Origin of the sequence: Acinetobacter sp. neg1, from assembly GCF_000788125.1 — a bacterium.
GTDB classification, from domain to species: domain Bacteria; phylum Pseudomonadota; class Gammaproteobacteria; order Pseudomonadales; family Moraxellaceae; genus Acinetobacter; species Acinetobacter vivianii.
This window is the reverse complement of sequence record NZ_JSZD01000020.1, coordinates 230686-610980: the sequence shown is the minus strand read 5'-3', so window position 1 is coordinate 610980 and position 380295 is coordinate 230686. Positions and strand designations below refer to the sequence as shown.

358 protein-coding genes, 4 tRNA genes, 1 other RNA gene and 4 pseudogenes (1 of these 367 only partly in view) are annotated in these 380295 nt (G+C 40.7%); 184 read left to right on the top strand and 183 right to left on the bottom strand.

What is annotated here, in order from left to right:
- Window positions 1-1304, bottom strand: a 1304-nt coding sequence (gene dnaX, locus PJ15_RS17140) for a DNA polymerase III subunit gamma/tau (protein WP_047432861.1), incomplete at its 3' end; no start/stop codon positions are given.
- A 202-nt stretch (window positions 1305-1506) separates the two neighbouring features.
- On the opposite strand from dnaX, the gene PJ15_RS17135 reads away from it, so the two are divergent.
- The 10 genes from PJ15_RS17135 (at window position 1507) to PJ15_RS17090 (ending at window position 12184) form a co-directional block, all read left to right on the top strand.
- Window positions 1507-2667: a cupin domain-containing protein gene (locus PJ15_RS17135; RefSeq protein WP_047432858.1), complete on the top strand. Its 1161-nt coding sequence runs from the start codon at window positions 1507-1509 to the stop codon at window positions 2665-2667.
- A 209-nt stretch (window positions 2668-2876) separates the two neighbouring features.
- A complete protein-coding gene (locus tag PJ15_RS17130) occupies window positions 2877-3932 on the top strand; it encodes a linear amide C-N hydrolase (RefSeq protein ID WP_047432856.1) in 1056 nt (351 codons plus the stop codon).
- 32 nt (window positions 3933-3964) lie between these two features.
- Entirely contained in the window at window positions 3965-4480 is a 516-nt protein-coding gene (locus PJ15_RS17125) for a hypothetical protein (RefSeq protein WP_047432853.1), read from the top strand.
- 478 nt (window positions 4481-4958) lie between these two features.
- Window positions 4959-5525 (top strand): TetR/AcrR family transcriptional regulator, encoded by a 567-nt coding sequence (locus PJ15_RS17120; protein WP_004771867.1) that lies wholly within the window; start codon window positions 4959-4961, stop codon window positions 5523-5525.
- Window positions 5526-6089: 564 nt separating this feature from the next.
- Window positions 6090-6401, top strand: a complete 312-nt coding sequence (locus PJ15_RS17115; protein WP_004771865.1) for an ArsR/SmtB family transcription factor — start codon at window positions 6090-6092, stop codon at window positions 6399-6401.
- Between the two features lie 85 nt (window positions 6402-6486).
- The gene (locus PJ15_RS17110) at window positions 6487-8187 is read left to right on the top strand and encodes a SulP family inorganic anion transporter (RefSeq protein WP_047432851.1); all 1701 of its coding nucleotides are present in this window, start codon (window positions 6487-6489) and stop codon (window positions 8185-8187) included.
- 196 nt (window positions 8188-8383) lie between these two features.
- Window positions 8384-9586, top strand: coding sequence for a serine/threonine transporter SstT (sstT, locus tag PJ15_RS17105; RefSeq protein ID WP_004771863.1), 1203 nt, complete (start codon window positions 8384-8386; stop codon window positions 9584-9586).
- Window positions 9587-9592: 6 nt separating this feature from the next.
- Window positions 9593-10273: a YoaK family protein gene (locus PJ15_RS17100; RefSeq protein ID WP_047432848.1), complete on the top strand. Its 681-nt coding sequence runs from the start codon at window positions 9593-9595 to the stop codon at window positions 10271-10273.
- Window positions 10274-10276: 3 nt separating this feature from the next.
- Window positions 10277-10816 (top strand): DUF2058 domain-containing protein, encoded by a 540-nt coding sequence (locus tag PJ15_RS17095; protein WP_004771861.1) that lies wholly within the window; start codon window positions 10277-10279, stop codon window positions 10814-10816.
- Window positions 10817-10933: 117 nt separating this feature from the next.
- Complete coding sequence (locus tag PJ15_RS17090) at window positions 10934-12184, top strand: mechanosensitive ion channel family protein (protein ID WP_005257183.1); 1251 nt, start codon at window positions 10934-10936, stop codon at window positions 12182-12184.
- Window positions 12185-12234: 50 nt separating this feature from the next.
- On the opposite strand, the gene PJ15_RS17085 is transcribed toward PJ15_RS17090, so the two are convergent.
- The 11 genes from PJ15_RS17085 to PJ15_RS17040 all read right to left on the bottom strand — a co-directional run bounded on the left by PJ15_RS17085 (window position 12235) and on the right by PJ15_RS17040 (window position 19754).
- Window positions 12235-13407, bottom strand: a complete 1173-nt coding sequence (locus PJ15_RS17085) for a type I restriction endonuclease (protein ID WP_004771858.1) — start codon at window positions 13405-13407, stop codon at window positions 12235-12237.
- Between the two features lie 150 nt (window positions 13408-13557).
- Window positions 13558-13809: a hypothetical protein gene (locus PJ15_RS18875; protein WP_047432843.1), complete on the bottom strand. Its 252-nt coding sequence runs from the start codon at window positions 13807-13809 to the stop codon at window positions 13558-13560.
- 178 nt (window positions 13810-13987) lie between these two features.
- Window positions 13988-14269: a hypothetical protein gene (locus PJ15_RS17075; protein WP_004771852.1), complete on the bottom strand. Its 282-nt coding sequence runs from the start codon at window positions 14267-14269 to the stop codon at window positions 13988-13990.
- Between the two features lie 141 nt (window positions 14270-14410).
- Window positions 14411-14860 (bottom strand): hypothetical protein, encoded by a 450-nt coding sequence (locus PJ15_RS17070; protein ID WP_047432840.1) that lies wholly within the window; start codon window positions 14858-14860, stop codon window positions 14411-14413.
- An 84-nt stretch (window positions 14861-14944) separates the two neighbouring features.
- Window positions 14945-15229 (bottom strand): hypothetical protein, encoded by a 285-nt coding sequence (locus PJ15_RS17065; RefSeq protein ID WP_004771850.1) that lies wholly within the window; start codon window positions 15227-15229, stop codon window positions 14945-14947.
- Between the two features lie 108 nt (window positions 15230-15337).
- Window positions 15338-15670 (bottom strand): hypothetical protein, encoded by a 333-nt coding sequence (locus tag PJ15_RS17060; protein ID WP_004771849.1) that lies wholly within the window; start codon window positions 15668-15670, stop codon window positions 15338-15340.
- Between the two features lie 228 nt (window positions 15671-15898).
- Window positions 15899-17761 carry a hypothetical protein gene (locus PJ15_RS17055; RefSeq protein ID WP_047432837.1) on the bottom strand — a complete coding sequence of 621 codons (1863 nt, stop codon included), beginning with the start codon at window positions 17759-17761 and terminating at the stop codon, window positions 15899-15901.
- Between the two features lie 315 nt (window positions 17762-18076).
- Complete coding sequence (locus PJ15_RS18490; protein ID WP_081402409.1) at window positions 18077-18406, bottom strand: four-helix bundle copper-binding protein; 330 nt, start codon at window positions 18404-18406, stop codon at window positions 18077-18079.
- A gap of 304 nt (window positions 18407-18710) precedes the next feature.
- Window positions 18711-19016 carry a hypothetical protein gene (locus PJ15_RS17050; protein ID WP_004771847.1) on the bottom strand — a complete coding sequence of 102 codons (306 nt, stop codon included), beginning with the start codon at window positions 19014-19016 and terminating at the stop codon, window positions 18711-18713.
- A 93-nt stretch (window positions 19017-19109) separates the two neighbouring features.
- Window positions 19110-19304 carry a hypothetical protein gene (locus tag PJ15_RS17045; RefSeq protein WP_047432834.1) on the bottom strand — a complete coding sequence of 65 codons (195 nt, stop codon included), beginning with the start codon at window positions 19302-19304 and terminating at the stop codon, window positions 19110-19112.
- Window positions 19305-19436: 132 nt separating this feature from the next.
- Window positions 19437-19754, bottom strand: a complete 318-nt coding sequence (locus tag PJ15_RS17040) for a hypothetical protein (protein WP_047432830.1) — start codon at window positions 19752-19754, stop codon at window positions 19437-19439.
- 541 nt (window positions 19755-20295) lie between these two features.
- Between PJ15_RS17040 and gltS the strand changes: the two genes are divergently transcribed.
- From gltS to gcvH, 5 genes are all read left to right on the top strand, one after another.
- On the top strand, window positions 20296-21525 hold the full coding sequence (gene gltS / locus PJ15_RS17035) for a sodium/glutamate symporter (RefSeq protein WP_047432827.1): 1230 nt from the start codon (window positions 20296-20298) through the stop codon (window positions 21523-21525).
- A gap of 159 nt (window positions 21526-21684) precedes the next feature.
- A complete protein-coding gene (locus tag PJ15_RS17030; RefSeq protein WP_004771842.1) occupies window positions 21685-23532 on the top strand; it encodes an ABC transporter ATP-binding protein in 1848 nt (615 codons plus the stop codon).
- Entirely contained in the window at window positions 23532-23972 is a 441-nt protein-coding gene (locus tag PJ15_RS17025) for a MaoC family dehydratase (protein ID WP_005257174.1), read from the top strand. Before PJ15_RS17030 ends, PJ15_RS17025 begins: the two co-directional genes overlap by 1 nt.
- Window positions 23973-24100: 128 nt before the next feature.
- Window positions 24101-25126, top strand: a complete 1026-nt coding sequence (locus PJ15_RS17020) for an AraC family transcriptional regulator (protein ID WP_005229974.1) — start codon at window positions 24101-24103, stop codon at window positions 25124-25126.
- Window positions 25127-25213: 87 nt separating this feature from the next.
- Window positions 25214-25588 carry a glycine cleavage system protein GcvH gene (gene gcvH, locus PJ15_RS17015; RefSeq protein ID WP_047432824.1) on the top strand — a complete coding sequence of 125 codons (375 nt, stop codon included), beginning with the start codon at window positions 25214-25216 and terminating at the stop codon, window positions 25586-25588.
- Window positions 25589-25658: 70 nt separating this feature from the next.
- Here the strand turns inward: gcvH and aspA are convergent, their stop codons facing one another.
- On the bottom strand, window positions 25659-27107 hold the full coding sequence (gene aspA / locus PJ15_RS17010) for an aspartate ammonia-lyase (RefSeq protein WP_155766463.1): 1449 nt from the start codon (window positions 27105-27107) through the stop codon (window positions 25659-25661).
- 471 nt (window positions 27108-27578) lie between these two features.
- Here aspA and putP point away from each other — a divergent pair, with 471 nt between their 5' ends.
- Entirely contained in the window at window positions 27579-29075 is a 1497-nt protein-coding gene (gene putP, locus PJ15_RS17005) for a sodium/proline symporter PutP (protein WP_047432821.1), read from the top strand.
- A 44-nt stretch (window positions 29076-29119) separates the two neighbouring features.
- On the opposite strand, the gene PJ15_RS17000 is transcribed toward putP, so the two are convergent.
- On the bottom strand, window positions 29120-29611 hold the full coding sequence (locus PJ15_RS17000; RefSeq protein WP_047432819.1) for an Lrp/AsnC ligand binding domain-containing protein: 492 nt from the start codon (window positions 29609-29611) through the stop codon (window positions 29120-29122).
- Between the two features lie 120 nt (window positions 29612-29731).
- On the opposite strand from PJ15_RS17000, the gene putA reads away from it, so the two are divergent.
- The 4 genes from putA (at window position 29732) to PJ15_RS16980 (ending at window position 35737) form a co-directional block, all read left to right on the top strand.
- Entirely contained in the window at window positions 29732-33493 is a 3762-nt protein-coding gene (gene putA / locus PJ15_RS16995; protein WP_047432816.1) for a trifunctional transcriptional regulator/proline dehydrogenase/L-glutamate gamma-semialdehyde dehydrogenase, read from the top strand.
- Between the two features lie 115 nt (window positions 33494-33608).
- Window positions 33609-34091: a GrpB family protein gene (locus tag PJ15_RS16990; protein ID WP_047432814.1), complete on the top strand. Its 483-nt coding sequence runs from the start codon at window positions 33609-33611 to the stop codon at window positions 34089-34091.
- Window positions 34092-34174: 83 nt separating this feature from the next.
- Window positions 34175-35260: a tRNA (uridine(54)-C5)-methyltransferase TrmA gene (trmA, locus tag PJ15_RS16985; protein WP_047432811.1), complete on the top strand. Its 1086-nt coding sequence runs from the start codon at window positions 34175-34177 to the stop codon at window positions 35258-35260.
- Window positions 35261-35509: 249 nt separating this feature from the next.
- Window positions 35510-35737, top strand: coding sequence for a hypothetical protein (locus PJ15_RS16980; protein ID WP_004771827.1), 228 nt, complete (start codon window positions 35510-35512; stop codon window positions 35735-35737).
- A 49-nt stretch (window positions 35738-35786) separates the two neighbouring features.
- Here PJ15_RS16980 and PJ15_RS16975 read toward each other — a convergent pair whose 3' ends face one another.
- Window positions 35787-36527, bottom strand: a complete 741-nt coding sequence (locus tag PJ15_RS16975) for a phosphodiester glycosidase family protein (RefSeq protein WP_047432809.1) — start codon at window positions 36525-36527, stop codon at window positions 35787-35789.
- Between the two features lie 171 nt (window positions 36528-36698).
- Here PJ15_RS16975 and PJ15_RS16970 point away from each other — a divergent pair, with 171 nt between their 5' ends.
- Window positions 36699-37232, top strand: a complete 534-nt coding sequence (locus PJ15_RS16970) for a lecithin retinol acyltransferase family protein (protein ID WP_004771824.1) — start codon at window positions 36699-36701, stop codon at window positions 37230-37232.
- A 140-nt stretch (window positions 37233-37372) separates the two neighbouring features.
- Window positions 37373-37879 (top strand): GNAT family N-acetyltransferase, encoded by a 507-nt coding sequence (locus tag PJ15_RS16965; RefSeq protein ID WP_047432807.1) that lies wholly within the window; start codon window positions 37373-37375, stop codon window positions 37877-37879.
- A gap of 84 nt (window positions 37880-37963) precedes the next feature.
- On the opposite strand, the gene PJ15_RS16960 is transcribed toward PJ15_RS16965, so the two are convergent.
- The 5 genes from PJ15_RS16960 to PJ15_RS16940 form a co-directional block, all read right to left on the bottom strand.
- A complete protein-coding gene (locus tag PJ15_RS16960) occupies window positions 37964-38512 on the bottom strand; it encodes a chitinase (protein WP_047432804.1) in 549 nt (182 codons plus the stop codon).
- A 62-nt stretch (window positions 38513-38574) separates the two neighbouring features.
- Window positions 38575-38970 (bottom strand): hypothetical protein, encoded by a 396-nt coding sequence (locus PJ15_RS16955; protein ID WP_047432801.1) that lies wholly within the window; start codon window positions 38968-38970, stop codon window positions 38575-38577.
- Window positions 38971-39149: 179 nt separating this feature from the next.
- Window positions 39150-40373: a hypothetical protein gene (locus PJ15_RS16950; protein ID WP_047432798.1), complete on the bottom strand. Its 1224-nt coding sequence runs from the start codon at window positions 40371-40373 to the stop codon at window positions 39150-39152.
- 204 nt (window positions 40374-40577) lie between these two features.
- Window positions 40578-41126: a hypothetical protein gene (locus tag PJ15_RS16945; RefSeq protein ID WP_047432795.1), complete on the bottom strand. Its 549-nt coding sequence runs from the start codon at window positions 41124-41126 to the stop codon at window positions 40578-40580.
- A 161-nt stretch (window positions 41127-41287) separates the two neighbouring features.
- Window positions 41288-41692, bottom strand: coding sequence for a hypothetical protein (locus PJ15_RS16940; RefSeq protein WP_047432794.1), 405 nt, complete (start codon window positions 41690-41692; stop codon window positions 41288-41290).
- Between the two features lie 136 nt (window positions 41693-41828).
- Here PJ15_RS16940 and PJ15_RS16935 point away from each other — a divergent pair, with 136 nt between their 5' ends.
- Window positions 41829-42506 (top strand): LexA family protein, encoded by a 678-nt coding sequence (locus PJ15_RS16935; protein ID WP_047432792.1) that lies wholly within the window; start codon window positions 41829-41831, stop codon window positions 42504-42506.
- Between the two features lie 138 nt (window positions 42507-42644).
- Here the strand turns inward: PJ15_RS16935 and PJ15_RS16930 are convergent, their stop codons facing one another.
- Window positions 42645-43223 (bottom strand): YceI family protein, encoded by a 579-nt coding sequence (locus tag PJ15_RS16930; protein ID WP_004771813.1) that lies wholly within the window; start codon window positions 43221-43223, stop codon window positions 42645-42647.
- Between the two features lie 235 nt (window positions 43224-43458).
- Here PJ15_RS16930 and PJ15_RS16925 point away from each other — a divergent pair, with 235 nt between their 5' ends.
- Complete coding sequence (locus PJ15_RS16925; RefSeq protein WP_047432789.1) at window positions 43459-43866, top strand: OsmC family protein; 408 nt, start codon at window positions 43459-43461, stop codon at window positions 43864-43866.
- A 58-nt stretch (window positions 43867-43924) separates the two neighbouring features.
- Here PJ15_RS16925 and tkt read toward each other — a convergent pair whose 3' ends face one another.
- Window positions 43925-45913: a transketolase gene (gene tkt / locus PJ15_RS16920; RefSeq protein ID WP_047432787.1), complete on the bottom strand. Its 1989-nt coding sequence runs from the start codon at window positions 45911-45913 to the stop codon at window positions 43925-43927.
- A 383-nt stretch (window positions 45914-46296) separates the two neighbouring features.
- Here tkt and metK point away from each other — a divergent pair, with 383 nt between their 5' ends.
- Complete coding sequence (gene metK / locus PJ15_RS16915; RefSeq protein ID WP_047432785.1) at window positions 46297-47463, top strand: methionine adenosyltransferase; 1167 nt, start codon at window positions 46297-46299, stop codon at window positions 47461-47463.
- A 57-nt stretch (window positions 47464-47520) separates the two neighbouring features.
- Here metK and PJ15_RS16910 read toward each other — a convergent pair whose 3' ends face one another.
- Window positions 47521-47778 carry a hypothetical protein gene (locus PJ15_RS16910; RefSeq protein WP_004771808.1) on the bottom strand — a complete coding sequence of 86 codons (258 nt, stop codon included), beginning with the start codon at window positions 47776-47778 and terminating at the stop codon, window positions 47521-47523.
- 244 nt (window positions 47779-48022) lie between these two features.
- On the opposite strand from PJ15_RS16910, the gene PJ15_RS16905 reads away from it, so the two are divergent.
- On the top strand, window positions 48023-48208 hold the full coding sequence (locus PJ15_RS16905; protein WP_047432782.1) for a hypothetical protein: 186 nt from the start codon (window positions 48023-48025) through the stop codon (window positions 48206-48208).
- Window positions 48209-48257: 49 nt separating this feature from the next.
- On the opposite strand, the gene PJ15_RS16900 is transcribed toward PJ15_RS16905, so the two are convergent.
- From PJ15_RS16900 to PJ15_RS16865, 9 genes are all read right to left on the bottom strand, one after another.
- Complete coding sequence (locus tag PJ15_RS16900) at window positions 48258-48830, bottom strand: FxsA family protein (RefSeq protein ID WP_047432780.1); 573 nt, start codon at window positions 48828-48830, stop codon at window positions 48258-48260.
- 186 nt (window positions 48831-49016) lie between these two features.
- Window positions 49017-49451 (bottom strand): DUF333 domain-containing protein, encoded by a 435-nt coding sequence (locus tag PJ15_RS16895; protein ID WP_004771803.1) that lies wholly within the window; start codon window positions 49449-49451, stop codon window positions 49017-49019.
- Between the two features lie 128 nt (window positions 49452-49579).
- Complete coding sequence (locus PJ15_RS18685; protein ID WP_004771802.1) at window positions 49580-49741, bottom strand: hypothetical protein; 162 nt, start codon at window positions 49739-49741, stop codon at window positions 49580-49582.
- 178 nt (window positions 49742-49919) lie between these two features.
- Window positions 49920-51338, bottom strand: a complete 1419-nt coding sequence (locus PJ15_RS16890) for an NAD(P)/FAD-dependent oxidoreductase (RefSeq protein ID WP_047432777.1) — start codon at window positions 51336-51338, stop codon at window positions 49920-49922.
- 636 nt (window positions 51339-51974) lie between these two features.
- On the bottom strand, window positions 51975-52187 hold the full coding sequence (locus PJ15_RS16885; RefSeq protein WP_004771800.1) for a cold-shock protein: 213 nt from the start codon (window positions 52185-52187) through the stop codon (window positions 51975-51977).
- Between the two features lie 474 nt (window positions 52188-52661).
- Complete coding sequence (locus tag PJ15_RS16880; RefSeq protein WP_004771798.1) at window positions 52662-52871, bottom strand: cold-shock protein; 210 nt, start codon at window positions 52869-52871, stop codon at window positions 52662-52664.
- A 611-nt stretch (window positions 52872-53482) separates the two neighbouring features.
- Window positions 53483-53692 (bottom strand): cold-shock protein, encoded by a 210-nt coding sequence (locus PJ15_RS16875; protein WP_004661816.1) that lies wholly within the window; start codon window positions 53690-53692, stop codon window positions 53483-53485.
- Window positions 53693-53799: 107 nt separating this feature from the next.
- Entirely contained in the window at window positions 53800-54033 is a 234-nt protein-coding gene (locus PJ15_RS16870; RefSeq protein WP_004771797.1) for a hypothetical protein, read from the bottom strand.
- A gap of 189 nt (window positions 54034-54222) precedes the next feature.
- Window positions 54223-54299, bottom strand: a tRNA-Met gene (locus PJ15_RS16865).
- Window positions 54300-54619: 320 nt separating this feature from the next.
- On the opposite strand from PJ15_RS16865, the gene ruvC reads away from it, so the two are divergent.
- Window positions 54620-55165 (top strand): crossover junction endodeoxyribonuclease RuvC, encoded by a 546-nt coding sequence (gene ruvC, locus PJ15_RS16860; RefSeq protein WP_004771796.1) that lies wholly within the window; start codon window positions 54620-54622, stop codon window positions 55163-55165.
- Here ruvC and PJ15_RS16855 read toward each other — a convergent pair.
- Window positions 55162-56645: pseudogene (locus PJ15_RS16855) on the bottom strand (NAD(P)H-hydrate dehydratase). The gene ruvC and the pseudogene PJ15_RS16855 sit on opposite strands and share 4 nt — an antisense overlap.
- 23 nt (window positions 56646-56668) lie before the next feature.
- Here PJ15_RS16855 and queG point away from each other — a divergent pair.
- Complete coding sequence (gene queG, locus PJ15_RS16850) at window positions 56669-57793, top strand: tRNA epoxyqueuosine(34) reductase QueG (protein WP_047432773.1); 1125 nt, start codon at window positions 56669-56671, stop codon at window positions 57791-57793.
- A 79-nt stretch (window positions 57794-57872) separates the two neighbouring features.
- Window positions 57873-58862, top strand: coding sequence for a biotin synthase BioB (gene bioB, locus PJ15_RS16845; RefSeq protein WP_004771790.1), 990 nt, complete (start codon window positions 57873-57875; stop codon window positions 58860-58862).
- Between the two features lie 44 nt (window positions 58863-58906).
- Here bioB and PJ15_RS16840 read toward each other — a convergent pair whose 3' ends face one another.
- Entirely contained in the window at window positions 58907-59119 is a 213-nt protein-coding gene (locus tag PJ15_RS16840) for a hypothetical protein (RefSeq protein WP_047432771.1), read from the bottom strand.
- Between the two features lie 135 nt (window positions 59120-59254).
- Window positions 59255-59602: a hypothetical protein gene (locus tag PJ15_RS16835; RefSeq protein ID WP_047432768.1), complete on the bottom strand. Its 348-nt coding sequence runs from the start codon at window positions 59600-59602 to the stop codon at window positions 59255-59257.
- A gap of 485 nt (window positions 59603-60087) precedes the next feature.
- On the opposite strand from PJ15_RS16835, the gene PJ15_RS16830 reads away from it, so the two are divergent.
- From PJ15_RS16830 to PJ15_RS16800, 7 genes are all read left to right on the top strand, one after another.
- Window positions 60088-60621, top strand: a complete 534-nt coding sequence (locus PJ15_RS16830; protein WP_047432766.1) for a fimbrial protein — start codon at window positions 60088-60090, stop codon at window positions 60619-60621.
- Window positions 60622-60702: 81 nt separating this feature from the next.
- A complete protein-coding gene (locus PJ15_RS16825) occupies window positions 60703-61437 on the top strand; it encodes a molecular chaperone (protein WP_047432763.1) in 735 nt (244 codons plus the stop codon).
- 55 nt (window positions 61438-61492) lie between these two features.
- On the top strand, window positions 61493-64063 hold the full coding sequence (locus PJ15_RS16820; RefSeq protein ID WP_047432760.1) for a fimbria/pilus outer membrane usher protein: 2571 nt from the start codon (window positions 61493-61495) through the stop codon (window positions 64061-64063).
- The gene (locus PJ15_RS16815; RefSeq protein ID WP_047432757.1) at window positions 64060-65109 is read left to right on the top strand and encodes a fimbrial protein; all 1050 of its coding nucleotides are present in this window, start codon (window positions 64060-64062) and stop codon (window positions 65107-65109) included. The genes PJ15_RS16820 and PJ15_RS16815 overlap by 4 nt, the downstream gene beginning before the upstream one ends.
- A 269-nt stretch (window positions 65110-65378) precedes the next feature.
- Window positions 65379-65672, top strand: a complete 294-nt coding sequence (locus PJ15_RS16810; protein WP_047432754.1) for a hypothetical protein — start codon at window positions 65379-65381, stop codon at window positions 65670-65672.
- Between the two features lie 588 nt (window positions 65673-66260).
- Window positions 66261-67589 carry an MFS transporter gene (locus PJ15_RS16805; protein ID WP_047432751.1) on the top strand — a complete coding sequence of 443 codons (1329 nt, stop codon included), beginning with the start codon at window positions 66261-66263 and terminating at the stop codon, window positions 67587-67589.
- 4 nt (window positions 67590-67593) lie between these two features.
- Window positions 67594-69063 (top strand): aldehyde dehydrogenase family protein, encoded by a 1470-nt coding sequence (locus PJ15_RS16800; RefSeq protein WP_047432749.1) that lies wholly within the window; start codon window positions 67594-67596, stop codon window positions 69061-69063.
- Between the two features lie 92 nt (window positions 69064-69155).
- Here the strand turns inward: PJ15_RS16800 and PJ15_RS16795 are convergent, their stop codons facing one another.
- The 5 genes from PJ15_RS16795 to PJ15_RS16775 form a co-directional block, all read right to left on the bottom strand.
- Window positions 69156-70286, bottom strand: coding sequence for an alpha-hydroxy-acid oxidizing protein (locus PJ15_RS16795; protein WP_047432746.1), 1131 nt, complete (start codon window positions 70284-70286; stop codon window positions 69156-69158).
- 45 nt (window positions 70287-70331) lie between these two features.
- Window positions 70332-72023: a D-lactate dehydrogenase gene (gene dld, locus PJ15_RS16790; protein ID WP_047432745.1), complete on the bottom strand. Its 1692-nt coding sequence runs from the start codon at window positions 72021-72023 to the stop codon at window positions 70332-70334.
- A 43-nt stretch (window positions 72024-72066) separates the two neighbouring features.
- Entirely contained in the window at window positions 72067-73647 is a 1581-nt protein-coding gene (gene mdlC, locus PJ15_RS16785; protein WP_047432742.1) for a benzoylformate decarboxylase, read from the bottom strand.
- Window positions 73648-73806: 159 nt separating this feature from the next.
- The gene (locus tag PJ15_RS16780) at window positions 73807-74697 is read right to left on the bottom strand and encodes a LysR family transcriptional regulator (protein WP_050560179.1); all 891 of its coding nucleotides are present in this window, start codon (window positions 74695-74697) and stop codon (window positions 73807-73809) included.
- A 192-nt stretch (window positions 74698-74889) separates the two neighbouring features.
- A tRNA-Ile gene (locus tag PJ15_RS16775) sits at window positions 74890-74966 on the bottom strand.
- A gap of 277 nt (window positions 74967-75243) precedes the next feature.
- Between PJ15_RS16775 and PJ15_RS16770 the strand changes: the two genes are divergently transcribed.
- Both PJ15_RS16770 and PJ15_RS16765 read left to right on the top strand, forming a co-directional pair.
- Window positions 75244-75789: a 1-acyl-sn-glycerol-3-phosphate acyltransferase gene (locus PJ15_RS16770; protein WP_032863876.1), complete on the top strand. Its 546-nt coding sequence runs from the start codon at window positions 75244-75246 to the stop codon at window positions 75787-75789.
- Between the two features lie 142 nt (window positions 75790-75931).
- Window positions 75932-76681, top strand: coding sequence for a YebC/PmpR family DNA-binding transcriptional regulator (locus PJ15_RS16765; RefSeq protein WP_004653079.1), 750 nt, complete (start codon window positions 75932-75934; stop codon window positions 76679-76681).
- A 44-nt stretch (window positions 76682-76725) separates the two neighbouring features.
- On the opposite strand, the gene PJ15_RS16760 is transcribed toward PJ15_RS16765, so the two are convergent.
- Together PJ15_RS16760 and PJ15_RS16755 are read right to left on the bottom strand one after the other, a co-directional pair.
- A complete protein-coding gene (locus PJ15_RS16760) occupies window positions 76726-77196 on the bottom strand; it encodes an Lrp/AsnC family transcriptional regulator (protein ID WP_004771770.1) in 471 nt (156 codons plus the stop codon).
- A gap of 459 nt (window positions 77197-77655) precedes the next feature.
- Window positions 77656-78426 carry a glutathione S-transferase family protein gene (locus PJ15_RS16755; RefSeq protein WP_005257103.1) on the bottom strand — a complete coding sequence of 257 codons (771 nt, stop codon included), beginning with the start codon at window positions 78424-78426 and terminating at the stop codon, window positions 77656-77658.
- A gap of 359 nt (window positions 78427-78785) precedes the next feature.
- Here PJ15_RS16755 and PJ15_RS16745 point away from each other — a divergent pair, with 359 nt between their 5' ends.
- The 7 genes from PJ15_RS16745 (at window position 78786) to ychF (ending at window position 86420) form a co-directional block, all read left to right on the top strand.
- A complete protein-coding gene (locus tag PJ15_RS16745) occupies window positions 78786-79997 on the top strand; it encodes an SfnB family sulfur acquisition oxidoreductase (RefSeq protein ID WP_047432734.1) in 1212 nt (403 codons plus the stop codon).
- Between the two features lie 13 nt (window positions 79998-80010).
- Entirely contained in the window at window positions 80011-81234 is a 1224-nt protein-coding gene (locus tag PJ15_RS16740) for an SfnB family sulfur acquisition oxidoreductase (protein ID WP_047432731.1), read from the top strand.
- On the top strand, window positions 81234-82646 hold the full coding sequence (locus PJ15_RS16735) for an LLM class flavin-dependent oxidoreductase (protein ID WP_032863874.1): 1413 nt from the start codon (window positions 81234-81236) through the stop codon (window positions 82644-82646). The genes PJ15_RS16740 and PJ15_RS16735 overlap by 1 nt, the downstream gene beginning before the upstream one ends.
- Window positions 82647-82681: 35 nt before the next feature.
- Complete coding sequence (locus tag PJ15_RS16730; protein WP_047432730.1) at window positions 82682-83512, top strand: MetQ/NlpA family ABC transporter substrate-binding protein; 831 nt, start codon at window positions 82682-82684, stop codon at window positions 83510-83512.
- Between the two features lie 11 nt (window positions 83513-83523).
- The gene (locus PJ15_RS16725) at window positions 83524-84594 is read left to right on the top strand and encodes a methionine ABC transporter ATP-binding protein (protein WP_005257094.1); all 1071 of its coding nucleotides are present in this window, start codon (window positions 83524-83526) and stop codon (window positions 84592-84594) included.
- Window positions 84575-85234: a methionine ABC transporter permease gene (locus PJ15_RS16720; protein ID WP_005257093.1), complete on the top strand. Its 660-nt coding sequence runs from the start codon at window positions 84575-84577 to the stop codon at window positions 85232-85234. Before PJ15_RS16725 ends, PJ15_RS16720 begins: the two co-directional genes overlap by 20 nt.
- Before the next feature lie 94 nt (window positions 85235-85328).
- Window positions 85329-86420, top strand: coding sequence for a redox-regulated ATPase YchF (gene ychF / locus PJ15_RS16715; protein ID WP_047432728.1), 1092 nt, complete (start codon window positions 85329-85331; stop codon window positions 86418-86420).
- An 88-nt stretch (window positions 86421-86508) separates the two neighbouring features.
- On the opposite strand, the gene PJ15_RS16710 is transcribed toward ychF, so the two are convergent.
- Window positions 86509-87078 carry a hypothetical protein gene (locus PJ15_RS16710; RefSeq protein WP_005257090.1) on the bottom strand — a complete coding sequence of 190 codons (570 nt, stop codon included), beginning with the start codon at window positions 87076-87078 and terminating at the stop codon, window positions 86509-86511.
- A gap of 135 nt (window positions 87079-87213) precedes the next feature.
- Window positions 87214-87747, bottom strand: a complete 534-nt coding sequence (locus tag PJ15_RS16705) for a DUF962 domain-containing protein (RefSeq protein WP_005257089.1) — start codon at window positions 87745-87747, stop codon at window positions 87214-87216.
- A gap of 106 nt (window positions 87748-87853) precedes the next feature.
- Between PJ15_RS16705 and PJ15_RS16700 the strand changes: the two genes are divergently transcribed.
- A complete protein-coding gene (locus PJ15_RS16700) occupies window positions 87854-88558 on the top strand; it encodes a Crp/Fnr family transcriptional regulator (RefSeq protein WP_005257087.1) in 705 nt (234 codons plus the stop codon).
- A gap of 202 nt (window positions 88559-88760) precedes the next feature.
- A complete protein-coding gene (locus PJ15_RS16695) occupies window positions 88761-89078 on the top strand; it encodes a hypothetical protein (protein ID WP_047432726.1) in 318 nt (105 codons plus the stop codon).
- Window positions 89079-89142: 64 nt separating this feature from the next.
- On the opposite strand, the gene PJ15_RS16690 is transcribed toward PJ15_RS16695, so the two are convergent.
- Entirely contained in the window at window positions 89143-89607 is a 465-nt protein-coding gene (locus PJ15_RS16690) for a hypothetical protein (RefSeq protein ID WP_047432723.1), read from the bottom strand.
- 188 nt (window positions 89608-89795) lie between these two features.
- Between PJ15_RS16690 and PJ15_RS16685 the strand changes: the two genes are divergently transcribed.
- The 4 genes from PJ15_RS16685 (at window position 89796) to dapC (ending at window position 95406) form a co-directional block, all read left to right on the top strand.
- Window positions 89796-90185: a tautomerase family protein gene (locus PJ15_RS16685; RefSeq protein ID WP_047432720.1), complete on the top strand. Its 390-nt coding sequence runs from the start codon at window positions 89796-89798 to the stop codon at window positions 90183-90185.
- A 120-nt stretch (window positions 90186-90305) separates the two neighbouring features.
- The gene (gene purT / locus PJ15_RS16680) at window positions 90306-91523 is read left to right on the top strand and encodes a formate-dependent phosphoribosylglycinamide formyltransferase (protein WP_171248623.1); all 1218 of its coding nucleotides are present in this window, start codon (window positions 90306-90308) and stop codon (window positions 91521-91523) included.
- A 24-nt stretch (window positions 91524-91547) separates the two neighbouring features.
- Window positions 91548-94211, top strand: a complete 2664-nt coding sequence (gene glnD, locus PJ15_RS16675; protein ID WP_005257074.1) for a [protein-PII] uridylyltransferase — start codon at window positions 91548-91550, stop codon at window positions 94209-94211.
- 25 nt (window positions 94212-94236) lie between these two features.
- Window positions 94237-95406: a succinyldiaminopimelate transaminase gene (dapC, locus tag PJ15_RS16670; RefSeq protein ID WP_004771749.1), complete on the top strand. Its 1170-nt coding sequence runs from the start codon at window positions 94237-94239 to the stop codon at window positions 95404-95406.
- Between the two features lie 44 nt (window positions 95407-95450).
- On the opposite strand, the gene PJ15_RS16665 is transcribed toward dapC, so the two are convergent.
- Window positions 95451-97655: a TonB-dependent receptor gene (locus PJ15_RS16665; RefSeq protein ID WP_047432714.1), complete on the bottom strand. Its 2205-nt coding sequence runs from the start codon at window positions 97653-97655 to the stop codon at window positions 95451-95453.
- 193 nt (window positions 97656-97848) lie between these two features.
- Window positions 97849-98469, bottom strand: coding sequence for a LysE family translocator (locus PJ15_RS16660; RefSeq protein ID WP_005257070.1), 621 nt, complete (start codon window positions 98467-98469; stop codon window positions 97849-97851).
- Between the two features lie 152 nt (window positions 98470-98621).
- Between PJ15_RS16660 and PJ15_RS16655 the strand changes: the two genes are divergently transcribed.
- From PJ15_RS16655 to PJ15_RS16645, 3 genes are all read left to right on the top strand, one after another.
- On the top strand, window positions 98622-99074 hold the full coding sequence (locus tag PJ15_RS16655) for an Lrp/AsnC family transcriptional regulator (RefSeq protein ID WP_047432711.1): 453 nt from the start codon (window positions 98622-98624) through the stop codon (window positions 99072-99074).
- Between the two features lie 183 nt (window positions 99075-99257).
- Complete coding sequence (locus PJ15_RS16650; RefSeq protein ID WP_047432708.1) at window positions 99258-100448, top strand: efflux RND transporter periplasmic adaptor subunit; 1191 nt, start codon at window positions 99258-99260, stop codon at window positions 100446-100448.
- 1 nt (window position 100449) lies between these two features.
- On the top strand, window positions 100450-103602 hold the full coding sequence (locus PJ15_RS16645) for an efflux RND transporter permease subunit (protein WP_047432706.1): 3153 nt from the start codon (window positions 100450-100452) through the stop codon (window positions 103600-103602).
- 49 nt (window positions 103603-103651) lie between these two features.
- On the opposite strand, the gene PJ15_RS16640 is transcribed toward PJ15_RS16645, so the two are convergent.
- The 4 genes from PJ15_RS16640 to msrB all read right to left on the bottom strand — a co-directional run bounded on the left by PJ15_RS16640 (window position 103652) and on the right by msrB (window position 106119).
- The gene (locus tag PJ15_RS16640) at window positions 103652-104275 is read right to left on the bottom strand and encodes a LysE family translocator (RefSeq protein ID WP_047432703.1); all 624 of its coding nucleotides are present in this window, start codon (window positions 104273-104275) and stop codon (window positions 103652-103654) included.
- A 72-nt stretch (window positions 104276-104347) separates the two neighbouring features.
- Window positions 104348-105151, bottom strand: coding sequence for a helix-turn-helix transcriptional regulator (locus tag PJ15_RS16635; RefSeq protein WP_047432700.1), 804 nt, complete (start codon window positions 105149-105151; stop codon window positions 104348-104350).
- Window positions 105152-105214: 63 nt separating this feature from the next.
- Window positions 105215-105703 (bottom strand): glutathione peroxidase, encoded by a 489-nt coding sequence (locus PJ15_RS16630; protein ID WP_004771737.1) that lies wholly within the window; start codon window positions 105701-105703, stop codon window positions 105215-105217.
- Window positions 105700-106119 (bottom strand): peptide-methionine (R)-S-oxide reductase MsrB, encoded by a 420-nt coding sequence (gene msrB / locus PJ15_RS16625; RefSeq protein WP_004771736.1) that lies wholly within the window; start codon window positions 106117-106119, stop codon window positions 105700-105702. The genes PJ15_RS16630 and msrB overlap by 4 nt, the downstream gene beginning before the upstream one ends.
- A gap of 240 nt (window positions 106120-106359) precedes the next feature.
- Between msrB and PJ15_RS16620 the strand changes: the two genes are divergently transcribed.
- From PJ15_RS16620 to PJ15_RS16595, 6 genes are all read left to right on the top strand, one after another.
- Window positions 106360-107790, top strand: coding sequence for a pyridoxal phosphate-dependent aminotransferase (locus PJ15_RS16620; RefSeq protein WP_047432698.1), 1431 nt, complete (start codon window positions 106360-106362; stop codon window positions 107788-107790).
- Window positions 107791-108206: 416 nt separating this feature from the next.
- Window positions 108207-111770: a DNA polymerase III subunit alpha gene (gene dnaE, locus PJ15_RS16615; RefSeq protein ID WP_047432695.1), complete on the top strand. Its 3564-nt coding sequence runs from the start codon at window positions 108207-108209 to the stop codon at window positions 111768-111770.
- A 13-nt stretch (window positions 111771-111783) separates the two neighbouring features.
- Window positions 111784-112623 (top strand): RNA methyltransferase, encoded by an 840-nt coding sequence (locus PJ15_RS16610; protein WP_047432692.1) that lies wholly within the window; start codon window positions 111784-111786, stop codon window positions 112621-112623.
- Window positions 112616-113428, top strand: coding sequence for a serine O-acetyltransferase (cysE, locus tag PJ15_RS16605; protein ID WP_005257044.1), 813 nt, complete (start codon window positions 112616-112618; stop codon window positions 113426-113428). Before PJ15_RS16610 ends, cysE begins: the two co-directional genes overlap by 8 nt.
- A 112-nt stretch (window positions 113429-113540) precedes the next feature.
- Window positions 113541-114440, top strand: a complete 900-nt coding sequence (locus PJ15_RS16600) for an ABUW_2363 family tetratricopeptide repeat lipoprotein (protein ID WP_047432689.1) — start codon at window positions 113541-113543, stop codon at window positions 114438-114440.
- A gap of 121 nt (window positions 114441-114561) precedes the next feature.
- On the top strand, window positions 114562-116586 hold the full coding sequence (locus PJ15_RS16595; RefSeq protein ID WP_047432687.1) for an esterase/lipase family protein: 2025 nt from the start codon (window positions 114562-114564) through the stop codon (window positions 116584-116586).
- A 51-nt stretch (window positions 116587-116637) separates the two neighbouring features.
- On the opposite strand, the gene ahpF is transcribed toward PJ15_RS16595, so the two are convergent.
- The 18 genes from ahpF to PJ15_RS16505 form a co-directional block, all read right to left on the bottom strand.
- On the bottom strand, window positions 116638-118203 hold the full coding sequence (ahpF, locus tag PJ15_RS16590) for an alkyl hydroperoxide reductase subunit F (RefSeq protein ID WP_047432685.1): 1566 nt from the start codon (window positions 118201-118203) through the stop codon (window positions 116638-116640).
- Between the two features lie 214 nt (window positions 118204-118417).
- Entirely contained in the window at window positions 118418-119332 is a 915-nt protein-coding gene (locus PJ15_RS16585; protein ID WP_047432683.1) for a hypothetical protein, read from the bottom strand.
- Window positions 119333-119359: 27 nt separating this feature from the next.
- Complete coding sequence (locus tag PJ15_RS16580; protein ID WP_047432681.1) at window positions 119360-120484, bottom strand: toxic anion resistance protein; 1125 nt, start codon at window positions 120482-120484, stop codon at window positions 119360-119362.
- 12 nt (window positions 120485-120496) lie between these two features.
- Window positions 120497-121273 (bottom strand): hypothetical protein, encoded by a 777-nt coding sequence (locus tag PJ15_RS16575; RefSeq protein ID WP_047432887.1) that lies wholly within the window; start codon window positions 121271-121273, stop codon window positions 120497-120499.
- Between the two features lie 175 nt (window positions 121274-121448).
- Complete coding sequence (locus PJ15_RS16570; protein WP_047432679.1) at window positions 121449-122441, bottom strand: putative solute-binding protein; 993 nt, start codon at window positions 122439-122441, stop codon at window positions 121449-121451.
- A 153-nt stretch (window positions 122442-122594) separates the two neighbouring features.
- Complete coding sequence (locus PJ15_RS16565; protein WP_047432677.1) at window positions 122595-123017, bottom strand: PaaI family thioesterase; 423 nt, start codon at window positions 123015-123017, stop codon at window positions 122595-122597.
- A 59-nt stretch (window positions 123018-123076) separates the two neighbouring features.
- Window positions 123077-124060 carry a fatty acid desaturase family protein gene (locus PJ15_RS16560; RefSeq protein WP_047432675.1) on the bottom strand — a complete coding sequence of 328 codons (984 nt, stop codon included), beginning with the start codon at window positions 124058-124060 and terminating at the stop codon, window positions 123077-123079.
- A gap of 126 nt (window positions 124061-124186) precedes the next feature.
- Complete coding sequence (locus PJ15_RS16555) at window positions 124187-124984, bottom strand: PaaX family transcriptional regulator C-terminal domain-containing protein (protein ID WP_004771721.1); 798 nt, start codon at window positions 124982-124984, stop codon at window positions 124187-124189.
- A gap of 108 nt (window positions 124985-125092) precedes the next feature.
- On the bottom strand, window positions 125093-125893 hold the full coding sequence (locus PJ15_RS16550; protein WP_047432673.1) for an undecaprenyl-diphosphate phosphatase: 801 nt from the start codon (window positions 125891-125893) through the stop codon (window positions 125093-125095).
- Between the two features lie 126 nt (window positions 125894-126019).
- Window positions 126020-127909 (bottom strand): M48 family metalloprotease, encoded by a 1890-nt coding sequence (locus PJ15_RS16545; protein WP_171067985.1) that lies wholly within the window; start codon window positions 127907-127909, stop codon window positions 126020-126022.
- A gap of 101 nt (window positions 127910-128010) precedes the next feature.
- Window positions 128011-129549: an amidophosphoribosyltransferase gene (gene purF, locus PJ15_RS16540; protein ID WP_005257025.1), complete on the bottom strand. Its 1539-nt coding sequence runs from the start codon at window positions 129547-129549 to the stop codon at window positions 128011-128013.
- A gap of 24 nt (window positions 129550-129573) precedes the next feature.
- Entirely contained in the window at window positions 129574-130167 is a 594-nt protein-coding gene (locus tag PJ15_RS16535) for a CvpA family protein (RefSeq protein ID WP_047432671.1), read from the bottom strand.
- Between the two features lies 1 nt (window position 130168).
- A complete protein-coding gene (locus PJ15_RS16530; protein WP_047432669.1) occupies window positions 130169-131176 on the bottom strand; it encodes a quinone-dependent dihydroorotate dehydrogenase in 1008 nt (335 codons plus the stop codon).
- Window positions 131177-131265: 89 nt separating this feature from the next.
- Entirely contained in the window at window positions 131266-131745 is a 480-nt protein-coding gene (gene gspM, locus PJ15_RS16525; protein ID WP_004771715.1) for a type II secretion system protein GspM, read from the bottom strand.
- Window positions 131745-132884, bottom strand: coding sequence for a type II secretion system protein GspL (gspL, locus tag PJ15_RS16520; protein WP_047432666.1), 1140 nt, complete (start codon window positions 132882-132884; stop codon window positions 131745-131747). Before gspL ends, gspM begins: the two co-directional genes overlap by 1 nt.
- A gap of 40 nt (window positions 132885-132924) precedes the next feature.
- Window positions 132925-133380, bottom strand: coding sequence for a phosphohistidine phosphatase SixA (sixA, locus tag PJ15_RS16515; protein ID WP_005257021.1), 456 nt, complete (start codon window positions 133378-133380; stop codon window positions 132925-132927).
- A gap of 57 nt (window positions 133381-133437) precedes the next feature.
- Window positions 133438-134511, bottom strand: coding sequence for an NAD(P)H-dependent glycerol-3-phosphate dehydrogenase (locus PJ15_RS16510; protein ID WP_047432661.1), 1074 nt, complete (start codon window positions 134509-134511; stop codon window positions 133438-133440).
- Between the two features lie 47 nt (window positions 134512-134558).
- A complete protein-coding gene (locus PJ15_RS16505) occupies window positions 134559-135137 on the bottom strand; it encodes a nitroreductase (protein ID WP_004771710.1) in 579 nt (192 codons plus the stop codon).
- Between the two features lie 254 nt (window positions 135138-135391).
- On the opposite strand from PJ15_RS16505, the gene PJ15_RS16500 reads away from it, so the two are divergent.
- Complete coding sequence (locus PJ15_RS16500) at window positions 135392-135775, top strand: hypothetical protein (protein ID WP_005257017.1); 384 nt, start codon at window positions 135392-135394, stop codon at window positions 135773-135775.
- A gap of 48 nt (window positions 135776-135823) precedes the next feature.
- Here the strand turns inward: PJ15_RS16500 and PJ15_RS16495 are convergent, their stop codons facing one another.
- On the bottom strand, window positions 135824-136054 hold the full coding sequence (locus tag PJ15_RS16495; RefSeq protein ID WP_004771706.1) for a hypothetical protein: 231 nt from the start codon (window positions 136052-136054) through the stop codon (window positions 135824-135826).
- A gap of 154 nt (window positions 136055-136208) precedes the next feature.
- On the bottom strand, window positions 136209-137396 hold the full coding sequence (locus tag PJ15_RS16490) for a phosphoglycerate kinase (RefSeq protein ID WP_047432658.1): 1188 nt from the start codon (window positions 137394-137396) through the stop codon (window positions 136209-136211).
- Between the two features lie 140 nt (window positions 137397-137536).
- Here PJ15_RS16490 and PJ15_RS16485 point away from each other — a divergent pair, with 140 nt between their 5' ends.
- Both PJ15_RS16485 and PJ15_RS16480 read left to right on the top strand, forming a co-directional pair.
- Window positions 137537-137920: a DUF2237 family protein gene (locus PJ15_RS16485; RefSeq protein WP_004771704.1), complete on the top strand. Its 384-nt coding sequence runs from the start codon at window positions 137537-137539 to the stop codon at window positions 137918-137920.
- Complete coding sequence (locus tag PJ15_RS16480; RefSeq protein ID WP_047432656.1) at window positions 137920-138513, top strand: Maf family protein; 594 nt, start codon at window positions 137920-137922, stop codon at window positions 138511-138513. Before PJ15_RS16485 ends, PJ15_RS16480 begins: the two co-directional genes overlap by 1 nt.
- 43 nt (window positions 138514-138556) lie before the next feature.
- Here PJ15_RS16480 and PJ15_RS16475 read toward each other — a convergent pair whose 3' ends face one another.
- The gene (locus tag PJ15_RS16475; RefSeq protein WP_004771702.1) at window positions 138557-140047 is read right to left on the bottom strand and encodes an MFS transporter; all 1491 of its coding nucleotides are present in this window, start codon (window positions 140045-140047) and stop codon (window positions 138557-138559) included.
- Between the two features lie 126 nt (window positions 140048-140173).
- Between PJ15_RS16475 and PJ15_RS16470 the strand changes: the two genes are divergently transcribed.
- Both PJ15_RS16470 and PJ15_RS16465 read left to right on the top strand, forming a co-directional pair.
- The gene (locus tag PJ15_RS16470) at window positions 140174-140758 is read left to right on the top strand and encodes a TetR family transcriptional regulator (protein ID WP_047432655.1); all 585 of its coding nucleotides are present in this window, start codon (window positions 140174-140176) and stop codon (window positions 140756-140758) included.
- Window positions 140759-140770: 12 nt separating this feature from the next.
- A pseudogene (locus tag PJ15_RS16465) lies at window positions 140771-141289 on the top strand (GNAT family N-acetyltransferase).
- Here PJ15_RS16465 and PJ15_RS16460 read toward each other — a convergent pair.
- The 3 genes from PJ15_RS16460 to PJ15_RS16450 all read right to left on the bottom strand — a co-directional run bounded on the left by PJ15_RS16460 (window position 141286) and on the right by PJ15_RS16450 (window position 144931).
- A complete protein-coding gene (locus tag PJ15_RS16460) occupies window positions 141286-142539 on the bottom strand; it encodes a serine hydrolase domain-containing protein (RefSeq protein WP_047432652.1) in 1254 nt (417 codons plus the stop codon). The pseudogene PJ15_RS16465 and the gene PJ15_RS16460 overlap by 4 nt on opposite strands.
- Before the next feature lie 80 nt (window positions 142540-142619).
- A complete protein-coding gene (locus PJ15_RS16455; RefSeq protein WP_047432649.1) occupies window positions 142620-143474 on the bottom strand; it encodes a MaoC family dehydratase in 855 nt (284 codons plus the stop codon).
- Between the two features lie 65 nt (window positions 143475-143539).
- Window positions 143540-144931: a 3-oxoacyl-ACP reductase gene (locus PJ15_RS16450; RefSeq protein ID WP_004771693.1), complete on the bottom strand. Its 1392-nt coding sequence runs from the start codon at window positions 144929-144931 to the stop codon at window positions 143540-143542.
- Window positions 144932-145154: 223 nt separating this feature from the next.
- Between PJ15_RS16450 and PJ15_RS16445 the strand changes: the two genes are divergently transcribed.
- Complete coding sequence (locus PJ15_RS16445) at window positions 145155-146687, top strand: acetyl-CoA C-acetyltransferase (protein ID WP_047432646.1); 1533 nt, start codon at window positions 145155-145157, stop codon at window positions 146685-146687.
- 280 nt (window positions 146688-146967) lie between these two features.
- On the opposite strand, the gene PJ15_RS16440 is transcribed toward PJ15_RS16445, so the two are convergent.
- The 4 genes from PJ15_RS16440 to PJ15_RS16425 form a co-directional block, all read right to left on the bottom strand.
- Entirely contained in the window at window positions 146968-147321 is a 354-nt protein-coding gene (locus tag PJ15_RS16440) for a hypothetical protein (RefSeq protein WP_047432644.1), read from the bottom strand.
- Window positions 147322-147436: 115 nt separating this feature from the next.
- Entirely contained in the window at window positions 147437-148225 is a 789-nt protein-coding gene (locus PJ15_RS16435; RefSeq protein WP_047432641.1) for a glutathione S-transferase N-terminal domain-containing protein, read from the bottom strand.
- A 12-nt stretch (window positions 148226-148237) separates the two neighbouring features.
- Entirely contained in the window at window positions 148238-148750 is a 513-nt protein-coding gene (gene rraA / locus PJ15_RS16430; RefSeq protein WP_047432638.1) for a ribonuclease E activity regulator RraA, read from the bottom strand.
- A 12-nt stretch (window positions 148751-148762) separates the two neighbouring features.
- Window positions 148763-149428 carry an NAD-dependent epimerase/dehydratase family protein gene (locus tag PJ15_RS16425; protein WP_047432635.1) on the bottom strand — a complete coding sequence of 222 codons (666 nt, stop codon included), beginning with the start codon at window positions 149426-149428 and terminating at the stop codon, window positions 148763-148765.
- A gap of 212 nt (window positions 149429-149640) precedes the next feature.
- Between PJ15_RS16425 and rpsT the strand changes: the two genes are divergently transcribed.
- The gene (gene rpsT / locus PJ15_RS16420; RefSeq protein WP_004771687.1) at window positions 149641-149907 is read left to right on the top strand and encodes a 30S ribosomal protein S20; all 267 of its coding nucleotides are present in this window, start codon (window positions 149641-149643) and stop codon (window positions 149905-149907) included.
- A gap of 56 nt (window positions 149908-149963) precedes the next feature.
- On the opposite strand, the gene PJ15_RS16415 is transcribed toward rpsT, so the two are convergent.
- Complete coding sequence (locus PJ15_RS16415; protein ID WP_047432633.1) at window positions 149964-151223, bottom strand: hypothetical protein; 1260 nt, start codon at window positions 151221-151223, stop codon at window positions 149964-149966.
- A gap of 186 nt (window positions 151224-151409) precedes the next feature.
- Window positions 151410-154214, bottom strand: coding sequence for a M66 family metalloprotease (locus tag PJ15_RS16410; RefSeq protein WP_047432631.1), 2805 nt, complete (start codon window positions 154212-154214; stop codon window positions 151410-151412).
- A gap of 318 nt (window positions 154215-154532) precedes the next feature.
- On the opposite strand from PJ15_RS16410, the gene PJ15_RS16405 reads away from it, so the two are divergent.
- Window positions 154533-154949, top strand: coding sequence for a hypothetical protein (locus tag PJ15_RS16405; protein ID WP_047432628.1), 417 nt, complete (start codon window positions 154533-154535; stop codon window positions 154947-154949).
- A gap of 101 nt (window positions 154950-155050) precedes the next feature.
- Here the strand turns inward: PJ15_RS16405 and PJ15_RS16400 are convergent, their stop codons facing one another.
- Both PJ15_RS16400 and PJ15_RS16395 read right to left on the bottom strand, forming a co-directional pair.
- The gene (locus PJ15_RS16400) at window positions 155051-155782 is read right to left on the bottom strand and encodes a histidine phosphatase family protein (protein WP_047432625.1); all 732 of its coding nucleotides are present in this window, start codon (window positions 155780-155782) and stop codon (window positions 155051-155053) included.
- A 51-nt stretch (window positions 155783-155833) separates the two neighbouring features.
- Window positions 155834-156691, bottom strand: coding sequence for a 3'(2'),5'-bisphosphate nucleotidase CysQ (locus tag PJ15_RS16395; RefSeq protein WP_047432622.1), 858 nt, complete (start codon window positions 156689-156691; stop codon window positions 155834-155836).
- Window positions 156692-156702: 11 nt separating this feature from the next.
- On the opposite strand from PJ15_RS16395, the gene PJ15_RS16390 reads away from it, so the two are divergent.
- From PJ15_RS16390 to PJ15_RS16375, 4 genes are all read left to right on the top strand, one after another.
- The gene (locus PJ15_RS16390; RefSeq protein ID WP_047432619.1) at window positions 156703-157407 is read left to right on the top strand and encodes an HAD-IA family hydrolase; all 705 of its coding nucleotides are present in this window, start codon (window positions 156703-156705) and stop codon (window positions 157405-157407) included.
- Window positions 157391-157819, top strand: a complete 429-nt coding sequence (locus tag PJ15_RS16385; protein WP_004771680.1) for an RNA-binding S4 domain-containing protein — start codon at window positions 157391-157393, stop codon at window positions 157817-157819. Before PJ15_RS16390 ends, PJ15_RS16385 begins: the two co-directional genes overlap by 17 nt.
- Before the next feature lie 159 nt (window positions 157820-157978).
- Window positions 157979-159025, top strand: a complete 1047-nt coding sequence (gene recA / locus PJ15_RS16380) for a recombinase RecA (RefSeq protein ID WP_047432616.1) — start codon at window positions 157979-157981, stop codon at window positions 159023-159025.
- Window positions 159026-159071: 46 nt separating this feature from the next.
- Window positions 159072-159554 carry a regulatory protein RecX gene (locus tag PJ15_RS16375; RefSeq protein WP_047432614.1) on the top strand — a complete coding sequence of 161 codons (483 nt, stop codon included), beginning with the start codon at window positions 159072-159074 and terminating at the stop codon, window positions 159552-159554.
- 10 nt (window positions 159555-159564) lie between these two features.
- Here the strand turns inward: PJ15_RS16375 and ffs are convergent.
- An RNA gene (ffs, locus tag PJ15_RS18485) (signal recognition particle sRNA small type) lies at window positions 159565-159661 on the bottom strand.
- 323 nt (window positions 159662-159984) lie between these two features.
- Between ffs and PJ15_RS16370 the strand changes: the two genes are divergently transcribed.
- Window positions 159985-160842, top strand: a complete 858-nt coding sequence (locus PJ15_RS16370; protein WP_047432611.1) for a YbgF trimerization domain-containing protein — start codon at window positions 159985-159987, stop codon at window positions 160840-160842.
- 68 nt (window positions 160843-160910) lie between these two features.
- Here the strand turns inward: PJ15_RS16370 and PJ15_RS16365 are convergent, their stop codons facing one another.
- The 3 genes from PJ15_RS16365 to PJ15_RS16355 all read right to left on the bottom strand — a co-directional run bounded on the left by PJ15_RS16365 (window position 160911) and on the right by PJ15_RS16355 (window position 163818).
- Window positions 160911-162782 (bottom strand): SurA N-terminal domain-containing protein, encoded by a 1872-nt coding sequence (locus tag PJ15_RS16365; RefSeq protein ID WP_047432608.1) that lies wholly within the window; start codon window positions 162780-162782, stop codon window positions 160911-160913.
- A 139-nt stretch (window positions 162783-162921) separates the two neighbouring features.
- The gene (locus PJ15_RS16360) at window positions 162922-163194 is read right to left on the bottom strand and encodes an HU family DNA-binding protein (RefSeq protein WP_004639426.1); all 273 of its coding nucleotides are present in this window, start codon (window positions 163192-163194) and stop codon (window positions 162922-162924) included.
- 168 nt (window positions 163195-163362) lie between these two features.
- Window positions 163363-163818 (bottom strand): phasin family protein, encoded by a 456-nt coding sequence (locus tag PJ15_RS16355; RefSeq protein WP_004771675.1) that lies wholly within the window; start codon window positions 163816-163818, stop codon window positions 163363-163365.
- A gap of 209 nt (window positions 163819-164027) precedes the next feature.
- Between PJ15_RS16355 and PJ15_RS16350 the strand changes: the two genes are divergently transcribed.
- The 8 genes from PJ15_RS16350 to fdx all read left to right on the top strand — a co-directional run bounded on the left by PJ15_RS16350 (window position 164028) and on the right by fdx (window position 170153).
- Window positions 164028-164666 (top strand): hypothetical protein, encoded by a 639-nt coding sequence (locus PJ15_RS16350; protein WP_047432598.1) that lies wholly within the window; start codon window positions 164028-164030, stop codon window positions 164664-164666.
- Window positions 164667-164773: 107 nt separating this feature from the next.
- On the top strand, window positions 164774-165247 hold the full coding sequence (locus PJ15_RS16345; RefSeq protein ID WP_004771673.1) for an Rrf2 family transcriptional regulator: 474 nt from the start codon (window positions 164774-164776) through the stop codon (window positions 165245-165247).
- A gap of 1 nt (window position 165248) precedes the next feature.
- Window positions 165249-166466 carry an IscS subfamily cysteine desulfurase gene (locus PJ15_RS16340; RefSeq protein ID WP_004771672.1) on the top strand — a complete coding sequence of 406 codons (1218 nt, stop codon included), beginning with the start codon at window positions 165249-165251 and terminating at the stop codon, window positions 166464-166466.
- A 91-nt stretch (window positions 166467-166557) separates the two neighbouring features.
- Window positions 166558-166944, top strand: coding sequence for a Fe-S cluster assembly scaffold IscU (gene iscU / locus PJ15_RS16335; RefSeq protein ID WP_004639432.1), 387 nt, complete (start codon window positions 166558-166560; stop codon window positions 166942-166944).
- A 29-nt stretch (window positions 166945-166973) separates the two neighbouring features.
- Window positions 166974-167294, top strand: a complete 321-nt coding sequence (gene iscA / locus PJ15_RS16330) for an iron-sulfur cluster assembly protein IscA (RefSeq protein WP_004661460.1) — start codon at window positions 166974-166976, stop codon at window positions 167292-167294.
- A gap of 86 nt (window positions 167295-167380) precedes the next feature.
- Window positions 167381-167899, top strand: a complete 519-nt coding sequence (gene hscB / locus PJ15_RS16325) for a Fe-S protein assembly co-chaperone HscB (RefSeq protein WP_004771671.1) — start codon at window positions 167381-167383, stop codon at window positions 167897-167899.
- Window positions 167900-167937: 38 nt separating this feature from the next.
- On the top strand, window positions 167938-169797 hold the full coding sequence (hscA, locus tag PJ15_RS16320; protein WP_005256993.1) for a Fe-S protein assembly chaperone HscA: 1860 nt from the start codon (window positions 167938-167940) through the stop codon (window positions 169795-169797).
- Window positions 169798-169814: 17 nt separating this feature from the next.
- Window positions 169815-170153, top strand: a complete 339-nt coding sequence (gene fdx / locus PJ15_RS16315; RefSeq protein WP_004771669.1) for an ISC system 2Fe-2S type ferredoxin — start codon at window positions 169815-169817, stop codon at window positions 170151-170153.
- Between the two features lie 58 nt (window positions 170154-170211).
- On the opposite strand, the gene PJ15_RS16310 is transcribed toward fdx, so the two are convergent.
- On the bottom strand, window positions 170212-171093 hold the full coding sequence (locus PJ15_RS16310) for an NAD(P)/FAD-dependent oxidoreductase (protein ID WP_047432593.1): 882 nt from the start codon (window positions 171091-171093) through the stop codon (window positions 170212-170214).
- A 113-nt stretch (window positions 171094-171206) separates the two neighbouring features.
- Here PJ15_RS16310 and PJ15_RS16305 point away from each other — a divergent pair, with 113 nt between their 5' ends.
- Window positions 171207-171662: an Rrf2 family transcriptional regulator gene (locus tag PJ15_RS16305; protein WP_047432884.1), complete on the top strand. Its 456-nt coding sequence runs from the start codon at window positions 171207-171209 to the stop codon at window positions 171660-171662.
- A 12-nt stretch (window positions 171663-171674) separates the two neighbouring features.
- Here the strand turns inward: PJ15_RS16305 and PJ15_RS16300 are convergent, their stop codons facing one another.
- The 5 genes from PJ15_RS16300 to aceI form a co-directional block, all read right to left on the bottom strand.
- Complete coding sequence (locus tag PJ15_RS16300; protein WP_004771664.1) at window positions 171675-173111, bottom strand: adenylate/guanylate cyclase domain-containing protein; 1437 nt, start codon at window positions 173109-173111, stop codon at window positions 171675-171677.
- Between the two features lie 52 nt (window positions 173112-173163).
- The gene (locus PJ15_RS16295) at window positions 173164-173598 is read right to left on the bottom strand and encodes an HIT domain-containing protein (protein ID WP_004771663.1); all 435 of its coding nucleotides are present in this window, start codon (window positions 173596-173598) and stop codon (window positions 173164-173166) included.
- 198 nt (window positions 173599-173796) lie between these two features.
- Window positions 173797-177255, bottom strand: coding sequence for a transcription-repair coupling factor (gene mfd, locus PJ15_RS16290; protein ID WP_047432590.1), 3459 nt, complete (start codon window positions 177253-177255; stop codon window positions 173797-173799).
- 137 nt (window positions 177256-177392) lie between these two features.
- Window positions 177393-177896, bottom strand: coding sequence for a hypothetical protein (locus PJ15_RS16285; protein ID WP_047432587.1), 504 nt, complete (start codon window positions 177894-177896; stop codon window positions 177393-177395).
- Window positions 177897-178115: 219 nt separating this feature from the next.
- On the bottom strand, window positions 178116-178544 hold the full coding sequence (gene aceI / locus PJ15_RS16280) for a chlorhexidine efflux PACE transporter AceI (RefSeq protein ID WP_004771659.1): 429 nt from the start codon (window positions 178542-178544) through the stop codon (window positions 178116-178118).
- An 88-nt stretch (window positions 178545-178632) separates the two neighbouring features.
- On the opposite strand from aceI, the gene PJ15_RS16275 reads away from it, so the two are divergent.
- The 3 genes from PJ15_RS16275 to leuE all read left to right on the top strand — a co-directional run bounded on the left by PJ15_RS16275 (window position 178633) and on the right by leuE (window position 181351).
- Complete coding sequence (locus PJ15_RS16275) at window positions 178633-179523, top strand: LysR family transcriptional regulator (protein WP_047432585.1); 891 nt, start codon at window positions 178633-178635, stop codon at window positions 179521-179523.
- Window positions 179524-179636: 113 nt separating this feature from the next.
- Window positions 179637-180626, top strand: coding sequence for a transaldolase (gene tal, locus PJ15_RS16270; protein WP_047432582.1), 990 nt, complete (start codon window positions 179637-179639; stop codon window positions 180624-180626).
- A 74-nt stretch (window positions 180627-180700) separates the two neighbouring features.
- Window positions 180701-181351 (top strand): leucine efflux protein LeuE, encoded by a 651-nt coding sequence (leuE, locus tag PJ15_RS16265; protein WP_004771654.1) that lies wholly within the window; start codon window positions 180701-180703, stop codon window positions 181349-181351.
- 105 nt (window positions 181352-181456) lie between these two features.
- Here leuE and PJ15_RS16260 read toward each other — a convergent pair whose 3' ends face one another.
- The 6 genes from PJ15_RS16260 to pepN form a co-directional block, all read right to left on the bottom strand.
- On the bottom strand, window positions 181457-183289 hold the full coding sequence (locus PJ15_RS16260) for a monovalent cation:proton antiporter-2 (CPA2) family protein (protein ID WP_047432579.1): 1833 nt from the start codon (window positions 183287-183289) through the stop codon (window positions 181457-181459).
- A gap of 116 nt (window positions 183290-183405) precedes the next feature.
- Window positions 183406-184125 (bottom strand): MgtC/SapB family protein, encoded by a 720-nt coding sequence (locus PJ15_RS16255; RefSeq protein ID WP_005256964.1) that lies wholly within the window; start codon window positions 184123-184125, stop codon window positions 183406-183408.
- A gap of 56 nt (window positions 184126-184181) precedes the next feature.
- Window positions 184182-184877: a hypothetical protein gene (locus PJ15_RS16250; RefSeq protein WP_047432577.1), complete on the bottom strand. Its 696-nt coding sequence runs from the start codon at window positions 184875-184877 to the stop codon at window positions 184182-184184.
- Window positions 184878-185186: 309 nt separating this feature from the next.
- Complete coding sequence (locus PJ15_RS16245) at window positions 185187-185624, bottom strand: RDD family protein (RefSeq protein ID WP_004771648.1); 438 nt, start codon at window positions 185622-185624, stop codon at window positions 185187-185189.
- 65 nt (window positions 185625-185689) lie between these two features.
- Window positions 185690-186376 (bottom strand): dienelactone hydrolase family protein, encoded by a 687-nt coding sequence (locus PJ15_RS16240; protein ID WP_047432882.1) that lies wholly within the window; start codon window positions 186374-186376, stop codon window positions 185690-185692.
- A 113-nt stretch (window positions 186377-186489) separates the two neighbouring features.
- The gene (gene pepN / locus PJ15_RS16235; RefSeq protein ID WP_047432575.1) at window positions 186490-189096 is read right to left on the bottom strand and encodes an aminopeptidase N; all 2607 of its coding nucleotides are present in this window, start codon (window positions 189094-189096) and stop codon (window positions 186490-186492) included.
- Window positions 189097-189438: 342 nt separating this feature from the next.
- Here pepN and PJ15_RS16230 point away from each other — a divergent pair, with 342 nt between their 5' ends.
- Window positions 189439-189696, top strand: coding sequence for a hypothetical protein (locus PJ15_RS16230; protein ID WP_004652954.1), 258 nt, complete (start codon window positions 189439-189441; stop codon window positions 189694-189696).
- Between the two features lie 57 nt (window positions 189697-189753).
- Here PJ15_RS16230 and PJ15_RS16225 read toward each other — a convergent pair whose 3' ends face one another.
- The gene (locus PJ15_RS16225; RefSeq protein WP_004771644.1) at window positions 189754-190227 is read right to left on the bottom strand and encodes a DUF2147 domain-containing protein; all 474 of its coding nucleotides are present in this window, start codon (window positions 190225-190227) and stop codon (window positions 189754-189756) included.
- Window positions 190228-190439: 212 nt separating this feature from the next.
- Window positions 190440-190913, bottom strand: a complete 474-nt coding sequence (locus PJ15_RS16220) for a DUF2147 domain-containing protein (RefSeq protein ID WP_047432879.1) — start codon at window positions 190911-190913, stop codon at window positions 190440-190442.
- 346 nt (window positions 190914-191259) lie between these two features.
- Between PJ15_RS16220 and PJ15_RS16215 the strand changes: the two genes are divergently transcribed.
- Both PJ15_RS16215 and thiM read left to right on the top strand, forming a co-directional pair.
- Window positions 191260-192420, top strand: coding sequence for a hypothetical protein (locus tag PJ15_RS16215; RefSeq protein ID WP_047432573.1), 1161 nt, complete (start codon window positions 191260-191262; stop codon window positions 192418-192420).
- A 33-nt stretch (window positions 192421-192453) separates the two neighbouring features.
- Window positions 192454-193269, top strand: coding sequence for a hydroxyethylthiazole kinase (gene thiM, locus PJ15_RS16210; protein WP_047432571.1), 816 nt, complete (start codon window positions 192454-192456; stop codon window positions 193267-193269).
- Between the two features lie 59 nt (window positions 193270-193328).
- Here thiM and PJ15_RS16205 read toward each other — a convergent pair whose 3' ends face one another.
- From PJ15_RS16205 to PJ15_RS16180, 6 genes are all read right to left on the bottom strand, one after another.
- Complete coding sequence (locus PJ15_RS16205; protein ID WP_047432569.1) at window positions 193329-194327, bottom strand: hypothetical protein; 999 nt, start codon at window positions 194325-194327, stop codon at window positions 193329-193331.
- Between the two features lie 69 nt (window positions 194328-194396).
- Complete coding sequence (locus tag PJ15_RS16200; RefSeq protein WP_047432566.1) at window positions 194397-194852, bottom strand: hypothetical protein; 456 nt, start codon at window positions 194850-194852, stop codon at window positions 194397-194399.
- Between the two features lie 15 nt (window positions 194853-194867).
- Entirely contained in the window at window positions 194868-195596 is a 729-nt protein-coding gene (locus PJ15_RS16195) for a hypothetical protein (RefSeq protein ID WP_047432563.1), read from the bottom strand.
- Window positions 195589-198363 carry a type VI secretion system Vgr family protein gene (locus tag PJ15_RS16190; RefSeq protein ID WP_047432562.1) on the bottom strand — a complete coding sequence of 925 codons (2775 nt, stop codon included), beginning with the start codon at window positions 198361-198363 and terminating at the stop codon, window positions 195589-195591. Before PJ15_RS16190 ends, PJ15_RS16195 begins: the two co-directional genes overlap by 8 nt.
- Before the next feature lie 229 nt (window positions 198364-198592).
- Entirely contained in the window at window positions 198593-198955 is a 363-nt protein-coding gene (locus PJ15_RS16185; protein WP_005256921.1) for a 5-carboxymethyl-2-hydroxymuconate Delta-isomerase, read from the bottom strand.
- 12 nt (window positions 198956-198967) lie between these two features.
- A complete protein-coding gene (locus PJ15_RS16180) occupies window positions 198968-200680 on the bottom strand; it encodes an AAA family ATPase (protein ID WP_047432877.1) in 1713 nt (570 codons plus the stop codon).
- Window positions 200681-200875: 195 nt separating this feature from the next.
- Between PJ15_RS16180 and PJ15_RS16175 the strand changes: the two genes are divergently transcribed.
- Both PJ15_RS16175 and PJ15_RS16170 read left to right on the top strand, forming a co-directional pair.
- A complete protein-coding gene (locus PJ15_RS16175; RefSeq protein WP_047432559.1) occupies window positions 200876-201841 on the top strand; it encodes an alpha/beta hydrolase in 966 nt (321 codons plus the stop codon).
- 264 nt (window positions 201842-202105) lie between these two features.
- Window positions 202106-202819 carry a glutamine amidotransferase gene (locus tag PJ15_RS16170; RefSeq protein ID WP_047432558.1) on the top strand — a complete coding sequence of 238 codons (714 nt, stop codon included), beginning with the start codon at window positions 202106-202108 and terminating at the stop codon, window positions 202817-202819.
- Between the two features lie 474 nt (window positions 202820-203293).
- Here the strand turns inward: PJ15_RS16170 and PJ15_RS16165 are convergent, their stop codons facing one another.
- Window positions 203294-205021 (bottom strand): glutamine--tRNA ligase/YqeY domain fusion protein, encoded by a 1728-nt coding sequence (locus tag PJ15_RS16165; protein WP_047432556.1) that lies wholly within the window; start codon window positions 205019-205021, stop codon window positions 203294-203296.
- 168 nt (window positions 205022-205189) lie between these two features.
- Between PJ15_RS16165 and PJ15_RS16160 the strand changes: the two genes are divergently transcribed.
- From PJ15_RS16160 to PJ15_RS16150, 3 genes are all read left to right on the top strand, one after another.
- Complete coding sequence (locus PJ15_RS16160) at window positions 205190-205699, top strand: peptidylprolyl isomerase (protein WP_004771615.1); 510 nt, start codon at window positions 205190-205192, stop codon at window positions 205697-205699.
- Window positions 205700-205784: 85 nt separating this feature from the next.
- A complete protein-coding gene (locus PJ15_RS16155; protein WP_047432543.1) occupies window positions 205785-206501 on the top strand; it encodes a UDP-2,3-diacylglucosamine diphosphatase in 717 nt (238 codons plus the stop codon).
- A gap of 245 nt (window positions 206502-206746) precedes the next feature.
- Window positions 206747-207400, top strand: coding sequence for an oxygen-insensitive NAD(P)H-dependent nitroreductase NfsB (locus tag PJ15_RS16150; RefSeq protein ID WP_047432537.1), 654 nt, complete (start codon window positions 206747-206749; stop codon window positions 207398-207400).
- A 34-nt stretch (window positions 207401-207434) separates the two neighbouring features.
- On the opposite strand, the gene PJ15_RS16145 is transcribed toward PJ15_RS16150, so the two are convergent.
- The 5 genes from PJ15_RS16145 to tsaE all read right to left on the bottom strand — a co-directional run bounded on the left by PJ15_RS16145 (window position 207435) and on the right by tsaE (window position 212252).
- The gene (locus PJ15_RS16145) at window positions 207435-208292 is read right to left on the bottom strand and encodes an EamA family transporter (protein WP_047432534.1); all 858 of its coding nucleotides are present in this window, start codon (window positions 208290-208292) and stop codon (window positions 207435-207437) included.
- Between the two features lie 81 nt (window positions 208293-208373).
- Window positions 208374-208796 (bottom strand): RNA chaperone Hfq, encoded by a 423-nt coding sequence (hfq, locus tag PJ15_RS16140; protein WP_047432533.1) that lies wholly within the window; start codon window positions 208794-208796, stop codon window positions 208374-208376.
- 92 nt (window positions 208797-208888) lie between these two features.
- Window positions 208889-209833, bottom strand: coding sequence for a tRNA (adenosine(37)-N6)-dimethylallyltransferase MiaA (gene miaA, locus PJ15_RS16135; protein WP_047432530.1), 945 nt, complete (start codon window positions 209831-209833; stop codon window positions 208889-208891).
- A gap of 6 nt (window positions 209834-209839) precedes the next feature.
- Complete coding sequence (mutL, locus tag PJ15_RS16130; protein WP_047432528.1) at window positions 209840-211786, bottom strand: DNA mismatch repair endonuclease MutL; 1947 nt, start codon at window positions 211784-211786, stop codon at window positions 209840-209842.
- Window positions 211776-212252: a tRNA (adenosine(37)-N6)-threonylcarbamoyltransferase complex ATPase subunit type 1 TsaE gene (gene tsaE / locus PJ15_RS16125; RefSeq protein WP_047432526.1), complete on the bottom strand. Its 477-nt coding sequence runs from the start codon at window positions 212250-212252 to the stop codon at window positions 211776-211778. The genes mutL and tsaE overlap by 11 nt, the downstream gene beginning before the upstream one ends.
- 116 nt (window positions 212253-212368) lie before the next feature.
- Between tsaE and PJ15_RS16120 the strand changes: the two genes are divergently transcribed.
- The 3 genes from PJ15_RS16120 to PJ15_RS16110 all read left to right on the top strand — a co-directional run bounded on the left by PJ15_RS16120 (window position 212369) and on the right by PJ15_RS16110 (window position 214237).
- Window positions 212369-213277 (top strand): pseudouridine synthase, encoded by a 909-nt coding sequence (locus tag PJ15_RS16120; RefSeq protein ID WP_047432524.1) that lies wholly within the window; start codon window positions 212369-212371, stop codon window positions 213275-213277.
- Window positions 213278-213386: 109 nt separating this feature from the next.
- Window positions 213387-213695, top strand: coding sequence for a type II toxin-antitoxin system RelB/DinJ family antitoxin (locus PJ15_RS16115; protein WP_004771601.1), 309 nt, complete (start codon window positions 213387-213389; stop codon window positions 213693-213695).
- Window positions 213696-213793: 98 nt separating this feature from the next.
- Entirely contained in the window at window positions 213794-214237 is a 444-nt protein-coding gene (locus PJ15_RS16110) for a GNAT family N-acetyltransferase (RefSeq protein ID WP_047432521.1), read from the top strand.
- Here the strand turns inward: PJ15_RS16110 and PJ15_RS16105 are convergent, their stop codons facing one another.
- Window positions 214238-214951 carry a pseudouridine synthase gene (locus tag PJ15_RS16105; RefSeq protein WP_047432520.1) on the bottom strand — a complete coding sequence of 238 codons (714 nt, stop codon included), beginning with the start codon at window positions 214949-214951 and terminating at the stop codon, window positions 214238-214240.
- Window positions 214952-215197: 246 nt separating this feature from the next.
- Here PJ15_RS16105 and PJ15_RS16100 point away from each other — a divergent pair, with 246 nt between their 5' ends.
- Both PJ15_RS16100 and PJ15_RS16095 read left to right on the top strand, forming a co-directional pair.
- The gene (locus PJ15_RS16100; RefSeq protein ID WP_004771597.1) at window positions 215198-215695 is read left to right on the top strand and encodes a glycine zipper 2TM domain-containing protein; all 498 of its coding nucleotides are present in this window, start codon (window positions 215198-215200) and stop codon (window positions 215693-215695) included.
- Window positions 215696-215839: 144 nt separating this feature from the next.
- Window positions 215840-216841 (top strand): LLM class flavin-dependent oxidoreductase, encoded by a 1002-nt coding sequence (locus PJ15_RS16095; RefSeq protein ID WP_171248620.1) that lies wholly within the window; start codon window positions 215840-215842, stop codon window positions 216839-216841.
- Window positions 216842-216883: 42 nt separating this feature from the next.
- Here the strand turns inward: PJ15_RS16095 and PJ15_RS16090 are convergent, their stop codons facing one another.
- Window positions 216884-217600, bottom strand: coding sequence for a hypothetical protein (locus tag PJ15_RS16090; protein WP_047432514.1), 717 nt, complete (start codon window positions 217598-217600; stop codon window positions 216884-216886).
- Between the two features lie 78 nt (window positions 217601-217678).
- On the bottom strand, window positions 217679-218515 hold the full coding sequence (locus PJ15_RS16085) for a pyruvate, water dikinase regulatory protein (RefSeq protein ID WP_004771591.1): 837 nt from the start codon (window positions 218513-218515) through the stop codon (window positions 217679-217681).
- A gap of 158 nt (window positions 218516-218673) precedes the next feature.
- Here PJ15_RS16085 and ppsA point away from each other — a divergent pair, with 158 nt between their 5' ends.
- From ppsA to alr, 13 genes are all read left to right on the top strand, one after another.
- Window positions 218674-221052, top strand: a complete 2379-nt coding sequence (gene ppsA, locus PJ15_RS16080) for a phosphoenolpyruvate synthase (protein ID WP_004771590.1) — start codon at window positions 218674-218676, stop codon at window positions 221050-221052.
- Window positions 221053-221385: 333 nt separating this feature from the next.
- Window positions 221386-222150 carry an RDD family protein gene (locus PJ15_RS16075; RefSeq protein WP_047432511.1) on the top strand — a complete coding sequence of 255 codons (765 nt, stop codon included), beginning with the start codon at window positions 221386-221388 and terminating at the stop codon, window positions 222148-222150.
- A 298-nt stretch (window positions 222151-222448) separates the two neighbouring features.
- Window positions 222449-223516 carry a ubiquinol oxidase subunit II gene (gene cyoA / locus PJ15_RS16070; protein WP_047432507.1) on the top strand — a complete coding sequence of 356 codons (1068 nt, stop codon included), beginning with the start codon at window positions 222449-222451 and terminating at the stop codon, window positions 223514-223516.
- 3 nt (window positions 223517-223519) lie between these two features.
- Window positions 223520-225511 (top strand): cytochrome o ubiquinol oxidase subunit I, encoded by a 1992-nt coding sequence (cyoB, locus tag PJ15_RS16065; RefSeq protein WP_004771587.1) that lies wholly within the window; start codon window positions 223520-223522, stop codon window positions 225509-225511.
- Between the two features lie 4 nt (window positions 225512-225515).
- Window positions 225516-226136 carry a cytochrome o ubiquinol oxidase subunit III gene (gene cyoC / locus PJ15_RS16060; RefSeq protein ID WP_004771586.1) on the top strand — a complete coding sequence of 207 codons (621 nt, stop codon included), beginning with the start codon at window positions 225516-225518 and terminating at the stop codon, window positions 226134-226136.
- Window positions 226136-226465, top strand: a complete 330-nt coding sequence (locus tag PJ15_RS16055; protein ID WP_004771585.1) for a cytochrome o ubiquinol oxidase subunit IV — start codon at window positions 226136-226138, stop codon at window positions 226463-226465. The genes cyoC and PJ15_RS16055 overlap by 1 nt, the downstream gene beginning before the upstream one ends.
- 10 nt (window positions 226466-226475) lie before the next feature.
- Window positions 226476-227354 (top strand): heme o synthase, encoded by an 879-nt coding sequence (gene cyoE / locus PJ15_RS16050; protein ID WP_047432505.1) that lies wholly within the window; start codon window positions 226476-226478, stop codon window positions 227352-227354.
- Between the two features lie 385 nt (window positions 227355-227739).
- A complete protein-coding gene (gene rpsF / locus PJ15_RS16045; RefSeq protein ID WP_004638540.1) occupies window positions 227740-228123 on the top strand; it encodes a 30S ribosomal protein S6 in 384 nt (127 codons plus the stop codon).
- An 11-nt stretch (window positions 228124-228134) separates the two neighbouring features.
- The gene (rpsR, locus tag PJ15_RS16040) at window positions 228135-228362 is read left to right on the top strand and encodes a 30S ribosomal protein S18 (RefSeq protein ID WP_000090661.1); all 228 of its coding nucleotides are present in this window, start codon (window positions 228135-228137) and stop codon (window positions 228360-228362) included.
- Window positions 228363-228374: 12 nt separating this feature from the next.
- A complete protein-coding gene (gene rplI / locus PJ15_RS16035; protein WP_004771583.1) occupies window positions 228375-228821 on the top strand; it encodes a 50S ribosomal protein L9 in 447 nt (148 codons plus the stop codon).
- Window positions 228822-228937: 116 nt separating this feature from the next.
- Complete coding sequence (locus PJ15_RS16030; protein WP_005256872.1) at window positions 228938-229237, top strand: TM2 domain-containing protein; 300 nt, start codon at window positions 228938-228940, stop codon at window positions 229235-229237.
- A 184-nt stretch (window positions 229238-229421) separates the two neighbouring features.
- The gene (dnaB, locus tag PJ15_RS16025) at window positions 229422-230867 is read left to right on the top strand and encodes a replicative DNA helicase (RefSeq protein ID WP_004771579.1); all 1446 of its coding nucleotides are present in this window, start codon (window positions 229422-229424) and stop codon (window positions 230865-230867) included.
- 59 nt (window positions 230868-230926) lie between these two features.
- Window positions 230927-231997 (top strand): alanine racemase, encoded by a 1071-nt coding sequence (gene alr, locus PJ15_RS16020; RefSeq protein WP_047432501.1) that lies wholly within the window; start codon window positions 230927-230929, stop codon window positions 231995-231997.
- Between the two features lie 48 nt (window positions 231998-232045).
- On the opposite strand, the gene PJ15_RS16015 is transcribed toward alr, so the two are convergent.
- Window positions 232046-232780 (bottom strand): proteasome-type protease, encoded by a 735-nt coding sequence (locus PJ15_RS16015; RefSeq protein WP_047432498.1) that lies wholly within the window; start codon window positions 232778-232780, stop codon window positions 232046-232048.
- Between the two features lie 202 nt (window positions 232781-232982).
- Here PJ15_RS16015 and PJ15_RS18740 point away from each other — a divergent pair, with 202 nt between their 5' ends.
- Window positions 232983-233993 carry a helix-turn-helix transcriptional regulator gene (locus PJ15_RS18740; RefSeq protein ID WP_081402779.1) on the top strand — a complete coding sequence of 337 codons (1011 nt, stop codon included), beginning with the start codon at window positions 232983-232985 and terminating at the stop codon, window positions 233991-233993.
- A gap of 309 nt (window positions 233994-234302) precedes the next feature.
- Here the strand turns inward: PJ15_RS18740 and PJ15_RS16005 are convergent, their stop codons facing one another.
- The 6 genes from PJ15_RS16005 to PJ15_RS15980 form a co-directional block, all read right to left on the bottom strand.
- A complete protein-coding gene (locus tag PJ15_RS16005) occupies window positions 234303-234620 on the bottom strand; it encodes a putative quinol monooxygenase (RefSeq protein ID WP_047432493.1) in 318 nt (105 codons plus the stop codon).
- A gap of 78 nt (window positions 234621-234698) precedes the next feature.
- Window positions 234699-236018 carry an adenylosuccinate synthase gene (locus PJ15_RS16000; RefSeq protein ID WP_004771572.1) on the bottom strand — a complete coding sequence of 440 codons (1320 nt, stop codon included), beginning with the start codon at window positions 236016-236018 and terminating at the stop codon, window positions 234699-234701.
- 58 nt (window positions 236019-236076) lie between these two features.
- Window positions 236077-237243 (bottom strand): ATP phosphoribosyltransferase regulatory subunit, encoded by a 1167-nt coding sequence (locus PJ15_RS15995; RefSeq protein ID WP_047432491.1) that lies wholly within the window; start codon window positions 237241-237243, stop codon window positions 236077-236079.
- A 204-nt stretch (window positions 237244-237447) separates the two neighbouring features.
- Complete coding sequence (locus tag PJ15_RS15990; RefSeq protein ID WP_047432489.1) at window positions 237448-238515, bottom strand: hypothetical protein; 1068 nt, start codon at window positions 238513-238515, stop codon at window positions 237448-237450.
- Between the two features lie 55 nt (window positions 238516-238570).
- A complete protein-coding gene (locus PJ15_RS15985) occupies window positions 238571-238888 on the bottom strand; it encodes a hypothetical protein (RefSeq protein WP_047432486.1) in 318 nt (105 codons plus the stop codon).
- 37 nt (window positions 238889-238925) lie between these two features.
- Window positions 238926-239954, bottom strand: a complete 1029-nt coding sequence (locus tag PJ15_RS15980) for a type I glyceraldehyde-3-phosphate dehydrogenase (protein ID WP_047432484.1) — start codon at window positions 239952-239954, stop codon at window positions 238926-238928.
- Window positions 239955-240211: 257 nt separating this feature from the next.
- Between PJ15_RS15980 and alaS the strand changes: the two genes are divergently transcribed.
- The 3 genes from alaS (at window position 240212) to csrA (ending at window position 244750) form a co-directional block, all read left to right on the top strand.
- Window positions 240212-242902, top strand: coding sequence for an alanine--tRNA ligase (alaS, locus tag PJ15_RS15975; RefSeq protein WP_171248609.1), 2691 nt, complete (start codon window positions 240212-240214; stop codon window positions 242900-242902).
- A gap of 66 nt (window positions 242903-242968) precedes the next feature.
- Window positions 242969-244249, top strand: coding sequence for an aspartate kinase (locus PJ15_RS15970; protein WP_004771564.1), 1281 nt, complete (start codon window positions 242969-242971; stop codon window positions 244247-244249).
- A gap of 237 nt (window positions 244250-244486) precedes the next feature.
- Window positions 244487-244750: a carbon storage regulator CsrA gene (gene csrA / locus PJ15_RS15965; protein ID WP_004771563.1), complete on the top strand. Its 264-nt coding sequence runs from the start codon at window positions 244487-244489 to the stop codon at window positions 244748-244750.
- A gap of 56 nt (window positions 244751-244806) precedes the next feature.
- Here the strand turns inward: csrA and rnhB are convergent.
- Window positions 244807-245379, bottom strand: a pseudogene (rnhB, locus tag PJ15_RS15960) (ribonuclease HII); the annotation flags it as partial.
- A 36-nt stretch (window positions 245380-245415) separates the two neighbouring features.
- Window positions 245416-245799, bottom strand: coding sequence for a hypothetical protein (locus PJ15_RS15955; RefSeq protein ID WP_004771561.1), 384 nt, complete (start codon window positions 245797-245799; stop codon window positions 245416-245418).
- A 226-nt stretch (window positions 245800-246025) separates the two neighbouring features.
- Here PJ15_RS15955 and PJ15_RS15950 point away from each other — a divergent pair, with 226 nt between their 5' ends.
- Window positions 246026-246583, top strand: a complete 558-nt coding sequence (locus PJ15_RS15950) for a cytochrome b (RefSeq protein ID WP_047432480.1) — start codon at window positions 246026-246028, stop codon at window positions 246581-246583.
- Between the two features lie 46 nt (window positions 246584-246629).
- Here the strand turns inward: PJ15_RS15950 and PJ15_RS15945 are convergent, their stop codons facing one another.
- From PJ15_RS15945 to PJ15_RS15930, 4 genes are all read right to left on the bottom strand, one after another.
- Window positions 246630-247628 (bottom strand): adenosine deaminase, encoded by a 999-nt coding sequence (locus PJ15_RS15945; RefSeq protein WP_047432478.1) that lies wholly within the window; start codon window positions 247626-247628, stop codon window positions 246630-246632.
- Window positions 247629-247740: 112 nt separating this feature from the next.
- Window positions 247741-249060, bottom strand: a complete 1320-nt coding sequence (locus tag PJ15_RS15940) for an NCS2 family permease (RefSeq protein ID WP_004771558.1) — start codon at window positions 249058-249060, stop codon at window positions 247741-247743.
- 329 nt (window positions 249061-249389) lie between these two features.
- Window positions 249390-249575, bottom strand: coding sequence for a hypothetical protein (locus PJ15_RS15935; protein ID WP_004771557.1), 186 nt, complete (start codon window positions 249573-249575; stop codon window positions 249390-249392).
- A gap of 309 nt (window positions 249576-249884) precedes the next feature.
- On the bottom strand, window positions 249885-252092 hold the full coding sequence (locus PJ15_RS15930) for a TonB-dependent receptor (protein WP_005256847.1): 2208 nt from the start codon (window positions 252090-252092) through the stop codon (window positions 249885-249887).
- Window positions 252093-252419: 327 nt separating this feature from the next.
- Here PJ15_RS15930 and PJ15_RS15925 point away from each other — a divergent pair, with 327 nt between their 5' ends.
- From PJ15_RS15925 to PJ15_RS15910, 4 genes are all read left to right on the top strand, one after another.
- A complete protein-coding gene (locus tag PJ15_RS15925; protein ID WP_047432476.1) occupies window positions 252420-252653 on the top strand; it encodes a DUF6500 family protein in 234 nt (77 codons plus the stop codon).
- Window positions 252654-252867: 214 nt separating this feature from the next.
- Window positions 252868-253869 carry an AraC family transcriptional regulator gene (locus PJ15_RS15920; RefSeq protein ID WP_047432474.1) on the top strand — a complete coding sequence of 334 codons (1002 nt, stop codon included), beginning with the start codon at window positions 252868-252870 and terminating at the stop codon, window positions 253867-253869.
- 96 nt (window positions 253870-253965) lie between these two features.
- Window positions 253966-254589, top strand: coding sequence for a sterol desaturase family protein (locus PJ15_RS15915; RefSeq protein WP_047432471.1), 624 nt, complete (start codon window positions 253966-253968; stop codon window positions 254587-254589).
- Between the two features lie 133 nt (window positions 254590-254722).
- Window positions 254723-256177 (top strand): hypothetical protein, encoded by a 1455-nt coding sequence (locus PJ15_RS15910; RefSeq protein WP_047432469.1) that lies wholly within the window; start codon window positions 254723-254725, stop codon window positions 256175-256177.
- Window positions 256178-256241: 64 nt separating this feature from the next.
- Here PJ15_RS15910 and PJ15_RS15905 read toward each other — a convergent pair whose 3' ends face one another.
- A complete protein-coding gene (locus tag PJ15_RS15905) occupies window positions 256242-256574 on the bottom strand; it encodes a DMT family transporter (RefSeq protein ID WP_047432466.1) in 333 nt (110 codons plus the stop codon).
- Window positions 256575-256691: 117 nt separating this feature from the next.
- Window positions 256692-258572 carry a tRNA uridine-5-carboxymethylaminomethyl(34) synthesis enzyme MnmG gene (gene mnmG, locus PJ15_RS15900; protein ID WP_047432463.1) on the bottom strand — a complete coding sequence of 627 codons (1881 nt, stop codon included), beginning with the start codon at window positions 258570-258572 and terminating at the stop codon, window positions 256692-256694.
- A 251-nt stretch (window positions 258573-258823) separates the two neighbouring features.
- Here mnmG and PJ15_RS15895 point away from each other — a divergent pair, with 251 nt between their 5' ends.
- From PJ15_RS15895 to PJ15_RS15855, 9 genes are all read left to right on the top strand, one after another.
- A complete protein-coding gene (locus PJ15_RS15895; protein ID WP_004771548.1) occupies window positions 258824-259216 on the top strand; it encodes a hypothetical protein in 393 nt (130 codons plus the stop codon).
- 184 nt (window positions 259217-259400) lie between these two features.
- A complete protein-coding gene (gene prmA, locus PJ15_RS15890; RefSeq protein WP_004771547.1) occupies window positions 259401-260303 on the top strand; it encodes a 50S ribosomal protein L11 methyltransferase in 903 nt (300 codons plus the stop codon).
- Between the two features lie 14 nt (window positions 260304-260317).
- Window positions 260318-261178, top strand: a complete 861-nt coding sequence (locus tag PJ15_RS15885) for a DUF3426 domain-containing protein (RefSeq protein WP_047432460.1) — start codon at window positions 260318-260320, stop codon at window positions 261176-261178.
- Between the two features lie 374 nt (window positions 261179-261552).
- The gene (gene fis / locus PJ15_RS15880) at window positions 261553-261822 is read left to right on the top strand and encodes a DNA-binding transcriptional regulator Fis (RefSeq protein WP_001086304.1); all 270 of its coding nucleotides are present in this window, start codon (window positions 261553-261555) and stop codon (window positions 261820-261822) included.
- Between the two features lie 80 nt (window positions 261823-261902).
- Complete coding sequence (gene purH / locus PJ15_RS15875; RefSeq protein WP_047432457.1) at window positions 261903-263477, top strand: bifunctional phosphoribosylaminoimidazolecarboxamide formyltransferase/IMP cyclohydrolase; 1575 nt, start codon at window positions 261903-261905, stop codon at window positions 263475-263477.
- Window positions 263478-263657: 180 nt separating this feature from the next.
- Window positions 263658-264944: a phosphoribosylamine--glycine ligase gene (gene purD / locus PJ15_RS15870; RefSeq protein WP_047432455.1), complete on the top strand. Its 1287-nt coding sequence runs from the start codon at window positions 263658-263660 to the stop codon at window positions 264942-264944.
- Window positions 264945-265553: 609 nt separating this feature from the next.
- Window positions 265554-266429 (top strand): MetQ/NlpA family ABC transporter substrate-binding protein, encoded by an 876-nt coding sequence (locus PJ15_RS15865; RefSeq protein ID WP_004771540.1) that lies wholly within the window; start codon window positions 265554-265556, stop codon window positions 266427-266429.
- A gap of 72 nt (window positions 266430-266501) precedes the next feature.
- The gene (locus PJ15_RS15860; RefSeq protein WP_005256835.1) at window positions 266502-267530 is read left to right on the top strand and encodes a methionine ABC transporter ATP-binding protein; all 1029 of its coding nucleotides are present in this window, start codon (window positions 266502-266504) and stop codon (window positions 267528-267530) included.
- Window positions 267527-268222: a methionine ABC transporter permease gene (locus tag PJ15_RS15855; RefSeq protein WP_004771537.1), complete on the top strand. Its 696-nt coding sequence runs from the start codon at window positions 267527-267529 to the stop codon at window positions 268220-268222. The genes PJ15_RS15860 and PJ15_RS15855 overlap by 4 nt, the downstream gene beginning before the upstream one ends.
- Before the next feature lie 54 nt (window positions 268223-268276).
- Here PJ15_RS15855 and PJ15_RS15850 read toward each other — a convergent pair whose 3' ends face one another.
- Window positions 268277-269143 (bottom strand): histone deacetylase, encoded by an 867-nt coding sequence (locus PJ15_RS15850; protein ID WP_047432452.1) that lies wholly within the window; start codon window positions 269141-269143, stop codon window positions 268277-268279.
- Window positions 269137-270123 carry a hypothetical protein gene (locus tag PJ15_RS15845; RefSeq protein WP_047432449.1) on the bottom strand — a complete coding sequence of 329 codons (987 nt, stop codon included), beginning with the start codon at window positions 270121-270123 and terminating at the stop codon, window positions 269137-269139. The genes PJ15_RS15850 and PJ15_RS15845 overlap by 7 nt, the downstream gene beginning before the upstream one ends.
- Before the next feature lie 351 nt (window positions 270124-270474).
- Between PJ15_RS15845 and gloB the strand changes: the two genes are divergently transcribed.
- From gloB to PJ15_RS15795, 10 genes are all read left to right on the top strand, one after another.
- Complete coding sequence (gloB, locus tag PJ15_RS15840) at window positions 270475-271206, top strand: hydroxyacylglutathione hydrolase (protein ID WP_047432447.1); 732 nt, start codon at window positions 270475-270477, stop codon at window positions 271204-271206.
- A 297-nt stretch (window positions 271207-271503) separates the two neighbouring features.
- Window positions 271504-271710 carry a hypothetical protein gene (locus PJ15_RS15835; protein WP_004771531.1) on the top strand — a complete coding sequence of 69 codons (207 nt, stop codon included), beginning with the start codon at window positions 271504-271506 and terminating at the stop codon, window positions 271708-271710.
- A gap of 565 nt (window positions 271711-272275) precedes the next feature.
- On the top strand, window positions 272276-273658 hold the full coding sequence (gene ahcY, locus PJ15_RS15830; RefSeq protein ID WP_047432445.1) for an adenosylhomocysteinase: 1383 nt from the start codon (window positions 272276-272278) through the stop codon (window positions 273656-273658).
- A 73-nt stretch (window positions 273659-273731) separates the two neighbouring features.
- Window positions 273732-274568: a methylenetetrahydrofolate reductase [NAD(P)H] gene (gene metF, locus PJ15_RS15825; RefSeq protein WP_005229551.1), complete on the top strand. Its 837-nt coding sequence runs from the start codon at window positions 273732-273734 to the stop codon at window positions 274566-274568.
- A 22-nt stretch (window positions 274569-274590) separates the two neighbouring features.
- Window positions 274591-275307 carry a 16S rRNA (uracil(1498)-N(3))-methyltransferase gene (locus PJ15_RS15820; RefSeq protein WP_047432442.1) on the top strand — a complete coding sequence of 239 codons (717 nt, stop codon included), beginning with the start codon at window positions 274591-274593 and terminating at the stop codon, window positions 275305-275307.
- 119 nt (window positions 275308-275426) lie between these two features.
- Complete coding sequence (locus tag PJ15_RS15815) at window positions 275427-278300, top strand: EAL domain-containing protein (protein WP_047432439.1); 2874 nt, start codon at window positions 275427-275429, stop codon at window positions 278298-278300.
- Between the two features lie 191 nt (window positions 278301-278491).
- Window positions 278492-280762: an NADP-dependent malic enzyme gene (locus PJ15_RS15810; protein ID WP_004771523.1), complete on the top strand. Its 2271-nt coding sequence runs from the start codon at window positions 278492-278494 to the stop codon at window positions 280760-280762.
- A gap of 96 nt (window positions 280763-280858) precedes the next feature.
- On the top strand, window positions 280859-282085 hold the full coding sequence (locus PJ15_RS15805; RefSeq protein ID WP_004771521.1) for a multifunctional CCA addition/repair protein: 1227 nt from the start codon (window positions 280859-280861) through the stop codon (window positions 282083-282085).
- A 142-nt stretch (window positions 282086-282227) separates the two neighbouring features.
- A tRNA-Asn gene (locus PJ15_RS15800) sits at window positions 282228-282303 on the top strand.
- A gap of 9 nt (window positions 282304-282312) precedes the next feature.
- Window positions 282313-282388, top strand: a tRNA-Asn gene (locus PJ15_RS15795).
- Between the two features lie 110 nt (window positions 282389-282498).
- On the opposite strand, the gene PJ15_RS15790 is transcribed toward PJ15_RS15795, so the two are convergent.
- The 11 genes from PJ15_RS15790 to PJ15_RS15735 all read right to left on the bottom strand — a co-directional run bounded on the left by PJ15_RS15790 (window position 282499) and on the right by PJ15_RS15735 (window position 293088).
- Complete coding sequence (locus PJ15_RS15790) at window positions 282499-283155, bottom strand: tRNA-(ms[2]io[6]A)-hydroxylase (protein ID WP_047432436.1); 657 nt, start codon at window positions 283153-283155, stop codon at window positions 282499-282501.
- Window positions 283156-283159: 4 nt separating this feature from the next.
- A complete protein-coding gene (gene pdxJ, locus PJ15_RS15785; protein ID WP_005256827.1) occupies window positions 283160-283888 on the bottom strand; it encodes a pyridoxine 5'-phosphate synthase in 729 nt (242 codons plus the stop codon).
- 55 nt (window positions 283889-283943) lie between these two features.
- Window positions 283944-284651, bottom strand: coding sequence for a DNA repair protein RecO (gene recO / locus PJ15_RS15780; protein ID WP_047432434.1), 708 nt, complete (start codon window positions 284649-284651; stop codon window positions 283944-283946).
- Window positions 284652-284660: 9 nt separating this feature from the next.
- A complete protein-coding gene (locus PJ15_RS15775; RefSeq protein ID WP_004771515.1) occupies window positions 284661-284858 on the bottom strand; it encodes an NF038104 family lipoprotein in 198 nt (65 codons plus the stop codon).
- 15 nt (window positions 284859-284873) lie between these two features.
- Window positions 284874-285902 (bottom strand): GTPase Era, encoded by a 1029-nt coding sequence (gene era / locus PJ15_RS15770; protein WP_004771513.1) that lies wholly within the window; start codon window positions 285900-285902, stop codon window positions 284874-284876.
- A gap of 4 nt (window positions 285903-285906) precedes the next feature.
- Complete coding sequence (gene rnc, locus PJ15_RS15765) at window positions 285907-286602, bottom strand: ribonuclease III (protein ID WP_004771512.1); 696 nt, start codon at window positions 286600-286602, stop codon at window positions 285907-285909.
- Complete coding sequence (locus tag PJ15_RS15760) at window positions 286571-286948, bottom strand: DUF4845 domain-containing protein (protein ID WP_047432431.1); 378 nt, start codon at window positions 286946-286948, stop codon at window positions 286571-286573. The genes rnc and PJ15_RS15760 overlap by 32 nt, the downstream gene beginning before the upstream one ends.
- A 24-nt stretch (window positions 286949-286972) precedes the next feature.
- Window positions 286973-287836: a signal peptidase I gene (lepB, locus tag PJ15_RS15755; protein ID WP_047432428.1), complete on the bottom strand. Its 864-nt coding sequence runs from the start codon at window positions 287834-287836 to the stop codon at window positions 286973-286975.
- A gap of 72 nt (window positions 287837-287908) precedes the next feature.
- Window positions 287909-289726 carry a translation elongation factor 4 gene (lepA, locus tag PJ15_RS15750; protein ID WP_004771508.1) on the bottom strand — a complete coding sequence of 606 codons (1818 nt, stop codon included), beginning with the start codon at window positions 289724-289726 and terminating at the stop codon, window positions 287909-287911.
- Window positions 289727-291146: 1420 nt separating this feature from the next.
- Window positions 291147-291596 (bottom strand): acyl-CoA thioesterase, encoded by a 450-nt coding sequence (locus tag PJ15_RS15740; RefSeq protein ID WP_004771506.1) that lies wholly within the window; start codon window positions 291594-291596, stop codon window positions 291147-291149.
- A gap of 115 nt (window positions 291597-291711) precedes the next feature.
- On the bottom strand, window positions 291712-293088 hold the full coding sequence (locus PJ15_RS15735; RefSeq protein ID WP_047432423.1) for a Do family serine endopeptidase: 1377 nt from the start codon (window positions 293086-293088) through the stop codon (window positions 291712-291714).
- A gap of 383 nt (window positions 293089-293471) precedes the next feature.
- Between PJ15_RS15735 and nadB the strand changes: the two genes are divergently transcribed.
- Window positions 293472-295103, top strand: coding sequence for an L-aspartate oxidase (gene nadB / locus PJ15_RS15730; protein ID WP_047432421.1), 1632 nt, complete (start codon window positions 293472-293474; stop codon window positions 295101-295103).
- Window positions 295104-295209: 106 nt separating this feature from the next.
- Here nadB and PJ15_RS15725 read toward each other — a convergent pair whose 3' ends face one another.
- From PJ15_RS15725 to pabC, 4 genes are all read right to left on the bottom strand, one after another.
- Entirely contained in the window at window positions 295210-295614 is a 405-nt protein-coding gene (locus tag PJ15_RS15725) for an immunity protein YezG family protein (RefSeq protein ID WP_047432418.1), read from the bottom strand.
- Between the two features lie 106 nt (window positions 295615-295720).
- Window positions 295721-296326 (bottom strand): dTMP kinase, encoded by a 606-nt coding sequence (tmk, locus tag PJ15_RS15720; protein WP_047432416.1) that lies wholly within the window; start codon window positions 296324-296326, stop codon window positions 295721-295723.
- Window positions 296326-297405 carry an endolytic transglycosylase MltG gene (mltG, locus tag PJ15_RS15715; protein WP_047432414.1) on the bottom strand — a complete coding sequence of 360 codons (1080 nt, stop codon included), beginning with the start codon at window positions 297403-297405 and terminating at the stop codon, window positions 296326-296328. Before mltG ends, tmk begins: the two co-directional genes overlap by 1 nt.
- Window position 297406: 1 nt before the next feature.
- Window positions 297407-298219, bottom strand: a complete 813-nt coding sequence (gene pabC, locus PJ15_RS15710) for an aminodeoxychorismate lyase (protein ID WP_047432412.1) — start codon at window positions 298217-298219, stop codon at window positions 297407-297409.
- A gap of 252 nt (window positions 298220-298471) precedes the next feature.
- Between pabC and PJ15_RS15705 the strand changes: the two genes are divergently transcribed.
- From PJ15_RS15705 to PJ15_RS15680, 6 genes are all read left to right on the top strand, one after another.
- Complete coding sequence (locus PJ15_RS15705) at window positions 298472-299479, top strand: sulfate ABC transporter substrate-binding protein (protein WP_047432410.1); 1008 nt, start codon at window positions 298472-298474, stop codon at window positions 299477-299479.
- A gap of 31 nt (window positions 299480-299510) precedes the next feature.
- Complete coding sequence (locus PJ15_RS15700; RefSeq protein ID WP_047432408.1) at window positions 299511-300113, top strand: RBBP9/YdeN family alpha/beta hydrolase; 603 nt, start codon at window positions 299511-299513, stop codon at window positions 300111-300113.
- Between the two features lie 74 nt (window positions 300114-300187).
- Window positions 300188-301021, top strand: a complete 834-nt coding sequence (gene cysT / locus PJ15_RS15695) for a sulfate ABC transporter permease subunit CysT (protein WP_047432406.1) — start codon at window positions 300188-300190, stop codon at window positions 301019-301021.
- The gene (gene cysW, locus PJ15_RS15690) at window positions 301018-301902 is read left to right on the top strand and encodes a sulfate ABC transporter permease subunit CysW (RefSeq protein ID WP_047432404.1); all 885 of its coding nucleotides are present in this window, start codon (window positions 301018-301020) and stop codon (window positions 301900-301902) included. The genes cysT and cysW overlap by 4 nt, the downstream gene beginning before the upstream one ends.
- A gap of 11 nt (window positions 301903-301913) precedes the next feature.
- Window positions 301914-302984, top strand: coding sequence for a sulfate/molybdate ABC transporter ATP-binding protein (locus tag PJ15_RS15685; protein ID WP_047432401.1), 1071 nt, complete (start codon window positions 301914-301916; stop codon window positions 302982-302984).
- A 76-nt stretch (window positions 302985-303060) separates the two neighbouring features.
- Window positions 303061-303984 (top strand): CysB family HTH-type transcriptional regulator, encoded by a 924-nt coding sequence (locus PJ15_RS15680; RefSeq protein ID WP_004771487.1) that lies wholly within the window; start codon window positions 303061-303063, stop codon window positions 303982-303984.
- A gap of 102 nt (window positions 303985-304086) precedes the next feature.
- Here the strand turns inward: PJ15_RS15680 and carO are convergent, their stop codons facing one another.
- Window positions 304087-304836 (bottom strand): ornithine uptake porin CarO, encoded by a 750-nt coding sequence (gene carO, locus PJ15_RS15675; protein ID WP_005256807.1) that lies wholly within the window; start codon window positions 304834-304836, stop codon window positions 304087-304089.
- 289 nt (window positions 304837-305125) lie between these two features.
- Here carO and dapD point away from each other — a divergent pair, with 289 nt between their 5' ends.
- The 8 genes from dapD (at window position 305126) to PJ15_RS15635 (ending at window position 310313) form a co-directional block, all read left to right on the top strand.
- Window positions 305126-305947 carry a 2,3,4,5-tetrahydropyridine-2,6-dicarboxylate N-succinyltransferase gene (gene dapD, locus PJ15_RS15670; RefSeq protein ID WP_004771483.1) on the top strand — a complete coding sequence of 274 codons (822 nt, stop codon included), beginning with the start codon at window positions 305126-305128 and terminating at the stop codon, window positions 305945-305947.
- A gap of 135 nt (window positions 305948-306082) precedes the next feature.
- A complete protein-coding gene (gene queE, locus PJ15_RS15665; protein ID WP_005151835.1) occupies window positions 306083-306793 on the top strand; it encodes a 7-carboxy-7-deazaguanine synthase QueE in 711 nt (236 codons plus the stop codon).
- 76 nt (window positions 306794-306869) lie between these two features.
- Window positions 306870-307538, top strand: coding sequence for a 7-cyano-7-deazaguanine synthase QueC (gene queC / locus PJ15_RS15660; RefSeq protein ID WP_199949367.1), 669 nt, complete (start codon window positions 306870-306872; stop codon window positions 307536-307538).
- A gap of 32 nt (window positions 307539-307570) precedes the next feature.
- The gene (locus tag PJ15_RS15655; protein ID WP_005292853.1) at window positions 307571-307993 is read left to right on the top strand and encodes a hypothetical protein; all 423 of its coding nucleotides are present in this window, start codon (window positions 307571-307573) and stop codon (window positions 307991-307993) included.
- A 94-nt stretch (window positions 307994-308087) separates the two neighbouring features.
- Window positions 308088-308774 carry a diphthine--ammonia ligase gene (locus PJ15_RS15650; RefSeq protein WP_047432394.1) on the top strand — a complete coding sequence of 229 codons (687 nt, stop codon included), beginning with the start codon at window positions 308088-308090 and terminating at the stop codon, window positions 308772-308774.
- A 19-nt stretch (window positions 308775-308793) separates the two neighbouring features.
- Complete coding sequence (locus tag PJ15_RS15645) at window positions 308794-309255, top strand: peroxiredoxin (protein ID WP_047432391.1); 462 nt, start codon at window positions 308794-308796, stop codon at window positions 309253-309255.
- A gap of 116 nt (window positions 309256-309371) precedes the next feature.
- A complete protein-coding gene (locus PJ15_RS15640; RefSeq protein ID WP_047432388.1) occupies window positions 309372-309938 on the top strand; it encodes a CAP domain-containing protein in 567 nt (188 codons plus the stop codon).
- 12 nt (window positions 309939-309950) lie between these two features.
- Window positions 309951-310313 carry a glyoxalase superfamily protein gene (locus PJ15_RS15635; RefSeq protein ID WP_047432386.1) on the top strand — a complete coding sequence of 121 codons (363 nt, stop codon included), beginning with the start codon at window positions 309951-309953 and terminating at the stop codon, window positions 310311-310313.
- Window positions 310314-310326: 13 nt separating this feature from the next.
- On the opposite strand, the gene PJ15_RS15630 is transcribed toward PJ15_RS15635, so the two are convergent.
- The gene (locus PJ15_RS15630; RefSeq protein WP_171248617.1) at window positions 310327-310899 is read right to left on the bottom strand and encodes a nicotinate-nicotinamide nucleotide adenylyltransferase; all 573 of its coding nucleotides are present in this window, start codon (window positions 310897-310899) and stop codon (window positions 310327-310329) included.
- A gap of 107 nt (window positions 310900-311006) precedes the next feature.
- On the opposite strand from PJ15_RS15630, the gene PJ15_RS15625 reads away from it, so the two are divergent.
- Entirely contained in the window at window positions 311007-311807 is an 801-nt protein-coding gene (locus tag PJ15_RS15625) for an enoyl-CoA hydratase-related protein (RefSeq protein ID WP_047432383.1), read from the top strand.
- 130 nt (window positions 311808-311937) lie between these two features.
- Window positions 311938-313092, top strand: a complete 1155-nt coding sequence (locus PJ15_RS15620; protein WP_047432380.1) for a glycerate kinase — start codon at window positions 311938-311940, stop codon at window positions 313090-313092.
- Here PJ15_RS15620 and PJ15_RS15615 read toward each other — a convergent pair.
- The 6 genes from PJ15_RS15615 to PJ15_RS18870 all read right to left on the bottom strand — a co-directional run bounded on the left by PJ15_RS15615 (window position 313086) and on the right by PJ15_RS18870 (window position 320053).
- The gene (locus tag PJ15_RS15615; protein ID WP_047432377.1) at window positions 313086-313400 is read right to left on the bottom strand and encodes an NGG1p interacting factor 3 protein, NIF3; all 315 of its coding nucleotides are present in this window, start codon (window positions 313398-313400) and stop codon (window positions 313086-313088) included. The two genes, PJ15_RS15620 and PJ15_RS15615, sit on opposite strands and share 7 nt — an antisense overlap.
- Window positions 313401-313462: 62 nt before the next feature.
- On the bottom strand, window positions 313463-313594 hold the full coding sequence (locus PJ15_RS18900) for a KGW motif small protein (RefSeq protein WP_264673642.1): 132 nt from the start codon (window positions 313592-313594) through the stop codon (window positions 313463-313465).
- A 105-nt stretch (window positions 313595-313699) separates the two neighbouring features.
- Window positions 313700-314107: an NUDIX hydrolase gene (locus tag PJ15_RS15610; RefSeq protein WP_047432374.1), complete on the bottom strand. Its 408-nt coding sequence runs from the start codon at window positions 314105-314107 to the stop codon at window positions 313700-313702.
- A 28-nt stretch (window positions 314108-314135) separates the two neighbouring features.
- A complete protein-coding gene (locus PJ15_RS15605) occupies window positions 314136-315347 on the bottom strand; it encodes a multidrug effflux MFS transporter (protein ID WP_047432373.1) in 1212 nt (403 codons plus the stop codon).
- A gap of 75 nt (window positions 315348-315422) precedes the next feature.
- The gene (purL, locus tag PJ15_RS15600; protein ID WP_047432371.1) at window positions 315423-319253 is read right to left on the bottom strand and encodes a phosphoribosylformylglycinamidine synthase; all 3831 of its coding nucleotides are present in this window, start codon (window positions 319251-319253) and stop codon (window positions 315423-315425) included.
- Window positions 319254-319648: 395 nt separating this feature from the next.
- Window positions 319649-320053, bottom strand: a complete 405-nt coding sequence (locus PJ15_RS18870) for a hypothetical protein (RefSeq protein ID WP_047432369.1) — start codon at window positions 320051-320053, stop codon at window positions 319649-319651.
- Between the two features lie 309 nt (window positions 320054-320362).
- Between PJ15_RS18870 and PJ15_RS15590 the strand changes: the two genes are divergently transcribed.
- The 10 genes from PJ15_RS15590 (at window position 320363) to pal (ending at window position 330116) form a co-directional block, all read left to right on the top strand.
- Window positions 320363-321703 carry a deoxyguanosinetriphosphate triphosphohydrolase gene (locus PJ15_RS15590; RefSeq protein ID WP_047432366.1) on the top strand — a complete coding sequence of 447 codons (1341 nt, stop codon included), beginning with the start codon at window positions 320363-320365 and terminating at the stop codon, window positions 321701-321703.
- Window positions 321704-321776: 73 nt separating this feature from the next.
- A complete protein-coding gene (ruvA, locus tag PJ15_RS15585; protein ID WP_004771457.1) occupies window positions 321777-322382 on the top strand; it encodes a Holliday junction branch migration protein RuvA in 606 nt (201 codons plus the stop codon).
- A gap of 7 nt (window positions 322383-322389) precedes the next feature.
- Entirely contained in the window at window positions 322390-323394 is a 1005-nt protein-coding gene (gene ruvB / locus PJ15_RS15580) for a Holliday junction branch migration DNA helicase RuvB (protein WP_004771455.1), read from the top strand.
- 204 nt (window positions 323395-323598) lie between these two features.
- Window positions 323599-324933 (top strand): M20 family metallopeptidase, encoded by a 1335-nt coding sequence (locus PJ15_RS15575; protein ID WP_047432362.1) that lies wholly within the window; start codon window positions 323599-323601, stop codon window positions 324931-324933.
- 210 nt (window positions 324934-325143) lie between these two features.
- Window positions 325144-325551: a tol-pal system-associated acyl-CoA thioesterase gene (gene ybgC, locus PJ15_RS15570; protein WP_004771451.1), complete on the top strand. Its 408-nt coding sequence runs from the start codon at window positions 325144-325146 to the stop codon at window positions 325549-325551.
- A 24-nt stretch (window positions 325552-325575) separates the two neighbouring features.
- Window positions 325576-326274 (top strand): protein TolQ, encoded by a 699-nt coding sequence (tolQ, locus tag PJ15_RS15565; protein ID WP_004771450.1) that lies wholly within the window; start codon window positions 325576-325578, stop codon window positions 326272-326274.
- The gene (gene tolR / locus PJ15_RS15560; RefSeq protein ID WP_004771447.1) at window positions 326274-326726 is read left to right on the top strand and encodes a protein TolR; all 453 of its coding nucleotides are present in this window, start codon (window positions 326274-326276) and stop codon (window positions 326724-326726) included. The genes tolQ and tolR overlap by 1 nt, the downstream gene beginning before the upstream one ends.
- A gap of 3 nt (window positions 326727-326729) precedes the next feature.
- Window positions 326730-328145 (top strand): cell envelope integrity protein TolA, encoded by a 1416-nt coding sequence (gene tolA, locus PJ15_RS15555; RefSeq protein ID WP_047432359.1) that lies wholly within the window; start codon window positions 326730-326732, stop codon window positions 328143-328145.
- A 98-nt stretch (window positions 328146-328243) separates the two neighbouring features.
- Window positions 328244-329527 (top strand): Tol-Pal system beta propeller repeat protein TolB, encoded by a 1284-nt coding sequence (gene tolB / locus PJ15_RS15550; protein ID WP_047432357.1) that lies wholly within the window; start codon window positions 328244-328246, stop codon window positions 329525-329527.
- Window positions 329528-329549: 22 nt separating this feature from the next.
- Complete coding sequence (gene pal, locus PJ15_RS15545) at window positions 329550-330116, top strand: peptidoglycan-associated lipoprotein Pal (protein ID WP_004771442.1); 567 nt, start codon at window positions 329550-329552, stop codon at window positions 330114-330116.
- A 56-nt stretch (window positions 330117-330172) separates the two neighbouring features.
- Here the strand turns inward: pal and PJ15_RS15540 are convergent, their stop codons facing one another.
- Window positions 330173-330358: an NF038105 family protein gene (locus PJ15_RS15540; RefSeq protein WP_004771441.1), complete on the bottom strand. Its 186-nt coding sequence runs from the start codon at window positions 330356-330358 to the stop codon at window positions 330173-330175.
- 177 nt (window positions 330359-330535) lie between these two features.
- Between PJ15_RS15540 and PJ15_RS15535 the strand changes: the two genes are divergently transcribed.
- From PJ15_RS15535 to PJ15_RS15515, 5 genes are all read left to right on the top strand, one after another.
- Window positions 330536-331507, top strand: coding sequence for a class 1 fructose-bisphosphatase (locus PJ15_RS15535; RefSeq protein ID WP_047432355.1), 972 nt, complete (start codon window positions 330536-330538; stop codon window positions 331505-331507).
- 59 nt (window positions 331508-331566) lie between these two features.
- The gene (locus PJ15_RS15530; protein WP_005256759.1) at window positions 331567-332343 is read left to right on the top strand and encodes a TrmH family RNA methyltransferase; all 777 of its coding nucleotides are present in this window, start codon (window positions 331567-331569) and stop codon (window positions 332341-332343) included.
- Between the two features lie 160 nt (window positions 332344-332503).
- Window positions 332504-333121, top strand: a complete 618-nt coding sequence (locus PJ15_RS15525) for an RNA polymerase sigma factor (RefSeq protein ID WP_047432352.1) — start codon at window positions 332504-332506, stop codon at window positions 333119-333121.
- Window positions 333108-333431 carry a hypothetical protein gene (locus PJ15_RS15520; RefSeq protein WP_047432350.1) on the top strand — a complete coding sequence of 108 codons (324 nt, stop codon included), beginning with the start codon at window positions 333108-333110 and terminating at the stop codon, window positions 333429-333431. The genes PJ15_RS15525 and PJ15_RS15520 overlap by 14 nt, the downstream gene beginning before the upstream one ends.
- Entirely contained in the window at window positions 333421-333810 is a 390-nt protein-coding gene (locus tag PJ15_RS15515) for a DUF3106 domain-containing protein (RefSeq protein WP_005256755.1), read from the top strand. Before PJ15_RS15520 ends, PJ15_RS15515 begins: the two co-directional genes overlap by 11 nt.
- A 57-nt stretch (window positions 333811-333867) precedes the next feature.
- Here PJ15_RS15515 and PJ15_RS15510 read toward each other — a convergent pair whose 3' ends face one another.
- The 4 genes from PJ15_RS15510 to cxpE all read right to left on the bottom strand — a co-directional run bounded on the left by PJ15_RS15510 (window position 333868) and on the right by cxpE (window position 340212).
- Window positions 333868-336300: a CSLREA domain-containing protein gene (locus tag PJ15_RS15510; protein WP_047432348.1), complete on the bottom strand. Its 2433-nt coding sequence runs from the start codon at window positions 336298-336300 to the stop codon at window positions 333868-333870.
- A 14-nt stretch (window positions 336301-336314) separates the two neighbouring features.
- Complete coding sequence (gene rbtA, locus PJ15_RS15505) at window positions 336315-338183, bottom strand: rhombotarget A (protein WP_047432345.1); 1869 nt, start codon at window positions 338181-338183, stop codon at window positions 336315-336317.
- Window positions 338184-338299: 116 nt separating this feature from the next.
- Complete coding sequence (locus PJ15_RS15500; RefSeq protein WP_004771428.1) at window positions 338300-338998, bottom strand: DnaA regulatory inactivator Hda; 699 nt, start codon at window positions 338996-338998, stop codon at window positions 338300-338302.
- Between the two features lie 20 nt (window positions 338999-339018).
- On the bottom strand, window positions 339019-340212 hold the full coding sequence (gene cxpE / locus PJ15_RS15495; RefSeq protein ID WP_005256750.1) for a chloramphenicol efflux transporter CxpE: 1194 nt from the start codon (window positions 340210-340212) through the stop codon (window positions 339019-339021).
- 133 nt (window positions 340213-340345) lie between these two features.
- Here cxpE and purM point away from each other — a divergent pair, with 133 nt between their 5' ends.
- Together purM and purN are read left to right on the top strand one after the other, a co-directional pair.
- Window positions 340346-341416: a phosphoribosylformylglycinamidine cyclo-ligase gene (purM, locus tag PJ15_RS15490; protein WP_004771425.1), complete on the top strand. Its 1071-nt coding sequence runs from the start codon at window positions 340346-340348 to the stop codon at window positions 341414-341416.
- Window positions 341413-342054, top strand: coding sequence for a phosphoribosylglycinamide formyltransferase (purN, locus tag PJ15_RS15485; protein ID WP_171248614.1), 642 nt, complete (start codon window positions 341413-341415; stop codon window positions 342052-342054). Before purM ends, purN begins: the two co-directional genes overlap by 4 nt.
- Window positions 342055-342091: 37 nt before the next feature.
- Here purN and PJ15_RS15480 read toward each other — a convergent pair whose 3' ends face one another.
- On the bottom strand, window positions 342092-342883 hold the full coding sequence (locus PJ15_RS15480) for an alpha/beta fold hydrolase (protein ID WP_047432341.1): 792 nt from the start codon (window positions 342881-342883) through the stop codon (window positions 342092-342094).
- Window positions 342884-343051: 168 nt separating this feature from the next.
- Window positions 343052-344074, bottom strand: coding sequence for a signal peptide peptidase SppA (sppA, locus tag PJ15_RS15475; protein ID WP_047432340.1), 1023 nt, complete (start codon window positions 344072-344074; stop codon window positions 343052-343054).
- 137 nt (window positions 344075-344211) lie between these two features.
- Here sppA and PJ15_RS15470 point away from each other — a divergent pair, with 137 nt between their 5' ends.
- Window positions 344212-345153 (top strand): lysophospholipid acyltransferase family protein, encoded by a 942-nt coding sequence (locus PJ15_RS15470; RefSeq protein ID WP_047432337.1) that lies wholly within the window; start codon window positions 344212-344214, stop codon window positions 345151-345153.
- Between the two features lie 40 nt (window positions 345154-345193).
- On the opposite strand, the pseudogene PJ15_RS15465 reads toward PJ15_RS15470, so the two are convergent.
- The 4 genes and pseudogenes from PJ15_RS15465 to PJ15_RS15450 all read right to left on the bottom strand — a co-directional run bounded on the left by PJ15_RS15465 (window position 345194) and on the right by PJ15_RS15450 (window position 350827).
- Window positions 345194-347593: pseudogene (locus PJ15_RS15465) on the bottom strand (DNA internalization-related competence protein ComEC/Rec2).
- An 88-nt stretch (window positions 347594-347681) separates the two neighbouring features.
- Window positions 347682-348917: a lipoprotein-releasing ABC transporter permease subunit gene (locus PJ15_RS15460; protein WP_047432335.1), complete on the bottom strand. Its 1236-nt coding sequence runs from the start codon at window positions 348915-348917 to the stop codon at window positions 347682-347684.
- Complete coding sequence (lolD, locus tag PJ15_RS15455) at window positions 348910-349599, bottom strand: lipoprotein-releasing ABC transporter ATP-binding protein LolD (RefSeq protein ID WP_005256738.1); 690 nt, start codon at window positions 349597-349599, stop codon at window positions 348910-348912. Before lolD ends, PJ15_RS15460 begins: the two co-directional genes overlap by 8 nt.
- Entirely contained in the window at window positions 349592-350827 is a 1236-nt protein-coding gene (locus tag PJ15_RS15450; protein ID WP_004771413.1) for a lipoprotein-releasing ABC transporter permease subunit, read from the bottom strand. The genes lolD and PJ15_RS15450 overlap by 8 nt, the downstream gene beginning before the upstream one ends.
- Before the next feature lie 25 nt (window positions 350828-350852).
- Here PJ15_RS15450 and PJ15_RS15445 point away from each other — a divergent pair, with 25 nt between their 5' ends.
- Window positions 350853-351434, top strand: a complete 582-nt coding sequence (locus PJ15_RS15445) for a PilZ domain-containing protein (RefSeq protein ID WP_004771412.1) — start codon at window positions 350853-350855, stop codon at window positions 351432-351434.
- Window positions 351435-351443: 9 nt separating this feature from the next.
- Here PJ15_RS15445 and PJ15_RS15440 read toward each other — a convergent pair whose 3' ends face one another.
- Window positions 351444-352337, bottom strand: a complete 894-nt coding sequence (locus PJ15_RS15440) for a DMT family transporter (RefSeq protein ID WP_047432331.1) — start codon at window positions 352335-352337, stop codon at window positions 351444-351446.
- 7 nt (window positions 352338-352344) lie between these two features.
- The gene (locus PJ15_RS15435) at window positions 352345-352815 is read right to left on the bottom strand and encodes a YaiI/YqxD family protein (RefSeq protein ID WP_005284529.1); all 471 of its coding nucleotides are present in this window, start codon (window positions 352813-352815) and stop codon (window positions 352345-352347) included.
- A gap of 230 nt (window positions 352816-353045) precedes the next feature.
- Between PJ15_RS15435 and PJ15_RS15430 the strand changes: the two genes are divergently transcribed.
- On the top strand, window positions 353046-353984 hold the full coding sequence (locus PJ15_RS15430) for a hypothetical protein (RefSeq protein WP_047432327.1): 939 nt from the start codon (window positions 353046-353048) through the stop codon (window positions 353982-353984).
- 36 nt (window positions 353985-354020) lie between these two features.
- Window positions 354021-354164: a hypothetical protein gene (locus tag PJ15_RS18675; RefSeq protein ID WP_004771301.1), complete on the top strand. Its 144-nt coding sequence runs from the start codon at window positions 354021-354023 to the stop codon at window positions 354162-354164.
- Window positions 354165-354243: 79 nt separating this feature from the next.
- Here the strand turns inward: PJ15_RS18675 and serC are convergent, their stop codons facing one another.
- Window positions 354244-355323 carry a 3-phosphoserine/phosphohydroxythreonine transaminase gene (serC, locus tag PJ15_RS15425; RefSeq protein ID WP_047432325.1) on the bottom strand — a complete coding sequence of 360 codons (1080 nt, stop codon included), beginning with the start codon at window positions 355321-355323 and terminating at the stop codon, window positions 354244-354246.
- A gap of 348 nt (window positions 355324-355671) precedes the next feature.
- Here serC and PJ15_RS15420 point away from each other — a divergent pair, with 348 nt between their 5' ends.
- Genes PJ15_RS15420 through PJ15_RS15405 form a run of 4 tightly spaced genes read left to right on the top strand, consistent with a single transcriptional unit; the run spans window position 355672 to window position 360584 of the window.
- Window positions 355672-357168 (top strand): TolC family protein, encoded by a 1497-nt coding sequence (locus PJ15_RS15420; RefSeq protein ID WP_047432323.1) that lies wholly within the window; start codon window positions 355672-355674, stop codon window positions 357166-357168.
- A gap of 12 nt (window positions 357169-357180) precedes the next feature.
- A complete protein-coding gene (locus tag PJ15_RS15415; RefSeq protein ID WP_047432321.1) occupies window positions 357181-358344 on the top strand; it encodes an HlyD family secretion protein in 1164 nt (387 codons plus the stop codon).
- 3 nt (window positions 358345-358347) lie between these two features.
- Window positions 358348-359478, top strand: a complete 1131-nt coding sequence (locus PJ15_RS15410) for an ABC transporter permease (protein WP_047432319.1) — start codon at window positions 358348-358350, stop codon at window positions 359476-359478.
- Entirely contained in the window at window positions 359475-360584 is a 1110-nt protein-coding gene (locus PJ15_RS15405) for an ABC transporter permease (RefSeq protein WP_047432315.1), read from the top strand. The genes PJ15_RS15410 and PJ15_RS15405 overlap by 4 nt, the downstream gene beginning before the upstream one ends.
- Window positions 360585-360611: 27 nt before the next feature.
- Here PJ15_RS15405 and gyrA read toward each other — a convergent pair whose 3' ends face one another.
- The 7 genes from gyrA to xerA all read right to left on the bottom strand — a co-directional run bounded on the left by gyrA (window position 360612) and on the right by xerA (window position 369553).
- On the bottom strand, window positions 360612-363341 hold the full coding sequence (gene gyrA, locus PJ15_RS15400; protein WP_005256721.1) for a DNA gyrase subunit A: 2730 nt from the start codon (window positions 363339-363341) through the stop codon (window positions 360612-360614).
- Between the two features lie 346 nt (window positions 363342-363687).
- Entirely contained in the window at window positions 363688-364344 is a 657-nt protein-coding gene (locus PJ15_RS15395; RefSeq protein WP_047432312.1) for a hypothetical protein, read from the bottom strand.
- A gap of 213 nt (window positions 364345-364557) precedes the next feature.
- Complete coding sequence (locus PJ15_RS15390) at window positions 364558-365520, bottom strand: MBL fold metallo-hydrolase (RefSeq protein WP_081402778.1); 963 nt, start codon at window positions 365518-365520, stop codon at window positions 364558-364560.
- 85 nt (window positions 365521-365605) lie between these two features.
- Window positions 365606-366448, bottom strand: a complete 843-nt coding sequence (locus PJ15_RS15385; protein WP_047432308.1) for a helix-turn-helix domain-containing protein — start codon at window positions 366446-366448, stop codon at window positions 365606-365608.
- A gap of 76 nt (window positions 366449-366524) precedes the next feature.
- Window positions 366525-367460, bottom strand: a complete 936-nt coding sequence (locus PJ15_RS15380) for an FAD-binding protein (protein ID WP_004771288.1) — start codon at window positions 367458-367460, stop codon at window positions 366525-366527.
- Window positions 367461-367477: 17 nt separating this feature from the next.
- Window positions 367478-368227, bottom strand: coding sequence for an electron transfer flavoprotein subunit beta/FixA family protein (locus tag PJ15_RS15375; protein ID WP_004771287.1), 750 nt, complete (start codon window positions 368225-368227; stop codon window positions 367478-367480).
- Between the two features lie 438 nt (window positions 368228-368665).
- The gene (gene xerA, locus PJ15_RS15370; protein WP_171248613.1) at window positions 368666-369553 is read right to left on the bottom strand and encodes a site-specific tyrosine recombinase/integron integrase; all 888 of its coding nucleotides are present in this window, start codon (window positions 369551-369553) and stop codon (window positions 368666-368668) included.
- Between the two features lie 159 nt (window positions 369554-369712).
- On the opposite strand from xerA, the gene PJ15_RS15365 reads away from it, so the two are divergent.
- Window positions 369713-370324 carry a LysE family translocator gene (locus tag PJ15_RS15365; RefSeq protein ID WP_047432302.1) on the top strand — a complete coding sequence of 204 codons (612 nt, stop codon included), beginning with the start codon at window positions 369713-369715 and terminating at the stop codon, window positions 370322-370324.
- A gap of 50 nt (window positions 370325-370374) precedes the next feature.
- On the opposite strand, the gene dapF is transcribed toward PJ15_RS15365, so the two are convergent.
- The 5 genes from dapF to PJ15_RS15340 form a co-directional block, all read right to left on the bottom strand.
- A complete protein-coding gene (gene dapF / locus PJ15_RS15360; RefSeq protein WP_047432299.1) occupies window positions 370375-371229 on the bottom strand; it encodes a diaminopimelate epimerase in 855 nt (284 codons plus the stop codon).
- A gap of 6 nt (window positions 371230-371235) precedes the next feature.
- A complete protein-coding gene (lysA, locus tag PJ15_RS15355) occupies window positions 371236-372486 on the bottom strand; it encodes a diaminopimelate decarboxylase (RefSeq protein ID WP_047432296.1) in 1251 nt (416 codons plus the stop codon).
- Window positions 372487-372526: 40 nt separating this feature from the next.
- Entirely contained in the window at window positions 372527-372748 is a 222-nt protein-coding gene (gene lptM / locus PJ15_RS15350) for an LPS translocon maturation chaperone LptM (RefSeq protein WP_047432294.1), read from the bottom strand.
- Between the two features lie 143 nt (window positions 372749-372891).
- On the bottom strand, window positions 372892-374304 hold the full coding sequence (locus tag PJ15_RS15345; RefSeq protein ID WP_004771281.1) for an amino acid permease: 1413 nt from the start codon (window positions 374302-374304) through the stop codon (window positions 372892-372894).
- Between the two features lie 292 nt (window positions 374305-374596).
- Entirely contained in the window at window positions 374597-376105 is a 1509-nt protein-coding gene (locus PJ15_RS15340) for an alanine/glycine:cation symporter family protein (RefSeq protein ID WP_047432290.1), read from the bottom strand.
- Window positions 376106-376454: 349 nt separating this feature from the next.
- Between PJ15_RS15340 and radA the strand changes: the two genes are divergently transcribed.
- Both radA and PJ15_RS15330 read left to right on the top strand, forming a co-directional pair.
- Entirely contained in the window at window positions 376455-377843 is a 1389-nt protein-coding gene (gene radA / locus PJ15_RS15335) for a DNA repair protein RadA (protein WP_004771277.1), read from the top strand.
- Between the two features lie 98 nt (window positions 377844-377941).
- Entirely contained in the window at window positions 377942-378928 is a 987-nt protein-coding gene (locus PJ15_RS15330) for a Tim44 domain-containing protein (RefSeq protein WP_047432288.1), read from the top strand.
- A gap of 490 nt (window positions 378929-379418) precedes the next feature.
- On the opposite strand, the gene PJ15_RS15325 is transcribed toward PJ15_RS15330, so the two are convergent.
- Window positions 379419-380295, bottom strand: the 3' portion of a protein-coding gene (locus tag PJ15_RS15325) for an inorganic phosphate transporter (protein ID WP_004771272.1). The gene runs 752 nt beyond the window's last position; the window shows 877 of its 1629 coding nt (coding positions 753-1629); its start codon lies off the right edge, out of view — the gene reads right to left on this strand; the stop codon is at window positions 379419-379421.

The window sequence follows — 380295 nt, the reverse complement described above, 5'->3', positions numbered from 1 at the left end:
GTGGGCTCGGAGATGTGTATAAGAGACAGAGGTTCAGGTTCAGGTTCAGGTTCAGGTTCAGGTTCAGGTTCAGGTTCAGGTTCAGGTTCAGGTTCAACACTAACTGCTTCTTGCTGAACCGCAAGCTGATTTTCTGTATTTAAATTTTGTACTGGTTGCTGAACTGCTGGTGTTGCAATCTGGGTAACTGGCGTTGCACTTACAGTGACTTCATTTAAGCTCATCGGTCTAAACGCAAGTAAGCGTAACACCGTCATTTCAAAGCCTTGCTCCTGCGTCACCGCAAGTTGTAGCTCAGCACGCCCTTTGCACGCAATTTGATAATAAAGCTGTAGGTCCTGAGCAGAGATTGACTTCGAAAGCTGCAAAATTTTCTGATTGATTTCTTCGCTATATTTCAGTGCAAGATCTGGTAAATATTGCAATAAAGCCAGCTCATGTAAGGTTGAAACCAGTTGATCAAGAACCAGAGACACATCGAGAGCTTGTTGTCTAAATTGCAACAGCAATTGACTCACGCGTGCTTGCTGATTTTGATGAATCGCCAAAATCAGGTCATAAATAATAGTTCGATCAATCAGGCCCAACATATCTTTAACATCTTGATGATGTACGGCGCCCTGACCATAGGCAATCGCCTGATCTGTTAATGACAATGCATCACGTAAAGAGCCTTGTGCAGACTCGGCAATTTGCCAAATCGCATCCTGATCCGCTTCAATATGTTCTTTATTTAAAATCGCGGTTAAATGTTCTGTAATTTCATCGACGGCCAAAGGACGCAAGGTAAATTGCAAGCAGCGCGAGATGACGGTAATCGGTAATTTTTGTGGATCTGTGGTTGCAAACAGGAATTTGACATGTTCAGGCGGCTCTTCCAAAGTCTTTAACAAGGCATTGAATGAATGCGTTGAAAGCATGTGTACTTCATCGATCAGGTAGACTTTGAAACGACCTTGAGTTGGTGCATAAGGAACATTGTCGAGTAACTCACGGGTATCTTCTACTTTGGTTCGTGATGCCGCATCGATTTCAATCAAGTCGATAAAGCGCCCTTCATTCACCGCCTTACATGTAGTACATACTTCACACGGCGTCGACGTCACACCTGTTTCACAGTTTAAGCATTTGGCTAAAATACGGGCAATTGTGGTTTTACCAACGCCACGCGTACCCGTAAACAAGTATGCATGGTGCAAACGGCCGCGTTCCAGTGCGCTGGTTAAAGCACGAGAAACATGGTTTTGCCCCACTAACTCATTGAAATTACGTGGACGGTATTTTCTTGCCAGTACTTGATACATGTATGCTCCTTTTCGCCTGTTAAGCATACTGTTTTTTTGAAAGACTGTGAACGAATACGCGTCCAATTGATCAAGATTAAGTACATTCTTTAATTTTTAAGGCTGATTTCTAGAGTTTCTCTTGGTTTTATACAAGACTTGCACCAACATTCAACTCAAGGGACAATACACACCAATTTAAATGTTGTTGGTTTCATTTCCCATGTCTCAATCTTTAGCGGTACTCGGCGGCATTACCGCAGAACAATTTCTTAATGAATATTGGCAAAAAAAACCTTTACTGGTTCGTAATGCCATGCCTGAAATTATTGGCCTCTTAGAGCCAGCAGATGTACAAGAGCTTGCGTTGGAAGAACATGTCACTGCCCGCCTGATTCGTCAAAAAAATAAAAATCCAAATGAGTGGCATGTTAAATCAGCGCCACTAACCAAAGGCGACTTCCAGAAATTACCGAATCTATGGACACTACTGGTTCAGGCTGTTGATCATTACTCATTCGATATTGCTGAGTTATGGAAAAAATTTCCGTTTATCCCGCAATGGCGTCGCGATGACATCATGGTGTCTTATGCACCCAAAGGTGGTTCTGTTGGAAAACACTTCGATTTTTATGATGTGTTCTTGGTACAAGGTCATGGCCATCGTCGTTGGCAATTAGGTCAAATGTGTGACGAATCAACCCAGTTTATTCCAGATCAACCATTAAAGCTTTTAGCTGAAATGGATGTGCATTTTGATGAAGTACTCGCACCAGGCGACTTACTCTATGTACCACCTGGCTTATCGCATTACGGCGTTGCAGAAGATGACTGCTTAACCTTCTCATTTGGTTTCCGTATGCCAAATCTTTCAGAGATGATTGATCAGGTCAGTGATAAATTCGCAGAAAATACCTCACTCAAGAATCCATTGGCAGATATCGCACGTCAACAGACTGCACATCTGGGTGAAATTAATAGCACTGAGTTTGCTTATTTAAAAACTCAACTATTAGACTACCTCACCCAAGCGCCTGAATTTGATGCTGCAATCATGGCCTACATGAGTGAAGCTAGCTATCCAAATAACATTCCTGAACCTGAAGAAGTGGATGCGAATGATGTGGCTGAAGTGATTGGTGCGGATTACCAGATTATTTTAGAGCCTGCTTCAAGATTGCTTTACAGAAAACAGGGCGATTCTTTTGAATTCTGGGCAAATGGCGATACGATTTGTATTTCAGCAGCATTCATGCCTTATTTAAAACAAATTGCAGATGGTGAAAGCCTATTACTGGATGAACGTTTTAATGAAGCTGAAATTCTGGAAGATATCGCACTCTTGCTCAACAATGCGATTGTGATGTTATTACCGCCAAATTAAACCCTATCCTCTCCAACATCTGGCCCGATAGAGAAGACTTTTCCCTGTCGGGTTACATCAAAGGGAATCAAGAAAAATAAATCCCTACTTTTTATATTGATTACATTTTATTGCTTGAATAAGATAATTTTTTTAATAGACTAAATTTAATTCATTACAAAAAACATTGAATAGAAATCATGCTTATATAACAGCAAGGAGTACCACTTGTGTTTAAAAAAATATTAGGTTTTTCTTTTCTCGCGACCTCTCTGATCCTTCAGACGAGCCATGCCTGTACTCGTGCAGTTTATCTAGGAAATAACGACCATATCATTACTGCCCGATCAATGGACTGGAAAGTAGATGTTGGTACTAACCTCTGGATTCTACCCAGCAATGTAATAAGAGACAGCAATGCAGGCCCCAAATCACTGAAATGGAAAGCCAAGTATGGCAGTGTGATCGCCACAGGTTATGATATTTCAACAACCGATGGCATGAATGAAGCCGGCTTGGTCGCAAATGTGCTATGGCTGGTCGAATCTCAATATCCAGATACCAAGCATTCGAATAAACCTCAACTCAGCATTTCTGCTTGGGCTCAATATGTACTCGATAATTATGCGACTGTTGCCGAGGCGGTCAGCGCGCTAGAAAAAGAACCTTTTGACCTGATTACTGATAGTGTTCCTGGCGAACAACGTCTTGCAACCTTACATTTATCGATTTCAGATAAAACTGGAGACAGTGCAATTATTGAGTATATTGGCGGCAAACAAGTGATTCACCATGATAAAAAATATCAGGTTATGACCAACTCACCGACCTTTGACCAGCAACTTGCGCTCAATACATACTGGCAACAAATTGGTGGAACTGTGATGCTACCGGGCACCAATCGCGCGTCTGACCGTTTTGCCCGTGCCTCTTTCTATATCAATGCCATTCCTAAAAATGACGATCCTAAAGATGCCCTTGCCTCGGTCTTTAGTGTAATTCGTAATGCATCCGTGCCATATGGTTTAAATACAGCAGAAGAACCGAATATTTCCTCAACACGCTGGAGAACAGTTGCCGATCATAAACAGCAACTCTATTTCTTTGAATCAGCAGTTTCGCCAAACGTGTTCTGGGTGGATTTAAAGAAAATTAACTTTAAAGATGGTTTAACCCGCAAACTTGATCTTGGAAAAGATCAACAGAATACTTTTGCCGGTGATGCAACCCAACAATTCAAGGTCACCAAACCGTTTGCATTTCTTGGACCGCAACTCCATCGTTAATCATGAAAGATTCATACACGAGAGAATGAAAAATGAATAAAACTTTATGTCTGCTTAGCCTGTGTATCGCTGTAAGCGGTTGTTCAACCCTACCAGACTCATCAACACCAGCCACATTAGACAATCTTGCAACAGCAGGTTCGCTGAACTGTAAAGCCAATGAACTGTGTCCCAATGTTTTTGTTGAATGGGATAAACAACAAAAGCAGCAATTAAGAGTCGAAACTGTGCTCAACAGCAGTTATGACTATTACGATATCAAAAGCATCACCTTCCTGATCGATGGGCGATCTTTCGCCTACCAGCCAGTGGGCCCAACTGAACAAAAAAATATTAACCGTTTAATCCCAAGACGCTCTTCCAATAGCTTTATTGTTCCAAGCTCGTTTCTCTATGAGTTAAGAAAAGCTCAGAATGTTGAGCTTTCGATAGAAACTGATAAAGGTAACATTAAGCGCTCCGTCTACACGCCAAACCAACAGTCCACGCTTTACCAGAACTTTGTCAAGCTGATTGCAGGCTTACCAACACAAGCCTCAAAATCATAAAAAAGAAAATTATACGATTAAAGTCAGTTATTTATTTTAACTAAAATAACTGACTTTTAAATATTACAGTTTTATTAAAAACCTGTTCCAGAATCAATTTTCAAAAATATTTTCTCTGATAAATAAATAAACCATAGCAAACAACAATTAGACGCTGATCATTATTTTCCAAACGTTAAAGATTATTTGAATAAAACTACATATCTTGTAAAAACAATTAGATGAATTATCATCCATTTATTTTGATCAATAATTCTATTCAAAAGTTCAATTGAATAAACGTATTTCTGATTATTTCCTCAATATTCATATCGTTAATTTTTATACTCCCCTTGAAAAGAAAGCTCAAAGGATCAATTAAATAAATATTATTATTTTTCCCTATGATCTTTCTAAAATACCATGTAGAATCCCAGCGAAAATTGCATGATGAAATGCAACATGGTGCTCTTGGTGATGGGCTAACTTGAGGCGTTGTATGTCAAAAAAAGAAGATATTATTAACACAGCATTAAGACTTTTTAATTCGCACAGTTATAACTCGATTGGTGTCGATCGTATTATTAGTGAATCTGGCGTTGCAAAGATGACCTTTTATAAATATTTCCCTTCAAAGGAAAAACTTATTGAAGAGTGCCTGATCCAACGCAATATTAACCTTCAGACTTCTCTTAATGCAACTTTGGCAGAGTGTGACCAAACGGATCACCTAAGCCAGCTTAAAGCAATTTTTCAATGGTACTCGGCTTGGTTTAATAGCGAAGACTTCAATGGATGTATGTTCCAGAAAGCTTTAGAAGAAGTGATCAAGATTTATCCATCGACTTTACAACCAGCAACGCAGTACAAAATCTGGTTAACTGCGCTCGTTCAAAACTTGCTTGCCAATCTCGAAATTCGTAATCCGACGCATCTCGCCACTTTGATTGTCAGTATTTTAGATGGTATGACGATTCAAGCACACGTCAACAGACATTCAGTTGAAATGGATGAATACTGGAAGCGCGTTGAACATCTGATCAATTTTGAAAAAGAATTTGCATAAGTCATGTTATCCCTTTATGACTAGAGGGATAATAATTAGACAAATTTAAGCAAGATTTGAATAAAGAATTGAAAAAAATAAAGCGTGATTTATAATTATTATTGTGGCTCACGCTTGCGTCTGAGTGTAAAAAGAATAATAAATATTATTACCCTCTGGCGGTCGTACTTTCGCACTCCCGATCCTTCTTATGCAGACAGATCGTTCTGTCTTGTTTTTCATTATATATACTTTTTACCAAAGCACAATCTTTTTTTCGAGTTTTTTATATTTGTTAAATATATTAAGTACTTAATTTTATTTTTCAGTTTAACTACACAATAAAGTTGCCTGAAAAGATGATTGATCCGACACAAAAGAGATATAAAGCACAATAAATAGATATAAAATTAAACAATTCACACTTTAAAGAAAAATTAAGATTTAATCAGCATTTTTTAATCATTTTATCAGTTTTGCTTATATATATTTTCATTAAAAACCATTGCAAATAAGCAGTTTTACTACAACTTTTTCTTGCACTGACTTTATACTAGCCACGGCTGTAACGTAATGAGTATAAGTATGCAAAAGGATTTTGAGATCGACGCAATGAGAGAATCTGCGGGTACAATTGTCACTGTACTTAAATCTCTGGCTAATACCGATCGGTTAATTATTTTGTGCCATTTAGCTAAACAAGAGTTAAATGTTTCACAGATTGAAGAAATCACACAAATCTTCCAACCTACCCTGTCTCAACAGCTCATGATGCTAAGAAAAAGCAATGCGGTATCTACCCGCCGTGATGGTAAACAAATTTTTTATTCAATTCTTGACCCAAAACTCAAAGCAATTTTAAACACTTTATATGAGCACTATTGTCCTCAAACATAATTGTTGAAGAAATTAAGATCATCATAGCTTTCTTTAGCATTTTTTCTGCATAATATATATGAATTTATGATTTAGACTATGATGCATGAAATTGTTCAACCGAAATGTTTCCAGACTATTTCCTGCACGAAAATGGTTAAGCGAGTATCAACTTTCAAGCTTTAAGTCAGACCTGATTGCTGCGCTTATTGTACTGGCAATGTTGGTGCCACAAGGTATGGCTTATGCCATGCTGGCTGGACTACCGCCAATCATGGGGATATACGCCAGTATATTACCCATGATTATTTATGCATTTACTGGAAGTAGCACAACCCTATCTATCGGCCCTGTCGCCATTATTTCGATGATGGTATTTGCGGCATTAAATCCATTATTCCCCGTGGGCTCTACAGCCTATATCGAAGCGGCATGTCTACTGGCGCTTTTGGTGGGTATCATTTCGATGGTTCTGGGGCTATTGCGTTTCGGATTTTTGATTCAGCTGATTAGTCATCCCGTTATTCAAAGTTTTATCATTGCTTCAGCATTGTTAATCGCATTGGGACAGTTCAAGTTTCTACTCGATATTCCCCTACGAGCCAGTAATATTCCCGAATTTCTGATCAGCCTATCTCAGAACTTCCATCTTATTACATTTACAGGGATGAGCTTTGGCCTGATCTCGGTCTTATTACTTTTTCTGCTGCCAAAATTTATCCGCTCTGGGTTTTTAAATAAAATCCTTCCGCTGGTGCTGGTATTGTCTTCTATTATTTTGCTGAGCTTGATGAACGAGAATACTCTGGGTATTAAAACCGTGGGGATCATTCCGACAGGTTTACCAAGCTTGCATTTTCCAACATGGAATCTAGGCTTAGTTCAGCAGCTTCTACCGAGTGCCTTTATGATTGCCATGATCAGCTTTGTGGAATCACTCGCGATTGCACAGGCAACAGCATTGCAAAAGCGCGATGATTTAAACAGTAATCAAGAACTGATTGCTTTAGGTCTGGCAAATATTGCTGCAGGGATAAATTCAGGTTTCGCTGTTTCTGGCAGTCTATCCCGTACCGTCGTCAATGCGGATGCAGGTGCAAAGACTCCAATCTCAGGGGTACTTTCTTCACTATTTATGATTGCAGTCAGTTTATATTTTACCGGTTTTTTTCAAAATCTACCTTTAGCCGTACTGGCTGCAACAATTTTTGTCTCTATCTGGAAACTGGTTACCCTTTCACCCTTTATTGAAACATGGAAGTACTCAAAAGCAGATGGCCTTGCCATGTGGGCAACATTTTTGGGTGTAACCTGTATTGATATCTCGACAGGATTGATGATTGGTATTATTTTAACGTTTGTTCTATTGCTGTGGAAAATTAGTCGTCCACATATTGCAGTGATTGGTCTGATCGAAGGGACTCAACATTTTAGAAATGTATCACGTTATGATGTCATCACGACACCGACCGTAGTTGCCTTTCGTGTTGATGAAAACCTGACTTTTTTAAATGCGCATGTGTTAAAAGGTCATGTAATTACGGAAGTCAGCCAAAATGCAGAACTGCAACATGTTGTGATTAATTGCTCAAGTATTAGCAATATTGATCTGAGTGCTTTAGAAATGCTGGAAGATCTTAACCGTGAATTATCGCAGTTAAACATCCAGTTGCATTTGTCGGAAGTGAAAAGTTTTGTGATGGATAAATTGATTAAATCAGAACTGACCAAGGAACTTACGGGTCAAATATTTTTATCACATTATCAAGCAATACAAACACTTTCGCCTGATATGCTCGCAGAATGATCAATTTTAATGGATTATTTTTATACAAAAGGATGTGTCATGTTTTCCTAATTTTTTTTTAAAAACATTGTCTTAATTTTTTCGATATTTTTAAAGTAATTGAATTGCAAAAAAAATTTTATTATTCACGGTTCTTAGGTATAGAATACCGCCCTTGTTTAACCTTAAACCGTGCATAGGTTTATAAGGCCTTTATATGTTTAATGTATTGTCTCGCTTGAGCTTAGTTAGCAAAATTATTATCGCTATTTTTCTAGGGATTGGAGTAGCTCTGCTCTTTCCTAACTTTACACCCTACTTAAGTTTATTGGGTGAATTATTCATTAAAGCATTAAAGTCTGTTGCACCGATTTTAGTTTTTGTTTTAGTTCTTGCTTCAATCGCAAATTTCCAGATTGGTCAAAGCTCAAATATCAGACCAGTTTTGGTGTTATATGTGGTGGGTATGCTGCTGGCTGCATTTAGTGCAGTGACAGCAAGTATTATGTTCCCAAGTCAGTTGTTCTTGCACTTACCACCTGAAAGTGGGCTTCAAGCACCAGGCAGTCTTGCAGAAATCTTAAAGAATTTACTTTTAAGCTTTATCGCAAACCCTGTACAAGCGATTGGTGAAGCTAATTTCATTGGTATTCTGGCATGGGCGATTGGTTTAGGTCTGGCTTTACGTCATAGCTCAGATACAACGAAACAGGTCTTAACAGATATTGCAGATGCAGTGAATAAAATCATTCATACTGTGATTGGCTTTGCGCCAATCGGTATTTTTGGTCTGGTTGCAGTAACCTTTGCCGATGCAGGTTTAGCGACATTAAAAAGCTATGCACATCTTTTATTTGTGTTAATTGGTACCATGCTGTTTGTTGCGCTTGTGATCAACCCAATTCTGGTTGCAATTACAATGAAAGCAAATCCATATCCATTGGTATTTACATGCTTAAAAGAAAGCGGTATCACTGCATTCTTTACCCGTAGTTCAGCGGCCAATATTCCTGTCAATATGGATTTGGCTCATCGTCTAGGTGTAAATGAGGCAACTGCAAGTGTATCTATCCCATTGGGTGCAACGATTAATATGGCGGGTGCGGCAGTGACAATTACGGTACTCACCCTTGCTGCTGTACATACCTTAAACATCCCAGTAGACCTAAGTACCATGATCATTTTATCTGTGGTTGCGACTGTATCAGCATGTGGTGCGTCAGGTGTTGCAGGTGGGTCTTTGCTCTTGATCCCTGTTGCTTGTAGTTTGTTTGGTATATCATCTGATATTGCAATGCAGATTGTTGCAATTGGTATGATTATCAGTGTATTGCAAGACTCAACAGAAACAGCTTTAAACTCATCTACCGATGTTCTCTTTACTGCTGCCGTTGATTTCAGAGACCGTCCAAATTCATAGGTTGATATGCCACTTCAACGTTTACCCAACTGGATTCAACTTGGTGCCTTCTTACTTGCACTGAATGCAGGGATGGTAAACGTTTTAGGCTTATTTACGGTCTTACATCAATCTGTTTCTCATATGACAGGCAATGTCAGTATTTTGGCAATGAGTTTGCTGGACTGGCAGCCTGAACATTTCATTTATCTCACCTTAGTCGTCATTTGCTTTGTCACAGGCTCATTCTATAGCGGCCTGATTCTAGGGAATGGCAATGTCGCATTTGGACGACGTTATGGGCTTCCTCTAAGCCTAGTTGCCATTTTTCTGTTGCTGACCTGGTTATTGCTCCCTTATTTCCCTCGCTATGGCTTGCTCTGGGCCTGTGTCGCGATGGGTGTGCAGAATGCTATGGTGAGCCACTATAAGGGCGCAATTATTCGAACTACACACCTTTCCGGCGTGCTCACAGATATTGGTTTAGCTTTGGGCTATAAAGCCCGTGGCTTAAATGTAGAAAAACGTCGGATTTTTCTACATCTACTCATTTTTATCGGTTTTTTATTGGGTGGACTCATTGCGAGCGCTCTTTATCCTTATTTAAAATTAAATAGCTTTCTTATTCCAGCGGGCTTAAGTCTGGGAATGAGTATGGCATACTGGATTTTCTATTTTCGCTCTTCATCAAACTCACATTTGGATTGAATTATGGTTAAAAATGCATTGCAGGCCCAATTATTAAAAGCTGGGTTGGTGGATAATAAAAAAGCGAAAAAACTGACCAAACAGGTGCAGCACGAACAACGTACTGGACAAAATGACGATGCAGTCCTCAAGGCTGAAATTGATCGTGCCAAGCAAGAAAAATTAGCCAAAGATCAGGCACTAAATCTGGAAAAACAAAAGATTCTGGAAGAAAAAGCGCTAAAAGCTTCGATCATTCAGATGATTAAACAGCACAAAGTGAAAGATATTAACGGCGATGTGACCTATCAATTTATTGATGAAGGGAAAATCAAGAAAGTCTATCTTTCACAACAGGTTTATAACGCGCTTGTTTCAGGATCGCTGGTCATTGCCAAAGATCAGGACAATTATGCATACCTGCCGAAAGCGCTGGCTGACAAGATTGACCAGAAAATGCAAGGTTTTATCTTGGTCAATAACAATACCGAGAACAATGACCAGACCACAGATGAGGAAGATCCATACGCAGCTTATGTCATTCCTGATGATTTAATGTGGTAAAACACCACTGCGTTATGTAAAAACGCCTTACAGAACGTATATAAACTGTGATCAGATTATTATAAATATCAAATACACCTTACAATTCTCTCTTAAAGAATTTTAAGGTGTATTAGTTTGGATTATTTAGGTTTTATCCGTGATATTCGGGTTGAATTAAGTCATTATCCTTGGCTTGAGATGGTATTGGCCTTAATTGTTTTAATTTTATTTGCAGCGCTTGCAAACTTTATTGCGAAAAGAATTATTGTTCGTGGGATTCGCCATTTAATTACAAAATTTAAGTCTCCGAACCAGTCTATATTTGCCCAACATAGTGTTACCCGCCGTTTTGCAAATATTGTCCCAGCTATCGTGATTATGAATGGTATTAGCACCGTTCCTCACTTACCAGAGAAAGTCATTAGCTTGGTTCAAATGGGTGCACAGGCATTTATCTTCCTTACACTTGCATTGACCGTGAGTGAAGCTTTAAATATCTTTAACCTGATCTACCAGCGCAATCCAAAATCAAGAAATAAGCCAATTAAAGGCTATTTACAGCTGGTTAAGCTGATCCTGTTTGTTGTTTGTGGCTTGATGATCTTAGGTACCTTCCTCAAGAAAGATGTATTCACATTGCTTGCTGGTTTCGGTGCAATGGCCGCAGTCCTGATGTTGGTATTCCAAAATACAATCCTTTCACTGGTTGCCAGTGTACAGATTGCCTCTTATGACATGGTGCGTATCGGGGACTGGATTGAAATGCCATCGTTAAATGCGGATGGCGATGTAATTGATATGTCATTACATACGGTGACCGTACAGAACTTTGACAAGACTTTCACAACGATTCCAACCAATAAACTGGTTACTGATACCTTTAGAAACTGGCGTGGTATGAGTGAATCGGGCTGCCGTCGTATTAAGCGCTCGCTTTTTCTTGATCAAAGTAGCGTTCACTTTATGAGTGATGATGAGCAACAAAAGTTAAAAGACTTTTTATTACTCGACCAATATCTGGATGCAAAAAAATCTGAAATTGAAGAGTTCAATAATCACCTAAGCAACCAGTCACGTTATAACCAGCGTCGCTTAACCAACCTCGGAACATTCCGTGCTTACGTTGAGTTTTATTTGCGTCAGCATCAAGGGATTGCGCAGAACCAGACCATTCTGGTACGTCAAATGCAGCCAACCAGTGAAGGTTTACCATTAGAAATCTATGCATTTACCAATACCATTGCATGGGCATCTTATGAAGCCATCCAGTCTGATATTTTTGATCACTTGATTGCGATTATTCCTGAGTTTGGTTTGAGAATTTATCAAGCGCCATCAGGTCATGATTTCCAGTTACTTACGACTGAGCAAGAAACAAAAGCGTAACAACTCTTCGAATTTAAAACATAAAAATAGCCTCAAATGAGGCTATTTTTTCAACTCGCTGTCCGTTTAAAATTATCATCATTTATGCAAAAATCTAAACAATCTCTTAGTATTCCAACTACTCGATAAATATGTTGAGGTTTTTCTAAAAATACTTGCCCATTAGATTGAACTTCTAAAGCAGCTCTTTGAAGCTCTTTTTTACGCTCGTCATCTAAAGGTACAATAAATTGGATAGTTGGACGTTTTCGGTTTACATCATACCTAAAAAGCCAACGATTATTTTTACCTTGATACAAAACTGAATAATAACTTTCAGTATCTTTTGCTTCCAATTCAATTTCAGGGAAAAGTTCGCTAACAATCCTAAAAAGTTCTAACTCCTCCTTTGTCGTTATAATTTTTGCATTATCAGGATTTACAACGAAATCAGGCTCTTCCTCTATTATATTAACAGGTTTTTCTTCTGGAACATTTAGTGTCGGTTCAATTGCTTGGGCTGTAATTATTGTTGGCGAAGATAAACCTTTAACGACTGTATCACTAATAGCCTGCTCAACTGCTTGCTTTACAAAAGGCTGAATAGACTCTAAAAATTTCGTATTTAATTGTCGTTGAATACTTGCTTGTTGTGCGACGTATCGAACAAAATCAAGATCTACCTCATTAATACTTTTCTTAATCACTGTTTTAAACTGTTGGATATATTGATTTTCTTCAGCAAAAAAACGAAGCTTTTCTGCATGAAAGTTATCATGTTTAAATTCAGCAAGTTGTACCAATTCTTCGGCTTTATTTTTTGTAAAATCTACGACTAAGAAAGGTTTTTCATCCATAATATTTGGATTAATCAAATCAGTAAAAAACCTCCATTCCCTACCATTTGTAATCGCCCCAATGGTAACACCTAAGCTACTATTAAAATAACGTGATAGTTGTGGAGCATGATTTGTTAAATCAGCAACATAGGGCTTTGCTTCAATAAACATAACTGGTTGACCATTACAATATAGTGCATAATCAACTCGTTCTGTACTTTTCACTCCAGGAAAATCTGCTGCAAATTCAGCCAGAACTTTAGTTGGATCATAAGGACTAAAACCCAAAATATCCAACAGCGGCAAAATTAACGCTTGTTTTGTGGTTTCTTCTGTCGAACAATGATTTCCTACTCTTTTAACATGTTCAATATGTGATTTTAATTTTGAAATAAACTCTTCCATGGTTTTACCCCGTTTTATTAATACTTATTTATTTGCTTTTAACTTCATAATATATTTAAGGTTAAACAATGGCAACATTAGAAAAGAATTTATTTTATAGAGTACAAATATTTTAAAACTTAAGAGTAAATGAATATTTTCAATCACTTTTTAATTCATCTCAAAATATCGCTTACACCCTTCCATCCATTCTTTCGATACAGGAGGCTCATTAGGATGTTCCGTATTGGCGAGCTCACAATCCTCAACTTTGTTTAATCCGTTATCAGCAGGGAAAGAATAACCATAATAACCGTCACTATTCAGCTGATATCCCCCTGTTTTTCTATAATCTAGATATAGGTAGCTCACAGATATCAATGTGATTGCTAAAATTGAAATCACTACCCCTTTTAAGGTCATTTTGTTCACTCTATTGCTATTTTCTCAACATTATAAACACATTTCCTAAACACTTAAGGATATTAAAATTTAGCTTATAAAAATTATCCCAACTTAATCATCATAAGCATTGAGATTAATATTTTCTAAATCACATAAAAAAAGCCCTAAACAGTTAGGGCTTTTTTTATCTTTTACCTCAGTCCCATTCAAGCTGGAACTGGATATTGGTATTGGTAAAATTAGGATTAAGGAAAACACGATAACCCGCAGCCTTTAACTCAGTGACAACAATATCTGCGTCCTCACTACTCACTTCATGTTTTGAAAATTGTTGTAAGGCATCGCGGTCGCCATCATTGGCTCTTAATTTAATGGTACTTGAAATCTTGGAGAGAATTTTATCTACAGTTAATTTTTTAACATTGGCATTAGAAATTGCAGTAGCTCGTGATGCAGGTAACAAAATTTCTTCGTTCACTGTATTCCGCCTGTGATATCAGAATAAGAAAAAAATATAATATGTTCTATTTCCACTTTTTCAAGTCATCAAATTCAACTAAACGACATATTTTGGCGCATAAGTCGAAAATTGATGATCCGATTGATTAATTAGCGCCACTTAACGTAAATCGTCTAAACGCTTTACAGCAAGCTTGACCCCATAACCCTCTTCATTTTGCCCACTTAATCGGCCATAACTGATCACAGCCGAGACTTTTTTATCAATATTATGACCAGCCAACTGTTTTGCATCTTGCTCTTTAAGATAGCCCACCGTTAACCCCTGAATTTCTACCCGAATCTTGTGGCCATGACTTGAATTTGATGGCTCAGAGCGAACGCTCGCAGTAGTTTCTATAAACTTAGAAGTAAGATCTGTTGCTCTCGCAATTTCTCTTAGATGATGCTGATAAGAGTGTTCGCCAGTAATCTCGAAGGTATATAAGACATTATCAGCAAAAGAAGCATCCTCTGAAGCGGAGGTCGATAGACTTTCATTATTTTGGAATTTTCTGGCAAATAATATGATTAATAAACCAACAATCAACGTAATAATGATTGTCCACATATCATTATCTCCCCCCAACTTATTAGAGTAGATATAACACGCTTAAATGACTAGAAATTTCTGTCGTTTGTATGCAGATCGCACTTAGTCTGCAATGTTTGTTATTTTTCTTTGCTCATAATATTGCAAAATACTACTGACCTTGAGAAGTAAATAGCCAAACAATAAGCCATTCATAATGATGCCGATACCGACAGCAATAATTTTTCCAGACCAAACTTGAACGATGTCCAGATTATCATTTCGAGTTTCTATTTGCCCGAAAAGTACAATAAAAGCAATGCCAGCAATACATCCCAATATCATAACAACCCACGCAATAAAGGTATTGGTTGTGCTTTCTCTTAGATGGTGTTGGGTTTCACTCATACTGTCCCCTAAATAGGCCTAATGATTGATATTATGTGATGAATATATCAAATTTTGTACAGAGAAAAAGCTCCAAATTGGAGCTTTTTTATTGCAGTTCGTTATTGTTTATTTACAAATAATATCCAGCTTTTCAGCGTAGTAATCTGTCGATATTTTTAAATCGTTCATCAATTTTTCTTTGGTGTAATCTTTTGGTGCAACCTTTAACAAAGCTGGAATATATTTCGATTCATACAGCTTTGGGTAGTCTTCACAAAGTACTTTCGTCTGTTGCGCTTTAGGCGTATCTGGATTATCCAGAATATCCATATACTCAGAAATTTTATTGTCTACTGTCTCGAAGCTTTCCTGAGCCTTTTCACTCTTTACTTCAGGCTGCTTATTACAACCTACACATACGATTGCAATCAAACCAAAGAATAGAATCTTGTTTTTCATAAGGATCTTTAAGTTCTAGAAAGTAATAAAAGCTAGTGTATATCAGTTTTCATTTGAATAAATGAGAATTTATTTTTCAATTTCTTGTCTATTTCGTAAAGTTTATAGAACACTTCCTAAATTTTGTGCTGTAAAGAGATTGCCCTAAAAATTCCATTTATTTTCTGCAAAATATGAATCTAAAAAAAGGCTTTGAATCACAAAGCCTTTTTCATCATAAGTTTAATTTTATAAATAAATTTCAGGTGGATACGGCGTATCGTCGCTGACTGGAGAATATAAACTATGCTCCACAAAGAAACCGTTTGGTGCCTGTGTAATATCGATTGTGACGGAGTCCGCCATAACCTGAGGATAGGCCCAAATGAATTGTTTCATCAGTCCCAACGGTTGATTATTTTGCATATCACCAAATACGCGCTGCCAAATCGGTGTTCGATAAGCCTTGCTCGCGTCAAAACCATATAAATGTGCAATAGATGAATCCGGTACAAAGCCAGCCAGATACGCAACCTTATCTTCTGGATAATTCAGATCCTGCGTCGGAATCTCTGCCACTGCCTGATGTGCTAAGCCCAAACGTGCTTCTAGAATCCAGTCATAGGCTTCCGTCATAAGGTAATCGAAATTCGGATAGGAGTAATGTTCACGCGGATAATTGATATCCGTCACCAGAGTCTCAATTGGCGTGCGAATTGTCGGGAAGAAAATTAATGGGCAGACTTTGGCTTGAGGATATTTTGCCTTAACCACAGTACGAATATCCTGACAAGTCTGTCCCAACTTGTTTCTTAACCAGCTTTTAAACTCATCATACGGCGTTCCCGTCTTATTCATGGCTTCGTAGATCGTGCCTAGATTCGGTGCATATAAACCAGTATCTGCATTAAAAGCCAGTTTGGTTGGGTAATCATAAACACATGGGAGATCTGTGCCCTGGTTATACCACCACCACGGTTCGCCAATCTGCATATTGACTTCACACCCGCCAACAGCCATGGTATCTGCAAACTCAATAAATGCTTTATGCAAATAAGCCTGCGCATTTTGATCACATGGACTAAAGAAATAACTTGGTGGCTCATAACCTGTACGGCCCAGATCACTATTCCAGTCACGCTGTGCCCAGAACTCATTGGCCCCCAATGAATACATTTCAAAGCTCACCCCAAAAACAGGCTGCATATCGGCACAATGTAATGCCTGAGCAAAATGTTCGTGCCATTTTCGGGTACATGGATTAACCACATCTGCATTGCTTAATAATGGATCTGGAATTTGCCATTTATTGATATCGGCTTTCCATGACATTTCAGGATATTTAGACATGCCACAATAATGATTAATCAAGCCGTGATAACCCAAAGCCGCCATGTTATCGACCAGTCGTTGCGGATTGAGATCATAATGATCGTCATAACTGGTACAAATGCCATACTCATGCGCAGGAACTGAGACCCGATTCAAAGTCAGCTTGGCATTTGTGCCTGTGGTGACGGAGTTCGTCACTCGGATATAACCATCTTCTGCCTGAGCCAATGGAAGTGTTGAGTGTCCATTGTAACTCATTGTAAATCCAGAAAAAGAAATACGCTGAATATTACTTACAGGAAATGCGTCTGTTGCAGAGAAGCCGGCCTTGACGGTATCCCAATTAATATGAATATGTGCTGAGCGTGAAGCTGGCTGATCGGCATAATTAAACAGCACAATATAGGCAACTTTATCGACCCCATTTTCATGATATTGCACAGTCAATGTCGGTGTTAAAGCAGGGTTATTTAATGCCGGCATAGTTGCCGATAATTCAATATCAAAATCCCAAATTGTACCGCTGTAGTCATATTTGGTCTCATAAGCAAGAAACTTATGATCTTTTACATCATAAGAATCCCAACTAATACCGACCAGATCGGTGGTGGTACGAGAACGGAAACATGCTTCAAAACCGTTACCAAAATTCGTAATTGCAAAAGACATGGTTTGCGGACCGTCTACACGCCAGAACTTTGGACTAAAACGATCAATGATCGAAGTTGCAACAGTTAAGTTAGGAGATTTTTTAAAGTTTTTTTCAAAATTATTCGTCATTTGATAATGCTCTCATTTAATAATTAAGTTTTTATCTTAAGTAAACTTGGTATTTTTAGCTGTTTGCATCGGTAATCTTTGATCAAAAGCGAAGCACTTACATTGAGTTTGTGTAACTTGGATTGTTCATACATAAAAAAAGCCTATCAATTGATAAGCTTTCCAATCATTGCTGCTTTTCAGTTGAGTGAATATTTTGACTATATGACAGGTCGTTATCTTTATAGTCTTCAAAATTTCTTATCAGCATTTTTTCATTGTAGGTATCAGCTATAATTTCTTTAAGATCTGCTCTCTTCATCAATCTTGATTCAATTAGGCTGCCATTCTTCTACATTCGATGGCGCATTGATGACAGGTTTCAGCACATTGCTGACAATGTTCAGAGGCATGTTTAATACATTCCTTGGCGCACCAATCACATATTTTTGCGCAGATCTGACACATCTCAGCCAGAAAAACTGATTCTCGTTGATGTGCTTTGGCACATAACATACAGATATCTGAACATTCCAGACATCGGGTAATACACTCACGCATCATCTCAACCTTTTCCTCTTCTAAACAGGCCGATGCACACGTGGTACAAGTTAATGAGCAAACCAGACAAGCTTTAGCGCAATCTGAAAACTGGATAGTGTCCATATTTTTCTCCTTAGCTAAATCATCAAAAGTGATTACTTAACAAGCTAACCAGATAAATAGATGCAAAACAGACAGGTTCGGTTATGAAAAGTAAGCCATGTTTTTTTAAGTAACCTGAATGAGAAATGAATATTAAATATGTCTTTATTCGACAGAGAAACAACAGATTTATAAGGCTAATAACTACGTAAAAGAAATGTAAAAAGAACTAAGTATTTTTATTCATCTTCATAAAACAAAACGCTCAAATTCATTGCTGAAGATGAGCGTTTTATATGACAAATTGGTCAATATTTTAAATTAATTACTGACTATAAATATTTTTATGCAATGTGTCTGAAATCCAATTGATAAAACCAGTTTTATTCTTAAACTGTGGGGTATCAAATAAATTTACATCTAACTCAAAATTATTAAAATTCATAAATTTATAGATACCGCCTCCCAAAGGGATCAAATGACTATGCGGATATTTAAGTGATTTAAGCGCTTCACTAAAGAATAATGCTTTAAGAGGTATCTCACTATTTTTGTATAACTGATAACTTTGAGATTGCGTGAATAAATCATATTCTTGATCTAAACTTGTCTTGATTTGGGAAATAACCACTTCAGACTCCTTTATGATTGGAAGTCTTGTTATAGCATAGAAACAAAAAAAGCCCACCTTTTGATGGACTTTTAAAGTATTAAATTGGTACTGCTAGTGCAGGCTTAACTCTTCATCTTTAGCAATAACGACAGATGTTAGCATCGGAATCCCCAAGATTACAGGAACCATAATGATCCATAAATCAGTCGTTAAATGACTTGAAAAGAAGAAATGGATAATGATGGCGACCAAAGCAAGTACACTCAACAAAACACTCATGAATCGAACTGCAAATTTAATCAGCATTTTTTGATCCTATGTGATTTTAGTACACCTCATCAGTATACGCTCACTGTATCCATCATGGTATGCCCTTTTGTACCGTCCATAAATCACAAAAAAGCCCAATACAAATTGGGCTTTTCTGATTAATAAAGATTACTTCGCTTCATTTACACCCACAATAAACTGGCTGCAATTTGAACCTTCTGAAGCATTGGCCAATTGTTTTTCAGAAAAATTGAATTTTGCAGCAACAGATGGATAGTCCTGCTTGAGGCTCTGCCCAGTTAAAGACCCCAATAATTTCACTTGTTCTGGTGTTAACAATTCATTTTCTACCGCTTGATTGACCATCACACAGGCTGTTGTCATCGCATCATACCGCGCAGCTGTTTTTGAATAGCCTAATGAACCAAGCAAACCACCAATCACCAAACCAACAATCGTCGCCAAAATAATATGTTTTTTATTCATTCAAGTTTCTCATACAACAAAAAAATTAAGTCTCTCAATATATTTTCTTTTTCATTAAAAAAAATGATATTTCTGTTTTGGTTTTTATCGTGTTTGAATACTTTTGACCAGAAAATGTAAAGCAGCCAAATACAACAATTTTGTGAGATAGAAATAAGTGAATATTATTTTATTTATGCTTATAAAAAATGTTCGTTACAGCGCTTTCTCTCTTTTTTATTTTACTTTTTGAAGTTGATATCGTGATAGATGCATAAAATTTAACCTTTCAGACAATTGATCAATTTCCAGAAAATTGACATGCTTTCCACCACGATAACGCACAGGAAAAATGATAGTTTTTTATAAAAAACTATTAAATTAAATGCTTAAATTTACTGTAATTTTCCTCTTTTTTTCTTCAACTCATTCAAAGCATGGATAAATTTTAAAAACTTCACGATTCAGCAAAAATCAATTATTTCAAAGGAATTTTTTTTAATTTAATCTAGCGCGCTCAACAGCATTTGCATGCTTTGTGATTCATTCTTTAAGGACATCTATGGATTTCACACTTAATCCAACATATACGCTCATGCTAGCGGTGTTGGTCCTCTATGTAGGACGCATTCTAAATCAGCGCATCCCTTTTTTGACCAAATACAATATTCCCGAGCCCGTTGCTGGCGGTCTGGTTGGTGCAATCATCTTCTACTTAATCCACCAATTTGCGGGTTATACCATTTCGGTAAATAAACCGATGCAAGATACATTTATGTTGATGTTTTTTGCATCAATCGGTTTAAGTGCTAACTTTGCAAAGCTTAAAGAAGGCGGGAAACCATTAATCATCTTTCTGATTGCCATTTCATTCTTTGTTTTAATCCAGAATGGCGTAGGCATGGTGATCGCCTCTATGGTTGGTCTAGATCCATTGATGGGTATTATTGCTGGCTCAATTGCCTTAGTCGGCGGTTTAGGTACTGCTGGAGCTTGGGGACCAATCTTTGAAACCAAATATGCAGTTGAAGGTGCCTTGCCAATGGGAATTGCAAGTGCAACCTTTGGTATGGTAGTCGGCGGCTTAATGGGTGGCCCATTGGCTCGCTACCTGATTCGTAAACATAATCTGGCTTCTCCATTAAAAGCAGAAACCCGTGCAGAAAATAAAGATGCTCCTCTCACAGAGAGTGAATACACTTTTGAAGCACCTCAAAAAGTACGTTTGATTACTGCTGATAATGCAATTGTGACTTTAGGCATGTTTGCATTTGCCTTGGCATTTGCTGAAACCATGAAGAACTTAACCATGGGTACGGCGTTTGAACTGCCGACCTTCGTCTGGGCATTGGGCGGCGGTATTCTATTGAGAAACGTTCTGGAAACTGGTTTAAAACAGGAAATCTTTGACCGTTCAATTGATGTGTTTGGTAATACCGCACTCGCATTATTCTTAGCAATGGCTTTGGTTTCATTGAAACTTTGGCAATTGGCTGATCTTGCGATTCCAATGATTATCTTACTCATTGCTCAATCGATTGCAATGTGGGTATTTGCAGTTTATGTCTCTTTCCGCGTAATGGGGAAAAATTACGATTCGGCAGTATTAGCCTCCGGTCTATGCGGCTTTGGCATGGGAGCAACACCCAATGCGATTGCTAACATGCAGGCCATTACCAATATGTATGGTCCATCTCATAGAGCATTCTTAATCGTTCCACTTGTTGGTGCATTCTTCATTGACCTTGTAAATGTTGTTGTTATTCAGACGATTTTACAATTTTTTGGTTAATGCTCATTCTTTAGAACAACTATAAAATCAGACCATTTTGGGCCATATCCTTTATACGATATGGCTTTTTTATTGATGCCCTTTTCTCATCTCTATTGCTGATTTTCTGCTATGCTACAGAATAAGCTGAATTAGTACTTTAGATTAGAGGAAAAAGAAATGCTGCGATGGTTTGAGAAGCTAGTCGATCCATACCCCACTAAAGACTTAAACAAACCATTACCGACTACCTTTTTTGCTTTCGTTTGGCAATCAACTCAAGGCATTCGCCCTTTTCTATTTTTACTGATTGCATGTACTGCTGCTGCAGCTTGCTTTGAAGCTTTATTCTTTTCCTATATTGGTAAATTGGTCGACTGGCTCACTAAAAGTCAGCCAAACACCTTTTTAGAAAACAATCAGCAGAACTTAACCATTCTGATCAGCATTCTGTTTGCCAATATTTTCTTTGTTAGCCTGCAATCGATTATTAAACACCAAGTATTGTTTAGTAATTTTCCGATGCGTATGCGTTGGCGCTTTCATAATTTGTTGTTGCAACAAAGTCTGGATTTCTTCCATACCGATTTTGCTGGTCGCCTTTCCGCCAAAGTGATGCAGACTGCGCTGGCAGTACGTGAATTCTGGATGATTCTTGGTGATATGCTGGTTTATGTACTGGTCTATTTTGTTACCATTAGTCTGGTCATGGGTGCAATTTCGCCTGTGCTGATTGTTCCCCTGATTTTATGGTTAGCCTTATTTATTGCGATTGCCAGTTACTTTATTCCTCGACTTGGCCGAATCTCCCAGCAACAAGCCGATGCACGTTCAGTCATGACAGGTCGCGTCACCGATGCCTATACCAATATTCAAACTGTAAAACTTTTTGCTCATGCTGGTCGTGAAAGCCAATATGCCAAAGAATCAATGCAGGAATTTATGGTGACTGTCTATAAACAAATGCGTCTGGGTGTGAAATACCAGATCAGTATTCGTTTACTCAGCGCGTTCCTGTTTATTAGTGTGATTGGAACATCTGTCTGGCTGTGGACACAAGGTCAGGCAGCAATTGGCGTCATTGCTGCGACTACGGCGATGGTACTCAAGCTGGATAGTCTAGCCGAATTTATCATGTGGCATATTACCATGCTGTTTGAAAATGTCGGTACCATTCAGGATGGTATGAAAACACTGGGCAAACCGATCCAGATTCAGGACAAGGAAAATGCTACTGAATTAAAAGTACAGCACGGCGAGATTCGTTTTGAAGATGTCAGTTTTGCATATAATCAGAAAAATGTGATTGACCATTTTAACCTGACCATCAAACCGGGTGAGAAAATTGGGATTGTCGGTCGTTCTGGTGCCGGAAAATCAACGCTGATTCAACTGCTCTTGCACTTCTATAACATCAACCAAGGTCGTATTTTGATTGATGGACAAAATATTCATGATGTAACCCAAGATAGTTTACGTGCCAATATTGCCTTAGTGACACAAGATACCTCTCTGCTACATCGTACCGTTGCCGAAAATATTAAATATGGTCGTCCAAATGCGACTGAAGCTGAAATTCAACAGGCTGTCAGAAAAGCCAAAGCGGAAGAGTTTATTCCGCAGCTAACCGATATGAAAGGCCGTGTTGGATTTGATGCTTATGTGGGTGAACGTGGTGTCAAACTGTCCGGCGGACAACGCCAACGTATTGCAATTTCACGGGTTTTTCTAAAAGATGCACCAATTTTAATATTAGATGAAGCGACCAGTGCCCTTGACTCCGAGGTCGAAGCGGCGATTCAAAGCAGTTTAAATGACTTGATGGTTGGCAAAACGGTCATTGCAATTGCCCACCGTTTATCTACTATTGCACAAATGGATCGTCTCATTGTGCTTGATCAAGGCAGAATCGCTGAGCAAGGCACACATGAACAACTTATTGCTCAGGATGGTTTATATGCTCAACTGTGGAAACGCCAGACAGGCGGTTTTCTGGTTGAACAACGGGTAACGCAGGACACAGAATAATGTTGTATTTAGAAGACCTTAATATTGGTGATCGTTTCATCAGTCGTGAATATGAAATGACACTTGAAGAAGTAAAACAATTTGCCAATCAATACGACCCACAACCCTTTCATACTGATGAGCAAGCTGCTGCTGAACATCCTATTTTTCAAGGCTTGGCAGCGAGCGGATGGCACACTTCTGCCGTCACCATGCGTCTTTGGACCGAATGCTTTCCAGTGGCAGGCGGCTTGTTGGGAACCGAGTCCAGCTTACGCTGGCCACGACCGACACGTGCGGGCGATAAAATTCATGTTGAAGTGGAAATTACGGCAATTGTTCCGTCTAAAACAAAACCTGACCGCGGTATCGTCAGCTACGTAACCCAAGCTTTGAACCAGCATGGTGATGTGCTATTAATATCTACAACCAAAATTTTGGTATTTAGAAGAGCGGCTTAAGGCTCGGACATTCAGTGACTGTTTTGTCCAACAATTTTTAAGATTGATTATTTTATTTCATGTAAAGATGTTTAAGACTTTAAAGTTTAAAAGATATTGGCAAAATTGATGAGCGCCACGGAAAGCACATGAAAACAAGCACAACTCGTCAAGATCAAGGAATACCAGGCGTCTATGGCTTATTGCTATTAGATGTGGTTTCTCGCTGGGGATATAGCGACGAAACCTTATTTGCTCCATTTCATTTAACGAGTGAACAACTGGCTGATCCGAATTATCGAATTCCAACGCCGATTGCCAATGAATTGGTGAAGCATTCTTTGCGCCTTACTGGTGAAAGTACATTAGGTTTTCACCTCGGTACGCAAATGCGAATTTCCATTCATGGTTTTATTGGTTATGCCATTATGACGGCACATGACATTACCGATGCAATTGCACTGGCAAGCCGCTTTATTCAATTACGTCTGCCTTTTTTACAGCTTTATTTTTCAACCTTCGGCCCTAAAGCGACCTTACAACTGCAATGTGATATTGAAGTTGAGCCTTTACGCACCGAAATTATTTTAGGTTTGACCATTGGCATCATGACCATGGCAAGAGCCTTAACTGGAATAGAAGATTTAAGCGGTGAAGTGGATCTGGATTTCCCAGAACCAGCAGGCTTTGAAAAATATAGAGATAAACTCAGTAGCAGCATTCGTTTTAACCAGCCACATTTAATCTCAAGCTTTGATAAAAAGTATCTGGGTTTGAAAATGGTTAATGCTGATCCGATTGCCAGCCAGATTGCCATTAATCAATGTGAAACTGAACTGTCAGCACTTGGCGAACGTCGTCGTTTAGCGATGCGTGTCCGTGATATTCTCACCAATTCAGAACAGCATTATCTCAGTATTGAAAGTGTAGCTGAACGCTTGCATATGTCTGACCGCACTTTAAAGCGTCAGTTGGCAGCAGAAGGAACTTCTTTTTCGACCTTAGTAGATGAAGTTCGTTATCGTCATGCCACCTCCCTGCTTTCCCGAACGGATTACAGTCTGGAACAGATTGCAGATGAGCTTGGCTATTCTGATGTCGCGAATTTTAGCCGTGCCTTTAAGCGCTGGAGTGGCCGTAGTCCAAGTAACTGGCGTAAAGATCCTTACTTATAAGATCTTCTATGCCGAAAGCTTTTGTTTTTATTGAAAAGCATGTATAAACCAAATAAAAATGATACGACAGATTGTTAAGGAGTTGTCATGAATCATCCAGCAGAATTGAAATATGCACGCACGCATGAATGGGTAAGAATCGAGGGTGACATCGTTGTAACAGGCATTACTGACCATGCACAAGATGAGTTGGGTGATTTGGTTTATGTGGAAACCCCAGAAGTGGGCAGCCATGTAACCGCAACTGAACAGTCAGGTATTGTAGAATCTGTAAAAACAGCATCAGATATTCATGCCCCTGTTTCAGGTACAGTCGTTGAAGTAAATACTGATCTTGAAGATGATCCAGATTTCGTTAATGATGAACCGTATGGCAAAGGCTGGATTTACAAGATCAAACCCGACAATATGGCGGATGTTGAAAAATTACTTTCAAATAGCGAATACGAATCAGGTTTATAATTTTATAAATCTCGATAAAAAAGCCCAGTACATTTACTGGGCTTTTTTGTTTTTGAGACTATTACATTCATTAAGCAACGTAATCTACAGGAATGCCATCCACCTCTGAAACCAGATTTTCAAAAGAGAAAATTTCATCAAGTTGAGCCTGAGTCAGTAGACCTCGCTCTAAGACCACATCCTGAATGGTTTTATTCTCTGCAATACATTGCTTACCAATTTCATCACAGAGCGCATGACCCAATAATGGATCAAGCAAGGTAATAATTCCAACACTACGCATCACTGCATCATGACAAGCCTGTTCATGCGCCTTGATCCCCCGCACGCATTTCTCATCCAGACTTTGCATAGCATGCGTTAATAGCTCAATTGATTCATTTAATGAAATTGCAATCACAGGTTCCATCACATTCAGCTGTAATTGCCCTGCTTCAGCAGCAAAAGTAATGGTGAGATCATTACCAATCACTTTAAATGCAATCTGATTCACGACCTCAGGAATGACTGGATTAACTTTTGCCGGCATGATTGAAGAACCTGCCTGTAGCTCAGGCAATTGAATTTCACCTAAACCCGTACGTGGCCCAGAACTTAGCAGACGTAGGTCATTACTGATTTTTGAAAGCTTGCATGCCAGACGTTTTAACGCACTTGATAAGATAATAAATACACCACAATCACTGGTTGCTTCGACATAGTCTTCTGCCCCCACCAGTTTTAAGCCTGTAATCTCCTTTAAGCAAGAGACCACTTTCGCTGCATAACCTTTTGGTGTATTCACCCCTGTACCAATCGCAGTCGCCCCCAGATTCACTTCGAGTAATAATTCACGGGTACGCTTAATCAATCGCAAGTCTTCTTTTAATAGAGTTGCAAAGGCACGAAACTCTTGCCCAAGTGTCATAGGTACGGCATCTTGTAATTGGGTGCGCCCCATTTTTAAGACGTAGCGGAATTCAACTGCTTTATTTTCAAATGAAGTAATCAATTTATCCATTTGCACAAACAAGGGATCCAGTGAGCAGTAAGTCGATAGTCGAATTGCTGTTGGATAAACATCATTGGTCGATTGGGATTTATTGACATGATCATTGGGATGGATGACATCATATTGGCCTTTTTGATGACCTAATGACTCAAGTGCAATATTGGCAATGACTTCATTGCTATTCATATTAATCGAAGTCCCAGCACCACCCTGATAGATGTCGATCGGGAAAGAATTTTGCCATTTTTCTGTTTCTGTAATTAAGGCATCACAGGCATGCTGAATCGCTAGACTTTGAGTTTCGGTTAATTTTCCAAAACTTAAATTGGTTTGTGCCGAGGCTTTTTTAACTTGTGCCAATGCATGGATAAAATAGCCATTTTGTCCAACCTTTTGCGACGAAATTTTAAAATTCTCTATTGCGCGTAAAGTATGGATTCCATAATAACAATCTGCTGGAACTTCTTTTGCACCCAGTAGATCATGCTCTATTCTTATTGTTGCCGCTTGAACCGTATTCACTTCCATTTCTCTCAGAGAATGCACCCTTATAGTGCAATGAATTAATATGAAATATTTCAAGCTACTTTTCATTAGCAAAACTGCTTAACCTGATATTTTTTTATTAAGGACTTTCTCTAAAATGTTGCACTTGTAACATCATGTGTCAAAATTTTTGATCACTTTTTAACAGTTAAAATTTAATCTACAACTGTAGTTTTTCTATTTTGTAACTTTTAAAAACATTTAGGTTAAACTTCAATCAAAACAAAAAACTTTTTTGGAGAAAAAAAAGTCACTTTTTCGAATAAAAAAATTAAGATTCATATACTTATTTGTTATTACATAAACAATACAAACACAATACATAAAAATAACAGTGTTTCAAAAATCATTCATGCTTGAATCTGTGACCTTATCAATCCCAAGAATAGTCATTCATTTTTTACTATTCAGGTGTGATTGCAAATTATGGATATGTAAGGACAGGCATCCATTATGAATTTTTCGAATCCCACAGTTGTTGTATTCGTGGTCTATATTCTGGCCATGCTTGGCATCGGTTTATACGCCTATTTTTCTACCAAAAATCTTGATGATTATATTCTTGGAGGCCGAAGTCTAGGCAGTTTCGTTACTGCTTTATCCGCAGGCGCATCAGATATGAGTGGCTGGTTACTCATGGGTTTACCAGGGGCCATTTACTTAACTGGATTATCAGAATCGTGGATTGCCATCGGTTTGATTATTGGTGCATGGTTAAACTGGTATCTGGTTGCTGGCCGTTTACGTGTACACACCGAAGTACAAAATAATGCCCTCACCTTACCGGATTATTTTACTGGTCGCTTCGATGACCAGAAAAAAATCCTACGCGTCACATCTGCATTGATTATTCTTGTATTCTTTGCGATTTATTGTGCTTCTGGCATGGTCGCTGGCGCACGTTTGTTTGAAACATTGTTCCAATTGCCGTATAGCACAGCATTATGGCTCGGTGCATTCGCAACAATCGGTTATGTTTGTATTGGTGGCTTCCTTGCGATCAGCTGGACAGATACCTTCCAAGCAGGCTTAATGATTTTCGCATTATTACTCCTTCCAATCGTGACCTACATGTCTTTAGGCATTGGCATGGAAGAGTTTACTGTCGTTATCGAAAGTGTTCGCCCACATGCATTTGACTTTGCGACCAACTTAAGTGTTGTTGCGATTCTTTCTGCTGCGGCTTGGGGTCTAGGCTATTTTGGTCAACCACACATTCTTGTACGCTTCATGGCTGCTGATTCTGTGAAATCAATTCCAGCGGCTCGCCGTATTGGTATGACTTGGATGATTCTTTGCTTAGCGGGTGCAGTCGGTTCAGGCTTCATCGGTATTGCATACTTCCAGATGCATCCTGAATTTGCAGCAGCAGTAACAGCTAACCCTGAAACTGTGTTCATGGAACTCACTAAAATCTTATTCAACCCTTGGGTTGTGGGTGTGATCCTTGCTGCGATTTTATCTGCAATTATGAGTACATTGAGCTGTCAGTTACTGGTATGTTCAAGTGCACTAACCGAAGATTTGTACAAAGGCTTTATCCGTAAAAACGCATCTCAAAAAGAACTCGTTTGGATCGGTCGTTCAATGGTTATCGCTGTTGCAATGCTTGCGCTTTTCCTAGCCCAAAACCCTGAAAGTAAGGTTCTTGGCTTGGTTGCTTATGCTTGGGCTGGTTTTGGTGCCGCATTCGGTCCATTGATTCTGCTCTCTTTGTTCTGGAAACGCATGACCTTGAACGGCGCATTGGCAGGTATGGTTGTGGGTGCTTTGACGGTCATCCTTTGGAAAAACTTCTTTGGCTACACTGGTATCTATGAAATTATTCCAGGCTTCGTTTTCGCCTTGATCAGTATTGTGGTGGTGAGCTTATTGGGCAAAGCACCAAATGCTGCTGTAACAAGTCGCTTTGAACAAGCTGATGAAATCTATGCACGCGAAATGAAATAATTTTGCTGAAAAATTTAAGGGGCTTTCGGGCCCCTTTTTTTTATTTAAAATTTTGTGCGTGATTTAATTTTTATTTTCGAGCTATCTTTCACCACCTGCATCACTGGATAACTACGTGTTTCCTTCACCCCAGGAAGCTGCCATAGAATCTGCCCTGCAATACGACGAAACTCCTCCATACCCGCACTACGCAGTTTAATCAGAAAATCAAAACCACCACTGACCATATGACATTCCACAATTTCTGGATATTGCGTGACTGCGTCAATAAAATCATCCAGCACATGCGGTGTGGTCTTATCGAGTAGCACTTCCACAAAGACCAGAAAATTGGCGTTGAGCTTATTCGGATTGAGTTTTGCCTCATAGCCCAAGATAAACTCATCCTTCGTCAACTTCTGCACGCGCGCCAGCACCGCAGTCGGTGAAAGGTTCACGAGTTCTGCTAATTTACTGTTAGAAATTCTTCCATCTGCTTGAAGAATATCCAGAATTTTCAGATCGGTTCGATCTAAGGTATAAATAGGGCCATTCAACTGAATTTTCCTCTAAAAAATAAGCAAATTATAGTGAGTTACTCGGGATTTATTCTGTAATGATAAATTATCTAAACCTCTCTGCTCAATATATTTTAGAGATTGTTATTGGAATTTAGCATGAATACATTGGATACTCCCGCACAAATGGATACAGCTCACGCAGACGGTTATATTACCGAATTTAAAGAAAAAAGTGAGTTTGAGCAACGCATCAATACGGCATGGCGCCGTGCAGAGCCTGAAGCAGTCGCTGTACTTGCTGAAGCAGCCAACATCTCTCCTGAACTTGACCATAAAATTTATGAGCTTGCATTTAGCTTAGCGCACAACTTACGTGAGCGTAAAAGTTCAGCGGGTAAAGCTGGTATCGTTCAAGGTTTACTTCAAGAATTCTCACTTTCTTCACAAGAAGGTGTTGCACTCATGTGTTTGGCTGAAGCATTGCTTCGTATTCCAGATACAGCAACACGTGATTTATTGATTCGCGACAAAATCAACCAAGGCAACTGGAAAGAACACGTTGGTCAAAGTAACCTGATGTTCGTCAATGCCGCGGCTTGGGGGTTGATGTTAACTGGTAAGCTCATGGAAACACCGAAGCAAACCAGTTTATCAAGTGTTTTAACTGGCCTATTGGCACGCAGTGGTCGCGGTATTATCCGTAAAGCCGTTGACGTTGCAATGCGCATGATGGGCGAGCAATTCGTGACTGGCGAAACCATTGGTGAAGCGCTTGAACATGCTAAACCATTTGAGCACAAAGGTTTCCGCTACTCATACGACATGTTGGGTGAAGCTGCCCTAACTGAACATGATGCTGAGCGTTATTACAACGACTACACCCAAGCCATCCATGCCATTGGTAAAGCATCGAATGGTCGTGGTGTCTATGACGGCCCGGGTATCTCAATCAAGCTTTCTGCATTGCACCCACGTTACCAACGTGCGCAAATCGACCGTGTTCATCATGAACTTTACAACAAGGTTTTTGAACTCGCGTGCTTGGCAAAACAATACGATATCGGTTTAAACATCGATGCTGAAGAATCTGAACGTCTAGAAATTTCACTCGAATTGCTTGAACGCCTATGTTTCGAACCAAAACTTGCAGATTGGAAAGGCATTGGTTTCGTTATTCAGGCTTACCAAAAACGTTGTTTCTACGTTGTAGATTATATCGTTGATCTTGCAAAACGCAGTAACAAACGCCTAATGATTCGTTTGGTGAAAGGCGCGTATTGGGACAGCGAAATCAAGAAAGCGCAAATTGATGGTATGACCGACTACCCTGTGTTTACCCGTAAAGTTCACACTGACTTGTCTTACATTGCCTGTGCGAAAAAATTACTTGCTGCACCAGATCAAGTGTATCCGCAGTTTGCGACACACAATGCGCAATCACTTGCAACGATCTACAATCTGGCAGATCCAAGCAAATATTACCCAGGTCAATACGAATTCCAATGCTTGCACGGTATGGGTGAGCCATTGTACGAGCAAGTGGTAGGTTCTAAAGAAGACAATAAGCTTGGTGTTCCATGTCGTGTTTACGCACCTGTAGGTAACCATGAAACATTATTGGCTTACTTGGTTCGTCGTTTACTTGAAAACGGTGCCAATACCTCATTCGTAAACCGTATTGCAGATAAGACTTTAAAAGTTGAAGACCTCATTCAGTCTCCAATCAAAGACATCGAGACTTCAGCGAAAGATGAAGGCCAGCTTGGTTTAAAACACCCTGCAATTCCACTTCCGCATGATCTTTATCCATTACGTCCAAACTCAAGTGGTTTTGATCTCAATAACGATCAACCATTAGCAGATTTGGATGCAACGGCACAAAAGCTACGTAGCCAGATTTGGAAAAGTGCACCATTACTTGGTTTTGAATCAACTGTTCATGATCAAAGTAATGCACTTGCTATTACAAACCCTGCACAAAACAGCGAAGTTGTGGGTTATGTAAACGAAGCAACCAGTGCTGATGTACAACTGGCGCTAGAAGCTGCGGTACAAGCACAACAAAGCTGGGCTGCAACAGATAAAGTAGAACGTGCTGCTTGCTTAAAGCGTGCGGCTGACTTAATGGAAGCTCGTATTCAGGAACTTATGGTTTTACTTTGCCGAGAAAGTGGTAAAACTTATGCCAATGCGATTGCAGAAGTTCGTGAAGCAGTAGATTTCTTACGTTACTACGCAACTCAAATTGAAAACCTGCCTGCCAATGCACAAGTGAAGCCATTAGGTACTGTATTGTGTATCAGCCCATGGAACTTCCCTCTTGCGATTTTCTCTGGTCAGATTGCAGCGGCATTGGTGAGCGGTAACTGTGTTATTGCAAAACCGGCTGAACAGACGCCATTGATTGCAGCACAAGCCGTACAAATGCTTTGGGAAGCTGGCGTGCCACACGGCGTTGTTCAACTTCTTCCAGGTCGCGGTGAAACAGTTGGTGCTCAATTGAGCCAAGATGACCGCATCCAGGGCATCATGTTTACGGGTTCGACTGAAGTTGCCAAAATCTTGCAAAAGACTGTGGCAAAACGTTTATCTCCAAATGGTCAACCAATTCCGTTAATCGCGGAAACAGGTGGTCAGAATGCGATGATCGTCGATTCTTCTGCACTCACTGAACAAGTGGTTCTCGATGTTGTCAGTTCTGCATTCGACAGTGCTGGTCAACGTTGTTCTGCACTTCGTATCTTATGTGTACAAGAAGACAGCGCTGCAACCGTTATCAAAATGCTGAAAGGTGCAATGCAACAGTTGATCGTAGGTAACCCAGCGATCTTAAAAACTGACATTGGCCCTGTCATTGATACTGAAGCGAAACAAACCATCGATACGCACATTCAAAAGATGAAATCTAAGGGTTACCCTGTTCATCAATTGATGTTTAACGATACTGCAAGCCAACAGGCACTTGCACAAGGTACTTTTGTTCCGCCAACAGCAATCGAATTATCAAATCTTGATGACCTTGAGCGTGAAGTATTTGGTCCTGTACTCCACATCATCACATATAAATACGGTGAGCTTGAGCAGTTGATCGATCGTATCAATGCAAAAGGTTACGGCTTGACCATGGGTCTACATACCCGTATCGATGAAACCATTAATACGGTGATTCAACGTGCGGAAGTGGGTAACTTATATATCAACCGTAATATCGTCGGTGCAGTGGTAGGCGTACAACCATTCGGTGGTGAAGGCTTGTCTGGTACTGGTCCGAAAGCTGGTGGTCCACTTTATATGTACCGCTTGATGGAACATTGTTCAGAGAAAGTATTGGCGACCCCATTTGCGGTGAAAGCTGAAATCTCTAACTTTGATGCGGTATCAAATGTTGCTTACCAAAGCTTGATGGCTTGGGCGAAACAACACATGGCTCAAGCAGTACCTACAATTCCAGCATTTGGTGTAGGTAAATTCTACGAGTTGCAAGGTCCGACTGGCGAAAGTAACCAGTACATTATCCTGCCTCGTCATCGTGTGCTTTCAATTGCCAATGATGACGCAAGTCAGCTTCAACAATTGCTTGCGATTTTCGCAGTGAGCAGTACAGCGGCTGTGTTGAAAGACAATGCATTCTTGGTGAAACACAAAGCGTCTTTACCAAAAGATGTTTTAGATGCCATCACTTTCATCTCAAGTGTTGAAAAAGATGCCTTTGATGCCGTGCTTCATCATGGTTCTGTTGAACAGTTACAAGATTTGCAAACTAAAGTTGCTGCCCGCTCAGGCGCAATTGTTGGCATTACTCAGCTTCAAGCCAATGAACAAATTCCGTTAGAGCGTCTTGTAATTGAACGTGCAATCAGTGTGAATACAGCAGCAGCTGGCGGTAACGCAAGCTTGATGACCTTATCTGAAGACTAATATTTGCCTTTCCGAGAGATAGTAAATCTCTCAATGACCCGAATCATGTTTACATGGTTCGGGTTTTTTATTATTTTGAAGCACATAACATCAAGAATAAAATGAGACACTTTTAATGCAGTTCTTTTTGTCCACAGAATATCAGCCGAATTGCGCTCGGCTTTTCGAAGATTATAAAAACAAGATCAAGCAGCTTATCCCTTTTGCCGTGATTGAACATATCGGTTCCTCCGCTATTCCCAATGCAATTTCAAAAGGTGATTTAGATATTTATATCGAAGTATCAGCAAAAGATTTTTTACAGACCATTGAACAGCTTAAACAACTTGATTTTAAGGAGAAACTTGATACTTTACGCACACATGAGCTATGTATACTTGAATCCTCAGAACATGATATCGCATTGCAAATCGTTGTGACTGGCTCAGAATTTAAAAACTTTCTCACCTTCCGAGATCAATTGCGACATCATCCCGACCTCGTCCAGCAATACAATCAGCTCAAACAAAGATGTTCAGGTTTCTCACCACAACAATATCGTGAGCTTAAATCGATATTTATTGAAAATGTTCTGAATCAGGAACCATCTTACAAATAAGCAAATTTGATAATTTCCCTGCACCTTGTAGCACTTTTTTTGATACCATTCCTGTTTAGATTTCACCTATAGTTTTCTTGTTTATGACCGTATCTTACCAACAGCAACTTCAAGAGAAAGTTGAACGAATCACCGCACAGTTTGCTCCGTTCAATCCACCAGCTTTAGAAGTGTTTCAATCACCAGAACAACATTTCCGTATGCGTGCCGAATTTCGTATCTGGCATACAGAAGATGATATGTTCTATGCCATGTTTGAACGTGCTGAAGACGGTAAGCAAAAAGACGTTGTTCGTGTGGATGAGTTTCCTATCGCGGATCAAAGCATTAATGACTTGATGCCTCGTCTGTTAGAAGAATTAAAAGCAGTCCCGGTTTTATCGCAACGTATTTTTGAAGCGGACTTTCTTGCTACATTAAGCGGAGAAATGCTGGTTACGCTGATTTATCATCGTAAACTGGATGAAGAATGGGAAACAGCGGCTAAAGCGTTAGCAGAAAAGCTGAATATTAAAATTATGGGCCGTAGCCGTGGTCAAAAAGTTATTATTGGCGAAGACTATGTGGTTGAACAGTTGAATGTTCATGACCGTACTTTTAAATACAAACAAATTGAAAGTAGTTTCACCCAGCCGAATGCACAAGTGTGTCAACATATGTTGGAATGGGCTTGTGATGCAGCGCAAGGATCTCAAAAAGATCTTTTAGAATTGTATTGTGGTAACGGCAACTTTACCCTGCCATTGTCTTTGAAGTTTAAACGTGTCCTTGCCACCGAGCTGGCAAAATCTTCGGTTTATGCAGCGCAATGGAATATTGAGCAGAACCAGATTGAAAATATTCAGGTTGCACGTTTATCGGCGGAAGAATTTACTCAGGCTTATCAGGGCGAACGTGAATTTAGACGCTTGCAAGAAGCCAATATCGACATTCAAAGCTATGACTTTGACACGGTTTTCGTCGATCCGCCACGTGCAGGAATTGATGATGAAACGCTGAAACTTCTACAAGGATTCGAGCGTATTCTCTATATCTCATGTAATCCAGATACCTTACATGACAACCTCAACACACTGACCCAAACCCATCGAATTGTGAAGTTCGCAATGTTCGATCAGTTCCCTTTTACACATCATGTTGAGTCAGGCGTTTTACTTGAAAAGATTTAAACAAATTATTTCAACGTAACAATAATTAATAAAGGGTTTCAATAACCCTTTATTTTTGCTCAAAGTATATTGATAAAAAAGTGATAATTTTCAAAGGTCAAGTCATCATACCGTCATAATTTCGTTTGAGATGAGAAGAGTTATCGAAAAAATTGAGGTTCAACTGCTGCTTTTATCACTTAAGCTGACTTGTATTTTATTTTAAAGTGGCTATATTTCGAGCTATGTTAGGTTGTAAATGAAGGCTCTATGAGTTTTTGGCAAAAATTGTTCAATGCAGACGAACAATATAACGAACACAAGAATCAGACTTCTTGCGTTGAAAACGATTGTTCTTGCAAAACTAATGAACAGCTACTCGATGCTTTAGTCAAAGCAACAGATGAAGATGTCATTAAAGGCATTAAGAAAGTACTGATTTCTCGAGGCTACAGCCGCAAAGAATTACTTGCGCTGATCAAACCTCCGATCCAATAAGAAACAAACTTGGCCTAACCTCTTTAAATCAGGAGATTAGGCTCGAGTTTCAATGACATCCCGCTTTATCCACCACTTCCGCAACGATTGGACCTAAATTAAAGGCTTTATCGTGACGTTTATTTTGCGCCAGATATAAACTCGAAATTGAACCATCCAGATACAGTGCATTATCCACTTTTAATTGTTGCTTAAAGAATTGGGCAAATTGATAAAAACTTACCCGCTGCTGTGAAATCACAAAGTAAAGCTGATTATCTTTAACCCCGACACCATTTCTGATCTTTAAAGAATTTGAATCAGGAATGAACTGACGATTGATCTTGCCCTTATAGAGCAGCATCGGCCCGGATTGTGTTGCAAATTTAGCTTTAAAATCACTCTCCTTATAATCAGCCGTTGTTTTGATTATTGCGTGCTGCTCATTCCACACAACCACACCATTCGGCTGCATAAAGAAATTACCAAACCCTTTCGCCTGATTTAATTTTTCCGTTTCCTTACCTTGCTCGATATATAAACCCACGGGCTGAAAATCGGCATGATACATGCCACCATTCATGGCAAAACTTAATTGCTTGCAAGCTGGCAATTCTTTCTGAATATTGGAGAATTTCTGATAATAACGTCCCGTATTGGGATTTTTTAAAAATAATTTTAGTTGGTTTAAGTGCTCAACTTGAATCACCTCATAATTAATCTTATCAACGGTGATTGTTTGATGTTGCATCGCATAACCCATTGGCATAAAGGCGTAGGTACAGACTGCTAACCACCATTTTTTCATCATTCATATTTCTTAAAACAAATTCCTTACTCAATTTTCCCATAACTTTTTATAGGGAGAAAACAGCAGATACAATCCAGACACATATTCCTTGGCTTGAGCTGAGAAATAGACTCGATTGGTTCACTGTTTTTGAGTAAAATAAGGAAGTAAATACAATAATCTTGTATCAACATGCAGCACAAACATCAACATTTCTCCCTTGGCGCTCATCTGATCGTCAAACACTTTGGTTATAGCCATCACGGGATCTATGCGGGTCGCGGTCGGGTCATTCACTATTCTGGTTTTGCTCATATTTTTAAAAAGCATCCAATCGAAATGACTTCAATCCAGCGTTTCGCACGTGGCAAACCGATCTATACGCGACATTACCCATCTCCGCGCTATAAAGCTAAAGCCGTGGTACGGCGTATGCGCTCACGCATGCATGAAAATCACTATCATTTAATTATCAATAATTGTGAACACTTATGTACCTGGGCGATTACGGGTGTTGAATCCAGTACTCAGGTTGAACGAATGCAACGCCGCTTAGCCACGATAGGTTATGTCAGCTCAGTCATGAGTTATATGAATGGTCTGATGCTGACGGTTGCGACCGCCTGCTTTGCGATTGTGCTTTATATTAAAATGATGCTACGTCGACAGGCCAAGAAATCGATCCCCGCTTATTTACATCTCAAAGAAAAACATTCTAAAAAATAAAATACTTTCTGAAACCTTATAGCTGTAGCAGCTTATTGATTTTTTAACTATTCCCTTTAAGCTATTTTGCAGCAATTACCAAATTAATTCAGCTCAAATAAAGTTGAAGCTTTTGGTACTAAAATTAGCAAGAGATCATAATGAATATATCTATTCGAAATGAACAACCATCTGACATTCCCAATATTTTTAAACTCACTCAAGCGGCTTTTAAAGATATAGAATATTCGAGTCATACAGAGCAATTTATTGTGAATGCTTTACGCGACTCTCAACAATTGACCGTATCGCTAGTCGCTGAATATGAAGGCCAAATCATTGGACATATTGCGTTTTCTCCTGTTTCTATCTCGGATGGAACAACCGATTGGTACGGATTAGGGCCTGTTTCTGTACAACCTGAATTTCAAAATCAAAGGGTTGGCTCTCAACTGATCCATACAGGTTTAGAAAAGCTGAAAACATTAAAGGCTGCTGGCTGTGTTCTACTCGGCGATCCAGAATATTATGCCCGCTTCGGCTTTAAAGCGAAGCCAGAACTTGTTTTACAAGGTGTTCCCGCAGAATATTTCCAGACGCTTTCTTTCACGGAAAAAATGCCTCACGGTGATGTGGTTTATGCAGAAGCATTTAATGCGACCGCATAATAGCTTTAGCGCTCAGCCTTAGTTAAAGCTGAGCGCTCATAGATGATGATAGAATTTTAAAGTGAATACAGTGAATGCAGTCACTTAATGACACACAAGCTCCTCAGAAGCCTCTAAAGCCTTTTCAAAGATTTCAGCATAGCCTGCAATGAGTTCAGCTTTATCTGTTCCATTGACAATGTAGCGTGCGCCCACATAATCCTTTTTATATTGATTGATGTAGTCAGAAAGTCTTTTACCTGTAAACATACCCTTTTTCATGCCAACAATCATGACCCGTGCCGCGATGTCAGCCTGTAAAGCAAGTTTTGGATTTTTGACTAAATCAATTTTCAAGTAATCGCCCATACGCTTATAGTTGGACAACCATGTGAGCTGCACATAGCCATATCCGATATAAGGATAATATTGTTTAGATTTCAGATATTTTTCAGAACCGTACTCGATGACAGGTTGCATGGTTTTCGCTGTTTCATGCCAAGCCGTTGCCAAAATATAGGCCGATTGTGCCAGACTCAGCTCCTGATGTTCCTCTAAAACAGAAACAAGAAAATTAATTCCATCGACTTGAGGCTGAGTAAGTTTTCCAAAAGCTTCACGTAAAATATCGAAACCGTTTTGAATTATTGTCATGATTTTTTTCCTTATAAAAATAAAAAAACCGCCTTGAGGCGGTAGTTGATTGAATTGTGTTGTTAGAATTTGTCTTTAAAGTCTTTCACTTCTCTTGCAACGTCTAGAATCGTTGAATCCTCTCTTGCATTGATATAGTTAAAAGTCCAGCGAATGAGTGCCCACACAGGTAAGCCACAAAGGAAATACAAGCCACCAAGGGCAAATGCGCCAAACATATTTTTACTCCAGTCTTGCAAATCAAAATGCTGAATCACAAAACCACCGCCTGCAATACTGCCGACCGAAGTAGAAATTAATGAAACCACCCACTCTCGCCTAGATTTTGGCAACCGTGTCATCACAACAACAATCCAAGCCAAAAGCATGAAGCTTAGCGCCATCAAGACAATAAAAAAAACACCATAGGATTTTATTGCGGCTGCAATATCTGCACCCGCTGTAACGAGGTCTACCATTTTCCTCCTCCAAAAAGAAAAGCCCTGAGAAATACAGGGCATTATTTAAATACGATAATTTTATAAAGCAGCCGACTTATTCTTATTGCAGTCATCACTCTGGTTATTCACTACCTATCACATCAAATGTTTTATCTATAAAAAAACCTCCCGTGTGGGAGGCCGACTCATTTAATAAATCACAGTGGAGAAAGCGGCAATCGCTGCGAATGATAAAAAGGTAAATAGTGACCTGTTCTCATTCGCTTAGGCGAAACCTTGTATTTATGCACTGAGTCATAAGTTTTTGCATTGTTTGTATTTAAAGCACAGATCTCTTCTCCCACTGCTGCATATGCTTCCCTTAAATCAAAATCCAGTTGAGTCAGCCCATCCAGTGCAATAACTTGATAAAATTCTGGTAATTCTAATCCATGACTTGAAACCCAGTTCCCCACCATTTTTCCATCAATATAGACATTCATCGAATGCTTTCCCATAATTTCAAAAGTGACAACTGGATTTAAAGAAGGCTCATCTTGCATAAAGGTGACGTTATCCATGCTGCCATAATCCCCTAATATCACCGTGAACCTCTCATCTACAAACAAACTGTAAATAACAAATCCCTGTTTAACCTGATCAGCAATCCGCTTTTTTTCGGGTTGATGCACAAGTCCGGCAATCATAAAAGCATGATGTGGTACATTTGAGTTGCTGAACGAAAATTTACCCTGACATGCCTGAAAATAGGCAGATAAAAATGGCGCATTAGTCAGTTGATTTGCCCATCCCAACTGAATAAATACATTTGAAAGGTCATAAGGCAACTCAGTGGCTTCCAGCAACACATGATCAAAATTCTTATCTAACTGATAGGCCTGTGCATGAACGGTCTTATCATTGATTTTGAGCAACTGTACGGCGTTTGCTGTTACCCGAATCACTAGATTCTCGATTTTATTAAAATCATTCAGGGTGATCGGCAGCGATATACTACTGAACATAGCAACTCGTTTACCCTCGATACTGAGCGTGACATGATCATGATCATTCTTATAAAGAATTAGGGTTTCAGCCTGCTCACCAATCATAATTTTATAGTCACGATTTGCCTGTAGAGGCTCGATCACTCCTTGCATGTTTGCAGGACGGAATGCCGTCATATGTGGTATAAACTTGGCCTCCGTCACAGCAAGCATATTCCGTGGCTCAATTAACTGATAATCATCGTAAGTCAGTGCGGGCTCCTGCATATCATCAATAACATTTAATGAACCTAGATACGGGTTAGATTCCATCAAGGTCACACCAACCGCATCTGGCGTCATTTTCATGCTAGATGGGACAATATCGGCAGGAGAAAAATGTGTTACGCCTTGATCTAAATACGGAATATTATTTGTATTGTTGATACTATTCATCTTCAATCACCTCAAATTCTTTATAAATTTCAAACCTTTTCCAGGTTTTAGATATAAAAAAACTCGGTCTCCATTACGGTACCGAGTTTTCTTTAGGCAACAAAAAAGCCCATCTGTTGATGAGCTTTTCAGTTTTGTCATATTTAATCTTTAATACGACCAGTATAGTAAAACTATAGCGTGCTTTCCGAAATAATGGAATCCTTAGTTATGCATATTTTTGTAAGTGTTTTTTCGATATTGCTCAATCACAATTTCAGCTTCTTCAATTACTGCTTCAAGTGTTTTAACCATCAGATTTTCATAAGCTTTCCAAGTCTTTCTATAGCTCTCTACATTGATCTGATGACGATGAATTCCTGCATAAGCCATACGTCCTTTCGCAGTGTAATTTTCTTCCAGATCGGGGTCTAAAACGAAGTCTAAAACCATTCTGGCCACTAACCAGGCCAAGTGATACATTGCAATGCGTTCTGGTTCACGCTTCTTATCTCTTACGGCCTGTTCAATAAAAATATCAGCCAAATGCTGACGAACATATTCATAATCACTCGCGGTTTTATTTTCAAATACAATTAACGCAGTTACAGACTTCGCCAACTGTGTATCCATCGCAGCAATTGCACCCAAACGATCCTGATAGTTTAAACGCTCACCTGTACCACGCACATAGGGATCAAATCCTGAAGAACGTACAGTTAAACCGTGTGTTAACCACTCAAATTTTTCAAACTTAGTCACCATTGCATTCATCTTTTCACCTCATCTCATTATTTATTTTTCTGGCTTGATCTATGTTGTCCATAAAGTAATAGATCTTCTGCCAATTTGAATCATCATTTTCATGCTTGCTTCTGCATCCAATGACTTTACTTACTGCATAACGCAGCCCTAATTAACTTTTGAAATGTGCTTTAATGATATTTTTCTCCTTGCTCCACACGGTGCATAGCGTGCTTAATTTCTTCAAATCGAGCCTTGCTACACGGTCGGGTAAAGCTCTTGATTTGAGAAATATAGCTATGCGCGCAACCGAGAACTTCGACCAAAGCCTTGGCTCGTCCCTTATGTTCATTAAGCCAACTGCTAAGCGTTGTGATTTGTTGTTCCGTTGCCTGATTTTCGATACGCTTTTGTTTTTTTAATTGTTTCTGCTCATCTTCCAGTCGCATTGCTTTTAGTTTTTTGCTGTATTTCACTCTTCGTGCTTGAAATTTACTTTGAATCGTCGTGATTGCATTGCCTTTCGCCAGCCAAGCTTCAATTTCAGCATTTAAATTTTGTTTGATATGCATGTTTGGGTTAATTGCCTTACTCATACTCTACCTCCAACATTGAAATTTAGATAACACACCCATAATATTAGCAAACTAATATCAAATCAATAAGAATACTAATTTGACTTCACATTAGTTTGCTAATATTCTGAATTCAATGAATTTGAGGTCGATTGAAATGCTAAAAGATAGGCTCAAAGAAGCTAGAAAAAGAGCGAAGAAGTCTCAAAAAGATGTTGTTGCTGCTGTGGGGATTACCCAATCTGCCTTAAGTCAACTAGAAACAGGATTGGTCAGTTCGTCTTCTCATCTACCCTCTATTGCCAAATTTTTAGGTGTGGATGCTTATTGGCTACAAACAGGCGAAGGTCAGGCTGAACTAGATCCAATACAATCTGAACATTCTATTAATATTTCGCCTGTTCAGGCCAAGATGGCACCTGTCTTGTCATGGGTACAAGCAGGTATTTTTACCAATGTACAAGCTGTTGATATGACTCAAGTTGAAGAATGGCTCCCGCTACCCGATGATTGTGATGAATGCTTTTACCTTAAAGTTCAGGGTTTAAGTAATTACCCCGTATTTCATGAAGGCGATTATATTCTGGTTGATCCAACAGTCCAGTATAGTGATATGCAGTCAGGTGACATGATTGTGGTTAGAAAACATGAAGATGCAACCTTTAAAAAACTGGTGATCGAAACCGATAATTCAAGATATTTACAGGCGCTGAATCCAGAGTTTAAACCCAATATTATTCCCTTAGATGAAGAATGTATTTTCGTGGGTGAAGTGGTCGATTCAATTCGTTATATTTATCAATCCAAACGCCGTTCCAAGATAAAGCACAGTTAAACTGTGACGAGCTTGCATAAAAAATTAGTATTCTGATAAAAATAAAATATTAGTATATTAATAAATAAAACATAAATAATAAGCAAATAAAAAGCCCGAATGAGCTGATCATTCAGGCTTTTTTATTAAATTTCGATATTACTTTGCAGCAGTTGCTTCGGTTGTAATATTTACAGTGATCTTGTCACCCACGTTAGGCACATAGTTGCCTATACCAAATGCTGAACGATTAAAACTAGTGGTCGCATTAAAGCCAATTGCAGGTACTTTTGCCATTGGGTGCTCGCCTTGTTTATTTAACACGGCATCTAATACCACAGGCTTAGTCACACCTTTAACAGTCAAATCACCTGTAATTTTAAAGTGCTTTTTGTCTTTGGTTTCTACTTTGGTACTCTTGAAGGTAATGTTTGGATATTTTGCAGCATTAAACCATGCTTCTTCCTGAAATTCTTTGTCTAAAGCAGGAACATTGGTATTTACGCTGCTTAAAGGAATCGTGACTTCAACTGATGAATTTGCAGGTTTTGCATTATCAACCTTGATTACACCCTGGATGTCAGTGAAGTTTGCACTTGGTGTAGAAAAACCAAAGTGATTCCAGCTGAACACAGTCGCTGTATGCGTTGGGTCAATTTTATAGTCTACAGGCGCTGCCAACGTTACAGAACTTGCTAACGCAACTGCTAAACCGAGGCTTAATGTTTTAAATTGCATTTTTCGTATCCTTGTTTGATATAGCCATTAGTGTATAGATCAAGTATTTTTATTCACTAGTCTTTATAAAACGATATGTTTCATCCATGCAACAATAAAAGCGTTACAGTTATTATTTAAAGCGCCTATCATAAGACCATTCGCTACTCGACAATTGATCTAATAAATAACATGATCAATTGATCAATTGATCAATTTAGATTTAAATTCTTAAAGATAAACAACAAGGTAGAATATGACTCATAAAGTTCAAGCTCAAAATACTTCAACGCCTTATCGTGTTACGCTTACAGACGCTTCTGGTCATAGCTGGTATGCAGATGAGCCTACAGACAAAGGTGGGCAAGATACGGCGCCAAATCCAGTTCAGCTGTTACTTTCCGCTTTAGGTGCCTGTACGACCATTACCTTAGAAATGTATGCCAATCACAAAGGCATTAAGCTTGAGCATGTTCAGGTCGATTTAGCCTTAAATCCGAATGGTGAACCTGAGGCAGGTCAAAATAATATTGAACGTAAAATTACTCTAAAAGGTGAATTTACTGCAGAGCAGCACAAACGTTTGTTAAAAGTCGCGGAAAGTTGCCCAATTCATAAGTTATTAACGTCTAATATTTCGATTCAGACTGAGCTGCATATTTAATTTTAATAAATATAAAAAAAGCGCCCTATTCAGAGCGCTTTTTTACTACTTAATTTAATTAAGCAGTCAATTCTTTAACCGCAGCAACAACCGCTTCAGTGGTAATACCGAAGAATTGGAACAAGTCTTTTGCTGGCGCAGATTCGCCGTAAGTGGTCATACCGATCACTTTGCCGTCTAAACCAACAAACTTCCACCAGTAATCCACATGAGCCGCTTCAACTGCTACGCGTGCACGAATATGTGCAGGCAATACCGCTTCACGATATGTAGCATCTTGCTTCATAAACTCTTCAGCACATGGCATAGACACAACACGCACACCTTCAAGTTGTGCATATGCTTCCATTGCCAATGAAACTTCTGAACCAGCCGCGATGATGATTGCTTTTAACTCGCCTTTCTCTTCAGCAAGCACATAACCACCTTTTGCAACGTTTTGAATTTGAGCTTCATTACGTGCTTGGAATGGCAAGTTTTGACGAGAGAAAATTAACGCTGATGGACCATCTTTACGTTGTAGCGCTGATTTCCAAGAAACCGCTGCTTCAACTGTGTCACATGGGCGCCATGTATTTAAGTTTGGCGTACCGCGTAATGATGCAATTTGTTCAATTGGTTGATGCGTAGGACCATCTTCACCCAATCCGATCGAGTCATGCGTATATACATGAATCACACGTTGCTTCATCAATGCAGACATACGTACTGCATTACGTGCATATTCCATAAACATCAAGAATGTTGCAACGTAAGGAACGAAACCACCGTGTAAAGCCACACCGTTCGCAATTGCAGTCATACCGAATTCACGAACACCGTAATACACGTAGTTGCCCGCTGGATTTTCCTGTACGCCTTGGCAACCTTTCCAAAGTGTTAGATTAGAACCCGCCAAGTCAGCAGAACCACCTAATAATTCAGGAAGTAATGGACCAAATGCTTGTAATGTATTTTGGCTTGCTTTACGTGTCGCAATGGTTTCAGCTTTAGCATTGGTTTCAGCAATGAAAGCATCTGCTTGTGCTGCAAACTCAGCTGGCAAATCACCATTGATACGGCGTAATAATTCTGCTGCTTCAGTTGGATATTTTGCTTGGTATTGAGCAAACAATTCATTCCATGCTGCTTCAGATGTTTGACCTTTTGCTTTTGCATCCCAAGCTGCATATACATCTTCAGGAATAACAAATGAATCTTCTTTCCAGCCTAATGCTTCACGGGTTAAAACGATTTCGTCTTTACCCAATGGTGCGCCGTGGCAATCTTCTTTACCTTGTTTGTTTGGTGAACCTAGACCAATAATCGTTTTACAGATAATGATTGTTGGTTTATTGGTTTCAGCTTTTGCTTCAAGAGTTGCTTGACGAATTGCAGCAGCATCATGACCATCTACATGAAGAACCTGCCAACCGTATGCATTGAAACGTTGTTCAGTATCATCACTGAACCAACCTTCCACTTCACCATCAATCGAAATACCGTTGTCATCGTAGTATGCGATCAACTTACCAAGACCTAAGGTCCCCGCAAGTGAACATACTTCGTGAGAAATACCTTCCATTAAGCAGCCATCGCCAAGGAAGCAGTAAGTGAAGTGATCAACAACGTTTAAATCGTCTTTGTTGAACTGTGCAGCCAAAGTTTTTTCAGCAAGTGCGAAACCAACTGCATTGGCAATGCCCTGACCTAATGGACCAGTTGTTGTTTCAATACCAGGTGCATAACCATATTCAGGGTGACCTGGTGTTTTAGAATGTAATTGACGGAACTGTTTTAAATCTTCAATAGATAAATCATAACCAGTCAAATGCAATAACGCATATTGCAACATAGAGCCATGACCATTTGACAATACGAAGCGGTCACGGTTCGCCCATTGTGGGTTGGTCGGGTTATGATTTAAAAATTCACGCCAAACCACGTCAGCGATATCTGCCATCCCCATTGGTGCACCTGGATGCCCTGAGTTTGCTTGTTGCACAGCATCCATTGCCAAGACACGAATTGCATTTGCAATACGACGTTCATTTAAAGGGGTTGTCATAAGTCAGAATCCGATTAAATCAAATAAGATGAGAGAAGATGAGAAACCATCTTTCAAAAACTGCCACTATTGTCTTAAAAAAACGCCAATGGGTAAAGTCCAATAGACGATATTTCTTGTTTTTCACGCAATCATTTAGCATTAAGTGTGTAAATGTTCATACGATAGGCAGTACCAGCAATATCAAGTAAAAAATTTAAGCGACAAATTACAGATTTATTCATATAAAAAAACCTAAATATCAATTTCCCTGATACTCATATCAATAAAAACATCATGAAAATGAAATAAATTCACGCTTTTTAGTCAGCTTGTGCTAGTCCTATGCGCCAAGTCGATGTAACATACTCTGTCTTTTTGAAAATACCAATGATAGGACGTTCATGCGCGAGTATGCTGTTTTTACTTCAGAATCTGTAAGCGAAGGTCATCCAGATAAAATGGCTGACCAAATTAGCGATGCAATTTTAGATGCAATCCTAAGAGAAGACCCGTATGCGCGTGTCGCTTGTGAAACATTAGTAAAAACAGGTGCGGTTGTTCTTGCTGGTGAAATCACAACGACAGCAAATGTGGACTTTGAAGCGATTGTACGTCAAACCGTAAATGGAATTGGTTATCACCATTCTGACTTAGGTTTCGATGGTTCAACTTGTGCCGTGATCAACATGATCGGTAAGCAGTCTCCTGAGATTGCACAAGGTGTCGATCGTCAAAAGCCAGAAGATCAAGGTGCAGGTGACCAAGGACTCATGTTCGGTTACGCAAGCCGTGAAACTGATGTGTTGATGCCTGCTCCCATCTCTTACGCTCACCGTTTAATGGAGCGTCAAGCAGAATTACGTCGTTCAGGTGCTTTACCGTGGTTACGCCCAGATGCGAAAAGCCAGGTAACGTTTGCTTATGAAAATGGCAAACCGGTTCGTTTAGATGCTGTTGTTTTATCAACTCAACATGATCCTGAAATTTCTCAAATTCAGTTAAAAGAAGCTGTCATTGAAGAAATCGTTAAACCGATCATCCCTTCTGAAATGTTCCATGCAGGCACTAAATTCCATATCAACCCAACAGGTATGTTCGTCATTGGCGGTCCTGTAGGTGACTGTGGTTTAACAGGTCGTAAAATTATTGTAGATACTTACGGCGGTATGGCTCGTCACGGTGGTGGTGCTTTCTCTGGTAAAGATCCATCGAAAGTTGACCGTTCTGCTGCTTATGCTGGCCGTTATGTTGCGAAAAATATTGTTGCAGCTGGTTTAGCAGATAAATGTGAAATTCAGGTGAGTTATGCAATCGGTGTTGCTGAACCAACTTCAATTTCAATCAACACTTTTAACACTGGTAAAGTATCAGACGAGTTAATTGTTCAACTTGTACGTGAACACTTTGACTTACGTCCATACGGCATTACCCGTATGCTAAATCTGATTCAACCAATGTATAAGCAAACAGCAGCTTATGGTCACTTTGGCCGTGAAGGTTCTGACTCTGCCTTTACTTGGGAAAAAACAGATAAAGTAGATATTCTGAAAGATGCAGCTGGACTCTAATCCACGGCTCTTCAATAAAAAAGCTCGCAATTGCGAGCTTTTTTATAACCCCAATCATTATTTATTCGAATTGGTATTATCCTGTTTGAACATCTCCAGCAGCGAATTGCTTTGAACTGGTTGATCTTCTTGATGATGCTGACTATATAAATGTGCAAGTTTAATGACCACCACCACTGCTAAGCAGGCAGCAACACAAAACATCCACAAGCCATAAGGGCTGCGAATATGCTGAGAACCGCAATAAGGGCACTCTTTATCTGTTGATGCGACAACCTTGTCACAACATGCACAATGATATTGATATAACATCATTAATACCTCCTCTCTTTATTTTTTTATTTTCTTTTTACAACAAATACTCATATGTCACACTTTTATCCTATGAGAAAAAAAACCATAATTCAATCACGTTTTCTGACCTATGCATTCAAATTAACAAATTTTTATGACAATTTGATTAGAATCTTAATTTTAAGAAAATCATTAAGTTCTTAATATTATTTTGATCTTTCATGTTATTTGTTAAAATAACGTTTTGCAAATTGTGGAATAGATGATGGCCCAATTGATTAATAAAGGTGGATTTCGCGAACGCGCCAACCGTAGTCGCAAGTACAAACAGTCAGAAAATGAAATCACTACCCTGCAACCTAGCCAATATCAACCACAACCTAAAGAAACAGAGACCTCAACTAATCCCGAATCACACCCCGATCATTCCACCCAAAAAGATCAAACATAAAAAAAGCACACTCAATAAGGTGTGCTTTTTTTACAAAATATGAATCTGATCAATTCACATCTTTAAATTCAATTTTCTTCTGATCAGGTTTTACTTCACGTGCTTCACCATCAATAATGGTTGAGTCACGATACTGACCACCACCTTGTTGTTGATTTTGCATATCTTGCATCTGGCGCATCAGGTCAGCAAACGGGTTCTGTCCTGCAGCACCACCACCCATGTTGCCCATACCGCCCATCATCTTATCCATCATGGCTTGCTGACGTTTTGCCATGGTTTTCATCAAGGCGTTGCGGAACGCCGTTTGAACAGATGGAATCAACACCAATACCGCCAATACATCCGAAATTAGACCAGGAATCATCAGTAAGAAACCTGCCATCGCAAGCGCCAGCTTCTTGGTCACAGCTGGATCTCCACCCAACTGACCTGTCATCTGCATTTGCTGTAATTGCGGCATAATCGTTGAAGCACTTGAACGCAGCAGGTTTAAACCAATAAAGAATGCGATAATGAACCAGAAAAAGACATACCACATACTTCCAACGAGGTCACCCACGCCAATCCAGACTAAAACCTCGGCAATTGTGCCAAATACCACGATAAGAAGTAGATTCATGTCAAATCTCTAAAATTAAAACCTTGTGCAATATTAAACAATCAATCCTGACACAACAAATAAAATAAACTCAATACCCTTAATGATGGGTACATTTTAAAATTTATCAAGTCTTATAGAATAGCTTGTATAAAAAAACTCCCAACTAAAGCAAATCTAATTGGGAGCTTATATATTTTTTAAAGATTAGCCACAAGTTGCTTGAGTAATCTTCTTAGACTGAGGATCGATCGTTACAGTCACACGATTCTCACGATAGTCCATGGTCACTGGCTGATTTGGACCTACACTACGTACAATTTCAGATTTAGTTTTTTGCTTGATTTGCGCTTCTGTTAAGCCAGACTGTCCAACCAATTTAGCGGCTTCGTCAGCGATACATTTAGGTTGACTTGCGCGGAAAAGTTCCCATTCTTCAACCACTTGACCATTTGGCAATTTACAATAACCGACTTGACCATTGGCTTCATTACGGATTTCCAACTGTCCACCTTGGTCTACACAGTATTTACTTGCTGGGTTAGGCATACCAATTTTTGGTGGAGTTGTGTCTTTATTTGGTGTTGCTGAACACGCTGCAAGTGAAGTAAGAACCACACCTAAAAGTAAGATCTTTTTCATAGTTTGAATTCTGATAAAGTGAAAAAGCAAAGATAACAAAATAACTTAACTTTTTATGTCAATGATTTGAAACAAGAGGCTATTTTTCTATTTATATGATTCAAATGTATTCAATACTTAAATCATGACTATTGAATAATCACATACTCTAATCGAATCGCTTCGTCGACCAAATAATGCTCTTTGATAATATAAAAATAAGGTCGCGTGTTAATCCACTCGTCCATTGCCAGAATTGCTTCTGTATAGCCAGTGAGTGCGGAAAAATCTTTGACTTGTATGATATCCATGAGCTGATCTCTTTTTTTATTAAGCCTAGCACACTCAACCTATTTTACTAAAGAATAAAATATAGCCAGATTCATCAACAGATTTTTATACAGCCATGCTCCATTTCGCCAGCATCTCCCCAATATAAAAAGTGCCTCGACATAAGAGGCACTTTTTGGAGACAAGAGAACTCAATATTTAGAAAGAGACCATTTTTCCAGGATTCAGCATACCAGTAACACCATACCAACCTTTTGACATTGGAATCGCAAGCGGCGCCAGTAGACGACCAAATAAAATATCACTGTGCTGGATCTTAGTTAACATTGCATAATCTGTATTTAAACCAGAAAAATCATCTGCAATCGCTTTACCAATACGAACCGTTTGTGCCACACCATGACCACTCCAGCCATGTACCGCATATATTGGATATTTTTCTCCAAATTTTCGGTTATCCGTTGCGCCGTTCATGGTCAGATCACTGACTCCGCTCCAACAGAAATCCATTTCCACATTTTTTAACTGTGGAAATACTTTATTTGCCCGACCAAGCAAATATTGGTTGATTCGACCTACACTCCAGCTTGTACCCGTTCCTTGTCCACCGAACAATAAACGGTTTTTGGAAACACCACGATAATAGTCAATCTGTAACTGTGTATCATAGACAGGATGATCCTGTGGCAATAATTCAGTTAAAGGAACTTCTAAAGGTGCAGTTACCGCAATGTAGGTATGGAATGGAATCGCCGTCTGCTTCTTTTCAGGCAGCAATTTAAAAGCATTGTGATGCACGGCAATAACGACACTTTTACGTGCTTTAATGGTGCCTGTATTGGTTTTGACATAGATACCATCCGCCTGTTCAGAAATAGACAATACCTCTGTCTGCTCAAACACTTGACCACCGTTTTTAGAAAAGCCATGTACCAAAGCACGATTTAAAGCCAATGGATGAATATGACCACCTAAATCATCAACTAGTCCACCTTTATAAAGGTCAGATTTAATTAATTCCTTAAGCTCGTATTCGCCCATAACCTTGGTATTGTTTTCACCTAAATACTTTCTCGCATCTGCGCCTTGCGTCAGTGCGATGAGATGTCCTTCATGCACAGCAGCGGTAATGTGCCCACGCTTACGTGCCAATTCAACATCATATTTTTCACTGATTTGGTCAATTAAGGACATCGCTTCAGTAGAGGTAAAATGCCAAAGCTTTTTAGCATCTTCATAACTAAAACGCTTAATCATTTCCTCAGCTTCCCAACGTGCAAGCCCAGGTGTGAGCTGCCCACCATTTCGACCTGAGGCAGAAGAACCAATACGATTTTTCTCAACCAGAATCGCATCTACACCCTGTTCAGATAAATGCAAAGCCGCGGAAGCGCCCAGTAACCCACCGCCAATGACCACGACATCACACACCTGATCCGAATTGAGTGCATCAAAGGTATGCCAATCTTCCAAAGCGCTTTCATAATAATTGGCTGGATGCTCAAATTTCCCATGCTTAGGATTCACCCAACTCCACTCATTCGAATTTTGATATGCCTTACTTTCTTTAAAGATAACATCATCTAAATGGGCTGGTTTTTTTATACCGTTAGACATTTGGAATTCACCTAAAAATAAATTTTCTTACTAAATAATGAGACAAGCTTAGCCGCAAAATAATGATTAATAAAACCAGAATCTTTCAATAATATTGACAGGTATTGAATAAGTATAATTTTAGGTGAATCGTTAAAACCTTAAATTTTATCGCTGGTTAGCTATTCGGTGTGAAATAAAGCATAAGAAAAATTATAAAAAAGATGGCTGATAAAATAGCTCAGCAAAACTAAGCAAACCAGACTTGTCTGGACATTAAAAAAGCACCCGAAGGTGCTTTTCTCTCTATAGGCTGGTTGCAAGCAATACCACAAAACTAAATAACAACGTGCCTAAAGATCTTTTACAATGTACATGAACTTCATGCTCAAACCCTTGAGCATATGACTCCAAGTTTTCCATAACTCTACCGCTCATTAAATGTACTGCACTTATTAATTTGCCTAACAAATTAACAAAATAAAATTAGCAAAAAGTCGTAGATCTGGCTAGCACAAATTTTGCACAAAAAAGTTGATTTATGACAAAAATAGTCGCTTAACTCAAAATAACTAAATATTTAATTTAAAGAATATGCAAAAGCAGCGATACAAAAAAAGCCCACTAAGGTGAGCTTTTTTCAATTATTTCTTAGTCCTAAGGAACAACGGTAATACCCGTTGCCTGTGGTCCTTTTTTGCCATCAGTAATTGTAAATGTTACGCGTTGGCCCTCATGGAGAACTTTAAACCCGTTGCTTTGGATTTCACTGAAGTGAGCAAAAACGTCCTGTCCAGAATCAGCATGAATGAAGCCAAAACCTTTAGTTTCGTTGAACCATTTCACTGTACCAGTCACAGTATTAGACATATATTTAACCTATTTAATAAATTTGGGGATGCTTAGCAGCAAGTAACTTGGAATCATAAACTCTGAGATTAGATCTGATAAAACGAAAGGTTTATCTAAACTATGAAATGCAAGATTTACTGAATCAACAGCGTTATTCTTCTAGTTGTAATTTACTATACACGAGTTTACTTTTTAGGCGCAATGAATATTTCTTGAGCGTATACAGATGTCCTTATTTGACGATCGGTACACCAACCACCTCTTGCTACTCTTATGATTTTTCCAATAATTTTCAATTAATTATTATTCAGGTTTAATTTAAAAGTCATCAGCTCAGATAATGATATAAATTTTTAACATATTATTTCACAGGCTTTTAGGTTAATTACAAGAGTAACCACTACGTGACCTATGTGTTAAACCGTTCACTAAAATCCTTTTGCCACAAAAAAAGCCCACATGAGGTGAGCTTTCTTTTTACTGGTCTAAAAATTAGATAACAGTGATAAGGGTTGCTTGTGGTCCTTTCTTACCTTGACCAAGTACGAAAGAAACGCGTTGGCCTTCTTGTAATACTTTAAAACCTTTGCTTTGGATTTCGCTGAAGTGTGCAAAAACATCTTCACCAGAATCAGCTTGAATGAAACCAAAACCTTTAGTTTCGTTAAACCACTTAACAGTACCGGTAACTGTATCAGACATACTTTTAAACCTTTTAAAATTTGTTCATTTATAAATTAAATCAAAATTTTCTAATCATGATTTAACTTAATCTATCTTTATTTGATAGATACTGCAAGCATACCAAACTTTAAGCCAAACGAGATAGTAGATTAATAGAAGTATAAAAAGTTTTATCTGCTAAGTGAGCAATATTGCGTTTTAATAAATCGCATAGCTCCAAAACAGGATTTACTTTTAAATCAAAAAATTACATCAAAAATTTACCTGTAAAATAGTGAATAGCTCAAATAGATCCATATAGTGCATAGAAAAAATATCTTAATTTTTTACATTTGAGTTATTTTTTGCATGATGATTTCACCCAAAAATGGTTTTTCATTTCAAATTTAGCCTTGAGCCACTCAAGCATTTCTCTATCAGAAAATGAACTCCCTTAGGTTTGAGCAAAATTATGTCGCTTACTTTCATTCTATCGAGATTAGTCCCCTCAATCTCATACATATCTAAGGCATAAGCAAGTGATTCAGTATTTATGCGGTTTCAGCAGTAGCGTCTAGTGGCAATAAATGACAATTTTCCAGATATAAAAAAAGCCCACATAAAGTGAGCTTCATTTTCAAGCAATCTTATTAGATAACTTTAATCGTTGTTGCTTGTGGTCCTTTTTTACCTTGACCAAGTACAAACGAAACGCGTTGGCCTTCGTTTAATACTTTGAAACCATTGCTTTGGATTTCGCTGAAATGTGCAAAAACATCTTGACCAGAGTCAGCTTGAATGAAACCAAAACCTTTAGTTTCGTTAAACCACTTAACAGTACCAGTAACTGTATCAGACATACTTTTAAACCTTTAAACTTTGTTCATTTATGAGTTAAATCAAATTTTTAATATTGATCTAACTCAATCTATCTTTAACAAATAGATACTTCAAGTGCGTAAACTATCTATATTAATCGATAAAGCTGATTAACATCGGTATAGAAACTTTTGCCATCTAGATTAAAGTCAATTTCCTGACCTGATTCTAGCTGGATCTTCTTTCCAACTTCTACCCATTTAAAACCATTCAACGTATTCTGTTGACGTTTCATCGGGATAATTTGCACACAAATTTCATTGCCATTACTGGCTTTGGCTACACGCCATTCATTAATAATTTTCAACACAAAATCACTCATTCCTGAGCTCAAGTGATCGATTTGGATTTACTATAACGCTAGATATATGGAGAGAGGTAAACTACAATTCTAGAATCTAATAATTTTTAGCTTTCTTTAGGGTTATTTCAGCTAACTTAATTGCTGTCTAATCTTTCAGATAACAACAACTCAATAATCACAGAGCTAATATTCGATTAACTTTAAAAGTGGTAGCGGGAGCTGGATTTGAACCAACGACCTTCGGGTTATGAGCCCGACGAGCTACCAGACTGCTCCATCCCGCAACAACATATTGATCAACATCTTCGATCAATGAGATGCTTTATACGCCCATCTCCCCCACAATGCAAATTTTTTTTATAAAAATCACGTAATTTACGGCCTAATGCTCAAATTAAATACAAATCGTTCAAAATACCCCCGCAATTTACTTAAATGATTGATCTATAAAAATGAGCCAAAATTTAAAAATATTGAACAGGTAAAAGTGAGTTTGCTTAATAAATATGCTATTTTCTTATAATTCAAAATCCTACAAAAATATTATGCATCGAAAAGCCCGCTATGTAACAATATCAACAATCTTTCATTTTTATAGTTCGACATGTCATTAATTATTGGTATTGATCCTGGTTCACGCTTAACAGGTTATGGAATTATCGAAAAAGATGGCAATAAACTACGTTTTGTCGATGCAGGAACCATTCGTACCGAAACTCAGGAAATGCCAGAGCGTTTAAAGCGTATCTTTGCAGGGGTTGAACGGATTGTTAAATTTCATGGTCCGACTGAAGCGGCTGTAGAACAAGTCTTTATGGCACAAAACCCCGATTCGGCATTGAAACTGGGGCAGGCACGCGGTGCTGCAATTGCCGCACTAGTGAATCTAGATTTACAAGTGGCTGAATATACCGCACGACAAATTAAACAGTCTGTGGTCGGTTACGGTGCAGCAGATAAAGAACAAGTCCAAATGATGGTGATGCGTTTGTTGAATCTGAGTATCAAACCACAATCAGATGCAGCCGATGCTCTTGCCGCAGCCATTTGCCATGCGCATGCTTCTGGGAGTATGAGTAAAATGGCTGTGCTCAATGCATTAGGTGGCATGGCACGAGGCCGTAGCCGTGCCAGCACCAGACGCCGTTAATCGTTCTGATTCACCACCTGATAAATCATTTTCCCCATGTCATGCGCCTGTAAACCTCGCATACCATTTTCAGCCAGCAAATCGCCAGCCTGCGCATGTAAAGTCACGATCTCGTGCAAAGCAATTTGCTGATGAAACTGCGCTTTTAAACTGGCAATCATGCCTGCCAGTACATCCCCCATTCCACCTGTGCCCATGCCAGCATTGCCTTGGGTACAGATATTTCTAAAATGAGACTACCCGCGCCTTTAAGCACCCATTGTCCAGCGTACTTTTGTTGCAGTTGCTGAATCGCTGCAATTCGGTCTTGTTCAATTTCCTTTACGCTACAACCGAGTAGGGTCGCCGCCTCACCTGAGTGCGGTGTTGCATATACATGATTATTTAATTGTTGCGGATATTTTGCCAAAAACCAGAGTCCATCTGCATCCAGCACTACTTCTAAGTGTGAATTTTGATTCAGTAGTTCAAACCATTGCCGATAAATATGTTCAGCCCATTGATCCCTCCCTAAGCCCATGCCAAAACATACAGCATCCACCTGTTTAAGTAACTGCTCAATCTCTTCTTGATCCAAGCTATTGATGTCGCGCACCATAATATTGGGCGAACGCGACAAAATAGCCTGATGGTGTTTTGCATGACAAACAATGCTGACTTTGCCCGCCCCAGCATGAAAAGCCGCCTCAGCAGACATGATGACGGCGCCGCCCATATCCGCATGCCCGCCAACAACCAGCACATATCCATAGCTACCTTTATGTCCAAAAGCTTGTCGCTTTGGCAATATGACTTTTTCAGGAGATAAATAAGCCAGCGGTTTTAATTCTATATCTGATGGAATGAGACGAAGAAGATGTAATTTTCCGACATATTGCTTGCCTTGACCTGTGAATAGCCCAGCCTTATAACCCAAAATTGTAAAAGTCTGATCCGCTTGTACAGCAACAGGTAACGCTTGTCCTGTATCGGCCTGCAAACCGCTAGGAATATCGATAGAGATTTTTAAGCCCGTTTGTACATTGACGAGCTGAATGATATTTTGCCAATGTTGGTCGAGCTCCCGATTCAAGCCAATTCCAAATAAGGCATCAATATGACAGTCAAAGGTCGGGATTTCTTGATGGACAGCTTTTTCAGACAATACATAATCTACGCTTTGAATATCAACTTGATGCTTTTGTGCATAAGCTGCTGCTTGTCTTAAATCTGCAGATTGACCAAGTTCAGCCGCAAAGATCGTCACTTTTATTCCCTGCTGCTTTAGATAGGCAGCAATATAGTAACCGTCTCCAGCGTTATTGCCTTGTCCGCACCAAACTGCGATCTTTTGAATTTTCTTTGGCTTAAATTGCACAATTAACTGCTGAGAGATTGCCCAAGCTGCTTGCTGCATAAGCCCTAATGATGAATTTTGCTGAGCAAACCAACGCTGTTCCCATGCTTGGATACTCTGGCTATGGTAAACTACACCTTGCATGTTCTCTTCCTCATTCTAGGTTTATGGCTTCAACCTCTTCATCTCAGACACAATCTCAAAAGATTGAACTACAGCAGCTCGATCCACAAGCACTTAAGGCTTGGATTAAACAACAAGCTTTGGATTTGGGTTTTTCTGATTGTGTCATTGCCAAACCAGATGCTCAAGATCAAATGCCTCGTTTTAAAGAATATTTAGAACGTGGTTACCATGCAGACATGCACTATTTAGAGGAAAATCTGGAAAAGCGTGCAGATCCAACCCTGCTCGTGCCAGGCACAAAAAGCATTATTTGTGTGCGTATGAACTATCTTGTGGCATCACCGAAGCCCCGTTATATCCCTTTTGAACCAAATTCAGCCATTATTGCGCGTTATGCTCGCGGACGTGATTACCATAAAGTCATGCGTGGGCGACTAAAAACTTTAGCCTCGCGGATCAGGGAAAAAGTCGGTGATTTTGAATCACGTCCGTTTGCTGACTCTGCGCCTATTTTCGAAAAGTCGCTTGCTGAAAGTGCCGGAATGGGATGGACAGGCAAACATACCTTATTGATTCATAAAAAGTCAGGATCTTTCTTTGTTTTGGGTGAACTATTTACTTCACTGGAACTGCCTTTTGATGAACCCGCGACCGCACATTGTGGCTCATGTACTGCATGTATCGACATTTGTCCGACTCAAGCGATTGTAGAACCCTACATGCTCGATGCCAGAAAATGTATCGCTTACCTCACCATTGAATATAAAGGAATTATTCCGGAAGAATTACGTGCAGGAATTGGTAACCGTATTTTTGGTTGTGATGACTGCCAACTGATTTGCCCGTGGAATAGCTTTGCCAAAACTGCATCTATTCCAGATTTTGATCCGAGACATGGTTTGGATAATATTAGCCTGCTTGATATCTGGCATTGGGATGAAGCTACTTTTCTTGCCAATACTGAGGGTAGCCCGATCCGCCGTACTGGATATCAATCCTTCAAACGTAATATTGCAATCGGTCTGGGAAATGCTCCATACTCAGCTGAAATTGTCACGCACTTGCAAGATGCAAAAATGTGGCACGACGAGATTGTCAATGTACATATTGACTGGGCAATTCAGCAGCAATTGCAACAGGTCGATGTACTCCAAATAGAAAAATGATGTTTTTTGCCCTTTGGCTTTGGCACGATTTCTGTATGATTAGTCTCAATGTTTGTCATCAATCATCATGGATATAACAATGACCTTACGTAATGACTGGACTCGTGATGAAATCCAAGCTCTATATGATCAACCTTTTTTAGACTTAGTATTTAAAGCGCAAAGCGTACACCGCCAACATTTCCAAGCAAATTCGATTCAGGTCAGTACCCTTCTTTCAATTAAAACGGGTAAATGTCCTGAAGATTGTAAATATTGTTCGCAATCGGCGCATTACGATTCAAAATTAGAAGCTGAAAAACGTATCGCTGTTGATAAAGTCATTCGTGAAGCACAGTCTGCAAAAGAGTCTGGCTCTTCTCGTTTCTGCATGGGCGCTGCTTGGCGTAATCCGCATGAACGTGACATGCCTTATGTGCTGGAAATGGTACGTGAAGTGAAAGCATTAGGTCTTGAAACCTGTATGACTTTAGGTATGTTGAATCAGTCGCAAGCAGAGCGTTTAAAAGATGCTGGCCTCGATTATTACAACCACAATCTGGATACTTCTCGCGAATACTATTCTCATATTATTAGCACCCGTACTTTTGATGATCGTCTGGATACTTTAGATCACGTTCGTCAAGCAGGGATGAAAGTATGTAGTGGCGGTATCGTCGGTCTAGGTGAAAGTCGTAATGACCGTATTGGCTTATTACATGAACTTGCAACCATGCCTGTACATCCTGAATCAGTGCCAATCAACATGCTGGTTCCTATTGAAGGTACACCACTTGCTGATGTCGAAAAGCTGGATGTAACCGAATGGATCCGTACCATTGCGGTTGCACGTATCATCATGCCACATAGTTATATCCGCCTTTCGGCAGGTCGTGAATCACTCAGTGATTCTGATCAGGCGCTTGCATTTATGGCTGGTGCAAACTCGCTATTCTCTGGTGACAAATTATTAACCACACCAAATGCTGGTGAAGGCAAAGATCAGATCTTATTTGCTAAATTAGGTTTAACCGCAGAAAAACCAAAACCGACTGTTGCAGAACTTTCGGTTGATGCCATGAGTGCATAAATGAAAAAGCCTTGTCAAATGACAAGGCTTTTTTTAGATGAAAATTAGATTGATGTCACCAGAATGCCATACTTGGCAGTTAGATACATTCCGACTCGAATAATATCCACGCCTGCTGCATGTGAAACTGAAAGTTCCTGTGTATGCACATCAAAATGCAATGAATCGAAAACGTCTTGATGATGCATTAACCATGTCATTGTATCTGCCATATTTTCATCAGCAGTATACGTTTCTGATTTAAAATCCTTACCCATTAAGCCAATCTAATCATTGAATACATGACACTATCATAGCGAATAGACAGCTTTAAATCAGCTAAGTCAAAGACATTTAGCGATATGAATTCTCGCTAAATGTCTCAATAAGCCTTGGTCGTTTTAAGATTCAGTTTAAGCAGCCTTTGGATTCACAATCGTCTGACCTGATTTCAGGCTTGCAACTGCTTTAGGATTAAATTCCAGTGTAAGTACGTGATTGTCTAAATGGACGTGATACGAACGAATCAATGACTGCTGCCCTTCATCTGTTTCAAGCACATATTCATCAGCAATATTTAAAATACCTTCCAGATTTGTCGTACTTGAAGCGCGGTCATGGCTAAACAAATCATAGATAGTTTGTAGATTAAAGCTGGTTTGCTCTTCCAATGGGTGACTCTTCAAATGGCTTTCTAGGAATAAAACAAACTTATGTGCAAAGAAATAGTAGTTAGGTTTGTGGGTATAAAGCATGTTCATTGAAAGCTCCTTTCGGTGTTTTTTTCATCTAATCATGACTAAAAAACTAAGGTTTCAATCTTAAAAAATTCTTAAAAAAAGTTTGATGTTTTTGTTAACAACCAGAAAGTCTGTTATCATACTTAAGTACTTCTTAATTTATTTTTTACCATTTGTTAAAAAATACGCACTTTCTCATATACCTATTATTCAAAAAAGTTAAACAGTTTGGTCATTTTTATTAATGAAAAAAACAATAAATCATAAGCAAAATTAAATAAACCAACCAAAAAAGTTGGTTTAAACACTATACAAATCAATAAAATATAATACATATCAACAATTTATTTTAAATCGGAAATTTCGCTTAAAATAAAATCAATAATGTGACGTAAGTTGCGGTTTTTAATAAAAATGATATATTCGTCGCATTACTTTTCTGGGAAGAATCCATCGGGAAAAGTAATGTAATTCCATTTTTAAGCTGATGTATTCGAGAAATTATTATGAAAAAACTTGCTTTAATCGCTGCACTTTCGGTTGTCGGTATTGCTCAAGCTCAAGCTGCAGACGGTACAATTACAATCAATGGTTTAGTTACAGATAAAACTTGTGACATTATCACTCCTGCTGGCAAAGACTTTACAGTTGCTCTTCCTACTGTTTCAAAACAAACACTTGCAAACTCTGGTGATGTTGCTGGCCGTACACCATTCCAAATCAACTTGGCAAACTGTTCAGAAGGTAAAGTTGCAACTTACTTCGAACCAGGTGCAACTGTTGACTTCAATACAGGTCGCTTATTAAACCAAGCTGCTTCTGGCGCAAAAAATGTTGACGTTCAACTTTTAGGTAGCAACAACCAAGTAATTCCAGTACTTGCTGCTGGTAGCAATGGCGCTCAAGCAAACTCACAATGGGTTGACGTTGTTGAAGGCGGTGCTGCTGACCTTAACTACTATGCAGAATACTATGCAACTGGCGCTTCTACTGCTGGTGAAGTAACAACTTCAGTTCAATATACAATTATTTATCAATAATCTATTGATACTTGGGTTTCTGTGTTCGCACAGAAACCTTTTTACCGCACTTTTCCTATGAACCTTATTGAGAAGACTCAAATGTCATTGAACAGTCGTAATTTTTTGCTTGGTTTAGCGCTTTCTTCTGCAATCGTAACACCACTTTCTCATGCAGAGATCGTGCTACACGGTACACGTGTAATCTATCCTTCAGATGCGCGTGAAGTAACATTACAGCTCAGTAACAATGGCAACAAACCAGCGCTCGTTCAGGCCTGGATTGACGAGGGCGATCTTAAAAGTACACCAGATCAATCAAAAGTACCTTTTATGATTACACCGCCTATTTCTCGAGTAGAAGCAGCCAAAAGTCAGTCATTGCGTATTACAGCACTGCCGAATGCAAAGCAGCTGAATCAAAAACAGGAAACTGTGCTCTGGTTAAATGTGCTGGACATTCCACCAAGACCGACTGCTAAAGGTGAGGAAACCATTCCAGATAACTTTTTACAGCTTGCAATTCGTTCGCGTATTAAATTTTTCTATCGCCCTGCCAGTATTAAATCTGATGCGAATACAGCTGCAGAAAAACTGCAATGGCGTAAATCTGGACAAAAGTTGGTCATTAAAAATCCAACGCCATTCCACATTACAATGACAGCAATCTATCAATTTGACGGCAACAAGCGCGTTGATCTTTTACCTCAGGGCCTCATGCTCAGTCCTTTCTCTGAAGATCAAGTGCAACTAAAAACAACAAATACCGCAAAAATGAGCTTTGTAAATGTTAATGACTATGGTGGCCGCGTCGAGCAGCCTATCAACTTACAGTAACCCTTAAATATAAGCTCAATATTTAAAGCACCTATGTGAAATAGGCGAACCTCTTATGTTAAAAAAGCACACATCATATCGCTTATTGAAGCGACATATTTGCTATACGCTTGCGTCAGGGATAGTGACCATGACGGTTCCCATGTTAGTTCATGCGGAAGATTCAGTAAAAGCGCCTGCTGTGGAAGCAGAGTTTGACTCAAGCTTCCTGATTGGTGATGCACAAAAAATTGATATATCCCGCTTTAAATATGGCAATCCTGTTTTACCAGGGGAATATAACATTGATGTTTATATTAACGGTCAATGGTTTGGCAAACGCCGTATTGTGTTTCGTGCTACAGAACAAAATCAGAATGCATTTACCTGTTTTACCGCAAACTCATTACTTGAATATGGCGTAAAACAGGACGTTCTTGCGAGTCGGATTTCCGCTGCAAGTCCAAATGCTTGTCATAAAATCGAAGAATGGATTGAAGATGCCTACTACGATTTTGATACCTCCCGTTTGCGAATTGATATTTCCATTCCTCAAGTTGCATTACAGAAAAATGCACAAGGATACGTTGATCCAAGTATTTGGGATCGTGGTGTGAATGCAGGCTTTTTATCCTATAGCGGTAGTGCCTACAAAATCTTTAACCGTCTAAATGACAATAATCAAGAAACTACCAATGCCTTCATGGCACTCACTGCGGGAATGAATATCGCGGGTTGGCAATTGCGTCACAATGGTCAGTGGCAATGGCAAGACGGCGTACAAAATCAGCTAGATTCAAAAAAACAAAAAAAATCGACTTATGACGCAACCAGTACTTACTTACAAAGAGCCTTCCCTGCATATCGTGGTGTATTAACGGCTGGTGATAGCTTTACCAATGGGGAACTATTTGATTCATTTGGCTATCGTGGACTGGATTTTTCTAGTGATGATCGTATGTTGCCAAACAGTATGCTGGGTTATGCGCCCCGTATCCGTGGTAATGCAAAAACCAATGCCAAAGTTGAAATTCGTCAGCAAGGCCAACTGATTTATCAAACGACGGTTGCACCAGGTAATTTTGAGATTAATGATCTTTATCCAACAGGATTTGGCGGTGAGCTTGAAGTCTCTGTCATTGAATCAAATGGTGAAGTACAGAAGTTTGGTGTTCCCTACGCTTCGGTCGTACAAATGTTACGTCCTGGGCTCAGCCGTTACTCGCTGACTGCTGGTCAGTTCCGCGACAAGGAAATTGATCTCGATCCGTGGGTCACGCAAGGTAAATATCAGATCGGTATTAATAACTATATTACGGGTTATGCGGGTGCACAGTTAGCTGAAAAATATGCGGCTATATTACTAGGTTCAGCCTTTGCGACTCCAATCGGTGCGGTATCGTTTGACGTTACTCATTCAGAAGCAGACTTTGAGAAACAAGGTTCACAAACAGGTCAGAGTTTCCGTCTAAGTTATAGCAAACTTATTTCACCGACCAATACCAACCTGACCTTGGCCGCTTACCGCTACTCGACCGAAAACTTTTATAAATTACGTGATGCCCTACTGGTACGTGATCTGGAAGATAAAGGGATCAATACCTATGCCGTTGGCAAACAACGTAGTGAATTCCAAATTACCTTAAACCAAGGTTTACCTGAGGGTTGGGGAAATATCTATGCAGTGGGTTCGTGGAATGATTACTGGAACCGTAACGAAACCAGTCGTCAATATCAGGTCGGCTATAGCAATAGCTATCATGGGTTAACTTACGGGCTTTCTGCAACCAATCGTCAAATTGAATATGGCAGTAACAATCAAACCCGTGATACTGAATATTTGATGACGCTTTCATTCCCGATTAACTTTAGAAAGAACTCTGTCATCGTCAATGCCACCCAATCTCAAACCAACCGAACTGTTGGTATGAGTGGCATGGTCGGCGATCGTTTTAGCTATGGCTCATCGTTTTCTCATGAAGACCGAAACAACCCTAGCCTTAACGTAAATGCACGCTATCGAACCAACTTTGCAACTGTGGGCGGTTCTTATAGCATTGCGGATACCTATCAACAAACGATGCTCAGTGTCAGCGGTAATATCGTGGCACATGATCAAGGTGTGCTGTTCGGCCCAGAACAAGGCCAAACTATGGTATTGGTTTATGCACCAGATGCAGCAGGCGCTAAAGTAAATAATACAGCGGGTCTGAGTATTAATCAGTCTGGTTATGCAGTTATTCCGTATGTGACACCTTATCGTCTAAATGACATTACCTTAGATCCGCAAAACATGTCGACTAATGTCGAGCTTGAGGAAACCAGTCAGCGTATTGCGCCTTATGCAGGTGCAATTGCCAAAGTAGATTTCTCTACTAAAAAAGGTTATGCCATTTATATTGACACCAAGACTGAAACGGGTGAAAACCTGCCATTTGCAGCACAAGTATTCAATGCTCAAGATGAAGCCATTGGAATCGTGGCACAAGGCAGCATGGTCTATTTACGTACTCAGGAACCGCAAGGTAATTTGTATGTAAAATGGGGCAATGAAGCCAATGAGCAATGCCACTTCAACTATGATGTCACCGCACAACTTTCTAACGATCAGCAAAGCATGATCATGACCGAGGCCGTATGTAAATGAAAAAATTACTTTTAAGCAGTGCTCTGTTTACAGCGGGTCTTGGTGTGTATAGTGAGGCGAATGCAGCGTGTGCGCCAACTGCTGGTTTTACCACTAAAGCCATTAGTATGGCTGTAGGTCGTGTTGTTGTTAGACCATCTGATAATGTTGGAAAAATCTTACGTAAAGCCACCTTCACTATCGACCCAAATAACTCGACAATTAACTGTACGAGAAACTCATCTGGTACTGTAAGAGCCGATTTAACCCAGCAATATCCTGTAAGTTATTTGGGTAATAATATCTATACAACGAATATTCCCGGTATTGGTATCCGTTTATATCGGGAAGCACAAAATAATGCCAACTTCTCAGGCTATTATCCATATGCAAGAACAATTACGGGTGGCCCCTACTGGAACGGTACAAATTACTCCCTCGATACAGGTTATTTTGTCGTAGAAATTGTTAAAACAGCGACACAAACAGGATCTGGAGCTTTAGTACCAGGTCAATATAGTAGTTATTATTTAACAAGTCACCCAGGTCGCCCTATTTTAACGAGTCACGTTTACGGCAATGCAATTACCATCGCATCTTCCTCTTGTGAGCTTCAAGGAGATATTAATAAGGTTGTTCAGCTACCAACCGTGACTAAAGCCAGTTTTACCGGTGTTGGATCTACTCAAGGTGAACAATCTTTTGATCTGAATATTTTATGTAATGGCGGAGAGAATCCAACGGGTTATGAAGAAAAGAATCTGATTAGTTTAAGTTTTGACTATCAACAAGATGGCAATAATAATCAGGTAATGACCAATATCGCGCCTAACTCCACTAAAGCTCAAGGTGTAGGCGTACAATTACTTTCTACTTATCAAAATGTAGATCCTTTATCTCAGAATAAGGTGATTAGTAAAGGTGAAAAATTAGCGATAGGTTCTGTCAGCTCCAATCAAACCGTACAATTCAATATACCGCTGACCGCCCGTTATTATCAAACTGCCACCAAAGTAACAGCTGGTACTGTTCGTGCGATGGCAACAGTGACAATTCAGTACGATTAAGCTCTAAAAAAATCGCTTTCACCCCTCCTCCCTAAATCTTTCATATAGGATTTAGGGATTTTTTCATTTAAAAAAACAAATCACACTAAATAAATAATAAGTGATGCATGACACAGAATAAGAAATTTATATTAATTATCATTTTATATAATATTCTTTAAATAGATCACATTTTAAATAAAAATTTTATATATATTTTCTTTTACGATTGATTCTGCAATATTTTTTATGTTAATTAATACTTAATACATTTATAAAAGGTATTAAATATGTATAAAAACATTTATAAATCTGCCCTAGTTTTATCATTAATGGCATTTGCCTCGGTTAGTTATGCCACAGGTACAATCCAGATTAGTGGTAAAATCGTAGAGGATACTTGCTTTCAGCAACACTACAATATTGACTGTCAACCATTGAATACCTTACGTAATAACGCTGAAGTACAAACCAGCTCTCTGAATGATTTAACTAATCAAATGCAAGAGAATGATCTGACAAGCATTAGTATTGAACAGTTACCTGAGCAGAATAGTGCTGTTGTGATTGCAAGTTACTATTAAAAAGAAACTCATTTAAATACAAAAATAAAGCGTGAGCCCAATCACGCTTTATTTAATTAAACATAATAAATTCACAAAATACAAAATCAAAAATCTAGCTTTAAAGAGTATTTATTCTAATTTATTCCAACTCAATATATTTACCTTGTATTTAAATATCTATCTACTTCAAAAAATATCTTACTGACTCATATAATTTACAGAACAATCATTAAGCTTAGGATCTCATCCCAGCATAAAAAATGCCGTAAATATGAGCTTAAAACATCTAGAGACGAGAAAAGAAGAAATTTCATTGCAATACAGTCGAATAGTACTCGTAAAAACCCACAAAAATATCAATAACCATTTGAAACTAATCAACTAAAATATAGGACAACTCTAGCACCTTCAATCAGAAATGATCAGGTTCTATAGATAGGATATATATTGAATAATATTATTTATCAATTTGATCAATACTACTAATAAATCTAAGCTTAACATTGAGCGCTATAAAACAAGAATTCAAGGGTGAGTTCGATATCTTATTAAAATTTAAAGTGAAATAACTGAAAAGGAAATTTTTCATTCCAAAGGAAGGACTCAATGCAAAATATCAATGCTGCAAGGTTGATTGATCAAGCTTCATTAAATAAGCACCACAAAATTCTGGTTTTTTGGTGTTCCATCATTATGCTTTTTGATGGCTATGATCTGGTGATTTACGGTTCGGTATTACCTCATTTGATGACTGAATGGCAGCTTAGCCCCCAGACGGCAGGATTGCTGGGCGCAGCATCATTAATGGGTATGATGGTCGGTGCGATTACTCTCGGCATGGCAGCTGATAAATTTGGCCGTAAGAACGTCATTATTGCCTGTACGATTCTGTCGAGCCTTGCTGTCACCATGAATGGCTTTACCCATGATGTCGTCAGTTTCTTTATATGCCGATTTCTAACGGGCTTGGGTTTAGGAGGTGCAGTTCCGAATCTGGTCACGATCGTAAAAGAAATGTCGCCAAGTACTCATCGCAACCGCTTAATCAATTTTGTTCTCGCCTTTTATGGCGTTGGTGCAATCATTTCAGGTCTGGCAGGCTTGTTCTTGATCTCTACTTTTGGATGGAAAATTGCCTTTTGGATTGCGGGTAGCAGTATTGTCATTGTCCCTTTTATGATGAAAACCTTTCCTGAATCCATCAGCTACCTGATTCATAAAAATCGTCAGACTGAAGTCGTCCAGACATTAAAAAAGCTGAATCCTCATCATATCCATCAACCTCAAATGCACTATGTGGTTGAGATGACAAGCAATACCCAGAAGAACCCTGTTCTAGGCCTATTTACCGAAGGCAAAGCATTCAGGACGTTCCTGATCTGGTCTAGCTTTGCGATGGTAATGTTAATGGTCTATGGCCTAAATACATGGTTGCCAAAACTTATGAATGTTGGTGGCTATTCTTTAGGTTCTAGTATTACTTTTTTGGTTACACTCAATATCGGTGCAATTTTAGGGACATTAGTATTTGGCATCATTGCAGATAAACTTGGTGCCAAGAAAACGCTTGTTTTAGGCTACATATTGGCTGCGCTATCGATTAGTTGCCTCGGCTTTCATCCACCTAAGCTTATTCTGACTCTGTTATTGATTATCGCTGGCGGTGCAACTGTGGGCTCCATGGCGGTGATACATGCACTCGCAGCAGATTTTTATCCCGCCAACATTCGCTCCACAGGCGTCAGTTTTGCCGCTGCCATCGGCCGTTTTGGCGCTATTGCTGGCCCATTATTTGGTGGCTTCTTGCTCGCCCTTAATCTTCCTTTTGAGCAAAACTTCTTGGTTTTTGCGATTCCCGGCATCATCGGTGCAATTACGATCGCCCTCTTTACACATCAGAAATTAAACCCAGTACAACAAATCGTTAAAGGATAATACGATGAATACTCAAGCCAATATTGTTGAACAGATTTGGAAAGAACATATTTTTCAGGGAAACTGGATTAAAACAAATAACTTATCGAGAGATATTATCAATCCAGCAACAGGCGAAATGATCTCAACTGTGCAACTTGCCTCACTAGATAACGTGAACAGTTCCGTCGAAATCGCTGTAGAAGCACAAAAATCGTGGAAAAATACCAGCTTTGAAAGCCGTGCCAAGATACTCAGAAAAGCAGCGCAATTTTTTGAGGAGAATATTCAAACCTTCATTGACTGGAATGTTCAGGAATGTGGTTCAACATTGTTAAAAGCTGGCTGGGAAGCGAATGCCTGCATAGAACAGTTATATATGGCTTCCTCCATGCCGATGGCAGCAGCAGGAGAAATTTTCCCCTCCTCCATTCCAGGCAGAACAAACGTCTGGCAGCGTGTTCCTTTAGGTGTTGTAGGCGTCATTTCGCCATGGAATTTCCCTTTATTGCTATCCATTCGTTCAATCGCACCTGCTTTGGCAATGGGTAATAGCGTGATTCTTAAGCCTTCAGAATTTAGTAATGTTACTGGTGGAGCATTGCTGGCGTGGCTTTTCCAGATGTCAGGATTACCTGAGGGTAATTTTCAGGTGATCAGCGGCGAAAGTGAAATCGGTGAAGCATTGGTCAATCATCCGCTTGTTAATCTGATTTCTTTCACTGGCTCAACCGCTGTAGGCAAAAAAATTGCTGAATCTTGTGCCAAACAATTGAAAAAATGTGTGCTGGAATTAGGCGGTAATAACGCCATGATTATCTGTGAAGATGCAGATATTGATACTGCTGTAAACAATGCCGTTTGGGGTAGTTTTCTGCATCAAGGGCAAATTTGCATGCAAACAGGTCGCCATTTAGTACACCGCAGTATTGCAGATGAATATATTCAAAAACTAAAAGAAAAGGCGTCATCTCTCAAGGTTGGTGATCCATCTTCCCCAGAAACTCAATTGGGCCCGTTAATTAATGCCAATCAGCATCAGAAAGTCTGCCGTATGGTAGAAACTGCGGTTGAACAAGGCGCGACTCTGGAATGCGGCGGTCAAGGAGATCAATTATTCTTCCATCCAGCCGTTGTGACCAATATCAGTAAAGACAATCCACTTTTTACAAATGAAATTTTTGGCCCTGTCGCACCGATCCTGATTTTTGATGATATTGCAGAAGCTATTGAAATCGTAAATTCATCTAAATATGGTCTAGCTGTTGCCATTCATACGGCGCGAACTGCTTGGGCCTATGAATTAGCCAAGGACATTAAAAGCGGCATGATTCATATCAATGATCAAACCGTCAACAATGAATATCATGTACCGTTTGGAGGAATGGGAGAATCAGGATATGGTGGGCGCTTCGGTGGGCCAGCAAATTTTGATGAATTCAGTCAGCGCCAATGGGTCAGTATTTTAGATAAAGGCATTCAATATCCCCTTTAAACATTCCTTTAAATACAATAAAAAACCTAACGCTTCAGTTAGGTTTTTTATTGCTCGCTGAGTACTTTATTAAAAGGCTTGAACCTCTAAATTTATGAGCTTCGGGTAATATAGCGTGTATTTAATTGTTTCACCGATGGGCATCCGATTTGTGCCAAAGTACGATCGACATCCTGTTTTAACAATGTAATCACTTCATTAACACCAACCTCTCCTTTTGCAGCCAGCCCATATAAAGTCGCACGGCCCAAACACACCATATTCGCTCCCAGACATAAAGCTTTGACAATATCGGAACCACGTCTAAAGCCACTATCGATAAAGATGGGTTGATGAATAGAACTGGAAATATCGTATAAGGCTTCCATCGGAGAAATACTACAATCGAGTTGGCGTCCGCCATGATTGGAAAGAATGACCCCGTCTGCACCACATTGAATGGCGCTTTGAGCATCTTCCAGACGAACAATACCTTTGACCAGTAAAGTATGTGGCCAGATATCACGAAGCTTTTTTAAACTTTCCAGATTAAAACGGGTATCCATCTGACGGCTCATCAACGCAGCTTGTATTTCCAGACTCTGCGCCTCCGAAGTTACAAAATTAGCCAATTGTGGCATTCCCTGTTGAAGAAACCGCAATGACCAAGCTGGATGCAACATACCATCCAGCACCAAACTTGGTGAAAATCGTAGCGGAAGCGCAAACTCATTGCGAATATCTCGTTCTCGATAGCCATTTACTCCAACATCCAGAGTAATGACCAAAGTGGTATATCCCGCTTTTAGTGCTCGATGAACCATTTGAACCGCTAATTCTTCGTGTACAACATAGAGCTGAAACCACTTTTCACCATCACATGTTTGAGCAACATCTTCAATCGACATATTTGAAGCTGTCGAAAGCATGAAGGGAATATTCGCGCGGGCTGCACTTTTTGCCAGTAAAGCATCTGCTTTAGGCCAAAAGGAGCTATTTAAACCTGTAGGCGCAATTGCAAAAGGTGCATCCCATTTCTTATTAAAGAGTTCACAAGAAATGTCACGATGACTGATATCAACGAATCGCTGTGGCTTAAATCGCCATTGATCAAAAACAGATCGATTATGCTGTAGACCTTTTTCATCCTCAGCACCACCCTCTAAATAATCGAAAATAATCCGTGGTAGTTGAGCTTTCGCTTGACGTCGATAGTCTTCAACATTGATGAATTGACGCGACACAACAGTTTCCCTTCTATTGGTTTTCAGACAAATCCTTGTGGTTTTCTAATGCCAATGTTTCGCTTTACTGGTTTTACCAATACCAGGATTGAAACTATTGGTCGGATCCAGCTGCCTTAAATGCGCCTGATACGTTGGCGAAGCCTGATAGAGATGACCAACATTATGTTCTGCTGGATATTTTGCACCGCGTGCCTCGAGATAAGAGAGAACCTCATTTTTAAATTGTTTGGCATCCACACCATCTTTAAGCAGATAGTCTTGATGTGATACCAGACAAAAGAAATGCCCACAGCAGCTTTCCATCATCACCTGTTTTTGCAGATGCTCTGGTAAACGAATTAACCACTGTTGATCATTTCGTCTAAATGCGACATCAAACGACACCAAACGCTGATTCGGATCAATTGATCGACTTTCGCAGTAGTAAACAACACAACCACCGACAGCAAAACGGATCAGAAATACATTCTTTTCTTCTTTTTTATTGCATAGAAAAAATTGCGCTTTCTTTCCAGAAAAGAAATCATTTAATAATTTTTGCAATTCATCATTCTGTTGTGCATCAATCTTAATCATCAATAGATGCTGATACTTTTGGTGAAATTCTTGTATACGCGGCTCAATCCATGACGGCGAAAGACGATTAAACAACTGAATACAACGATCAGCTGTATTGTTAGGCAAGAAAGGAACTTGTTTGAAAAATTGATCAATCTTTGATTTAAATGCAAATAAATTCGGGATTTTCTCAGCACCCCAGATATCAATCGCCTTATACATATGTTTTGCATAGCGTTGAGTCATCTCAAATGCATTTTTATGAATATATTCAGCTTGAATAGGCAGTTCCGATAAATGTTCTAATAAATATTTACGTAATTGAATGAACTGCACTTCATCATTACTCCCTATCAGATAGGTACTTGCCTCAGCAGCTGCGGCAAAAGTCGGTAAACGCACAGCAAAAACAGCTAATTTACCCGAACATCCAGCACTGTCATGTAGATATTCAGGATTGCCATTGTATCTTGTTGGCATTGCAGAGGTCGTATCTCTTAAGGTTGCGGCATAATCATCTGCCCAGATACGTCCTTCCCAATGTTGTGAGTGCGCGGTTAAATAGTTTTTCTGTTCTAAATTTTGGAAAATTTCTTCGGGTGTAGCACCTAAATCAATGCCTAAATGATTGACGAGAATTAAGCTTCCATTCTCATCAATTCGGGCAAATAGAGATTTTTCGGTATATGCAGGCCCTCTTTGAATCAGAGAACCTCCCGAGTTATTGCAAACACCGCCAATGACTGAGGCACCAATACAAGAAGAACCGATGACGGAATGAGGTTCACGACCATAAGGTTTTAACGCATTTTCCAGCTCTGTTAACGTGGTACCGGGAAAGGCAATTAACTGTGTTGCCTGCTCCAACAATTGCAAACCCTTCAATTTGCTCGTACTTATAACTACCACATCACGGTCATAATTATTTGAATCAGGCGTAGCCCCGCCAGTTACACTGGTATTCGATGCCTGCAAGATCATGATGACATCATGCTGCACGCAAATCTCTAATACCTTCCATAGTTCCAATAAGGTTTCAGGAATGACCACAGCAATTGCATCACCTTTTCCAATCCGAAATCCTTTTAAATAAGGGGCTTTGGTAGATTCTTTCAGCAAAATCTGACGGGATTTAAGCAAATTTCGAAATGCATCAATAACTGGGTTTTCTTGCATGTAACAGCATCCTCTCTTGTAATTTTAAATCTGCCTCGCCCCGTTAATTTTCTACTGTAACAATCTCTAGTAAAGTCGGTTGATCAGAGGCAAGCGCCTGTTTAAATCGGTTAATAAATTTCTCATCATTGCTGATGCGATGCGCCTCAACACCATAACCTTGTGCAATCTGAGTAAAATCGATATCAGGCACATCCATTCCCGGGACATTCTCTGCTTTTAAAACATCAGCGAACCAACGTAATGCGCCATAGGTTCCATTTTTCAGAACAATAAAAATAACAGGAATTTTATATTGAGCGGCAGTCCATAATGCCGTAATACTGTAATTGGCTGAACCATCGCCAATGATCGCTACAACTCTACGTTGTGTGTGTGCCAACTGAATCCCCACGGCAGCAGGCATACCAAATCCGAGTCCACCTGCAGCAGCAAAGAAATAGCTACCCTGTCCTTTAATATTCAAGCGCTCCCAGAGAATGCTCATGGTTGAGGTAGATTCATTGGTAAAAATCGTATCCTCAGGCACCAGATCATTGAGCAAATCAAATAATCGTTCTGGTTTAATATAATTTCCTTGGCTAGGTTCTGCCAATTTAGCCCGTGGTCGAGGCTTAACCTCACCTTGTTTTTTCTCTACCACCTGACTTAAACGTGCCAAACTATCCTTTAAATCACAGATATAGCTTATTCCCATTGCTGCTCTGGCAGCTTCATGAATATCACAGCTAAAGGCAATTAATTCGGTATTTTCTCCGAGATATTGCCCGGGTTCATATTGGTGATAGCGAAATACAGGTGCACCGAAAACCAGTACCAAATCATAATCTTTAAAAATTGCTGAAATCCCCGCAATACTTGCTGGCAGGATTCCCTGAAAATAAGGATGCATGGTTGGAAAAGGACAGCGTGGTGAAGACGGTGCAATCCATACGGGAACATTTAAGGATTCTACAAATTGAAGTGCATTTTCATTTGCATATTGACGGTCAATATCTGTTCCAAGAACCACAGCAACTTTTTTAGCAGAATTAATTTTTTGAGCAATCGCTTGCAAATCATGATCGGATAAACATTGTGAAGATACGACATGCTTCCTTAATAAATGCTCACTTTGTTCATCAACCTCGATATCCCAATCACTATAAGGTATGGATACATACACAGGGCCAGCAGCTTCGGCTTTTGCAAGATCAATAGCACGACTGATCGCATGCGGAACTTCATTGGCACTTGCTGGCTCATGGCTCCATTTCACTAAAGGTTTGGGTAATTGGGTTGCTTCTAAATTGGTTAATAAGGCTTCCACACCCATCATGGCACGGGTTTGCTGCCCCGATGTAATCACTAGAGGCGTATGTGAGTTCCATGCATTACTTAAGGCCCCCATTGCATTGCCTGTTCCTGCCGCTGAATGTAAATTTACAAATGCAGGCTGCCCTGTTGCCTGAGCATAACCATCGGCAATACCGACCACCGTACCTTCATGTAAACCTAAGATATATTGGAAATCAGCTGGAAAATTTTTTAAGAAAGGAAGCTCATTCGAACCAGGGTTTCCAAACACCTTGTTAATTTTATTTTTTCTTAAAATATCATAAGTATACTGCTGAACTGTTTTCACAATATTTCCTTGATTGTGTGATTCACTACAAATCTTAGAATCAGCCAAAATATAGATCAAATTAATAATAAATATTATCTCTTATAGCCCTCATCTATGTAGAGTAGCTTTTTATTCAACATAACTTTTAAGCGAAAACAAAAAGTCTCTATCATTCAGTCAGCTCTGCGAAAGCGTATCCTGTAAGAAATCGATAAACCATTTCTGAGCCGTTATATCTCCAGCTTTTTTATACCAATGTAAGGTGACATCAATCTCAGGTAACTCAAATGGCAGGTCATAAATTTTAATATTGGTATTTGACTTAAAAAAAGCACCAATTCTCATGGGTACAGTCACAATGAGATTATGCTTTTCAATCAATTCATTCAAAATACTGAATTGAGGAACCCTTAATTTAATTTTACGTCGCAAACCTTTTTGGTTTAAATAGTTTTCAATCAGGTTATGTCCTGTAGATGCCAAAACAACTGCATGATTTTCTTTTAAAAAGGTTTCCAGTGTTAACTGATGATTGACTAGCTGGATATCTTTACTGAGCAAACAGACATATTTTTCTTGAAATAATCTCAGGGTATTTAAATTTCTATCTTCTAAATTTCTATTACAGATCGCAGCATCAACTTTTCCTGTAATCAGCCAATCCGTGAGCTTATTCATATCCACAGTAACGACTTCCAGAGAAATATTGGGTGCTATTTTTTCCAGACTTTCATAGATTTTTGGCAAAAAGTACATTGCCCCAATATCGGTTAACGCAATTTTGAAACAGCGCTCGCTATTGGCGATATCAAAATTGGTGACTTTACTAATCGTATTTTCAATATCAATGAATGGCTGATTTAAAGACTCATAGAGCTGAGTTGAATATGCTGTAGGAATCATGCCATCTTTTGTTCTTGTAAACAGCTGATCCTTAAATATATATCTCAATCTCGACAAATTATGGCTCACAGACGGCTGTGTAATATTCAAGCGCTCTGCCGCAATACTGACGCTTTGTGTATCGTAAATTGTTATAAATACTTTTACTAAATTGAGATCAATCATCATAGATACTGCTAATAGTAGTCTCAAGAAAACTAAGCTTTTAGCAATAGTAGAGTCAACCCTTGCGGAGATATTTTTAATCGATCTGTTGTTTGAGGATACTAATAAAGTGAATTTGCTTACATGGTGATTACATAAATTTAAGCATTAAAAAAGCACTTACAATTAATGCATGTAAGTGCTTGATATATATGGTGGGCCCACCGTGACTTGAACACGGGACCAACGGATTATGAGTCCGCTGCTCTAACCAACTGAGCTATAGGCCCTATAAATTTCAATCATATCGATATGATCAATGCTGCCTGATCTTAGTTAAATTTAACTTAAATTACAAGCAGATGATTTTATCAAACCACCAAAATAGTGTTAAAAATCATAAACTGCGCTGATTCTATCTGATCTCTATATAACGAGTAAAGCAAATATTGCACGGTTTTGATCATTTAAAAGCCACCCAGATTTCTATTATCTGGGCTTTTCGGATATGTATTTTCCTCAAAACTCGTATTACACTGCGACCACACATTGCGAATGATCACGGATATGAAAAAGTTTTTAGGAAAATCTATTTTTAAAGCAACAGGTTGGAAATATAACGTTGATCCAGCAATCTTAGAAAAGAAACAAGTCATTATCGGTTTTGAACATACATCCAATCTCGATACCATCCTCTCTCTGGCTTTATTTGAAATTTTAGAGATTAAAATTCATACACTAATTAAAAAAGAATTATTCAAAGGCCCTTTAAAGCCTATTTTAGAGCATTTAGGCGGTATCCCTGTTGACCGCAAAGCCAGTAAAGATATTGTCACGCAAATGGTTGAGCTTTTTAACCAGAATGAACGTTTTAATCTGGTCATTGCACCGGAAGCAACCCGCGCTAAAGATGGTGAGGCGCGTAAACCGATCCGTACTGGTTTCTGGCATATCGCAAAAGCTGCCAATGTGCCCATCATTCTGATGTATGCCAATGCACGCACCAAACAAGGCGGCATCTTGGGTAAAATCTACCCAACCGATCTACAGCAAGATCTGGAAAAAATCAAAGCGCTGTATGCGGAATACGATATTGATGTAAAAATTAATTAATTGATTCAATCTATTTGATCAATCTTTGACGCTTGATCAAGATTTTAAATTTTGAATATGAGTTAGGGCAGTTTTCAACAAAACCTTCGCTATGCTAATATTCCTGCACTTTTTTGAGTTTTAATTTTTTGGAGTTACTTCCATGGCGGGTCATTCTAAATGGGCCAATATTAAGCATCGTAAAGCTAAACAAGATGCAAGTCGCGGTAAAGTTTTTACTAAATACATCCGTGAAATCGTAACCGCTGCACGTTTAGGCGGACCAGATGCTGCAAGCAACCCACGTTTACGTGCTGTTGTCGAAAAAGCACTTTCTGTGAATATGACACGTGACACCATTAACCGTGCGATCCAGCGTGGTGCTGGCGGCGAAGATAATGATGATTTAAAAGAAGTAACCTATGAAGGTTATGGTGTTGGTGGTGTTGCCGTTATTGTTGAAACAATGACAGATAACCTGAACCGTACCGTTCCAGACGTTCGCCATTGTTTCTCTAAAACCAATGGTAACTTGGGTACCAATGGTTCGGTTGCCTACCTGTTCACTAAACGTGGCGAAATTTCTTTTGAAGATGTGTCTTTAGAAGATAAAGTTATGGAAGTCGCTTTAGAAGCGGGTGCTGATGATATCGAGATCGATGAAGATAGTATCTTGGTAATCACTAGCCCAGAGAGTTTTGGTGATGTTCAGGATGCACTTACAGCAGCAGGTCTAAAATCTGATAATGCTGAAGTTGTAATGAGCCCATCGACGAAAGCTGAAATCAACGATATTGATCAAGCGAAACAAATCATGAAAATGATCGATATGCTTGAAGATCTTGATGATGTTCAAAACGTTTATACCAACGTTGAATTCTCTGAAGATGTTTTAACGCAACTTGATGCTTAAACATTTATGCTGAGTAAAAAATGCATCTTTTTAGATGCATTTTTTTATAGCTTGTTTAAAAGTTTATAGCAGTTAAAAACATTATATTCTTTAATGACAAAGCTGGAATGCAGCGCCACAACACTGTCAATCTTACCAATACGGCGTAACAGGATTTCACTATAGTCATCCATATTACGGGCCACCAGTTCCAGAATAAAATCAGCACTCTGCCCTGTTACTAGAAATGCATTGGTGACTTCTGGAATATCTTCTAGTTCTTGTAAGAACTTATCAAAAGTTTCGCTGTCGTGTTTACTTAATGAAACCTGCAACAGAATATGTAGGCTAAACCCCAGCTTATTAAAATTAATTTCTCGTTTGAGCTGTCCCATCACTTGGGATTCAATCAGATTTTTAATGCGGCGATGCACTGAACTGACCGAAAGATTAATACGTTCTGATAGTTCATTCAGATTGACATCTTCATGGGTTAAAATTTCTAGAATTTGTTTATCAAAACGGTCCAATTCCATTTTTACAGTCCTCATAATTTATCGAAGTTTTTTCGGAACTGTCTACACTCAGTAATTTTTAAGGGTCAAGGGAAAACATTCGTTTAACTTTTGACGATGCTGCATGGATAACGCAAACATGATTCCGATAAACTTTTGGTTCATCTTTGTCTCAAAGCCGAAACAAGACCTTTTGAGCAACTGTTCAACTGATCTCCCAATAGTTGAACAACTCGTTTCGATCCCCATCACACCCTGAAACATAAGATAACAAAGCCTTTTTACAATTATTTCCCTCTTTTCAGTTTTTTTAAAGTAAATTTGGTAATTATTTCTACTATTTTCTGCTTAAAACGAATTTTCTTTTAAAAATTAATTTTATTCACCAATAATTTTTTACTTTTTTAGCAATTTTTCTATTTTCTTTCTCATAAAAAAGCCCCGATTGTTTCAATCAGGGCTTTTTACAGAAAAAATTATTTATAAACCACGCCAGTCGACACGTGCATTACGCTCAGTTGCATAAATACGCTGCACATATTGTCCAAGTGGCAAGTCCGATAAATAGTCATAATACTGTTTCAATTCACCGTTAAACTGTTCAATATCATCATTTTCCAATTCCCACGGCGTTCCCTTAATCACCAATAGAGGCGCGAGAATTGAACAGACTGCAATATCAGCCAGACCTAAACGGTCACCGACCAAATAACGTCCTTGATTATCGATCAGGCGTTGGTTGAGATCTGTAATCAGTTCCGTCATCCGCAACTTGGATTGCGCGACTTTTTCAGGGCTCAACTTATAATTGGTTGAAACCAGACTTTTTAAGATCGGCTTAGAAATTTTTTCAAACTGACGTAAATAGCCCTGCTCACCCATCATGATTTCAAGTGGATGATCACCGACTGATAATGCATGGGCCAAAGACCAGCGACGAACATGCACACCTAACTCATCAGCCAGCTTATCAATCTCTAAGGCTTGCTCACGTAACTGTTCATCACGTCTTAATAACGCATGCTCAGGATATGTCGTATCAAGATATAAAGCGATTTGGGTGGAATCAGCAATCCAGTGTTTATCATCCTTCAACATTGGCAATAAATATTGCCCTGATTTTAGGAAGGTAAATGCACGATGGAAGCCAGGAATCAAATTATGTGCAACATAGTCCAACTCCTTATGATCTAACAACCAGCGAGCTTTTTCACAATAGTGAGATAAAGGAAATTGGTATAAAACCCGCATAGACTCTCCAGATTTATTTTTCTACTCGATCAAACATAAGGTTTTTCATACTTTAGAAGTAAAAGCTAATGAATACAATGTCCTTTTCTGCCTATCTTTTTTAATTTTGGCGAAGTTTTCTTTATCAATATTCTTGGTGAGATTATTCATTTCTTTCATAGCAAAAGATTTTTTGTACCGTTCATTCAAGTCATAATTTTCATAACCCATTATTTTAAATGGAAATTTAATATTCATTTTTTTGTTATTTTTACCATAAAAAATGCTTAAGAATTATTGTGATAACTAAGCAATAACTGATGGTTTAGTGGAAAAGTAAAACTTTTGTAAAGTTCCTCTTATCTATTAGAGGTGCTCACATGTCCAGTAATCAATCAGTGATCCAAGCGCAAGTACAACTGATTTCAAATGATCAGCAGGCCATTAATGCTGCCTATCAAGTTGCTGACTTTGCATTAGAAGATCGGAATCATCGAGATCAAAATCGTGTCTTACCCACAGAACAAATCGCTCAATTTAGCCAAAAAGGTCTCGGTGGAATCCGTGTGCCACAACAATATGGCGGTGCATTTGTCTCCAACAAAACTTTGGCACATGTATTTCGTATTTTAACTAAGGCCGATGCCAATGTCGGACAAATTCCACAAAACCAGTTTGGTCTTTTAAATTTTATCAATATCACAGGTTCAGATTCACAAAAGCAATTTATCTATTCTGAAATTCTTGCCGGAAAACGCATTGCCAATGGTGGCCCTGAGAAAAATTCGAGAGATACCAAAGCCATTCAAACCAGCTTAAGTTTTGAACATAATAAATATGTTTTAAATGGGGAAAAATTTTACTCGACTGGCACCAGCTTTGCAGACTGGTTAGCCATCCGCGCACTCCATCCTGAAGGTTATACCGTATTGGTAATTGTTGATCGTCATGCCGAAGGCGTGGAAGTGATTAATGACTGGAATGGCTTTGGGCAACGAACCACTGCCAGCGGCACAGTTAAATTAAACAATGTTGAGGTTGATCCTTCATTATTTTTTGATGAACGCATTATTGCTGATACGCCGAATGTGCGTGGTGCTTACTCACAATTGTTACAAGTCGCGATTGATGTAGGCATTGCAGAAGCAGCCTTTGATGACACGTTGTCCAGTATTCGTAAGGCAAGACCGATCATCGATTCAGGGGTAGAAAAAGCCAGTGAAGAGCATTACACCCTGCAAGAAGTTGGCAAACTCAATATCCTGCTTGATGCAGCCATTTTATTACTCGATGATGCTGCCGAATATCTGGATGAACTGGATCAACTCACGGAAATCTCTGCTGAGCAAGCTGCTCGTGCCTCAATTTTAGTGGCTGAAGCAAAAATCTATGCCAATGATGCTGCCCTGCATATCTCCGAGAAACTACTGGAACTTGGTGGCAGCCGCGCCAGCCTGAGCCAGCATAATCTTGATCAACACTGGCGCAATGCCCGTGTGCATACCTTACACGATCCTGTGCGTTGGAAATTCCATGCCATTGGTGACTATTACCTCAATGGTACGCACCCTGCCCGCCATGCCTGGATTTAAGGAGTAAATCATCATGACTTCATATCAAGAATTACAAGGTTTTGCCAAAACTCATTTTAAAGCGGCGCATGTTATTCAGAGTGATGCAGAAGCACTGGAAATTGCGATCCAACTAAGTCAACAGTTTAAGCAAAATGCGGTGGAACGCGACGCAAATCGGGACTTACCTTTTACAGAAATCGAAGCGTATAGCCAATCAGGTTTATGGGCGATTACCGTACCTAAACAGTATGGCGGTGCAGAAGTTTCCAGCCTCACCGTTGCCAAAGTGATTGCCCTATTTAGCGGTGCAGATGGTTCGATTGGGCAGATTCCACAAAATCACTTCTATGCATTGGAAGTACTGCGAAATACAGGCACAGAGGCACAAAAGAAACGTCTCTATCAAGAAGTTTTACAAGGTGCTCGTTTTGGTAATGCACTGGCTGAATTTAAAACGCGTACTTCAGCCCATAAGCAAACCACATTGATTCCAAGTGAAAACGGCTATCTGATTCAAGGGGAAAAGTTTTATTGCACAGGCAGTCTATTCGCCCATCGTATTCCAACCTTAGTGGTGGATGAAGCCGGTAATGAGTTTCTAGCTTTTGTACAACGCGACAGCCAAGGCCTTGAGCTGATTGATGACTGGTCTGGTTTTGGTCAACGCACCACAGGCAGTGGCACAGTCAAGTTTAATCAGGTCTTCGTTGCCAAAGAAGATGTCATTCCTTTTGATACCGCTTTCAAACAGTTGTCTTTGGTCGGACCATTTGCACAAATCATGCATGCTGCGATTGAAGTTGGGATTGCCCGTGCCGCATTTGAGGAAACACTACAACGCGTGCGTGTGGCTCGCCCTTGGATTGATGCCAATATTGAATCAGCAACTCAAGATCCATTAACTCTGTCTGAATTGGGTCGCGTGGCAACTGATGTTAAAGCCAGTGAACTACTACTCAAACAAGCAGCTCAATCAGTTGATATCGCTAAGCAGGAACTCAATGCAGAGAACTTAGCCAAAGCCTCAATTGATGTCGCCAAAGTTCGTGCGCATAGTACGGAAACCGCATTAAAAGCATCATCGAAACTCATTGAATTGGCAGGCAGCCGCGGTAGTCAACGTGCAGATGGTCTCGATCGTCATTGGCGAAATGCACGGGTACATACCTTGCACGATGCCGCACGTTGGAAATATTACTTTATTGGCAATTATGTCCTGAACGGTATCTTACCACCACGCCGAGGGACACTGTGATGAGTCAAAATCTCCCGAAGAAAATTTTACTGAATGCTTTTGATATGAACTGTGTTGGTCATATCAATCACGGTTTATGGACCCATCCGCGTGATCAATCACATCGCTTTAATGAACTGAATTATTGGACTGAATTGGCACAAACCTTAGAACAAGGTTTGTTTGATGGCTTATTCCTCGCAGATATTACGGGTGTTTATGATGTCTATCAAAATGGGATCGATCTGACCTTAAAAGAGTCGATCCAGTTGCCTAGTCATGATCCTTCGACCTTGATTTCAGCAATGGCCTTGGTGACACAGAATTTAAGCTTTGGCGTGACCGTCAATCTCAGCTATGAACAGCCCTACCAATTTGCACGCCGTTTTGCCAGTCTTGATCATTTAACCCGAGGTCGTCTCGGCTGGAATATTGTCACAGGTTATCTGGATAGTGCTGAACGCCTGATTGGACAAAAAGGCTTAAAAGATCATGATGCGCGTTATGATCAGGCCGAGGAATTTTTACAGCTTTGCTATCAATATTGGGAAGGTTCTTGGGAAAATGATGCCTTGAAGAAAGACAAGCAACAGCGTATTTTTACTGATCCCCAAAAAGTCCACACGATCAATCATCAAGGTCAATATTACCAAAGCCAAGGTGTGTTTCAGGTGGCGCCATCACTACAACGCACTCCAACCCTATTTCAGGCCGGTGCTTCGCCGAAGGGATTACAGTTCGCCACACGTCATGCAGAATGTATTTTTATTGGCGGAGATCAACCTGAAAAGATTCGTCAGCAAGTCAATAAAATACGTCAGCAGGCTACGCAACAAGGTCGTGATGCACATGGCATTAAAATCTTTGTCGGCATTACCGTTGTTGTGGCTGAAACACACGAACTCGCACAGCAAAAACTGGCTGAATATCGCCAATATGCCAGCCCTGAAGCGGGCTTAGCCCATTATGCCAGTTCAGTCGGTATTGACCTTGCCAAGTTCGAAGATGATGAAGCGATCCCCTATCAAAAGAGCAACAGTATTGCTTCCGTCAATGAAAAATTTAAAGAACAGCGTATCAGTAAAAATGATCTGAAAGCGCAGCATGTTCTCGGTGGCCGTTATCCACTGATTGTCGGCAGTGGCACTGAGGTTGCTGAATATCTAATAGAACTGCTTGATCAAACAGGCATTGATGGTTTTAACCTGACCCGTACCGTTGCCCCTGAATCACATCATGATTTTATTCGATTGGTGATTCCGGAGTTACAACAACGTGGACGTTATAAAACTGAATATGCAACAGGTTCACTGCGTAACAAACTGTTTGCTCAAGGCGATCATTTAGCCGCAAGCCATCCTGCAGATCAGTTCCGATGTAGAACGCATAACAACACAGATGATCTAAAAAGAATTGAAGAAATTAGTGCTTAGCACTTACACGTTTAAGAATAGAGTTGGAGAAATAAATGGCTCAAACTGCCTCAAAAAAATGGTTGGGTATTGGCCTTGTCGTTGTTATCGCAATTATCGCGTTATTCATCTGGAATAAACAAAGACACAGTAGTAGCAGTGAATTGGTGATTGGGATTAGCCCTTCTTTTGCACATCCACTACAAGTCGCTGCGGATGAAGCCAAACAACAAGGTCTCAATGTGAAATTGGTGGAATTTTCCGATTGGAATACGCCGAATATTACGCTTAGTCATGGCGACATTGATGCGAACTTTTTCCAGCATCAACCCTTCTTGGATAATGCGATTAAGGAAACTGGCTTCAAGCTAAAATCCTTTGCTGCGGGTGCTGCTTCACATGTTGGATTGTATTCGAAGAAATATAAAAGTTTCGATGAACTTCCAAATGGCGCAACTGTTGCCATTCCTAATGATCCCGTCAATCAAGGCCGTGCATTACTGCTTTTACAACAAGCCAAATTGATTGAACTGAAAGACAGCAACAATCATCTTTCTGCCCTAAAAGACATTACTGCAAATCCGAAAAATCTGAAATTCACCGAAGTTGAAGGCCCTCAAACTGCACGTGCGATTGATGATGTTGATCTCGCTTTTGGCTATCCACATTACTTACGCTTGGCAAAAACGGCTGATCCTGAAAGTGCCCTATTGTTTGATGACAATACCAATAAACGTTATGCGATTTTATTTGTGGTGCGTGATGACTATCAGGACAAAGACAACAAGCTACAGAAATTTGTCGAGATTTATCAAAATTCGCCGAAGGTCAAAGCCGCATTAGACAGCGATTTCGGCCCAACGCTCTGGTTCCCTGGTTGGAAATAAGGAGAACAATGATGGTGAGTTTTGGTTCACAGGTCGATTTTTCAGTTCCACATCTGAAAATACGCGGTTTAAATAAATTTTATGAGGTACAAGGCCAACGCTTACATGCCTTGAAAGACATTCATCTGGATATTCCTAAGGCGCAGATTGTCGGGATTATCGGGAAAAGTGGTGCGGGAAAATCATCACTGATCCGTACCTTGAATGGTCTGGAAGCGATTGATACAGGCAGTATTTTGATTCACCAGCAGAATATTGCTGAGTTGAGTCATGCTGAACTGATCAAAACACGACAAAAAATTGGCATGATTTTTCAGCATTTCAATTTAATGTCTGCAAAGACAGTGTGGGAAAATGTGGCTTTACCGCTACGTATTGCGGGTTATGGCAAGGCTGAAATTGAACAACGGGTTAATGATGTATTGACACTGGTTGGATTAAGTGCCAAGCATCAGGATTACCCCTCCCAACTTTCAGGTGGGCAGAAACAACGTGTTGGTATTGCCCGTGCCTTGGTTTCTCAGCCTGAAATTCTGCTCTGTGATGAAGCAACCTCGGCACTCGACCCCGAAAGTACCGCCAATATCCTCGCTTTGTTAAAGCAGATCAATCGAGACTTGGGGTTAACCATTGTCTTGATCACACATGAAATGCAGGTCATACAGGAAATCTGTGATCAAGTGGTGGTGATTGATCATGGTGAAATCATCGAGTCTGGGCAAGTCTGGTCGGTATTTTCGAATCCACAACAACCGATCACGCAAGAATTACTCAATTTTGAACAGGTGAATTTACCCTTTGAACTGAGCCAATCTGCTGATCAGCGCACCACACAGCAGATTTTAAAACTCAAATATGTCAGTGAATCGAAATCGGTTCCTGATCTGTATGAATTGCTGGGCAGCTTTAATAGCCCCGTTCAGGTCTATCACAGTCAGATAGATACCATTCAACAGCGAACCATTGGCTCACTGGTGATTGGCATTGGTCATCTCGAATTTGACTTAAATGATGCACAATTTGAACAACATCCTGCCATTACACAACTTGAGGTGATCGGTTATGTACAATCAACTCATTGATCTATTGTTGACAGGCACAATCGATACCTTAGTGATGGTAGGGGTTTCTGCCTTGATTGCCTTTTTGATTGGCCTACCGATTGCCTTGATTTTAGTGAGTACCGCAGATTTTGGCATCTATCCATCCAAGAAAATTAATCAGTCCTTAGGCTGGGTCATTAACATTACCCGTTCTGTCCCTTTCCTGATTTTAATGGTGGCATTGATTCCGTTTACCCGCTGGATTGTCGGAACAAGCTATGGTGTATTAGCTGCGATTGTACCCTTAACCATTGCCGCAATTCCCTTCTTTGCTCGTATTGCAGAGGTCAGTTTACGCGAAGTCGATCAAGGTCTAATTGAAGCCGCACAAGCGATGGGCTGTAACCGCAAACAAATTCTTTGGCACGTACTCCTTCCCGAAGCTCTACCAGGCATCATTGCAGGCTTTACCGTGACCATTGTCACCATGATCAGTTCTTCTGCCATTGCAGGTGCGATCGGAGCAGGCGGGCTCGGAGACATTGCCTATCGCTATGGCTATCAGCGTTTTGATATGCAAGTCATGCTGGCGGTGATCGTGGTACTGATTGTTTTGGTGATGCTGGTTCAAACCACAGGTGATCATATTGCCCAACAGTTCGATAAACGCAAAGTTTAATGTCGAATTGATAATCCGCTCTAGCCATGACTTTGTCATGGCTTTCATGTAAAATCAGCAGCAATTTTTATATTACACATTTGTGAGTGGTTTCATGGGTTTTAATTGCGGTATTGTTGGTCTGCCAAACGTAGGTAAATCTACATTATTTAATGCATTAACAAAGGCAGCCATTGCTGCTGAAAACTTTCCGTTCTGTACCATTGAACCGAACACAGGCATCGTACCCGTACCAGATCCACGTTTGGACAAACTTTCTGCAATCGTAAAACCACAACGTATTTTACCTACCACAATGGAATTCGTTGATATCGCGGGTCTTGTTGCAGGTGCATCAAAAGGTGAAGGCTTAGGTAACCAGTTCCTTGCCAACATCCGTGAAACAGATGCCATTGCACACGTAGTTCGTTGTTTTGAAGATGAAAATGTCATTCACGTGAATGGTAAAATTGACCCATTAGATGACATCGCAACCATCAACACTGAATTGGCACTAGCGGATCTTGATACTGTTGCAAAAGCATTATTACGCTTAACTAAAGCAGCAAAAGGCGGTGACAAAGAAGCAGTTGCAACCAAAGCAGTTTTAGAAAAAATTCAGCCTTTGCTTGATGAAGGTAAACCAGCACGTGCGGCTAACCTTTCTGATGACGAACGTAAAGCAGTTCGCGGTTTCGGTTTAATGACGCTTAAACCAACCATGTACATTGCCAACGTGGCAGAAGATGGTTTTGAAAATAACCCGCATCTTGAAGCAGTAAAAAAACTTGCTGCTGAAGAAAATGCGATTGTTGTACCGCTTTGCAACCAGATCGAAGCAGAAATTTCATTACTTGAAGATGAAGATCGTGCTGAATTCCTTGAAGCAATGGGTATGGAAGAGCCAGGTTTGAACGTGGTGATTCGTGCAGGTTATAAATTACTTGGCCTACAAACCTATTTCACTGCGGGCGTACAAGAAGTTCGTGCTTGGACAGTTAAAGTCGGTGCAACTGCGCCACAAGCAGCTGGTGTGATTCATACTGACTTTGAAAAAGGCTTTATCCGTGCTGAATGTGTCGCATATGATGACTTCATTCAATATAACGGTGAAAATGGCGCCAAAGAAGCAGGAAAATGGCGTTTAGAAGGTAAAACCTATGTTGTTCAAGACGGCGATGTATTACACTTCCGCTTTAACGTATAAATCAGTTTTTTGATTTCCAAACCGCCAGTAATGACCTTATTGGCGGTTTTTTTATTTTCTCAAAGATAACTGCAACGTTAACAGCCCATTAACTCAATAATTTTTGCAATCGCTGAGTCACATGCTGCCGTGCTTTTTTCTGCTTGAAGATTGTCGGAATATGCAATAGAAAGAACGAATAACGATATTTTTTATGGTCGCGTAAGGCTTCACTCAAATAATGGTAAAGCTCAAGTGCAGCTTCACGGTGAAAGGCCCATAAATGCTGTTGCCGATACATCACCACATAATAGGCATCATTCGGCCAGTTCAATTCATGTTTCTGTCGATAACCACAAGATTCACATATCACCCCACCCCGACTTTGCACTGAATAGCGCGTACTCCAAGCTGTTGGATCATATCCTTCTGGTAAGTCATGGATCTGGTCAATGCCGCCAGAAAGATTTGGATAATAAAATGCAGCATGCCAATAACCGCCACAAGCATCCTGAAAACGCGCATATTCAAAATCTGCATGCTGCTGAAAATAATCGACATCTTTTTTCAGCGGAATCTTCGCCAATCGGGCAAATTCAAAATCCGCCTTGGCCTGACATGCGGGACATTTAATATTTAATTTGCAAGGTAATGACCAATATTCGTAAATTCCTGTCATGTGTTTTTTAATTCTGACCACCACATTTGAATAGTGATAGCTTAGCAACTGAATGAGTTTTTTAGAATCTTTGAATCCAATAAATGAAAAAGCCAAGCTTGATCAACTTGGCTTTTTATATATGAGTCCAGCCCATCAAGCGACTGTTTGCGGCTTCATATCCATTTCAGCACGTTTCATTTGTGCTTCTTTTAAAATCCGTTGATGCAACGACTTACGGAAACCCAGCAAGAAAACAAATTCAGCCAAAACAAATAAAGGACCAATTGCCAAACCGACCAGATCATCCACAAAGGCAGGTTTTTTCTTCTCAAAATAATGGCCAACAAACTGAAACACCCAACCCACCACAAAAAAACCAATACTTGCGCCCAACCAGCTCCACATAGGTAACGCAGCAATTTTTACAGCGAATGGGTAAGCGACTATCATGATGATCAGCATCAGGATACCAAACAGCTTATCTAGTGAAATATAATAGAGAATACTGAGCACAATCAGTATGGAAGCTAATGTGACTGACACGCCCGATATTTCTACGCCAGCACGGGCCGTTAAGCATAAAATTGAAAATACAATTAAAGGAATCCCCACAAAATGAGTCACAATATTATTTCGATCTAAGTGATAAGCTGCATATTGACTCAGTAAACGTTCCAGATTTGTCATTTTTCTTTCCTCATATCATTCGTTTATGCTGTTAATCTATAAGAAATAGCGTGATCAAGTTGTCATGTAGCTGACAAATGGATGTCTTTTTAAACAAGGAAAAATCGTGTTAGAGCCGCTTTATATTCAGCATTTAAAAGAAAATTTATGGTTTCGCCATTTAGCTGAACCTTTTCAAAACTTTATTATCGAGCATGGCAAAAAGTACAGCGTTGAGAAAAATGCGGCAGTTTTTCATGCCCAAGATCGCTTTGATGGCGTATACGGCGTGCTGGAAGGTTCGATTAGCCTGGGATATATCGATGTGAATGGCAATGAAGCGATTGCTGCCATTGCAGAGCCGATCATGTGGTTTGGTGAAATTTCCCTGATTGATCAGCAACCGCGTTCGCATGATGCCATTGCCTTAAAAAAGAGTGTTGTACTGCAAATTCCAGCCCAAGCGCTCAATGATTTTTTGCTAAAAAATCCCTATTACTGGTATTACTTTGCCCTGCTCACCAGCCAAAAACTACGTTACGTATTTTTAGAGCAAATCGCGATTCAAACCCAAAGCATTAGCCAACGTTTGGCACAGCGTCTGTTATTCATTCTGGAAGGATATGGCAACCGTTCAACGATTCAGGACTTTAATATTCAAATCTCTCAGGATCAACTAGCCAATATGCTGACCGTCTCCAGACAAACGATCAACCACGAACTGAACCAGTTTGAAAAGCAAGGGGTGATTCAATTAGGATTCAAGAAAATTACAGTAATTGATCTAGATAGATTAAGACAATTCGCAACCGTGAGTGATCTAAAAATCTAAGATCAAGAGATAGCAATGCAGCTTAATGATTAAGCTCTGGATTGCAATATGCTTTTAAACTTAACGCTAAATTAAAAGACAAACTCTCACTATAAAATGCTACGCATGCTCTAAAATATTTCACAAAATCAGTCTGCTTTCCCTATCTCAATGCGTCTACATTAAAACTAAGCACTATCGCTTATCCTCGCAGATGATAATCATGAGAAAAATCGCAACAATTCTAACAGCAGGCTTATTTACCGTATTAAGCGCTAGCGCATTTGCATGTCCAAAAGGAACTCAACTCCAGGGTGGCACTGGCCCAAATCATAAAGGTGGAAAATGTGTCGCAGCTGGTGTCGTGAAAGCCAAAAAAGAAACCACCAAAGCAACCCATACCGTAAAACATGATGCCATTAAAGCCAAAGACTCCACTAAACATGAAGCGATGAAGGCAGCTTCGGCAACCAAAAAAGTAGCGAGTACCACAGCGACTCAAGCCAAACAGGAAGCGGCAAAAACAGTCAAAACCTCATAATCCAGCAATAGCTTTAACCATAAAAAAGCGAGATCAATGATCTCGCTTTTTTATGTGTACCCAATTATTTAGGAGAGGTATTTCCTAATGCAGGGTTATCAATCGCATCTTTACATTGTGCTTTATCACGCTCGTAGTCTGCCTGCTTTTGGACAGATACATTTTCCTTATCTTTGACATCACGCGCCCAAGTATCCAGACTGGTCAATGCCTTACGGCAAAGCGCATATTTCCCTTCGGTCACCGAATCTGTCATTTTGACATTGATCCGCCAATCCGTGCTGAGCTGGCGTAATGGTTTTCTAACCTTCTCTTCAATTTCAGCCGATTGCTTGTTATAAACAATCGGATCAATTTCATTGATCAGTTTCCATGCAGCATTGGCATAGGTCGTTGCATCATTATTGAGTTTTGGCGCTGGCTTGATCTCTACCTTCTCTTTTGGCTCATCACCTGAGTTCCCGCAAGCAGCCAAGAAAAAGGCACTACACAACATGATTGCTGTTACACGAGTGTTTAGATTAGACATATCAGATCGCCGATGAAACATAAGGCCATTATGCTAGTCAATTTGGGAATAATTCTCAATCATTGTTACTGTTTTATCATGCATAGAATTTGCGATATCAGCGAAAGATTTCAGGTTTGTCTTGCGCTAAATTTCTCTATATTAACTTGAATAAAACAATGAACTATTCATCAGGAAGTAAATCCCCCATGTCACAAATCAAAATTTATGCATTACAACAAACAATTGAACAGTTTAGAAATCAGCTTTCCCATGCCATTCATCAGGCGCTGGTCGACAGCTTGAATTATCCTGTAGAAAAGAAATTCCAACGTTTTATCAGTCTTGCGACCGGCAATTTTATTTATCCAGAGGATCGCAGTGACAATTATCTGATTATCGAAATATCAATGTTTGAAGGACGTAGTAAAGAAGCAAAAAAACACCTAATCCAGTTAATTTTTACTTATATTCAACAACAATGTGGGATTTCACCTCATGACGTTGAAATCACGATTTTTGAAACACCCAAAGTCAACTGGGGAATTCGTGGGCAAAATGCGGAAGAATTAAAACTAAATTATCAAGTCAATGTTTAATTAAATCAAAGGGCTTTACCCACAATATTTTTGTCTAACAAAAAGCATGTTTTTTGTGTCATATAGGCTTAATTCAGCAAAAAGTTCTGCTATGCTTAAACACAAATTACTCAGGATAGGATTATTCGCATGAGCGTCACTCTTGGAACTCCACTTCAATCTTCTGCATTTAAGGTTTTACTGTTAGGTTCTGGAGAGCTTGGTAAAGAGGTTGTCATTTCTTTACAACGCTTGGGTGTCGAAGTCCATGCCGCAGATCGTTATGATCACGCACCAGCAATGCAAGTGGCTCACTATGCTTACACCCTGAATATGGCCGATCCAGCCGAATTAAAACAACTGATTGAAACAATAAAACCAAATCTGATTGTTCCTGAGATTGAAGCGATTGCTACTGAAGTCTTGGTCGAAATCGAACAAAATAAAACGGCTACGGTCATCCCATCGGCTAAAGCGGTGAACCTTACCATGAACCGTGAAGGGATTCGTCGTTTAGCGGCTGAAGAACTTGGTCTACCAACCTCGGCTTATCGCTTTGCCAACACTTTAGAAAGTTTCCGCGCTGCATGTGACGACATTGGTTATCCAAACTTCGTCAAACCTGTGATGTCATCATCAGGCAAAGGCCAGTCTCGTGTAAAAAGCTTTGATGAAGTGGATGCTGCTTGGGATTATGCAATGCAAGGCGGTCGTGTTAATCAAGGTACCGTGATTATTGAATCGCAAATCGATTTTGATTTTGAAATTACCCTGCTTACCGTCCGTGCTAAAAACCCAGAAACAGGCGAAATTGAAACCCATTTCTGTGATCCGATCGGACATCGTCAAGATGCAGGTGATTATGTCGAAAGCTGGCAGCCACAACAAATGACGCCTGCCGCGCTGGAAGAAGCAAAACGTATTGCCAATAAAGTCACTGTTGCTTTAGGCGGTTGTGGTATTTTTGGGGTTGAGTTATTCATCAAAGGCGATAAAGTCTGGTTTAGTGAGGTTTCACCTCGCCCACACGATACAGGTCTCGTGACTTTGGCTTCACAATTCCAAAGCGAATTTGAATTGCATGCCCGTGCCATTTTAGGTTTACCTGTAAATACTGCACGTCACAGTGTGGCAGCAAGTGCAGTGATCTATGCGGGTGTCGATGCGAAGAACCTCAGCTTTGCTGGCTTGAATCTTGCTTTAGCAAATCCAGATACAGACTTACGCCTCTTTGGAAAACCAGAAGGCTTTAAACGCCGTCGTATGGGTGTTGCCACTGCACGTGCTGAAACCACAGATCTTGCGCGTGAATTGGCCCAACAAGCCGCAGACCAAGTGAGCGTACACACTAACTCTTAACCTGAATTGAGTAGACCCATTTTCATGATCAATACCTCGCCATTGTTGAACTACGTCACCAGTCATCATGATATTCAAGCCATTAACCAATGGCGAACGGATGTAGAAAATCAATTACAGGAGAGTTATGAAAATGGGCAACCGATTCGTGAAGTGATTGGCGCCCGTTCAGACTCGATTGATGAGGCGCTGATCTTTCTCTGGAATCATGCTGGTTTAAATCAAACTGAATTAGGTCTATTTGCAGTGGGTGGCTACGGCCGCCATGAAATGCTGCCCTATTCAGATACCGACATTATGATTTTATCTGAGGATGAAATCAGTGAAGAACAAGAAAAACTGATCTCAACCTTTATTTCTTCTTTATGGGATGTTGGTAATTTCAAACCGGGCATCAGTGTTCGTACCATTCAAAACTGTGTTGAACAAGCCATTAATGACTTGACCGTTGCTACGACACTGATTGAAGCACGACTCATTACTGGCAATCAGCAACTGGCTAAATGGCCGCGTCGTATCGTGGCGCAAACATGGACGGATCAAACCTTCTATGATGCCAAAATGGCTGAACAAGCCAAGCGTTATGCGCAGCACAACAATACGGAAAGCAACTTAGAGCCTGATATTAAAAATGCTCCGGGCGGTATTCGCGATATCAACCAGATCGGCTGGATTGCCAAACGTCATTTCCGTGTCAATCGTATTTATGATCTGGTGCATTTGGGCTTTATTACCGAATTTGAACTCGGCGTACTCGAAGAAGCGGAAAGCTTTTTATGGGAAATCCGTACCCATTTGCATCGTCTTGCCAAACGCGACGAAAATCGTCTTTTATTCGAATATCAACGTGATATTGCAGCAAAATTTGGCTACGTACGTGAAGAAGGTCAGCCTGTTAATTTTGCAGTTGAGCAGTTCATGAAGCGCTATTATCGGACGGCGCAACAAGTTTCAACGCTGAATGAAATGCTACTGGCCTATTTCAATGAGTCAGTGATTACGCCTCGCCTGCCTGATTATGAACGTCATATTATCGATATTAATGAACGCTTTAAAATTGTCGATGGCAAGCTTGCGGTTCAACATCACAAAGTCTTTTCAGAAGAGCCAAGCGCAATTTTGGAGTTGTTCTATCTATTGGCGAATCGACCAGAAATTACTGGAATTCGTGCCCGTACCTTACGTCTGCTGGTGCTTGCAGCAAAACGGATTGACCAGCGTTTCCGCGACAATCCAGAACATCAAGCCCTGTTCATGTCGATTATCCGTTCACCGCATTTATATAACACCATGGTGGCGATGAAACGTTACGGCGTTCTCGGCAATTACATTCCTGCATTTGGACAGATTACAGGGTTAATGCAATACGACTTATTCCATATTTATACCGTCGATGCACATACCTTATTGTTACTCCGTAATTTGAGCCGTTTTAAAGAACCTGAATTCGCCAAAGAATTTCCCGTCGTAAGTTCTGTGTTCCAACGTATTGCCCGCCATGACATCGTCTATATGGCTGCGATTTTCCATGATATTGCCAAAGGTCGTGGCGGTGATCACAGTGAACTCGGCGCAATTGATGCCATTGAATTCTGTCGTACGCATGGTTTTACCGAACGTGAATGCAAACTGGTGGCATGGCTGATCAACAATCATTTACTCATGTCACTCACTGCCCAGAAGAAAGATATTTCCGACCCAGACGAAGTCAGAGAGTTTGCTGAAAAAGTCGGTGATATGGAGCATCTCGATTATCTCTATACCCTCACGGTTGCCGACATTAATGCCACCAACCCTAAGCTTTGGAATACATGGCGTGCATCGTTAATGCGTCAGCTGTATACCTATGCGCGTGATGTGATCCGTTCAGGCTTGGGCCGTCCAGTCGATTATCAAATGCTGATTGAAGACACCAAATTTGCTGCAAGTGAACTCTTGGTGAATGACTTCTCCCTTGCTGAAGTTGAGAAAGTCTGGCAAGAACTGGGCGATGAATACTTTGTTAAAGAATCAGCCAATGAAATTGCATGGCATACCCAAGCGATTCTGCAACACGGTGATAACCCAGAACCTCTGGTGTTATTACGTGCGCATCGTAATGCAGCAGATGATGCAGTGCAGATCTTTATCTATACCCGCGATCAGCCAAATCTATTTGCCACAACTGTAGCCGTATTAGATCGTATGAATCTGGATGTTCAGGATGCCCGTATTATTACCGCTTCGACGTCATTCAGTTTAGACACCTATTTGGTTCTTGATCGTTTTGGTACTTTGTTGACTGATCCAGATCGCGAACGCAAAGTGAAAGCGGCCTTGGTCGATGCCTTAAGCCATTCAGACCAATATCCGGGGATTATGCAACGCCGTATCCCGCGTCATTTACGTCATTTTGATGTGCAGAATACAGTGGATATTGTCCTGAACCCGACCTTACAGCAACATATGGTCGAGATTTCAACGCTGGATCAACCCGGATTACTGGCGCGTATCGGGGGCTTATTCATGCTACAGGGTCTGGATATCCATTCTGCAAGAATTGCGACCTTGGGCGAACGTGCAGAAGATATTTTCTTTGTCACCAAGAAAAATGGTGTCTTGCTCACCGATGAAGAAGTCAAAACTTTTGTGGAAACACTAAAAGCCGCTTTGGATGAAGCATCGAATCAAATTTGTAATCCATCTTAAATTTTATTGTTTGGTAACTGTTTAAATGAACTCTAGCTTGTCGTTATTGCATCCCTATCCTTTTGAAAAGTTAAACCAGCTTTTTAAAGAGGTACAACCTGCCAATTTACCATTGATTCCCTTATCAATTGGTGAGCCGAAACATCCAGCACCAGAGTTTGTGAAGCAAGCAATTATTGATAATTTTGCTCATTTATCGACGTATCCAAACAGTAAAGGTTTGCCAGAACTGCGCCAAAGTATTGCACAATGGCTCACCAATCGTTTTAAGTTGAACCAGATCAGTGCAGAGGATCATATTCTGCCCGTTTCTGGAACACGTGAAGGGATTTTCTCTTTTGTACAGGCCTTGATTAAACGCGAAGATGCACCGTATGTGGTGATGCCAAATCCGTTCTATCAGATTTATGAAGGTGCTGCCCTACTTGCAGGTGCAAAACCCTATTTCATTAACTGTACCGAAGAAAATGGCTACTTAGGTGACTTTGATGCAGTTCCAGCGGAAGTGTGGGAAAAAACAGCTTTATTATTTGTTTGTACCCCGGGTAATCCAACAGGAACAGTACTGTCAAAAGAACAGTTTAAAAAGCTGATTGCACTTTCTGATCAATATGATTTTGTAATTGCATCAGATGAATGCTATTCAGAACTCTGGTTTGATCAGGCACCGATTGGTCTGCTAGAAGTTTGTGCTGAAATGGGCCGTGACGATTATAAAAACTGTATCGTGTTCCATTCACTTTCTAAACGCTCAAACCTGCCGGGTATGCGCTCTGGCTTTGTTGCTGGTGATGCAGCTTTATTGAAACCTTATTTGCAATACCGCACCTATCACGGCGCTGCAATGCCCGTACAAAATCAACTGGCTTCAATCGCAGCATGGAATGATGAAGCGCACGTTGAAGAAAACCGTCAGCAATACCGTGCTAAATTTGATTTATTCCAGTCTGAACTTGGTCATTTATTGCCGTTACAAAAACCAGATGCAGGCTTTTATTATTGGTTAAAAGTGGATAATGATGAAACTTTTGCCAAGATGTTAATGGAAAAAGCACATATTAAAGTTTTACCGGGTCGTTATCTGTCTCGCGAGACTGAACAAGGCAATCCGGGTGAAGGTCATGTACGCATGGCGCTGGTTGCAGATTTAGCTCAGTGTGAAGAAGTGGTCAAACGACTCAAAGCCATTCTATAAATAAAAAATCCCCGAATATTCGGGGATTTTTTTAGCGCTATAAATTAGAAATCAAAACTTGCACTGAGCATAAAGGTACGCGGTAGACCTGCTACAACATAACCATTATTGGTATTTGAAGTGCTATTGATATTGTCAGATAAGCCAACAGAAGACCAATAATCTTTATTGAAGACATTATTCACTTTAAAGTTAAAAGTGGTTGGTGTTTGTCCAAGCTGGGTTTTATAGTTTGCACCGATATCCAGCGTAGTCCAGTCATTCACTTTTAACTTATTATCCAGACTTGCATAAGTCGAACCTGTATAAGTCAATTGTGCATTTAAGGAGATATCTTGCGGAACTGGCAATGCCCATTCAGCACCTAAATTGGCTTGAAACTTTGGCACACCAACTTCATTATTGTCATCATATAAGGCAGACCCTGTATTCTTTTGCTTGGCGTGTAGCCACGACGCACCGCCCAATACAGTAATTGAATCAGTCAGCTTGCCATAGGTATTTAGCTCGACACCACGATGAACGTATTCACCAGCATCACTAAACACCCCATCTTGCAAGACACCACGCTGCTTATTAATGTCAAATAAACTGATACTCGCACCTAAACGATCATTTTCGTATTTAGCACCAATTTCTTTTTGCTTGGCAACAAAAGGTTTAAGTGTTGTTGTGACATCCACTGTAGTATTACTTAACCCTTTCGCCAATGATTCGATATAGTTTGCATACACAGAAAATTCTGGCGTCAGTTTATAAGTCACACCTAAAGCAGGCGTCCATTTCGCCTCATTATATGCTGGATTGATTTTACTTCCATCGGTCTGATAGTTATAAGTTTCCTGCATGATCTTTTGATAGCGCGCGCCAAGCATCACAATCAACTTATCATCAAACGCAGAAATATTATCCCCAATCGCGATACTTCTTAGACGGGTACGTGTGCCAAGCTTAGGATCATTGACACGCTCTGGATTACCAATCGTCAATTCAGGTGCATTGCTATAAACTGGATGAAGAATATTAGTGGTGTTACTTCCGCTCATGGCCCAGCCATTACGGGTATTTTGCTGGAATGCAGAGCCTGATAACACTAGATTATGCTGGATAGAACCTGTCTGTAACTTACCGCGAATACCAATTTCACCAGTATTCACCATATCGACCCGACCATTGTCAAAGCGTGAATATTTCGCATCACCATTAGAGACATTGGTTACAGTTGGATTCGCAAGGCTATTTTGCTCTTCACCATGACGGAAACCATAAGCCGCATAAGCGGTTACAGCATCAGTTAAATCATATTCTGCACGGTAACTACCAAACACGTCCTCTTCATTAGAATAGGTCCATTTTTGAGCGTAATTACGACTCGCCTTTATTGCAGCAGGCACTTCAGTCAAACCTGCAAGAGAAATATTAGGTCGTGTTGCAGTTAAACGATTATTGCTATAGCCCATATCTCCAGATAAGCGTAGGCGATCACCACGGTAGTCTAGACCAATTGAAGCCAGACCTAATGAGTTTTTTTCATCATCAACGCTGGTATTGCCACCATGATAAGCAGTGTTTACACGAACACCAAACTCTTGGTTTTCGCCAAAGCGACGAGACATATCACTAGCAATTTGGCCACCGTTAAAATCTGTACCAACCGTAACACGATTTAATGGTTCATTACCTGCACGTTTTGGCAATAGATTAATTGCCCCACCAATTCCGCCATTGCCCGGCATCGCACCATTTAAGAAAGATGAAGCACCTTTAAGCACTTCGACACGTTCAAATAGCTCTGTCGGAATATATTGGCGTGGCAGAATCGAATACAGACCATTATAAGCCGTATCATCTGACCCTAAATTAAAACCTCGGATATAATAAGATTCCTGAAAGTTTCCGAAACCACGCCCAACACGAACGCTTGGATCAGCCTTTAATACATCCCCTACACTTTTAGCTTGCTTGGACTGAATATATTCATTGGTATAACTGGTTAAGTTGAATGGTGTATCCAGATTCTTCTGATTACCAAAGATCCCGACCCGACCACCACTGGCAACTTGTCCACCTGCAAAAGGATCCATTAAACCATCTGCTGATGCATCCGCACTCGCAGTAATACGAATTGTATTTAATGTCACGGTTGCATCCGCTGCTTGCCCCTGTTGCACTTCATCTGCAAAAACAGCCGTTGTCCCCATTGAAGCGCATGTCATCATCAATACTAATGGTTTAAGTTTTCTACCCATGATTTATTTCAGCCGACTTTAAAAAAACCGCATAATAAATGAGAATTAATACGTTTTACACTATTTTTTATCTATATGTGCCATTCCATAATTTCATGAGTTTTCCAGACTTAAACGGCATTAAAATTAACAGACTGAATTCAATCAATATAAAATTTAAAGCCATCTATTCTTAAGAAATTTCACTATTTTCTTAGCCAAGCTGTCCTATAAATAAAATGATCGAGATCATTACCATCAGGCCACCAGAAACCCGACTGACGACTTTTACAGCCATTGGACGCGTTGCCAAAAGTTTATTCGCTGCGATTCCCACCAGCACATAAACGACTGCACAACTCAATAGGTGAATCATACCCAGCAAAATAATCTGGGTTGTAGGTGCAAAAGACATTTCAGGATGAATAAACGGCGGCAATAAAGCAAAAAACAGCAATAAGACTTTGGGATTTAACCCACTGATCCCCACACCTTTCAGCAACCACGAACGTGCCGAATCTAAGGTTTGTGTTTCATTATGATCACTCGAAATGGTAGCAGGATGAATCAATAAATTTGCACCCATCCATAGCAGATAACAGGCACCTAAAATCGTCATCGTGGTTAACAGTATTGGATAATGTTGCAGTAATGCACCTACCCCAGCAGCCACACACAAGATTGCAATAAAATGTCCCAAAATCAGGCCAGTCACCGCATTTAAGACAAAATTCCCCTTAATGCCTGCAAGAATGGCATAGGCCCAGTCTGCACCCGGCGTTAACACAAATAAGATCGAAACACACCAGAAAGCAAAAATTACACTGAGTTCCATAAGCCAAGCCCTTTCTGCATCACCAACGCTATTTTTAATAGCTTTCTTTTTCACCATTTGGTGAAGATTGTTGAGAAAGGATATGCTTTAATGGTGAAAATGTTATTCCAAATACTTCTATTTCTTTAATGCCAATAGGGAGATTCTTCCAAGTGGATCGCATCGATAAGAAAATTATTGCTGAACTACAGGCAAATGGACGATTATCTATCACCGAACTAGCAGAAAGAATCGGCTTAAGCCTGTCTCCTTGCCATCGTCGCGTCAAAGCTTTAGAAGAAAGTGGCGTGATCAAGGGTTATCACGCTGATCTGGAAGCCTCTAAAATCGGTCTCAATTTCTCTGCGATTATCTTTGTAACTTTAAAAGATGGCGATAAAACTGCCCTGTCCAGCTTTGAAGAAAAAGTCACTGAAATTGCCAATGTGATTCAGGCGCAGCGTTTATTCGGAAATCCTGATTATTTACTGCATGTCGTTGCCAAAGATCTGGCAAGTTTCCAGAAGCTCTATGACGACAGTCTCTCTGCCTTGCCAAATGTACAACGTCTGACCTCGACCATTGTCATGAAAAATGTAGTATCCAACCGACTATTGCCTTTATAAAAAGGGCTTATCATTTTGGGTCAAACTAAAATGCATCAATGTGAATAAAGTCACTTATTTTCTTAGGTAAACGGTAAGCAAAATGGGCAGCTTTATTAATTTTTTTATCTGTCCATTGCATCTTGACCTACTGTTGAAATCTTCGTCTATACTTAGCCATCAAAACTTGATGACTATGGAAAGATGACTTCTCAAACTCCCAAGAAAATAAAGAAAAAGGGTTGGCTCATTTTAGCAATCGTTGTTGTACTTTTAATTATTGTAATCGTGGTTTGGCAGACTGGAATTGCTAAAAAAACAACAGCTGCAAAACAGCAAAAAAATGCCGATACCACCGCACAGAAAGCGGCACTGACTGTTACCGTGGTCTCTCCTCAACAGCAAAACTGGAAACAGACATTTACGGCGAATGGCAATATTGCTGCATGGCAAGAAGTGGTGATTGGTAGTGAACTCTCTGGCCAGCGTCTGACTCGGGTGAATGTCAATGTTGGTGATGAAGTACGACGCGGTCAGGTTTTAGCGGAGATTAACAGTGAAACCATCCGTGCTGATCTCGCAGCAGCGAAAGCCAGTTATGCAGAAGCACAAGCTGTTCTTACCGATGCCATCACCAATAATAAACGTATTCAGCAACTCAAAAATACAGGTGCGATTTCAGCTCAGGAAGCCACCCAATATCAAACGTCTCAAGCCACTGCTCAAGCCAAGCTGGATGCGGCTAGAGCACAAATTGAAAGTAATCAATTACGTTTAGCTCAAACCAGAGTGGTCTCGCCTGACAATGGTGTCATTTCAGCACGAACTGCTACAGTAGGTTCATTAGCGCAAACAGGACAGGAACTTTTCCGTCTGATTCGTGACCATCGTCTGGAATGGCGCGCAGAAGTGACCACCTCGGATTTGTATAAGCTTAAACAAGGCATGACAGCGCACATCATTTCACCTGATCCAGCCCAACCCGCCGTGACAGGTAAAGTGAGAATGATTGCACCTGTGATTGATCCACAAACCCGTTATGGACTGGTGTATGTAGATATTCCAACCACGCAGGCTGTACGCATGGGAATGTTCGTCAAAGGTGAATTTGATTTAGGCCAAAAACCCGCATTAACCGTTCCACAAACAGCGCTGTTGTTACGCGATGGCTTTTCTTATGTATTTACGGTCAATGACAAAAATCGCGTGACTCAACAAAAAGTTAATGTTGGGCGTCGTCTAGGCGATCGGGTTGAAATTTTAGATTTGGCACCGAATGTCAAAGTGGTGTCTTCAGGCACAGGTTTCTTGGCAGATGGTGATCTTGTCAGTATTGCCAAAGACATTCCAGACACACCACTCACCAAACAGCTCGTGACCACACAGGAGAAATAATATGAATTTCTCCGCTTGGTCGATCCGAAATCCAATTCCTGGCATCCTGTTATTTATCATGCTGGGATTGGCAGGATTATTATGCTTTAAATGGATGAAGATCCAGCAGTTCCCAGATATTGAACTACCCATGGTGACTGTAACCGCTGCCCTTCCGGGTGCTGCGCCGCCACAACTTGAGACCGAAGTAGCACGTAAAATCGAAAACTCGATTGCGACCCTGCAAGGACTCAGAAACCAGTACACCAATATTCAGGATGGTGTTGTCACCGTTACTGCCGAGTTCCAGCTGGAAAAACCCTTGCAGGAAGCAGTGGATGATGTGCGTAATGCCGTGTCACAAGTCCGTTCAGATTTACCTGCTGATTTACGAGATCCAATTGTCAGTAAGATTAACCTGTCTGGCTCACCTATTCTGACCTATACCATCCAGTCGCCCAAGATGGATGAAGAAGCACTGTCTTGGTTTGTGGATTACGATATTGCCCGCGCCATGCTCCAAGTCAAAGGTGTTGGTGCAGTGGCACGTGTAGGTGGTGTCACACGTCAGGTTGATGTTGAGCTTGATCCCGAAAAACTCTTGGCACTGAATGCAACGGCAACCGACATAACCCGTCAACTGCGATTAATCCAGCAAGATGCCTCGGGTGGTCAAACCAAAATTGGTGGCAGTGAACAATCGATTCGGACCATTGCTACAGTCAAAACAGCCGATGAAATTGGTGCAATGGATATTGCCTTGAGTGATGGTCGGCATATTCGTCTGGATCAGGTTGCCACTGTTCGGGATGGGATTGCGGAAAGACGTTCGGCTGCACTGTTAAATGGACAACCCGTCATTGGTTTTGAAATCACCCGTAGTAAAGGAGCCAGTGAAGTTGATGTGCAAAAAGGTGTTGCTGAAGCACTAGATAAACTGAAAACGGCACATCCAGATATCAAGATCACCGAAGCGTTCAACTTCGTCAATCCGGTAGTCGACAATTACGAAGGCTCAATGTCGCTCCTGTATGAAGGCGCTATTCTGGCAATCTTGGTGGTATGGTTATTCTTACGTGACTGGCGTGCCACGATTATTGCTGCAACAGCCCTGCCATTGTCTATCCTACCCGCCATGATCGGCATGTATTTCTTTGGTTTTACCCTCAATACCGTGACGCTACTGGCCATGTCACTGGTGGTGGGGATTCTGGTCGATGATGCCATTGTTGAAATTGAAAATATTATACGGCATCTGCGCATGGGCAAGACACCGTATGAAGCCGCTATGGAAGCCGCAGATGAAATTGGTCTGGCTGTTATTGCGACCACTTTTACCCTGATTGCCGTATTCCTTCCGACTGCCTTTATGAGCGGGATTGCAGGAAAATTCTTTGTTCAATTTGGCTGGACGGCAGCATTGGCAATTTTTGCTTCCCTACTGGTTGCACGTTTACTCACCCCAATGATGTCTGCCTATATCCTGAAGCCTTGGATCGGCAAAGTCGAACAACAGGACGATGCTTCTGATACAAAAACGGCGGCAGATCAAGGTACAGCACGTTTAGCGAAAGATCGCGCCAAAGATGGCAAAGTCATGCGTGGTTATATGCGTCTGGTCACTTGGTGTCTCAATCATCGCTGGATCACTTTAGGCGGCGCAATTGCTTTCTTTATTGCCTCGGTCATGTTGATTCCCTTATTACCGACTGGGTTTGTGCCTCCTCCAGATACAGGACAAACACAGGTTCGTCTGGAATTAACACCCGGTTCTCAATTTGGAGATACGCTTAAAACGGCTGAATACGCACGCAACTTGATTAAAGATCATCCTGAAATTAAAAGTATCTATACCACCATTGGTGGCGGTGCTGCGGGTACAGATCCATTTTCAGGTGGCGCATCAGGTGAACCCCGTAAAGCCACTTTAACCATTCAAACCACGGAGCGTTCTGATCGTAGTGCCAGCTTGCAAGACATAGAAGACCAATTGCGTCAACGTCTGGCACCACTGCCTGGCGCGCGCATCCAAGTCGGACTTGCAGGCAACAATAGCCAATATCAAATTGCACTTTCTGGCGATGATCCCGATACATTAATGGCGACAGCACGTAGCCTTGAACGTGAATTACGAACTGTTCCAAATGTAGGAAGTATCACCTCAAGTGCCGCCCTGATTCGTCCTGAATTGGTGATTCGTCCAGATTTTGCCAAAGCGGCCGATCTAGGTGTCACCACTTATGATATTGCAGAGACTTTGCGTATCGCGACTGCAGGTGATTTTGACCAGAATCTGGCCAAGTTAAACCTGTCACAACGTCAGATTCCTGTGGTGATCAAACTACCGCTATCAGCACGTCAGGATCAGGAGTTGATGAAACGCTTAATGGTCAAAGGTAGTCATGGCCCCGTCATGTTAGGCACCATTGCTGATGTCAACATTGAAAGTGGCCCATCGCAAATTGACCGCTTTAACCGCCTACGTAATATCAACTTTACCATTGAGCTGAATAATCAGCCGCTGGGTGATATCGCGGCAAAAGTTGACCAGCTCCCCACCATGAAGAACCTGCCCCCAACGGTGAAACGTACCAATATTGGTGATGCCGAAGTCATGCAGGAACTGTTCTCAAGCTTTGGTCTGGCGATGCTAACAGGCGTATTGTGTATCTATGTGGTACTGGTGCTGTTGTTCAAAGACTTCCTGCAACCGATTACCATTTTGGTGGCTTTGCCTTTATCACTTGGCGGTGCGTTTGTGATGCTGCTATTGGCGAAAAGCAGTTTCTCGATGCCAAGCTTGATCGGTCTGATTATGTTGATGGGGATTGCCAGCAAGAACTCGATTCTACTGGTGGATTACGCCATTATTGCCAGAGATGAGAAGCATTATTCCCGCTTCAATGCCTTGCTGGATGCCTGCCATAAACGGGCACGCCCGATTATCATGACCACGCTGGCAATGGGTGCAGGTATGTTGCCGATTGCCTTAGGCATTGGTACAGATCCGAGCTTCCGTGCCCCTATGGCGATCTCGGTGATTGGAGGCTTGATTACCAGTACCTTCTTGTCCTTACTGGTGATTCCTGTGGTGTATACCTTTATTGACGATATTAATCGCAAGATACACAGTTTCAGGAAAACCCAGCCTCAACCTATTGAACCATCCCAATAGCATTTAAGTAAAAAAGAAAAAGACGGTCATTTGATCGTCTTTTTTATATTTAGGATAAAATCAGTACCAGCATAAAAAAGATAAAGCTACTGCCCGCCAGATAATATAAATAATAAATATGCTGATTTAACCATGACAGATAAATGGTTGCGTTCATCAATTTAACCATCGCCAGATTCCAGATCAGCACCAAGCCCACCATCCAGACACAGACCAAAAAGTTTTGCAAAAAATTATATTGCGGATAAACCAGAATCACCAAGACCGAATAAAACATCAGGTTTTTGGGATTGAGTAGACTTGAACCTAAACCCAGTAAAAAGTGCGTAAATTGAGCCTTATTTTGCGACGCTGCAACATCTTCCTGCTCGGTGTTAGGGATTATCTGTGCTGAACGCGCCGCACGAAAACATTGAACCGCCAGATAGGCAAAATAAAGGACACCTAACCATTTCATCGCGACCAGTATTTCAGTATTGACCTGACCCAACAGAAACAGACTGCAATAAATCATCAGCAGAATGATGGCATTGCCTACTGCAATTCCCATACAAGTCAATCGCGCTGCCTTTATTTTGCTTTGCATCAGTGTTTTTAAAATTAAAAAGAAATCAGCACCCGGCGTCAGCAAAGCAATAAAATGAGTCACCACGATCGTTAAAAAAAGCTCCATACCTTCTCTCCAAATGAAGGAGAGCCAGCTTAAAAAAGCTTAAAACTTTATTCTTGTATAAAATTGCGGGAGCTAAGATTTTTTAGAATATTGTTTTGGGGTGACACCCGTATATTGTTTAAAGACACGATGAAAATGGCTTTGGTCAGTAAACTCCAGCTCATGCGCCAGTTGAGCCAGATCACAGCCCTGACGCAAGCGTAAACGCGCCTGATTCACCTTTTGATTTAATTGATAGGCATGTGGCGTTAAACCCAAATAATGCTTAAATAGCCGAATTAACGCATAACGGCTCATCTGTAATTCATCAGCCAGTTGCTGTAGCGATAAATCATCCATACTGCTATTCAGACACTCAATTAAGCGCGGTAAATATGGCTGGAAATAACCTGCCGCCCCAATATTTTCCCAATGAAAATTCGGTATGAGCATTTCAGTTAAAGTCTTAATTAAGTAGTGTTCTTTTTCTAATTTAGGAATCAGCGGATCAAACAACACCTGATTTAATCTAGTAAATGCGGCGTAAATATCCAGATCATGGAGAATTATGGGTTTGAGTTGCGGCAAATATGGGATGTTTAAATCCAAGTGCGAATCTATTTCCTGTTGCAATTCATTGATCAGTCCAGCAAGCCATACTGCATCAAGATGCATCATTTGGTAACTCCAAGCCTGTTGAGGCAAAGGATTACATGAATGTTCAACATGGGCAGGAATAACTACGACGCTCCCCGCCTGAATCAACTGCTCTGAAGCAAAAGAACTAGAAAAATGGCTCTGCCCGGCATCTACTGCGCCGATTGAAAAGGTGGGATGACTATGCGATTTATAACAGATTCGACTTTGACATGCCCTACGCGTTTCAACATACGGCATGTCAGGATGGTTCCAAAACTCAACGGTGGAGTTCAAAATGATTTAACTCAAAGCCAAAACATATTATTTCTGAGCTAAAGCTTTTTCAATATCTGCTTCTAACGCTTCTGGCTTCGTTGTTGGCGCATAACGCTCTAGCACTTCACCATGACGACCAACTAAAAATTTCGTAAAATTCCACTTGATATTCCGACTACCTAAAAGCCCTTTCGCTTCACGAGTTAAATAACGGAAAATCACATGTGCTTCAGGCCCTTTCACATCAACCTTGGCAAACATGGGGAAACTGACGCCATAATTACGCTGGCAAAAGGTTCCGATTTCTTTATTGGTGCCCGGATCCTGTCCTCCAAATTGATTGCAAGGAAATCCTAATACTTCTAGTCCCTGAGATTTATATTTTTCATAAAGTTTTTCTAATCCAGCAAACTGCGGGGTAAAACCACACTTACTTGCAGTATTTACAATCAGCATGACCTTGCCTTTATAATCAGCGAGCGCTTTTGTTTCTCCCTCTAACAACTCAGCTTCAAACTGATAAATGTTACTCATGGATAAGTTTCCTCGTCATTCTTCTCATCTGTTTTAAGTTGTAATGATGCCGAATTCACGCAATAACGCAGTCCTGTCGGCTGTGGACCATCCTCAAACACATGGCCCAAATGTGCATCGCAATCATGGCAGACAATTTCTGTTCTGACCATACCATGCGATAAATCTTCATGTTCTTCTATTGCAACACTATCAATCGGCTTAAAGAAGCTCGGCCAACCACACCCGCTATCGTATTTTGTATCGGAAGAAAATAATTCCGCACCACAACAACGACAAACATAAGTACCATGTTGCTTATTATTCCAATATTGTCCTGTAAATGCGGGTTCTGTGCCTTTCTGACGGGTAATGCGATATTCTTCTGCGGATAACTCTCGTTGCCATTCTCGGTCTGTTTTATTCACTTTTCCCATAACCTGCACCTTTTATTCTGATGTTAAAAATATCATGATGATCAGATTTTATATTTACGCCATTCGCAAAAAAAACTCTAGTCTCAGATCGTATAATTTGTTGAAGTTTAAGCATCTAAATCAAAAATAGCAAAAAGAAAGCAAATTAAATATTTAAAGTAAGCAAATTTTAACAATATTGTCTTTTACGTGAGCAAATATAGTGATATTCTTGTTTCGCACGGTTGTATAGGACAAAAAATGTCTCAGAAAAAAAGTGTGGTGTTTCAAAACTTATTACCGACCATCAGACAATATCAACAATCAGGTTTTACCCACGAAAAAATTGTTGAATTACTGAGAGATCAGCACGACCTGAATCTGGTAACAGTTGAAACCTTTAAAAGTTATTTATACCGATATGCAAAAGTGAATCCTGCTATGTCTAAAAGTACTGTTGTTCCCCAGTCTCATCAATCAAGCCGAGAAATTAAAAAATCATCTAAGCTTGAGCATGTTTGTTACGACATCCGTGGACCTGTACTGCGCGCCGCCAATGAAATGGAGGAGCAAGGACACAAGATTATCAAGCTGAATATCGGCAACCCTGCACCTTTTGGTTTTGAAGCCCCACAAGAAATTATTAATGACGTGGCTTTAAACCTGCCGAATGCCATTGGCTATACCGACTCAAAGGGTATTTTCCCTGCACGTAAAGCGATCTGCCAGTACTACCAGCAGAAAGGCGTTTTTGATATGCACGTCAATGATGTGTATGTGGGCAACGGCGTGTCTGAACTTATTGTTATGGCAATGCAAGGCTTGCTGGATGATGGCGATGAAATGCTGGTGCCAATGCCTGACTATCCTTTATGGACGGCAGCGGTAAATCTGTCTGGCGGTAGCGCAGTGCATTATAAATGTGATTCTGAAAACTACTGGTATCCCGATATTGCGGATATGGAAAGCAAAATCACGCCAAACACCCGTGGTATTGTCATTATCAATCCAAACAACCCGACAGGTTCAGTCTATCCACGTCATGTATTAGAGCAAATTGTTGCATTGGCGAAAAAGCATGACCTGATTTTATTTGCTGATGAAATCTACGACAAAATCGTTTATGACGGCATCGAACATGTGGCTGTAGCTGCATTGGCTGGAGATCAACTGTGTATTTCCTTCAATGGTTTATCAAAAGCTTATCGTATTGCAGGTTATCGTGCAGGATGGATGGCGATTACAGGTAACAAAACACGTGCAGCAGACTATATCGAAGGTTTGGATATGCTGGCTTCAATGCGTTTATGTGCCAACCACCAAGCTCAATATGCGATTCAAACTGCATTAGGTGGATATCAATCAATTAACGATTTGATTCGCCCAGGTGGTCGTTTATACGAACAGCGTAATATTGCTTGGGAAATGCTGAATGAAATCCCCGGTCTTAGTTGTGTTAAACCTGATGGCGCAATGTACTGCTTCCCTAAACTCGATCCAGCAGTCTATCCAATTGAAGATGATGAAAAACTGATGCTGGATCTGTTAAAAGCGGAAAAAGTATTATTGGTACAAGGCACAGGCTTTAACTGGCCAACGCCAGATCATTTCCGTGTAGTGTTCCTGCCAGCTGAAAATGAGCTGCGCGAAGCCATCAATCGCTTAGGCCGTTTTTTGGCAAAAATGCGTTAATAAGAACTCCCCCTTTATTCAGGGGGATTTTTTTATATTTAATCTTTAGATGTGTTGTCTAGATTTTAGATAGCTTTCTACAGCAGTGCCCTAGATTTTGAATCAAAATCAAATATCTTTTTACACAGTCAAATTCCAAACAGTGGAACTTCACTTTGATGTAGTTTCACAGCACATTCAGAGCAACAGGATATCTTTTACTCGTGTAAGCGCTTTTCACATTAAACATGACAAATAAGCCATCGCTTGGTCTAGTTCGTATGTAAAACTAGACCACACATAGAAAAAATCAAAAACTAATTTTTAACTTTTGAGCAAAATAACAAAGCAAACACACGGTTTGCCAAAATATTAAGCATGTCATTTTCGGTTTGCATGCTAAACTATGCGTTGGTTTGAAAAAGGATAGTCCTTCTATGCGGTTTGTTCATCTCGGTATCCATACAGAGTTTTCGATTACAGAATCGATTGTTCGCATACCTGATTTGGTCAAGGCTGCCGTAAAAGATGAGATGCCAGCTCTTGCACTCACAGACTTATCCAACCTCCACGCAGCAGTAAAATTTTACGAAGCATGTCTAAAGAAAGGCATTAAGCCTGTTTTAGGCAGTGTGATTCGCCTCAATGATGCTGAACATCGCGCAACTTTACTGGCAATGAGCAATACTGGGTGGCGTAATCTGACTGAAATCGTGTCACGCGGTTTTATCGAAGGCCAACAGTTAAGTATCCCATGCGTACAAAAAGAATGGGTACTTGAACAAGCAGAAGACCTGATTATCTTGCTAGGCCAACATAGTGATGTGGGCAAAATGCTCTGCTCTTCCAATCCACAAAAAGCTGAACCTTTACTGGAAGCATGGATTGAGAAATTTGGCAATCGTGTCTATTTGGCCTTAACGCGTACTGAACGTGTAGGCGAAGAAGATTTTATTCAGCAAGCCGTGAAACTGGCCGCCAAATATCAGATTGGTGTTGTTGCCCATAATGATGTCCACTTTGTTGAACAAATAGATTTTGAGGCCCATGAGGCCCGCGTTTGTATTGCAGATGGCTATGTACTTGGCGATGATAAACGCCCGAAAAATTATAGCCCTGAACAATATTTTAAAACTGGCGAACAAATGTCTGAGCTATTTTCAGACATTCCGAGTGCAATTGAAAACACTTACCATATTGCAAGACGTTGTAATGTTGCATTACAGCTCGGAACTTATTTCTTACCTGATTTCCCGATTCCAGATGGGTATACCATCGACACCTATTTCGAGCATTTGTCTCGTGAAGGTTTAGAAGAACGCTTAAATGTTCTTTATCCGATCGCTGAACGTGACGAAGACTGGGCCGAGATTCGCAAACCTTATGATGAGCGGATCAAATATGAAGTTGATATTATTCTCAAGATGGGATTCCCTGGTTACTTCCTCATCGTCATGGACTTCATTCAATGGGCCAAAAATAATGGCGTGCCTGTGGGTCCAGGTCGTGGTTCAGGTGCGGGTTCACTGGTTGCATATAGCTTAAAAATTACCGATCTTGACCCGCTACGTTATGACCTACTCTTTGAACGTTTCTTAAACCCGGAACGTGTCTCGATGCCCGACTTTGACGTCGACTTCTGTATTGCAGGTCGTGACCGTGTGATTGAATACGTTGCACAGAATTATGGTCGTCAAGCGGTTTCACAGATTGCCACTTTTGGTACCATGGCGGCAAAAGGTGCGATTCGAGATGTAGCCCGTGTCTTAGGTAAATCCTATGGTCTGGCTGACCGTATTTCTAAAATGGTTCCGACCAAACCACTGGGTGTCGATCTAGCGACTGCGATTGACATGGAACCGCAGCTCAAAGACATCGTCACCAACCCGTCAAATCCAGACAATGATGATGCCGCTGAAATCTGGGAAATGGCACTTAAGCTAGAAGGTATCACGCGTAATACAGGTAAGCATGCGGGTGGTGTTGTTATTGCACCCGGTAAAATTACCGATTACTCAGCCGTTCTTTGTGATGCCGATGGCACCAACCGCGTAGCACAATATGATAAAGATGATGTTGAAGCTGCAGGTCTGGTTAAATTCGACTTCTTGGGCTTACGTAACCTAACGGTAATTGAAGATGCAGTTCAGAATATCAATAAGCGGATCAAATCCGAGATACCACTAAACATTTCCAATGTTCCTTTAGACGATAAAGACGCTTATCTGGTGTTTGCCGAGGCAAATACAACTGCGGTATTCCAGTTCGAATCCGTCGGCATGAAAAAGATGTTGAAGGAAGCACGACCAAGCAAATTTGAAGAAATTATTGCTTTCGTTTCCTTGTATCGTCCCGGCCCGATGGATCTTATTCCTGACTTTATCCATCGTATGCATGGGGGTGAGTTTGAGTATCTTCATCCCCTGCTTGAAGGCGTATTAGAACCAACCTACGGGATTATGGTTTACCAAGAACAGGTAATGCAGGCTGCACAGTTCTGTGCAGGCTATACACTCGGCGGTGCGGACTTACTTCGTCGTGCCATGGGTAAAAAGAAACCTGAAGAAATGGTCAAACAGCGCCAGATCTTTATTGAAGGTGCGGCGAAAAAAGATATTGATGAAGCAACTGCCAACCATATCTTCGACTATATGGAAAAGTTTGCAGGCTATGGTTTTAACAAATCCCATGCCGCGGCCTATGCTCTTGTTGCCTATCATACCGCTTGGTTAAAGGCACATTATCCTGCTGAATTTATGGCAGCCGTATTATCTTCGGAAATGCAGAATACCGACAGTATCGTATTCCTGATCGACGACTGCCGTAATAACAAGCTGGAAGTGCTACCACCGTCTGTGAATATGTCTTTGTACCATTTCCATGCCAGCGATGAAGCAACCATTGTGTATGGTCTAGGTGCAATTAAAGGCGTTGGTGAGCAAGCGATGCAATCGGTCATCGACTCACGCATCAACGAAGGCCCGTACAAGGATTTATTCGATTTCTGTCATCGTATTGATCTGAAAAAAATCAATAAACGTACTTTAGAAGCCCTGATCCGTGCGGGTGCGTTGGATTGTCTCGGTATTGAACGTTCGAGCTTAATGGCACAATTGCCAGAAGCCGTACAAGCAGCCGAACAAGCGCGTAGTAACCGTGAAACAGGAATTATGGACTTGTTTGGTGAAGTTGAAGAAGTTCAGCGTAAACCAGCCAAACCTGTGAAACCTTGGTCAGACGAAGTTCGTCTTAAAGGTGAAAAAGACACACTGGGTCTCTACCTTACAGGTCACCCGATTGATGTCTATCGTCCTGAATTAAAATCATTTATTTCAGCAAAACTGAATGAGCTAACACCAACACGTCGTGGTGTTACCACGGTTTTTGCAGGTTTAGTTGTTGATATTGCCAACTTCCCAAACCGCATTATGATCACACTAGATGATGGTACTGCCCGTGTCGAAATCAGTTGCAACCATGAGCGTTTCCAACGCTACAAAGAAGTGGTTCGCTTAGAACAAGTCGTTGTGATTGAAGGCGAAATCTACGAACGTGAAGGCTTTGACCGTCCAATGGCACGGTTAAGTAAGGCATTTAGTTTAAATGAAATTCGCCAGAAACGTGCCCAAAGTATTCAGGTTCGCTTAGCGCAAGACCTGATGAGCAAAACTTTAGCAAAAGATTTACAAGCGATTCTTTTACCTTATTGTAATGTTGATATGTGCCAGCATATTGGCCTGCAAATCCAGCTTGAGCAAAGTTTTGCAACCGCCGAGCTACACCTCGGCCCACAATGGAAAGTTGCACCACTGGATGAGTTGCTGAGCAAGTTGCGGGATTATTTTGGTAAAGAAGCAATTGCGATCGAATACCAAGTGAAATCTAAAGCAGCCAAAGTTGCAGAAGCACCGAAAGTGGCAAACATCGCACCGCCGCCTGACAACATGTCAATGGATGAAGCGCTTGATCTCTATCAGGCAGAAGTCTCTCAATACTCTTAATTCTGGATAATATATGAACCAGTTTGACTCAAATAACGTGTCCAAACATTTGGATCATGTCCGTATTGTCATGGTCAATACCACCCTACCAGCCAATATTGGTAGTGCTTTACGTGCAATGAAAACCATGGGCTTATCCAAGCTCGTATTGGTTGCACCGAAAACCTATCCGCATCCCGATATTGATGCTCTGGCAGCGGGTGCGCAGGATTTAATTGAACAGATTGAGATTGTTGAGTCGTTGGAACAAGCCATTCAGGATTGTCATATCGTCTTCGGTACTAGCGCCCGTAGTCGCACCATTCCTTGGCCATTGCTCGATGTTCGCCCTGCGGCAAAAGAAGCATTACAGGCAGCAAGCAAAGAACAACATGTTGCCATCGTTTTTGGTCGTGAGGATCGTGGACTGACCAACGAAGAACTGGCCTTAGCCAATTACCATTTAACCATCCCAGTCAATCCTGAGTATGGCGTACTGAATGTCGCTCAAGCCATTCAGGTGGTGTGTTATGAAATGAGAATGGCTGCACTTGAACAAAATACTCAAGTTACAGATACACCAGTTGACCACATGCAACTAAAACAACAGCAAAGCATGGAATGGGATGAACCACTGGTGACGCAGCAACAGATGGAAGAGTTTTACCCTCATCTGGAAAAAATGCTGACTGAAATCGAATTTTTAGACCCGAATAATCCCCGTTTACTGCCATTACGCTTGCGTCGTTTATTTGGAAGGATACAATTAGATCGTATGGAGTACCATTTATTACGTGGGATCTTCAGTCGCGTTCAGGCACTTGCCAAAGGTTCATGGAAAAAGACAAACACGGAGGATCATTCAAATGATTAAACAGCTTAAAGAAGATATCGAGGCTGTATTTGCACGTGATCCTGCGGCTAGAAACACGCTGGAAGTGCTAACGACCTATCCCGGTATCCATGCACTAATCATGCATCGCATGGCACATGAATTGTGGAAAAAAGAATATAAAGGTACGGCTCGCCTGCTTTCTTCTTTTAGCCGCTTTGCCACAGGCATTGAAATTCACCCAGGGGCAAAAATTGGCAAACGTTTCTTTATCGATCACGGCATGGGTGTTGTGATTGGTGAAACAGCTGAAATCGGCAATGACGTTACGCTTTATCATGGCGTTACTCTCGGCGGCACCACTTGGAATAAAGGCAAACGCCATCCAACCCTAGAAGATGGTGTTGTAGTCGGTGCAGGTGCAAAAATTTTAGGCCCATTTACTGTCCACAAAGGTGCGAAAGTTGGCTCGAATGCTGTAGTGACCAAAGAAGTTCCTGAAAATGTGACTGCTGTCGGTAACCCTGCACGTTACATCTTCAAAGATAAAAACCAAGTCGAACAAGATGAAGTCAGCCGTCGTGACTATGCCGAAAGTATTGGCTTCCAGCCTTATGCAACGACACAAGATCAATCTGATCCAATTTTAGAAGGTATTCGTGTGCTGCTGGATCGTATGCAGAAAAACGAAAAACGTATGAATGTGCTGTGCCAGCGCCTCTCAGAATTGGATCCGAGTTTCTCACCTCAAAGTTCTAAGAATCAACCATTGAGTAAAGAAGAACTTAAAATTATTGAAGAAGTTAGACGTGAATGTGAAGCACAGAACAAAACTTCGGCAACCTAAGCGAATATATAAGAAATGTAACAAGCTTATCATTGCAAGTTGGTTTTGCTTTTCCTAGACTGGTGAAACCAACGATCTACTTCTCATTTAACTAAAATTAATGGATGTAAGCATGAATTTTAAGCCTTTGGCATTACTTGTACTTTCAACTTCTTTTTTAACCGCCTGTGGCATCGCCCCAGTCAAAAAAGATAAAGCTTCTGAGCCATTTGTATTCAAAGAGCCAGAACCGACAGCACCGTTCTATGCTTTAAATCCAATCAAATATGATGCACCACCAAGCTTCGAAGTTGCGATTAAAGATGCTGCTGCTCAGCCTGTGACTAAAATGGTTGTGTCATTACAAAATGACCCGTCAAAAACCACCACATTAGATATCAACAAACTCATCGTTCCGACGATCGACAGCAAACAACGCAATGTAAAATATGCCGTTCTTGCTGGTGAAAATGAAGTCGATGTGACTGAGATTGATGACTTCCTACAACTGGTTGAAGGTAAGGCACGCCACTATCCACCTCGCTTCCCTGACCGTCAAGAACGTAAAGGCTATGAAGCGAAGTTGAAAGAAACAACTCAAAAACTAGATGCTTTGGCAGAAAAACCAAATGCCTCTATTGACGTACTGACACGTGCTTTTAAAGCAAGCGTGATGGCACGTAATATGGATTTGGGTACAGCGTACACCACCAAATCATTGACCTATGCTCAACGTATTCTTGCAATGAACCCAAATGATGCTGAAACAAACTTCTGGTTTGGTTTTGGCTTGTCTGAAGGTGGCGGTCAACGTGAAGCAATTCCTTATTTAGATAAGGCAATGAAAGGCGGTGTTCAAGAAGCTTATCTTTCTGCTGCTAACAACTATCTCTGGTTAGAGCAAAAGAAAAATGCGCTTCAAACCTTAAAGAACTACAAAATCAATTACCCAGATGAAGCTGAAGTTACTGATCGTTTGATCAAAGAAGTTGAATCTGGAAAACGCTGGAATGTTTGGCAAGTATTGAACTAATTACTGTCCCATTCTGTAATGAAAAATAGACTGTCGTGTACAGTCTATTTTTTTATGGATGATTGAAAAAACATTCGATTTTCGTATTATAGCTACAATCTCCCAGCCAACTTGCTGATTTATGAAGCTAGCATTTACCCCGAATAAACGTTTATTTGCGATCAGCCTACTCAGTACTATGGTGATGAGTGGTTGTCAGGTCGTCAGTCTAAAACAGCAAGACCTCAATGTGACGATCGCGAACGAGCGTAATAGTATTCTGACACAGAAAAAATTGAGCGAAGCCAGCCTCAATGTCCTGTCGATGTCTGGCAAAGAAGCAAAAGTCTGCATGCAGACTCCTAATGAATGTATTGCAGATCTGCATAAGATTCCGCAGATTCAGGATGAGCAACTTTTATCTACTGCCAGCGAATTATATCTTTCAAAAGCCATGAGTCTTTCTGACTCCTCTGAATGTAAAGTCAGTAAACTCACCAAACATAAAGCTGAAGAAGAACAAAAAGCTATTCAGAAAACCTATGAAAACTGTCTGGATCAGGAGCTTGAAGCTTTAGATAAAAGTATTCGCTACAGTTATGCTTATTTGTTTAAGACTGCCCGCCAGCCGCAGGAACGGATTTTTGATAACAGACAAGTTCAAATTCGGGATTTCTATAATCAGGCGTTGACCAAAATGGTCAATGTCCATAGTTTAAGAAACCCATCTAAAACCATTACACCAACGATTAAAATTGGTAAAAGCACATACACCATCGATATTCAGTCCTATCAACGCTTGCAGAACATGCAGCTCGAGAAGTTTATTTCTAGCTATAACATGAACTTTTCTGGGTTAAGAGCGATTAACCGTCGAGATGGTTTCGGTTCAGATTTCGTGGCTGTATTTCCTTCGAGCGATGGCGCTGCTCATGGTGAAAATAAATATATCCTTGATCCGTTAAGCTACAACTATCCAAATGGGGTTAATCCAAATATTCATAAGGCACGTTATCTGGCTGCAACCATTATTGCACAACCTAAAAAGACAACCGCAACGGTTGACGATGTGCTTAATAGTCCAGAATTTGAAGTCAAGGTTTACGATCCATATAGTGTAGAGAAAGTAAATATTGCTGGAAAAGAATACTCTCTGGCCGCCAATTTCTCTGCGCCTTATGGGCTTTGGCTGGCTGAAAATAATTTAGGAACTGCCGCTTATTTAACTTTAATTGACCGCGATCAGCACCTCACCATGCCGCATTTATATATGCTTGAACCTTATAATCCGAACAAGAAAGTGATTGTACTGGTGCATGGTCTGGCAAGTAGCCCAGAAGCGTGGATTGCCGTAACCAACGACATTATGGGTGATGCGGTATTGCGCGAGCACTATCAGGTTTGGCAAGTCTTTTATTCGACCAATATGCCTATTCTGGAAAGCCGTTTTCAAATCTATGCCGTGTTAAAGCAAGCCTTTGGCTCACTAAATCCTAAAGATGCCGCTGCTCAGGATGCGGTTTTAATTGGTCATAGTATGGGCGGGATCATTAGCCGTCTTTTGGTCAGCAATGCTGATATTTCCAAAGAAGCATTGACCATGATGAACAGCCGCCAACAGGCACGTTTGAGAAAGCATCCTGTGATTGGCGAGCGTCTCAAGATGGAACCGATTACGAACTTTGATCGTGCCATTTTCTTGGCAGCCCCACATCGTGGTACAGACTATGCTGATCGCTGGTTTACCTTGGCAGCCCGTAAGATTATCAAGCTCCCTGCTACATTCTTGACAACCTTAGCGGATACACTTACTAGTGATGACATGGATCTTAAGGATTTCGTCAAAACCTTGACCAATGACGTGATCCAGAATGGCCCAAGTGATCTGAGCAAAAAATCTAAATTTATGGAATTAACCGCAACGATCCCACCAGAAAAAGGTTTGGTTTTTCATTCAATTATGGGCAACATTACCAAAAGTGATGATCCGAATGTCATCACCGACGGAATTGTTCCTTATAAAAGTGCACATTTAGATGGTGCTGTGTCTGAAAAGATTTTCAAAGGTGGTCATTCCATTCAGGAAACCCCTGAGGCAGTATTAGAACTTCGTCGTATTTTACGTGAACATCTGGTTGATCATGGTTTATATAAACCAAAGAACTAAATGCAATAAAAAAGCCCCAATCATTATTGGGGCTTTTTTTGATCACATCCCTTATACGCCAGAACGGATCATATAATCAAAGGCAGAAAGTGATGCTTTGGCGCCTTCACCTGTGGCAATGATAATTTGCTTGTATGGCACTGTAGTACAGTCACCTGCGGCAAATACCCCCTTAACACTGGTTTCGTTACGATCATTAATCACGATCTCACCACGGTTGCTCAACTCGACAGCACTGTTCTTTAAGAAATCCGTGTTTGGCAATAACCCAATCTGTACAAAGATCCCTGCAAGCTCAACTGTATGTTCAACATCAGTCGCACGATCTTTGTATTTTAATGCTGTTACTTGAGCTCCATCACCGACCACTTCTGTACTCAATGCATTCATGATTACTGTGGTATTTGGCAAGCTGTTTAACTTGTCTTGCAACACTTGATCGGCACGAAGCTTGGTATCAAACTCAACCAGAGTTACATGCTCAACGATTCCTGCAAGGTCAATCGCGGCTTCTACACCCGAGTTACCACCACCAATCACCGCAACACGTTTGCCTTTGAACAATGGGCCATCACAGTGTGGGCAATATGCGACACCACGGGTACGGTATTCTGCTTCACCCGGAACATTCATCTCTCTCCAGCGTGCGCCAGTTGAAAGAATGATGGTTTTCGATTCAAGCTTGGCACCATTTTCCAGTTCAACTTCAACCAGACCATTTGCGGTTTGATCTGCACCTGTGATCTTGCTGACACGTTGCAGGTTCATGATATCCACGCCGTATTCACGGACATGCGCTTCCATATCCTGAGCAAACTTAGGACCTACCGTTTTTTGCACAGTAGTAAAGTTTTCAATATCCATGGTATCCATCACCTGACCGCCAAAGCGTTCAGCCACAATACCTGTTTTAATGCCTTTACGTGCTGCATAGATCGCCGCAGTACCACCTGCTGGGCCACCCCCGATGACCAACACATCAAACGCATCTTTGGCATTGATAGCCGCTGCATCTTTCTCGGCAGAGTTGGTATCTAACTTGGCAACGATTTCTTCCAACGTCATACGACCTTGACCGATATGTTCATTGTCTTGGAATACCATTGGTACAGCCAGAATTTTGCGTTCTTCTACTTCATCTTGGAAGAAAGCACCATCAATCATGGTTGCCGTGGTATTTGGATTGTTAATCGCGATCAAGTTGAGCGCTTGCACTACATCTGGACAGTTATGGCAGCTCAATGAAACAAACACATCAAAGTTTGCAGTCAAGTTTAAGCCTTTGATCTGAGCCAAGACTTCATCAGACACTTTTGGTGCATAACCAGAGACTTGTAACAATGCCAAGATCAAAGAGGTAAACTCATGTCCCATCGGTAAGCCTGCAAAGAACACACGCGGTTGTTCGCCTGCTTTCGCTACACCGAAACTAGGACGGCGAGCGTTTGAACCGTCAAAACGCGCCGTAACCTGATCAGAAAGTTCCGCGATTTCAGTCACCAGTTCTTTGATTTTTTCTGCTTTATCTGAGTCATCTAAAGCAGCAACCAGTTCGATCGGACTTTCTAAACGTTCTAAATAAGCTTTTAATTGAGTTTTAATATTTTGATCTAACATGTATTTCTCCAAACCCTAAGACTTTTAAATCAGTAAATTTATTCAATGAAGCTATACTACGCAAAAACCATAAATAGGTAAAACAGTATGTTTTTATTATTTTGATCGAATAAACCTATCAAAAACAAATCAAACTATCTGATACATCTTAAGCGGGCTAGCTCAAGGGTAAATGGCTCTACCCGCTACAGTGTGTTATGAGCATAAAAACCCATTAATACTCAAGCTTTTGACTAATTCGATTTCTACGATTTTTCAAATGTTTGGCCAGCACATATAAAACTGCGCTTAAAGCCAAGACTAATATGACGATTCCCCACAAAATGACAGTCACAATATGGGAAACACGCTCAGCCTGCTGGGCACGTAGATCTAGCGGTTGTGTAAGTGCAGTAATGCTTTTGCCATAAAGTTGCTGCTGCATCACCCACAACTGCTCAGGTTTAAAATCGTATTTTTTAAACAAAAGCGGATCATTTTTTTCAGCATCAATCAGCTGGTTCACATAGATATTGGCGGTCTTACGATCAACAGGTTGATGCAATAAAGCCACTTGTGCCAAGACATAGGCTTTTTCAGTCGAAGAAATATCAGCTTGCTGTAAATCCTGCGCAATTTGACTTTCCACAATATTATTTTGATAACTCATCCACTGCTGATAGGCCTGTTTGGTTTCATCTTTCCAGTCATACTGGATGTAACTCAAACCAGACCAAAGCAGGATAAACGAAATAATCCATGCCAGAAAGCGCTGTGTCCATGCTTGAAAACGCTGCTGAAAAAACTTGATTTTCTTCGCCCAGCTCACAAGAAAAAAAGCACCGAGGAATGAGACAAATATTTTTAAAAACAGCCAGCCAAACCATGACAATAAATTAAAGAAATAATCGACAGGCTGTTTAAAAGGAATTAATTCCTGTACATGATAAGGCAAATCTAGCGCCTGAACCTGCATGGAAAGATCAAAGAAACGATAGATAAATTCTTTCTGAAAAAAGAGCAATGCAATGGTAACAACCGCTAGAGTACTGGTCAGAAAAAACCAGATCATTAAATGGCGCTGACGTTTTTTTAACACATCTAAACGCTGGCCAAGCGGCTGTACACTAAAATCGTCTATCGGTGACAATGATCTTTCCTTCAAAAATTAATCGTATCAAGATTGAGGTGGCTGACTATTCTCCAGCACCAGATGATTCAAACTATCCTGCAATGCACGTAACCGTGTTGTGGCTTCGGCACGTTTCTGCATGCCTTCCTTCTGGATCTGAATCACATCGTTTACTGTTTTAATGAGGGTGTTTTGAACATGTTCAAGTGTTTCCACATCAATCACTGAACGCTGATTCGCTTTCGCTGTATCGACCGAGTTTTGATGAAGTAACTCGGCATTACGACGTAATAACTCATTGGTGGTGTCATCGATGGCTTTGGCAAGTTGTACGCTATTCTTCTGCTCTTGCAATGAAATCGCCAGACTAATCTGATTTTTCCAAGCTGGCAAAGTGATGTTTTTAATCGCATAGAACTTATCGACCAGCATCAGGTTATTCGACTGGATAATTCGGATCATTGGCAATGTTTGCATCGCAGACTGTTGTAAAACCTGTAAATCACTCACCCGCTTTTCAAGATTATTGGCCAAATGATTCAGATCATAAATCTGCTGTGTAGTCTGCTGATCCTGCTCTTGAGAGGTCAATGCTGAAATCTGCTGCTGGATATCTTGCTGCTTCAATTGACCTGCTGCAATGTATATGCCCAACTGCTTATATTCATCCTGTACGGCATCAAACATTTTATCAAGCGTACCAACACGCGCCTTTAAGCCTGATTGCGAACTTTCAATTTCCTTAACCAACACATCAATTTGTTCTTTGGTGGTATTAAAATGCTGGTCAAAATTTTGTTTGGCGCCCTTAAGTTTGCTCAGTAAGCCACCAAAAAAACCTGAGCTTTTTGATTTATTCAGGATACTTGAAGTATTCAGTTGCTGGGCCACCTGAACCACTTCGTTGAGTTTTTGCCCCGTGCTATCCAGATCTTTATTTTGCACCAGACTTAATAACTCATCGGTATAAGTCGAGGTCTTATTGGCAATATTTTTGCCATACTCTGCCACAACAGTTGTGCTAATCTCTGCCAACTCTTTATGGGCATCCATCACTTCGGCAAGGTCTTGTGACTGTAAACCCAATTCTTTTAGATTGAGTTGCTCAAAACGTTGCTCAGGCTTGAGTTCAAGTTCATGAGATACTTTGCTAAGTTCTGAATCTGACATGATATTCCCCTCTTATTTCTGTAATGATTTTTTCAAATTCTGAATCAAGTTTTCTCGACTCTTGTCCAGTTGTTCAATGGTCGCCGATGAGCTAGACTCACGACTTTGCTTCAAATGATATTGCCATGCAGGAATTAAGACCTGTTGCGCTTCTTTAAAACGGTCTAAAAGACTAAAGGATAAATGCTGGGACAATTGCATTTGCTTCATCGCAATATCATTACTGCTTTGCAAAGTTTGTAATGTATTCACTTTTTTCGAAAGTCGCTCAACAAAATGGTCCAGCACCTGCTGTTTGCTAAATTGAGGATATTCTTTTAAAAACTCATCCGCGGCCTGAATATAAGCTGCCATCTGCTCGCGCAACCCCAATGCCTGCTGCAAACGTGATTGAGATTTCTGAATTTCGATCTGTAAGCGCTGACTCAAATGATTGGCTTCATTAATCAAACGATCTAAATCTTTGACATATTTGACTTGCCCAGCATCATATTCGACATCAATCCCCAACCATTTTTGCAATGCATTGAAGCGACGCCCACCCAGATATTTTTTTGAAACCGAAAGCTGCTGAATAATCTGACTAATCACTTCGCTCAGTTGCTGATTCAGCTTTGGATCAACGCCATTGAGCAGGACACTCTGTGCTTGCACCAAATGATCTGCATAATGATTTAAACGATGTGGATCGTTTAATAAAGGCACTAAATCATTACGCTTGATCGCTAAAATATGTTCTTGATTTGACTCAATTTGCGATAAAGGTATTAAGTCGGGCGGTATCGTCATATAAGTTAAAAATCGTGGGTACAAATAAATTTGGACAGGTTTATTTGTAGCATGTTCTCGCACTTTCGCATACAGCATTGTTGTTATGTTTTTTAAAATTTATTGCCAGATTAAAAAGCAAAAACCCTCTAAATTACAATCAATAAAGAGGGTTATACCGAGCCTGATTCATGATTTATTCATCATTCAGTGCACACTCAAAACTATTTGGATTTTGTTTACAACGAACCTTCTTCAAGAAGTTCATCATTTTGGGATCGTAGATACCTGCTTTGGTAAGGGAAATACGTGCCTCACGCATCATTTTCATATAGTTCACCTGCTCTTCAGGTGAAATATTCATCCAGTATTTTGCAGGTATTTCCTTTTCATATTTGGCGATAATATTAAAAGTACGACCGAGTTGACCTGCTACCCATTCACGTGACTTTTGTCCAAATCCTGCTGGAAACTTATCCTTGCGAATAATAAAATTTGCTGAAATTTGAGTCAGTGGAAATTTTACGATTCCACCTTTATCTCCCAAACCCTTATAAAGTTCAAACGGCTTATAGGCAACAATTGGTGCAGGGACAATATCAATCTGATGATTGTTAAATTTGGCACCTGCATTGGTCACATCCACAGAAACTGCTTGGGCACCGACTTGAGCGACTAGCTTCGGTTGTGCCTCGTCATAGGCAAAGACCCCGACTTTCTTGCCCGCAGCCTTAGCTAAGGTATTGATACTGCGGTCAGAAACAAACAGATAAGCAGGCCCAATCGTACCAAGCCCGGCAATTTCATAAGGCCCATTGATCATACTTTTTGCAGCTTGCGGCTTGGATAAAATTTGATAGGCTAAAATTGCCGTTTTTAAATCGGTTAATGCGCCAATTGCATCCAGAGAACCGACATATTTATTGAACTGTCGCCCCCGTAAACCACTGATAATCGCACCATCGCATTGTCCAACTTTCAAATCTTCTGCGGCAACACGTTCATCGACATAGGCACGTAAATCGATATCCGCGCCCCATTTTTTGGCTTCAAGCGCATAATCCTTTGCCAATGCAAAAGCATCGCCCGATTTACCCACAGGATCGAATACACACACTGTTTGCTTGGCCTGCGTAGTAACAGCAAATCCAAGCAATGCCAAAGCAATCAAACCGTTTTTAATTATCATCTCGTTCTTCCCAGATAAGATTTATTATCTATTCATCTCACCTGATTTAGCGGCGTGATCCTATGACGCGATTTATTTTTTTAATAGATTTGCAGTCAATAAAAATCGAGTAGATGATTTAAATCAACTGATTAATCGGTTCGGTTTTAAGATTTAATCTGTTGGTTTTTGTGGTAGCGCATAAGTTCCAATGACATGTGCCACAGGTTCTTCATCATCCAGCGAATACAACCAGACCTCGCCTGTAACTAAGGTTTTACCCACTTTTATCAACTTACAGACAGCTCGAATATCGCGATTGCCATTTGGTTTACGGAAAAAGTTAATGGTCATATTGGTTGTCACGGCCATCGCGACCAGACCTAAATGTCCCAGAATGGCAATATACAGCACGTAATCTGCAACCAGCATTAAAGTCGGCCCTGAAACCGTCTGTCCAGGCCGCAAATCTCCTGCATCAACACGATAAAGCAGCTGTGCACCTCTTGGTGTAATCTCTTCAATGGTACTTTTCATCAACGCTTGCGGAAATTCCTGCGCCAAAAATCCCATAATTTCATCTTTTGTTGCTGCCATGCATTATTCCTATTGTTCCAGCTATATCTTTCTTAAACTGTAATGCTTGAGTTTCCCATCTAATCAGCCTGATTAGAAAGCTCATTTAATACCTGCCAATAGCTTGGCGGTTCACCCACATGACCACGTTCACGTAGCATTTGATGCACTTTTGGCAGTTTAAAGTAAGGTACCGCAGCCATCAAATGATGTTCTTTATGATAGTTAACATTAATCGGTGCAACCAAAGCGCGTGCAAGATAGCCTGCTTTGGTGGTACGGGTATTGGTTAAAGCACAAGGACTGCTCGCCATGCCAGCATGCTCTGCCATTGAACGAACTCTGAGAAATAAAGGAAATGGTGTTAAATATGCCACAACCCACAATGCATAAAGTTTAGGATGACCTGCCGCCCATAGGGCTGAAAATAACGCTGCATTGGTGGCAATTGCCCCGCCACTATTTTTAAGGAATGCTTTCGGATAATCAGTCCAGTGTTTGCCTTCCTGAGAAATCCAGCGACGATCATTGGAAACCGTCCACTCCATTTTCTCAATATCCATCAACACACGACCAACCGCAAATTTAAATCCAGTCACTCCGGATAAATCACGTATAAATTTACGCATTAAAGATTTCTTAGAGGTCGGAAAGCCCGTCACAAGGGATAAATCAGGATCATCCATTGTTGAGGTTTTACTGTGATGACGCATGTGATGGGCACGATATTTATGTAGATCATTCCAGATCGGACGTGCACATAACCAGTCAGTTAAAGTGTCATTGAGCCATTTGGTTTTAAACAGACTTTGATGAGATGCGTCATGCATGATAATTGCCAGTGCCAATTGACGTCCTGCCAAAATGACCAATGCTGCAATACACATCAGTAATTTGCCCCAAGCAGGCAAATATTCCCATGAACTTGCTACTGCAGCAAAAGTCCCACCAATGACTGCCCAAGTTGAGAACACAGCCCAACTGCCATGCAAATCTGATTTAGCGGTGAGTTCAGTAATTTCCTCTCTACTGAATAAGTCACTAATTGCAACGCGTGTATTCATCTCTCTATCCTGTCAGAATGTGTTCTATTCTTATAAAACTACACAATTTATATTTTTATTTTAAACTTAGTAATATTTCTGTCAATAAATTAAAATTAAATTATCTGTAATATTTGTAATCAACCTTTACTCAACATGATTTTCATAGAATTTACGCCATGCATCCAGACCTGTCTGATCAAGACGTTGCACACTTTCAGCAAACTGTTGTCGGAGCTGTACATCCACAAAATCTTCTGGTAACAAAGGATCATTCATCAATAAAGAAATCGTTTGTCGTCCAAGTAATAACGACTCTCGAGCGGCATCCTCTAAGGAGAGTTGTGGTACAGTCGCTAACCACTGCTGGATCATCTGACAATATTTTTCATAATTCTGGTTTAAAGTCTGGGTCGTCCAGAGTTTTGGCAAATTCGCTAAAGTTGTCGCATCAAAATGGTTAATTTGGCAGATTTTTGCGGTCTCTTCTAAACCTGAAGATTTTAATTCTGAAAATAACTGATCAAAGCCAATTGCCAGATTATCTGGACGAATATAAATTCCCTGTTCAAGCTCTTTAAAACCAAAATGTTTTAATGCTCTTTCCCGACGATTTAAAGCAGTACGATCAACACGCCCCAACTCCCCCGTAAATACTGCCAAATATTGATGATTCCAGCGTTTGGTCTGTTTAATCCCTTGTTTACGATTCAACATGACATCAGCCCATTCATGCGACTGCACTGTAAACTGATACACGCCGCGCTCAATCGCTTCTATGACGCCATCACTCGATAAACGAGTAACCGCTACGCGAATGCTGTTCTCACTGATGTCGAATAGTCTTGCCGCGACAATAATCTGCTTAATTGAAATCGCACGTCCTTGTAGCCCCAGAAGTAAATCAATAATTAAATCACGGGCATTCATTTTAGCTATTGTCATCTTGCAGTCGAACCCATATAGGAATATGAAAGATTAGAAATAAGAGATGGGAATCTTAACTGAGAATCTCCCTTTTCGCATTTGCAAAAAGGGAGAGTTTTTTATTTTTTATAGGAAAACAAACAACAAAATAATACCGAGAACAATACGGTACCAAGCAAACACACGTAATGTGTGTCGTTCAACAAATTTTACCAATGCACTGACCACAAACAGTGCCGAAATAAAGGCAGCCACAAAACCCACCGCAATATTCAGCATATTGTCTTGCGTTAGCACATCAGCATTACGTGCCAAATCAAATACCGCTGCACCCAACATGGTTGGCATCGCCAAGAAGAAGGAAAACTCGGTTGCTGCTTTACGAGACAAGCCCGAGAACATCCCACCGACAATGGTCGCACCTGAACGCGAGGTTCCCGGAATCATGGCCACACACTGCGCACAACCCACCAGAAAAGCCTGCTTATAGGTAATCTTGGTCGCATCCGTGGTTTTATGATCAAATTTAATTGATTCAACCCAGAAAATGATCAGACCACCGACAATTAAAGCGACTGCAACCACAAGAGGACTAAACAATACGCTCTTAATAAAATCGACTGCAAATACCCCAATCACCACCGCCGGAATAAACGCCAATAAAACACTAAAAACAAAATGTCGCGCTTCTGCATCGCCACTAAAAAAACCTTTGACCAAGTCAAAAATCTTTTGTCGATATAACCAGCATACCGCCAGAATCGCGCCAAGCTGAATCACAACTTCAAAAACACGACCGTCATCTGAATGAAAGTCGATCATATGACCAAATAAAATCAAATGACCTGTACTTGAAATGGGTAGGAATTCGGTTAAACCCTCAATAAAGCCTAAAAATAAGGCTTTTAAAATTTCAATATGTTCCATAAATTACTCAAAAGCACGTAATACAAGAATAAAAATAAACGGCAAGCTTACCTTGAAATGGCATCATTTTATGTGATTGTCACGTAACGTTTTTATCAAAAAAGCACGCATGTACATAAATATCTCTTAAATAATCATCAGACTATTTTTCTTTTGCATTTGTTCGACCACTTCATGCGTATCAAAACCCAGACGCCAATATAAAAGTTCCAAAACATCTAACTCATCTTGGGTAATAATACGGTCATTCCAGAGGCATCTTTCTGCAATGGACAAAATATTGAGACGATCCCGCAATAACAACCCTGACACATCATTCAGGATTTCAGCCAGATCCAATGGCTCATCTGAAATATCCGCATAGGTTTGCATTTCCTCTTCAGTCAAAAGCAGTTGCAAAATACGTTCACGTACTTCAAGTTGATTCGGACTGTTGATTTGCTGGACATGCAACAAGGCATCAATCAGATGCACAATCTGAGATTTCACATCTTCAAAAGCAGCAGGTAGATGGGCGGGCATTAAATTGAGCTCATTTTTAACCCTTTCAAGCAATAAGGCATCCAATAACCCTACTTCCCCATCTTCCTGAATAATACACGCCAACTTCGTCAGAAATTGACGGGCAATACTGGCTGGCATATGCCCAATATTCTTACAGGCATCATGGAAAATCTGCACATGAATACGACCATCCAGATTCAATAAAGCATCGACAATGGCATGGCTCACAGGTGCATCCTGTGGAATAAATTCGCGATATTGACGGATCATTAAAATCGCAACCATCACCTCTCGCGAACCTGTTGCGGTTTGCATCGCACGCTGAATGAGTTCAGGACGTTTCTTATTTTTACGTATTTCTGGATTAAGCGGCTTAATCGCATCATTCAACGCGAAACTAATCGGTGATAAACGCAACAGCGGTAAAGGCTGTGGTGAACTCCAAGGCGTCGTAATGTCAGCGGTTTCTTCTTCCAGCGAACGAAACAAGCTAAACAAAGGACGATTACGTAATTTTCTTAGATTTTCTAATTGTAAATCTTGCAATAAAGTCGGATTCAATTCATAGATTCGATCTTTAATACTGGGATGAATATTCATCCAGCTTTGTGGACTCAATGAGTTTGCAAAGCACATATGCGAAATAGATTCAGAATAGGCACTGTGAATTTGCGAGCCCGAATGATGGACGTAAATCCTTAATAGGGTTTGAATATTGGCATTATTATTCATCAATCGCATGGTCTTGAGATCATTGCGAAAGGTTCGCCCACTTAAAGTCAGATATTTAATTGCACGGGTAATTAAAATCCCTAAACTTCCAATCAGCCAAATCACCCCACCTATCGCGACAAAAATGGTTTCAAACTTATTGCGATAAGACGTTGCATAAGGACTATAACCCGCTTGAGCCAGCTTACTTCCCCATTGGCTAAAGGTCGTTAGGCCACTATACAAAAGTTTAAGCTTGGTATTTTCAACTGCTTCACCAGATAAAATCTGGTTAAACTCATAGCTAAGCAAACCATATAGTTCCAGTTCATCAAGATTTTGTAAAGCACCCCAAGTCAGGATAATCACAATATCTTGCGACCTAAAACCAGCAGTCAAGGCATTTACACCGACTTCATCAGGCAAAACATAGACCGCAGGAGGATCGATAGAGAAGCTTTTGGCCACTTGCTCTACAATTTTTAATGCCGTACTTTCTTCGGGTGTACTTTCATCAAATACCAGACGTCTGGCCTTTAATTGCTTGGCAAGCGAATGCCCGCCTTCACGTAGCACATAAAGTTCTGCACCAACCGACCAGAACAACACAAAAATAAGCAAGAGAATAAAATAAGGACTAAGAACATGCCACCAGATCGGCTGCGTATAATCGAAGAAATGGACGACCAAACCTAAAATTAGATTAAGAATAAAAACAGTCAACAACATCGCCAGCCAACAAAAGCTCATTGACCATGCAATATTCTTATTTTCGATTAAGTAATGGCTCATTTCTCTCAATGTAAATTTTCCTGATTACATTGTTTCTGTTTAGGACTTCCGTATCCGTTATCATAAAATAAAAAAGCGGGAAATTCCCGCTTTTCTATAGATTAAGATGATTACTCTTCTTTGATTCCAGTTAAATCAACCGAAGCGGCATCAATATTCACATCGATATAGCTATCTAGTTTATTTTTTGCAGAGTCGCTACGTTTTTGCTCGAGTTTATCAAGGTAATCCTTGTCGATTCCACCCGCCACATAAATACCATCAAACACTGAACAATCAAACTCAGTTAAATCTGGCACTTTGCTGGTACGAACTGCATTTTTCAAATCTTCCAAATCTTGGAAAACCAGACGGTCTGCACCAATATTTTCACGGATTTCTTCAACTGTACGGCCTGAGGCAATCAGTTCAGCCTTCGCTGGCATATCAATACCATACACATTTGGATATTTCACCATTGGCGCAGCTGAAGCAAAGAATACTTTCTTCGCACCAGAATCACGTGCCATCTGGATAATTTCGTTACATGTGGTACCACGTACAATCGAGTCATCGACCAATAGAACATTCTTGTCTTTAAACTCAAGCTCTACAGGGTTCAATTTTTGACGAACTGATTTTTTACGTTGTTGCTGACCCGGCATAATGAAGGTACGTCCGATATAACGGTTTTTCATAAAACCTTCACGGAATTTCACACCCAGAATATTTGCCAATTCTAAAGCAGAGGTACGGCTGGTATCGGGAATTGGAATCACAACATCAATATCGTGCTCCTCACCCCATTCTTTCAAAATCTTATACGCCAGCTTCTCACCCATTTTTAAACGGGCTTTATATACTGAAATACCATCGATCGTTGCATCTGGACGAGCAAAATACACGTATTCGAAAATACATGGGCGATATTCAGGATTTGCAGCGCATTGCTTGCTAAACAGCTGTCCATTCTCATCAATGAAAATCGCTTCGCCAGGCGCAATATCACGCTCTACTTTAAAACCAAGCGCCGTAATCGCAACCGATTCAGAAGCAATAATATACTCAGTCCCTTGTTCAGTTTCGCGAGAACCATACACTAGAGGACGAATACCATTCGGATCACGGAAACCGACCAAGCCGTGGCCTGTGATCATGGCAACCACGCCATAAGCGCCTTTGCAACGTTCATGTACACGAGAAACAGTGTGGAAAATATCGTCTGGCGTTGGATTTAAAGTACGAATCTTCTGTAATTCATGCGCAAAGACATTGAGCAGAACTTCTGAATCGGAATCCGTATTCATGTGACGTAAATCTGTTTTAAACAGGTCATCATGAATTTCTGCGGCATTGGTCAGGTTACCATTGTGTGCAAGGGTAATCCCGTACGGAGAGTTTACATAGAACGGCTGCGCTTCAGCACTGCTTGATGAACCTGCGGTTGGGTAACGCACATGTCCAATCCCGTAGTTCCCAAGCAATGCACGCATATGACGGGTATGGAATACATCGCGTACCATACCGTTATCTTTGCGGAGAAATAAACGCCCTTGGTGGCAGGTTACGATTCCTGCGGCATCCTGTCCTCGATGTTGCAGCATCGTTAAGGCATCAAATAACATTTGGTTCACTGGTGATTTACCGGCTATCCCAACAACTCCACACATAGCAACCTCGCGACAAGCTAGCGATTAATAAAAAGGATTTTTCGTCGAATGATCAGAACGGTCTGTGACAGCTGCACGTTCTGATTCGTCCATTTCTGGTGAAGGGCGATGTAACAACGCACCTTCAGATGTCATTTGATGTAAAGCTTGATTTGCCGCATCTTTGGACATTTCAGTAGCCAAAGGTGCGTAAGGTAATAAAATTTGTACGAATTTAGACTGTTTCCAGTGCGGTGAGCTTTCTACCCATGGCCCGAGACCCTGCATGGTGATCAGCACAATCAATAGTCCTTTGAGGGAACCAAAAGCACCACCTGCTAAACGATTTAATGGGCCCAGTTTTAAACTTTTCAAGAGCCCATTGAGTAACGCTGAAACAATCCAAGTACATACCACGATGAGCAATACGATAAAAGCAAAAGCAGCAATTTTTTGCACAACGGGGTCTTGGCTCAAACTGCTCATTGCAGGTGCCAATACCACCGCGTATTTTGCTCCAATGATCAATGCAAATATCCATCCGATCAAGTTCGCAAAGGCTTTAATAAATCCTTGGCGCAAACCGTTCAGCCCTCCAATGAGCAAGATGACCAGAATAATGATATCAAGCGTGTTCATTTCACAATGTCATCGCATTAACACAATCTTTGATTAGGGTTGGGCCTGTATAAATCAGTCCGCTATAGACCTGAACGAGACTCGCTCCTGCCTGTTGTTTCGCAACCGCATGTTCACCTGCCAAAATACCACCGACGCCGATCAAAGGAATCTGACCCGCGAGTACTTTCGCAAACTGGCGTAAACATTCGGTACTTTTCTCAAATACAGGCGCACCAGACAAGCCACCCGCTTCATTTCCGTTTTCAAGGTTTTCAACGCCTTCACGACCAAGCGTGGTATTGGTCACGATGAGACCATCAATCTTGAATTGCAATAATTGTGCTGCAATAAAATCAATATCTTCTGTGGCTAAATCTGGTGCAACTTTGAGCACGAGAGGAACATAATGATTATATTGTTTTGCCAGTTCTAGTTGACGATCTTTTAATGTTTGTAACAACTCTGTTAGTGCATCGCCACTTTGTAAGCTACGTAAGTTTTTGGTATTTGGAGATGAAATATTAACCGTAATATAAGAAGCGTAATTATAAACTTTTTCTAGGCAGATCAGATAATCAGAAACTGCATCTTCAACAGGCGTATCGGCATTTTTACCAATATTAATTCCAAGAACACCTTTAAATTTTGATGCTTTGACATTCTCAATCAGTTTATCTACGCCATCATTATTAAAGCCCATACGGTTAATAATGGCTTTTGCCTGAGGAATACGGAATAAACGCGGTTGAGGATTACCTGCTTGTGGACGTGGCGTAATGGTTCCAATTTCGATAAAACCGAAGCCTAATGCTGCTAAAGCATCAATATGCGCACCATTTTTATCTAAACCGGCAGCAAGACCCACAGGATTTGGGAATTCAATTCCCATACATGTCACAGGTTTCGCTGCAACTTTCTGATGCATCAAGCCAATTTTATGGGCTTTATCCAGCATAGAAAGTGTAAGTTCATGTGCACGCTCTGGCGCTAAAGTAAACAACAAAGGGCGAGCCAATGAATATAACATACCAATCACAGTCTACTGTTTTTTCAAGTAGGCATATTATAGGCATAGGCGTATCAAAACGCCATGCCTGACATAGGGTTTTTAATGGCTTACTGTACTGTTGCAGTTAATTTAATCTGATTATTGTTTGACACCATATCCATTTTTTGAATGCTAATCCCCATTTGCGACAATTGCATTAAAAAGTTAGCTAAAACAGCATAATTCTGATGTTCTGCCACCAGTTGAATCTGTTCGCCATTTTGCTGAGAGGATACAGCCAAGCCCTGCTGTTGTGCCGTCCGCTGAATCTTGTCCGCAGCCGTCAGTGACAAATCATTGGCAGGTTTCATAGTAGCAGCATTACTCTGCATCCAGACGGTCAGATCTTTGAGCTCATTTAAGCGTTTTTGCTGCTGATCGGCTAAAGCATGCATTTTCCACAAGGAATAACCGATCACCGTGACAATCACAAAAATGGTCGTAAAAATAACCATCACGCGTTCACGCACAGATAAACTTTGCAGATATTCATTGAGTGCTTCAACTTTCTGGTCGAAGCTATTTTGTAAACGTGTTAGTGCTTTCATTATTTTACTTTTACCACCCCGATTGCGCCCACACTGTCCGCCTGAACATTGCCTAACTCAGCCTGAAAACCCTGCTGATTTAATTGTTGGGTTAGTCCTTGTAAATCATCTGCCGATTTTGCTTTGAGTGACATGGCGAGCGTTGAAGCATCGTAGCTGACCTGCTGAGCCACAATCTGTTTTTGCATCAGGATTGGCCCGACACGACTCAACAGTGAAAGTGCCTGCGTATCGCCCAGCTGACTCATACGCAACTGGCTTTCAAACTGGCTCTTAATATTTTGTTCAGTCACCCTGATATTTTCGCCGAACCAGTATTTATATTGGTCAATGGCTTGAACAGCCGTCTGATCGGCGACTTTTTTCAATTTCGACCAGCGCAAAGTATCGTAACCCAATTGCACCACGATCACAGCCAAAAGCACTGCTGCGGCAGCTTTCCAGTAGCCTGACCATTGGGTTTCTGCATTTTTTGACTTCGGCAAAACATTAAAGGGATGCTGTTTTGCTTTTAACAGTGGCTGAAATTGGTAACTGAACTCTGTACGCTGATCTTTGCTAGATGCCGTTGCCAGACTGTCCATCTGGGCAGCATTTAAATTGGCAAACTTAAATTGTGTTTCAGGTGGCTGGAACTCAAGAAATAAGCCGAGATCATCCACCGAGTTGCCTAGCCATGCATTTTCTCGGACCAATAAATGATCATAGAGATTGACCAGCACAACTTCATGTTGCTCTGGCTCTGGCAAAATCAAAAAGTCAGGTAAGAAAGCGCTAATCTGGACAGGTAACAAACTGAGTGCATGCTGCCAGGTTTCAATGGTTGACTGTGCTACACCTAGAATATTGACTTGATCCTGATGAAAATGATGTACCACTTTCATTTGATCAATCGGTAAGGTTACAAACTCTTCGAGGAGATATTTAATCCCCTCTTGTCCCAATTGTTTGTAATGTACCTTTGTCATTGTTTGTTGCAACATCTGAGCATTACGGCTTGGAAAATAAACCACCGCTTCTTTTCCATTGTGCTCTTGCAAGTCTTGAATCAATTGCTCAAGACTATTGGCTTGCAACCAGTTTTCCCCAGCCGACCAATACCATGTTCCATTGGTTTCGGGCATCCATAAATACAGCATCGGTGTTCAGTACCCTTATCCTAACGCGGATATATAAAAATTATAGTGTTGGCGTAAAACGGTTCTTTTGTGTCGATAATCCATTCGCGATCACAGCTTGATCATAAATACGGGCTTCTGCCAATGCAAATGGATTAAAGTTCTCATGGGTCAACTGTTCAGCAATATGTGCCACAACATTCATATGACACACCACCGCAATTGACTCGTACGGTAATTTTGACAACCATTCAATTGCATCTTTGGCATCATCATCTGGTTTGATCTTATCGCAAATCAGAACTGGAATACCGTGAAAATGTGCCTTGATATGGGCCAAAGTTTCCTGAGCACGCAATAAAGGGCTCACCACAAAGATTTCAGGCTGAATCACATCTTTTAAAAACTGCCCAGTTTGCTCAGCTTGCTGATGTCCACGCTGGGTTAATGGGCGTTGCATATCGTTTCCATTGATGGCTGGAGACGCTTCACCGTGACGAACTAAAGTTAACTGCATAAAACGACCTTATTTTTTATAGCTGTATCATAACGCGAATAGATGACAGTTTTTTGATTAGACTTCATGATGAGGTAAAACAAACTCAACATCACTACGATGACCATTTTTCATTAAAGACAACGCAATATTCATTGGCGGTGCGCCTTCAAAAATCACTTCATACAGTGCATTGGTAATTGGCATATACACATCCAGTTCTTGTGCCTTGGTACGTACCTGCACAATGGTATTAATCCCTTCAGCGGTTTGTCCCAGTTCTTTGGTCGCCTGATCCAGTGTTTTACCTGAACCTAGAGCAAAGCCAATCTGATAGTTACGGCTCAACGGACTATTACAGGTCGCAAATAAATCACCGACACCCGATAAGCCTAAGAATGTCAAAGGATTCGCGCCCTGCTTTACCGCAAATCGGCTCATCTCAGCCAAAGCACGCGTCAAGATCATACTCTTGGTATTTTCACCAATCTTGTACGCATCACCCATCCCCATCGCCACGGCATAGATATTTTTCAGTGCACCGCCCAATTCCACACCATGTACATCATCGCTACCAAACACGCGGAATAAGGCGCTGTGTAACGCATGCTGAACTGCATAACGAACCAATTCAGAATCACTGGCAATTACAGTGCCTGATGGCATCCCCGCCATAATTTCTTTGGCAAGGTTTGGACCCGATAACACACCGTATGGTACTTCTGGTAATTCTGTACGAATGATATCGCTCATGAAACTGAAGGTTTTAGCCTCAATCCCTTTGGTCAATGAAACCACCGCCTGAGAGGTAATAAATGGTGCAATCTGCTTTAACACATCACGAAATGAATGGCTCGGAATCGCCACCAGAATAATGTCACGATCACGTACCGCAAGCTCCAGATCGGCAACTGCCCGTAATCCTGGTTCCAAGGTAAAATCAGGCAAATAGCGTTTATTGACGTGAGTTTGATTGATTTCTTCCGCCACCGCAGCATCACGAATCCAGATCATGGTATCGCAACCATTACGCACAGCTAGATTAGCCATGGCTGTACCAAAACTACCACCACCCAATACTGTAATTCTTAATGCTGTTTTTTGATCTACAGCCACGGGCTCAACTAAATCGCTAAATTTTAACTCTGTCATTTTTTATCCTGAAACCTATTTCTTTCTTTAATCATTACAAACCGAGCTTAGTTTGCTTGCCACACTTTGACAAAATCCTGACTGTTTATTTCTGCACGCGGAGCAATCGCCTTTGCCGCAGTTCCGATATAGATAATACCTGAAATCAAATCTTGCTCTTTTAAACCTAACTGTTGTTTTAACCAGTTTGACTCAACCACAGCACCTGAACGCCACATGGTTGCGAACCCTTGTGCCTGTAAAGATAACAAGAAATTCTGAATCGCTGCACCCGTACTCAGGATCTGCTCAAAATGCGGTACTTTGGGATGATCTTGAAGGGTCGTTAAAGCTAAAACCAGCAACGGCGCACGGAATGGGTGCTGTTTCACCCGATCAAGCTGGGCAGGCTCTGTTTCTCCGAGGTCTGCCAAAGCTTTGGCCAGATGCTCACCAAAAGCAGCACGTTGCTCAGGTGTAACGATCACAAAACGGGTAGGTTTTAAACGATGATGATCTGGCGCGGTCAACGCCGCTTGTACTGCTTTTTCGAGTTGTTCTGTATTTGGCGCTGGCTCAATAAGTTGACCAATAGATTGACGTTGATGAATATTTTGATGAATTGTCTCTATATTTGAGTCCGTCATTGAAATGAATCTAACTAACACAAGGATGGCGCTAGATTAGCATAATCTGAATGATTTCCACTATGCCTAATTCATGCTTGTCTCTGCTGCTTATATTGCTTTTTTGTCAGTAAATGAAAATATCATCATTGCTAAGCTCATCATTCATTTGACAAAATTAACAGAGTCTCTGCACAAACTGTACATAACCTGCCAAAGCACTCTGAAATTATATGTTCAAATAATATGATTACGTAACTACTTGAGAACAAGCAATGAAAAAAACCTTCATCATGAGTTTACTTGGCGGCTTAGCATTGGGTCTGACTGCATGTGCATCTACCCCGACCAACACATTAGCGATTCAAAAAGAAAATAATCAATATGAAGTAACAGGCATTGGTAAAACAAATTTGATCGCTAAAAATAATGCGATTAGCGCTGCCCAAAAAACCTGTACTCGCAATACCTCGCCTGTAGTTGTCGATGAAAAAACAGCTTATCAAGGTGTACTGAAAGGTGTTGTAGATGAACAGACGGGCAAGATGGTTGAAGCTGCCGCAGGTGTGATTGGTACCATTACAGGTAAAAATGCTTCTTTAGCCAAAGATGATGATTACCAGACCACTCTCACCTTCTATTGCAAAGCCAACGCTTAAAAACAAAAAAGCCGATGTTTCTACATCGGCTTTTATTTTCTGGATTGCTTAGTGAGCTTCGCTCGCAGCAACCTCTGCAACATCAGTATTATGTTCATCTAAATTCGGTTTATCGATTGCATCAATTGCAGCTTGTTGCTCTGGAGTCGTTTGAGTTGCTACAGCAGCAGAAGCAGCCTGATCTTGCTGTTCAACATTCTTCGCTTCTTCTTTCTTTGCACATGCAGTCAGCATGATTGGAGCAATGATTAGCGCGGCAAGGGTTAATTTAAATTTCATCACGGCTTTCCACAGTAACTTGGTTAACTTGTGACAAGCATATTTCAGATATATGACACTTTAATGACTACAACGTTGTACAAAAGTAAAAAGAGCCGATTTAAATCGACTCTTTTTTTATATTTTCTTGACTACTTAAAAGGTTAAATCTTGATTAAGCACGCTCAAGTAAAGCTGCAACCGCAGGTAAAGTCTTACCTTCTACAAACTCAAGGAAGGCACCACCACCCGTTGAGATATAGCCAATTTGGTCAGCAACTTCATATTTATCAATCGCAGCCAATGTATCACCACCACCAGCAATCGAGAAACCTGCAGATTCAGCAATCGCCAAAGAAAGTGCCTTAGTACCTTCGCCGAATTGATCCACTTCAAATACGCCTACTGGGCCATTCCAAAGAATAGTTTTTGAAGTTTTTAAGATCTCTGCAAATGCTTTAGCCGTTTCAGGACCAACATCCAGAATCATATCGGTGTCAGTCACATCTGCAACATTTTTCACCACAGCTTGTGCGCTTGCCAATGAACCCAAGAAGTCTTCAAAGTTGATTTGGCTTGCATCTGCAACCACAACATCAGTTGGTAATGGCACACTCACTTTTGCAGCAATTTGTTTTGCTGTTTCAACCAAGTCAGCTTCGTAAAGTGATTTACCAACGTTATAACCCGCTGCCGCAAGGAAAGTATTGGCAATACCACCACCAACGATCAATTGATCGCAGATTGTTGATAATGAGTTTAATACATCAAGTTTAGTTGATACTTTAGAACCCGCAACAATTGCCACCATTGGTTTTTCTGGAGTTTGCATTGCACGACCAAGCGCATCTAATTCAGCAGCCAACAATGGACCTGCTGCTGCGATTGGTGCAAAACGTGCAGCACCTTCAGTTGATGCTTCTGCACGGTGCGCTGTACCAAATGCATCCATAACAAATACGTCACAAAGCGCTGCATATTTTTTCGCAAGTTCTTCGTTATTCTTCTTTTCACCGTGGTTGAAACGCACGTTTTCAAGCAATACGACCTGACCCGCTGCAACGTCCACGCCATCTAAATAGTCTGTGAATAATTTAACATCTTGACCTAAAGCTTTGCTTAAATAAGCAGCAACTGGTGCAAGTGATTGTTCTGGTTTTGGCTCACCTTCTACAGGACGACCCAAATGAGAAAATACCATTACTGCCGCGCCTTTTTCCAAAGCAGCTTTAATGGTTGGCAATGCAGCACGTAAACGTGCATCACTGGTAATTTCCCCATTTTTTACAGGAACGTTTAAGTCTTCACGAATAAGGACACGTTTACCTGCTAAATCAAGATCAGTCATGCGCTGAAAATTCATGGATGGCTCTCTAGTTGATTTTAAAAACGGCACAATTTTAAATGATTCTCTGAAATAAAGGTGAGTTTTTTTGCAGAAAAGCTGCCGAAGCCGTCACTTTTGATTATGATAATCAGCGTCACCCGATCTTTATTATTATTATGTCTATTCATCCAGATCCTAAAATTAATCGTTTAAATGTACTTGGCGAGCCTTTAGCCAGCTGTTGTTATGATCCGCTGACCGGATATTTCCGTAATGGTTTTTGTCACACGGCGGTCACCGACTCAGGTCAACACACCATGTGCGCGCAAATGACCTCTGAATTTCTGAATTTTTCACAAAAAGTCGGCAATGACCTGATCACACCGTTACCAGAAGTCGGTTTTCCCGGGCTTAAACCGGGTGACTTCTGGTGTATCTGTGTGACGCGTTGGGTCGAAGCATATCAAGCAGGACAAGCACCACCGATCAAACTCAATGCATGCCACAATGCGGTGTTACACTACGTACCGCTCAATATTCTTGTGGAATATGCAGTCTAATGCGCCAGCATGAACTGATCTTGGCCTCAAGCAGCCAAACCCGTAAAGACCTCATGGATCGTTTAAGGCTGAATTATCGCTGTATTTCCCCTGATATTGATGAATCTGCAACAGGTGAATTACATGCCGATGATTTGGCTAAACGACTTGCTTTTGAAAAAGCAGCGGTGATCGCTCAGCAACATCCAGATGCGATTGTGATTGGTTCCGATCAGGTGGCTTGGCGTGAACATGCCCCCTATGATTTTATTGGCAAGCCTTTAAGCGTTGAAAATGCCATTCAGCAATTACAGGCCAACTCAGGTCAAACTGTATTTTTCAGCACCGCGCTCAGTGTTCAACATTTACAATCTGGCTTTGAAACCACACTGGTTGAGCATTACCAAGTTAAATTTCGTCAGCTGACATTGGCGGAAATTGAGCGTTACATTGAAATTGACCAGCCTTTGCATTGTGCTGGTAGTTTTAAATGTGAAAGCTTGGGCATTAGCTTATTTGAGAAAATGGTGGGTGATGATCAAACCACCTTGATGGGCTTACCGATGATTCAGTTGTGTAAGATTTTACGTGAGTTTGGGATAAATGCTCCTTAAAAAAATGCCCTGACCTAAACTCAATTTGGATCAGGGGCAATCATTATTCCTCGACTACAGTGACTCTTTTTGGCAGTGCAAACCAAATAAAAATCGACAAAATCAAGAACAACAAGGCGGCGACATTCAACACGGAACGATGTGATTGACTAAAGGCCTGTTTTGCAGCCGTAATCACATGTTCAGCAATCGCAGGTTGTAATTGCTTGGCAGCTTGAACTGCCTCTCCAATCGAACTGCTCACCTGTTCAATAATGCGATGCGGCACTTCGGTTGGCACTACAATCGAGTTGGCATAGAACCATGACAACATCAGACCGAAAAAGGCAATTCCCAGACCTGCTCCCAGCTCATAGGCCATTCCTTCAATCGCGCCTGCTGCCGTGGCTTTGCTTGGTGGCACTGAAGACATAATCGCAGAAGTTGAAGCCAATAAAGCAATTTCTACGCTTAAACCTAAAACAACCATCCAGCTCCAGACCTGCATCTTCGCCTGCATAAAATCAGTATTTGCCAATCCCCACAAACTTACCGCACTCATCAACATACCGAGCGATGCGACTGAACGGAGACCAAAACGATTGACCAGCATACTGGCGATTGGGCCACCTAAACTAATCGCCACCATAAACGGTAAAATGAATGCACCCGCAGCCAATGGTGAAAGTTGATAAACAAATTGCAGTTCTTGTGAAATCAGCAATTCAAAGCCGACCAGTGCCATCATGGAGACAATTGCCATCACCACACCTGTCGCAATCACAGGATGTTTGAATAATTGGATATCAATCATTGGAGACGTTGAGGTGAGCTGTTTGCGGACAAAGCCCACCAGTAAACTAAAGCCCACGGCAAAGATCAAAACCGACCAGATGCTAAACCCATGCATTACGGTTTTCACTGCATAGATCATGCTCAGAATGGCCACCACCAAAACCAGCGCCTGTAGCAAGTTAAGGTTCTGCTTTGGTTGCCCTGCCTGTTTTGGAATCACAAATACCGTTAAAGCCAACACAGCAAGCATAATCGGCACATTAATCAGGAACACAGCGCCCCAATGGAAATGCTCCAGCAAGAAACCACCTAATAATGGGCCAAAGGCTGCACCACCACCGCCGACAGTCGCCCAGATGCCAAGTGCGAAGTTACGTTGCTTCTCATCCAGAAAGGTATTACGGACCGCAGATAAAGTCGCAGGCAAAATCATGGCCGCACCCACTGCCAATAACGCACGTGAACCAATTAAGGCATAAGCAGTAGAAGAAAATGCTGCTGCCAGTGATGCCAGACCAAATAAGATCCCGCCAATAATCATCAGCCGTTTAAAACCAATACGGTCTCCCAACGCACCCATAGGTAAAATCAGGCCCGCCATGACCAAGGAATAGATATCAATAATCCACAGCAATTCATTTGCTGATAAAGAAAGTGACTCACTCAACGTCGGTGTCGCCACGTGTAAAACGGTCGCATCAATCGATACAGGGAGATAGATCAATACAACGATTGCAAGAATTAACCACTTGCGTGACATAAATGCCTCTAAATTGGACAATTGTTCAAATTGCTGTCATTATAACCAAAATTGAACACTTGTCCAACTTTAAAATTTGGAGTAGTGTATTTCCGTTTTATATGCAGGTATAGGTGCAAACAAAGAATGGCTTATTTAAATCGCGAACAACGTCGTGAAATGATTTTACAGGCGGCCATGCAAGTCGCTTTAAACGAAGGTTTTTCTGCGATGACCGTACGCCGTATTGCCACCGAAGCGCAAACCTCGACAGGACAAGTGCATCATCATTTTGCCTCCAGTTCACATTTAAAAGCAGAAGCATTTATCAAACTAATGCAACAACTGGACGAAATTGAAAGTCAGGTCAGCACAGCCAACGCTTTACAGCGCCTCTCCCTGTTATTGGGTTGTGAAAACATTGAACAGATTCAACCGTATTTAAGACTCTGGAATGAAGCCGAAGTTCTCATTGATCAAGATGAAGAAATAAAACAGGCTTACAACATCGCCATGCAGGACTGGCATCGCTCAATTGTCCGTATGATTAATGAAGGTCAAGCACAGGGAGAGTTTCATTTTGAGACCAATAGCCATGACATCGCATGGCGGTTAATTGCGTTTGTCTGTGGTCTGGAAGGAATTTATAAATTAGGATTGACTGGCTTAAATGAAGTTGATTTTAAGCGTCATACTGAAGCTATCATTCAGGCAGAATTGTTTAAAAAGTAAAATGAGAAAATAATGAGCCCCCCTTTATTACAAACACCAAGACTGGATTTATTTCTATTTCAAATGGATGATCTAGCCGACATCTACCCTTGTGTGACTACAACTTTAACGCGTTATATGACATGGGAGCCAGCACAAAGCTTTGCAGAAATCGAACAGATTGGGCAAACATGGCTTATCGCAGAAACAAAACGTACGGATCACCATTTTGTATTACGTAATAAAGAAAATCAGCAATTTATTGGCTTAATTGGCATCCATCATTTAGGTACTACAACACCCGAATTGGGCTTATGGATTCGGGAAGATTGCCATAATCAAGGCTTTGCCAAAGAAGGCCTCTTAGAAGTTTTTCGTTGGGCTTCTACACATATGTCTGCCTAATATTTCTTATACCCTGTTGCAATCGAAAATCAGCCAAGTCGTAAACTGGCTGAATTTTTAGGTGGAACTGTTGCTGGATACAAAACTGAACGGAAATATGAGGCAGTGATTTATCACATTCCACCCTATCAAGGTGATACGAATTAGAACCAGCCTTTACGTCCATTTAAAATTGCATCTGCACAGCGAAGTGTTTCCTGACTTAAGCCCCACAAACGATAATCCCCTGTTGCCGAAGTCACATTAAAATTATGGGTATAAGCAAAACTCAATTCACGGTCAAAATCACACCATGCCCCTGAACCATTAAAGCCAACATGACCAAAGCCATGTGGCGCACGTTTGCCCATGGTCAAAATACGGTGATAACCCAAACGCCAATGCATTGGAATTGGCATCACTCGATCTCGTACTTTGCTTTGTACCGTACTCAGTTGCTTAAATACTTCTGGACGAATGAATTGCTGCCCCTGCCATTGCCCTTGATTGGCCAGCATCGCATATACTTTAGCCAAACTATCCGCAGTGAATACACCATTGGCTGCCGGAATAACGGCTTGTAATCCTTCATCGCTGTAGAAGCTAAAATTGCGCATCCCTTTTGGGATCATAGCATCCTGAAAATCCTGAGGGTTTTGCCCTGAAAGCTCCAATAACCGTTCTGATATAGAGGCTTTACGTGGTTGACTATTTTTCTTAGCTTGAGGCTTAGTCGAGGTAGGCGCTTTGGGTTTTAACAATAACCGCGCAACACGATCTAGTTCTGAAGCAGGCGTGCCGAAATATGCCCCATCCAGTTCAAGGGGTTGTACAAGATAACGCTCCATTAACCAGTTTAACGGCTGCTTGGCTGCTTTCTCAATCACACCACCCAAAATCCAACCATAGGTCAAAGGTTGATAGGCAAAACTTTGTCCTGCCGAAAAACGCGGTGTTGCCGCTGCAACCACATCCAGCATGTGCGACCAATCCAGCATTTCTGTCGCGGCATCAATCATATTGCGAATATCAAACAAGCCACTTTGATGCGATAAAACATGACGCAAAGTAATATTGGCTTTGCCATTTTGAGCAAATTCAGGCCAGTAATGCGCAATAGGCTGATCATATTCAAGTATCCCTTCACTCACCAGAATATGCGCAAGGGTTGCAAGAATACCTTTACCCGTTGAGTAACACATCGCTAAGGTATCTGATTGCCAATCTTCTTCTTGAGATTTTTTACCCGTAAAAATATCAACAACTTTTTGACCTTGGAAATACACCACCAATGCAGCACCACCTTGCTGGCTCCGCGCATCTTGTAAACGACTAAACTGGCTAGCCAAGTCTATAAAGCGTTCATCAACACTGCCGTGATAATGATGTGTATCGGCAAATAAAATTCCTTTAATCAAAGCTCAATTCCTTATGATATTTATGTTTTTATAATCTCCCTGTTGCGAACAACAGGGAGCATTTTTAATTTAAAAATGTATTAAAGTGCTTTCACTGTACCAGCCACATGCGGCTTTTTAGATTTCACATTGCGGATCAAGAAATCTGTTTGCGTTGATTCAGCCGCAGTTAAAAACTCAACCGTTGAAGGTAAATACATTGGCAATTTAAACCAGACATCTGCCTCATAAGCTGCTGGAAGCTCAATGCTCGCCAAAGCTTTGGCCTTGCTCCACATACCATGTGCAATCGCCTGTTTAAAACCAAATGCTTTTGCAGTTACGGCGTGAATATGAATCAGATTAAAGTCACCAGAAATCACCGCATAACGACGACCTGTATTTTCTGAAATATTCCATTCTGCTTGTGGTTGATAAGCTGGTTCTTGCGTATCTTTAGCCTTCTCACCTGCTTTTTTCTCAGTTTTCTGGCGCGATAAATACGTGGTTAGACTTTCCATCACCACTTCACCAGCAACTTTCGCAGTTGTGATGAAATCAAATTGTAAACCCTTGTCGTGCGGTTTCAATTCACCAAATTTACAAGACAGCGTAATTTGCTCATTTACATCAATTTTGCGTGTCTGCTTAATCTGGTTACGGATATGCACCAAACCCAAAATTGGAAACGGGAAAGCTTCGCTGGTCATCATGTGCATTTGCAGACTTTGAGATAAAACCGCTAAATAAATTGCAGGTACGAAACCATCATTTTTAAAACCACAAATCTCGTTATAGCTTTCTAAATGCTTGCTATCAATCTTAAGTGTATCCACCACATACTCAACTTGTGGCAGAACCTTCTCACCTTTTGGCTTTTTGAAAATGAGACCTTGAATGACTTTTGGATAAGCTAAATAAGGTTTTGGCAACTGACTAAAATGACGTGTATTCATAATAAACCTTTCAATATTTTTATAAAAAAGGGATGCACAAGCACCCCTCTTCAAAAACCTAATGCTTAAGCACCTAACAAGCTTTGACCGCAGACGCGAACAACGTTACCTGTCACACCTGTTGAACCAGTAGATGCATACCACGCAATTGCTTCAGCAACATCTACAGGTAAACCACCTTGGTTCATTGAGTTCATACGGCGACCAGCTTCACGAATCGCGAATGGAATCGCAGCAGTCATTTGCGTTTCAATGAAACCTGGTGCAACTGCATTGATGGTAATACCATTTTTCAATGTCGGCGCAGTAAATTTAACCAGACCGATCACACCTGCTTTAGATACCGCATAGTTGGTTTGACCGAGGTTGCCCGCGATACCACTGATTGATGATACACAAACGATACGACCATTTGCATTTAAACCATCATGAGATAGTAAGTAATCGTTAACACGCTCAATGGCAGACAAGTTAATGTTGATCACAAGATCCCAAAGCTCAGGCTTCATATTTGCCAAAGTTTTGTCACGGGTAATCCCTGCATTGTGAACGATTACGTCTAAACCGCCCTGTTTTGCAGCAGCAGTCTTGATTTTTTCACCCGCATCCGCAGCTGTAATGTCGATTGCCAATACTGAACCGCCAATTGAACCTGCAACACGCTCAAGATCAGCTTGTTGTTGCGGAACATCTAAACAAATGACATGCGCACCATCACGCGCCAATACATGCGCAATCGCTTCACCAATACCACGACTTGCACCAGTCACTAATGCAGTCTTACCCGCAAGTGGCTTCGCCCAGTCTAAATCAGCCACATCTGCTTTAGAAACACGGATCACCTGACCTGATACATAAGCAGAACGTGGTGAAATCAAAAAACGTAAAGTTGATTCAAGGTTCGCTTCTGCGCCCTGATCGACATAAACCACTTGAGCAGTAATGCCTTTTTTGAATTCTTTACCAACAGATTTGATGAAACCTTCAAGCGCACGTTGTGCAATCGCCTGTTTGACTGTTTTTGCAGTTTCAGGTGTGGTACCGATCACAATCACACGACCTGAACTTGAGATTTGACGAGCGATTGGATTGAAGAAGTTATACAACTCTTTCAATTGCTCAGAATCCTGAATACCTGAAGCATCAAATACAACGGCTTTAAATTTAGATTCTTTATCATCGGCATTCAATGGACGAAGATTTAAGCCGACTTTTGCAGCAGTTTGCTGTAATTCAACATTATTACCGACATAACTATCTGCATGAATATTGCTAAGAACTTGAGCAATCGCACCAGAAACCGTACTTGATGGTGCTGCGCCAAGCAATACTGCTCCATTCACAACAGGCTGAGCACTTTCAAAACGATCTAGCGTCACTGGTGATGGTAGACCTAAATTTTTTACAACAAATTTACCTAAAGGTGATTGTGTAAATGCTTGGTACTGATCAGTCATGGTTATTATCTCTCATACAAATGAATTTGTTACAAACACATGAATCATGTTGGGATATGGCATGAAATCAATGTCTGATTGACTCATTACAAATCATACTTGAGTTCATGTCTGGATGTCTTGACCTGAATGTGGTCTCAAGCGTCATTCTAGTCAATACAGCAGTATTGAAAATATGGTATGTTTGTACCAAGAATATCGCAATTATGCTTGGAAAAGCCTTATGAGCAAAACAACTCAAGAAAATCCAGCAGTCGACAATTCTGCTCAGGAGACTGTGTCAAATACATCAAAAGCAGCGACTACGAAACGTAAAACTGCGACCACTACTCCAAAAGCAGCAACGACGACACCAAAGACAACGCGTACCCGTTCTACCAGCCGTAGTGCGAGTACTACAAAAAGCGCTGCTTCTACAACGACAAAAGCAGCGACAGCTAAAACAACCAAACCTTCTGTTCAACAGGATAAAACCATGAGCCAAAACACTGTGCGCCGTGTTGCCATTATCGGCGGTAACCGTATTCCTTTCGCTCGCTCTAACGGCGCTTATTTCACAGCTTCTAACATTGACATGTTTACAGCTGCGTTAAACGGTTTGGTTGAGCGCTTCAACCTGCAAGGTCAACGCCTAGGTGAAGTGGTTGCGGGTGCGGTATTAAAGCACAGCCGTGATTTCAACATGACACGTGAATGTGTGTTAAATACGCAACTTGCGCCAGAAACGCCGGCTTATGACATTCAGCAAGCATGCGGTACTGGCTTACAAGCAGCATTCTTGGTTGCAAACAAAATTGCTTTGGGTCAAATCGAAGTGGGTATTGCTGGCGGTGTGGATACAACATCTGATGCGCCAATCGCTTTCGGTGATGGCTTACGTAAAGCACTTCTTGAGCTTAATATTGCAAAAACAGGTAAAGATCGCTTAAAAGCTTTAGCGAAGATCAATATAAAAGATCTTATGGATGCGCCTAAAAATGGTGAACCACGTACAGGTTTATCTATGGGTGACCATCAAGCAATCACTGCGCTTGAATGGGGTATTCCACGTGAAGATCAAGACGCTTTAGCTGCTTCTTCTCATCAAAAAATGGCAAAAGCATACGAAGAAGGTTTCTTTGATGACTTAATCACGCCATTCTTAGGTTTAAGCCGTGATAACAACTTACGTGCTGACTCTACTGCTGAAAAATTAGCGAAATTAAAGCCAGCATTTGGTAAGGGCGAAGCTGCAACTATGACAGCGGGTAACTCTACGCCGTTAACTGATGGTGCATCATGTGTACTTTTAGCTTCAGAAGAATGGGCGAAAGCAAACGGTCATGAAGTACTTGCATACCTGACTTTCTCTGAAACTGCTGCGGTTGATTTCGTTGGTAAGAAAGAAGGCTTATTGATGGCACCTGCTTATGCCGTTCCACGTATGCTTGAGCGTGCTGGCCTTAAACTTCAAGATTTCGACTACTATGAAATCCATGAAGCATTTGCATCACAAGTGCTTTCTACTTTGAAAGCTTGGGAAGATGAAAAATTCTGTAAAGAGCGTTTAGGTCTAGATGCACCTTTAGGTTCAATTGATCGTAGCAAACTCAACGTTAAAGGTTCTTCTTTAGCTGCGGGTCATCCATTCGCTGCAACTGGCGGTCGTATCATCGCAACTGCTGCAAAAATCTTAAATCAAAAAGGTTCAGGTCGCATTCTTGTTTCGATCTGTGCTGCTGGCGGTCAAGGTGTCACAGCGATTATTGAAAAATAATCTCTAACCTGATCAACAAAGGGATTAAATCTTTGGATTTGGTCCCTTTTTATATTTAAAGCCACAAAAATTTCATCTATCTAAACTTAAACTCTCATGATTGGCAACAGCTACCTGATTGTGGACTGCGATAACCAAGATGCGCCGTCAGTTTATAAACAGCGACTAAAGCTGAGCAAAGATTTTTCTAACTTTTCAACGTTCAAAAGAAAAAATAAAGACAATTCATCTAATTTATAGTGAATAGGAAGATAATTCATAAATTCAAGCCTAAGCCTAACTATCTCGCCCGTTTAAACTTCACATAATAATCATTTAAAACTTTAATCGCTTGCTTAAGTTCTTTGAGATTTTCTTCATTATTTCCCAACCGCTCAACAAAACGTTGTGAATGAATTTCCAGATCGATCTTTTCATTAATTTGCGGTGCAATCCGAAACAACTTTTCCAGATCATCAAATCGATCTAACTTTCGGTTTGAGAAATACTCTAGACGAAACCCTAACTCATTCAGCACTACCCCGCCCAGAATCGCCCCTTGTTCAGCATCAAAGCTCAATGCATGTTCTTTTAAAAATAACTGTTCAGGTGTTTCTTTAGAACTTTTAAATAAGTTGGTCAATTGGCTTAACATTTCGAGATCACATCACTATTTTTCAACTGTATTAAACCGCTAAACTCATTATTGAAGCAACCTTCACCTCAGCAGATATAAAAAAAGCATCTGTTAAAAGATGCTTTTCCAACAATTATTTTTCGTACTGTTTCTTTAAATATTCTACAATCTTGGCTGATTCAAACATTTTTACATCTGTATTCGGATCAACCAGATACGGCACTTGAATATCACGTCCCATCACTTCAACCACTTTTTCACGCTTACCATTTGGTAGCGGAATATATTTCCCTGGTTTTAAACGCAGTATTGCTGGCCCCATGTCCTGCCAACGCTCTTTCGGCACATTATGCAGGATATAAGGCAATTCCAACTCAGTCAGTACTTCACGCACCAAACGGGTATAAGGACTTGCCTCAAAGCTCCACAGCTCCAATAACTGCGCTGGCGCTGGACGCTCAACAATCTGCTGATTAATCCAGACCCCACGCGCCGCATTGGCGACTGTCGCCAACGTAGACACATATGGAAGTTTTGGATAATGGCTAAATTTTTTCGGTGTTTGTCCCGTTTTACCATAATGTTTAAACAAATGATGAATAATTGCCTGTGACTCATATAGCTGGTCACCTGTATTTTCATCAATTAAAAAAGGAAATTGTTTCTTCCCACCTTTTTCTTTCACGATCTGGCGATATTTCTGACCGCCTTTAGGACATGGATAAATTTCCACATCCAGATTCAGCAAAGTAATAACTTCACGGACACGGCGGCAAAACGGCGAACCCTCAAACTCATAGAGCTTAATTGCTTTTGCAGGTTGATTTGGAAATGGTGTTCCCATTGCCCCTCTTCCACCTTCAATCACACTAGCAACAACAGATTGTAAAACTTTGAGTTGATGATTCACCCTATTCAGCATGGTGTTATCCTTTTAGCAGTCGACTAATTTTTCTTTTGCAATCACAATGCCATTATTATCTGCGTAGATATAATCGCCTGAGTTGATTGTCACGCCACCAAAATACAAGCTGACATCGACTTCACCTATGCCTTTGCGATTACTTTTTTGCGGGATTGCAGCCAATGCATGTACGCCTAAATCCAGTTCTGCAATCGCATCGACATCACGTACACAACCATAGATCACCACTCCATTCCAGTGATGTTTCACTGCTGACTCGGCAATCATATCTCCCATCAGGGCACAGCGCATGGATGCACCTCCATCAACCACAAGTACTTTACTTGTACCATCCGTTGCCAAGAGTTCTTTCACACGCGAGTTATCTTCAAAACACTTTACCGTGACCACTTGGCCGCCAAAGGTTTTACGTGCACCATAGCTTTTAAAGAATTTACCATCTAAAGATGGGATGACCACTTGTAGCTCTTTTTCAGGGTTATCATCTAACAAATCACAAGTTACAAAAGGAATTGTCGTCACTGAAATTCTCCATTATTTGCTTTGTTGTATGCTTAGGTTATCGTACAGTTTAAATGCGGCAGTCTGTGTTTGTGCTGCAACCAGCATAGTATGCGCCAATTGCTCAGCGGTAACAGGTTTAAGTTTAAACGGCCTAGTCCACGTTTTTTCCACCAGCTTAAATGCGGTCTGCGCCAGATCCTCTAGCAAACGCACGTCACTCCGTTTACCAATTAAAAGCGAAGGCTGGAAAATCGATAGCTTATAAATTGACAGGCTTTTGAGGTAGTTTTCGAGTTCACCTTTCACTTTATTATAGAAAATTGGCGAATTTGCGTTCGCTCCCAACGCGCTCACAATTAATAAATGAATATTTTTATCCTGAACCAGATCAGCAAAATGTGCATTAATTTCATAATCAATTGCATAGAAAGCGTCTTTAGAACCCGCCTGTTTAATGGTACTTCCCAAGCAACTGAAGGCATGGGTATAGGCATTGACATCCTCATCATTCAATAACAGAAAATCTTCCAGAATCAGCTGGGTGACCTTACTATAAGCATTTAATGTTTCTGAATTTTTCCTGACAACAACGGTAATCGAATTAAAATCTTCTGCTTGTTGTAGCTCATCCACCAAGGCCTGACCAACCAATCCTGTAGCACCAATTACAATTGCTTTTTTATCACCTATTCTCATTTTTAATTCTTCCAAGCTATGACTAGGCTTAATGTAACGTTTTCTTGCACGATTATCATCTGTTAAATGTACTTAAAAGTATCACAAGACTTGACTTCGGGGCTTAGTTTCCTCAAAATATGGCACTTGTTTACGGGCTGGTGAATGTTGCCAATATTTTTTGGTTTTAACTTCAGCCCGCCCAGACCAACTTATTTTCAAGGAGTGCACGAGTGGCAAACTCTGCTCAAGCTAAAAAACGTGCTCGTCAAAACGTTAAAGCACGTAAACACAACGCAAGCTTGCGTTCTATGGTTCGTACTTACATCAAACGTACTGTAAATGCGATCGCTGCTGGTGATTATACTGTTGCTACAGAAGCTTACAAAAAAGCTGTTCCTGTAATCGACCGTATGGCTGATAAAGGCATCATCCACAAAAACAAAGCTGCTCGTCATAAGAGCCGCTTGAACGCTCAAGTTAAAGCATTAGCTAACTAATTTGATGCATATAAAAGAGCCCGAGTTTTCGGGCTTTTTTATTGTCTTCAGTTTTTCTAATAAGGTTGCAACCCCGTTCCCGCCTCTTTCACGATCATGATCAGTTTCTGGCAAAACGTATAACTCTCCTCAAGCAACCCCGGATCACGCGTACGTGCATTGTGTTGAGTAAAAGCCTGTTTATAAAACTGATAGCGCTCATTTAAATAATCATGATCCTGACTTAGTGCAATCATCATTAACTCAAAACGAAAATCCAGATCCACCGTAAAGTCTGCTGGCATATCTCCATATGCCCACGCTTGTAACGCCTCCAGTTTACCGTGCCCTACATTTGAAAAGATAAAATGGATATAAGCATCTAAATTTTGGAAGAAATCCTGAATATTGTCTTTGCTTTCCCAACGCCCCGTTAAAAAGAAACAAGGCTCAGAAGTATGCTTTCCGATAGAGCGTTGATGTACATCCAGCGAACGCAGCCTAAAAATCAAACGTTCAGATAGCTGCTCCTGCAAGTGATCAGGAATAAAACGATCGGTAAAATCCATTGCAAAAGACAGCATCGGGCTAATAGTCAATTTCCGAAGTACCATCTTCAATTGATAAAACACACCAAGCTGTTTTTGGGTCAATATAAAGCAACGATAGCCTGTATCAAGCGCCAATTCCGGTCGACCGATATTGCCCCAGTTTGAAATAAAATCATGTGCCACATTAAAAACATCAAGTTTGAGATGTTGCGTATCTTCTTGGTGCTCAAACCATTGGCTAATCAGTTGCTCAGCAGCAGCCATATTATGCGGAATATCAAAATTGCCTGTTTGCAAAGGTGATTTCACCTCTTCGACAACCTGAATTTGTTTTAATTCCAATGGTTTCAACAAATAAGGTTGCAGCATATGCGACACTGCATTTTCTGGAGACTGCAATTCTCCAATCGCCCATACATTATAATTCGGCTCATAAAACCCTATTCCCGTTTCTTGAACCGTTTCATAAAAGACCCGATACACCGCATCATTTTCAGCTTCTTGTATCAATGCATCTAAACGCACACTTGCGCCTATGCCCTGAGCAAATTGCTGCTTGATCTTTTCTACCCACTGCTGAGTAGGCTCAGAGAAATAGGCCTGATATTGTGGATCACAAATTTTATTGGAAAATAATAGCAACCATGTCTGCAAAGTTTTGCCATGACTGGAAATGTTGCAATACTGCTGATACAACTCAAAAGCAACTTGATGAGAATCATCTTCTGCGGGCACTTTGCCTGTAAAAATCTCAGGCTCCCATAAATAAATTGTGCTTGATAACATCTTTTTATCCAATTATGTGTCAGTTTTCTCTTTTTATTTTCATATCATGACGAAAAAAGACCAATTTTAAAAGACTAGTTTTTATTATTTTTAACTTTTTAGGACATATGATGAGTGATAAAAAATATGAAGCTCCGAAGCGCTCCATATTTTTATTTATTAAGTTCAGATTAAATCTTATGGTGATTAAGGATTCACGGCTAAAGCCTTAGCCGCAACTGGTAAATTCTTAGCCGATAAGCCCGCAAGTACCAAACTATTATTCATCACTGGAATGCTCCATTTTTGATTGGCACCGCTGGTACAACGATAGCGAATTAGACGTGCACGATTATTAGTTAAATAGCCACCTTCCAAATCGAAGCACTGATTCGATTGCTTAATCGCTTGTGCCGCAGTATCAAGCTCCCACACCTGACTACTTGTACTGCTACAAGGCGTCAGATTGATAACATTGCCAGCTGTAGTCGTTAAGCACTGATCGAGATATTGCTTATTATGGATTTTACCCAATACATCATAAATCCATTTTTCTGACTCATCACCTGTACATCCCGCCGCTCCACTGATAAATGCATTGAGTTGTCCATTCGCCAATTTCTCAGCTTTTAAACAATTGGTTCTGTTTATTAAACTGGTACTTGATGCAAAATTCAAATCGCCTTTGAGTTCTAACTTTTCAACAAAAGCACGGAACGCAGTTAATGCATCGGCATTGAAATTGGTCAAGTCTGAGCGATACACATTGATCCAGCGATTTAAACGATAAAGCTTAATCTGCTGCTGGGTATAACGCACCATTTCAGTTTGTGCTTCTGGTGATAACTGATCCTTAAAGGTTCTATAAGAATCAAACAGCAATTTAGATTCAGGGGAAAGATTTACAACAGCCTTATTCTTATTATTAAGTAAAGCCTGCTCCAGTTGAGGTAATTCAAGCGCCCTTAAAGCTGAATATTCTGCATCCTTACCAATTTCAACAGCTGGCGCTAAAGCAGTCGTGTTGGCTGAGATCGCGAAACTAGACAGTAATACCGCCGATGCTTGGTCGGCTTTCTTACAGTAAAGATTGACTTGCTGGGGTGCGTCACTTTGTGCCAGATTAATATGGAACTTATTGGCATTGCCATTCATGCGCTGCGGTGCCAAAGCGATATTTTGACTTGCACTTGCAAATCGCACATTCAACCAACAATTTGCGGTTGTAGCATTTGGATTCACTTGTGGTAAATCAAATACATTCCCCCAATTTCCTTTCGCTGCTGGATAGATCAGACCAACTTGCGTGACTGGATCGTACCCACCCAAGATCGTATACACAGGCACACCGAACATTCTTGGTTTTAGATAGTTACCATCAGCACGGTTATACCAGACGTTACTTGAATTTGGCGTTTTAGGTTGCGCAACTTCCATCATCCGCGTTGTTGCATTCCATTTTTTATAGCCTGTTGGCGAATTGGCATCCCACACATAACGATCAAAAGCAGGCTGAATTTTTAGAGAAGTACTATAGCCCGTGTAATGGGTATACCTAGAAATACTGCTTGCCGTTGCGCCACCCGACATTGCATCCCAACCATAGGCATATTTATTCAGGAAGTTTGGTACACCATTGGCCCCATCACCTAAATTGGTATTGGTCCAATTGAGGTTGCCACGCATTTTATTTCTAAAGGCAATATAGCCCCAACCACTATCCGCATGATGTGCAGCCCAAAACATATTCTCCCCCACAGCACCAGGATAATGCCCAAGCCCATAATGATGGCCGATTTCATGGCTAAACTCATTACCCACAGAATCGATCAAGGTCAACATACCATTACCACCACTTAAGCCATGGGTGGCCTCACCGTTGCTATACTTCCCGCGTGCATAATGCGCTACCACACTTTGAGTCAACTGAGGTTGTTCCTGACTCGCCATTGAAGCACTGGTGATGCCCCAGTTGGCTAGATTAATCCCCACGCCAAAAGTCGACTTGGCGGTATTCTCACGCATATCACCGCTATACACATCACCCGTAGTTGCGCTGGCTGTATCATAAATAACACCACTTGCAACCATGACTTTGTTGAGTCTTAAATCATCATATTTTGCGACGATCATACGTGCAGCAGGAATAGTCTGAAAGTAATCAGTGCCTGCTTTTGCAGGCTCAAGCAGCATATAATGACCCGTAGATTTCGGCGGATCAGTTAATAAGCCTAAACGGATATTCTGCACCACCAATTCACCTGGCGCGGCCAAGTCAATATTGTCTGCTGCAAGATCACCACTGCGGTTATTCAGTGGATCAACCACGCGAAGATGCAGACCTGTTCGGATTTCATGCCATTTCAATGCGACTGTCCATGCTCGCTTTGAATAGCTTACAGGCGGACGTCCATCTGTATTGGATTGATCCGAAGCCGCAATTCTCGATGGCTCTTTCAACTTAACGGTTCGGAGTAGTTGATTACCCTGATAAATTTCGACTTGTAATGTTTGCAAATCCCCCATTTCCGCCAATGGAGTAACCAGCAATAACGCATCTTTTTCCGAGGTTAAGCGTGGCATTGAATCTTTTTCATTATTCTTAGGATTAACCACATGGCTTTGTGCGAATTGCAGCATCGCGGCAAAACTGCCATTTAAATCATTGCGTAATAATCGTGGCAGTCCCAGTTTATCGTAATCATAAAAGCCCAAGACAGCTTCATCAATCACATCCTTGTTGGGTTCAGGATACTTTTCCATAACAGGAGGAATCGATGGGGTTTCTGTCGTCGTATCTCCACCTTGGTTCGGTGTTTCAGATGTTCCATCACCCGGCAACTCACTAGTTCCATCATCTGGAATTAGACTCCCATTTCCCGCTGTCGTATTATCATTCTTCGGCGGCTCAGTATGATTTGTTCCACTTGTACTATCTGAAGAACCTCCACCACAGGCAACCACCATCAAGGACAGCAAACAGACCGTTAAATATTTAAGTTGTAATTGCATCACATTTCCCCAAGAAAAACTTGTCAAATTATCGTTAATGATAAATTCTGTTAATTAATTAAAATTAATATAAATCATATATTTACAATATTAACAATTTAAATGATCGAATGTGAAGTTAATTTTTAACATTGAAATAGTATGCTTAATTTATTGTAATTTTAAAATAATAAGCGCTAATACAGAATCCAAGCCACAACAATGCCAGACCGATGTACAACTACATTTTTATAACTCAAATACGCTATTTTATGAAAATAAAATTAATTTAAATTGAAGTGTATATAAATAATTAAATAACACATGCTGGAGAGCATCATGAATAAAATCTGGAAAGTTATCATTCCTATCAGCTTTGCTTTATGCAGCAGCCTTTCCTTTGCAGCAACATGTAATAGCACCATCGATAACAATACGCTCAACGATCTTACTATTCCAGCTGGCTCTACCTGTACTGTGAATAATTCTTCTATTGAAGGAGATGTAAATATTCAGAAAGATGCCAGCCTGATTCTAAATAGCTCTTCCATTCAAGGCAGCATACAGGCCAACCAAGCCAAAGCAGTACGCTTAATTAATTCAAGTGTAAGTGGTGATGTACATGCCGCACAGGCAGCAACCATGATTCATTTAGAAAAATCGGTTATTTCTGGTGATGTCCATTGCTCGGCATCAACTCGACTGCAAACAAATCAAAGTAGCATTGAAGGACAAAAAACTGGTAAATGTCGCTAATTCTTTGATCCTGCCAGATCATTTAAAACAAAACCCAAATAAAAATCTATTTGGGTTTTGTTGAATACAATCATTGTTCGGGCATTTAATCTACTAGTACATTACTTATCTAAAAACTGCTTTATATTCAAAACATTTTTCTCACCACGCCAAATCCATTTTAACTGGCTATCGGCAAAGTCATCGCCTTCAAACCAGACAAACAAACCTTCCATCATTTCTGGCCAATCTGTTTGCTCAATTTGGTTTTTACCCGAAATCACAGCAATGATTGCCGCAAGAATCGTGTCATGACTTACTGCCAGACTCAGACCATTTTGTTGGGTTGGATGGGTATGGTAAAGCAACTCTAATACATCAAATACACCTGTGATCGGATGTTTCATACCAGGCAGCGCATTATTCACAAAACTATTAATAAAGCCTAAAGCGCCCTGCTTACGAAAATAGGGAGCGGCCTGTTGAATATCCAGCACAAAACTGCCTGGCTCAACCAATAAGCGCTGTTCCACAATTTCAATACGATGCGTATTCACAGCCTTACGTGTCTGATCTGCACCTTCAATCATTAAGGCTGCGGTATCGACACAACGTTGAATTGGACTTGAAATACAATGCTGAATCGCCCGATCACTATGTTGGCTTAAGTATTCACCCCAAGCATAGGCCAGATCACGTCCTGGTTCTGTCAATTGCAGATCATAACCCGCCAAGCCCTGCCCATTCACCAGCTCACGTAGAGAATGTCGAGTAAACAAGGTTACAGGTGTTGAAGCATCAGGTAATAAATCAATTGCTTCAAGCATACTTTTCGGCAATAAATGCAGCGCCATATTCACACACAAGTTCGGATTTACCCCACTATAGCATGAGCTGAATGACTCTCAATCCAAAATGCCAGAAAGCGCCAAGGCCTCATAAGCAATTTTTTTGCAATGCTGATCTCGAAATGCGATAAAACCGCCATTTAAAACCGTTTCACGCTGATTATATAAAAAAGGTTTCTTATCCAAGGTCAACAAACCACCGCCAATGCTTTCTAGTAAAGCCTGTCCTGAACTGGTATCCCATTCTGAAGTAGGATGGAATCGAGGATAAATATCAATTTCACCTTCCAGCATCATACAAAATTTATAGGCGCTGCCCGCTTCGCGTCGCTCTATCGCACGATGTTGCAAGATCGGCTCAATAAAGTTTTTATATTTGGGATTTTTGCTGTTATGACTCAGACCAATTTGTAATGGTGCGGAAAAATCATGTTCTTCAATCTGGTACTGCAACCATTCTTGTCGACTAAAACTATATTTATAAGGCAGTTCCGAAGTATAACCAATGTACATCACCTGCTCGCAAGGCACAGCAATGATCGCAAATGTGGTTCGATCACCCTCAATCAAGCTGAGATTAATCGTAAATTCATCTCGTTCATGAATAAATTCCTTGGTGCCATCTAAAGGATCCAGCATCCAACAACGCTGCCAAGCCGTGCGCGCAGAATAATCACTCTCTTCCGATAGAACTGGCAATTGCGGAGTGACGGTCGCTAAATGCTTCAATAAGAAATGGTTAACTTTGAGATCAGCCTGTGTTACTGGTGAATCATCACTTTTTTCCTGAATATTAAACTCGCACCCAGCACAATAACTTTGGTATTCTTCCAGCAATATTTGACTAGCCTGCGCCATGATGGGAACAAGTTGTGAAATTAACTGATCTTGTGGGGCAAGCGTTTTAATAAACATAGACCAACCTTATGTCATATTCAGATTTACAGCAGCAGCCGATTGCCATGTTCGACATGGATGGCACATTACTCGATTTAGCATTTGACGACTTTATCTGGAATCACTGTTTGCCTGAGCGGCACGCTCAAGTTCACCAATGCAGTCTGGAACAAAGCCAACAAACACTATTTCAATTTTACCAACAACATAAGCATACACTATCTTGGTATTCTTCGGCGCACTGGACGGCTAAAGTCGGAGTCGATGTATTACAACTTCAGTACGAGCATCGCGACAAAATTGGCCCGCGTGCTGGCTGCCATCAATTGTTAGAACAACTTAAAGCCAAAGGTTATCGTTGCTGGTTATTGACCAATGCAGATCGTGCAGGCCTGCAATTGAAGCTTGAAAATGTGGAACTTAGCCCCTATTTTGAACTTATGATCAGTAGTGAAGAACTTGAGCACGCCAAAGAAGAAACTGCTTTTTGGCAAAAACTTCAGCAACTGCATCCATTTGATCCAGCACAGGCTGTATTTATTGATGACACCGTTGCCGTACTCAAAAGTGCAGAAGATTTCGGTATTACCCAGCTGTTTAGTATTTTACAGCCTTCAAGCAGTAAAGCTGCCAGAGCGAAAACCGAATTACCTTATCCTGCCCTTGATCACTTAACTGAACTTTTTGATTATCTTGAAACCAACTTACAGGTAACAGATGCCAAGACAGCATGAACCAGAAAGCATGGAAGCCATGCGTATTGATAAATGGCTTTGGGCTGCACGTTTTTTTAAAACACGCTCAATTGCCAAAGCTGCGATAGAAGGCGGTAAAGTCCACCACAATAATGATCGTGTCAAGGTCTCCAGAGACGTGCGTATTGGTATGGAACTGACCATCCAGCAAGGTTTTGAGAAAAAGACCGTGGTTGTAAAAGCCCTTTCAGCCGTACGTGGTGGCGCGCCAGCTGCACAACTTCTTTATGAAGAAACAGCTGAAAGTATTGCTCGTCGAGAGTTGCATGCATCACAACGAAAAATGCATAATCTAGCCCGACCAGATCATCGACCAAGCAAAAAAGATCGTCGTGATATCAATCGTTTTAAACAGGAAAATGTTCAATCATGGTCTTATCATGATGAATAAAATTTCCTAATTTTGGATGCGTCATCTTGTGTCGCATAGACAGAGATCAGATGTAGAATAAACAATGAGAATCTGCCACTATACTCAAGTCCCAACAAGTTGAGATTCAATACATCCACTTGGGTTAGTCGTTAAGAAATAAAGTTTTGAGGTTTTGAGATGGATGATAATAAAAGCAAGGCGTTACAAGCTGCGTTAAGCCAGATTGAAAAACAATTTGGTAAAAATACAGTCATGCGCTTAGGTGATAACACTGTACAAGCAGTTGAAGCTGTTTCTACAGGTTCTCTAACACTAGATATCGCATTAGGGATTGGCGGATTACCTAAAGGCCGTATCATCGAGATTTACGGTCCTGAATCATCAGGTAAAACGACCATGACGTTGCAAGCCATTGCGCAATGTCAGAAAAATGGCGGTACATGTGCATTTATCGATGCGGAACATGCATTAGATCCAGAATACGCACGCAAGCTTGGCGTAGATATTGATAACCTGTTGGTATCACAACCAGACCACGGTGAACAAGCATTAGAAATTGCTGATATGTTGGTTCGTTCAGGTGCAATTGATCTGATCGTTGTCGACTCCGTGGCTGCATTAACCCCTAAAGCCGAAATTGAAGGCGAAATGGGTGATTCACATATGGGTCTACAAGCACGTTTGATGAGTCAGGCATTACGTAAAATCACAGGTAATGCAAAGCGTTCTAACTGTATGGTGATCTTCATTAACCAGATCCGTATGAAGATTGGTGTAATGTTTGGTAGCCCAGAAACAACGACTGGTGGTAACGCACTTAAATTCTATGCGTCTGTACGTTTAGATATCCGTCGTATTGGTGCAGTGAAAGAAGGCGATGAGATTACTGGTAACGAAACTCGCGTTAAAGTCGTAAAAAATAAAATGGCACCTCCTTTTAAAGAAGCAGTGTTCCAGATTATGTACGGCAAAGGTACCAACCAGCTAGGTGAAGTGGTTGATCTTGCAGTTCAGCAAGATATCGTACAAAAAGCGGGTGCATGGTATTCATATCAAGGCAACAAAATTGGCCAAGGTAAAAACAATGTGATTCGTCATTTTGAAGAGAATCCAGCCATGGCTCAAGAGATTGAAAAACAGATTCGTGAGCAACTTCTAACTAAAAACAATGTTGAAGCTACCCAAACTGAAGATGAAGAAGAACCAGACTTTTTAGAAAGTTAAGCTAAAACGCCCTTCGGGGCGTTTTTCTTTCATGAGGAAATCGATTTTGTTTAATAACGAAAAAACAGAGAAACCCAAAACCCTGACGGGAACAAGACTACGCTCTTATGCTTTTGCCCTGCTCACACGCAGTGACTATTCGCAGGCAGAACTGATTGCCAAGCTGAATCAATATGCGATTAATCCAGAAGAAGTCGAGAAACTGGTAGAAGAATTAGCGCAGAACAACTATCAAAGTGACCAGCGTGTGGCCGAGCTAACTTTGGCGAGTCAATTAAGAAAAGGCAAAGGCCTACAACGCATTAAACAGGCATTAAAAGCCAAGCAGCTAGATGCAGAGTTGATTACAGAGGAATTACAAGAGGTCGACTGGCTTGATCAAGCTTATCAACTGAAAATAAAGAAATTTGGAGAAGAAATCGCAACAGATCCGAAAATCAAGGCAAGACAAATTCGGTTTTTACAATACCGTGGTTTTGATATGGGTGTGATTATGAAAGCGATTGCTCGAACGAGCGGAGAAGAATAAATGGTGGCAGCCCTACCAGCATGACTTCGGCACATCATAGTTCTACTACCGTTGCTACCTTCCGGTCCTGGCGGGGTTCGTAGAGTACAATTGCGAAGCTACCAGCAGGGCTACCATTGCCTGACAAAGTATAGAGATTTTTGCCTGAGTTGCAAGACTTGTCTCTGTTTTTCAGTGAGTTTTTAGCTCAACTGCTTAATTCATCATCAACCAGTCTGTATTTGTTATCTTTTTACTTTCAATATGTGCAAGCATTCAACAAGAACAGATTAATTTCTTCAAAAGTGCTTGAAGATTGTAAATGCTTATTGCATTTAAATGAGTTGCTGTTTTAATGGCTAAATCAAAAATCTATATCTGGTGTGTTGCAAGTAAACAGTGAAGACTTGTTCGGCCACAGCTTTATATTTCAACTTATGGATGAATTTTTATGCTAAAAAAGCATTCCGTACTTTTTATTGCCCTGCTGAGCAGTGCGCATTTATATGCCAATGTTCCCATTGAATCTCGCGCTTTAAGTCAACAACAAGCCAATAATGTTGTTGCAGGTACACCAAGCTTAAACTGGGAAATCATGCAAAAGAACCAGAAGCTTGAAGAGGAAATCCGCAAGTTACGTGGTCAGCTTGAAGAACATGACAATGCAATTGAGCAATTAAAAAAAGAACTGACCAACCGCTATACCGATCTGGATCAGCGCTTAGAACTACTTTCGCAAAAAATTGATCCGCCAGAGGATAATCCTGAAGCACAAGATGCCTCTGCTGCAACAGCATCAACAAATGCAGATACCAGCACTCCAGCGATCGTCCCAGCTGCACCGGTACCACAACAAACCACACCTGGAACCACTCAAGCCCCAGCTGCTCAACCGCAAACGAATACCGTAGCAGCTAACAATGCGACCAATGATCAAATTGAGCTAGAAAAAGCAGCTTATACGGTTGCGCTTGATGCCTACAAACAAGGTGGTGCAAAAAAAGCAATTCAGCCAATGCAGAACTTTATTAAAAACCATCCAAATGGTATTTATATTGGTAATGCATATTTTTGGCTTGCTGAGTTTTATTTAGCAGTTGATCCTGTCGATTATAAGTCTGCAAAGCAAAACTATAATATTGTTGCGACCCGCTACCCGAATTCAGCAAGAGCATCGCGTGCCGTATATCAGCTTTATAGCATTGCGAAAGAAGTTGATCATAACGATGCTTTAGCAAGTCAATACAAAAGCAAATTGTTAAGCCAATACCCTCAATCTGAAGAAGCCAAATTTATTCAGAAAAAATAAGTTTTCTTCTTTCAATAAAAAAAGCCAGTTGATATCAACTGGCTTTTTTTATGCTGGGATCAAATTAACTATTTGATCTTCGCCTTCGATTTTAAGTATTCAGTGTAGTCTTCAAGGATCTGTTGCCCACGGAACTGCTGGTAAAGCTGATTCAACTCGTGTACCTGTTCTGCTGGCAATGTGCTTGCAACACTGCTGTTCACATTTGACACCGCAACAATCACTAACTCATTCGGTAGTTTTGCAGTTGTGGCAGACCACAAGCCTTCTTTTGCTGGTGCTGGAATACTAAATGCAGCACGCTCAATCGGACGTTTTAAACCTTGAGAACGCGCAAATGTACCTGCATTTTCAAAATTCACTTGAGATTTTGCAACGACTTGTGCCGCCGGCTGAGTTTTAAAATCAGTCAGGATTGTGGCAATTTTCGCTTGAGCTGCTTTATACGCCTTCGCTTCGATCACTTTTGCTTTTACTTCAGCAGTCGCTTGATCTAACGGTTTAACGCCCGCTGCATGGTAGTTACGAACTTTAATCCAGATCGTATCGCCATTTGCCAACTGAATATTTGAAGACGCGTTACGGTCACCATTTTTCACATCATCATTAAATAATTTTGCTTTAACGCTTAAATCACTGAGATATGGGTTATCAGTTGCTAAAGTCACGCCATTTGCAGACTCAATACGCGCGCCCTTCACTTCCTCAGCAACAGCATCTAGAGAATCATTACCGACCACCATTTCATTTAAGCTGTTTACGGTATCACTAAACTGGTTAGCCAGTTTGCTTTTCTCAACCTCAGCAGTTAAACGCGCTTTTTCAGCTTCAAATGAAGGTAATTTCACCATTGGAGATTCAGCTTGGATAATGTGATAACCATACTGAGTCTTAACTGGTTTAGAAATTTCACCATTCTTTAATGCATTCACTGCATTATCAAAATCAGCCGAGAAAACACCTGGCGCATAAGCATCGACTAAACCGCCTTGTGTTTTAGAACTCGGATCTTCAGAGTATTGAGCTGCGGCCTGAGCAAATGACTCACCTGCCTGAATTTTTGCATAGACTTCATTGGCAAGCTTCTGAGCCGCCGCATCATCACGCGCATCAGTTGTAATGAGAATATGTTTAACCTGAGGTTTAATTGCTTTTTTCTTCTCATCAACAAAAGCAGTATAGGCTTGTTGAAGATCAGCTTCTGTAACCGCAAGATTTGCTTTAGGCAGCAAAGCAGGTGTAAGCACGACATAATCAACGTCAACACTTGCAACTTGCTTAAATTCATTTTTATGCTTGTTGTAGTAGTCAGCAATTTCCTGATTAGAAGCAGTTACGCCTTTCTTATAGTCATCTAGCTTAATACTTGCCAAATGCAAAGTACGCTGTTCAGTCTGTAAATTTGCCAACTGCTGTACATCGGACTTGCTCACTAGAGCATAATCCATCAATGATGTTGAAATCATTTTCAGCGCATGATCTTGGCGTAAGCTGGTGATCAAGGCCTGATTGGTCATTCCCACAGAACGTAGATAGTTCTCATATAAGATTTGAGAGAACTTGCCATTTTCTTGAAAACTCGGCTGTTGTGCCAACATTTGCTCAAGTTGTACATCGCTGAGCGTCATACCTAACTTTTCAGCTTGTTGTTGTAGCAATGAACGAGCAACAAGTGCATCCAATGCTTTTTCTTGAATAACAGGCAAATTCAAAAGTGATTCATCACCTTTTACCAGTGATAAATATTGATCTTTATAGTTTTTGGTTGCACTTTCTAATTCTTTATTAGAAATATCTTGACCGTTTACTGATTTTGCAACGTCTGCTTTATTGCTACCACTAAAATACCCTTCTATACCGACAAGTGCTAAAGGAGTCAAAAACAAAACTAACAGGACTTTGCCAAGCCAACCCTTAATGAGAGTACGAAACGATTCCATAAGAATTCCAATATTTTATTTCGGGGCAATTTTAACTGAAAAACAAAAGTGAATGAATGCAGAATAAGGATCAAATTAACTTTTTCATTCAATAAATAAAAAACGCACCCAAAATGGTGCGTTTATTGATTTAAAAAGATTACGCAACCGAATCTTTTAAACCCTTACCAGCTTTGAAGCTAGGTACTTTGCTTGCTTTGATTTGTAACTCTTCACCAGTTTTAGGATTACGACCAGTACGAGCAGCACGTTCTTTAACGCTGAAAGTACCGAACCCAACTAAAGTAACCGTATCACCCTTTTTAAGTGCTTCAGTGATTGATGCAATTGTCGCATCGAGTGCCTTACCAGCATCCGATTTTGACACGCCCCCTTTTTCAGCAATCGCATCAATTAATTCTGATTTATTCATGATAAAAAATATCCTCTTAATATCGTTTGTTAAGATCCAAGGCTATAGTTTAAAAGGCCATGACGCCTTTATAGCAATGCTTTAGGGGAGAACGCAATACTAGAAAGGCCTTTTAATTAAAATAAATACTGAAATACGACATAAACAGACGAGTTACCTGCATTTTTTTTACTTTTTATTCAATTTGGCCTTCAATTGATTATTTTCTTCGATCAACGCATCAACCTTGATATGGAGCTGTACAAGCAGCTGTTCGATGTGCTGAAGATCCTTCGGTGTCACCAGACCAATACGGTTAAGCGAGTGATTCACACTGGTATCTAAAATCTTCTCAACCTTGTCTTTCGTGTCGGTCACCGACTCTTTCGCTTTCTCGGTCACCTTGCCTACCGTGTTGTCGGCAAAATCAACCGTTTTTGATTCTAACTCTTCGCCCACCTTGACCAGTGAGTCAAACAATTTATTTCCTTCTTCTTCTGCACGAGAAAAAGCACCTAAGCCAGCCAGCCAGATTTGTTGTGTATATTTTTTGAAATCTAACGCAGATTTTTTAGAACTCTTTGATTTTGGCTTAGTTTTTACCTCAGCTTCCTCGTTGGGATTTTCTATATTTGAGTTATCCATTGACCATTACTCCTAAGCACTTTACAAACAGTATGTCGTATTCGACCATAAAAATGTTTTTATAATATCAAAGTTAAGACTTGATCGTTTTAAAAAACTGTTCTACAAAGCAAGAAAGTCCTGTAAATTATTTTTAACAATTGAGTAAGGATACTCAGGTTTACAGATTTTTTGTTTTTATTGATTGATTGGCAAGGAAAAAGAGACTTATGAGTGATACGCAACAAAGACATAAACATCCGCATTTGTTGCTCAACATTGTCATCATTGTTTTAGAGACTTTTTTCTCTTTCATCCTGACGCATGATGCGGGATTACGTCTGCAAGCCAAAAAATTAATTGATCAAAAAATCACGATCCGTATTAACAGCTATATCCCATTCTTCGACTTTTATATCCAGTTTACCGAAAAAGGTCTTTTGTTTGATATGAAAGTGCTGGATCGCACCATTGATCTGGAAATTAATAGCACATTGATCGACCTGATCAAGATTTTTGTGTTTAACAATCAGCGTAGCATTGCCAATATGCGCATTTTGGGTGATGCCACTCACACTGAAGAGTTTATGGATTTACTTCCACATCTTACCCTGTCGAGCATTCTGGCAAACTGGAAACAATGGTTTAGTGATGAAGCGGAAGCCGTTGCCTCACAACAACGTATTGCCCCATTGCTCGATAAAATCGATCAGCAGCGTTCGGAAATTAATACTTTATTGGTTGAAGTTAAGCAGTATCAAAACCGCATTCACCGTCTGCAAAAACGTCAACGTCTAATCAATATCAGCTTTGCTGTTTTAAGCTTTATTTTCATCGCCTTTTTTGTTTATAATACGTGGATACAATAATTCCAATATATTTCACTTTTCACGCTCAGATTGGCAATTTAAAACTTGACTATTTTAGTCGGAATTCATAAAATTTAAACATCTAGTCTAACCATGTGTACCGAATCATGCGTCTTACAACTCGCGGTCGTTACGCAGTGACTGCTCTACTTGATTTAGCTTTGCAGCCAACTGAACAAACGATCACGCTTGCGGAAATAGCAGCACGCCAATCCATCTCAGTCGCTTATTTAGAACAGTTATTCGCGAAACTTAAACGTCATGGGTTAGTTTCAAGTGTACGCGGTGCAAATGGTGGTTATCACCTGGCGCGCAATGCAAGTGAAATTACTGTGCTAGAAATCATCGAAGCTGTAAATGAAACTGTTGATGCAACTCGTTGTGACCATAAGGGTAACTGCCAAAATGGTGCGATGTGTTTAACACATGACTTATGGCAAGAACTCTCCCACCATATTGCCGATTATCTCGCAAAAATCACCCTTGCTGATTTGATTGCGCGTGACAACGTTCAAACTGTTGCATTACGCCAGAATTCACCAAGTTTAGATTCAGCCCTTCTATCGGTTACAGGTATTTGACATGAAACGTCCAATTTATCTTGATTACGCAGCAACCACTCCAGTACTGCCAGAAGTTGCAGAACGCATGATGGAATGTTTAACGTTCGAGGGAACTTTTGGTAACCCTGCGTCACGTTCACATGCATATGGTTGGCAAGCCGAAGAAAAAGCTGAATATGCGCGTGAGCAAGTTGCAAATTTAATTAAAGCAGATCCACGCGAAATCGTTTGGACTTCTGGCGCAACCGAATCTGACAACCTGGCATTAAAAGGTATTGCTCAGTTCTACGGTTCAAAAGGCAAACACATCATTACAAGTAAAATCGAACACAAAGCTGTGTTAGATCCTTGCCGTGAACTCGAAGAACAAGGTTTTGAAATTACATATTTAGAGCCAGAACCACGTACTGGTTTAATTACACCAGAAATGGTTCAAGCGGCTTTACGTCCTGATACGATCCTTGTTTCACTTATGATGGTGAACAACGAAATCGGCACTGTGACTGATGTTGCTGCTATTGGTGAATTAACACGTGCGAACAAAACATTCTTCCACGTCGATGCAGCTCAAGCCGCTGGTAAAGTTGAAATTGATCTTTCAACCATGAAAATTGATTTGATGAGCTTCTCTGGTCATAAAGTTTATGGCCCTAAAGGTATCGGTGCCCTTTACGTTCGCCGTAGCCCACGTGTTCGCTTAAAAGCACAAATGCACGGTGGCGGCCATGAGCGCGGTATGCGTTCTGGTACTTTAGCGACTCATCAAATTGTGGGTATGGGCGAAGCTTTTGAAATTGCTGGCAAAACCATGCAAGCAGAACAAGAGCGCATTCGCAAGTTACGCGACAAGCTTTGGAATGGCTTACAAGACCTTGAACAAGTGTTCTTGAATGGTCACCCAACACAAAACGTTGCAAACTATCTAAATGTCAGCTTCAACTTCGTTGAAGGTGAGTCACTGATGATGGCATTGAAAGATGCAGCTGTTTCAAGTGGTTCAGCATGTACATCTGCAACTTTAGAGCCGTCATATGTATTACGTGCTTTAGGTTTATCTGACGAGTTGGCACATAGTTCAATCCGTTTCAGTTTTGGTAAATACACCACTGAAGCAGATATTGATTACGTGTTAACAATTACCAAAGCTGCTGTTGAGAAATTACGTGAACTTTCTCCGCTTTGGGATATGTACAAAGAAGGTATCGACCTTTCAACAGTTGAATGGGCTGAACACTAATTCATAAGGTGCTCTTTTGAGCACTTCATTGAAAAGTATGTTTTAACCCTCATATTAATATTAGGCTGACCCCGAGGTTTGGAGAAGCGACATGGCTTATAGCGAAAAGGTAATTGATCATTACGAAAACCCTCGTAATGTTGGTGTTTTAGACAAGAATGCAGAAAATGTAGGTACAGGTATGGTCGGTGCACCTGCTTGTGGCGACGTCATGCGTTTACAAATTCAAGTCGATGACAATGGCGTAATTGAAGAAGCTCGCTTCAAAACTTATGGCTGTGGTTCTGCAATCGCATCAAGTTCACTTGTAACCGAATGGTTAAAAGGCAAAACACTTGATGAAGCTCAAGCGATCAAAAACATTGATATCGCAACTGAGCTTGCACTTCCACCAGTAAAAGTACACTGCTCTGTATTGGCTGAAGATGCAATCAAAGCTGCGATTGAAGACTATCGTGGTAAGAAAGCGAAAGCTTAATTGATGACCGAAATAACATTGGAGTTTTCATGATCCATTTAACTGAAAATGCTGCGACTCACATCAGCAATTACCTGCAAAACCGAGGTAAGGGTGAAGGCATTCGTATTGGTGTGAAAACTTCGGGTTGTTCCGGATTGGCTTATGTACTTGAGTTTGTTGATGATATCGACACACACGATCAAGTATTTGAACAACTCGGCGTTAAAGTCTTTGTAGACCCTAAAAGCTTGGTTTATCTCAATGGTTTAGAGATGGACTATGTTAAAAATGGTCTCAATGAAGGCTTTGAGTTTAACAACCCAAACCAAAAAGGTGAATGTGGTTGCGGTGAATCATTCACTGTTTAATCTCAACCACTACTCTCTTTCTTTTCGTCAAAACAGTGTGTTCCGCACTGTTTTAACGTATTTATCAATAGCGGAATCCATCTCCCATGAATCATTTTGAGTTGTTCCAATTACCAGAAGCACTCGATATAGATTTAGCAGCTTTAAAAAAACAGTTTTTAAGTTTGCAACAGCAATATCACCCAGATAAAGCTAGTGACAAGGATCAGGCGCTGATCAAGTCAAGCGAAATCAATCAGGCTTATAAAGTATTATCACTGGTTGATAGTCGTGCTGCCTATCTGCTTGCCCTTAAAAAACAAGATCATCATCTTGATCAGTCCATCAACGATTTTGAGTTTTTGCAATCCGCACTTGAAATGCGTGAGCAACTTGACGAAGCCACCTCAACCGAGCAACTTCGCACATTAAAAGTTGAAATTCAGCAATGGATTGATAGTTTAGTTCGCGAGTTCAAACTCGATTATGCGGATGAAGACTGGGCTGAGGCACGTGATACTGTTCGTAAGCTACGCTTTTTCCAACGTGTCATGAATGATATTGATAAAGCTGAAGATCGTATGCTGGACGAAGAAGACAGCTTCGATCTAGACGATGATTTTTAATCCGCTGTTACCGATTATTTTCAAGGGATACCGTACGCATGGCGCTTTTGCAAATTGCTGAACCAGGTCAATCTACCGCACCGCACGAACATCGTATTGCGATCGGGATTGACTTAGGGACAACCCACTCTTTAGTGGCGACAGTGCTATCGGGAAAACCGAAAGTTCTACATGATGACAAAGATCGAGTTCTACTCCCATCTATTGTTCATTACGCAAAAGATTTGACAACGTTTGGTTATGAAGCCAAACCATTTATGATGACTGACCCCAAAAACACGGTTGTTTCTGTGAAACGCTTTATGGGTCGTTCACAAGCTGATATTAAATTCCAGCATCCCTATACACTTGTTGGCGCAGAAAATGAAATGCCAGCATTTGAAACGGCTGCCGGACGTAAAACACCTGTCGAAATTTCTGCTGAGATCTTAAAACAATTAAAAGATCGTGCTGAAGCAAGTCTGAATAATCCTGTGAATGGCGCTGTGATTACCGTTCCTGCTTATTTCGATGAAGCACAACGTCAGGCAACACGTGATGCAGCACAACTTGCTGGTCTTAATGTTTTACGCTTATTGAATGAGCCAACAGCCGCTGCGGTTGCATATGGTCTGGATCAAGAGACAAATCTCAGTACAGACCGCAACTATGTGATTTACGATTTAGGTGGTGGTACGTTTGACGTCTCAATCTTGCGTTTTTCACAAGGTGTATTTGAAGTCCTCGCTACAGGCGGACATACTGCACTGGGTGGAGATGACCTTGATCGCTTAATCGTAAAATGGGCTAAAAAGCAGCTCAATATTGAAACATTAAGCGATGAAGAATATGCGGTATTCGTTGTTGCTGCACGTCAAGCCAAAGAACATTTAACAGATCACGAATCTGCCGAATTAAAATTACTGGATGATCGCTTAACACTCGACCGCCCTACTTTTGAATCGATTATTCAAGTCGCACTCGACAAAACAATGAGTGTCTGCAAACGTGTATTACGCGATGCCAAACTTGAACTCGATGAAATTGAGCACGTAGTCCTTGTGGGTGGTTCAACACGTTCTTACGCTGTACAAAAAGCTGTACGTGACCTATTTGAACGTGAACCGCTATGTACCATTAACCCAGATGAAGTCGTTGCAATTGGCGCATCAATTACCGCCAACCAGCTCATTGGCAATAGCCAAGATGGTTCATTATTACTGGATGTGACGCCACTCTCTCTTGGTTTAGAGACCATGGGCGGTTTGGTTGAACGTCTGGTTTCACGTAATACAGCCATTCCTGTTGCACGCCGTCAAGAGTTTACCACCTATCAAGATGGTCAAACTGCCATGTTGATCCATGTGGTTCAAGGTGAGCGTGATCTGGTTGAGCATTGTCGCTCATTAGGTCGCTTTGTCTTACATGGCATTCCTCCAATGACTGCGGGCCAAGCACGTATTGAAGTGACATTCCAAGTGGATGCTGATGGCTTACTTACTGTCTCTGCGAAAGAAACTACCTCTGGTGTGCAAGCCAAAATCGACATCAAACCGTCGTATGGCTTATCAGCATCAGATACTGAACGTTTACTGGTAGAAGGTTTCCAGCATGCGGAAGAAGACAAACAGCTTCGCCACTTGCAAGAAACCAAAGTTGAAGCACAACGTGAGCTAGAAGCCTTAGAGCAAGCTTTGAAAGCGGATACAGATTTACTTTCTCAGCAACAGGCTCGCGACTTAATTCTTGCCGCTGAAGCGTTAAAAGCTCGTCTTAAAACGGATGACCTTGCAGCGATTGAACATGCTGTTCAGCAACTTAAAATTCACAGCGATGCCTTTGCTGCGCTTCGCATGAACCGACATATTGACCATGCCTTAAAAGGTACGAAACTTGAAGATTGGTCAAACTCAAATTAAAGGTATAGGTGATCAATATGCCACGTATTAAAGTTCTTCCTCATGCACAAATTTGCCCTGAAGGTGCAGAATTTGAAGTCGAACAGAACGCCAATTTATGCCAAAGTTTATTAAAACAAGGCATCAAAATTGAACATGCTTGCGATATGTCTGCAGCATGTACGACCTGCCATGTGGTTGTTCGTAAAGGTTTTGACAGCTTAGATGAGATGAATGACGTTGAAGCAGACTTACTGGATCGTGCTTGGGGTTTAGAGCCTGACTCACGCTTGTCTTGCCAAGTGAAAATTGTAGATGAAGATTTAGAAATCGAGATTCCTAAATACACTATCAACCATGCTTCAGAAAATCATTAAGCTGAGTGGTTCATCCAAAACGCAAAAAAGCTAGAGTAAATCTCTAGCTTTTTTATGGTTAAGCAAAAATTAAAGAACGATGCGCAGCGACGCCTGCCATAGTACCATCACCGACTGCTAAAGAGACTGAGCCGCCTAAACGTGCAACATCTCCACAGGCAAAAATTCCTGTCACAGATGTTTCCTTCATTGCATTGGTTTTAATGGCTTCTCCCATCGCACTCTGTTCAATTTCACAACCCAGCTTAAAAATCCACTCTTGAGCAATGGTGCATTTGGTCGTTGCAAAAATACCAGCCAGTTGAATCACAGTGCCATCAGCAAGCAAAACATCACTCTGCCCCATAATTTCCTGAATCAGTCGCTGTTCAATGACAACGCCACGAGCCTTTAATTGCTCAAATAATTCAGCATCCACAGGATAATCATTCAAGAAAAGTGTCGTTTCACCCCAATCTGGGAGCATCATCGCTAAATGAGCAGCATGTTCTGAGCTGGCAATGATGCCAATTTTGCCTTGATTCAATTCATAACCATGGCAATAAGGACAATGAAATACTGACTTGCCCCAGCGTTCCGCCAGACCAGCAATATCAGGCAATTGATCTGTAATACCAGCAGCAATAATCAGGCGCTTGGCCGTAATTGAATGTGTCGCATCAATACATACCGCAAAGCCCTCTTCAATTTTTTCTACGCGCTTTACATTGCCATTCTGCCAATCCACAGTCTTATAAGACAAAACTTGCTGCTTCGCAATTTGCGCAATTTCACTCGCCTGCGTTCCATCCTGAGTTAGAAAACCATGTGAATACTCGGCAAAGCGATTTCTGCGTTGTCCAGCATCAATAATAACCACTTTTCTACGTGCTCTCGCCAATGGCATTGCCGCAGCCAAACCTGCATAACTTCCACCAATAATCGCAACATCATATTGCATAGGATTCACCATTTATATGTAACTTTTAAAGTTACATTAATACTTTTTATTTTAATTTGCAACTTTTGATGTTACATTTAAAACTATTCTCTTATTTTGTTTGGATTGATCAAATGCGTACTGACAGTAAACTTTCCCGAATGCTGCATGTGCTTTTACACATGGCCAGACAACATAAGACTTTTACCTCAGATGAAATCGCACAAATGCTATCAACCAACCCTGTCGTGGTCAGACGGACCATGTCGGGGTTAAAGAAAGCTGGATTTGTCCATTCAGAAAAAGGCGCTGGTGGTGGCTGGCAGCTAACTGGAGATTTAGAAAAAATTACCTTGTGGGATATTTATCAAGCTGTGGGTGAACCCACTATTTTTGCGATAGGCAATGAAAGAGAGAGTCCAGAGTGCTTAGTTGAGCGTGTGGTAAACGCCGCTTTAGATCAGGCCATTCAGGATGCACAGCACATTTTAACCCGACAGCTAAAATCCACCACGCTGGCAGCACTCGCTTTAGAATTTGATCATTTATATGAGTTACATGAACATCAGAATCGTCATACTCAACATTGAGTATTGAGTTGTCTATCTCACTTCATCATCTAAAGTGAGTTTAGGAATGCCCTGCGCATTGGTAATCTTTTGCTGGGTTTTGATACGTTGAACCATGTTTTCCAGAATCTCGACCAGTTCTGGGTATTCATAGTTTTGTACTTCTTCCAGATTGAGAACCAAATGGAAGCCTTTATAATCAAAATCAAACCATTGTTGCGTATCAGATTTTTTGCCTGTGAATTTTTCCATCACCTGCCAGGTTTTCACTGGGCCTTGAATACCTTTTAAATAAATCGGCACTTTCGGCACACATAAAAACTCATTTTTAATCAGTTGATGTGTGTCGTCGGCAATCAGGATTTCATCAACTTCAGCAGCAGACTGCAAACGTGCAGCCAAATTCACATCACGCCCAACAATGGTATAGGCCATTCGATGTGAAGCGCCATAATTACCTACGTGACAATAACCCGTACTAATTCCCATGCGGATATGCAAGGCTGGATAGCCCATTTTCTTCCAGCGCTCACGCAACAATTTCATTTGTTGACGCATCGCAATCGCCATTTCCACACAAGATTTTGCATCTTGTTCAACGCCTTGCGAATTTGGATCACCAAAGAAAATAAGAATCGCATCGCCCATAAACTTATCGACTGTCGCTTCATACTGCTTGGCAATCTCAGTCATATGACTCAAGTAATCGTTCAGCAAGAAGGCTAAATCGTCTGGGATGAGTGTTTCTGAAAGTTCCGTAAAACCTTGAATATCGGAGAAGAAAATCGTGAGTTTTTTACGCTTATATTCAATTTTTGCTTCAGCTTCGCCACGCATAATCGATTGCCATAATTGCAGCGGCGCGTAGCGACTGAGCTGGTTTGCGAAAGCAATATAGCGAGTCATCTGATTATGATAATGCTGGCGTTGCTGCCCGAGAATATTCAGGCGACGATGCTGATAATAGTTACCAATCACGATAAACATCATCAAGCCGAGCAAACTGACAACGGTCAATTCAGGATTGGTCGGTTCAAAATACTCTTCTGTACCGAAAATAATATAGGTACTAAAGTAGAATGTAATTACACCAATCAATCCGATCAGACATGAGACAGGCAAGGAAATTTTATTGTTCAGACCGACATAGAGCAATGCAAATAAGATCGTAAATGTCGGCACTAAACTTAAATGTAATGCGGCAAGAACAAGCGCAATAATGATGGCTTCATTGGCAAATAGAACGTTTTTTTCTATTTTTTTATCAAATTTATATTGCAGCCATTTTTCTAAACGGGGACAAAATAGAAAATAAGCCAGTAATAATGGAAGGAGATAGAGCTGATAGCTAGCACTGGTAGAGGTAAATGTATAAATTACCAAAATCAGTGACAGAATCGAGTATCCCATCAAACGATGGAAATAAGCGAACTGTCTAGGTTCTTTATCAATCAACCTATCTAGTGGCACTCTGTCCTCCTTTTCTTATTATAGAATACTGTTTTTTATTCTATTTTCTGGATCAGTCCATGCGCCAGTCAAATGGCATGTCACCTTGACCGCGTAGCGCAAGCATCAATGTTTGACGCATATGCGCGAGTACATCATTACTGTATGGTACTGCTGGCGTTCCCCATACTGGTTTCGGCCATGCCACATCGTTTTGATAACGTACAACATGATGGAAATGAAGCTGAGGAACGACGTTCCCTAGTGCTGCCACATTCATCTTGTCTGCACGGAACACACGTGAAAGTTGGCTTGATAACCAGCTTGATTCACGTAAAAATTGTTCTTGATCTGCTTGGCTTAATTCATATAGTTCTGTAACGCCTGGCACACGAGGTACAAGGATTAGCCAAGGAAATTGCATATCATTCATTAAACGACATGTTGAAAGCGGAAAGTCGCCTACAAAAAATGTATCTTGAGCAAGTTGTGGATGCAAACTAAACATATCTTTATAAATGATGCAGAATAATGATGATCAATACTATCACATCAGTTTTGATGTGAATATTATTAGTCACCCGTTTGCTTACAAATAACAATGATTTTCCTCATTTATTGCAGGAACATCTGATCAAAAACATATCGCGATCTTGCAAAAAACCAAACTTGCTCAATTAACACTCAATTATCAATTTTCAAGGCACTAATTCAACTCACTCACCAGCTTGTTGAGCAGGTCAATAATGAACTGGATTCGTTTGTCATACTCAGCCAGTTGAACCATGACTTTCAAGCGTTGCCCGCCTTCCATCCGGTAATACGTTGGCTGCTTTTGCATCAGTTGAATGATACTGATCGCCTGTACAGGTGTATCTGGAGAAAACTCGATATAACCGCCATTACTATTGATATCAATCTTGGTGATGCCCAGTTGTTCTGCCTTTAAACGCAACTGATGAACGCTAAATAGCTGTTTCACAGGTTGTGGCGGAATACCAAAACGATCAATCAGCTCCATACGAATATTGTCGAGCTTCTCCTGACTATCGGTATTACTAATGCGCTTATAGAACAACAGGCGCTGATGTACGTCACCCAGATAATCATCTGGAATCAATGCTGGCATATGTAAATTAATTTCAGCCGTTAATGACAATGGTGCATCAAAGTTTGGGGTTTTACCTTTCTGAATTGCTTTGGTCGCCTTCTCAAGCATTTCCATATACAGGCTATACCCGATTGCCTGCATAGAACCGCTTTGCTGCTCACCGAGCAACTCACCCGCGCCTCGAATTTCCAGATCCTCTGTAGCCAGCATAAAGCCAGCACCGAGCGTTGAAGCACGTTGAATGGCATCCAGACGTTTTTCAGCATCACCTTTTAGATGCTTAATCGACGGAACCAACAAATAGGCATAGGCTTGATGATGTGAACGCCCAACCCGACCACGCAACTGGTGTAATTGTGCGAGGCCTAGCTTATCTGCACGTTCGATAATAATGGTATTGGCATTCGGTACATCAATACCGGTCTCGATAATAGTCGAGCACACCAATACGTTATATTCCTTATGATAGAACTGCTGCATCACCTGCTCAAGTTCACGTTCGCGCATTTGTCCATGTGCTACCGCAACACGTGCTTCAGGCACCAGATGACGTATATTTTCCGCAGTCCGTTCGATGGTATCAACTTCATTGTGCAAGAAGTACACCTGCCCACCACGTAACAATTCACGCAGAATTGCCTCTTTCACCGAATCATCGGTATGTTCCTGAACAAAAGTTTTCACCGCTAAACGACGTGCTGGCGGCGTAGCAATAATCGAGAGATCACGCATGCCAGAGAAAGCCATATTCAAGGTACGCGGAATCGGTGTCGCTGTCAGCGTCAGCATATCCACATCAGCACGTAGCGCCTTGATTCGCTCTTTGTCACGCACGCCAAAACGATGCTCTTCGTCGACAATCATCAGACCAAGATTTTTAAATTGCACGTTCTCTTGCAAAATTTTGTGCGTCCCGACCACAATATCGACCTTACCTTCGGCCAAATCTTCAATGATTTTTAAATGGGCTTTATTACTACCGAATCGAGACAACACTTCGATACGTACTGCTGTATCCGCAAAACGGTCTTTAAAGGACTCAAAATGTTGCTGAGCCAATAAGGTGGTTGGAACTAACACAGCCACCTGTTTATTATTCTGCACGGCAACAAATGCCGCACGCATCGCCACTTCTGTTTTACCAAAACCAACATCACCACACACCAAGCGATCCATCGGTTTGGCTAGCTGCATATCATGAATGGTCGCTTCAATCGCATTGGCCTGATCCAGCGTTTCTTCATAGGCAAAACCGCTGGCAAATTGCATATAACCCGTATGATCAAGTTCAAAAGCAAAGCCGGGTTTAGACTGGCGACGCGCCTGAATATGCAGTAATTCCGCCGCCACATCATGAATCTGCTCCAAAGCCTTACGTTTTGCTTTGCTCCATGTGTCTGTACCCAGCTTATGTAAGGGCGCCAGATCTGGATCACCACCACTATAGCGGCTGATTAAATGTAAATTGGTAACAGGAACGTAGACTTTTGCGCCATCAGCATAATCTAGTTGTAAAAACTCATGGTTCTGCTCATCGATTTCTAGCGTCACCAAACCTGCATAACGCCCAACACCATGATCAATATGCACGACAGGCGCGCCAATACTCAGCTCAGTTAAGCTGCGAATAAGAAATTCTTCAGAAACTTCCTGCTGACGCTTACGGCGACGTTGTACCACCCGATGTTCGTACAGCTGATTTTCTGAAATGACCGATAACTGATCTGTAAGCAACAAACCACGGTCTAAAGGCGCACTGGTAATCGCGACTTGTAATTTATCTTTCTGGAATTGAGCAAAACTCTCTACATTCTGAATTTCGCCCAATACACCACGCAACGCATCTTTTAAGGTCTCACGGCGACCTGCACTCTCTGCCACCAACAAGACAGGATGTTTAACCTGATCAATATAGTGTTTAACTGCTTCGAAAGGTTGTTCCTTTTTGGGATCAACAGGCAATTTTGGTGGTTGCTCAGCGGCAAGATTTAACACACCCGCTTTAGCTTCAAATGCCTCTGCTGAAGCCACAATTCTTGGAAACTGATTCAGTGCCTGTAACACATGATTGGGCATCAAGAACAGTTCTTCAGGCGGCAGAATCGGTTGATCAATGTTATGACGACGATCTTCATAACGACGTACAACTTCTTTCCAGAAATTGATTAATTCGTCTTCAATCTCGTTATTTGTAATGACAACGCAATTCTTTGGTAAGTATGTCGTGAACATACTTTGCGCTTCCATTACCTTCTTATCAAAGAATAATGGCAGATAAAATTCCAATCCAGGTGTCGAAATACCTTCAAGTACATCCTGATAAATTGGATTTTTCTTTGGATTTGCCGTTGGAAAACTTTCCGCATAACGGTCTCTGAAAATAGAACGCCCTTCTTTCAAAGGAAATTCTTTCGCAGGTAAAACCGTGAAGTTTTTTAATGATTCTGTCGTACGTTGAGTTTCTGGATCAAAGAATTTTAAGCTTTCAATTTCATCATCAAATAAGTCAATCCGAATCGGCTGATCTTGTCCAGAAGCAAAAATATCCATGATACTACCGCGAACAGCAAATTCGCCGTGATCATAAACCGTATCCACCAAACGATAACCCGCTTGTACCAACTGCTTTTTTTGTACTTCTAAATCTAGTTTTTGCCCAACCTTAATATCAAAGTGTTCCCCCACCACCCATGAATAAGGTGCAACACGCTGTGCTAACGTACTCGCCGAAATCAGTAGAATGCCCTTTTGCGGCATATGCGATAAAATGGCCAAACGCTCAGACACAATATCCTGATGCGGAGACAAACGGTCATAAGGCAAAATTTCCCAATCAGGAAAAATCGTTGGTTTAATGCCATAAAACTCAAGCTCACTTTCCAACTGAGCAAGGTGCTGATTATTCCGAGCCACAATGACGTAGAGATTCGAGCTTTGGGTTGCAATTTCTTTGAATAATAATGCAGCCGATGATCCCAACAAGGAACCGATCCAGCGTTTTTCACCCGCTTTAAATTGTTGTAGGTTTAATTGAGAGATTTCTTGTTGGAACATAGAGAAAATCATGCAATCTAAAAAGATAAGTTCCCTATTTTAGCATGATGTTTTTTATGAATAGGAATTTTTTGGCTTATCGTTAATGCAAAATTGTCTATGCAGTAGATCAAATAGAATTGCTATCAAAGTCACTATTATTTAAAAACAGGATTTGATAACCAATCTTTAATGTTCTGAATTTGCTTTTCTACTTCGATAAGAAGATGAGGAATATCTTCAAGTGTCCATGTTTCATCACACCAGTCACAAGCACCATATAAATAACCTAGCCATGAGGGATAATATACAATTTTCTCATCAAGATGACGTGGAGCCCCCATAAAACCCGCCTCTATATTGTTAAAAATTTCACATAATTCAAAAGGACGTATTTCACCAACTTGGTAACGCGCAAGAATATTTAGGAAGTAATGAGCAGCTAAAACTTCTGCCTCAACACAATCTACTGAAAAACTGGGATCTGTTGCTTGAATCAGTTCAAATAGTAAAGCTTTCTGATCTACCCTAGTATCTAATAGTTCAAAAAAATCCATCTCTATAATTTCATTGTTTTCTATATATTCATTAATTTTTTTGGCGATGATTTCTTTAGGGTACTCACCATAATGAATCTCAATAAAAAGCGCTTTAAAAGTCATAAAAATCTCTACTTTTAAGTCTAAAACAAGATCAGTTCATTTTCTTTGTCTTAGACATTTTTATGTTCCTGTGAAATCATAATTTTGTTTGCATTAAAGGATTCAACTTACTTAGGCTATTTTCTCAACCTATCATCACATTAAATGAATTACAGACAATAAAAAAAGCACTTTCCATCAGATTATGGAAAGTGCTTCTTCATCCATCTTTATTATAAATTATGATGCAAGTTTGGCATTCGGAAAGAAACGTCCTTCAATCATGTCATAGCACCATTGGAAGATGAATGTATAAACCAGAATACACATCGTCAAACCGAAGTCTAAAATAATTGCTTCAATAATTGTCATTTTCATTAAATAAGCAATGATTGGAATGGTCGCCAGCATCAAGCCGCCTTCAAATCCGATCGCATGCAGAATACGCACAGGAACCGTTCGTTCCCAATGATATTTCTGCTCCACTTTTTCAAAGTAATGGTTGAAAATCATATTCCAGAATACAGAAATCACCGCCATGATCGTACCTAAAACACCCGTTACTTCTAGTGGCATACTAAAAATAAAACTTAACGCAATAGCGATGATGACCAATAAAATCACTTCATAGCTGATCGCATGAACGAGTCTTCTTTTGGAAATCAACATTTTTGTAACACTCTCTTGTTTGGATAGTTGCCATTTTATTTTTATAATATTGATTAATCCAATCAGATTCTTTCAGTTTTTTTGACAAATGAATATTAACCAAGAACAACTCCTCATGTTTCAGACGGTCATTGAAACAGGCTCCTTTTCTGCTGCTGCCCGTAAATTAGGCAAAGTACCTTCAGCAGTCAGTATGTCGATTGCCAATCTGGAAATCGATCTCAATCTGAAACTATTTGAGCGGATCGGACGAGAACCAACCCCGACCGCCGAAGCATGGGTTTTATACGAAAAAACCCAGCAATTATTGATCGAAATGAATCAATGGAAACAGCATGCCCACGCGTTAAGTACAGGTTTGGAATCCACTTTAAATATTGTGGTCGTCTCAGAACTGCTCCATACCAACTGGACAGATTACATCACCCTGCTCGATCAACATTTTCCGAGCCTGTCACTCAATGTCGTTTCAGCACCGCAAGAAGATGCGCTGCAAATGTTACTTGATCAAACCGCGCAGCTCGCCCTGATGTTTGAACGGGAACAACTAGATAGTCGCGAACAGTTTGTAGAGTTAAAAAGTGAAGCGCTTGTTCCCGTGATTGCAAAAAGTAATCCTTTGGCCAAACTAGACAAGGTTTCATTTGAGCAAATGGTTCAGACCCGTCAGATTGTGGTCGGCAGTCGTGACAATACCATTCGACCAGAATTGCTTTACTCAAAAGATTATTGGCGAACAGACAATCATCACTCCGCGTGTATGATGATCGTTCGCAATTTGGGTTGGGGCGTTTTACCTTTAGAAATGTTTAATGAAAATCCTGAATTACGTAAAAAATTAAAAATTCTGGATCTTTATGATTTCACACCGAAATTTGAATACTACGTCGATCTGGTCTGGAGTCGAGAAAGTGAACTGGGTGCAGCAGCGAGATTCCTGATAGATCATATTCGTAAACAACGTCAACACATGAAGTAATAAAAGATAACTTTAAGGAATAACTCCATCAACAAAAGCGATGCTTTGCTTTTATGCAGAGTATGCTATAAAAGAAATTACCAATAATATGTTTAAGTAAGAACGCTATATCAATGACTCAGACTGCCTTACATCAATTAAAAGATTTAACAACCGTTGTTGCCGATAGTAGTGACCTAGAAGCAATTGAAAAATTTCGTCCACTTGATGCAACAACTAACCCTTCACTCATCACTGCGGCTGCGGAATTACCAGAAAGCAGAGCGTTGATTGAAGATGCCTATACTCAAGCAAAACAAGAAGGTTATCAAAGCGACGAGTTAATCGAGCGCACGATTGATATTTTAACTGTAAAATTCGGTGTTGAAATTTTAAAACTCATTGAAGGTCGGGTTTCAACTGAAGTCGATGCTTCTTTGTCTTATGATACGGAAGCGACCATTGCCAAAGCACGCGAATTATCTAAGTTATATCAAGGTTATGGCATTGAACAATCGCGTATCCTGATCAAGATTGCTTCAACATGGGAAGGTATTCAGGCTGCGAAAGTGCTTGAAGCCGAAGGTATCCCGTGTAACCTCACCTTGCTATTTGGTTTACATCAGGCACAAGCCTGTGCAGATGCAAAAGTTACGCTGATCTCACCTTTTGTAGGTCGTATTCTTGACTGGTACAAAAAGGCTGAAGGTGTTGAGCAATATCCAATTACCAAAGATCCAGGTGTCCTTTCGGTCAAGAAAATCTACAATTATTACAAACAGCAAGGCATCACAACTCAAGTGATGGGTGCCAGCTTCCGCAGTACAGCTCAGGTATTGGGTCTGGCAGGTTGTGATTTACTGACGATTGCACCAAACCTGTTGGCTCAACTGGAACAGGATCAACAAAATGTTGAAGCCCAATTGAGTATTGAGTCAGCCCAGCAAGCTGAAAAAATTGATCGTCCCGCTCAAAGCAAAGAAAGCTTTAAGGCTGAACTTGAACAGGATTTGATGGCATTCCAGTTACTGCAAGGTGGTATCGACGGCTTTATCAAGGCGCGTGATCAACTGAGTTTATTGCTGCGCCAATCTTTTGGAATTGATGCTGAAATCAAACCATAATTAGTCGAATTTTCACCAATAAAAACCGATTTTTGCTATATTAGCGAAAATCGGTTTTTTAATGAGTTTCTATCGTGTTTGGTATAACAGATTTAACCACTTATATTATTGGTACAATCTTAATTGTGTTATTACCTGGCCCCAACTCATTATATGTGATGTCTGTGGCATCACGTTATGGCATCCGCACAGGCTATGCGGCGGCATGTGGTGTCTTTACAGGCGACTTTATTTTAATTCTCTGTACAGTGCTAGGTGCAGCCTCTTTGTTGAAAGCCTTCCCGATCTTGTTTGTAATTTTAAAATTAACAGGCGCATGTTATCTGGCCTATTTAGGTTTTAAATTACTACAAGGCGCTTATCAGACATGGAACAAGCCGCCACATCATGCTGAACTGGCAGCACTACCAAATTTAGACCAGATCCATCCTTACCGCACCGCTTTAAGCATTAGCCTACTCAATCCGAAAGCGATCTTGTTCTTCCTGTCCTTCTTCGTGCAGTTTGTCGAGCCAAGCTATGCCTATCCTGCTTTAAGCTTTTTAATTCTGGCTATCATCTTACAAATAGTCAGTTTTAGTTATCTGACTGCATTAATTTTTTCAGGTATCAAACTCGCAGGCTTCTTCAAACATAATTATAAATTGGCAGCCAGCGGCATTTGTCTGGTGGGTATTTTATTCTTTGGCTTTGGTTTAAGACTAGCGACCTCAACGCTATCTTAATGCAACCTGCTATTTTCTCGATATTTCATTTAATTTATATCTAACTTTTAAAATAAAAAGCCCTCATCAAAATGAGGGCCGAAAAATCTTGAATCGCAATGATCGCTATTTTTCTTCTAAATCTTTTTGCGTTTCTTCTTCATTTAAAATACGTCCTGTCTGTTTAGGGCGAATCAATGGTGCTGTTGGCCGTGGATGCGTATGGGTATATTGTAAACCCACCCCTGCATACACATCATCTGCGGCAATTTCAGTTTCAAAACGTTCTTCGTCACGGTCACGAATTTCATCAGTAATACGTTGTACTTCATCTTGCTCAACCCCTAACTCTTGCAGAATCACGCCACCAAACTTGATTGCAGATTCAAAGGTTTCACGGATCATATAATCCACTTTCTGTTTCACGAGATAAAGTGAATGTTCACGGTCATAAGAACGAACCAGCAGCTTGGCGAGTGGGAATTCATGGGTCACCAGTTCGACAATACGGTTGGTAGTTTCCTTACTATCCACGCAGACAACAATGGCTTGTGCTGTCGCAGCACCAGATGCATGCAGAATATCCAGACGGCAGCCATCGCCATAATAAATTTTAAAACCAAATTTCTCTGCGTTTTGAATCATGTCGATATCATTATCAATAATGGTCACATCAACACCACGTGCCAGTAACAGCTGACTGGTAACCTGACCAAAACGACCAAAGCCAATCATTAAAATACTACCACTCAAGCCTTCGGCAACAGTGACATTGTCCAGATTAATCTGGTCTTTGGTTTCAGTGAAACGTTTAAAAAGAATTCCCACGATCGGAGTCAGCACCATAGAAAGCACGACAATCGCGGTCAAATTAGACTTGACCGTGTTATCAATTACCTGAGCACTAACTGCAGCAGCAAAGAGAACAAACGCAAATTCTCCCCCTTGTGCCATCAGCAACGCGCGATCTAAAGCTTCGGTATGTGGGCTTTTGGTTACACGCGCAACGATATAAATCATGAGCGCCTTGGCAAACATCATGGCGAGAACACCACTGATGATCAGTTGCCAGTTTTGTGCAACCACAGATAAATCGAGAGACATCCCGACGCCGAGGAAGAACAAGCCCAGTAATAATCCACGGAAAGGTTCAATATCGGCTTCAATCTGATGTCTAAAGGTTGATTCTGATAATAATACGCCTGCGAGGAACGCCCCCATCGCCATAGACAGTCCACTCACTTGCATCAACAATGCAGCGCCTAAAACCACCAGAAGTGCAGCGGCAGTCATCACTTCACGTGCTTTTGCAACAGCAAGCAACCTGAACAAAGGATTTAATAGCCAATAACCCGCAGCAATCAAACCCGCGATTGCAATTAAACCAATGCCGATACTTTCAAGACGCGTAGAAGTACTTTCGACCACATGATTCGGCGCCATAAAGGCAACAATTGCAAGTAATGGAACAATCAATAAATCTTCAAATAATAAAATAGCGACAATCTTCTGACCATGTGGCTGGGTAATATCGCCCCGATCCCCCAATAATTGCATCACAATGGCAGTCGAAGTCAGTACAAATCCGGCAGCACCAATAAAAGCCACCTGCCAGCTAAAACCAAATAGCAGACCGACACCAGTTAAAGCCAGACCACACGCCACGATCTGCAAGGTGCCCAAGCCAAAAATTTCCCGTCTTAAACTCCAGAGATGGGAAGGCTGCATTTCCAGCCCGATCACAAACAGGTACATCACAATACCCAGTTCTGCAATATGCAAAATCGAGGCTGAATCGTGGAAGAATGCAAACCCGAATGGGCCAATAATCAATCCTGCAATCAAATATCCCAGTACCGAACCTAATCCGATGCGTTTAAAAATCGGGACGGCAACCACAGCCGCAGCCAGCAAAACCACTGGTGCAATTAAACTGATTGAATGTGCTTCTGAACTCATACTGTTCTCATTGTTATCATGCTGGTTTCATTTTAGGTGAAACAATTAAGGCCATATATATCATTTTTAGGACAATGCATCCCAATTCAATCATTTAGGAAACGATTTTCCTAAACTTAATTTATTGTATTTTTGTCCCAGAATGCCTGACGAACCTGAGGCATGGCATTGAGGTGGTTAATGATATGTTGAGCTTCTTCCGCTTCAATTGAGGTGGCAATGAGCGTAACTTCAATTTCCACTTCCTTCTCACCAAAAGGCGTGACATCAATATCTTTGGCAGGATAATTATGATGCTTCAAGGTCAGATTCAGCTCATCCATGACAGCTTTGCTGTGACTACGATCACAAATAATATAAATCACATGCATGACCTCAGTATCATCATCCAACGGACGACGGTCAATAGCATGTACGATAGGTCGCAGCAATGTATTTGCCGCTAAAATAAATAAGGTTGCCAATATCGCTTCAATCACCAGATCTGCCCCAGCGGATGCTCCAACTGCTGCTGAGCACCACAAAGTCGCCGCGGTATTGAGACCATGAATATTACCTTCCTGACGCATAATCACACCTGCGCCCAAGAAACCAATACCCGAAACCACATAGGCAATTACCCGAACCGCACCATCGGCACCCGTCAGATTAATTGCAATATCTACAAAGATAGCAGCACCCACTGCTACTAAAACATTGGTGCGTAGCCCTGCTGTACGCTGCCGATACTGACGTTCAAAACCGATCAAGGCACCTAAAACAAATGCCACAGAAAGACTGATTAAAGTATCCAGAATATTAGAAAAATCGGTATGTTGCAGAAATTTTAATTGCATGTTCCACCTCTTTATTATCAATGATTTTTAATGAAGGATAATGTGAAATACTGCAATTATGATGACGGTGTAAAACTCAATCCCAAGCCAAACCAATGCTGTTTCTCTGCATGTAAGCGGTCACCAAATGAGGCTTCCAGACTTAACACATTGGGAATAATGCTGTACTGCACTGCGGTCTGAAAAAACGGCGCCTGACGATCCTGATTGTAGGTTTCAAGAATTAGCCCCACCCGATCCGTTACATTATAGGTTGAAGCCACGCCCCAACGAACAAGTTGCTCATCTGCATGTTGATAACCAATATTGGTATCTATAGCTAAACGTTGATCTAAAAATTCAAAACTCACCGGTACATTGAAAAACCAGTCCAGTTTGCCACCATGATGCGAAACATCATCTCGTGAGAGCAATAAACTAGAACCAACCGCCCAATCATTTTCCATCGGTTTTAATATGGTTTTGGCCTGAGCTGAAAATCCATGAATCTGATCAATATCTTTGCTCGAATGATAACCTAAAGATATTTCTAAATTTTCATTGAGATTACAGGCAGGCACGACTTGATAACCCCAACTGCCATCTTTATTACGCGTATAAGTACTTTCCAGCTGACAATGCTTTGCTGTTGTAATCGAAACATCATCAGTATTGATCAGCGGGCCAGCCTTACTTTTTTGTGCCAGCAATAAACCAGATAAAACAAATACCTGAACAACTGCAATCCATTGAATGGAAGCGTGAAAGAACATAGGCTTCTCCCCATTTTAGGTGAGAAACTAAACAGGTTGCAGTCAATACAATAAATTTTGTGAATACAGCAAAATTTTATAGAAGGGTTAAAAAATTTATATCAAAGCTATCTCATTGCAAGATAGCCAACCTAATAGGCTATCTTGTTCAGTATTCGCTTTGATTTAATCGATGATTAAACCCGAACCTCGAACAACTACCCATTTAGGATCTCCGTGAATAAATTCAAAGGCATTATAGGACATGCGAATTGATTCACAAGTCCTATCGTATGAATTTTTTATTACATGATAAAATTTCGGTCTAAATTAAAGCTCTCTTACCACAACTGTTTTTGCCATTTTGTCGTGCCAACCCTGTTTCTTGGCATCGAAAGCGACCCAGATTAAACCAATGAAAAATACCAATGTTGCAGGAATATAGCCAATGTAGCGAATAATCCCTTGCCCAACCGTTACATTTTCACCGGTTTTTTCATCCAGCACTTTTAAACGCAATAAACGCTTACCTGGTGTACCTGCAAATTTAATCCAGCAGAAAATATAAAAGACGGCGGTGATGATTTGCCAGATCCAGTCTGAGGTCGACATGAACTGGAATGATGAGAATCCATCAGAAGCCACCGTGGTTTCTCCACCACCAAAAATCATGGTTAGTGGAATCATCGCCACAATCACGATAATTGAATCAATAATTGCTGCGCCAACACGGATCCAGAAGCCTGCATACTCGTATTTATCAGACATTTTCCCCTCACTTTTTTATTTCTAAAAGTTAATATTTATCAATAATAACCTGTTGTTCCAATGATTTATATTATGTTTTGTTTTAATTCCCGATCAAAAAAGTCAAGCGTACGTTGCCAGACCACTTTGGCTTCAGGCAATCCACGACTGACGCTACGAAAACCATGCGGCATATTATAGGTATAGGCTTCGACCCGATCTCCCAATTGCTGGATCAGCTGCTTACGCTTGGTTGCTGGACAAAATGGATCTACATTCGACCAGTGCCCCTGTAAAATACGAACGTCATCCAGAGATTCTTTTTTCGGAATCCCTGCTCCTTCAATACCTAAAGAATGATGATAAACCACAGGTGCCAACATATCGTCACGTTTCGCCATCTGGATCACGTAGCCACCTGTTAAGCATTGACCTAACATACCTAAACGACCATTTGAACGTGAATCTGCTTTGAGTGCATCCAGCAATACATGGATTTCCTGATTGACCTCACTATCCGCTGCGTTACTGCGTCCTGCTTTGCTCACCATCGCACGAATACAATATTTAACTGCACCGCCACTAAACAGATTAGGCACATAAACCAGATAGCCACGTTCTGCCAAGTCCTGGGCATCTTCCCGATATACATCAAGGATACCGAATAACTCGTGTAATAATAAAATCGCAGGCGCTTTTTCCGAAGCCTGTGCTGGTACATAAACTTCTACTTCGATTTGACGTGTCGGTAATGTGATTGTTTTTATTTCCATTGCAGTCATCCATTGCATTCGAATCGCTTCCATACTATTTATGACAATTATTATTGTCAAATAAAAAAGGATGCCTGACGACATCCCTTTTCTCAAAGTATTTGAAACTTGAATTAAATACTTAACAAGCTATTTAATGTCTCTGCTACATTTTTAGATTTTACTTTCGGTTGCAATGCTTTAAGCGCTTGCTGGACTTGAGTGCGTTGCGGTTCAGCCAAAGTGTACCAGCGAGAAAGCACTTGCAGTAAACGCGAGCCTAAGATTGGATTTTTCTCATCCAGATAAGCTGCCAACTCAATGAAATGATCAACACCAAAGCTCCACGTATTCACAGGGTTGGCTGCCAGACCACCGCTGACTGAACGGATACGGTTTGGTGTACCGAGATCATAATCCACATGCTTGGTGAGATATTCAATGGTTTCAGCTGTCGCATTTGGATTAGATGCCTGAATGGTAAACCATTGATCCAAAGACAAGGCTTCATCTTTAAAACGGTTATAGAAATCCGCTAATGCAGCTTGCGCCTGTGGTGCATCATTCCAGACCAAAACACGTAATGCGCCTAAACGTTCAGACATATTGCCCGTTTGTTGATATTGCGCATAAGCCAGCTCAAACACCGCATCATCACCCTGACGTGCCAGCATATTTAACATGATATTTTTGAGCGCACGTACCCCCATTGCCAAAGAAAACTCTTTTTGCAATGCCGGATCTAAGGCCAGATAAGTGTCTTTCCAGAATAAACCCAATTCCCGTGCTAAACGATTCAACACTGCTTCGCGCTTTTCCAGTACCAGCTCAGGTTCGTAGTCCTGATCAATACGGCTACCTAAATAATTCTCGCTAGGCACATCAAATAAACGTGATGCCAACAAAGGATCCTTATTCACTAGCTCTGGTAAGGTGTTTTGAATGGCCTGAATATAAATATCGGCTTTGTGATCTGCTAATAAAATCCGTTCCAATAAAGTTTGTGTGGCTTGCCACTGGTTAAAACCATTGGTTTCATGCTGAATCAGGAAGGCAAGATCTTCATCAGAATAATCAAATGCCAAATTCACAGGCGCAGAGAAATTACGTAATAATGATGCGACAGGTTGTTCAGTCACACCAGTAAATTCAATGGTGGCTTGATCCTGATCAAATAAATACACGCCATCTTTTACATCATTAACAAACAGATCAGCACTGTGCAAGGTGTATTGCTCACCTGTATGAGCATTAAATAACGCCAAAGCAACAGGAATCGGCACTGCCTTCAAGTCTGGATATTTAGGATGCTCTTTTAAGCTTTGTTTTAAGCTGAGACGATAAATTTGCGCAGCCGCATCATACTCACCTTTGGCTTCTAGCTTTGGCGTACCTGGCTGGTTGTACCACGTCAGGAAGTTGGAGAGATCTACGCCTGAACCTGCACTCAATGCAGCAACCCAATCTTCAACCGTAACCGCTTGTCCGTCATGACGGCGGAAGTATTCATCTGTACCCTGACGATATTTTTCTTTACCGAGTAATGTCGCCATCATGCGGTTAATTTCCGCACCTTTTTCATACACGGTCGCCGTGTAGAAGTTATTAATTTCGACGAAATGGTCTGGGCGTGGCGGATGTGACAATGGACCCGCATCTTCAGGGAACTGATGCGATTTTAATACGGCTACGTCGTCAATACGCTGTACCGCAGCAGATTGCAAATCCTCAGAGAAAGACTGATCTCGGAAAACCGTTAAGCCTTCTTTTAAGCACAGTTGGAACCAGTCACGACAAGTAATTCGGTTACCTGTCCAGTTATGGAAATATTCATGAGCAATGACCGACTGAACCCTCATAATCGCAGCATCTGTAGTGTATTCTTCATCAGCCAATACACATGAAGTATTAAAGATATTTAAACCTTTATTTTCCATTGCGCCCATGTTGAACTGACTTACCGCAACGATCATGTAGTTATCGAGGTCGTAAGGACGGCCATAGTGTTCTTCGTCCCAACGCATTGAATGCTTTAAAGCTTCCATTGCGATATGACATTTAGGAATATCTTTTTCAATCGCATAGATTTCTAATGCCACATCTCGGCCTTCAGAAGTGGTGTAACGGTCTTTCAATACCGCTAGATCACCAATCACACAAGCGAATAAATAGCTTGGTTTTTTTGTTGGATCTTGCCAGATCGCAAAGTGACGGCCATTACCTGCATCACCTGTTTCCAATAAGTTCCCGTTTGCCAGCAATACTGGATATTTCTTATCGGCTTCTACACGGGTGGTAAATTCAGCGAGTACATCTGGGCGATCTGGATAGAAGGTAATTTTACGGAAACCTTCAGGTTCATTCTGGGTCACGAACAAGTCACCTGCCTGATACAGACCTTCAAGCTGGGTATTTGATTCGGGGTGAATCACGACCTGAGTTTGAATAATGACCTGATCTGGTGCATCAGTGATCACCAACTGCTCACTGTCTAAACGATACTGATCTGGATTGAGCAACTGACCATTTAATTGAATAGATTTTAATTCAAGATCACGACCCAACAGGATTAAATCACCTGTAGTTTGGCGCTTCATCACCAATGTTGAGTCCACAAGGGTATGGTCATCATAAACCTGAATATCCAGGTTGATCGATTCAACTAAAAAAGCTGGCTTTTGATAATCTTTTAAATAAATGGTTTGATCTGCTTGTACAGGAGGCTGTGCCGCAATATTCATCAGTATTCCTTATCTTTCATCATGTCATTTAGATGGTCTTGTTGGCAAGACTTCTTAATCAATCGATCATACGCCAACTTAAGCAACCTGTCTTTAGACGCTTACATGGGTTTTAACAGTTTTATTGGGCTTAATCTTCTGCTTTTCAAATTGAATGCGTACAGAACATGGACGTTTAGACAAAATTACAACACAGTTTTCTATTCTTAAATAAAAACTACACAACCCATTGCCTTATATCGCCTAACTTACATTTTTTGGCTGAGTTTTACATTTTGTGCACGGTTATTGCTTAACCAATTATGCCAATGTAGGTAAATAAAATAAGAGAGGGCTATGACGATGGAATTAAAAGCACATCTTTATCGTTTAGAAAATATCAAGGCGATCCATGATCTCGCAAAAGCAGGTGTGGATCATCATGTCATTTCCGTTTTTTTAACAGCAGAAGGAATCGAGCTGACCACACTAGAAGTCACCAATATTGTGAATACTTATGATGCGCTTGGCAAAGAAAAGCTGCCAAGTAAAAAAGTACAGGCATTGATTGCCGCTAAAAAAATTGGACAGGAGGACGAAAACTTACCATGCCCTGTTTAGCCATTCACTTTAACCATAAAAAACCTCGAAAATCGATTCGAGGTTTTTTTATCACACTTAAGGCGTAGCACTATCTGTACGAAGCCAGACCACAGTACGTCCCAGTGCGGAAACACCCATATAACCACGCATACGTAAACGTTTGCCTTCGCCAGTGACAACACCTTTGCCTTTATAGACACGACCAGAAGTTGGCTCTAATACACGCCCATCTATATAAGAATCTGGTTTATTTGGATCCTCTCTAAAACCAGAGAGAATTTCCAATCCCAAAATCGGTTTATTGGTATTCGGTGCCGGACATTTGGTACAGTTTGTTAGCGCAATTCCATGCGAATTTGGATAACGATAAATAATTTTTCCATGATAACGTCCGTCATTTCCTTTTCGGATTTCGACAATAGAGAGTTGTTCTCCCGTACGTTCTTCGATACTTTTCCAGTAACCTTCAATTGAAGCTGAAAATGATGCTGCGCTCGCGCAAGCAAATGTGAGTCCCATGATTCCTTTCATGAGCATACGATTTAGCATATTCACCCCGTCTAAAAAAACAACCTATTCAAAGAGATAGGTTTAAAGCACGAAAATTATCACAATTTTCATAAAGTTACACTGTACGCCAGAGTTCATTTGTATAAGAAATAACGGATTTGATGGATTAATTTCATAGGATAATGAGTATTCTTTAGACAAATAAAAAAGCCCAAACCAGTCGTTTAGGCTTTCTTAAAAATCAAACACAGTTATGGATTTGCACTATCGGTACGAAGCCAGACTTGTGTGCGCCCTAGCGCAGAAACACCCATATATCCACGCATACGCAGACGCTTACCATCCGCACTAAGTTGTGCTTTGCCTTTATAAATATTGCCGCTTTTTGGCTCTAGTACCCGACCATCTATAAATTGATTCGGATTTTTTGGATCTTCCTTCAATCCCCATGCAATTTGCAGCCCCAGAATAGGTTTATTCTTAAACGGTTCAGGACATTTCACACAATGGGTCAATACCGTACCACCGGGCACTGGATAACGATATACAATCGTTCCCGTATAAGTATTGTCTGCTTTTTTCTTGATTTCAACGATTGAAAGTTGCTCCCCAGTACGGTCATCAATACTTTTCCAAAAGCCTTCTGGTGTTGCGGCAAAGCTCATGCTGATGAATACAGCCAAGTAACTTCCCATGAGTCCTTTCATGAGTGTATTTTTTTGCATAATAATCTCCGTAATGCAAAATAGATCCATCTATAACTTCATTTTTATGCGATCGTTTACAAACAGTCAACACAACTCAGCATTATTTAATTCATTAAAATAAAACAAAATTTTAAGCAATTCACATATTTTATAATTAGTGATTATGGCTTGGCACAGTCTGTTCGGTTCCTATTCACGCAATCGTGATGAGTGACCCTTAACATTCGTCCACTTTAGCTTGAATAAAAAACTCATATTTTTCGCCTTGATTTGAATACAACCTTTTAACTGTTTATAAACTTTGCATCACTCTAGCAATGGAGCATGTATAATTCCCTTTTTAATGGTCATAGGTTTCACATCAATGGATTTACAGATTCTACAAAAACAGTTAGATGAAAGTAGCCATTGCCCTCTATGCCAAGCGTCGATGAACTGGATAGAAGCTGAACAATACTCACAAGAATTCCAGTTCCATGAATGTAGTCATTGCCAGCATCGGGTATTTAAAAGCGATAGCAAACTGAATTGTCATTGTGCGCAATGTACCGCAAGTCGTAAAAAACAGACCCAACAAACCATTTTGCAAGAACAACGTAAAAATAAAATCAAAGATGAAGTGGTGTATAGCCTCAATCAACTGAGCTTCTTACATAAGCTATTTTTGCTGAGCTTGTTAGATCGATATGCTCGTGAAGATGTACAACACGATGAGCTGATTCATTGGCAAAATATTAAATATCATGATTTTACCCCTAACTACTTATTTCAACATCAACTCGTCCAAGAGCTACTGAAACTTGGGGTATTAAAGTCGCAAGACAGCAATATCGAAACCGAACATTTTTATTTGAATATTCGACTTGATGGATACGCAGACCCAAGCCTATTCAGCATCACTCAACAATTACGGCAATGGTTTTATGAAAATCTGAGTTTAGGGATTCCCTTTAAAAGCACAGATGAAGTAAAAGATGCGCTGTATTTGGTGCTGTACCAAGAAATCGTACAGTTTATGCAGTTCTATTGCCGCACCTGGGGCATTCAGATTGCAGGAAATCGTCCTTTTCAGGCATTTTGTTATCGCCTCATGGAAGGGCTTGCAGTCGGACAGATTTTCTATTTGATTCAAACTGCTTTGGAATACCTGCATAAACAAAAGGCCTTGCAGCCAAGAAATGATAAATTTATCAATACCAATTTGCTGAAAAAGACATTGGAACAATATCGTGAACGGGCATTGAATGAACGTTGGGAAACCACAACCTTACCACGCCCCTACACCATTCCATTCAGTAAAATGAGTGAAGTATTATTATTTAAATTTTTGGGTTATGACGAAAGTATTTTTATCCAGCCCGTCTGGAAATCATGGCGAAAAATCGAGCCACGTTTAAATTTTTATTCAGTGAAACGTTGTATGTATTGTGGTTCAAATGACCTGATCGTAGATTATGATGCTCAAGATTATGTCTCATTAATCTGTCGTAAATGTAAGCATCAAGATCACTATTTCACACGTTAACTCCCAGATTAAAGCCTGTATGAAGGATGTGTTATGTCACAAAAACAACAATTGATTGATCAAGTCATTGAAGCTTGGCGTGCTTTACAACAACAAGCCCCTTTAGTGCAATGCATGACCAACAGCGTTGCCAATAATTATGTTGCCAACATTTTACTGGCTGCAGGTGCTTCACCTGCGATGATCGATAACCCTTTTGAAGCAGAAGATTTCACAAAAATTAGTGCTGCACTCAGTTTGAATATCGGTACACCAACCACTGAACAAACCCAAGCTATGTTAATTTCGGCTAAAACGGCACAGCAGCATCAAGTGCCTTGGGTGCTTGATCCGGTAGGTTATGGCGCTGTTTTAAAATGGCGTAGTGAAACCGTCGACCAACTTCTACAGTTTCATCCAAGCATTATTCGTGGCAATGCTTCAGAAGTCAGTACACTGGCAGGTAACAACATTCAGTCTAAAGGTGTAGACAGCACCTTGAATAGTCAGGATGTTTACGCGCAAGCTAAAAGTTTATTGCAATATACTGAATGTGTAGCGATTTCTGGTGAATCTGACTTCATCATTTCCAAGCCGTTAAATGCCGTGATTCAGGTCAATGGTGGTTGTCATTTACAGCCAAGGATTACCGCAACGGGCTGTGCCTTAGGTGCTTTAACCGCAGCCTATCATGCCGTTGCTCCATCTACGATTGCAGCGCTGGCTGCTCATATTCATTTTGCCATAGCGGGTAAACTGGCATTTGAGCATGCACAAACTGTCGGTAGCTTTAATGTCGCATTTTTGGATTATGTGCATATGCTTGATGATAATTTAATCCAGCAATATGTTGATATTGAGGTTGTTTAAGGCAGCATATGTACGGGATAAAACGCACTGCATAGTGCGCTCATTCTTATAGGCATAGATTATTCTTCACCATCCCAATACCAATAGACTTCGCCCCAATCTGCTTCAGGAAGCACTGGCAATATTTCACCTTGGATGAAATAACGTCTTGTATATGGTTGTGCAGGAGTAGACCAATAACCTGCTTTCGTTACTTTTTCTCCACCTTTTTGAGATATTCTTTCTTCATTAAATACCGAACTGCTGCCACCATCCTCAACTATTTTTTCAACCAGTATCCATGTCGTTTCTACATCCTCAGAATCCTCAATTGTGTCTGGTGTTGTAAAAAGATCTGGATTCGTTTTAAAACACTGAACTTCTGGAGCTAATTTCCAGTCTTCAGGATGCTTGGCTGACATTTTTTCTTCATGTATCAGAAACTTACATGCTGAATATGATTCAGTAGATCGATAAAAACCTGTCACCATAATTGGTTCATCAGTTTTTACACTTATATTAGGATTTAAATAATATTTAGGTAATATTGGAGGATACTCTATACCCACATCTCTTTTATATAAATCATTTTTTAATAGATCTTTATAGTCCCATTGCGAGTCATAGTAATCACTTGCAATAAAGGTATTATTAGCTCTTATTGATACAATATCCTGTTTAGCTTTATAAATAGCAGCCGAGCCTTTTTCAACATGATCCATCCAGTCATAGGGATAATCTCTCCATTGAGCAATAAGAGCATTACGAATGCCACTCATTCTTCTTAATATAGGCAAAAAGCCCTCTTTTAAGTCATCCAAGCCATCAACTAAATGATGTAACACTCCTTTAAAATTTGGTAGTACAATGGTTCCCCAGACATAGTTGGCTTGATGAGATGGATGTTGGGCACGATGATCGGGTGCTAAATGAGCACTATATTTATCTAATAGTTCTTCTGCATATTGAATCAACTCCTCCCATAGCTTTACTGTTTCATAGTAATAATCATACGAAAGAAATTGTTCCAATAAATAGATTTCTTTTGGAAATAATTCTAGCTTATTTAAATCAACCATTTAAATTCTATAAATCTCAAAACCCTAAACTTCTATTACTTCACTGCCAATAGACTTTACCTCTAAATATCACTCAAACTCTAAAGGATCTATTTTATATTTCTTGAATAACATTTCACGAACTTTTGGATTAATATCCTCATCATGCTTAATAATTAAGAATATATCTTTCTTAGTTAAAGGGATAGATTTTAACACTCTAGGTAAATCAACAGTTCTAATAGCAGATATTTCACTAGGTTGCTTTAATATATCAGCATCTTGATCAACAAAGTTAAAATCAACACCTTGCAGATTAAAATAAACCATCACTCTTCTGTTTAAAGAATCACTATCATCATATAAAACTGTACCTGCTGGCAGAACAGTATATTCAGAATAATTATCAAAATTTGAAGCTATCTGCAAAGGTCGTTCTAAGACATGAATTTTAGGCACTTCTTTATTTCTCCAAAAATATAAATTAAATATAAGTTGAGTTGATACCAACACAATTAAGATAGCAATAATTACATTTTTCCTCATATTTCTATCTCCATTTTAATGTCGATATGTATTTTTAATATCTACTTTTACATCAGGTGATACTAGCAAATAGTCATTTAAGTTATCAGGTAAAAATAAATATTTTGGCATTTCATAACTACTTGCCTTAAATGCCAATTTGACTGTAGTTGGTAATACTTTCTCTGCATTAACAAATTTATAACCAGTCTTCGCCATACTTGGGATTGCTTTTTTTGTTGCTTCGAGACTTTGAGTCGTACAATTAGGAGCTAATGCAAAATAATCTTGAGCTAATATATAACTTTTAAAGTGCGCTCTTGCTTGGAAAGGACGAGAGTTTTCAATTAACTTATTGTAATAATTAAGAACATTAATTGCCTGACTATCAAATATTCTATAGCCATAAGCATATGTTGTCCTAGACTTTGCAGTACCTAATCCCTGTCTATTTTCATCAGCAATATAAGCTTGAAAATCATCCCAAACTCTGAGTACCCCTTCACCTCGGGGGCTATTAGATCCCTCTAAGGTAAATGGTCCGATACTTTCTGGCTTAGTTTTACCATAGCGACCGAAATCATAAATATAGTCTTTACCTTTTAATTTTATATAGACAGCAGTATGCCCATATGGTGATTCAGTTTTTCCCTCACCATAAGAACTACCCACCAACAAGTGCAGCTCTGCCTCTGGTTTTAATATAACTTTTTGAGTAGGCGGGTTTGAAGTACTTGTTGTTGTACTTTTTGTTACTTTAGTCATTATCTAGGCTATCCTGCTGGTCGAACCATTTAACTTCTAACTCATCATTTTCAGCAGATTTTATTGTTTTTGTCATACCATTTTCATCAGTAACTCCATAGATCTTTATACCAGTTCTTTTATTTAATATTGAGTAAGAGATTTCTTTTAAAACTTCACTACTGTTAGCATCTACTGCTTGAAAGTTCCTATGTTCATTTTTAATTCTTATATCAGGCATAGCCATTCTAATCATATTAACTTTTCCCCCGCCCATAAACAAATGCTGCCCTGCCTTCACCTCAAACTTACCGCCTGTAACAGGAAAAATACCTGAGCCATTCAGCTTGATTTGAGAACCGCCTGCGGTAATCACGATCTCTTTTGGACTAGTAATTTCAATACGATCTTCGGTCGAAATAATTTGAATCTCTTGCTTGGCAAGTAAATCCATACCATCCGACTGGGCATGCACTTCAAATTTACCTTTCGCAGCCACCTGCTTAATCCCATTCTGTGCTGCAAACAGACTGATTCGGTTTTGAGCATGCGTAATTAGATTCTTTTGTGTGCTTAGATTAATACTATCGCCCGCCAGTTGATTAATTTGCCCATCTGCGGAAACATGAATATCTTCATTGGTACTCAGACCAATTCCTGCAGGTGAGCTCAGTAGCAATAAGGCTTTATTAAATCTAGCAATTTTTTCTTCGATCTGTTCGGCAAATTCTTTTAATTGTTCAACTGATTCAATCTCATCAGTTTGCTGATTTTTGGCAACTTCACTTAATGCTTTGGTATTACTTTGATTGCCCTCAAGCTGCTGTTTGGCAGGCTGTGCATCTAAATGCTCGCCTTGCGCCTGGTCCTGTTTCTGCGTACTCAGCAACAAACCTTGACCCGCACGCACTGCGCCCCATTGGTCAGTCCTCAGTTCAAAGCCTTCACCACGGTCTTCACTTTCAGCTTTATCTTTTGGATGGCAGAGTTTACCGAGATTCAGTTGGCTGACAGCATGACTACTTTGCAGTTGTGCACTGATCTGTCCCGTGGTGTCATCAAAGCGCAGCTGGTTAAAGCCTTCACCTTGGTATTCTTTGGATTTGATCCCTGCGAGTTTTTTGGTATCAGGTAGCTTGCCAGCATTGTCAAACTTGGTCGGACTACGTTGCGCCTCATGAATCCTCCCGACGACATAAGGACGATCAATATTGCCATCAAAGAAGTCAATCACCACGATTTCACCAATACGCGGTAAAAAGCGTGCGCCGTAACCTTCACCCGCCCACGGGGTAAGCACATCGACCCAAGCAGAATCGGTATCGTTATTGTTGGCGCCTGCCCCCCCATCATGGCTATGATCATCTGCCCGCGTGAACAGGAATCTGACTTTAATCCGTCCCCATCCATCGACATGGATTTCATCGCCACTCGGCCCGACCACTTTAGCGCGTTGTGGATGTGCCGCTGGTCGGTGTTGCAATGGATTATATTCTGGCACCAATGCAATATTACGGCGTTGTAGCGTCAACTGGTTCGCTTGGCGCTCATCCGACTGCTCAGCACTTAAGCCTTTTAAATGCCACTGACTGTGTTGAAGCAAAGTTTGAACCTGATCCGTCAAGTCCTTAGGCAAATTGTTCTGGTTATAAAAGCTTTTTGAGGTAATTAAAAACTCTTTATCAGCACCCTGATGCTGATCAATTTCAGGATGCTCATTCAATTCGAACCAATAACCCACCTGCGTATCCCGAACTGTAGAACTTGCAACAAACTGCTTGGCTTGAGCATCGTAGTATTGTCCCAGATTCTGATTCAGTTTTTCGATCTGGGCATTGCCCGCTCTGGTCGTGCCATCTTCACCATTCAGGTCTTGAATCCACGCGGGTGAAAAGTGCCATGCCTGTTCCAATGCGAGCTGTTGGTTATCATGTTGATCACTATGATGATGCTTGCTCTGAACGCTACCAGCGCCTTCTTCCTGTTCCAAAGCATCGGCTTGCCAACGTTGTACATGTACCGCATTAGGTTGCAATGAACGCTGTGCGACGAATGCAGTGATACTGTCCTGAGTTTCCGTGGCACTACTGCGATGAAAACGAATATTACGACGTTCTAAAGCGTTATATTGAGTGTTGTCATCAATTAATCTGAGTTTCTGTGCTTCAATCTGCTCACTTGAGCTAGCAACTTTTAACTTGGCTTCATCAATCAGCCAGTTGATCCCTTCACTCCGCATCAAACGGGTAACAAAGTCATCATCACTTTCATTGCTCTGCATGATAAAAGGACGGACATCATAGTCTTTGCTGAGTCCACTGATATCCAATGTCAAACTCGCTGCAAATAATGGACTTTTTGACTGCCATTCTTTAAAAATGGTCTGGATCACATCAACGACTGATTTCGCCATAAAAACACGGCTATTGCGTCGATGCTTCCATAGTGCAGTTGGATCTTGGACACGAAGTTTATAAAGGGTAAGCGAACCATCGCTTGCACCGACATCGGCTTGGGTCACGATTCCTGAGATACGGTTCAGTTCAGCTCTGTCGGTTACAATATCAATCGCAACCTGACTGCCGATAAAGTTTTTTAATGGAATTATGGCACTGGTCGAAAGACAGACCAGTTGAAGGTCAATGCCCTGATTGAGCTGATGAGTGCCTTCTAAATATTGTAAGAATACTTGATCATTTAAAGATGAGTTGGAGAACTGAGCATGGATCGCACGTTTTTGCGCGCTCAGCCCTAAAGTCTCTAAAGCTTGAAAGATATTATTCAGCATCTTTTTATAGATTATTTAATAAAATTTGGCGCATTTTATAAACAGCATACATACTTGTCTATATTTTTAATGTTACGCGCCCACCAGCTTTTTTCCTTGTAGGAAAAATCATTTGAGAAAATAAAAACATAGCTCACGGCGAGCTCATTATTGCCAGATAATGAATATTTTTTATTTAGAATCGAATCAACTTTACCTCTCCAATCAAGTGAAGTTGATTCAGATAAAATTAAACGCTTGCTTTAAAATAATACTCGCTTGGCATATCAATCACTTCGACACAAAGTTGTAGCGGCAATTGATTTTCTACTGGCAGATAGGCTTTTTGTTCAAGTATTGCCAATAAGACCTTACCTAAATTCTGCTTTTGCACCTCGGTTCTACCGCTCAGCAAATACAGCTTTAGATGAATATAAGCATCTTGAGATTCGCCCATACCAATCAGAAAAGCATCATCTTTAAAAATACGAGACTTCACATCATTCGGGCTAAACAGATCTGTTTCAATCAATGCCGAATTGACGCTGCTGAGTAATGTTTGCTGATCAAGTTCAGTGAGATTTGCTGAATAATTGGCAACGAGATGAGGCATTTTTTATTTTTCCTATTCGATAAATAACAACGCTAAACGGACTTGATCGTAGGCCATACGCGGACTAGTGGCTTCCACGATGGGACGTAATTTGATTGAACCATCATCAGTAAAATGTTCTGGATTCTTACGTTTATGCAAACGCTTATAAATCTTGCGTACTTCTTCAACCACTTCCTCACCAGGATTAGCCACCGAAATATCCAGTCCCTGTTCTTTATGAAGTCGTGCCAGATGGTTGATAATCGTAGCAGGAGTCAAACCTCGCTCATGCGCAATGTCTTCAATTTCATAACCGCCTTCGAATAAAGCACGAGTTTCATCCAAAGTCGCAGCAGCGTAATTCTGTTTGCCGCCTTTAGCAATTTTCTTCTCATTACGTGCAATTTCAGTCGCGTTAAGCGTACCACCGCAATGACGAATAAAGGCATTGTGCTGGGTGGTGAGATCGATATTTTCAAAGTTGGTTTCCGCTTCGGTTGATAACTCCTGAAAACGGCGGTCTGCTTTTATTGCCAAGCTATCCAGTTCTAACGCCTGTTCATTAAAGCCCAGTAATTTCAATCCCGTCAGTGATTTTAATCGGGATAACGCAACATAGCCCTGGCCTTTCTCAAAGGTATGGCTTAAATTGATTTCTGCTGCCTCCAGCGTCATGCCCTGACTTTTATGAATAGTAATGGCCCAAGCCAAACGTAAAGGAATCTGCTGATAACTGGCAATCACCTTACCTGCTTCATTTTCAATTGACCATGTTTCTGGCTCAACCAGAAAAGTGGTGCCATCGGTCAGTTTTACTTTAGGTAAAATGCCTTGCTTATCATCTTCTTCAAAGCCAATGACTTCGCCCAAGCTGCCATTGATATACCCCATATCAAAGTTATTTTTTACAAACATCACTTTGGCATGTTTTTTCAGGGTCAACTCTTCTGGCGCACGGACTGAAGATTTCAGGGTTTCAATTAACTTTTCATTACCATCCAGCACTGCATTAAATTGATGGCTTTCATTGTCAATTTCATTGAGATGCTGATAATTAATATTATCTACATCCATATTATGTGTGTACAAACGGGTAAATGTTTCACCAATATCATGCTGACGTGACTGGTGTAATGCCGAGATATGATTGTCCTGAATACTTTGCGCCCGAATCGCATTCAGAATTTGATTGAGAATCTCATCATCCTGACGATGTTGTTCAGTTAAATAGCAAACACGGAATTTGGCTTCCACCCAAGCATCCGACATAAAACAGAATTTATCACGATTGTTTTCATCTTTTCTGCCCACAGGCGGTAACTGGAAAAAATCCCCTGCCACAATGACCTGAATACCACCAAAAGCTTCATCACTTTCTTTAAAGTATTTTAAAACCTGATTTACCAGATTTAGTTGCTTAGCATGCAACATGGAAATCTCGTCAATAATCAGGACTTGGGCATTTTCCAAATGCTCTTTTAAATATTTACGCTCTTTCATACGCTTGAGGTCATCATCACTCAAGCTGTCTTTAATGCCGATACCTGCCCAAGTATGAATTGTCATCCCATTCATATGCGTCGCCGCAATACCAGTCGATGCCGTAATTGCAACTGGAACTTTGCGTGCTTTTAAATAATGAATGTACTGATTAAGCGTATAGGTTTTTCCTGCACCAGCTGAACCCGTCAAAAAAACATTTTCCCCAGCTTTAAGTAACTTCAGTGCAGTCTCTTGTTTCATAATTTCTTCAGTCAAAAACAACAGCACATAGCTTAACGATTTTTTGGCAAAAATAAAAATGCAATCCAGTACCAATCTGCTCTCTAACATCAAATGACGATCAGTGATTCAACTGGTGCGATCGTATATTTACGTTGACATCCAGATGTTTTCATTTAAGGTATTTATTAATGAATTCAGACTTGATCTATAAAAATGACTACTTCAAATCTTTATACTTATCAGCCAGATATACTAGGTGAAGATTATCAGCAACTGACCTTAAATTTCGCTGATGATTATGACGGAAAAGTTGTAGCCACTTTGGTACGAAAGAAGGCCGCTCAAACCACAAAAAAAGCAGTTTTATACATTCATGGTTTTGCAGATTATTTCTTCCAAAAAGAAATGGCAGAACAATTTAACCAGCATGGTTATGACTTTTATGCGCTTGACCTAAGAAAATATGGGCGTTCCAGACTGCCCCATCAGAAATTCTACTACGTGCTTGATTTACGCGAATACGATGCCGAAATCAGCAAAGCGCTAGAAATTATTGGACAAGAAAATCATCAACAGGTTGTACTGGCTGGACATTCGACGGGCGGTTTGATTGCAACACTATATGCTGCACATTATCCAGATCACCGTTTAATTAAAGCAGTTTGGGCCAATAGTCCTTTTTATGATTTCTACAAAAGTACCATCGAGAAAAAACTTGGTATTCCCTTGCTCAGTGAAGTTGGTAAACGACTACCAAAAGCGAAGTTCCCAAGTGGTCTCAATCAATGGTACACCCCAAGCTTACATAAGGATTTCTATGGGGAATGGGATTTCAATTTAGACTGGAAACCAAAAACCATGCCATTTGTGAATTTAAGTTTTGTGACGGCGATTCATGAAGCACAAAAAGAAATTCATCAAGGTGTGAGCTTAAATGTTCCAACCTTGATCATGCACTCACATCAATCCAACAATCCAAGAAAATGGGGTATTAATGCACAGCAAAGTGATGTCATTTTAGATGTAAAAGATATGACTCATAATGCTAAAAAAATGAAAGGTGATGTACAAACGCTAGCAATTCACAATGGTTTACATGACCTTGTGCTTTCAGCCCCACCCGTACGGGAAAAAGTTTATCAAGGACTTTTTGACTGGCTGGCAGAAAAACTTAAATAATCACTATGACCTTTCAATGCTCAACCGTATTGATAGCGTTTGAGCATTTTCTTGGCGGGGTGGTCTATAAATAGCTGGATTACCTCAAAGACGAGCATGTCGCCCCTGTATTAGAAGAGTCTCAAAACCGTAAGCTACTATTTTAAAATGATTTTTAAACAATAACGTACTCTTCTTTATTCAACTTAGGTCAGGATTAAGACATTGACTGTATAAATGTTTTAAGATGCGGTATTTTCCTATATCAATCATGGGTACGCGATAATGACAAAGTCCACCTTTATGAAAACAGTCAATGTTATTCAACACCTTGCTTTTGAAGATCTGGGTTCTTTAGAAGATGTTTTTTATCAGCTCGGTTTTCGCGTACGTTATTTTGAAGCTGGTGTCGATGATCTGAGTCCCGCCCTGAATTATGAAGGACTCACAGTGATATTAGGTGGGCCTATTGGCGTATATGAAACAGAGGACTATCCATTTCTCGTAGATGAAATTGCTGGACTTAAACAACGCCTTAAAGCCAATAAACCAACCATCGGCATTTGTTTAGGTGCACAATTGATTGCACATGCATTAGGTGCAAAAGTCTATGCAGGACACCAAAAGGAAATTGGCTGGAGTCAGTTAGAGATTAAAGCGGTTGAAAATAATCCATTAGCAGCCCTCGAAAATGTAGAGGTTTTACACTGGCACGGCGATACTTTTGATCTGCCAAGTAATGCCACCTTACTTGCCAGTTCAGCCATTTATCCAAATCAGGCTTTTTCTATAGGAAACAATATTCTTGCCCTACAGTTCCATCTTGAAATCACTGAACAAAGCTTTGAGAAATGGTTAATTGGTCATACCTGTGAAATACGTCATGCGGGGCTGTCTATTCCACAGTTAAGAGCAGATAATTTAGCTTACGCAATGCAACTGGAGAGTCAGACTGTAAAAGTCATCCAGCATTTCCTTGCGCATTTAGAGCAAGAATAATTTTCAAAGACTTAAAAGAAATCCTCATTTCCAGTGCTTTAATGATTTAAAGCACTTCTTTCTACGCCTAAAACTAAGACAATATGAATGAGAACGTATAAATAAATACACTTTAGGTAGCAAAGGAATACGCTTTAGGACAAATGCTGTCATCCAGTCACTGAAATATTGAAAGAAAATCTAATTCATTCTACTGTTCAAAGAATGTGCAGCACATTGCAAAGTGATTAATAATATTTTTGTGATTGAGAAAAATGGTTATTTTAAAATTTATCAAAAGTTTTCATACGCTGAATACGTATTTAGTTCTGTCTGCTCTTGTACTGATGGTTCTCTTAATCTATTTCTATCAAATCAATCCGCTTTAACTGGAAAATATGAAAATTCCATCATAAGAGAATCATCGTCTATGATTTTCTAATTGTATTTTTATTTAAAGAAAAAGGGCCTAATTTACTTTAGGCCCTTTTCATATTACTTCTTATCTGCTTTAAAGCTGTCTTTCAGATCAAGGATACGGTTAAACACAGGTTTTTCCGCTTGATGATCATACTGATCCGCAACAAAATAACCTTCACGTTCAAACTGGAAACGATCTTCAGGTTTTGCTTGTGCCAAAGCAGGCTCAATCACCGCTTGAACGATTTTTAATGATTCTGGATTCAGATGTGCAAGGAAATCATCATCTGCATCAGGCGCAGCTTCATTAAATAAACGATCATAGATACGAACTTCCGCAGGTACACCCTTGCTCGCCGATACCCAATGCACAACTCCTTTCACTTTACGCCCTTCAGGGTTCTTACCTAAAGTTTCAGGATCAATTGAACATTTAAGCTCAATCACTTCACCATTAGCATCTTTAATTACTTCATCGCATTTGATGACATAGGCATGGCGTAAACGCACTTCACCATCAGGAATCAGACGTTTAAAGCCTTTAGGTGGCACTTCTTCGAAATCTTTACGATCAATATAAAGCTCACGTGTTAAAGGAATAATACGCTCGCCCATATCAACGTTTGGATGACGTGCATGGGTTAAATCTAATTCTTCAGGTAAGTTGGTAAGGGTGACTTTGAGTGGATTTAATACCGCCATGCCACGTGCTGCTGCATTTTCCAATGACTGACGAATACAGAACTCAAGCATAGCCACATCGACAATACCATCAGTCTTTGAAACACCAACACGCTTACAGAAATCGCGTAAACCTTCAGGTGTAAAACCACGGCGACGCATACCCACTACGGTTGGCATACGTGGATCATCCCATCCCTGTACATAGTTGCCTTCAACCAATTTACGCAATTTACGTTTAGAGGTAATCGTATAGTCAACATTTAAACGTGAAGACTCGTACTGACGCGGTACTGCTTGCGAGTGAACTTTCTCTACAATCCAGTCATAGAATGGACGGTGATCCTGAAATTCTAAAGTACAAAGCGAATGGGTAATGCCCTCGATCGCATCTGACAATGGATGAGCATAGTCATACATTGGGTACATTTTCCATTTATCACCAGTTTGGTGATGCTCTGAATGCAATACACGATAAAGAATCGGATCACGCATATGGACATTTGGGCTAGCCATGTCAATTTTGGCACGTAGAACGGCACCGCCTTCCTGAATTTCACCATTACGCATTTGTTCAAAGCGCGCTAGGTTCTCGGCAACCGTTGCATCACGGTATGGCGAGTTTTTACCAGGTTCAACGAAATTACCGCGATTCAGCTTAATTTCTTCTGGGGTTTGCAAATCAACATACGCATCACCTTGTTCAATCAACTGAACTGCCCATGCATAAAGTTGATCAAAATAACCAGATGCATAACGCGGCTCGCCATTCCAGTTAAAGCCTAACCATTTTACGTCGTTGGCAATACCATCAACATATTCTTGTTCTTCAGCATCTGGGTTGGTATCGTCAAAACGTAAATTACATAAACCATCAAATTCTTCGGCAATACCAAAGTTCAAACAAATCGCTTTAACATGACCAATATGCAAGTAGCCATTTGGCTCAGGTGGGAAACGTGTGACAACTTTTTGGGTACGACCTTCTTTTAAATCATCAGTAATGACTTGACGAACAAAATCTAAGCCTGCCTGTTGTTCTTGCTGCGCAGCATCGACAGAGGCTTGAGTATTCGGCGTCGGGGTCTTTGGCAGTTCTGAAACAACATCATTTGGCTTCATAGGGTGTAAATCACTTCTTACAGTTAAAAAATAGGAAATAAAAACGCAATCTTTGCTTTTTCTGAAAGATTTTAACGTTTTTTACTTGCCTTGTAGTTTACAGTTTGCTTATGCTTCTCTCAACCAAAAACCCATGGTCAATTTGCCCATGTTTAGGAGATTAATGTAATGAGTTTTCCTCAAGTCGAATTAAACACCAACAAAGGTCGTATTGTTCTTGAGCTTAACGCTGAAAAAGCACCAAAAACGGTTGCAAATTTCTTAGAATATGTACGTGACGGTTTCTATGACGGCGTAATTTTCCACCGTGTGATTGATGGTTTTATGATCCAGGGCGGTGGCATGGACGAAAACTTCAAAGAGAAAGCAACTCGTGATTCAATCGAAAACGAAGCTGACAACGGCTTAAGCAACGATGAAGGCACAATTGCAATGGCGCGTACTCAAGCTCCGCACTCTGCTTCTGCTCAATTCTTCATTAACGTTAAAAACAACTCTTTCTTAAACCATACTGGTAAAACAGCTCAAGGCTGGGGTTATGCAGTATTTGGTAAAGTTGTTGAAGGTCTTGACGTTGTAAATGCAATTAAAGGCGTTCGTACAGGTAACCGTGGTTACCACGCAGACGTTCCTTTAGAGAATGTTGTGATTGAATCTGCTAAAATTATTTCTGAATAATAATCCCTTCTAACCTCCCTTTATAAAGAGAGGAAAGTCCCTCTTTCTTAAAGAGGGATTTAGGGAGATTTAAAAGGATAAAAGTGTGACCTACCTGTTTATTTCAGATTTACACTTGTCACCTGATCACCCTCGACTCGTTCGAGGGTTTTTGGCTTTATTAGATGAATACAAGAATAAAAATACCCAGCTCTATATTTTAGGTGACTGGTTTAATGCCTGGATTGGTGATGATTATACAGCACCTTGGCTAGATGAAATTATCACTGCCCTACAATCCTTTTCTGCCGCAGGTAATCAGATTTACTTCCAAGTGGGTAATCGTGATTTCGCCTTAGGTCAAAAGTTTCTAGATCAATTCAACGGTACTCTACTACCCGATGTTTATGCTATTGAAATTGGTCAAAAGAAATTTCGACTGGAACATGGCGATGCCTTATGTACCGATGATGTGGCTTACCAACGTTTCCGCAAAGTGATTCGTAATCCTGTGCTATTAGGGCTAATAAAACGAACGCCGCTCAGTTTTAGACAAAAACTTGCTAATGGTTTCCGTAAAAAGAGTAGTGCAACCAAACAACTGAAAAGTTATGACATCATGGATGTGAATGCTCAAGCAGTAGAATCCGTGATTGAACACGTTGATTATTTAATTCATGGTCATACTCATCGCCCTGAAATCCATCAGCTGCAAAATAAGCATCGTATTGTATTAGGTGACTGGCGTGAAGATTCTGCATGGATATTAGAGCTGAATGAGCAAGAAAATTATCAATTAGATTTTAAACAGTGGACTTATTAAATAAATTAGCTTAATTACCACAATACCCCTTCTGTATTTCCATAATTTTTTCAAAGCTTAAATTATTTAGCTTGTTCTTCAGTCACCCTTCTGTCGATTAATTCCTTGCACTGCATCAGCGCTTTAGCCATTTTACTTAGCTCAAGCACATACGACTTAAATCTATATAGAAATCACATTTAGCTACTTTCAGCAGCAGTTAGATGAAGTAAAATAAATTAAATTTTTAATTGAGTGAATGACGGATGGATACCTTAGCTACAGCAAAAACACGTTATGCAACCAAAGCTTATGATGCAGAGAAAAAAATTCCAAAAGAACAATTTGAAAAGCTTTTAGAAATTTTACGTTTCAGCCCTTCTTCTGTGAATATCCAGCCATGGCATTTTTTGATTGCCGAAACAGATGAAGCCAAACAACGTATTGCATCAGGCTTGACTGGCAACTATGTATATAATGCAGCTAAAGTGCTTCACTCTTCGCATACTTTAATCTTTTGTACGCGTACCGATATCTCAGCTGAGTATTTAGAACAGTTATTACAACAAGATGATCTCAGTGGCCGTTTTAAAGATGAAACTGCAAAACAGGGACAACGCGCCACACGCGAAGGCTATGTCGAGTTTTATCGTAATGAACTCAAAAATCTTTCAGCATGGATGGAAAATCAGACCTATCTGGCATTAGGACAATTACTTTTTGCTGCTGGTCTGGAAGGAATTGACGCAACACCGATGGAAGGCTTTGACCGTAACATCATCAATCAGGAATTTGGATTAACTGAAAAAGGTCTAAAAGCCTCGGTCATCGTGGCCTTAGGATATCGCAGTGAAAGTGATTTTAATGCCAAACTACCTAAATCACGTCTCCCTGACGACGTGATTTTCACTCGTTTATAAGCATTCAAAAAAGGGAGTATTGGTTACTCCCTTTTTACATCATGGCTTTTGCCAGACAAAGTACCGCAACAATACCACTGACCAGACCAATCCACGTATAAGCCTGTAAACGCTCTTTAAAGAAAATCACACCGCTCAACACACCGAGTATCACCACCAGAATATTCATACCAGCAAAAACGATAGCAGGCGTTTCCTTGAACATCATATGTGCTTTTACATATAAAGCGATATTGGCGAAATTCAGTACGCCGAGTACTAAACCCGTAAAAATATTTTTAGGTTGCCAATTCGGTTGTGTAATCGCGATATAAGCAATTGAAAGTATAAAAGCACCTATAAAAGCGAGATTGAGGGTAACAGCGGATTGTAATCCCAAACTACTGCTATATTTAAGCAGAACATCAATTGCAGCATAACCCGCCCAGACACTGAATAAAAATAAGGCGGACTTTAAGTTTAATCCTTTACTGGCTTTCTCGGTTGCCTGTCCAATAATAATCGCTAAAATTGCGATGATTCCTAGCCCCACACCCAGTAATTTGATCTGGCTGAACTGCTCCCCAAAAATAAAATAAGCCGCCAGCAAGGACAAAATCACTGCAAGGCGCTGTGCAATTTCAGCTTTAAGAATCCCGGCGAACTGTAATGATTTTGCCAGACACAGAAAAATACTCGGCAATAAAATGGCAAGAATTAAAATCAACCACCAAGGCGTGTGATTGAAAGAAATATGGGTAATATCGGTCTTGAACCAGTAAAAACATAAAATGCTTGCACTCAAATAATTCCATGCAATCATTTGAAAAACATCAAATCCCTTTGCTTTCAGATACTTCAATACAATCGAGACGAGAACACTACAACATGCCGCAGCAACAATCATTTCCATAATATTTATTCTAGCTTTTTAAAACACAAAAAAATGCCAGTCGATTAAAAGACTGGCATTTTCTTAAAGATCATCGATCAATTAACGATTATTTTCGTCTTCTTGACCATCTTCAAATTTAGTTTCGCCATCGAAGCCACCTTGATGACCGCCACCGAAGCCGCCTTGACCACCGAAGCCACCTTGACCGCCGAAGCCACCTTGACCGCCGAAGCCACCAGTAGAACCTTGACCACCGAAGCCGCCAGTAGCGCCTTGAGCTGGGAAGCCACCTGCAGCGCCTTGAGCACCAGCTGGACGTGGGTTACGCGCAGGAACAACTGTAGAAATCGCGTGTTTGTAAACCATTTGGCTTACAGTGTTTTTCAATAAAACGACATATTGGTCAAATGACTCAATGTGTCCCTGCAATTTGATACCGTTTACAAGGAAAATAGAAACTGGAATACGTTCTTTACGGAGAGAATTTAAGAACGGATCTTGTAAAGTTTGACCTTTAGACATTTTTAACTCCAAAAAATTTTTAAATCAGCGCAAAAAAACTATCTTTATTTTTCAACTAAAAATTATTAAAAAGACAGCTTGCGAATTTTGCTTTATCCAAAGAAGTTTCGCAAGTCTTCTTTCGCCTGCTTTATCGTCACGTAAGTTTTAAAATCGTGTATTTCTTGCAAAGAACGTAACCAAGTGTATTGACGTTTTGCTAATTGCCTTGTAGCAAATAGCGCTTTGTTCTCCATTTCTACTTTATTTTCGAGACTCAAGTCACTTTTTAATAAAAATTCTAAAGCTTGACGATAACCGACAGACCGCATAGATGGCAAATCATCATTTAAATCGTATTTTTCAATCAGTTCCTCTACTTCATTCAAAAAACCCATATCCCACATATTGCGCAATCTTTGCTCAATACGTTGATGTAATTCTAACCGATCTGGCATTAAGGCGTAGTTATGAAATGTGTAACGATATGGTTGATTTTTAGGTTGTTCAGCTTGTAATTTTGTTATTGGCTCGCCCGTAATTCGATAAACTTCCAATGCCCGAATAATTCGTTGTTTGTCTGACACTTTAAATTTCTGCCCAGCAATTGGATCCACTGCGACCAATTCGTCATAAACCACCTGCCAGCCTTCTTGTTCTGCTTTTAAATTAATGGCATCCCGAATATTTTGATCTGCATTAGGTAAATTATCAGCCAGTCCTTCTAACAGAGACTTAAAGTACAGCATGGTTCCCCCCACCAAAATCGGAGTTTTACCGCGTGCGTGCATATCATCAATCAGTGGACAGACATCTTCTACAAATTGCGCCGCTGAATACACTTCTAATGGCGTAATAATATCAATTAAATGGTGCGGATACTGTTCCTGCTCTGCTTGGGTCGGCTTAGCCGTTCCAATATCCATATCTTTATAAACTAAAGCCGAATCCACAGAAATCAGTTCATAATTACCACGCTCGTAAAGTTCACATGCCAATGCTGTTTTACCACTTGCGGTAGGCCCCATTAAATTGATGACGGGCAATTGATTTGACATGTAAAACTACTCTCCTCGAGCAAATAATTTATCTAGTTGATGCAATGGAAAAGCGCGCCAGGTTGGGCGACCATGATTACACTGACTGGCGAATTCGGTCTGTTCCATTTGGCGCAATAAGGCATTCATTTCTGAAAGGCTTAATTGACGATGAGCACGTACCGCACCATGACATGCCATCCCTGCTAAAAGCTCATCACGTTTTTGTAATAAACCTCTGGCTTCATCATTTGGATCCAAATCATTTAATAGCTCTGGAATCAGATTACCAAAATCAGCCTTGTGCAAAATGGCAGGAACGCCACGTACAATCACCTGCTCATCGCCATATTGATCAATTTCCAAACCTAAACGTTGCAATTGTGGCTGTAAATCCTCAATTCGCGTCGCCTGCATGCGGGTGATAGACACCACTTTCGGAATCAGCAATTGCTGTGAGGTCCAGAACTCAGGCTTATCCCATGCCGATTTCATTTGTTGTAACAGAATCCTCTCATGAGCAGCATGCATGTCCACAATAATCAGGCCTTCAGTATTCTGAGCCAGAATGTAAATGCCATGTAACTGTGCAATCGCAATACCCAACGGAAACTCATCTACTCGGGACGGCGCATTGTCTTCTTCAGTCGTTGTCTCAGACTCTTCACGTAAAGGTGCCAAATAGGTTTTCAAGGCATTATTTAATTGTGCCGAACCGTTATATTTGGGTTGCTGAGTCTGAGCTGAATTATACTGTACCGCCTGTGGGCGACTCTGATTAAACTCGGTTAATAAATCTGTCGACACTGCAGCGGGCTGATTAGATTGCGGTTCTGTTTCTACTGCTGCACGATGCAGATTAAATTGTTCCTGATATTTGGGTTGAGGTTGATAATTAAATTGATCATCCGCCTCAGCTGTTTTCATGGCCTGTGCCAGATCAGCAGTTGCCGTCTGGAACTGCGACAAGGTTGCTTTAGCATAATGACGCACAAACTCATGCACTTCACGTTGATTCAAGAAGCGAATTTCATGCTTGGTTGGATGCACATTGACATCAATATTTTCAGGATCAACTTCTAAAAATAACAAATAAGAAGAATGTTGATGCCCATGCAAAATACCGTCATAGGCCATACGCAAGGCATGCGAAATGGTTTTATCTTTAACAATACGACCATTCACATAAACATATTGCAAATCTGCTTGAGCACGCGCATCGGATGGGTGCCCCAACCAGCCAGACAAACGCATATTGATACTATCCGAATCAATCCAGTAGGCATTTTGGATAAATTGCTGCCCCAATAATTGTTGCACACGCTGATAACGTAATTCGCCACTATCCGCGATCGGCAGGTTTAAACGAATATTATCGTTATGTTCCAAAACAAAACGGATATCGAAATGGGTTAAAGCCAGACGACGAACAATCTCTTCAATATGATTAAATTCTGTGGTCGGTTTTTTTAAGAATTTACGGCGTGCTGGGACATTAAAAAATAAATCCTGTACACGAATATGCGTACCTTTCTGGGCGGCCACTGCCTGAATCTGCTGATGATCAAAAGCCGTCCCGTTCACTTCAACCTGATAGCCAACACCCTGTTCATCCTGACTGCTGGTTAAAGTTAAACGTGATACAGCTGCGATAGACGCTAAGGCTTCGCCACGAAAGCCCAGACTCACAATGGCATGTAAATCATCTGCGGTTTGAATTTTGCTAGTGGCATGTCGCATCACTGCCAAGGGTAAATCTTCTGGATGAATCCCGTTACCATTATCAATGATTTCAATCAGGGTCGAACCACCCTGCGCCACCCGAATAATCAGTTCAGTTGCGCCCGCATCAATCGAGTTTTCTAATAATTCTTTGACCACTGATGAGGGACGTTCAATGACCTCACCCGCTGCGATCTGGTTAGCTAAAGCAGCATCAAGGGTATGAATACGACGAGTTGCATCATGCGCCATTCAATTGTTCCTGCAAAATTTGAATTAAAGGTTCTGATTCTGTGGTTAAGGTGACAGATCGGGTCAATTCATCCTCTGATTTTTGAATATCAATCACGATATCTGGCTTTGGAATCTCATCGCCACCTTTAGATGGCCATTCAAACAGAAATAAGGCATCGGGCGTTTCCAGATAATCACGAATACCCATCAATTCCAATTCATAAGGATCATCTAAGCGATAAAGATCGAAATGGAAAATTTCTTTACCCTGAATGGTGTACGGTTCAACCAGTGTATACGTTGGGCTTTTTACCGAACCTTGATGACCGAGGTTTTGTAAAAAATAACGGGTAAAAGTCGTCTTGCCAGCACCCAAATCGCCGATCAAGTAAATAATGCCTGAATGCACGTGCTGAGACAGGATGTGTGCAAACTGTTGAGTGTCTTGTTCATGATTTAAGTTGAATTTCACTGAATATGACATGGCAAATAGAACAAAATTGGGATGCTGGCTATGATAACATTGCCCTGCTTCAAAGCCTAATAAACTCCTTTTAAACTGGCTTTTTTTACATCGTTTATACTGAGTCGTATCGCTGCATGACCTCTATTATTGAATTTGCTCCGCCACTGATCGACGGCGTGAGTGCCAGTAAAGTCTTTTTACCTCATGATGCTTCTGCAAACACCATTTTTGACTATCTCTGCCAGCATTTCCCTCACATACAACAAGAAGAATGGCAACAACGCTTTGTCGATGGGCTGATCTATGCAGCAGATGGTGCAAGACTCAATATAGAAAGTAGTTACACGCCCAATACCCACATTTTTTATTATCGTTTTCTCTCACATGAAGTTCATGTGCCCTTTCAACATGAGATTTTGTTTGAAAATGAAGATTTGCTGGTGGTCGATAAACCCCACTTTCTCACTATGACACCAACTGGACAATATGTTCAGGAAACGCTTTTGGTGAGATTAAAGAAACAAACAGGATATGCCGATCTCACACCGATTCATCGACTGGATCGGGAAACGGCGGGTGTGGTTTTATTCTGTAAGACACCTGCGACTCGCGGCATTTATCAGCAACTTTTTGCCGAACGTAAAGTCGAAAAGACTTACCACGCTATTGCCACCTATCGACCAGAACTCAACTTTCCGCAAATCTTGCAATTGCATCTGGAAAAAGGAAATCCTTTTTACACCATGCAAATTAATCCCGAAAAAACTGAGAATACGGAAACGCTAATCGAGTTGTTAGAACACAACCAACAGTTCGCAAAATACCAGCTCAAACCAAAAACAGGGAAGCAACACCAGCTACGCGTGCATTTAAATTATCTCGGCATTCCAATTTTAAATGACTCTTTTTACCCAATTGTCGCACATAAAGCAGACGATGATTTCAGTCATCCATTACAGCTATTGGCGAAGGACATTCATTTCATAGATCCTATTCTAAAACAGGAAATGGCCTTTAAATCCAACTTTGAACTGACATTGTAGTTACATCGTAATGACAAAAATTCTATTTTTTCACCTCAAAAATATTGAAATTACATTGCAATGGTTTAAAATACATGACGATAACTAAAAATATGTGGTTACATTCTTAATGCGTAAAACAGAAGTTTATCAGGTTCGCCTCGATTCTCAGGAAAAGAAACAGGCCTTTGCCGTTTTTAAGCAGTTGGGTATCTCCCCTGCTCAAGCCGTTCGCCTTTTCTTTAAACAAGTCGTACTGACCAAGTCGATTCCTTTTGCAATTGAAAACCAGAACATCAATATGGAACAACTGCTTAAGTTACGTAAATCGAAAGCCGCAGCATCTGCCGAGAATCCTTCAGCAGTTGAAATTGAGGACGATCACGAAGATCTATTTGAAGAATTGAATGCGCTGTTAGGTGAAAGTGACAAAACTTAACAATGTTGCATTTATAAACAAGTTTTTATTTTTTAAGCTGAATTTTTTTCGCTATTCTGACAGTCCAAATAAAACTATAAGTGTAAGGATGGGCTGGAATGATTGTTAAGCGAGCAACAAAGGAAGATCTTCATCAACTTGCTGTCTTGTTTGACGAATACCGTCAATTCTACGGTGCATCATCAAATCTTGAACAATCCTATCAATTTCTGAATCATCGTTTTGACAATAAAGACAGTGTTATTTTCATCCACGTTAAAGATGATGTATTCACAGGTTTTGTTCTACTCTACCTTGCCTTTTCTTCAGTTGCCTGTGAAACCTATTACATATTAGATGATGTCTATGTCACCCCAAGTTATCGTAAACAAGGTTCAGCTAAACAGTTGATTGATACCGCCATACTTTTTGCCCGTCATGAAAATGCTCAACGGATTAGTCTGGAAACCCAAAAAAATAATTATCAATCCCATCGCCTCTATGAACAAATGGGATTTATTCAGGACAGTGAGTTTAAGACCTATCATTGCTTCCTGAAGTAATTAAGCCTCTACAGCGATATTTTGGCTCAACTGTTTTTGTTCATCACTTAAATACATCCATTCACCTTCAGGCAAGTCTGGAAGTTCAAGCAAACCGACTTGATGCCGATGTAAAGCTTCCACTTTATTCCCGACAGCAGCCAACATACGCTTAACTTGATGATAAACGCCTTGATGAATGGTCATGCTCAACTGATGTTCCGAAAATAATTGAATATCTGTTGCAGCATAAATCCCCTTTTCATTTCTAAGTTCAACACCCTGCTGCAAGCCTTGAATTTGCTCAGGTGTGATCGGATCCGCTGTGGTGACATGATAAACCTTAGGCACATGTTTACGCGGATGGGTCAATGCTTGTAAAAATTGCCCATTATCGGTGAGAAGCAATAAACCTGTAGTGTCCTGATCCAGCCGCCCTACGCATTGAATACCGCGATGAAGTAAAATTTCAGGAAATAAGCTAAAAACACTTTTATGATGTGTAGCCTGATGTGAACATTCATAGCCTTGCGGTTTGTTTAAGACAATATAGACATGCTCGCGATATTGATATTCTTCACCAAAGACCTGAAATACAAGCTGATCAGTATTGATATTCTGTTTGGGATTATCACAAATCTGATTTTCAATCTGGACAGAACCATTTTTAATTAACTGCTGGCAATATTTACGTGAACCAAAGCCTTGAGATTGCAAAATTTTTTCCAGCAGCATATATAAATCCTAAACGAAACTTTTTCTATTGTACCCGATTAGCGTAAAGCCCGTTGTTCATTGCGCATTCATTCTTTATTTTTATAATTTATTCACAATTTCTTCACTTGTAATAGAACTCAAACAAAACCCTCGTGAAACTCTCTCAATCCAGATATTGCACTCCATAATTTCACTAAAAAGTCTTGTTACATTTGTCACAAGCAAAAAGAATACTGTCCAAAAGAATGGATAAGGAGTTTCATCATGAAATCAAATATGTGGTTATGTGGCGTTATCTTGGCAGCCTCATCAATGGTCACTGTTGCACATGCAGACAACACGACTCGTGTTGCAGCAACCTCGGCTCTAGGCAGCGTAGTTGGTACAGCTATAGGTAAACAACTGGGCGGTAATACGGGTGCCATGATTGGTTCAGCAATTGGTGGTGCTGGCGGTGCAGCTGCATCAAGTAATCGACGTGACCGTACTGAAGCTGCGATTGGTGGTGGTTTAGGTGGTGTCGGTGGTTATACTGTCGGTCGTAACATGGGCGGAACCAATGGTGGCTATATCGGCGCAGCATTAGGTGCTGCTGGTGGTGCCGCTTTAGGTCAAAAAGTAGGTCAGGATCGTGATGATGACCGTCGCTATGATCGCCGTTATGACAACCGCCGCTCGTATGACGACCGTCGTTATTACAATTCACGTCATAACTACCGTCATGACAATGGTCGCCATCGTGGTTGGTACAAAAACCGTTAATCCATTCGGTTGAATATTCGTTTTACCCTTTATAGCACCTTCGGGTGCTTTTTTTATTGCATTGAAACAATATATCGAACAAATTCGATATACAAACTCAAACTTATATCGTAGTATTTCGATATATAGTTTTGAGATGTAATGATGAAAACACTACAAGATATAAAGTTCTCTATTTTGGAATTGGCTCCTGTTAGAGATGATAAGACTATTGAATTTTCACTACGCCATGCTTTAGAGCTCGCACAGCATGCCGAAAAGCTAGGTTATGAACGCTTTTGGCTGGCAGAACATCACAACATGGATGGAATTGCCAGTTCTGCTACAGCGGTTTTATTGGGTTTTATTGCTGCAAATACTCAAAAGATCCGCTTAGGGTCAGGCGGTATCATGTTGCCAAACCATGCGCCACTGGTTGTTGCTGAGCAATTCGGCACATTGGCAACCTTGTACCCTGATCGTTTTGAACTGGGCTTGGGTCGTGCACCTGGTACAGATCAGATGACCATGCGTGCGTTACGCCGAGGTCGTCAGGAAACTGAAGATCAATTCCCACAAGACGTGCTGGAAATTTTACAATATTTCAAAGCTCCACAACCTAATCAGCGCATTATTGCTACACCTGGTCAAAATACCCACGTTCCAGTCTGGTTATTAGGCTCAAGTTTATTTAGTGCGCAACTTGCAGCCAAGCTTGGACTGCCTTATTCATTTGCTTCGCATTTTGCTCCACGAATGTTAGGTCAAGCAATCGAAATCTATCGAGATAATTTCCAGCCTTCTGAATATCTGGATAAGCCTTATGTCTCAATGGGCGTCCCTACCGTAGTTGCCGAGACAGACGAAGAAGCGCAATATCTGGCAACTAGTTCGTATCAACGCATTTTGAATCTGATCCGTGGTCACAGCTTGAAACTCAAGCCACCTGTTGAATCTACACAAGGTCTGGCAACCAGTGCTGAGCAGCTTGCCATTCAGAATTTCTATGCTATGGCTCAAATCGGTTCGGCTGAAACCGTTAAAGCAGGTTTAAATAAAATCGCCAGCCAATATGAAGTTGATGAGTTTATTTTCACCTGTGATATTTATGATACAGAGAAACGTTTAGAAAACTTTAGCCTGTTGATGGATCTTAAGAACAGCTAAATGCTGCTATCTGAAAGTAAGCATTATTTTTTCAAATGATGCTTACTTCACAACACCGATATACTGATAAACCTTATTGGTTTTACGATAGCGCAAATACTTGGCTTGCGGTTTTCCATTTTTATCCAGCAGCATAATATCAATATGATTCAGATTTTTATCACTACGAATATAGTCAGGAATATCATTCGGACCTTCATGATTGTTACAATCAAAATCGACCTGTATGCGATCCAGTAATTTGGTTTTGGTCTGGAATATTTTTACTGTCTGAATCAGTCCCGTTTGAGTCGGCTGTAAAGCATCAATCGTATAAGCACCAATACAACTGCTACCTTTATAATAACTATTCACCAAATAAACAGGTTTTTCCATTAATACAGTTTGTTTAACATCAAAAATCAAACCCGTCTCGACAGGCGTTAAATGAGTTTTCCCACTCTTTTGAGTTTGCACATAGGATGAGTATTCCCCCATCGTTCCGCCACCGCCTACATCAAAAGTATAAAACTTTAACTGTTTATCCGGTGAAAACTGAATACGCACATGGTAATGATCTTCAAAAGCAGGAAAAGAATAATTGAAGCTAGCAGGGTCATTCTCTATTTTATGAACGATATCCGACTCGATTGCCTGATTGACCTGATAAAAGTCTTTATTCGCATATTTTTGAATCAGCTTTTGCTCAAACTGCGCCAATGTTTCTGCATGGGTTGGTAAAACCACAACAAATGGTAAAAGAAGTATCAGTCTTTTCATTGTATTCTCCTGTTCTTGTCATTCTGGAAATAAAAAAAGCGTAGCACTTCGACCACGCTTTTCGATTGAAACCCCTATTTAACCAATGCGACGTTTTAAACCGGTCATCTGTAAAACACGTGTTGAAATTTCTTCAATCGACATCTCGGTGACGTTGAGATATTTAATCCCTTCCGAGATATAAATGCCTTCAACCGCACGTAGTTCCATCTGGCACTGACTAAAGCTTGAATAGCGGCTATTGGCCTTGCGCTCATTGCGGATTGCCACCAGACGCTCGGCATCAATCATCAAACCAAACAGTTTATGCTTATGTTCACGCAGCACTTTTGGCAAACGGTTATCGTCAAGATCTTCCTCGGTTAAAGGATAGTTTGCAACACGAATACCAAATTGTAATGACAAATAAATCGAGGTTGGCGTTTTACCAGAACGGGACACACCAATCAAAATGATATCGGCTTTGTCATAATGACGTGTTCTGGCACCATCATCATTATCCAGTGCGAAATGTACCGCATCGATACGAGCCTTATAATATTCAGAATCTGTTACGGCATGCGTTTGTCCAACCAATGTCGTTGGCGGAACCCCTATTTCTTGTTCTAATTTACTGATTAAACCTTCAAACACATCCAGATTGACTGCCTTGGCCGTATTGATAATTTCACGGACATGCGGATCGACCAGCGTATCAAAAACCAACGGTAAAGAGCCATCCCGAGACTGACACGCATTGATCTCTGCCACAGCGACCATTGCTGCCTCTTCTGTCGCAATATAAGGCATGATATGGATATCAAAATCCACGTTTGGAAATTGCGCAAGTAGTGAATGTCCAAGGGTTTCTGCGGTAATCGCGGTGCCATCCGAAATAAAAAAAACGCTCCGTTTAATTTCTTTACTTACGGGCATCAAAATTCTCCTTAAACATTTGTCTTAGTGCTCTATAATCTTTATAGTAAACTCATCTAACATGACTGTCGCTTAGTAAAATACTAAATCTAGGCACTTTTGTATAATTTCATACCAATGATGGTCATTCATACTGCAAAAAAAGTGGAGTAAATACTTTGGAAGCGCGCGTAATCGGTCTGGAAAAATTAGGAAAACACGATGTCGAACTCGTAGGTGGGAAAAACTCATCTCTGGGTGAAATGATCAGCCATTTATCCAATGCTGGTGTATCGGTACCGGGTGGTTTTGCAACAACTGCTGCTGCCTATCGTGAGTTCTTGGATCAAAGCGGCTTAAATGCTCGAATTCAGGCTGAACTTACCCAACTCAATGTTGATGATGTCATTGCACTTGCTGAGACTGGTGCGAAAATCCGTAAATGGATTGTTGACACTCCGCTTACTGCGACATTAGAACAAGAAATTCGTGATGCTTTTGCAGCACTTTCAAACGGCAACCCAGACATTGCCGTTGCTGTACGTTCTTCGGCAACTGCTGAAGACTTACCTGACGCTTCATTTGCAGGGCAACAAGAAACTTTCTTAAATATCCGTGGTATTGATAATATTCTTATCGCGATTAAAGAAGTATTTGCTTCTCTTTATAATGACCGCGCAATTGCTTACCGTGTACACCAAGGTTTTGAACATAGTGTTGTTGCCCTTTCTGCTGGTGTACAACGTATGGTTCGTTCTGAAACAGGCGCTGCTGGTGTAATGTTTACACTAGATACAGAATCTGGTTTCCGTGATGTCGTATTTATTACTGCATCTTACGGCTTGGGCGAGATGGTTGTACAAGGTGCTGTTAACCCTGACGAATTCTATTTATCAAAACCATTATTAAATGCGGGTAAACATTCTGTTTTACGTCGTAACCTCGGTTCTAAACACCAGAAAATGATTTATGGTGAAGAAGGTGCGGCGGGTAAATCAGTTGTGATCGTTGATGTTGAAAAACAGGAACGCCAACAGTTTGCATTAAATGATCATGAGCTTCACGAATTAGCGAAGCAAGCTTTGATCATTGAACAGCATTATGGTTCTCCAATGGACATCGAATGGGCGAAAGATGGCGATGACGGCCAAATCTATATCGTTCAAGCACGTCCAGAAACAGTAAAAAGTCGCCAGAATGTCGGCACAATGGAACGTTACCTGTTAAAGCAACGTGGTACTGTTATTTGTGAAGGTCGTTCAATCGGTCAACGTATCGGTTCTGGTAAAGTCCGTGTTGTCACGTCGATTAAAGAAATGGACAAGGTACAGGACGGTGATGTACTTGTATCTGACATGACTGACCCAGATTGGGAACCAGTGATGAAGCGTGCCGCTGCCATTGTGACCAACCGTGGTGGTCGTACTTGTCACGCAGCAATTATTGCACGTGAATTAGGTGTTCCTGCGATTGTCGGTTGTGGTAATGCAACAGAAGTTCTTGCTGATGGTCAGGAAGTGACTGTTTCATGTGCTGAAGGTGATACAGGCTTCATTTATGAAGGTGCGCTAGACTTTGAAGTGCAACGCAACTCAATTCACTCTATGCCACAATTACCGTTCAAAATCATGATGAACGTGGGTAACCCTGACCGCGCATTTGACTTTGCTCAGATTCCAAACGAAGGGATCGGCCTTGCACGTCTTGAGTTCATCATTAACCGTATGATTGGCGTACACCCGAAAGCATTATTGAACATTGACAGCTTACCACGCGAAACACGTGCTGCTGTTATGGCGCGTACTGCGGGCTACTCTTCTCCAATCGAATTCTATGTTGAGAAATTGGTTGAAGGTATTTCTACACTTGCAGCAGCATTTGCAGACAAGCCTGTGATCGTTCGTATGTCTGATTTCAAGTCAAACGAATATGCAAACTTGATCGGCGGTAAACTTTACGAGCCAGAAGAAGAAAACCCTATGTTGGGCTTCCGTGGTGCAAGCCGTTATGTTTCGGATAACTTCCGTGACTGCTTCGAACTTGAATGTCGTGCATTGAAAAAAGTTCGTGATGAAATGGGCTTAACCAACATTCAAATCATGATCCCATTCGTACGTACGGTTTCTGAAGCAAAACGTGTAATCGAATTACTTGCTCAAAACGGCTTGAAACGTGGTGAAAATGGTCTAAAAGTGATCATGATGTGTGAGCTTCCAACCAATGCATTATTGGCTGAACAGTTCCTTGAACACTTCGATGGTTTCTCGATCGGTTCAAACGACTTAACCCAGTTAACACTCGGTCTTGACCGTGACTCTGGTATCGTTTCTCACCTGTTCGACGAACGTGATCCAGCAGTTAAAGCGCTTCTTTCTATGGCAATTCATGCATGCCGCAAAGCAGGCAAATACGTTGGTATTTGCGGTCAAGGTCCTTCGGATCATCCTGACCTTGCGAAATGGCTAATGGAACAAGGCATTGAGTCTGTGTCATTGAACCCTGACTCAGTGCTTGACACCTGGTTCTTCCTTGCTGAAGAACAGATCAAGAAAGCTTAATCTTTTTTAGAAAAAGACCCTCTTTCGTAGGGTCTTTTTTCATCTTAGGGTCTGTTGGCACTTCAGAGATACTTGTGACAACGGACATTTTTAGGCAATACAAGGCATGGCTTACGTAATTTAGCTATTCTAAATAAGTAAGACATAACGTAGTAGTGGCAAAAATGTCCTTGTCCCGTAGGGTTATGGCAAAAACCGCCCCAAACTTCGTTATGAAACTTGACAAGGGGTTTGCCATTGTCTACGTTTCATGCCTTGTTTGGGTTGTTTTAGCCTATAACACAAGACATGTCTGAAATGTCAACACCCCCTTGTAATTGAGATTTTTAAATTATGCAAATTTACTTGGCTCGTAACAATCAACAAGCTGGTCCCTATAGTTTAGAACAAGTGAACCAAATGCTTGCCAGTCAACAAGTTTTATTGACGGATCTGGCTTGGCACGAAGGTATGACTGAATGGAAAACACTTGGTGAACTTACTCAAGGTAAACTTGTATACGAACCTGTAGGTTACACACCTTTTAGTGCTCCGATTAAAACAGAAACAGAGAACGCTTCTTTTAAAATCAAGGTTGAGCAAAAAGCCAAACCAGAATTAGCACCCTTCCACTCTCGTGCGCTTGCAAAAGTACTGGACTTGATTCTTTGGTTGCCAATGGCAGCTATTCCTTCTTTTTTCTTTAACGAAAGCCAATATAAAGAATTGTTTGAAATTCAAAAGCAATTACAGGCAGCTCAAGTTGCATCAAGTAAGGCTGTAGAATTACAGCAGCAGCTCATGCACCTTATTCCGAATGAAGCATGGATGAGTATTTTTGCTTATTTGATTATTATGCTCATGATTCAGGCTTTTTTTATTGCAAAATCAGGTCAGAGTATTGGTAAGAAAATTGCGAAAATTAAAATTGTAGATGCTGAAACATTTACTCAAGTCAGCTCAATTCGCGCTTTTTGGTTACGCAGTATTTTGTTCATTATTTTAAATCTGCTGTTTATGCCATTTATTACAATTGTTGATTATGCTTTCTTCGCATTGAACAAAAATCGTCAAACTCTGCACGATAAATTGGCAAAAACCAAGGTAATTAAACAGTAATCACAAATCAATAAAGAAAAGAGGATTTATTCCTCTTTTCTTTTATATTAAATTGATATCTATACAAAAAGAACTTAACTCAACCTTAATTCCTACAAGATAAATCGGGTTTTAAAACAAGCATTTCAGGCCACTTTATCAGTAGCTTAGTTCTTCAATATGAGGCATAATGCCCAACAACGTAGCGGTGTCGCGTGATTGCTAAGCATTTTTTAAACAATTCTTATCAATCACGCGACACTTTAATCGCTATCCCATAATTTAATTAGGGAATGGGACTCTTCACCGAGGTTGTAAAATGAGACAAACGATTTTAGCTGTATTGTCTTTATCTGCGATGGCCGCGCTCTTAACTGGGTGTGGCGGTGATATGGTACTTCTAAACAATAAAGGTCCAGTTGGTCAAGGTCAAAGTAACTTGATGATGACTGCGATCTATTTAATGCTATTGGTGGTAATTCCATCAATTGTTATGGCATTGTGGTTTGGTTGGAAATATCGCGCGTCGAATAAAGATGCAGACTATAAACCTACTTGGGCACACTCTACGACAATTGAGATCGTTGTTTGGGGTGTTCCTGTCATTATTATTGGTATTTTAGCTTGGTTAACTTGGTGGGGTTCCCACAAGTACGACCCTTACCGTCCGTTAGAATCTGATAAAGCACCATTAACTATTCAAGCTGTCGCTGAACAGTTCAAGTGGATTTTTATCTATCCTGAGCAAAACATTGCAACGGTAAATGAAGTACGCTTCCCAGAGCAAACACCAGTAAGCTTTAAGATCACTTCTAACTTTACGATGAACTCTTTCTTCATCCCACAGTTAGGTGGCCAGATCTACGCAATGGCTGGTATGCAAACTCACCTGCACCTATTAGCAGATGAACCAGGTATTTTCCGTGGTTTCTCAGCAAACTATTCAGGTTACGGTTTCTCACAAATGCGCTTTAAAGCACACAGTGTGACTGAACCAGAATTTGCACAATGGGTAGCAGACATCAAAGCTGGTAAAGGCGACACAATCATTGTTGATGAGCATGGTACAAAAGCCATTCAAAAACCGATCCTTGACCAAGCCGAGTTAGCAACGCTGAAAGATGGCGATCGTTCTAAGCATCAGATCGAGCATTTAGTGAATCGTGCTAAAGCTGCTGGTGATGAAGAAGCGCTTGCTAAAGCTGAAGCGATGACACCGTTCCCGACTAAGCCACACCCAGTGACTTATTACTCATCAGTTGAACCAAAATTGTTTGAAACAATCATCAACCACTATATGAGTAACTATCACGGTGCTGACCATTCTGCTGGACATGCAACAGCAGAAACTCATGCTGCAGCAGAACACGCTGCTCAAGGGGAATAAGACATGGATATGATTTTTGGTAAACTTGGGTGGGATTCGATCCCGACAGAACCCCTTGTACTTGTCACCATGGTCTTTATGGCACTTGGTGCAATTGCTGTTTTAGGCGGTATCACCTATTTCAAAAAATGGGGATATTTGTGGAATGAGTGGTTTATTACTGTAGACCATAAAAAGATTGGTATCATGTATATCATCGTATCTGTTGTCATGCTTTTGCGTGGTTTCGCCGATGCGATCATGATGCGTCTACAACTTTTCCTCGCTAAAGGCGGCGGTGAAGGTTACTTACATCCTGACCACTACGACCAGATCTTCACCGCGCACGGTGTTATCATGATCTTCTTCGTGGCAATGGGTCTCGTTGTCGGTATGATGAACATCTCTGTACCTTTACAGATTGGTGCTCGTGACGTTGCTTTCCCATTATTGAACTCTTTAAGCTTCTGGTTATTCGCCGGTGCTGCTGGTTTGATGATGCTTTCACTTGTATTGGGTGAATTTGCTGCGACTGGTTGGATGGCTTACCCTCCTCTATCTGGCATTCAATATTCTCCTGGTGTTGGTGTTGACTACTATATCTGGGCACTTCAGGTTTCTGGTCTAGGTACGCTTTTATCTGGTGTTAACTTCTTTGTTACCATCATCAAAATGCGTGCACCTGGCATGAAATTGATGGATATGCCTATTTTCACGTGGACTTCACTTTGTACGGCTGTATTAATCATTGCATCGTTCCCTGTATTAACAGGTACTCTTGCAATGCTTACGCTTGACCGTTACTTCGGCTTCCATTTCTTCACCAATGAGCTTGGCGGTAGCCCAATGCTTTACGTGAACTTGATCTGGACTTGGGGTCACCCTGAAGTATATATCTTGGTATTACCAGCATTTGGTCTATACTCAGAAATCGTTGCAACCTTCTCTCGTAAAGCGTTGTTCGGTTATAAGTCTATGGTGTATGCAACTATCGCGATTACTGTTCTTGCGTTCGTTGTATGGCTTCACCACTTCTTCACCATGGGTGCTGGTGCGAACGTTAACGCGTTCTTCGGTATCATGACCATGGTTATTGCGATTCCTACAGGTGTGAAAATCTTCTCTTGGTTGTTCACAATGTATAAAGGTCGCATCACCTTCACTACCCCTATGTTATGGACGCTTGGCTTCCTAGTAACATTCGGTATTGGTGGTTTAACTGGTGTATTGATGGCTGTTCCACCTGCGGACTTCCTTGTACACAACTCATTATTCTTGATCGCTCACTTCCATAACGTAATTATCGGTGGTGTGGTGTTTGGTATGTTTGCCGGCATCATTTTCTACTGGCCGAAAATGTTTGGTTGGAAGCTCAATGAAGCATGGGGTAAAGCTGCGTTCTGGTTCTGGTTCTTCGGTTTCTACTTTGCATTCATGCCACTTTATATCCTTGGTTTCATGGGTATGACACGTCGTTTGAATACATATGACAACCCAGAATGGGATCCGTACTTGGCTATCGCGTTATTCGGTGCTGTTCTTGTTGCGATCGGTATTGCATGCTTCTTGATGCAAATCATCGTTGGTTTCTTACAACGTAAGGACAACATGGACCATACTGGCGATCCATGGGATAGCCGTACCCTTGAATGGGCAACGTCATCTCCTGCTCCATTCTATAACTTTGCACATGTACCAGAAGCTAGCGGTGTTGACCGTTTCTGGACTGACAAAGAAAATGGTGTAGCATACGCACGTAACACTAAATATGAAGACATCCACATGCCGACTGATCGTGCTGCTGGTTTTGTCATTGCAATGTTCATTACATTACTTGGCTTTGCACTTATCTGGCATATTTGGTGGCTTGTTGTTGTTTCATTCGTTTCAGCTGTTGTTAGCTTGATCGTAAGCTCATTCACCAAGAATGTTGACTACTACGTTCCTGCTGCTGAAGTTGAGCGTATTGAAAACGAACGCTATGCTTTACTTGAAAAACACTTGAAGAAGGACTAAGGAAATGGCTGAAGTACTTCATCACGACAACCACGGCCACGATGGTCATCATGAACATGATGATACGGACTTAACGGTCTTTGGTTTCTGGACATACTTGATGAGTGACTTGATTCTTTTCGGATCACTCTTCATTGCGTTCGCTGTATTAAGCAGTCATATCCCGCCAGGAACCCCAAGTGCATATGACCTGTTCCATGATTCATTAGGTTTCGTTTTAACTGAAACATTTGCCTTATTGATCTCATCGGTAACATTTGGTTTTGCTGTACTTGCATCTTATAAAAAGAATGTAAATCAAGTGATCACTTGGTTATTCATTACATTCCTTTTTGGTGCATCGTTCATTGGTATGGAAATCTATGAATTCCATCACCTTGTACACGAAGGCCACGGTCCTACTCACAGTGCATTCTTATCATCGTTCTTTACTTTGGTTGGTACACACGGTATCCACGTAACTTCTGGTTTAGTCTGGATGCTGGTATTGATGTATCAAATCAAAAAGAATGGTTTGACTTTACCGAATACACGTCGTCTTGCTTGCTTAAGCTTGTTCTGGCACTTCCTTGACATCGTTTGGATCTGTGTATTCAGCGTCGTTTACTTACTGGGAGTTCTCTAATGAGTAGTCATGACCATAATGCTGCAGGTGCGTCACACGGTAACTTTAAGCAATACACTGTTGGATTTATCCTATCTGTTATCCTCACCATCATCCCGTTCGGGATGGTGATGGCTGGCGGTTTCAGTCGTGGCGTTTTAGTTACAGTAATTGCAATTACTGCTGTTGCTCAGGTACTTGTACAACTTGTGTACTTCCTACACATGAATACATCGTCTGATCAACGTTGGAACCTTATTGCATTTATCTACACAATCTTATGTATCGCTGTACTTTTAGTCGGCTCTGTGTGGATTATGAATTACCTACACTACAACATGATGATCTAAACTGATTGTCATGTGGAAAAAGTATTTATTCCTGACTAAACCAGGAATTCTCTTCGGTAATTTTATTACCACCTTGGGCGGCTTCTTCTTAGCCGCCCAAGGCTCTATAGACTTCCTCTTATTATTATTGACCTTGATTGGAACAACACTTGTGGTTGCTTCTGGTTGTGTGGTGAATAATGTAATTGATCAAGACATCGATCAAAAAATGCAGCGCACCATGAACCGAGCGCTTGTGACTAAAACAATTTCCCCTACTGTTGCCATGTTATATGCATTGGTTTTAGGTGTTATTGGCTTTAGCATTCTCTGGTTCTATGTTAACGCCTATGCATTTTTATTTGCTGTGATTGGTTTTGTGGTCTATGTCGGTTTTTATAGTTTGTGGACGAAACGTACCACAATCCATCAAACTGTCATTGGTAGTATTTCTGGAGCGAGTCCTCCTGTTATTGGTTATACGGCTGTAAGTCATCAGTTCGATATGGCGACCTTATTGATTTTCGTTGCATATGCTTTATGGCAAATGCCACATTCATGGGCAATCGCAATTTATCGTTTTGACGACTACAAAAATGCAGGCGTTCCGATTTTACCTGTAGCACGCTCAATTTTAAGAACGAAGATTGAATCACTGATTTATGTGGTTTTATTTACCGTTGCAATGAATGCTTTATTTGTATATGGATACACCAACATCATTTTTCTGGTGATCTGTAATGCACTTTGCATTTACTGGTTCTACATTGGTATTTTAGGATTTAAGGCTAAAGATGATCAACTTTGGGCTAAACGCTTTTTCCTTTTTTCAGTAATTCTCGTTACTGTCATCAGTTTAAGCTTTAGTTTTACCTTTAAAAGCCCTGCACCATTCTTCCCTATTTTTTAAAAAGATAGAGGATTCTCTATCTTTTTATTCTCCCTGTATCGTTCTTCATTTCGTGCAATAAAAACATTCGCTTCTTTATTGCCTAAATGAGACGTTCACCTTGCGTTATCTTAAACTCGACCCTGCACTCAAATTGATGATCAAGTTTGCTCACACCATTTATTTTTAAAGCCCCTTCTCATTTCACCTAAAATAAATTAAATGTTCATTCTATTTTTAAATGTTTCATCAAAAAATTAAAACTAAAAAAACCAAGCAGATTTGCTTTATCGCTCTGATTTGAATATAATCCCCGCTTCGCAATTTGCGACATAACTTTTTAAGTTATGACTCCTTGCTTCTGATTTTTATAATTAGGGGCTGCTTAAACCGTAAGGAGCTGACAATGCGTCACTACGAAATCGTACTATTGGTACATCCAGACCAAAGCGATCAAGTTGTAGGTATGGTTGAACGCTATATCTCTCAGATCAAAGAAGCTGAAGGTCAAATTCACCGTTTAGAAGATTGGGGCCGCCGCCAATTGGCTTACCCGATTAACAAAATTCACAAAGCACACTACATTCTTATGAATGTTGAATGTGGTCAAACGACTCTTGATGAATTAGAAGAATTGTTCCGTTATAACGACGCGATCATTCGTAACATCATCATCCGTCGTGAACACGCAATTACTGAAGAATCTTTACTTGCTAAGAGTGCTGAAGAAAAACGTGCGCGTAAAGCTCAACGTGAAGAAGCACAACAAGCAGTTCAAGAAGCTGAATAAGGAGAACATCAATGGCACGTTTTTACCGTCGTCGCAAGTTCTGCCGCTTTACAGCTGAGAATGTTGCGTACATCGACTACAAAGATATCGACACTTTAAAACAGTACATCACTGAAAACGGCAAGATTGTTCCTAGCCGTATTACAGGTACTAAAGCTCGTTATCAACGTCAATTAGCGTTAGCTATTAAACAAGCTCGCTATTTGTCTTTGATTCCGTACACTGACAACCATAAGTAAGTGAGGTGAGCTGTGGACGTTATCTTATTACAACGCATTAAAAACCTTGGTAAATTAGGCGACAAAGTATCAGTTAAAGCTGGTTACGGTCGTAACTTCTTGATCCCTCAAGGTAAAGCTGTAGCTGCAACTGAAGCAAACACTGCTGCTTTTGAAGCTCGTCGTGCTGAACTTGAGAAACAAGAAGCTGAAGTATTAGCTGCTGCGAATGCACGTGCTGAACAATTGAACGAAGTTAACATCGTTATCACTGCGAAAGCTGGTGACGAAGGTAAACTCTTCGGTTCTATCGGTACTCGTGACATCGCTGATGCTTTAACTAATGCTGGTCTTGCTGTAGACCGTGCAGAAGTTCGTTTACCAAACGGTGCGCTTCGTCACACTGGTGAATTCAACATCGCAATCCAATTGCATCATGATGTTGTTGCTGAAGTTCTCGTTACTATCGTATCTGAGTAATTTCTGCAAAGGAAAAGAGCATGTTTTACATGCTCTTTTTTTATGTCTAAAAAATACAAAAAAGACTTCGAATTAAGTTTTAAATTTTTATAATTCTCATCTCTATAGGGCCTCATATGCAAAAGAAGAATCGTATCATCGCTTTGGTACTCGCAATGTTTTTAGGTTTTTTCGGAATAGATCGTTTCTATCTCGGCAAAAAGACCAGTGGTATTTTAAAATTAATCACTTTTGGTGGCTTAGGTTTCTGGTGGTTTATTGATGCCACCCTACTTCTGCTTGATGCCTTCCTTTATTCCTTAGGCAAAGATACAGGTTTCGTTAAAGATGCTCAAAACAATGATCTTCGCTATGGCCTTTCGGCTTACCGCTTAAAAAATGGAAAGTTCGTACAAGACTGGTTTGCAAAATCTTAACCTAAAATCGCTCATTTTTTTCTTTACACAAACTTGACCACACTGGATGTAATAGCAGAAATGACTATCTATTATGCTATTGCATCACTTACACAATTTTCCCTGAATTAAATTGTCCAGATCAGCTTCATTTGGATTAAGATAGTCACTCGGTCGTGTTTCATCTTTTTTATTAGGTCTTGTTATGTCACAGGCGAATGCCAATTTTACAAAAAATTCTCCAAACACAGAGAGTAAAGTGAGTGACTCAGGTCAACTAAAAGAATTCCGCACTCCACCTCACAATCTTGCAATTGAACAGGCTGTTTTAGCTGCTTTGATGACGGTAGCTGAATCATTTGAACAAGTCAGTGACTTACTGAAAGAAAATGATTTCTATGCAACACGTCACAAATATATTTATCGTGCCATTGAAAAACTGGCACAAGAAAACTCACCTTACGATGCTGTTTTGGTGAATGACTGGTTGCTCAAACAAAACTTGCTTGATGCCATTGGTGGTGAAGAATATCTAATGCAATTGATGGCAGACTCTCCATCAAGCTTCTACAACCTTGAAATTTATGCAAATAAAATCAAGGAATTCTCAACGCTGCGTAACATGATCAAGATCAGCAGTGATATTTTACAAAATGCCTATGACACCAAGGGTCGTCCAGTCAGCGAAATTCTAGATTTAGCAGAAACCAGTATTTTCTCTTTAGCGGAACAGCACAACAACAATAAAAAAGATTCTGGGCCAAAATCAATCAGCTCTGTGACTGCTGACGTTATCACCAAATTAGATGAACTCTCTAAACTCGATGGCAACATTACTGGTTTAACCACTGGGTTCCTGGAGCTGGACAATAAAACTTCAGGGATGCAACCAGGTGACTTGATTATTGTTGCGGCACGTCCATCGATGGGTAAAACCACATTCGCGATGAACTTGGTTGAAAGTGTACTGCAATATAACCGATTACCAGCACTGGTATTCTCAATGGAGATGCCAGCTGACTCTATTGCCATGCGTTTGATCTCAGCAATGGGTAAAGTTCATCAAGGGCATTTGCGTTCGGGTAATCTGGATGCGGATGAATGGACTAAAGTAACGGGTACAATCCTGCAATTACAAGAAATGCATCTCTATATCGATGACTCATCTGCCCTACCGCCAACCGAACTTCGTGCCCGTGCGCGTCGTGTGGCCAAAATGCATGATGGCAAAATCGGCTGTATCATGGTCGATTACTTGCAGTTGATGAAAGTGCCTGGTATGGGCGATAACCGTGTGGGTGAGATCTCGGAAATTTCCCGAAGCTTGAAAGCGCTTGCCAAAGAAATGCAATGTCCTGTTATCGCACTATCACAGCTTAACCGTAGTTTGGAGAACCGACCAAACAAACGTCCAGTGATGTCCGACTTACGTGAATCGGGCGCGATCGAGCAGGATGCCGACTTAATCATGTTTATTTATCGTGATGAAGTCTATAACAAAGAGTCGAAAGAAGCAGGCACCGCCGAAATCATCATTGGTAAACAGCGTAACGGCCCAATTGGTAGCGTGCGCCTTGCCTTTGAAGGTCAATACACCCGTTTTAGTAACCTCTCACCTGAGTTCTATGCTCAGTATGATGATGAGGAATAATTTTTACCCGATTTAATTGCTTTATCTAATTTCCAAGTCGTCCCAAAGGAGAAATCAGGGTGCGCCAAGCAACAGTTTATATTGATAGTGATGCACTACAATATAATTTCAACCGCGTTAAACAACTTGCTCCCCATTCAAAAATTGTCAGTATGGTCAAAGCCAATGCTTACGGACACGGAGTTAAAGATTGTTTAGCCGCCTTGGACGCCACAGACGCCTTTGGTGTCGCCTGTTTAGAAGAAGCACTAGAAATCAGGCAACTGGGATATACTCAACCGATCACACTGATTGAAGGTATTTTCTCTGAAGATGAAATGACCCATGTCATTGAGCAAAAGCTTGAATGTATCGTTCACCATACCCAGCAAGTTGAATGGCTGATCCAGCATAAACAAGCCTACAATGCATTGGGTTTAAAAGTCTGGGTAAAGCTGAATAGCGGAATGAACCGTTTAGGCTTTAAAGTGACTGAAATTATCGATGTTATTCAGCGTTTAAAAGCAGAAGGTTTTACCTGTGTGCTCGCTATGCACTTTGCCAATGCCGATGTAGATCACCCGCTGAATGAACAGCAAATAGAACAATTCTTACAGGTTAAAGAGGCATGTGCACCGATTTTGGCCTCATGCTGCAATTCAGCCGCAATTTATAAATATCCTGAACTGCATTTTGATTTTGTCCGTCCTGGCATCATGCTATACGGCGCCTCCCCATTTTCAGATAAAAATATACATGATCTCGATCTCAAGGCTGTAATGACCTTTAGTGCGGAGATCATAGCTTTGAATCAAATCCAGCAAGGTGAATGTGTGGGCTATGGTTCAACCTATGCAGCAACCTGCCCTTCAAACATTGCCATTGTTTCGATTGGTTATGGAGATGGCTATCCACGTGCTTATACGCAGCAGAATTTTGTTGCGATTGACCAACAGCTCGTTCCTGTCGTGGGACGTGTCAGCATGGACATGATGGCAATTGATATCACCAACATCAAAGCTGAACTTGGCACGAAAGTTGAACTTTGGGGGCCAAATCGCCTTGTGGATGATGTTGCAACAGCGAACGGAACCATTGGCTATGAATTATTGTGTCGTTTAAGCAATCGACCACGACGTAAAGTCATTTAAGTGCATAAAAAATCCAGACCAATGTCTGGATTTTTTATTCGCGCTCATTTAAAGATCATAATCTGCTGTCGGCTTGGGTAGTTCTTGCAAGCCACGACGTAATGTCTCCGACCATTGCTTACTGATCTGGGTAAAGTAAGGATCATTTTCACTAATCCGCTTGCCTGTGGGGATCTTGAAGCTATCTTTATGATAAACCAGCGCATCCAATGGTAGACCCACAGATACATTTGAACGTAACGTCGAATCAAAGGAAATAAGCGCACAACGCAATGCATCATCTAAAGGCATTTTGTAATACAAAGCGCGATCCAGAATCGGTTTTCCGTATTTACTTTCACCAATCTGAAAATATGGCGTATCCGTGGTTGCGCAAATAAAATTACCCTGCGGATAGACATTATACAGCTGCATTTTATCGCCCTGAATTTGGCCTGCCACTAAGATACTGCAAGAGTAATTTATCTGTTCATGTGGATCTGCAGTGATATCTCCAAGTACCTTGCGTAAGGTTTTACCAATCAGTTCGGCCACCTCAAACATGGTATTGACTGTATTCAGATTCGGTTCCTGTCGTAACACCAGTGCATTTTGCAAATGTCCAATCACCGCTTGGGTTGTCGCTAAATTACCTGAGGTTTGTAAGGCAATAAAGCGCTCGCCTTCGACCCCAAAGGTGTGCAGTTTCCGAAACACAGAAATATGATCGACCCCAGCATTAGTACGGGTATCACTAATCAGTACCAGACCCTGTTCTAATCTTAAAGCACAACAATACGTCATCTTTTTCTCTCTACATTTGACAAGTCAAAACCTGAACCGTAGACACCGTTTAAATGAACATTTTTTACTCTTATTCAAAATATTTAAGCAAAAGCGTGCTCATTTCAGTCGTAAATACGTAATCTGGATAGGATGCACTTGCTAATTAGGTATAGTTTTTTTATTGTGTGTGCTTTAGACCATTGAATTACGTATTACGCTTATGTCATCCGTACAAGAAAAAGAAACTTCAAATAGCCTTTATCGCCAGTGGCAAATTTTATCCCGCCTTTCTACTGGGAAATGGATGGGTACCCGAGAATTACAAGAAATTTTAGAACGTGAAGGCATTGATATTAGCTTGAGAACGATTCAGCGCGATTTAAATCAGATTGCGCAGCGTTTCCCTATTGAAAGTAATAAAACCGTCCCTCAAGGCTGGCGCTGGCGTTCTGACGCACCTATTCAAAGCTTGCCACACATGACCAGTTCGCAAGCGGTAACGTTCATGATGGTTGAAGAACATTTACGTCACTTGCTTCCACCCAGCTTATTAGAAGAAATGACCCCTTGGTTTGATCTTGCCAAGCGTAGTCTTTCTACCCAAAACAACGTGAGACAATGGATTAACCGTGTCCGAATCGTACCTGCGACCCAGCCACTCATCCCGCCAATTGTTGACAAGCATGCCCAGCAAGCGATTTATGAAGGCTTATTACAAGATAAGCAGATTGAATGTATTTACCGTGCCAGAACCCATCAAGGTGAAGATAAAACCTATATCCTGAACCCATTGGCATTGGTACAAAAAGGTGCAGTGATTTACCTGATCTGTACCCGTAACGATAAAACCGAAGTTCAGACCTTTGCCTTACACCGTTTTAAATCTGCAACCGTACTGGACAATCGCGCCTTACATCCTGTGAATTTTGATATTGATAATTATATTGAATCAGGCGCTCTCGGTTTCCGTGTGGATTATAACAAGCCAACTGAACAAATTCAGTTAAAACTGACCATGAGCGAAAGTACAGCACGAAGTTTTTATGAAAGTCAGCTCAGCAAGGATCAAGTCATTCAACCATTGGAAGAGAATATTGTTGAAGTTTCTGCAACAGTTCCCTTTACCTCACAACTGGTCTGGTGGCTCAGAAGTTTTGGTAAAAAGATTCTAAATATTGAACCTGCAGCTGTTTATAACGCAGTGAAAGAAATTGAAGAGAGTGAGCAATAAAAAAGAGAACCTTTCGGTTCTCTTAGACTTTTTATAGGTTTTATTATTATTCTTGTTTTAAATGTCAAACCAACCTCTCTCCCCGCCTTGATCAAAATTGGTTTGCACCTTTTTTAGCGCTGTGATGCAAAACAACATCGGCACGCCAATTCATAGCCATTGTAGCGGATTCTCTTTTTCGTCATAGTTAAAACCCTCTTTGTTTGAACGTAAAGCTAATATAACGAGGATTTTTGAGGCTGTGAAATAACAAAGTCTGGAATCCAAAGCTGATTTTTTGCTATCACAATTTTCTAGATCAAAGCGATATTACTGATCATCTTGATGCTCAAACAAGGTCTCAAAACAATGTAGATGCGTAAAACGTCCAGCTTGTGTTTGATACTGATCAATTTGAGGCACTAAGCGCTGAAAATGCTCAGACTGTACATGTAAATCCAGTGCAGCCCGATCGATCCATTCTTCAATAAAAACAAAATGCCCTTTCTGCTTATGATCATGGTAAAGGTCGTAAGCGATACACCCTGCTTCCGTTCTGGTTTTTTCAAGCAGCTCTTGATACAGCGGTAAAACCGCATCAATCTGTTCGGGTTGAATAAAGTCTTCTGCAATCAGTTTTAAAGTCATATTGGCTCTTATTCTTCTGAAATTTTTCCATAAAAAAAGCTCTCAAATTCATGAGAGCTTTTTTGTCACCAACTCAGCTTATGCTGAAAATGGATGACGTAATACGATTGTTTCTGCACGGTCAGGACCTGTTGAAACGATATCAATTGGGCAACCAATTAAAGTTTCGATGCGACGTACATAAGCCAATGCATTTGCAGGAAGTTGATCGATTTGAGTCAAACCTACAGTAGATTCGCTCCAACCTGGCATTGTTTCATAGATCGGCTTCAAGCTTTCGAATGAAATCGCATCAGAAGAACCTGCACAGCCTGAATCTACATCTTCATAACCCACACAGATTTTCACTTCTTCTAAACCATCTAATACATCAAGTTTAGTCAAGCAAATACCAGACAATGAGTTTACTTCTACTGAACGACGTAGAATTTCTGCATCGAACCAACCACAACGACGTTGACGGCCAGTAGACGCACCAAATTCATGACCTACAGTACCTAAATGGCGACCAATTGCATCACCTGTATCGGTTGCAGCATCATAGTGCAATTCAGTTGGGAATGGACCAGCACCAACACGTGTTGTGTATGCTTTGGTAATACCCAATACATAGTCTAAATGAAGTGGGCCCATACCTGAACCAGAGCTTACGCCACCAGCAGTGGTATTCGAGCTGGTTACGTATGGATATGTACCATGATCGATGTCAAGTAATGAACCTTGTGCACCTTCAAACATGATTGCCTTACCTTCTTTACGGTAATCATGTAACACTTTAGTCACGTCAATCACTAATGGTTCAAGCACTTCACGCCATTGATTGCAAAGCGCAAGTACGTCTTCAAACTTAACTTCTTCAACGCCATAGAATTGAGAAAGCTGGAAGTTATGAAGCTCAAGCATTTCCTTGAGTTTTTCTTCAAGCAATGCACCACCACGGATCAAGTCAGCTACGCGTACAGCGCGACGTGCAACTTTATCTTCGTAAGCTGGGCCAATACCACGACCTGTCGTACCGATTTTTGCGTTACCACGTTTTTTCTCACGTGCTTGGTCAAGCGCGATGTGGTTTGGCAAAATTAATGGACAGTTTGGAGAAATACGTAAACGTTCTTTAACCGGTACGCCTTCTTCTTCCAGAATCGCCATTTCTTTAATTAGGGCTTCAGGAGAAAGAACAACACCATTACCGATTAAGCACAATACGTTTTCACGTAAAATACCTGATGGAATGAGGTGCAATACAGTCTTCTTACCACCTACCACAAGAGTATGGCCTGCGTTGTGTCCGCCTTGATAGCGTACTACCGCAGCCGCTTGATCTGTGAGCAGGTCGACGATTTTACCTTTTCCTTCGTCGCCCCATTGGGTACCAAGTACCACAACATTTTTGCCCATAATAGCCTCATTACATCATGCTGTTAAAATTGGAAACCAAGTCTTAAATACTTGGCAATTAAATCTTTTCAATTACCCACTGACCATTTTGAGACACCATCTGATGGGTCGCATATGGCACTGAGCTTAAATCATCATTACCTAACAATTGCACCACACGTAAACTTTGGCTACGCGCATCTACAATTGCATTCAATAAATCTTGTTGATTGCCTTTTGGCGCGACGACAGTTTCGATTTCGACAAACTGTGTTGCACCTAAAGCATATAAGTCACAACTGAAACCTGTTGCTGGACGCGCGCGACCAAAGTGTTCACCAATACCATCATAACGTCCACCTTGAGCCAGTGGCGCAGCACGATTTGGTGCATAAATGGCATACATCAAGCCCGTGTGATAGTGGTAACTACGTAGTTCAACCACGTCGACACCCACATTCAGATTTGGCCAGCTTGACTGGATTTGCGCTAATGTTGTTTTCAATGCATCAAACGCAATCTTGAAATCAACATCATTTAAAATTTCCTGGCTTAAATGTGCTTGTAATGCATCCAGATCACTTGCATAGCGACCTAATGCATAAAAGTCCGTACCCATCGCTAAATCTTGGGTAAATTCTTCAAGCTCAGGTAGTGCCTTACGCTGATATAAATCAGAAAGTTCACTTTCGGTATTTTTATTCAGACCCGCATGTTTCACCAGACTACGGAATAAACCGACATGGCCCAGATCTAAATGCGCACCTTCAAGCGTATGTGTATGCTGAATTAAAGCCAGCATCACATTGACCATTTCAACATCAGCTTCGATGCTGTCATGACCGTACAACTCTGCACCTAACTGTAAAGGTGCACGTGTTGCATTAAAATTCTGTGGTTTAGTATGCAAGACTGAACCTGCATAGCAATAACGTGCCACACCTTCAACCGGGCGTACATGGGCATCGATACGTGCAACTTGCGGTGTCATATCCGCACGAACGCCGAGTAAACGGCCAGACAGTTGGTCAATTACTTTGAAAGTAACTAAATCTAAATCTTGATTAGATTCTGAAAGTAAAGACAACGATTCAATGTATTCAATAAATGGCGTATACACCAATTGATAACCTCGAACTGCGAGGAAATCTAACGCTTCTCGACGCAACGTTTCAACAACTTGCGCTTGTTCGGGCAATACATCTGCTACCCCGTCAGGGAGCAACCATGTCTCTGAAATGGTCATGTTCCAAACCTAAAATCTGTTCAATGTGGAGGCATCCACACAAAAAGCAACCACATAAAAAAATCGGGTGAATGCCCGATTCAGCGTAGTGTAGCACGAAGATTTATGTGATGCACCTTCGAATTTGCATAAAACTTTATAGTTTTATGCTCTGTTTATATAGACTTGCATATAAAATTAACGAATAGATTCAATAGATTGAAGTTACTCATTGATTGTGTAAGTCCATGTTCTTGTTCCAAAGAACTGCCCAACATCTGAACTATCGCCCTGTTTCCAGTTGATCAAATTCAATTTTTTGATTGCATCAACAGCCTGAGTATTGAATGCAAAACAGCCGTTCTCTAATTTGGCATTATTTAAACGTTGATTTTGCTTCATCCATAAATCAATTGGAGTATCTCCACCTTGATAAGGATGACTTTTCTCATAGGCTAAATGCTTATCAGCATCCCATAACTGGCCTGAAATGAATTGGCTATTTGTACTTTGATTTTGGCTATTCCCTAATCTACTGTATGTTTCAACCGTCTCTAAATTCTCTAATGCAATGACGTTATAGCCATGCCATTGGGTATCTAAAAGTTTAAAATATTTTTTATCTTCACCTAGATCATTATATAGATCGACAATTTGCCGCTTCTGCTCATTAAAAGATGAAAAATCAGAAAATGAAAAATCTGACTCAAGATAAGCTCGATTCCACTGGGTCTCTTTTAGACGATAACAATAGCTACCTTTAGGAAATACAGCGTTTTTATAGGTCGAATAAAATTTAATTAAATTCTGGTCAAGTCGATCAGGATTCGCTGTTAAATCAAAATGTTCTCTATAACCTGGCATTATGCGATCAAAAATATTTTGACCTTCTAATTTTACCCATTCAAAGTTTAAATTCTGCTTAAGTTCAGGTGTCCGTTCATAAAGCCATTGGGTAGAAGATAGCCGTTTAACGACATTCGATTGTGGCGTACCTTTTTCTATCGCTTTTGTGTCAGTCAATATCTTCTGGTCTAAAGGCTCATTATGTGACTTATTGAAATTAATCTGATTATTCTTAATAGAATAGTTTGTTATCTCAAAATAGTCTTCAATAATATGGTCAGAAACTCTTGGTGCCTGATAATAAACTTGGTAAAGCACATCTTCCTGAGTTGGTTTTTCTTCAACTTTAGATTCGTCACTATGACCTGAGCCCCCACCACCACAAGCCGATAACACCAGACTCGTTGCGATAATACAAATACCCTTCTTTTTAAAATTCCACTTCATAAAACCACTTCATCTTATTTTTTATAAAAATCAACCATATAATACAAAATATATTTTAATGGCTCTTGTTACTACCTTTAACCATCATTTCTAACACATTCACCAATTCAACATTCTGCTTTTCTAATGCCGCAATATTTGCCACTGTTCGATCAAGTACTTCCTGTTGTACATGCATTTTTTTGGCAAGATCCTGCATGATTTCCAGACTCTTTTTGAGATGTAACTCCAGATGCACTACTTTTTCCTCAAGTTGTACGATCTGAATATCAGCAGGTTGTTGAACTTCGGTATTTTTAAACTGAAACCAGAATAAAAATATCACTGCCCCTAATAAAAGCAGCAGAAAACCCCAAATCAATATAAATGTCATCCGTTGCTCCGAATTATTTATTATCTGTTCTTAAATGTTATTCATCACAAAATGATTCACACAAATCCAGTAAACGATTTGCATAACCCCACTCATTATCATACCACGCAAAAACTTTCGCTTGGTGCCCCACCACCATCGTCTGCGTTAAATCGACAATTAAAGAATAAGGTGAATGATTAAAGTCACTCGAAACCAAATCCTCATCTGTTACTTGCATAATCTGTGCATAATCAAACTGAGCCGCTTTAGTCAGTACTTCATTAACTTTATGCACGGTAATTGGTGAGTGCGAAACAAAAGTTAAATCAATCGCTGCTACATTAATGGTCGGTACCCGAATTGAATAACCATCAATACGGTCTTCCATTTTTGGCATGACCTGTTTTAACGCGCCTAAAGCACTCGATGTGGTTGGAATAATATTTTGACCCGAGGCACGCGCACGACGTAAATCCCGATGCGCATGATCCAATACTGATTGATCGGCTGTAACCGCATGAATTTCAGTCATTAATGCCGTATCAATACCAAAGGCATCATCAATGATTTTAACCAGCGGAACTAAAGCTTGAGTGGTACACGACACGCTGGAAATAATCTGATCGCTTGCTTTGACTTCATTATGGTTCACACCATAGACAATCGCAGCATCAACAGAGTCAAAAGGCGCAGCACCAATAATGACTCGCTTGGCGCCTGCTTCGACATGGCGGGTTGCATCAGCACGTGAACGGAATAGACCTGTACATTCCAGTACTACATCAATATTTAAATCCGCCCAAGGCAATAATTCGGGTTTCTCTTGTTTGAGAACTTGTAGTTTTAATTGGCGTTGATTGGACTGAATGTTCAAAAAAATACATTCATTTTCAATCAGAATTTCAACTTGCCCAGCAAAGCGACCATGCGTGGTATCGTACTTAAATAAATGTACCAGCGTCTGGACATCTGCTACATCATTAATCGCAACGATTTCAAATTGAAACTGTTTTGGACTTTCAAACCATGCACGTAATACATTCCGACCAATTCGACCAAATCCATTGATAGCGATACGTTGCATGTAGCGTCCTTATTCATAAAAACATCATCTTTTCTGTGCTATATGGTAAAACATCAGTTGCCCTATTGAATATAGATTTTTAGCTTAAACACAGTTTTATATGATATTGCTTGTAAAATCGTTGGTGAGGCGGGTATTTTCCGTTATAATTTAGCACTTTTAAAATCTATGCCACGCAATGGGTTCGATTGTAAAACGTTAAAAACAACGTACCTTATTGCATATAGCCAAATTCAAAATTATGGAGTGTCTTGGTTGTGAGTACTCGCTTTATGACATCAGCTGAAATCCGTGAAGCATTTTTGCGTTATTTCGAATCGCAAGGGCATACACGTGTCGCTTCGAGTTCTCTCGTTCCCGCCAACGACCCAACTTTGCTGTTTACCAATGCTGGTATGAACCAGTTTAAAGATTGTTTCTTAGGTCTAGAAAAGCGCGATTATGTCCGTGCAGTTTCATCACAAAAGTGTGTCCGCGCTGGCGGTAAACACAATGACCTCGACAACGTAGGTTATACCGCACGTCACCATACCTTCTTTGAAATGTTAGGTAACTTCTCTTTCGGTGATTATTTCAAACAAAACGCGCTTAAATTTGCGTGGGAATTCTTGACCAGTGAGCAATGGTTAGGTTTACCGAAAGATCGTTTATATGTCACGGTTTATCACACGGATGATGAAGCGTTTGATATCTGGAATAAAGAAATCGGTCTAGACGCAGATCGTATTATCCGTATTGGTGACAATAAAGGCGGACAGTACGCATCAGACAACTTCTGGGCAATGGGTGATACAGGCCCATGTGGTCCTTGTTCTGAAATCTTCTATGACCATGGCGATCATATCTGGGGTGGTTTACCGGGTTCACCTGAAGAAGATGGTGACCGTTTCATCGAAATCTGGAACAACGTTTTCATGCAGTTCAACCGTACTGCAGATGGTGTCATGCACCCTCTTCCAGCACCCTCTGTAGATACAGGTATGGGCTTGGAGCGTATTTCTGCGGTATTGCAACACGTTAATTCAAACTATGAAATTGATTTGTTCCAATACTTATTAAAAGCAGCAGCTGAAATCATTGGTTTAGATACCACTGCAATTGAAGCTGAAGCAAAAGCTCAAAATAAACCAGTTGAATATCCTGCCTCTTTAAAAGTGATTGCAGACCATGCACGTTCATGCTCATTCTTGATTGCTGACGGTGTTAACCCTTCAAATGAAGGTCGTGGTTATGTGTTGCGTCGTATTATTCGTCGTGCAGTACGTCATGGCAACAAATTGGGTGCAACAGGTTCATTCTTCTACAAGATGTTGCAACCACTGATCGAAGTGATGGGCGATGCTTATCCAGAACTTGCTGCACAGCAAGCACGTATCGAAGCACAGCTTCTTAAAGAAGAAGAGCAATTTGCGAAAACACTTGAGCAAGGCCTGAAATTACTTGAAGGTGAATTGGCTCAACTGAAAGGCAATGTGATTCCTGGTGAAACTGTATTTAAACTTTATGATACTTATGGTTTCCCAACAGATTTAACTGCGGATATCGCACGTGAGCGTGATCTTACCATTGATGAAGCTGGTTTCGAAGTTGAAATGGCTGCACAACGTCAACGCGCACGTGATGCAGGTAAATTCGCAGTTGACTATAACAGCATTGTAAAAGTTGAAGGCGAAACTCAGTTTGATGGCTACGATGCAACTCAAGGCCAAGGTCAAATTGTTGCGATCTACAAAGATGGCGTTCAGGTTGATGAAATCAACGAAGGTGACGAAGCACTTATCGTTCTAAACCAAACCCCTTTCTATGCAGAAAGCGGTGGTCAGATTGGTGACACAGGTATCTTCAAAAACGATACAGGTATCTTCGAAGTACAAGATACTAAAAAATCTGGTGGTGCTTTTGTCCATCAAGGTATCGTGACCATGGGTAGCCTAAAAGCAGCTCAAAATGTTGAAGCGACTGTTAAAGCAGACATCCGTGCTGCAACAGCGCGTAACCACTCAGCGACTCACCTTTTACATGCAGCTTTACGCCAGATTCTTGGTGAGCATGTACAACAGAAAGGTTCTTTGGTTGCAAGTGACGTTTTACGTTTTGACTTTGCCAATGACCAGCCTGTTTCATTTGAACAATTGCAACAGATTGAACGTTTAGTCAATGCAGAAGTGATTGCAAATACTGCGGTAACTACTGAACTACTTGATATCGACACAGCAAAAGCCAAAGGTGCAATGATGCTGTTCGGTGAAAAGTATGGTGAAGAAGTTCGTGTATTGTCGATGGGTTCAGTCATTGAAGAGAAAAACTTCTCGATCGAACTTTGTGGCGGTATTCACGTTAAGCGCACAGGTGATATTGGCTTGTTCAAAATTACTTCTGAAGGTGGCGTAGCTGCGGGCGTTCGTCGTATTGAAGCAGTGACTGGCACTAAAGCACTTGAAGTAGTTCAAAAAGCTGAAACAGATATCCAGACGATCAATGGCTTGTTAAAAGCACAGAAAGATCAAACTGTTGAGAAAGTTGAAGCGATTGTTGAAACTGCTTCTAATCTACAAAAGCAAATCGAACAGTTGAATCAGAAATTAGCAAGCTTCCAGGCTGCTGACTTACTGGATCAAGTGAAAGAAATTGCTGGCCGTCAAACGTTAATTACAGCTGTACAAGGTTTGGATGCCAAATCGTTACGCAATCTACATGACAGCGTAAAATCAAAATTGGAAGATGCAGTCATTATTTTAGCTGGTGTTGATGGCGATAAAGTGAGTTTAATCGCCTCTGTCGCTAAACAATATGCTGCAACTCTAAAAGCAGGTGACATCATCAAACACTTGGCTCAAGAGCTGGGTGGTAAAGGTGGTGGTAAACCTGACTTAGCACAAGGTGGCGCGCCACTTAACGAGAAGTTTGATCAAGTGATGGCAGCATTGCCTGCTTGGCTTGAGCAATAAACAAAACTTCACTTTTGTGTAACTGACCCTGATGCCTCTCAGGGTCATGGCTTATATGGAACAACTATGGCATTAATCGTTCAAAAATATGGCGGTACCTCTATGGGTACTCCTGAGCGCATTTTAAATGTTGCTCGTCGTGTCAAGCGCTGGCATGATCATGGTCACAAGGTGGTCGTGGTTGTATCTGCAATGAGTGGTGAAACCAACCGCTTACTTGCGCTTGCCAAAGCCATTACCAGCACCCCTGACCCACGTGAATTAGATCAAATGGTGTCAACGGGTGAACAAGTAACGATTTCCATGTTAGCTATGGCACTTAATTCAATTGGTGTAGAAGCTAAATCATATACAGGTCGTCAGGTTGGTATTAAAACAGATAGCGCGTTTACCAAAGCACGTATTGAGTCAATTGATACTGATGTGATGACGGCTGATTTAGATGCAGGTCGTGTAATCGTTGTTGCTGGCTTCCAGGGTTATGATGCCAATGGCAATATCACAACGCTAGGTCGCGGTGGTTCTGATACTTCTGGTGTTGCGCTTGCAGCCGCACTAAAAGCAGATGAATGCCAAATCTATACCGATGTGGATGGTGTTTATACCACTGACCCACGTGTAGCGCCTAAAGCGAAAAAAGTCGACCGTATCTCTTTTGAAGAAATGCTTGAAATGGCATCTTTAGGTTCAAAAGTTTTACAAATTCGCTCTGTTGAATTCGCAGGCAAATATCAAGTTCCATTACGCGTATTATCAAGCTTTGATAATGAAAATGATGGCGCATTTGATGAAGATTTCAAACAAAACGTAGGCACACTAATTACGACTGAGGCAGAAGACGATATGGAACAACCAATCATTGCAGGTATTGCATTTAACCGTGACGAAGCAAAATTAACAATTTTGGGTGTTCCTGATGAGCCAGGTATTGCATCTAAAATCTTGTCGCCAATCAGTAATGCCAACATTGAAGTGGATATGATTATCCAGAATGTTGAAGAAGATGGTACAACTGATTTCACTTTCACTGTAAACCGCAATGACTTGGCAAAAGCGAAAGCGATTTTAGACCAAACGGCAAACAGCATTGAAGGTTGTGAAGTTGTAACGCGTGATGACATCGTAAAAGTATCAATCGTGGGTGTTGGTATGCGCTCTCATGCTGGCGTAGCGAGCAAAATGTTCACTGCATTAGCTGAAGAAAGCATTAATATTCTCATGATTTCTACATCAGAAATTAAGGTTTCTGTCATCATTGAAGAAAACTACCTTGAGTTGGCAGTTCGTTGTTTACATACAGCTTTTGGCCTAGACCGTGAACACGGCGAAAGCAGTGCTCGTGCTTAATTAATAGCTGCTTAAACATATTTACTTGTGAGTAAATAAGAAAAAAAACAGAGCCACTATAGTTTTTTTTATAGTGGCTCTGTTATATTAGCCTTGAGGTTTTTAAGAAGATTCTCACAGAACTTACGAAAAAGAATGTTTTTTACATATTTCTGTTAGAATTTTCTGTATATTAGGCTGTGCTTTCGAACAATGAATTCCCTGTCGCAAGTTTAAGCGTTTAGCAAGGAGATAAACATGCTGATTCTGACCCGTCGTGTCGGAGAAACATTAATGATTGGGGATCAAGTCAGTGTTACTGTGCTTGGCGTAAAAGGCAATCAGGTGCGTATTGGTGTAAATGCTCCAAAAGAAGTTTCTGTGCATCGTGAGGAAATTTACCAACGTATCCAACATGAACGTGCCATGCATGAGCATCTGCAACATCTTGATCAAGATTATCAACATTCTTATGAAGAAGATAATAACGAGTTCCCTCGTCATAATAACTTCAACCGTTAATGTGCAGAATTCTTTTCTGAACAATTAAAGCGACTATTTATAGTCGCTTTAATTGTTTATAGACCTAGTGCTTTTTTAACAGGTCCATAACTGCGGCGGTGTTCATCAATCACACCATGGGCCGCAATCGCTTCAAAATGAGCCTTGGTTGGATATCCTTTATGTTTGGCAAAGCCATATTCAGGATATTGCTGATCAAGCACCTGCATCTGGCGATCACGAGTGACCTTTGCCAGAATACTTGCTGCACTGATCTCAGCATGACTCGCATCTCCCCCGACAATTGCTTCACATGCAATCGTAATTCCTTTTGGAATCTGATTACCATCCACAATCACCTTTAAAGGCTGAGTATGCAAGTTTTCGACCGCACGACGCATTGCCAAAAAAGTTGCCTGTAAAATATTAAACTCATCAATTTCAGCATGAGTTGCTTCAGCAATTGACCATGCTAAAGCCTTTTCCTGAATCTCTAAGAATAATTTTTCACGCTTCTTTTCTGTTAGCTTTTTAGAATCATTTAAACCTTCAATCGGATTATCTGGATCTAAAATGACGGCAGCGGCAACGACAGAACCCACAAGTGGCCCACGTCCCGCTTCATCTACACCCGCAATTGTCATACTACTTCTCTCAAAATAGGCTGATGACTCAGCCTGATCTTATTAACCTGCTTTTTTAAACGTTTCCGCCACACATGCATTTACAGTTTGTGAAACCACTTGAGTCACAATTGTTGCACGAGCAGTAGGATCAATTGCAGCTGTCGCTAATTCAACTGCTGTTACGCTGTTTGGCGCTTTTTCGCTAACACAACCACAAACTTCAGTCTGGATATTTTCACGTTGTTCAGCAGTCATTACGCGTGTTGCTGTTTTCCATGCTGGTAAAGTATTAATCTCATTAATACATTTTGCATTTACCGCAACTTTTAATGCCGCCATACCCAATTGTTGAGAAGTCGCGCCAGCCGAGTTGCTGCCATCTGGTGTTACACATCCTGTTAGGGCTAAAACAACAGGGGCAACAATAAGTACCAACTTTTTCATGATTTCTTACCTGTATCTAAATTTTTGGCAGGCGTATTGTGCCTAAACAGCAAGTTTTATGATATGACTCAACGCAATCTTTACATAATATAACAATTATAACTTAACAATATCTTGATGACCGTTCTAAGCATAAAACGCTCCGTTACATTTCCATTGTATGAGAAAGAACCAAGCCTAATTAAAATTAAAAAAATCCCATCTATAACAATGCCAGGATGTTGCAATGCCAACCTCAGCACAATATTACACGCGTACGGCACAAGTTATTCATTGGCTCATGGCTGCAATTTTTATCACTGCCTGGTTGATTGGCTTTTACAGTGGTAACTTTCTTAGCTATGACGTTGATGGTAGCTTCAAAGGTAATGTCATCACACTTCATAAGAATATTGCCACCACCATTATTTTCTTAGTGATAATCCGAATTTTTTGGCGCTACACCCACCCTGTTCCGCAACTGCCAGATACCATGTCACCGATGATGAAAACACTGGCTCATGTCGGACATTTTTTCCTGTATCTAATGTTATTAGCTTTACCTATAACCGGCTGTTTATTTAGCTGGAGTGCTGGGCATCCTGCACCTGTTTTATATTTATTCGAAATTCCACGTTTAGTTCAAGATAATCCTGACCTACTGGCAATTGTTAAACCATTGCACATTTATCTTTCTTGGTTTGCAGGTTTACTGGTTGTGGGACATATTTTGGCTGCGATTAAACATCATGTTGTTGATAAAGATAATGTCTTAATCAGCATGTTACGCCAGCCAAAAAAGTAGAATATTCAGATATAAAAAAAACCGCTTTACGCGGTTTTTTTATTTTTTAAAGCTTATTCACTTCAGCAATCCACTTTTGCTTTTCTTCATCAGAAATAAATGAAGCCTCAAAAGAGTTAATCGCAAGTTGCTTTAATTCTTCATTGCTCAGATCCAGCGCCTGCTGAATGGCAACAAAGTTATCATTCATATAGCCACCGAAGTATGAAGGATCATCCGAGTTCACCGTCACATGAACGCCTTTTTGCAACAAACGGCGAATATTATGCTCACCCATGTCTTTTACGACACAAAGCTTTAAATTACTCAAAGGACAAACCGTCAAAGGCATCTTTTCTGCAATCAGACGCGCCATCAGATGCTCATCTTCTTCCGAACGCACACCATGGTCAATACGATTGACTTTAAGCAAATCCAGCGCTTCCCAGATGTATTCTGGTGGACCTTCCTCACCTGCATGTGCAACGATTAAGAAACCTGCTTCACGCGCTTTGGCAAATACACGCTCAAATTTCGAAGGAGGATGCCCTACTTCACTTGAGTCCAGACCAATCGCAATAATGTCATCTTTGAAAGGCAATGCTTGCTCAAGCGTTTCAAACGCTTTTTCTTCGCTCAAATGGCGCAGGAAGCACATGATCAATTGAGAACTAATGCCCAACTTCTCTTGTGCATCTTTACAGGCACGTTTAAGACCAGCCAATACCGTTGCAAACGCTACCCCACGCTCTGTATGCGTTTGCGGATCAAAGAACATTTCGGTATGAACAACACGATCTTCAGCACATTTTTCAAAATATGCCCAAGCAAGGTCATAAAAATCCTGCTCATGCACAAGTACATTCGCGCCTGCATAATAAATATCTAGAAAAGATTGAAGATTATGAAAGTTGTACGCCTGCTTCACTTCTTCAACAGATTGATAAGGAATCTGAATCTGATTACGCTGTGCAATAGCAAACATCAGTTCCGGTTCAAAAGTCCCTTCAATATGCACATGCAATTCGGCTTTGGGTAAAGCGCGAATCAGCTCGATTTGATTCATATTAACTCCACGTCTAAAGAAAAAAGGGTGTTACCAAATGGACACCCTTTTCGGGTTCTTTGCCTAAACAACCATTCAAGCAAAGAATTATTTAAAAATAATAAATCTTGGATTAACCGCCAAATGCAGCGAACTTAAATACCCACAGAGCGGCAATGATCCAGACCATATACGGTACAGTTTTCGCCTTACCTGTGAATAATTTAACCAGCGCATAGCTGATAAAGCCCATTGCAATACCATCAGCAATTGAATACGCAAATGGCATAAATACAATCGTTAAAAATGCAGGAACGGCTTCAGTAATATCATCCCAGTCGATATTGGTGATCCCTTGGATCATCAACACACCAATGAACAATAATGCAGGTGCAGTTGCAAAACCTGGTACAGATTGAGCCAATGGCGCCAAGAATAAGCAGCCCACAAATAAGAATGCCACAACAACAGCCGTCAAACCTGTACGACCACCCGCTGCCACACCTGATGCAGATTCAATATAAGGTGTTGTTGATGATGTACCTAAAGCAGCACCAGCAACGATCGCAGTTGAGTCAGCAAATAATGCTTTTTTCAAACGCGGCAATTTACCATCTTGCAAGAGGCCCGCACGGTGCGAAACACCAACCAACGTCCCTGTACTATCAAATAAATCGACAATAAAGAAAACAAAAATCACGCCTACCATACTGGCTGTAAACAGACCTTCAAAGTCCATTTGCATAAATGTCGGTGCAATCGAAGGAATCTCGCCTACCACACCCTTAAATTCATTTAAGCCCAGCAATGTTGCAATGGCAGTCACAGCCAAGATACTGATAATGATTGCGCCACGCACTTTGAATTGATGTAACAATACGATCAACAGGAAGCCAAATAATGCAAGCAATACCGTCGGCTGTTTAATATCCCCCAGCCCAACTAAAGTTGCCTGATTTGCAACAATAATGCCTGAGTTCTTTAAAGCAACCAAAGCCAGAAACAAACCAATACCACCACCAATGGCAAATTTAAGTGACATTGGAATCGCATTGACAATTGCTTCACGGATTTTGAAGAAGCTGATTGCAAGGAAAATAATCCCTGAAACAAAAACAGCAGCCAAAGCAGTTTGCCAAGGCACACCCATGCCTAAGCAGACAGAATAGGTAAAATAAGCATTTAAGCCCATACCAGGTGCTAATGCGATTGGATAGTTCGCAATAATCCCCATGACTAAACAGCCGATTGCAGCAGCCAGACAGGTCGCAACAAACACCGCTCCGTGATCCATTCCTGTTTCAGAAAGAATGAGCGGATTTACAATAATGATGTAACACATGGTTAAGAATGTGGTTACACCTGCCAAAACTTCTGTTCTAAAGTTAGTTTTGTTATCGCTTAATTTAAATAAGCGTTCTAACAAACCAGCTGAAGCATTAGGCGTTGTCATAACATAGCACCTGTTAAAATCTAAGATCGTAGGACGTGAAATCTATACTCTTGTGCGACAATCTTTTTTGAATTTGCACAAAAGAGTACTCGAAGCTAGAAAGCAATCTATATGCCAGCTTGGTACTTGTTACATAGACAACATGTATAAATTTAATTTCGCTATCAAAACGTAAAAAGCCGCATATCTTGATGCAGCTTTTTATTTAGTGGTAAATATTTTAACAGATTCTATTTAAAACTTGCGCATCGCAAAGTAAAAAAAGACCACTTAATCGACAATCTCAAGTAAACAATTGAGTCATCTACCCTGTGTGAAGCGGTAGACTTCTAATTACTGCGTTTATACGAGGATAAATGGCTACGAGGGTCTTGCTGAATATTATCAAGGCTATGTTCTGCATCTTGGACAATTTTCATGAGCTCTTGGCGCTTTTTCATCTGCGCGTCGGTATAGGCCACATAACCTAAAACGACGATGGCAAAACTCACAAGCAAAGTCAGTGTAATCTTCATTATTATTATCTCTATTTTAATGTTTTCTTTAATACTAGCAAAAAAGTATTAAACAGAGTAAAAATAAGCATAATAAAACCAAAAATGAGAACTACATCACAATTATACAGTTATTCTTAAGATTTTATTGCTTATTTTTCATACAATCAAATATTAGAATATTACCGTATTTTAAGCAATGGCATTTTATATAATTCAATAAGATAGATATAAAGTACATCTTTATTTTTTAGATTGTTTTAGTGCTCCCCAATAAAAAAGCACCCCTGCTGATACAGAGATGCTTAAAAGAAAAATGAACTAAATTATTTAGAACTGGTAATTTAAACGCACCAAGAAGTTGCGTGGAGTGCCCGGCATTGTATTTGATCTCCAATAAACTTTATCAGTGAGGTTACTTACAGCTAATGTAGCTCCCCAATGCTCACCTTTATAGCCCAAAGCAGCATCTAAACGTGTCCACCCGTCAAGCTTAGTATCTGGAGCATTTGATAAATTAGTATAGAAAGAGCCATTGTAAGTCGCACCAACTTCAGTATAGATATTCTCTACTGGTAAATACCGAACAAATAGATTACCAGTATTCTTTGCTACGTTTGCTAGATAGTGACCAGCACTAGCAGATTTTGGATCTTTATCATCTTTTACTTTTGCATCTGTATATCCATATCCACCACGAATAAATACATTATCAAGCACTCGCCCTATAAAGCTAAATTCAGCTCCTTTTGACTGATGCTCACCACCCACTACATAATCAAAAGGACGATTATCAGGATCAGGACGATAACGAATATTTTTCTTACGGATATCGAACACAGAAAATTGAGTATTTAAGCGATCATTGAACCAATCACTTTTGACCCCAATCTCGTATTGTTCATTATATTGCGGCTCTGCATTCACAGTTCTCAAATCAACAGTACCATTCGTAAATGGTGAAACCCCAGCACTGCCGCCAAATGGTGCAAAGCTTTTACTATAAGAAGTATAAAAACTCTGATTATCAACTGGCTGCCAAACAAAGCCAACATTCGGGCTAAAAGTTTCAGCATTCATTGTGACTGACTGCCCGTATGTTTTAGAATCAATTAATGTATCGCGAGTTTTTACCTCATATTGATCATATCGTGCACCCAACATCATCTTTATGGTCGGTGTTAATGAGATAAGATCCTGTACAAAAAATGCCAAACTATCATTATTTTGATGCGTATAAGATGTTGCATTTGGTCGACCATTATTACGATCAAAAGAAGTCTGATAATCTTTCACGTTATATGGATTAATTAATTGATAATATAATCCAGCCTTATCACCGCTTGAATAATTACCTAATTTAGGTTCACGATCCTCATGCGACCAATCCGCACCCACCATGATCTGATGTTCTAATTTGCCTGTATTAAACTTACCCGTAATATCAAATGTATTTGTCGTAGTCTTATTCATGGTTTCTTGCCAAGCATAAGATTGCTTGATATAGCCAGTTTTGCATCCTTTCGTATCATCAGTACAATAACTTCCACCAAAGAAATTATCGAAATCTTGATTAGCTTGTCGATAGCTCAATGCCCAATGAAATTTCCAATCTGGTGCAAATTCATATTTGAGATCTGTACGTACCGTTTGTAATTCATCAACAATAAAATCTGATGATGTTGCAAAACCTGTTTCTCTTAAAATATTTTCAGGAAAACGATTTAATACGGAAAAAGATGGACCACGGTCAGGAATACGATCTAATTTGTCATAGGTATATTCTGTAGTCCACAACAGCTTCTCATCATCACTACGATAGGTCACACTTGGTGAGAACATCGATTGTTTTGTGCCAATACCTGAACGAAAACTATTGGTATCAGATTTTTCACCAACCAAACGTACCGCCCAATTATCATTCACAATCTGATTGATATCTAAGGTTCCACCAATGTTGTCATAAGAACCTCCATAGATACCCACAGAACTTTTAGAGTCAAAATTGGCAAACTTGGTCACCATATTCACAACTCCACCACCTGCGCCACGTCCATAAAGTACAGAAGCAGGGCCTTTTAAAATCTCAATACGCTCAACGTTTGCAGTACTACGGCGTACTTGGCCGCCTTCACGTACGCCATTACGGTAAATATCACTAGTATCAGCACTAAAACCACGAATCATAATACCATCGCCACGTGTATCATAAGTTGTAGTTACCCCCGGCGTGCCTTGCAACATGACACTGAGATCATTTGCACCATAGATTTTATATTTTTGCACATCAATGGTATCAATCGTTTGTGGTATATCTTTTTTCTTAAGACCATTACGGGTCACACTGGCCTGCTCATAATCAATATAACTTTTGATCGGATCAAGCTCACTCATCGCTTCAATTTTAATCGTTGGCATGACTGCCGTTGGAGCGCTCTGTTCATTTGCAATTGCATGATGTGCTTGCAACATCATCATAGTTAACAAGCTAAACTTAAATATCGGTTTAATGCTCACACCCAAGTCTAAAGGCTTCATAAAATTTCCAAAAAAATTCAGACAAAAAATTAAAAAAAACTTAAAAATAAACAAACGCTACAATTTTAATAAAAATAATTCTCATTTTCACTATATTTTCTACCATTTTTCATCTTTTGGTCGGTTTATTAAACATTCAGACCGTTTGGCATTCCTTATTATCCTCATATCAATAAAGAATATGCTTTGCCAGCATCCAGACATTGATGAGCTTTTCACTGGATTTTCATCTATTAAAGCAATGTAAACTGCCTCACCTTCAGCAAATTCTCATGACATAGGTGCTAAAATAAGTCAGTCCAGCCATCAACAGACTATTTATAAAAAATGAGAATAGAACTTAGAGCCAAAATCATTCAAGTGTGCGACGAAAAAATTGCTAAAAAAGGTAGTCAGGTCGGGCTTTCTTTTTATGCGTTCTTTGCTAATAAGAATGATGATCCTGAACGTCTTATGGAAGCTGCCCAATGGTGGATTATGGAAAATCGACTTGATCATTTTGAGAAAGCCACAAAAATTAAAGCGCTGATCTTGACTCAATCTACTCAAGAAAATACGTAATTAAGTACGATTGCTGCTCTTCCTTTGAGTCACATAAGCTATTTATTCTTAGAGTTTTTTATTTAATCTTTTAGCTAAGTGATACAGCTTGGGCTATTGCTTAGCTAATTTATAATTTCACATTAAATCTCTGCTCATCCTGCCTTTAAGCCAATTCATTTCTACCATTAAACAACATAGTATAAAGGTTTAAAATACATCTTCACCGTGTGTTATGACTTCAAGAAAAACCAGTGATGCCGGTATATTTTTATGGATGGTCTATCAAACCATGCAAAAGATGGATCTGGATGCAGCAGCCATTTTTGCCAGTGTTCATTTACCCGATCAGCCACCTGATAAATTTGTTCGTCGTGATAATTCTACTCAGCAGCGTTTCTGGAAAGCCGCTGAAAATATTAGCCATGATGGTGATATTGGCTTGCATGTCGGTGCCAAAGCCCCACCTTTTCGCGGGCAAGTTATTGAATATCTTTTTTTGAGTAGTCCAACATTTGGTGAAGGTCTACAACGTACCATCCGTTATCAAGCCTTACTTACCGATGCAATGTCATTTGAACTCGACATCATCAACCAACATACGGTTAAGATTTCAGGTCTAAATCATCCTGTACGACATTATCTGGAATGTGCAATTGGCATTTTGCTCAATTTCTTTAAATACATCACTGATGAAACATTTAACCCTCTTGAAATTGGCTTACCCTATTCAGATGGCGGCAAACACGAGGAATACCAGAAAATATGGGGATGTCCAGTCAAACTTGGACAGGAAAATGGCTATATTTGCTTTGATGCAGCCCATTTAAAAACACCTTCGCCTGCGTATGAACCTGAACTTTTAAAAGTCCATGAACATCATGCAGCTTCACAGCTTGAGCTATTAAACAAACACCAGCTCATCAATGAAATCGAAAGAATCTTGGCCAGTGGCTTATTGGAATCTGGAGAATTTGATCAAAACATCGTTGCCCAATATTTAGGGCGTAGTGCCCGTAGTTTGAGAGCAGATTTACAACTTCTCAATACTACTTATGAAAAAGTCATTGCCCAATATCGTGAACGTCTTGCACGGCGTTTACTTTCCCATACCCAAGAAAGCATCGATCAGATTGTTTATCTCACTGGCTTTTCAGAACCCTCCGCATTTTCCAGAGCATTTAAACGCTGGACTGGAGAAACACCAACTGCATACCGACAACGTAAACAGATTTAATTTGATTGGATAGGCAGATTAAAACTGTCAGATGGGTCAAAATAATTCATCTTACTTTTCTTAAACTCCGATCTATGTTTTATGAGGTAATCCAATATGATCGGTTTTCCAGTAGGTATTTTTGTCGCAAATGGTCTGGAATGGTATTTCCATAAAGTCTGGCTGCATGAGTTCCCCAGCAAAAATAGAAATAGCCCATTCTTTACGCATATCGCCCATCACAAACGCGCTCGCTTAAATGGCTTTCATGACGAAGGCTATGCAGATTCCATGTTTAAAAATGCTGAAATGTACAATGAAAAATCAGCCTTAATTGGCTTGGCTGCGGCATCCACGATTTTTCTGCCAGTTGCCCCTTTCTTTACCGCGGGCTTGTACTATGGCATTTGGAATTATTGGAAAACTCATGCCAAATCGCACCTAGATCCTGAGTATGCAAAAAAGCGGATTCCTTGGCATTACGACCATCACATGACCAGCAATCAAAATGCCAACTGGTGTGTGACCCGTCCGTGGTTCGACTATATTATGGGAACACGCGTCATGACGGATGCATCTAATACAGAAACCAATCCTTTAGCGATGAATATGCCAAAGTGGCTAGAAAAAAGAGTGAATCAAACGGCGCGACGTCTTTTATCAAAAGCGTATGCCAAGATTGATGCCAATACCAACATTGATCAACAGAATTTGAAACACGGCATTGAGGTGACGTTATAAATATCCTATTTCTCTCTATTCAGCCTAATCATATTGATTGGGCTTTTATCACAAATATTATTTAAAACACTTTGAAAGGACATCATTAATAGATATTATTCTTCTCTAAAATAATCCATGTAGAAAACAAAAAATGTTAAAGATTAAACCATGTATTACCATTTTAACCACAGCAATGATAATTTCAGCTTGTGGGGGTGGAGATAATCATAAAACGATGGAAGACACATCTACTGTCTTAACACCCTTTACTACCGAGTTTCAAAGTACTTTAAGCCTGCAAAAAGATGCAGACCCGATCATTCAGATTTCAAACAGAAGTAGTAACCAGAATGATGAGGTAAATGCGTATTCAGTTATGCATCATTTTGACAGTGGAAATAGCTCTATTATTTTCAGCTACAATCTTGATAAAAACGATATAAAACAAACACTCCATGTTAATTATGATCCAATTCTAAAAAAAGTACTGGATGTTTCTATTGGTGAAAATTATTTAAAAACAGATATTTTCAGCTTATCAAAGGACAATGTTTTTTCATGTTCAAGCGCTATCCTATTTGAACCATGTAAGGGTATTGAGCTAAGTTTTGATGAAAAGACAGGTTTTAGCAAAATTAATTTTGATAATACAAAACTCTCAAACTTGCCAACTGTTAGTCTGTCACCCACAGACAATCCAGATAATCAGGTTCCTACTGAAAAAAGCTACATAACATTGAATGGGCAACTTGTTGGTTCTTTATCTACAGCGCCACAGACTTTTAACAATATCAGAAAAACCAGTCAATCTAATCTAATTTCCAATCAACAGCCAGTCTCACTAATGGGAGCTGTTTATGATCCAAAAACTAAAACTATCCTATTCGGCACTCATGCAAATAATGGCATAGACAGCAGTTTAAAATTAGCTCAGTTTAGCACTGGTATAGAAAACAACCTGATTCAAAGCTCGCTCTTATCAACTGAAACATCATTTTATATTTCTGGCATGTGTAGTGCTATGACAATGACCTTCCCGATTGAAGATATAACAACACTTCAATCGAATAAAAGTGCAAATAATATCTCTTTAACATTTAATCAAGCAATGTATAAGGATAAACAAGACGTACCGCCATTGTTTCCTAATTTTCCGATTCAGCCAGAATGTGCTAAGGCACAGCTACAACTCGATGGTTCAGTAACGGTCCATATACCGAGTACACAACTTCAAATTTCACCAATTCTTAAAAATGAAAGTAGCTTCTCTTTAGTTCAGCCTGCACTCTATTTTGATGTCATCAACCACGATAGACAGCAACTTGGAAATAATGCACTACAAATCAAGATTCGCAATAATCGAATTGAGAAAATAGATTTCAAAGACACCCGAATAGGTAAAAACCCTACAACAGGCTTATTGGTAGATTATTTTGAATACCAATATCATTGCGGTTATACCCAAGCGTGTGCAGGACTTAGTTACGACATTGAGAAAAACAAAATCAGTTTTAAAAATACAACGCTGACCTCTAAAAGTAATCCTGCAAATGAAGTCAATAATAGTATTACCTTAAATGGCATATTTGATTTTGCAGGCCGATAATCAAAACCAATAAAATGAGTCTAAAACCGAGCGCAGACAGCTCGGTTTTTTTATAATTAGAAAATTAATGCGAACTGGATTTCGACAACAGATTTAAGATCAGTACACCGCTCATAATCAATGCAATTCCAACAATCCCCCAAACATCTAGTTTTTGATCAAACACAAACCAAGCAACTGTTGTGATCAAGACAATCCCGACACCCGACCAGATTGCATACGCAATTCCGACTGGAATCGTTTTAAGTGTCAAAGAGAGACAGTAAAATGCAATCACATAGCCAAGTACAACCACAATAGAAGCGAGCGGCTTGGTAAAACCCTCACTACTTTTCAACGCTGAAGTCGCAATCACTTCCGCAATAATCGCGATAAACAAAATAATCCAGTTTTTCATTTAACCGCACCTCAGCAAATCTATATTTATGATGATAGGAATAAAATATTCAGAGAAAAAAACACCCTTATGAAAAGGGTGTTTTTTAATGTTTATTTGAATGTGTCGAACGAAAGCTTAAGCTGACTTCTTCGCCATATTGTTTTTACGGATGGTAATCATCAGTAACTGCACAGCAGCTGGTGTAACACCAGGAATACGGCTTGCTTGTGCCAAGGTTTCTGGACGAACTGTTTTCAACTTCAAAGTAATTTCACGCGATAAACCTGAAATACCATCATATTCAAAATCAGCTGGAATTTTTGTTTCTTCAAGACGCTTCAATTGCGCAACATCCTCATGCTGGCGATTGATATAGCCTTCATATTTCACCGCAATTTCAATTTGCTCGCCGACTTGTTGTGAAACTTCTGAACCTGTTAATTCCGCAATTTGACCGAAGTTAATATTTGGACGTTTAAGCAAATCAACTGCACTACATTCTTTACTAAGATCAGCACCCGTCATTTCAACGAATTTTTTACCCATTGGGTTATTTGGTGCTGCCCATAAATGTTGTAAACGAGAGGTTTCGCGCTCAACTGCTTCCATTTTTTCACTATAAGCCGCCCAACGTTCATCATCAACCAGACCAAGCTCACGGCCAATCGTGGTTAAACGCTGATCCGCATTATCTTCACGCAACATCAAACGATATTCCGCACGTGAGGTAAACATACGGTACGGCTCTTTGGTTCCTAATGTAATCAGGTCATCAACCAACACGCCCATATAAGCCTGATCGCGTTTTGGCGTCCACTCTTCTTGTTCCCAAGCACGGCGTGCAGCATTTAAGCCCGCAAGTAAACCTTGCGCACCTGCTTCTTCATAGCCTGTCGTACCGTTAATTTGGCCAGCAAAATACAGGTTTTGAATTGCTTTGGTTTCAAGTGTGAACTTCAAAGCCTGTGGATTGAAATAATCATATTCAATTGCATAACCCGGACGAAGGATATGCGCATTTTCCATACCACGGATCGAACGAACTAAATTGAATTGCACATCAAATGGCAATGAAGTCGAAATACCATTTGGATAAAGCTCATGAGTATCTAAGCCTTCTGGCTCAAGGAATACCTGATGTGAATCCTTATCAGCAAAACGATGAATTTTATCTTCAATCGATGGGCAATAACGTGGGCCAACCCCTTCAATCACTCCCGTATACATTGGTGAACGGTCTAAACCGCCACGAATAATTTCGTGGGTTTTTTCACTGGTATGCGTGATATAGCAATTAACTTGCTCAGGGTGCATTGACGCATCACCCATAAATGACATGACTGGAGATGGGAAATCACCCGGTTGTGGCGTCATCACAGAGAAATCAACTGAGCGTGCATCAATACGTGGTGGTGTACCTGTTTTTAAACGCCCTACAGGAAGTTTAAGTTCACGTAAACGATGAGCTAGTGCAATTGAGGGTGGATCCCCTGCACGACCGCCACTTGAGTTTTGTAAGCCAACGTGGATCACACCACCAAGGAAAGTACCTGTTGTTAATACCACAGTTTTGGCATCAAAACGGATACCCATCTGGGTAACAACACCTTTAACCGCATCGCCTTCAACAATTAAGTCATCTGCCGCTTGCTGGAAGATGTCCAGATTGGCCTGATTTTCTAAAGTATTGCGAATTGCAGCTTTATAACGTACGCGATCTGCCTGTGCACGTGTCGCGCGAACGGCAGCGCCTTTACGCGAATTAAGAATACGGAATTGAATACCACCTTTATCCGCCGCAAGTGCCATTGCACCACCAAGTGCATCAATCTCACGGACCAGATGTGATTTACCAATACCACCAATTGCCGGGTTACAGCTCATCTGTCCCAAAGTTTCAATATTATGCGTCAACAATAATGTTTGTCTTCCCATACGTGCCGCAGCGAGCGCCGCTTCCGTACCAGCGTGACCGCCACCAATTACGATAACGTCGTAAACTTTAGGATAGTGCATAGTGGTAAATATGTATTCAAAAAATGACAGAGTATTATACAGGAGTTTTGCATCAAATTGGCAAAAACCATCAATATTCTTCTGGATTCTAAGCCCAAGATATGTCGACAAAACATACAAAAAGAAACGTTCTGTTGCATTTTCATCTTATACTTAACAGAGCTGCCTAAACTATTAACTCGAACACCACTGTTTTATTTGATGAATTTCTTATCCTAAAAAGTGCATAACAAATACTTTAGGAAAATGATATGAACACAAAGCTTTTATTTTCATCTCTTATTTGTAGCCTATGTTTTAGCGTAGCTGCACATGCGGCAGATACCAAAGCTACCCAAGATCAGCAAGCCAAAAAGTACCAACAGGTTTGTAAAGGCAAAAAACAAGGTGATCCAGTTTCATTTGCGTATAAAGGCGTTGTTTTCAATGGTTCATGTGAACCAAATGAAGCCGGTAAACTCGCATTCCAACCGCCAATGCCAGCTTCTAACGCTGCTGTAGACACACAAAGTCGTCTCTCTGAAACTCAGTCAGCTCCACGTCCAGTAAGCAGCGCCCCAATGGAAGCTGCGCCTGCTATGGAGGCACCAGCAGCGACTCCAGCACCACCAGTTGCTCCAGATGTTGAACAGACTGCGCCATAATTGCAGCACAAATAAAGAAGGTCTTGATGGCCTTCTTTTTTTATCGATTAAATCTAAAAACAATGTTCTAGAGCTCACTGACTTAAATATTTGTCCTTAAAATTGTAATCTGTCTATTTTATAATCCCTTTAATAAGTTTTAATCTATTACAATACGCACAAATACATTTATTTAGGTTTTCCTGTGAACTGGCTACAAATTCATATTACTGTTGATCAAAATCAAGTTGAACTTACCGAAACATTGCTCCTTTCATTGGGTGCGGTGAGTGTTACTTTAGATGATGCAGAAGATCAAGCCCTGCTTGAGCCATTACCAGGCGAAACTCCACTTTGGAATAAAGTCATCGTTACGGGTATTTACCAACAAGAAGAAGATGACCCAATTGACGTAGATGCTTTGGAAACTTTCCTTAAAGCACAACTTCCTGATGTTCCAATGCGCCATGAATACCTTGAAAATCAGGTGTGGGAACGCGCATGGATGGATTATTACGAACCGATTCAAATTAGTGAAAAATTCTGGATCGTCCCTGAATGGTTAGAACCACCTGAAGCAGATGCAACCAACATTAAACTTGATCCAGGTCTAGCGTTCGGTACAGGTAACCACGCCAGCACATTCTTATGTTTACAGTGGTTAGGTAAAACTGATGTAAAAGATAAAGTTGTGATCGACTATGGTTGTGGTTCAGGTATTTTAGGCGTTGCTGCCCTTTTATTAGGCGCTAAAAAAGTTTATGCAACGGATATCGACCCGCAAGCTGTACTGGCAACAAAACAAAATGCCGAGTTAAATGGTGTGCTTGACCGCCTTTATGTCGGTTTGCCTGAAGAGTTTGATCAGGAATTCAAACCTCAACAGGCTGACATTCTTGTTGCCAATATTCTTGCAGCACCACTCATGGCACTTGCGCCTGAATTCTCAACTTTATTAAAAAATGAGGGAGAGTTCGCACTAGCAGGTGTAATTGAAGAGCAAGTTGCTGATGTTTCTAGCGTTTACGCTGAGTTTTTTGATATATTAGAAATCGAAAAGCGTGAAGAAAACTGGTGCCGCATTTCAGGAAAACGAAAAACAATTTGAGAATTTTATAACTTATGAGTGAAAAACAAACCCGCTGCCCTAAATGTTCAACTGTGTACAAAGTGACCCTTTCACAACTCAGTGTTGCACAGGGTATGGTTTGTTGCCCAAAATGCGTCATTAACTTTAATGCATTAACCAATTTGCTCGAAACAGACAGTGATGCGACACCAACGCCAGTTAATCGCTCACTGTTTTCATCGATCCAGCCAGATAGCTCATTTGCAGAAAAGCAGATGCAGATCTTAAGGATCTTCGATCAGAAAATTGAAAACTCAAATATTGATCTACTCACTTATTTAAATAACCTGAATTACTTTAATACCGAACCCGTCACTGCCCTGCCTAACCTGAATCTTTCAGAAGATGCACTTTCAATGGATCAGGAAAATAATGACAAACAACATGGCTGGTTGTATTACACCCTTTGGGGTATTGGAAATATTGCACTGATTCTGGTATTTGCTTTTCAGATTTTATGGTTTAACCCAAAACTCATGCATGAAAGCCCAGCATTAAACCAGATGTTTAATTATGTCTGTGGTCTTCTGAGCTGCAAAATCGCCAATGAACAATATCAGTCTCTTAGTTTTGAGAAAGTAAAACTGAAACGGGTTGAGCATAATGCCACAGGTTTTTCTGGCGTATTGCTTAACCAAGATGCAAATAGCGTTGTGCTTCCCCCAATTAAAGTGATACTTAAACAAAATGGTGAAGCTATTTCTTATACCGTTTTGAAACCGCAAGACTATTTAGTCGACAGTTTAAAGACCATTCAGCGCATTCCATCAAATAGCCCTTTTCGCTTCGAATTTACCATTCCGAAAAGCAAAAATAGCTTCAATGACTATAGTTTAGAATTTGTACAGCCCTAAAAGCTCAAAAAAGTGACAAAAAAACAAAAAAAAGTGCAGTTAATTTGCTCACTTTTTCGCTGACAGTGGTATGATACGCGCCACGAATGCTTTGACCCACTTACTCCTCGTAATCTACAGACAATAAAATCGTTAAACGAACTGTGCTTTTACCCAATAAGCGCATTGTTGGTTTTTTTGTTTTTGAAAGTAGGCGGTAACAAATATTTAACTATTGTTACGCTTATTTTTTACACAACTCGAGGATTTGTGGCAAGCTAATAGTCCTTTTGTTTTAGAGTCACTGTTTTAGGATCTAAAACGGGGCTCAGTAATTTAGACCACATTTATATCACTTTACCCAAGTGATATTTTGATTTTTCGGATTAACACGCATGAATAGCAAATCTCCTATTTTTACGGCTCAATCTGATGTCGCTCTTCGCATCCATGTAGATCGCGCAGTTCGTCATTATTTTGCACAATTGCAAGGTGAGCAACCATCTCAAGTTTATGACATGGTTTTAGCAGAAATGGAGAAACCTCTTTTATCTGTGGTCTTAGAATATACTCGTGGCAACCAAACGCGTGCTGCTGAGATTTTAGGCCTTAACCGCGGAACTTTACGCAAAAAGTTAAAAGCTCACGGTTTAATGAGTGAATAATTGATAAAATGCTCACGTTCTCGTGGGCATTTTTTTTGCCTTTGTTTTAATCTGTAGACTTCAAACTGTTGACTAAAATCATGACTATCAAACGTGCTTTAATCTCTGTATCTGATAAAACCGGAATCGTTGAATTCGCTCAAAATCTTGTAGCTCTAGGGGTAGAAATTTTATCTACGGGCGGTACATATAAGTTGCTTAAAGACAACAATATTGCCGTAGTAGAAGTTTCTGAACATACAGGTTTTCCTGAAATGATGGATGGTCGTGTTAAAACATTACATCCAAAGATTCATGGAGGCATCCTGGCTCGTCGTGGTCTGGACGAAGCGGTGATGCAAGAACACAACATTGATCCGATTGATCTGGTGATTGTTAACCTTTATCCATTTGCTGCAACTGTGGCTAAACCGAACTGCTCGCTTGCAGATGCAATCGAAAATATCGACATCGGTGGTCCGACCATGGTTCGTGCTGCAGCGAAAAACCACGCTTCAGTGGGAATTATCGTTAATGCAGCAGACTACAACACAATTGTTGACGAGCTAAAAGCAAATGGTACGCTTTCTTATGAAACGCGTTTCGACTTAGCAGTAAAAGCATTTGAACATACAGCACAATACGATGGCATGATTGCGTCTTATTTAGGTGCACGCGTGGGTAAAGCAGAAGGCGAAGCGGATCTCTTCCCTCGTACCTTCAATACGCAACTAAATAAAGCACAAGATTTACGTTATGGTGAAAACCCTCATCAAAACGCAGCATTCTATGTAGAAGAAAATGCAAAAGAAGCATCTGTTTCTACTGCGAAGCAATTACAAGGCAAAGAACTCTCTTATAACAATATTGCAGATACCGATGCAGCACTTGAATGTGTAAAATCATTTGCGAAGCCTGCGTGTGTCATCGTTAAACATGCAAACCCTTGTGGCGTTGCTGTTTCATTGGATGGTATCAAGGCAGCTTATGATCTTGCTTATGCAACTGATCCTGAATCAGCATTTGGTGGCATCATTGCATTCAACCGCGAATTAGACACTGCAACAGCACAAGCAATTGTTGATCGTCAATTCGTTGAAGTGATTATTGCGCCAAGCATTGCGGATGGCGTACTTGAAATCACAGGTGCGAAAAAGAATGTACGCGTGTTGGTCTGTGGCGAACTTCCTGCAATTGATGCACGTGCTCCACAGCTTGACTATAAGCGTGTTAATGGTGGTTTATTGGTTCAAGATCAAGACTTGGGCATGATCACTAAAGATGACTTGAAAGTTGTGACTAAACGCGCACCGACTGAACAGGAAATTGATGATCTTATTTTTGCATGGAAAGTTGCAAAATATGTGAAATCAAATGCGATCGTTTATGCAAAAAATCGTCAAACCATTGGTGTAGGCGCAGGTCAAATGAGCCGCGTAAACTCTGCACGTATTGCTGCGATTAAAGCTGAACATGCAGGTTTAGTGGTTGAAGGTGCAGTTATGGCATCTGATGCATTCTTCCCATTCCGTGATGGTATTGATAATGCGGCCAAAGCTGGCATTAAATGCATTATCCAGCCAGGTGGTTCGATGCGTGACGAAGAAACAATTGCAGCAGCAGATGAAGCTGGTATTGCAATGGTGTTCACGGGTATGCGTCACTTCCGTCACTAAATGATCTGAGTCTCAACGCAATCCCCCTAAATCCCCCTTTAAAAAAGGGGGACTTACTTTTTCACTCAAATAAGTTTGCTCCCCTCTTTCTCAAAGAGGGGTTTGGGGGGAGATTCAGAGGGACTTTTTTATTCTGAACAGGTATATTCTTAAATACGGAAAAAGGGAAATAACTTTATAATGAATATTTTAGTTTTGGGTAGCGGTGGCCGTGAACATGCACTTGCATGGAAAATCGCACAAGATGCAAAAGTCACTAAAGTTTTTGTTGCACCTGGTAATGCAGGTACTGCAACTGAAGACAAATGTGAAAATGTTGAACTCGATATTTTAGACAATCCAGCCATTATTGCTTTTGCCAAACAAAATGATGTGGCATTAGTCATTGTTGGCCCTGAAGCACCTTTAGTGAATGGTGTCGTGGATGCAGCACGCGAAGCTGGCTTAAAAATTTGGGGACCAACCCAATATGCAGCTCAGCTAGAAGGTTCTAAAGCATTTGCAAAACACTTCTTAAAACGTCACAACATTCCAACCGCCTTTTATGATGTCTTTACTGAAGTTGATGCGGCTAAAGCTTATGTTGAGCAAAATGGCGCACCTATCGTCATTAAGGCCGATGGTCTTGCTGCGGGTAAAGGCGTGATCGTTGCCATGACCAATGAAGAAGCTTTTGCGGCAATCGACGATATGCTAGCAGGCAACAAATTTGGCGATGCGGGTTCACGTGTTGTGATTGAACAATTCCTTGCAGGCGAAGAAGCAAGCTTCATTTGCATGATCGATGGCAACAATATTTTGCCAATGGCGACATCACAAGACCATAAACGTATTTTTGAAGGCGATGAAGGTCCAAACACAGGTGGTATGGGTGCTTACTCTCCTGCACCTGTCGTCACAGCAGAAGTCTTTGAACGTGTCATGAATGAAGTGATGCGTCCAACCGTTGATGGTATGGCTGCGGATGGTCACGTTTATACAGGTTTCTTATACGCAGGTTTGATGATTGATGAACAAGGTCAACCACGTGTGATCGAATTCAACTGTCGTTTTGGTGACCCAGAAACTCAACCGATCATGATGCGCTTAAAATCATCTTTAGTTGATTTGGTTGAGGCTGGTATTGCAGGTAACTTGCCAAGCGAAGCTGAATGGGATGAACGCAAATCGATTGGTATCGTTCTTGCAGCCGGTGGTTACCCTGAAACGGTACGCAAAGGCGATGTAATTTCAGGTCTTGGTCAATCTCCAGAAGACACCAAAATCTTCCATGCAGGTACTGCAATGAGTGCTGATGGTCATGTGATTACTGCGGGTGGTCGCGTACTCTGCGTCACAGCCTTAGGTGATACCGTACTCGAAGCTCAAATCAATGCGCTAGAAGTTTGTGGCCAAGTCACTTTCACTGGCATGCAATACCGTAGCGATATTGGTTATCGCGCCATTGCCCGTGAAAAAGCTGAATAAGTAAATTATGCTTGAAAGCCTTCTTCGGAAGGCTTTTTTTATTCCTTAAATTGCATAATTCCTACTTCTATATTCATTATTTAAATATAAAATTCAGAAAAATATATATTTGTGTTCTAATTCAATCTGCTACAGATCTTTTTTGAAAAAATCATAAAACTATCATCAATTTATATTTACTTATGATGTAATTTTTCTCAAATAATCATAGTCTTATACTCACCAGGACAATCTGCTGCACTGTCCCCTGCATTAAATTATTGGTATGATTGCCGAAATTTTAGATGTTGTTTTTATGTTAATTCAGTATTCTTTTTCATTCATTTCAAATGATTAGAATATTTTTCCTAACAAAACAAATTGCAGCTAAATCCAAATTTGATTAGAAAAAGATATGAATGCTTGATTTCCCACTGTATATATACTGAATGGGAACATGAATATTCATTTATTTTTCGCGTGTTGTGGAAAGGACTCTACTGAAAACCTCAAGAATAATTCACGTGATTGTTTGAGGACGATGCCAATTTACAACATACAAACCTATTGCAATCATTAATGCTTGAGAAAGGCTGATTTTCTCGACATTATTCCGATTAGGATTTATACATGAAAAAGCTGATTAGTCTTTTTTTAAGTGTATCGGTGTTATTACTTGCAGCTTGCAGTAAACAACCAGATACCGCATCTACCGAGCAAAAAGGTGATGCTGCTGCATTACAAACTGTTGTAATCGCTTCTACAGGTTCTGACGCTGATATCTGGCGTTATATCGCAACTCTACCTGAAACCAAAGCTGCTGGTCTCAAACTTGAAATTAAAAACTTCACTGATTACGTTGCCATGAATACTGCTGCAGCGAACAAAGAAGTTGATTTGAATGCATTCCAGTCTTACGCTTACCTTGTGGCATTTAATGCTGCCAATAAAGATAAGATTGCACCTGTTTCAACCACGTATTTAGAGCCAATGGGTATCTACTCAAGCAAAGTCAAAAAAGTTGACGAATTTGCTGAAGGTGCAACTATTGCGATTCCAAATGACGGCGCGAACGAATCACGTGCATTATTACTTTTACAAAGCGCGGGCTTAATCAAGTTAAAAGCTGACTTTGATCCAGTAAAAGGCACGCCTGCTGACATTACTGAAAACCCGAAAAAAATTGTGATCAAACCAATTCAAATGGCAACAGCTGTACGTGTTAAAGACGAAGTTGATGCGATTTTATTAGGTAATACGCTTGCAATGGAAGGCGGTTTAAACGTTCTGAAAGATGCGATTTTCTATGAGCCTGTAGATCAAAGCACGAAGCTGAATGTTAACGTTTTAGCGACTGCAGAATCTCGTAAAGATGATGCTGTATTGCAAAAAGTTGGCGCGCTTTACCATACTGAAGCTGTGAAGCAATATGTTCAAGAACACTTTGCAGGTACGAAAGTTGACGTGAACAAACCAACAAGCTACCTAACAGAAGCAAATTCGTAATATAATGCTCTCAAATAAAACAGGCAAAGTGATTTTGCCTGTTTTTTCTTTTCTGCCATAGTACTGACGAACATGATCCAATTTAAAAACATTTCGAAACACTATCAGTTGAAAGGTCAAACGATCAATGCACTGGACCAGATCAATCTAGAGATCCCAGACGGTAGTATCTTTGGCATTATCGGCTATAGTGGTGCAGGTAAAAGTACGCTGATCCGTTTGATTAATTTGCTTGAACGCCCGACGCAGGGACAAGTCATTATCAATCAAAAAGACTTCACTGCTATGGACGCGCGAACACTTCGTCAAGAACGTGCAAATATTGGCATGATCTTTCAGCACTTCAATCTACTTCAGACTAAAACCGTGTCTGAAAATATTGAAATGCCACTTAAATTACTTGGTCATAGCAAAGCTGAACGTGAAAAACGTCTGGCTGAACTACTTGAGTTTATCGATCTTAAACATAAAAAAGATGCCTATCCTGATGAGCTTTCAGGGGGTCAAAAACAACGTGTTGGTATCGCGCGTGCACTGGCCAATCATCCCAAGATTCTACTGTGCGATGAAGCAACTTCCGCCCTTGATCCACAGACCACAAAATCTGTTTTAGCGCTATTAAAAAAGATTAACAAAGAACAGAACATTACCATTGTCATGGTCACCCATGAAATGGATGTAATCGAATCAGTATGTGATTATGTGGCGGTCATGGAGTCAGGTCATGTGATTGAAACCGGCCCGACACTGGATATTTTCAGTCAGCCACAGCATCCAACCACCAAGACCTTTATTCAAACGGTATTGCAACAGCAGTTACCAGTAAATATTTTAAGTAATCTTGAACATCAACATCATAATAGTATCTATAGCTTGCAGTTCCTCGGCACTTCGGCACAAGAAACCGTGATTCAGGCTGCGATTAAACAATTTGATGTGAGTTTAAATATTCTGTTTGCCAATATGACCGAGATTAATGGTACGGTGATCGGACAAATGTTTATCCAGCTTTTGGGTGATCCGTTGATCATTCAGGAAACCGTAAAATTCCTTGAGCTTCAAGGCGTGAAAGTGGAACAATCTGGAGTGGTAAGCCAATGAGAGATTTCATCGTACAATGGCTGACCCAAGTCACTGCTCCATTTTGGCATAGTTCCCTCTCGATCGACCAATTTGTCACAGCACTGCAAGAAACCTTTCAAATGGTGTTCTTCTCTCTGCTGTTTGGTTGCATTTGGGGCTTGATTCAAGGTATTACGCTAGTTGTTACCCGCTCAGGCGGTATCCTGCAAAATCGTGCGATTTATTATTTTCTAAATCCCATTGTGAATGCACTGCGTTCCCTTCCCTTCATTATTCTGCTGATTGCCGTTATTCCACTGACTAAAATGCTGGTTGGCACTTCAATTGGAACATGGGCAGCGATTGTGCCTCTGACTATTTATGTGGGTCCATACTTAGGCCGTCTGATCGAAACCTCATTGCTTGAAGTAAATGAAGGTATTGTGGAATCCGCTCAGGCAATGGGTGCTTCACCGTGGCAAATCATCTTCAAGTTTATTATTCCTGAAGCACGTAGCTCACTCATACTAAACTTAACCACAGGTACGATTTCTCTCATCGGCGCGACTGCAATGGCAGGTGCTGTAGGCGCAGGCGGGATCGGTGACTTGGCGATTTCTTATGGTTACCAACGTTTCGATACGAGCGTAGTGATTTTAACCGTCATTGTATTATTGCTGTTGGTGCAAATGGTACAAATGTTCGGTGACTGGCTAGCAAAATTACGTTAATAAAAATATAGAAAAAGCGCTCATGATGGGCGCTTTTTTTTACACCTGAACCTTTTAAGGAAAGTAAATTTCATTGGCTGCCTTGAAGGTATTGACATGGAGCGGAACTAAATCGGTTAAATTCTGATAGCCGCCAGCCAATACAAATAGCATCGGGATTTTCATTTTCTTCGCCATTTCAAAGACAATGCGATCACGCTCAAAAAGTAATTCTGTGGTCAACCATTTTGAACCATATTTATCATGTTGGTGACAGTCCATGCCTGCCTGATAAATCATCAGATCCGTCTCCCAACGTGAAGCATACTGAAAGGCCTCAAAGATTGCCTCTCGATATAAATCAAAATTACCTTGCTTGGGATGAATATAACGGGTCAAGCTACGTTCGCCAGCCTTGCAGCCAAAACGAATTCCAAAAATGCCAAAATTAATCAGATTGGTCATACGGTTGGTGAAAATAGCCGTGCCATCCCCACCATGTTGATCACAATCCAAAATAAAAATACGTTTTTCTGGATATTGCTTGGCAACCAATGCCAGACCATTAAAGGTGCAATAGGCTGCGCCAGATTCATAACTGGCATGATGAAACCCCTGTGCAATATTGGCCGCAACTCCTTCTCTCAAGGCAATTTCAGCGCCCAGTAATTGTCCAGCCTGAACCGATAAAATCGCATCTCGCAACTGATCATTCCACGGCTTGAAACCTTGTATGGTGGCAAATGCCGATTGCCCCGATATAAAAGCATCGACATATTGTGGATGATGCAATTTCCTCAAGATTTCCACATCAATCAGCCCTGGATCTACCAGCTCTGCCATTTGATGCGTACGCAACACATCCGCTACAGCTGTGAGTTTTTCCATACTATTGGTATGCGTTTGCGCAAAGTAGCGTGGAGAGTAACAAGCTTTTAGCATGGATGTCCTACATAAATCTGATCTTTGGCAATATCCATCAGCTGAGCTAATTCAGTGCTATCAGGCCTGAATAATCCATTATCCACCTGCTGTTTAAAATGATAGCCAAATGCCCGCGCACGATGTTGTGGTGAAACAGCCAAAGTGGTTAAGCGTAAAAACCAGAAGCCATTCATCTCGGCAATCGGGATCACATAGCCTTTATATTGCTTGTTTTGATGCTTTTCGAGCTGTTCAATTTCATAATGCGCAGAGAATAAACTTCCCGCAGGTAATCGTACCCCATTCATCATTAAAGGAACCAAACTGATACAGGAATGGTTATCCCCCATATTCAATTTTTCCATCATAATTGGTTGATCATGTTCATCCACAAAAATATTGATTTCACCCTGTCGTAATAACCGATGATGCGCAATGCGCAAAAAGAATTTTTCTGCCATCGGGCAAGAACCCACTTTAGGCTTTTCAAGCAAAGCCTGACATTCAATCATGCCGAAATCCTGCGCCGTTTTAGGCAGGATAATATCGGCAAGTAACTGGCAAATCAGGATACTTTCTTCCAACTCGGCATATTGATGAATGCTTCTAAGTTTGGCTTGAAATTCGACTTCTTGCTGTAAATTCTGTGCAAAGCTCTCTTGCAGGTTTAAACGCTTTAAAGTCTGCTGGACTTCTAAATTGATATCCAGATTCCGCCACGTTTCTAGTGTCAGACCATATGAACCCGCTTGATTGAGAATGTTTTTCAGCGCTTTGGTTTCATAGTCCTCAAAAATTCGTAAATCCTGAAACCCAACCGGATCACGCACCTGCGAAACAAACTCTGCAATAACGCGAGTCGCTTGTGTATAGCCACAACCTCTCCGTTCCGTTTGATGACTAAAGTGTTCATTTAACATTTCTGTCAGCTTGGCAGAGAGCGGATATAAATATTTTTTAAAAATCATGACCACTTCGTGATCGATCAAATCAGACATAAGCTCCCCTGCTTCATCATGATGATTTACAACGACCTCATCCTTATTTTGTTAAATCTCATTTTTAATTGATTTAGCTTTAATAAAGTATTTCTTATAGGATTAAAGATGAATATAAACCATTAACTTATAAAAGTTTTCTTTCATCTTTATTTAAAATACAACACTTGTCAACTATAAATAGACGCAATGAATATCGACGTCAGAATCTGCCTCAAAAAGTCAGTATTAATGTATAAATGCAGCACTTTTTTGCACTCGATAGCATTTGCACTTAAACTAGAATCAGGCACTCAGTATTGAGTACCCAACTCGCAATAACCACATGGAACAAAGATTCAGGACTCGGCTATGCATTACAAGATTCATGTAATTGACGTAAAAAATGCCTTAAAAAATTATATCTGGTTATTGGAAGATACCCGCAGCAAAGAAGTTGTGGCGGTCGATCCAACGGAAGCCGATCTGGTCACAGCGTTTTGCCAGCAGCATCAACTCACTCTGAAACAGATCTGGCTGACCCATTGGCATCCTGACCACACTGGTGGTGTTCCGGGCTTATTGGCAAATCAGAATCTTCTGGTTTACGGCCCTCGAGATGAATTGAGTAAAATTTCCCTGATCTCAAATCCCCTACAGAATAATGATCATTTTCACTTTAATGATCTCAAAATTGAAGTCATCGCGACCCCTGGTCACACTTTAGGTCATATCACTTATTTCATTGAAGAGATGGACAGTCTGTTCAGTGGAGATACTCTGTTTGCAATGGGCTGTGGACGATTATTTGAAGGCACAGCCGAGCAAATGTATCACTCCTTAAATCGACTGGGTGCATTACCTATCCAGACCAAAGTGTATTGCACCCATGAATATACGCTTGCCAATGGTGAATTTGCCTTGACTGTAGAACCACATAATGTCGCCTTGCAAGAACGTATGCGACAGGTCAAAGCATTAAGAGATGCAGATCAAATCACCTTACCCAGTACGATTGAACTGGAACTCGAAACCAATCCATTTTTACGTACTGAAAGTGCTGAGGACTTTGCGCGTATCCGCAGCCTAAAAGATCAGTTTTAATTAATGATGTAAATTTAAGCGATTCATTTTCTACTTTTATCTTAAGGTAGAAAATGAAATCATTTTTTACATTTGTCATGAAATATTTATTTAAAAAATAATTTTTAAATACCAAAAAATAAAAACAATTTAACCTTTAATTTCAATTAGATAAAAAATCATCAGATAACATTATACCTAGAAAAATTACGCTAATTTTACATTACTTACACGTGGCAAAATAATTCTATGCAATGCCCCTTTAAAAAAATTTATCTGACCCTTATTAATAAATACATGTTCACAAGGAGATCTGTCATGAAAAACAGAGTTGTTAAAGCAAAAAACGTATTGGCTTTCCGTATTTGGTTAGAAAAATTGGGATATTCAGTTAAAAATCTGACAGATAACCGTGGTTTTACCTTTAGCTTTAAAAAAGAATATGGTTTGGTGACAGGCGATCTCTCTGGTAATGCTTTAGCAATGCAGTTGGGTGAAGAATTCGAAGATCATTTAAAAGCCTAATGACAAAATTTCCTAAACACGAGGATTCCAAAGGGATTTGGAATCCTTGATTTATACAGATAAGAATACTTCCAACTTTATCTCCCTTTTAATTCTTCATTTTCTAGCCATTTCCAATAAAATATTAGGGTCTGGTGACATTTCAGCCATACATTGCGTTATTCGCTAAAACCACATCAACAAGGCATGAAAAGCAGGCAATCGCAGCTCCTTGCCAAGTTTCATAACGTAGTTTAGGGAAGTTTTAGCTATAACCCTCTGGGACAGGGCTATTTTTTGCCGTTACTACGTTATGTTTTGCTTACTTAGAGTACTAAGTTTCGCAAAACTCTCCTTGTACCGCCTAAAAAATATCCTCTGTCGCAAGTATCTGTGAAATGTCAACAGTCCCTATTGGAACAAAACTGATTTCCAAGTATCATATTGCCCAGTCGAGGGATGCTGCGACAATTGATCGGCACTAAAGATCAATTTGCCAGGCTCGACGATCGGTTAAACATTCGCTTTAGCCAACAACGGCATCCGCGAACAGAATGATCCATACTATTTTTTCTAGGAGATCCTGATGAACGCGGTGAATGCTTCATTTACAGATTATAAAGTTGCTGATATTTCCCTTGCTGACTACGGTCGTAAAGAGATCAAACTTGCTGAAGCAGAAATGCCAGCTTTGGTTGGTTTACGTAAGCGTTATTCAGCGGCTAAACCACTTGCTGGCGCAAAAATCTTGGGTTGTATCCATATGACAATCCAAACTGCTGTTTTAATCGAAACATTAGTTGAACTTGGCGCAGAAGTGCGTTGGACCTCTTGTAACATCTTCTCTACTCAAGACCATGCTGCTGCTGCCATTGCTGCAAGCGGTGTGCCTGTATTTGCCTGGAAAGGTGAAACCGAAGAAGAATATGTATGGTGCCTAGAGCAGCAGATCAATGTGAATGGTCAGCCTTGGGATGCCAACATGATTCTGGACGATGGCGGTGACTTGACTGCACTTGTTCATGAAAAATACCCAGCGTTGTTAGAACGTATTCACGGTATTACCGAAGAAACCACTACAGGCGTGCAACGTCTATTGGAAATGTGGAAAGACGGTTCACTTAAAGTTCCTGCAATCAATGTGAATGATTCAATCACTAAATCGAAAAACGACAACAAATATGGTTGCCGTCATTCATTAAATGATGCGATCAAACGTGCGACTGACATGTTGCTTTCTGGTCGTCGTGCACTTGTGATCGGTTATGGTGACGTAGGTAAAGGTTCTGCACAATCTTTACGTCAAGAAGGCATGATCGTTCGTGTAACTGAAGTTGATCCAATTTGTGCAATGCAAGCATGTATGGATGGCTACGAAGTTGTATCTCCATACAAAAATGGCGTGCAAACAGGCAAGAAAGAAGACATCAATCACGATCTACTCGGCAATACTGACCTTGTTGTAACCACTACGGGTAACTACCACGTATGTGATTCAGCAATGTTAGATAGCTTAAAAGCGGGTGCGGTTGTATGTAACATCGGTCACTTTGATACTGAAATCGATACAGCTTACCTCCGTGGTTACAAGTGGGTTGAAGTGAAGCCACAAGTACACCAAGTATATCGTTCAGAAGATGAAAACAACTATTTGATCCTTTTATCTGAAGGTCGCCTAGTAAACCTTGGTAATGCAACTGGTCACCCTTCACGTGTCATGGATGGTTCTTTCGCAAACCAGGTTTTAGGTCAAATGCATTTATTCGCTGAGAAATTTGCTGACTTGCCTGCTGATCAAAAACAAGCGGCGATTCGCGTAGAAGTACTTCCTAAGAAATTAGATGAAGAAGTGGCTGCAGCAATGGTTGTTGGCTTCGGTGGTGTATTAACACAACTGACGCAAGTACAGGCAGATTACTTAGGCGTTCCAGTGGAAGGCCCTTTCAAATCTGACGCTTACAAATACTAAGAAAATCAGGGCAGACGTTTTACGGACTGCCCTTTTTTCTAAAATTTTTCAGGCGAGTTAAAAAGGATTTGAAATGACGAAGCGTGTTCCTATTTCTTTTGAGTTTTTCCCACCAAAAACTGATGCGGGTGCGGAAAAGTTACGTGTTGTTCATCAAGAACTACAACTGTTAAATCCAGAGTTTTTCTCCATTACTTATGGTGCTGGCGGTTCTACCCGTGAACGTACTTTAGCTGCGATTAATGACTTTAATGGTCAAGGTACACCTGTTGCGCCTCACTTGTCTTGTATCGGAGATGACAAGGCCCGTATCGCAGAACTATTAGACTTATATAAATCTCAAGGCATTGATCGTATTGTTGCGTTGCGTGGTGATCTACCTTCAGGTCAGGTGGGCTTAGGTGAATTACCGTATGCTCAGGATCTGGTTCGCTTTATTCGTGAACATTCAGGCGACCATTTCCATATTGAAGTCGCTGCATACCCTGAAATGCACCCACAAGCAGACAGTTTTGATGGTGACATCCAACGCTTTGTAGAAAAAGTAAATGCTGGGGCAAATGCTGGCATTACTCAATTTTTCTTCAATCCAGATGCATATTTCTACTTTATTGAGCGAATTGCGAAAGCAGGCGTGAATATTCCAGTTGCACCAGGTATTATGCCGATCACCAATGCAAGCAACTTAATCCGCTTTGCTGATGGTACAGGTGCAGAAATTCCACGCTGGATCCGCAAGCAGCTTGCTGCCTATGGTGATGATAGTGCAAGTATCAAAGCTTTCGGTCACGAAGTGATTGTGAATCTGTGCGAGCGTTTAATCGCTGGTGGTGCACCAACACTACATTTCTACTCAATGAACCAAACTGAACCGACTCGACAACTCGTTGTTGATCTTGGTTTAAACTAATTTGTACGAGCCCTACCCAAGCATGAATCGTTTTTATATCGAAACCGAATTAAATACTGGCAATACCGTTGAATTAACAGAATCGGTATTTCATCACTGGGTACGTGTGCTTCGCGCAAAAGAACAAGAACAGGCCATCTTTTTCAATGGAAAAGGTGGTGAATATTTGGTAACCCTGACCCAGATCAACAAAAAAAATGCGTTTGTTTCGGTCGATCAGTTTGATGCAGCAGACCGCACAGCCCCTTTTAAGGTGACTTTAGGGCAAGTCATGAGTAAAGGTGATCGTATGGATTATGCGATTCAAAAGGCGACTGAACTCGGCGTTACCACGATTCAACTTTTAACCAGTGAACGTTGCGAAATGCGTTTAAAGTATGATCGTGACCAAAAGAAACTGGATCACTGGCAATCTGTGGCAATTGCAGCATGCGAACAATGTGGGATGAATCGTGTGCCAGAAATTCTTGCCCCTATTTCTGTGACTGAATGGGTTGAGTTTGACTTACCGGCATCACGTTTTGTGCTTGCTCCGAATAAAGATCAGAACAACGTTCTGTTAAACTGTTCACCTGATCTGACTTTACTGATTGGCCCGGAAGGTGGCTTAAGTGAAGCAGAGATTAACATTGCCAATCAAAATAATTTTAAAAACTGGTGTATCGGAGACCGTGTTTTAAGAACAGAAACCGCTCCAGTTGTGGCTTTATCCATTTTAAATTACCACTTTGCTCCCTAATCATGCCTGAGCATTGCTTTCCATTTTATTTAGCGCTAATTTAAAGCGCAAATCGACTATGTTTACAAAAAAACAAAGACTGTCCACATAGATAAAAAATGAAAAGGATTATGCTTTATATGTTAGGGGTTCAGGACAAAAGCTTGCCACAGTTTATCTATACGGATCAAATTAGTTATCCGAATCATGTACGCTTGTTTGTAATAAGTGTGTTTGCTATTTGTCTGTTAGATTATGCACTGTTTGGCGTTTTTTACACCTTTGGAGCCAATATTTTTACCACATGGATGACTATCACACTTGCCATCCTGCTGGGTTTTTCCTGTATTTGTCATTTTTTATTAAAACGTTACTCTGCGGTTCGTTATAACCATAAAACCAATATTATTTTTCAACTCATTTGTTTTTTTACAGGTTTATTAATCGGCGTTAATACCGTCATTATCAATCATTATTTAGGCTCCGATGTTCCGAATTTGATCGGCTCTCATGTTTTAACACTCACCGCGTTATTACTGACTGCGTCACATATCATTGCACTGACCTTTTTAACACAGCATATCCGCTATTTCTTTTTATTTTTTATCCCGAGTATCGCGCCATTAATTATAACCCAGCTTTTACATCGGCATCATGACCATACCCTCTTCTATCTGGCCTATTATTCGTCATTTTTCGCGACCGTGCTTTGCGCTCAAGCCACTTATAAAATTCACAAGCATCTCGCGCTGGTACTGGAAAAAAATAAACAATTGATTGATGCTGCGCAACAGCATAGCAATTGGACTGAAGAACTCTGCCAACAGCTTCAACATGAAGTGAATAAATCTAAAGATATCGAAGCCCAGCTTCAGTTCAATAATCATTTGTTAGAACAAAAAGTGCGTGAACGTACATTTGACCTCACACAGATGAATGAAAGTCTAGAAGAACATCGTCAAAGTCTGGCATTAGCGCATGAAACCGCTGGAATTCAGCATTGGGACTGGAATCTTGAAAATACGATTCCTGATGCTTCGCCGCTTCCTCATGAAGTCGCCCATAATGCGCAAAATCTTTATACCTTACTGAATGAAGTTACCCATCCAAATGATGTTGAACGTGTAAAAAACACCTTGTATCAACACTTATCGGGCCAATCACCGCGTTACGAAGAAACTTTCCGTATTAAAAATGAAAATGGTGACTGGACCTGGATTCACGCTGTCGGTCAGGTCATTTTAAGAGACCCGAAAAATGGTACCGCCTTACGTATGGTAGGTGTGCATCGTGATATCAATCAGGAGAAGAAAGATCAGGAGCGCCTTAAATTGGCTGCGAATGTATTTGAACAGGCTTCTGAGGGTATTTTCATATTAGATGAAAACTTCAATTATGTTGAGATCAACCCTAAATACGAACAGCTCACAGGTTTAGATAAACAAGCCATTTTAGGCAAACAGCTATTTGAAATTACCAAACAGAATAAACAGCATCATCATAACTTTCATCTTTCTATTCTGGATACGCTACGTGAAGCACAGGAATATGAAGGTGAATTTCAGGAAACTTATAACTCTGAAAAATCATGTTTCCTATGGATTCACATCAATGCTGTGAAAGATGAACAAGATCGCGTCATCAATTATATTGGTATTGTTTCGGATCAAACTGAACGTAAACATCAGGAACAGCGTTTATCTTATTTGATCAACTATGACACCTTAACTGATCTGCCTAACCGTTTTTATTATCAGCAACAACTGCATCAATATCTGGTCAATGAACCTGCCATTCAACACCTGGCTGTCATTCGCCTGAATATCGATCGTTTCCGTGCACTCAATGAAATTATCAGCAATAAAGCTGGAAATGAGTTGCTTAAACAAGTCGCACAACGACTACGAATCAGTAATATTGATGCCCTGCTGGTCGCGCATTTAAGTGCAGATGATTTTGCGATTATTTATGAAATATCGCATTTACATCCGCCTATTCATCAACTCTGCAATAACATTGTAGAAGCTTTCAGCAAAGCTTTTTATATTGCCGATCAAGAATATTTTGTCAGTATCTCTATTGGGGTGGCAATCTATCCCGAACATGGTCGTCAAGTTGATAATTTAAATACCCATGCAGAACAGGCACTAAATGAAGCAAAACGCCTAGGTGGTAACACCATCCATTATTATTCCAATGAAAGAGCGAATTTTGTTGATCAATATAGTGATCTCGAGCTTGATCTAAGAAAAGCAATTCAGAACAATGAACTGGTGGTTTACTATCAACCGAAGATCAGCACACTCAATGATCAGATTAATGGTTTCGAAGCGCTGATTCGCTGGAAACACCCAACTAAAGGATTAATTATGCCAAGCATTTTTATTCCTTTAGCAGAAAGCACCAGCTTGATTTCCGATATTGGGCAGTTTGTCTTACATGAAGCAGCCAAGCAGTTACAGGCATGGCAAAAACTTGGTTTTAGCAATATCAATATTGCGGTTAATATTGTGGCCCAACAGATTTTGCGTGGTCAATTACTGCATGATATTGACGAAGTCCTGACAACTTATGATGTTTCTGGCAAAAACCTTGAACTGGAAATTACCGAATCCGCTTTTCTGGAAAATACCGAGAACGTTAAAACTATTCTCAATGCATTGAAAGAACGTCAGATCTCTATTGCACTGGATGACTTTGGTACAGGCTATTCTTCTCTTGCCTACTTAACCGAATATCCAATTGACATTTTGAAAATTGATCGTGCATTTATTTTAAAAATTGGTAATCCAAAACAGGATGCGATAGTTAATGCCATGATCGCCATGGGTAAAACAATTGGCCTAAAAGTCGTTGCCGAAGGTGTAGAAACCGAACAGCAGCGTGATTATCTGAAAACACAAAACTGCGACATATTACAGGGTTACCTGTTCTCCAAGCCACTAACTGCAATAGAAGCAACAGAATACCTGCAACAGCATCTACATCTGTCAACTGCAAGATATTCCATTTAAAAGTAAATTTTAAGCTTTTTGGCCCTTTCTTTGCTGCTGGGTATCGATTGTGAATAGCTGTATCGTTCAGTGAAAATAAGCTTTTTTGACTGTGCGAAAGCATGAACTAGTGCTATATTCTTGTGCACTTATCTTAATATAGTAATTAGACTTCTATATGTCTGATTATTATCGGAACAAATGAGACTCAGATGGACGATCAATCTTTAAAACAAGCCGCTTTGTATTACCATGAATTTCCTACACCTGGAAAAATCAGTGTGACACCGAACAAGCAGCTCGTTAACCAACGAGATCTAGCGCTTGCTTATTCCCCTGGTGTTGCAGCTCCATGTTTAGAAATCGAAAGAGACCCTTCTACCGCTGCGAAATATACAGCACGTGGTAATCTGGTCGCCGTCGTGAGTAATGGTACAGCTGTGCTTGGTTTGGGAAATATTGGTCCTCTTGCTTCTAAGCCAGTCATGGAAGGTAAAGGCGTTCTCTTTAAAAAGTTCGCTGGTGTTGATGTATTCGATATCGAAATTGATGAAAATGATCCAGACAAGATCGTTGATATTGTTGCTGCGCTAGAGCCAACATTTGGTGGTATCAACCTTGAAGATATCAAAGCGCCAGAATGTTTCTACATTGAAAAGAAACTTCGCGAACGCATGAAAATTCCTGTATTCCATGATGACCAACATGGTACAAGTATTATTGTCGGTTCAGCATTACTCAATGCTTTACAGATCGTAAATAAGAAAATTGATGAAATTAAAATTGTTGCCTCAGGCGCAGGTGCTGCTGCACTCTCTTGTCTAGATTTACTTTGCGCTTTAGGCGTAAATAAAAACAACATTGTTGTTGCTGACTCTCGCGGTCTTCTGACCACTGCGCGTGAAGGTCTGGACGAGTCTAAAAAACGTTATGTTCAAGACATTCAGGCAAGCCAGTTGCATGAAGTCATGGCAGGCGCAGATATGTTCTTGGGTCTTTCAGCAGCAGGCATCTTAACCAAAGAAATGGTTAAGGAAATGGCTGAGAACCCGATCATTTTTGCATTGGCAAACCCTGATCCAGAAATTTTACCTGAACATGCGCATGAAGTTCGCCCAGATGTCATTATGGCAACAGGTCGTTCTGACTATCCAAACCAAGTGAACAATGCACTTTGTTTCCCTTATATCTTCCGTGGTGCGCTTGATGTTGGCGCAACAACAATTAATGAAGATATGAAAATTGCCTGCGTTCACGCGATTGCGCGTATGGCACATGTTGAAGCAGATGCTGCAACTTATGGTGAAAAATCAGCTTCATTTGGTCGTGACTACCTGATCCCTCGCCCACTTGATCAACGTTTGATTCTGGAAATTGCTCCAGCCGTTGCGAAAGCAGCAATGGATTCTGGCGTAGCAACTCGTCCAATCGAAGACTTCTCTGCATATCGTCAACGTCTTTCTGAGTTCGTTTATAACTCGGCATTCTTGATGAAACCGATCTTTGCACAGGCGAAGACTGACCCTAAACGCATTGCTTATGCTGAAGGTGAAGATCTACGCGTATTACGTGCGGTTCAAATTGCTGTTGATGAAGGCTTGGCAAAACCGATTCTTGTTGGTCGTACAGCAGTGATTGAAGAGAATATCAAAAAGCTCGGTTTACGTTTACAACATGGTGTAAACATTGAAATCGTCGATCAGGAAAAAAATCCTCAGTACGAAGAGTTCTCTAAAGAATATCACCAGATCATGCAACGTAAAGGCGTTACAGTTGAATACGCTCAACGTGAAGCACGCCGCCGTTCTACACTCATCGCAGCGATGCTGGTGAAATTTGGTAAAGCGGATGGTATGTTATGTGGTACTTATTCAAGCTATGACATTCACTTAGATTTCGTGAAAAATATCATTGGTTTGAAAGAAGGTCGTAGCACATTCTTTACCTTGAACGCGTTAATGCTTGAAGATCGCAATTTATTTATTGCCGATACCTATGTAAACACCAACCCAACTGCTGCTCAGCTTGCTGAAATGACCATTTTAGCAGCAGAAGAAGTTCGTCGTTTTGGTATTACACCACGTGTTGCCCTGCTTTCTCACTCGAGTTTCGGTAGTGATCAAACTGATCCAAGCGCACAAAAAATGCGTGAAGTTTATCGTTTATTGTCTGAACAGGCACCTGAACTTGAAGTCGAAGGTGAGATGCACGGTGATGCAGCATTAGATGAAAATATTCGTCATTTTGCATTCCCGAATTCACGCTTCAAAGGCTCTGCAAATCTGTTGATTATGCCTAACCTTGATTCGGCAAACATTTCATTCAACCTGTTAAAAGCAACTTCGGGTAATAATGTGACAATTGGTCCTATTTTACTCGGTGCTGCAAAACCTGTTCATATTCTGACACCTACAGCAACGACTCGTCGTTTGGTAAATATGACAGCATTAACAGTTGCTGAAATTCAACAAAGCCAAAACTAAGTTCACCTAAGCAAAGCTTTTCCAGAAAAGCTTTGCTTAGCGCTTGAGAAAACCTCTATTCTGTAGCATGATTGTGTGAAGAATAGAGGTTTTTTCATGCAAGTTTATTTAGTAGGCGGTGCAGTTCGGGATCATTTACTCGGCCATCCCTATCACGAAAAAGATTATGTGGTGGTTGGAGCAACGCCCGAACAATTATTGGCCGAAGGTTATCAACCTGTCGGTAAAGATTTTCCTGTATTCCTACATCCAAAAACAAAAGAAGAATACGCACTAGCGCGTACTGAACGCAAATCTGGTGTGGGTTATCATGGCTTTCAGTTTTTCACTGATACCAGCGTAAAATTAGAAGATGATCTAATTCGTCGTGACCTGACCATTAATGCAATGGCAATGGATGATCATGGTCAAGTGTATGACCCATATGGTGGTCAGCAGGACTTACAGCACAAAGTGCTGCGTCATGTTTCAGAGGCATTTACCGAAGATCCATTACGTGTACTCCGCGTAGCCCGTTTTGCAGCGCGTTATGCAACTTACGGCTTTACCGTTGCAGAAGAAACCTTGCAGTTGATGCGGAAAATTGCCCAATCAGGTGAATTAAGCGCATTAACACCCGAGCGTGTCTGGAAAGAAACCTCTCGCGCCTTAATGGAAGACCATGCTGATGTGTATTTCCAGATCTTAAAAGACTGTGATGCCTTGGAAGTCTTATTTCCAGAAATCAATGCATTATTCGGTGTACCCCAACGTCCAGAGTATCATCCTGAAATTGACTGTGGCATTCATACGTTAATGGCACTTAAACAGGCCTGCTTAGCAAATTATGCACTTGAAGTGCGCTTTGCAGTGCTGGTACACGACCTAGGGAAAGCACTTACTCCTGTAGAAGAATTGCCACGACATATTATGCATGAAGAACGTGGTATTCCGCCCGTTACTCAAATCTGTGATCGCTTAAAAGTACCGACTGCGCTTAAAAATCTGGCTCTGATCGTATGTAAAGAGCATTTAAAGTGTCATCAAGTGAAAAATCTGAAACCGGGTACTTTATGGCGCTTGTTACAGCGTTTGGACGTGCTACGCCGACCAGAAAAAGTAGAGGCCTTTGTACAGGCCTGTGAATGTGATGCCAAAGGTCGTTTGGGTCTGGAGCAGCGTCCTTATCCGCAAGCACAATATATGTTAGATGCCATGCAAATCGTCAGAAATATACGTGCGCAGGATTTACCGGAACATGTCAGTGGCCCAGAAATTGGGGAAATGCTGATTCAATATCGAATTGATGCACTGGCAAAGTTCAAGGAACAACACATTAACTGATTAATTTTTAAGTAAATAAGATCTTTTTCTCGCATTTTTTGCACACTTTGCACTGAAAAGATTATTAATCAAGCAAACGATTAATTTTATTTACTATTGTTGTTGACGCATCTGCTTTTCATGCCTAAAATGCGCATCAGATTCTCCAATAGCTCAGTCGGTAGAGCGACGGACTGTTAATCCGCAGGTCCCTGGTTCGAGCCCAGGTTGGAGAGCCAATCTACTATTCTCCCATAGCTCAGTCGGTAGAGCGACGGACTGTTAATCCGCAGGTCCCTGGTTCGAGCCCAGGTGGGAGAGCCAAGATTCTAAAAAGCCCTGATCATTGATCGGGGCTTTTTTTAGGCCACGATAAAATCCAATAGCCATAAAAAAACCTCTGCCGATCAGAGGTTTTTTCTTTCAAATTCAAATTAAGCCACAACCTTTGCGGGTACACCACTATGAAAACGGAACGTATCATCTGGAGTTAAAATCAGATTTTTTTCCACTTCACGGATATATTCAATGCGTTGCTGAATATCTTCTTCTGGATCTTTGAGTTTCGCTGATTTTGCAACATCTAAAGCCAACGCTAAATAGTCCTCAAAATGACGAGATTCCGATTTAAGTAAATAACGGTAGTAACGCCCCAGCTCATCATCAACAATCGGTGCCAGCGCATAGAAACGCTCACATGAACGTGCTTCTACAAATGCACCAATGATCATGACATCAATCAATGCTTCAGGCTCGTAAGTACGAATTTCTTTACGCAACCCACCTGCATAACGCCCTGCACTCAAACCCTTCCATTCTTGGCCGCGCTTATTCATGAATTCAAGTACCTGCTCATAATGCAGCATTTCTTCACGAACCAATTGCGCCAACTTCACCTGCAAGTCTGTAAAGAAGCTATAGCGGAACATCAAATTCATGGCTGTACTTGCTGCTTTCTTCTCACAGTTAGCATGGTCTTGCATCAAGATATCAAGGTTATTTACCGCTTCATCCAACCATGCCTGAGGTGTTGTACAACCTAAAAACGCAATGACGGGTTGCATTAACTCATCATAATTTACACTACTCATCAACTTATCTCGCAGCAGCCTGAATTGCTGCTTTCATATCTTTTACCGCTTGAGCCAGTCCAACGAATACGCTATCTGCAATAATCGAATGGCCAATATTCAGCTCATGAATTTGAGGGATCGCTGCAATCGCTGCAACATTGTCCAGATTTAAGCCATGACCTGCATTCACAACCAGACCTTTGGCAGCCGCATACTCCACGCCTTTGATAATACGTGCCAATTCTGCTTGTTGCTGCTCCTCAGTCTCTGCATCTGCATAAGCACCAGTATGAATCTCAATGGTCGGCGCACCACATGCGACAGCCGCATCAATTTGAGCTAGATCAGCATCGATAAATAACGACACATCACTGCCAATTGCGGTCAGTGCTTGTGTTGCTGCCTTCACTTTTTCAAAGTGACCTACAACATCCAGACCACCTTCAGTTGTTACTTCTTGACGACGTTCAGGGACAAAGCAAACATGTTGAGGTTGAATCTCTTTGGCAAATGCAACCATTTCATCTGTCACTGCCAACTCAAGATTCATTCGAGTTTTCAGCAAGGGACGCATACGACGTACATCATCATCCTGTATATGGCGACGATCTTCACGTAAATGCAAGGTAATCCCCTCTGCACCCGCTTGTTCACAAACCAAAGCAGCCTGAACTGGATCAGGGTAAGTTGTACCACGTGCCTGTCTTAATGTTGCAACATGATCAATGTTTACACCCAAGATTGCAGCCATAAAAAATATCCTATCGGTTTAGCCCTGAATAATTATTTTCAATACATCAGGAATATCAAGTTTGTGTACTTTGAATCCAGAGTTGACGGCTTTTGAGTGGCCGATCACCCAACAATGAGCTAATCATTTGACGGTATAGTTTACCCAATAATTGCAATTGTTCGTGAGAAAAATCCTGACCATCTTCATGGTTTTGCATAGATGCAATCAACGTACCGGAAAGTGTCGAACGTGATGCTTGCGCAACGGGCAGAAAGCCTTCATTCAGCTGAAATTGATAATGTCGAAGTGGCAAGATGTCTTGTTGATTTGCATCCACTGAGAAATCGATGGCATAGCCCAACTCTTGCAATAAAACATGCTCGAATTGACGCAGGATTTGTCGTAAGAATAAAGACGCTTGCTCATGTGAAGCAAGTTGCTGCAATTGCAACAAGGTCAACTGATATTGCTCAAATGTTTGCGGTAAAGCCTCTTCCAAAGGACAAAGGCGCAACACAATTTCATTTAAATAGAAACCGGCAAAGAATGCATCGCCATGAAAGAAAACAGGTTGATTCAGAATTTCTAGTTTAGTGAAATTTTTAAGCTCGGATTTGCCTGTCGCTTGCAAGCAAATAGGTTGATACTGCGGTGGAGGAATCTGTCTTAAGATTCCATCCACCCGACCATATTCTTGTGTAAATAAATGCACAATATGGCTTTTTTCACGATATTTACGATGATGAATTAAATAGCCATGCAGGACTTCATTACGCATCATGGAACGATATTAGTCCTTCTTCTTTTCATCCTTCTCTTCATCATCACCATCAGGAATAACCGCACCAACGACAGCTGCCGTTCCTTTGACCACACCTTTGGTTGTCTTATAAGCCACTTTTACAGGTACAGTTACAAGCTTATGAACACACCCTTGCAACATGAAAATACATGTCACGATTGCGAATACACGAATTGTTGTTTTCATACCTGTTTCCATTGCTTAAATATCGCTATAACCCAAGCTTTTCAAAGCACGCTCATCATCAGACCAGCCGCCTTTGACTTTCACCCAAAGCGTTAGCATGATCTTTTGTTCAAACATTTTTTCCATGTCAGCACGCGCATCCATACCAATACTTTTCAGCTTCGCGCCTTTATCACCAATCACAATGGCTTTTTGCCCTTGGCGCTCAACAAAGATCGTTGCATCAATATAAGTACAAGGTGGTTTTAAACGCCCCGTTTTTTCATTTACAGTCGCTTCTTCTGTTTTAAAAGATTCAATCTGTACAGTCAAATCGTATGGCAGTTCTTCACCCAACTGACGCATGATTTTCTCACGAATAATTTCACTCGCAAGGAAGCGCTCAGAACGGTCAGTAATCTGATCCAGTGAATACAATGGCGGCTGATAAGGCAAATACTTTTCAATCGTATCACGTAAATGCTCAAGATTCGCGCCACGCAATGCGGATACAGGAACAATCTCGGCAAAGTTCATTAACTTGGCACGTTCACGAATCAGCGGTAATGCTTCGTTTTTATTCTCAAAGGTATCCAGCTTATTGATCACAAGAATCACAGGCATATCTGCATTTTTCAGTTTTTCCAAAACGAGCTCATCGTTTTGAGTCCACTTCTGCGCATCAACCACAAATAAAACCAGATTCACATCACGCAACGCTGAATGAGCAGCGCGGTTCATCATTTTGTTGATCGCACGTACTTCTTTCTTGTGCATCCCAGGGGTATCAACAAATACCGCCTGTGATTTTTCACGAGAATCAATACCAACAATTTTATGACGTGTGGTTTGTGGCTTACGTGAAGTAATTGACAGTTTTTGACCCAATAAATGGTTCATTAATGTCGACTTACCGACATTTGGACGACCAACGATCGCAACAAAACCGCTTTTAAAATCTGAAGGAATCGTAGTTCCTTGAGAACTAAAAAATTGATCAATTAAGTTATTGCCGTCTTGCTGCTCAGCTGCTGCTTCTGGCTTATTTTCATTTGAATGGGACATCAGGTTATTGCTCCAATAATTTTAAAATCTCTGCCGCTGCCGTTTGTTCGGCAAAACGACGACTTGAGCCCTCGCCTTGAATTTTTGGCAATCCATCGACCAAACATTCCACTTTGAAATGCTGATTCGGCGCATCGCCCTGAATATCTACAACCTCGTAAACTGGGAGAGGTTTTTTACGTGCTTGTAAATACTCTTGCAAACGTGATTTCGGGTCTTTCAGTTGATCTGTCGGTTCGATATGATCAAGATATGGTTCATACCATTTTAACACAATGCGTTCCAACAGGTTGAGATCATTACAGTCTAAATAAATAGCACCAATAATTGCTTCAACTGTGTCTGCCAAAATAGATTCACGGTGATGACCACCTGATTTTAGCTCGCCAGTGCTTAAAATTAATGACCGACTCAGTTGTAAATCATTTGCGATTTTTCCTAACGCTTCCTGTCGAACCAAAGTCGCACGCATTCGCGTTAAGCGGCCTTCATTTTCCAGTGGATAGGCATTGTACAAATAATTCGCAACGATCATTCCCAATAATGAATCGCCTAGAAATTCTAGGCGTTCATAATTGTGTTTATGGCTGACAGAACGATGGGTTAAGGCCAGTTTCAACAAATCAATCTGTTTAAACTGGTGACCGATTCGTCCTTGCAACCGAGTATCATTGAGCTTGTTTTGCAGATTTTTGGTCAAAAGTCTTCTCAAAGGTCATAACTAGACTAATATTTAGCATGAAAGGCTTACGGATTTCATACTTCTTTACTACGACAAGATCATCTTTATAAGTCACTTGCGCAATATCCTTAAAATGTAGATCACGGATACCGTTCATATCAAAACGTTGATCCATCTGAGAGGCGAACTTACTTGGTGTAATGTTCGCAGGGCTATCTTTTAATAAGCCTTCAATCTGACTATTAATCAGCTTGTCATCCCAGTATGCTGGCCAAATCGCAATTGCTGCTTTCACAGCAACTGCAAATAAAACCACCCCAAATAAAATTGCAATATACGAAGTCCCAAGTTGAGATTTACGCATCTTTATATTTCCTTTATGTTTTTATCAATCAATCTTACCATTTCGGTTGAAACTTGGAAGATTAAAGCCCGGCTCTTTATGCATCCATATATAAAAAGCTCGACCTGTTAAATTCGCTTCAGGTACAAAGCCCCAAAAACGACTATCCGCACTTTGGTCACGGTTATCGCCCATTGCGAAATATTGACCTTCAGGCACGGTCACTTCCCAATCCTGTCCATTGCTTTTGATAAAGACGTCATTGGCTTTAGCAACAAATGGAACCAAGGCTTCAGCACCTTTTAATTGCGCAAACTGGAACTGTTCAACCAGTGGGTTACGCCCTTCCAGATAACGAATCAAATGCTGGTGTTCACCTAATGTTTCTTTAAAATACAAAGCCGTTGGTGTGTCTTGCTGGTCTTTCACACGTGAGAATTGTGTTGCGACTTTTGCAATTTGCTGACCATTAATCGTCAACTCACCCGCTTTAAACTGGATATGATCACCCGGCAAACCTACTACACGTTTAATATAGCTAATCGTTGGTTGTGGTGGATAACGGAATACAATCACTTCACCACGTTTCGGCTCGCCAACATTGACAACTTTTGTATTCACTACAGGGAGACGTAAACCATAATCAAATTTATTCACCAGAATAAAATCACCTGTCTCCAAGGTAGGTACCATCGAGTCAGAAGGAATATTAAATGGTTCATATAAGAAAGAACGTAGAATCAGCACGACTGCCAACACTGGCCAGAAGTCATATGCCCATGTGATAAGAAAATGTTCCTGATTCCGCCCTTTATTTGTACGTTGTTTAAATACAAATTTATCAAGCAACCACACCAAAAAGAAAATCAGCGTCGCTGGTACCAGAATCAAATTAAAATCAAAATCCACAAACCCTCTCTTGCAGTCTCACTGCTCGTTTTGCAGCTGGGTAAAACCAGAGGTTTACCCAGCCCCATTTCTTTATCTATCGACTTTCAATACAGCCAAGAATGCTTCTTGTGGAATTTCAACGCTTCCCACTTGCTTCATACGTTTCTTACCTTCTTTCTGCTTCGCAAGAAGTTTCTTCTTACGTGAAACGTCACCACCATAACATTTAGCCAATACGTTTTTACGCATCGCTTTTACAGTAGAGCGGGCAATGATCTGTGCACCAATCGCAGCCTGAATCGCAACATCGTACATTTGACGTGGAATGAGATCTTTCATTTTCTCAACCAGTGCAATACCACGATGACGCGCATCCTGACGGTGGCAAATCATCGCCAAGGCATCAACCTTCTCGCTATTAATTAATACATCCACCTTAACCAAAGCTGAACTTTCGAAACGAACAAAGTTATAGTCGAGTGATGCAAAACCACGTGAACATGATTTTAATTTGTCAAAGAAATCCATGACCACTTCTGCCATTGGAATTTCAAAAGTCACGGAAACCTGATTACCCAAGAATTTCATATCTTTTTGTACACCACGACGCTCGATACACAAGGTCATGACGTTACCTAAATATTCTTGTGGCACAAGAATATGACATTCTGCAATTGGTTCACGTAAGTCTTCAACTGTAGAACCATCAGGCATTTTTGATGGACTGTCGATATAAATAATATCGCCTTTCTTGGTCAGCGCTTCATAAATGACCGTTGGAGCAGAACTAATCAGATCAAGATCGTATTCACGCTCTAAACGCTCTTGTACGATTTCCATGTGTAGCATTCCCAAGAAGCCACAACGGAAACCAAAGCCTAATGCATCTGAACTTTCAGGTTCAAAGAATAAAGCCGAATCGTTAATCTGTAGCTTTTGTAACGCTTCACGGAACGGTTCAAAGTCACTTGAATCAATCGGGAAAAGTCCAGCATATACCTGTGGTTTTACCTTTTTAAAACCAGGTAATGTTTCAACTTCAGGCGTAGATGAAAGTGTGATGGTATCACCGACTGGCGCACCAAAAATATCTTTAATACCCGCAATCACGAAGCCAACTTCACCCGCTTCGAGGATGTCAGTTTCGGTATGTTTCGGATTAAAAACACCAACAGAAGTTACAGGATGAGTTTGACCTGTCGATTTCACCAACATCTTGTCGCCCTTACGGATACGACCTTGCTTGATGCGGACGAGGGAAACAACACCTAAATAGTTGTCAAACCATGAGTCAATAATTAATGCCTGTAATGGTGCATCACGATCACCTTCAGGTGCTGGAATGACATCCACAAGACGCTCTAGAACGCCTTCAACACCTAGACCAGTTTTTGCAGAACAGGTTGGTGCATCTGTTGCTTCAATCCCGATAATTTCTTCAATTTCGTGAATGACACGTTCAGGCTCTGCCTGAGGCAAGTCAATCTTGTTCAAGATTGGTAAAACCTCTAAGCCCTGTTCAATTGCGGTATAGCAGTTAGCAACAGACTGCGCCTCAACTCCTTGTGCAGCATCGACAACCAGCAATGCCCCTTCACAAGCAGCCAAAGAACGTGACACTTCATAAGAGAAGTCAACGTGCCCTGGGGTATCAATAAAGTTTAATTGATATTCCTGACCATTCGGATGCGTGTAATACAACGTCACCGAAGCGGCTTTAATTGTAATCCCACGCTCACGCTCAAGCTCCATAGAGTCTAATACTTGAGCTTGCATCTCACGATCTTGTAAACCACCGCACATTTGAATGAAACGGTCAGCCAGCGTTGACTTACCGTGGTCAATGTGTGCAATGATCGAGAAATTGCGTATATTTTTGATATCTACGGATTTTTTAGCTTGCGCCATGGGTTACCTTAAGAATATGTACACAACAATCTATTCAATTAAATAACTGACTATTGTTGCGAAAAATAATGTTTAAAAAGTTCGGCACAGTATAAGCACAACAATGTTAAAAATATAGTGTTAAAAGTATATGTGACTTAGACTACATCGCGATGAAGGAAGCAATCTAACAAGGATCAATCGATTTCCTGAAGCAGAACAGAGCGATCCAATTAAAAAAGCCAAATGCGCCTTTTTGATCGTACAAAGTAGAGAATAGATGATATTAATCAGGAGAATGCCATGCCGGCTTTATTTGAATAATTTTAACCTTATACATGGCAAATTTAACATTAGTAGTTCACAATACATTGAACTGAGCGATAAGGACTCAAGTACAACTATTAAAACAGCGTGATTCGATTTTTTCTCCTCCTAAGAATTATCTTCACTTCACTTAGACCACTCATTTTAAAATCAATTTGGGTTGATGTAATAAAAATAAAGAACAAGAGTCGCGAGCAAAAGGCTTGCAAGTGTTAAATAACATCCTACCGTATTGAAGCTTTTTACGAATTTTAAGATATCCATATTTCATGATTTTTGAAAAAGTTGTGACTATTATCACAGATTTTCAGAAAAATGGTGAAACAACTGCCGATAAAAGCACCAATTAAGCCGACAAACTTCCAATATCCTTTTTAACAATCATTTTCCCGATAAAGCAATCAAAACAACATCTCAAAATATAGAAATGAATCCCTATTGATCACCTCAAGACTTATCTACGCTCTGCCAATAGCAATAAGCCTTCCTTACTAGAGACACCTCAATGACATCATTTAGATCAAAGTGTATAGACATAATTTTTTATATTCTTGAATAGTAGATATAGAGCTTAGCGAGACACCAATTTACCGACTAAGAGCAAATACTTCATCATGCACATCAATTTGATCCAAGAAAAAAGCCGCACTTTATCAGTACGGCTCTTTAATTATCTTTTTTAATTATTCAATTTTATGCCAAAACATCACAGTTAATTTAAACTCGTATTTAATTAAAAAAGCGCAAGCAAGTAGACCAAATCCGACAAAGAGAAATGTGAGGTCGAAAATAATACTCCCTATTACAAGCACAATACTCGCCAGCAAACACAACAAATAAAAAACAACAACTCCTAGGTTGCCATTCATCATCTACCCCAAAATACAATATAAGAATTTATAATTTAAACGAGATACAAAAAGTATACAATCCCAAGCAGCATTAATTTTTACGCATAACTCATGGTATTCAAACGTTTTTTTGAGTGTCTAAGCTGTGATTATGTTAATTGGTTAACTTTTCTTTTACTTATTTTGATAAATAAATCATAAAAAGCAGCCAAGCATGTACCGTCCAGCTGCCCTACTGTCTTTAAATGTTAAAGTGACTAAGACTATTCATATGAAATTGAAAAATCCATTGGATTTAAATCTGGCGAAATCGGCTGATAGGCTTGCGTAAAACTTGGTGACATCCGTTTTGGGCGACCTGTTTCGATTTCGATACAGGCCCATTTGGTATTTCCAACAAACAGTACACTTTGGTCTTTAGGGCGATAAAATGCATACTGGCGGAAAGAGTACAGTGCATTAATATCATCCAGCCACGTCCGCAAGATCACCTCTTCACCTTCCAGAGCTGCTTTACGATATTGCACATGATGCTCGACAGCCACCATTGCATGTTTAAGTTCAAGATATTGAGCAAGCCCCAAACCCAAAGTTTCTATATGTGCTGCTGCGACATCCTGCATCCACTGGATGTACATCACATTATTAACATGGCCCAGCACATCAATATGCTCAGGCTGAACTTGTATTTTTAAATCAAAAATCGTACTCATAATCTAGCTTATTTCATCAATCAAAGTTCAGCGACATACACTAGTCTAAATACAACTGTATTTCAAAATAAAAACCACCCTAAATTAGAGTGGTTTTTATCAATCACAATCAGGTTTAAGGTAAACGCAAACCTAAAATCGCACGTTGTCCTTGACGAATAATCGTTACACGCGCAACACTATTTTTTGGTAAAGCGCCCACAGTTTTAGCGAACATCTGGCTATTGGTAATCGCTGTACCATTGACTTGTACAATCACATCGCCCGCCACCAGATTCGATAATGATGCAAGCCCACCACGCTTCACATCCTGAATCAGAATACCGCTACGAACATCTAAACGCGCTTGCTCAGCAGCAGTCAGGTCACGAATACTCATGCCTAAACCGCTAGTCGGATTATTTTTCTCGGCATCAGCAGCTGTATCATCTGGTGCAGTGCCCAATGTCGCAGCAATGGTACGCGTTTTATCATCACGTAAAATTTCTAGCTGAACAGTTTGATTTGGAGCAATACGATTCAGTGTATAAAGTAGATCACCCGTACGCGAAATCGGCGCACCATTGGCTTTCAAAATGACATCACCCGATTTTAGGCCTGCTTTTTCAGCAGGTGATTTTGGCGCGACCTGAGTAATCAATGAACCTTCTGGTTTCGGCAACTTATATGCTTCTGCCAAGTTACGGTCAATATCTTGCATCATGATCCCAAGATAAGAACGTGTCACTTTACCCGTCGTTTTCAACTGTTGTACGACATCCATCGCCACATCAATTGGAATCGAGAAGGACAAGCCCATATAGCCGCCCGTACCACTAAAGATACGCGAGTTAACGCCCACCACTTCGCCACGCTGGTTAAACAGTGGACCACCAGAGTTACCTGGATTCAGTGCAGCATCAGTTTGAATAAATGGAACTGAAGTCTCACCACTCATATTACGGGATTTTGCACTGACAATCCCTGCTGAAGCTGAATAGTCAAAGCCAAATGGTGAACCAATTGCGAGTACAGGCTCGCCTACACGCAGCTGGTCCACATTACCAATTCTTAATTCTGGGAAATTGGTTCCATTCACTTTAAGCAAAGCAATATCAGTACGTTCATCACTACCTACAAGCGTCGCATCCAGTTCACGGCGATCATTCAGGATAATACTGATACGGGAAGCATTATCAACCACATGACGATTCGTTAATAAATAACCGTCCTTGCCAATAAAGAATGCACTGCCATAACCCGTTTTTTCCTGTGGCCCCTGCTGTTGCGGGATAATCACCTGATTACCAAAAAAACGACGCAAGATTTCAGGAACTTGTTGTTGTAATAACTCTTCCTGAGTCATTTTCTTTACAACGTTGACACTCACAACAGCAGGACTAACCTGCTCAACGAGGTTTGAAAAATCTACTGGTGAGGCAGCGTTGACTTGAGCAGCTGCTATCGTAAATACAGCAGCATACATTCCTTGTTGTAAATAGCGACTTTTCATGAAGCAAGAACCTACATACTGATGATTAAAATAAATGTTATGGTCTATGTTTGTAGCATAACCCTACCATTCTTTTCGTAAAAAAATGTTTATATTTTCGATGCATACAACGAAATAGACAGATGAAATGTGAATAAATTATGGAGACAATTCCAGACATTAAAATTTCATCTAAAGTTTTATATTGAACAGCTTAACTCTAGATTAAAACAATGTACTGAAAGGTAATCGTTTTATGATATTAGACAAAATATGCAAATAATAATTGGTGAATAAATCGCATTCGCTAAAAATTCACTCAATTTCAGGCAGATTAGCCCTTGCCTTTTTGACAAAAAAGCGGTGTCATTAGCGAACGTTTAAAACTGAAGCAGATCGACGACATGCCTGATTTAAAAACAATTCACCATTTTGATGTGATTATTGTGGGCAGTGGTGGTGCAGGTTTAAGCCTCGCACTCTCTTTACCAAGTCATTATAACATTGCAATTCTAGCCAAAGCCGCGCTGACAGAAGCCAGTACCTTCTATGCTCAAGGCGGTGTTGCTGCAGTCTTAGACGAAACAGATTCTATTCAACAACACATTAATGACACTATGATTGCAGGTGGTCATCTATGTGAATTGGATGCAGTAAAGCATACGGTTGAAGGTGGTAAACCTTCGGTGGATTTCCTGCTTAAGCAAGGCGTGCAATTTACTTTAGATGATGATGAGCAATTACATCTGACTCGTGAAGGTGGTCATTCACAACGTCGTATCATCCACTCTGCCGATGCAACAGGTAAAGCGATTTCAACCACTTTGGTTGAACGTGCTAAAGAACGAAAAAATATTACGATTTTTGAAAATTATATTGCGATCGATTTAATTACCCTGCACAAACTCGGTCATCATCATCAGGCCAATCGCTCGATCGGTCTATATGCTTTAGATGAAACCAACGAACAGGTTCATACTTTCCTCGCACCATTTACAGCTTTGGCCTGCGGCGGTGCAATGAAAGCTTATCTCTACACGTCTAATCCAGATATTGCGACTGGTGATGGAATTGCCATGGCCTATCGTGCAGGTTGCCGTGTCGCCAATATGGAATTTAACCAATTCCATCCGACCTGTTTATATCATCCAAAAGCACGTTCTTTCTTAATTACTGAAGCAATGCGTGGTGAAGGTGCTTATTTGCGCTTACCAGATGGCGAGCGTTTTATGCTGCGTTTTGATGAACGTGCTGAACTTGCACCGCGTGATATTGTGGCACGTACTATCGACCATGAAATCAAACGTTTAGGGATTCGTCACGTCTGGTTAGACATTACCCATAAATCGCCAGAGTTTATTACCGAACACTTCCCGACACTGTATGCCCGTTTGCTGGAACTTGGTATTGATATCACCAAAGATATGATTCCTGTTGTACCTGCAGCACATTACACCTGTGGCGGTGTGGTGGTCGATGAGCATAGCCAAACGGATTTAGACGGTTTATATGCGATTGGTGAGACCTCTTATACGGGTTTACATGGCGCTAACCGTATGGCAAGTAACTCATTACTCGAATGCTTCGTTTACGGTATGAGTGCAGCAGAAGATATCGAACAAAAGTTTGATGCAGACTTTAAACTGCCAGAAGTCCCTTCTTGGGATGAAACGCAAGTCACCGATGCAGATGAAGATGTGGTGATTCTGCAAAACTGGGATGAACTGCGTTCGACCATGTGGAACTATGTCGGTATTGTACGTACCACGAAGCGTTTGCAACGTGCTTTACATCGTATAGAAATGTTGAACCGTGAAATTACTGAGTATTATCAGGATTATCGTGTCAGCAAAAACTTGATTGAGTTACGTAACCTAGTTCTGGTTTCTGAAATGATTGTACGTTGTGCAATGGAGCGTAAAGAATCGCGTGGTTTGCATTACACGCTGGATTATCCAGAACTCTCAAATGAGATTCGTAAGACGGTGTTAACGCCACCAAACTTTAAAGTGGAACAACCGTTGGTGAATGAGTAATATTTAATTTAGACAAATACTAAATTAATAATTAGGCTGCATTATTCCATAGAAATAATGCAGCCTAATAGAATTATATATTTAATTAAAAAATTCTATTTAATACTCAACGTATCTTTGTCAAAATTTCCAATCTCTGAGTATATTCTTCAAAAATATTATGAATCAATGGTGTGGTTTCATAATAAAAGTTTGTCGTAAATTTACCATCATTTGTCATTATGATACCTAAACCACACCATTGATCGGTCATGCTTTCGCACAATTTGTATAACTCATCTATCGCATCACCGAGCTCAACAGAAACTCTTAAAGCAGGGCCATTAGAAGTATTAAAAAGTTTTTCTTCAACTCCAATCCAACATTTACTGATAGAAGCATTACGCAAACCAATTTCTAAATCAGGTAATCTTTCTGTGTAATATACAATCCGTTTCCAATTTACTGGGGCCACATAAGCCAGCTCCTGAGCAATAATATTTAGAAGTTCCGACTTTTTTAAAAAATTCAAATTATTTATCCTTTAGGCTTATTTTTAAGTTTTTACAACCCATCAATGATTACTTTTTCCCCTTAACCATTGTATTTTGTTAGCTTTGATAAATATAGAACAGCTCTTAGAGCTGTTTTATATAATCTAATGCCTCTTCAAACACAACATCAGCATTCTGTGTTGCATCCAACCGCTTGATTCGTTCAGGCGCTGCTTGCCACAATGTCTCATAACCCGCACGCACTTTGGCAAAGAAACTCAACTTCTCTTGCTCAAAACGATCCAGTGCTCCACGTTCTCGTGCACGGGTCATGCCTAACTCAATCGGTGCATCCAGCCAAAATGTAATATTCGGCATTTTCGCGACAAAAGTTTGATTCAAGAGTTGAAGCTTTTCCTGACTTAAACCACGTCCAGAACATTGATAAGCAAAGCTGGCATCGGTAAACCGGTCACTCAACACAATCTTCCCTGCCGCTAATGCAGGTAAAATGACTTGCTGTAAATGCTGTGCACGGGCAGCGTAAATTAATAACAGCTCGGTATCATGACTCATTTGCTCTTCATGATTCACCGCCAATAATAATGAACGAATCTGCTCAGCCAATGGTGTGCCGCCTGGTTCACGGGTCAACACGACTTCTTTACCTTGCTGTTCAAAGTACTGATGAATTTTACGAATCAGCGTGGTTTTTCCTACGCCTTCCGTCCCTTCAAAACTAATAAACATTATTCGCCCTGCTTTTTCTTTGAACGTAGCACAGTTAAGTATTCTTGCACTGCGCGATTGTGGTCTTCTAAAGACGCGGTAAATTTATGCCCACCATTACCTGTAGCAACGAAATAGATATTTTTAGCATCATCAGGATGCATCGCTGCTTCAATTGCTTTCTTACTTGGCAAAGCAATTGGTGTTGGTGGTAAACCATTAATGGTATAGGTGTTATAGGCCGTTGGAGTACGCAAGTCATTGCGGGTGATATTGCCTTTATAATTCTCACCCATACCATAAATCACGGTTGGATCAGTTTGCAAACGCATACCCATTTTCAAACGACGCACAAATACACCTGAAACCTGTTCTAACTCACTATCTAAACTGGTTTCTTTTTCGATAATCGAAGCCATGATTAACGCTTCATATTTATCTTTATACGGTAAGTTCGGCGCTTTCTTAGCCCAGGCGTCATCCAGTGATTTCATTTGACGGCGATACAAATCAGTTAAGATTTTTTTATCCGTTTCGCCTTTGGCAAAGAAATACGTATCAGGTGCAAACAAACCTTCTGGATGTGTATACGGAATATCTAATTGTTTTAATAATTCAGATTGAGGAAGATCAAGCAACGTATTGGTGACATTCGAGTCTTTTCGTAAACTTTGAATCAGCTGAGAAAAAGTCGTGCCTTCAATCACCAAAATACGATTCATTTGTGCATTGTCCGCATCAGACAACATATCCATGACTTGACGGATACTCATGCCTTGCGAAATTTCATAGACACCTGCTTTCATAGTGTCGTGAATCATAAATTTCTGATAAAGCTTTAGAACAATTGGAAAATTCACATTATTTTCTTTGGCTAAACGATCAATAAATCGTGAATACGTATCGCCAGAAGAAATTACCAGAAGTTGCTTCTTACCTTCTACAGGATAATTTTTAAATAAACTTGACCATACAATGCCAAAGATCGCCAATACAAAGATAACAATGGCGATCAAAAAGGCTTTAAAAAAAGAAAATCTGGATTTCGGTTTAGCTTTAGGCTTTTTCTTACTTTTGCTGGAACTAGGCGGCTTTGGCATATTAATCAATCTGGCTAAGTTTTAAAGTTTCAAATAAATCAAGATAAGGTTGTTGCTCTAAACAACGGTCATGAAATCGAATCACCGCTTTCATCGGGTGCAAAGCATTGCAGAAAAATAAACTCTGAATACGTCCAATTTCATTCATATCAATACAACGTTGCTCACAAGGAACATGATATTGCTGCATTCGTGACAAGATTTTGGCGCGCATCACACCGTGGACGCCATTATAGCGAAGTTCTGGCGTAATCCACCGATCATTTATACGAATAAAACAATTACTGCTCACCCCTTCAACAATAGCGCCCTGTACATCACTGACCAATGCTTCCAGCCAGCCTTGTTGATCTGCCTCTTGCTTGAGTAATACCTGCTCCAGTCTATTTAATGTTTTTAATCCAACCAAATGCGGCATGTTCAATCCCAACGCATGATTTAACATACCACTTTCAATCCATTCAGGTTGAAAAGCCTGTGTCACTCTTGGGTAATACCAGACGTAGATGTCAGCAGCATGCAACGGCAGACTATAACCTCGATCACCTTCACCGCGGCTAATTACCACTTTTAAAGTGCCATTGAGATTTGAATGTTGCTGCTGTAAATGCACAAATGACTTTTCAATCAAGGATAAATCTGCATCCAGACTTAAGCTTGTACAGGCCAGTTTTAAACGTGCAAAGTGCAGTTCTTTTAGCTCAAAATTTCCATGAAAAATACGTGCAGTGGTAAAACAGCCATCACCATAATGAAAAGCCCGGTCTAATAAAGGAATCGAGTCAATCAATTGTCCATTTTTATAACATTGCATGATCTAGGCACCTATTCACTCTATACAAGACCTTCTATGACAAGAAATAAGCCATTGATTTTAAATGAGTATAACAATTAAAAGCCGGAATTAAAAATTTCTTATTTATCAATAATTCAGCAAAGCTTATCTCTTTTAACTATTTCTATTTTTTTCATAACAAATTCGATTTTAATTATTTTTTTTGCAAAAAAACTGGCGTTATGCTGCGTACATATTCCAAACAGTGATTTAGATTTTAAGGGGTTTTCCATGCGTTTTTCTCAAGTTAAAGTCGGCGTCATTGCCGCATTACTCTCCGTTTCATCATTCGCGGTACAAGAATTCTTAAACGTTTCTTATGACCCAACTCGTGAACTCTATACAGATTTCAATAAACAATTCGGTACGTTCTGGAAACAACGTACGGGTCAAGACATCGACTTTAAACAATCACACGGCGGCTCAGGTAAACAAGCCCGTGCCGTGATTGATGGCTTGAATGCAGACGTGGTCACACTTGCGCTTGCAGCAGATATTGATGAAATTGCTCAAAATGCAAAATTACTTCCAGCGGATTGGCAAAAGAAATTACCGAACAACTCTACGCCGTATACCTCAACCATTGTCTTCCTCGTTCGTAAAGGCAACCCAAAACAAATCAAAGATTGGGGTGACTTGATTAAACCAGGTGTAGAAATCATTACACCAAACCCGAAAACTTCAGGTGGTGCACGTTGGAACTACTTAGGTGCATGGGCTTGGGCTAAACATCAAAAAGGTGGTAACGACGCCAAAGCACAAGAATTTGTTCGTCAAATTTACAAACAAACCAAAGTTCTTGACTCTGGTGCCCGTGGTGCAACCACAACCTTTGCTGAACGCGGTATTGGTGACGTATTACTGGCTTGGGAAAATGAAGCTTACCTTGCAGTACGTGAGCAACCAGGCAAATTCGAAATCATTACCCCTTCTCTGTCAATTCTTGCAGAACCACCAGTGGCAGTTGTAGAAAAAAATGCTGAGAAAAAAGGTAACTTACAAATCGCTCGTGGTTACTTGAACTATCTGTATTCACCAGCAGGTCAAGAGATTGCTGCACGTAATTTCTATCGCCCACGTAATGCAGCGGTATTAAAGAAATATAGCAATGTATTCAAACCACTCAAACTTGTGACAATTGATCAAGAGTTTGGCGGCTGGACCAAAGTACAAAAGACTCACTTTGATAACGGCGGTGTGTTTGACCAAATCGTCAAACTCAACAACTCAGGGAAATAATTTACTCAGCGGGTAAATAGGGAGAGCGGACATGATTCATACTGTAATTGTTCCAGGTGTAGGTGGTAGCGAAGCGCAGCATTGGCAGTCTTGGTTACAACAGCAACTCGTGTCTAGCTCTCGCGTTCAACAGAAGCATTGGGATCGTCCTGTGCTCAGTGAATGGGTTGCCCAATTTGTTAAAATGGTTGTTGCTGCCCCAGCACCTGTTCAAATCGTTGCTCATAGCTTTGGTTGCTTAACCAGTGTCGCTGCGCTCGCGGAACACCCTGAACTCCGAGCTAAAGTAAAAAATCTAGTGTTAGTTGCACCTGCAAATCCTGCACGTTTTGGTGAAGCTGGCTTTGCCCGCCATAGTTTGACGGACTATCAACAGTATTTTCAGCAACTCAAAATTGATGTGCCAACCACACTATTGATTAGCGAAAATGATCCTTGGCTAGGTTATGTCGACGCCTTACAACTGGCACAAGCTTGGAAATTGACACCCATTAATTTAGGTCCTGTTGGTCATATTAATGTTTCTTCCGGATTTGGCCCTTTCCCAGAGATTCTGAACTACTTGCTGCCTGAAAAAAAGACGCAGCTCGTCGCCCGAATGAGTCAGGCAAATTTTAATCTGAAATTTGCCTAACACCGCCCCCGTATTTTTAGTATTCGCATTATTTATTTGCTTTTTTAGCAAACATTTCTCTTTGAGGAAACATCATGTCGCAGCGTTCCCGAGTGCTGCCTGGGTTTGGTCTCTCATTAGGCTTCACCCTCGCTTACGTGTCTTTGATTGTGCTTATTCCTTTATCTGCTGTCTTTATCAAATCTTTAGGGATTGGATGGGATGGCTTATGGGAAATCTTAACTTCAGAACGAATTTTAAAGTCTTTACAACTGAGTTTTAGTGCTGCATTGATTGCTGCTTTGGTCAATGTGGTATTCGGCTTATTGCTGGCATGGTGTCTGGTTCGCTACACCTTTCCAGGTAAAAGAATCGTTGATGCATTGGTTGATTTACCCTTCGCGCTACCCACTGCGGTTGCAGGTATCGCATTAACCTCTTTATATGCACCTACAGGCTGGATTGGACAATATCTGTCCCCTCTCGGCATCGAAGTAGCTTATACCCCGATTGGTATCACACTGGCACTCATCTTTATTGGTTTACCTTTCGTGGTTCGTACCGTACAACCCGTATTAAGCGATATTGAAACTGAACTGGAAGAGGCAGCTTCTGCCTTGGGTGCCAATCGTTGGCAGACCATTACCAAAATCATTTTACCGATTTTATTCCCCGCTTTACTCACAGGTTTTGCTTTAGCTTTTGCACGTGGTGTCGGTGAATATGGTTCAGTAATTTTCATTGCAGGTAACCAGCCTTATAAAACAGAAATTGCACCGTTGATGATCATTTCTCGCTTAGAGGAATACGATTACGCAGGTGCAACGACCATTGCTGTGGTTATGCTTGTTCTGTCATTTGCCATCCTATTTTTAATTAACTTAGTACAAGCATGGGCAAGCCGTCGCACAGGGAGAGTTGCACAATGAGCTTAAATACCAACAGCAACACTTTAGCCCTCAAACTGCAAAGCAGAGATGCAACCCGTGAACCGACATGGGTACGTTATAGCTTAATCGGTGTGGCCTTAATCTTTTTCTTAAGTTGCTTACTGCTTCCTCTGATTTTGGTCTTTGTTGAAGCATTTAAACAAGGCCTAGCCGTTTATATCAACGCCTTAACCGATTCAGATACCTTATCGGCAGTAAAATTAACCTTACTTACAGCCGCAATTGCCGTACCCATTAATGTGGTGTTTGGTGTTGCAGCAGCATGGGCCGTTGCAAAATTCCATTTTCGTGGTAAAGCCATTCTCACCACCATTATAGATATACCATTTTCAGTCTCACCTGTGATTGCTGGCTTGATGTTAGTCCTGATTTTTGGTGCTCAAGGCTGGATGGGTGGCTGGTTAATGGACCATGACATCAAAATCTTGTATGCCGTACCTGCGATTGTATTAGCCACCATTTTTATTACTGTTCCCTTCGTAGCACGTGAGTTAATTCCTTTAATGGAAGCACAAGGGACTGAGGAAGAAGAAGCTGCCATTGTACTCGGTGCTTCAGGCTGGCAAACCTTCTGGAGAGTCACTTTACCCAATATCAAATGGGGTCTGATTTACGGTGTGATTCTGTGTAATGCCCGCGCAATGGGTGAGTTCGGTGCAGTATCCGTGGTTTCAGGTCATATTCGTGGTCAAACCAATACCTTACCGCTACACGTCGAGATTCTTTATAACGAATATACCTTTAGTGCTGCATTTGCTGTGTCATCGTTACTGGCATTTTTAGCGATTCTCACTTTGATCTTGAAAACGTGGCTCGAAGTCCGCCAAGAACAAGCAAATAAACATCAGCCCAATCACTAAGGAATAAACACATGAGTATTCAAGTTAAAAATATTGAAAAACACTTTGGTGCATTCCATGCGCTGAAAAATATCTCTTTGGACTTTCCTGAAGGTGAACTGGTTGCCCTACTTGGTCCTTCAGGTTGCGGGAAAACAACCTTATTACGTATCATTGCAGGATTGGAATCTGCAGATGGTGGTCAGGTTTTACTTGAAGGTGAAGATGCAACCGACATCCATGTGCGTGAGCGTCAGGTCGGTTTTGTATTCCAGCACTATGCCCTGTTCCGCCACATGACTGTTTTCGACAATATTGCCTTTGGCTTACGTGTTCGACCACGTGCAACACGCCCTTCGGAAGCTGACATCAAAAAACGTGTTACACGCTTACTTGATCTGGTGCAACTTGGTTTCTTGGCAGATCGTTACCCTGCTCAGCTTTCTGGTGGTCAACGCCAACGTATTGCATTAGCTCGTGCGCTAGCTGTTGAACCACGTGTTTTATTACTGGATGAACCATTTGGTGCGCTTGATGCGAAAGTCCGCAAGGAATTACGCCGTTGGTTACGTACCTTACATGATGAACTGCATATCACGTCGATCTTTGTGACCCACGATCAAGAAGAAGCTTTAGAAGTTGCAGATCAAATCATCGTGATGAACAAAGGTGATGTCGAACAAATTGGTTCACCACGTGCAGTGTATGAAAAACCAGCAACACCTTTTGTTTTTGATTTCCTTGGTCAAGCAAATCGTTTTGAAGCTGAGCATACTGGCGGTATTATCCGTATCGGTGATGATCGTATTCAGCTACCAAGTCTATTAGACGCACCACAAGGCAAAGTGATTGCATTTGCACGACCAAATGAATTACATATTCACACCCAACCTCAAGCCAATACCATTGAGGCAACGTTCTTACGTGAGGTGTGGATTGCAGGTCGAGTTGTGGCTGAATTACAAGATCGTAGTGGACGAACGATCGAAATTTTATTAAGTGTAGAAGAAGCGAACTTACATCAATTCAAACCAAATCAAACCGTTTGGATCAGTGCGGCTCAACTTCATTTATTTGCAGATCAATCAACGCAAGTTGCTTAGAATAATATCTTGAGGGCGGCTAAAATATCCTTGTGAAAATTTAGCCGATGCTCACTTTTTATGTGGAAAAACGATTATGAACTTTCAACAACTCAGAATTATTCGAGAAACTGTTCGCCAAAACTTTAATTTAACCGAAGCATCTGCGGCCTTGTATACCTCTCAATCTGGTGTCAGTAAACACATCAAAGATTTAGAAGATGAATTAGGTGTACAGTTATTTGTACGTAAAGGTAAACGCTTATTGGGTCTGACTGAACCAGGTCAGTCATTATTGAGCATCGTGGAGCGCATGTTGGTTGATGCCGATAATATTAAACGTCTCGCCGATGATTTTAATAAAGTTGACGAAGGTACACTGACGATTGCAACAACACATACACAAGCGCGTTATGTACTGCCGCCGATTGTGAACCAGTTCAAAAAATTATTCCCGAAAGTTCATTTAGTTTTACAACAAGCCAGCCCTGTTGAAATTGCAGAAATGCTCCTTCAAGGTGAAGCTGATATCGGCATCGCAACCGAATCGTTAACCACAGAAGAAAATCTGGCAAGTGTGCCGTATTATGAATGGCACCATAGCATTATTACGCCGAAAGACCATCCTTTAGCAAAACTAGATAAAATCAACCTCGATGTTTTAGCAGAATACCCATTGATTACTTATCATGGTGGTTTTACAGGCCGCTCTAAAATTGATAAAGCTTTTGAAGATGCACAATTGCACGCAGACATCGTGATGTCAGCTCTTGATGCCGACGTGATTAAAACCTATGTTGAACTAAATATGGGTGTCGGAATTGTCAATGATGTTGCTTATGATGCTGAACGTGACTATCGCCTACAACAAATTAAGACTGATGTGTTTGGTGTGAATACGACATGGATTGCAGTACGTAAAGGCCATTTATTGCGTGGTTATGGTTATGAATTTATTTCTTTATGCTCACCAGAAACAGATATTAAAGCTCTGAAAAGAGTGGCTTATCCAGAAGAATAAATTATCTAAAAATAAAAGGCGCATGATGCGCCTTTTATTTTGCTGATGAGCAGGTATAAAAAAACGAGCATGACGCTCGTTTTTTTATGTTGAATGCATGGATTAGAACTTGAAGCTCACACCCACTTTCGCAACTGGCATCCACTCATATTTACTTTTGTTTTCGATATTGCGTTCTTCTTTCGCAATTTCATCATTCAAGTTAGCACCGCTACCATTACTAGCTGTACCACCATTTACGTTTTGTAAAGATGCTGTTGGATTACCAGTATAGTAAGCACCAACCTCACCGAACACGCCAATGTTTTTATAGACTTGCGGTGCAATACCAACACCTACATATGGTGCGATATCATCTTTATAACTCATTTTACCTGCGATATGTACATCAGAAGTTGCGTTAAAGTCAGTATTGTTCACACTGAAGTTACGACCTTGACTTACACGACGATCAAGTTTGTAGTCATTATCTAAATAACCTACACCAGTAGCGACGTATAATGAGTTTGCAAACATATTTGCACTTGTACCCCAAGGACGAATCTCAGCATTTAAATATGCTGTTTTATTGTCCATATCTAGGTCATATTTAGAGCCATTAATTTTTAGATCATCTGACCAAGAAATATCGCCACCATTATAACCAAGGCTTAAGCTCACGTATGGGTTGACTTTATATGAAATTGCACCACCGTAACCTGTAGTACCTACCTCAGCACGAACTGAAACTGGATCTAAGTATGAAGGAAATGCATAAACAGATTCCTGCACGACTTGTTCATCTGCTGCAAATGCAGTGCCTGCAATCGCTGTTAATGCACCTGCTGCTAACATAACACGCAAAGCTTTCATTGAAGTCTCCTCAAAAATGCTCTTATTTAAAGTATAATTGTTACTGTGGACACAGGATAAAATAAATGACGCTATTTTTTTATACAGAAACTGATTACTTTTTGTTATTTTTTGATACAAATTCAAAGGAATTATGTATTTCTAAATTATAGATAAAAAACAATAGGCTCCATTTTTATTACAGATTTGTTGCTCAAATTTAAAACAATATATTGTAACTACTTTTTTCAAAGATTCTTGTCACAAATTAGTGTAAAATCTTCAAAATTTTTTTGGAAGAAGGAAGATCATGTCTCAGCTTTCTGCAATCATTGAGCAAGCATTTGAAGACCGTGCCAACTATAGTGCAGCGGACTGCCCAACTGAAATCCGTCAAGCTGTAGAAGAAGCCTTGACAGGTTTAGATAACGGTACACTTCGTGTAGCTGAAAAAATCGATGGTGAGTGGGTTGTTCACCAATGGTTAAAAAAAGCCGTTTTACTTTCATTCAAACTCAATGACAATAAGCCTATCGAAGCTTGTGATCTTCGTTTCTATGACAAAGTAGATACTAAATATTCAGGCTGGACTGAAGAGCAATTCAAAGCTGCTGGCGTACGTGTCGTACCACCTGCTGTTGCTCGTCGTGGTAGCTTCCAAGCTAAAAATGTGGTGTTAATGCCATCTTATGTCAACATTGGTGCTTATGTAGATGAAGGCACTATGGTTGATACATGGGCAACTGTAGGTTCGTGTGCACAAATCGGTAAAAATGTTCACTTATCTGGTGGCGTTGGTATCGGTGGTGTTTTAGAACCTTTACAAGCAAACCCAACCATTATTGAAGACAACTGCTTCATCGGTGCACGTTCTGAAATCGTTGAAGGCGTGATTGTTGAAGAAGGTTCTGTGATTTCAATGGGCGTTTTCATTGGTCAATCAACCAAAATCTTTGATCGTGAAACTGGTGAAGTTCACTATGGCCGCGTACCAGCAGGTTCTGTGGTTGTTGCGGGTAGCCTTCCATCAAAATGCGGTACTTACAGCTTATATGCTGCAATCATCGTGAAAAAAGTGGATGCAAAAACACGTGCAAAAACCAGCTTGAACGATTTATTACGCGCTGACTAATTTGTAATATATACGGAACTTAATGGTTCCTCGGAGCTTCTGTCGCTCCTCGTCTCTACGATCAGTCATGGTCGTAGAGATTTTGTTTTTTATGTAGCATTCTGCTTGTGTGGCACCTGTTTGTGGTAACTGTTTATGGCTTCCTTACGTTCTTCTGCAATTCCTGTCTCTGATCCTGCGGCTGGTTTACGCATCACGGAGATCTTTTACTCTTTGCAAGGCGAAGCGAATACGTTTGGTCTACCGACTGTTTTTATTCGATTAACAGGTTGCCCGTTACGCTGTAGTTATTGCGATACCACCTACTCTTTTGAAGGCGGTGAACGTTTATCACTTGAACAGATTATCGAAACAGCGAGCCAGCATAAAACACCTTATATTTGTGTCACAGGCGGTGAACCGCTTGCACAACCCAACTGTTTGATTCTGTTACAACGTCTGTGTGATCTTGGTTTTCAGGTTTCGCTCGAAACTAGTGGCGCTCTGGATGTTTCCAAGGTTGACCCACGTGTTTCAAAAGTTCTGGATTTAAAAACGCCAACTTCAAAAGAAGATCACCGTAACTTATATAGTAATCTTGACCATCTCACCCCACATGACCAGATTAAATTTGTGATCTGTAATCGTGCGGATTATGAATGGTCAAAACAACAACTTGAACAATTTCAGTTGCAAGACAAAGTGAGTACGGTTTGGTTCTCACCTGCTTTTGCAGTTGAAAAAGGTGCAGTTGCCCTGCCAGCATTGGCGCGTGACTTGGCCCAGTGGATTTTAGAAGACCATCTCCCTGTTCGCTTCCAGTTACAGTTACACAAACTGTTATGGAATGATGAATCTGGTCGTTAAAAGCTCATGAAAATCATGCTTTAAAACAGCAATGATTTTCCTCAAATTTATTTTAGGTTGAATAATGGAAAATAATATGCGTTCTCGTGCCATCGTATTATTGTCTGGCGGCTTAGACTCAACAACGTGTCTTGCTTGGGCACAGGCAAATTATGAATGTATCGCCTTAAGCTTTATGTACGGTCAACGTTCAACCACTGAACTTGATGCAGCCAAAGCGCTGGCTCAACGTGCAGGTGTAGAACACCGCATCATTAACATTGATTTAGGCAATTTAGGTGGGTCTGCGCTTACAGATCATAACATTGAAGTCCCAGAACAATTACAAGAAGGGATTCCTGTAACTTATGTTCCAGCACGTAACACAATTTTCTTATCTTATGCCCTTGCTGCGGCCGAAGTTTTTGACGCTGCTGCCATCGTAATTGGCATCAATGCTGTTGATTATTCAGGATATCCTGATTGTCGCCCAGAATTTATTGACGCTTTTGCCAATCTTGCACATTTAGCAACCAAAGCAGGCGTTGAAGGAAAACCTCTTAAAATAGAAACACCTTTGTTACATTTATCCAAAGCGAATATTATACGCTTAGGCATCGAACATGGCGTAGACTACAGTCAAACGGTATCCTGCTATCAGGCAGATGCTCAAGGACGTGCATGTGGCAAATGCGACAGTTGTCGTTTACGTCAACAAGGTTTTATCGAAGCAGGTATTGCGGATCCTACGCGTTACGCTGAATAATCGATATTAGGGTAAAAAATTAGGTACATTATATGAAGTTTTCTAAATCAAATCTTATTCTATCTACAATGATGTCAGCTGCTGCACTTTTTGCGACAGCAACTCACGCAGCTGATAATCCATTACAAACTGCGTATAAAAGTACCAATGTAAAAGCAGCATTGGTCAACGTATGTAAAGACCAGACTGCAAAAGGCGGTAAATTAACAGCGGCTGAAGTTAGCAAGTTCTGTGGTTGCCAAATTGATGCTCAAGGTAAAGTAACTGAAGCACAAAAATGGGAAATCCAGAGCGCAATCAATGCGAAGAAAAGCCCAAGCTCTTTAGGTTTTGTACAACAGCAAAATAAAGACTTACAAGCTTGTTTAGGTGCTCCACTTGTGACCAAGTTAGAGAAACTAACTGAAGAAGCAATGAAAGCTGCTCAACAGCAACAACAGGCTCCAAAAAAATAAGCCTGAATTGTTGAAAACAAAGCCTGCATTTATGCAGGCTTTTTTATTGGGCTTTGTTAAAATCCCCTTTATCTAGAATCAGTTGAATAACACCATGCAAGATCAATGGAAAACCAATGCCGAGCAACGACAATCTATTGTCTCGTTCAGTGGTGGTAAAGACAGTTCCCTCGCCCTATATCATGCGATGCAAACAGGCACTGTGATTGGGCTAATTGTCATGCTGGAAGAACAAGGTCAGCGTTCTCGTTCTCATGCGATGCCGCTGGATATTATCCGCGCACAAGCAGATGCGATTGCTTTACCCGTGTATATGACATCTTCAAGTTGGGCTGATTATGAAACAAAATTCATTGCGCTACTCGATCAAGCTAAACAACATGGTGCAGAAGTATTGGTAACGGGTGATCTTGATATGCCTGAGCATGGTTGCTGGCATGATCGGATCACCCAGCAAGTGGGGCTAAAACTGGGAATGCCACTTTGGTTACGCCCTCACCGTGAAGTGGTCGAAGAATTTATCAATTTAGGATTCAAGAGTGTCATCGTGACAGTCAACCTGAAACTAGGTATGCAAGTTGAAGATCTAGGTAAGATTTTAACCTTGGACTATATTCAGGAATTGGAAGATCGTGGCGTTGATCCATGTGGTGAAGGTGGCGAATTTCACACCACTGTGATTGATGGACCTATTTTTAACAAAGCTATTCCTGTACGAAACGGCGATATTGTTTATCATGAGGAATATGCTTTTTTACCGCTTGAGCTTGAGCAAAACTAATTTTATCGAAGGATGAACAATGTCTGAGAATATTCAATTACCCAATCATGTTTTCCTAACCACACAAGGTGAAATCAATCTTGCTGAAATCAGCAGTGAATGGTTGGTACTCTACTTCTACCCTAAAGATTCAACCCCTGGTTGTACCACTCAGGCGGTAGGCTTTTCTTGCTTAAAAGATCAGTTTGATGCTTTAAACTGCCAGATTATTGGTGTATCACGTGATTCAGTTAAAGCACATCAGAACTTTACAGAAAAACAAGCACTCAGCATCGATTTAATCAGTGACAAAGAAGAAGTGCTGTGCAAACATTTCGACGTGATTAAAGAAAAAAATATGTATGGCAAACAGGTGATGGGCATTGAACGCTCAACCTTTATTTTCCATAACAAACAGTTAGTGAAAAGCTACCGTAAAGTCAAAGCGGCTGGACATGCAGAACAAGTGTTAGAAGACCTAAAAGCCTTACAAACAGCTTAAGATGATTCAGTGAAAAAAGCGGATTCCATATCCGCTTTTTTTATTCAGACAAATTGATGTCCACTTTGTGCTTAGCGTATGATAAGAAAATTAAAAATAATTAAAAGATACTGAAAATGAATCCTCTAAAACTACTTCCTAGCCTTAGCTGTCTCATGTTCTTATCAGCGTGTAGTACAAGCACACCTGCAACATCACAACAGCAATCCTTCAACGTAGCGCAAATAGATAAATCAAGTGCCACAATACGCTGCCAAGATATACAAAATCCTGCCTATCAGCAGGTGATTCTGAATGCAATCAATCAAATTCGACAGCAGCCAAGACAATGTGGTGGACAACATTTTCCAGCAGTTGCACCCTTAAAATGGAATAATGCTTTATCCCAAAGTGCTTTTGCTCATGCACAAGATATGGCACAACACAACATGCTCGGACACGTCAGTAGTGCAGGTCACGATTTTAGAAGTCGTTTAAAGACACAATTTAAAGGCCACGGTGGTGGAGAAAATGTGGCGCGTGGACAAAATAACTTAAATGAGGTGATGGCAACATGGCTGGCAAGCCCCGTGCATTGTCGCAATTTGATGCATCCAAAATTTACAGACTACGCGCTAGCCTGTACAGTTGACCAATCAGCGAAACAAAAAAGTTATTGGACTCAACAATTTGGTGTTCGATAAAAAGGAATAAGCATGCAATCTGGCTCAATTACCCCCATTCTCCGTATTTTTGATGTCGAACTTGCCCAATCATTTTATCTGGACTATTTGGGCTTCCAACTCGACTGGCAACATACTTTTGGGGATAACTTCCCGCTTTATCTACAGATTTCCAAAGAGGATTGCATCATTCATTTAACTGAGCATTTTGGTGATGCCAGCCCACATAGTGCCATTCGTATTTATTGGGAGAATCTCAGTTTGCTTCATGCGGAACTGGATACAAAAGACTATAAATTTGCCAAGCCTCAAGTAGAGAAAACCGATTGGGAAACATTGGAGCTGAGTATCACCGATCCATTTTCAAATCGAATTATTTTTTGGGAAGATGCTTAATCTTCCCTTTGTCTCAAGATTCATCGATATTGGAACGGTCATTATCCTTAAATTTTTGCTGTAATTTCTGATAGATCGGCGATTTTTGAAATTCGCTCAAGAACTGGATTGTCCCTTCAGGGAAAAACTCAGTTTGAATCTCACCACGATAATAGGCTTCACGCATTGGTGTTGCTGAAATGGAATCTTTCAAACTCTCCAGTTCCACCATCTGCCACTCAGGAAATAAACGTAAATAATAGGAAGATTCATCCTTAAAATGACCGATTAAACCGACTTTTGCATTTGGCTGAATCACGCCATTGACCAAGTCTTTGACCTGTTTGACCCATTTCTCATCGTTATAGACATCGACCACATGGACAAAATGAATTCGCTTTTGATCTTGCTCAGAAAAGTTCGACAAGATCATTTGCTCACGCTCAATCGCCAGAAAAGGATTTTTGATATTCCGTTCCGATTGAGCCGAACCCAAAGCCAAGATCACGTTTTGACTTTTTTGTAATGCAATTTCAATGGTTTGCATATGTGCAAAATGAAATGGCTGGAAGCGTCCAATAAAAACAAGATAGTCAAATGTGTACATAGGCTTAATTTCACTTTTTTGTGAACTCATCAGTTGCGCCATTCTAATAAATATGCGACATAATGAGGGCACTTAAAATCAATCTGGATTAAAGCAAGGATAGTACGATGACACTTAGCTGTATTCAACAACCTCATCAACATTTGCAAGCAAATTTAGAAGATGGCGTACTCACCTTAGCCATTAACCGTTCAGAAGCAAAAAATGCACTCTATGGCGAACTTTATCTTTGGATCGCAAAAGCTTTGGATGAAGCCGATGCAGATAAAGAGGTTCGCGTGGTAATTTTCCGCGGTGCAGAACAAGACTTTACGGCGGGTAATGACATGAAAGACTTTATGGGCTTTATTCAAAAGCCACATGAAGGCAAAGCTGGCGATCAACCTCCATTTGTATTATTAAAAGCAGCCGCTCGTTTTTCAAAACCCCTCATTATTGCGGTGAAAGGTGTCGCAATCGGAATTGGTGTCACGATTCTATTACATGCGGATATGGTATTTGCAGATAACACTGCTCTGTTCCAGATTCCATTTGTTAGCCTTGGTTTATCTCCAGAAGGTGCAGCAAGTCGTTTATTGGTAAAACAGGCAGGCTATCAAAAAGCAGCCGAGTTATTATTCACAGCGAAAAAATTTGATGCAGCAACTGCGGTACAAGCAAATCTAGTCAATGATGTGGTTGAAGATGTGTATGCGACAGCGCAAAAGACAGCGCAACATTTAGCAGCATTACCATTGGCTTCGATCAAACAAACTAAAGCACTCATGAAACAAGACTTGGCAGATATCATTGCATGTGTCGATGATGAAGCTGAAATTTTCATGCAACGTGTACGCTCACCAGAAATGATGGAAGCGGTACAAGCCTTTATGCAAAAGCGTAAACCTGATTTTTCTCAGTTCAATTAATCACTGCATTAATCATTAGAACAAACCACTTAGCCTAAAAGTTAAGTGGTTTTTTATTTTGTGTATCCATATAGATATTTACGAATAGACCGTCTAAGCTCGATTCTGATTAAAACTAAATTTCAAAAATATGAAAGTCGTCATTGCTCCAGACTCTTTTAAAGACAGCTTATCTGCGCATGATGTTGCAGAAGCGATTGCTTTAGGTTGGCAACAGGTTTTTCCTAATGCAGAAATCATCACTTGCCCAATGGCAGATGGCGGTGAAGGATCAATTGAAGCTGTTTTAGCGGCTTGTTCAGGTCAATGGCGTGAGCAGATGGTACAAGGCCCACTTGGGCAACCCGTATTAGCAAAATGGGGCTGGTTAGAAACTGAAAAAATTGCCATCATTGAAATGGCTCAAGCCAGTGGTATCCAATTGGTGCATCCCTCAGAACGTGATGCATGTATCAGCAGTACATTTGGTACAGGTGAGCTGATCCTCGCTGCTTTGGATGCAGGTGCAAAAGAAATAGTATTGACTGTGGGTGGCAGCGCAACCAATGATGCTGGTACGGGGCTTTTATCTGCTTTAGGCGCTAAGTTTTTAGATGCAGATCATCAAATCTTGCCTGCTGGTGGTCTTGCCCTGCAAAATCTGGTACAGATCAATATGGAGAATTTTAATCCACGGATTCAACAAACTAAATTTTTATTGGCTGCTGATGTGACCAATCCACTTTGCGGCCCTAATGGTGCATCTCATATTTTTGGCCCGCAAAAAGGTGCTTCACCAAATCAGGTACTTGAACTGGATCAAGCATTGTCACATTTTGCTGATGTCACAACACAATTGCTTGGCATTGATCAACGCAATGAAGCTGGTGCGGGAGCAGCAGGTGGACTTGGTTTTGCTGCAAAAACTTACTTACAAGCCGAGTTTAGATCGGGTGTGGAAGTGATTGCAGACCTGAACCAGCTTGCAGAAAAAATCCAAGACGCGGATTGGGTGATTACAGGTGAAGGAAAGTTTGATGAGCAGACTTTAAATGGTAAAACCCCTTTCGGTGTCGCCAAAATAGCACAAGCAACCAATATTCCTGTGATTGTAATTGCAGGAACGCTTGGGCAAAACTATCAAGCTTTGTATGAGCACGGTATTAGGGCTGCCTTTTCTTTAACCTCAGGCCCAACCAGTCTAGAAGAAGCCTGTCAAAATGCAGCAGAGCTGATTCGTGCACGGACAACCGATATCGCCCGATTAATTCTGGCCAGTTTAATTAAACCTAATCAAAATCAATGAATCTCTAAAATCTGGATAAACTCAAAGGCAGGCTCTTCATAAGGATGGCTTGCCTTTAAAGCTTTTGCTACTGCACTGGCCTTTTCTTCTGTGACAATGGTTTCAACTCGCCATTCTTCAAGCTGCTCGAGTTTATCCAATTGTCCTAAAAAAGGATCTGCACCTTTTACAGGCTTGAATTGCCCAATGCCTTTGACTTGCCAAGCACAATATTCGTAGTTTCCAATTCCACCCGCACCTGCTTCAAAGATTGCTTGTTTGGTAGATTCCAAATGAGATTCTGGCACGTAATAAATCAGCTTTAGCATCGTAAAATGACTCAAATCGAAATCAATGAGATTTCAATCATAACGTGATAAAAGCTGAACAATCAAAGTGGAAGATTGATAAGGAGATAACTCACGATGATAAATAGCAGCTGAATAAGCACAGTTAAGCCAAACCAAAACCAGCCTTTGTCTTTTGAATGGCTTGCTCTCAAATAGTTTTCATTTTTCATCATGTTGCTCTCTCATATCTTATTTATTATTGAAATATGAGAAGCAAGAATTGAGCCAATTAGAAAAGATGTAATACTAATATAAAGAATGGATGCTCTGTAATCATATTAAATAATTAGCTTCTCTCTCAAAAATGCCAATGCTTCCTGAAAGCTCTGATGCCAACTCTCATTTGGCTTTTGATTTAAAGGAAACCAAAAGAACTCAAAATCTAAGCCACCGTCATCCTGACAATGATGTATCCAAGTTTCAGCTAAATCTGCGTTGACTTCACATAAATAGAAATACCAATCTTGCTGATTAGATTTGAGTTTTAAATTCCCCATAAACTTGGGATTTGCTTTAGCATTTAACCCTGCTTCTTCAAATAATTCACGGATTGCAGCTTCATCATATTTTTCCTTTTGCTCTATTGTCCCTTTAACCAATTGAACCCCTGCAAGTGGATGCCGAAAAGCCAATATTTCCAAGCCATGCTTTTGATGTCTTAAAATTACTGGAACAACTTTTTTCATATTTTCTTATCTTCCGAGCATCAACGACTTAACTATCAGAACTTAATATTTTTAACTGCCTTCTCTCGTACAGTGTCATCGCAAAAGCCAAACCACACAAAATCACAAAGCCACTGGTCATCGGAATCAAGGTACCGTTATAAAGCTGCCCAATAATCGAAGCGAGAATTAACGAAAGTACAGATGAAGATGCTCCAATAATCGCCGAAGCCATCCCTGCCACATGCCCCATCGGTTCCATTGCAATCGCATTGAGATTGCCAAACAGTGTTCCAAACAATAAAAACAAAATGCAGGCATACAACATAAACATCCAGAATGAAACGGCAATACCGGCAAGCTGAACGATGAGGAACAGCAATGAAATTAAACATAGGCCAAGAAAGCCATAAATACAAATAGGACGCATCCCAAACTTCATGACAATTCTAGAATTAGTAAAGGAAGCAATCCCCATCACACCTGCTAATAACGCAAAGTAGGCACTAAATTCCTGCCCTGTTTTGCCAAATTGCTGCATAAAGATTTGTTGTGAAGTCCCAAGATATCCAATAAAACCGCCAAAACAAAAACCTGCACATAGCAAATAACTCATGGTGGTTTTATTGCTCACCACTTCTTTGAAGCCATCTTTAAATGCTTGTACACGCATCGGCAAACGATTTTCAGGCACTAAAGTTTCTTCTAGCCTTAAAGCGACCCAAGCTCCAACAGCTATGGCATAGACCATATACAACACAAAAATATCGCGCCAACCGAAGAAATGAATAATCAGTTGTCCCAAACTGGGTGCAATCGCAGGTGCGACCATAAATACCATCATGATCAAAGACATGATGCGTGCCATTTGTGCACCACTATATTTATCCCGAACAATAGAAATCGAAGCAACATACGGCCCAGAAACACCTACACCCTGAATAAAACGCCCGACCAAGAACCATTCAAAACTTTGGGTGGAATAGCACAACAAGCTTCCTAAAAAATAGATCACGATGCCTGTAAATAAAATTCGTTTTCGTCCAATTGCATCAGACAATGGCCCTGCAATCAGTTGCCCGATGGTCATTCCTGAGAAAATACTAATGATGACCCACTGTGCCTGATTGCTATTTTGCAGGGTAAAAACTCGGCCAATTTCACCCAATGCGGGTAAAACAGCATCAATAGAGAAAGAAACGATGGACATTAACAATGCCATCAGTAATGCGAATTCGTGGAAATGGATTTTTGATTTCATTTTTCTTGTCCATTGATCATTATTTTATATTGAATTAAATAAGCCACCTGACGGTGGCTTATTGCATGGATTTAATTAACCAATAAATTTACGTGCATTACGGAACATACGTAACCAAGCACCATCTTCAGCCCAGTCTTCTGGCTTCCAAGAATGCTGTAAGGCACGGAAGTTACGCTCTGGATGCGGCATCATTACGGTTGCACGACCATCTTTAGACGTTTGACCTGTAATCGCTTCAGGTGAACCATTCGGGTTCAACGGATAGTGCTGAGTTGGATTACCCAAGCTATCCACATAACGTAAGATCACTTGGTTTTCAGCATTTAACGCAGCAATTTGCTGTTCAGTTGCAACCAGACGACCTTCACCATGCGCAACAGCGATTGGTAAAATCGAACCTTGCATATCTTCAAGCAAGACTGAAACTGATTTTTCTACGCGTACGTTAACAGCACGTGCTTCAAATACTTCTGAGGTATTACGGTGGAAACGGCCCCAATGCTCTGCACCTGGAATCAGTGGTGCAAGTTGCGACATCATTTGACAGCCATTACATACGCCTAAGCTGAATGTGCTCTCACGATGGAAGAACTGTTCGAATTGATCACGCAATTTTGCATTGAACAATACTGATTTCGCCCAGCCACCGCCAGCGCCCATCACGTCACCGTATGAGAAGCCGCCACACGCCACTAAACCTTCGAAATCACTCAAGCTGACACGACCTGCAAGCAAGTCACTCATGTGTACATCGATAGTATTGAAGCCAACTTTGTCAAATGCAGCAGCCATTTCAACATGACCGTTGACACCTTGCTCACGCAAGATTGCCATGTTTGGACGACGTGTATTGATAAACGGCGCTTCAACAGGCTCATTCAAATCATAAGTCGCTTGTGCAATCAAACCTTTGTGGTTTTTATCTGCAATCAATGCAAATTCTTGATCAGCCGTTTCAACATTGTCACGTAAGCGCTGGATTTGGTGTGACACTTCTGCCCATGCTTGTTGTAATTCAGCACGTTCTAAAGTTAAACCATTAACAGCCAATTGATCAGTTGTATTAACACGACCAACTACAGCAATTGCATCTTTTAAGCTAGAAGCTGCGATTTCTGCCTGCAAAGCTTCCCAATCAGTTGCTTTGATTTGAAGTACTGCACCAATTTCTTCAGCAAATAAGCTTTCAGTGGTTTGATTCTCTAATGCAACACCTAAGCGTGAAGCAAACATCATTTCAGCAACAGTCGCCAATAAACCACCATCACCGATGTCATGGTAAGCCTTGATCACACCACGATTGTTCCAGTCTTGAATCAAGGCAAAGAATGCTTTGAAGTCATCAAAACTATCGACATCAGGTGTAACAGAACCAATCGCTTTATATACTTGTGCAAGGATCGAACCACCTAAACGGAACTGCCCTTTAGATAGGTCAATACGAACCAATACCGAGTCTGCAAGGTTTTTAAGCTCAGGCGTTAAGGTTTTACGTACATCTAAAACTGGTGCAAATGCAGTGATCACACCTGTCATTGGCGAAGTCACTGCTTTCTCTTCACCATCATTCCATGTGGTACGCATTGAAAGTGAGTCTTTACCGACTGGAATTGCGATGCCTAATGCAGGACACATTTCCATACCAATCGCTTTCACGCCTTCAAACAGTGCTTGGTCTTCTCCTTTTTGACCAGCAGCAGCCATCCAGTTTGCAGAAAGTTTAATATCGCTAATTTGTTCAATGTTTGCACATGCAATATTGGTAATTGCTTCAGCAACTGCCAAACGAGCAGATGCTGCTGGATTTAACAATGCAACTGGTGGACGTTCGCCCATTGCCATTGCTTCACCGGTAAAGCCTTGCAAGCTTGTGGTCGTTACTGCAGCATCTGCTACAGGAACCTGCCAGCGACCGACCATCTGGTCACGTGCAACCATACCCGTAATCGAACGGTCACCAATGGTGATCAAGAACGATTTAGATGCCACTGTAGGATTTTTCAATACGCGGAAAATCGCATCTTTTAAATCAACTTTTGCTGCATCAAAGTCGTTGCCTGTACGCTCGATCGTTTCATACGAACGTTGCATACGTGGCGTACCACCCAACATCACTTGCATCGGGATATCGACCGCATTATTTTCAAACAATGGGTCTTCTACGGTCAAATGACGCGCTTCAGTTGCTTCACCAAGCACCGCAAACGGACAACGCTCACGTGCACAAATTTCTTCAAACTGTTCTAAAGATTCTGGGCGAATCGCAAGTACATAACGCTCTTGCGCTTCGTTTGACCAGATTTCCATCGGGCTCATACCTGGCTCTAAAGATGGAATCTTACGAAGGTTAAGAACTGCACCTAACTCATGATCATTCACAAGTTCAGGCATAGCATTTGATAGACCACCCGCACCCACGTCATGTACAGACACGATTGGGTTAAAGTCTTCTAAACGCCAGCAAGTATCGATGACTTCTTGGCAACGGCGTTCCATTTCTGGGTTTTCACGTTGTACTGAAGCAAAATCAAGACTTTCACCCATGGTACCGCTATCTACAGAAGACGCTGCACCGCCACCAAGACCGATTAACATTGCAGGGCCACCCAAAACAATGAGCAAGTCACCCGGTTGAATCGCATCTTTCTCTACGTGGTCAGGACGAATGTTGCCGTAGCCACCAGCGATCATGATTGGCTTATGGAAGCCTTTCACTTCACCATTTACATTCTGTTCGAAAGTACGGAAATAACCATTTAATGCAGGACGACCAAATTCGTTATTAAATGCCGCACCACCCAATGGACCTTCAATCATGATCTGTAATGGCGATGCCATACGTGAAGGTTTGCCGTAGTTTTCTTCCCAAGGTTGTTCAAAACCAGGAATATTCAAGTTCGAAACAGTAAAGCCTGTTAAACCAGCTTTTGGTTTACCACCACGACCTGTTGCACCTTCGTCACGGATTTCACCGCCCGAACCTGTTGCAGCACCCGCAAATGGAGAAATTGCTGTTGGGTGGTTATGGGTTTCCACCTTCATCAGGATATGTGCAGCTTGGCTCTTATATTTATAAACAAAGTGACCATTTTCATCCGCTTTCGGATAAAAACGCATGGTGTCATAACCCACAATCACAGACGCATTATCTTTATATGCCGATAACACGTCGGTCGGAGATTCTTTATAGGTATTCTTAATCATCTGGAACAATGACAATGGCTGTTTTTCGCCATCAATTGTCCATTCAGAACCAAAGATTTTATGACGACAATGTTCAGAGTTTGCCTGTGCAAACATCATCAACTCGATGTCATTCGGATTACGACCCAGCTTGGTAAATGCTTCGGTTAAGTAATCAATTTCCTGCTCAGATAAAGCAAAGCCAAACTCATTGTTGGCTTTAACTAACGCTTCTTTACCTTGACCCAAGATATCAATTGAGTTCAACGGCTTCGGCGCTGTTTCCGAGAATAATGCTTTTGCATCTTCGATTTGAGCAAAAACATTTTCAGTCATACGGTCGTGTAATGCCAGTTTTACTTCATTCGAAATCTCGGTTACACCTTTCAATGTAAACAAAAGACCACGTTCTAAGCGATGAATTGGCGTATTACAGTTTTTGAAAATATCGGTTGCTTTAGATGACCACGGTGAGATTGTTCCTACACGCGGGGTGACTAAAATCTGGATTTCATCACTTGCAGCTTGGCGAAGTTCGAAAGATTGACCATCGTTTAAAAGTTGTAATGCCGATTGATGTTGCTGCTCGTTGAGCGCTTGATCAAACAAATAAACCCACTGGCTGTCAAAAGATTGAACAGAACTCATTGACGTTAAGCGATTTAAGAGTTGAGCTTTCTTGAAAGAAGAATGTGCTGATGCACCGGCCACGATAAACATGTTGACTTTGGCTCCACGGGCGGGTCTAACGAACCTACCACAATGTGACTTATAAGAGAGCGCATATTCTACTGTGAAAGCCTCATTTCAGCTAGCTATATCTACCTTAAAATAATCAAAATTTGTTTGATAACAGCCTACTGTTCGTCAAGTAAAATTTGATAAGTCGATGAATTATATAAATAGACTTTTTATTTTGATCGAAATACAAACTTACGATCTTATTATTTGGTTTTACAACATCATATCGATTTCCGCGCTCCACCGAATATACAGTAGAATGAGACAAACTGGTTTCTGATATAGTTAAAAAATCCCCTTTAAAATCATAAAACTAAACAAAAATCTACCTATCACACAATCAGAAAGAGCACAACCATGGCAATAAAATATATTTAATTTATCGCAGCTAAAGCATCAAGCTTTTCTTTATATTCATCCGTTTTATTATCTAAAAGTGGAGTCTCCTCATAGTAAAACTGAGTTATGTATTTACCATTTTGATCAATAGCCACTCCAAAGCCGCTCCATATTTCTGCATTTTCTTCCGAGTATACGAATAGCGCATCTATAGCTTCAAATAACTCTACTGATGACTTCAACGGTGGTCCCTTAGAATTATTATGAGGTATCTTTTCATTTCCCAACCAACATCCGGCAATAGCTTTACTTCTTAACCCAAATTTTTCATCTCGAAGTCGCTCTGTATAATATACAATCTTTGACCAATTAACTGGAGCCACATAAATGATTTCATTTACAATAACATTAACCAATTGAGCTCTTTTTAAAAAATTCATTTTTAGCCACCTGCTCTATTTTTCAATTCTAATACGTTCCCACTCATCATTTGATCTCTAAAAAATTACCACAAAGCGATCAGGTCTTAATGTAAAATTATTGCCTCGTTCCACCGTTATACGGCGGAATGCCCAACAGGTTAATCTTTTAACAAAATTTACTATTTTCACTTCAAGACATCTATTTACAACACAGCAATCCTAACTCAGGCGCAAAAAAAATTTAAACGCCAAACCATGTCGCCCTACTCTAGTGCTTTAATCTTTTTTTTGGCATGATGAAACTGAATTCATAGTGAATAATGATAAATGGAACAAATGCGTTGGTTAGAGTTGCTTTCCGCAATTCGTTTAGGTAGTAAAAAAAGCAGTACAGAATTGGCCCGTAGCCCATTCCATAAAGATTACGACAGAATTATATTTTCCCAAAGCTTTCGACAACTGAATAGAAAAACCCAGGTTCATCCGCTTACCCAACATGATGGGATTCACACCCGCTTAACTCATTCACTGGAAGTATCTTGTATTGGCCGCTCGCTCGGTATGCTGGCAGCAGAAAAAATTAAAGATGAATTACCCATGTGGATTTCACCTGCCGATGTCGGTGCAATTATTCAGGCGGCGTGTCTGGCGCATGATATTGGCAATCCCCCCTTTGGCCATGCGGGTGAATACGCAATCCGTGAATGGTTTGATGATGCTTCACATCGCGACTTTCTAACCAAACTGACCCCAGAAGAAGAAGCTGATGTACGTCAGTTCGAAGGCAATGCTCAAGGACTTCGCCTGCTTAGCCGGATTGATTATCACCCTGATGATGGCGGTATGCGCCTAACCTGTGCCACGCTGGGTGCTTATTTAAAATATCCGTGGCTGTCTAAAACGATTGAAGAACAAGGTGATACCCCTTCTCATCAACGGGCAAAATTTGGCTGTTATCAATCTGAAAAAGAAATTTTAAAACAATTGGCTGAACAGCTCGGCCTGATTCAACTGGGTGAATATCATTACTGCCGTCATCCCTTGACCTATTTATTAGAAGCAGCTGATGACATTTGCTATGCGCTAATTGATTTAGAAGATGGCATTATTCTCAATATGTTGAACTATGCTGAAGTTGAACCGATTTTCCTGAATTTGATTGCTGATTATGGCTATCCAGAGGAATTACATTTACCGCATACCACTTGGCAGCAAAAAATCGCAGCCTTACGCGGTCGTGTCATGAAGCGTTTAGTCGATGAAGTCACCACTGCGTTTGCCAAGCATCATTTTGAAATTTTGACAGGCCAGCTCAAAGGTAGCCTATTACAATATTGCTCACCAGATATTGAGGCAGGCATTCAAACGGCGAAAAATCTGGCACGTGACCGAATTTTTGAACATCCTCAGAAATCAGGTTTAGAGATTATTGCCCATCAAAGTCTCCAAACAATTCTGGATGCATTTATTCCTTTGACCATGCCACATAAGACATTAAGCTTTAAAGAACAGCGATTAATGTCAATTTTGCAACATTCAGGCGTAAATCTGCAAAACAACCATTATAATAATATTATGCAAGTCTTAGATATTATTAGTAAGTTCTCTGACCATCAGGCTTATAGTCTGGCGCAAGAGTTGCAAGGAAATAAAATAGGATTCTTTTAAAGGCTTAAATTAAGCTCTGTTAGTCTCTTAAATCACCAACTAAATTGTTTTAAAAAATAGTGAAATTTTACTCATGATCGGATGTTTAATTGGCGAAGTGTTTGCCCTAGAAGCCCCAACCGTATTACTGAACGTGAATGGCGTTGGCTATGAAATCGACACCCCACTTTCAACATTTTGCCAATTACAAAAAGGACAAAAAGTCACGTTATGGACACATTTAGTTGTCCGTGAAGATGCACAGCAATTGTATGGCTTTATTGATGCGCAGGAAAAAACTATTTTCCGCACGCTACTCAAAGTCAATGGTGTAGGCCCTAAAATGGCACTAGGCATTCTTTCAACCCTGAGTGTTGAATTGCTGATTCATACCATTGAACATGATGATGTAAATACCCTGATTAAAGTTCCGGGTGTAGGTAAAAAAACAGCTGAACGCTTAATGATTGAATTACGTGATCGCTTTAAAGCCTTGGCCCATCCTACAGGCGGCTCAAGCAATGCAGCGGCAACGCAAATCCAGTTCATGTCAAACTCACCTGTTGCCGAAGCCGAAGCCGCATTACAATCGCTCGGTTATAAACCAGCTGAAGCACAAAAAGCCGTTGCAGCCGTCAAAGCAGATTATACTGAGTCAGCCGACATTATCCGTGCTGCGCTTAAATCCATGATGAAGTAATAGATATATGCAAGATCGTCTTATTAGCGGAACAGAGAAACCTGAAGATCATTTTGATCGTGCCATTCGTCCCACGTCTTTGGCTGATTATATCGGTCAGCCTGTGGTGCGTGAGCAAATGGAAATCTTCATTGGCGCGGCCCGTGGTCGTGGTGAGGCACTTGATCATACCCTGATCTTTGGCCCGCCGGGCTTGGGTAAAACCACCTTGGCAAATATTATTGCGCGCGAAATGGGCGGTAATTTAAAGTCGACTTCTGGCCCAGTGTTAGAACGTGCTGGCGATTTGGCTGCCATGCTGACCAATCTGGAAGAAGGTGATGTTCTGTTTATTGACGAAATTCATCGTCTTTCACCTGTGATTGAAGAAATCCTCTATCCTGCGATGGAAGACTATCAACTGGATATTATGATTGGTGAAGGCCCTGCTGCCCGCTCAATCAAGCTGGATCTACCTGCATTTACTTTAGTTGCGGCAACAACACGTGCAGGTTTGTTGACTTCGCCATTACGTGACCGTTTCGGGATCGTGCAACGATTAGAGTTCTATTCGGTTGAGGACTTGACGCATATCGTGACACGTTCTGCCAACTTGATGGATGTGCCGATTACTCATGAAGGCTCAACAGAAATCGCCCGCCGTGCACGCGGTACACCGCGTATTGCCAACCGTCTATTACGTCGTGTTCGTGACTATGCGCAAGTCAAAGGCACAGGTGAAGTGACTCAAGACATGGCACAACGCGCTTTGGACATGCTCAATGTTGATAAAGCAGGCTTAGATACGCTAGATCGACGTTATCTCAGTATGTTACTGGAACGTTTTGAAGGACGACCGACAGGTGTTGAAGCATTAGCCGCAGCGATGGCAGAAGACAGCGGAACACTGGAAGATGTGATTGAGCCATATTTGATTCAGCAAGGTTATGTGATGCGGACTGCTCGCGGTCGTATTGCCACCAATATGGCGTATTTACAGTTTGGTATGACACCGCCTGAGTCAAACAATTAAGCGAAAGAAGAGAGTTCTCTCTTCTTTTTTTTAATTTGAACCTTCTCCCTAAAGCAAAATAATAATTTTATTATCAACAAATTAGCGACTCTATACCTTTTAAGTCTTTATTTATACCTTATTGATTTTTTAATATTTTCAAGAACTGCATTATAAGAAAAATACAACGTAAATCTGATAAACAATAATTTTTAGGATAAGGATATGTATAAGAAAGCCACTTTATTACTTCCACTCGCCCTCGTGAGTCAACTCAGTATGGCAGATTGGATAAAAGATGCCGCACAACAAAATGAAAATCAGGTTATTCAGTTAAGACAACACATCCATGAGCACCCCGAACTTGGCAATATGGAATTTAAAACATCTGAGCTTGTTCAAAAAGAATTGAAATCTTATGGCATTCAAGTCAAAACAGGTTATGCAAAAACAGGAGTCATTGGCATCTTAAAAGGCGATAAACCCGGTCCAGTCATGGCGCTTAGAGCGGATATGGATGCTTTACCGATGCAGGAAAAAAGTGGCGTTCCCTTTGCCAGCAAACAAAAAGCAATCTATCAAGGTAAAGAGACTTATGTGATGCATGCTTGTGGACACGATGCTCACACTGCAATGCTCTTAGGCGCAGCAAAAATTCTGGCAGCCAACAAAGATAAAATATCAGGCACAGTCGTTTTTGTATTTCAACCCGCCGAAGAAGGTGGCGCAGATATCGATAATTTCACACACGGCGATCAAATCGGCTCAAGAAAAATGATCGCGGATGGAGCATTTAAAGACGATAAGCCAGAAGCTATTTTTGGTATGCATGTTATGTCTGGTATGAAAAGCGGACATCTCTACTATAAAGATGGTGCCATTTTAAACAGTGCAGATCATTTACGTATTCAAGTCAACGGCAAACAAGTTCATGGTTCCACCCCTTGGTTAGGTAGAGATCCGATTTATGCGTCAGCTCAAATGATTAACAATATACAAAGCCTTATTAGTCGAAGAACCGATCTGACTCAAGGCATGGGCGTCATCAGTATTGGTAATATTCAAGGTGGAACGGCCGGAAACATCATTCCTGATCAAGTTAATATGATTGGTACCATTCGCTCCAATAACGAACAGATACGAGACAACATCTTAAAAAGTTTACCGACACTTGTTGAACATAATGCTCAGGCCAATGATGTAACGGCCAAAGTTGAGATTGCGCCTTATGCTCCAGTAACAATGAATAACAAGGCACTCACTCAACTTATTCAGCCAACATTGACCAAAGCTGTCGGAGATTCGAAACTTCATCTGATGGACCATAATGCAAGTGCCAGTGAGGATTTTGCCTATTATGGAAAATTAATGCCGTCCTTCTTTGTTTTCTTAGGTGCGACACCTGAAAATCAGGACTTAAGTCAAGCCGCGCCGAACCATAGCCCCTATTTTATCGTCGATGATAAAGCCTTAAAAACAGGAACAGAGCTGCATGTAAGATTCATCTTAGATTATCCAGAAATCGCGAAACAAGTTCAGGCCGCATGGAAACCGTCTTAACTTAACAACATATAAGTTATAGAGCGTCCCGTTTTAGACAATAAAGACCGCAATCGCAATTGAAAGGTTGTGCCATAGGACTTAGTATGCAATCTGCTAAACTGCCCCGTATTTAAAGCAGGTCTATGACGTTGAATAGAACTGATGTTTTATTTAGCAGTCATATTTTTAAATATAAAGCCCTATAGTGAACTAGAACGGAATACTCTCATGGCGAATCATTTTGAATTTAAAATTCGTGTTTATATCGAAGATACAGATGCAGGTGGTATCGTCTACCATGCCAACCATATCCGTTTTATGGAACGTGCGCGCACTGAATGGTTACGTGCTGCTGGAGTTGATCACTACTGGCATCAACAAGATTACAACTTCGTTGTGCACCAGATTCAGGTCAAATATGTACGACCTATATTAATGGATGACTTAATTACCGTTACAGCACGTGTTATTTCGTGTAAAGCCGCATCATTTGTGTTGCAACAAAATATTTATCGTGGTGAAATCTTGCTGGCTTCAGGTGAGGTTGTGTTGGCATGTTTAAATAAAGAGTTAATGCCACGGCGACTTCCTGATGAAATTCGTGACCTGATTCAAAAAGAATTGGCACAGGACTAAAATAAACTTTCGGCACAGTAACTTATGGCAACTAATTTAGAATCTTCTCTACACATCTCCGACCTTATTTTGCAAGCAAGTCCTGTTGTACAACTGGTCATGCTGATTTTATTACTCGCTTCAATTTATAGCTGGTATCTAATCGCCAAATTGCATATGGGCTTCAAAAAAGCAGGACAAGATGATGAGCATTTTCAAAAGATGTTCTGGTCAGGTGCCGAATTAAATACCCTTTATAATAATGCTCAACTCAACTCTAAACGTCGTGGTTTAGAAGACATCTTCTATCAAGGGTTGGGTGAGTTTTTCAAATTACAAAAACGTAAAGCAGATACCAATCAAACCATCGAAGGCACTGAACGTATCCTTCGTGTCGGTTTAAGCCGTGATCAAGGTGGTTTAGAACAAGGCTTAGGTGCACTTGCCAGCATTGGTTCTGTTGCACCTTATATTGGTTTATTTGGTACTGTTTGGGGCATTATGAATGCCTTCATCGGTCTGGCTGCGGTGGATCAAGTTACGTTGGCAACAGTTGCACCGGGTATTGCCGAAGCGCTCATTGCTACAGCAATCGGTTTATTTGCTGCAATTCCAGCGGTACTTGCATTTAACCACTACACAGCCAAAGGCGAATCGATCTATTCAGACCGTGCCTTATTTGCAGAAGAAATGGTTGCTCTTTTACAGCGTCAAGCGATTGGAACGACACAGGAAGATGCATAATGGCGATTCAAAGATCTGGACGTTTTGAGCGGATTAAAAAACCACTGAAAAGCGATATGAACGTCGTTCCTTATATCGACGTCATGTTAGTACTCCTGGTTATTTTTATGGTGACCGCACCCATGATCACCAGTGGTATCAAAGTAGATTTACCTCAAGCCAATAACCACCCTATTGAATCTAAAGATATGCCAGCGATGGTCACCATTGGCAAAGATGGCAATATCTTTTTACAGTATCAAGAACACAAAGGCAGTGAGCCACTATCACTGGAACAGCTTGAAACGCTTTTAAGTGAAGCTCAAACTCAAGCTGAACAAGAAAATAAGCAACTGACTGTTCTCGTGAATGGTGATAAATCTCGTCCTTATGGTGAAGTGGTTTCACTTATGGCGAGTCTACAAGAAGCAGGCCTAACTCAAGTTGGCTTACTGACCGAGCCGTTAAAATAAGCTATGAAAAAATTTCAAGAGCCGCCTTTTAAGCAAAATGCGATTGCACTGGGTTTCACACTCGGTGTTCATGCAATCGCGATTGTTGGCTTACTGTTTTTAGGCTTGAGTAAACCACCAGAAGAGCCTAAAAAACTCACCACTATTTTGGTGAAGCCAGAAGATTTACCTCAATCGCTTCAGCAGCCTGAACAGCAAGTCACTGCTGATAAACAAGCACCAGAAGTGGTCAGTCCAAATGTAGATCCGACCTTACCTGAAAATATTCCTGTAGCCCCTCCACCACCAACTGCACAACAACTTGCAGCTGAAAAACAAAAGGTGGAACAAGCACAGCAAGCAAAATTAGCTGAACAAAAACGTAAAGCCGATGAAGCTGCTCGTGCCAAGCAAGTCGAAGAACAGCGTAAACTTGCAGAAGCACAGGCACAAAAACAACGTGCCGATGCTGAAACAAAACGTCAAGCTGATGCCAAGGCAAAAACTGAAGCTGAAGCAAAACGCAGAGCTGAACAAAGTGCGAAAGCTGAAGCCGATGCCAAAGCACGCCAGAAAGCCGAGCAAGATGCGAAGTTAAAACAGCAGAAAGCAGCTGAAAACGCAAAACTTCAAGCTCAGCAAGAAGCGAAACGTAAAGCTGACGCAGACGCAAAACGTAAAGCTGACGCAGACGCAAAACGTAAAGCCGATGCAGATGCCAAAGCGAAAGCTGAAGCGGATGCAAAACGCAAAGCCGATGCGGATGCCAAACGCAAAGCTGAGGCAGATGCTAAAGCGAAAGCCGACGCGGATGCAAAACGTAAAGCTGATGCAGATGCAAAACGTAAAGCTGATGCAGATGCTAAACGCAAAGCTGATGCAGATGCCAAACGCAAAGCCGACGCAGATGCCAAAGCGAAAGCCGACACAGATGCCAAACGCAAAGCTGACGCAGACGCTAAACGTAAAGCCGATGCGGATGCAAAACGTAAAGCTGACGCAGATGCCAAAGCGAAAGCCGACGCAGATGCTAAACGCAAGGCCGATGCGGATGCAAAAGCCAAAGCTGAGGCCGATGCGAAACGTAAAGCAGAAGCAGAAGCGGATGCAAAAGCTGCTGCTGCAAAAAAAGCTGAACAGGATGCTGCCCAGAAGAAAGCGGATGCAAAACGAATTGCATCAACAGCTAAACGAGATTTTGAACAAAAAATCTATCGTGCATGGAACATGCCATCGGGTTCATCAGGTCAGCGTGCCAGTGCGCGTGTCACCTTGAGTGATAGCGGAGCTGTTTTATCTGTTGTTGTTTCTGCGAGTGATCCTGATGTGAAAGCAAGTGTAGAAGCTGCGGTTCGTGCTGCTGCACCTTATCCAATGCCAGATGATCCAGTAGCACGCCGTGAAGCAAGAAGCTTTACTTCAAGTTTTACTGCAAAATAGTAATGAATAGTTAACGTTACATGCTTTTAATAGCACAAAGCATGTAACTATGTTAAATAATCAACAGCCACAAAAATACGACGCAAGTAATTGTAACTATGGACAAGACTCGTAAACACCTCCTCTCTTTAGCAGTTTTTGCTGCAATTAGCACAGTTGTTCCAACAGCAACTTTCGCTCAATTACATCTTGAAATTGCAAAAGCACCTGAACAAGCACCAAAAATTGCGATTATCCCATTTGCAAATGACAATGCGATCTATCCAATTGTGGAAAGCGACTTGAATCGCTCAGGCCGTTTTACTAGTGCATCTCAAAATTTACCTGCAACTGCCAGCCTAAATCAGGTACAGGCAGGTGATTGGCAAAATGCAGGTGTACCTTATGTTGTTGTGGGTCAAATGAAGGCTGTTGATGCCAATACATTTGAAATTCACTACCAATTGTACGATGTACAAAAACAACAATATTTACTCAATGAAGTACTCACTGTGCCTCGCTCGCGCGTACGTCAAGCTGGACATCTGATCAGTGATACGATTTATCAAGCCTTAACGGGTATTGCGGGTGACTTTAGCGGTCGTATTGCCTATGTATTACGTAATCAGGCAACACCAGCTCAACGTTATACTTTACAAATTGCAGATACGGATGGCGAACAACCTAAAACAGTGCTGTCATCACGTGATCCAATCCTCTCTCCGGCTTGGACACCTGATGCCAAGAAAATTGCCTATGTTTCTTTCGAAACTAAACGACCAGCAATTTACCTACAAGATTTAGCGACAGGACAACGCGAAGTTTTAGCCAGTTTCCGTGGCTTGAATGGCGCACCAAGTTTCTCGCCAGATGGTAAATCAATGTTATTTACCGCTTCTATGCACGGCAATCCTGAAGTTTATCAAATGGATTTAAGTACTCGCCAAGTACAACGCATGACCAATGACTCTGCGATTGATACTGAAGCGCGCTACTCACCAGATGGCAAGTCATTCATCTTTACATCGGATCGCGGTGGTTCACCACAGATTTATCGTTATAGCTTTGATGACAGTTCAGTCAAACGTCTAACCTTCAAAGGTGCATTTAATGCACGCGGCACATTAAGCGCAGATGGTAAAATGATTGCCCTTGTCCATCGTCCAAGCGGCAGTAACTATAAAGTTGCCATTCAGGATATCAACACAGGTATTACCAATATTCTCACACCAACCAGTTTAGATGAATCACCAAGTTTCTCGCCAAATGGCCAAATGGTCGTTTACGCAACGCGTGAAGGAAATCGTGGTCTTTTATCAGTCATGTCTACTGACGGTCGTTTCCGCATGAATTTACCAAGCGAACAAGGTGAAGTTCGTGAACCAGCTTGGGCACCAAAATAAATTTAATCGATTGGAGAATCGTATGAACATTAAATATTTAACGCTTCCACTTATTGCTGCAACACTCGTTTTCACGGGTTGTGCAAGCCGTAAACCTGCTGCTGAAATTACTGCGGGCAATACACCAAACGGTTCATCAACTGTAAGCACCGATGGTTTAAGTGAAGATGCAGCTTTAAATGCACAAAACCTTGCGGGTGCATCTTCAAAAGGTGTAACTGCTGCAAATAAAGCATTTTTAGCGAAACGTGTTGTTCACTTCAACTATGACAGCAGTGACTTATCAAACGAAGATTATCAAACATTGCAAGCACATGCTCAGTTCCTTGTAGCCAATGCGAACTCTCGTGTTGCCCTTACAGGCCACACAGATGAACGTGGTACACGTGAATACAACATGGCGCTTGGCGAGCGTCGTGCCAAAGCGGTTGAAAGCTTCTTGATCACCAATGGTGTCAACCCGCAACAGCTTGAAGCAGTAAGCTATGGCAAAGAATCTCCTGTCAATGCAGGTCACAACGAAGCTGCATGGAAAGAAAACCGCCGCGTAGAAATTAACTACGAAGCTGTTCCACCATTATTAAAATAATCGTGTGAATGCTTTAAATAAAAATGCTCACTTTAGGTGAGCATTTTTATTTTCGATCAAGACGTAGATTGAGCATCGGTCTTGGTTTGCATCGATTCAATCATATCGTGCTTGTTGAACTCTTTGTATTCTGGCTTCGCCTCATACTCTTTCCAAGCCTCTTGCACCTTCTCTTTAGAAATCGTTTCTAAACTAATAGGTTCGCTTGGCGTAGGAGTTGCGTCAAAATTCTTGGTTGACATCTTTAATCTCCAAACATCCTGTCTAGTATCCGTCCAACATAGCATGTAATGGCTTACTTGTAATCATAAAAGCAACATAAATAAAGTAAGATAATTTTTATTTTTGGGCGTTCTCATCTAGAATAGCCACATTCATTTTTATCAATTTTTGACACGGCTAAATCGGAGCTATTCAATATGTCAAACCTTACTTTGACCCAATACCTAGAACAACAAAATGGGAATTTGACTCCAGAGTTGGCACAAGTCATCGAAACAATTGCAGCAACTTGCCAGACGATTGATCAAGCATTACAAAAAGGTGCTTTAGCGGGTGTTTTAGGCAGCGCTGGCAATGAAAATGTTCAGGGTGAAACGCAGAAAAAACTAGATGTCATTTCGAATGATTACCTGATTGATGCATTAAAAGTTCATCCACAAGTGGGTGGCTTGGCTTCAGAAGAATTAGATGACTTCACTCCTGCTCAAGAAAATGGCAAATATTTAGTTTTATTCGATCCATTAGATGGTTCAAGCAATATCGACATCAATATGTGTGTGGGTACGATTTTCTCTATCCTTCCTGCAAAAAATACAATCACACAAGCTGCTGATTTCATGCAAGCAGGGACGGAACAAGTTGCTGCGGGTTATGTACTTTATGGCCCATCAACTATGCTCGCACTGACTGTTGGCGCAGGCGTTGTATTCTTTACTTTTGATCCAACCACACAAAGCTTCTTATTAACTTCTGAAAAAGTTCAAGTTTCAGCAGATACACAAGAATTTGCAATCAACTCATCTAACCAACGTCATTGGGAAAATCCAGTGAAACGCTATATTGATGAGCTACTTGCTGGTAAAACATCAGTGCGTGAAAAAGACTTCAATATGCGCTGGGTTGCATGCATGGTCGGTGACATTCACCGTATCTTATGCCGTGGCGGTATTTTCCTTTACCCTTATGACTTGAAAGACCCTAAAAAAGCAGGTCGTTTACGTTTGATGTATGAAGCAAACCCAATGAGTATGCTGATTGAACAGGCAGGTGGTGCGTCTACAACAGGTCGTGTTCGTATTCTGGATATCCAACCAACAGAATTACACCAACGTGTTCCAGTCATTATTGGTTCTAAGAACGAAGTTGAACGCGTAACCAGCTATCACTAATTAATTTTATAATTAGGGCATTATCAACTATTTATAATGCCCTTTTGGATGTTTATCTTATGGCAGTTATTTTTCTAGAATCAAAAGACAATGCAAAGATCAAACATTTGCGTGGGCTGATCGAGCTGAACAGCGCCCGAAAAAAGCATCAGCAAACGGTTCTGGAAGGTACACATCTTTGTCTGGCTTGGTTACAACAGCAGAAAAAAATCTTTTCTCTATTTACGACCGAACAAGCACTGAATCACCCTGAATTACAACAAGTCATCGAATTACATCAAGGCCATATTTTTGTTATTAGTGAAGTACTTTACAAAGATTTAAGTACTTTAGGCACTACGCTACCTTGCTTAGCCATTGTTGATCTTCCTAAAAGTTCAGTCACAATTGATTTTAATGCAGATACACTCATTCTGGAAAATGTTCAGGATCCAGGAAATGTCGGCACACTTCTACGTTCTGCGGCTGCTGCAAATATTAAGCAAGTGATTTGTACTCAAGGCTCTGCATCATTGTGGTCACCACGTGTATTACGTGCAGGTATGGGTGCACACTTCAGCCTAACTTGTTTTGAAAATTTTCAACTCAGTGATCTACTTCCAAAGTTTGACATTCCTGTCTTTGTGACCAGTTCACACCGTTCAACCAGCTTATACACACAAGATTTGACTCAAGCATGTGTATGGATTTTGGGTAATGAAGGTCAAGGTGCCAGTGACTATGCCCTAGAACACGCTCAAGCAGTGACGATTCCTCAACCGGGTGGCCAAGAATCTTTGAACGTTGCAATTGCAGGTTCAGTCTGCTTCTTTGAAATGGTGCGCCAACGTCAGTAAAACGTTATTTTATTTTAAATACGCGTTTTTTACTGGGAAAATCTATTACACTACTAAAAATAATTGCTTAAGTTGTCAACGCGCCCACCATTTTCAACGTTATATGATTAATGAATTGAAATAATAATGGTGGGTATCCATGACAGGATTTTCCATCTCTATGGATTTAGCACCTAAACAGGCTCGAACGGAAAACGGTACTGATCGTAGTACGGTTGAACAACGTCTGCGTTTCTTTATGCAAGACGTGACTGGTCGTGCGCTTGTGATGATGGAGAGTGCGACACAGGGACAACAAGGCATTGCAATGGATCTGGTTCAGGAAGCCTTTATTTCATTGCATAAATCCTATGCAGATAAGAGTACCGATGAATGGTATCCCCTGTTCTATACCATATTGAATAATAAACTTCAGGACTGGAGAAGAAAGGAAGCCCGTCGAGCAAGTCCATTCTCATTATTTAAGAAAATCAGTTTAGATGATGACGAAGAAATTATTGATGTAGTCGATGAATCAACTCCAAACCCATTTGAGTTCCTTGATCAGGAAGTGACGATAGAGGAAATTCAGGCTGCAATTAATCAATTACCAGTTCGTCAGCAACAAGCGTTCATGTTAAGAGCTTGGGAAGGCTTTGATACGATGACGACAGCGCAAGTTATGGATTGTAGTGAAGGTAGTGTAAAAACACATTATCACCGTGCAATTCAGGGACTCAGAATTGCTTTAGAGCACTTAAATCCACATACGGGAGGATCATCAGATGAAAAAAGATGAGTTCGCTAAACAAGTGACTTCCAAACTTGATCAACTTGCAAGAGAGCAGCACCACAATAAAATGATGGTGATGAATCATGTTTTAGATACGGTACAAAAGAAACCTACTTCTTATTACAGTATCTGGAAAATGACAGGTTTTGCTTTTGCAGCTGCCATTATGGGTATTGCTGTATTGCCAAGCTCTTTACAGTTAATCGATAAACCGCAAAATCAGGTTGTGGTTAATCCGAAACTATCTCCTCAGATGGTGGAAGATATGGAAATGTTATTGGTTCTAGGTGAGGATAAAGTTCCACATGGCAGCTAAAAAGTTAGCACTTGTTGTGTGTACGCTCGGCTTATTGCAAACCAGTTTTGCAGGTTCGGAACGTTTCTGGATTTTTTCAAAACAGAATAAGCCAACAACTGAAGAAGCATGGGATGATTTATCCCCAGAGGAACAACGCGTTTTAATTAAACGCTATCAGTCGTTAAAGGAAATTCCGACTACACAAAGCTCACAACTCCAACAAAGAATGGAATGGTTTACTCAATTGCCAGAAGATGAAAAACAGAAAATGCGTGATGTATGGCAGAAAATGAGTACTCAGGAACGTACCACCTTACGTAAACGTATGCAAAATGCGAGTACAGAAGAGCGGGTAAACATCCGAGAAGAATATTTAAGTAAATACGCTGAACATTGATTTTTTAATTTCATAAAAAAAGAGCGCCAAATATGGCGCTCTTTTCTATTTCATGTTTTATTTTTTCATACGGCGATAAACCAATAGACCGAATAAACCAAATATAGATAGGAAATTCATACTACCGCCTCCACCTTTACGGGTATCGTCAGAGGTCGTACCTGTACTGATAATTTTCACAGTCGCAGTATTTGAAATTAAACCTTCTGCATCATAAACCTGATAATTAAATGAATAATTAAATGGGTTAAAGATATTTATTTCCTGAACATAAATATTACCGCCATAGCAAGTTTCCTGCTGATCAGGTTCAGGGCATGGACCTTTGCGGTCAGCAGTCACGCTAATATTCTCAGATGGAACATTAGTCAGTTTGATTGGTAACTCAACTCCTTCCGCATTTCTCCAGAATTGTGGCTTATTTGGATTACTTGCAGGGCCTTTTCCACCTTCTCCCATATCACCATAGTCATTGGCGAAGTTCAGCAGGTTGATAGCAACCTTTTCTTTCTTTTGATATTTCAATGTAACCGAAGTATCTTTTGCTTCTGGCGCGATATTTAAAAATGCAGCACTAATCAATCCAGAAGAGGTAATTGAAGGATCTGCTCGATATTGAACTGTATATTTACAGAAAATTTTATCGCCTGCTTGTGTAATACGATCATCTGTACGATAGAAAATAATTTGTTCTAAATCATCATTCCATTCACAAACCAGATTTTCCGCATCCTTTTCATCAATATTCTCAACATTGTCGCTGATTTGCCCTTTTCCTAAAGGCTTAGTTGTAACGATATAATTTTGTTTATTAAAGAATGCCACTTTAGAAGTGCCATCAGCTTGCTGAGTTTCTTGAGGAATCGGCAACTGATAATTTTTTAAATCAATAAAGATCGCTCTATATTTTAAATTAGTCTTTGTCTTCTCATATAAGTTTTTATATTCTTGAGCGCGAACCTTATAGTAAGTTAAGAAATCAGGATTATTTGGCTGCTTAACAAGATCATTAAAGAAGTCCAGCTGGTTTTTGTAGTTTGCCACTAATGTTGTCAATGAAATATTCGAGACATCAGTAACATCACCCGCTGTCAACTTCATAAACTCAACAGAACCAATATCGCAGGAATTGCGCGAGTCTGGATCATAATGCAATGTACCATCAGTAATACGTGCGATATTGCGTTGGTCTGTTGCACTACAGCCAGTGACACCCGTATTAAGTAAATCTTTTTCCAACTTGGTATTTACTGGATAATATAGGGGTAAAAAAGCCGTAAATTCCGACTCTGGCTGTAATGTCGTTAAAAGCGTACGGATGTTAACAGCACTAATATCAATATTAGTATGCTTCTCAGGTAAGGCCAGTTTTGGTAAATCGCACTTACTCGCCCCATTTAGAGAAAAAGCGTTATAAAGCGGGACGATATCTACCTCTTTCTCTTCGGTGACATCCCCTAACAAATAACGGCAAGAATAGCCTCCATTATTATAAGCAAGCACATTGAAGCTTAATATTTTCAGCCCTAACTTATCATATAGAAAAGCAGAGTAAGCATTATTCTCCACAATGGTATTACTGAGTAAATTGATACTACTCAAGTTACTTAAAATACTAGAGTTGTTTGTAGGCGTACTGCCTATCTGACTATCGCCTGTAAATTTAATCAAGCTACCATTTGATAGGTTTACTGTATTTTGCGCAATCGTATTCGTACTTAATGAAGCTGTAGGCTCTCCACAAAACTCAAGCATACTACTTGAATTCGCTGTACCATTTGCAATAAGACTACTCGTCTTTACTTCAATATTCCGTTTAGAATATACATTATCATTAATACAACTCATGGCAAGTAGGCTACCTAAAGGCGCCTTATTATTTTTTAGTAGAGCACTGACTATATTTAAAGAAGATGATGACCCTGCTAAGAAAACAGCTCCTCCACTTACCCCAGCCTCACCATCTAAAATTTGGACATTTTGCAAACTTACATTGCCACCAGCATAAATCGCTCCACCACGGTCTGAGGTTTTACCATTTTTCAAAATGATATCATTGAGGGTTAATGAACTATTATTACCAGTCGTATTAAAAATACGGCCTTTTCCTCTGGCATCAATCGTTGTTTTCAACACCGTTTGTGCAGGGTAGTCATTGGTAATAACGCTTCTTTTTTCCCAATCAACGGGACTTTTGCCCAAAATCACAATATCAATCTTTGGTGCCAATTCTCGATCCAGTACATAAGTACCCGCTTCTAATTGAATCGACTTAGTCGTAGCAGGCGAAGTATCCGTGACTTGACACCCACCATAAGACTTTCTATCTGCTGCCGTTTTTAGTGCCTCTCGCAATGAACAGGCATAGTTATTTTCACCATCTTCATCTACAAAAGTTGTAACTTGGATTGGGGCACTACTTGTCGCTGCAAAAAGCGGCATCGTCGCAAGCACCAAGGTGGCTAGCAAAGTTTTTTTATAATTTTTCATCTCATCATCCCTGATTATGATTTAAAGCGACGTAATCCAAGTAATCCGAATAATGCAAAGATTGCACCTATCCCAAAACTACCACCACCCACATTTACAGTTTTACTTTGAAAATTATTAGGTGGGGCTTGCACAATTGTGGTTGGGATCGTGATGTAATAATTTGAGACATCATTAAAACGTGTTGTTGTCGTCATCACTCGCATATTAAATTCATCAGACCCATGCCAATTTCCATTTGGTACATAAGTAATATTCCCCTGCTGATCAATCGTCAACTTGCCTTTTGAAGGGGTTTGTCTTTGTTGAATATCTAAACAACCTGGTTGCCAAGGCTGATCATCCGAACGCTTGCCTAGAACTTTCTCGCATGATGTTGGATCAAGTAATTCACCATCTAATAAGCTATCTGCAATACTAAACTTGGCAATTTGCCCATATAAAATATCTTCGCCCGCAATAGGAACTTCAGCACGGTTAATAACTAACTCAATTGCCCCAAGATCACATAACTCATCATAGCCACTTCGTGGTTTGCCACGCTGATCTGAACCTTCACAACTTTTCGCAAAACCAGCTGTTGTTCCATCACTATAAATTCTTCCTTTATTGACAATCAAAGAGTCTGAAAGTTTAGTGTATGACATCAATAAGCGTGGCTTAAAGTAACCTAACATTTGGTCTTTAGGCGTGTAATACGGACATAAAAGTCCATCTGCAGGTGGTGCAGCACACTCACCCTCATCATTGGTTCCACCCGCAATGAGCTTATTATTCCCAATGAAGAAGTTTGGGCTGCCAACTGGTGCGTTACGATCACATTCTGCTGTCGTCAAATTACTTTGTATAACTGCTTCATCATCGGCAGAACTGGCGCAGTTATTTGCTTCATTTGCGACAATAATACTATTGGAAATATAAGCACTTGGTTCTGGATCCGGAGCTTTCTCACCCTCTTTTGTAGCAGCAACCACCCTCTTTGGTGCCTGTAAAAATAATCCCGCCGCATTTTTAAGAATCGTTACGTTATTCAGCAACATTCCACCACGTATATTCGCTACATAGCCACCTTTATTATGAAAAATTGTACTATTGCGAAGGCCTGAGACACGAGAAGCTAACACGCCTGCTGTCGTTTTATCTGTAAAGGCTGTTTGTGAATAGAGTAAAGCACCATTTTCGCCTTGAGTGCCTTCATTATCACGAATCACAGATTGCGTAATTAAATACAAAGGCATTTCGCTATAAATAACTGCGCCTTGATCTGCTTTGTTTCCTTGGAGCAGGCTATTACTGATGTTCAATAAACTTGCAGTTGTTTGCTCATTCGTCACCGTACCCGCATTATAGATTGCACCACCTCGAACCGCATTTCCTCCCGTTAAACGAGAATACTGGATACTGAGCGCCTCTCTATTAAAGATCAAACCACCATCGGTTACCTTATAAGCAGAACCTTTTAAATTTAATTCAACAAAAATTACAGGAAGCAAGGTTTCTTCAACACTTTCATCGTTAATGACAAATAAACGATCATTCCCCACCATTTTAATGGTCGCGTTATGCATGCCTTTCTGATTATCATTAAAACTGCCACTAGCCGCCGTCATGATGGCCATGCCCGCTTTAATATGAATAGCTGAATTTAATGTATATTCTTTATCTCTTTGCAAAATGATGGTGCTACTGGAATCTTTATCACCGCAGCCCTGATAGCCATTTTCATATTCTTTTTGACTTCTTTTATTTAAAAACTCTACAGCATTTCTTAACGAGCAACCGGTATAATTCTTTTCATCAAGCAACGTCGTGACTTGGATGTCCGCAGAATAAGCGTGCCCCGTCATTATTAAAAACGCGCAGGCAAGCGTCCGTTTGAGCATACCGATCTCCTTTCATATTTTTTCATTTTTTTTAGTTTTACAAACTAGGTGTTTGCAACCACATTCCTTTGTGCGTACTTTGTCATAGCTCTCAAAATTACTCAAGAAATTTTATACTATTGGCGATATTCATCAATCAAAGCGTAAATTTGCTTAAGTGTAGTATTAGAAAGCTTGGTTTTTTCGCCTTTTAGCATTTTTTCAAGTTGGGCTAATGTTTGTAATAATATTGAGGCCTGATGTGGGCCATTACTTAATAAATAATCGACAATTTGCTGGTCAAAATGAATTCCGCGACGAGTCATGACCGATTGAAGTAAAGCTTGACGGTCTATATAAGAACTACCATTCGGGACTTTAACACTAACAGCTTGCGTCAACCTTGACTGAAGGTCAGGAAGTTCCAGTTTTAATTCAATAGGTGCAACCCGAGATGAAAAGACGAGTTGGCCTTCATGGTTATTCATCAGATGAAAAACGGCTTTTTGCCAATGCGGTACGCCACTGATTGCATCAATATCGTCTAAAGCAACTAAGTCATAAAATTCTAAAGAAGTAATTGCTTCAATTGGCGCATCTAATAATTCAAGTAATGAAACTTTAATCGCTGGCCGACCCAATTCCAGATAAGAGTCGCAAATCGCAGAGAGCAAATGACTTTTGCCAGTTCCCGCGCCACCATAGACATAAAAACGACTGACCAAACCCGCATGTAACTGTCTGACTGCATCAACCACAGGTCCCCAACCCGGCCCCGAAAAATCACTGATTCGGGCATCGAGTTGTGGTTCTATATCCAGTTGTAGTTGACGCATATATTTAATATGTTCCTCAATTACTTTAAATCATTTGGGTTTGAAGTCTCTGTATCTTGAGAGTTTTTAATTTGAATATCAAGCTCTACTTGATCTGATTCAACATTTATATGCTGAGTTTCACCTTGTACCACGATAACTTCGGTAGTGGAGCCATAGAAGCGGCTTCGTTCATAATTATCGCGTGCATGTTTAAGCAACACCACAATCACGGCAGCAACTGGCAAAGCAATCAACATTCCAAGGAATCCACCGAGTTGTGCGCCTGCCAATACCGCAAAAACCACGGCCACTGGCGATAAACCAATTTTATCACCCAACAAGAATGGTTGCAGAATATATCCCTCTACCATTTGTCCGATCATGAATACCACACCAACCAGAAGTAACTGAGTCCAGTCCAGTCCGAATTGGAAAAGCGTTGCAATTACAGCTGCAATAATGCCGACACCAAAACCTAAATAAGGAATAATACTGGCTAGACCAGCAATCATACCAATGATCAAACCAATTTCCAGACCAATCAGTTGCAACCCAACTGCATAGACAATCCCTAATAAAAGCATCACAAGGAATTGGCCTTTCACAAAAGCGCCCAATACACTGTGGCATTCACGCACGATGTTTAACGTTGATGCTTCATAAGGACGTGGGATTAAACGTCTTAAACTCTGCAACATTCTTTCCCAATCTAACAAGAAATAGAAAGAAATGATTGGAATCAACACGACAACACCACCAATCTGAATAAAGTTCAGACCAGATTGCGCAACTCTTAATGCCATTGCCTGAATACTATCGGCACTATAGTTGGTTTGAATATAATCCATTAATGCCTTAGAAATCTGTTCAGTATCTATTTCCATTGGTACAACATTAAATGTATGCGATACCCACGGCAAGAAAGTGGCATTCACCCAATGAATACCCGCAGGGATACTATCCCGTGCATACATGAGCTGTTTCCAGATCAACGGTACTAGGAACCACAACACCATGGTCAAGGTCACCCCAATACCAATAAACACGATACTGATGGCTAACCAACGCGGCAATTTAATTTTGACAAGAACATCCACGAGTGGACTAAACAGGTAGGCAATGAAAAAAGCGCCTACGAACGGAATGACAATGGGCTTTAGCAGATAGAGCACCCAAAGCAATAATGCGAGCCCAGCGAGGATAAAGATACGACGTAGTACCTGATCTTGCATAAAATCTAGCCTTTTTTTGTATATTCGTTATAAATGGAAAAAAATTTAATTAAAGATAGCATTTTCGAGCATAAATAACATAAGAGTTTCGTATATTCAGGTTATAATCTGCCGCCACTGCGGAGACTTCACTATGAGCAACTCAACTTCTACCTCAAACACTGGTTTAAGCTATAAAGATGCGGGCGTCGACATTGAAGCGGGCGACGCATTAGTCGATCGTATCAAATCTGTCGCTAAACGCACCACTCGTCCTGAAGTAATGGGCGGTCTTGGTGGCTTTGGTGCACTATGCAAAATTCCAAAAGGTTATGAAGAACCTGTATTGGTTTCAGGAACAGACGGCGTAGGTACAAAATTACGTCTGGCACTTAACCTCAACCGTCATGACACAATTGGTCAAGACCTTGTAGCAATGTGTGTAAACGATTTGCTCGTTTGTGGCGCTGAACCCCTCTTCTTCCTCGACTACTATGCAACAGGTCATTTAAATGTTGATGTTGCAGCAAATGTAGTCACAGGTATTGGTACAGGTTGTGAACTTGCTGGTTGTGCATTGGTCGGTGGTGAAACTGCTGAAATGCCAGGCATGTACGAAGGCGAAGACTATGATCTCGCTGGTTTTGCTGTAGGTGTAGTTGAACACAGTAAAATTATTGATGGAACAAAAGTGAAGTCTGGTGATGTACTCATCGGTGTAGCATCAAGTGGTGCGCACTCAAATGGTTACTCATTACTACGCAAAATCTTAGATGTTAAAAATGTAGACTTAACTCAAATCGTTGATGGTCGCCCACTTGCAGATGTTGCGATGGAACCGACACGTATTTATGTTAAACCTGTACTCGAACTTTGCAAACAAGTTGATGTGCATGCAATGGCTCACATCACAGGTGGCGGTTTACCAGGTAATTTACCACGTGTTCTTCCAAATGGCGCTCAAGCGGTGATTGATGAATCAAGCTGGGAATGGTCTGAATTATTCCAGTTGTTACAACGTGAAGGTAACGTAGAACGCTTTGAAATGTATCGTACATTTAACTGCGGCGTGGGTATGGTGATTGCAGTTGATGCCAGCGAAGCTGACAAAGCAATTGACGTATTAAATGCTCAAGGTGAAAAAGCCTGGAAAATTGGTCACATTCAAGAAAATGCTGAATCAGTTGAAGGCGCAGACGAAAAAATTCGCGTGATCTTTGCATAATGAGAATTGCTGTCCTTGTCTCAGGCAACGGTAGCAACTTACAAGCCCTGATAGATGCCCATAATGGTAAACAGCTATCAGGGCAAATCATTGGTGTACTCTCAAACAAAGCTGATGCTTATGCATTACAACGTGCGAAAGACGCCAATATTGCGACCGCTGTTATTTCACATAAAGATTACCCAAATCGCGAAAGCTTCGATGAAGCGATGCACCAGCAGCTATTAGTGTGGCAGGTGGATCTGGTTATTCTTGCAGGTTTTATGCGGATTTTAACACCAAACTTTGTGCTGCAATGGCAAGGCAAAATGTTAAATATCCATCCTTCCCTCCTACCTTTTTATAAAGGCGTTAATACCCATCAACGGGTGTTAAATACAGGAGACCGTTTGCATGGTTGTACCGTTCACTTTGTTACGGCTGAACTGGATGCTGGACAAAGTATTGCGCAATCTGTCATTCAAGTCGGTTTGCACGATACAGTAGAAAGTCTGGCGCAACGTGTGCATAAACTTGAGCATTTCATTTACCCTCAAGTTGTACAATGGTTTTGTACAGGTCAACTGAGCTGGAAAAATGGTCAAGCCTATTTCAACCAGCAGCCTTTACAACGGCCCATTCAGTTTGCTCAATTCTAAAAAATAAAACGCATCCTCGGATGCGTTTTTTATTGCTTTAAATCACCAAACTTTTAATTTTATCGACTGTTTCCAGTGGATGTTCTAATGGGAACATATGCCCGCCCTCTACAATAGAAAATGGAATCCCTAACTTCTTTTGCGCGACTTGCGGAAATTTCTCTTTCAAGAACACACTGTCTTGCCCCACAACCAAATGCACAGGAACAGGTGGCTTTGGCATCGGTAACCACCACATCGATGGCGTTGTTCTAAATAACTTCACTTCATCCTTTTTGGGAATGGTTAAAGTCACTCCGCCCCGCTGTGGATCAGCTGTTAATGCATGATCAATGTAGGCTCGAAAACAATCTGCATCGAAATGTTGGTAAAAACCACGTGAACCGAGCAACTCAGCCGCTTGCTCACGTGAATCCCAATGATCACGACGGCGTGCAGATAAACCTGCAGGTGTAATTTTATCCACCAGTTTAGGCTTGAACAGTTTGGCTAAATGGAAAACAAAAGACGCTTTACCAATGATTAATGGCGGATCAAGCATAATGACTTGGGAAAATAACTCTGGACGGCGATAGGCTGCCATTAAAGTCAACACAGAACCCAATGAATGTCCTAAACCAATTACCTGACGTCCCTGTGCTTGCTGAACAATATTATCAATCACCTGATCGACTAGATGTGTCCAGCCATGCGTAATTGGATAACGTTTGTCATTGCCAATTTCAGCCACATAAATGATGTCATATTGATCTTTCAACTGATCAAATAGCTTTTGATAAACTTTAGAGGGGACACCATTGGCATGGGCAAAATGAATCAAAGGTTTCATAAGTAGATCTTTATTTGTTTTCACTGATAGATCAATTATCCTGCTCTACACATGTATTGCAAATCAAAACAAGAACTGCCCAGTTACTTTTACAATAAAAAAGGCTGTGGAAACCACAGCCTAAAGAAAGTCAAAACAGAGCTCTGACCGAAGCATAAGCTTTATATGCTATTGGATTTTAGCATTCTGCTGAGTCTCAAGCTGTGACGCAAGCGAACTGCTGATCCCTTCACCAATCTTTGCACCCATACGGCCCAAGATTGACTCTAAAGGATTACGCTGAACGGTATAATCCACTTTTTGATCAACTTTAAGATCACGCATCAGTGTGGTAATACTACCACTACGATCTGCAATACCTAAAGCAATCGCCTGTTCACCTGTCCAGAATAAACCAGAGAAAACTGCTGGATCATTAGACTTCAAACGCTTACCGCGACCTTCTTTTACTGCATTAATAAAGTGAGTATGTACATTATCCAATACAGATTGCACATGTTGCTTTTGTGCAGGATCTAATGGTTTGGTCATACTCAAGATATCTTTATTGCTACCCGCAGTTAAAGTACGATCTTCAATACCTAATTTTTGCGCCAAGCCGCTTAAACCATAGTTTGGCATAATCACACCAATTGAACCCACTAAACTTGATGGATTCACAATGATTTCATCGGCAGCAGACGCAATATAATATGCACCTGAAGCGCCCATATCACCAATCACAGCATAGACTTTCTTATCTGGATGCTGTTTTTTCTGATAGCGGATTTCTTGCCAGATTTCATCAGACTGTACTGGCGAACCACCAGGAGAGTTAATATTTAAAACAATTGCTTTACTGCCACTTGCATCAAACGCTCGTTTTAAGGCTTTGTTGGTATCTTCACTGTTTACGGTCGATTGACCCGCAGAAGAATCAATTGTACCGACAATATCAATCACAGCCAGATGATCACTGCTAATACTTGTGGTCGATTTCTCAGTTGAAGTTGAGCAGCCTTTTGTCATTGCAATCAAGACAATTAATAAATAAGCGAAGCCTAAACATTTAAAAAAGATACTCCAACGGCGACTACGACGTTGTTCTTCTACAGACGCAAGAACAGCTTTTTCTAAAATCTGCCATTCTTTGCCCGTAACATTCTCACTATTTGTTGATTCATTTTTTGGTTTTGGTGGCCAATCGGACATAAGATTCCAATCCAATATGTTTTAAAGTGACTTTATTATATACGCTGATTTCAACAAAACTGTTTAAATAACTTGTTTTAACTTATAATTATTTTTTGCATTATACTTTCCTTTGTAATTTTTCTCATACCAAATCCATGACCCATTCCAGAACGATTACCTCAAATTACCGTCTCATCAAGCTCCTAAGTCGCCAGCCGATTCAATTAGGGCGCTTCTTGGCACGCATGGTTGCTGGACTGGTTAATACCTTTCAGTTGTCTAAGCTTTCAAAAATTATCAGTCTAAATATCCAGATTGCATTTCCAGATATGGATCAACAGCAAAGACAACAGTTGACCAAAAAGGCGATTCGGAATGAGCTTACCTCTTATTTTGAGTTTTTGAGTATCTGGGGCGCATCCAATCAAAAGAATATTCAACGAATTCAAAAAATTCATGGTGAACATTATTTACATGAAGCACTGGCAGACAAAAAAGGCGTTGTGCTGGTTATCCCTCATTTTGGAACATGGGAAGTGATGAATTCATGGTTATCGCAATATACCCAAATGACCATTTTATATAAGCCAGTTAAAAATCCTGACGCTGATCAGTTTGTCCGCGATGCGCGTAGCCGTGAACAGGCACATCTTGTCCCAACCGATGAAAGTGGCGTTCGACAAATTTTTAAAGCCTTAAAACAAGGCGGCACGACAGCCATTTTACCTGATCACACGCCTGATCATGGCGGTGACATGGTGGATTATTTTGGTATTCCCTTAGCTTCCAGCAGTTTAAGCGCCAAGCTGATTCAGAAAACCAAAGCCAAGGCCCTACTTATTTATACCATGCGTAATGATCAAGATGGCTTCGATATGTATATTGAGCCGATCAATCCTCAGATTTATGAAGGTCCTGCCGAAAATGGTACGCTCATTCTTCATCAAACCTTAGAGCAATTGATTCAACGTTATCCAGAACATTATCACTGGAGCTATAAACGCTTTCGTGCCAATCCTGCACTCAAGAAAATTTATGATATTGATGAAGCTGAAGCATTGGCTCAAGTGGCCAAAGTCCGTCAGCAGGCTGAATAAACGATTACTTAGGCTATTCTTGTTGTAACCATTTTCTTTGCTATCGCTGGAGCTTGAGTTCCACCGCTCTATTTTCAAATAAGAAACTTAAGGTACCTGTCTCAGCGGTATTCAGTAAAGGAATATCTAAAGCCTGTAGGCGGCTCTGCACTTCCCGACTCGGATGACCATAACGATTATTTAATCCCGTAGAAGCAATCGCTAGCTTGGGTTTTAAAACGTTTAAAAAATCATAAGCAGAACTATGTTTACTACCATGATGCCCTAAAACTAAAACATCCACTTTTAAATCAGGATACTGCTGGAGCAGTTTAAATTCTGTTTCCCAGCCAGCATCCCCCATTATCAAAAAGTTTTGATAAGGCTGGGCATTAAGGAATTGTATATACACCACACAGGACTGTTCATTTTTTTGCTGTTTAGCCAAAACCAAATCCTCGGTTCGCGGTGATAAAATCTCGACCCGAATATTTTGGTAATCCCAACGCTGACCTTGATGACAAAGTGAGAAATTATCTTAGAATGGGATCGTTTCTCCGCGTTCATTAGATTGTACTCGGCCTATGGCAAAAGCATTTTGAATCGAAGCAAATGCACCACTATGATCTTGATCAAGATGAGACAAAATAACGTGATCGAGTGTTCGGATGCCCTGCTGCCTTAGATACGGGATAATCACTCGCTCGCCTAAACTAAATTGAGTCTCGTCATAAGAGCCACCTGTATCAATCATGATGCTTTGCTGAGGATGTTGCAAAAAGATGGCTTGGCCTTGCCCCACGTCCAGAATATTCAAAGAGATCGATTGAGTTTTTACACCGAATACGATGGGCAAAAAACAGATCCCAGCCCAAAGCTTGGGAATACTCCCTCTCGGCATAAACACAATGACTAAACCCAGAATTAAGCTCACCATCATGGCAGGCGTATAACTGACCCCATATAGCGCTGGAGATAGCTGCTGTAGCCCATCTAATATCCACATCAGCAATGTCAGTATTTGATCGTTGAGTCGAAATAAGAATAAACCTAATGCAGGAATGACCAGCCATAGACAAGCCGCGATAATGTCTAAAGGAACAACGACTCCACTAAGCAATGGAATAGCCACCAAGTTGCTCAACGGCGCAATCCACGAAATTTGCTGGAAGAAAATCACGACCAATGGCAGCAAGGCAATAAAGATTTTCCATTGAGAATCGACCAATATCTTAATCGCCAAAATCCCTTTTTGTAGGGTGGTTTTCAGTTGATCTTGTGGAATTTGTTCTATGGTTTGATAGATTCGCAACAGAATAAAACATGCCCCATAAGACAACCAGAATGCGGCCGATAAAATACTAAAAGGATCATATAGCAGTAATAAGCTGGCACTGTAAACCAATAATGCTAAAGGCTGTATTGGCAGTCGGAAGATCAGAAAAAGACTGGCAATCATCACCGTTAATAAAGTTCTAAGTGCTGGAATCTCAAAACCAACAAATGCCACATACAGTACAACACTGGTAGCAAAAGGCCACAGCAACAAAATCTTTTTTGGTTTCCATAAATATAACTTTGGACAATGACCTTGAATAACTCGCTTGAGTAACCAAGTCAGCATTAAGGCAAAAATCAGCACATGAGGCCCTGAAATTGCCAATAGATGTGAAATACCCAGCAACTGGAATTGCTGCTTCAGCGCATTCGACAATAAGCTTTCATCGCCCGTCAGCAAGGCTAACAGTAAACCTTGATGCTGAAGTGAAGTCGTTTGCAACATGTGACGGAAATCCAGTCGCATGCTTTCAACCTTTAACAGCAACTTCGCTTTCAGCGTTTGTTGTTGCTTGAGATGCTGCTGATAGCCCAGACGATAGATGCCCTCGTGGCTTAAAGGCTGAATCTGTCTGACCGAAAATGCAGACAAAATATCCTGCTGTAAAAACCATTTTTCCTGATCAAATGCCCCAGCAACGGCATAACTATGCGCAGGCCGAATATTTCCCTCAATACGATAATAACAACCAAGCTCTAAGGTGGGTTGCTGACTGGTCTGCGGTTTGGCTTTATTGAGATAGAGCAGCCAATCAACTGGCTGGGGATGACGATTAAGTACTTCTGCAATCTGCTTTTGCCCATCGTCTGTTAATTCATCTATTTTTTTAATATAGACAATGGCTTCAAATGGCTGAGCTTGAGTCTCACGTAAAGTTAAACGTTGTTGCAAGGCCAAGTCAGCATAGTGAAAACCTGTACAGAACAATGCCCATGTGCAGCTCATTAAAAGCAGCGATTTATACACAGGCCGATGAAAATATTGCTGTTTTTTATATAGCCCTACTCCCCATATTACACTCGCCAAAGCCAGCCATATCCACCAGGTTTGACCGATAAAAGTGAAATGCTTCCCCATTAAAGCAATACCAGCAATCCAGCCGAACAAAACAATCTTCAACATTTCTTAAAATTAGATTTAGTTTTTCTAAAGACAAAATTAAAGCCCTTTTTCAGGGCTTTAACAAGAGGTCTAATTCAATATTTATAGGCTATTCATAACGTAAGGCTTCAGCAGGCTGAACTTTAGCTGCGCGTAAAGCAGGATAAATAGTCGCCAGTAAACTTAAGAGTAATGAGACGCTTACAACAAGTAGTACATCTTGCCAGCGTAAATATGAAGGCAAATAATGTACAAAATACGCATCTAATAAATTTAAGCCAAAGGTCGTATTCACCCAAGATACGATATTACCAATGCTTAACGATAAAATAATGCCTAAAACGGTCCCTAACCCAGTTCCAATCACCCCAATAATCGTACCCTGCACCATAAAGATTTGAGTAATCAATAAAGGCGACGCACCTAAAGTACGTAAGATTGCGATATCTGATTTTTTATCAGTCACCAACATCATGAGGGATGAAATGATATTAAAGGTTGCAACGATAATAATCAGTAGAAGTAGTAACCCCACCATATTTTTTGCCATTTGAATGGCGCTAAATAAATTACCTTGCGTATAGGTCCAATTCGAAGCATAAAAATTACTTGGCAATTTTTTGATAATACTCTCAGAAATCTCTGGCGCAGCAAAAATGTCATCCAGCTTTAAGCGAATGCCTTGAGCACCATCAGGTAAGCGCAATAGCGTTGATGCATCATTTAAAGCAACATAACCCACCATCGAATCAACCTGAGTTCCGATTTTAAAGATCCCCACCACTTCGAAACGTTTAAATCGAGGCACAACACCTGCTGAGGAGTTGGTCGCTTCAGGCAAAACAAGCGTCACAGGATCATTGAGCTTCAGTCCCAAACTATCTGCTAAATCTTGCCCTAAGACAATTCCATATTTCCCTTTCTTCAGCGCATCCAGACTGCCTGCCTTCATATAATTATGAACAATCGAGACCTGTTTTTCGTAATCGGGTTCAATTCCTGAGATCATGATCCCTGTCACTTCGCCATGCGCAGTTAACATCCCCTGTAACTGGGTATACGGCGCAACAGCAACAACATGGGGCTGTTTAGCAATATCTTTAGCCAAGTCTTCCCAGTTGGTCATAATTTGAGTGGATGCAATGGTCGCTTGAGGCACGATTCCTAAAATACGGTTTTTCAATTCTCGATCAAAACCATTGATTACGGACAATACCGTAATCAGCACAGCAACACCCAAAGTTAAACCAATCATTGTCATCAAGGAAATGAATGACACCAGACGGCTTTTTTTTCTAGCCTGTGTATATTTCAGTCCAATATAAAATGAAATGGGTTTAAACATGCTCACCCACCCATATACCATCTTGCATATGTAAAATTGAATCCGCTGACTGTGCCAATTGCTCATCATGAGTCACGATCAGCATCGCCATGTTAAGCTCTTTTTTCAGATCCGTGAGCAATTCAAAAATGCTAAGCGCTGTTTTACGGTCAAGGTTTCCGGTTGGCTCATCTGCCAACACCACCGCAGGTTTGGTCACCAAAGCACGCGCCAAAGCCACACGTTGGCGTTCACCACCAGATAACTCACCCGGTTTATGATCCATACGATGAGATAGACCCACACGATCCAGCAGATATTCTGCCTGCTTTTTCACATCCTTAAAGTTGCTTTCTTTGCGCAACATTAACGGCATCGCAACATTTTCCAAGGCGGTAAATTCTGGCAATAAATGGTGGAACTGATAAACGAAACCTAGATATTGATTACGCTTATAACCACGCTCTGCCTCACCTAAATTATCAAAGCGCTGACCTTGTAAGAAGACTTCTCCTTGCGAAGGTTGCTCCAAGCCGCCTAACACATGCAACAAGGTACTTTTACCTGAACCACTTGAACCGACAATAGAAACGAACTCGCCCGCATTGACTTGCAGCGATAAGCCTTTGATTACTTCAACTTTACTTTTGCCATCATCGAAATGCTTAAAGATATTTTTTGATTCTAGAACGATCTTACTCATAACGTAATGCCTCGGCTGGTTGCGTTTTCGCTGCACGGATAGCAGGGTAAATTGTTGCTAAAAAACTGATAGATAAAGATGCTGTCACAACAATCAAGACATCTTGCCAGCGTAAATAAGAAGGTAAATAGCCAATCACATAGCCACTAAATAAATTCAGTCCAAAGGTATGATTTAACCAGCCCACCAAATCACTGATCGTTAATGCAAAAGCACTGCCTAAAATAACCCCTGCCACTGTACCTACGACCCCAATAATGGTGCCTTGCACAATAAAAACAGAGGTAATAAATTTTGGAGAGGCGCCTAAAGTACGCAGAATCGCAATATCCGCCTTTTTATCAGTGACCACCATCACCAATGACGAAACGATATTAAACGCAGCCACCACAATAATCAGAAACAGAAGTAAACCGACCAGATTCTTTTCCATTCGCACCGCACCAAATAAACTTCCGTGCGTTTCCTTCCAGCTTGTCGCATAAAAATTATCAGGCAATTGTTTAACAATCTGATCAACGACACTCGGCGCAGTAAAAATATCATCTACTTTAAGACGTACACCTTGTGCACCATCGGGTAAACGCAACAAGGTCGAAGCATCATTCAAGGCAATATAACCCACCGTTGAATCCACTTCCGCACCGACACTAAAAATCCCGACGATTTTAAAGCGCTTAAAACGTGGTACCACACCTGCGGGTGATGGTGTCGCTTCGGGCAGCACCAAGGTCACATTATCATTTAGGCTCAGCCCCAATGCATCAGTCATGTCCTTACCGAGGACGATCCCAAACTCGCCTTTTTTTAGTGCATTTAAATCACCTGCAACCATGTGGTTCTGGATAATCGAAACCTTCTTTTCATATTTTGGTTCAATCCCCGTCACCATAATGCCTGCAACTTGACCTTGCCCCGTCAACATCCCTTGTAATTGAGTAAAAGGTGCAGCACCAGTGACATGCGGGTGATCCTCAACTTTTTTTACAAGCTCAGGCCAATCTGTTAGAATTTGAGTAGAAGAAACAGTGGCTTGTGGAACCATTCCAAGGACACGATTTTTTAATTCACGATCGAAACCATTCATGACAGATAACACTGTAATGAGGACGGCAACACCAAGCGTCAAGCCGATCATGGAAACTAAAGCGACAAAAGAAATAAAATGATTACTCCGCTGAGCACGAGTGTATCTCAACCCTATATACAGCGAAATTGGCTTAAACATACCATCTAGTCCGAGGTGATTTATTATGGAAAATTCACAACATCATCTTGTTGACGACAACACTGAACGTCGTGTGATGTCTCGTATTGATGCCGTGTTGAGAATCAACTATCAAATCATTCCCGATGATGTGGCGCTGAATGATCCTTATGATTCCCATTTCGTATTGCCACGCTATTTTCTACTACTTGCAGAGTTAGATCAATTTGATCATGCGTTTCGCTACGAATTAGAACAATTAAATGAAAAAGATCAACAAATTGCTCGCATCTTATCCCTTTTTAACCAGAAATTAAACCTGATTACGGGCTCTTATTACGACAATATCGTGCAATCTTTACTGCCCGTCCCTGAGCAAGTCAATGTTTCTGAAAATGGATTAAGTTTCTTTAGTTCTCAAGATATTAATGAAGGCACGTATATCCATATTACCTTGAGCCATCCTGAAAATTTCTTCCATATTGCTGCAATTGCTCAAGTGGTACATAGCACCGCGGAGGAACAAGGAAAATTCCGTATCGGTGCCTACTTCATTACCTTAAATCCGCAAGATCGCGCCAAATTAGCAGCCAGTATTCGACAAGCTCAACAAACCGAAACCAGCTGATTGCATCGTTTAAGATTTTAAACGGCGATATGCTCTTAAATCCCTAAAGAAGTACAGCAGTAAACCCAACAGGATAATACTCGCTCCCACAAATACCTGAGCCGATATCTGTTCATGGTTCAGGTAAGCCCCGATCAGTATCGCCAGCATCGGTGTCATTACAGTAGTCAATGACAGTGTGGTCGCTTGTAAATTCTGCACCAGTTTAAAATAACAGAACATCGCAATTAACGATGCCATCACGATGGTATAGGTCAGAGCAAATAAAGATTTAGCAGAAGGAAAATGCGTTGGTGCATATTGCCAAATCCACGGTATCAACAAAGTCGCCAATAAAGTAGAGACCAGAATTGAACCTGTCGCCTGTGCCATGACAGGTAAATCCGCATTAATCTTTTTCACGAGAAAAATGGACAATGAATAAGAAAAAACACTGATCAGCATTAAAATAATACCAATCGGCTGGACATGCTGCTGACTACCACTCAAACAGATCATTGCCAAACCAATAATGGATGTTCCCATTCCGAGCCACTGCAAACCTGCCAGCTTCTGCTGAAAACCAAAACGACCAATCAGGCCAGCCATAATCGGTGCCAAACCAAACATCAAGGCGATCAAGCCAGAGCTCAGATAAGCTGTAGCCGCATAAGTAAAGATTTGCGAGCCGATCAGACTGAGCGAACCCGCGGCATAACTCAATAATGCAATTTTATGAACGGGGAATTTAACCTTTAACAGTAATAACACCGTCACAGCCAGCGGTAAGGCAATAAAAAAGCGGATTACCAATGCCCACATCGGGTGTAAATCCGAAACACTCCACACAATTGCAAGCGGTGTCGTTGCCCAGATAAAGACCAGCAGTCCATAAGTGAGCATGAGGTTAATACGTGATGGCATATTCAACTCAAGAAGCTGTTTTACGTTTCTGTTTTAAAATAGTCTGATCCAATGAACTGGAAAATTCACGTTTATCACGTTCAGAAATAGGCGGTGGCCCACCAGTTTGTACCCCAGCCCCACGCAAAGTATCCATAAAATCACGCAAGTGTAGGCGTGCTTTTACATTGGCTGTGGTATAGATTTCACCGCGTGGATGGATGGCAATACCGCCCTTCTCAATCACTTGTGCCGCCAATGGAATATCTTGTGTAATGACAATGTCGTTTTCTTGCATACGTTCCACAATCTCTTGGTCAGCCTGATCTGCTCCGCTCATCACCTGAATGGACTTAATCCGCATGGAAGGTGTGATACCGACATTCTGGTTGGCAACAAAGGTTACTTCGAGTTGGTAACGATCCGATGCGCGTAAAATCACTTCACGTAAAATTTTAGGTAAAGCATCAGCATCTACCCATAATTTAAATGGCAGCACGTTGACGAAAGCTCTTGAGAAGAAAAAGCTAGTGTAGCAGATTACGGGAAAAGTAGAGTTAACATCCTTGCAGCAATCCCATCAATTTTTCATTTCGTTCAGGGAAGGTAGAACCCTAATCTCCAGATTAAAAATAAAATAATTTATACAGAATTACAGATTCAGACTTGAAATATCCCAGTTACCCTCGATTTAATAGAATAAGTTCAATCTTTTTAGCATCTCGCTTTATGAAAAATCAAAACAGTCCAGAAATCATTAAAATTCAAGATCAAAATTTCGGTAATCATGTCGAGCATTGGAACTTATTGACTGACACACCCGAAACAGATGTTCCCAAATGGTTAGGATTGGCGCTTGATGCACCCGTAATGCCAATGGGGCTATGTGAAGATGAACATGAGATGGATCAGACATTCTGGTTAATCCAAGGCCCAAGTGGTGAATCTGTTTCCATTAACCAAATCATTGCAGTGGAAGATCAAAAGCCACGCGCATTAAAAACAGCCTTTCCAAGTTTCGAAAGTCCATATAAATATGATACGAAAATTGAGCGAATTATTACCTGTGATTCTGCAACTCAAGCAGTGTTACGTTTAAATTTAAATAAAGATACGACCATTTATGCGTTCGATAATTTATTCAGTGTAAATAGCTGTCAATATGACAAAAACCAAAGCTATAAAGTTCAGTTTAATGCTTGGGCATATGAATTAGAAGCGGTTGCTCCAGATGAGAAAATCATTGTTGATGATCCTGCTTCAATTAAACATCACCGCGCATTAAATGCGATTTTGGCAGAACATAATGGGGTTGCCCCAGAAAATTTACAGGAACTGATTAATGACTGGCAGCCAAAAACGCCAGAAGATCAAGAACCTGTTACTGTCGACTTTTCTAAAATGGTGGCCTATTTATTCGGTGAAACTTTAGGTCAGGAAGATGAAGCGTGGTTTCAGGGTAATATCGTCGGTAAAACTCAAATGCAGTTTATGCAGGATGAATATACCCTTTATGACGTGACGCTGGTTTTAGAAGATGATTTACCTGCAATCCTGATTCGTATTGCAACTAAAAATGAATTGTATAAAAACTTTAACATTGGCCAATATATTCGCGGCAACCTATGGATTCAGGCCAATATTTATGCTAAAACTGCTACTGAGTGACAAAAAATCACATAAATGGCATTTTTAGGCGTTCTAATGAAAATTATACCAGAACAAACGACCACCAGTCTGATTCATTCGAGTGATCAAGGTCTTAAACTTGATGTTGGTGCTTTTTGCTTTTTCTTACTTGGTATGTTCTTAGCAGCACTTATTTTTCATCAAATTGGTTTTTTCTAATTTTTTGACCATTAACTACCTTATTCGCATATAAAAGCCCTCAATGATGAGGGCTTTTATTTTAACTGGTTTTTATTGCTTAACCATGACGTTTCGCAAAATCATCCATAAAGTTTACAAGGGCTTGTACGCCTTCTAATGGGACTGCATTATAAATACTTGCACGCATACCCCCTACCGAACGGTGGCCTGCCAAGTTCAATAAGTGATGCTGTTCAGCTTCTTGCAAGAAAGTCTTTTCAAGCGCTTCGTCAGCTAAAGTAAATGGCACGTTCATCATTGAACGGTTTGGCAATGCGATCGGATTGTTATAGAAATCGCTAGAATCAATATAGCCATAAAGTAACTTGGCTTTCTCTTGATTCACTTTATAGATTGCATCTACCCCGCCCTGTTCAAGCAACCACTCAAATACAAGACCTGATAAATACCATGCATAGGTTGCTGGGGTATTTACCATTGAACCATTCTTGGCTTGATCTGCATATTTCAAAATGCTTGGAATTTCAGGCTTAGCTTGATCAAGTAAATCATCACGAATAATAACGATGGTCAAACCTGCTGGGCCAATATTCTTTTGCGCACCCGCATAGATCAAGCCAAACTTGCTTACATCCAAAGGCGCAGACAAGATACTTGATGAATAATCACACACCAACGGTGCATTTACATCTGGGATAGCAGCAAATTGCAAACCACCAATTGTTTCATTATCAGCATAATGCACATAAGCAGCATCATTCGAAAGATTCCATGTACTTTGTTCAGTAATCGCATGTTTACCATCAATCAAAGTACCGGCTTCAACGATATTAATATCGCCATAGCGTTTCGCTTCTTTCAACGCTTTCTCAGACCAGATGCCAGTATGGATATAATCTGCCTTGTTATTTTTGCCTAACAGATTCAATGGAATCGCTGAAAACTGTAAGGATGCGCCACCTTGTAAAAACAATACTTTATAGTTTTCAGGAATGTTCATGAGCTTACGTAAGTCAGCTTCAGCCTTCTCTGCCACAGCAACATAATCGCTGCTACGATGACTCATTTCCATGATCGACAAACCTTTGCCCTGCCAATTCAACAATTCTTGTTGAGCTTTTTCTAAAACGGCAGTAGGTAATGCAGCAGGACCAGCGCAGAAATTATAAGCACGCATGAGTTTTCCCTTGTTAAAGTGGAACAAATTGGAATGGGAATTTAATCATAGATTGGCGAAGCTTGCAGCAGCTTATCCAGTAAATATTTCAATTTGACTGCAAAAAAAGTATTAATTTTTCAATCATGTTCTGTCATTACAATTATTTTAGGCCAAAGGTTATGATGCTTTTCTCTAGCATGAAATACCCCTGTTTTTCGCCATTTTATTTAGATTAAAAACTCTACTTTTTACAAATTCACTACACCAATCCCAGCGATATAACTATTTAATTAAAAACATAATATTTTAATTTTATAAAAAGAATTTAGACTACCTCAGGATATTATTAAATTGCGACATACCATAATGTTGAAACAACATGATCGACCGAGTTTTAAGGTCAAGCGGTTTCCCAAAACGTTAAGCTTAAGTATAAGCCTGATCAGCTGTGCCTTATTTTCATCTTCTTTATTTGCCCAGACATTCAGTTATAGTGAAGCTGAACACTATGTGGTTGAAAATGCTTATGCCTCCCAAGCACAGCAAGCCTTGCAACAAGCGTCTCAACTCGAGATGGAAGCCGTTAAAAATTTAGGCCTTCCCCGTATTGATTTAAATGCGCGTGCTTATTCATTTCATAGCGAAACCAGCGTGCCTTTAGCTTCCAGCAAGCGACGACTGGAAAATTCGCTGACCCGTGGTTTTGATGACAAGTTATCGCAATGGGAAAATGTGTTACCACCTGAAGTGATTGATCAGGTCGGTCAGGGATTTGATCAAACTGTAAGTGAAGGTCTGAATCAGGTACCGAACAATCTTGATGTTACGGTCAAAGACCATGATGTCCGCACTTCTGTTTCGATGGTTATGCCACTCTATACTGGCGGTAAAATTAGCAGCGCCAAACAGATTGCCACCATTCAGGCTCAACGTTCAAACATTAGCGAAAAACAACAACAAGACTCGCAACGTTTTGAGATGATTCAGTCTTATTTTAATGTGCAATTACAGCAGCAATTACTCAATGCCAGCCTGTTTAATTTAAATTCGATGCAAGAACATTATAACAATGCACTTAAATTAGAGAAGCAAGGCTTTATTAATAAGGGCCAGCGTATGCAGTTTGAGGTGGCACGCAATAATGCAGAACGCACCTATCAAAATGCCCAGTCCAATTTACAAGCCAGTCAGTTCAGCCTGCAAAATTTATTAAAAACCAAAGAAAGTTTAAATCTCACCACCCCCCTATTCGTGAATAATGCACAAAACCATTCTCTGGATAAAATGCTGGCAAATTACGATCAAAATTCCAGTTTGATCAAAAAGCTGCAAATGGATACCCAACTTGCCAATGAAAATGTCAAGGTTCAACAGTCAGCCAAAAAACCGAGTGTTTTTGCCTTTGGTGAATATGGACTAGACAGCAAAGAGAACTGGATTGTCGGTGTAATGGCAAAATACAATTTATTTTCAGGCATTGATAACAACAAAAATATACGTGCAGCCGAACTTAAAAAATATGCAGCAGAGCTAATGACTGAACGCACCAAGCAGGAAGTTGAAAATGTGCTGTACAAATCTTATAGCGAATTAAGTTCTTCTCAGACCAGCCATCAATTGCTGGTTCAAAACACCAAAGCTGCGCAAGAAAACTTACGTATTCAACAGCTTTCATTTAAGGAAGGTATGGGTACAGCGACACAAGTCATCGATGCACAAAATGCCTTAAGCGCATTAAGAAGTGAAATGGCCGTTAATTCCTATAAATACATTTTATCTTTAGCGACACTTTTACAAAGCTATGGCTCGATTGATGAGTTCAAGCTTTATGTTAATCAACCACGTACTGACTATATCCGTTAATTGGAGAATTTTATGAGCCAAGATCAATCATCATCCAATTCAGAACGCGATAAAGATCAAGTGGACAACAAGACTGAAACTCAAACGTCTGAATCACCCCAAGCGGAAGTGAGCGCGACTGAGAAAGTCGCACAGCCACAACCTGAGACACCAAACTCCAATACACAGCAGCCACCGAACGAGCCACCTAAAAAAGGCAAGGCAAAAATCATCGGCCTGATTATTTTGATTCTACTTTTAGGTTTAATCGCTTTTGGCTTATGGAAAGCTTATCAACCTCAGGCCATTGAGCTACAGGGCCGAGTTGAGTCTGAAACCGTGCATATCAGCACCAAAGTACCAAGTCGTATCGAAGAGTTCTATGTTTCCGAGGGGCAGCCAGTTAAGAAAGGTCAAGCACTGGTTCGTTTTGTCAGCCCAGAACTTGAAGCGAAAAAAGAACAGGCTCAAGCAGCTTTACAAAGTGCAACTGCATTCCATTCCACTGTGTATCGTGGTGCTCAACAAGAAAATATCGAGACACTGTATGCCAACTGGCAAGCCATGAAAACTCAGGCAGAATTGGCAGCAACCACGTATAAACGTGGTGAAACCTTATATCAACAAGGTGTGATTTCTCGCCAACGCCGCGATGAAATGCTTGCTGCACAAACTTCTGCACGTGAGACTGCCGAAGCCTCTTATCAACAGTATGCACGTGCCAAACGCGGTAGCACCGAACAACAGAAATCGACAGCTGATGCACAAGTTGCGATGGCACAAGCGGCTGTGAAAGAAGCCAATGCATTAACCGAAGAAACCAAACTGTACTCACCTACAGACGGAACCGTATCTAAAACCTACGGCAAGCCGACTGAGTTAGTCGCAACAGGCGTGCCAGTCGTTAGCATTATTGAAGACCATGATTTGTGGGTCAGCTTAAATGTCCGTGAAGACATGTACAGCTCTGTTTATAAAATGAAAAGCATTGAAGGTTTTATTCCTGCATTAAATCGTAAAGAAACCTTTAAAGTAAAAAATATTGATGCCGAAGGTGATTTTGCAACGATTAAAACCACGCGCCAAACTGGTGGTTATGACATCCGCAGCTTTAAATTCCATTTGGTGCCTGAGCAAAGTATTCCAGATTTAAAAGTCGGCATGAGCGTATTATTCAAAATAGAAGAGGCAAAATAACCGATGTTTGCTGTCATGCTTCGGGAATTACGCTATCTTAAACGCCATAAAGTAGATCTTTTTATGGCGGTGATCGCGCCTTTGCTGGTCATTCTGCTCTTTGGTAGCATGTTTTCAGCAGGTAAGGCCGAACATCTTCCTATTGTGGTGATTGACCAAGACCAAAGTGAAATGAGCCGCAAGGTGATTCGTAGCTTAAGCCTTAACCATACTTTGCAAGTAAAAACCATTACTGCCAGTCAGGATGAAGCAGAACGGCTCATCAACAAGACTGAAGCATGGGGATTTGTCATGATCCCCGAAGGTGCTGAACAACGTCTGGTCAAAGCCCAAGATGCGCAAATCAGTATTGCGTATAACCAGTCTTTTTTTAGTATCGGTAATACCATTTCCTCCGCCATGCTCATCAGCACTCTGAATGGTATGGCTGAATATATGGGACAAAGCTACCTGTCCAACACGATCCCCTATCTGGACATGCCGACCCCGCATATCAAGATTTCAACCCTATATAACCCAAGCATGAGTTATGAGTTATTTCTTGAGCCATTTATGGTGCCAGCCGTTTTACACTTATTGCTCTGTTGCTGCGTGGCTTTTGCCATCGGGCAAGAGTTTAAGCGCAAAACAGTGGGTGAATGGGTCAGTTCCAAACAAGTCATTTCCAGCCTGCTCGGTAAAATCTTGCTCTATGTCTTTATTTTCTGTGCCTGGACTTGGTGCTGGATGTTCTGGTTAGCGCAAATCCGCGGTTACTTTATTGCAGGTTCACTTACGCTGATTTTAGCAGCACAATTTTTATTGTACTTTTCCTATGCCGTGATCAGCAGTACTGTGGTTCTTGCGACCCAGAATCTTCCCAAAACCTTTGGCTTTATTGCACTGTATGGTGGTTCTTCACCAAGTTTTTCAGGAATTACCCTACCCTTGAATAACGCGCCAGCATTTACCCAGTTCTGGTCAATGATTATTCCCTATACACCTTATGCCAAGCTGCAAACCGAACAGTGGATTATTGGCAGTGATGTGCATGTCTCAATGGTTCCTTTTGGCATTTTAGTGGTCTTCGCGGGCTTATTCTTTGCCTTGAGCGTGCGTCTGTTAAAGAAAAATACTCAGGAGCTATGTCCATGAAGTCATTTTTCAGCTATTACCTACAGACTTTTAAAAATATTTTTGCCAACAATTCAGTGTTTACCACCCTAATTGCGGCAACGCTACTTTATAGTTTTTTCTATCCGACCGCCTATAAGGCACAAACAGCGGAAGATATTCCGATTGTGATCGTGGATGAAGAACAAAGCATTTTGACCTCAAAAATCATTAGCCAAGCATCAAATAGTCCACATATTAAGATCACCACGGTGACGGATAATTTTCTGGAAGCGCAGCGCATGGTGCAGAACCAGCAAGCTGAAGGTATCTTGTTACTGCCTGAGAACCTCACCAATAGTTTGAAGCGAGGTGAAATGGGTGGGATTGGTCTCTATTTAAGTACGGCGTATTTCATCCGAACCAAAGAAGTTGGCGTCGGTTTAGCCAGCTCAATTGAATATACGCTGAAAGAGCATCTAGAGAAATTTGGCAATGCTTCCGCGTTTGAACCCGAACTTTCGATTCATCAAATTCCGCTGTTCAATACGATGTCGGGTTATGGTAGTTATATCTTCCCTGCTGTCGCCAGTTTGATTATTCATCAAACGATTCTGCTTGGTCTTGCCATGCTGATCGCCAGTTATCGTGAACAAGGCTGGATAGCAAAACCTGTTGAATTCTGGGCAACATTTGCCGCTATTTTCACGACAGGCTGCCTCAGCTGTCTGTATTTATTCGGCTTTACCTTCTGGCTATATGAATTTCCACACGGCGGAAACTTCTGGGGCATGTTGCTTGCCGTCCCAATCTATGTCAGTTGTGTGATTGGCTTAGGCATGCTAGTGGGTTCACTGGTGGATATGCCTGAACGGGTTGGGCATCTAATTGTCGTGACGTCTGTTCCATTATTCTTACTGACTGGAACAGCTTGGCCTCATGAAGCCATGCCACACTGGATGCAATGGTTTGCGTGGATATTTCCTTCAACTCATGGGGTGCAAATGTTTGTACAGCTCAATCAAATGGGTGTACCAACCTCTATTGTGGTACCAAAACTGATTTATCTGGCAACCGTAGCTGCAATTTTACTGGCAATCTCCTATTACCGTTTAGTGATGATGCAACCCATAAAAAAAGGAAGCTAATTAGCTTCCTTTTTATTACCTCAATGATTACGCTTCAGGCGCATCATCTTTTGGCTCAGCAACAACTTCTTCAGAAGTTACTGTTTCAGCTTCGGTATTTTCAACTTCATCTATAGCATCTAACTCTTCGTCATCTTCTACAGCTTCAATTGAAACCACACCCACCAATGTCTCAGCATCGCTTAAGCGGATCAAACGAACACCTTGCGCGTTACGGCCTGTTGTTGCAACCTCAGCAGCACGCGTACGTACTAATGTACCACCATCAGAAATTAACATGAGTTCTTTGGTTTCATCAATCGATACAGCACCCACAAGCTCACCATTACGCTCACTTGTCTTGATTGCAATTACACCCTTACCACCACGTTTCTTGGTCGGGAAGTCATCTACTGGGGTACGTTTACCATAACCGTTGGCACATGCACACAGCACTTCACCCGTTTCAGGGACAACTACAAGCGAAACGATACGGCTGATTACATTTGAATCTGATGAATCATCATTGTCATCACTATCATCGTTTTCAACGTCAGCATCTTCAGCTTCGATACTGTTGCTTGCAAAGCTGACACGCATACCGCGTACGCCTTTCGCAGTACGACCCATCGCACGAACATCAGTTTCAGCAAAACGGATTGCCTTACCTTCATTCGAGAACAACATGATCTGCTGGTTACCATCGGTAATCGCAACACCAATCAGGGTATCTTCTTCATTCAGCTCGATCGCACGTAAACCGTTTGAACGCACATTACTAAATTGTGCAAGTTCAACACGTTTTACCGTACCTGAGCCAGTCGCCATAAACACGTAATGGTTCTCAGGGAACTCCGTCAACGGTAAAATAGCAGTCACAGTTTCATTCGCTTCCAGAGGAAGTAAATTGATAATTGGACGACCTTTTGCACCACGAGATGCTTGCGGTACTTCAAACACTCTCAAGCGATAAACTTTACCGACATTGGTAAAGCACAGCACAGTTGCATGGTTCGATGCCACAATTAAATGCTGGATGATGTCATCATCTTTCATTGCAGTTGCAGACTTACCACGACCACCACGGCGTTGCGCTTGATAATCAGAAAGTGGTTGAGTTTTCGCATAACCTGTTTGAGACACAGTCAATACAACTTGCTCTTCAGGAATTAAATCTTCACGGCAGAAATCAACGCCAGATTCCACAATTTCAGTACGACGACCATCACCGTATTGCTGCAAAATCAAAGCAAGTTCTTCACGAATCACATTCATCAATAAATTGAAATCATTGAGGATTGCCGTTAATTCAGCAATTTGACCCAAAATTTCAGTATATTCAGCGTGTAACTTATCTTGTTCCAAGCCCGTTAAACGGTGTAAACGCAATTCTAAAATCGCAGCTACCTGAGTTGGTGACAAACGATAAATATCACCAGACAAGCCAAATGGACGTGCTGGATCTTCGCCTTCAATCTCGTCTGGACGAACTGAAATTGCACCTGCTTTTTCGAGTAAAGCAACAACACCACCACCAGCCCACTCGCCAGACTGTAAACGTTCACGCGCTTCAGCCGGGTTTGCAGATGTTTTGATGGTTTCGATAATTTCATCGATATTGGCTAATGCAACTGTCAAACCTTCCAAGATATGACCACGCTCACGTGCTTTACGCAGTTCGAACATGGTACGGCGAGTCACAACTTCTTGGCGGTGACGAATAAATGCCGCAATAATATCTTTCAGATTCATCAACTTCGGCTGGCCATTATCCAGACAGACCATGTTGATGCTGAACGAGTTTTGAAGCTGGGTATGCAAGAACAGGTTATTCACCGCAACTTCTGCATTTTCGCCACGTTTCAAGTCGATGGCAATACGCATACCTTCTTTATCAGACTCGTCACGAAGCTCTGAAATACCTTCCAGTTTCTTTTCTTTGACTAACTCGGCAATACGCTCAATGGTTTTTGCCTTGTTCACCTGATAAGGAATTTCAGTAAAGACGATCGTGGTACGACCTGTTTTCTGGTCTTCTTCGAAGTGATATTTACCACGAATATGCAAACGGCCTTTACCGGTACGGTAAGCATCTACAATGCCTGATTTACCGTAAATGATACCGCCCGTAGGGAAATCTGGACCCGTAATGTGTTCCATCAATCCTTCTATAGAAATATTCGGATTGTTGGCATAAGCAAGACACGCATTCACAACTTCTGTCATGTTGTGTGGCGCCATATTGGTCGCCATACCCACCGCAATACCTGTCGTACCGTTAATCAGAAGATTAGGAATACGTGTTGGCATCACCTGAGGAATACGCTCGGAACCGTCGTAGTTGTCTTCCCAATCAACAGTATCTTTTTCTAAGTCTGCCAAAATTTCATGGGTTAACTTTTGCATACGAACTTCGGTATAACGCATTGCAGCCGCGCTATCGCCATCGACCGAACCGAAGTTACCCTGACCATCCACCAGCATGTAACGCAAGCTAAAGTCCTGCGCCATACGAACGATTGTTTCATATACTGCGCTGTCACCATGCGGGTGATATTTACCGATCACATCCCCGACAACACGAGCAGACTTTTTGTATGCTTTGTTATAATCATTGCCCAATTCGTGCATCGCATATAACACGCGACGATGAACAGGTTTTAGACCGTCTCTCACATCTGGCAATGCACGAGATACGATTACGCTCATCGCGTAATCTAGATATGAATGCTTGAGTTCGTCCTCAATGGCAATCGGTCTGATTTCCGATACGCTCATGCATACTCCTTGTTTACAGGTAGAGAGTTGTACCTGTTTTTATGTCTTCAATCTTGCAAAAATTCAGCTCAAAGACTTGAACTAAAAATAAAAAATACAGCGAAAAATTATAGCATAAAGGACGAAATAACGGTAAGTTTAGAACCGCAAAAATAGCATTTTTTTACAATAAAAAGAATATATAAATGAATGACTTAAAATTATTAAAAACAGAAAAGCGCCGATAAAAATACTTTACGAACCACTTTGGGCAAAAAAACAGCAAAACCTGTTCCCAAAGTCGCTCCTTCGCCGCAATTCTGTAAAAGCCATAACCCCAATTAAACTGTTAAATAACGCTCAATTTTTATTGATAAGGTTTAGGTGAGAGTTCTGCTTCCATTGCCAGCGTGAGCTTGTCTTGTTCAGTCACCCTATCCTGTCGCATAAAATAAAAAGCAGAAAAGAACAGCGCAAGAATAAATGGATTTTCGTATAGCTCTTCCACAATATCTTGATTGGCATGATGACTAAGTAACAAGGTGTCAATAAAGCGATGATGCTCGATACTATCCGCCAGAAACAATGACAAAACCGCAATCAGTAAATACCAGAACGGCAACTTGACCTGTTGCCACTTATACTTGATTTCAGCTCTTAAATGAGGAGAAAACAGCATAAAAACCACAGGTGCAATCACAAAAATTGAAATGATCCGATAATAGATATGGGGAACTTCAGGGAAAAAGTCACGCCCCCAACTAATGCTTCGACCAAAGAACATCAACCACCATGCCATTGCCCATAGCCAAAACCATTTTTTCTGCTCAGTTAAAGTCTTAGGTTTGACATAAAACCATGTAAAGGGAACACAAGCCAATAACACAATGGCCTGCATTGCCTCTAAAAAATGAACATTCCATGTCAGCAGTACTGAACTCTCAGCAATGGCTAGAAATGCGGTGAGAAATAATAGGGAGAATAGAACCAATACAACGCCATTTAAACGAAAATCAAACTTCATTATTCAACAAAAAAACCATCGAAAATGAAAGCTTAACAAAAGTGTACTAATGAGTACACTTTTAGCTTAATTGAAATTAACCATTAAGAAAAACTTAAATTAATACGATTTAAATCAGTAGGTTAAATTAGCAACAGTATCGTTGCATAAAGGAAACGCTCTGTCTCATAAGCTTAAACCTTCGATCAGCAAAGAAAAAATCAAAGCCACCCTTCACCGTTCTGGACGATATTGGGCTGGAATCCATTGATAGCCCTGCGTATTTTTGCCGATATGACCAATTCCGGGAAATGCCACATGCGCAGCGCCAATCCACCAATGATTTTGATAAGCTTGCTCAAAGATATTTTTACGCACTGCGATGGCACGTTTAACATCAGTATCTGGTTTATAGCTAGCTTCAGGATACGGAAATTGCACGGCCGCATAATGCACCACATCACCTAAGCCCAAAAACTTTTGTCCATTTTTTCCATCGATCAGATAAGAAGAATGACCTTCGGTATGACCCTGTGTGCTGATCAGTTCAACATTCGGCACATCAAAAGAGGTTTTGCTAAAGGCAATCAACTGCCCTGTTTGCTGATAAGGCTTTAATGCATCTCGGATCATTTTAAACAAAGGTTTAAAGAAGTCACTGGCTTTTGCCTCATTCTGAGCAGACGTCCAGTAATCTACATCCGCTTTCGCTAAATAGACTTTGGCATTTGGATAAACCATTTTCCCATCCAGCGTAATTCCGCATAAATGATCAGGATGCGCATGGGTAATTAAAATCGTATCAATCTGCTCAGGTTGTAAGCCTGCCTTTTTTAAGTTTTCTGGAACATGACCCAGGCTTGGGCCAAAACATTTTGCAGTACCCGCATCAATTAAAATATTCTGTGTCGGCGTCTGTACTAAATAAGCCGAAAAATCGGTCATGATCTGATTATGTTCATCGACAGGTACAAAGTTCTCTGTAAATAACTGATTGGCTTTTGCAGATGAAATTCCCAGCAAATCACTACGAGGCAAGCCCAGCTCCCCATCAAACAGAGCCGTGACTTTCAAATTTCCAACAGGCTGTAAAAAATATCCCGCGACCTGCTTTACCTGAGGACTAGACTCCGCATGAACCGTAACAGCACTAAACAGTAGCGCAATTAGAATGGGTTTTAATAATTTCACGTTCATCGCCTTGATATTAGATTGCTTTAAATCTAACGCTGCTGAGTGATTAAAAATCGCTCAATTATCTACGCGAAACGCTCAATTTAGATTATTCCAAGGATAGAACGGCGGGATCAACCTCATAACGCTGTATAAATCGCTCACGAAAGGTTGCAGCAGATTGATAACCTGACTTCGCCGCAATCGTTTTCATCGGCAGTTTGCTTGAATAGAGCAACTCCAAGGCATGGGCTAGACGTGCATGCATAATGATTTCTCTTAAAGAAGTTTGTTCATGACTCAATTTACGTCGCAATGTGGCGCTGCTTAAACCTAAGCGGGTTTCAATTTCATTGGATTGCCATTGATGTTGAGGCTGATCCAGCACCCACTGGTAAATCTGTTTTGACAGTTTTAGAGGAGGTACAATCAGCACATCTGCACAATGCTGCTGACATAACTGCACAAGGATGGCTGCAATCGATAAGCGAGCCTTAACGAGATCCTGTTCAAATAAAGCCTTTTGCCAAGCGAGAAGATGTGGGGCAAAATCCTCAATTGAAAACTGTAAGATTGCTTTTGTTTTATCGGTAATGGGCTTGGCCCAAATCATCTGTGCCGCATGAATCACCTCTTCACACATCGGCACCAGAATCGTCAAATATTCTCCTGTTTCCGGATCTGGAATATTGACGGTATCCGCAACAGTATCAGGCTTGATAATAAACAGATCACCCGCTCTGAGATTAACCTGCTGGTTATACATTTTTAATTGTTGTTGCCCATGCAGAATCATCCCCATGTGCAATTGGTTCACTTGAATATTCGATAGTCCATGCTGATTTTTCGCCCGAATACATAAATAATCTCGCGTCATATCTGCAAATGCCAATCTGACCAGCGAACGATGTAAATACTGTTCATCCATCGCAGCCGTAGAATCAATATTCATGATCAACCCAATAAAAAACGCCCTTGCGCAATTTATAGCACAAGGGCGTTTTCTTGAATAAGTGGCAGACTGTAAATTACAGCTTGCTTACCAATTCTGGAACAACAGTGTTCAAATCACCAACTAACCAGTAGTCAGCAACGCTGTTGATTGGCGCTTCTTCGTCTTTGTTGATCGCAACAATAACTTTAGAATCTTTCATACCTGCCAAGTGCTGAATCGCACCTGAGATACCAATTGCCATATAAAGATCAGGCGCAACGATTTTACCAGTTTGACCTACTTGGAAGTCGTTTGGTACGAAGCCAGCATCTACCGCAGCACGTGAAGCACCTTGAGCAGCACCAAGCTTGTCAGCCAATGGATCAAGGACTTTGTGATAGTTCTCACCAGAACCTACACCACGACCACCAGAAACAACGATACGTGCAGCAGTTAACTCTGGACGATCAAGTTTCACGATTTCTTCGTTTACAAAGGTAGAAATACCAGCGTCTTTTGCTTCAGCAACAGCTTCAACCGCAGCAGAACCGCCTTCAGCAGCAACTGCATCAAATGCTGTACCACGAACTGTACCAACGATGATTGCTTCATCAGATTGAACAGTTGCAATCGCGTTACCCGCATAGATAGGACGCTTGAATGTATTTGCAGATTCAACAGCAATGATGTCTGAAATCATGCTTACGTCAAGAAGTGCAGCAACGCGTGGAAGAATATTCTTACCAGTCGTTGTAGACGCAGCTAATACGTATTTGTAGCCGCCTTTCGCGATGTCAGCAACTAAGCCAGCAACGTTTTCAGCCAATTGGTTTGCATAAGCAGCATTGTCAGCAAGTAATACTTTGCTCACACCAGCAACTTTAGCAGCAGCGTCTGCAACTGCTTGAGCGCCAGAACCAGCAACTAATACAGTAATATCACCACCGATTTTTTGAGCTGCCGCAACAACGTTTAAAGTTGCACCGTTAAGTGTCTGGTTGTTGTGATCAGCGATAACTAAAATACTCATGATTTTATCCTTCTGTATTAGATCACTTTCGCTTCGTTTTTCAATTTTTCAACAAGCTCGTCTACAGACTTCACTTGTACGCCAGCTTTACGTTCAGCAGGAGCTTCAACTTTAATTGTTTTAAGCTTAGTACCTGTTGCAACGCCATAATCAGCAGGTGATTTAGTATCAAGTGGCTTTTTACGAGCTTTCATGATGTTTGGAAGAGCAGCATAACGTGGCTCATTCAAACGTAAGTCAGTTGTGATGATTGCAGGAAGTGCAAGCTCAACAGTTTGTAAACCACCGTCGATTTCACGAGTTACCTGAACTTTACCACCGTCAACTTTAACTTCAGATGCGAAAGTACCTTGACCAGCACCAAGTAAAGCACCAAGCATCTGACCTACTTGGTTAGAGTCGTCATCAATTGCTTGTTTACCAAGAAGAATAAGTTCTGGTTTTTCAGCATCAACTACGCCTTTCAAGATTTTAGCAACTTCAAGAGCGCCAACTTCATCAGCAGTTTCAACTAAAATACCACGGTCAGCACCTAGAGCCATTGCAGAACGAATTTGTTCTTGAGCTTCTTTAGCACCCACTGAAACAACAACGATTTCAGAAACTGTTCCTTTTTCTTTTAAGCGAACCGCTTCTTCCACTGCGATTTCACAGAATGGGTTGATTGACATCTTAACGTTGGTAAGGTCAACCCCACTATTGTCCGGCTTAACACGAACTTTAACGTTGGCATCAACCACACGTTTTACAGCGACAAGAGCCTTCATGTAATCCTCGGCTGTTCTAAGCAAGTAAATGTAATGAAGAGTATTCTAACTCTTCGATTGAAACTTTTTAGGTGCCCTATCTTGCAATGTATTTGGCATTTCGGTCAAGTCACAATTTCCGCTACAGCCATAAAAAAGATGAAACGCTCAGTTCACAAAATGAAAATAATGATTCATTCTATTTATTTAGCTCATCAAAATGATGAATATTAAACTTTGATTTTTTTAATATTTTATAAAATTCAATGATCTAAACCAGCATTTTTTATCACGTTTGAAATGATCTGTAACGGTTCATTTCCTGCAAACTTACCCACCTTTTCGCTTTCGAGAAAACTTGGCAATTAAGTAATAACATCAATTCAACAAATGTACGGAATAAACTGGAAAAGTAGACGACGATTAATCGCTCAAATTTGCAACATAATATATCAGGATTTAGCTTTTTTGCGCCCGAGGATGTGTTTGATCGTACACTTTTGCCAATTGTTCAAAGTCGACATGAGTATAGATCTGCGTGGTGGAAAGATTGCTATGTCCCAACATTTCCTGCACAGAACGTAAATCGCCACTGGCAGAAAGCATATGACTGGCGAAACAATGACGTAATAAATGTGGATGCAAGTCGACATTCACGCCTGCGCGTTGCGCTTGCAGCTTGACCCGATTTTCAATTTGACGTGGTGTTAAGGCATTGCCACGTTGCGAGATAAAAACTGCAGAGTCAGCATTAAAGTTACCTTGCCAGATCCGATAGACCTTTAACCATTCAACCAAACTGTCTTTGGCTTTGCTTCCAAAGGGAACAATGCGGGTTTTATTACCTTTACCTGTGATACGTAATAGCTGCCGATTAAAATCAATGTCCTTAATGGTTAAGCCTTGCAATTCAGCCAGACGCAAACCACTGGAATATAATAGTTCCAGCATTGCTTTATCGCGCAGCCACAATTGCTGCTCAATCGGTTTTTCAGGGGGCGCCTGATCTAGAATTTGATGAACCGTCTCAATATCGATCATCCCTGGTAAAGGCCGCGGTTGACGCTTTAACTTAAAATCTTCAGATGGATTCTGCTCAAGATACTGCCCTTGCTCTGCCCACTTCATAAATTGGCGAATAGATGTCAAATGCCGCTGTAGACTGCTAGAGCTCAATTGATCCCGCTCAACACGGGCAGCCAGATACTCTCTCAAATCCGATGCTTCAATATCTTGTAGTTGTAATTGTTTTTGTTCGCAGAAATGAAAGAAATCAGTTAAGTCACGTTGATAGGCCGAAATGGTATGTTCCGACTGATTTTGAATAATACGTTCTTTTAACCACATGGACAGTAGTTTTGCAGGGGTTTCCAAATGACTCTCCATGCTGATAAATAAAGCTGAGTACAGTCTAGCAAATTTTTCCTCCTATTCATCCACAACCTTCTCGAACAATCTATTGCACTGTACTACAATCATTTTTAAGTTTTAAATGGTGCTTGATCAATGACAACCATGCTTATTCCCTATCTTGTTGCAATTACTCTGCTTACACTTACGCCAGGTTTAGATACAACACTGATTATCCGTACCGCAACGCTGGAAGGTAAAGCTAAAGCTTTTCAGGCAGCCTTGGGTATTAATCTGGGTTGTATTGTTTGGGGAATCATCGTGGCTTGTGGCTTAGGTGCCTTATTAATGACCTCAGATATCGCCTTTAATCTTTTAAAATGGATGGGCGCAATCTATCTGACGTGGTTAGGTTTAAATCTGCTGTTAAAACCTCGTACCCAACTTGCCGATATCAATGAAACAACCGTAACGCAGAACTGGTTCATCAAAGGCTTCTGGGGCAATTTGCTCAATCCTAAAGTTGGTATTTTTTATATTTCCTTCTTACCCCAATTTATCCCGCAGTCCTCATCTCCAATCATCTGGACCATGGGCTTGGTGATGATTCATGTGGTGATTGGACTGATCTGGTCTATTTTCCTGATCGCTGCAATGCAATCCATTTCAGCTTATCTAAAACGACCAAAATTCATTAAATATATGGATCGTATCACTGGCAGTATTTTTATCCTGTTTGCACTCAAGCTGGCATTCAGCAAACGATAAAGTATAAAAAAGCGCGTTGATTAAAACGCGCTTTTTTAAATCCAAGATGCTCAGCCTTGGAAATATCTTAAATCCAGACGGGCATCATAGACATGCGTGGTTGGGCCTGTCATCCACACTACATCACCTTCACGCCAAGCAATGTGTAATTTACCACCCGCAAGTTGAACTTCAACTTCATTGGCAAGTAAGCCACGGCGCATACCACTGACAGCAGCGGCGCAAGCACCTGTACCACAAGCCAAAGTCTCGCCAACACCACGTTCATACACACGTAAACGAATATGCTTTTCATCAAGGATCTGCATAAACCCAGCATTGACACGTGCAGGGAAACGCGAATGAGATTCCACTTGTGGGCCCATACGTTCTACATCTGCCGTTAATACATCAGGAACAATGGTCACCGCATGCGGATTTCCCATATTCACTACATCAATATTAATGCTTTGATTGTCAGCTAATGCAAGTGCATATAAGCCTTCAATATCTTCATGCTCTTGAGTCACAAATGGAATTTCTTCTGGAAGAAACTTCGGTTGTCCCATATTGACGCGTACCCAACCGTTGGCACCCAATTCAGGTTCAACAATCCCTGCTTTGGTTTGCACACGGATTTTAGTTTTAGTGGTCAGTTGACGCTCATGTACAAAACGGGCAAAACAACGTACACCATTACCGCACTGCTCAACTTCAGAGCCATCGGCATTGAAAATTCGATATTTAAAATCAACATCAGGTAAATCTGGTGGCTCAACGATCAATAGCTGATCAAAACCCACCCCAAAATGACGATCTGCCAAACGCTGAATCGTGACCGTATCTAAATAAGCTCGCTGGGTAACGAGGTCAACGACCATAAAATCATTGCCCAAACCATGCATTTTGGTAAATTCTAAATACATCTCAACTTATTCCTCAGGCAATAAACGCTCTTTTTCCCAAAGTGATTCTATGGTTTCACGCTCACGAATTAAATAGGCTTGATCACCATTGACCATAACTTCAGCAGCTCGGCCACGGGTATTATAATTAGAGCTCATTACAAAACCGTATGCACCTGCACCCAGCACCGCCAGCACATCATTTTCCTGAAGTGCCAAGTCACGCTCTTTACCGAGGAAATCACCAGTTTCACAGATCGCACCGACCAAGTCCCAAGTTTTCACTTCAACATCAGTATTCGAGTTCACCGATTGGATATCCATCCACGCTTCATACAGCGCAGGACGAATCAAGTCATTCATTGCTGCATCAATAATGGCAAAGTTACGATGGTTGGTCGGTTTTAATAGATCAACTTTCGTTAATAATGCGCCTGCATTAGCAGAAATACTACGGCCTGGTTCCATATACACTTTCAAACCAAGCTTCTCTAAAGCAGGACGCATCGCATTGGCATATTCTTCAACACTTGGCGGCGTTTCATCTTTATAACGCACGCCCAAACCACCACCGATATCAATATGTTTGAGGTTAATCCCCAGACTTTTCAACTGCTCAATCATTAAAATGACACGATCAAGCGCATCGACAAAGGGTTTGGTTTCCGTCAACTGTGAACCAATATGGCAATCGATCCCAATAATCTCAAGATTCGGCAATGACGCGGCATATTGGTAAGTTTCATTCACCGTATCGCTTGGGATACCAAACTTATTTTCTTTCAAGCCAGTTGAGATATAAGGATGGGTATTGGCATCAACATCAGGATTTACACGTAAAGAAATCGGTGCTTTCTTTCCTAGTTTTGCTGCCACTTTCTGAATACGATCCAGCTCGGCATGTGACTCCACATTGAAACAGGCAATGCCAACATTTAAAGCTTTTTCGATATCTGCTTCAGATTTACCCAAACCAGAGAATACGATTTTTGAAGGCTCACCACCGGCTGCCAGTACACGCGCCAATTCGCCACCTGTAACGATGTCAAAACCTGCGCCCACTTTTGCCAATACATTAAGAACAGCCAGATTTGAGTTTGACTTCACTGCAAAACAGATTTGATGATCAATAAAATCAAAAGCACGATGCATATCCAAATAATGCTTTTCAAAAGTTGCTTTTGAATAAACATATAAAGGCGTGCCATATTGCTGTGCGAGCTGATCGAGTGAACATTGCTCAGCATGCAATACTCCATTAATGCGAGTGAAACTCATGAAGATGTCCTTATTTACAAACTTAAGGTGAGATGGTTTGTTATTGCGTCGTGGATGATGTTGCCTGACTTGCCTCTTCGACTTCATCTTTGCTTACAACAGATGAAGTTTTAGCCTGAGATGCTTCATTTTTATAAAGCAAATATTTTGCGCGTTTGTCTTGGTTTGGATCAGATGGTAAATGTAATTCACCCGTCTGGCCACAGGCAGTTAAAACAATACTGCTTAATAATAAACTGATAGAACAAATGGCTTTAAGCATCTGAGCACCTAACTTTTACAATTCGGAGCAGTATAGCGTGATCATTTGATTGGCTAAAGTCTAAACTTGAATGAATCAGGCAATAACCATAAAAAAACGCCGACTTTAAGGTCGACGCTTTAAGTATTCAGTCCAGTGCTTGCTTATTTTTTCTTATAGAAGAAATAACCAATTGCCAGAATGACAAACCAGATCGGGCTCACTTTTAGTGATTCTAATGTGGTTTCATCCAATGCAAGGAAGTAGATCGTTGCAAGGAAGAATAAAATCACGACCCAGCATGTGAACACGCCACCAGGAAGTTTAAAGCTTGATTGTGCATGCAACTCTGGACGATTTTTGCGGTAGTTAATATAACTCCACATAATAATGATCCATACACAGATGAACAGAATTGTTGAAAGCGTTGTTGCAAGCGTAAATGCCGTTACTTCATCGTTCGTCCCTGTCTGTAATTTATAAACGAACTGTACGAATGCACCGATAAAGATACAGATTGACGAGAAAATCAATGCTTTTGAAGGGACAGCAGATTTAGATAGTTTTCCAAATAACTTCGGTGCTTGCTGATCTGTAGATAGACCAAACAACATACGGCTAGTCGAGAAGACACCACTGTTCATGGATGACATCACCGAAGATAACACCACCAAGTTCATGATAATCGCAGCTGATGCAATACCCGCTTGTGAGAAGATGTTGACGAATGGGCTGACTTTAGGATTGATCTGATCCCAAGGGGTTACACACATCACCACAAATAATGCCAATACATAGAAAATGATGATACGGATTGGAATCGAGTTAATTGCTTTTGGCAAGTTACGTTTAGGATCCTGAGTTTCAGCAGCGGTTGTACCCACCAATTCCACACCAACAAAGGCGAAAATGGCAATCTGGAAGCCCGCTAAAAAGCCATCAAGACCTTTCGGGAACATCCCACCATGTGTCCAGAGATTCGAAACACTTGCAACTGTACCAGAAGCATTGGTAAACCCAGTAAAGATCATCCAAAGACCGACTGCGATCAAGACAATAATCGCTGTGATCTTCACCATCGCAAACCAGAACTCCATTTCACCGAATAATTTTACGGTCACCAAGTTCAGGCCTAAGACAAACATGATTGCCACAGTACTAATCAGTAAACCACCTAATGGCGTGAAGGATTCCCCACCATTAAAGAATTCCAGATAGTAAATAATGGCGGATAAATCTGCGATACCAATCGTGACCCAACAGAGCCAGTAAGTCCAACCGACAAAATAACCTGCCCACGGGCCAATTAAATCCGTCGATAAATCGATAAAAGATTTGTAGTTCAGGTTAGATAGTAATAGTTCTCCTAATGCACGCATTACGAAGAACACCATCAAACCAATGGTCATATAAATAAACAGAATAGATGGTCCAGCTAAACTAATCGTTTTACCCGACCCCATGAACAGCCCTGTTCCGATTGCACCGCCAATCGCAATCAACTGTAGATGTCGATTAGATAGACTACGGTGAAGTCCGCTTTGCTCAGCAGCCTCACTCAGATTTTGATTCGACATTTTGCAAAAACTCTCCAGTGTTTTTAGTTCATTAACCAAAGTCCGCTCTCAATAACGATTCGTACTATTTTCGGTATCTTTTCTCGTTATCTATAATTTGGCTGACTTTAGCTAAGCAATTTTTTACCTGTATTTGTCAAGTTAAATACAATTGAATTCGATCATACGCACAAGGCCAAAACAATACAATGAACTTGTGAGGGCAACTTGCTCATCTCGAAAACAACGGTGCATAAAAAGAAGCGGCTATCGCGGCCACTTCTTTTATAAGAGAAAAATATTAATTTATATATCAATCATTAGATGATGACTTCTGTTGGTTTTTGAGACGCTCTTCCCAGAATGTCGCATTTCGGATGCCCAACTTAACTGGATCAAATATAAACTCCTTAACTCCAGCTTTTTGTTGTTCTTCATAATCTTTCAGCGCTTTGATGGTTGGCTTCCAGATAAAATAAGTGACAATAATACCAATGATATTGATCCATGCCATCAAGCCAACGCCAAGATCACCAATGCCCCAAATATAACCTGTCGCACTGACCACACCATAAGCCACAGAAATCATAATGAAGCATTTGGTGATGAATAATAATGACGGTGTCTTGGTGATATAGCTCAAATAGGTAATGTTGGTTTCAGCAATATAGTAATACGCCACGATGGTCGTAAAAGCGAAGAAAAACACAGCTAAAGCCACAAATATCTGCCCAAAGCCACCAAAGACCGTACTCACTGCCATTTGTGTAAAGGCTGGTGAACCGATTTCAGTAGCTGGTGCAACATTCTGCACAATAAACTGGCCTGCCTCTAGAGTGCCTTGTACGTTATACGTGCTTGTAATTAAAATCATAAAAGCAGTGGCAGAACACACGAATAAGGTATCTACATAAATCGAAAATGATTGCACAAAACCTTGCTGTGCAGGGTGCTGAACTTCTGCCGCTGCTGCTGCGTGTGGCCCTGTACCCTGTCCTGCCTCATTGGAATAAATACCACGTTTCACACCCCAGCCAATCGCGGCACCTACACCCGCCATCGGAGAAAAAGCATCTTCGAAAATCAGTTTAATGACACCCGGTAATTCTTGAATATTCATCACGACAATAATAACAGCCATCAAGATATAACCTGCTGCCATAAAAGGTACGACCAGCTCGGCAAAACGAGCAATCCGCTTAATGCCTCCAAAAATAATGATCGCCAATAAGGTTACGATCACAACCAGTGCCAATAACTTATATGCGCCGATATTACCAAATACGATCGCGCCTTCACCCGTAACCTGAGTAAAAGCATTCCCGACTGCATTGGCCTGAATCCCCGGTAAAAATAGACCACAGGAAATGATCGCTGCAACAGCAAACAAAATCCCTAACCAGCGCTGTCCAAGGCCTCGGTCAAAATAAAATGCTGGCCCACCACGATATTCACCCTGATACTCCACCTTGTAGATTTGACCGAGTGTTGATTCGACATAGGCAGTACTTGCACCTAGAAATGCGACCAACCACATCCAGAAGACGGCACCTGGCCCACCAAATCCGATTGCAGCCGCCACACCTGCAATATTACCTACACCAACACGCCCAGATAGAGAAACAGATAAAGCTTGGAATGATGAAATCCCTTGCGCTGAAGATGAACCATGTATTAACAGCCTTGCCATTTCCTTAATTTGGCGCACCTGTACAAATCGAGTCAAAATAGAAAAAAATAAACCTGCACCTAAACACAAATAGATTAGGGCTTTACTCCAGATAATACTATTTGCCCAATCCACAATTTCTGCTGCACTCATAAATATCAACCTTTATGATTTATTTAAAAAGTAGCGACTGCTAAATTTTCATTTATTTAAATATGAGCAATATCTATGCCACGCCTTTCACAAGACAAAGGCAATCGATTTGCCTAAACCCTTCAAGGGAAAAGTGAATTGAACAAAAAAACAAGTTGCTAAAAACACATCGTCTATAGCTTGTAAAAGTTGTATATCATGTTATTTTCCTGAGCAGTTCCCTTTAACCCATGAATGACGAAACTGTGCTGTCTCCTTTTTTATCCATGCATAGAGTACTCAGCATCTTGCTTAAATTTTCGTCCTAACTCTTTTTAACCAATCTAAAGAATTTTTTCAATTTTATCTTATGGCAAAAATTAAAACGGTTTATCGCTGCGAACAGTGTGGTGCGGATCACCCCAAATGGGCTGGTCAATGTTCTGAATGTGGAGAATGGAACAGTCTGTTAGAAGTTCGTGTCGAACCTGTTGTTACGCATCGTAGTCAACCTAAAATGGGCGGCGGTTATGCGGGACAAGTAGCAAACCTCACCACCCTCAACCAGATCTCGGTTACACACGAAACTCGCCTACAAACTGGTATTAGTGAGTTTGATCGCGTATTGGGTGGCGGCTTGGTCACAGGCTCAGTCGTATTGATTGGTGGTGACCCGGGTATTGGTAAGTCAACCATCCTGTTGCAGACCGCAACGCATATGGCCAGTAAAAAAAGTTCTGCCCTCTATGTCACGGGCGAGGAATCACTGTCTCAAGTGGCCTTACGGGCACAACGTCTTGATTTACCCACTGATTCGCTCAAAGTCATGGCTGAAACCTGTGTCGAACGGATTTGTGAAGTACTGGCACAAGAACGTCCTGCTGTTGCAATTCTGGATTCGATTCAGACGCTGTATACCGAAACCTTACAGTCGGCCCCAGGCGGCGTGTCTCAAATTCGAGAATCCGCAGCTTTATTGACACGTTTTGCGAAAAATAGCGGCACTGCCTTATTTCTTGTTGGTCATGTAACCAAAGAAGGTGCGCTTGCTGGCCCACGTGTTTTAGAACATATGGTCGATTGTGTGCTTTATTTTGAAGGCCAATCTGACTCGCGTTACCGTATGATTCGTGCAGTCAAGAACCGTTTTGGTGCAGTCAATGAACTGGGCGTATTCGGCATGACTGATAAAGGCTTACGTGAAGTAGCCAATCCATCTGCAATTTTCCTGAGTCGTTATGATGAAGCCATTCCGGGTTCAATCGTGATGATTAGCCGTGAAGGTACTCGCCCACTTCTTGTTGAAGTTCAAGCTTTGGTCGATGATGCACATGGGCAGCCTCGTCGAGTTGCACTGGGTCTCGAACAGAACCGCTTAAATATGCTACTAGCAGTCATGCACCGACACGGTGGTGTACAAACTTCTGGGCAAGATGTTTATGTCAATGTGGTGGGTGGTCTGAAAATTACCGAGACAGGTTCTGACTTGGCCGTATTACTGGCCTGTGCTTCAAGCTTGCGAGGCAAAGCCCTGCCGCAACAATTAGCGGTTTTTGGTGAGGTTGGTTTATCAGGTGAAATTCGTCCTGTACCCAATGGTCAGGAACGCTTAAAAGAAGCTGCAAAACATGGCTTTAAGTATGTGATTTTACCAAGAGGTAATGCGCCACAAAAATCGATTGATGGTGTACAAATCATTGCTGTTGCACGTTTGCATGAAGCCTTAACGGAAGCAATGCAGCTCAGTGATGAATTATGATCAGCGTCTGACATAAAAAAACATACTTTTCTAGTTGAAATTCTATGTAAATACCTTCATAAATACATTTACAAATTGAATTTAAATAGGAATTTTCGATGCAAGTACACCAGCGTGGCTTGATGGCAGCTCTTTTGATGGCAACTTTGGTCGCTGCACCGCTTGCAGAAGCAAAACGTGCGGGTGGCGGTAAAAGCCATGGTATGAGCAGATCTAGTTCATCTAGCCAATCTTATCAGCCGTCACGTCAAGCAGCTCCAGCGCCTCAACAACAAACTGCGCCTCAAAGATCAGGTCCAGGTGTGGGCTCTATGGTTGCTGCGGGTGTTGCAGGTGCAGCAGTCGGTGCTGTAGCTGCCAATGCATTGGCGGATGACAAACAACATAACCCAACAGCGACTGAGCAAGAAGCTGCTCAGCAAGCTCAACAGCAACAGGAAGAAAAAGGTGGTATTCCTGGCTGGATTTGGGTGCTTCTCGCTGCTGCAATCGCCTTCTTTGTGTTCCGCAGATTGGGCGCAAAAAAAAAATTAGCAACCAATAATCCTTACGCTCCAAACAATGGCGGTCAAAACAACTTTGGCCGTCAGGTTCCACCTCAAGCAGCGCCACGTCAATCAGCAGATAACACCAATATTTTTGGTCAATCTGTAGCGGGTGGTACTGCGGCTCCTCAAGCACCATTTGGTGGCGCCTCTATGAGCAGTGGCAATCAATTACCAGATGGTACTGAGCCTGCTGCATTCTTACGTATTGCACGTCAACGTTTTAACCATATTCAATCGGTAAACAGCGCAAGCAATGTCGAAGAAATCCGTCGTTATTTAACGCCTGAGCTTTATAGTTCAATGCATAGCGACATTATGGCAAACCAAGATCAAGACGTTGCTGAATTTAGCAATCTCAATGCGATGGTTGTCGAAAGCACAACTGAAAATGGTCAATATGTCGTGAGCGTACGCTTTACGGGTACAGTAAGTGAAGATCTAAACAGCTTGCCACAACCTTTTGCTGAAATCTGGCATTTTGTAAAACCTGCCGGTTCACAACAAGATTGGGTTGTTGCAGGTATTCAACAAGCTTAATGGTCTTGTGAAATGAAAAAGAGCTATTTCGATAGCTCTTTTTTTATGGGCTTTATTTTTACCAAAGCTAAAAAAAGCCATTCTCTATAGAGAATGGCGGAGTGTAAAACAACAAAAATAGAGTTCTTATGAATAACAAACAGCACAACCTAGCACGGTCTGTCTATTGATACTAACGGATAATATCTTAAAAAAATATTCCTCATTTGGGGAAGAAAGCCCTTTTATTAGAAGCATTTTAAATCTCGCCTAGACCATCTCTATCGTAGTGATATTTTTAGTGCGCCAATTATCTACCTAAAATCGCTTCTACGCCTGTTAAAAACAGTTGATGCTACCTAAACAATACGCCTTAAGATTAATCTCTCAGTGAGCTTTAAAACCCACTCAAATCTATAGCCCCTAACTACACTATCAATCAATACCCATAAAAAAAGGCCTTGCCGAAGCAAAGCCTTAAATTTCATTCTAATCTAATGATTCAGCATCATTAGACAAACTGCAAGAATAACCAGTATAAACCACCAGACAATGCAATCGTTGCTGGTAAAGTGAAGACCCATGCAGAAAGAATGGTTTTCACTGTTGCGAAGTTCAGACCTGATTTATTCGCAACCATGGTACCCGCTACCGCACTGTTTAAAACGTGAGTAGTAGACACTGGCATACCAAGACCATCCGCCGCAGCAATCGTACTCATTGCCACTAGCTCGGCAGACATACCCTGACCGTAAGTCATATGGTTCTTACCAATACGTTCACCGACAGTCACAACAATACGTTTCCAGCCCACCATAGTCCCTAGACCAAGTGCAAGCGCTACTGCAACTTTAACCCAGTTCGGAATGTACTGAAGGAATGAATCTAGGCTATTACGGTATTCTTTTACAACTTTCGCCTGATCTTGATCCATTGCTGGTAAAGCTTCAGCTTTGTCTAAACGTTTGAATGTTGTCGTACTCAAATACATGTCATTACGGATTTCACTGACTGCCGCTTCTGGAATCAATTTAAGATCACCATAGCCCGCAACACGTGTACCAATATGTGATGTCATGCTTGCAAGCGCAGGAACAACTTCAGCGGTTTGTTCTTTTGTTTGGATATATTTGGTTAATACATCACGTGCTTTTTCATCTGTCAGTTCGTTTTGATTAACATTCAAAACCACAGCAGTTTGGGCAGAAAGCTGCTCAAAAGACTGTAAATGTTGTGCATCCAGATTTTTGTTCAATGAGTAAGCCAATGGTACTAAACCGATCAAGATCAACATGATTAAGCCCATGCCTTTTTGACCATCGTTTGAACCATGCGCAAAACTTACACCTGTACAAGTAAAAATCAGGATCGCACGAATTAGCGGTGGT

Excerpts from the sequence above, each read along its gene's own strand:
- PJ15_RS17135 (WP_047432858.1), top strand. The coding sequence starts at position 1,507 with ATGTCTCAATCTTTAGCGGTACTCGGCGGCATTACCGCAGAACAATTT.
- PJ15_RS17125 (WP_047432853.1), top strand. The coding sequence starts at position 3,965 with ATGAATAAAACTTTATGTCTGCTTAGCCTGTGTATCGCTGTAAGCGGT.
- PJ15_RS17120 (WP_004771867.1), top strand. The coding sequence starts at position 4,959 with ATGTCAAAAAAAGAAGATATTATTAACACAGCATTAAGACTTTTTAAT.
- PJ15_RS17115 (WP_004771865.1), top strand. The coding sequence starts at position 6,090 with ATGCAAAAGGATTTTGAGATCGACGCAATGAGAGAATCTGCGGGTACA.
- PJ15_RS17110 (WP_047432851.1), top strand. The coding sequence starts at position 6,487 with ATGAAATTGTTCAACCGAAATGTTTCCAGACTATTTCCTGCACGAAAA.
- sstT (WP_004771863.1), top strand. The coding sequence starts at position 8,384 with ATGTTTAATGTATTGTCTCGCTTGAGCTTAGTTAGCAAAATTATTATC.
- PJ15_RS17100 (WP_047432848.1), top strand. The coding sequence starts at position 9,593 with ATGCCACTTCAACGTTTACCCAACTGGATTCAACTTGGTGCCTTCTTA.
- PJ15_RS17095 (WP_004771861.1), top strand. The coding sequence starts at position 10,277 with ATGGTTAAAAATGCATTGCAGGCCCAATTATTAAAAGCTGGGTTGGTG.
- PJ15_RS17085 (WP_004771858.1), bottom strand. The coding sequence starts at position 13,407 with ATGGAAGAGTTTATTTCAAAATTAAAATCACATATTGAACATGTTAAA.
- PJ15_RS18875 (WP_047432843.1), bottom strand. The coding sequence starts at position 13,809 with ATGACCTTAAAAGGGGTAGTGATTTCAATTTTAGCAATCACATTGATA.
- PJ15_RS17070 (WP_047432840.1), bottom strand. The coding sequence starts at position 14,860 with ATGTGGACAATCATTATTACGTTGATTGTTGGTTTATTAATCATATTA.
- PJ15_RS17065 (WP_004771850.1), bottom strand. The coding sequence starts at position 15,229 with ATGAGTGAAACCCAACACCATCTAAGAGAAAGCACAACCAATACCTTT.
- PJ15_RS17060 (WP_004771849.1), bottom strand. The coding sequence starts at position 15,670 with ATGAAAAACAAGATTCTATTCTTTGGTTTGATTGCAATCGTATGTGTA.
- PJ15_RS17055 (WP_047432837.1), bottom strand. The coding sequence starts at position 17,761 with ATGACGAATAATTTTGAAAAAAACTTTAAAAAATCTCCTAACTTAACT.
- PJ15_RS18490 (WP_081402409.1), bottom strand. The coding sequence starts at position 18,406 with ATGGACACTATCCAGTTTTCAGATTGCGCTAAAGCTTGTCTGGTTTGC.
- PJ15_RS17045 (WP_047432834.1), bottom strand. The coding sequence starts at position 19,304 with ATGCTGATTAAATTTGCAGTTCGATTCATGAGTGTTTTGTTGAGTGTA.
- PJ15_RS17040 (WP_047432830.1), bottom strand. The coding sequence starts at position 19,754 with ATGAATAAAAAACATATTATTTTGGCGACGATTGTTGGTTTGGTGATT.
- gltS (WP_047432827.1), top strand. The coding sequence starts at position 20,296 with ATGGATTTCACACTTAATCCAACATATACGCTCATGCTAGCGGTGTTG.
- PJ15_RS17030 (WP_004771842.1), top strand. The coding sequence starts at position 21,685 with ATGCTGCGATGGTTTGAGAAGCTAGTCGATCCATACCCCACTAAAGAC.
- PJ15_RS17025 (WP_005257174.1), top strand. The coding sequence starts at position 23,532 with ATGTTGTATTTAGAAGACCTTAATATTGGTGATCGTTTCATCAGTCGT.
- PJ15_RS17020 (WP_005229974.1), top strand. The coding sequence starts at position 24,101 with ATGAAAACAAGCACAACTCGTCAAGATCAAGGAATACCAGGCGTCTAT.
- gcvH (WP_047432824.1), top strand. The coding sequence starts at position 25,214 with ATGAATCATCCAGCAGAATTGAAATATGCACGCACGCATGAATGGGTA.
- aspA (WP_155766463.1), bottom strand. The coding sequence starts at position 27,107 with ATGGAAGTGAATACGGTTCAAGCGGCAACAATAAGAATAGAGCATGAT.
- putP (WP_047432821.1), top strand. The coding sequence starts at position 27,579 with ATGAATTTTTCGAATCCCACAGTTGTTGTATTCGTGGTCTATATTCTG.
- putA (WP_047432816.1), top strand. The coding sequence starts at position 29,732 with ATGAATACATTGGATACTCCCGCACAAATGGATACAGCTCACGCAGAC.
- PJ15_RS16990 (WP_047432814.1), top strand. The coding sequence starts at position 33,609 with ATGCAGTTCTTTTTGTCCACAGAATATCAGCCGAATTGCGCTCGGCTT.
- trmA (WP_047432811.1), top strand. The coding sequence starts at position 34,175 with ATGACCGTATCTTACCAACAGCAACTTCAAGAGAAAGTTGAACGAATC.
- PJ15_RS16980 (WP_004771827.1), top strand. The coding sequence starts at position 35,510 with ATGAGTTTTTGGCAAAAATTGTTCAATGCAGACGAACAATATAACGAA.
- PJ15_RS16975 (WP_047432809.1), bottom strand. The coding sequence starts at position 36,527 with ATGATGAAAAAATGGTGGTTAGCAGTCTGTACCTACGCCTTTATGCCA.
- PJ15_RS16970 (WP_004771824.1), top strand. The coding sequence starts at position 36,699 with ATGCAGCACAAACATCAACATTTCTCCCTTGGCGCTCATCTGATCGTC.
- PJ15_RS16965 (WP_047432807.1), top strand. The coding sequence starts at position 37,373 with ATGAATATATCTATTCGAAATGAACAACCATCTGACATTCCCAATATT.
- PJ15_RS16960 (WP_047432804.1), bottom strand. The coding sequence starts at position 38,512 with ATGACAATAATTCAAAACGGTTTCGATATTTTACGTGAAGCTTTTGGA.
- PJ15_RS16955 (WP_047432801.1), bottom strand. The coding sequence starts at position 38,970 with ATGGTAGACCTCGTTACAGCGGGTGCAGATATTGCAGCCGCAATAAAA.
- PJ15_RS16950 (WP_047432798.1), bottom strand. The coding sequence starts at position 40,373 with ATGAATAGTATCAACAATACAAATAATATTCCGTATTTAGATCAAGGC.
- PJ15_RS16945 (WP_047432795.1), bottom strand. The coding sequence starts at position 41,126 with ATGAATGCAATGGTGACTAAGTTTGAAAAATTTGAGTGGTTAACACAC.
- PJ15_RS16940 (WP_047432794.1), bottom strand. The coding sequence starts at position 41,692 with ATGAGTAAGGCAATTAACCCAAACATGCATATCAAACAAAATTTAAAT.
- PJ15_RS16935 (WP_047432792.1), top strand. The coding sequence starts at position 41,829 with ATGCTAAAAGATAGGCTCAAAGAAGCTAGAAAAAGAGCGAAGAAGTCT.
- PJ15_RS16930 (WP_004771813.1), bottom strand. The coding sequence starts at position 43,223 with ATGCAATTTAAAACATTAAGCCTCGGTTTAGCAGTTGCGTTAGCAAGT.
- PJ15_RS16925 (WP_047432789.1), top strand. The coding sequence starts at position 43,459 with ATGACTCATAAAGTTCAAGCTCAAAATACTTCAACGCCTTATCGTGTT.
- tkt (WP_047432787.1), bottom strand. The coding sequence starts at position 45,913 with ATGACAACCCCTTTAAATGAACGTCGTATTGCAAATGCAATTCGTGTC.
- metK (WP_047432785.1), top strand. The coding sequence starts at position 46,297 with ATGCGCGAGTATGCTGTTTTTACTTCAGAATCTGTAAGCGAAGGTCAT.
- PJ15_RS16910 (WP_004771808.1), bottom strand. The coding sequence starts at position 47,778 with ATGATGTTATATCAATATCATTGTGCATGTTGTGACAAGGTTGTCGCA.
- PJ15_RS16905 (WP_047432782.1), top strand. The coding sequence starts at position 48,023 with ATGGCCCAATTGATTAATAAAGGTGGATTTCGCGAACGCGCCAACCGT.
- PJ15_RS16900 (WP_047432780.1), bottom strand. The coding sequence starts at position 48,830 with ATGAATCTACTTCTTATCGTGGTATTTGGCACAATTGCCGAGGTTTTA.
- PJ15_RS16895 (WP_004771803.1), bottom strand. The coding sequence starts at position 49,451 with ATGAAAAAGATCTTACTTTTAGGTGTGGTTCTTACTTCACTTGCAGCG.
- PJ15_RS18685 (WP_004771802.1), bottom strand. The coding sequence starts at position 49,741 with ATGGATATCATACAAGTCAAAGATTTTTCCGCACTCACTGGCTATACA.
- PJ15_RS16890 (WP_047432777.1), bottom strand. The coding sequence starts at position 51,338 with ATGTCTAACGGTATAAAAAAACCAGCCCATTTAGATGATGTTATCTTT.
- PJ15_RS16885 (WP_004771800.1), bottom strand. The coding sequence starts at position 52,187 with ATGTCTAATACTGTGACTGGTACAGTGAAATGGTTCAACGAAACTAAA.
- PJ15_RS16880 (WP_004771798.1), bottom strand. The coding sequence starts at position 52,871 with ATGTCTGATACAGTTACCGGTACTGTTAAGTGGTTTAACGAAACTAAA.
- PJ15_RS16875 (WP_004661816.1), bottom strand. The coding sequence starts at position 53,692 with ATGTCTGATACAGTTACTGGTACTGTTAAGTGGTTTAACGAAACTAAA.
- PJ15_RS16870 (WP_004771797.1), bottom strand. The coding sequence starts at position 54,033 with ATGAGTGATTTTGTGTTGAAAATTATTAATGAATGGCGTGTAGCCAAA.
- ruvC (WP_004771796.1), top strand. The coding sequence starts at position 54,620 with ATGTCATTAATTATTGGTATTGATCCTGGTTCACGCTTAACAGGTTAT.
- queG (WP_047432773.1), top strand. The coding sequence starts at position 56,669 with ATGGCTTCAACCTCTTCATCTCAGACACAATCTCAAAAGATTGAACTA.
- bioB (WP_004771790.1), top strand. The coding sequence starts at position 57,873 with ATGACCTTACGTAATGACTGGACTCGTGATGAAATCCAAGCTCTATAT.
- PJ15_RS16840 (WP_047432771.1), bottom strand. The coding sequence starts at position 59,119 with ATGGGTAAGGATTTTAAATCAGAAACGTATACTGCTGATGAAAATATG.
- PJ15_RS16835 (WP_047432768.1), bottom strand. The coding sequence starts at position 59,602 with ATGAACATGCTTTATACCCACAAACCTAACTACTATTTCTTTGCACAT.
- PJ15_RS16830 (WP_047432766.1), top strand. The coding sequence starts at position 60,088 with ATGAAAAAACTTGCTTTAATCGCTGCACTTTCGGTTGTCGGTATTGCT.
- PJ15_RS16825 (WP_047432763.1), top strand. The coding sequence starts at position 60,703 with ATGTCATTGAACAGTCGTAATTTTTTGCTTGGTTTAGCGCTTTCTTCT.
- PJ15_RS16820 (WP_047432760.1), top strand. The coding sequence starts at position 61,493 with ATGTTAAAAAAGCACACATCATATCGCTTATTGAAGCGACATATTTGC.
- PJ15_RS16815 (WP_047432757.1), top strand. The coding sequence starts at position 64,060 with ATGAAAAAATTACTTTTAAGCAGTGCTCTGTTTACAGCGGGTCTTGGT.
- PJ15_RS16810 (WP_047432754.1), top strand. The coding sequence starts at position 65,379 with ATGTATAAAAACATTTATAAATCTGCCCTAGTTTTATCATTAATGGCA.
- PJ15_RS16805 (WP_047432751.1), top strand. The coding sequence starts at position 66,261 with ATGCAAAATATCAATGCTGCAAGGTTGATTGATCAAGCTTCATTAAAT.
- PJ15_RS16800 (WP_047432749.1), top strand. The coding sequence starts at position 67,594 with ATGAATACTCAAGCCAATATTGTTGAACAGATTTGGAAAGAACATATT.
- dld (WP_047432745.1), bottom strand. The coding sequence starts at position 72,023 with ATGCAAGAAAACCCAGTTATTGATGCATTTCGAAATTTGCTTAAATCC.
- PJ15_RS16780 (WP_050560179.1), bottom strand. The coding sequence starts at position 74,697 with ATGATTGATCTCAATTTAGTAAAAGTATTTATAACAATTTACGATACA.
- PJ15_RS16770 (WP_032863876.1), top strand. The coding sequence starts at position 75,244 with ATGAAAAAGTTTTTAGGAAAATCTATTTTTAAAGCAACAGGTTGGAAA.
- PJ15_RS16765 (WP_004653079.1), top strand. The coding sequence starts at position 75,932 with ATGGCGGGTCATTCTAAATGGGCCAATATTAAGCATCGTAAAGCTAAA.
- PJ15_RS16760 (WP_004771770.1), bottom strand. The coding sequence starts at position 77,196 with ATGGAATTGGACCGTTTTGATAAACAAATTCTAGAAATTTTAACCCAT.
- PJ15_RS16755 (WP_005257103.1), bottom strand. The coding sequence starts at position 78,426 with ATGCGGGTTTTATACCAATTTCCTTTATCTCACTATTGTGAAAAAGCT.
- PJ15_RS16745 (WP_047432734.1), top strand. The coding sequence starts at position 78,786 with ATGTCCAGTAATCAATCAGTGATCCAAGCGCAAGTACAACTGATTTCA.
- PJ15_RS16740 (WP_047432731.1), top strand. The coding sequence starts at position 80,011 with ATGACTTCATATCAAGAATTACAAGGTTTTGCCAAAACTCATTTTAAA.
- PJ15_RS16735 (WP_032863874.1), top strand. The coding sequence starts at position 81,234 with ATGAGTCAAAATCTCCCGAAGAAAATTTTACTGAATGCTTTTGATATG.
- PJ15_RS16730 (WP_047432730.1), top strand. The coding sequence starts at position 82,682 with ATGGCTCAAACTGCCTCAAAAAAATGGTTGGGTATTGGCCTTGTCGTT.
- PJ15_RS16725 (WP_005257094.1), top strand. The coding sequence starts at position 83,524 with ATGGTGAGTTTTGGTTCACAGGTCGATTTTTCAGTTCCACATCTGAAA.
- PJ15_RS16720 (WP_005257093.1), top strand. The coding sequence starts at position 84,575 with ATGTACAATCAACTCATTGATCTATTGTTGACAGGCACAATCGATACC.
- ychF (WP_047432728.1), top strand. The coding sequence starts at position 85,329 with ATGGGTTTTAATTGCGGTATTGTTGGTCTGCCAAACGTAGGTAAATCT.
- PJ15_RS16710 (WP_005257090.1), bottom strand. The coding sequence starts at position 87,078 with ATGACAGGAATTTACGAATATTGGTCATTACCTTGCAAATTAAATATT.
- PJ15_RS16705 (WP_005257089.1), bottom strand. The coding sequence starts at position 87,747 with ATGACAAATCTGGAACGTTTACTGAGTCAATATGCAGCTTATCACTTA.
- PJ15_RS16695 (WP_047432726.1), top strand. The coding sequence starts at position 88,761 with ATGAGAAAAATCGCAACAATTCTAACAGCAGGCTTATTTACCGTATTA.
- PJ15_RS16690 (WP_047432723.1), bottom strand. The coding sequence starts at position 89,607 with ATGTCTAATCTAAACACTCGTGTAACAGCAATCATGTTGTGTAGTGCC.
- PJ15_RS16685 (WP_047432720.1), top strand. The coding sequence starts at position 89,796 with ATGTCACAAATCAAAATTTATGCATTACAACAAACAATTGAACAGTTT.
- glnD (WP_005257074.1), top strand. The coding sequence starts at position 91,548 with ATGATCAATACCTCGCCATTGTTGAACTACGTCACCAGTCATCATGAT.
- dapC (WP_004771749.1), top strand. The coding sequence starts at position 94,237 with ATGAACTCTAGCTTGTCGTTATTGCATCCCTATCCTTTTGAAAAGTTA.
- PJ15_RS16665 (WP_047432714.1), bottom strand. The coding sequence starts at position 97,655 with ATGGGTAGAAAACTTAAACCATTAGTATTGATGATGACATGCGCTTCA.
- PJ15_RS16660 (WP_005257070.1), bottom strand. The coding sequence starts at position 98,469 with ATGGAACTCAGTGTAATTTTTGCTTTCTGGTGTGTTTCGATCTTATTT.
- PJ15_RS16650 (WP_047432708.1), top strand. The coding sequence starts at position 99,258 with ATGACTTCTCAAACTCCCAAGAAAATAAAGAAAAAGGGTTGGCTCATT.
- PJ15_RS16645 (WP_047432706.1), top strand. The coding sequence starts at position 100,450 with ATGAATTTCTCCGCTTGGTCGATCCGAAATCCAATTCCTGGCATCCTG.
- PJ15_RS16640 (WP_047432703.1), bottom strand. The coding sequence starts at position 104,275 with ATGGAGCTTTTTTTAACGATCGTGGTGACTCATTTTATTGCTTTGCTG.
- PJ15_RS16635 (WP_047432700.1), bottom strand. The coding sequence starts at position 105,151 with ATGCCGTATGTTGAAACGCGTAGGGCATGTCAAAGTCGAATCTGTTAT.
- PJ15_RS16630 (WP_004771737.1), bottom strand. The coding sequence starts at position 105,703 with ATGAGTAACATTTATCAGTTTGAAGCTGAGTTGTTAGAGGGAGAAACA.
- msrB (WP_004771736.1), bottom strand. The coding sequence starts at position 106,119 with ATGGGAAAAGTGAATAAAACAGACCGAGAATGGCAACGAGAGTTATCC.
- PJ15_RS16620 (WP_047432698.1), top strand. The coding sequence starts at position 106,360 with ATGTCTCAGAAAAAAAGTGTGGTGTTTCAAAACTTATTACCGACCATC.
- dnaE (WP_047432695.1), top strand. The coding sequence starts at position 108,207 with ATGCGGTTTGTTCATCTCGGTATCCATACAGAGTTTTCGATTACAGAA.
- PJ15_RS16610 (WP_047432692.1), top strand. The coding sequence starts at position 111,784 with ATGAACCAGTTTGACTCAAATAACGTGTCCAAACATTTGGATCATGTC.
- cysE (WP_005257044.1), top strand. The coding sequence starts at position 112,616 with ATGATTAAACAGCTTAAAGAAGATATCGAGGCTGTATTTGCACGTGAT.
- PJ15_RS16600 (WP_047432689.1), top strand. The coding sequence starts at position 113,541 with ATGAATTTTAAGCCTTTGGCATTACTTGTACTTTCAACTTCTTTTTTA.
- PJ15_RS16595 (WP_047432687.1), top strand. The coding sequence starts at position 114,562 with ATGAAGCTAGCATTTACCCCGAATAAACGTTTATTTGCGATCAGCCTA.
- ahpF (WP_047432685.1), bottom strand. The coding sequence starts at position 118,203 with ATGTTAGATCAAAATATTAAAACTCAATTAAAAGCTTATTTAGAACGT.
- PJ15_RS16580 (WP_047432681.1), bottom strand. The coding sequence starts at position 120,484 with ATGTCAGATTCAGAACTTAGCAAAGTATCTCATGAACTTGAACTCAAG.
- PJ15_RS16575 (WP_047432887.1), bottom strand. The coding sequence starts at position 121,273 with ATGACGATACCGCCCGACTTAATACCTTTATCGCAAATTGAGTCAAAT.
- PJ15_RS16570 (WP_047432679.1), bottom strand. The coding sequence starts at position 122,441 with ATGATAATTAAAAACGGTTTGATTGCTTTGGCATTGCTTGGATTTGCT.
- PJ15_RS16565 (WP_047432677.1), bottom strand. The coding sequence starts at position 123,017 with ATGGCAGCAACAAAAGATGAAATTATGGGATTTTTGGCGCAGGAATTT.
- PJ15_RS16560 (WP_047432675.1), bottom strand. The coding sequence starts at position 124,060 with ATGAATACACGCGTTGCAATTAGTGACTTATTCAGTAGAGAGGAAATT.
- PJ15_RS16555 (WP_004771721.1), bottom strand. The coding sequence starts at position 124,984 with ATGACAATAGCTAAAATGAATGCCCGTGATTTAATTATTGATTTACTT.
- PJ15_RS16550 (WP_047432673.1), bottom strand. The coding sequence starts at position 125,893 with ATGGAACATATTGAAATTTTAAAAGCCTTATTTTTAGGCTTTATTGAG.
- purF (WP_005257025.1), bottom strand. The coding sequence starts at position 129,549 with ATGTGTGGAGTTGTTGGGATAGCCGGTAAATCACCAGTGAACCAAATG.
- PJ15_RS16535 (WP_047432671.1), bottom strand. The coding sequence starts at position 130,167 with ATGAACACGCTTGATATCATTATTCTGGTCATCTTGCTCATTGGAGGG.
- PJ15_RS16530 (WP_047432669.1), bottom strand. The coding sequence starts at position 131,176 with ATGTTATATTCATTGGCTCGCCCTTTGTTGTTTACTTTAGCGCCAGAG.
- gspM (WP_004771715.1), bottom strand. The coding sequence starts at position 131,745 with ATGAAAGCACTAACACGTTTACAAAATAGCTTCGACCAGAAAGTTGAA.
- gspL (WP_047432666.1), bottom strand. The coding sequence starts at position 132,884 with ATGCTGTATTTATGGATGCCCGAAACCAATGGAACATGGTATTGGTCG.
- sixA (WP_005257021.1), bottom strand. The coding sequence starts at position 133,380 with ATGCAGTTAACTTTAGTTCGTCACGGTGAAGCGTCTCCAGCCATCAAT.
- PJ15_RS16510 (WP_047432661.1), bottom strand. The coding sequence starts at position 134,511 with ATGACAGAGTTAAAATTTAGCGATTTAGTTGAGCCCGTGGCTGTAGAT.
- PJ15_RS16505 (WP_004771710.1), bottom strand. The coding sequence starts at position 135,137 with ATGACGGACTCAAATATAGAGACAATTCATCAAAATATTCATCAACGT.
- PJ15_RS16500 (WP_005257017.1), top strand. The coding sequence starts at position 135,392 with ATGAAAAAAACCTTCATCATGAGTTTACTTGGCGGCTTAGCATTGGGT.
- PJ15_RS16495 (WP_004771706.1), bottom strand. The coding sequence starts at position 136,054 with ATGAAATTTAAATTAACCCTTGCCGCGCTAATCATTGCTCCAATCATG.
- PJ15_RS16490 (WP_047432658.1), bottom strand. The coding sequence starts at position 137,396 with ATGAATTTTCAGCGCATGACTGATCTTGATTTAGCAGGTAAACGTGTC.
- PJ15_RS16485 (WP_004771704.1), top strand. The coding sequence starts at position 137,537 with ATGTCTATTCATCCAGATCCTAAAATTAATCGTTTAAATGTACTTGGC.
- PJ15_RS16480 (WP_047432656.1), top strand. The coding sequence starts at position 137,920 with ATGCGCCAGCATGAACTGATCTTGGCCTCAAGCAGCCAAACCCGTAAA.
- PJ15_RS16475 (WP_004771702.1), bottom strand. The coding sequence starts at position 140,047 with ATGTCACGCAAGTGGTTAATTCTTGCAATCGTTGTATTGATCTATCTC.
- PJ15_RS16470 (WP_047432655.1), top strand. The coding sequence starts at position 140,174 with ATGGCTTATTTAAATCGCGAACAACGTCGTGAAATGATTTTACAGGCG.
- PJ15_RS16455 (WP_047432649.1), bottom strand. The coding sequence starts at position 143,474 with ATGAATACACGTCATTTTAGTCAGTTGCCAAAACCTTATTTAGCTTAT.
- PJ15_RS16450 (WP_004771693.1), bottom strand. The coding sequence starts at position 144,931 with ATGACTGATCAGTACCAAGCATTTACACAATCACCTTTAGGTAAATTT.
- PJ15_RS16445 (WP_047432646.1), top strand. The coding sequence starts at position 145,155 with ATGAGCAAAACAACTCAAGAAAATCCAGCAGTCGACAATTCTGCTCAG.
- PJ15_RS16440 (WP_047432644.1), bottom strand. The coding sequence starts at position 147,321 with ATGTTAAGCCAATTGACCAACTTATTTAAAAGTTCTAAAGAAACACCT.
- PJ15_RS16435 (WP_047432641.1), bottom strand. The coding sequence starts at position 148,225 with ATGCTGAATAGGGTGAATCATCAACTCAAAGTTTTACAATCTGTTGTT.
- PJ15_RS16425 (WP_047432635.1), bottom strand. The coding sequence starts at position 149,428 with ATGAGAATAGGTGATAAAAAAGCAATTGTAATTGGTGCTACAGGATTG.
- PJ15_RS16415 (WP_047432633.1), bottom strand. The coding sequence starts at position 151,223 with ATGTTATCAAGCACAATTTATTTATGGGAGCCTGAGATTTTTACAGGC.
- PJ15_RS16410 (WP_047432631.1), bottom strand. The coding sequence starts at position 154,214 with ATGCAATTACAACTTAAATATTTAACGGTCTGTTTGCTGTCCTTGATG.
- PJ15_RS16405 (WP_047432628.1), top strand. The coding sequence starts at position 154,533 with ATGAATAAAATCTGGAAAGTTATCATTCCTATCAGCTTTGCTTTATGC.
- PJ15_RS16400 (WP_047432625.1), bottom strand. The coding sequence starts at position 155,782 with ATGGCGCTGCATTTATTGCCGAAAAGTATGCTTGAAGCAATTGATTTA.
- PJ15_RS16395 (WP_047432622.1), bottom strand. The coding sequence starts at position 156,691 with ATGTTTATTAAAACGCTTGCCCCACAAGATCAGTTAATTTCACAACTT.
- PJ15_RS16390 (WP_047432619.1), top strand. The coding sequence starts at position 156,703 with ATGTCATATTCAGATTTACAGCAGCAGCCGATTGCCATGTTCGACATG.
- PJ15_RS16385 (WP_004771680.1), top strand. The coding sequence starts at position 157,391 with ATGCCAAGACAGCATGAACCAGAAAGCATGGAAGCCATGCGTATTGAT.
- recA (WP_047432616.1), top strand. The coding sequence starts at position 157,979 with ATGGATGATAATAAAAGCAAGGCGTTACAAGCTGCGTTAAGCCAGATT.
- PJ15_RS16370 (WP_047432611.1), top strand. The coding sequence starts at position 159,985 with ATGCTAAAAAAGCATTCCGTACTTTTTATTGCCCTGCTGAGCAGTGCG.
- PJ15_RS16365 (WP_047432608.1), bottom strand. The coding sequence starts at position 162,782 with ATGGAATCGTTTCGTACTCTCATTAAGGGTTGGCTTGGCAAAGTCCTG.
- PJ15_RS16360 (WP_004639426.1), bottom strand. The coding sequence starts at position 163,194 with ATGAATAAATCAGAATTAATTGATGCGATTGCTGAAAAAGGGGGCGTG.
- PJ15_RS16355 (WP_004771675.1), bottom strand. The coding sequence starts at position 163,818 with ATGGATAACTCAAATATAGAAAATCCCAACGAGGAAGCTGAGGTAAAA.
- PJ15_RS16350 (WP_047432598.1), top strand. The coding sequence starts at position 164,028 with ATGAGTGATACGCAACAAAGACATAAACATCCGCATTTGTTGCTCAAC.
- PJ15_RS16345 (WP_004771673.1), top strand. The coding sequence starts at position 164,774 with ATGCGTCTTACAACTCGCGGTCGTTACGCAGTGACTGCTCTACTTGAT.
- PJ15_RS16340 (WP_004771672.1), top strand. The coding sequence starts at position 165,249 with ATGAAACGTCCAATTTATCTTGATTACGCAGCAACCACTCCAGTACTG.
- iscU (WP_004639432.1), top strand. The coding sequence starts at position 166,558 with ATGGCTTATAGCGAAAAGGTAATTGATCATTACGAAAACCCTCGTAAT.
- iscA (WP_004661460.1), top strand. The coding sequence starts at position 166,974 with ATGATCCATTTAACTGAAAATGCTGCGACTCACATCAGCAATTACCTG.
- hscB (WP_004771671.1), top strand. The coding sequence starts at position 167,381 with ATGAATCATTTTGAGTTGTTCCAATTACCAGAAGCACTCGATATAGAT.
- hscA (WP_005256993.1), top strand. The coding sequence starts at position 167,938 with ATGGCGCTTTTGCAAATTGCTGAACCAGGTCAATCTACCGCACCGCAC.
- fdx (WP_004771669.1), top strand. The coding sequence starts at position 169,815 with ATGCCACGTATTAAAGTTCTTCCTCATGCACAAATTTGCCCTGAAGGT.
- PJ15_RS16310 (WP_047432593.1), bottom strand. The coding sequence starts at position 171,093 with ATGCAATATGATGTTGCGATTATTGGTGGAAGTTATGCAGGTTTGGCT.
- PJ15_RS16305 (WP_047432884.1), top strand. The coding sequence starts at position 171,207 with ATGCGTACTGACAGTAAACTTTCCCGAATGCTGCATGTGCTTTTACAC.
- PJ15_RS16295 (WP_004771663.1), bottom strand. The coding sequence starts at position 173,598 with ATGTTTAGTTTGCATCCACAACTTGCTCAAGATACATTTTTTGTAGGC.
- mfd (WP_047432590.1), bottom strand. The coding sequence starts at position 177,255 with ATGTTCCAACAAGAAATCTCTCAATTAAACCTACAACAATTTAAAGCG.
- PJ15_RS16285 (WP_047432587.1), bottom strand. The coding sequence starts at position 177,896 with ATGACTTTTAAAGCGCTTTTTATTGAGATTCATTATGGTGAGTACCCT.
- aceI (WP_004771659.1), bottom strand. The coding sequence starts at position 178,544 with ATGTTGATTTCCAAAAGAAGACTCGTTCATGCGATCAGCTATGAAGTG.
- PJ15_RS16275 (WP_047432585.1), top strand. The coding sequence starts at position 178,633 with ATGAATATTAACCAAGAACAACTCCTCATGTTTCAGACGGTCATTGAA.
- tal (WP_047432582.1), top strand. The coding sequence starts at position 179,637 with ATGACTCAGACTGCCTTACATCAATTAAAAGATTTAACAACCGTTGTT.
- PJ15_RS16260 (WP_047432579.1), bottom strand. The coding sequence starts at position 183,289 with ATGAGTTCAGAAGCACATTCAATCAGTTTAATTGCACCAGTGGTTTTG.
- PJ15_RS16255 (WP_005256964.1), bottom strand. The coding sequence starts at position 184,125 with ATGCAATTAAAATTTCTGCAACATACCGATTTTTCTAATATTCTGGAT.
- PJ15_RS16250 (WP_047432577.1), bottom strand. The coding sequence starts at position 184,877 with ATGTTCTTTCACGCTTCCATTCAATGGATTGCAGTTGTTCAGGTATTT.
- PJ15_RS16245 (WP_004771648.1), bottom strand. The coding sequence starts at position 185,624 with ATGTCTGATAAATACGAGTATGCAGGCTTCTGGATCCGTGTTGGCGCA.
- PJ15_RS16240 (WP_047432882.1), bottom strand. The coding sequence starts at position 186,376 with ATGGAAATAAAAACAATCACATTACCGACACGTCAAATCGAAGTAGAA.
- pepN (WP_047432575.1), bottom strand. The coding sequence starts at position 189,096 with ATGAATATTGCGGCACAGCCTCCTGTACAAGCAGATCAAACCATTTAT.
- PJ15_RS16230 (WP_004652954.1), top strand. The coding sequence starts at position 189,439 with ATGGAATTAAAAGCACATCTTTATCGTTTAGAAAATATCAAGGCGATC.
- PJ15_RS16225 (WP_004771644.1), bottom strand. The coding sequence starts at position 190,227 with ATGCTAAATCGTATGCTCATGAAAGGAATCATGGGACTCACATTTGCT.
- PJ15_RS16220 (WP_047432879.1), bottom strand. The coding sequence starts at position 190,913 with ATGCAAAAAAATACACTCATGAAAGGACTCATGGGAAGTTACTTGGCT.
- PJ15_RS16215 (WP_047432573.1), top strand. The coding sequence starts at position 191,260 with ATGGATTTACAGATTCTACAAAAACAGTTAGATGAAAGTAGCCATTGC.
- thiM (WP_047432571.1), top strand. The coding sequence starts at position 192,454 with ATGTCACAAAAACAACAATTGATTGATCAAGTCATTGAAGCTTGGCGT.
- PJ15_RS16205 (WP_047432569.1), bottom strand. The coding sequence starts at position 194,327 with ATGGTTGATTTAAATAAGCTAGAATTATTTCCAAAAGAAATCTATTTA.
- PJ15_RS16200 (WP_047432566.1), bottom strand. The coding sequence starts at position 194,852 with ATGAGGAAAAATGTAATTATTGCTATCTTAATTGTGTTGGTATCAACT.
- PJ15_RS16195 (WP_047432563.1), bottom strand. The coding sequence starts at position 195,596 with ATGACTAAAGTAACAAAAAGTACAACAACAAGTACTTCAAACCCGCCT.
- PJ15_RS16190 (WP_047432562.1), bottom strand. The coding sequence starts at position 198,363 with ATGCTGAATAATATCTTTCAAGCTTTAGAGACTTTAGGGCTGAGCGCG.
- PJ15_RS16185 (WP_005256921.1), bottom strand. The coding sequence starts at position 198,955 with ATGCCTCATCTCGTTGCCAATTATTCAGCAAATCTCACTGAACTTGAT.
- PJ15_RS16180 (WP_047432877.1), bottom strand. The coding sequence starts at position 200,680 with ATGAAACAAGAGACTGCACTGAAGTTACTTAAAGCTGGGGAAAATGTT.
- PJ15_RS16175 (WP_047432559.1), top strand. The coding sequence starts at position 200,876 with ATGACTACTTCAAATCTTTATACTTATCAGCCAGATATACTAGGTGAA.
- PJ15_RS16170 (WP_047432558.1), top strand. The coding sequence starts at position 202,106 with ATGACAAAGTCCACCTTTATGAAAACAGTCAATGTTATTCAACACCTT.
- PJ15_RS16165 (WP_047432556.1), bottom strand. The coding sequence starts at position 205,021 with ATGAAGCCAAATGATGTTGTTTCAGAACTGCCAAAGACCCCGACGCCG.
- PJ15_RS16160 (WP_004771615.1), top strand. The coding sequence starts at position 205,190 with ATGAGTTTTCCTCAAGTCGAATTAAACACCAACAAAGGTCGTATTGTT.
- PJ15_RS16150 (WP_047432537.1), top strand. The coding sequence starts at position 206,747 with ATGGATACCTTAGCTACAGCAAAAACACGTTATGCAACCAAAGCTTAT.
- PJ15_RS16145 (WP_047432534.1), bottom strand. The coding sequence starts at position 208,292 with ATGGAAATGATTGTTGCTGCGGCATGTTGTAGTGTTCTCGTCTCGATT.
- hfq (WP_047432533.1), bottom strand. The coding sequence starts at position 208,796 with ATGTCTAAAGGTCAAACTTTACAAGATCCGTTCTTAAATTCTCTCCGT.
- miaA (WP_047432530.1), bottom strand. The coding sequence starts at position 209,833 with ATGTCAAATCAATTGCCCGTCATCAATTTAATGGGGCCTACCGCAAGT.
- mutL (WP_047432528.1), bottom strand. The coding sequence starts at position 211,786 with ATGGCGCATGATGCAACTCGTCGTATTCATACCCTTGATGCTGCTTTA.
- tsaE (WP_047432526.1), bottom strand. The coding sequence starts at position 212,252 with ATGTCATATTCAGTGAAATTCAACTTAAATCATGAACAAGACACTCAA.
- PJ15_RS16120 (WP_047432524.1), top strand. The coding sequence starts at position 212,369 with ATGACCTCTATTATTGAATTTGCTCCGCCACTGATCGACGGCGTGAGT.
- PJ15_RS16115 (WP_004771601.1), top strand. The coding sequence starts at position 213,387 with ATGCGTAAAACAGAAGTTTATCAGGTTCGCCTCGATTCTCAGGAAAAG.
- PJ15_RS16110 (WP_047432521.1), top strand. The coding sequence starts at position 213,794 with ATGATTGTTAAGCGAGCAACAAAGGAAGATCTTCATCAACTTGCTGTC.
- PJ15_RS16105 (WP_047432520.1), bottom strand. The coding sequence starts at position 214,951 with ATGCTGCTGGAAAAAATTTTGCAATCTCAAGGCTTTGGTTCACGTAAA.
- PJ15_RS16100 (WP_004771597.1), top strand. The coding sequence starts at position 215,198 with ATGAAATCAAATATGTGGTTATGTGGCGTTATCTTGGCAGCCTCATCA.
- PJ15_RS16095 (WP_171248620.1), top strand. The coding sequence starts at position 215,840 with ATGAAAACACTACAAGATATAAAGTTCTCTATTTTGGAATTGGCTCCT.
- PJ15_RS16090 (WP_047432514.1), bottom strand. The coding sequence starts at position 217,600 with ATGAAAAGACTGATACTTCTTTTACCATTTGTTGTGGTTTTACCAACC.
- PJ15_RS16085 (WP_004771591.1), bottom strand. The coding sequence starts at position 218,515 with ATGCCCGTAAGTAAAGAAATTAAACGGAGCGTTTTTTTTATTTCGGAT.
- PJ15_RS16075 (WP_047432511.1), top strand. The coding sequence starts at position 221,386 with ATGCAAATTTACTTGGCTCGTAACAATCAACAAGCTGGTCCCTATAGT.
- cyoA (WP_047432507.1), top strand. The coding sequence starts at position 222,449 with ATGAGACAAACGATTTTAGCTGTATTGTCTTTATCTGCGATGGCCGCG.
- cyoB (WP_004771587.1), top strand. The coding sequence starts at position 223,520 with ATGGATATGATTTTTGGTAAACTTGGGTGGGATTCGATCCCGACAGAA.
- cyoC (WP_004771586.1), top strand. The coding sequence starts at position 225,516 with ATGGCTGAAGTACTTCATCACGACAACCACGGCCACGATGGTCATCAT.
- PJ15_RS16055 (WP_004771585.1), top strand. The coding sequence starts at position 226,136 with ATGAGTAGTCATGACCATAATGCTGCAGGTGCGTCACACGGTAACTTT.
- cyoE (WP_047432505.1), top strand. The coding sequence starts at position 226,476 with ATGTGGAAAAAGTATTTATTCCTGACTAAACCAGGAATTCTCTTCGGT.
- rpsF (WP_004638540.1), top strand. The coding sequence starts at position 227,740 with ATGCGTCACTACGAAATCGTACTATTGGTACATCCAGACCAAAGCGAT.
- rpsR (WP_000090661.1), top strand. The coding sequence starts at position 228,135 with ATGGCACGTTTTTACCGTCGTCGCAAGTTCTGCCGCTTTACAGCTGAG.
- PJ15_RS16030 (WP_005256872.1), top strand. The coding sequence starts at position 228,938 with ATGCAAAAGAAGAATCGTATCATCGCTTTGGTACTCGCAATGTTTTTA.
- dnaB (WP_004771579.1), top strand. The coding sequence starts at position 229,422 with ATGTCACAGGCGAATGCCAATTTTACAAAAAATTCTCCAAACACAGAG.
- PJ15_RS16015 (WP_047432498.1), bottom strand. The coding sequence starts at position 232,780 with ATGACGTATTGTTGTGCTTTAAGATTAGAACAGGGTCTGGTACTGATT.
- PJ15_RS18740 (WP_081402779.1), top strand. The coding sequence starts at position 232,983 with ATGTCATCCGTACAAGAAAAAGAAACTTCAAATAGCCTTTATCGCCAG.
- PJ15_RS16005 (WP_047432493.1), bottom strand. The coding sequence starts at position 234,620 with ATGACTTTAAAACTGATTGCAGAAGACTTTATTCAACCCGAACAGATT.
- PJ15_RS16000 (WP_004771572.1), bottom strand. The coding sequence starts at position 236,018 with ATGGGCAAAAATGTTGTGGTACTTGGTACCCAATGGGGCGACGAAGGA.
- PJ15_RS15995 (WP_047432491.1), bottom strand. The coding sequence starts at position 237,243 with ATGACCATTTCAGAGACATGGTTGCTCCCTGACGGGGTAGCAGATGTA.
- PJ15_RS15990 (WP_047432489.1), bottom strand. The coding sequence starts at position 238,515 with ATGAAGTGGAATTTTAAAAAGAAGGGTATTTGTATTATCGCAACGAGT.
- PJ15_RS15985 (WP_047432486.1), bottom strand. The coding sequence starts at position 238,888 with ATGACATTTATATTGATTTGGGGTTTTCTGCTGCTTTTATTAGGGGCA.
- PJ15_RS15980 (WP_047432484.1), bottom strand. The coding sequence starts at position 239,954 with ATGCAACGTATCGCTATCAATGGATTTGGTCGAATTGGTCGGAATGTA.
- PJ15_RS15970 (WP_004771564.1), top strand. The coding sequence starts at position 242,969 with ATGGCATTAATCGTTCAAAAATATGGCGGTACCTCTATGGGTACTCCT.
- csrA (WP_004771563.1), top strand. The coding sequence starts at position 244,487 with ATGCTGATTCTGACCCGTCGTGTCGGAGAAACATTAATGATTGGGGAT.
- PJ15_RS15955 (WP_004771561.1), bottom strand. The coding sequence starts at position 245,799 with ATGAAAAAGTTGGTACTTATTGTTGCCCCTGTTGTTTTAGCCCTAACA.
- PJ15_RS15950 (WP_047432480.1), top strand. The coding sequence starts at position 246,026 with ATGCCAACCTCAGCACAATATTACACGCGTACGGCACAAGTTATTCAT.
- PJ15_RS15945 (WP_047432478.1), bottom strand. The coding sequence starts at position 247,628 with ATGAATCAAATCGAGCTGATTCGCGCTTTACCCAAAGCCGAATTGCAT.
- PJ15_RS15940 (WP_004771558.1), bottom strand. The coding sequence starts at position 249,060 with ATGACAACGCCTAATGCTTCAGCTGGTTTGTTAGAACGCTTATTTAAA.
- PJ15_RS15935 (WP_004771557.1), bottom strand. The coding sequence starts at position 249,575 with ATGAAGATTACACTGACTTTGCTTGTGAGTTTTGCCATCGTCGTTTTA.
- PJ15_RS15930 (WP_005256847.1), bottom strand. The coding sequence starts at position 252,092 with ATGAAGCCTTTAGACTTGGGTGTGAGCATTAAACCGATATTTAAGTTT.
- PJ15_RS15925 (WP_047432476.1), top strand. The coding sequence starts at position 252,420 with ATGAGAATAGAACTTAGAGCCAAAATCATTCAAGTGTGCGACGAAAAA.
- PJ15_RS15920 (WP_047432474.1), top strand. The coding sequence starts at position 252,868 with ATGACTTCAAGAAAAACCAGTGATGCCGGTATATTTTTATGGATGGTC.
- PJ15_RS15915 (WP_047432471.1), top strand. The coding sequence starts at position 253,966 with ATGATCGGTTTTCCAGTAGGTATTTTTGTCGCAAATGGTCTGGAATGG.
- PJ15_RS15910 (WP_047432469.1), top strand. The coding sequence starts at position 254,723 with ATGTTAAAGATTAAACCATGTATTACCATTTTAACCACAGCAATGATA.
- PJ15_RS15905 (WP_047432466.1), bottom strand. The coding sequence starts at position 256,574 with ATGAAAAACTGGATTATTTTGTTTATCGCGATTATTGCGGAAGTGATT.
- mnmG (WP_047432463.1), bottom strand. The coding sequence starts at position 258,572 with ATGCACTATCCTAAAGTTTACGACGTTATCGTAATTGGTGGCGGTCAC.
- PJ15_RS15895 (WP_004771548.1), top strand. The coding sequence starts at position 258,824 with ATGAACACAAAGCTTTTATTTTCATCTCTTATTTGTAGCCTATGTTTT.
- PJ15_RS15885 (WP_047432460.1), top strand. The coding sequence starts at position 260,318 with ATGAGTGAAAAACAAACCCGCTGCCCTAAATGTTCAACTGTGTACAAA.
- fis (WP_001086304.1), top strand. The coding sequence starts at position 261,553 with ATGAATAGCAAATCTCCTATTTTTACGGCTCAATCTGATGTCGCTCTT.
- purH (WP_047432457.1), top strand. The coding sequence starts at position 261,903 with ATGACTATCAAACGTGCTTTAATCTCTGTATCTGATAAAACCGGAATC.
- purD (WP_047432455.1), top strand. The coding sequence starts at position 263,658 with ATGAATATTTTAGTTTTGGGTAGCGGTGGCCGTGAACATGCACTTGCA.
- PJ15_RS15865 (WP_004771540.1), top strand. The coding sequence starts at position 265,554 with ATGAAAAAGCTGATTAGTCTTTTTTTAAGTGTATCGGTGTTATTACTT.
- PJ15_RS15860 (WP_005256835.1), top strand. The coding sequence starts at position 266,502 with ATGATCCAATTTAAAAACATTTCGAAACACTATCAGTTGAAAGGTCAA.
- PJ15_RS15855 (WP_004771537.1), top strand. The coding sequence starts at position 267,527 with ATGAGAGATTTCATCGTACAATGGCTGACCCAAGTCACTGCTCCATTT.
- PJ15_RS15850 (WP_047432452.1), bottom strand. The coding sequence starts at position 269,143 with ATGCTAAAAGCTTGTTACTCTCCACGCTACTTTGCGCAAACGCATACC.
- PJ15_RS15845 (WP_047432449.1), bottom strand. The coding sequence starts at position 270,123 with ATGTCTGATTTGATCGATCACGAAGTGGTCATGATTTTTAAAAAATAT.
- gloB (WP_047432447.1), top strand. The coding sequence starts at position 270,475 with ATGCATTACAAGATTCATGTAATTGACGTAAAAAATGCCTTAAAAAAT.
- PJ15_RS15835 (WP_004771531.1), top strand. The coding sequence starts at position 271,504 with ATGAAAAACAGAGTTGTTAAAGCAAAAAACGTATTGGCTTTCCGTATT.
- ahcY (WP_047432445.1), top strand. The coding sequence starts at position 272,276 with ATGAACGCGGTGAATGCTTCATTTACAGATTATAAAGTTGCTGATATT.
- metF (WP_005229551.1), top strand. The coding sequence starts at position 273,732 with ATGACGAAGCGTGTTCCTATTTCTTTTGAGTTTTTCCCACCAAAAACT.
- PJ15_RS15820 (WP_047432442.1), top strand. The coding sequence starts at position 274,591 with ATGAATCGTTTTTATATCGAAACCGAATTAAATACTGGCAATACCGTT.
- PJ15_RS15815 (WP_047432439.1), top strand. The coding sequence starts at position 275,427 with ATGTTAGGGGTTCAGGACAAAAGCTTGCCACAGTTTATCTATACGGAT.
- PJ15_RS15810 (WP_004771523.1), top strand. The coding sequence starts at position 278,492 with ATGGACGATCAATCTTTAAAACAAGCCGCTTTGTATTACCATGAATTT.
- PJ15_RS15805 (WP_004771521.1), top strand. The coding sequence starts at position 280,859 with ATGCAAGTTTATTTAGTAGGCGGTGCAGTTCGGGATCATTTACTCGGC.
- PJ15_RS15790 (WP_047432436.1), bottom strand. The coding sequence starts at position 283,155 with ATGAGTAGTGTAAATTATGATGAGTTAATGCAACCCGTCATTGCGTTT.
- pdxJ (WP_005256827.1), bottom strand. The coding sequence starts at position 283,888 with ATGGCTGCAATCTTGGGTGTAAACATTGATCATGTTGCAACATTAAGA.
- recO (WP_047432434.1), bottom strand. The coding sequence starts at position 284,651 with ATGATGCGTAATGAAGTCCTGCATGGCTATTTAATTCATCATCGTAAA.
- PJ15_RS15775 (WP_004771515.1), bottom strand. The coding sequence starts at position 284,858 with ATGAAAACAACAATTCGTGTATTCGCAATCGTGACATGTATTTTCATG.
- era (WP_004771513.1), bottom strand. The coding sequence starts at position 285,902 with ATGTCCCATTCAAATGAAAATAAGCCAGAAGCAGCAGCTGAGCAGCAA.
- PJ15_RS15760 (WP_047432431.1), bottom strand. The coding sequence starts at position 286,948 with ATGCGTAAATCTCAACTTGGGACTTCGTATATTGCAATTTTATTTGGG.
- lepA (WP_004771508.1), bottom strand. The coding sequence starts at position 289,726 with ATGGCGCAAGCTAAAAAATCCGTAGATATCAAAAATATACGCAATTTC.
- PJ15_RS15740 (WP_004771506.1), bottom strand. The coding sequence starts at position 291,596 with ATGAGTACGATTTTTGATTTAAAAATACAAGTTCAGCCTGAGCATATT.
- PJ15_RS15735 (WP_047432423.1), bottom strand. The coding sequence starts at position 293,088 with ATGAAAAGTCGCTATTTACAACAAGGAATGTATGCTGCTGTATTTACG.
- nadB (WP_047432421.1), top strand. The coding sequence starts at position 293,472 with ATGCCTGATTTAAAAACAATTCACCATTTTGATGTGATTATTGTGGGC.
- tmk (WP_047432416.1), bottom strand. The coding sequence starts at position 296,326 with ATGTTTATTAGTTTTGAAGGGACGGAAGGCGTAGGAAAAACCACGCTG.
- mltG (WP_047432414.1), bottom strand. The coding sequence starts at position 297,405 with ATGCCAAAGCCGCCTAGTTCCAGCAAAAGTAAGAAAAAGCCTAAAGCT.
- pabC (WP_047432412.1), bottom strand. The coding sequence starts at position 298,219 with ATGCAATGTTATAAAAATGGACAATTGATTGACTCGATTCCTTTATTA.
- PJ15_RS15705 (WP_047432410.1), top strand. The coding sequence starts at position 298,472 with ATGCGTTTTTCTCAAGTTAAAGTCGGCGTCATTGCCGCATTACTCTCC.
- PJ15_RS15700 (WP_047432408.1), top strand. The coding sequence starts at position 299,511 with ATGATTCATACTGTAATTGTTCCAGGTGTAGGTGGTAGCGAAGCGCAG.
- cysT (WP_047432406.1), top strand. The coding sequence starts at position 300,188 with ATGTCGCAGCGTTCCCGAGTGCTGCCTGGGTTTGGTCTCTCATTAGGC.
- cysW (WP_047432404.1), top strand. The coding sequence starts at position 301,018 with ATGAGCTTAAATACCAACAGCAACACTTTAGCCCTCAAACTGCAAAGC.
- PJ15_RS15685 (WP_047432401.1), top strand. The coding sequence starts at position 301,914 with ATGAGTATTCAAGTTAAAAATATTGAAAAACACTTTGGTGCATTCCAT.
- PJ15_RS15680 (WP_004771487.1), top strand. The coding sequence starts at position 303,061 with ATGAACTTTCAACAACTCAGAATTATTCGAGAAACTGTTCGCCAAAAC.
- carO (WP_005256807.1), bottom strand. The coding sequence starts at position 304,836 with ATGAAAGCTTTGCGTGTTATGTTAGCAGCAGGTGCATTAACAGCGATT.
- dapD (WP_004771483.1), top strand. The coding sequence starts at position 305,126 with ATGTCTCAGCTTTCTGCAATCATTGAGCAAGCATTTGAAGACCGTGCC.
- queE (WP_005151835.1), top strand. The coding sequence starts at position 306,083 with ATGGCTTCCTTACGTTCTTCTGCAATTCCTGTCTCTGATCCTGCGGCT.
- queC (WP_199949367.1), top strand. The coding sequence starts at position 306,870 with ATGCGTTCTCGTGCCATCGTATTATTGTCTGGCGGCTTAGACTCAACA.
- PJ15_RS15655 (WP_005292853.1), top strand. The coding sequence starts at position 307,571 with ATGAAGTTTTCTAAATCAAATCTTATTCTATCTACAATGATGTCAGCT.
- PJ15_RS15650 (WP_047432394.1), top strand. The coding sequence starts at position 308,088 with ATGCAAGATCAATGGAAAACCAATGCCGAGCAACGACAATCTATTGTC.
- PJ15_RS15645 (WP_047432391.1), top strand. The coding sequence starts at position 308,794 with ATGTCTGAGAATATTCAATTACCCAATCATGTTTTCCTAACCACACAA.
- PJ15_RS15640 (WP_047432388.1), top strand. The coding sequence starts at position 309,372 with ATGAATCCTCTAAAACTACTTCCTAGCCTTAGCTGTCTCATGTTCTTA.
- PJ15_RS15635 (WP_047432386.1), top strand. The coding sequence starts at position 309,951 with ATGCAATCTGGCTCAATTACCCCCATTCTCCGTATTTTTGATGTCGAA.
- PJ15_RS15630 (WP_171248617.1), bottom strand. The coding sequence starts at position 310,899 with ATGTACACATTTGACTATCTTGTTTTTATTGGACGCTTCCAGCCATTT.
- PJ15_RS15625 (WP_047432383.1), top strand. The coding sequence starts at position 311,007 with ATGACACTTAGCTGTATTCAACAACCTCATCAACATTTGCAAGCAAAT.
- PJ15_RS15620 (WP_047432380.1), top strand. The coding sequence starts at position 311,938 with ATGAAAGTCGTCATTGCTCCAGACTCTTTTAAAGACAGCTTATCTGCG.
- PJ15_RS15615 (WP_047432377.1), bottom strand. The coding sequence starts at position 313,400 with ATGCTAAAGCTGATTTATTACGTGCCAGAATCTCATTTGGAATCTACC.
- PJ15_RS18900 (WP_264673642.1), bottom strand. The coding sequence starts at position 313,594 with ATGATGAAAAATGAAAACTATTTGAGAGCAAGCCATTCAAAAGACAAA.
- PJ15_RS15610 (WP_047432374.1), bottom strand. The coding sequence starts at position 314,107 with ATGAAAAAAGTTGTTCCAGTAATTTTAAGACATCAAAAGCATGGCTTG.
- PJ15_RS15605 (WP_047432373.1), bottom strand. The coding sequence starts at position 315,347 with ATGAAATCAAAAATCCATTTCCACGAATTCGCATTACTGATGGCATTG.
- purL (WP_047432371.1), bottom strand. The coding sequence starts at position 319,253 with ATGTTTATCGTGGCCGGTGCATCAGCACATTCTTCTTTCAAGAAAGCT.
- PJ15_RS18870 (WP_047432369.1), bottom strand. The coding sequence starts at position 320,053 with ATGAATTTTTTAAAAAGAGCTCAATTGGTTAATGTTATTGTAAATGAA.
- PJ15_RS15590 (WP_047432366.1), top strand. The coding sequence starts at position 320,363 with ATGGAACAAATGCGTTGGTTAGAGTTGCTTTCCGCAATTCGTTTAGGT.
- ruvA (WP_004771457.1), top strand. The coding sequence starts at position 321,777 with ATGATCGGATGTTTAATTGGCGAAGTGTTTGCCCTAGAAGCCCCAACC.
- ruvB (WP_004771455.1), top strand. The coding sequence starts at position 322,390 with ATGCAAGATCGTCTTATTAGCGGAACAGAGAAACCTGAAGATCATTTT.
- PJ15_RS15575 (WP_047432362.1), top strand. The coding sequence starts at position 323,599 with ATGTATAAGAAAGCCACTTTATTACTTCCACTCGCCCTCGTGAGTCAA.
- ybgC (WP_004771451.1), top strand. The coding sequence starts at position 325,144 with ATGGCGAATCATTTTGAATTTAAAATTCGTGTTTATATCGAAGATACA.
- tolQ (WP_004771450.1), top strand. The coding sequence starts at position 325,576 with ATGGCAACTAATTTAGAATCTTCTCTACACATCTCCGACCTTATTTTG.
- tolR (WP_004771447.1), top strand. The coding sequence starts at position 326,274 with ATGGCGATTCAAAGATCTGGACGTTTTGAGCGGATTAAAAAACCACTG.
- tolA (WP_047432359.1), top strand. The coding sequence starts at position 326,730 with ATGAAAAAATTTCAAGAGCCGCCTTTTAAGCAAAATGCGATTGCACTG.
- tolB (WP_047432357.1), top strand. The coding sequence starts at position 328,244 with ATGGACAAGACTCGTAAACACCTCCTCTCTTTAGCAGTTTTTGCTGCA.
- pal (WP_004771442.1), top strand. The coding sequence starts at position 329,550 with ATGAACATTAAATATTTAACGCTTCCACTTATTGCTGCAACACTCGTT.
- PJ15_RS15540 (WP_004771441.1), bottom strand. The coding sequence starts at position 330,358 with ATGTCAACCAAGAATTTTGACGCAACTCCTACGCCAAGCGAACCTATT.
- PJ15_RS15535 (WP_047432355.1), top strand. The coding sequence starts at position 330,536 with ATGTCAAACCTTACTTTGACCCAATACCTAGAACAACAAAATGGGAAT.
- PJ15_RS15530 (WP_005256759.1), top strand. The coding sequence starts at position 331,567 with ATGGCAGTTATTTTTCTAGAATCAAAAGACAATGCAAAGATCAAACAT.
- PJ15_RS15525 (WP_047432352.1), top strand. The coding sequence starts at position 332,504 with ATGGATTTAGCACCTAAACAGGCTCGAACGGAAAACGGTACTGATCGT.
- PJ15_RS15520 (WP_047432350.1), top strand. The coding sequence starts at position 333,108 with ATGAAAAAAGATGAGTTCGCTAAACAAGTGACTTCCAAACTTGATCAA.
- PJ15_RS15515 (WP_005256755.1), top strand. The coding sequence starts at position 333,421 with ATGGCAGCTAAAAAGTTAGCACTTGTTGTGTGTACGCTCGGCTTATTG.
- PJ15_RS15510 (WP_047432348.1), bottom strand. The coding sequence starts at position 336,300 with ATGAAAAATTATAAAAAAACTTTGCTAGCCACCTTGGTGCTTGCGACG.
- rbtA (WP_047432345.1), bottom strand. The coding sequence starts at position 338,183 with ATGCTCAAACGGACGCTTGCCTGCGCGTTTTTAATAATGACGGGGCAC.
- PJ15_RS15500 (WP_004771428.1), bottom strand. The coding sequence starts at position 338,998 with ATGCGTCAACTACAACTGGATATAGAACCACAACTCGATGCCCGAATC.
- cxpE (WP_005256750.1), bottom strand. The coding sequence starts at position 340,212 with ATGCAAGATCAGGTACTACGTCGTATCTTTATCCTCGCTGGGCTCGCA.
- purM (WP_004771425.1), top strand. The coding sequence starts at position 340,346 with ATGAGCAACTCAACTTCTACCTCAAACACTGGTTTAAGCTATAAAGAT.
- PJ15_RS15480 (WP_047432341.1), bottom strand. The coding sequence starts at position 342,883 with ATGAAACCTTTGATTCATTTTGCCCATGCCAATGGTGTCCCCTCTAAA.
- sppA (WP_047432340.1), bottom strand. The coding sequence starts at position 344,074 with ATGTCCGATTGGCCACCAAAACCAAAAAATGAATCAACAAATAGTGAG.
- PJ15_RS15470 (WP_047432337.1), top strand. The coding sequence starts at position 344,212 with ATGACCCATTCCAGAACGATTACCTCAAATTACCGTCTCATCAAGCTC.
- PJ15_RS15460 (WP_047432335.1), bottom strand. The coding sequence starts at position 348,917 with ATGTTTAAACCCATTTCATTTTATATTGGACTGAAATATACACAGGCT.
- lolD (WP_005256738.1), bottom strand. The coding sequence starts at position 349,599 with ATGAGTAAGATCGTTCTAGAATCAAAAAATATCTTTAAGCATTTCGAT.
- PJ15_RS15450 (WP_004771413.1), bottom strand. The coding sequence starts at position 350,827 with ATGTTTAAGCCAATTTCGCTGTATATAGGGTTGAGATACACTCGTGCT.
- PJ15_RS15445 (WP_004771412.1), top strand. The coding sequence starts at position 350,853 with ATGGAAAATTCACAACATCATCTTGTTGACGACAACACTGAACGTCGT.
- PJ15_RS15440 (WP_047432331.1), bottom strand. The coding sequence starts at position 352,337 with ATGCCATCACGTATTAACCTCATGCTCACTTATGGACTGCTGGTCTTT.
- PJ15_RS15430 (WP_047432327.1), top strand. The coding sequence starts at position 353,046 with ATGAAAAATCAAAACAGTCCAGAAATCATTAAAATTCAAGATCAAAAT.
- PJ15_RS18675 (WP_004771301.1), top strand. The coding sequence starts at position 354,021 with ATGAAAATTATACCAGAACAAACGACCACCAGTCTGATTCATTCGAGT.
- serC (WP_047432325.1), bottom strand. The coding sequence starts at position 355,323 with ATGCGTGCTTATAATTTCTGCGCTGGTCCTGCTGCATTACCTACTGCC.
- PJ15_RS15420 (WP_047432323.1), top strand. The coding sequence starts at position 355,672 with ATGTTGAAACAACATGATCGACCGAGTTTTAAGGTCAAGCGGTTTCCC.
- PJ15_RS15415 (WP_047432321.1), top strand. The coding sequence starts at position 357,181 with ATGAGCCAAGATCAATCATCATCCAATTCAGAACGCGATAAAGATCAA.
- PJ15_RS15410 (WP_047432319.1), top strand. The coding sequence starts at position 358,348 with ATGTTTGCTGTCATGCTTCGGGAATTACGCTATCTTAAACGCCATAAA.
- PJ15_RS15405 (WP_047432315.1), top strand. The coding sequence starts at position 359,475 with ATGAAGTCATTTTTCAGCTATTACCTACAGACTTTTAAAAATATTTTT.
- gyrA (WP_005256721.1), bottom strand. The coding sequence starts at position 363,341 with ATGAGCGTATCGGAAATCAGACCGATTGCCATTGAGGACGAACTCAAG.
- PJ15_RS15395 (WP_047432312.1), bottom strand. The coding sequence starts at position 364,344 with ATGAAGTTTGATTTTCGTTTAAATGGCGTTGTATTGGTTCTATTCTCC.
- PJ15_RS15390 (WP_081402778.1), bottom strand. The coding sequence starts at position 365,520 with ATGAACGTGAAATTATTAAAACCCATTCTAATTGCGCTACTGTTTAGT.
- PJ15_RS15385 (WP_047432308.1), bottom strand. The coding sequence starts at position 366,448 with ATGAATATTGATTCTACGGCTGCGATGGATGAACAGTATTTACATCGT.
- PJ15_RS15380 (WP_004771288.1), bottom strand. The coding sequence starts at position 367,460 with ATGAGTATTTTAGTTATCGCTGATCACAACAACCAGACACTTAACGGT.
- PJ15_RS15375 (WP_004771287.1), bottom strand. The coding sequence starts at position 368,227 with ATGAAGGCTCTTGTCGCTGTAAAACGTGTGGTTGATGCCAACGTTAAA.
- xerA (WP_171248613.1), bottom strand. The coding sequence starts at position 369,553 with ATGTGGTTAAAAGAACGTATTATTCAAAATCAGTCGGAACATACCATT.
- PJ15_RS15365 (WP_047432302.1), top strand. The coding sequence starts at position 369,713 with ATGACAACCATGCTTATTCCCTATCTTGTTGCAATTACTCTGCTTACA.
- dapF (WP_047432299.1), bottom strand. The coding sequence starts at position 371,229 with ATGTATTTAGAATTTACCAAAATGCATGGTTTGGGCAATGATTTTATG.
- lysA (WP_047432296.1), bottom strand. The coding sequence starts at position 372,486 with ATGAGTTTCACTCGCATTAATGGAGTATTGCATGCTGAGCAATGTTCA.
- lptM (WP_047432294.1), bottom strand. The coding sequence starts at position 372,748 with ATGCTTAAAGCCATTTGTTCTATCAGTTTATTATTAAGCAGTATTGTT.
- PJ15_RS15345 (WP_004771281.1), bottom strand. The coding sequence starts at position 374,304 with ATGTCGAATCAAAATCTGAGTGAGGCTGCTGAGCAAAGCGGACTTCAC.
- PJ15_RS15340 (WP_047432290.1), bottom strand. The coding sequence starts at position 376,105 with ATGAGTGCAGCAGAAATTGTGGATTGGGCAAATAGTATTATCTGGAGT.
- radA (WP_004771277.1), top strand. The coding sequence starts at position 376,455 with ATGGCAAAAATTAAAACGGTTTATCGCTGCGAACAGTGTGGTGCGGAT.
- PJ15_RS15330 (WP_047432288.1), top strand. The coding sequence starts at position 377,942 with ATGCAAGTACACCAGCGTGGCTTGATGGCAGCTCTTTTGATGGCAACT.